This window comes from Pseudomonas sp. 2957, assembly GCF_031456345.1.
Lineage (GTDB): Bacteria > Pseudomonadota > Gammaproteobacteria > Pseudomonadales > Pseudomonadaceae > Aquipseudomonas > Aquipseudomonas siliginis.
Window position 1 is genome coordinate 460,762 of record NZ_JAVDUL010000002.1, and the last position, 458,338, is coordinate 919,099.

The window sequence follows — 458,338 nt, forward strand, 5'->3', positions numbered from 1 at the left end:
GTCGACATTGATCGAAGCCGCGAGGTTATTCACGCTGTTCGCACGGCCACCGCTCATGCCGGCAATTGTCAGATTGCCGATGCTGTAAACATCGCCCGTCTGGTTGGTGAAGTCATTAACCAGCAGGTTCATGTTGCCGCCGCTGAACAACAAGCCGTGATCGTTCACCAGACTTGCCGTCTTGACTGTCAGATCCTGAGCGGCTCCCAGCGTACCGGTGTTGCTGACGCTGCCCGCGTTGATCGTCATGCCGTAATTGGAAGTCAGTCTTCCGCCAGTGTTGTTCAGCAACCCGCCAATGTTGAACGTACCCAGGCCGCCACTGCCGATGCTGGCGAGACTGGTCAGGCCCAGTTGCGCAGCATTGAAGGTCATATCCCCCAGACTGCTCACTCGCCCATTACCGCCGTAAGTCCCACTCAACTGAATATCAAGCCCGCCATCACTGGCTATCAACCCCTCGTTCGTCCAGTTCCCGCCACGCCCCACCAATTGATTCGAGGCGAGCAATTGCCCGCTCGCGGTCTGCACGAAATTGCCGACATTCACCGTCAACCGCCCCGCCTGAATCACGCTGCTGTTGGTCCAGCTGTCCGCGTTCAGGGTCAGGCCGCCACGGGTCACCAGTGAGCCGCCGGCGTTCATTACGTTGGTGGTGGAGATGCCGAATTCACCGAGGCCGACATGGGTCACTGTGCCGCCAGCGTTGAGCAAGCTCGGTGCGGCGAGGGAGAAGTCGGTGTTGGCGGTTTCCACCAGGCCGTTGCGGTTGTCGAACTGGCTGCCGATCTGGAAATCGGTTTTGCCGCTGCCGCCGAGGGCGCGTAGTTTGCCGCTCTGGTTGTTGAGGTTGGCGGCGCGAATCGCCAGGGTGCTGGCGCTTTCGATCAGGCCGCCGTTGTTGGCGAGATTGCTGCCAAGGCCAAGGTCGATGAGGCTGCCGCTGACCTGGCCGGCCGTGTTGTTCATCGAGCCGGCGATGACGTTCACCTGGCCGCGGGCATAGATGCCGCCGCCGCTGTTGTCGAGGGCGTTGCCGCCGGCGTTGAGCAGGATGTCGCCGCTGTTGGCGGCGATGCGCCCGCCGTCGCTGTAGATGCCGCCCAGTACGCGCAGGTCGAGGCGACTGCCTTCGATCTTGCCTGACTGGCCGTTGCGCAGGACACCGGTCAGACGGGTTTGCAGCAGACCTTTGAGGCTCGACAGCACGCCGCCTCGGCTGTCGAGGCTGGCGGCAGTGAGGTTCAGGTCGCCGTTCTGCGCAATGATCTTGCCGCCCTGGTTGTCGATTGCGCCGTTGCCCGTGTTGATGGTCAGCGCGGTCATGCTTTGCACCGCGCCGCCGGCGTTGTTCAGCGCGGCTGCGGTGAGAGTGGCGTCGGCGGCGCTGCTGGAAATCAGGCCATCGCCGTCGTTGCGCAACAGGCCGCCGGCGGTGAGATTCAGTTGGCTGCTGGCGGCGATGGTGCCGCGCTGGCTGTTGTTCAGATCGCCGCTGGTGAGCAGTCTCAGCAGACTCTGGCTGATCATCTGGCCGCCACGGTTGTCGATGCTGGCCGAACGCGTCAGCACCAGCGGCCCGGTGCTGCCGAGCGCGCCGTTGACGTTGGTCAGCGCGCCGAGCAGGTCGAGTGTGACGCGATCATCGCCGACCAGGCTGCCGCCGTTGTTGTTCAACGCACCGCCGGTGAAGGTCAGGGCGTTTTTCGCATTCAGGTTACCCGAGGCATTGTTCAGGCTCGCCGCCCGGATATCGAGGGCGTCGGTGCTTTTGATCAAACCACCGGAGGTGTTGTTGAGTTCGCCGCCGAGCACAGTCAAGGTCTGCTTGCCGTCGCTGGTCAGCGTGCCGGCGCTGTTGTTGAGGCTGGCGGCCTTGATGTAAAGCTCGCCCTTGCTGCCCACGCCACCCTGGCTGTGGTTGATCAGTGCGCCGCTGAGGTCGATGCTGACATTGCCGAGCTGGCTGGAGATCGCGCCCCCGAGGCTGTTATCGATAGTGCCGCCGGCCAGGGTCACGCCGGTCCAGCCTGAGATCAGGCCGCCGTTGTTTTTCAGCTCGGCTGCGGTGAGGGACAGTTGCTGATTGCTGATCAGATTGCCGCCGCGATTGTCCAGGCTGTTGGCGCTGAGGCTGAAGCTGTTGACGCTGGAAATTTCACCTTTCTGGTTGTTCAGGTCACGCAGGGTGGCGATGCTCAGCACGCCTTTGCTGTTGATCACGCCGTCCTGGTTGTTGAGGTCACGCAGGTGCGCAATGCTCAACGCGCCTTTGCTGCTGATCACCCCGCCCTGGTTGTTGAGGTCCTGCGCGGTGGCGCCGAGGTCCATGGCAAGGCCAGCGGCACCCACCAGCGTGCCCTCCTCGTTGTTCAGGCCGGTGCTGTTGAGGGTCAGTTGTTGCGCGGCGCGGATGCTGCCCTTGTTGTGGTTGTCGAGCAGGCCATCGACGGTCACCGAGATATCGCTGTCACTGAGCAATACGCCGCCATCGCTGTTGTCGAGACTGGCCGCGCGAACCTGCAATGCTGCTGCCGCGATCGTGCCTTTGATCGAGGTCAGGACCTTGTCGAGGGTCAGGCTCAGTTTCTGATTGCTCAGCACTTGGCCGCCGCTGTTGTCCAGCGATTTGGCGATCAGTTCAAAGGCCTGCTCGCTGGAAATCTCGCCACCACGGTTGTTCACCTCAGCGAGATTCTTCAGCAGCAACTGCCCTGGCGCATTGATCACCCCACCCTGGTTGTTCAGCGCACCACCGTGCAGGTCGACGCTGACGCTGGCGTGGCTGCTGAACAGTTTACCGCCCTGCTGATCGAGGCCCTGAATATCGGCAGTCAACGCATTGCCAGCGCCGAGGCTGCCAGCCGTATTGGTCACTTTGCCGGCGCTCAACTCAAGCTGATCGGCGGCGTAAATGTTCGCCTGACTGTTATTGAGTTCGCCGGTAGTGATGTGCAGATTGCTTTTGCTGCTGATCACGCCTTTCTGCTGGTTGTCCAGCGCGCTGCTGGTGAGCGTCAACGCTGCATCGGTCAACAACTGGCCGCCCCGGTTGCTGACCGCACCGCGTGTGTCGACGCTGAGCGCTTTGGCGCTGGACAGCGTACCGCCATCGTTATTGAAGCTTTGCGCATCGATCGCCAGCGCACCTTCGCTGAACAGACTGCCCTGCGCGTTGTTCAGCTCGCCAGAGAGGGTAATCGCGAGGTCTTGTTGCGTGGTCAGGCGAGCGCTGTTTTCCAGACTTTTGCCGACCAGCGTCAGGCCGGTAGCGCCGGACAGCACGCCGTTGTTGCGGTTGATCACCTCGTTGACGGTCAACGCCAGATTGCCGCCCGCCAGCATGTAGCCGCTGTCGCTGTTGTCGAGCCAGGCACCGATCAGGCTCACGCCGGCCTTGCTCGACAGTTCACCGCTGCGGTTGTCGACACGGTCGACGACCAGTTGCAGCGCTTGGGTCGAACCGACCAGGCCCTCGCGACGGTTATCCAGACGCGCCGCCGTGAGCGTCAGGCCCTCGTCGGCGATGACCACGCCAGCCTGGTTGTCGAACAGATCAGTGACGGTGAAATCGACCGCGCCACGCCCACGAATCTCACCGCCGCTGTTGTCGAGGCTGGCGCTGCGCGCTTGGAGGCCAGCAGAGGCGATCAGGCCTTTCACGTTGCTCAGCGCACGGTCGATGACCAGGGTGAGTTTTTCATTGCTGAGCAGCTTGCCACCGTCGTTGTTCAGGCTTTGTGCGTTGAGGTTCCAGGCTTTGGCAGCGGAGATTTCCCCAGCGCTGTTGTTCACATCCTTGAGGTTTTTCAGCAGCAGTTGGCCCGCCGTATGAATGTTGCCGCGCTGGTTATCGAGCAGGCCATTGTTGAGGTCCAGGGTCAGGTCGCCGTTGCTGAACAGCTCGCCGCCGTCCTGCTTAAGCGAGGTGACGGAAGCCTGCAGGGTTTTCTGGCTGCCGATGATGCCGCCGGAGTTATCCAGGTGCGCGGTGGTCAGCAGCAGCGTGCCGTCCGTGGCGAGGCTGCCGCCCTGACGGTTCTTGAACTCACCGGTGGTCAAGGTCGAATCGGCCTTGGCACTGAGGATACCGTTGTCGCTGTTATCGAGACTGCCGCTGGTGAAGGTCAGGCCCTTTTGCGAGGCGATGAGCCCGCCCTGATTCTGCACCCCGGCGACGCTGGTCAGTGCCATCGCTTCCAGGCTCGACAGCTTGCCCAGGCGATTGTCGAGGCTGCCGAGATTCAGGGTCATCTGCCCTTCACTGCTGATCAGGCCTTGCTGGTTGTCGAGGGTATTGTCGAACGTCAGGTCCAGTGTGTTCTGGCTGACGATCCGCCCGCCCACATTGCTCAAGCCGATGCCGCTGAGCGTCGCCGCGCCTTTGCTGAAAATCAGGCCATTGGTGGCGTTGATGATCTGCGCGACTTTCAGGCCCAGCGTGGTGTCGGACAGCACCTTGCCGCCCTCGCTGTTGTCCAGGCGTGCGCCATTGATATGCAGGTCGAGTTGACTGGAAAGCGTACTGGCGCGGTTGTCGATCTGGTCGACATTGACGGTCAGGGTCTTGAGCGACCCGACCAGGCTGTCCTGGCGGCTGTTGAGGGTTTTGCCGGTGAGTTTCAGATTGCCTTCGGCAACCAGTTCGCCGGTTTGCTGAGTCAGGTTGTCGATGCTGGCGTCGATATCGCCCTTGCCGGAAATCCGTCCGGCATCGTTGGTGACATCCCGGGCTTTGAGGCTCAACAGTCCGGTCGAGGTCAGCAAGCCGCCGTTGCTGTTGTTCAGCGTGCTGCCTTCGAAGGTCAGCGCTGCCTTGCTCTCGGCGCGGCCCTTGTCGCGGTTATCCAGATTATCGATCAGCAGCGTCGTCGCTTTGTCGGCGCGCAAAACACCCGCACGGTTGTCGGTGGTCGCGCTGCTGACGGTCAGGGTGTCGAGACCGGAAATCTTGCCGGCGCGGTTATCCAGGCGCGTGGCCTGCACGTCCATCGCACCGTTGGCCTGGATCAGGCCCTTGTTCTGGTTGTTCAACTGGTCGCTGATGCGCGTGGTCAGTGTGCCTTCGCTGGTCAGCTGGCCTTGCTGGCTGTTGTCCAGTTGTTGCGCTTTGATCGCTACGGCCTGTTTCGCGCCGATCCGTCCGGTGCGATTGTTGATGGCGCCGAGGGCGGTGATGTCGAGCAAACGGCCAGCGGTGATCAGGCCGGCGACGTTGTCCAGCGAGGTGAGCGTGAGCACTACGTCGCTCTGGCTGCTAAGTTCACCGTTGCTGTTGATCAACTGACCGATGTTGCCGGTGAGTTTGCCATTGCTGGTGAGCGTGCCTTGATTGTTCAGCACCTGATTGGCAGTGAGGGTCAGGCTGTTGTTGCCCAGCACTTTGCCGGCGTTGCGGTTGTCCAGCGTGCCGGCGGTGATGCTCGTGGTCTGGCCACTGAGCAGGCCATTCTGGTTGTTGAGGGTTTGCGCGGCGTTGACGGTCAGGTTGCGGCTGGCGCTGAGGCTCTTGCCACTGTTGTTCAGATTCTGTGCGCGAAGGCTCAAATCACCGTTGCTGTTACGGCTGCCGTCAGCATTGACGCCGGCTTCGATGGCGCCGGCATTAGTCAGTTGCCCACCGGCGCTGAGCACCACGCTGTCGCGGGCGGCCAAGGTCTGGCGGTTGGTCAGGTTGCCTTGGGTCTGTACGTTGAGCGATGTGCCGGCGTAAACCGGAGCTTGCGCGTCGAGGCTGGCGGCTTTGACGTTGACCGCGCCGGTAGCCGAGGTGTCGGCCAGGCTCAGTTGCCCGTTCGCATCAAGCTGAATATCGCCGCCGCTGGCGATCAGTTTGCCGTCGAGTTTCACCCCGACGCCGGCCTCGGTGCCGACCAGTTTGATCGCTCCGGCGTACATGCCGCCGAGGGCCGAGGAGTCGATGGCCAGTTGCGGTTTGGCGCTGCCGTCGTCGGCGCGGGCCGTGGCGTTGAGGGTGTCGGCGTTGACGTCGTTGCGACCGGCGACGATGGTCAGGTTCTGCGCTTGAATCTGCGCATTGATCTTGGCGCTGCGGGTGATGATTTCGAAACGGTCGATATTGGTCGCGTTGATGCCCGCGCCTTCGATAGCCACGCTGCCCTGATCGACCTGAAAGCGATCCAGCCGACCGTTTTCCAGCACTGGTTTACCGGTAGTCAGCGTCACCCGAGGTGCGTTGATGAAACCGCAGCCATTGCAGGTGATGCCATAGGGGTTGGCGACGATGACCCGCGCCGACTGCCCGGCCACTTCGGTGTAACCGCGCAACTGACTCGGGTTGCCGCTGATGACTTCGTTCAGAATCGCCTGCGCCGAACCGCTGTTCTTCAGATTCGGGTTGCCAATGACGTGGCCGCCCAGTTGCGTGTTCGAAGTTTGAGTCGCGCTGTTGTTGAGGATGACGCCTTGTGCGCCGACGTTGTAATCGTGGAACTGGTTGTGCGACAGGCCACTGGCGTTGGGCGTGGCGATGTTGACGATCGGCACGCCGTTGCCGGCACGGTCCAGCGTGGTATTCGGGTTGGCCACGACGATGCCGTCGGCCTGCGCCCACAGCGGTTGCCAGAACATGACGTTGGCCAGCAGGAACGCCAGTCCGCGCTTGGGCATGCCGAGGAACAACTCACGGTTTTTCACGACCGCACTCGGCTGATCTGCGAGGAAGGCAAACTGGCGAACGTCCATGTGAAGATCCTGCAACGGGCAATAATCGGTCTGATCAGGTGCCATGCTCCGCAGGTAAGCGGCGCGGATGAGCGCAAAGAGTCGCTGGCATCCCTGCAATAGCGCACTAGCATCAAAATAGTGGCGCGATATTAGATGGCCACTATTTTGGCGTCAATTAATGGATGCGTTGAAAAATCGATTTCGATGAGCGGTACGGCTCAAATCCGTAGGCAATGAGCTTGTTAACGGATCTATTTATCAGCGTAGGTTTGCGAGCGCGGGTACGCCTTCAGGGTTACTCACGATTCATCCGAAGCAACCTCTGTAAGATTTCAGACGATCCCTTGTAGGTTTCATCCCGAGTGTTCGATTCCTACGCAAAACACAGAAAGATCTGACTGCTGTCGTTTTCCAGATACACGCACATTTCTCTGTCACAAACAGATACAGGGAAATGTGCTCAATGATGCACCCCGCCAACCTCGCGGCAGCCGCCGCGTCCAAAGCCCCGATCATCGGCCCCGCCGCCTGCCCCTTGCGCAACACCCACGTGCAACTGTTGCCCCTCGCGTACGGCCTTGTCGAAAAATCCTTCGACCCCAGCACCGAACTCACGCTGCCGTACACCCTGACCACGCGCCCCATGGGTATCCGCCGCCTGCGCGACGGTTGGCTGTACATCGTCGACAGCCTCAGCGGTGAGCTCTATGAATACCGCGTGCTGGAAGGTGTCATCAGCGCATTGCTGCATCGCGGCAAAAGCGTCAGCGAGGATCAGCGCAGCGCCATCGAAGAACGTCCGGCGTTGATCTTCTCGCGCAAAAGCACCCTTTACGTGACCTTCGCTGATGTGCAGTTGAGCGCGGCGAAGTGCCGACAGGTGCTGGACAGTGCGCAGGAGCGCGAGCACTTCATGCAGGCGGTCGATCTTGGCCCGGTGCATTGTCTGATCGGCGGCGAGCATCTGCTTACCGTGGCCCAGGCCAAACAGTGGCTGGCGGAAGTGGCCTGCACAGCGAAACCGCTGGCCGAGGCGGACGCCACGCGGATGCCGACGGTGCAGGTCAGCGATGCGCCGGAGCATGAACGCGAACCCTATCTGTGGGAAAACCCGCGACGTTTTCGCGAGGCGCATATCGGCGAATTTCTTGGTCGGGTGCGCGGGCCTTATCAGGACGACACGCTGTTTCTGCTGGTCAACGACGACCTCGGCGTGATGCGCGATCTGGCTGATTATCAGGACCTGGTGGTCGGCTGGGTCGAGCAGTGGAGCAACACCGACAACAACGAGCGCGACTATCTGCTGGCCAGTTACATCGAGTCGCTGAGCCAGCTCGGATCTCAGGACTTCGACACTTTGGCCAAGGCCAGCGACGATCCGCGCGCCCAGGCATTGTTTGCTGAACTGGAGCAATTGCCCGAACCGGATCGGGAAAATACCCGGCAGGCGCTGCTCGAGTATTTGAACAAGGGTGGTGAGCTCGAGCCAGTTGCAGGCGAAGCCACGCCTGAGTTGCAACAGCTTCGCGAAAAGGCACTGGACGAGTCGCTGGCGCTGAACCGTTTCGACGGCGTCGCCCCGGATTTCACCGCACATGCTCGCGTCACCGCCGAGGCAGATCGGCGCTTTTACACCCGTGAATATTTTGTTGAAGTGGCCCCGGCCGACTTCGTCGAGCGCCACCTCAGCACACTGGTCGAGCTCGGCAAAGATCAGAGTCGGCGCATGAAAGACGTGCTCGACGGCCCGCTGCTCAGCGGCAAGCGCGGCATCAACGACCTGATCGACCGCCCGGCGATGGACGAGGTGCTGAACAATCATCGCGACAACCTCGGACGCTGGAATCGCCTGCTCGAACGCATCACCGCCGATCGCGCGCAACTGCTGTGCGCCGGGCGTTTCCATCGCTCGGCGTGGTATTTCGACGGGCAACTGCCAGCGCAGATCGATCAGGCTTTCGCCAGCGAATACGCCTGCCTCAAGGACATCGGCCGCAGCGACGCGGCCAACGAGCAAATGCTCGATTACCTCGAACAACACCCGCAACTGACCCGCCCGTTGTTCTACACCTTGCCGCTGCGCTTGCAGACCGAGCAGGCCGGGCAATATTCAACGCTGTTCAACGCCGGCATGGCGATGTTCAACAACCTGCCGGACTGGCTGGCCAAGTTGCAGAGCATCGAGCAGCCGCAGCTGCCCGCGCTGGACGACCTGCCCGCACACAGCCGAGTCCTCGCCGATGCCGTGCAAGACACCTACAGCCCGGCGCTGAACCTCGGCCTGAGCCGGGCGCTGGAAGGCTTCGATCTTGCCGGCGAGAAAATCCCCGACCTCGACGAACTGTTCCAGCGCTTGCCCAAAGCCCTGCGCCTGCGCGTCTTCGACGCCGCGCGAACCAGCGGCGTGACCTTCACCGTATCCACCCCGGCGGAACAAGCGGCGCTGCAAGCCACGATCAAGGAAGTGCTGCGCGAGCGCGACTACCTGAAAACCCTCAACCGCGAACGCAACCAGCTCACCCACAACAAAAACCGCCAGGGCCACAAAACCGCCCGGGCGGTGGAATTGCAGGAAGAAATCGTCCGCGTGCGCACGCAATTGGCGCTGTTCGAAGGCCGCCTCGCGGCGGCGTTGAGCCCGATTGATGAACTGCCGGATCGCTCGGCCCGGCTGTATGGCGCCACACCGGCGAAAGCGGGCGTGACGGTGGTGTTTCCGCCGGCGCAGCAAGGGGAATTGCGCGGGTTGCTGGAGAATATTCGCGCGGGGGTGGCGGGGGTTTCGAAGGCGAGTCTGGTGCGGACGGAGGGGATGGGGTTGTTGGTGGTGTTGGTGCAGGTGGTGAATTTGGTGGGGGTTTATCGGGAGCTGCGCAGGCAAACCGCGAATAAACGGGTTTGGCAGCCATTCGCCAATGCGATTGTCGCTACTGGGGCTGCAGGATTTACTGCCGCGCAAAGTCTCGGGGATACAGCCTTGAAAAACCGCAGTTCATTTCTGGCGACGAATCTTCAGCAGGCGGCGCTGAAAAACGTGCATGTGCAGTTAGGGAAACTGCATGTGGGATTAGGTTTTTTCACCTATTTGGCAGGGTTGGCATCGTCTGCGAACAGTCTTGTCACGCAGCGCAAAAATTGGGAGCAGGCGATTCGTAGTGGAAGCCATTCGGCGGGTAATGCAGCGGCACTGGGCACCTTGGGTTCCAGCGGAATGACAACCGTCAACGCATATGGTTTGGGTCACACCCTGTACGCAGGTTATACCGTGATTGTGGCGCCAAACGGTGCTGCACGAACTGCCGCGTGGGCCGCTGCGGGTACACGCCTTTCTACGGTGTTCTTCCGTTTCAACTTGGCGGGCGCGCTATTTACGGTCCTGGAGCTCAGCGGCAGTTGGTTGTATAGCCGCTTCAACCTCAGTGCCCACGATAAATGGCTGACAATCACACCATGGAGCAGGGATGGCGAGATGCGTGGTGACCACTCTCTTGATGACTATCAAAGTTACTTGGCTTTTTTAATTCACGCGCCTTACGCGCAACTTGGGAGAAATCCGCATGACTACTGGCTGAAAGATCTGCTGGTCAGAGCCAAGACCAGCGATATTCATCTGGTGCTGCCTCGACTGACGCTGAATGACTTGTTGCCTTCCCTTGGCAGTGAACCAAGCTGCCGGCTAGGTATCGGCGCACACCGCATTTCCAATCCGCTGCACAGTAGAGGAGTTCCACGGGAGCGGAGAGATGTCATCAGCAACGAAATTGTGAATAGCCTGCGCATCGTCAAGTCCAATTCGGAGGGACTCGTGCTCTGTCTTCAATACCCCAAAAATTCCGACTCTGAATTCGTCCCGGCGAAAGAAACACTGGAGTTGGCGGTTTGCATTCAGGCTATGAACAAAAAGGGTGAGTGGCAGTCACGAACCCGAGTAATCCATCTGGATCCTCGTGGAGACGGACACTACGCCGTAGTTGCACCTCAGTTTGTCAAAGAAAAGCCACCACTTGTTAAGGTCGAAATCCAGTATCTGGAGCGAGCCGACCATGCGCAATAGCAACGACAAACAAACACCAAGAGTGGCATTTGTACTGCCGAAACAAGCGGGATTTATTGAGCCGTTTCCGAGTGGAAAAATTACCTATCTCGCGCCCTTGCCATTACCAACACAAACGCCACCCTACGGGCCTCATATAGGGGTACTAAACAGTGTTTACATGGACTTCGGGTTGGGAAACCCGCAGGTATTCATGTGGCAGGTGACTTTAGGAGGACCGTTCAGTGGCACATTCATGATCGCGTTTCTATATCCACTGGTGGGAGGCTTAATTGGGCTCATGTTTGGAGATAACTGGGAGTTCATTAAGGAAATTATTGAGGGTGTTTTTCTTGCCCTTTACAAATTGGCGTTATTAACGGGTTTTATGGCCTTGGGTATCGGCCTGGCCGTCTGGCACCACGTCCACAAAAAACGTCTCTCCCTCATCCCAACCCGCTTCAACCGCCAACGCCGCGAAGTCTGCTTCATGCCCGAAGGCGCCACCGAACCAGTCTTCGTTCCATGGGAATCGCTCAGCGCCTGGATCATCGAAGCCAAAGGCGCCACCCAGTTTGGCATTCACCGCCAATACGGCATGGGCATCGGTTTCTACCAAGGTGAAACCCTCATAAGCCAGGAATTCCAATGCGCCGGCCTGGAGCTTGCGATCAGCCACTGGGAAGCGATTCGCGGCTACATGGAGTACGAGGTCAACGACCTTAAATCGATCCAGGACCTGCAAGACCTGCAAGGCCCGGACGACCCACCCCACGAAGGCCTGCATACATTCCACAATGCCCGCGCGCGGATGCATCAGCAGATCCATGAAGGCCGCCGCTCGCGGTTGTCGGGGTTCTTCTGGTACCTGTATCACGTCATGACCCTATGGACGATTCCCAACCGTCTGCTCGAATGGGAAATTCGTCGGCTGGAAAGAATCGGCAAGCAGGCGCTGCCGGAAGTCATGCGCGAATGGTCCGAGCCATTGCCAAAAGAGCAATGGGCCAAGCCGAGCGAAGAGTTGTTGCGGATGAGCGAGCTGGTGCGGCAGATGCACAGACGCCAGCCGCATCGGCCGATTACCGAAATATTCGCCGCTGCCGGTGCAAGCAGACACACGACAAGGCAAGGGGCGTGATTTGCCAGTAAACTCCCCTCCTCTCGCCGCCCGTTCTTCTTCGCGGCCACCCTCTTGATCAAAATGCGGAGTCCACCTTGCGTTTGTTCCACACCTCCGACTGGCACCTTGGGCAAAACCTGCACGGCCAGGAGCGCGATTTCGAGCACGCGTGTTTTCTCGAATGGCTGCTGCGCCAGTTGCACTTGGCGCAGCCGGATGTGCTGCTGATTGCCGGCGATATCTTCGATACGGTCAATCCGCCGGTCAAAGCTCAGGAACGCCTTTACGACTTCATCGTCAGCGCTCACGAACAGCAGCCGTTGCTGACCATCGTGATGATCGCCGGCAACCATGATTCCGGCTCGCGGATCGAGCTGCCGGCGCCGTTGATGCGGCGTTTGCGCACTCACGCGTTGGGTCGGGTCTTGTGGCTGGATGACGGGCAACTCGATGCCGAGCGCCTGCTGCTGCCGCTGCCGAATGCCCAAGGAGAAATCGCCGCGTGGTGTCTGGCGCTGCCGTTTTTGCGCCCGGCGGAAGTCACTGGCGCGCATCTGGGTGACAACTATCTGCGCGGCATCGGTCAGGTGCATGAATGGCTGATCGCGGCGGCGAATGCCAAGCGTCAACCCGGGCAGGCGTTGATCGCTATCAGCCACGCGCACATGGCCGGGGGCTCTGTGTCGGAGGATTCCGAACGCAGCCTGATCATCGGCAATGCCGAAGCGCTGCCCGCCAGCCTGTTCGGCGAAAGCATCAGTTACGTCGCCCTCGGCCATTTGCACAAGCCGCAGAAGGTCAACGGCGAGGAGCGCATTCGCTACAGCGGCTCGCCGATTCCGCTGTCGTTCTCCGAAATCGGTTATCAGCATCAGATTCTCGATGTGGTCCTGGACGGTGAAACCCTGGTCAGCGTCGAGCCGAAACTGATCCCGCGCTCGGTCAATCTGCAGCGCATCGGCCCGGCGCCGCTGGCCGAGATTCTGCTGCAACTGGCCGACCTGCCGAACATCGATCTGCTCGCCGAAACCCAGCGCCAGCCCTGGCTCGAAGTGCGCGTGCGTCTGGATGAGCCGCAGCCGGATCTGCGCCATCAAGTGGAAACCGCACTGCAAGGCAAAGCCGTGCGACTGGTGCGCATCGCCGCTGAATACGCCGGCAATCGTGGCGCCGATGGCAGCGATGACGGCAGCACACTGATCGAACTCGACCAGCTCACCCCGCAGGAACTGTTCAGCCGCGCCTGGCTCGACAATTACGGCAGCGAGGTCGACGACCAGACGCTCAAGGACTTCGCCGAACTTCTGCAGGACGTGCAACTGGAGGGCGAGCAGCCGTGAAGATTCTCGCCATTCGTTTGAAGAACCTCGCCTCGCTGGCCGGTCCGTTCGAGATCGATTTCACCGCCGAACCGCTGGCCAGCGCTGGTCTTTTTGCGATCACCGGCCCGACCGGCGCTGGCAAGAGCACGCTGCTTGATGCGTTGTGTCTGGCGCTGTTCGGCGCCGTGCCGCGCCTGAACAACACCGGTCGCGATGCGAAAGTCCCCGACGCTGACGGTGAAATCGCCACTGGTGACCCGCGCACCTTGCTGCGACGCGGCACCGGTGAAGGCTATGCCGAAGTGGATTTTGTCGGCGTCGATGGCCGCCGCTATCGCGCGCGCTGGGAAGCCAATCGTGCTCGCGAGAAGGCTGGTGGCAAACTCCAGGCCAGTCGGCAGAGCCTGCGCGACATCGATCAGGATCAACTGCTCGCCAGCCAGAAAGGCGAATACAAAACCCAGCTGGAAGCCGCGCTGGGCCTGAACTTTGAACAGTTCACCCGCGCTGTGCTGCTGGCGCAGAGTGAGTTCAGCGCGTTCCTCAAGGCTGACGACAACGACCGCAGTGAACTGCTGGAAAAACTCACAGACACCGCGCTCTACACCCGCCTCGGCCGCCGCGCTTTCGACAAGACCAAAGAAGCCCGCGAAGCGCACAAGCTGTTGCAGGATCAGGCTACCGGGGTAACGCCTTTGGCGCCGGAAGCGCGCGCCGAACTCGACGAGCGTTTCAACACCGCGCAGCAACATATGAAGGCGCAACAGGCGCAGCTCAAACAGCTTGAGCAACAACACGGTTGGCTGAAGGATTTGCGTCAGTTGCAGGACGCGCAAAAAGCCGCCAGCGAACAACTGCAAACCGCGCAACAGCAATGGCAGGCACTGGCCGGCGAGCGGGTGAAGCTGACGCGTCTGGAACAGCTTGGCCCGCAACGCCATCAGTTCGCGCGCAAGGCCGAGCTTGATGCGCTGCTGACGCCACTGACGACGCAGATTGCCGCGCACACCCAACAACACGCCGCGTTGGGCGAACGCCAGACGCAACTGGCGCAAAACCTCGATACAGCAAAAGTCGCCCTCAGCGAAGCACAACAACGCCAGAGCGAAAACGCGCCGTTGCTGCGTCAGGCATTCGAAGAGCAAAGCACCCTCGCCCGTCTGATCAAGGACACTGCCAGCAGCGCCGAAGCCCGACAAACCGCCGAGCAAGCGTTCAAGGATGGCCAGAGCGCGATTCAGGCCTTGCAGGAAAAACAGGCTGAGGTCGCCGAGCGTTTGCAACGCATCGCCACCGAGCTTGAGCAGAGTGCGCATCTGGCGCCGTTGAGCGATGCCTGGAGCGCCTATCGCGACCGTCTGCAACAGCTGATGCTGATCGGCAACCGCATGAACAAGGGCCAGAGCGAACTGGCGTCCCTCGAACAGAACGCCGCGCGCAGTGCTGAGCAACTGGCCTCGCACAAGCAGCAACTGGAAGTGCTGTTCAAAGAGGCCGGCGCCGAGCCCGACGCGGTTGCGGAACAGATCGGCCTGCTCGGCACTTTGCTGCAGGACAACCGCAAACAGCTGCGCGCAGTTGAAGACCTGTCGCGCCTGTGGGCGTCTCAGCAGGATCTCGACAAGCGCAGCGCCGAGTTGCAACAACGTCAGCTCGACGCGCAGCAGCAACGCGAACGCTTGACCCAGGACGGTGTGAAAACCAAGGCCGAACTGACCGTCGCCGAGCAGACCCTCAATGTCACTCGCGAACTGCTCGAGCGTCAGCGGCTGGCGCGCAGTGCCAGTGTCGAAGAGTTGCGCGCGCAGTTGCAGGACGATCAGCCCTGCCCGGTCTGCGGCAGCAACGAGCATCCCTATCACCAGCCCGAAGCGCTGTTGCAGAGCCTTGGCCGTCACGATGAAAGCGAACAGGCCAACGCCCAGCAAGTGGTCGATCAGCTCAAGGAAAAACTGATCGAGCTGCGCGGCGAAGTCGGTGGCGTGATCGCGCAACAGAAAGAATTGCTCCAGCAACAGGAACAACTGGCGGCGCAACAACAAGCCCTGGCCCCGAGCCTCGACGCGCATCCGCTGGCCGCGCAACTGTTCAATCAGAACGCCGACAAACGCGACGCCTGGCTCAGCCGCCAGACCGAGCAGTTGAACCAGAGCATCACTCAAGACGAACAACGGCAAAGCGCCCTGCTCACCTTGCAACAGGACGCGGCGCGCTTGTCGCAACAATTGCGTCAGGCCGAGGTGGCGCATCAGCAAGCGGCGCAACAGCTGAGCCATCAGCAGCATGAACTCAACAGCGACCGTCAGCGTCTTGAAGAAGAACTCGCCGCGTTTGGCCCGCTGCTGCCCGCCGACACGCTTGAGGCCTTGCGCCTTGAGCCGGCGGCAACGTTCATGCAGCTGGATCGGCAGATCGCCGAGCGTCTGGCCCAGCTCGAACAGCAAAAGGAAGAGCTGAGCGAACAGCAGCAACGCCAGCAGACGTTGGAAAAAGAACAGGATCGCCAACAGCTGCGCACTCAGCAACTGCACAGCGCCGAGCAACAATTCACCGCGCTGACCGAGCAGCAGCAAAGCTGTCAGGAAAAACTCGCGCAGTTACTTGGCGAGCACAGCAGCGCCGAGCATTGGCAGCAGCAGCTGGAACACGCGGTGGAACAGGCGCGCGTCGCCGAAACCAGCACCGCTGAGGAGCTGCAAAGCGTGCGCACGCAGCTGGTGCAGACCGCAGCCGAACTCAAGTCTCAGCAGGATCGCCTGCAAGCATTGGAGGCTGAAGAACAGGCACTCGCCGGCAAGATCGCCGATTGGCGCGCCAGCCACCCGGAACTGGATGACAGCGGCCTGGAAAACTTGCTGCGCTTCGACGACGCGCAAGTCGCCGAACTGCGCCAGACCCTTCAGCACAACGAAAAAGCCATCGAACAAGCCCAGGTCTTGTTGCAAGAGCGCGATCAGCGCCTGCTCGATCACCAGGCCCGGCAGGACGGCAATCTCGAGGCCGCACAACTGGACAGCGCCCTCGCTGAGCTGCAAAACCAGTTCGCCGTCAGCGAACAGCAGTGCGCCGAACTGCGCGCCGAACAGGCGGAAGACCAGCGCCGACAGAACGCCAATCAGGCGTTGGCCCGGCAGATCGCTGACGCCTACGCCGAGTATCAACGCTGGGCGCGACTCAGTGCCTTGATTGGCTCGGCCACCGGTGACACCTTCCGCAAGATCGCCCAGGCGTACAACCTCGACCTGCTGGTGCACCACGCCAACGCGCAGCTGCGCCAACTGGTCAAACGCTATCGCCTCAAACGTGGCGGCAGCATGCTCGGCCTGCTGGTGATGGACACGGAAATGGGCGACGAACTGCGCTCGGTGCATTCGTTGTCGGGCGGCGAGACGTTCCTCGTATCACTCGCCCTTGCGCTGGGTCTGGCCTCGATGGCGTCGAGCACGCTGAAAATCGAATCGCTGTTTATCGACGAAGGTTTCGGCAGCCTTGATCCGGAATCCTTGCAACTGGCCATGGACGCGCTCGATGGCTTGCAGGCACAGGGACGCAAGGTGGCGGTGATTTCCCATGTGCAGGAAATGCACGAACGGATTCCTGTGCAGATTCAGGTGCGGCGCCAAGGCAATGGTTTGAGCACGCTGGAGGTGAAATGAACACGCTGTATTCCTTCCGCCGCTGCCCTTACGCCATGCGTGCGCGAATGGCGTTGCGTTATGCGGGCGTGCCGGTGGAGATTGTCGAAGTCAGTCTCAAGGACAAACCGGCGCAGATGCTGGCGCTCTCGCCCAAGGGCACCGTGCCGGTGCTGAATGCCGATGGCGTGGTGATCGATGAGAGTCTGCAGATCATGCGCTGGGCGTTGGCGCAGAATGATCCGGATGATTGGTTGCTGGGCGGTGATTCGTTCGCGGCACTGTGGATGGAGAAACTGATTGAAGGCAATGATCAGATTTTCAAATCGGCTTTGAATCGCTACAAGTACGCCGAGCGTTACCCTGAGCAGCCGATGGAAGCTTATCGGGCTGAAGGTGCGTTATTTCTGCAGAAACTGGATGAGCTGCTTGAAGGACGTGAGTACTTGCTGGCCGATCATCCGAGCCTCGCCGACATCGCCCTGCTGCCCTTCGTCCGGCAGTTCGCTCACGTTGATCGAGAGTGGTTCGCGCAGACGCCTTATGTTCGCTTGCAAGCCTGGTTGCAGCGCTTGCTCGAATCCGAGCTGTTCACCTCGATCATGAAGAAGTAACCCTCTCTCCCTCTTGATCGTTCCCACGCTCCGCGTGGGAATGCAGCCGGGGACGCTCTGCGTCCCAGTGGAACGCGGAGCGTCCCTTGAGGCATTCCCACGCAGAGCGTGGGAACGATCATTAGGCCAGTGCTTGGCACATGCCCAGCGCCATGCAATCCACTTCAAACGGCCCGAGAAAATCCAGCGCAACCTTGACCGGTGGATTGCCGGCCATCAGCCCCAGCGTGTTGGCTCGTTCAATGTTGTGCGCGATGTTGTGGTTGGCCTCTATGGCCCGGGCCAAGCCGCCCACCGAGCCCTGGCCAAATCCCAACAGTGAGGCGCCGTTGGTCATCAGCGCGAGGCTGGCGATGACCCAGAGTCTGTAGCCTTTCATGCGCCGCCGACTCCTGCGAGTTCGGCCCTGTCGACCATTGCGCTTTGCGAGCGCAGTTCGAACTGGATGCCGGGGTGGGCGACGTCGATCGGGGCGTCGAAGCTGTGTTCCATTTGCGCGCCGATGCTGACAAACAGCACCACGGCCAGGTACAGACCGATGGCCAGATAGGCGCCGCGTTTGGCGGAAGTGAGGATTGCGCTGGCCATGGTGTTCTCCGTGGGCAAAGGTTTCGATGGCCACAGAATCAATCAAAAAAGCCGAAGCAACCACTCAGGGTTTGCAATGGTGAATATCAGCTTCGTTGATTATTTAGCGGCTCTATTTGCCGGCGAGAGAAAACCTATGAGTGGAGAACGCGTACGCGCGTAGGAGCTGCCGAAGGCTGCGATCTTTTGACGATTGATCGTTCCCACGCTCCGCGTGGGAATGCCTCAAGGGACGCTCCGCGTTCCAATGGGACGCAGAGCGTCCCGGGCTGCGTTCTAACGCAAAGCGTGGGAACGATCAGGTTACGCGCGCGCGTAGGAGCTGCCGAAGGCTGCGATCTCTTGTTTGATCGTTCCCACGCAGAGCATGGGAACGATCAAGATCGCAGCCTTCGGCAGCTCCTACAGGAGAACGGTGCGCTCAGGCTTGGGTTTTGTGATCCAGCGCGGCGTAGAAGTTGGCGCTTTGTTGCAGGTATTTCTGGGTGTAGCTCTGGGTGTGGGATTTTTTGCTGGCGATTTCGACGTTGGCACCGGCTGGCAATACCACGGTGGCAGAAATGGCGGAAGCGGCGATGACGGAGAAGAGATTGAAATTCATGGCGGTAACCCTCGTGTTCGTTTGCTTGGTTTGCCCGGTCGGGCTGTGAAACAAACGTAACGCTCGAGGGTTGCTCGCTTGAAATCTTTTGTAGCATTAGCCGATATCAGTGCAATTAATACAACGATGCAGGCCCCGCAGAACGGGGCCTGTGGCTTATTGTCGCACTACAAACTTCAGATCGCTTGGCGCGTCCATCGGCAGTTTTTGCACGGTTTTGCCGAGCAGACCGGTCTTGGTATCGCGTTCGACGACGACAATCTGGTTGCTCTTCTGGTTGGCGATCAAGACGAATTTACCGCTCGGATCGAGGGCAAACTCGCGCGGGTGATCACCCTCGACCGAGCGCTTTTGCAGCTCTTTGAGCTGACCGGTCGCAGAATCAATGCCGAACACTACGAGCTGATTGGCCGTGCCGCGATTGCTCACGTAGAGAAACTTGCCGTCAGCCGAGGCATGCAGCGCCGCGCCGGCCTTGTCCGAGGTTGGCTGGCCCGCCGCCAGATCGACCAGTTGCGTCTGGGTCAGTACGCCGTCCTTGTAGTCGAACACCGCGACCTGTGCACTCATCTCCATGGTCAGCCAGGCGTGTTTGCCGTCAGCGCTGAACAGCAGATGACGCGGGCCACTGCCGGCCGGCAAGGCTACCGAGGCGGTTTTTGCCGGGGTCAGCGGCAGGTGTGGATTGGCCTTCGGGTCGTACTGATAGATGAAAACCTTGTCCGCGCCCAAATCATTGGAGAACACATAGCGCCCGTCCGGCGACGACACCGTCGAGTGCACATGATTGGAAGCCTGACGCTCAGGGTTGACCCGACTGGCCGGGTGGCCGCTCATCTGCACCACCGGTTTCAACTGGCCGTCGGCATCGACCGGCAATACCGCCAGGGTGCCGCCCGGATCTTGCATCACTGAGTAGTTGCTGACGAACAGGTGTTTGGCATCGGCGCTGAGGCTGGAATGGGTCGGCTCGTTGCCCAGGCTCTGCACCTGATTGATCAGGCTCAGCGCATGGGTCTTCGGGTCAATGGCGAAGCTGCTGACGCGGCCGACCGGATCGGTCTGGCCCGGGCCGTTTTCGTTGACCACGAACAAACGCTTCTGGTCTTTCGAGAGGGTCAGCCACGAAGGGTTTTCGGTCTTGACCACTTGCAGCGGCTTGGCGTCGATCTGGCCGGTGGCGCTGTCGAACTGCATGCGGTAGATGCCCTGGCTGGAACCGGCGGTGTACGAGCCGACCAGCAACTGCAAGGTGTCGGCGCTGGCGCTGGAAAGCCCCATCGCGCCGACGCTGCCGGCCATCAGCAAAGGCCAGAAATTACGCATCTTCATTATTGTCATCCTCATCGTCGCTGCTGCTGACTACGTCGCCGAGGCACACCAGACGATGCTCGCCCGTGGTCTTGGTGTCGCTGGCGTAACCGACGATCAGCCAGCTCTGCAGCGTCTCATCGAACGTCGCAGCCGCAACCTGAGCCGGGGTGAATTCCCAGTGCTTGGCTGCACGGCCATCAATGCATTCGATGTGCAGGTTATCGTCCTCGTCGAGGGCGAATTCGAAGGCGTGCAGGCCATCGATTTCGACCATACCGCAGTGTTCGAGGGCGTTGAGAAGGGTTTGGGCAGTCATGGCAAACAGTCTTTTTAGGGGGGGAAAGGGCCAATGATAGCCCAATGTGATCCAGAGGCCCCTGCTGGAATCTCTGTCTGATCGTTCCCACGCTCCGCGTGGGAATGCCTCAAGGGACGCTCCGCGTTCCAGTGGGACGCAGAGCGTCCCGGGCTGCATTCCCACGCAGAGCGTGGGAACGATCAACACAAAAAATCGCAGTGCTGGCTAGATCGCCTCTCGCGATGGCTTGCCATCCACCAAGCGCTGGATCCGCAGCGGGTTGGCGTTTTTCAGTGGTTCGGGCAGCAAGCTGTCCGGGTAGTTCTGGAAGCACACCGGGCGCAGGAAGCGATCGATCGCCAGCGTGCCCACTGACGTGCCGCGCGCATCGGACGTCGCCGGGTACGGGCCGCCATGCACCATCGAATCGCACACTTCGACACCAGTCGGATAACCGTTGAGCAGGATGCGCCCGACTTTCTGTTCCAGCAGCGGCGTCAGTTCGGCGAATTGCTCGAAGTCAGACGGCTCACCAATGATCGTCGCGGTCAGTTGACCGTGCAGGCCGTGCAGCGCTGCGCTCAGTTGTGCCTGATCGGCCACTTCGACGATTACTGTGGTCGGACCGAACACTTCTTCCTGTAGCACTTCGTCGCCGTTGATCAACAGGCTGACATCGGCCTTGAACAACTGCGGCTGCGCCTGATTGCCCTGCTGCGGATTACCGGCCAGATGCTCAATGCCGCTGTGCGCCAGGAGTTTTTCCAGGCCTTTGCCATAGCTGCCGAGGGTGCCGGCGTTGAGCATGGTTTGCGCCGGTTGATCACCGATCGCAGCGGCGACTTGCTCTACAAACGCGCTGAACTGCGCAGAGCGAATACCGATGACCAGACCTGGATTGGTGCAGAACTGACCGCAACCCTGCACTACCGAAGCGGTGAGGTCGCGCGCGACGGTTTCCGAACGCGTGGCCAGTGCCTGCGGCAAGACGATCACCGGGTTGATGCTCGACATCTCGGCAAACACCGGGATCGGTTGCGGACGTGCAGCGGCCATGTCGCACAAAGCGCGACCGCCCTTCAGCGAGCCAGTGAAACCTACTGCCTGAATTGCCGGATGCTTGACCAGCCATTCGCCGACGCCGCCACCGTAAATCATGTTGAACACGCCAGCGGGCATACCGGTTTTTTCTGCGGCACGAATGATCGCGTCGGCGACCAGTTCAGCGGTGGCCATGTGGCCGCTGTGGGCCTTGAATACCACCGGGCAACCGGCGGCCAGTGCTGCTGCGGTATCGCCACCGGCAGTGGAGAATGCCAGCGGGAAGTTGCTCGCACCAAACACCGCGACCGGGCCGAGGCCGATGCGGTACTGACGCAGATCCGGACGTGGCAGCGGCTGACGATCCGGCAATGCCAGATCGATCCGTGCGCCGTAGAAATCACCACGACGCAGGACTTTGGCGAACAGACGCATCTGCCCGCTGGTGCGACCACGCTCGCCCTGAATGCGTCCGGCCGGCAGCGCGGTTTCGCGGCAGACCACGGCGACGAAATCGTCGCCAAGCGCATCCAGCTCATCCGCGACTGCGTCGAGGAACTGCGCGCGACGTTCGGCGCTGAGGCTGCGATACGTCGGGTAAGCCGCAGCGGCGGCCTTGGCGGCGGCGTCGACTTCTTCGGCCGTGGCCTGAATGAAATCGTGCGGCAGGGCCTCGCCAGTGCTGGCGTCGACCGAGTGCAGTTTGACGCTGCCGGCGGCGCTGCGCTGACCGCCGATGTAGTTGTGACCGAGAATCTGAGTCATGGGATCTCCTTAAAGGGTGCCGATGCTGTCCGGTTCAAAAGCCGCCTGAACCGGTGCGATACCGTTGACCAGCGGTGCGCCGAAGTCGGCCTGGCTGATCTCGAACGTGTCGCCCGGCTGGGTGCGGATGCCGTCGGCAAACGACAGGGTCGCAGTGCCGAAAAAGTGAATATGCACGTCGCCCGGACGCAGGAACTGACTGTATTTGAAGTGGTGGTACTCGAGGTTCGCCAGGCTGTGGCACATGTTGGCCTCGCCACTGAGGAACTCGTTCTGCCAGAGCACTTCGCCGTCACGCAGGATTCGGCTGGTGCCGGCAAGGTGTTGAGGCAATTCACCGGTACGAAGTTCCGGGCCATAACTGCAACTGCGCAATTTCGAGTGCGCCAGGTACAGGTAATTCTTGCGTTCCATGACGTGATCGGAGAACTCGTTACCGACGGCGAAACCGAGGCGATACGGCTTGCCATCGTTGCCGATGACGTACAGGCCGGCCATCTCTGGCTCTTCACCGGCGTCTTCGGCGAACGGCGGCAGCGGGAACGCCTGCCCCGGACGCACGACAATGCTGCCGTCGCCCTTGTAGAACCACTCCGGTTGCACACCGGCCTGCCCCGCCGCAGGTTTACCGCCCTCCACGCCCCATTTGAAAATGCGCATGGTGTCGGTCATCGCCGCTTCATCGCCGGCCTGCTGGTGCATCTTGTCCCGGGCCGAAGCGCTGCCCAGATGGGTCAGGCCGGTACCGCTGACCAGCATGTGTGCCGGGTCCGGGTGGTCCAGTGGCGGCAGGATGCGCAGGTCTTTGAGCAACTGCGCGTAGTCGTGGCTGGCGCCGAGGCCGAGGCTTTGTACTTGCTGCTCAAGGGAGCTGCCGGCCTCGATTGCCGCCAGGGCCAGATCACGGACACTGCGGGCGTCCTCGACTTCGCGGACCTGACCGCTGTCGACCACGCCGACCCGGCGCTCGCCGTTGGGTAATTCGAATTGAACCAGATGCATGATTTTCTCCTGTTCCATCAAAAACGCCGCTATCCCCTGTGGGAGCGAGCCTGCTCGCGAAAGCGGTGTATCAGTCACCAACAGTGTTGAATGTGATGGCCTCTTCGCGAGCAGGCTCGCTCCCACAGGGGCCAGTGTTGGTCAGTCAAGTTCGGGTCGCGCCACGGGCGCTGGCGGCGAACTGGTCGACGGGCAGTACATGCTTGCGTTCCAGCACGCGGTAAACGACGCCGGTCAGAATCAGCCCGAACACCATCACGCCCGAGAGGAAGTACAACCCCGAAGCCAGATTGCCGGTGTATTCCTTCAACGCGCCGATCACGAACGGCCCGATATACCCGCCCAGATTGCCCACCGAGTTGATCAAGGCAATCCCCGCCGCCGCACTCGCGCCAGCAAAGAAACGCCCCGGCAAGGTCCAGAACACCGCGGTGCATGAGAACAGCGCGAACGCCACCAGACACAGCGCCGCCAGTTGCGCCACCGGTAGCGACAGCCAGGCACTGAGGAACAGGCCCAGCGCACCGAGCACATAGAGCACCGCCAAGTGGCCGTAGCGATCATTCAAGCGGTCGGAACTGCGCGGAATGATCAGCAGGCCGATGATCCCGAAAATGTATGGCACCGAAGAGACGAAACCGGTGACCAGATCGCTGCCGCCGAACTGTTTGATCAACGTCGGCAGCCACAGGCCCAGACCATAAATGCTCAGGGTCACCGGCAGATAGAACAGCGCCAGCAACAACACACGTTTGTCTTTCAGCGCATGCAGCGGATTGCCGTGACGGGTCTGGCCGTACTCCTGCAAATCCTTTTTCAGTTCGCCGGTCAGCCAGTCTTTTTCCGCCTGATCCATCCACTTCACTTGCTGCGGGCCGTCCGGCAGCCAGCGCAGGACCGGCCAGGTCAGCAGGATCGCAGGGGTGCCGATGACGATGAACAGCCACTGCCAGCCGTGCAGGCCGAGGATGCCGTCCATGCCCAGCAAACCGCCGGACACGGGACCGGTGATCATCATCGCGATGGGTTGCGAGAGGATGAACAGGCCGAGGATTTTGCCGCGATGGCGCACCGGGAACCATTGGGTGATGTAGTACAGCACACCGGGGAAGAAGCCCGCCTCGGCCGCGCCGAGCAGAAAGCGCATCACGTAGAAGCTGTGCGGCCCTTGCACGAAGGCCATGCCGATGGTGATCGCGCCCCAGGTGATCATGATCCGCGCGAACCAGCGCCGCGCGCCGAAGCGTTCGAGCATCAGGTTGCTGGGAATCTCGAGAAGAAAATAGCCGATGAAGAACAGCCCGGCACCGAGGCCATAGGCGGCGTCGCCGATACCGATGTCCGCGCCCATGTGCAGCTTGGCGAAGCCGACGGCGGAGCGATCCACATAGGCGATCAGGTACAGCAGGATCAGGAAGGGAATCAGTTTCAGTGTGATGCGCCGGACAAGCCGCAATTCCTGGCTCATGAGATCGGTCTCCGATTGTTGTTTTTATAGAACCTCGGGGGACGCCTCTCGCCAAAACAGCCAGGGCCATCCCTCCGTCGAAAACGACTATATAGTAATACTAATTACCCAACAACACTTCCAAAGCGCGGATTTTGAGCTTAGATTAAGCGTCAGCTCGCAAACAATAGTCTTACAATAAGAGAATCGATCATGTCTGATAAGAAACCCACCCTGCGCTCCGCCCAATGGTTTGGCACGGCCGACAAGAACGGCTTCATGTACCGCAGCTGGATGAAGAATCAGGGCATCGCCGACCATCAGTTCCACGGCAAGCCGATCATCGGCATCTGCAACACCTGGTCGGAACTGACCCCGTGCAACGCGCACTTCCGCCAGATCGCGGAGCACGTCAAACGCGGGGTGATCGAGGCCGGTGGTTTTCCGGTGGAGTTTCCGGTGTTCTCCAACGGCGAATCGAACCTGCGCCCGACCGCCATGCTCACCCGCAACCTGGCGAGCATGGACGTTGAAGAAGCGATTCGCGGCAACCCGATCGACGGCGTCGTGCTGCTCACCGGTTGCGACAAAACCACTCCAGCACTGTTGATGGGCGCGGCCAGTTGCGACGTGCCGGCCATCGTCGTCACCGGCGGGCCGATGCTCAACGGCAAGCACAAAGGCAAGGACATCGGTTCCGGCACCGTGGTCTGGCAGCTCAGCGAACAGGTCAAGGCCGGCACCATCACCATCGATGACTTCCTCGCAGCCGAGGGCGGCATGTCGCGTTCGGCGGGCACCTGCAACACCATGGGCACCGCGTCGACCATGGCCTGCATGGCCGAAGCGCTGGGCACTTCGCTGCCGCACAACGCCGCGATTCCGGCCGTAGATGCGCGCCGTTATGTGCTGGCGCACATGTCCGGCATGCGTGCGGTGGAGATGGTGCGTGAAGACCTGAAGCTGTCGAAGATCCTCACCAAGGAAGCCTTTGAAAACGCCATTCGCGTCAACGCCGCCATCGGTGGTTCGACCAATGCCGTGATCCACTTGAAAGCCATCGCCGGGCGCATCGGCGTCGAGCTCGATCTGGACGACTGGACCCGCATCGGTCGCGGCATGCCGACCATCGTCGACCTGCAACCGTCCGGGCGTTTCCTGATGGAAGAGTTCTACTACGCCGGTGGCTTGCCAGCGGTGCTGCGCCGCCTGGGTGAAGCCAATCTGATCCCCAACCCGAATGCACTGACGGTCAACGGCAAGTCCATCGGCGAAAACACCAAGGACGCGCCGATCTACGGCGAAGACCAAGTGATCCGCACCCTCGACAATCCGATTCGCGCTGACGGTGGCATCTGCGTGTTGCGCGGCAATCTGGCGCCGTTGGGCGCGGTGCTCAAGCCGTCCGCCGCTAGCGCTGAACTGATGCAGCATCGCGGGCGTGCGGTGGTGTTCGAGAACTTCGACATGTACAAGGCGCGGATCAACGATCCGGAGCTGGACGTCGATAAGGATTCGATTCTGGTGATGAAAAACTGCGGGCCGAAGGGTTATCCGGGCATGGCTGAAGTCGGCAACATGGGCCTGCCGGCCAAGCTGCTGGCAGAAGGCGTGACCGACATGGTGCGCATTTCCGATGCACGCATGAGCGGCACCGCTTACGGTACGGTGGTTTTGCACGTTGCCCCGGAAGCGGCAGCGGGCGGGCCTTTGGCGGCGGTGCAGGAAGGCGACTGGATCGAACTCGATTGCGCCAGCGGCCGTCTGCATCTGGACATTCCGGACGCGGAACTGGCCGCGCGCATGGCCGATCTGCAAGCGCCGCAGCAGTTGTTGGTGGGCGGTTATCGTCAGCTGTACATCGATCACGTCCTGCAGGCGGATCAGGGTTGCGACTTTGACTTCCTGGTTGGCTGCCGAGGTGCTGAAGTCCCGCGCCACTCGCACTAACAGCGCAATTCCCCTGTGGGAGCGAGCCTGCTCGCGAAGAGGGAGTGTCAGTCGACATCTATTTGACTGATATGCCGCCTTCGCGAGCAGGCTCGCTCCCACAGTTGCTTTTGCGTATCGCCTCAAATCTGTGCCGTGCCTGCTATGATGCGCGGCATCTCCATCGCTCAGGATCGCGCCACTCCCCATGGATTACCGCAAACCTTCCGACCGTAAAAGCATGCACTCGCGCATCGTCCAGGAACTGGGCATGCAGATCGTCTCCGGACGCTTTTTGCCCGACGACAAACTGCCCGCCGAAGCCCTGCTTTGCGAGGAGTACGCGGTCAGTCGCCCGGTATTGCGCGAAGCCACGCGGGTGCTGGTGGCCAAGGGTCTGGTGTATTCCAAACCGCGCGTCGGCACCGTGGTCAAGGCTCGCCGCGAATGGCACATGCTCGACCCGGACGTGCTGCACTGGCTGATGCAAAGCAGCCCGCAGAATGAATTCTTCAACGTGCTGACCAGCGTGCGCAGCATCATCGAGCCGGCAGCGGCCGCCCTCGCCGCTCAGCATGCAACCGATGCCGACATCGCCGCGATCAACGAAGCCTACCAACGCATGGAAGCCGCGCCGACTCCGGAAGCGCTGTTGCAGCCGGACCTGGACTTCCACAGCCGCATCGCCGATGCGACGCACAACGACCTGCTGGCGAACCTGTGCAACATGTTGGCGGTAGCGATTGCCGAGGCGTTGAAGCATTCCAATCAACGGCCGAATCTGCATGAACTGGCGTTGCCGCGACACAAGGCGATCCTGACGGCGATCGAGAACCGCGATGCCCTGGGTGCCCGGCATGCGACGCTGGTGCAGTTGGATGATGCGCGCAGTGCGTTGAGTGTGGTGCTTGGCGCTGAGCTTTCTTAGGGCTTGAGACCGCTTGCCCTCACCCTAGCTCTCTCCCAGAGGTAGAGGGGACCGATTGGGGAATATTTGAGATTTACGCCGACTTGAACGTTCTGCTGTGAATCCATAACCGACTCGGTATCTCAGGCCGATATATCTAGCCGCACCCCTCGGTCAGTCCCCTCTCCCTCCGGGAGAGGGCTAGGGTGAGGGGCTCTTGATCTTGATTCACAAAAAAAGCCGCAACCCCTCAAGGTTGCGGCTTTGTCGTTTCAGGCCTTCAGATCAGTGGGCAAACAGCGAATTGCCCTTCTGCCCCGCCAGCTTCTCCGGCTTGATCAGGAACTTGGCCAGCGCCGGCAGCAGCCACAGCGCGCCGAACATGTTCCACAGCAGCATGAAGGTCAGCATCAGGCCCATGTCGGCCTGGAACTTGATCGCCGAGAAGATCCATGTGCACACGCCGATCGCCAGGCACAGGCCGGTGAACAGCACCGCTTTACCGGTGGACTTCAGGGTCTGGTAATAGGCTTCCTGCAACGGCAGCCCAGCACGCAGGAAACTTTCCAGGCGGCTGTAGATGTAGATGCCGTAGTCCACGCCGATCCCCACGCCCAACGCCACCACCGGCAGCGTCGCGACTTTCACGCCGATGCCCATGAACGCCATCAGCGCGTTGCCGAGGACCGAGGTGAGCACCAGCGGCAAGACGATGCACAGGGTCGCTGCCCATGAGCGGAAGGTGATCATGCACATCACCGCCACGCAGATGTACACCAGGATCAGAATGGTCAGCTCAGCCTGTTTGATGACTTCGTTGGTGGCCGCTTCGATCCCGGCGTTACCGGCAGCAAGGATGAATTCCAGACCGTCCTTGTTGTTTTCCTTGGCGAACTCCTGCACCGCGTTGACCGCACGATCGAGGGTCTCAGCTTTGTGATCGTTGAGGAACACCAGCACTGGCGCCAGCGAGCAGCTGTTGTTGTACAGGCCATCGGCGCGGGCGATCGAGTTGTTCAGTACGTCCGGGTTGCGCGACAGGGTTTCCCATTTCAGGTTGCCCTCGTTCATGCCCTTGATCATCTGCTTGGACACGGTCACCAGCGAGATCGCCGACTGCACGCCCTCGGTGTTCTGCATCTTCCACATCAGCTGATCGATCGGCGCCATGGCTTCGTAGCGCGAGCAGCCTTCAGCTTTGGTCTTGACCATCACCACCAGCACGTCGGAGCTGGTCGAGTAGTTGCTGATGATGAAGTTGTTGTCCTTGTTGTAGCGCGAGTCCGGACGCAGTTCCGGCGCGCCCTGGTCGAGGTCGCCGATCTTCAGGTTCTGGCTGTACCAGAGGCCGCCACCGAAGGCGATCAGCGCCAGCGCTACCGAAATCGGCGCGACTTTCGGGCTGGCGAAGTTCGACAGCAGACGCCAGAACGGGTGCTCGCGGTTGGCGTCCTTCTTGCTCTTGGCAATCGCGCGCTTGCTGATGCCGACATAGGAAATCGCCACCGGCAGCAGGATCAGGTTGGTGAACACGATCACCGCAACGCCGATGGACGCGCCGATGGCCAGTTCACGGATCACCCCGATGTCGATGATCAGCAGGGTAATGAAGCCCACCGCATCGGCCAGAATCGCGATCATCCCCGGCAGGAACAACTGGCGGAAGGTGCGCCGCGCAGCGGTCAGGGCGTTATCGGCCTCGCTGGATTGCAGGGCGATACCGTTGATTTTCTGCACGCCGTGGGAAATGCCGATGGCGAAAATCAGGAACGGCACCAGCATCGAATACGGGTCGAGCCCGAAGCCGAAGAAGTGCATCAACCCGAGCTGCCAGACCACCGCCACCAGCGTCGTGCTCAACACCGCGATGGTGCTGCGCAGGCAGTTGGTAAACCACAGCAGCAGGATCAGGGTGATGACGAAAGCGACACCGAAGAACAGCACCACCATCACCAGACCGTCGATCAGGTCGCCGACCTTCTTGGCGAAACCGACGATGTGGATCTTGATGTTGGGGTTCTGCGCTTCGAACTTGTTGCGGATCTTGTCTTCGAGCTCATGGGAGAACTGGCGATAGTCCAGCGCCAGCAACTTGCCCTGATCCTGCGGGTCCGGGTAGGCCTCCAGCAGCGGGATGTCGACGATGCTCGACTTGAAATCGTTGGCTACCAGACGCCCGACCTGGCCGGACTTGAGCACGTTGTTGCGCAGCAGATCGAGACTGTCTTGAGAGCCGTTGTAGCTCTGCGGAATCACTTCACCGCCGGCGAAACCCTCTTCGGTCACTTCGGTCCAGCGTACGCTCGGGCTCCACAGCGATTTGAGGCCGGAACGATCGACGCCGGAAATGTAGAACACTTCGTCGTTGATCTGGCGCAGGGTCTCCATGTACTCCTTGGAGAAGATGTCGCCGTCGGTGGCTTCCACCGAAATACGCACGGTGTTGCCGAGGTTCGCCAGATCGTTGCGGTGCTCCATCATCTTTTCGATGAAGGGATGCTGCAGCGGGATCATTTTTTCAAAACTGGTCGACGGCCGGATCAGCGTGGCCTGCCAGAACAGGAAAATGCTCACCACCAGGCAGATCAGGATCACGGCCGGACGGTTGTTGAAGATCAGGCGCTCGAGAACCGTCGCCTTTTCCTGCTGAGGAGTGATCAAGGAAGTCATAGCCCCGCCTTCTTGTTATTGGTCTCGGCACCGTTTGGCTGGGTGATGTGCAAACCACCCTGCCCGGTCAGAATCAGGTTGCCGTTGCCGGCGGCGGTGACTGACGACAGCGAAATGCGATCCGGGCGGTTGAACACGCTGAAGGTTTCGCCGTTGTTACTGCTGCTGATCACCGAACCGCCGTTACCGACGATGACGATCGAGCCGTCTTCCAGCAGCGTGCCGCCAGACAGACCGAACTCCAGCGCACCACGTGCAGCTTTGAGTTCGACCTGCTCCCAGTTGCTGCCGAAATCAGCGGAGCGATAAAGGTTGCCGCGCAAGCCGTAAGCCAGGAGGGTCTGCGGTTGCGCTGTGCCGATCACGCCGAACAGTGAACCTTCGTACGGGCCTTCAAGCTTTTCCCAGGTCTGGCCGTCATCGGCGGAGCGGAACATGCTGCCGGACTCGCCGACGATGAACAGCCCGGCGTCTTTCACGGCGGCGATGGCGTTGAGGTGGAACTGGTCTTCGTTGTCGAGGCGATCGCTGACGTCTTCCCAGTGCTTGCCGCCGTCGGTGGTTTCCAGCAGCGTGCCGTAGGCGCCCACGGCAAAGCCGCTGCTGGCGTCCTTGAACCAGACGTCGAGCAGCGGCGATTCGCGTGCGAGGTCTTCGAATTGTTTGGTCCAGGTCAGACCGCCGTCTGCGCTGGCGAGAATTTGTGCGTCGTGGCCCACGGCCCAGCCGTTTTTGTCATCGACGAAATACACGGCAGTGAGCAGTTGCCGGGTCGGCACCTTGGCCTGGGTCCAGGTTTTGCCCTGGTCATCGGAATAGACGATGTGCCCGCGATCGCCGACCGCGACAAGACGCGCGCCAGCGTGGACGACATCAAGAATCAGGCTTTTTGCGGCCTTGGCCGATTCGGTGGCATAGACCACGTCAGCCGGGGCCTCGGCGGCAATCACAGGTGCCGATAACGTGGCGAAGCCCAGCAGCGAGAGTGCTGTGGCCAGCAACGCGGTGTTGCGTAACGCCGGCGGGCGGCAACGACTCATAGACCTTCCCCTATTTATTATTGTTGGGCCATCGGGCCTTCAAGGGCGCCGCAAGGGTGCTCGGCTACTGGCGTTTCAGAAGCATAGTCCTGAAACCCGCAATCCAGAGCCCCTTCGGAAGCTGGCTCATCCTATCGGGCTTTGCAAATGTCTGACAATCGGCGCCGCGTTATCTTTTGTTAACCGAAAGCGGCTCTCTGTAACCCATCATTTTCCCTGTGGGAGCGAGCCTGCTCGCGAATGCGGTGTATCAGTCACCCTGTTTATTGGCTGACCCACCGCTTTCGCGAGCAGGCTCGCTCCCACAGGGTTTGTAGTGATGGTTGGTTTTGCGACAAAGGGTGAATGCGCAGCCATTCGTAGGATGGATGACGCAATTGTTGCGGAGGGGACTTGCAGGATCGGTATTATGGTATACCATCAGACGCACAGACACTCTCAATCCCCCAACGGAGCAGCTCATGAGTTTCGAAATTCGCAAGATCGTCAGCTATGTCGAAGAAACCTTCATCGAAGGCGGCAAGGCTACTGACAAGCCGGTGACCATGGTCGGCCTCGCCGTGGTGATGAAGAACCCGTGGGTGGGCAATGGTTTTGTCGAAGACCTCAAGCCGCAGATCCGCGCCAACTGCTCCGACCTCGGCGCCATGATGGTCGAGCGTCTGGTCGGCATCATTGGTGGCGCCGAGAAGATCGAGGCTTACGGCAAAGCCGCCGTGGTCGGCGCTGACGGCGAGATCGAACACGCCTCCGCCGTGATCCATACGCTGCGCTTCGGCAACCACTATCGCGAAGCGGTGAAAGCCAAGAGCTACCTGAGCTTTACCAACAAGCGCGGCGGTCCGGGCACGTCGATTCAGATCCCGATGATGCACAAGGACGACGAAGGCCTGCGTTCGCACTACATCACCCTGGAAATGCAGATCGAAGACGCGCCGCGTGCCGACGAAATCGTCGTCGTGCTGGGTTGCGCCGACGGTGGCCGCCTGCACCCGCGTATCGGCAACCGCTACATCGATCTGGAAGAACTGGCCGCCGAAAAAGCCCAGTAATCACAATAAAAAGGCATTGCAGGAGCGCTCCATGATTCGGCTCACCGCTGAACTCACCCCGGCTGGCACCAGTTACCTGGCGACCGGCCAAGGCCAGCCCGTGGTCTTGATCCACGGCGTGGGCCTGAACAAAGAAATGTGGGGCGGGCAGATTGTCGGCCTCGCCAGCCAGTACCAGGTGATCGCCTACGACATGCTCGGCCACGGCGCCAGTCCGCGCCCGGCCAGCGGCACCGACCTGCTCGGTTACGCCGATCAGTTGCTCGAGCTGCTCGATCACCTGAATCTGCCCCAGGCAGCGGTGATCGGTTTCTCCATGGGCGGTCTGGTCGCGCGGGCCTTCGCCCTGCACTACCCGGAGCGCCTGCAAAGCCTGGTGGTGCTGAACAGCGTCTTCAACCGCAGCGAAGAACAGCGTGCCGGTGTCATCGCGCGCACTGCGCAGGCTGCCGAACATGGCCCGGACGCCAACGCCGAAGCCGCTCTGTCACGCTGGTTCAGCCGTGAATATCAGGCGGCCAACCCGGCGCAGATCGCCGCGTTGCGCCAGACCTTGGCCAACAACGATCCGCAGGGTTACCTGACCACCTACGAATTGTTCGCCACCCAGGACATGTACCGCGCCGACGACCTGAGCAGCATTCAGGCGCCGACACTGATCGCCACTGGCGAGCTCGACCCTGGCTCGACGCCGGAAATGGCCGAGCAACTGGCCCGACGCATCCCCGGCGCGAAGGTTGCCGTGCTGCCCGAGCAACGGCATATGATGCCGGTAGAGTCGCCGCGTCTGGTCAATCAGATGCTGCTGGAATTTCTCCAATTCGCACACGCCCGACAAAACCATATAAAGGGGATCGTTGCATGACACTCGCACGCTTCCAGATGTGCATCGGCGGAGACTGGGTCGACGCCCTCTCCGGCAAGACCTTCGAAAGCCTCAACCCGGCCTCCGCGCAAGCCTGGGCGCAATTGCCCGACGCCGATGAAGCGGACGTCGAACGCGCCGTGCAAGCAGCGCAAACTGCTTTTGACAGCCCGGCGTGGCGCGGTCTGACCGCCACTGCGCGCGGCAAACTGCTGCGCCGCCTCGGTGATCTGATCGCAGAAAACAAGGAACACCTGGCGCAGCTGGAAAGCCGCGACAACGGCAAGCTGATCCGCGAAACCCGTGGCCAGGTCAGCTATCTGCCGGAGTTCTTCCACTACACCGCAGGCCTCGCCGACAAGCTTGAAGGCGGCACCCTGCCGCTGGACAAGCCCGATCTGTTTGCCTACACCGTGCACGAAGCCATGGGTGTGGTCGCCGCGATCATTCCATGGAACAGCCCGCTGTACCTGACCGCGATCAAACTGGCCCCGGCCCTGGCCGCCGGCAACACGATTGTGATCAAGCCGTCCGAGCACGCCTCGGCGACCATTCTCGAGCTGGCGCGTCTGGCCCTTGAAGCCGGGATTCCGCCGGGCGTGGTCAACGTAGTTACCGGTTACGGCCCGAGCACTGGCGCCGCCCTCACTCGCCATCCGCTGATCCGCAAGATCGCCTTCACCGGCGGCGCGGCGACGGCACGGCATGTGGTGCGCAGCAGCGCCGAGAATTTCGCCAAGCTGTCGCTGGAGCTGGGCGGCAAGTCGCCGAATATCATCTTCGCCGACGCCGATCTCGACAGCGCGATCAACGGTGCGATTGCCGGCATCTACGCGGCGTCCGGGCAGAGTTGCGTGTCCGGTTCGCGCTTGCTGGTGCAGGACGAAATCTACGACGAGTTCGTCAATCGTCTGGCCGAGCGCGCCCAGCGCATCCGCATCGGCAACCCACAGGAAGACAATAGCGAAATGGGGCCGATGGCCACCGCGCAGCAACTGGCGGTGGTCGAAGGTCTGGTCGCCGATGCGATCGCCGAAGGCGCGCGTTTGCGCACCGGTGGCAAGCGTCCGGCGGATCTCGGCGAAGGCTGGTTCTACGAGCCGACGCTGTTCGAGTGCGACCGCAATTCGATGAAGATCATGCAGGAAGAAGTCTTCGGCCCGGTGGCTTCGGTGATTCGTTTCAAAGACGAAGCCGAAGCACTGGCGATCGCCAACGACTCGCAGTTCGGCCTCGCTGCCGGCATCTGGACTCGCGATCTCGGTCGCGCCCATCGTCTGGCCCGCGATGTGCGCTCGGGGATTATCTGGGTCAACACTTACCGCGCAGTGTCGGCGATGGCGCCGATCGGCGGCTTCAAGAACAGTGGCTATGGACGCGAAAGCGGCATCGACTCGGTGCTGGCCTACACCGAACTGAAAACGGTGTGGATCAACCTCTCCCAGGCGCCAATGCCTGATCCGTTTGTGATGCGCTAGGAGTCCTGCGAAATGATCGAACCCGGCATTTACAAAGACGTCATGAGCTCGTTTCCGTCCGGCGTCACGGTGGTCACCACCCTCGACCCGGACGGCGGCATCGTCGGTATCACCGCCAGCGCGTTCAGCGCGCTGTCGATCGACCCGGCGCTGGTGCTGTTCTGCCCCAACTACGCCTCCGACACTTATCCGGTGCTGCGCGACAGCAAGAAGTTCGCCATCCATTTGCTCTCCGCCGAGCAGACCGCCGAAGCCTACGCGTTCGCCGGCAAGGGCAAGGAAAAGGCCAAGGGCATCGAGTGGCATTTGAGCGAACTCGGTAACCCGATTCTGGCCAAGGCGACGGCGATCATCGAGTGCGAGTTGTGGCGTGAGTACGATGGTGGTGATCACGCGATCATTGTCGGCGCAGTGAAGAACCTGATCCTGCCCGAGCAACCGGTGACGCCGATGATCTACCACAAAGGCAAGCTCGGCCCGTTGCCGACTCTGGCCTGAAGCGACAATGCAAAACCCTGTGGGAGCTGGCTTGCCAGCGATGAGGGCTTAACATTCAACATTGATGTTGGCTGATAGTCCGCTATCGCTGGCAAGCCAGCTCCCACAGGGATTGAGGTGAGGCAAAGAATATGAGTAACGAAAAGTACGAAAAGGGTCTGAAAATCCGCACTCAGGTGCTCGGCGAAGCCTACGTGCAACGCTCGATCGAGAACGCCGACGATTTCACCCGTCCGCTGCAGGAAATGGTCACCGAATACTGCTGGGGCCATGTCTGGGGGCGTGAGGGTCTGTCGCTCAAGGAGCGCAGCATGATCAACCTGGCGATGATCTCGGCGCTCAACCGCCCGCATGAACTCAAGCTGCATGTGCGTGGCGCCTTGCGTAACGGCCTGAGTCGTGAGCAAATACGCGAAATTCTGCTTCAGGTCGGCATTTATTGCGGCGTTCCGGCGGCCGTGGACAGTTTCCGGCTGGCCCGTGAAGCCTTTGCCGAAGCCGACGCCGAGGCCTCCAGTTAACCCTCGGCTGTTTTGATGCCCGTCTGGCATGGACAGCCAAGCTCAAGAGCGGACCCCATGAAACGCCAGCCACTCGACGACAGCTTCAAGGTCAATCGCAACCCCGTTACCCTGCGCGAAATCGTGCTGGACAAACTGCGTAGCGCGATCATGAATTTCCAGCTCATGCCAGGCGATCGCCTGGTCGAACGCGACCTCTGTGATCGCCTCGGCGTCAGCCGCACTTCGGTGCGCGAAGCCTTGCGTCACCTCGAATCAGAAGGTCTCGTCGAATTCGCCGATGCCAAAGGCCCGCGCGTGGCCATCATCACCCTCGCCGATGCCGTCGATATCTACGAATTGCGTTGCGTGCTCGAAGGCTTGATCGTGCAGTTGTTCACCCTGCGTGCCAAAGCCAAGGACATCAAGGCGCTGGAAAAAGCCCTCGACGACAACCGCAAGGCGCTCAAGGATGGCGAGCTGCAACAGGTGATCGACTCGGTGCAGGGCTTCTACGACGTGCTGCTCGAAGGCTCGGGCAACCATGTCGCCGCCACGCAATTGCGCCAGTTGCAGGCGCGCATCAGCTATCTGCGCGCGACCTCGGTGTCCCAGGAAAACCGGCGCGGCGCAAGTAATCACGAGATGGAAAAAATGGTCGAGGCGATCAAGAGCGGCGATCCGCTGGCGGCGCATCAGGCGTGTGTCGATCACGTCCGCGCGGCGGCTGCCGTCGCTCTCGATTACCTCAAGCGCAAACAGGAAGAAACCGGCGTCGCCGTCAAAGGCACCCCGGCGATCACCCTGCCGATCGCGCTGAAAGAACCGCGCATAGGTCAATGACATGTTCAGCCCGAGCTTTTGCCCGAAATGCGGTGGCCCTGACCTCGGTCAGCAGACGCCGCCGGGTGATACGCACGAGCGCCTGATGTGCCGCGGCTGCGGCTATATCCACTACGTCAATCCGAAGATCATTGCCGGCTGCATCATTGAGCAGGAGGGCAAATACCTCCTGTGCCAACGGGCGATCCCCCCGCGCCCGGGCACCTGGACGCTGCCGGCCGGTTTCATGGAAAGCGGCGAAACCACCGAGCAGGCGGCGCTGCGCGAAGTCTGGGAAGAAAGCGGCGTGCGCGCGGAAATCGTCTCGCCGTATTCGATTTTCAGCGTGCCGAAGATCAGCGAGGTGTACATCATCTTCCGCGCCATCGCCCTGGAGATCACCGGGCAGTACGGGCCGGAGACCATGGATTACAAGTTCTTCGCCCCTGAAGAGATTCCGTGGGAGCAGATTTATTACCCGGCGATCCGGCAGATTCTCGAGCGCTATATCGAAGAGCGCCAGGCTGGGATTTACGGGATTTACATGGGTAATGATGACAGCGGCAAGATCCATTTCATGCGCTGATCACCACCTATACCCCTGTGGGAGCGAGCCTGCTCGCGAAGGCGTCGTGTCAGTCGATACAAATGTTGAATGATCGAACGCATTCGCGAGCAGGCTCGCTCCCACATAGTTTGGTGGTGTGGCTCAGTTCGGGGCGATGCCTTCTACGATGATGATCTCCGCCCTCGCCCATTCCTCGCGGTAACTTTTCGCCTCCTGATACGCCGCCGAGCGATAGCACGCCACGGCCTGTTCGTAGCTCTCGAACTCAATGATCACTGTGCGCTGCGGCGTCTGCCGGCCTTCCAGCGCTTCGCTGCGCCCGCCTCTGGCGAGAAACTTGCCGCCGAATGCGGCAATCGCCTGCGGGGTGCGCTGGGTGTATTGGCTGTAGTGCTCGGCATCGGCTATATCCACATGTGCAATCCAGTACGCCTTCATAGTGACCTCTTTGTTGATTTTGTATTATGGTATACCAATATATTTCCAACGAACCCTGAGAGTCCAGCATGGCCTTCAACAGCATCGAAGAAATCATCGAAGATTATCGCCTCGGCAAAATGGTCCTGCTGGTCGATGACGAAGACCGCGAGAACGAAGGCGACCTGCTGCTGGCTGCCGATCGCTGCACACCGGAGGCTATCAGCTTCATGGCCCGCGAAGCACGCGGGCTGATCTGCCTGACCCTGACCGACGAACATTGTCAGCGTCTGGGCCTGGAGCAAATGGTACCCGCCAACGGCAGTGTGTTCAGCACTGCATTTACCGTGTCGATCGAAGCGGCGGTCGGCGTGACGACCGGCATTTCCGCAGCAGATCGCGCGTGCACCGTGGCCGCCGCCGTCGCGCCAAATGCCCGCGCCGAAGACCTGGTGCAGCCCGGTCACATCTTCCCGTTGCGCGCCAAGGAAGGTGGCGTGCTGACCCGCGCCGGGCACACCGAGGCCGGTTGCGATCTGGCGCGCCTGGCCGGTTTCACCCCCGCCTCGGTGATTGTCGAAGTGATGAACGACGACGGCACCATGGCCCGCCGCCCGGATCTGGAGCAGTTCGCACGCAAACACGGGATCAAGATCGGCACCATTGCTGACCTGATCCACTATCGCCTGAGCACCGAGCACACCATCGAACGCATCGGTGAACGTGAGCTGCCGACGGTGCATGGCACCTTCCGTTTGATCACCTTCGAAGATCGCATCGAAGGTGGCGTGCACATGGCGATGGTCATGGGCGACCTGCGCCGCGAAGAGCCGACGCTGGTGCGCGTGCATGTGATCGATCCGCTGCGCGATCTGGTCGGCGCCGAGTACAGCGGACCGACGAACTGGACCCTCTGGGCAGCGTTGCAACGGGTCGCGGCGGAAGGTCATGGAGTTGTGGTCGTGCTGGCCAATCATGAATCGTCGCAGGCGTTGCTCGAACGCGTGCCGCAGCTGACCCAGCCGCCACGGCAGTTCAGCCGTTCGCAATCGCGGATCTATTCCGAAGTCGGGACTGGGGCGCAGATTCTGCAGAACCTTGGGGTTGGCAAGCTGCGCCACCTCGGTCCGCCGCTGAAGTACGCGGGGTTGACCGGGTATGACCTCGAGGTGGTTGAGAGCATCCCTTTCACTGAATAAGCCTGCTATCGATAATCCCCTGTGGCGAGGGGATTTATCCCCGTCGGGCTGCGAAGCGGCCCCGATTCCTGCCAACGCGATCCGCCAGAAATATCGCATGTCCCGCTTTCAGGGCTGCTCCGCAGCCCAACGGGGATAAATCCCCTCGCCACAGTTTCATTCGCTACACATTTGGATGAAGGCCGGAAAAACAGATCCGCCAGATAACCGGTAAGGCAAAGTGCTTGCACAAAGTTTGGAATACCATAATATGATATTCCATAGACCGGACGACCTGAAAAAGCGTCCAGCTACTGCTCCCGACAGGCGGGCAACAACGCAAGGCCCGCTCAAAAACACAACAATGAGGGCGTGAACATGGTGTTGAACAAAGCTGCAACCGCGATCTTTTTCGCGGGACTGCTCAGCGTTACCGGCCAGGCTGCAATGGCTGCCGAAAGCGTGAATTTTGTAAGCTGGGGCGGTAGCACCCAGGATGCGCAGAAACAGGCCTGGGCCGATCCGTTCAGCAAGGCCAGCGGCATCACCGTCGTCCAGGACGGCCCCACCGACTACGGCAAACTCAAGGCCATGGTCGAAAGCGGCAACGTGCAGTGGGACGTGGTCGATGTCGAAGCCGATTTCGCCCTGCGCGCCGCTGCCGAAGGCCTGCTCGAACCCCTCGATTTCAAAGTGATCCAGCGCGACAGGATCGACCCGCGCTTTGTCAGCGATCACGGCGTCGGTTCGTTCTTCTTCTCCTTTGTCCTCGGCTACAACGAAGGCAAGCTCGGCGCCAACAAGCCGCAGGACTGGAGCGCGCTGTTCGACACCAAGACCTACCCGGGCAAGCGCGCCCTGTACAAATGGCCAAGCCCCGGCGTGCTCGAACTGGCGCTGCTGGCCGACGGCGTTGCGGCTGATAAGCTCTACCCGCTGGATCTGGATCGCGCCTTCAAGAAACTCGACACCATCAAGAAAGACATCGTCTGGTGGGGCGGCGGCGCGCAGTCGCAGCAACTGCTGGCGTCCGGCGAAGCGAGCATGGGCCAGTTCTGGAACGGTCGGGTGCACGCCCTGCAGGAAGACGGCGCACCGGTCGGCGTGAGCTGGAAGCAGAACCTGGTCATGGCCGACATTCTGGTCATCCCCAAAGGCTCGAAAAACAAAGATGCGGCGATGAAGTTCCTCGCCAATGCCAGCAGCGCCAAAGGTCAGGCCGACTTCTCCAACCTGACCGCCTACGCGCCGGTCAACCTCGACAGTGTGGAGCGTCTGGATTCGACGCTGGCCCCCAACCTGCCGACGGCTTACGCCAAGGATCAGATCACCCTTGATTTCGCTTACTGGGCCAAGAACGGTCCGGCTATCGCGACACGGTGGAACGAATGGCTGGTCAAATGAAAATCGCGGCCACTGCGCCTCGTCCTTCCACTGCCACCGGGAGCGCCGCCGGCGCTGCCGGTTCGGCTTTCAAGCAACGCTGGCGCGGCGCCGGCAACCTCGTCCCGGCGCTGCTGTTCCTCGGCCTGTTCTTTCTCGCGCCGTTGATTGGCCTGCTGTTGCGCGGTGTGCTCGAACCTGTGCCGGGTCTCGGCAACTACGAACAGTTGTTCGCCAATTCGGCCTATGCGCGGGTGCTGCTCAACACCTTTTCGGTGGCCGGGCTGGTGACGCTGTTCAGCCTGCTCTTGGGCTTTCCGCTGGCCTGGGCGATCACCCTGGTGCCGCGCGGCTGGGGGCGCTGGATCCTCAACATCGTGCTGCTGTCGATGTGGACCAGCCTGCTCGCCCGCACCTATTCTTGGCTGGTTTTGCTGCAAGCCTCGGGCGTAATCAACAAGACCTTGATGGCCATGGGCATCACCGATCAACCGCTGGAGATGGTGCACAACCTCACCGGCGTGGTGATCGGCATGAGCTACATCATGATCCCGTTCATCGTACTGCCGTTGCAGGCGACCATGCAGGCCATCGACCCGATGATCCTGCAGGCCGGCTCGATCTGTGGCGCCAGTCCGTGGACCAACTTCTTCCGGGTGTTCCTGCCGCTGTGCCGGCCGGGTCTGGCGTCCGGCGGTTTGATGGTGTTCGTAATGTCGCTCGGTTACTACGTCACCCCCGCGCTGCTCGGCGGGGCGCAGAACATGATGCTGCCGGAGTTCATCATTCAGCAGGTGCAATCGTTCCTCAACTGGGGCCTGGCCAGTGCCGGCGCCGCGTTGCTGATCGCAATCACCCTGGTGCTGTTCTACTTCTACCTGAAGCTTCAACCGGAATCCCCGGTTGGCGCCAGTAACGCGAGGTAAGCCGACATGCTCCTGACCCCCAATGCCATGAGCCGGCGCATGCGTTTCGGCCTCTACGCTACGACTGGGCTGATCGGCCTGTTCCTGCTGTTGCCGATCGTGTTCATCGTGCTGCTGTCGTTCGGCTCCTCGCAGTGGCTGGTGTTCCCGCCACCGGGCTGGACGCTGAAATGGTACGGCCAGTTCTTCTCCAATCCCGACTGGATGAACGCCGCCGCCGCCAGCCTAAAAGTTGCCGTGCTGACCACCATCTGCGCTGTGGCGCTCGGTTTGCCGACCGCGTTTGCGCTGGTGCGCGGACGCTTCCCGGGCCGCGAGATGCTCTATGGCCTGTTCACCCTGCCGATGATCGTGCCGCTGGTGATCATTGCCGTGGCGGTGTACGCGCTCTTTCTCAAGCTCGGCTACACCGGGACGATGTTCGCCTTCGTCGTCAGCCATGTGATCGTCGCGCTGCCGTTCACCATCATCTCGATCATCAACTCGCTGAAGCTGTTCGATCAGTCGATTGAAGACGCGGCGGTGATCTGCGGTGCCTCGCGCTTGCAAGCGGTGTTCAAGGTGACGTTCCCGGCGATTCGTCCGGGGATGGTCGCCGGCGCCCTCTTCGCCTTCCTCGTTTCGTGGGACGAAGTGGTGCTCAGCGTGATGATGGCAAGCCCGACTCTGCAAACCCTTCCCGTGAAAATGTGGACCACCCTGCGCCAGGACCTGACCCCGGTGATCGCCGTCGCTTCGACGCTGCTGATCGGCCTGTCAGTGTTGGTCATGGTGATCGCCGCCGCCCTTCGCCGGCGCAACGAAATCAGCGCCTGAGCGCCCAGGAGTACGACATGAGTGCCGTGATCAAAGACGCATCCCAGCAGAGCGACAAACCCTTGGTCAGCCTGCGCAACCTGAACAAGCACTACGGCGATTTTGCTGCAGTCGATAACATCTCGCTGGACATCAAGGACGGTGAATTCCTCACGTTCCTGGGCTCCAGCGGCTCGGGCAAAAGCACCACGCTGTCGATGCTCGCCGGTTTTGAAACACCGAGCAGCGGCGAGATCCTCGTCAACGGCCAATCACTGGTCAACGTGCCGCCACACAAGCGCGACATCGGCATGGTCTTTCAGCGTTACTCGCTGTTCCCGCATCTGTCGGTGCGCGACAACATCGCCTTCCCTTTGGCCATTCGCAAACTGGCTGCGGCCGAGCGCGAAAAGCGCGTCGATGCGATGCTGAAACTGGTGCAGCTTGAGCAGTTCGCCCATCGCCGCCCTTCGCAACTGTCTGGCGGCCAGCAACAACGGGTTGCCATCGCTCGCGCCTTGGTTTACGAGCCGCGCATTCTGCTGATGGACGAACCGCTCGGTGCGCTGGACAAGAAGCTGCGCGAAGACTTGCAGGATGAACTGCGCCAGCTGCACCGGCGCCTGGGCATCACCATCGTCTACGTGACCCACGACCAGGAAGAAGCCATGCGTCTGTCGCAACGCATCGCGATTTTCAGCCACGGCAAAATCGTTGGTCTGGGCAGTGGTTATGACCTTTACCAGAATCCGCCCAATGCATTTGTCGCGTCGTTCCTGGGCAATTCGAACTTCCTCAAGCTCAAGGCGCAAGGCAATGCAGCAGCGAGTTTCGAGGGCCAGTCGTTGTCGATTCGGCTGACGTCCGGGTTGCACACTGATCAGGATGTGCTGCTGATGGTGCGTCCGGAAAAGGCCTTGGCGCTGAGCACGCAGCAGGCGCTGGATGAGCCGCTGGCAGCGGGCTGGAATGAGGTGTCGGCGAACGTTGTGGAGGTGCTGTTTCTCGGTGAAAGCCAGACGTGCAGCGTGGTGACTGCGGGCGGGACGTCGATGACGGTGAAAGCGCTATCGGCAGCGGGCATGCCGCTCAAGGCCGGCGATCCGGTACGAGTGCGCTGGGCGACGGCGGATGCTTGTGTTTATACCGAGTGGACCGAGAGCGATTTGAACAAGGCTGCCGGGGCTCACTGATTGCGCTGAGTCAGTTGGATCTACCCCCTCACCCCAGCCCTCTCCCCCACGGGGGGCGAGGGGGAAAGGGAGCCGATCTTCATGCTGTTCAAAATGTAAGTTCGACTCGGTATCGCACGTCGGCGTATCTCGCAACAACACCTCGGTCAGTCCCCTCTCCCATTGGGAGAGGGCTAGGGTGAGGGCAAGCAGGCGACACGGTATTAGCCAATGGCCCGGTACCCTTCAATCTCATCCGGCCAAGCCGTCAGCACTTCGAACCCGCTCTCCGTCACCGCGACCATATGCTCCCACTGCGCTGACAAGGAGCCATCCTTGGTCAGCACCGTCCAGCCATCCGGCATGTTCTTCACATGGCGTTTGCCGGCATTGAGCATCGGTTCCACGGTGAAAATCATCCCGGCCTTAAGCTTCAGCCCTTGATTGGGAAAGCCGTAATGCAGGATTTGCGGTTCGTCGTGATAGACCTTGCCGATGCCATGGCCGCAGTACTCGCGCACCACGCTGAAGCCCTCCGCCTCCGCCAGGCTCTGGATCGCATGACCGATATCGCCCAGCGTTGCGCCCGGCTTCACTGCACGGATGCCTGCGCACATGGCTTCGTAAGTGGTCTTGATCAGGTGCTGCGCTTCAGGAGTCGCCTCGCCCACCACATACATGCGACTGGTATCGCCGAACCAGCCGTCCTTGATCACCGCGATGTCGAGGTTGACGATGTCGCCGTCTTTCAATGGCGTACCCGATGGAATCCCGTGGCACACCACATCGTTGACCGACGCGCAGACGGTTTTCGGAAAGCCGTGATAACCGACATTGGCTGGCACCGCCTTCTGCACATTGACGATGTAATCGTTGCACAGTCGATCCAGCTCATCGGTGGTCACGCCAGCCTTCACATGCGGCACCAGCATTGCCAGCACTTCAGCGGCGAGTTTGCCGGCGGCACGGGATTTTTCGATGTCGGCCGGGGTGTTGATCTTGATCTGGTTTCTCATGCGCTGACGGCTTCCTGAGTCAGTTGTTGCAGATCCAGCCCACCATTCTGTTCGGCGCGGATCAGCAGGCGGCAAATGGCGCTGTGGTCGAGATTGGGATGCAGCTCGGCGAGCATGCCGATGCGCATCCAGTGCTCAGCCTGCGCGTTGATCGACCGGCTGAGGGCGTTGCTGGAGATGCGCAGATTCTCGTGCATGTCCTCTGAAATCTTTACGATGCCCATGTCTATATCCGATACGAAATGTATATGGATCGTATACTAGCCAAGCTTACCCTCGGATTGCAAACGCTCCGCCACGCAAACACGCACCCGTGCAGGAGCTGCCGAAGCAGATTCGGCTCCCCATCAGCGGCCTGATCGACTACCATGCCCGCGCCGGTTTCCACACGGAATTAATAGGGAATCCGAGGTGCTCCACGCATCAATCGGAACTGCCCCCGCAACTGTAGGTGCCGAGCCTGCTCCTCGACTGCCACTGGGTGAACCCCGGGAAGGCCGGAGCGTGGCGATGACGCATCAGTCAGGAGACCTGCCGGCACAGTGACTGACCAACCGGCGGGGTGTCCGGGAAGGACATCGTGCCGTGCGCATTTTCCCCGTGCCGGCCTTGCGTAGTTTCCACGACCGCGCCCGAGGTGTGTTTCCAAACCGTACCCGCCCGCTCCCGTACGGTTCCCCTGGAGACTGCCCCATGCTGCTGCCCCGCGTTGCCACCCTGCTCACCGCTCTGAGCCTTTGCCCCCTGGCGCAAGCGGCGCCGACTGCGTATCCGCTGACCGTCGAAAACTGTGGCAGCAGCCTGACCTTTCAACACGCGCCTGCGCGCACGGTGACCATTGGCCAGGCCGGCACGGAAATGCTCTACGCCTTGGGCCTGGGCGACAAAGTCGTCGGCACTTCGCTGTGGTTCAACGACGTGCTGGGCACATACAAAGCGCAGAACGACACGATCGAGCGCCTCGCCGACAACGAGCCGAGTTTCGAAGCGGTGATCGCTAAACGCCCGGAGCTGGTTGCCGTCGAGCTGGAATGGATGGTCGGCCCGCAAGGCGCGGTCGGCACTCGCGAGCAGTTCCATGAACTGAAGATTCCCACCTACCTGCTGCCCTCCGATTGCGAAGCCAAGGACAACCTCGTCGGTTCGGACGGGACGCGGCTGGCACCGTTTCGCATCGACAGCATCTACAAAAGCGTGAGCCAACTGGCGGCGATTTTCGACGTGCAGGCGCGTGGCGAACAGCTCAATGAGCAGCTCAAAGCCAGCCTCGCGCAGTCGATCGCCACCGCGAAAAAGCAGCAGCGCAAAGACGTCAGCGCCCTGGTGTGGTTCTCCAGCGCCGAGATGGACATCGAGCCTTTCGTGGCCGGGCACAAAGGCGTTCCCGATTTCATGCTCAGCACCCTCGGCGTGCGCAACGTCGTCGAGTCGGATGAAGAATGGCCAACGGTCGGCTGGGAAACCATCGCCAAGGCCAACCCGACGTTTCTGGTGATCGCGCGCATGGATCGTCGACGTTTCCCGGCGGACGACTATCAGAAGAAACTCGCCTTCCTGCGCAGTGATCCGGTGACGCGCAACATGGACGCGGTCAAGCACAACCGCATCATCATCCTTGACGCCATGGCCATGCAGGCCAGCCTGCGCACCTTCGACGGCCTCGCACAACTGGCCAGCGCGATCAACGGCTACGACCTGTCGCCATGAGCAGACGCCTGAGCCGTTTGCTGCTGGTGCTGTTGACGCTGTCGGTCGCGCTGATCGGCGGCGTGGCGATTGGTGAGACTTCAATCGAGCCGAGCGTGGTGTTGCAGGCGCTGGCCAACAAGCTGTGGGGCGCCGGTTATGTGCTCGACCCGATCGACGAAGGTATCGTCTGGAACTATCGCCTGACCCGCGCGCTGGTCGCGGCGGCCTGCGGCGCCGGCCTGGCGACGTGCGGGGTGATCCTGCAATCGCTGCTGCGCAATCCGTTGGCCGATCCGTATCTGCTGGGTATTTCTGCTGGCGCCTCGACTGGCGCGGTGATGGTCGCCCTGCTTGGCGTCGGCGCCGGGGCGATTTCATTGTCGGTCGGTGCCTTTGCCGGCGCGGTGACGGCGTTCGTGCTGGTGATCCTGTTGGCGCGGGTCAGCGGCTCGGCCAGCGGCACCGGGCAGATCATTCTGGCCGGGATCGCCGGTTCGCAATTGTTCAATGCCCTCACCGCGTTTCTGATCACCCGCTCGGCAAGCTCCGAACAAGCGCGCGGGATCATGTTCTGGCTGCTCGGCAATCTCGGCGGCGTGCGCTGGCCGTCGGTGTGGCTGGCGGTGCCGGTGGCGGTGTTGGGGTTGGTTGTTTGTCTGTGGCATCGGCGGGCGCTGGATGCGTTCACCTTTGGTGCGGACTCGGCGGCGTCTCTCGGCATTCCAGTGCGACGTGTGCAGATTCTGTTGATTGGCTGCGCCGCGCTGGTGACGGCGGTGATGGTGTCGATTGTCGGCTCGATCGGCTTTGTCGGTCTGGTGATTCCCCATGCCGCGCGGTTGTTGCTCGGCACCGGCCATGCGCGTCTGTTGCCCGCCAGTGCGCTGGGCGGCGCGGTGTTTCTGATCGCCGCCGATGTGCTGTCGCGCACCCTGATCAAGGGTCAGGTGATCCCGGTCGGCGTGATCACTGCGCTGGTCGGCGCGCCAGTGTTCGCGCTGATTCTGGTGGGCCGGAGATCGGCGCGATGAACACGGTTCTGAGCTGTGCTGGGTTGAGCTTCAAGGTGCGCGGTGCCGAGTTGCTCAACGGTGTCAGCATCGACGTTCAGCGCGGCGAGACCCTGGGCATTGTCGGGCCGAACGGTTCGGGTAAATCCACGCTGCTCAAATTGCTGGCCGGCCTGCGCGAACCGAGCGCGGGCCATGTGCAGCTCGGCGGTCAGGCGCTGGGCAAAATGTCGCGGCGCAGCATCGCGCAGACGCTCGCGGTGGTTGAGCAACAGGCCGATACCGACGATGGCATTCGCGTGTTCGACGCGGTGGCGCTGGGGCGCACGCCGTGGTTGTCGGCGCTGCAACCGTGGTCGCCCGCCGATGACGCCATCGTCGAGCAAGCGCTGATTGACGTCGACGCCGTGCACCTGCGCAACCGCCTCTGGCGCAGCCTCTCCGGCGGGGAACGCCAACGCGTGCACATCGCCCGCGCACTGGCGCAGCGCCCGCAGATCCTGCTGCTCGACGAGCCGGCCAACCACCTCGACATCCAGCATCAGTTGAGCATTCTGCAAGTGGTGCGCGCACTGCCGGTGACCACGCTGATCGCTTTGCACGATCTCAATCAGGCGCTCAAATGTGATCGCCTGGCGGTGCTGGAGCGCGGGCGTCTGGTGGCACTGGGCGAGCCGCTGCAAGTGCTGACGCCGGAGCGGTTACAGACGACTTTCGGGGTCAGGGCGCACTATCTGACAGACCCGTTCGATGGTGCGCCGATATTGCGCTTCCTTGCCTGATGCATGGGTGGCTGACACACCGCTTTCGCGAGCAGGCTCGCTCCCACAAAGGATTTGTGTGTTGCCGTGAATGACGGGGAGAACGCGAATTCTGTGGGAGCGAGCCTGCTCGCGAAGGCGTCAGGTCATCCAACATTGATGTCGATTGACACACCGCTTTCGCGAGCAGGCTCGCTCCCACAGGGTTATGTATTCCCGGGCGGTAAAGGGTCAGGCCCACTCTTTGCGCAGTTGCCGCGCGGCGCTGACCATGTGCACCAGCGCCGCTTCGGTCTCTGGCCAGCCTCGGGTTTTCAACCCGCAATCGGGATTGACCCACAGGCGCTCCACCGGAATACGCTGCGCCGCTTTGCGCAGTAAGCCGACCATTTCCGTCACATCGGGAATCCGTGGCGAGTGAATGTCGTACACGCCGGGGCCGATGTCGTTCGGGTAGGCAAACGCTTCAAACGCTTCGAGCAGTTCCATGTCCGAACGCGAGGTTTCGATGGTGATGACATCGGCGTCCATCGCCGCGATCGACTCGATCACATCGTTGAACTCGCTGTAGCACATGTGCGTGTGGATCTGCGTTTCGTCGCGCACGCCGGAGGCGCACAGGCGGAACGCTTCGCTCGCCCAGTGCAGATACGCCGGCCACTGCGCCCGGCGTAACGGCAAGCCTTCACGGAACGCCGCTTCGTCGATCTGCACGATTTTGATTCCCGCCGCCTCCAGATCATTCACCTCGTCACGAATGGCCAGCGCCAGTTGTTGAGCCTGCACCTCGCGGCTGACGTCTTCGCGCGGGAACGACCACATCAGCATGGTCACCGGGCCGGTCAGCATGCCTTTCAAGACCTTGTCGGTGAGGCCTTGGGCGTAACGGATCCACTCGACCGTCATCGCCTGCGGGCGGCTGAGGTCGCCGAAAATCACCGCTGGCTTGACGCAGCGCGAACCATAGCTCTGCACCCAGCCAAAGCGGGTGAAGGCATAGCCGTCGAGCTGTTCGGCGAAGTATTCGACCATGTCGTTGCGCTCGGCCTCGCCGTGCACCAGCACATCCAGGCCGAGGCGCTCTTGAATTTCCACCGCGTGGCGAATCTCCGTGTGCATCGCATCGGTGTAATCGGCCGCGCTGAGCTTGCCTTGCTTGTAGGCCTGACGCGCCAGACGGATCGCCGCCGTTTGCGGAAACGAACCAATGGTGGTGGTCGGGAATAACGGCAGGTCGAGCTTGCCGCGCTGTTTGGCGATACGCTGGGCAAACGGCGATTGGCGTTGCGCATCCTTGGCAGTGATCGCCGCGACCCGCGCTTGTACCGCCGGTTTGTGAATACGCGGCGAGGCAGCGCGGCTGGTCTGCACCGAACGGCTTTGCGCGAGGGCACGCAGTACCTTCGGCGCTTCCGGTTCGCTGACCGCTTGAGCGAGCACGGCGACCTCTTCGCACTTCTGCACGGCGAACGCCAGCCAGCTTTTCAGTTCGGCATCGAGCTGGTCTTCGCGGCCCAGATCAACCGGGCTGTGCAGCAATGAACAGGACGGTGCTACCCACAAACGATCACCCAGACGCTCATGAGCATGGCGCAGCGTCGCCAGCGCGTTTTGCAGATCGCAGCGCCAGACGTTCCGACCGTTGACCACACCCAGCGACAGCACCTTATAAGCCGGCAGGCGATCCAGAATGGTCGGGTACTGATCCGGCGCGCGCACCAGATCGATGTGCAAGCCATCGACCGGCAGGTTCGCCGCCAGACCGAGATTTTCTTCCAGGCCACCGAAGTACGTGGCGAGCAGTTTTTTCAGCGGATCGCGCTGGATCTGGTTGTAGGCGCGCTCGAAGGCATTCTTCCAGTCCTGCGGCAGATCGAGCACCAGAATCGGCTCGTCGATCTGCACCCACTCCACACCCAACGCCGCCAGCCGCGCGAAGATCTGGCCGTACAGCGGCAGCAGGCGGTCAAGCAAATCGAGCTTGTCGAAGTCGACGCCTTTGGTTTTACCCAGCCACAGATAGGTCAGCGGACCGATGATCACCGGTTTGACGTTGTGCCCCAGCACACGGGCCTCTTCGGTTTCCTCAAACAACTGCTCCCAACCGAGCTGGAATTGCTGATCGGCGCTGAATTCCGGTACCAGGTAGTGATAGTTGGTGTCGAACCACTTGGTCATTTCCTGAGCGTGGCCTTCGCTGCAGCAACTATTGCTGACGCCTCGGGCCATGCTGAACAAGGTTTGCAGCGTAGCTTTGCCGTCATGCGGACGGAAACGTTCGGGGATCACGCCGAACATCAGCGAGTGGGTCAGCACTTGGTCGTACCAGGCGAAATCGCCAACCGGCAGCAAGTCGATGCCGGCGTTTTTCTGCAAGTCCCAATGGACCTTGCGCAGCTCACGCCCGACGTCACGCAGGCCCGCCTCGTTCAGTTCTCCTTTCCAGAACGCCTCTTGCGCTTTCTTCAGTTCGCGGTCGCGACCGATGCGCGGAAATCCCAGGGAATGGGCCAGTGCCATGACAAACAACTCCAGATGCTTATTCGATGGCAGGTATTGTCGGGAACCGGACTTGATGAAACAAACTCAATAAATTCTAGATCATCACAAGTTCTACTCATGCACAGGCACCCCGTAGAAGCTGTCGAAGGCTGGGATCTTCTGGCCGTAGGGACGCAGAGCGTCCAAGGCTGCATTCCCACGCGGAGCGTGGGAACGATCAGAACACGTCAGGGCAACATGCAAGTTTTCGTTCTATCGTTAGATCCAAATGGCTGGATTTTCCAAGGATTAGAGGTTGCGATAGGGGATGTCTGCGCCTAAGTTGCACGCGAGTCTTTTCCCCGCGATTGGAACGCGGTCAACACCATAAAGAGGTGAAGAAATGTCAAAGGAATCACGCCCTGCCGTGCTTGGGCTGATAGGCAATACTCCGCTGGTGCAGGTCACCCGCTTCGATACCGGACCGTGCACGCTGTTTCTCAAACTCGAATCGCAGAACCCTGGCGGCTCAATCAAGGACCGTATCGGTCTGGCGATGATCGACGCTGCGGAACGTGACGGTCGCCTGCAACCGGGCGGCACGATTGTCGAGGCCACTGCCGGCAATACCGGTCTGGGTCTGGCGCTGGTCGGTCGCGCCAAAGGCTATCGCGTAGTGCTGGTGGTACCGGACAAGATGTCCACCGAGAAGGTCCTGCACTTGAAGGCCATGGGCGCCGAAGTGCACATCACTCGTTCTGACGTCGGCAAGGGCCATCCCGAGTATTACCAGGACGTCGCCGCCCGCTTGGCCAAGGACATTCCCGGCGCATTTTTCGCAGACCAATTCAACAATCCCGCCAACCCGCTGGCCCATGAATGCAGCACCGCGCCGGAAATCTGGGCGCAGACCGAACATGATCTGGACGCCATTGTCGTCGGCGTCGGTTCGGCCGGCACGCTGACCGGGCTGAGTCGTTTCTTCAAGCGCGTGCAACCGGATCTGGAAATGGTCCTCGCCGATCCGATCGGCTCGGTGATGGCGCAATACAGCCGCGACGGTACCTTGCCGACGCCCGGTTCGTGGGCGGTCGAAGGTATCGGCGAAGACTTCATTCCGTCGATCACCGACCTCTCCAGCGTGCGTCACGCCTACTCGATCAGCGACGCGGAAAGCTTCGATCACGCGCGCCAGTTGCTCAAGGCCGAGGGCATTCTCGGCGGCTCATCGACCGGCACACTGTTCGCTGCCGCGCTGCGTTATTGCCGCGAACAGACCGAGCCGAAACGCGTGGTCAGCTTCGTCTGCGACACCGGCACGCGGTACCTGTCGAAGGTCTACAACGACCAGTGGATGACCGATCAAGGCCTGTTGCAACGCAAAGGCTACGGCGACTTGCGCGACTTGATCGCACGGCGTTTCGAGGACGGCCGGGTGATCAGCGTCGGCCCTGACGACACCCTGCTCACTGCGTTTCAGCGCATGCGTCTGGCGGATGTTTCGCAACTGCCGGTGCTGGTCGAAGGCAAGCAACTGGTGGGCGTGATCGACGAGTCCGACATCCTCCTCGGCGTCCACGAAGATGCCGCGCGCTTCAGCCAGTCAGTGTCCAGCGTGATGACCGACAAACTGCAAACCCTCGCCCCGGCTGCGACCCTGGCCGAGCTGGAAGCGGTGCTCAGCCGTGGCCTCGTCGCGATCATCGCCGACGCCTCCGGCTTCCATGGCCTGATCACCCGCACCGACATGCTCAACCAATTACGGAGATCCCTTGCATGAGTCAGCACGACGATAAATCCCAAGGCTTCGCCACCCGGGTGATCCACGCCGGGCAAGAGCCTGACCCGACCACCGGCGCGCTGATGCCGCCGATCTATGCCAACTCCACCTACCTGCAAGACAGCCCCGGCGTGCACAAGGGGTTCGACTACGGCCGCTCGCACAACCCGACGCGTTTCGCCCTGGAGCGCTGCATTGCGGACCTTGAAGGCGGCACCCGCGCGTTCGCCTTCGCCTCGGGGCTGGCGGCGATCTCCACGGTGTTGGAACTGCTCGACGCCGGCTCACACATCGTTTCCGGCAATGACTTGTACGGCGGCACCTTCCGCCTGTTCGACAAGGTTCGCCAGCGCAGCGCCGGGCACCGTTTCAGCTTCGTCGACCTGACCGATCTGTCGGCGTTCGAAGCCTCGCTGCAGGACGACACGCGCATGGTCATGGTCGAAACCCCGACCAACCCGCTGCTGAGCCTGTCGGATCTGGCCGCCATTGCACGCATCTGCCGCGCGCGCGGGATCATCTGCGTGGCCGACAACACCTTCGCCAGCCCCTACATCCAGCGCCCACTGGAGCTGGGTTTCGACATCGTCCTGCACTCGACCACCAAATACCTCAACGGCCACTCCGACGTGATCGGCGGCATTGCCGTGGTCGGACAGAACGACGAGCTGGCGGAAAAACTCGGTTTCCTGCAAAACGCCGTCGGGGCGATTTCCGGGCCGTTCGATGCATTCCTCACCCTGCGCGGGGTGAAGACTTTGGCGCTGCGCATGGAACGTCATTGCAGCAACGCCCTGGATCTGGCGCAGTGGCTGGAACAGCAACCGCAGGTCAAACGCGTCTACTATCCGGGCCTGACCTCGCACCCGCAGCACGAACTGGCCAAGCGGCAAATGCGTGGCTTTGGCGGGATGATTTCCGTCGATCTGAACAGCGATCTGGCCGGCGCACGGCGCTTTCTTGAGAACGTGCAGATCTTTGCACTGGCGGAAAGTCTGGGCGGCGTGGAAAGCCTGATCGAACATCCGGCGATCATGACCCACGCGACCATCCCGCCGGAAACTCGCGCGAAGCTGGGGATTGGCGATGGGCTGGTGCGGTTGTCGGTGGGGGTTGAGGATGTTGAGGATCTGCGGGAAGATTTGACGCAGGCTTTGGCTAAAATGTGACTCTTTGAAGGGGGCTGCATCGCAGCCCAACGGGGATAAATACCGTCGCCACACGGGGAACCCCCCTGTGGCCTTTCGATCTTTCGTTTTTATTGTCATACAAGTCTTTTTGAAAATGGCATCAAGTCTGCCGAATGAAGAGCTCCGTGCTGCTGCGCAAACTCGACAACACAAGTGTCGCAACATTCGCCCACCTCATTTCGCAGCTTGGTGTCAAACAGCATATGGAATACGGCGCTCGCTTGTTAATTACACAGGGAAGAAAATGAATCATTATAAAAATCTAATCAAATCGATTTTAAGTTTACTTTTTTTATTTAACTCAGTCACCGCATCGGCAGTGCTTTCACAGGAGCAGCAGGCAGCCAAGGAACGCGGCATTTCATTATATAAACAAGAGAAAAATGCAGAGCGTGAATTGCGCATTGCCGCTGAGGCTGGCGATGCAGAAGCACAATTTTATTTGGCGCAACAACTTCGACAAATGGAACTTAGTGAAGCGCTAGACTCGAAAGAATCTGTAAAGTGGTTCGTGGCTTCTGCCAATCAAGGCAATTTATTCTCCCTATATCAGTTATCTCACAACGTCAAGCTGTGTGTTATTGCTTCATTTTGTCCCAAAGGGGAAAAAAGCCGAGGTGAATGGGATCAAGAGTACAGAAAAACTTTAATGGAAAAATTTGCCTCAAATGATTTGCAACAACTAGGCGAACTAAATGATTGGGTAGCCAAGTCGGATGTTGTAGGAGAGTGGTTTCATCTACAGGATGAGCTTCGTTATGCAAAAAACCACAGGGTGGAAGATACGCGCGAATGGCTAGTACATTCTGCTAATCAAGGAAATTTTAACTCCCTACTTCGTCTGGCTCTTGATGATGGAGATAAATTATGCACGATCGTTGAGAACTGCCCGAAGGGAGATAAAACTCAGCGCGAGTGGAAATCAGAATTTGAGAAGATTGCGCGAGAAAAAATTGCTTCCGGTGACATGGAAGCTGCCTATTTGTTATACGTAGGCAATTCTGACTTTAATATGCTGATTAAATCAGCAGAGGGAGGGTACTCATTCGCACAATATCAGCTTGCCGAGAGTTATTCAGCTGGTGATGGATTTTTTTGGTGGTTTGGGCAGCGCCGCAAGGAAATCAACAAGTGGTATAAGCGAGCGGCTGAAAATGGCTATCCAAAAGCAATGATTGCCTATGCAGCCTCCATTTATGAAGATAACGGAGACCTATCAATTTCCCGGTATTGGCTAGAGGAGTCTGCGAAGGCGGGTGACAGCAATGGCATCGGTTTGCTTGCTCGAGAGTATGCAAGTAATCCAAATTACTATGGCTTTCCATTTGATATGGTGAAGGCTTATGGCCTTACGTTGCTTTTAGCAGGGTTAGATAATGATGAGTCTGATAAAGAGTATGATCGGGAAAGATTAGAAGAATATTCTGAAAAAATGACACCCGAACAAATCGAGCAAGGCAAAGCTTTTGCCGAAAAATGGAAGGTCACTCACCCGATTGAAGGCGTTTAATCTCAGCGGCCAGCGGGACCGGAAACAGGTGTCAAGCTTCGTGCTTCAAGTTGCTGAGGCCATCGTTGCAATGGTCGCATGCGATCAGTGATGGCTTACTGCCGATCGTGCCATCTGACGTTCCCTGCGGGCCGGACTTTCGCGGTGCGCGTTGAGCTAGGCCAAACAGCCGGCCCGTTTCACCCTTTCGGGCTTCAATCCCAAACGTTTCCGGCCTTCGGCCTGCGCTCACCAATTAGCTTGAGCCGAGCCAGTGAGTCGAACGCCTGTGGTTGATTGGCGAATTGCTCAACTACGTCGTGGCTGAAGGCTCTGATCAGTGCGGTTGTCAGTTGGGGTTGAGGACGTTGAAGACCTGCGCGCCGACCTGGCTCAGGCGCTGGCAAAAATGTAAACAGCTCCACACAACGAAGCCCGCACGATGCGGGCTTCGTCTTTTTTTGTCCGTCGATCTCCCCGCCGTGGCAGTTCCCGAGGCCGATCCTATACTCAATCGGCTCGATCAAAATTATCTCGACACCCGCACGCCGTTCGGTGTGCCCGTGCCTTTCGCCAACCAGGTAAAACCCAAGCCAATGAGTAACTGCTCCGGGCATACGCAACGGACGACATCTCATCGCATTCTGGCTGCTGGGTCGTGGAGAAAACCATGAAATACAAGTTGTTGTCAGGCGTGCTTCTTGCGGTAGCGGCCAGCGTTGTGGTGCCGAATGTCTTGGCGGCGCAACCGCAGGCGTTGGCTTCGGATGGGGCTGATCATGTTGGTGCTGGGGCGGTGGCTGCCGATGGTGCTGATCGCGTCGGCGCTGGCGCAGTGGCTGCCGATGGCGCCGATCGTGTCGGTGCCGGCGCGGTGGCTGCCGATGGCGCTGATCGTGTCGGTGCCGGCGCGGTGGCTGCCGATGGTGCTGATCGCGTCGGCGCCGGCGCGGTGGCTGCCGATGGTGCTGATCGCGTCGGTGCCGGCGCGGTGGCCGCCGATGGCGCTGATCGCGTCGGCGCGGGCGCGGTGGCTGCCGATGGCGCTGATCGCGTCGGTGCCGGAGCATTGGCAGCGGATGGGGCCGACCGCACCGGCGTCAACCGAGTGGCCTACTCCCGGGTCGGAGTCGGTTCTGATCGCGTGGCATCGGCGCTGATGACCGGCAGCTATTCCGACCAGTTCAACAGCCCACAATAATCGCCGCGAAATAACGGGCGAGCTCCTGAGCCGCCCGTTTACATCGGCCTTTACAGCATCTGTTCAACCGCTGCGCCTTGTCGATCACGCAGGGCGCGCAACGTCGCGCGTAACTCGGCCGGGCGCACAGGTTTCGACAGAATCGCAATCTGCCGGTCATGCAAGGCAGCCTGAATCTTCTCGACGTCATGCCCGGTGATGATCATCGCCGGCACTGCCCAACCGCGCCGCCTGCGCACTTCGTCAATGCATTCGATGCCAGTGGCGTGAGTGCCCAGGTCATAGTCGGCGACGATGATGTCGCAGTCGGTGACCAGGCCTTCAGCCGACCACTCGGCCTGCACCACGCAGCCCCAGCGTTCGAGCAACGCCGAAGTCGCGAGCAACACGTTGCGGTCATCCTCGACCAGACACACCTTCAGCCCGGTCAACAAACCTGCCTGCCGCGCTTCACTGCGAACCACCGGTGACTGCGGCGCCGCCACGATCGGCAACCCCGCAAGCGTCACAGCGGTGCCGCGTCCCAACCGTGAACGCAGAGCAACGTGCACATCGATCAGTTCACCAAGACGCTTGATGATCGACAGGCCCAGCCCGACGCCCTCGACATCTTTGTCGCGCACTTGCCGTACCCGATAAAACTCCTCGAAAACCTTGTGCAGATGCTCTTCGGCAATGCCGTTGCCACGGTCATGGATGACGATGGCCAGCCCTGCCCCACGTCTACGCACGCCGATCAGCACGGGTCGTTGCGCGCCGTATTTGAAGCAGTTGGAGAGCACGTTCTGCACCATGGTCGCGAGCAGCGCCGGGTCGGTTCTGACCCAGTGGTTGCACGGTCGCAGCCGCAGCTCGACGCCTGCCCAACGGGCCGCTTCCTGGTGTTGGCGTATCAGATCCGCAAGCCATTCACCGAGATTCAGCGTTTGCATTTTCGCTTCGATCCGACCGTTATCGAGGGTGTAGAGGTCGAGAATCGAGCGGAACAATTGCGAGACGTTGAGCAGTGAGCGGTCGATGTTATCGACCAGCCGCCGCTCGTCATCGCCCAGGCGCGACTCTCGCAGACACGCGGTAAACAGTCCGATGGAATGAATTGGCTGACGCAAGTCATGACTGGCCTGCGCCAGAAACCGCGACTTTTCCAGGTTAGCCGCCAGCGCTTCTTCCGACGCCTTGCGCGTGCGCTCAAGCAGCAAGTGCGCATAAAACGGAATCACCGTGCTGGTGATCAGCAGCATCAGCACCATGAACGGCTGCGCCTGCCAATACGGCGTCAGGCGATAGACCACCAGCAGCGCCACCAATGCAAGGCCGGTGGCGATTGCCAGATAGCGCGAGCCGTAGCGCATGCCGTTGCCGAGATTGACCCAGACCATCACCGCATACAACGGCAGCGCCGCTTCGCCGCCGATCACCAGTCCAAAACAGGTGCCGGTGTAATCGTGGACCATGGCAAAAATCCGCCGCGCCGGATAATGCCCGGGCCAACGCGCAATGGCTTGGCGGAACGCGATCGAAGCCAGCAGAAACAAGACAATGTAAGTGATGACCGGCAGGTAGGTATCGAAGCGATGGCCCGGCAGAAAACCCAGCACGACCATGTAAACCACCGCAATGGCAGCGATGATAATGCGCAGGTTGGCCTGGTCGAGTTCGGTATTTTTTTCGAACTTCATGGTAAACGTCCTTGTGCAGCAATCGTCAGTTTCGGAAGCAGCCTACAGGCAACCTTCGCGTCCAGTGCTAAGGTGCAGGCCTTGAATCACGCCTGACCCAGGGAGGGTCGCGTCATGACGTGCCGGATCATCATAGCCGACGATCACCCGCTGTTTCGCGAGGCGATGCTGCGCACCGTGCAGCGCTTGCTGCCCGATGCGGATACCTGCGAGGCTGGCGACTTCGACGCGGTGCTCAAGCTGCTGCCACAGGGCGACGAGCCGGACACGCTGATGCTCGATCTGCGTTTTCCCGGACTGACCTGCATCACTCAACTCGCCGACTTGCGCCAACGATTGCCGCGCACCACGCTGATCGTGGTGTCGATGGTTGACGATCAGACGCTGATCAGTGAAGTCATGGCGGCGGGCATTGACGGTTTTATCGGCAAGAACATTGCGCCGGATGAAATTGGCCAGGCGATTCTGGCGATCCGTGAAGGTGAGGTGCTGGTGAAGTCGGCGCCGTCCGGCTTGTTGCCGCTGGAAACTACGACGGCGCTGACGCCGCGTCAGCAGGACGTGCTGCGGTTGATTGCGCAAGGCAAGACCAACAAGGAAATTGCCCGTGAACTGGATATTTCGCCGTTCACGGTGAGGATCCATGTGTCTTCGTTGTTGCGCACGCTGGACGTGCCGACGCGGGCGGCAGCGGCGGTCAAGTATTCGGGTCTGTGAACCCTTTTATGGATCAACCTGCGCCATCAGATCCGGCACCGACTCCGGCCGTTTCGCATAGCGCTGCGCCAGCACCGCGCAGACCATCAGCTGAATCTGGTGGAACAGCATCAGCGGCAGAATCAGCACGCCGATGGTGCTGCCGGCGAACAACACCTGCGCCATCGGCACGCCGGTGGCCAGGCTCTTTTTCGAGCCGCAGAACAGGATGGTGATGCGGTCTTCCTGATTGAAGCCGAAGGCTTTGCTCAACAGAATTGATGCCACCAGAACCAGCGTCAGCAGGATGCAGCAGACCACCACCAGGCCGAGCAACTCGAACAACGGAATCTGCTGCCAGATGCCTTCGTTGACGGCTTCGCTGAATGCGCCGTACACCACCAGCAGAATCGAACCCTGATCAACGAATTTCAGCCAGTTCTTGTTGCGCCCTACCCACGCGCCGATCCAGCGGCGGGCGATCTGCCCGGCAATGAACGGCAGGAGCAATTGCACGCTGATCTTCACGATCGCATCGAGGGTCGAGCCGCCGTCGCCGTGGACGTTGAGCAGCAAAGTCACCAGCAGCGGCGTAAGAAAAATCCCGAACAGACTGGACGCGGCCGCACTGCAGATCGCCGCCGGAATATTGCCTCGCGCCAGCGAAGTGAACGCGATCGCCGACTGTACGGTGGCGGGCAATGCGCAGAGGTAGAGCATGCCCATGTACAGCTGATCACCGATCAGCGGTGACAACAGCGGTTTCAGCGCCAGACCGAGAATCGGGAAGAGCACGAAGGTCAGGCCGAACACCAGCAGATGCAGACGCCAGTGGCCAGCGCCGGCGATGATCGATTCGCGCGACAGCTTGGCGCCGTGCAGGAAAAACAGCAGGGCGATGGCGATGTTGGTCAGCCAGCCGAAGCCGACCGCGACCTGGCCGCTGGCCGGCAGGAAGCTCGCCAGCAGCACAACGCCGATCAAGGTCAGCGTGAAGTTATCGGGCAGAAAACGTGGGCGCGTCATGAGATTCATCCGGGGGTTGCCAGTGCGTACCGACGACTCTAACGTGACTGGCAATTACCGACTAACGCCGAAGAGCCGCAAGATGCCGCCTAAAGGACATAGCAAAAGCGTCCGCCGCAGTGTTCCCGGGTTGCCCAGCCTGCCGCGCCCGGTGTACGGACGCACCGAATCGCTGCCCAATCGCGCCCTCACCCGCCGCCACAGTCATCCGTGGGTGCAGTTGTCCTATGCGATTCAGGGCGTGCTCGAAGTGCAGACCAGCGCCGGCCGTTTTGTCGCGCCGCCGGAACGTGCGGTGTGGATTCCGGCCGGCGAGCCGCACCGGGTGTTCAGCGCACCGCATACGGAAATGCGCAGCCTGTACATCGATAGCAGCGTCACCGGTTGGGCGGCTGAGCATTGCCATGTGCTCGGCGTCAGCGCGCTGCTCAGGGAATTGATTCGCGCCTTCAGTCAGGTCCCGGTGGAATACGACGAGAGTGGCCCTGACGGACGCTTGGCCGAGGTGATCCTCGATCAACTCGCCGACGCACCGACCATCGACCTGATGCTGCCGCTGCCGCAAGACCCGCGCCTGAAGCAGATCTATCAGAGCCTGGAGCAACACCCGGAGCAGCAGACCACGCTGAGCCACTGGAGCGAAAAATTCGGTGTCACCGAAAAGACTCTGACACGGCTGTTTTTGCGCGACACCGGCCTGACCTTCCGCGCCTGGCGCCAGCGCCTGCGCTTGCTTGGCGCCCTGACCCCGCTGGAAAAAGGCGAGCGTGTGACCGATGTTGCGCTGGCTTGTGGATACGACTCGACCTCGGCGTTTATCGCCGCATTTCGTCAGCAGTTTGGCGAGACGCCGGGGGAGTTTTTCCGCTGACACTTCGTTTTTGCCGAACTGTCAGTCAGAAATAAACGATTTTTCTTTGCTCCAGATCCGTCGCTAGCATGGCCCCGTCTGACTTTGATCGAGAAGAGAAGATGATCCCTGTGGGAGCGAGCCTGCTCGCGAACGCGGTGGGTCAGCAACCTCAACTTCGCTGTTCCATCGCATTCGCGAGCAGGCTCGCTCCCACAGGAGATGTGCTTGCTGCAAATAAAAAGACAGGGAGCGTGCCATGCCTGCCACGAACATCAACATCGGCGAACCCTGGATGTGGGGTGCCTTCATCATCTTCGTTCTGGCCATGCTGGCCCTGGACCTGTTTGTCTTCGGTGGGCGCAAGGCGCACCGGGTGTCGGTGCGGGAAGCGTCGGCCTGGGTGGTTGCCTGGTGCCTGTTGGCGCTGAGCTTCGCCGGGTTGCTCTGGTGGTATCTGCATGGCGAATTCGGCAGTGAAATCGCCCGACAGAAAACCCTGGAATTTCTCACCGGTTATCTGATCGAGCAGTCCCTGTCGATCGACAACATGTTCATCTTCGTGATGATCTTCAGCTACTTCGCCGTGCCACCGGAATTGCAGCGGCGGGTGCTGCTGTACGGCGTGCTCGGCGCGATTGTCATGCGCGCGATCATGATTTTTGCCGGGGTGTGGCTGGTGTCGCAGTTCGAATGGCTGCTGTATGCCTTCGGTGTGTTCCTGATCATCACCGGGATCAAGATGCTGGTGTTCGCTGATCATCAACCGGATCTGGAAAAGAATCCGATATTGCGCTGGGTTCGCGGGCATATGCGCATCACCAGTGGCTTTCACGGCGAGAAGTTTTTCATCCTGCAGAACGGCGTTCGCTGGGCAACACCGATGTTCCTGGTGCTGGTGCTGATCGAGGCCAGCGACCTGATGTTCGCGGTCGACAGCATCCCGGCGATCTTCGCCGTCACCACCGACCCGTTCATTGTCTTCACCTCGAACATCTTCGCGATCATGGGCCTGCGCGCGCTGTACTTCCTGCTGGCGGACATGGCTGATCGCTTTCACCTGCTCAAGTATGGCTTGGCGATCGTACTGGTGTTCATCGGCGGCAAGATGGTGCTGATGCCGTGGTTCCACATGCCGGTGGAATGGTCGCTGGCAATCGTCGGGTCGGTGATTCTAGGGTCGGTGCTGTTGAGTCTGGCGACCAGCCGCGAGGCTGAACGCCGCACCGAATGACACCACACAACCCTACCTGTGGGAGCGAGCCTGCTCGCGAATACGCCGGATCATTCAACATAGGAGTTGAATGACACCCCGCTTTCGCGAGCAGGCTCGCTCCCACATTTGAAGTGCGATGCTCTTATTTATCGGATTTGATACTGGTCCACACCCGCGTGCGCACCCGCTCCATTTTCTGCGGCAACGGCTGCACCACATACAGGGTTTTCAGCGCTTCGCTGGTCGGGGTCAGGTTGGGGTTGTCGGTGATGTCCTTGTTGACCAGCGGCATCGAGTCCTTGTTGGCATTTGGGTAACCGAGAAAATCGCTGATCGGTGCGATCACTTTCGGGTCGAGCAAGTGGTTGAGGAATTCGTGGGCCTCGGCGACGTTCTTCGCGCTCTTCGGAATGGCGAACGTGTCGAACCAGATCGGCGCGCCCTCCTTCGGCAAACGCCAGTCGACCACCACGCCATTGCCCGCCTCTTTGGCGCGATTGCCGAACTGGTAGAAGCTGCCGGAATAACCGATCGCCACGCAGATGTCGCCGTTGGCAATGTCGGTCATGTACTTGGCCGAGTTGAAGTAGGTCACGTAAGGGCGAATCTTCATCATCAAGGCCTTGGCCTTTTCATAGTCCGCCGGGTTTTGGCTGTTCGGGTCGAGGCCGAGGTAATGCAGGGCCAGCGGCAGGATCTCCGACGGCGAATCGAGCATCGCCACGCCACAGGCCTTGAGCTTTTCCATGTTCTCGGGCTTGAACACCAGATCCCAACTGTCTACCGGCGCATTTTCGCCCAGGGCGGCCTTGACCTTGGCCGGGTTGAAGCCGATCAGCACGGTGCCGTACATGTACGGCACGCCGTACTGGTTGCCGGGGTCGTTGGCGTCGAGCAATTTGAGCAGGGCCGGATCCTGGTGCTGCCAGTTCGGCAATTTCGACTTGTCGAGTTTCTGGAACACGCCGGCCTTGATCTGGGTTTCGATGAACTGATTGGACGGCACCACCAGGTCGTAACCGGAGTTGCCGGTGAGCAGTTTGGCTTCCAGGGATTCGTTGGTGTCGAAGGTATCCCAGGTCACTTTGATCTTGCTTTGCTCGGCGAAGTCCTTGGGCACTGACGGCAGAATGTAATCCGCCCAGTTGTACACCCGCAGTTCGCGCTGCTCGGCCTGGACGGCGCTGGCCAGCAGCGTCAGGCCACACACGGTGGCGCCCAGAATGCGTTTGATCGTGACCATGGTTGTTTCCCCGAATGCGACGTGAGATCGATGGTTTTTATGTTCTGTACACGGCAGTGGCAGTAACGCTAGCCAAGGGCAAAAAAGGTCGAGCCTGTTGTTATGGTTTCGATTCTTGCTGACAGCGTAGCGCGATGACAGTAGGCGGCAGGCCAAAAGGGGATCGATATGGCCAATTTGCTTGACCGCCGAGATACGCACACAAAAATGCCCGGCACTGGGCCGGGCATTGCTGTGTTGCCGTTGGGATCAGTCGGTATAGCCGAGCCTGGCCGCCCTGCTCTGCTGCGCCTGACCACGGGTTGCGAGGCAGTAATACAGCGGCACCGTTACCACCAGACCGACCAGCCAGGACAGGTCGGCACCTTCCACCAAGTTGGCGTACGGCCCCACGTACAGCGAGGTGTTGGCAAACGGCAGCTGCACGATGATGCCGATGAAATAGGCAATGATCGCGTGCAGGTTGAAGCGCCCGTAGATCCCGCCGTCAGCGCGGAAGATCGAGGCGATGTCGTAGTTGCCGCGCTTGATCAGGTAGAAGTCGATCAGGTTGATCGACGCCCATGGCACCAGCACCAGCAACAGCGCGAGAATCAGTCCAATGAACTCGGAAATGAAATCCGCCGAAGCGCCGAGGGCGACCACGCAGCATCCGGCAAGGATCACGCTCGACAGCACCACGCGCACCTTGATGCTCGGCGTCCACTGGCTGGCGAAGGTCTGAATCGAGGTGATGATCGACAACACCGCGCCATACAGATTGAGCGCGTTGTGGCTGATGATGTTGAGCAGAAACAGCACCATCAGAATCGGCCCCAGCCAGCCGGTAGACTGCTTGACCGCCGCCATCGCTTCAGTGCCTTCCGGCGTCGCCAGCACTGCCACCGCGCCAAAACTGAACGACAGAATCGTGCCCAGCGTCGCGCCCAGATACGTCGCCCATAAGGGTTTGGCGATACCGATGTCTGCTGGCAGATATCGCGAATAGTCGGAGACGTACGGCGAGAAGCTGATCTGCCAGATGATCCCTAGCGACACCGTCGCCAGCCAACCGGAGAGATTGAAACTGCCGCGCGTCAGGAAGTCTGCCGGCAAGTCATGGGCGAAGATGTAGATGAACCCGGCGAGCAACGCGCCGCCCATCACCCAGGTGCCGATGCGGTTGAGGGTGTGGATGAAGTTGTAGCCGATCACACCGATCGCGGTGGCGGCCAGCGCGCCGATCAGAATGCTCAGCGGCACTGGCACCGAGGGCGCAATGCCGACAATGGATTTACCGGCCAGCACGATGTTGGAAATGAAGAAACCGATGTAGATGAGCGCCGCAAAGAACACGATCAGCAGTGCGCCATAACGACCGAACTGACCGCGACTCTGGACCATTTGCGGAATTCCCATGCGCGGGCCTTGGGCCGAGGCCAGCGCAATCACCACGCCGCCGATCATATGCCCCAGCGCAATCGCCAGCAGCCCCCAGAACAGATTGAGGTGGAACACCTGGACCACCATGGCGCCGGTGACGATGGGCAGTGGCGCAATGTTGGTGCTGAACCAAAGAGTGAACAGATCGCGGGCCTTCCCGTGGCGTTCCGCGAGTGGGACGTAATCGACCGTATGATTCTCGATCAACGGATCTTGCCGGGACATCTGGGACATATGCATGAACTCGAGTTTGTCTGTTTTTATCTTTGTATGAAGCCAAACCGGGAGGACTCTTGGGTCGCCCCTCAGATGCAGACCATATTATGGTATTCCAAACTTTGCACAAGCCTGATCCGCTGATTCTGTCGCTGTCTGATCCGCTATCCTCGCTGATCCCACCCCTGACCGGCTAGCTGAAAGCCCCGTAAACACTGAGTTTCCGACGAAAGTGGCACGTTTATCGGTTCACCAGAAAAGCTCTTGCAAGATATGTATTACGGTATACCATCAGACCTACTAACCATAAAAACCGCGTCACACCACCCGAGGACCACCCAATGATCGATGCTGCCATTTACAAACAAGTCATGGGCTCGTTCCCGTCCGGCGTCACCGTTATCACCACGCTGGACGACGACGGTCAGATCGTCGGCCTGACCGCCAGCGCGTTCAGCTCACTGTCGATGGACCCGGCGCTGGTGCTGTTCTGCCCCAACTACAGCTCCGACTCCTATCCCGTACTGATCAAGAACAAACGCTTTGCGATTCACCTGTTGTCCAGCGTGCAGCAAAGCGAGGCCTATGCCTTCGCGCGCAAAGGCAAGGACAAGGCGCAGGGCATCGAGTGGACGTTGAGCGAACTGGGTAACCCGATCCTCGCCAATGCCACGGCGGTGATCGAGTGCGAGTTGTGGCGTGAATACGAAGGTGGCGACCACGCGATCATGGTCGGCGCAGTGAAGAACCTGATCGTCCCCGAGCAGGTCGCCGGGCCGCTGGTGTATTGCCACGGCAAGATGGGTGCGTTGCCGGTTGTGGCGTGATTTTCACATCCGCCGAAAATCCATGTGGGAGCGAGCCTGCTCGCGAATGCGATGGGTCAGTTGTTACATTTTTGACTGACCCGACGCCTTCGCGAGCAAGCTCGCTCCCACAAGTTTTGGTGTTGCCTGGGCGACCGTGTCAGGTCCTAAACCGGCTCACCAACTGATTCAACGTCTGCGACAACGCCGTCAGGTTCTGCGCATCCTGGCGAGTCGAATCCGCCAGGCTCGCCACTAACTGCGCATCACCATGAATCTGGCTGATGTGCCGATTGATGTCCTCCGCCACTTGATGCTGTTCCTCCGCCGCCGTGGCGATCTGGGTGTTCATGTCGCGGATCACGTCGACCGATTCACGGATCAATTCAAAACTCGCCCGCGCCTCGTTGATCGACACCACGGTTTCCTGCGACACCTCAAGGCTGGCGTGCATCTGCTTGCCCATCTGGTGGGTGCGCCGCGCCAGATTGCCCAGCAGTGCGTCAATCTCACCGGTCGAGTCCGAGGTGCGTTTGGCCAGCGCCCGGACTTCATCGGCGACCACGGCAAAGCCCCTGCCCTGTTCACCGGCGCGCGCGGCCTCGATGGCGGCGTTGAGCGCGAGCAGATTGGTCTGCTCGGCAATCGAGCGAATCGTGCCGAGGATCGACTGGATGTCGTTGCTGTCCTGCTCCAGTTGCTGCATCGACTCGGCGCTGTGGCCGATCTCCTGACTCAAACGCCCGACATTACTCACCGCCGCGTCGATCTGCTGCTGCCCGGTGTGAGCCTGACGCTGACCGTTGTCTGCCGAGTCGGCCGCCTGACTGCACGAGCGCGCAACCTCGTTGGAAGTGGCGACCATTTCGTGAAACGCCGTAGAAACCATGTCCACCGCCTCACGCTGACGCGAAGCCACGTCGGCCATTTCCGCCGAGACCTCGGTGGCGCTGCCGGAGCTGCTGTGAATCTGCCCCGCTGCTTGGCCGATGCGCTGAATCAACGTACGAATCGCTTCGAGAAACTGGTTGAACCAGCCGGCCAGTTGCGCGGTTTCGTCCTGCCCACGGACTTCCAGTCGCGCAGTCAGATCGCCCTCGCCTTGCGCGATGCCTTCGAGACCACTGGCGACACCACGAATCGGCTTGACCATCAGTCCGGCAAACCACGCGCCGGCCATCGCGAACAACAATGCGCAAACCACAGCGATAGCGCCGATCAGCCAGGTCAAACGCGTCGCCCCCGCCATCACTTCGCTCGCCTTGACCAAGCCGACAAACCGCCAGCCCAACGCCTGCGAGGGCCAGACCAGCGCCATGTAATCCTCGCCGGCCAGTTGCACCTCGACCAGGCCTTTGCCCGCCTCGGCCAGTTGCTGATAACCGTCGCCGAGATCGCTGAGTTTCTTGAAGTTGTGCGCCGGATCGCTTGGGTCCACCAGCACGGTGTTGTTGGCTTCCATCAACATCAGATAACCGCTCTCGCCGAGGCGGATCTGCTTGACCAGATCGGTCAACTGCTTGAGCGACACATCGATATTGACCACGCCGGCATTGCTGCCCAACTGGTTGTTAAAACTGCGCACGGTGCTCACCAGCACCACGTCATCCGCCGCCCAGTAATAGGCCTCGGTGCGCAAGGTTTTGCCGGGGTTGGCCATCGCGGTTTTGTACCACGGCCGGGTGCGCGGATCGTAGTTCGCCAACTTCGCATCGCCCGGCCAGAACAGATAACCGCCCTGCTCGGTGCCGACGGACAGATAGGTATAGGCCGGATGCGCCTTGGCCAGACCGTCGAACAGCTTGAACAGCTGTTGATCCTGCGGCCCCATCGGCACTTGCGCGGCGTCGCTGCTCAGGTAGCGTTTGAGGCTGGTGTCGATGCTCTGCAGTTGCGGATGCTCGGCCAAGTAAGCAACGTTCTGGCTGATGCCCTCGAAGAACAGCTGCATCGCGTTTTCCACCTGACGCACCTCGCGCCCGGTGCTGTCGGTAAAGGTGTCGCGCGCGCCCTCGCGGACATTGAGGATGATCAGCGCTGCCACCAGCAACACCGGCAGGCTGGCGATTACCGCAAACGCCAGAGTCAGTTTTTGTTTTATGTTCATTGCTTGCGCCTTCCTTGTTCGAAGTGTCGGTCAGAAATATTTTGCGGATATTCCGTATTATGGTATACCAATATTCAATCAACCGAACAGCCGTCCTCGAAGGCGTGCCTGAATGGTGAGAAGACTCGCGAGCGCAACGCGTTCACGTCAGTTCGACAGGCCCGCACACGACCGGCCAATTACAAAAGACTCGAGGTAGCGTCATGAAATTTTCCCTGTTCGTACACATGGAACGCTGGGACGAAAGCGTCAGCCACCGCCAACTGTTCGAAGACCTGACCGAACTGACCCTGATGGCCGAGGCTGGCGGTTTCAGCACCGTGTGGATCGGCGAACACCACGCCATGGAATACACCATCTCCCCAAGCCCGATGCCGCTGCTGGCCTACCTCGCAGCGAAAACCACGACCATCCACCTCGGCGCCGGCACCATCATCGCGCCGTTCTGGCACCCGCTACGCGTCGCCGGCGAATGCGCCCTGCTCGACGTGATCAGCAACGGCCGCATGGAAGTCGGTCTCGCGCGCGGCGCCTATCAAGTTGAATTCGACCGCATGGCCGGCGGCATGCCCGCCTCCAGCGGCGGCCAGGCCCTGCGCGAAATGGTCCCGGTGGTCCGCGCCCTGTGGCAAGGCGACTACGCCCACGACGGTGACATCTGGAAATTCCCCACCTCCACCAGCGTGCCGAAGCCGATCCAGAAGCCCAACCCACCCATGTGGATCGCCGCCCGCGACCCCGACTCGCATAACTTCGCCGTCGCCAACGGCTGCAACGTCATGGTCACGCCATTGATGAAAGGCGACGAAGAAGTCCTCGACCTGAAGAACAAATTCCAGACCGCGCTGGACAACAACCCAGACGTGCCGCGTCCGCAATTGATGGTACTGCGCCACACCCACGTGCACACCGCCGACGACCCGGACGGCTGGAAAGTCGGCGCGAAAGCGATCTCACGTTTCTATCGCACCTTTGATGCGTGGTTCGGTAACAAGCAGACACCGGTCAATGGCTTCCTCGCGCCGAGCCCGGAAGAGAAGTTTGCCGGACGTCCGGAGTTTGAGCTGGAAAGCCTGCACAAGACCGCGATGATCGGCACGCCGGAAGAGATCATTCTGCGGATCAAGTACTACCAGGAACTGGGGGTGGATGAGTTCAGCTTCTGGTGTGACAACAGCTTGCCGCATGAAGAGAAGAAGAAATCGCTGGAGTTGTTTATCAAGCATGTGGTGCCGGCGTTTCGCTAAAGGTTTCGCAGGTTAAACCAAAAAAAACGCCCCGCTTCAGACGGGGCGTTTCTTTGGAAACAGCATCGACTTGTGCAACCTGGCTTTCGCAGCCTATTCGCCGCTGCCACGGTCCTCGCTGAGCACTTTGAAGGAGTGGAAGTTGAAGGCTATTTTTTCTTCTTCCTCATCAACCAGCTCATACCGGATACGATCCAGTCCGCCTTCAACCCGCGACACGCAAAGGTCCATGAACTGTGTCAAGCCACCACCAAATCCCCGCACGTTCAAACCGCCCACGTTAAAAAATATGACCGCGATAGTCGCTGCTCCAGGATCCGCAGACTTCGCCAGCGTCATCAACAGGTTGTAACCGCTAAGTCCATCTTCGGAATCCAGATGAAGACTTTCCACATAAACGTATTCACGTAGAAAGCCATTCAGTGCTTTGAGATTGCTCAGTGGTTGATCCTCGTATGTTGTCCATTGCCACCCTTGCCCGGCCCGTACTGGTAGGTATGAGTATGAGGATCCGTATGAAATGTATAACGCGAAGAGCGATTTATTTGTTCCACCTCACGAAAGGAAAACTATTCACAATCTATATTTTTTCAAAATAGGCATGAAAAGCTGCAATTATTTTATCCAAGGCTTTATCGTAACCTCTAAGACTCTGAAACTCTGCAGAGCTGATCAAGTTGCAGCTTAAACACTCAGAAAACTCACTAGAAGCATGCCGTGAATCGAAAGCCAGCACACCGTACTCTTCGCAAGCACTTTCAAACAATAGCCAATCAAAACTCACATTACCCATGACAACCGGATAATTTACTGTACCCTTGAAAAAATCTCGAAACCCCACGCTTAACTCCTCAACATCTTCTTGAGTATTCTCCCCATCAAAAAGATAACAAGTGCTAGCCAGCGGCGCATCGAACAGGGCAAACGCACTCGTCGAAAAAACTTTAAAGCTAGAACAGAGCAAACTATCGAGTACATCAACATTGCTCAAAAGAGGCCTCTCAAAAAAATAAAACTCTAATCCTGAATCTCGAAAAACCATTTCGGGCAAATCTTTATTCAGTTCAAGACGATTCGATAACATCGCGGTTATCTGATTTAGCTCTTGATGTTCGAGTTTGGTGAGGCTCATTTAGTTACCCTTGAATCGGATTTTGACAATCGTTTTTTTGATACCTGCAATATCCAGCGATGCAGTTGGTTCTTTAGTCGACGTCGACTCTGGATAGAACCTATAGGTCCTATCTCCCTTGGTCAATATTGAAACTTTTCCGTCTTGTGAGAATGTCCTGCTATAACCATTGACTTCAAGCATTTTTATTGCTTCTGCGGGAGAGGTAAAAGCATCGATCTGACCCGAGCTGTTTCGCGTCCATTTTGGCACAAACTCCACTGCGGTAGAGAGGTAACGGGGACAGACCACGTTTTCAGAGTGCTTTCTAAACGTGGTCTGTCCCCATTTACCCCCCGATGGCATCTTCAATATGTTGCGCCGACTCGGGGAAACGGGGACAGATCACGTTTTGGAATGCGTTTTAAACGTGGTCTGTCCCCGTTTATCTGGGTGCTAGGCCGGTGTCAGATCACATCTAGGCCTCTACAATTTACAAGAGACATTCAAACCACAAGCAGAGATAAAATCACGTATCGGTATATCAAGAACGCTACTTTCTCTAGCGGAGAGTACATCTTGCAATGTGACGATGCCTTTTTCAAAGTCTAAAGAAACGTCAAAGCAATTAAACTCGAACGCCCTGAACAGAATGCTCTCTGAGCAAACCCGCTCATCAAAGGCGTTTTTCAAAATAGAGCGAACGCTGTCGTCCAACTCTTGGGCCACAAATCGTTCTATTATCGTGCCGCCACTGCTCATAACCATTCCTAACCAGTACGAGAACGCAGTCTGGATCCCACCATCCCGAACATTTATTTTGATTGTCGAGATTGGAGCGCATCAGACGTTTGTTCCAATCACCTTACTTGAGAAAACGGCGGACAGACACGTTTTACTCCTTCATGTCGTAGAGGGTGCGGCCCTTGTTTTGCGCGGCCAGCAGGTTCAGATCATTACCGGCGTAGACGTAGGCTTCGTTGCCTGTGCAGATCTTCCCCGCGACCAGTGTGGTGTCGAGGTCCGGGCTGGTATTTGCGTCGCCGCCGGCGATGAATCAGCAGCTTCCTGAAAAGAGTAGTCGTCCTCTTCATGGACGCGTTTCTTGCCGTGCCTGCTGTGGATTTCGACGTTGTGTTCATCACCGGCCGAGACAGGGAGATATCGCGCTTGGCCTCGGCGGTAAGGTTGCCGGTAGCTTCGGCGATGGCGACAACGTTGATGTCGCGACCGGCATTGAGCTTCAGGTCGCCACCGCTTTTACGCTGGACGAGAATTGAAAGGTGGTCTGTCCCCGTTTATCTCCTCCATTTGTTGTGAATAACGCTTTTCTAATCTTTCAGCAGACCTTTGAACTCCATCGCGTTCATCTGGAAAGTAAGCAGAATAAACATCAGCTGCAATTTTCATCAGAGAAACGTAGTCAGCCACAGGTATGCTAGAAGTTAACGCTTCCCCCAAGAAGAAACTTACCTCATTGAATTCTTCTGGATCGTCCCAATCCTGATCAAGCGAGTAAAAAAAACCTTCAGCCACTGAGAACCCATGTCCCTGCGAAGCGTCGTAGATGAACGCAGGAAAATTAGTCCTCCCTCTTACGATAGAAGCCTCAATTAACTCGTAAAGACCCTCATAATCTGCGTCAGTTGAAGAAAATGATTCCTTGAGAACCTCTAACCAAACCAAATCAGCCATTATTTCGTCCTCGGCGGCATAGTAATAAATGAGTTTGTTATATCTCCAGTTTTGCTATCACGCGTCACTTGAAAGTAATAACCATCAACTTTGATACTGGCCTCCCTCGTGGCTGGATTAGTTCTGAACAAAGAGCCAGCTTCGACTGCCGCCCTGCTCGACATATCAGCCACCTTGATATCTGACAGAATCTTCGAATCATAAGTTGTTTTGGTAGATTTGGACTTGTATCCACCGACCAACTCGCCCCGAGTGTTAGTTTTAGGCAACTGATAACTATACTCCACAAGGCCAGGATAACGGACATCCGTAGTTTTGTTGGAGATTTTTGCCCCTGTTTTTTCAACCGACTCCAGGAAGGCATCGCTGTTATGAGCACCAGAAATCGTCCCCGCCTTACTATTACGCACGCCGATCTGGGTGTTATGACTAAGAACTTTCTCGCCAAAATCTTTCAAAAATGTAGAGGTTGCCTGACCTCCAACGGTGGCTGCCCCCTCTGAACCTATCGCTGCCGGCCTAACGACTGCCGCAATCTGCTCAGCCGTTAGCTTAGCCCCAGTTTTCGCTTCGATCTCCATCAAACCGCGGAGATCACTCAGTTCCTTGGCTGCGGCCCCACCTGCTGCGGCCCCTAACCCCACGGGAAGTGCCTCCGACATTCCTGCCTCAGCGGTCCAGATCGCGACTTCGTTCGCGCACAGCACTGGGTTTGCTGCACAAGTAGCTGCACCTCTCGTGGCCAACTGTCCAAGCAAACCAATCGCTTCCGGCGCAAGAGCAATAATTCCCGCTGCAGCCAACAATTTCACCGCATTAGCAGGATCCCCTTTCGGAAGGTGGTCGAGGACCGCTCGCGTCCTAGCGTTGGTCGAGTCGGCGATATTGCTATGAAGGAATTGATCTGTGATCCCCGATTTGTCATTTTCCCAAAGTTTATTTAATGCAAGAGAGCCTTCATCAATCTCAGCCTTGATCTGCGCGCAATCGCCGGTCGCCCAACAGTTATTGAGCCGCGCCGTGTTATCCGCATCACGCTTGGCAAACTCAGCTCGAACAGCATCACAGTTGTCTTTACACTCCTTAAGCGCTTTCTCGAGGTCTTTTACATCCTGATGATTCAGGAAGTTGTACTGTGTCGCGTTGTTGGCAACCCAAGAAGCATTTTCCAATGACTCTTGATCAGTATTGCCCAGCGCAGTTGCGGAGAGCACCCCCACAATCTGCGACCCCATGAGCAACAACTCAGGATTGCCCTTGAACCATTTGTTCATCTCACCAACAAGCGCTTCATTCGCACCAGCCGCCAACGCGCCTGTCGCAAAATCCCCGCCGGTCATCTCCGACAACAGCCCACCCACCGCCGCATGAATGATGATTTTGCCCGCTGAGCCATCATCCAGAACGCCCTGCGTGAGATCGCCCACCATGTTGAAGCTGAACGCCGCGACGGTATTGAACAGAGCCGTCTTCAGAACGTCACCGGCACTTGCATCGCCGCCGACTGCCTTGGTGATCAGCGCGGAAGTGCCACCCTGGATGATTTGGCTTCCAGCGAATCTACCGACGCCCTCCCACGTGGCTAACGACGGGCCGAGCAGCTTTCCGGTATTCGGATCGTATTTCATACCCGTCAGCTGGTTCAGGTATTCGGCCATCAATCCGGCTGTCACTCCGGAAATCACATAGCCCTTCAGTGCATCGGATGAAGTAACGTCCGCGAAAACCGCTCCAAGGTTTCCGCCGTTATTGATAAAACTGGTCGTGGCATTTGTGGCTGCACCTGTTGCCACAGCGGCGAGGCCTGCGGCCCAGGCGGTGCCCATGCTCGCGCTTAGCGAAGCGAACGCAGCAGGCCCGACAAAGGCAGCCATCACGATCGCAATAATCATCTGCGAAGCCGGGCCAAGCCCCGAGTTGCTGTATTTAAACGACTCGTGAATCTCCTTCACGCGCCGCCAATCAACATCTCCCCGAGCCTCCGCATCCTTCAACCACGCCAGTTGCGGATCAGCCTTGACCATCGCATCAATGGTCTGGCTGACGGACTCCTGACTCACATCCTTGATATCAATCTTCAGCCCATCGACCGCTTTCAGGACGATGTTGCCCTTGGCAATCATCTGCGTCTGCCGCAGGGTTTCGTCGGTGTTGCCGCGACCCTTGGCCGAGACCCACGCCGCGTTGTTGTTGGTTTTGGTATGGCTCTCGTCATGCAGATCCTTCACCCCTTCGAAGGTGATGGCGCCGCCGCTGTCGAGGAGGATGTCCTTGCCGCTGTCGAGTTTGGCCACCTGGTAATGCTGGTCGCCCTGGCTGACCAGAGACAGGTTGCCGCCGGTCTTGATTTCGCTGCCGACGTGGGTGACCTGGGTGACTTCGTCGCGCTGGAGTTTCAGGTTGCCGAAACCGCCCTTCTCCTTCATGTCGTAGAGGGTGTGGTCCTTGTTCTGCGCGGCCAGAAGACTGAGGTCGTTACCGGCGTAGACGTAGGCTTCATTGCCTGCGCTGATTTTGCTCGCGACCAGTGTGGTGTCACGGCCGGAACTGGTTTTTACGTCGCCGCCGGCGATGAACTCAGCTGCTTTCTGAACAGTGTGGTCATCCTGTTCATGGACACGTTTCTTGCCGTCCTTGCTATGGGTTTCGACGTTGTGTTCATCACCGGCCGAGGACATGTTGATGTCGCGCTTGGCCTCCGCAGTGAGTTTGCCGGTGGCTTCGGCGGTGCTGGCGACGACGTTGATGTCGCGACCGGCATCGAGCTTCAGGTCACCATCGCTTTATAAGCTCGACGCGAATTGAAAGGTGGTCTGTCCCCGTTTATCTCCAGGACAATGTTGCCTATGGAAATCATCTGGGTCTGTCGCAGGGTTTCGTCGGTGTTGCCCCAGACCTTTGGCCGAGACCCACGCGGCGTTGTTATTGGTTTTGGTGTGACTCTCGTCATGCAGATCCTCCACCCCTTCGAAGGTGATGGCGCCGCCGCTATCGAGGACGAAGCCCTTGTCGCTGATCAGCTAGGGCCACCGGTAATGCTGGTCGCCCTAGCTGATCAGCGACAGGTTGCCACCGGTCTCGATTTCGCTGCCGACCATTCCCGAAAGAAGCCACACACCGCACTTCTAGATACGCTGAGCTTTCGACTGCCGAACCTGCCAACTCTTTAGTCAGAGGTAGATTCCAGCTCTTTCAAGCTCGCAGAAAAAAAACCTCATACCTTCTCGTATATTATCTGTGTCCTTTCTTAGAACCACGTTACTTTGCGAAGAGGCATTTAGAACAAAAGTATAAATATCAGACTTCCTTTCACCGTCGATTTTAAATATAAAGAATCCTTCGCATTTTTTTGCTACCAGCTCCATAATCTGAATGAAATCATCCAGATGCACACTATTCATATCTAAAAACCCAAAACGAGCAGCATATTTATCAGAAGGATCACAAGACATCAATCCAGACCTCTCAATGCGTTAGAAATATCTTTAACATCTGTTAATTTCCCTGTAGCAACCTTATCTACGACATTCCATATCACCTGCTTTGGCGGACCATCGACACCGTTTCTTATAATTAGCCGCTCCACAACCTCAACAGCCGTTCGTTTATTCCCATTATCAAACAGATGCCCCCCTGCGATATCTCTTATAATTGAACCAGCCTTATTAAAGAATCCATCATAATTGCTGGCGTTTGCAATAGCCGTATCCACGCTTCGAAACGATATTGAACCATCAAATTTTGAATTGATGGCGTTTATTTCACCCGCGCTTAGTCCAAATTTGAAACCACCAAGTCCTGCTCCCGATGGAATGCTAGGTGACGAGAGTAGGCCTGGTGTCGAACCTAAGCCGGGAAGAGCTACGTCGTCTACGGCTCCGATATCCGCCGCACCTTTTGCACCAACCAGAACCTCCTCGGTTTTGCCAACCAATTTGCTCCCAGCCCCGATCCCTCCAGTCAGAATCGTCCCAGCGATTTCCGCATGATCACCCAGCATCGTTTTATGGTGAGAGTTCAGCTCGTCCGTGTGGTTCGAGTCTTGGAAGTCCTGAACAATCGCTCGCTCTTCAGCACTTAACCCGCCATTTGCATCGTAGTTTTCAAGCGCCAGCGTTCCCCCTTCAGCGGCGTTCGTCTGACCATTACACTGATCGAAACCCTCGCACTTGAACAGTTCGGATCCACTGGTTTTCGCGCTCAGTTTCGCATAGGTATCCTTCACTTTCTCTCGACAGGCTGCTGGATTTTCGCTAGCTCTACAGCCCTTCAACTCTGTGACGAGATCGTCTACTTGCTGATGATTCAGGAAGTTGTACTGTGTCGCGTTGTTGGCAACCCAAGAAGCGTTTTCCAATGACTCTTGATCAGTATTGCCCAGCGCAGTTGCGGAGAGCACCCCCACAATCTGCGACCCCATGAGCAACAACTCGGGATTGCCCTTGAACCATTTGTTCATCTCACCAACAAGCGCTTCATTCGCACCAGCCGCCAACGCGCCTGTCGCAAAATCCCCGCCGGTCATCTCCGACAACAGCCCACCCACCGCCGCATGAATGATGATTTTGCCCGCTGAGCCATCATCCAGAACGCCCTGCGTGAGATCGCCCACCATGTTGAAGCTGAACGCCGCGACGGTATTGAAAAGAGCCGTCTTCAGAACGTCACCGGCACTTGCATCGCCGCCGACTGCCTTGGTGATCAGCGCGGAAGTGCCACCCTGGATGATTTGGCTTCCAGCGAATCTACCGACGCCCTCCCACGTGGCTAACGACGGGCCGAGCAGCTTTCCGGTATTCGGATCGTATTTCATACCCGTCAGCTGGTTCAGGTATTCGGCCATCAATCCGGCTGTCAATCCGGAAATCACATAGCCCTTCAGTGCATCGGATGAAGTAACGTCCGCGAAAACCGCTCCAAGGTTTCCGCCGTTATTGATAAAACTGGTCGTGGCATTCGTGGCTGCACCTGTTGCCACAGCGGCGAGGCCTGCGGCCCAGGCTGTGCCCATGCTCGCGCTTAGCGAAGCGAACGCAGCAGGCCCGACAAAGGCAGCCATGACGATCGCAATAATCATCTGCGAAGCCGGGCCAAGCCCCGAGTTGCTGTATTTAAACGACTCGTGAATCTCCTTCACGCGCCGCCAATCAACATCTCCCCGAGCCTCCGCATCCTTCAACCACGCCAGTTGCGGATCAGCCTTGACCATCGCATCAATGGTCTGGCTGACGGACTCCTGACTCACATCCTTGATATCAATCTTCAGCCCATCGACCGCTTTCAGGACGATGTTGCCCTTGGCGATCATCTGCGTCTGGCGCAGGGTTTCGTCGGTGTTGCCGCGACCCTTGGCCGAGACCCATGCGGCGTTGTTGTTGGTTTTGGTATGGCTCTCGTCATGCAGATCCTTCACCGCTTCGAAGGTGATGGCGCCGCCGCTGTCGAGGAGGATGTCCTTGCCGCTGTCGAGTTTGGCCACCTGGTAATGCTGGTCGCCCAGGCTGACCAGAGACAGGTTGCCGCCGGTCTTGATTTCGCTGCCGACGTGGGTGACCTGGGTGACTTCGTCGCGCTGGAGTTTCAGGTTGCCGAAACCGCCCTTCTCCTTCATGTCGTAGAGCGTGTGGTCCTTGTTCTGGGCGGCCAGCAGACTGAGGTCGTTACCGGCGTAGACGTAGGCTTCATTGCCTGCGCTGATCTTGCTCGCGACCAGTGTGGTGTCACGCCCGGAACTGGTTTTTACGTCGCCGCCGGCAATGAACTCAGCTGCTTTCTGAACAGTGTGGTCATCCTGTTCATGGACACGTTTCTTGCCGTCCTTGCTATGGGTTTCGACGTTGTATTCATCTCCGGCCGAGGACAAATAGATGTTGCGACGGCATCGAGCTGCAGGTCACCGCCGCTTTTACGCTCGACGCGAATTTGAAGGTGGCCTGTCCCCGTTTGTCTCTCGAAAGTTGGTCTGTCCCCATTTATCCCCTCTAACTCCTTAGTCTTGAACCCGGAGTTTGGCGGGTAATCAACATCCAGTGTTTCGTCATAAATGGCTGCCCATTTTATTAGACGCTCCTGAAGTTCTTTAGAGATCGGAAGCTCCCAAGGAGCCATGCCCCCCGTACTCACTGGAGGACGTATTCCAAATTGGATAACATTGATAATCCGCCATTAATTTTATGCTTTTCATTTAACGCTCCCCCTTGGATTTGCACCTACAACGAAGCCGTTATCACCAACGGTAACAGCTATTCGCTGCGTCGACCTTTTATATTGGGGAAACGGGGACAGACTACGTTTTCGTAATGCTTTCTAAACGTGGTCCGCCCCCATTTATTTTCTCCTGTCAGTCCAGACTGAATTTAACCTGAGTACCGTCTGGTAAATTTTTAATCTTATCGGCTATATCGGCTCTGAGCCGCATGCCTTCTACAGCATCGGCAACATATAAATTATCCAAGGAAAAATCACCGCCCATTACAAAAGGCACTTTGGGCAGCAAACGCATCCCCGCACGAACTGGACCATTGCGCTTTTGCCACTGATGAGCCAACGGATAGCCTGTCAATACTTCATAGTCGTGCAGAACTACTTCAGCCCAGCTTTCAACATCCGCAGCCAAGTACTCTAACGAGCCAGTTTCCGGATCAAAAATGTAGATACTGCCATCCTTAATACAGAACTGTCCACCAAAGATATCTTCAGCAAAAAAGACAACGTTATCGGCTAGGCCATTGTAGCTACTGCGCCACAGGTCAGCGTGATTCCAATCAGATATGCCCATTTCACTTTGACTGGAGCCACTTGGAAAAACATGCAGCGCGCCTTCAAAAGCATAGAAGCCATTGCGCTGACGCAGCACATTAACAAGTTGTTCCGCCGAAGTCCCTGCCAGTTTGCGTATTGGCCCAGACAGTTCTGGCTCACGTTCACTCAAGGACGAACTTGCAATCGATAACAACTTATCCAGATTATTCATAATCTAATCTATCACCTCTATTCTAACCTTCGTCCCGTTAGGCAACTCTCTGCATTGAGCGCCAATACAAGCGCCCGCCCCACGGTTATCACCAGCGGGGATATGCCTTACTGAGGCTCCCTGCCCCCCTTCCTGGAACATGGCGGGCGGATATTCATCACGGTCGAGGCCCGGTTTTGTTTCAATTCCGCGCAAAGAATCACGCCTGCGCGTTGCCGCATTATCTCGATCTATGGTCAACGTGTCAGGCTTTCCTGCCCCGATGGCATCTTCAATATGTTGCGCCGACTCGGGGTAGCGATCTTTGCTGATCGTGACGACTTTTTCAGTACCGCCTGCGCCGCCAGCAACCCCTTTTACATCAACAACCTTTTCATCATCCACATGTTTAGCCGTCGTGCCTTTTCCGATAGCCCGCCCCGGAAAAATTCCGGCGCCCATCTCGAAAACCACAGCGCCCAATTTTGCAAAGAAGCCACCCTCCTGTGCTTTCACAACGGAAGCCATTGATCCAGCAGAATATAAATTCCCTCCTTGAACAGAGCTTACCCAATAGGCCTCTGCTCCGTTGCCTTCACTCCTCAGTTTGTTTATTAGTTCTGAAAATTTTTCGTCATCGTCGGCCAAATCGCGTGAGATCTGACGGCAAGTATCAGCTGCTCCTTTACAAAACTCGTCACGCTCCAACTCTCGTTGCTTGTCGAGCGCTTCGTATTTATCCCTGACTGCCAGCTTTTCCTCATCAGTGGATTTGCTGTCCATTTCGGCCAGCATCTCTTTCACCTCACGGTGATAGAGGTAGTTATAGGTCGTCGCACTCCCTGCGATGGCGGCCCCTAGCTGGGTGTTTTCATCCATGGCGGCAGCCGCTAACACGCCCGTCAGCTGCGACAGCATCACCTGCATCTGATCATTGCCACCAGCGAACTTCACAAGGACATTCATCGCCGCTTCGTTCAGCCCGGCAGCCGCCGCACCAGTAGCAAAATCCCCACCCATCGCCTCGGAAAGCAAGCCTCCCATCAGCGCATGCGCGACAACTTTTACTACGCCACCTTCCGGGAACTTGATCGTTTGATCGCCAACAAAATTGAACCCGGTCGCCATCGCGACACTGCCCGCTTCTCCCAGCAACGCGGAACCAAAGTTGTCACCAAAGCTACCGCCACCAATGGTGGTAGAGATGCCACTGGAAATGACCGCGCGACCCGCAGTTCGGATCGCTACGTCGGTAAAATTACTGCTGGTCAGAATACTTGCGGCTTTGCTGCCCCCCGCTGCAAACCAATTGGCATCGGCATAATCAAGCATGCCTGCGGTGAAGCCAGCGATAGCTGCGTTCTTGAGACTGTCGGCGCTGAATGTTTCCTTGAAAGCAGCGCCGAGGTTCCCTTTGTTGCTGATCGTGCTTGTCACGCCCGTCGTAGCGAGGGTTGTGGCGAATGCGCCGCCGAAGCCACCGCCGACCAAGCCCAGTCCTGCCGGCCCCATCACAAAAGACATCATGATGGCGATGGCAATTTGCGCCGCTGGCCCGACGCCCGAATTCTCGTATTTAAACGACTCGTGAATCTCCTTCACGCGCCGCCAATCAACATCTCCCCGAGCCTCCGCATCCTTCAACCACGCCAGTTGCGGATCAGCCTTGACCATCGCATCAATGGTCTGGCTGACGGACTCCTGACTCACATCCTTGATGTCAATTTTCAGCCCATCGACCGCTTTCAGGACGATGTTGCCCTTGGCGATCATCTGCGTCTGGCGCAGGGTTTCGTCGCTGTTGCCGCGACCCTTGGCCGAGACCCATGCGGCGTTGTTGTTGGTTTTGGTATGGCTCTCGTCATGCAGGTCCTTCACCCCTTCGAAGGTGATGGCGCCGCCGCTGTCGAGGAGGATGTCCTTGCCGCTGTCGAGTTTGGCCACCTGGTAATGCTGGTCGCCCAGGCTGACCAGAGACAGGTTGCCGCCGGTCTTGATTTCGCTGCCGACGTGGGTGACCTGGGTGACTTCGTCGCGCTGGAGTTTCAGGTTGCCGAAACCGCCCTTCTCCTTCATGTCGTAGAGCGTGTGGTCCTTGTTCTGCGCGGCCAGAAGACTGAGGTCGTTACCGGCGTAGACGTAGGCTTCATTGCCTGCGCTGATTTTGCTCGAGATCAGTGTGGTGTCACGGCCGGAACTGGTTTTTACGTCGCCGCCGGCGATGAACTCAGCGGCTTTCTGAACAGTGTGGTCATCCTGTTCATGGACACGTTTCTTGCCGTCCTTGCTATGGGTTTCGACGTTGTGTTCATCACCGGCCGAGGACATGTTGATGTCGCGCTTGGCCTCGGCGGTGAGGTTGCCGGTGGCTTCGGCTATGCTGGCGACGACGTTGATGTCGCGACCGGCATCGAGCTTCAGGTCGCCGCCGGTTTTCACTGTCGACGCGAGGTTTTCCACCGTGGTGGTAATGACTGAGCGGTGGCCGCCATCGAACGATTCGTGGAGTTCGTCTTCGTCGCGTGTCGCCAACAGGTTGATGTCGCGCGCTGCACTCAGGCTGGCGTCACCGCCGCTGCTGATGGCAGACGCGTTGGTCAGATCCTGTCCGGACTTGATGGTCAGGCTGTCGCGAGCGCTGATGAAGCCGCCGTCGTCGACAAGGGTGCGCATGCCGCTGCCATCACGTACAGCGATGGCGGTGCGATCGTTGACGATATCGCCCTTGAGTGTCGTCAGTTCGACCTGATTGCCGCGGATTTCGCCGGCCAGTGCGTTGCGGATGCTGTCGGTGGCCATGAGTTTGATGCGCTCATCGGCTTCGACCAGACCGCCCTGATAGAGACTGCCCTTGACGTCGACGGACACGTCGTTGCTGGCCTTCAATGTGCCGACGTTGACCAGATCGCTACCGGCCAGCATTTCCAGATCTCGGCCCTGAATCAGGCTGCCACCGCGCACGTTGCGCGACTCGGCCTGCGCCAGATACAACACCGGCACCAGCACTTTCTGGCCGTCGACGATGCGCTCTTCCATCCAGACAATGTCGTGGGTCAGCGCAGCGACCTGCGCCGAGGTCAGGCTGACGCCGACTGAGAGGTTCAATTGATTTTTGCTGGCGAGCGCGTTATCCATCAGATAACGAAATTGCTCGTAGTCGTTCTCCAGGCCACCGGCGAGAAAACGCTGGCCGGTCTGGGCCATGACGGCGTCGCTAATCAGCCGCGATTCATAGCGACCGTCACCGAGGCGACGCGCCGCTTCGTCGGCGCTGAAGTCGAGCTTACCGAGCAGGTAGTCGGAGCTCATGAACGCCGTCGTCTGAGTCAGCTCTGGGTTGGTTTCGATCAGATAACGGCTCTGCGGATTGGTGCTTTGCACGAACATGCCGTACGGGCCTTTCGGCAACCGGAAGGTCGAGGAAGCCGTCGGGTCGACTGCGGCGAACGGCACACCTTTGAAGTCCACCGGGGTGAAGCTGATCTGCTTCACGCCATCGGCGTCGACATGCTCGATACGGGTAACGGATCTGGAGGTTTGGGCGACAGCGTCGGTGCTATGTTTGCCCAGGTTGATGTTGATGCCGCCGACCGCGTCTGTCTGGTCGCTGGCCAGGGAACCTGTCAGTTGACCATAAGTGTTGTCGTATAGCGTGCCGTTCTGGATGCTGTTGGTGACGTCGAGCTTGACCTTGCCGCCGGCCTGCATCACCGCAGCGTAAACGGCGTTGCCGTTTGCATTCCAGGTGGTGACGTCACTCATCAAAGAGAATCGCGAATCACTGGAGCGACTGATCAGTTCATCGAACCGCGCCTGATCGAAGTTGCCGGCCGCGGTAGCCGCGTTGAACGCCGGAACATCGACGAACTCCATCTTGTCCCAGAGGCTGTTGTCGATACGCCCAGGGGTGCCCCTTTTCACCACTCGCGTCCCCGAACGCGACTCCGCGCCCTGGTTCAGCAGGCTGTCAGCCGTCACGGTCAGGTCGCCGTTGGCGGCCAGCAGGCTGTAACGGTTTTCAACCTGATTGGCGTGGATGGTGAAGTTCTTGCCTGCCACGAATCGCGCCGCGCGCGAGTCCTTGAGCACCTCGTCGTTGAATTGGGTAGTGATGGTGATGGTGCCGCGCTTCCAGCCATCACCACCATCGCAGTGCTGACCGCATACCCAGCTCAAACTGCCGGACGACTGACCGGAAGTCAGCTCGAACTCGGCTTTGGCGTTTTCGAAGGAAACCGCGTTGATATCGACGTCACCCTCGCCTTCGATGGTGCCCGACAAGTTGCTGAACAACGCCGCGCGCCCGCCATCGACAGCGTCGACGCTCATGTTGCCGCGGCTGTAAATATCGCCGTAATAGTTATTCAGGCTGTTGCCGTGCAGCTTCATCGTGCCGCCGCTGAACAGCAGCGTGTCGGCATCGTTGTAGAGACCGTTGGCGGCGGTGAATTCGAGATTGCCTTGGGCGCCGAGGGTGCCTTTGTTATTGATCCGTGCCGCCGTCACCGTGAGGTTCTGGTTGGCGATCAGGCGACCGAGATTGTCCAGTGTGCCGCGCAAGGTCATCACGGTGTCGCCGCCGCTAACCAGTCGCCCGTCCTGCTGGATCACGTCGTTGGCGCTGATCGTGAGTTTCTGCTGCGCGGAGACTTTGCCGCTGTTGAGCAGATTGCCGCCGAGGGTCAGCGCCAGATCGCCGCCGCTGAGCAATTGTCCGGCATTGTTCAGGTTGGCCACGTTGAGGCTGAGCGCCGAAGTACTGGCGATCCGTTCGCCAGCATTGAGCGTCAGGTTCTGCGCACTGGTGTAGGTCAGCCCGCCGTTCAGTTGCCAGGTACCAACACCGTTGACCGAGCCGACATCCCATACACCATTGCCCAGCCCGGTGAGACTGCCCTGGTTGTTGGCCAGTTGGCTCACATCCAGGTCGAAAAGGCCCTGTGCCGCGTGGCGCACATTGCCGCTGAAGTTATTGATTTCGGCACCCGACAGCAGCAGGTCCTGACTGCCGATTTCGATCACGCCGCTCTGGTTGTTCAGATTGCCGGTCAGCTTGATTTGACTCGCAGCGCCACCGAGGGCGCGGAGCTGGCCGCCGGCGCTGTTATCCAAGCCGCTGGCAGTCAGCTTGAGGCTGTTCGCCGATTCGATCAGGCCGCCCTGATTGAGGACCTGCCCGACGGCTTCGAGCCCCAGCTGATTACCGCTGATCTCGCCGCTGGTGTTGTCCAGGCTGGTACCAGTAAAGATCACCTGATCCTTGCCGAACATTTTGCCGGCGCGGTTGGTCAGGCGCGTTACCGTCAACGTCAGGTCATCGATCAGGCTGGAAATCAGCCCGGCCTTGCCGCTGGCTGCACTGTTGTCGAGGTCGGCACTGGTGATGCTCACCGAGTCGGCTTGCAGCGTGCCGCCCTGGTTTTGCAAATTGCCGTTGTTCAGCGCCAGTTCGGCATGGCTGCCGTTGGCCAGAATCACACCTTGCTGGTTGAGCAGTGTTTTGCCAGTAATCTTCAGGCCGTCGCTGCCAGCGATGATCTGCCCGGCAGCGTTGTTGTTGATCCAGACGCTATTGATGTCCAGGCGCTTGCCCTGCAGGGTGCCGCCCCGGTTATCCAGCGAGGTCAGTTGATCAAGGAGCAAGCGCTGTGCGCCAGCATCGACCAGACCGGTGACGTTGCTGAAGACTCCGGCAATGTTGAGGACGACATCGCCGCCATTACCGACGATGCCGCCCTTGTCGTTGTTGCCAAGTTGTTTGGCATTGATGTCGATAGCGTTGCCGAGCAGGACACCGGCGCTGTTGTCGATCTCGTCACCGTCGATGTGCAACTGACCTTCGCTCTGAATCCGGCCCTGTTGATTCAGCAGTTGCGACTGGCTTGGTGCAGTTTGCTTGAGGATCAACCGCGCGCCATCGGCACCTGCGGCCAACAACCCGTTGGCACGGTTATCAAGGCTGGCCGCGTGCAACTCCAGGTCGTCGGCGATCATCCGCCCGCCACGGTTGTCGACGTATCCGTCCTTGGCCACCACCAGCAATTGCCGGGCGGCGACTACACCGCCACGGTTATCGATAGAGCTGGCACGCAGTTCCACATCGCCTTTGATGGATTGCAGACGGCCCAATGCGTTGTTCAAGTGCTGCTGGACGAGGAGCGTCAGTTGCCCGGTTTCGGCGCTGAGCGTGCCGTCGTTGTTGCCGGTCAGATTGCGCAGGTTTGCGTCGACGATGCCGCCCAAAAGTTGGCCGCTGGCGTTTTGCAGATCTTGCGCGGTCAGGCTCAGGCGATCGGTCCCCTGGATCAGGCCAAGGCTGTTATCCAGGTCTGCACTGGAAACCACGCTGTCATCGGACGAAATCGTGCCTTGCGTATTATCCAGCGTGCCGCGACTGGCCACCTCGAGGGTTTTGCCCGTCAGACTTGCGTTGCGGTTGTTGATGCTCTGCGCAGTGACGGTCAAGCGATCCGAGGCTTGCACCTTGCCGTCGTGGTTGTCGAAATCCTGCATCAGCGTCAGATCAGCAGCACCGTTTTCCGCGCTGATCACACCCTTGGCGCTGTTATCAAGGCGAGTGGCCGTGACGTGAATGTCGTCGGCAGCCAGCGTCCCACCCTGATTGAGCAACTCCCCTCCCGACAGTGCCAGCGTGGTTTTCGCCTGGATCTTGCCCGCGCCGTTATTCAGACGTTCGCGGGCGACAACCTTGGCCTCACCGTCGCTGGCGCCGATCAGGCCGCCGCTGTTGTCCAGTTGACGGGCGTCCACGTCGAGGCGACCGGCGATCACTTTGCCGCCGGTGTTTTTTACCTCCTGAGCATTGAGCTTGAGGCTGCCGCCGGCGATTTCGATACGGCCCTGACGGTTGTCGATACTGTCGACCACCAGTGTTGCCGCTTGCCCATCGGCGAAGCGAATCAGGCCGCTGAGGTTGACGATGGCCGGCGCGCTCACGACCAGACGGGTTTCACCATAAACACGCGCATTCACACCTTGGTTGACCAGGCGCGCCGCGTTCAGAGTGAGGTCTTGAGCCTGCACGGTACCGTTCTGGTTCTCGAACGTGTCGGCTGCGCTGGCGTGCAATGTGCGGCTGGCCAGAACGCTGCCACTGTTGCTCACCGAAGCACTGTTGATCGACAGATCACCCTTGGCGTTGCGGCTGTTGTCTGCGTTCACCCCGGCTTCAATCACACCAGCGTTGGTCAGCCTGCCGCCGCTGCTCAGGCTGACGCTGTCACGAGCAGCGAGGCTTTGGCGATTGATCAGGTCTTCGGCGGTTTGTACGGTGACCTGCGTACCGGCATAAACCGCGCCCTGGGCATCGAGACTTTTGGCCTTTACATCGACGGCATTACCCGCCGTGACTTTGGCCAGGGTCAGTTGGCCATTGGCGTCGATCCGGATGTCACCTGCGCTGGCGGCAAGATCCCCTGCCAGCTTCACGCCAACGCCCTGCTCGGTGCCGACCAGTTTGATGGCGCCGGCATACATGCCGCCGAGCGCCGAGGAGTCGATGGCCAGTTGTGGTCTGGCGCTGCCGTCATCGGCACGGGCGGTGGCGCTGAGCGTGTCGGCGTTGACGTCGTTGCGGCCGGTGGTGATGTTCAGGTTTTTTGCGTGGATCTGTGCATTGATCTGCGCACTGCGGGTAATGATTTCGAAACTGTCGACGTTGCTCGCATCAAGACCGACGCCGTCAATCGAAACGCTTCCCTGATCGACCTGAAAGCGCTCCAGGCGACCGTTGTCGAGCACCGGTTTACCGGTGGTCAGCGTGACACGTGGCGTGTTGATGAAACCGCAACCGTTGCAACTGATGCCGTAAGGATTGGAAACGATCACCCGTGCCGATTGCCCTGCGACTTCGGTGTAGCCGCGCAACTGGCTCGGGCTGCCGCCATTGACTTCGTTGAGGATGGTTTGTGCCGCTGCGCCACGCAGGTTCGGGTTGCCGAGAATGATCCCGCCCAGTTGCGTCTGTTGCATGCGGTCGGTGGCGTTGTTGAGGATGACGCCTTGCGCACCGACGTTGTAGTCGTGGAACTGGTTATGCGACAGGCCACTGCCATTGGGCGCTGCGATGTTGACGATTGGCACGCCATTGCCGGCGCGATCCAGACTGGTGCCGGGTGCACTGACAACGATGCCGTCCGCCTGCGCCCAAACCGGTTGCCAGAACATGACGTTCGCCAGCAAAAAGGCCAGACCACGCTTGGGCATGCCGCAGAATTGCTCGCGCTTTTTTACGGCTGCAGAAGGTTGGCTGGCCAGGAAGGCCAGGTGGCGAATGTCCATATCAGAATCTCGATGCGGGCAAAAATTAAATGAAGAAATCCAGGCGGAAATAAATCGGCGCTTCGCGCTCGGTCAGCGCGTCCGGTCGTTCCAGGGAATGGGCGAAAGTCACGCTGGCGGCCACATGCTGACCACGTGCGAACAACTCCAGCGAGTTGCTCGACATGCGCCCGTGCTGGTCGCCGTTGTAGCGATCGCCGCGAATTACGCCCTGGTCGTATCCGAGGCTGGTGCCGTATTCGGCGAACACCGGTTGCAGCCATTCGGCCGTCACCGGGCGGCTCCAGCGCAGGTCGTTGCGCCAGTAGCCACCACTGTCGCCGGACAGCGATTGATCCTTGTAGCCGCGGATCGACGCCGAGCCGCCGAGGCTGGTGCGCTGTGGGCTGAACAGCACATCTTCGCTGCGCTGGCCGGTCATCAGGCTGCTGAAGCTGAAGGATTCACCGAGCAATTTGAACGGCTGCAAATAGCTCAGGGTTGCGGTGTATTTGCGGTAGCGTGCGTCCGGTTCGCCGGGGCCGGGATCGTGACTGCCCTGCGCATCGAAAGCACCAATGCCCTCCTGCACGCCAGCATCGAAGTTGACGAACGCGCTGCCGACACGACGGCCGTGGTTGAAGCCGAATTGCGCTTCGCTGATGCGATTGCTGCTCAGTTTGAGTTTGCTGTCTTCGATGAAGTTGTTGCTGCGCAGGTACGAAAGTCCCGCACTGAGGGAGGTCTTGCTGACCGCGTCGCGATGGATCACGCGCTCGGCGCGCAGTTGATGGTTTTCGCTGTCGCCGGTCTGCTTGAAGTTGTAGCCGTTGGCGGCGATCTGCGAGCGGTACTCGCTCTGGCTGTAGGTGTAACTGAACGTCCACCAGCCCCACGGCAGACTGTAATTGAGCATGGCGTTGTTGGAGGTGTGCTGGTGATCGGTCATCGCATCGTGACCGCCGCGCAGGCTCAATTGGTCGGCGAGGCCCAGCGGGCTGTCCCAATCGAACGATGTGCCCCACTGCTGCTCGCCGGTGCTGCGCTGGCCGTCGTTGCTGCGCGACAGGCCGGCACGCCACGGCTTCTGCGGCGTGTTGGTGACGCGCACTTCACTGCCGCCCACATTCTGCCCCGGCGCCAGCTCCATTTTGGCCTGGTTGGACGGCAGGCGATTGAGCTGGTCGACCATCTGCTCGATCTCGCGCAGGTTGACCAGTTCACCGCTTTTGCCGGGAAAGGCCATGGCCAGTTCGCGATCCGAGAGCTGGCTGTTTTCTGCGCCTTTCATGCCTTCGAGTTTGCCTTCGACCACGAGCACTTTCAGGTGTCCGGCGGACAGATCCTGTTGCGGCAGATAAGCGCGGCTGGTGACCAGACCTTTTTCGATGTAGTGATCGGTGATGACTTTGAGCAGCTCGTTGAGCTGCGGCACGCCGAGGCATTCGCCGATATAGGGTTTGAGCAGACGCGCCTTGTCGCGCTCCGAGAGGCTGTCGGCGCCCTTGAGCTCGATGTCCTTGATGGTGAAGCAGCGCGTATCGGCGGGTGCTGTCAGTTGCGCCGGTTTGGCGTCTTTGCCGGGCAGATCCTTGAGTTCTTCGAGGCGCCGCTGCTGCTCTTCGAGCAAACGGTTCTGACGTTCGCGGATCAGGTCGGTTTCACCGGGAGTGGGCGCGGCCCAGGCAGATTCAAGCGGAGAGAGGCAGAGCAGCGCCAGGCACAACCGCGCCGTGAAGGCGGGTGAAAACATGTTCGATCCCTCGACACAAAAAGTGACATCAAAATAGTGGCGCGATATTAGAGGGCCATCATTTTGACGTCAAACTTAAGTTTGTTCCGCTCATCGGGATTTGCCGCGCTTTCATACGGGTGAAACCAGCACCTGCGTACAAGTGGCGGGCGCGTTTTGCGCGGATAGTGGCCGTTGCCCATTCGGCATCTATTCTTGCCACACACGATCACAAGGAGTTTGCATGAGCACCTTCAAAACCCAAGACGGCACCGAGATCTATTACAAGGACTGGGGCAGCGGCAAGCCCGTGCTGTTCAGCCACGGCTGGCCGCTGGATGCCGACATGTGGGAATACCAGATGGAGTACCTGAGCAGTCGCGGCTATCGCACCATCGCCTTCGACCGCCGTGGTTTCGGTCGCTCGGAGCAGCCGTGGACCGGTTATGACTACGACACCTTCGCCGATGACATCGCTGGCCTGATCAACCATTTGGACCTGCGCGACGTAACCCTGGTCGGCTTCTCCATGGGTGGCGGCGACGTCAGCCGCTACATCGCCCGCCACGGCAGCGAGCGCGTTGCCGGCCTGGTATTACTCGGTGCGGTCACGCCGCTGTTCGGCAAGAAAGCCGACTTCGCCGATGGCGTCGACAAATCGGTGTTCGACGGCATCAAGGCTGGCCTGCTGAAAGATCGCGCGCAGTTCATCGCCGACTTCAACGCGCCGTTCTACGGCACCAATCAGGGCCAGAAAGTCTCTGACGGCGTGCTCACGCAAACCCTGAACATCGCGCTGCTGGCGTCGCTCAAAGGCACCGTCGACTGCGTGACCGCGTTCTCGGAAACCGACTTCCGCCCGGACATGGCCAAGATCGATGTGCCGACGCTGGTGATCCATGGCGACGGCGACCAGATCGTGCCATTCGAAACCACCGGCAAGCAGGCCGCCGCACAAATCAAGGGCGCTGAGTTGAAGGTCTACGCGGGCGCGCCGCACGGGTTTGCCGTGACCCATGCGCAGGCGTTGAATGAGGATCTGCTGGCGTTCCTCAACCGGTAATCCCGCACGGCACACGCCGTAGTCAGATGCTGATGAACCAAGGCCCGCGCGATGCGGGCCTTGTGTTTTACGCTATGGTATTTTTCTGCGTCCACTACCCGGAGAAGGAAATCCCATGCTGCGACTACTCGGCAAAGCCTCATCGATCAACGTGCGCAAAGTGCTGTGGACCTGTGCCGAACTGGACATCCCGTTCGAGCGCGAAGACTGGGGTTCGGGTTTCAAGTCGCCGAACACGCCGGAGTTTCTCGCGCTCAATCCCTGCGCCATGGTGCCGGTGATTCAGGACGGCGATTTCACCTTGTGGGAATCAAACACGATCATTCGTTATCTGGCGACGCGTTACGGCGGCGCGCATTTGTATCCCGCTGAGCCTGTTGCCCGGGCGCGGGTCGATCAGTGGACCGACTGGCAGGCCTCGGAGCTGAATCGCTCGTGGTCGTATCCGCTGATGGCGCTGGTGCGCAAGTCGCCGGACTATCAGGATCGCAATGCCCTGGCCGCCGGCTGCCGGGACTGGACGCGCAACATGCAAATCCTCGATCGCCAACTGGAGAAGACCGGCGCTTACGTCAGTGGCGAGCAATTTTCCCTGGCGGACATCCCGATCGGGCTGTCAGTGAATCGCTGGTTCGAAACGCCGCTCGATCACGGAGATCTGGCTGCGGTGCGCGCCTATTACGATCGCTTGAATCAGCGCGACGGTTATCGTTTGTACGGGCGCAACGGCACGCCATAAAGACACGCTCGATCAGGCTTGCTCACGCACCACGCCCCGCTCTTCAAGCAAGCGCACGAACATGCTCAGACTGCGCGACACCGTGCCCCGGCGCCACACCAGCCAGGTGGTCAGATAGCGGAAGTCCGCCGTCAGCGGCCAGACGCTGACCGTCGCGCTGCCGGGCATGCTTTGCAGCATTTTGCGCGGCATCAGTGCCAGGCCGGCACCGGCGCTGACGCAGGCGAGCATGCCGTGGTAGGACTCCATTTCGAAGATCTTGCCCGGTACGGCAGCGTCAGTGCTGAACCATTTTTCGAAATGATGCCGGTAAGAACAGTTGGAACGGAAGGCGTAGATGTTTTCGCCATTCACGTCCGCCGCACGCTCGACCGGTGAATGATTGAGCGGCGCGATGATGACCATTTCCTCCTCGAACGCCGGCACCCCTTCCAGCGCCGGATGCAGCACCGGGCCGTCGACGAATGCAGCGGCGAGCCGCCCGGACAGCACGCCGTCGATCATCGTCCCCGATGGCCCGGTGGACAGGTCAAGGTCGACCTTCGGGTGTTGCTGGTTGTACGCCGCCAGCAGTTCGGGAATACGCACCGCTGCGGTACTTTCCAGCGAACCCAAGGGGAACGCGCCCTGGGGTTCCTCCCCCGCCACCGTGGCTCGGGCTTCCTGCACCAAATCGAGAATGCGCCGCGTGTATTCGAGAAAACTCCACCCGGCCGGCGACAGGCGCAATCGGCTTTTCTCACGGATGAACAGATCGACGCCGAGATCCTGCTCAAGCTGCTTGATCCGCGTAGTCAGGTTCGACGGCACGCGGTGGATCTGCGTGGCGGCGGCGCTGATGCTGCCGTGCTCGGCCACGGCCTTGAAGATTTCCAGTTGCACCAGATCCAAAGTCATTCTCCAATCGTGAAAGAAACGCTCTTTATTATTCAGTTTCCAGAAAACTAACGCCATCCTACTCTAGGCCCATCCGACGAACCTACAGGACAACGTCATGAGCCAGATTTCCAGCCAGACCCACGCCATCTCGATCAACCCCGCCACCGGCGAGCAGATCGGTGACTACGCGTTTGAATCCGCCGCTGCCCTTGATGCGGCACTGACTCGCGCTGCATTCGCTTTCGGCAAGTGGAAGCGCAAGCCGCTGCAGGATCGTTCGCGCCTGTTGACCGCCCTCGCCGGCGCGCTGCGTGAAACCTCAGAAGCGATGGCAACCATGATCACCCAGGAAATGGGCAAGCCGATCGCCCAGGCCCGTGGCGAAATCGAGAAATGCGCCAAGCTCTGCGAGTGGTACGCCGAACACGGCCCAGCCATGCTCGACGCCGAGGCGACTCAGGTGGAAGGCGGCAAGGCGCGCATCGAGTACCGCCCGCTGGGGCCGATTCTGGCAGTGATGCCGTGGAATTTCCCGATCTGGCAAGTGCTGCGCGGCGCGGTGCCGACGCTGATTGCCGGCAACACCTACGTACTGAAGCACGCGCCGAACGTGATGGGCAGCGCTTACCTGCTGCGCGATGCGTTTGTTCGCGCCGGTTTCCCCGAGGGCGTGTTTGAAGTGATCAACGTGACCCCGGAAGGCGTTTCCACCGCCATCGCCGATTCGCGCATCGCCGCTGTGACGCTGACCGGCAGCGTCCGCGCCGGTATGGCCATCGGCGCTCAGGCCGGTGCGGCATTGAAGAAATGCGTGCTGGAACTCGGCGGCTCCGATCCGTTCATCGTGCTCAACGATGCTGATCTGGATGAGGCGGTGCACGCGGCGGTGGTCGGTCGTTATCAGAATTCCGGCCAGGTCTGCGCGGCTGCCAAACGTCTGATCATCGAACAAGGTGTGGTCGAGGAATTCACCCGCAAGTTCGTTGAAGCGACACGCCAGTTGAAAATGGGCGATCCGCTGAACGCCGACACTTACATCGGGCCGATGGCGCGGTTCGATCTGCGTGATGAACTGGATCAGCAAGTGCGCGACACGTTGGAGGAAGGCGCGACGCTGTTGCTGGGGGGCGGCAAGGTTGAGGGTTCGGGCAACTACTATGAGCCGACGGTACTGGCCGATGTCACCGACCGCATGACCTCGTTCAAGCAAGAGCTGTTCGGCCCGGTCGCTTCGATCATCACCGCCCGCGATTGCGCACACGCCGTGGCCTTGGCCAACGACAGCGATTTCGGCCTGACCGCGACTATCTACACCGCGAACGTGGCGCTGGCTGAGCAACTGACCAGTGAACTGGAAACCGGCGGCGTGTTCATCAACGGCTACTCCGCCAGCGATCCGCGTGTGACCTTCGGCGGCGTGAAAAAAAGCGGCTTCGGTCGTGAGCTGTCGCACTTTGGCGTACGGGAATTCTGCAACGCGCAGACCGTGTGGCTGGATCGTAAATAAGCCGGATGCTGTAAAACCTGTGGGAGCGAGCCTGCTCGCGAAAGCGGTGTATCAAGCGATGAAGATGCCGAATCCACCGGCGCCATCGCTGGCAAGCCAGCTCCCACAAATACTGCGGTGGAAACTGATACAGCAAACACCATAGAACCCTGTGGGAGCTGGCTTGCCAGCGATGGCGGTGCATCAGCCAGCATTTATACCGGCTAATTCACCGCTTTCGTGAGCAAGCTCACTCCCACAAGTCCACGCAATTTAAAGATATTTCAACCAGCTGATGTCCCGGCGCCGCGCTTTCAATGCAGAGAACCAGCGCACTGCCGGGAACAGCACCACGGCAAGAATCACTGCCGCCAGCCACACCGCCGTCACCGTCGAAAAGCCGAAATAGCTGCCCTGATTCAGGCCGAACAGCGCCACGCCGATCAGGTACAACACCTTCAACACATACAAATGCAGCAGATAGAAAAACATCGGTGCCGAACCGAACACCGTCAGCCAGCCAATCCAGCGGCGACTCTGCACGCGCTCAAAGGCGAGCAACAGCAACAGCCCCACGCTCACAGTCAGCGCGATGAACAGCAGCGACGGCGGATATTTGGTGATGTTGAAAAAACTCATCAGTGTCTGCACCAGCGAATCGTTGATCGCCCACGGTTTTTCGCCGTAGCCGTTAATCAAGCGCAGCACCATAAATCCCAGCAATCCAGCGACCCCGGCAATCAGCAAACGACGCTGACGCACCGCCGCGTCCATGCCCCGAGCAAACCACGGCCCCAGCGCATAGCCCAGGCCGATTACACCAATCCACGGCAGCAGCGGGTACGAGGTGCGCAGGCGCAGGGTGTCGCTGATCTCGATCCAGCCTCGATCATGCAGAATCGCCCAAGGCACATGCAGCGCCGACTCGACCGGGAAATGCAGCGTATCAAGCAAGTTGTGCCCGGCGATGATCGCCAGGCTCAGCGTCAGCAGCAGCGCACGTGGCAACCAGACCAGCAGCGCCAGCGCGATCATGCTCAGGCCGATCGCCCAGATCACTTGCAGGTAGATCACGCTGGGCGGCAACTGGAAGGTCCAGGCGAAGTTGACCAAGGTGAACTCCAGCGCCACGAGGAACAATCCGCGCTTGAACAGAAACACGCTGACATCGGCTTTGCCGGCGTATTTTTCGCCGTAGAGCCATGCCGACAAACCGGTCAGCAAGACGAACACTGGCGCACACAGATGCGCCAGAGTGCGGCTGAAAAACAGCGCCGGCTCGGTGCTGGCGATGTCCATCGGATCGGAGACCTGGCGGTGCAGCAGGAAGGTTTCGCGCACGTGATCGAGCAGCATGAACAGGATCACCAGGCCTCGGAGCGCATCAATGGACAGCAGCCGGCCAGTCGTCAATGGGGCAGAACGGGGAAGCACAGGGGTCATGGATCTTTCGCAATCGAGAGGAATAACACCGGACGGCCGCAACGCCGCCCGCAAATTTCGCGTTACCTTATAACATCAGAATAACAAAACCCAAACATCCAGCATCGAAGTTGCCCATCAGCGCCAGCCTTCTATAGTGAACAGATCCGCCCTGCCCTTGAGCGTTGTCCATGGTCAACACCGAACACCTGATCATCTGCGAGCACTGTGATTGTGTGTACGAGAAAGTCGTGCTCGCCAAACACCAGAAAACCCTGTGCGTGCGCTGCGGTGGCGTGCTGCAGCGCTTCAACGGCCTGACCATCGAGCAGCGTCTGGCACTGACGTTCACGGCGGCGATGCTGTGGCTGTTTGCCAATTTCTACCCGGTGATGAGCATCAGCCTCAAAGGCATGAAAAACAGCGCAACCCTGTGGGATTCGGTGCTCGCGCTGAGCCAGGGGCCGATCACCTTTATTGCGATGGTCGCAGCGATTGCGATCATCATCGCCCCGGCATTTCAGTTGGTGTTGTTGATCTGGGTGTTGAGTTTTGCCCTCGGCCTGCGCCGGGCACCGGGGTTCAATCTGTGCATGCGCTGGCTGGAAACCCTGCGCCCGTGGAGCATGCTCGAAGTGTGTCTGCTGGGGGCGATGGTCGCCGTGTTCAAACTTGCCGGCCTGCTCGATGTGCTGCCCGGGATCGGCCTGTTTGCCCTGGCGGTGCTGAGCCTGATGATGATCCGCATTGCCGGCCGGGACATACGCGAACTGTGGGACATTTTATGAAGCGTCCACCGACCGCCAGCGAACTCAACCTGTGCCTGTGCCACAGCTGTGGCCTGGCCTGTGACATGACCGACGAGCCACACCAGTGCCCGCGCTGTGATGCGCCGCTGCATCGGCGCAAGACCAATTCGCTGGCGCGCACCTGGGCGTACATGCTCGCCGCGCTGGCGTTTTATGTTCCCGCCAATCTGCTGCCGGTGATGAATACGGTGATGCTCGGCAACGGCGCCGACAGCACGATCATGAGCGGCGTGCTGGAGTTCTGGGAGGCAGGAGCGTGGGACATCGCCCTGATCATTTTCATCGCCAGCATCGCGGTGCCGGGGGTCAAATTCGTCGCCCTGACCTTGCTGCTCGTCACCGTGCAGCGCAACAGCGACTGGGCGCGCAAGGAGCGTTCCAAGCTGTATCGCTTCGTCGAGCTGATCGGTTACTGGTCGATGCTCGATGTGCTGGTGGTCGCGCTGGTCGCGGCGCTGGTGAAATTCCAGGCGCTGGGCGATATCGAGCCACGACCGGGCATCCTGTTCTTCGGCCTGGTCGTGGTCTTCACCATGCTCGCGGCGATGAGTTTCGACCCGCGCCTGATCTGGGACAAGGACACCAGCGACACGGTCAGCGACGCAGCGTCTGGAGCAGCACCTGCAACGGATGGCGCAGCGCCTGATCCGACTGGCGCTTGACCTGGCTGCGGCAGGAATAGCCGGTCGCCAACGCCTCGCCCTGCTCCGCCGAAGCCTGCACCTGACGCGCCCACGATTGCTCATAAATGACTGCCGAGGTCTGGCGATTACGTGCTTCGTGGCCGTAGGTACCGGACATGCCGCAGCAACCGGTGGCTTGGTTGGCCAGCTTCAGTCCGGCACGTTCGAAGACCTGTTCCCACTGGCGGGTCGCGGCCGGCGCGTTGGTTTTCTCCGTGCAATGGGCGAGCAGACGGAACGCTTTCGGCTGAGCATCAGGCGTCCGTTCTGGCATGACCTTGAGCAACCATTCCTGCACCAGCGCCACTTCAGGACATTCATTCAGGCCCGGTACTTTCAGGTATTCCTGGCGATAGACCAGAGTCATCGCCGGATCCAGCCCCAGCAAGGGCACCCCGGTCTGCGCCAGCGCCTGCAACTGCTCAGCATTACGCAACGCCGCGCGATTGAACGCCGAGAGAAAGCCCTGCACATGCAGCGGTTTGCCATTGGCGCTGAATGGCGCGAGATAGGCCTGATAACCCAGGCGTGAAATCAGCTCGACCAGATCAGCCAGCAGCGGCGCTTCGAAGTAGCGGGTGAAGGCGTCCTGCACGATAACCACGCTGCGTTCGCGTTGCTCTGGGGTCAGCGCCGACAGCGTTGCAACCGTTGCTGGCTGCACCTGCCAACGGCGCATCGCTGCGTGGAAATCGAAACGGCTGAGCAACGGCACATCGACCATGCCACCGATCCGCGCCAGTGCGCCACGCACCCAGCCAGCGCCCATCAGACCGTTGTACAGCGCCGGAATCCGCGCCATGTACGGAACGGTGTATTCCAGCGAAGCAATCAGGTAATCCCGTGCCGGCCGCAGATAACGACTGTGATACAGCTCGAGAAAACGCGAGCGGAATTCCGGCACGTTGACCTTCACCGGGCACTGCCCCGCGCAGGATTTGCAGGCCAGGCAACCGGCCATGGCGTCATACACTTCATGGGAGAAGTCCGCCGACGGATCGCGGCTGTTGCGCCAGCGCTGCCACAGCGTGGGGAAAAACGCCGGTTTGCGAATCGCATCCGAGAGCACGTCGACGCCCGCCTCGCCCTGCAACCGTAGCCATTCGCGAATCAGCGAAGCGCGGCCCTTGGGCGACTGCGCGCGTTCGCGGGTGGCTTTCCACGACGGGCACATCGCGTCATCGGGATCGAAGTTGTAGCACGCGCCGTTGCCATTGCAGTGCATGGCCGCGCCGTAGCTTTGCCAGACTTTCTCGTCAATCTGCCGATCCAGCTCGCCGCGCAGGGTCACTTCGTCGATCTTCAGCAGTGCCGATCCGCTGTTGGCCGGCGTGGCGATTTTGCCCGGATTGAACTGGTTGAATGGGTCGAACGCGGCTTTCAAGGCTTGCAGTGCCGGGTACAACTCGCCGAAGAATGCCGGCGCGTATTCCGAACGCAGGCCCTTGCCATGCTCGCCCCAGAGCAGGCCGCCGTAGCGCTGGGTCAAAGCGGCGACGCCATCGGACACCGGGCGTACCAGCGCCGCTTGCTGCGGGTCTTTCATGTCGAGGATCGGCCGCACGTGCAGTACGCCGGCGTCGACATGGCCGAACATGCCGTACTGCAAACCGTGGCTGTCGAGCAGGTCGCGCAGCTCGGCGATGTATTCGGCCAAATGCTGCGGCGGCACTGCGGTGTCTTCAACGAACGGCTGCGGGCGGGCTTCGCCGGCGACATTGCCGAGCAGGCCCACCGCCCGTTTGCGCATGCCATAGACCTTGTTCACCGCTGCCTGACCGATCGCCAGCGTATGGCCCAGGCGCTCCACCGTGCGGTCGCGTTGCAGATGTTCGAGGAACGCTTCGACGCGACGCTGCAAATCTTCGGGATCGTCACCGCAGAACTCGACCAGGTTGATGCCCAGAGTCGGCCGCTCAGCATTTTCCGGAAAATATTCGGCAACGCCGTGCCAGACGATGTCCTGCATCGCCAGCAGCAAAACCTTGGAATCGACGGTTTCGATCGACAACGGCTTGAGCGCCATCAACGCCCGTGCATCGCGCAAGGCATCCATGAACCCGGCGTAGCGGATATTCACCAGCATCGTGTGCTTGGGAATCGGCAGCACGTTGAGCCGCGCTTCGACGACGAAGCCCAGCGAGCCCTCAGCGCCGCAGAGCACGCTGTTGAGGTTGAAGCGCTGATCGGCCTCACGCAGGTGCGCCAGGTCATAACCGGTCAGGCAGCGGTTGAGATCGGGGAAGCGTGCCTTGATCAGCTCGCCCTGTTCATCAATGATCTGCCGCGCACAACGATAGACTTCGCCGACCCGGTCGTCACGGGCGCACTGCGCTGCAAGCTCATCCTCGGTCAGCGGCAGACCGCGCAAACGCTCGCCGCCGCGCAGGATCATCTCCAGTTCCAGCACATGGTCGCGGGTCTTGCCGTAGGTGCAACTGCCTTGGCCACTGGCGTCGGTATTGATCATGCCGCCGACCGTGGCGCGATTGGAGGTCGACAGTTCCGGGGCGAAGAACAGCCCGGCGGATTTCAACGCGGCGTTGAGCTGATCCTTGACCACCCCGGCCTGCACCCGCACCCAGCGCTGTTCAACGTTGATTTCCAGAATGCGGTTCATGTGCCGCGACAGGTCTACAACGATGCCGTCCGTCAGCGATTGGCCATTGGTACCGGTGCCACCGCCACGCGGGGTGATCACCACTTTCTCGTACGCCGGTTCGGCAATCAGCCGTGCGACACGTGCCACATCGTCCGCATCCAGCGGAAACACAGCGGCTTGCGGCAGGCGCTGATAGATCGAGTTGTCGGTCGCGAGCACCACACGGCTGGCGTAATCGGCGCTGATTTCCCCGCGAAAACCGCTGATTTTCAGGGCGGCGAGGAATTGTTGGTAATCGCCGGTCAAGGCTTTGGCGGGCGACAGCTGGGCAATCATCGGTCGGGTTATCTCGGTCAAATCGGGCTGTGTGGCGGTGGACAGTTGTGCGCAACGAATGATTGCGTCAGGCTCCGCCATCTGATTGCGCCCATGTTCATTGCTGGCGAACCCAGGAACAAGCGTAATTTCGACCCGCTATCGATGAGTTTTACGAATGAATCCGCGCACCCTCACACCGTCCATGTCGCTGCTGCTGGCTTTCGAGGCCGCCGCTCGACACGAGAGCTACACCCGCGCCGCCCATGAACTGTCACTGACGCAGAGCGCGGTCAGCCGCCAGGTACAGATTCTCGAGAAGATGCTCGGCATGCGCTTGTTCAGCCGCGAAGGCCGGCAGGTGGTGCTGACGGATGTCGGGCGCATGTATCAGCGCGAACTCAGCGAAGCCCTCGGGCAGATTCGCAGCGCAACCTTGCAGGCAATGGCGTTTGGTTCGGGCATCCACAGCCTGCGCCTGGCGACGCTGCCGACCTTCGGCTCGAAATGGCTGCTGCCACGGTTGAAGGATTTCTACACGGCGCACCCGGGCATGACCGTGCACCTGCACTCGCGGATCGAAACCATCGACTTCGATACCAGCGAAATCGACGCGGCGATCTGCGTCGGCGGCGGTGAATGGCCAGGCCTGACCGCCCTGCCCCTGCACACCGAAGAACTGGTGGCCATTGCCAGCGCGCAGTTGTCGGCAACGGAACGCGAGGAGGCCGAACGGCACATTGCCGGGCAGTTGCTGCTCAACGTCAGCAGCAATGCCCAGGCATGGGCGGAATGGTTCAGCCATCACCAACTTGCGCATCGCAGCATGCGGATCGGACCGAGCTTTGAAATGACCTCGCACTTGATCCAGGCGGTACGCGCCAATATCGGTGTTGGCCTGGTGCCGCGAATTCTGGTCGAAGACGAATTGCTCAAGGGCGAATTGCTGCAACTGGGCGAGCCGATTACCAGCCGACGCAGCTATTACCTGGTGTACCCGCCGCGTAATGAGAATCTGCCTTCGTTGAAGGCATTCAGGGATTGGCTGATTGATACCCTCTGAAGGATCGAGTCGCGGCCATTCGCGAGCAGGCTCGCTCCCACAGGGAAACGTATGTCAAGTGTGGGAGCGAGCCTGCTCGCGAAGAAGCCAGTCGCAACGAACTTAAAACCTCGGCTTGACCGCCCGCCAATCCGCCTTGTACCGCTGCATCTGCCGCACATCATCCCTCTGGCGAATCCCGCACGTCAGGTACTGGTCATGCAGCTTGGCCAGTTGCTCATGGTCCAGTTCCAGCCCCAACCCCGGCGCACGGCTGATCTTCACACAGCCATCGACAATCGGCAGCTTGCCGCCCTTGATCACTTCCTCGTCCGGCTCCTGCCACGGGTAATGGGTGTCGCAGGCGTAATCCAGATTCGGCACCGCCGCCGCGACGTGCGCCATGGCCATCAGGCTGATGCCCAGGTGCGAGTTGGAATGCATCGACACGCCGAGGCCAAACACATCGCACATTTTCGCCAGCGTCTGCGTATCCCGCAGGCCACCCCAGTAATGGTGGTCGGCGAGGACGATTTGCACGCTGTTCTGCGCAACGCTGCGGCGGAACTCGTCGAAATCGGTAACGACCATATTGGTCGCCAAGGGCAGACCGGTGCGCTTGTGCAGTTCGGCCATGCCATCAAGGCCCGGGGTCGGGTCTTCGTAATACTGCAGATCATCGCCGAGCAGTTCGGCCATGCGAATCGCTGTCCCCAGCGACCAGTTGCCGTTCGGATCGATGCGCAGCGGAAAACCCGGAAAGGCTTTCTTCAGTGCCTTGATGCATGCCACCTCATGCTCCGGCGGCAAGGTGCCGGCCTTGAGCTTGATGCTCTTGAAACCGTACGCCTCGATCATCCGCGCTGCCTGCGCGACGATCTGTTGCTCGCTCAGGGCTTCGCCCCAGTTATCTGGCTTGTAGGGGGAGTCGATATGTTCGGCGTATTTGAAAAACAGGTAGGCGCTGAACGGCACTTCATCGCGGATCGCGCCGCCGAGCAGGTCCACCAGCGGCACGTTCAGGTAGTGCGCCTGCAAATCGAGAAACGCCACTTCGAATGCCGAGTAGGCATTGCTCACCGCTTTGCTGGCGTGGGAACCGGGGGCCAGTTCGGCACCAGCGACGCCGGCGGGTTTATTCGCCGCCACGGTGGCCTGCACGATCGCGCGCAATTGATTGAGGTTGAACGGATCGAGGCCGATCAACTGGCTCTGCAATTGTTGCTGGATCGCCAGCGCCGGGGCATCGCCGTAGCTTTCGCCGAGGCCGATGTAGCCGTTGTCACTTTCAATCTCGATGATCGAGCGCAGAGCAAAGGGTTCGTGGATGCCGCTGGCGTTGAGCAGTGGCGGATCGCGAAAGGCAATCGGGGTGACGCTGACACGGGTGATTTTCAAGATAACGCTCCTGACAGATCAACAATCGATTCAGTGGCTCGCAGCCGGACGAGCCGGCGCCACAACGGCGGCTTCGTCACTTGGCTTTGCCGGGGTTTTATCTTTGGCGCCAGGCGCCGTGCGGGCGAAGAAGATCACCACGGCAGCGATCAGCGATGTCGCCGCCAGGCCATAGAGGCCGCCCTCGATGGAGCCGGTGGTTTGTTCGAGAATGCCGAACGCGGTCGGCGCGACGAAGCCGCCAAGGTTGCCGATGGAGTTGATCAGCGCGATCACCGCCGCAGCGATGCGCGCGTCCAGATAGCTTTGCGGAATCGGCCAGAACAGCGCCGACGCTGCTTTGAAACCGATAGCGGCGAAGCAGATGGCGACGAAGGCAAACACCGGCCCGCCAGTGGTCGACATGAACATGCCGATGGCGGCGATCACCAGGGTCAGCGCGACCCAGGCCTGCTGGAATTTCCACTTGCCGGCCAGCGCCGCGAAGCCGTACATGGCGACAATCGAAATGATCCACGGAATGGAGTTGAGCAGCCCGACCTGGAAATCACCGAGGTTGCCCATCTTCTTGATCATGCTCGGTAGCCAGAAGGTTGCGCCGTAGATGGTCAGGGCAATGGAAAAGTAGATGAAGCAGAACAGCGCGATCTGCCGGTCGGCCAACAGCTTGAACATCGACGGCTTGGCGACTTGTACCGCTTCGCGAGCGCGCTGCTCCTCGGCAATCGCCGCGACCAGCGCTTCACGCTCCTCCTCGCTCAGCCACTTGGCTTGGCGCGGGTGCGATTGCAGCCAGAACCAGACGAAAGCACACAGCACCACCGACGCTGCGCCTTCGATCAGAAACATCCACTGCCAGCCGTGCATGCCCAATCCGCTGATATGCAACAGCGCACCGGACACCGGGCCGGAAATGACCGAGGCAATCGCCGAGCCGCTGAGAAACACCGCCATGGTTTTGCCGCGCTCGGACGCTGGCAGCCACTGGGTGAAGTAGTAAATGATCCCCGGGAAGAACCCGGCCTCAGCCGCGCCAAGAATAAAGCGCAGTACGTAGAAGCTGGTTTCGCCCTGAACAAACGCCATGGCCATGGCTGCGGCACCCCAGGTGAACATGATCCGCGTCAGCCAGACCCGTGCGCCGTAGCGCTGCAACAGCATGTTCGACGGCACTTCGAACAGTGCGTAACCGATGAAAAACAATCCGGCGCCAAGTCCATAAGCCGCTGCGCCAATACCCAGATCGGTCTCCAGATGACTGCGCACGAAACCGATATTGACCCGGTCGATGTAGTTGACGATGAACATCACCACGAACAGCGGCAGTACGTGGCGTTTGACCTTGGCGGCGGCGCGAGCGAGCACCGTGATGTCCGGCGGACTCTGGAGGGTTTTCAAGGGGCGACTCCCGATCTTGTTTTTTTAGGGATGACTTGAAGCAATGAGCCGATCATGGACGTCGCGCATTGATCCCGTCTAATCTAAACAGGCATTCGATTGATACCCGGATTAGATCAATGTTCGAACTCACCCAACTGCGCTGCTTTACCACGGTCGCCACCGAACTCAACTTCCGCCGCGCCGCCGAGCGTCTGAACATGACGCAGCCGCCGCTGAGCCGGCAGATCCAGTTGCTGGAGCATCACCTTGGCGTCGAGCTGTTCACCCGCAGCACACGCAGCGTTGCGCTGACGGCGGCAGGCCGGGCATTTTTCGTTGAAGCGCAGAATCTGCTGGAGCGCGCCCAGCAAGCAGCGATCACCGCACGCCGGTTTGCCGAGGGCGATATTGGTTCGGTAAACATCGCGTTTGTCGGCAGCGCGGTGTATGAGTTTCTGCCCAAGGTGATCGCCGAAGCGCGACTTAAACAGCCCCAGGTGAAAATCGATCTGGCAGAGATGAACACCTATCAACAGCACGAGGCGTTGCGAGCTCGCCGTATCGACCTGGGCATCGCCCGAGCGCCATTGCAGGAACCGGGTTATGCCACCGAATGCCTGGTGCGCGAACCATTTGTGCTGGCAGTGCCCAGCGGGCACAAGTTGGCAAACGCGACTGAAGTGTCTGTCGCCGATCTGGATAAACAACCGTTCCTGATGTACTCCCATGAAGCCTATCCGCCGTTCAACGAACTGTTGACCGGCACGCTACGCTCAGCGCGGGTGGCGCCGGATTACGTGCAGTGGCTGGGCTCGTCGCTGACGATTCTGGCGCTGGTCAACGCTGGCATGGGTCTGGCGCTGGTACCGCGTTGCGCTACCAGCGTGGTGTTCAGGAATGTGGTGTTTCGCGAGATCGATCTGGGCGAAGGGGTGCAAAGCGAACTGCATCTGATCTGGCGGGAGAACAATGACAACCCGGCGTTCGCGATGTTGCTGGAGGCGATTCGCCGGGCGGTGGTGCAGGGTTGGGGCTGAAGAAGTTTATCGTCTAGACCGTGGTTTCAGAGGCGGCGGCGCACTGGGTCCCTTGATCAAGGGCACGTCGAGCATTTTTCCGTCCGGCCCGACAAAGAGTCGCTCTAAATGCTTTGGCATGGGTTGTGGTGCTCTGGCAGTTGGCATGTTGATCCCTCTGATACTGGGCTGAACTCGACCCATTTGACTTTCGCGGAATCTATCAACAAAAACTCCGCGCCAATAGATGCAGGTTGGCCATCATCCGTGAGCCAACGCGGATATTTCATGACGAACTGACCATTTGATGATTCCCGTGGCCACTCGACCGGCCAGCCAAATACGCGCCTTTCGTCGCTTAAATGCAGGGTTATAAAGCGCTCATGTTGGGCAAAGGCGCAGAACCATTCACTGGGGAAAGAAGATTGTTTCGTGACGTTTCGCTTACGTAACCAGCCGTGCAACTTGTCACTCGTAGCCAGGTAACAGGCAAACAAACCCAGCATCAGCGAAAACACAAATGCCCAGAGCGTTTGCGCCCGATCATCCCAGTTTCCTAATGAAAAACCCTTCGAGCCAATCCACAAACAGAGGTTGCCCACCGCCAACACCGCGCCCTGAATCACAAAAGTAAATATCAGCGCCTGCACGATCTGGCCGAACGTATCCGGTCGCTTGAATGCCGTAAGTGAATAGAAGATCCAGGTCGATACAAAACCTGGGATTAGATACTGCAACAGCGGAATGATGTCCTTGACCAGATCATCCATGATCCGAGGCTCCTTTCAGTCATGCCGAACCCGTCACGGGCCGACATTCAAAGCCTAGTCAAGGATTCGGCAGCGCCTCGCGGGCAACTGTCACAGCTCATTGCGAGCGTTTGGCTGGAGTCTCCATCCGATGAAAAAAGGCAGACATCGAACTTCGGTGTCTGCCTTTTTTGAGATCCGGGCGCCCGGTTACAGGCAATCACGCACCGATTGGCGCAGCGATCCGGACTTGGCCCACGGCGGCCCCTGGTAGAGGGACACCTTGCTGCCGTCCTTGTATTTGACGATATCGAGAATCTCATCCGCCGTGATAATGCTCGGCGCGGTAATCCGGTAGCCGTTGGAAATCGACGTCTGCGAGGTCCTGGCAACATCCTTCTGCCACAACGGTAACAAACACGCAGCATATTCCTTGGGTGGCTTGTCACTGGTCTTGCTGAGGTTTGGCTCGCCCGGCACCAGCGACGCCGGTAACGAGCACCCCGTCAACAGAGCAAGTGCCAGACTGCCGATCCATACGCGCATGTTGTTTACCTGTGCGGAAAAAAGCTGAATGTACCGTTTAACTGCTTGCACATCCATCGTGGCAACCCGCCGTTACCGGCGTTTGGACAATTTTTCACATCGGTTCAGCCGGGCGTCAGATGACTTGGCCGCATCCGGGAAAATGCGACTACTCTTTTCTACCGAGAACGTTCAGGAGGTGATCATGCGGCTCAATGAATACGAACACGAACTTCAACGGGATTTGCAAAGCGTGGCGTCGGACCTGAGATGGTCGGCGGTCGATCTCAAGCGCATCGCTGAACAACTGCGTAAATCCGGCAACGAGGCAGACGCCCAGACCGTGTTGCGGTCGTGCGAAATCCTGCAAAGCGACGAAGAGAGATTGCAGATCTATGCCAAGGAGGTAAAAGCCCGGACCATCAGCCGAATCAAGGTGCACTGACAAGCGTTCCAAAGCCACAAATAAGAGGCCCCGGTCAAGACCGGGGCTCTTTCGTTACACAGCCTCAACCGCCATTGTGGCTTTGACCCTGCCGGGAGCGCTTTTTGTAACCGGGAAGCGCCGCCGCATAGGCCATCGCTTCCTCCCTGCTGGTGAATGACGCCAATCGGTCGCCCTGGGTGCAGACCCGCCACGGGCCGCTGTTCACACTGAGCACATCGTAACCATTCATGTGCAGCTTGTTCAGCATTGGAATGCTCATAAGCACCTCCCTTTTGCCAACAGTGTTTTCGGTGTACGGGCTTACCTTACACCCGCTCCCCGCTGCGGTGTGAACCGGATTCACCCTGGCACCTGTCAATTCACTGGCACTTTTTGCTATGTAAATGGCTCCGAATCAAGAAGGAACCTTTAAAACCGCCTGCGGCTCGAATATTGCAGTTTGATTACCGATTTATGACAAGCATCAACAGGGCAATCATGAAAGTACGCGCCACCGTCATTTGCGAACAGGATCGCCATATCCTCCTGGTCCGCAAACCCCGCCATCACTGGTCATTGCCCGGCGGCAAGGTCGAACCCGGGGAAACCCGTGCGGCGGCAGCCGTGCGCGAGTTGCAGGAGGAAACCGGGCTCAATGCTGATGAAGTCCTGTACTTGATGGATCTGCAGGCAGGCAGTACGCGACATCATGTTTATGAGGCTTCGGTGATCAATATCGACGATGTGCGCCCTCAGAACGAAATCGTCGATTGCATCTGGCATCCACTTGATGCCGTGCACAATCTTGAAACCAATGACGCGACACGGCGCATCGTGCAGGCCTTTCAACGGCGTTTATAACGATCAGCCGGCGAACGCCCGGCGACCGGCGCTGATTTCCGTGCGCAACTCACCGATGAAATTGGAAATATCGCGAATCGTCACCAGATGTTCGGGAGAAACGCCGTCAAGCAACAACTCGACACGCCCACTGCGCGGCTCATACACCTTGATCCGCAACAGACCTTGTCCGGTCGGTGTGCAATCACACTTGAACGTGGGGAAGCCTGACTCGACGATCCGGCAAATATCGGCAATGGCAAGCATGGGCGGGCGCCTCGCAGGCGGAGAATCGATCCATCGATCATAGACCCACGGTCTGTTAATTGCCCGCTCGGGAATGCCAAGCCGATCACAACTCACTCACGTCATTCAATGCGCATCATGATCCCAGATCCAGTTCCACATACCGGGCAGATTCACCGGCTCAGCGCTTTGCTGAACCGTACGCGCCAACGCGGCTTTTTCCATTGCGGCCTGATTGTCGTAGAACGGCTTGTCCGCCAGTCTGACCCCGGTCGCCGCCGCGCTATCGAGCAGAATCTGCAGATATTCGCGAGTGTGGCGCGCGGTGTAGCGATTGAGATCATGGAACGTCACCACGACCGGAATCACGCCATCCACGGTCGGCAATTGACCCACCGCGATGCGCTCGCGCACTTCCGATAACTGCCGCAGCATGTTCGCCCGACGCCGAGGGCTGGCGTTGAAGCCCCAGATCTTGCCGTCGTTGGCACTCAGGTCCGTGAGCAAGACGTGCAAGCCGTGTTTTTGATAGGCCGCAAATGTGCGCTTGTCGTAGTTCCAGAACGGTGGGCGCAACAGCTTGGGCGGCGCTCCGGTGATGGCGGCAATGTCAGCGCTGCCATCGGTCAGCGATTGCTCCAGCTCTTGCGGATCGAGCGAGCGATGGTTGGTGTGCCAGTGGGTTGCGGTGTGAAAGGCGAGAATATGCCCCTCGGCGTGTTCACGACGCATCAGGCTGCGACCGATCTCGCTGTTGCCTGCTCTGGGTGCTCGGGTCTGCACGAAAAACACGGCTTTGATGTTTGCCTGCAGCGGATTGCTTTTGAGGCTGTCGAGCACCGTCGCCGTGGGATTCCACCATCCTGAAGCGCTGGGGCCATCGTCAAACGTCAGCAGAAAACGTACGGGGACCTGAGCCTTCAGGCGCGTTTCGGTTTGCGTGGTCATTTCAATCGGCGCGGCGATGCAACCGGCCAGACCGAGCGCGATGAGCGCAACACAAAGAAGTTTGCATCCGGATGTCATGTCTTGCCCCGAGGCCGCGGCCGTGGTGTTGTCGAATGGCAAACCTCCCTCGCCTTTGTCCATCCCTGCGCGGCTATCCGCGAGCGCAGGTTGGATAAGGTACACAGGGTTTGGTTCCGGTGCTGGTTTCAGTGCGTCATCGGCCAGGCACATCGGCATGTCCGACTAGACTCAAATTTCCTCAAGGAGATTTCAGCCATGTGCGGAAGACTCACGCAGTACCGTGGGATTCACGATTTCGTCGCGGTGCTCAGCATCCCCGATGCGTTGATCAATCACGTTGGCGATGCGCCGCTCAATCGCTACAACGCAGCGCCCACCACTGCGCTGGCGGTTCTGCACCAGCACGAACAGGCCATTCATGCCGACAATCTGCGCTGGGGCTGGCGGCCGCATTGGGCCAAGGATCGTGCCGCGCCCATCAACGCACGGGTGGAAAAAGTCGCCCATGGCGCGTTCTTCCGGGCGATCTGGCGGCAGCGGCTAATTGTGCCGGTCGACAACTGGTTTGAATGGGTTGATACCGGGGAAAAATCCCGACAGCCCTGGTTGATTCGTCGGGCGGATCAGGCTCCGGTTTTCTGTGCTGGTATCGGCCAGTTTCCGGCACCGGGGGTTGTGCCGAGGGAGGACGACGGGTTCGTCATCATCACCGCTGACAGCCTGGGCGGCCTGCTCGATATTCACGACCGCCGCCCAGTGGTCTTCGATTCGACGCGGGCTCGGGAATGGCTTGATCCGGCTACGCCGCTGGAACGCGCCGAGCAGATGCTGCTGTTTGAAGGCGAGCCCAGTGAGGCCTTCGAATGGTACAAAGTCGGCAAAGCGGTCGGTAATACGCGTAATCAAGGTGCGCAATTGATAGAACGAGTCGACTAAATAATTACTTCACTGCTGCGTTAATCAAGCGAGCCCGTCACTGAATCCCGCGCGTTACAAAAAGTGTTTCAACCGCGATACAACCCCCATAAAACAGCCGTTTGAGCGAATCAACCGCCTGTCAGACATTTCGACAGTCATACATACATTTCCCCGCGCTGCGGATAGCATGCGCGCCGCCTTTCCGATTGGTATACCAGTTGACCAAAGAGTCAAAGAAATCAGGAATCCATCAACAACTTTCAAGCCTTGCAGAGAAATAAGTGAGCGACGATTTTGCAATCAAACAGGTCAGCGGCCTGAAGTGTGTCCATCTGTCCAAGACAGAACGCCTGGAACTCGACTGTTTTATCGGCCATTACATCAAGACCCGAAACCTGCACAGCGTGCCCGATATCGAACGCACCCTGCGCAGCACCCTCGAGGGTTATCCCGGCCATCCGCCGGTGATGGTCAATGAGCTCAATGCGTGGATCGACCGAACGTTGGGGTATCGAGCGACCTACCCGGATTTCACGCAGCTGGAAGACTTCTGAAACGCGAAGAGCCCCGCTGATGCGGGGCTCTTCGTATGCGCTGTTCAAGGTTTCAGAGGACGCTCCTGGTCGCGGTCCGACAGCTCGCGGCTGTCATCATGCTTCCAGGTTTTTTCCTGCCTCTTCTGCTGCTCGATTTCTTCTTCCGTTGGCTCATCATCTTCCGCACGCGTTTGCTCAGTTGCCATGTGCACCTCACCTCAGAACAGTTGATGATCGTTAAAGGGTAGAACACTTTTGCGCGCCCAGATTCACCAACGCATTTTGTCCCGCGCGGCGTACCATAGCGCCATCTCCCCTTACGTCAGGAAGACGCCATGCTGTACCGAATCGCCGCCGACGGGCTGGTGCTGTTTCACTTGTGTTTCATCTTGTTCGTACTGTTCGGCGGGCTGCTGGTGCTGCGCTGGCCACGATTGATGTGGCTGCACTTGCCGGCGGCTGCCTGGGGCGTAGCGGTCGAGGTGCTGCACCTGACCTGTCCGTTGACCTACTGGGAAAATCTCATGCGCCACGCGGCCGGGCAGACCGAATACGCCGGCGGTTTCATTGAGCATTACATCTGGCCGATCATCTACCCCGCCGGTCTGACGCCGCAGATTCAACTGGCACTTGGCAGCGTGGTGCTGGCGGTCAACCTATTGGTGTACGCACGACTGCTGCGCTCGTGGAAACTGCGTCGCGCCCGGCGCATTCCGTTTTAACGCGAGGCGGGTTTCAACGTTTCCAGCCACTGCGGATCGAAGCGTGGCTGGTCAGGATCAAGGCCCAGCGCCTGCATCCGCGCCTTGTGCTGTGCGACTTCGTCACGCAGTTGTCCATGATCGCTGGAGTTGCCGTCCAGCTCATGCATTTGCAGCAGTCCCAAGTGGTAGAAACGCAACACCTTCATCGCCGTCGGATCGTTGTTCTGCGCCGCCGCTGTTACCTGATGCATCACATTGGTGATGCTCATCAGATTGCGCTTGAGGCGCCAGCTGTACACCGCCGGGGCCATCCAGGTCTGATGCCAGAAACGTCCGCGCAACAGCGCCGCCGTCAGCAGAAACGCCACGAATACGCCGCCGACATTGAAACGCAGGTTATCCCCGTCGGGTTCACCGAACACTGCCACCGCAACCGAGGAAAACAGCATGGCCAGCAGCAGAAACAGCACGGCGACGATAATCGTGCTGCGGCGGGTCTGCTGACGAAAGGTAGCGGGGTCCATCGGCTGAATCTCGAACATCGAAAATGACTTCCTTGAGTGGCAAAACGCGCAACGGAAAAAACTCGCCAGCGCATTATCGCATCGCACCGGGTTTTAGCTATGCTGGGGCTCCTTTTCATCTTTTCAAAGTCCAACGGGACATGGCGGTATAGCGCAGATCGTGCCATCTTCATTCATGGATACACACTATTCGGATGCCATCCGCTGCGTTGTGGATGACATCGTTTTAAGGATCACTGCATGACCCAACGACACGTAATCAATGCCTCGGTCAGCCCGAAAGGCAGTCTGGAAACCCTTTCTCAACGTGAAGTCCAGCAACTGAGCGAAGCCGGATCCGGCAGTACCTATACCCTCTTCCGCCAGTGCGCCCTGGCCATCCTCAACACCGGCGCGCATGTCGACAATGCCAAGACCATCCTCGAAGCCTACAAGGACTTCGAAATCCGTATTCACCAACAGGATCGCGGCGTACGCCTGGAGCTGCTGAACGCTCCGGCCGACGCGTTCGTCGACGGCGAGATGATCGCCAGCACCCGCGAAATGCTCTTCAGCGCCCTGCGCGACATCGTCTACACCGAGAACGAACTCGACAGCCAGCGCATCGACCTGAGCAATTCCCAAGGCATCAGCGACTACGTGTTCCACCTGCTGCGCAACGCGCGCACCCTGCGCCCGGGCGTCGAGCCGAAGATCGTGGTGTGCTGGGGCGGCCACTCGATCAATACCGAAGAATACAAATACACCAAGAAAGTCGGCCACGAACTGGGCCTGCGCAGCCTCGACATCTGCACTGGTTGCGGCCCTGGCGTGATGAAAGGTCCGATGAAGGGCGCGACCATTGCCCATGCCAAACAACGCATTCACGGCGGTCGCTACCTCGGCCTGACCGAGCCAGGCATCATCGCCGCCGAAGCGCCGAACCCGATCGTCAATGAGCTGGTGATCCTGCCGGACATCGAAAAACGTCTGGAAGCCTTCGTCCGTGTTGGCCACGGCATCATCATTTTCCCGGGCGGCGCCGGTACGGCCGAAGAGTTCCTGTACCTGCTCGGCATCCTGATGCACCCGGACAATGAAGGTCTGCCGTTCCCGGTGATCCTCACCGGGCCGAAGCATGCCGCGCCGTATCTGGAACAGCTGGATGCGTTTGTCATCGCGACCCTCGGCGAAGAAGCCAAACAGCATTACGAGATCATCATCGATGATCCGGCCGAAGTAGCGCGGCAGATGACTCAAGGCTTGAAAGCGGTGAAGCAGTTCCGCCGCGAGCGTAACGATGCGTTTCATTTCAACTGGCTGTTGAAGATCGATGAGGGCTTCCAGCGTCCGTTCGATCCGACCCACGAAAACATGGCCAACCTGAAACTGCACCGCGACCAGCCACCGCATGAACTGGCGGCCAATCTGCGTCGGGCGTTTTCCGGGATCGTCGCCGGTAACGTCAAGGACAAGGGCATTCGTCTGATCGAAGAGCACGGGCCGTATCAGATCCGTGGCGATGCGGCGATCATGCAGCCGCTTGATGCACTGCTCAAAGCCTTCGTCGCCCAGCACCGGATGAAACTTCCGGGTGGCGCGGCGTATGTGCCTTGCTACCGGGTAGTCGCATAATCTCAAGCCGTCACAAAAGCCCAATGTGGGAGCTGGCTTGCCAGCGATAGCGGTCTTTCATTCAACAGAGACGTTGAATCAGATGACGCTTTCGCGAGCAAGCTCGCTCCCACAGGATTTATGGTGTGCCGCAAATTGTAGTCACAACCTGAATCCCATTGTGGTAGCGAGCCTGCTCGCGAAGAGGCCCAAGAAAAACACATCAGTCTCTCAGGCTATCCACCAACCGCCGAGCCAACGCTTTAGCCTGCGCAGCGACGTCCGTCACCGCCGTACTCTCCCACCACATCCCGCGCAACGGCGGTCCCATGGCAAACAGCTGACTACTCACGCGCCCTTCGGCATCCACCACTGCGCCGTCCTTTGCTCTAATCCCCAGCGCCAGCGGCCCCGGCTGCACCAGCCCCCGCGCCAGCAACTGCTGTGGCAACGGCCGAGCAACACGCCGCCAGTCGTATTCAATGCCGCTGGAGTTGATCAGCGCTGCACCGCTGACCACGCCTGTTTCAGTCTCACCCCGAGGACGGATGCGAATGGTCACGGCATCGCCAGCGCCGGGCTCAATGCCCTTGAATGACGCGGCGTGAATGCGCAAGCGTCCTTCCTTGTGCAGCCGTTCGATCAACTCGGCACTCAGTGGCGGCGAACGATGGTGGTGACTCTCCCACCATGGCCGTACATGCCGTACGAATTGTCGACGCTGCACGTCAGTCGCCTGACTCCACAACCGCGCGATATGCGCGCGAACCGTATCCAGCGGCGCCTGCCAGTCGACGCCTTGGGCGATTGCGTCGCGACAATGTCGGCGCAATTCGCGCACCAACTGGCGTGGCGTGCGGATGCTGTGATCTGCTGCCAGAAAATCCACCCAGGCCGGCGGTTGACGGCGCACGTGCGGCAGCAGGCCATGCCGGGAGAACACCTCGATCGGCCCGCGATGGCCGGCCTGCTCCAGCGACACCACGGCATCGACCATGGTCAGACCGGAGCCGATAATCAGCACGGTGGACTGCGGGTCGAGTTCGCGCATGGCCGCCACATCCCAGGGATCAAGCGCGGCGGCATTAAGGCCACTGGAGTGCGTCTGCGGCGTGCGGGCGGCGGGAAACATGCCGGTGGCCAGCACTGCCAGCGATCCACGCAAAATCCGGCCATCGCTCAAGGTGAGCTGCATTGAGCCGGTCCCGCTTTGCAAGTCGACGGCTTCAGCACAGATGTGTTCTACGGTCGAACCTTGCAGCGCGCCCACCGCCCGGGCCTCAGCCAGACGCTGTTGCACATAGACCCCGAACAGGCCGCGCGGCGGAAACAGCTCACTGACCGGCACGTCCTGCTCGGCAGATTCCGGCCAGCCGCCGCCGGCAATATGCGCGGTCAGCCACTGCGTCAGATCATCAGGATTATCCGGATCGACGCTCATCCGCGCCGCGTTGCCGTTCAGCGTATGTCCCAACTCGACTGCACTGTAAGCCTCACCACGTCCCAGTTCAGCGCGAGGCTCGATGATGAGAATCTTTAGTTGCCCCGGCAACCGGAGCAATTGCACTGCCAGCATCGTGCCGCTGAGGCCGCCGCCGATGATCAGGATGTCCGCAGTCTGCTCCATTCAGATCACCACATTACGCACGAACCGCGCAGCCACATCGCCATCGTTGCGGTAGGCATGCGGTTGATTGCTGGCGAACATGAAAAACTCTCCTTTGTTGATGTACTGCGGCTGATCGCCGAGCATCAGCGTCAGGCAACCCTCAAATACGTAGATCTGCTCGCTCCAGCCATCGGCGTCCGGTTGCGACGGATAAACCTCGCCCGGTTGCAGGCACCACTCCCATTGCTCGACTTCGCGGCTCGCGGTGGCTTTGGACAGTAGCACGGCTCTGCTGCCGGGAATCGTGCCCGCCCAGGCAACCTCATTGATCCGGCTCGGGTCGCGCGCATCGTGCGCTTGGATCAGATCACTGAACGCAACGTCGAGCGCTTCGGCGACGCGATCAAGCGTGGTCAGGCTGACATTCTTTTCCCCCGCCTCGATCGCCACCAGCATCCGTCGGCTGACCCCGGACTTTTCCGCCAGTGCGGTCTGGCTCATATCCGCCGCATGGCGCAGGCGTCGAACGTTCTGGCTGACGTGTTGCAGGACGGAGGCTCGCTGGGTCGAATCTTTGTGCACTATATTGCTCACTCGGTGGGGTTGGGCAGTATACTGCGCAACGTTGGCGGCATTGTGCGGCCTCCCTTTTAATGTGCGCAAGGTCATGATGCCGCCAAACAATTCTGCGTCCCGAATCCGCTTTTCCCGCTTCAGCAAAGCCGAGTGCGTGCTGGTGCTGATCACCATGATCTGGGGCGGCACGTTTCTGATTGTGCAACATGCCATGACGGTCAGTGGCCCGATGTTTTTTGTCGGCCTGCGCTTTGCCGCCGCGGCGGCGATCGTGGCGATGTTCTCCTGGCGTCATCTGCGCGAACTGACCTTGTTCGAAGTGAAGGCCGGGTCGTTCATCGGCGTGGCGATCATGCTCGGTTACGGCCTGCAGACGGTCGGATTGCAAAGTATTCCGAGCAGTCAGTCGGCGTTCATTACCGCGCTATATGTACCGTTTGTGCCGCTGCTGCAATGGCTGGTGCTGGGACGGCGTCCGGGGTTGATGCCAAGTATCGGGATCATGCTGGCGTTTGCCGGACTGATGTTGTTGTCCGGCCCCTCGGGGGCGGCGTTGAATTTCAGTCCCGGAGAAATCGCGACATTGATCAGCGCCGTTGCGATTGCTGCCGAGATCATTTTGATCAGCACATTCGCCGGACAGGTTGATGTGCGGCGGGTGACGGTGGTGCAACTGGCGGTGACGGCGGTGCTGTCGTTCTTGCTGGTGGTCCCGACCGGTGAAGTGATTCCGGAATTTTCCTGGTTGTTGCTGGTGACCGCTTTGGGTCTGGGCGCAGCAAGTGCGGCGATTCAGGTGGCGATGAACTGGGCGCAGAAGAGTGTTTCGCCGACTCGGGCGACGTTGATCTATGCCGGTGAACCGGTGTGGGCCGGGATTGTCGGACGGATTGCCGGAGAGCGCTTGCCGGCGATTGCACTGGTTGGGGCCGGGTTGATTGTTGCGGCGGTGATTGTCAGTGAGTTGAAGACCAAGGGAAGGTCCACCGAGGCAGAAGCTGAGCTGGAGCGGGAGACGCAGGCGTGACCCGCAATCTTTTCTGGCTGCTCGCGAAAGCGCCGCACCATTGTTGCCCCTGAAACAACGCCAAACACAAAATTCCAGACTACTTTGTAGGATTCTGAGACATCCTCGCGTTTGGTGATCAGGGAGCTGGCACGTATGATGCTTCACAAACTTCCGCAGATTAGAAGCCTATGTCCCTGATAGTTCTACTGCTTCTGCCGTTCATCGGCAGCTGTCTGGCAGCGGTGCTGCCGCACAATGCGCGCAATGCCGAATCGCTGCTGGCGGGTCTGGTCGCTTTGATCGGCACCGTTCAGGTCGCAATGCTGTACCCGCAAATCGCCCACGGCGGCGTGATCCGCGAAGAATTCATGTGGCTGCCCAGTCTGGGGCTGAACTTCATTTTGCGCATGGACGGCTTCGCCTGGCTGTTCTCGATGCTGGTGCTGGGCATCGGCACACTTGTTTCTTTATATGCCCGTTATTACATGTCGCCGGACGATCCGGTGCCGCGTTTTTTCGCGTTTTTTCTCGCGTTCATGGGCGCCATGCTTGGCCTGGTGATCTCCGGCAACCTGATTCAGATCGTGTTCTTCTGGGAGCTGACCAGCCTCTTCTCGTTCCTGCTGATCGGCTACTGGCACCACCGCGCCGATGCGCGGCGCGGGGCTTATATGGCGCTGATGGTCACCGGTGCCGGCGGGTTATGTCTGCTGGCGGGGGTCATGATTCTCGGCCATGTCGTCGGCAGCTATGACCTGGACAAGGTCCTGGCCGCCGGCGATCTGATTCGCGCACATGCCCTCTACCCTGTTCTTTTGCCACTCATCCTGATCGGCGCGCTGAGCAAAAGCGCGCAATTCCCGTTTCACTTCTGGCTGCCCCACGCGATGGCGGCACCGACGCCCGTCTCGGCCTATCTGCACTCGGCGACCATGGTCAAGGCCGGGGTTTTCCTTTTGGCACGTCTGTGGCCGTCGCTGTCCGGCAGTGAGGAATGGTTCTACATCGTCAGCGGAGCGGGCGCCTGTACACTGTTGCTTGGCGCGTACTGCGCGATGTTCCAGAACGATCTCAAAGGTTTGCTGGCCTATTCGACCATCAGCCATCTCGGTCTGATCACTTTGCTCCTGGGCCTCAATAGTTCACTGGCCGCAGTGGCAGCAGTTTTTCACATTCTCAACCACGCGACGTTCAAAGCTTCGCTGTTCATGGCCGCCGGCATCATCGACCACGAAAGCGGCACCCGTGATATCCGCAAGCTCAGCGGTCTGATCAAACTGATTCCCTATACGGCGACGCTGGCCATGGTCGCCAGTGCCTCAATGGCCGGCGTGCCGCTGCTCAACGGTTTCCTGTCGAAAGAAATGTTCTTCGCCGAAACCGTGTTCATCAACGCCACCGCGTGGGTCGAGACCAGTCTGCCAATCGTCGCGACCATCGCCGGCATGTTCAGCGTCGCCTACTCCCTGCGATTCACCGTCGACGTGTTCTTCGGCCCCACCGCCACTGACCTGCCACACACGCCGCACGAGCCGCCGCGCTGGATGCGCGCCCCGGTCGAGTTGCTGGTCTTCACCTGTCTGCTGGTGGGGATTTTCCCGGCGCAGATCGTCGGGCCATTACTCGCCGCTGCGGCACTGCCGGTGGTCGGTGGTGAGTTGCCGGAATACAGCCTGGCCATTTGGCACGGTTTGAACGCACCGATGATCATGAGCCTGATCGCCATGTCCGGCGGCATCATCCTCTATCTGCTGCTGCGCAAGCAGTTCAAGCTCGGCCATTTCAAGTATCCGCCGCTGGTCGGCCGCTTCAACGGCAAGCGTTTGTTCGAGCGCAGTCTGGTCGTGATGATGCGCATCGCCCGGCGCGTCGAGCGGCGCCTGGGTACCAAGCGCTTGCAGATGCAGCTGTTCCTGATGGTTTCGGCCGCCGTGCTCGCCGGTCTGATCCCGATGCTGCACAGCACGCTGACCTGGGGCGACCGGCCGAAAATACCTGGTTCCATCGTCTTCGTGACCCTGTGGCTGTTGGCGATCGCCTGTGCGCTCGGCGCCGCATGGCAGGCGAAATATCACCGTCTCGCTGCACTGACCATGGTCAGCGTCTGTGGCCTGATGACCTGCGTGACCTTCGTCTGGTTCTCCGCGCCTGATCTGGCGCTGACGCAACTGGCGGTCGAAGTGGTGACCACGGTGTTGATCCTGCTTGGTCTGCGCTGGTTGCCGAGACGCATCGAAGAAGTCTCACCACTGCCAGGCAGCCTGCGCAAGGCGCGTATCCGTCGTCTGCGCGACTTGCTGCTGTCGATTGCGGTCGGTGCGGGGATGGCGCTGTTGTCCTACGCCATGCTCACCCGGCAGACGCCGAACCATATTTCCTCTTTCTACCTCAGTCGCGCCCTGCCCGAGGGCGGCGGCAGCAACGTCGTCAACGTGATGCTGGTGGACTTCCGTGGCTTCGACACCCTCGGTGAAATCACCGTGCTGGTCGCCGTGGCGCTCACCGTGTTCGCCCTGCTGCGCCGCTTCCGCCCGCCGAAGGAAAGCCTGCAGTTGCCGGCGCAGCAACGCCTGCTCGCGCCCGACGTGGTCACCGATCTGGTCAACCCGCGTTCGGCCAGCGACACCGCGCTCGGCTTCATGATGGTGCCGGCGGTGCTAGTGCGCCTGCTGCTGCCTGTCGCGCTGGTGGTGTCGTTTTACCTGTTCATGCGCGGGCACAATCAGCCGGGCGGCGGTTTTGTCGCCGGGCTGGTGATGTCGGTGGCTTTTATCCTGCAATACATGGTTGCCGGCACGCAGTGGGTCGAGGCGCAAATGAGCCTGCGCCCATTGCGCTGGATGGGCACCGGTCTGCTGTTCGCCACCGCCACCGGTCTCGGTGCGATGCTGGTCGGCTATCCGTTCCTCACCACTCACACCTGGCACATCAGCGTGCCGGTGCTGGGCGACATCCATATCGCCAGTGCGCTGTTCTTCGACATCGGCGTGTACGCCGTGGTGGTCGGGTCGACGCTGCTGATTCTCACCGCCCTCGCCCACCAATCGGTGCGCGGCCACAAGACGGCCTCGCTGCCCAAGTCAGTCGCCAGCAAAGGAGCCGTCTGATGGAAGAAGTCATCGCAATCGCCATCGGCATTCTCGCCGCGTCCGGGGTCTGGCTGATCCTGCGCCCGCGTACCTTTCAGGTGGTCATGGGCCTGTGTCTGTTGTCGTATGCGGTCAACCTGTTCATTTTCAGCATGGGCAGCCTGTTCATCGGCAAGGAGCCGGTGATCAAGGACGGCGTGACCCAGGACTTGCTGCATTACACCGACCCGCTGCCCCAGGCGCTGGTGCTGACGGCGATCGTCATCAGCTTCGCCATGACCGCACTGTTCCTCGTCGTATTGCTCGCCTCGCGCGGCTTGACCGGCACCGACCATGTCGACGGCCGGGAGCCTAAAGAATGATGGCGATGACTCACCTGATCGCTGCACCGATCCTGCTGCCGCTGCTGACCGCCGCAATCATGCTGATGCTCGGCGAGAAACACCGGCCGCTGAAGGCGAAAATCAACCTGTTCTCCAGCCTCCTCGGCTTGTTCATTTCAGTGATGCTACTGCAATGGACGCAGACCACCGGGGTGCCCGGCTCCATCGGTGTGTACCTGCCGGGCAACTGGCAGGCACCGTTCGGCATCGTCCTGGTGGTTGATCGCCTGTCGGCACTGATGCTGGTGCTGACCGGCGTTATCGGCGTCAGTGCGTTGCTGTTTGCCATGGCCCGCTGGGACGGCGCCGGCTCAAGCTTTCACGCTCTGTTCCAGATCCAGCTGATGGGCCTGTATGGCGCGTTCCTGACGGCGGATCTGTTCAACCTGTTCGTATTCTTCGAAGTGTTGCTCGCGGCATCCTACGGTTTGTTGCTGCACGGCTCGGGCCGGGCGCGGGTGTCGTCGGGGTTGCATTACATTTCGATCAACCTGTTGGCATCGTCACTGTTTTTGATCGGCGCTGCATTGATCTACGGGGTGACCGGCACGCTGAACATGGCCGATCTGGCGATGAAAATCCCGCTGGTGCCGGAAGCCGATCGTGGTCTGCTGCACGCTGGCGCGGGGATTCTAGCGGTAGCGTTTCTGGCCAAGGCCGGGATGTGGCCGCTGAACTTCTGGCTGGTGCCGGCCTATTCCTCGGCCAGCGCGCCAGTGGCGGCGATGTTTGCGATCATGACCAAGGTCGGCGTCTACACCCTGCTGCGCCTGTGGACGCTGCTGTTTTCCGGTCAGGCCGGCGCCTCGGCATTCTTCGGCGGCGACTGGCTCATCTACGGCGGCATGGCGACCATGGCTTGCGCAGGGCTGGCGATTATCGCCGCGCAACGCCTGGAGCGCATGGCCAGCCTGAGCATTCTGGTGTCGGCGGGGATCCTGCTCTCGGCGATCGGCTTCGCCCAGCCGAACCTGATCGGCGCTGCGCTGTTCTATCTGGTCAGCTCGACCCTGGCGCTGAGCGCGCTGTTCCTCTTGGCCGAACTGATCGAGCGCTCGCGCTCGGCCAACGAGATTCCCCTCGAGGACGAAAGCGAACTGCTGCCGCGCCCGCAGGAATCGCTGCAACCGCCCAAGGGCATCAACCTCGACGACGAACAGAAAGCCGTGGTCGGTCAGGTCATCCCGTGGACCATGGCCTTTCTCGGTTTGAGCTTCATTGCCTGCGCGCTGTTGATTATCGGCATGCCACCGCTCTCCGGATTTATCGGCAAGCTCAGCCTGATCGGGGCATTGCTCAACCCGTCGGGACTTGGCACTGCGGCGCCGCTGCCTCCCGGCGCATGGGGATTGCTGGCCCTGTTGATCCTGACCGGTCTGGCCTCCCTCATGGCCTTCTCTCGCCTGGGTATCCAGCGCTTCTGGACGCCGGAGGAGCGCCCGTCACCACTGCTGCGCAAACTCGAATGCGCGCCGATTTTTCTGCTGCTCGGGCTGAGCATTGTTCTGACGTTCAAGGCTGAACCGCTGTTGCGCTACACCCAGGCTACGGCCGATGCGCTGAACAATCCGCAGCAATATGTGCTCGCAGTTCTCGGTACACGTGCGGTGCCGAGTCCGCAAGCCAGAGCTGACATGCTCGAGGTGCAGCCATGAATCGACTGTTTCCGGCTCCGTGGTTATCGCTGGCGCTGTGGGTCTTGTGGCTGACCCTGAACCTGTCCGTCAGCCCGGGCAATCTGCTGCTCGGTGCCGCGCTGGGTTTCGCCGCGCCGCTGATGATGCGCAAATTGCGGCCGAAACGTGCGCGCATTCGCAATCCGGTGGCCGTGCTGCGCCTGTTTCTCCTGGTCGGTCGTGACGTGATCATGTCCAACCTGATCGTCGCCTGGGGCGTACTCAACGCCGGACGGCGCCCGCCCAACTCATGCTTTATCAAGGTGCCGCTCGATCTGCGTGATGCTCATGGTCTGGCGGCACTGGCGATGATCTGCACCGTGGTGCCCGGCACCGTATGGTCGGAACTGGCGCTGGACCGCAGCGTTCTGTTGCTGCACGTCTGGGACCTGCACGACGAGGCGCAGTTTATCGAGCACTTCAAAAGCACCTACGAGCGACCGTTGATGGAGATTTTCGAATGAGCCCATTGCTGTCGAATGCGATTCTGCTGACGTTGTTTCTGTACTGCGTGGCGATGACGCTGACCCTGGTGCGCCTGTTCAAAGGCCCGTCAGCACAGGATCGGGTACTGGCGCTGGATTACCTGTATATCGTCGCCATGCTGATGATGCTGACCCTGGGCATTCGTTACGCCAGTGATACCTACTTTGAGGCGGCGCTGTTGATTGCGCTGTTCGGCTTCGTCGGCTCGTTTGCCCTGGCGAAATTCCTGCTGCGTGGCGAGGTGATCGAATGAACGCCGAATTGTCTTTGTGGGTCGAGATTCCGGTGGCGGTCCTGCTGGTGCTCAGCGGCGTGTTTACCCTGCTGGGCGCAACCGGATTGCTGCGCATGAAGGACTACTTCCAGCGTATGCACCCGCCAGCGCTGGCCTCGACAATCGGTGCCTGGTGTGTGGCACTGGCGTCGATCATTTGCTTTTCAGCGCTGAAGTCCGGGCCAGTGGTGCATGCCTGGCTGATTCCGGTTCTGTTGGCGATCACCGTGCCAGTGACCACCCTGCTGCTGGCGCGGGCGGCGTTGTTCCGCAAGCGGATGGCCGGGGATGATGTGCCGGCAGAGGTGAGCAGTCGTCAGACTGAAAGTGGTAACTGATGATCATGTGGCGCCTGTGATGGCGCCATCGCTACACCAGGAATCCGCTCTCCCATGTGGGAGCGAGCCTGCTCGCGAAGCGGCCAGTCGGGTCGTCGCCAATTCCGGATCAGCTCAAACCCAAGCTACCGCCAACAACCCCGCCCCCAGCACCGCACACAACGGCGAATACACCCAGGTATCCAGCCGCGCAAATCGCGAATCCTTCACTTCCTTGAAAAATCCGACCAGGTTCGAATCACCGATCGCTCGGGCGAACATCAACAACGCTATTGCGCTGATCACCCATTGCAGTGCCTTGTGCTGCACCGCCGGCACGCCCCAACCGACCCGCATGCAAACCAGCGCGGCAATTATCAGCAGCGCAGCGGCGACTGCCAGCGTCAGCCAGCCTGAGGGCTTGAAGGCCGGGCGTACCGAGGCCACGAAGCCCGACACCGGCACCTGCGGCACCGCCACCGCAGCCGCCCATTGCCCACCCAACGCCCAATACACGTGCATCAGGCCGATTGCCGCGAAGACAGTCACCAGCCATTGAGCCAACACAAAGGTCATGGTTGAAATCCTTCAAAGGGATTTGAACAAACCATCCTAGTCGGATTTTTTGGCCGTGCACGACCGGTCGGCGGTGCGCTGCGTTGACCGCGTTATTTCAGATCAGCCGTCACCTTGTCAGCCACATCCTTGGGTAACCAGGCCTGCCACACGTCCGGATGCGCTTTCATGAACGCGACCGCCGCCTCACGAGGTGCGGTGTGCTTGTCACTCATATCCGCCAGTGCCTTGTTCAGCGGCTCGATGGGAAAATCGACCTTGCTGAAGAACTCGGCAATTTGCGGGTTCTGCTTTTGAAACGGCGTAGACACGCCAATCGACAGCTTCGATGCCAGCGAGCGGGTTGGTTTCGGATTGGGATTATCGGCATCTGTCAGCGTCTTCCACGCCTCGGCATCGAACGGCGGCTCTTCCAGCTGCACCAGTTTGAATTTGCCAAGCAGCGGCGTCGGCGACCAGTAATAGAACAACACCGGTTTGCCGCGACGAATCGAAGAGCTGATCTCGGCATCCAGCGCAGCGCCGGAACCGCTGCGGAAGTTGGTGTAGTCGTCCTGCAAGCCATACGCCGTGAGCTTCTGCTTGTTGACCACTTCCGAAGTCCAGCCGATCGGGCTGTTGAGGAAACGCCCTTTGCCCGGGCTTTCCGGGTCTTTGAACACGTCCTTGTATTTCTTCAGATCAGTGACACTGCGCAGATCCGGCGCCAGCGGCTTGATGCCTTTGGCCGGATCGCCCTTGATCACGTACTCCGGCACCCACCAGCCTTCAGTGGCGCCTTTTACCGTATCGCCCAGGCCGACCACTTTGCCCTCGGCTTCGGCCTTGACCCAGACCGGGCTGCGTCCGGCCCACTCCTCGCCAATCACCTGAATGTCGTTGTTCGCCAGCGCGGTCTCAAGCGTGATGGTGGTACCGGGCAAAGTGTCGGTCGGCAGGCCATAGCCTTTCTCGACGATCACCCGCAGCACCTCGGTAATCAGGCTGCCGCTTTCCCAGTTCAGGTCGGCAAAGTGGATCGGCGCCTGTGCCGCCTGCAGCGATTGCGCTGACGTCAGCAAACCAAAGGTGGCCACGCTGGCGGCCAGTAACCGTCGAAATCCGTTCATGCATCGCACCTCGTGCTGTTCACAGCAATGGCAGTTGGCCTGACAGAAACGCAAGCCTCTGAATGACTCAGTCAACTGACTTTAGCCGAGGTTCCTGCTTTTTCCGGGGTCTACCGTGCGCGAGGTTACGTTTCAGAGTTTTCCTGCAGGCTTTGCAGCTCACGTCTGACCATGCTGGCGTAAGCTGCCGGTTGCAATGCATAGAGCTGCGACGCCACCCAACTCAGCCAGGCACCTTGCAGTTCGGCCTTGCGGGCGAACAAGCGCTGAGCTTCTTCGCGTGCGCTGTCGAGATTTTGCGCATGGAAATCCGCGCGCTTCACTCGCTGGCCTTGAAGGTCACCAGTTCACCCTTACGCCATTTGGCGGCTTTGGCAGTGACGGCTTTGAGGGTTTTGGTCAAACCTTCCTGCAGCTGCTCATTGGCGGCGAACACGGTGACGACGCTATGGCCTTCCTTGAACAGGATCGCGTGACCGTCGGCCGTGCTGACAAAGGCGTAATCGCCCAGGCCGTAGACCGTCAGTTTGATGTCGCGAAAACGAATGTCCAGCTTACCGCCTTCACGGCTGGGCAAAACTGACGCGATGAAATGGTCGCCAACCTTGAGTTTGAGTCCCGGTTTGTCATCGACTACCAATGCACTTTCGGTGTCGATTTCGGCGATGTAAATGCCTTCGGCGTTTTGCTCGGTGATGTAAACAAAACGTGATTGGAATTGCTTGACCAGCTTTGCACGCAAATCACCCAGCACGAACAAAGCATGCATATCGAGGTTACTGACTGCCAAAGAAACATCCCCACATTTGAAAAACCGCGCAGCGAAAAACGCCCACGGCAAAGAAACGGCCAGGCCGATGAAAACTGCAAAAACATTCAAACACCCGAAGCGAGCAAAGCACTCTTGAATCGCGAGGTTCGTAGACTACTGGATTGTCATTAGTGAAACCTGCTCTGAAGTCGCCAAAGCTTGAAGGAAAACGCCTCAAGTGCGACTAGAGCAATTCTGACTACGAACTTCAGGGAAATTTCTCACGAAAAAAAGCACTTTTCCGACATATCGCTGGCGAAAAATTGCTTTAGATAAGCCTGGTCGTCAACAGGTACTGGCGATTCTAGAGCAGCGATGCTCATTACGACTACCCGCAACGGCCGTTAAATCCCGGCCGACTGATGAAAAGGACTTCATATGTGCACTTTGACTCATTTTGCCACGTCGGCTGACGCGCGAATCACCCCATCTCTGACGATGAAGGTTGCCGACCTCGACAACCTTCCGACATCTTCTAACAATCATCGAACCCCGCACTTTCAAGTGGTGCCGGCAGGTATTGCGTTCTTTCACATCAAGGAGATATCCACGGGACGTGTCAGAGGTTTCCGCGGCAATCACAACGAAGCCTGCGCCCTTGCCCGCTCGCTTGAATCAAAAATCGAACTCCGCGCCAGCGCCTGCCTCTGATAAGGGAGTGAACGAACAAGCCGTACCGGCACCAACCCAGGAGTAGATGATGGAACTGCCAACCGAGCTTAACCTGACCACCCTTTTCGAACAGCTGGGCCTACCAGCCGATGAAGCGTCGATCAATAATTTTGTCGAAGCCCACCCTTTGAAATCTGATATCAAATTGATCGATGCCGATTTCTGGACGCCCCAACAGGCGCAACTACTAAAAGAGTGGCTGCGTGAGGACGGCGAAGAAGCGATAACTGTCGATGAGCTGAACGTGCGCTTGCATCGCGGTAAATAAGGGCGATCAGTGCAGGCTGTCGCCGGGCTCGATGTTCAGTTGTTCGAGCCAGGCAGCCTTGCACTCCTCCGCTTCATCGCGACTGGCGAAGGCTGTGCCGCGTCGCTCCTCGTTAAGCAAAACCACCCAGCACACACTGCGCCCCATCGCGCGTAAGCCGGCCGGAACGCCGCTGCCGATCATTACTGCCACATCCACCCTGCACTGCATGTGCCCTCCGAAATAATTAGCTACCTAACTAAGTCGTCAGATTAAAGCTTTCCTTCGGGAGGAAACAGCAACCGCCGTGCACAGATTCATTGCGTCAACGGTAATAATCTCAGTGTGGGTTCTCAGGTTTATAGCCCAGACGCAACCCGCCCCAGTGTCGGCCCTTGATCATGATCGGCACCGAAAGATCATGCATCAGCTCACCCGTATCGCGCGTGTAAGTCTGCAGCAAAACTGGTTGTTGATGGCTGCCGCAACGGATGCCCGTGCGGTCAGCGAATTTGCGTTTGGTGCGGTTATTTACCGTGTCGACCTGCACATCACCCGTCAACGGCTGGCTGAATGCCTGGTTATGCGTCGGCACATAACCCTGCTGCGTGCAGGCGATCGCGAAAACCAAACCTTCATGACGCGCTAACAAAGGCTCTTGAATCGCCGGCAAGACCTGATCTGTGTATCGATCAAAGCGGGTTTGAAATTTGGCTGGTTCGGTGCCCGGAATCGGCTGGTAGCTGCGATCGAACAGGTCATCCAGACTAATCCGCCCCTGCTCGACATCTGCCCCGAAGCGCGCCGCGATCAGGCTCGCACCTTCGCGCGCCAGGTCATAAATGCGCTGGTGATAGTCGTCCAGACCGACTTCGGCCAAGCGTTCGCTGATGGTTTCCGCCTGCCCTTCCATCTGCACCGCTGCCTCGGCGAGGCGGCGGGTCTGCTGATCGCTGATCGCCAGATCGCTACGCATTTGCTCAATCGCGCTGAACAGCGCATCAAGCTGCTCGCGATTGGTTTGCGCGCCACGGGCGATTTCGCTGACCTGGGTTTCCACTCCGGCGGCAAGTCGCGCGATGTTCTCCAGATGCTGACCGGTGTGCTCGACCTGTTCGACGCCAGTATGCAGATCACTCGACAACTCGCGAATCTGCGCCACCACTTGCGCGGTGCGCTGCTGAATGTCTGCAACCATCTCACCGACTTCGCCCGTGGCCGCCGCCGTCCGTGCCGCCAATCCGCGTACTTCATCGGCGACCACGGCGAAACCGCGACCATGTTCGCCCGCCCTGGCCGCTTCAATAGCTGCGTTCAAGGCCAGCAGATTGGTCTGGCTGGCGATCGACTGAATCACCAGCGTCACCCGCTGAATGTCGTCGCTGCGCACACTCAGGGCCTCGATCAATTCGCGGCTGGCGTTGGCGCGCTGACTGAGTTGCTGCATGCGCGAAATCGAGTCGAGCAGTTCGCTGCGCCCCGCCGCGCTGCTGTGATGCGCTTGGCTGGCGGCGTCCAGCGCGTCGCGACTGAGCTGTGAAGTCGCCTGTTCGGTGGCGATCATCACTTCGGCATTGCTGACGATCTGCGCCGCCGCGTCGAGTTGCGATTCGAGTTTGTTCGCCAGCGCCTTGACCGAGAACGCCACGCCGGCGGCTGACAGTGCGTTGTGACTGGTGGTGTAGGAGAGATCGCGAGTCAGTGCGGACAATGCGCTCGCACTATCGACCGGGACAGCAGCTGGAACGTTGCGCGAACGCAGGCGCGGCAGCCAGACAATCAGTATCGCCAGCGGCATGCCGAGGTAGAGCGACCACTCGGCCATAGCCATGCCGGCCAGCAACAGCATCAGGGCGATGCTTTGCAGGGTCGGCGCGATCCAGCGGTTTTTCGGCAAAAGCACTGGTGCAGGCAGCGCCGCAACCAGAGATCCATCTCTCGTCATCTTGATCACCCCACGTTTGTTCTCATTGTTGTGACTGCATTAAACGCCACTACAACGCCATTATCCATGGTCCGTTAGTCGTGGGGTCTGTGGCAGGTCAATGGAACGACGGGGGAAATAGCGCAGACGAGCAAAAACAAAGATCGCAGCCTCGCGCAACTCCGTGTAGAAGCTGCCGAAGGCTGCGATCTTTTCAAGGCGCCCCTATTGAGGGTCACCCCACAGAATCAGGCCTGACGCTGGTGCTTGTCGATCTGCTCGTGACGCTCTTGAGCTTCGATGCAGTACTTGGTGGTCGGGCTGATCAGCAGACGCTTCAGGCCAATGGCCTCGCCGCTGTCGTCGCACCAGCCAAAGCTGTCGTCCTTGATGCGCTCAAGAGCTTGTTCCAACTGCGGCAGCATGCGCTGGTCGCGATCGATCGCGTTGACCAGCCAGGTGCGCTCTTCTTCAACCGAAGCCGCGTCCGCCGGGTCAGCCGGGGTGTCCAGGCTTTCGATGGCGATACGGTTTTGCTCAATGCGCTCGTGGGTTTCGACTTTCATGTTCTGCAACAGCTCAGTGAAGAAAGCGTGTTGCTCTGCATTCATGTAGTCATCTGCCGGCATAGCCAGCAACTTGTCCTTTGTCATTGATATCTCTATAAAAAAACGTGCATTAAGGCGAATAAGGGAGCGTTTCGGCGAACCGTGTCGGCCGTCGAAAAGGCATCGTTTTATTGCAAACGCCACCCGGCACTCAATTTACGAGGGGCGGCAGTCTAAGGCCCGATCAAGGCCTCAGCAACTGTAAATACAGGGAATTTGTCCGACAGGACCAGGAAACTGCTCTGACACAGGCTTCACACGGCCATCGGAGTGCGTTTATAGCAAGAAATTCACTCCAGCGGCTGTATATAGAAGACAAACGGCTAACCATGCCGCCATCGACAGCGGAAATTATTCTCGCAAGGTGCATCGTTTCAGCCCGGCAGAGCCCGCGCAGCCCTTCTATGATCAGGCTTACCGCGTGATCAACCCGCCCGAAGGATGTCCTATGCCCCGCCCCGATCTGCCGGCCGCCGACGAACTTTCGCTCGCCAGCCCCCCGATCACTGCCGAGCGTCTGCTGCAAACGATTAGCGACGAATATGACGCCCTTCCGCGTCAGCTTAAACGTATCGCCAGTTACATTAGCCAGCAGAGCGAGCGAATCATGGTCGACCGCATCAGCGACATCGCTCGTGAATGCGAGGTGCATCCGTCCGCCATCGTGCGTTTTTCGCAGCGCTTCGGGTTCAGCGGCTTCAGCGAAATGCAGGCGCTGTTCCGCCAGGCCTGGACGCACAAGGCCACGCCGGCGCAGAACTATCAAAAACGCATCCGCAGCCTCATCGCCAACAAATCGCAGACCGCCAACAGCGGCGAGCTTGTCCGCGAGTGCATCGACGCAACGCTATCGGGCATCGAACGTTTGGGCCGCGAACTGGATGGGGCTGCGTTCGCCAAAGCTGTCGATCTCATCGTCAATGCCGACGACATCTATGTGGTCGGGGTCCGCCGTTCGTTCGCCGTCGCCGATTATCTGGTTTACAACCTGCAGCACACGCAGAAACGCATTCATCTCGTCTCCGGCATCGGCGGCAGCTATCGCGAGCAAATGCGTAGCGTGCGCGCCAACGACCTGGTCATCGCCATCAGTTTTGTGCCCTACGCCAAGGAAACCCAGCACTGCCTGCGATTCGCACAACAGCAAGACGCCAATACCCTGATCATCACCGACAGCCCTCTGTCGCCACTGGCGAAACTTGCCAATAGCGTGTTGATGGTCAATGAAGGCAGTGCGCTGGCCTTTCGTTCGCTAAGCGCGACACTGTGTTTATGTCAGGCGCTGTTTGTGGCGGTGGCCTATCGGCTGGAACTGAATGTCGATGAGATTCACGAACAACCCGGATTCGACGACTGACAATTGTCTCAGGCTCGGCTAGGTTATGCGTTCCCACCGGTTCGACTTGAAGGAACGCGTCATGAAACTGATCGGCATGCTCGACTCTCCCTACGTGCGCCGCGTAGCAATCTCCGCCAAATGCCTGGGGATTGACCTCGAACACGAGTCGGTCTCGGTGTTCCGCCACTTCGAGCAATTCCAGCAGATCAACCCGGTGGTCAAAGCGCCCACGCTGATTCTCGACGACGGCGTGGTCCTGATGGACTCGACCCTCATCCTCGACTACCTCGAAGCCAGTTCCGGCAAGAGCCTGCTGCCCAGCGATCTCACACAACGCGCCCACGCCCTGCGTCTGATCGGCCTCAGCCTCGCCGCTTGCGAAAAAGCCGTGCAGCTGTATTACGAACGCAACTTGCGCCCGGCCGACATTCAGTATCAACCTTGGGTTGAACGCGTTGAAGGCCAACTCGCCGCCGCGTTTACCGCCCTGGAAAAAGAACTTGAGCAAATTGACTTGCCGGTCGACGGCTCCCTCTCCCAGACCGGCATAAGCCTGGCGGTTGCCTGGAGCTTCACCAACCTCGTCGTGCCCGATCAGGTCGACTCCGCGCGTTATGCGCGCATCGCCGAATACACCGCCTACGCAGAAGGCACCGATGCGTTCATCAGCACACCGATGACCTGACCATGAGCACCACCGACACCGCCGCCCCGGCGTTAAAGGAAATCTTCAACGCCGAGCGCTTGCAGCACATCGCTGACGAAATGAGCGCGGTGTACCCGGCATTCAAGGCCAAGGCGTTTCTCAAACACGCCCAGGACGGACTCGCTGAATTATCAGTGATGCAACGCATGGCCCGCGTCGCCGAAAGCCTGCATGCCGTGCTGCCGCTGGACTACGAGGATTCCCTCCAAGTGCTGTTCGAACTCGCGCCACGGCTGAACAGCGGCTTCGTCAGCATGTGCCTGCCGCATTACGTCGCGAGCTATGGCGGGCACGCCTTCGATACCTCCATGGACGCCCTGAAGTACTTCACCACCTTCGGCTCCTCCGAGTTCGCCATCCGCCATTTTCTGCGCGCCGACCTTGAACGCTCGCTGGAACGGATGCACGAGTGGACCCGCGACGAAAACCACCACGTCCGCCGCCTCGCCAGCGAAGGCAGCCGCCCTCGCCTGCCGTGGTCCTTTCGGTTGGAAGCGGTACAAGCGGATCCGCTGCTGGCCGCCGGGATACTGAATCGGTTGAAGGCGGATGAGAGCTTGTACGTGCGCAAGTCCGTGGCGAATCATTTGAATGATGTGACGAAAGTGCATCCGGAGTGGGTGTTGGACACGATTGAAGGTTGGTCGCTGGATAACAAGCACACCGCCTGGATTGCCAAGCATGCGCTGCGCAGCTTGATCAAACAGGGCAACGTGCGCGCGCTGACGGTGATTGGCGCGGGGGCGAAGGCTGAGGTTGAGTTGTCGGATGCGCGGGTTGAGCCGGCGATGGTGAGTTTGGGGGACGCGATTACGTTGTCGTTTACGGTGAAGTCGACGGTGGCGCATGAACAGCGGCTGGTGATCGACTATGCGATTGAGTATGTGAAGGCGAATGGCGGGGTTTCGAGGAAGGTATTCAAGTTGAAGACGGTGGAATTGCCGGGGTTTGGGGTGGCGCTTGTGCAGCGCAGACAGGTCATCAAGGATTTCACGACACGCAAGCATTTTGCCGGCCGGCATGGAGTGCAGGTGATGATTAACGGAAAGGTGGTGGGTAGTGCAGGGTTTGAGGTTTTGATTTGAGAAATGAGTCATTGATTGGTCTTGAAGACCGGTCGCGAATCAGTGCACTGGCAGCCGTGCATCGATAATGAGCGCGGCAGCACAATGGACGAACTCCCGCCTCAGTAGTTACCAACTTCCGTATGGGACGCCGAATTAAGCCCTGAGGGAGCACCTGTTGTCACAAGCACTTTCAACAGCGTATGGCGACTCCACGGGCCGCAGTACTCAGGCACGTGCGCGATCAATCGGTATCCGCAGCGGGTGTACCAACGGGCGACGTCGTCATCCAGTGTTTCGATCAACGCATCTACGCATGCTCTTTCAACCGCTAATGCCTCAAGCTTGTGCAACACCTGAGTACCCAGCCTGGTTCCACGCCATTGCGCGTTGATCCACAGGTAATTGACAAACAGACGCCTGAATTCGGTTCTACCGGAAGCGCCGCCGATTAGTGCCCCGTTCTCCATCAGCGAACAGGCGATGGCCTCAGCTTGTCGGCCGCGAGCCTCGGACAAGGCTCGGCCATGCTGTAAGACGCCGTCACTGATGGCCTTCATGGTGTCCGGGTTGATGTCGCGAACGGTAAGCCATTCCCTCATTGCTGCTCTCCATTGCTAAAAGTCCTTGGCGCTTTCAAGCAAAAGAGGAGCCAACCTGAGATCTTCCCAGCAACAACCCCTGCTCTGCCTCACACAACCCCACCACATAATCCCAGACCACCCGCAGCCGCACCGATTTGTGCAACTCCCGCCGCGTGCTGATCCAGTAGCTGCGTTCGATGCTTTCATCCGGCAGCAGCGCCACCAGATCCGGGTCGGACGCGGCCATGTAACACGGCAGCACGGCGATGCCCAACCCCGAGCGCGCCGCTTCCTGCTGGGCGATGACGCTGGTGCTGTGAAAGACCACGCGCGGGCTGCGGCAGAAGCTGTTGAGGAACATCAGTTCCTGACTGAACAGCAGGTCGTCAACGTAACCGATCCACGCATGTCGGCCCAGGTCTTCGCGGCTATGCAGCGGTGGCGCTTTGTCGAGGTAGGTCTGGCTGGCGTAAAGCGCGAGCCGATAGTCAGTGAGCTTGCGCGTGACCAGCATGTCGGCGGATGGCCGTTCGAGGTGGATGCTGATCTCCGCTTCGCGGTTGAGGATGCTGACGAAGCGCGGCACGGCGACCAGTTCCACCTCCAATCCCGGATAACGCTCGAACAAGCCAATCATGCGACTGGCGAGAAACTTGATGCCGAGGCCTTCGGTGACGCCGACGCGGATCTTGCCCAGCGGCGCGGTGGACTGGGTGATTTCTTCCTGCGCCAGCAGCGCGACGTTTTCCATCGCTTCGGCGTGCTTGAGCAGCGCCTCCCCCGCCGGGGTCATTTCATAGCCCTGGGCGTGCTGGACGAACAGCGCAGTGCCGAGGCTTTTCTCGATCGATTCAATATGCCGCGCCACTGTCGCGTGGGTGGTGTTGAGCCGGCGCGCGGCAGTGAGCAGGCGGCCGCTGCGTTGCAGCTCGAGAAAAAAGCGCAGGTCGTTCCAGTCGAACATGGCAAGTCCTTGTCGGCTATCGTCGTTGCACGCTGTTTGAAAACGCACAGCGGCTGCGCAAAAACTAACATTCTTTTAACGAAAGCTAACAACTAGAGTGTCCGACAATAAAAACAAAAAGCGAGGTCAGGGCATGCAGACGTCCCTGGATGAATTCGACTACATCGTGGTCGGCGCCGGCCCCGCCGGTTGCTTGCTGGCCAACCGGCTCTCTGCGGATCCACAGCAACGGGTGTTGCTGCTCGAAGCCGGCGGACGCGACAACTACGCCTGGATTCACATTCCTGTGGGTTACCTGTTCTGCATCGGTAATCCGCGCACCGACTGGTGCTTCAAAACCGAACAACAACCGGGCCTCAATGGCCGCGCGCTGAGTTATCCGCGCGGCAAGGTGCTGGGCGGCTGTTCGTCGATCAACGGCATGATCTACATGCGCGGCCAGGCCGGCGACTATGACGGCTGGGCGGCCGCAGGCAATCCGGGCTGGGCCTGGAAGGATGTGCTGCCGCTGTTCAAACAGAGCGAAAACCACTTTGCCGGCGGCGCTGAATTTCATGGCGATCAGGGTGAATGGCGGGTCGAACAGCAGCGCCTGTCGTGGCCGATTCTGGATGCCTTTCGCAGCGCTGCCGAGCAAAGCGGCATCGCCAGCATCAATGACTTCAACCAAGGCGACAACGAGGGCTGCGGTTACTTTCAGGTCAACCAGAAAGCCGGGGTACGCTGGAACGCGGCCAAGGCCTTTTTGAAACCGCTGCGCAGCCGGGCGAACCTGACCGTGCTGACCGGCGTCGAGGTTGATCGTGTGTTGCTGGAGAACGGCCGCGCGGCGAAAGTCAGCGCGCAGCATGAAGGTCAGATCAAACAGTTCAAGGCGCGCAAGGAGATTGTTTTGTGCGCCGGTTCAGTCGGCTCGCCGAGCATTCTGCAGCGCTCCGGCATCGGTCCGCGGCCGCTGCTCGAACGCTTGGGCATCGGCGTGATTCATGAGCTGCCCGGCGTCGGCGGTAACCTGCAGGATCACCTGCAATTGCGCCTGATCTACAAACTGGAAAACGCCCGCACCCTGAACCAGATCGCCGGCAGCGTGTGGGGCAAGATGGGCATGGGCCTGCGTTATTTGTATGACCGTAGCGGGCCGTTGTCGATGGCGCCGAGTCAGTTGGGCGCATTCGCCCGCTCCGGTCCCGAGCAAACCTCGGCGAACCTGCAATATCACGTGCAACCGCTGTCGCTGGAGCGTTTTGGTGAGCCGCTGCACAGCTTCCCGGCGTTCACCGCCTCGGTGTGCGACCTGCGCCCGCAGAGCCGTGGACGCATCGAGATTCGTTCGGCCGATCCGCAAGCGGCGCCGCTGATCCAGCCCGATTACCTCAGCCATCCAGAAGATCTGCGCGTCGCCGCCGATGCCATTCGCCTGACCCGGCGCATCGTCAGCGCCCCTGCCCTGCAAGCGTTCAAACCGGTCGAATACCTGCCCGGCGACAGCTTGCAAAGCGAAGAACAATTGCATGAAGCGGCGGCGAAGATCGGCACGACGATTTTCCATCCGGTCGGCACCTGCCGCATGGGCAATGACGGTGACGCGGTGGTCGATGCGCAATTGCGCGTGCATGGTGTGCCGGGTCTGCGCGTTGCCGATGCGTCGATCATGCCGAGAATTACCTCGGGCAACACCTGTTCGCCTACGCTGATGATTGCCGAGAAGGCGGCACAACTGATTTTGTCCAGATCTGCAGATATCTCCCCTGTGGGAGCGAGCCTGCTCGCGAATGCGGTAGCTCACTCAGCCTAGGAGTTAACTGACAAAAAGCTTTCGCGAGCAGGCTCGCTCCCACAGCAATCATCACCAGACTCAGGCATCGCGCATTACCGGACACGCAACACCAGTGGAACAACAAAAACAATCACTGTGAGGGATACCGATATGTCAGAACACGTTCAGCCGCTGGACGCTGCGGGCAGCGCCGAGACCAGCAACGCCACGCAGAAAGTCATCTTCGCTTCATCACTCGGGACGGTGTTCGAGTGGTATGACTTCTTCCTCTACGGCGCCCTCGCGGCAGTGATCAGCAAGCAGTTTTTTGCCGGGGTCAATGACACCACGGCGTTCATCTTCGCGCTCATGGCGTTCGCCGCCGGCTTCATCGTACGGCCGTTCGGTGCGTTGGTATTCGGCCGTCTGGGTGACATGATCGGGCGCAAATACACCTTTCTGGCGACGATCATTCTGATGGGCGTGGCGACGTTCTGCGTCGGCCTGCTGCCGACCTACGCCAGCATCGGCATCGCCGCGCCGATCATTCTGGTGGTGCTGCGCATGCTTCAGGGCCTGGCGCTCGGTGGCGAATACGGCGGTGCGGCGACATACGTGGCCGAACATGCGCCTATCGGCAAACGTGGCTTCCACACCAGCTGGATTCAATCCACCGCGACCCTCGGCCTGTTGCTCTCGCTGCTGGTAGTGCTCGGTTGCCGCTACTTCACCGGCGACCAGTTTGAAGTCTGGGGCTGGCGCATTCCGTTCCTGCTGTCGATCGTCCTGTTGGGCATTTCCACCTGGATTCGCCTGAGCCTGCACGAGTCGCCGGCCTACCTGAAAATGAAGGAAGAAGGCAAAACCTCGAAGGCGCCGATCCGCGAATCCTTCGGCAAATGGGAAAACCTCAAAGTCGTGCTGATCGCCCTGTTCAGCATCAATGCCGGGCAAGCAGTGACCTTCTACGCCGCGCAGTTCTATGTGCTGTTCTTCCTCACCCAGTTCCTGAAAATGGACCCGGCGGTGGCCAACAGCCTGTTGATCATCAGCGTGGTGATCGGCGCGCCATTCTTCATCTTTTTCGGCTGGCTCTCGGACAAGGTCGGGCGCAAACCGGTGCTGATGCTCGGCCTGCTGCTGGCCACCGCGCTGTACTTTCCGATCTTCAAATCCCTGGCCCACTACGCCAACCCGGCGATCGATCAGGCCAGCCGTCAGGCACCGATCACCGTCCTCGCCGATCCCGCCACTTGCACGTTCCAGTTCGATCCGGTGGGTAAGGCCAAATTCGACAGCCCGTGCGACAAGGTCAAGACCTTCCTGGTCAAGCAAGGCCTGCCCTACTCCAGCGTCGCTGCACCTGCGGGCAGCGCCGTGCAAGTGAGTGTCGGCGACGTGAAGCTGGATGGTTTCGATGAGGCGGCACTGCGCGGCGCGATCACCCTCGCCGGCTACCCGCAACAAGCCGATATGCAGCAGATCAACAAACCGATGATCGTCGCCCTGATCGTCGCGCTGATCATCATCTCGGCCATGTGCTACGGCCCGCTGGCCGCGTTGATGGTCGAACTGTTCCCGACCCGCATTCGCTACACCTCGATGTCGCTGCCCTATCACATCGGCAACGGCTGGTTCGGCGGCTTCCTGCCCACCGTGTCGTTTGCGCTGGTGGTGTACACCGGGGATATCTTCTACGGGCTGTGGTATCCGGTATTGATTACCGGGGTGAGCCTGGTGGTGGGGATGGTCTGTCTGCGTGAGACGAAGAATATCGATCTCGATAAAAACTGAAAAACCCGCTGACAACAATGGCGAGGGAAGCGATTCTCTCGCCATTTTTTGCTTCAGACGTCCGGTTTGATCACTTCGAATTTCACCTGGTCCGGATAAAACGCCACGTAGTTGCGGATCGGTGCGACTGAAACCTTTGGATGTTCGTAAGTCCACACCGCATTGGCGCCCTCATGCCCTGGCACCTGCAGGCTGAAGTAATTGGCGTCACCTTTGTATGGGCAATAGCTGGTGTGGTCGGTGCGGGCGAAGTATTTTTCGTCGATGTCTTCGCGCGGGATGTAGTACACCGGCGGATAGTTGGCTTCGTTGAGGATCATCGCGTGAGAGGACGCGGCGACCTGGATGCCGTGGAACTTCACCAGCAGGCAGCCGGCAAGTTGTTCCAGGCTGATCACGGGACTGGGGCTTTTCATGAGGTTCTCCTGAGCACAGCGAAGAGACCGGTTCAGGTATAGCTGATGGTTGCGCAGCTCGACTGGATTACGGCCGAACGGCTAAACCTCCTGCAACGCTTTTATCTGTATATCCATACAGATAAAAGTTGCTCCCGCCGCGAACTCCCGCCATCCTGTGCCCTCTCCACACACCAACCAGCGATGGTAGCTATGCGGCTGTACCTCTGTGAAAAACCTTCCCAGGCCAAAGACATTGCGGCCGTACTCGGCGCCAAGCGTCGCGGCGACGGCTGCTGGTTGGGGACGGACGTCACAGTGACCTGGTGCATCGGCCATTTGCTCGAAACCGCGCCGCCGGACGCCTACGACGCGCGCTACAAACGCTGGGTGCTGGCCGATCTGCCGATCATTCCGGACAAGTGGAAAATGACCGTCAAGCCGCGCACTGCCAGCCAGTACAAAGCGGTAAAGCGCCTGCTCGGCGATGCCAGCGAACTGATCATCGCCACCGATGCCGACCGTGAGGGCGAGATGATCGCCCGGGAACTGGTCGAGCACTGCCGCTATCGCGGGCCGATCCGCCGTTTGTGGCTGTCGGCACTGGACGAGGCGTCGATTCGCAAGGCACTGGGCGCACTGAAGCCCGGAGCAGAAACGTTCAGCCTGTATCACTCGGCGCTGGGCCGTTCGCGGGCGGACTGGTTGATCGGCATGAACATGAGCCGACTGTTCACCTTGCTGGGCCGTCAGTCGGGTTATCAGGGCGTGTTGCCGGTAGGACGAGTACAAACGCCCACCCTGCGACTGGTGGTCGACCGCGACCGCAGCATCGCCGATTTCGTCCCCGTACCGTTCTGGGCAATCGACGTGGATTTGCTGCACAACGGAACGGCGTTTACCGCGCAATGGCGCGCGCCGTCGGACGTTTGTGATGATCAGGATCGCTGCCTGAATCAGGCGTTGGCGCAACAGGCAGCGGCGGCGATCAGCAGTGCTGACAGCGCACGGGTGATCAAGCTGAAGACCGAGCGCATGCGCGAAGTGGCGCCGCTGCCCTTCGATCTTGGCACCTTGCAGGAAGTCTGCTCGAAAAAGCTTGGCCTTGGCGCGCAGGAAACCCTCGACATCGCCCAGGCCCTTTACGAAACCTACAAAGTCATCACCTATCCGCGCAGTGATTGCGGCTTTCTGCCCTTGAGCCAACACAGTGAGGCGCCATCGATCCTCACAGCGTTGCGCCAGGCCGATCCGAGCCTTGAAGCCTTGCAGGGTTATCTCGAACCGCAAAGGCGCTCGCGGGCGTGGAATGACGCCAAGGTCAGCGCTCACCACGGCATCATTCCCACCATCGCCGCGAAGAATCTTGAACGCCTGAGCGGCAAGCATCGTGCGGTGTACACACTGATTCGCGCGCGCTACCTGGCGCAGTTCCTGCCCAATCACGAATACGATCGCACCCAGGCCGATTTCGATTGCAACGGGCAGGCCCTGCGCGCGGTGGGCAAGCAGATCATCGAAGCGGGCTGGAAGCGCGCATTGCCCGAAGCACTGGCACCGGCCAGGGGCCGCGAAGCACCAGCACCGCAAACCTTGCCGACCCTCAGCCAAGGCGTCGAATGCGCTGTGTCGAAAGTGAATCTCAAGCATCTGTGGACGCAGCCACCAAAACCCTACACCGAAGGCGATCTGATCAAGGCGATGAAAAACGTCGCCAAACTGGTCGAGGATCCGCTGCTCAAACAGAAACTCAAGGACACCACCGGCATCGGCACCGAAGCCACCCGCGCATCGATCATCCAAGGGCTGCTGGATCGCGGTTATCTGGTCAAGAACGGCAAGGCGCTGGCGGCGACACCTGCCGCGTTCAGCCTGATCGACGCAGTGCCTCGCGCGATCGCCGACCCTGGCACCACGGCGATCTGGGAACAGGCCCTGGACATGGTGCAGAGCGGCGAGATGAGTCTGGAAGAATTCGTTACCAAACAGGCCGCGTGGATGAGCAAGCAGGTCACCCGCTGCTCCGCCCTCAGCCTGACCATCAGCGGCCCGCCGCCTGCCGGCAAAGCCGCAGCGCCGTGGAAGAAAAAGCGTAAGTCGACGCCCAGCAAAACCGCCGGTACGCGCAAACGCACGGCGCGTCCGACGACTCGCTGAATGCATCGCGGTTCCCTTCTCGACGTTGTTGAAACGGATCTTTTCTCATTCCAAAACAGCTTTGTCCGACAATATGTAGTGCCTGAAAATAATCACTACAAAACCGTTGACGGCGTCGTTTTGCTTTTGCATGATGAAGACGTTCCCCGATCGGGAACACTGGTAACACGCTTGAGCAAACTCGTCTGACCGCCGAGTTGTTTTTTCCGGATACACGCTGCCCACAAGGCAGATTGAAGAAGCTGACCTGGCCTGAACGTCCAGTACAAGGACGAGAAGCGCTGGCGAAAATTCTCAAGACGCTTGTGGCCGACACTGGATTGTCGTCAAGGAGCCTCCCGGTTTTCGCTGCTTCTCCTCGTTGTGACGCTATTGCGTAGCAGTTATTCAACACGACTACATGCAACAGATGCACGACCCCGTACTTCACACGGGCGAACGCTGACGTCCTGGTTTCGGTGCCAGGGATCAACTAACCGATGGGCTACCTGTATTAGCGAATCAACTTTGAAAGATCACCAGACTGGTCAAGGGGCATAACAATGAATCTGAACAATCAACCCACCATCGAAGAACTGGCTCGTATGTTCGCGGCGCAAAAAGACAGCCACGACAGCCATATTCTCTGGATCAGCAAGTCGGGGCAGGTACACATTGACTGCCTTTCGCCTCACGCTGGCGAAGAAGAATTCGACCGCAACCACCAGAACCTGCTGGCCCGCCTGAAGATGTACCGCCGCGGCCACGGTTATGTCGGCAAGAAGGCTGCGGCCGACAAGGACTTCATTGGCAATGTGCTGCAAACGCTGAAACAGGCGTGGGATTCGATGCAGAACAAAAATGAAGTTCGGGTGATTGATCGGTTTTATTGAGTTGTAGATTATTTGACTAAGGGCCTGCTTCCGATTGGGAGCAGGCCCTTTGTTGTTCTTTTGAGTTATGCGGCGTGAGTGCCCCCGTCGCCCCTCACCCCAGCCCTCTCCCGAGGGAGAGGGAGCCGACCGAGTTGCCTCAGCTCAACCGTAGACCTGAATGACCGTGGCGATTATGAGTCAACGAAGCTCGTTCAGGTCGGCGTAACTTGACCAAACACCTCGGTCAGTCCCCTCTCCCGCTGGGAGAGGGTTAGGGTGAGGGGCTTTTCATGCCGAGCACCAGTTCCACAAACGCCAACGCCGCCGCGCTGTGATAATTATTCCTGCGCCGCAACAACGCCGCCCCCCGCTGCGGCGCCTCACCTTCGACCCGCAAGCGGCGCAACGCGCGGTCTTCGCTGGCAATCGCCTCGGGCAGCATGGTCGCCAGCGGCGCATGCCGCACCACTTCCAGCAGCGTACTCACCGAATTCACCTCGATCCGTACCTGCGGCGTAATCCCCTGCTCACGGAAATACTCATCCACCGACAACCGCGTAATGAAGCCCGGCGCCAGCAACGCGAAATCCAGTGATGCCAATTCCGCCGGCGTCAACACCGAAGGGCTGCCATAGAGCGGATGCCCAGGCCCGACCATAATCCCCAGCGTCTCGGTAAACGCTGGTATGCATTCGATATCGGCATTGCGCACCGGGGTAAACGCGATCGCGACATCCAGCGAATCATCCGCCAGCCCGGCCTCGATGTCGTCCATCGACAACTCGAAGATTTCCAGATGAATCCCGGGAAACCGTGCCCTGTAATCACGCACCAACGGCCCGACCAGATACGCCATGAACGTCGGCGTCATCGCCAGGCGCAGGGTGCCGCGCGACAAATCCTTCACATCGTGCAAGGCGCGCTGTCCGGCCTCCAGCTCCACCAGTACGCGCCGTGCGCATTCAATGTAAGCCGCGCCTGCATCCGTCGGCTTCACCGTGCGTGAGGTGCGATCGAACAGGCTGACGCCGAGGGTTTCTTCCAGCTGCCGGATCTGCTGCGACAACGTCGGCTGCGATACATGCAGCGCTTCGGCGGCGCGGGTGAAGCCGCCGTGATCGGCAACGGCGAGCAGATAACGCAAATGTCGCAACAGCATGAACACACCATCTATAGGCAGGACTTATGCGCAGCATTGTATATCGATCTTGGACGCTATGAATCAACCGGCGCAACATTGCTTCCACACAGCAAGCCAAACCTTGAAAGGAGTGACACCATGCAACAGTCCCACGCCTACAACGACAACAGCCTGGCCCTGACTACCCGCGTTCTCGACGCCAAGGCGAAAAAAGATCTGTCGTGGCAGGATCTTGCTGACGGCACCGGCCTCAGCCTTGCCTACGTCACCGCCGCCCTGCTCGGCCAGCATCCTTTGCCGGAAAACGCTGCTCAAGTGGTCGGCAACAAGCTTGACCTCAGCGCAGATGACGTCGCCGCTCTGCAGATCATTCCTTTGCGCGGCAGCCTCAGCGGCGTGCCGACCGATCCGACCATCTACCGTTTTTACGAAATGATCCAGATCTACGGCACCACGCTGAAAGCGCTGGTTCATGAACAGTTCGGTGACGGCATCATCAGCGCGATCAACTTCAAACTGGACATCAAGAAAGTCGAAGACCCGGAAGGCGGCTCCCGCGCCGTGGTGACCCTCGACGGCAAGTTCCTGCCGCTGCGTCCGTTCTGATGCGCCCGGCCCGCAACCTGCGTGCGGGCCATCTCATTTCTGCCACGAGGACATGCCATGAAAGCCCTGATCGACGGCTTCCTGAAATTCCAGAACGAAGCCTTCCCGCAACGCAGCGAACTGTTCAAACACCTGGCCACGACTCAGCAACCCGGCACGCTGTTCATCACCTGTTCCGACAGCCGTGTGGTGCCTGAGCTGCTGACCCAGCAAGAGCCCGGCGAGCTGTTCGTGATCCGTAACGCCGGCAATATCGTGCCCTCCTACAGCCCGCATCCGGGCGGGGTGTCGGCGACGGTGGAATATGCGGTGGCAGTGCTGGGGGTGACCGATATCGTGATTTGCGGCCACTCCGATTGTGGTGCGATGACCGCAATTGCCCAGTGCAAATGCATGGATCACCTGCCCGCTGTCAGTGGCTGGCTGCAGCATGCCGAATCGGCGAAGGTAGTCAACGAAGCGCGCGTGCATGGCAGCGACGCGGCGAAATTGAGTTCGATGGTGCGCGAGAACGTGATCGCGCAACTGGCGAATATCCAGACCCACCCGAGTGTGCGCCTGGCCCAGGAGCAAGGCCGGTTGAATCTGCATGGCTGGGTTTACGACATCGAGACCGGTTCGATCGACGCACTCTCTTCCGATCGTCGCACCTTTGTGCCGCTGGCCGAGCAGCCTGAGACTTGCGCGATCAGCGCGCAAGCCAGCCACGCTGCCTGACTCCCCACCGTGATCGTTCCCACGCTCTGCGTGGGAATGCCTCTAGGGACGCTCTGCGTCCAGTGACGCGGAGCGTCACGGGCTGCATTCCCACGCGGAGCGTGGGAACGATCAACAGATCAGCGTTTTACCGTGAGATCAACCTGAGTCATCCGGCTGCGCACGGTGAACACGCCGTCACCGGAAAGAATCGCACTGCGCGCAAACAGGCGCCCGCTCTCCCAGTTCGAAAGGCCCAGTTCCGGCTTGTTCAACGCGTACTGGCCATCGACCCAACGGGTGATGCCGTTGCCTACGAACGGCGCATTCACCGCGTTGTAGAAGCGTTCCTGAACCGCCGCATCCTCGCTGATCAACGACACGGTGAATTGCGGGCTGTAACGGTTGAACAGCGCAATCGCCTGATCCAGATCGTCAACAATCATCAGGCTGACTTCCGGGGTTTCTTCCCATTCCCACTCGCGGCCCAGGTCCGACTCGGGCAGGGATTCGGCCAGCGCTTCGGTCTGGTAACCCTCGGCGCGATAAACCTCGACTGTTGCGTTCTGCCATTCGCTTGGCAGGCAACTTTCACTGCCCGCGACAATGTGCAATTTGCAGCCTTGGCCGCGCGCAGTACCGGCGTCTTTCAAAGCTTCGAGGAACAGCGGCACAAGCTCAATGGCGCGTTCACGCTGAATCAGGCAGACGTTGAGGGTATTGCAGACCTTGCGGTCCAGCGAGTTGCGCACCACCGCCGCGAAGCGTGTTGCGTCGGCGTCACGGTCGGCAATCAGCCACGCGCCGCCGGTGCCGTGCAGGCTGACGGCAGTGCCGGCCTGCTGGGCAATGCTGCCCAACTGGCTGACCGCACGGCCCGAGCCGCGCGCCACCGCCAGCGACAGACGCCGATCGGCAAACATCGCCCAACCGGCGGCGTGATTGACACTTTCGACCAACGACACCGCCCCCACCGGCAAACCGGCTTCGGCCAGCGCCGGGTTCAAAGCGTGAGTGACGATGGCTTGCGCAGTGCCCAACGCATCGCTGCCGATGCGCAGCACAGCCGTATTGCCGGTGCGCAACACGCCGGCGGCGTCGGCAAATACGTTGGGCCGGCCTTCGAATACAAACGCGACGATGCCCAGCGGCGAGACGACTTGCTCAACCTTCCAGCCGTCGTGCTCGACACTGCTGATCACTTTGCCCCGCGTGGGCGGCGCATCACGCCAGGCGCGCAGCCCGGCGATCATGTCGCGGCGCATGCGTTCATCGGCGAGCAAGCGTGTGGTCGAGCGACCGCGCGCCTTGGCCCGCTCAATGTCGGCGCGGTTGGCGGCTTCGATCTGCGTCCAGCACTGAGGATTTTCCAGGCGCTGGGCAAACAGGTCGAAGAATTGGCTGATGGCTTCATCGGACACCGCCGACAACGCGGTGAATGCCGCAGCCGCACGCTCGATTGCCACCGAGGCGGCCCGCTGATCGGCCACGGGGATCAGCAACAACTCGCCACTGACCTGCTCGACCAGCAGATGGTCACCGGGCTGAAACCGCGCGGCCAGTTCGGGGCTGACCACGGTGACACGGTTACCAGCGAAAGGGATCGGCGTGCCAGCGACTAGACGTTCGAGCGCAAGAGACATGAAGCGGATTCACCATGCAGAGGGCGGTCGGAAAATGTATAGAACACGATCCTGCAAAGCAACACTGCACCCGGTGGGAGCGAGCCTGCTCGCGAAAGCGTCCGAGCAGACGACATCAATGCTGAATGTGCCGACCTCTTCGCGAGCAGGCTCGCTCCCACACTGGAAATCGTGGTGTGTCTTCAGAACACCGACCAGCCAATCCGCGAGCTCAGCAGTTCCAGCGCTGCCATCCCCGCCAGCGAGTTGCCGGCGGCGTTCAACTCCGGCGACCACACGCACACGCTGAACTGCCCCGGCACCACCGCAACGATGCCGCCGCCGACCCCGCTCTTGCCTGGCAAGCCGACGCGATAGGCGAAATTGCCCGCCTCGTCGTACAAACCGCTGGTGGCCATGATCGAATTGACCTGCTGGGTCTGGCGGCGCGTCAGGATCTGCTCGCCGCTGTGCTTGCAGAACCCGTCATTGGCCAGAAAGCAGAACGCCCGGGCCAGATCGATGCAATTCATCCGCAGTGCGCAGTGGCTGAAATAGCTGCGCAACACCGCCTCGACATCGTTGTGAAAGTTGCCGAACGACTGCATCAGATAGGCCATCGCCGCATTGCGCGCGCGGTGCTGGTATTCGGAGTCGGCGACCTTGCCGTCGATCATGATTTGCGGGTTGCCGGACAGACGCCGGACGAAGTCGCGCATCGACAGTGTCGGCGCGGCGAAGCGCGACTGGTTGATGTCGCAGATCACCAGCGCACCGGCATTGATGAACGGATTGCGCGGGCGGCCGCGCTCGAATTCCAGTTGCACCAGCGAGTTGAACGGCTGGCCGGACGGCTCGTGGCCAAGCCGCTCCCAGATCGCTTCGCCGGAATGATCGATGGCCTGCACCAGGCTGAATACCTTGGAAATACTCTGCACCGAGAACGGCGTTTCAGCGTCGCCGGCGCAATACATTTCGCCATCGTTACTGTACACGGCGATGCCCAACTGGTTGGCCGGTACCGTGCCGAGGGCGGGAATATAGTCAGCAACTTTGCCCTGCCCGATCAGGGGCCGGACGGCGTCAAGGATCTCGTTCAACAGCGCTTGCATGCCGGGTTCCGAAAGTCTCGCCCCATGGGATCGCGGGGACACTGGGGCTAGACGCTGCGCCCGCCGGTCGCATCACACCGGCAAGCATCCAGCAGAATGTTCTAGGCTGAAGCGGACCATTCAGACACAGGAGAGCACCATGCACCTCGAAGGCTCCTGCCATTGCGGCGAAGTCACGTTCAGCCTCGACAGCGCCCATCCTTATCCCTATCAACGCTGCTACTGCTCAATCTGCCGCAAGACCCAGGGCGGCGGCGGTTATGCGATCAACCTTGGCGGCGACGCGACCACTCTCAAGGTTCGCGGGCGCAAAAACATCAGCATTTATCACGCGAAGATGAAAGCTGACGGCGACAAGCGCGCCCATCGCAGCAGCGCCGAGCGCCACTTCTGTTCGCTGTGCGGCAGCGGCCTGTGGCTGTTCAGCCCGGAGTGGCCAGAGCTGATTCACCCATTCGCCTCGGCGATCGACACGCCACTGCCGGTGCCGCCGGAACACACGCACCTGATGCTTGGCTCGAAAGCGCCGTGGGTCGAGGTGGAGGCCAAGCCGAAGGATCAGCAGTTTGATGAATATCCTGAAGAATCGATCGCCCAGTGGCATGAGCGACTGGGTGTGACCCGCTGAAAACCGCGCCCTTCGCGAGCAGGCTCGCTCCCACATTTGGATTGCGATCACCTGTGGGAGCGAGCCTGCTCGCGAAGGGGCCGGGTCAGGCAATATCAATCAGTCCAGATGCGCCCAGGTCATCCTGAACAACGCCCCGCCCCACACCGAGTCGCCAACCTCAATCTGCCCGCCATGGGACTGCGACACCCGCCGCACCAGCGCCAGGCCCAGTCCGAAACCACCGGTGCGCCGGTCGCGGCTGGCATCCAGTCGCGAAAACGGTTCGAAGATTTTTTCCCGTCCCTCCAGCGGCACACCCGGCCCGTCATCGCTGACCCGCACTTCATAGTCATTGCCGTTGCGCAGCAGCGACACCTCAACGCGCTGCTCGGCATAGCGAATGGCGTTGCGCAGAAGGTTGATCACCGCGCGCGCCATGAAGCGCGGTTCGATGCTTACAGTGTCGACCTGGCAATCGGTGATCGACAGCTGCACGCCCACTGCTTCGGCCTCAAGCGCCACACTGCCGACGACGCTGTCGAGCCAGTCGGCCGCATGAATATTCTCCCGTTTGATCACTGTCGCGCCGTGCTCGAGGCTGGCGTAGGTCAGCAATTCCGAGACCATCTCCTCCAGCTCACCAAGGTCGGCATACATGTCGGCGATCAGCTCGCGATTCTGGCTCGCGTCGGGTTGCTGTTTGAGCTGATCAAGTTCGAACGACAGCCGCGCGATCGGTGTGCGCAATTCGTGCGACACCGCATTGGTCAGCTCGCGCTGATTGGCGATCAAGCCCTCGATGCGCGCCGCCATCAGATTGAAGTGCTCGGCCAGATCGCGGATGTTCGAGCGCCGCGACAACTGGATGCGCACCGACAGATCGTTGTCGCCGAAACGCTCGGCCGCCAGCCGCAGCTTTTCCAGATCGCGCCAGTGCGGGCGCACCCAGAAAAACAGGACGATGCCGATCAGCACTGCGAGCATCATGTACGCCGCGGTGATGTAGAACGGCATCAGGCTAGGCTCCGGCGGCAGCTTGATGCTGAGCAATTGCGAGCCACCATCGATGTTGCTGATGAACTGCGTGTAATCGTCGCGGATCACCAACAGGTTCCGCGCGAGCTCGGCATTTTCCTGCGGTGTCAGGGCCAGTTGATCGGCCTCGACCAGACTCAGCGACAGACCGTAGTGCGCACGCAATGAATCGAGTTTCTGTTCACGCTCGGCGCCCTGGCGGCCTTGCAGATGATCGACCAGCGACCACGCCTGACCGCGCACGGCTTCACGGTTGTAATCCTGCGTCTGGCTGTCGAGCAAGGCGTTGAAGGTGTGCTCGACCGTCTGCAACGCCAGCACCAGACCCACCGTCATCACCAGAAACAGCCCGAGGAACAAACGCAGCATCTACAGCTCCCACGCGAACGGATTGAACAGATAGCCCTTGCCCCACACGGTCTTGATGCACACCGGCTCGCGGGGATTGTCCTTGAGTTTGTTGCGCAATTTGCTGATGTACACGTCGACGCTGCGGTTGAGGCCGTCGAAAGCGATGCCGCGCATGCGATTGAGAATGTCATCGCGGGAAAGAATCTTGCCCGCCGCGCTGGCGAGCAACCAGAGCAATTCGAACTCCATGGTGGTCAGCTCGATCAGCTCACCGCCCAAGCGCACTTCCCGGCAACTGCGGTCGATGCTCAATTGCCCGAACTCAAGAAAACTCACCACGCTGGTGTCCGGCGTCTGCCGCCGTTGCAGCGCCCGTAGCCGCGCAAGCAATACCGGCGGTTTGATCGGTTTGATCACGTAATCGTCAGCGCCGGACTCCAGACCGAGGATGTGATCGAGATCGTCTTCCTTGGCGGTGAGGATCACGATCGGCGTGTCCGAGACACTGCGAATTTCCCGACAGACCTGCAAACCGCTCTGCCCCGGCAACATCAGGTCGAGCACCAGCACTTTCGGCTTGAATTCCAGGAATGCAGCCATGGCGAGATCGCCGCGATGTACCGTGCGCACCTCGTAGCCGTGTTGTTCTAGAAAGTGTGCGATCAGTGCGGCGAGACGCTCATCGTCTTCGACCAGCAGAACTTTGCCGAAACCCAGGTTATCCATAACAACCGTTGCCAAGCCAAACGTGGAAGGGCCGATATTATGCTGGCATTCATCGAACAGGCGATGACGGCAGACAGCAAAAACCGGCCACTCGGGCCGGTTTTCGGTGATGTTTCATACTCTTAAGAGTTTTTAACAAATTCAGGCGGGCACACCGCTGTGGAAGCGGAATTCCTCGTCCGGCGATTCGATCAGTTCCTGCTCGGCCGCACGGACGCGGTCGATCACCTGCGCGACATCCTTGGCATCACCATACTGATAGGCCAGCTTCAAATAACCCTGAAAATGCCGCGCCTCGCTTTTCAGCAAACCGAAATAGAACTTGCCCAGTTCTTCATCCAGATGCGGCACCAATGCTTCAAAGCGTTCGCAACTGCGCGCTTCGATGAAAGCGCCAACCACCAGCGTATCCACCAGTTTCACCGGCTCATGGCTGCGCACCACTTTGCGCAGGCCCGAGGCGTAGCGGCCGGCGTGCAGCTGACGCAGTTCGATCTTGCGCCGCTTCATGATGCGCATGACTTGCTCGTGGTGCACCAGTTCTTCCCGGGCCAGGCGCGACATCATGTTGATCAGGTCGACATGGGCGTGGTACTTGGCAATCAGGCTCAGCGCCGTGCTGGCGGCCTTGAACTCACAGTTCTTGTGATCGATCAGCAGGGTTTCCTGATCGGCCAGTGCCGCCTGGACCCAGGCGTCGGGCGTGCGGCAGCCAAGGAATTCGTGGATTTCGGGAAGGATCATGGGGCTCACGGTAAAAGGTGTTCGAGCGAAGGGCGCCGATTATACCGGCCTGCCCGCAGACCACCAGCGGCGGCTGTTGATATGCATCAAGTCGCAGACGTTCGGGTAGCAACTATAGTTGTGCAACGCCGTGCCTTTTCTTTGCTGGAGACTCCGCTCATGCAAGCCATTCGCAGCATTCTGGTGGTCATCGAACCTGAACATGCAGAAAGCCTGGCGCTCAAGCGCGCCAAGCTGATCGCCGGTGTCACCCAGGCCCACCTGCATCTATTGGTGTGCGACAAGAAGCATGACCACGCCGGCCTGCTCAGCGTGCTCAAGGCGGCATTGCTCGCCGAAGGCTATAGCGTGACCACCGAACAGGCGTGGAACGAGAGCCTGCACGAAACCATCATCGATGTGCAGCAGGCTGAGGGATGCGGCCTGGTGATCAAACAGCATTTTCCCGACAGCTCGCTGAAAAAGGCCCTGCTGACCCCGGCCGACTGGAAGCTGCTGCGCCACTGCCCTACCCCGGTGCTGCTGGTAAAAACCGCCGGTTCGTGGAAGGACAAAGTGATTCTGGCTGCGGTCGATGTCGGCAATGCCGACGGTGAGCACCGGCATTTGCACAGCACCATCATCGATCACGGCTATGACATCGCCAGTCTGGCCAAGGCGCATCTGCATGTGATTACCGCGCATCCGTCGCCGATGCTCTCGGCGGCGGACCCGACGTTTCAGCTGAAATCGACCATAGAAGCCAAATACCGCGAGCAGTGCCAGGCGTTTCAGGCGGAGTTCGATGTCGATGACGAGCACCTGCACGTCGAGGAAGGCCCGGCAGATGTGCTGATCCCGTTCATGGCGCACAAGCTGCAGGCGGCGGTGACGGTGATTGGCACGGTGGCGCGCAGTGGTCTGTCAGGCGCGTTGATCGGCAATACCGCTGAAGCGGTGCTGGATACGCTGGAAAGCGATGTGCTGGTGCTCAAGCCGCAGGAGGTTGAGGATCATCTGGTGGAATTGACGGCAAAACACTGAGGATTGCCATGCCTGACTGGCGCTTTCGCGAGCAGGCTCGCTCCCACATCTGGAATGCATTTCCCTGTGGGAGCGAGCCTGCTCGCGAAGCTTTTGCTGTTCAGGCGCCGAAGGCGTCTTTCAGGAAGCCCGGGGCGATGTAGCGCTGATAATGCGCTTCCGACAGCAGGAAGAATTCCCGATCAATGGCATCGCGCAGTTCCGGCAGGTTCCAGTCGCGGAACTCCGGCAGCAACACCATCCCGTACGCCTCAAGATTAATGATCACCCGCGCGCCCCGGGCAATCAGCTGATAGGCCCAGCAATATTCCGACTGATGCGGTACGAAGCGGATCTTGCGCTGTTCGAGCTGCTCGCGCAGGCGCGCCGGATCGAAGATCTCGACTTTGCTCGCCATCACTTGTGACAGCAATTGCTCCAGACGCAGCCAGACCGCACGCTTTTCCTCCTCGTTGTACCCGTTCCAATGGATCACTTCGTGGTGGAAACGCTTGCAGCCACGGCACACCAGGTCACCGTAAACGGTGGAGCAGAGGCCGACGCAGGGGGTCTTGATGGTTTGATTGGGCATAAATGGGCAGAACACTGAAACGCGGAACAGGCCGGCATGTTAGCCCTTTGTCGGGCATTGATCACCCCTCAAACAGCAAGGTCTCGCCGGCGTCGCAGGTTTGCTCCGGCCGCGCTGATTGCCACGAAAGTCCAATAGAGCGCGACTTACCTTTAAATTTTTTTTGCCGTAGAATCAGCCAGCCTTTTAAGGCGCCAATGTCCGTTAGAAGCTGTTTTCAAAGCGTCACGAGCACAGTCGTTCCTTCAGAGCGGTGTTGGCGAAGGGTTTTTCCAGCGGGGAAAAGCCCAACGCCAACCCTCATCAGCTCCCCGTTCTGCAGGCGTAAAACTTTGAAAGCAGCTTCTGTAAGGAATTGCCGGTAATTCTGGCCGAACGACCCACAACGTCGTGAGGCGCATGAGTACGGCAATTTCGGGATGAGCGTCCCGGACACCCATTTGGGACCACTGATGAGGGTAATAACTGTGCTTGAAGCCTACCGCAAACATATCGAAGAGCGTGCAGCCCTGGGTATCGTTCCCCAGCCGCTTAACGCCGAACAAACAGCAGGCCTGATCGAGCTGCTGAAGAACCCTCCGGCTGGCGAAGAAGCTTTCCTCGTTGACCTGATCACCAATCGCGTACCGCCTGGAGTGGACGAAGCCGCTTACGTCAAGGCCGGTTTCCTGTCTGCCCTGGCCAAGGGCGAAGCCACCTCCCCTCTGCTGGACAAGAAACGCGCTGTAGAACTGCTCGGCACCATGCAGGGCGGCTACAACATCGTCACCCTCGTTGAACTGCTGGACGACGCCGAGCTGGCGCCAGTCGCCGCCGAAGAACTCAAGCACACCCTGCTGATGTTCGACGCCTTCCACGACGTCGCCGAAAAAGCCAAGAACGGCAACGTTCACGCCAAGGCCGTGCTGCAATCCTGGGCTGACGGCGAGTGGTTCAAGAAGCGCCCGGTGCTGGCCGACAAGATCAGCCTGCGCGTATTCAAGGTCACCGGCGAAACCAACACCGACGACCTCTCCCCTGCGCCAGACGCCTGGTCGCGTCCTGATATCCCGCTGCACGCCCTGGCCATGCTGAAAATGGCCCGTGACGGCATCGTTCCGGACGAGCAAGGCAAGACCGGCCCGATGAAGCAGATCGAAGAAATGCGCGGCCAGGGCTTCCCGATCGCCTACGTCGGTGACGTGGTCGGTACCGGTTCCTCGCGTAAATCGGCCACCAACTCGGTGCTGTGGTTCTTCGGCGACGACATCCCGTACGTGCCGAACAAGCGCGCTGGCGGTTTCTGCTTCGGCAGCAAGATCGCTCCGATCTTCTACAACACCATGGAAGATGCCGGCGCCCTGCCAATCGAGTTCGACGTGTCGAACATGAACATGGGCGACGTGATCGACCTGTACCCGCACGCTGGCAAAGTCTGCAAGCACGGTACCGACGAAGTCATCACCACTTTCGAAATGAAAACCCCGGTGCTGCTGGACGAAGTCCGTGCCGGCGGTCGTATCCCGCTGATCATCGGCCGTGGCCTGACCGAGAAGGCTCGCGCCGAATTGGGTCTGCCGCCGTTCGACCTGTTCAAGAAGCCGGAAGCTCCGGCTGAAAGCACCAAGGGTTTCACCCTGGCGCAGAAAATGGTCGGCAAGGCTTGCGGTCTGGCAGAAGGCCAGGGCGTGCGTCCTGGCACCTACTGCGAACCGAAGATGACCACCGTGGGTTCTCAGGACACCACCGGTCCAATGACCCGTGACGAACTGAAAGACCTGGCGTGCCTGGGCTTCTCCGCTGATCTGGTGATGCAGTCGTTCTGCCACACCGCGGCTTATCCAAAGCCGATCGACGTGACCACCCACCACACCCTGCCTGACTTCATCATGACCCGCGGCGGCGTTTCCCTGCGTCCGGGCGACGGCATCATCCACTCGTGGCTGAACCGCATGCTGCTGCCGGACACCGTCGGTACCGGTGGTGACTCGCACACCCGTTTCCCGATGGGCATCTCGTTCCCGGCCGGTTCCGGTCTGGTCGCGTTCGCCGCTGCCACTGGCGTCATGCCGCTGGACATGCCGGAATCGATCCTGGTGCGTTTCAAAGGCAAGATGAAACCTGGCATCACCCTGCGTGACCTGGTTCATGCCATTCCGTACTTCGCTATCCAGAACGGTCTGCTGACCGTCGAGAAGAAAGGCAAGAAAAACGCCTTCTCCGGCCGCATCCTGGAAATCGAAGGTCTGGAAGGTCTGACCCTGGAGCAGGCGTTCGAACTGTCCGACGCCTCGGCCGAACGTTCGGCTGCCGGTTGCACCATCAAGCTGTCGAAAGAGTCGATCACCGAGTACCTGCAGTCCAACATCACCCTGCTGCGCTGGATGATCGGCGAAGGCTACGGCGATGCGCGTACCCTGGAACGTCGTGCTCAAGCGATGGAAGCCTGGATCGCCAATCCTGAGCTGATGGAAGCCGATGCCGACGCCGAATACGCCGAAGTCATCGAAATCGATCTGGCCGAGATCAACGAGCCTGTGCTCTGCGCGCCGAACGATCCGGACGACGCCCGTCTGCTGTCCAGCGTTGCTGGCGAGAAAATCGACGAAGTGTTCATCGGTTCGTGCATGACCAACATCGGTCACTTCCGCGCTGCCGGTAAACTGCTGGATCAGGTCAAGGGTCAGCTGCCAACCCGTCTGTGGCTGTCGCCGCCGACCAAGATGGACGCTCACCAACTGACCGAAGAAGGCTACTACGGCATCTACGGCAAGGCTGGCGCTCGCATGGAAATGCCAGGCTGCTCGCTGTGCATGGGTAACCAGGCACGCGTTGAGCCGAACAGCACCGTGGTCTCGACGTCGACCCGTAACTTCCCGAACCGTCTGGGCGACGGCGCGAACGTCTACCTGGCCTCGGCCGAGCTCGCGTCCGTTGCTTCGATCCTGGGTCGCCTGCCGACCGTCGAGGAGTACATGGAATACGCTGGCAAGATCGACAGCATGGCGGCCGATGTCTACCGCTACCTGTCCTTCGACCAGATCGCCGAGTTCCGTGAAGCTGCTGCGAACGCCAAGATCCCGGTCGTTCAAGCCTAACGCTGCAAGGCCATAAAAAACGCCGCCCATCGTGAGATGAGCGGCGTTTTTTTATGCCTGCCGGGCAAGCATTCTGATCGTTCCCACGCTCTGCGTTGGAACGCAGCCCCGGACGCTCTGCGTCCCCAAGCGTGACGCAGAGCGTCACAAGAGGCATTCCCACGCAGAGCGTGGGAACGATCAGTGACAGGTCAGACAGCCAGCTTGTAAACCAGCGCCGAAATCGCCACCAGTCCCACCGCGGTAACAAACACGTTCGACGCCTGACCGCGATAGCGCGCCATCGCTGGCACCTTGCGAATCGCGTACATCGGCATCAGGAACAGAATCGCCGCAATCACCGGCCCACCGACCGTTTCGATCATGCCCAGGATGCTCGGATCAAGCGTTGCGACGATCCAGCAGATCACCAGCATGAACGCCGCCACGATGCGATCCAGCGCCTTGGCGCCCGGACGTTTGCCGCTCTTGACGATCAGGCCCTTGAGGCCTTCGCTGGCCCCGATGTAATGACCGAGGAACGACTTGGAGATCGCCACAAACGCAATCAACGGCGCCGCAAACTCGATGGTCGGGTTGCTGAAGTGGTTGGCCAGGTACGACAGGATCGACAGATTCTGCTCTTTTGCCTCAGCCAGTTGCTCTGGCGACAGGGTCAGCACGCAACTGAATACGAAGAACAGCACCAAAATGACCATCAATGCATGAGCGCGCGCGAGGATCTGCGAGCTGCGCTCGTCAGCATGCACACCGTAACGACGCTTCTGATCCATCGCGAACGCCGAGATAATCGGCGAATGGTTGAACGAGAACACCATCACCGTAATCGCCAGCCACAGCGTGTGCAGCAGCGCTGACGGCGCCGGCACTTGCGCGGCGGTGGCGAGGATGCCGCCGTTCCAGTGCGGAATCAGGTACACGGCGAGGAACAGCAGCGCAACGATGAACGGATAGACCATCAGGCTCATGGCCTTGACGATCGCCTGCTCGCCGCAACGCACGACGGCCAGCAGGCCGAGAATCAGCACGAACGAGAGCAGCGCGCGCGGTGGCGGCGTGATGTGCAGTTGGTGTTCGAGGAAACTGGCGACCGTGTTGGTCAGGCCGACGCTGTAGATCAGCAGGATCGGGAAGATGGCAAAGAAGTACAGCAGCGTGATCAAGGCACCGGCCTTGATACCGAAATGCTGCTCGACCACTTCGGTGATATCGGCGCCTTCGCGACCGGACAGCACAAAACGGGTCAGGCCACGGTGCGCGTAAAACGTCATCGGGAAGGCCAGCAGCGCGAGGATCACCAGCGGCCAGAAGCCACCCAATCCTGCGTTGATCGGCAAAAACAGGGTGCCGGCGCCAATGGCCGTCCCAAACAGTCCCAGCATCCAGGTGGTGTCCTGGCGATTCCAGCTCGAAAGTTCAGCGGGTGCTGCTGCGTCGAAGCGCTTTTCGAGGCTATTGGCCTGATCATTCATCCGGTCGGATCTCCGCATTCCGGTCACTTGCCACTCGGTCAGGACGCGTCGGAAAAAACCGACAGACATGCTCCGGCCGAAACAGGGGCGCGATTCTCCGTGATAAATCAATGCAAGCAAAGACTTAGCTGAGGAATGGTTGTGCGGAGCAGATCCAAGGATGGTCGTTTATAGAAAAAACAAGGTCGTTTATGGATACGTCGGATGCCGCAAACGGATACGTTTTGCACCCACCCATGCGTCATCGAATGCGCCTAGAGCGATATGCCGAGCATGAAACCCAATAAAACGCAGTACAGCCCGAAGCCGAAAAGCAACCAGAGCTTGCCATTTTCGCGCTTGTCTCTATTGCGCAACGCTTCGTCATATTCTGCGAACTCTCGCTCAATTTGCTCCAGTCGTGCCTTACGGTCATATGTGCTCATACTGATTAACCTTTGAATAATGCGCCTGACGGTCGTGAAGCATGAAGACTCACAACTTGAAGAAAAACCCTGCCACTGCGGTGATTGCAGTCAAGACTCCACCAAACACTGCAATTGGATAGAGCTTCGTCTCCCTTGATAACTTTTTCTCTTCAACCTGAAGCTTTTTCCATTCAGCCACGAGTTTCCTTGATTCGTTTTCCAGCCTGTCTAGCTCCAGATTTTCGCGATCGTTATGGAACATTTGCCCTCCTTGGCTGCTGGCGGATCGGTGTCAGCATTTGCATGCACATCGACGGCTATCGTCATGCCCTTATCATCAAACTGTTCCATTCACGCTGACCAGCAGACGCATCTGCCATCCCCGTAGGCAAAATCCGCGATTCACGTAAGCCTCCTCATACGAGTGGTCCGCAATATTCCAGACCAACTACCTGCCAGAACTCCGCCATTGATCTAGCGTGAGAGAAGCCATAACCCAAGGAGCCTCCCATGCCACTGGTCCGCGTCGACATCCAGCAAAACCCAGACCCCACTTTCGCCAGGCGCATCGGCGAACAGATCTACGCCGCCCTGCGCACCTGTATCGATGTGCCCGAGCACGACAACTTCCAGATTCTCAACGAGCACGACGGCCAGCACTTCGTGTACGACCCGCAATACCTCGGCATCGAGCGCAGCGACGGCGTGGTGTTCATCCAGATCACCATCAGCGAAGGGCGCAGCGTGGAAAAGAAACAATTGCTGTTCAAGACCATTGCCGAGAGCCTGCATGCGCAACTGGGTATTCGCCTGGAGGATGTATTCATCAATCTGCTGGAGGTAAAGAAAGAGAACTGGTCGTTTGGCAACGGCATTGCGCAATACGTGAGCTGATTCGCAGCGCCCATGCCTGCGTGCTTGCTTGTTCCACGAACCCGTCCAGAATCAAAGCACCACTGCGCGAATGCAACGATTGCCAAGCCGCTGCGGATTCAGCACTCTGAGTCGACTTTCGCGACCCACCCGCCGCCAATCACAGGAGCCGCGCAATGCCCGCAACCGTTCTGGTACTGGTTGAAACGATCAATGACTATCTGCCGATTCTTGAGCATCAGGGATTCCACCTGATCCTCGCACCAACGCCAGCCGAACGTGCGCAAGCCATCGCCACCCATGGCAGTCGCATTGATGCCGTGCTCACTCGCGGCCCACTGGGCCTGACTGCGCAAGAGATCAGCGCCCTGCCCGCCCTGAAAATCATCACGGTGATCGGCGCCGGTTATGAACAGGTCGATCTGCAAGCGGCCAGTGACCGTGGGATCACCGTCACCAATGGCGCCGGAGTCAACGCCTCGTCAGTGGCCGATCATGCGATGGCGTTGCTGCTGGCATTGGTCCGCGATATCCCGCGCTGCGATGCAGCCGTGCGCCGCGGTGAATGGCCGAAAATCATGCGCCCGTCGCTGGCCGGCAAGCGTCTGGGCATCCTCGGGCTGGGCGCAGTGGGCATGGCGATTGCCAAACGTGCGGAGCTCGGGTTCGACATGCGGGTCAGCTACCACAGCCGCCAGGTGCGCAGCGAAGTCGCTTATGCGTTCTGCTCGACACCCACCGATCTGGCGCGAGCCTCGGACTTCCTGGTCGTTGCCACGCCCGGCGGCATTGGTACGCAACATCTGGTGACGCGAGCAGTGCTCGATGCGCTCGGCCCCAAGGGTTTTATCGTCAACATCGCCCGCGCCAGTGTTATCGCAACGGCAGACCTGATCACTGCACTTGAGCAACGTCGTATCGCCGGCGCTGCACTGGACGTGTTCGATCACGAACCGGAAGTGCCTGATGCCCTGAAACACCTCAGCAACGTTGTGCTGACTCCCCACGTCGCTGGGCTTTCCCCCGAAGCCACCCAAGGCACCGTTGAACTGGTGGGGAAAAACCTGATGGCGTTTTTCTCCGGGCAACCGGTGCTGACTCCCGTCGCCTTGCCGCCCAAGTTGAACAACCAGCGCGTGCATTAACGCGCGTGGCATCGTCGAACCGCGCCGATCTTTGCCCCATTCTCAAAGTTGATTATCCAGCAACACGCGAACCTATAAGACCGACCCGCACTTGTGAGTACCCGAGCGCGCCATTAGATTAGCCAATGATGTCTGGCCTCCAAAATAAGCAGAAGGGATAAGCATGGCGCTTACTGACCAGTCCACCCGGATCCGCGCGGGCGAAGAACTCGATGCCAGCCTGATCGATCCGTACCTCAAGGCGCACATTCCCGGCCTGACCGGCACGCCGCAGATCAGCCAGTTTCCTGGCGGCGCGTCGAACCTGACCTACCTGCTGGAATACCCCGAGCAAGAATTCGTTCTGCGCCGTCCGCCGTTCGGCCACAAAGCCAAATCCGCCCACGACATGGGCCGTGAGTTCCGCATTCTCAACCAATTGCGCGACGGCTTTCCGTATTGCCCGAAGGCCTACGTGCATTGCACCGACGAAGCCGTTATCGGCGCCGAGTTCTATGTGATGGAACGGGTCAAGGGCATCATCCTGCGCGCTGAGTTGCCGCCGGAGTTGGGCCTCGATTCGGCGAAAACCGAAGCGCTGTGCAAAAGCTTCATCGACCGATTCGTCGAACTGCATCGGGTCGATTACAACGCCTGCGGCCTCGGCGATCTGGGCAAGCCTGAAGGCTACGTCGCCCGGCAGATCAAGGGCTGGAGCGAGCGCTACGAAAAAGCCCTGACCCCGGACGCGCCGCACTGGGAAGCGGTCAAAGCCTGGCTCAACGACAAGATGCCGGCCGACCACCCGACGTCGAGCATCGTCCACAACGACTACCGCTTCGACAACGTCATTCTCGACCCGGCCAATCCGATGCAAATTATCGGCGTGCTCGACTGGGAACTGACCACCCTCGGCGACCCGCTGATGGACCTGGGCAACACCCTCGCCTACTGGATCGAAGCCGGCGACCCGGCACCGGTGCAACTGATGCGCCGCCAGCCAAGCCACGCGCCGGGCATGCTGACCCGCCGCGAATTCGTCGACTACTACGCCGAGCGCTCGGGCATCCGCATCGACAATTTCGATTTCTACTACACCTACGGCCTGTTCCGCCTGGCCGGCATCGTGCAGCAGATCTACTACCGCTTCTACCATGGCCAGACACAGGACAAACGCTTCGCGCAGTTCATTCACATGAACAAACTGCTGGAGCAGATGAGCCTGCAGGTCATTCAGAAATCCAGCCTCTGATCCGGGCCAATAACAAGACTTTCAACAAGGGAAACCCATGTCCAAGACTCAGTTGTTCGACCTCGACGGCAAAATCGCTTTCGTCTCCGGCGCCAGCCGTGGCATCGGTGAAGCCATCGCCAAACTGCTGGCCCAGCAAGGCGCCCACGTGATCGTCTCGAGCCGCAAGCTCGAAGGCTGCCAACACGTCGCCGACGCCATCATCGCCGCCGGCGGCAAGGCGACAGCCGTGGCCTGCCACATCGGTGAGATGGAGCAGATCAGCCAGGTCTTCGCCGGGATCAAGGAACAATTCGGCCGCCTCGACATCCTGGTCAACAACGCCGCGACCAACCCGCAATTCTGCAACGTGCTGGACACCGATCTGGGGGCGTTCCAGAAGACCGTCGATGTGAACATTCGCGGCTACTTCTTCATGTCGGTCGAAGCCGGCAAGCTCATGCGCGAAAACGGTGGCGGCAGCATCATCAACGTCGCCTCGATCAACGGCATCTCCCCGGGTATCTTCCAGGGCATTTACTCGGTGACCAAAGCGGCGGTCATCAACATGACCAAAGTCTTCGCCAAGGAATGCGCGCAATTCGGCATCCGCTGCAACGCCCTGCTCCCCGGCCTGACCGACACCAAATTCGCCTCGGCGCTGGTCAAGAACGATGCGATTCTAAAACAGGCACTGACCCAGATCCCACTCAAACGCGTAGCCGACCCAAGCGAAATGGCTGGCGCAGTGTTGTACCTGGCCAGCGATGCGTCGAGCTACACCACCGGCGTGGCGCTGAATGTGGATGGCGGATTCCTGTCCTGATTTCCAGGGCAAATTGCTAACCCGTGTGGGAGCGAGCCTGCTCGCGAAGGCGTTGTGTCAGTCAGCTATGTTTTGACTGATACCACGCCTTCGCGAGCAGGCTCGCTCCCACAGGGGCGGTGCCGAAATCCAGAACTCCTGCATCCGCGGGATTGGCCGGCTTATTGGGTTATGCAACGCGTAGTGGTGATGTGACGCGTCACCTGCCCATCCACATACACATCCCCGGCAACCTCAGTATTTTCCAGCACCTCACACCGACGTTCCGGCGGTGGCGGCGGCGCGACAGGCGCAGGGGGTGGAGGACTGGCACAACCGGCCAACAAAAATGCAAGAAAAACCAACGGCAATACGCGTTTCCCAGGATTATTCATAGGACGACCCGCGGTAAAGAGAGACAAACTCCCGCAACCCAACCGGCCACGGAAGACCTGACCACTCATTCTTTATAGCTGAGCGCCTTGTTAGCGCCAGTGCATTGGGGTGATTGGGTGGGATTGGCTGTCGGTTTTGCGGGGATTGTCCGGCAGAGGGCTGGATTGAGATGATGGTTGTCGGCGAGGGCCTCATCGCGAGCAGGCTCACTCCCACAGGTTTGATCGAGTGAGTTCAGTAACAACCAGGTCGGCTGTCAGGCCGCCTTCGCGAGCAGGCTCGCTCCCACAGAAAATCAAAATTAAAATCAAAAGATCCCAGCCTTCGGCAGCTCCTACACACGATGAGCGTTAGCTCGAGTACCGCTTTTGATCTTGATCTTGGAGCCCGTCGGCAGGCTGAGTGGAGGGATTGATCCGGGCGTGGGAGCGCAGCGACCGTACGACGCAGTCGTACACAGCGAGTGTAGGTGCAGCGAAGCAAACCGGAGCCGCTGCGCCAGGATCGATCCCGGAGCGAAGGAACCCGGAGCCTAAGCGAGCGGGCCGAACGTCAGGGCGAAGACCTTTTGGTTACTTTTGGGGCGTTTGCCAAAAGTGACCCGCCGTAAGGGCGGAACCGTAACCAGCAGCACCCGCAGAAACGGATATACACCCACCCCCCCCCCAGAGCATGGCCGGCCCAAAGGCCGCCAAGACCCAAAGCGCGCTTAAGCCAAATCCGGATCCCGCGAAGAACGCAAGGAATTGCTCTCAAGCTCATACCTCAACTCATCCACCAACGCCTCAACCGCCCCGGGCGTACGCAGCGAAGCCAGATCCAGCCCACTGATCACCAGATCCACCTGCCCCGAATCCCGGTGATACAACTTGACCGTCAGCGAATGATCACCATCCACCGAACACTCACAAGCCAGCGGCGCAAAACTGTGCTCGAGCCGAGCGCGCAACTGCGCAAGATTCATCATTGACGTTGTTCCTATGACTGTTTCAAAAGGGGCACGATCGCAGGCCCGAAATGGCCCACACCGCACCCCACCAGCCTAAGAACACAACGTCTTGGCCAATACATGAATTTGCACCCTTGTAACTAGTGCATTTGCACCCCTCAGCGCTGGCCCTTGGTGCCCCACTCCCCCGAAAACAAACCGCGCTCTCGAGCCCAGACGATCGCCTCGCTGCGGCTATGCACATCGATTTTCGAGTACACGGTGGCCACATGATTGCGCACGGTATTGGGCGCCAGCTTCAACCGCGCAGCGATCTCCTTGTCTGCCAGACCTTCACAGATCAAGCCCAGGACATCGCGCTCACGGGCCGTCAGGTCAGTGAATGAGGCACTGGGCAGCTGCGGCGAGTTGATCTTCTTCACGTTGGCCAGCTTCTCGATCAGCGTTCGGCTGAACCACGACGCATCCTTCATCACCTCTTCAATCGCCGCGACCAGCTCAAGCTCAGTGCGCTTGCGCTCGGTCATATCCATCAACACCAGCAGATAGCAGGACGTGTCGTGAATGTTCACGGTGTCAGCCGAGACCGCACACTCCAGCAACTCCTCGTCCTTCTTGCGCACGGGCACGTCGACCCGATCGACCCGACCGTTCTTCGCCAGCGCCGACAGCAGGCGCGTGCGCGCGCTGTCATCGTGGATGAAGCTCAGCTGCGTCACGGTTTTGCCGAGTACGTCATCGCTGTCATAGGCCAGGGTATCGAGGAACGCCTGATTGACGTCGATGACCTCCTGCTTGTCAGCGGTGCAGATCAAAATCGGTACCGGCGTCAGACGAAAAGCCTTGGCAAAGCGCTCCTCGCTCTGACGCAAGGCCACTTCGACCCGGCGCCGAGGCTCCATGTCGACGAAGGAGAACAGCATGCAATTCTCGTCATTGAGCAGCAGCGGCTGACCGGCAACGATCACCTGTTTACTGCCACCGTCGGGAAGGCGCAACTCCGCCTGCATTTGCGGAATGGTCGCGACATCGCGCAAGCGCTGGACAGCCAGATCGCGCTGATCCGCCTGCTCGAAGATATCGATTTCGTAAGCCGAAGTGCCGATCACCTGATCGCGGGTATAGCCGGTCATTTCCAGAAAGCCCGGGTTGACCTTGATGTAGCGCAAATCGCTGAGTCGGCAGATCACTGCCGGTGCAGGGTTGGCATTGAAGGTTTTTTCGAAACGCAGCTCAGCATTGGCCCAATCGGTGACGTCGCTCATGATCAGCACCAGCGACTCGGGCTGGCCGACGCGGTCGGTCAGGACCATGCTGCGCACACTGTGCACCCAGACCCGCTCCGGGTCGTCCACGGACGAAACTTCGATCAGCACATCATTGAACGCCTCGCAGCGGGCGACGCGGCTGATCGGGTAGTTGTCCGGCGGCAAGACATGATTATTGCGATAGCGCAGCGTGAAGCGTCTGGCGTACTCGTCGGCGTTACTGCCCAGATCACCGATGGTGCTGACACCGTGCATGGTCAGCGCCGCTTCGTTGGCCCAGAGAATGCTTTTGTCGAGTTCCAGCAGAATCACCCCGTCCGACAGCCCGGCAATGATCTGCTGCAACTGGCGACGGTTGGTTTCGGTGGTCAGGACTTCCTGGCTCATTGGATCTCCACACTGTGATGCGGCTAGGTGAAGAGTACGACCGCGGCGGCTCGGGATCGTGCCACAACCCCAAAATCGCCAAAAAACCCCTGTGGGAGCGAGCCTGCTCGCGAAAGCGCTGGGTCAGACAGACCATTCGGTGACTGACCCGGCGCATTCGCGAGCACGCTCGCTCCCACAGGTTTACTGGGTGTGTTTACCTTAGGCGGCACGCTCGCTGGCCGCCACCATCGCCGACGCCGCGAGCATCGCCCGCAACAACACCGCGCACCCCGCTGCCAGATCATCCGGCGCGGCATTCTCGATTTCGTTGTGGCTGATCCCGCCCTCGCATGGCACAAAAATCATTCCCGCCGGGCCGAGCTCGGCGAGGAAAATCGCGTCATGCCCGGCACCACTGACGATGTCCATGTGCGACAGACCCAGCCCTTTCGCAGCACCGCGCACCGCTTCCACGCAGCCTTTTTCGAAGTACAGCGGCGGGAAGTCGGCGGTCGGGGTCAGTTCGTAGGTAAGGCCGTGCTCTTCGCAGGTCGCCTCGATCACTTGTTTCACTTCGGCAATCATCGAATCCAGCCGCGCCGGCTCCAGGTGGCGAAAATCCAGAGTCATGCGCACTTCGCCGGGAATCACGTTGCGCGAGCCGGGATAGGCTTGCAGGCAGCCGACCGTGCCACAGGCGTGGGGCTGATGGCCGAGGGCGGCGCGGTTGACGGCGCCGACGATCACCGAGGCACCGACCAAGGCGTCCTTGCGCAGGTGCATCGGCGTCGGGCCGGCGTGGGCTTCGACGCCGCGCAATTTCAGGTCGAACCACTTCTGCCCGAGCGCGCCGAGTACCACGCCGATGGTTTTCTCTTCGTCCTCGAGAATCGGGCCTTGTTCGATGTGCGCTTCGAAATACGCGCCAACCGCGTGCCCGCTAACCTTGCGCGGACCGGCATAGCCGATCGCATTCAGTGCTTCGCCGACCGTGACGCCGTCGGCATCGACCTTGGCGAGGGTTTCTTCGAGGGTGAATTTCTCGGCGAAGACCCCTGAGCCCATCATGCACGGGGCGAAGCGTGAGCCCTCTTCGTTGGTCCAGACCACCACTTCCAGCGGCGCTTCGGTTTCCACGCCGAGGTCGTTGAGGGTGCGCAGCACTTCGACGCCGGCGAGCACGCCGAAGCAGCCGTCGAACTTGCCGCCGGTGGGCTGGGTGTCGATGTGGCTGCCGGTCATCACTGGCGGCAGGCTCGGGTTGCGCCCGGCGCGCCGGGCGAAAATGTTGCCGACGGCATCGACCGTGACGCTGCAACCGGCGTCCTTGCACCACTGCACGAACAGGTCGCGCGCCTGGCGGTCGAGGTCGGTCAGGGCCAGGCGACAGACGCCGCCCTTGACCGTGGCGCCGAGTTTCGCCAGTTCCATGAGCGAGGCCCAGAGGCGATCGCGGTTGATGTGCTGATGGGTGGATTGCAGAACGTCGACGGCTGCGTTCATGGGGATCTCCTCAATGCTGATGCCGATAGTGCCCATGCTCTGCGTGGGCATTCATCCATGGACGCTCTGCGTCCGCTGTTGGGACGCGGAGCGTCCCGGGCTGCATTCCCACGCAGAGCGTGGGAACGATCAGTTTCGGCGGTGTATGGAGCATCGCCTTCGCGAGCAGGCTCGCTCCCACAGTGAGAATGCATTTCCAATGTGGGAGCGAGCCTGCTCGCGAAAAGGCCCTTGCTCACACCGCTGTTTTCACGGCAGAAGGCTGCGCCCGCATCACGCACAGCCCGTAATAAATCACCCCGCCCAACGCCGAGCCGGTGAACCAGCCATAGCTGTAGAACCAGCTGAACGCGTCGCTGCCCAGCGACAGCAGGGTCAGCGCCACCGGCACGCCAAAGGCGAGAAAACCGGCCCAGTTCCACGCCGGATACACGTCATCGCGGTACAGCCCGGCGAGGTCCAGTCGCTGTTTCTTGATCAGGAAATAATCCACCACCATGATCCCGGCGATCGGCCCGAGCAGGCTCGAGTAGCCCAGCAGCCAGTTTGAGTACACGGTTTCCAGGCTGATGTCGGAAACGATCAGGCCAAGCTTTTTCAGCAGTTCATGACCCATCAGCACCAGCCCGACCAGACCGGTGAGCAACACCGCTTTGGTGCGGTTGATCACCTTCGGCGCGATGTTCTGAAAGTCATTGGTCGGCGAGACGATATTCGCGGCGGTGTTGGTCGACAGTGTGGCAACGATGATCAGCGCCATGGCCACGGCCACCCACACCGGGCTCTGGATATGCCCGATCAGCGTGACCGGATCGGACACGGTGACGCCGACCAGTTTCACCGATGCGGCGGTCATCACCACCCCTAGCGCGGCGAAGAGGAACATGGTCAGCGGCAGACCGAAAATCTGCCCGAGGATCTGATCCTTCTGGCTCTTGGCGTAGCGACTGAAGTCGGGAATGTTCAGCGACAGCGTGGCCCAGAAGCCGACCATTGCCGTCAGCCCTGCCGCGAAATAACTGACCACGCTGGCGCCTTCCGGACGCTTGGGCGGGATCGCCAGCAATTCAGTCATCGACACATTGGGCATCGCCCACACCAGCAGGCCGATGCCCACCGCCACCAACAACGGCGCCGACAAGGTTTCCAGCCATTTGATCGACTCGGCGCCGCGAATCACCACCCACAGATTCAGCGCCCAGAACACCATGAAACCGATGACCTCGCCGGTTCCGCCGAGGGATTTCCAGCCCTCGAACACCGAGCCGAGGAACAGGTGAATCGCCAGTCCGCCGAACATGGTCTGGATGCCGAACCAGCCACACGCCACCAACGCGCGGATCAGGCACGGCACATTGGAACCGAGAATGCCGAACGACGAGCGCAGCAGCACCGGAAACGGAATGCCGTACTTGGTGCCCGGGAAGGCGTTGAGGGTCAGCGGAATCAACACAATGACGTTGGCAAACAGAATCGCCAGCAGCGCTTCGCCGACGCTCAAGCCGAAATACGCGGTGAGTACGCCGCCGAGGGTGTAGGTCGGCACGCAAATCGACATCCCGACCCACAGCGCGGTGATGTGCCATTTGTTCCAGGTGCGTTCGCGCACCTTGGTCGGTGCCATGTCGTGGTTGTAACGGGGGCTGTCGAGGACGTCGTTGCCGGCTTCGAGCTCGAACAAGCCGTCGCGCTCGGTCACTTGTGATCTGATCTGTTGCATGGCCGCTCCACTGTTCTTCTGATTATTTTTCGCTCATCAGGCGGCGGGCGCATACGGCGCCAGCCGGACGATGGCCGGAGGAACTGACAACTTTCACGCATCGGCCATTGTGTCAGCGGCGGCATCAATAAACGTGCCGGGTCTGGCGCTGAACGGTTGGGCGGTGCACTGCACGCTTTGCAACTTTCTGATATTCATCAGTTTTAATTGAATATTCGATGAGTCCGGGAAAACTTGTCTGAACGCTCAGGCTAAACGTCGGGCAAGTTGTCCGAAGTGTCAGGACTCAAACTGGTGCACTGCATTTATTTTTGTCGGTGAACCCGCAACCGCAGCACAACTTCAAGCGGCTGATTTCACATAGGAAATCTTGCTCATATTTCCATCCTGTCAAGTGCGTCAAAATGGTGAGCGCCCTACCCATTTTGGTGATTTCTCGTTTTTATCTTTATTTATCAATAGCTTGAAACAGCTATAAGCTTATAAAAAATATTCTTGATCATTCTTGAAATCGCGACTAGTTTCTATTCCTGACAGCGATGACAGGAATACGAACTGCGCCGCTGTACTTCAATAAAACATCTAGAACCGGCACAAGTCGGTCATGCCTGCGAGGAATCCGGAATGTCTCTGTTGATCCGTGGCGCCACCGTTGTTACCCATGATGAAAGTTACCGCGCCGACGTCTATTGCGCTGACGGCGTGATCAAAGCCATTGGTGAAAACCTCGACATTCCCGCCGGCGCAGAAGTGCTCGACGGCAGTGGCCAGTACCTGATGCCCGGCGGCATCGATCCGCATACGCACATGCAGTTGCCGTTCATGGGCACCGTTGCCAGTGAGGACTTCTACAGCGGCACTGCAGCCGGCCTGGCCGGCGGCACCACCTCGATCATCGATTTCGTGATTCCCAATCCGCAGCAATCGCTGATGGAAGCGTTTCATCAGTGGCGCGGCTGGGCGCAAAAGTCTGCGTCGGACTATGGCTTCCACGTCGCGATCACTTGGTGGAGCGAGCAGGTGCGCGAGGAAATGGCCGAGCTGGTCAGCCACCACGGCATCAACAGCTTCAAGCACTTCATGGCCTACAAGAACGCGATCATGGCCGCCGATGACAGTCTGGTGGCGAGTTTCGAGCGCTGTCTGGAACTCGGTGCGGTGCCGACTGTGCACGCAGAAAATGGCGAGCTGGTCTATCACCTGCAACGCAAGCTGATGGCCCAGGGCATTACCGGGCCGGAGGCGCATCCGCTGTCGCGACCTTCGCAGGTCGAAGGTGAAGCCGCGAGCCGGGCGATCCGTATCGCCGAAACCATCGGCACGCCGTTGTACCTGGTGCACGTTTCCACCAAGGAAGCTCTGGACGAAATCACCTATGCCCGCAGCAAGGGCCAGCCGGTGTACGGCGAGGTGCTGGCCGGGCACTTGCTGCTCGACGACAGCGTCTATCAACACCCGGACTGGCAGACCGCCGCCGGCTACGTGATGAGCCCGCCGTTCCGTCCGCGCGGCCATCAGGAGGCGCTGTGGCACGGGCTGCAGAACGGCAATCTGCACACCACCGCCACCGACCACTGCTGCTTTTGCGCCGAGCAGAAAGCCGCCGGGCGCGACGACTTCAGCAAGATTCCCAACGGCACCGCCGGCATCGAAGACCGCATGGCAGTGTTGTGGGATGAAGGCGTCAACTCCGGACGATTGTCGATGCAGGATTTCGTCGCGCTGACCTCCACCAACACCGCGAAGATTTTCAATCTCTATCCACGCAAAGGTGCGATCCGCGTGGGCGCCGATGCCGATTTGGTGCTGTGGGATCCGCAAGGCACACGGACCATTTCCGCCAAGACCCACCATCAGCAGGTGGACTTCAACATCTTCGAAGGCAAGACCGTGCGCGGCGTGCCGAGCCACACCGTCAGCCAGGGCCGCGTGGTCTGGGCCGACGGCGACCTGCGCGCCGAACGCGGCGCCGGACGCTACATCGAACGGCCGGCCTATCCGGCGGTGTTTGATTTGTTGAGCAAGCGGGCGGAGTTGCACAGGCCGACGGCGGTGAAACGCTGACAGCCAGGCCTTCGGCCTTCGCGAGCAGGCTCGCTCCCACAGGTGAGCGCATAGCAAATGTGGGAGCGAGCCTGCTCGCGAAGAGGCCCTCCCTGACGCCATAAAACCACTGCCCACCAGAGGCAGCACCTCAATTAGCCATGAGGCCATGAACCGTGATCGAGACCCTGAACCACCTCCCCCACCCGCACGAAAGCGCGGCCGCCCTCGCCGGCCATTTCACTGATCTGGCGCCGCCGCTCAATGCCCGGCAAGCGCATCTGGAGGCGTCGCGCTGCCTGTATTGCTACGACGCGCCTTGCGTCAATGCATGCCCCAGCGAAATCGATATCCCGTCGTTCATCCGCAACATCCATCAGGACAACGTAAAGGGCGCGGCGCAGAAGATCCTTTCGGCAAACATCCTCGGCGGCAGTTGCGCGCGGGTCTGTCCAACGGAAATCCTCTGCCAGCAGGCCTGCGTGCGCAACAACGCGCAGGAATGCGCACCGGTGCTGATTGGTCTGCTGCAACGTTATGCCGTGGACAACGCGCATTTCGCTGAACACCCGTTCCAGCGCGCCCCGGCCACGGGCAAACGTATCGCCGTGGTCGGCGCCGGGCCGGCCGGGTTGTCCTGCGCCCATCGCAGCGCGATGCACGGGCATGATGTGGTGATTTTCGAAGCACGGGAAAAGGCCGGCGGGCTCAACGAGTACGGCATCGCCAAGTACAAACTGGTCGACGATTACGCGCAGAAGGAGCTGGACTTTCTCCTGCAGATTGGCGGGATAGAAATCCGCCACGGCCAGAAACTCGGTGCAAACCTGACCCTGAGCGAACTGCATCAGCAGTTTGACGCGGTATTCCTCGGCCTCGGCCTGAATGCCAGCAAGCGACTCGGTCTGGCCCACGAAGACGCGCCGGGCCTGCTCGCCGCCACCGATTACATCCGCGAACTGCGCCAGGCCGATGACCTCACGCAGTTGCCCTTGGCTGAACGCTGCATCGTTCTCGGCGCTGGCAACACCGCGATCGACATGGCCGTGCAAATGGCCCGCCTCGGCGCGCGCGACGTCAATCTGGTGTATCGCCGTGGTGCGGCAGACATGGGCGCCACCCACCATGAGCAGGACATCGCCAAAGCCAATCAGGTGCGATTGCTGACCTGGGCGCAGCCGGAGCAAGTGTTGCTTGATGATCAGGGCCGCGTGCGCGGCATGCGTTTCGCCCGCACCGATCTGGTTGAAGGCCGTCTGCAAACCACCGGAGAAACCTTCGAGCTGGCTGCCGATGCGATCTTCAAAGCGATCGGCCAGAGCTTCGATGACAGCGCTCTCAGCGATCCGTTGGCGCGCGAACTCAAGCGTCAGGGCGAACGCATCGCGGTCGATGAACACCTGCGCACCAGCATCCCCGGCGTGTATGCCGGCGGCGACTGCACCAGCCTCGATCAGGACCTCACCGTGCAAGCAGTGCAGCACGGCAAACGCGCCGCCGAGGCGATCAACGCTCAACTGATGCTCAACGTGGAGGCTGCGTAAATGGCCGATCTCTCGATAGTCTTCGCCGGTATCAAAGCGCCCAACCCGTTCTGGCTGGCTTCCGCGCCGCCCACCGACAAGGCCTACAACGTGGTCCGCGCGTTCGAAGCGGGCTGGGGTGGCGTGGTCTGGAAAACCCTGGGTGAGGATCCGGCGGCGGTCAACGTTTCCTCGCGTTATTCGGCGCATTACGGTGCCAATCGCGAAGTGCTGGGCATCAACAACATCGAACTGATCACCGACCGCTCGCTGGAAATCAACCTGCGCGAAATCACCCAGGTGAAGAAGGACTGGCCGGATCGCGCGCTGATCGTGTCGCTGATGGTGCCGTGTGTCGAGGAGTCGTGGAAACACATTCTGCCGCTGGTCGAAGCCACCGGCGCCGACGGCATCGAACTCAACTTCGGCTGCCCCCACGGCATGCCCGAACGCGGCATGGGCGCGGCGGTCGGCCAAGTGCCGGAGTATGTCGAACAGGTGACGCGCTGGTGCAAGACGTACTGCTCGCTGCCGGTGATCGTCAAACTTACCCCGAACATCACCGACATCCGCGTCGCTGCCCGGGCGGCGCATCGTGGTGGCGCCGATGCGGTGTCGCTGATCAACACGATCAACTCGATCACCAGCGTCGACCTGGACCATATGGTCGCCCTGCCCACCGTCGGCAGCAAAAGCACCCACGGCGGTTATTGCGGTTCGGCGGTCAAGCCGATTGCGCTGAACATGGTCGCGGAAATCGCCCGTGATCCGCAGACCCAGGGCTTGCCGATCTGCGGCATCGGCGGCATCGGCAGCTGGCGCGACGCGGCGGAGTTCATGGCGCTGGGCAGCGGCGCGGTGCAGGTGTGCACGGCGGCGATGCTGCATGGTTTCCGCATTGTCGACGAGATGAAGGACGGCTTGTCGCGGTGGATGGACAGCCAGGGCTACGCCAATATCGCCGAGTTTTCCGGGCGCGCCGTGGGCAACACCACGGATTGGAAGTACCTCGATATCAACTACCAGGTCATCGCAAAGATTGACCAGGAGGCGTGCATTGGTTGCGGGCGTTGCCACATTGCTTGCGAAGACACGTCACACCAGGCGATCGACAGTTTGAAACAGGCCGACGGTACGCATAAATATGAAGTGATCGATGAGGAATGTGTGGGCTGCAATCTGTGCCAGATCACCTGCCCCGTGGCCGACTGCATCGAGATGGTACCGATGGACACGGGCAAGCCGTTTCTGGACTGGAATCATGATCCGCGCAACCCCTATCACGTTGCAGTCTGAAAAAAACCCTCACCCTAGCCCTCTCCCAAAGGGAGAGGGGACTGATTGGGGGATGCTGACAAACTTCGCCGACCTGAAAGAGTTGTTGTGAATCCATAATCGACACGGTCTTTCAGGTCGATGTACCTCTCAATACACCTCGGTCGGCCCCCTCTCCCTCTGGGAGAGGGCTGGGGTGAGGGTAAGCCCGTGATGGTGCTCTTCAAGGCTCCAGCCCGATCCCGCGCAAAATCACACCTGTCACTGTCTGCACCGCCCGCTCGAACTGCATATCCGACAACGGCTGGTGATCATTGAGAATGTTCACCTGATGATCAAAGTCGGCGTAATGCTGGGTCGACGCCCAGATCATGTACAGCAAACCCGACGGCTCCACCGGCAGAATCCGCTTGTCCTCGACCCACTGGCGAATCTTCGCTTCCTTCATCTTCGCCCAGTCATACAGGCTCGCATCCAGCGCTTCGCCCAGGGTCGGCGCGCCGTGGATGATCTCGTTGGCCCAGACTTTCGAGCCATAGGGCCGGCTGCGCGAGTGGTTCATCTTGGCGCGGATGTAACTGCTCAGCACCACGCGCGGGTCGTCGAACATCTCGAAGCACAGCGCGTCCTGCTTCCACACTTCCAGCAGATCGAACAGCACTGCGCTGTACAGCTCGCTCTTGGTGCTGAAGTAGTAATGCAGATTGGAACGCGGCAACTGCACTTCGGCAGCGATGTCCGCCATGGCGGTGCTGCCGAAGCCTTTTTCGGCGAAAACCTTTTCCGCCGCCAGCAGGATTTTCTCGACGTTACTGCGGCGAATCTCGATCTTGTGATTGCCCATGTGGGCTCCCTGACAACAGCGTTGCGCAAGACTAGCATCCGCTCTGATCCGGGCGCGACCGCCGCCAACAAAACTTCACAGGTGCAGGCGCTATGGCACAGCGCTCACACCGATAGGCGTTGGTTCACTCACGCCCAAATTGCCTTCGACCTGCCCGGCCATGTGCAACGTGCCGGCCATCACGCCCGTGGTCGGATTTTGCAGCAGCTTCTGCCAGGCCTTGTCGAAGGTGTTGCCGAGGCTGCTGCGAATCAGCGCTTCACTGTCAGGGCGGTCGTTGGCCTGGATGATTGCGCGTATGCCGGCCACGCCGACCGAAATCATCGCCCCGGCCAGTTTCCCCGCCGCTGCCGCCACCGCACTGGCGGCGCCGCGCGGGGCCATTTCGGCTTCGATGCGCTGGCTGGCGCGCTTGGCCACCGGGGCCATGGCTGCTTCGGTGGAAGAGATGCCCTTGGCGCCGCCGTCGGTGTGGATCTTGTCGATCAGCGCGGCGTACGCCGGGAGGGTGTTCAGCGGCTCGGTGCTGATGACTTTGAACAGCGAAGCATCCCGCGCCGGCGGCGGGCCGAGGGCGATGGCCGGGATCTTCTGCAAGCGTCCGTTGAGCTGCGCAATCGGCACACCGTGACGCTGGGCGATGAGCGGCATCTGCTGCGCCATCAACTGCGCATAGAACGCCGTGGCCTGCGCCAGAATCGCATCCGGATCGATCTCCACTGCTACCGGCGCGAGGACTTTTTCCTGATATTGCTCAAGCAGATACGCCGCCAGCCGTTTCGCCGAAGCGTCCTGCTCACCGCCGGCGCTGATCGTGTACCAACTGACCTTCATCGACAGCCATTCCTGGGTCCAGTAGCTGCTGAACCAGGGAATGAAATTTTCTTCAGTTTGCTGATAGACCCGAGTGCGCCAATGTTCCATCGAGCCACGGGCGAACAGCTTGACCTGCTCGGTGGCCTGTTGCGATGCGCTGAGGATCTCGCGGTCGATCTGCTGCCAGGTTTGCGCCGACACCACCACCGCCTGCGGCGCGCTCACCGGCGCCCGAGCCGAGGAGGCGCAGCCGGCCAGCAGAAACAGTGCGGCAACGACCAGCGCGCGCGGGTTCACGGTGGCGGTGTCCTTTGGCTTGGGGAGGTGCAGGTTTGAGTATAGGCAGGTCAGTCGATTTCGATGCTGAAGGTTCCGGCCTCTTCGCGAGCAGGCTCGCTCCCACATTTGAAATGTGTTGCACCTGTGGGAGCGAGCCTGCTCGCGAAGGCGCCATCAGCAGCACCGCAAACCTCAACCATCACCACCATCGATATCCACCATCGCCACGATTGCCTTCCGCCCTCCCATGATGAAAGGCACGATTGACTCATCCGAAACACAACGAGGCGTTCACATCATGATCCACACCCAAGTCACCCTCTCCGTGAGTTTCCCGGTGTTCGGCAGCAACTACTACCAACAGCACGTCGTGCCGCGCAAGGCGCAGACACTGGTGTTCAACGAAGATTTCGACGATCTGCTGATGCCCGCCGCCAGCAATCATTTCAGCAATGAAGTGGTCGGCCTCAACGATCAGTTCCGTTTTCTGAGCGACATACTCGCCACCCATTTGCTCGATCACGAGGCCCCGGTGCCTGCGCGATCCCGCGTCCAGGCGAACGCTCGTTTTTTCAACTGAAGGCTGATGCACAGAGGGCGTTCCTTTAACGGGAACGCCCTCTGCTTTCAATCAGTCATCATCGCGATCACGGTGATAACGACGGCCATCGCGGCGGTCGTCATCGCGGTCGTCCCAACGCCGGTCATGGTCGTAATAGCGGCCGTGGTCGCGGTCGTAGTGCCGGCCATGGCGGTGGTCATCATCAAAATCCGCAATACAGCCGCTCAGCAATACGGCGGCGGTCACAGTGAGCAGCATCGTTGTCGCTTGCTTCATTCAACACTTCCCTAAGACCCAAGGTCTTGACGACGGAAATCGCCACGCTGCCCGCGTCTTCGGGACGCAGTGCGCGCAGCCGCAGATACGACCGGGCAAAAGCACGTTGATTCAGTGGCCACTATCGACCGTTGGTCGGCCCGTTCGCCATGCCCGAACGGCGGCGGAATGCCACCTATACTGCTTGCAACCAACCCCCATGCAATGGATCTGCGCCCTCAATAACAATAAGCAGAGGTGGACCATGGTCTGGCAGCAAATCTACGACCCGTTCGGCAACCCGGTGCTCTCCACGCTGATGGCCGCAGTGCCGGTGGTGGTGATGCTCGCGGCGCTGGCGTTCTTTCACGTCAAGGCACATCTGGCAGCCTTGCTGGCGCTCGCGTCCGCCCTGCTGATCTCGATCTTCGCCTTCGACATGCCAGCGGGCATGGCCGGCTCGGCCGCGCTGTTCGGCGCGGCGAATGGCTTGCTGCCGATCGGCTGGATCGTGCTCAACATCATTTTTCTGCATCGCCTGACCACCGAAAACGGTTCGTTCAAAGTGCTGCAGGACTCCCTCGCGCGCATCACCGATGACCGACGTTTGCAATTGCTGCTGATCGCCTTCTGTTTCGGTGCGTTCTTCGAAGGCGCGGCAGGCTTTGGCACGCCGGTGGCGGTGACCGGTGCGATTCTGATCGGCCTGGGTTTTTCGCCATTGGCCGCATCCGGCCTAGCGCTGATCGCCAACACTGCACCCGTTGCTTTCGGTGCGCTGGGCACACCGATCATCACCTTGGCCAAAGTCACCGGGCTGGATGAGATGGAGCTGTCGATGATGGTCGGGCGGCAGTTGCCGTTCTTCTCGGTGCTGGTGCCGTTCTGGTTGATCTGGGCGTTTGCCGGGTGGCGCAAGATGCTCGAGGTGTGGCCGGCGATTCTGGTGGCCGGGGTGAGTTTCGCCATCCCGCAATTTCTCGTGTCCAACTACCACGGGCCGATGCTGGTGGACGTCATCGCTGCGCTGATTTCCATGGCCTGTCTGACGCTGTTCCTCAAGGTATGGAAACCGGCGACGATCCATACCTCGGCGGCGCTGTCCGGGCGCGTCGACAACTCCAAGGTCGACGAAGAAACAGTCACCGCCAGCGCCGCGTTCAGCGATCAGGCGCGTCCGGCAGTGATGCGTGCGTGGATGCCGTGGATCATCCTCACGGTGTTCGTGTTTGCCTGGGGCACGCAGGGTTTCAAGAACATGTTTGATACGCGCCCGGTGATCGACCCGGTCACGCAATCGGCCAAGCTCGACCCGCAAGGCAAACCGGTACGCGAGGCCAATCCGATCTTCGCCCCTGCGGTGACCTTCACCGGTCTGCATCTGCAAATAGAAAAAGTACCGCCCGTGGTCGCGGCGCCGAAAGCCGAGGAAGCGATTTACAAGTTCACTTGGCTGACCGCGACCGGCAGCGGGATCTTGCTGGCGGCGATTGTTGGCGGTCTGCTGATGGGTTATTCGATCCCGCAACTGATCAAGCAGTACCTGCGCACGTTGTGGGTGGTGCGATTTTCGTTGATCACGATTGCGGCGATGCTCGCGCTGGGTTTCCTCACCCGCTATTCGGGACTGGATGCGACCATGGGCCTGGCGTTCGCGGCGACGGGGGTTTTCTACCCGATGTTCGGCACGCTGCTCGGCTGGCTGGGGGTGGCGCTGACTGGTTCCGATACCGCGTCAAACGTGCTGTTTGGCGGATTGCAACGGGTAACGTCGGAACAGCTGGGTATCAGCCCGGTGCTGATGGCGGCAGCGAACAGTTCCGGTGGGGTGATGGGCAAAATGGTCGACGCGCAGTCGATCGTCGTCGCCTCCACCGCGACCCGTTGGTATGGGCATGAGGGCGAGATCCTGCGTTACGTGTTTTTTCACTCGATCGTGCTGGCGATCCTGGTCGGCGGACTGGTGACGTTGCAGGCGTATGTCGCACCGTTTACCTCGATGGTGGTGGGTGGGCCATAACTGAAAAACACAACTCCACTGTGGGAGCGAGCCTGCTCGCGAAGAGGTCGGCAGATCCAGCAGCGGCTGGGTCTGACCCGACGCTTTCGCGAGCAGGCTCGCTCCCACAGGCCAATTGATGAGTTCAGCACATAACTCTATAGCGCAAATCCGACAAAACCTTTTCCCCTCTCCGGCGGTCACTCCTTTTACGAGACTGGCATGCATGCCGGCGCGCCCGTTTGGGCCTTTTGCAATCCTGCCGCCCGATGAGAGACAAGGAATCGAACCATGCCGATTTCCCGACGCAACTTCATGATCCTCGGCGCCGTAACCGCGACGGCGTTCGCTATGCCCCCCTTTATCAGCCTCAAGGCCTACGCGGCCAGTCTGGAGCAACCGGCCATGAGTCAAGTTACCCTGCGAGTCAACGGTAAACCGCAAACCCTCGAAGTCGACACCCGCACCACCCTGCTCGACGCCCTGCGCGAACACCTGCACCTGACCGGCACCAAGAAAGGCTGCGACCACGGCCAGTGCGGCGCCTGCACGGTGATCGCCGACGGTCGGCGGATCAACTCCTGTCTGACCCTGGCGGTGATGCACGACGGCAGCGAGGTGACCACCATCGAAGGCCTCGGCATGCCGGACAAGCTGCACCCGATGCAGGCCGCGTTCATCAAGCACGACGGTTATCAGTGCGGCTATTGCACGCCGGGGCAGATCTGCTCGGCGGTCGCTGTGCTCAAGGAAATCCGTGACGGCATCCCCAGCCACGTCAGCCCGAGCCTGACCGAGCCGCCGAAACTGATCGCCGCCGAACTGCAGGAGCGCATGAGCGGCAATATCTGCCGCTGCGGCGCTTACTCGAACATCATCGAAGCCATCACTGAAGTCGCGGAGGTGCCGGCATGAGAGCCTTCAATTACAGCCGCGCCGACTCACCTGCCGCAGCCGCTTCCCAGGCTGCGCAAGTCGAAGGCGCCAAGTTCATCGCCGGCGGCACCAACCTGCTCGACCTGATGAAACTCGACATCGAAACCCCAGTCCACCTGATCGACATCAACCACCTCGGCCTGGACCAGATCGAAGCCACACCCGAAGGCGGACTGCGCATCGGCGCGCTGGTGCGCAACACCGATCTGGCCGCCGACGCGCGCGTGCGCAAGGACTACGCCCTGCTCTCCCGCGCCTTGCTCGCCGGGGCTTCCGGGCAGTTGCGCAACATGGCGACCACCGCCGGCAACCTGCTGCAACGCACCCGCTGCCCGTACTTCTACGACACCCACCAGGCGTGCAACAAACGCAATCCAGGCAGCGGTTGCGCGGCGATCGGCGGGGTCACCCGGCAGTTGGGGATCATCGGCGTCAGCGACGCTTGCATCGCCACCCACCCGAGCGACATGGCCATCGCCATGCGCGCACTCGATGCGCAGATCGAAACGGTCAAGCCTGACGGCAGCACGCGCAGCATTGCCATGGCCGATTTCCATCAATTGCCGGGCAACACGCCGCACATCGAAACCAGCCTCACACCCGGCGAATTCATTACCGCCGTGACCCTGCCGGCGCCGGTTGGCGGCACGCACATTTATCACAAGGTGCGGGATCGCTCGTCTTATGCGTTTGCCCTGGTCTCGGTCGGTTTGATCCTGCAAAAGGACGGTACCGGCCGCGTGGCCGTCGGCGGTATCGCGCCGAAACCGTGGCGGGTCGAAGCCGCTGAAGCGTTGCTGCCCAAGGGTGCCAAAGCAGTCAGCGAACGCCTGCTTGAAGGCGCGACGCCCACCGATGACAACCAATTCAAACTGACACTGGTCGAGCGCACGCTGGCCTCGGTGTTGGCGCAAGCGAGGGAAACCGCATGAAATTCGACACGCCCGCCACCACCAATCCCATCGACCGCCTGAAAGTCGTCGGCCAGCCCACTGAGCGCGTCGAAGGCCCGCTGAAAACCAGCGGCCAGGCCACTTACGCCTACGAACAACATGAAGCGGCCGCCAATCAGGCCTACGGCTTCATGGTCGATTCGGCGATCGCCAAAGGGCGGATCAAAGCCATTCATCTGGGCGAGGCCAAAGCGGCGCCCGGCGTGCTGGCGATCGTTACTGCCGAGAATGCCGGCAAGCTCGACAAGGGTGATTACAACGCTGCGCATCTGCTCGCTGGTCCCGAAGTGCAGCATTACCAGCAAGCCGTTGCATTGGTGGTTGCCGAGACCTTCGAACAGGCCCGCGCCGCCGCGCAATTGGTCAAGGTCGATTACGAAACCACCGAGGGCAAGTTCGATCTGGCCAGCGTCAAAGACCTCGGCGTCGAGCCGAAAGACGAGCTGCCCGACGTCAATCACGGCGACTTCGACAAGGCCTTCACCGCCGCACCGGTGCAGTTCGATCAGACCTACACCACGCCAGACCAGTCCCACGCGATGATGGAACCGCACGCCACACTGGCCGCGTGGAAAGGCGATCAGCTGACCGTGTGGACCTCGAACCAGATGGTCGCCTGGAGTGTCGGCGACATTGCGAAAACCCTCGGCCTGCCGAAGGAAAAAGTCCGCTTGATCTCGCCGTACATCGGCGGTGGTTTCGGCGGCAAGCTGTTTATTCGCGCCGACGTGATCCTCGCCGCTCTCGGCGCGCGCATGGCGGGGCGGCCGGTGAAAGTCGCCCTCGCCCGCCCGCAGATGGCCAACAACACCACCCATCGCCCGGCTACGATTCAGCGCATCCGCATGGGCGCAACGGCGGACGGCAAGCTGACCGCCATCGCCCATGAAGGCTGGTCAGGCAACCTTGCTGACGGCAAGGTCGAACTGGCCGCGCAACCGAGCCAGTTGCTCTATGCCGCAGAAAACCGCCGCGTCAGCATGCGCCTCGCCCCGCTCGACCTGCCTGAAGGCAACGCCATGCGCGCGCCGGGTGAAGCGCCGGGGCTGATGGTGCTGGAAATTGCCATGGACGAAATGGCCGAACAGCTGAAGATGGACCCGGTGCTGTTCCGCATCGCTAACGACACTCAAGTCGACCCGGTGAAAACCGAGCGGCCGTTCTCCCAGCGTCAACTGGTCAAATGCCTGCAGATCGGCGCGGAGAAATTCGGCTGGGATCAGCGCAAGGCGCAACCGGGCAGCCGTCGTGAAGGCCGTTGGCTGATCGGCATGGGCGTGGCGGCGGCGTTTCGCAACAACCTGCTGGTCAAGTCCGGAGCCCGTGTGCGCCTGGAGCGTGGCGGCAAAGTCGTTGTCGAAACCGACATGACCGATATCGGCACCGGCAGTTACACGATCATCGCGCAGACCGCTGCCGAGATGATGGGCGTTGGTCTCGATGATGTAGTCGTGCGTCTGGGTGATTCGGACTTCCCGGTTTCGGCTGGTTCTGGCGGTCAGTTTGGTGGGAACTGCTCGACCTCCGGCGTCTATGCCGCCTGTGTGAAACTGCGTGAAGCGGTGGCGCAGAAGCTGGGACTCGCGGCGGATCAGGCGGAGTTCGCCGATGGTCAGGTGCGCGTTGGCGACAAGAGCCTGCCGCTGCGCAACGCGGCTGAAGGCGGCGCACTGGTCGGCGAGGACAGCATCGAGTTCGGTGATCTGGCCGAGAAGTATCAGCAATCGACCTTCGGCGCGCATTTCGTCGAAGTCGCCGTCGATGCTGCCACTGGCGAAGTTCGCGTACGGCGCATGTTGGCGGTGTGCGCTGCGGGGCGGATCCTCAACCCGACGTCGGCGCGCAGTCAGGTCATCGGCGCGATGACCATGGGCGTCGGCGCCGCATTGATGGAAGAGCTGGCGGTGGACAAGCGCCTGGGCTTTTTCGTCAACCATGACCTCGCCGGGTATGAGGTGCCGGTGCACGCCGACATTCCGCATCAGGAAGTGATTTTCCTCGAAGAAACCGACCCGATTTCATCGCCGATGAAAGCCAAGGGCGTGGGTGAATTGGGGATTTGCGGCGTGAGTGCGGCGGTGGCGAATGCGATCTACAACGCCACTGGCGCGAGGGTGCGGGAGTATCCGATTACGCTGGACAAGATTCTTGATTCGTTGCCGGAGATGATCTGAAGCGAAAAGCCCCTCACCCTAGCCCTCTCCCAAAGGGAGAGGGGACCGATCCGGGTATATTCAGGATGTGCAGCGACGTGAAAGTCTTTCTGTGTATCCATAATCGCAACGGCAAGTTCAGGTCGATGCACATCGCAAGACACCTCGGTCGGCTCCCACTCCCCCGGGAGACGCCTGGGGTGAGTCGCATGCTGTTAGCGCACCTGCATGGGGTGCCAGGGGTCGAGTGGATTCACCACCACGCTTGCAGAATGCCGAACGTCTCGAGCATCCCCCAATCGGCTCCCTCTCCCTCGGGAGAGGGCTGGGGTGAGGGGCGCGGTTTCACTCGGTCTTCGGATATTGCTCATCACCGACCTGCTCCATCCAGTCCACCACCTTGCCATCCAGCACTTCGGCAATCGCGATATGACTCATCGCCGTCGTCGGCGCTGCCCCGTGCCAATGCTTGGCGCCCGGAGCAATCCACACGGTATCGCCCGGCCGGATTTCCCGCACTGGCTGCCCCCACTCCTGCACGAACCCTGCCCCCGAGGTGACGATCAGTGTCTGCCCCAGCGGATGGGTATGCCACGCCGTTCGCGCGCCAGGCTCAAACGTTACGGTCGCGCCACTGACCCGCGCCTCGTCGGTACCTTTGAACGGCGCATCCACCCGCACCGTGCCGGTAAACCAGTCAGCCGGGCCTTTGGCCGACGGTTGCGAGCCATTCGGTGTGACCGTGACACGCGGATTTTCGGTGGCCTGCACCTCGCCAGCCAGCAGCGAGAGCGTCAGTGCAGAAGCAGCAATCGGGTTCATGGCATTTCCTCCAATAGATGATGCAACCACTGTAGCGATCCGCACTCTTTGGATAATCGACTAGAATCCGAAAAAACTTATGCAGGACGATCATCAATGCTCCGGGAAAACGCCACCGACCTGCTCGCCTTTCTCGCCGTCGCCCGTGAACGCAGTTTCACCAAGGCCGCAGCCAAACTCGGCGTGTCGCAATCGGCGCTCAGCCACACCATTCGCAGTCTCGAGGCGCGACTCGGCCTGCGCCTGCTGACCCGCACCACGCGCAGCGTGTCGCCGACCGAGGCCGGCGAACACTTGCTGCAAACCATCGGCCCGCGCTTCGACGAAATCGAAGTGGAACTGGCCGCCCTGAGCAACCTGCGCGAAACCCCGGCGGGAAAGATCCGCATCAGCGCCACCGACCATTCGCTGAACTGGATCCTGCGTCCGGTGTTGCAGGATTTCCTGCCGCAGTACCCGGATGTGTCCGTCGAGGTTTGCTGTGACTATGGCTTCGTCGACATCGCCGGCCAAGGCTTCGATGCCGGTGTGCGCCTGGGCGAAGACGTCGCCCAAGGCATGATCGCCACCCGTATCGGTCCGGACATGCGCATGGCGGTGGTCGGCTCACCCGCCTACTTCGCCCGGCGCCCTGCGCCGCAAACCCCGCGCGACCTGACCGACCACGCCTGTAACAACCTGCGTCTGCCAACCAATGGCGGACTGTATTCGTGGGAGTTCGAAAAGGATGGTGAAAGCCTGAAAGTGCGCGTCTCCGGCCAGGTCACCCTGAATGGCGTGTACCCATTGCTCGACGCCGCGCTGGACGGTTTCGGTTTGAGCTACATCCCGGAAAACGTCGTTGCGCCGTTTCTGGCGGACGGTCGCCTGGTCCAGGTGCTGGGAGACTGGTGCCCGGCATTTTCCGGTTATCACCTGTACTACCCGAGCCGACGCCAGGCAGCGCCGGCGTTTGCGTTGTTGCTGGAGGCGTTGCGCTATCGCGGTTGACCCGGCTCAGCCCAGCAACGCAATCAACTGATGCCGTTGCGCATCGGTCAACATCGGCCCAAAACCGGCTCCGGCGTTGTCAGCCATGTAGCGCGGATTGCTGGTCCCGGGAATCACACAGGTCACCGCCGGGTGCGCCAGGAGAAATTTCAGTGCCAGTTGCGGCCAGCTGTTGACCTGTACATCCGAGACCCAGGCCGGCAGCGGCTTGCCCTTGAGCCGGGCGAGCAGATCGCCGCCGCCAAACGGCCGATTACAAATCACCGCCACCCCACGCTCACGGCACAGCGGCAGGATGCGTTTCTCGACCGCGCGATCATCGAGGGCGTAGTTGATCTGCAGAAAATCCAGCTTTTCGGCTTTCAGCACGGCCTCGACCTCGTCATAGGCCGACGAGGTGTAATGGGTGATGCCGATGTAGCGAATCCGCCCCTGCTCCTGCCATTCGCGCAGGGTCGGCAAGTGGGTTTGCCAGTCGAGCAGATTGTGAATCTGCATCAGGTCGATGCGTTCGGTTTGCAGCAGACTGAAGGACTGCTCCATCTGCGCGATGCCCTCCTTGCGCCCGCGCGTCCACACCTTGGTGGCGAGAAAAGCCGGCGAACGTGGTTCGTGGATCGACAGCAGTTCACCGGTGGTCTGCTCGGCGCGGCCGTACATGGGCGAGCTGTCGATCAGCGTGCCGCCCTTTCTGAACAGCGCTTCGAGGACGGCGGGCAACTGCCGGTAAACCGGATCGCCCGGCGCGACGTCGAAACCGCGATATGTGCCCAATCCGACCATGGGCAGTGCCTCGGAGCTCGAAGGGATGGCGCGGGTCTGCATGGTCTGGTCTCCTGCCGTGTGCGGCGCAATGACGGTCGGCGCTACGCTGCTGGCCAACGCCCGATCAATGGTGAACAGCGCCGCAGCCTGGGCAGCCAGGGTGAGCAAGCGGCGGCGGGAATAACCCTCAGTGTGGCGCATGCGTGTCCTCCTGCTGCGCGGATCTGTTGCATGGTGTGTGCGCAGGCTGTCAGGCGCAGGCGCTGAACTACACTGCCACAGCCAACCTCTCACCCCGTTAAAAGTAGCCGAATGTCCCGAACCCTGATGTCACTCGTCGTTTTCATCGTTGCCGTGTACCTGGTGCTGTGCGCCGCGCTGTTCGTGTTTCAGCGCTCGCTGATCTGGTTTCCCCAGCCTGCCGCCGTGGTTGCAGCGGATTCGCGCTTGAAACTGTCGATGCCGGATGCCGAGGTCTGGGTGACTGACCGAGAGCGCAGCGGAACGCGGGCGCTGATCTATTTCGGGGGCAATGCCGAGGACGTCTCGCGAAATCTGCCGGAATTCGCCGAGGCGTTTCCCGACTACGCGCTGTATTTCCTGCACTATCGGGGCTTTGGTGGCAGCACCGGCTCGCCATCGGAAGCCGCGATTGCCGAAGATGCGCTGGCGCTGTTCGATCAGGTGTATGCCAGTCACCCGCAGATTGCAGTCATCGGACGCAGCCTCGGTTCGGGGGTGGCGGTGCGCCTGGCCAGTCAGCGGCCGGTGCAGAATCTGATTCTGGTGACGCCGTTCAACAGCCTCGAGGAAATCGCCGAACGGCAATACCCGTGGGTGCCGGTGAAGTGGTTGCTCAAGGATCGTTTCGAATCGGGCAAATACGCGGCGCATATTCGCGCACCGACGTTGCTGTTGGCGGCGAGTGATGACGAAGTGATTGGACGCAGCAGCACGCAGCGCTTGTTCGAGAGTTTTCCCGCGGGCGTGGCGACGCTGAAGGTGGTGCCGGATTCGGGGCACAACTCGATATCCGAGCGCGAGCAATATTTGCAGTGGATTGTGGATGTGTTGAATCGCTGAAGGATGTAGCGATCAGACGGACGCCATCGCGAGCAGGCTCACTCCTACAGGGGGAACGCATTTTAAATGTAGGAGTGAGCCTGCTCGCGATGACGCCGGTACAGGCAACACCATTTCCAGCTACTGTCCAAAGCTAAGGCTGACTGCCGCTCCGGGCATTTTCATCGCCAGAGGTGGCCGAGCGCGGCGTGACGTGCTGATGCCCGGTCGGGTCGTTGAGCTGCACGGCGTTGCCCTTCTGCCACGCGTCAGCCCCCGATGCGACAGGTGCCGGTTTGATCCCGGCGCGAGCGTTCTTCTTCTCGGCAGTGTCGATGCCCAGGCGCTGATCGCGCTGGCGGACCATTTGTGCATCGGCCTGACCGTCAGCGGTAAAGCCCATCATCAACTGCGGCACGCCCAGCGGCAGTTGCTTGTCCTGATCGGTGTGCCAGGTGTGCCAAGTCTTGCCGTAAGTATTGGCGAGTTTTTCCATCAGGCGCTTTTCCGCCACTTGCGGGATGCCCGGCGCGACCAACTGGCCGGAAGTCACCTCGTGAGCATGGCTGTGCCACAAGGCTTTTTCTTTTGCCGGCAATTGCGTAAACAGGCGCTGACTGATGATGTATTCCACGCCCATCAACTTCGCTTCAGCCGTGTTGCCGTCGTAGATCACGCACTGGAACACTTCCTCATTGAGCGCCGAGCAGTAATGGTGCGCTTCCATCTGCGCGCCGGGATGACCGTTGTAAAAATGAAAGCCATCAAGGTACATGTTCAACGCGCGGATCGGCGGTTTGTCCTGCAACCACTGCGCGCCGACTTCGAGCATTTCAGTATCGGAGGCCTTGGCCTGACCCGGTGTCTGCACCGGTGACTCGGTGTTGCTCATCGCGCAGCCAGTCAGCGCGGCGACCATCAAACCAATGGGAACCCAACGTCCCTGCGAGGTTGTCGTACGCATGTTTCACTCCTCGAACTTCAGTAACGGGCGCATGCTGGCCCTGTTCTGCAACTGAAAGCAGGAGAACGGCGGAGTTCGAAAAAATGCGCGCGGATCAGACTGGAGAGATCGTCGCCAGCACGCCGATCAGAATGGTCAAGGTCAGAAAACCGCCGAGAAAAATTGCCATCTTGTACATGTCGCGCTCCTTGATGCGGGGTGTGCGGTGCACCGGACGCTTCGGAATGAGGTCGGAGGGTGATTGGCCGCACTGCCGGGGCATTCTGAGCCTGTGGCTGTACTGAATACAGAGGCAGATGAAACAGAAAAATACGGATCAGATGCGCATCTGATCCGCTTCGGGCATGAACAGATATTCAGCCTGAGACTTGGGGATTCACTTTCGGCGCGGTTGATCTACAGTCATTGCCGACCGACAACAATAAAAACCGGAGTGACCATGCCCGACCTTGCCTTGCAGCCCAACGTCGCCGCATCCCTCGCGCGCTGGCACGCGATGATCCGCAGCGGCAATCTCAAAGCCCTGCCCGAACTGCTCGATCCGCAAGCTGTGTTCCGCTCGCCCATGGCCCACACGCCCTACCCCGGCGCGCCGGTGGTGGCGATGATCCTCAACACCGTGTTTGAAGTCTTCGAAGATTTCGCCTATCACCGTGAGTTTGCGACGGCGGATGGCCTGAATGTGATTCTCGAATTCAGCGCCAGGGTCGGCAGCAAGGAACTCAAAGGCATCGACATGATTCGCTTCGATGAACACGGCAAGATTGTCGAGTTTGAAGTGATGGTGCGGCCGCTGAGCGGGTTGCAAGCACTGGGCGAAGAAATGGGTCGGCGCCTGGGGGCCTACCTGGCGAACGCGAAAGCCTGACCCTACCGATGTAGGAGCTGACGAGTGCAACGAGGCTGCGATCTTTTGACTTTGACGTTTGAAGATCAAGATCAAAAGATCGCAGCCTCGTTGCACTCGTCAGCTCCTACAGGTCCGGCGTATAAAAAAACCCACTGACCGTCGCCGGTTCAGTGGGTTTTGTGTGTCAGGGTTCTGGTTACAGAGCCATGTCACGTGCAGCGTTTTCCTTCGGCGCTACGGCTTTGTCAGCCGCAGGTGCCGCCGGAGCAGCTACCTGACCGATCGCTGGAGGCGTCGGCAGTTCGAGGATTTTCGCGGTGTAAGCCCACTCGGCAGCCACTTTGGCCGGATCGCTGTTCAGCTGGGTGCCATAGCTCGGCACGATCTGGTGCAGCTTGGTCTGCCACTCAGGGGTTGCGACTTTGTCTTTGAAGACTTTCTGCAGCACGCTCAGCATGATCGGTGCAGCGGTCGACGCGCCTGGCGATGCGCCCAGCAGGCCGGCGATCGAGCCGTCTTGCGAAGCAACGATCTCGGTGCCCAGTTTCAGCACGCCGCCAGCGGCTTCATCACGCTTGATGATTTGTACGCGCTGGCCGGCTTGCCACAGACGCCAGTCTTCGGCCTTGGCGTTCGGGAAGTATTCCTTCAGCGCGTTCAGGCGGTCTTCATCCGACAGCATCAACTGCCCGGCAAGGTACTCGACCAGCGGGTATTCCTTGATGCCGACCTTGGTCATTGGCCAGATGTTGTGGGTGGTGGTGCTGGTCAGCAGGTCGAAGTACGAACCTTCCTTGAGGAACTTGGTGCTGAAGGTCGCGAACGGGCCAAACAGAATGACGCGCTTGCCATCCAGAACACGGGTGTCCAGGTGCGGAACCGACATCGGTGGCGCGCCAACCGAAGCCTTGCCGTAGGCCTTGGCCAGGTGCTGCTCGGCAATCGTCGGGTTCTCGGTCACCAGGAACGAGCCGCCAACCGGGAAGCCTGCGTATTCCTTGGCTTCAGGAATGCCCGACTTCTGCAGCAGGTGCAGAGCACCGCCGCCAGCGCCAATGAACACGAACTTGGCGTCGGTTTCGGTCTTGGTACCGTCCTTGAGGTTTTTGTAGCTCACACGCCAGGTGCCATCGGCGTTCTTGGTGATGTCTTCGACTTCGCTCGACAGTTTCAGATCGAAGTTTGGTTTGGTTTGCAGGTGAGCGGCGAACTGGCGGGTGATTTCGCCGAAGTTCATGTCCGTACCCAGCGGGCTCCAGGTGGCCGCGATTTTCTGGTTCGGGTCACGCCCTTCCATCATCAGCGGTACCCACTTCTTGATCACCGCCGGATCTTCGGAGTACTGCATACCGGCGAACAGCGGGCTCGCCTGCAGGGCTTCGTAGCGCTTTTTCAGGAACTTGATGTTGTCATCGCCCCACACGAAGCTCATGTGCGGTGTGGTGTTGATGAACGAGCGAGGGTTCTTCAGAACGCCCTGCTGAACCTGCCACGCCCAGAACTGACGGGAAACCTGGAACGCTTCGTTGATCTCGACAGCTTTCGGGATCGTTACGTTGCCCTTGTCGTCTTCCGGGGTGTAGTTCAGCTCGGCAAGAGCCGAGTGACCGGTACCGGCGTTGTTCCAGCCGTTGGAGCTTTCCAGAGCGACGCCATCGAGGCGCTCGACCATTTCCATCGACCAGGTCGGTTCCAGCTCATTGATCCACACACCCAGGGTGGTGCTCATGATGCCGCCGCCGATCAGCAGGACGTCAACTTTCTTGGCTTCGGCAGCATTGGCAGACGACATCCCCATCGCCAAAGCCAGACCGAGCAAGGCTGTGTTCACTTTCTTAAACATCTGTTGCACCTATGATAAAACGCCTTCCGCCCGTCGTTGTTATCAGTCTGCGTTGCGCTTTGTTGACGCTCAGGCTGGCGTCGCGCAATCCGGCACACTTCAATATTGACGGGTGGGCACACAAGGCCGACATGTGGCATCGACCTCAGTTAATGTCCCTTCTGAACTGACTTCTTATCGTTATTGGCTTCAGCTGCTTGAGCGACAGGGATCCCGTCGGCCCGCCCGAAAGGCCAGCCAACCGAATTAAGTCAAAGCAAATTTGGCGCGGAGAATATCACGTCAGGGCGAACCCGCGCGTCTGTTCCCGACTTGAAAGTCTTTTTCCGCTCTGGGGCTTATCGGCCATGGGCCACCAAACATGACCGTGATCAGGCATTGGCCTGCAAAGTTTTTTGCGCGATACGCATCGCAACTTGATAAATCATTGCGAACGGCTCGTTGTTCAAGCAGAAAATAACCTGCTACGTTGTACGATGACTGACAAACTAAGCCAGTCATTCCGACTCAATAACAACAAGGAAACAACATGACCAAATCCCGCCTCCTCATCGGTTTGTTCTGCGCCTTCAGCGCCTGCGCCATGGCCGCCCCTGCCCCGGCGGAAAAGGAAGTGGCCCAAGCGGTGGATCACCTGACCCAGGCGATGCTGCACAAAGACATCGCCGAACTGAACGCTCTGACCGCGCCGAACCTGACCTACGGCCACTCCAGCGGCAAGATTCAGGACAAGCAGGAATTCATCGCCGACATCGAAACCGGCCGCAGCGCATTCAAGACCCTGGAGATGCAGAAGCAGACCATCACGATGTCCGGCGATACCGCATTGGTGCGCCACCACTTCTCCGCGCAGGCGTTGAAGGGGACTGAGGTGATTCCGACCGAGATCGAAAATTTCCAGATCTGGCAGAAACAGGGCGGGAAATGGTTGTTGGTGGGGCGGCAGGCGTTCAGATTCTGATTAAGGGCACATAGGTTTGATTCAGTGTTGCCCGAGCTGGCCTAATCGCGGGCAAGCCCGCTCCCACAGTGGATGATGGTGTGCACACCGTTGCATTCACAACATCAGACCCTGTGGGAGCTGGCTTGCCAGCGATAAGGCCGTGATAGACACCAGAAATGTAATGGGTCCTACCGCTATCACAACCGAAACCGATCCACCGACCGCGCCAACTGCCCCGCCAGATTCGACAACTCATCCGTAGTCGTCGCCGTCTGCCCGATCACCCGGCTATTGCCCTCGCTCATCCCGGCAATCATCTCCACCTGATGGGCGATCTCGTTACTGGCCTGGCTCTGTTCGCCAATCGTGCGGGTGATGTCGTTGACCAGTTGCGTGGTGTTCAGCGTGGCGTCGAGGATTTCCCGAATTGCCCGCTCAACCTCCGCTGTTACCGCCATGCCTTTGTCGACCTGCGCCACACCGGCCTCCATGCTGTTGACCGCCTCGCGCGTGCTGCTCTGGATGCGCGCGACCATTGCGGCAATTTCCTGGGTCGAGGCGCTGGTGCGTGCGGCCAGACTGCGCACTTCATCCGCGACCACGGCAAAGCCACGGCCCTGCTCTCCTGCCCGCGCCGCCTCGATCGCGGCGTTGAGGGCCAGCAGGTTGGTCTGGTCGGCGATGCTCTTGATCACCTGAATGATGTTGAAGATCGCCTCGGATTCCTGATCCAGCGTGCGAATCACCTGCGCCGACTGCTGTGCCGAGCGGGCGATGTCGTCCATGTCGCTGACCACTTGATGAATCACCCCGCCGCCCTCCTTCGCTAGAGTTTCCGCCTGATTGGCCATGCTCAGGGCACGTTCGGCGTGGCGGGTGATTTCCTCGATGCTGGCGGTCATCTGACTGGCGGCGGCCGCCATGGTCCCGGCGGCAACGCTTTGCTGCTGGCTGCTGTCGGCGACCTGATGGCAGCCCTGACTGAGCTGCTCGCTCATGCCGCTGACACCGTGGGCGTTGCGCCGGACCACGTCGATCATGTTGCGCAAGTCACGTTGCATGGTCGCCAATGTGCGGATCAGCACACTGGCTTCGTCCTTGCCGGCGGGTTCAACAATCGGTTCGCTGAGATTGCCATGGGCAATGCTTTCAGCGATGCGGCTGGCGGATTTGAGCGGCCCCATGATACTCAGGATCACCCAGCGCCCCTGAATCAGCAGCAGCAACAGACTGGCGATCAGCACCACACCAAGGGCCAGATTGGCATTGCTAATGGCCGCTTCGGTGCCTTCGCTGGTTTGCCGAGTGTTGCTTTCAATCAATTCGCTGAGCGTCGCCATTTGCTCTTCGAGCTGGCTGAACGCGGCATTGAACGTGCCGAGCTGCTGCTGGGCGGCATCCGGCTTGTCCAGCGCCACGCCGACGATCTGCTCGGCGGATTTGATGTAGGTGTCGAGGCTCGGCTTGATCTGCTCCAGCGCCGTGCGCAGCTGCGGGTTGATCGGCAGTTTCAGGTTGTCATCCAGCACTTCACGAAAATGCCCGGCGTGCTCGGCCAGCGAATCGCGCACTTCTGTGGCGGTGGCGGTGCTCTTGCCCAGGCCGACCAGCATCGCCGAATAGACATCGGCGCGCAGGGCGTCGTGCATCATGTCCGCTTCCATGTGATTGCGCAGCGCGCTCATGCTTACCGTGTTATCGCCGACCGCCGTGGCCATCCGCAGATTGCCGACGTAACTGACCAGGCTCACGATCAGCGCCGTCAGCAGGCTGGTCGCAATCAGCAACACCAAACGCAGTTTGATCGACACCGTGGAATCTCCCGTGGGCACGCTGGATTGCGCTTGTCGGATTTCAGTTAAGCCTATGTGCAGGGAACTGCCGACACAGAGCGTATCGGCTGATGTCAGGGGCGACTTGAATCCGGCAAAACTTTTCAAGCGTGAACCCGGTCACACCTTGCAGCGCCGATGGATAACGCCTTCATCGCTGGTTAACAACGACAGGCTATGAATCCATCGCTTCGAACACTCATGCAGCTGAAGGAAACGCTTATGAAACGCGCACTGTGGTTTGGTCTGCTCGGCACGTTGGCAATCGGCACCGCACAGGCAGCAACGGAGAAAGTCGCAATCAATCTGGTCAGCGCCGACGGCGCGCCGCAGGCGATCGGCTCTGTCACTGTCAGCGAAACGCCGTACGGCCTGCTGTTCACACCCGAGCTGAAATCATTGCCGGCCGGCATCCACGGTTTTCATGTCCATGAAAACGGCAGCTGCGAAGCGGGCACGAAGGATGGCGTGAAAGGCGCGGCACTGGCCGCTGGCGGACACTTCGATCCGGCGAAAACCGGCAAGCATCTCGGCCCTTACGCCGACGGGCATCTGGGTGATCTGCCAGCGGTGTATGTGACGGCTGACGGGGTCGCCAACTATCCGGTGCTGGCACCGCGCCTTAAGAAGATTTCCGAGATCAAGGGCCACGCCCTGATGATTCACGCCGGCGGCGATAACCATTCCGACATGCCCAAGCCACTGGGCGGTGGCGGCGATCGCATGGCCTGTGGGGTGATCTGAACCGACTGAGCGGTGAAAACTCTGACTCACGGCTTTTCACCGCTCACGGAACTCCCGCGCGCCGTTCACCTCTGACGTTATGTAGTCCCTTCCCTTTTTGCTTAGCGCTTGTGGAGGAACACGTCATGCGCAAGTTAGTCCTGATTTCTTCTTTAATGCTTTGCCTGCCGGTCGGTTCGGCGCTGGCCCGCGTTGACGCGGGTGACGTCGCCACCTCGGCAGGTGTCTCCGCGTCGCTGTACTCGACCTTCAAGGACGACAAAATGGTCATTCCGGCCCGTGACGACGTGTCTGCGTTCGTTGCCAGCGGCGGGGCCATTCGTGGGGTTTATCTTGAGTCGGTACTGCAACAGGTGCGCCAGGCCAACCCTGGCTTGAACGCCAGTGATGAAGACCTGGCCAACGCCATTCTGGTGCAATACGAAGGCGTGCAGCAGTAGTCACGAGGGAAGCAGCGGCCGATGGACGGCCGCTGAGTGCACATAGGCAAACATGTCCGACGGCCTCTATGATGGAGGCCATGACGACGACCGTGCCCTTGCGCTCACCCTGCCCTCCCGGCGCCTGCATCTGCGGGCGCGATCCGTTGCTGGAAACGCCCGGCGCCGACCTGCGCATCCTGCGCTTGACTCGCGCTGAAGAAAAAATTCTTCTGGCGCGCCTGGAACAACTCAAAGACCTCAACGACCTCAAACGCCTGCAACAGCGCATGTACGAGCAACTCGGCATCCGTGTCGATGTCGCCCCCGGTTTCAACGAGGTACGCACCATGCGCGGCATCGCCATTCAGATCGACGAGCTGCCAGGCCTGTGTCGCAAGACTCGCGCGGCAATCCCGGCAGCGATTCGCAAGGGCCTGGAAAACCACCCGCAAATCGCCTTCGAACTGCTCAACGCCCACGACTTGCTGCGCGACACCTGATCACTTTTTCATGCCGACGCGTTTGCGCATCTCGGCGGTGATGGTCTGACGGGTTTTCTTCATGTCCGCCCAAGGCTCATCGCCGACTTCGGTCAGACGCTCGTGAACGTTGTAGATGTTCCAGTGATTCCCACCCTTGATTTCAGCGACTTCCTCTCGGTACAGCGGCACCGACACCGGCATGCCTTCCCGCGCACGTGCGGCGTAGGCGCAAATGGTGGTGGCACCGAGGCCGTTGCGCAGGTAATCGATGAAGATCCGCCCGACGCGGTTTTTCGGCCCGGACACCGCTGAAATCCGGTCCGGTAGCAACTTGGCCATGTGGCTGACGATGGCGTGGCTGAAGTCCTTCACTTCGTCCCAGCCATGCTTGCGCGTCAACGGCACCACCAGGTGAATGCCTTTGCCGCCGCTGGTTTTCAGGAAGGCTTTGAGGCCCAGCTCATCGAGCACAGTGAGGGTCAGCGCGGTGGCTTCAACCATGCTTTTCCATGGCAACGCAGGATCCGGGTCGAGGTCGAGGACGAAGCGATCGGGCTTGTCCAGATCCACGGTTGTGGCGTTCCAGGTGTGCAGCTCCACCGTGCTCATCTGCACCGCACCGACCAGCGCTTCGGGATTGTTGATCATCATCACTGGCTGGCCGGTGACGTCCTTGTCCAGGGCGGTGATGCCGGGAATGGCCAGGCGATCGGCGTTCTTCTGGAAGAACAGTTCGCCGGCGATGCCGTCCGGTGCACGCACTAAGGCCACGGGACGATCCTTGAGTTGCGGCAGGATGTGTTCGGCAACGCTGGCGTAATACTGCGCCAGTTGCATCTTGGTTGTGCCGCTGACCGCATCGATCACTCGATCGGGGTGAGTGATGCGTACCTTGCCGCCGGCCAGACCTGCTTGCGAAGGCGCGGTTTCGGCTTTTTTGCTGGCGGCGGTTTTCTTTGCCGGCTGCTTTTCGGCGGTTTTGGTCTTTTCGGTCTTTTCGGTCTTTTCGGTTTTTTCGGTTTTTTCGGTTTTTTCGGGCTTGGCAGCTTTCACAGGCTTCGCTCGCTCTTCGGTAATGTCCTTGGCCGGTTTGTCATCGCGCAAACCATGGAACACGGCGTGGCGCACCGAGCCGTCCTTGGTCATCTCGGCGAATGCCACTTCGGCCAGCAGTTTGGGTTTGAGCCAGTGCACGCCTTTGGCCTCGAAACCGCTGGGCGGATTGACCACTGCGGAGGTTTTGGTCTGCAACGGCTTGAGTTGGGCGAGGATGCTTTTCAATGTGGTTTCGTTGAACCCGGTGCCGACCTTGCCGGCGTAGCGCAACTCGCCACTGTCAGCGTCGTGCAGGCCGAGCAGCAACGCGCCGAAAGCACTGCGCGCACCTTTCGGATCGGTGTAGCCGACGATGACGAATTCCTGGCGATGCTTGCACTTGAGCTTGATCCAGTCACCGCTGCGCCGCGATACATAAGGCGAGCCGAGCCGCTTGCCGATCAGGCCTTCCATCTGCATTTGGCAGGCACTGTTGAGCAGCGCGTCCGGGGTTTCTTCGAAGGCTTCGGAGAAGCGCAGCGTTGACGATTCTTTCTGCGCGCCGAGGATGGTGCTCAACGCGGCGCGGCGTTCTTCGACCGGCACGTCGCGCAGGTCGACGCCATTGAGATACGGCACGTCGAACAGGTAATAAACAATATTGCCGCTGCGCCCGGCATCGAAGGCATTCTGCAGCGCTTGAAAATCCGGCACGCCTTGCTCGTTGGCCACGACCATTTCGCCATCGAGCCAGGCCGATTCCAGACCCAGCGCCGCCAGCGCTTTGGCCTGCTGCGGCAGTTTGTGCGTCCAGTCATGGCCGTTGCGGGTGAACAGCTGCACCTCATCGTGATCGATCCGCGCCATGATCCGGTAGCCGTCAAACTTGATCTCGTAGCTCCACTGCCCTTCGGGCGCGCTGTCGACCAGCGTCGCCAGTTCCGGCTTGATCAGCGCTGGGAGCTTGGCCTTGCGCGCGCCGGTAAGCTGCCCGGACGCCTGCTTGCGCGGCTTGGCCGGGGCCTTTTTCACCGGTTTGGCTTTATCGGCAGCAGCCGCCGATTTGCCGACAATCGTGCGCTCGCTGAGCACGCTGTCGGGCTCGGCGACCAGGACGTCGAAATCATCCTGCGGGCGCGCGGCGTTGTCCTGATGCTTGATCAGGAACCATTGTTCCTTCTTGCCCGGCATGTGCGTGCGCACCAGATTCCACACGCCGCCGAGCTTCTCGCCTTGCAACTCAAACTTGAGCCGGCCCTTGGCATAGGCCTTGTGCGGATCTTCCAGCGGAATCCACACGCCGCGATCCCAGACGATCACATCACCGGCACCGTAATGCCCCTCGGGAATGCTGCCTTCGAACGTCGCGTAATCGAGCGGATGATCCTCGACATGAATTGCCAGGCGCTTGACCGACGGGTCCAGCGACGGCCCCTTCGGCACCGCCCAACTCTTCAGGGCGCCGTCGAGTTCAAGGCGAAAGTCGTAATGCAGGTGCGAAGCGTCGTGCTTCTGGATGCAGAACTGCAAGGCATGATCCTTGGCCGACTTACGGCCCGAGCGCTTGACTGCGGCCGGTTCCGACGTCGCGGAAAAATCACGCATGCGGTTGTAATCGTCGAGGTTCCTGTTCATGAGCACACCGATGGCAGACGGGTTCTGTTATGCAGAAGAGCGACACGGCGGCGGAAAAATTCAATCCAGGTAAAAAAGCCCCGGACGGATGGAACGGCCGGGGCTGGCAGTGTCAGGGATTTTTACAGCGGGTCAGGCTTGCCCTTTCGCCTGCTGTTCCAGATGCACCTGCAAGTCGGGATCGATGTTCAAGGCGGCGGCCAGCTCATCGAGATAGCTGCGTTCGGCGTCCTGTTGATCGTCTACCAGCATGACGCTGGCCAGGTACATTTCGGCGGCTACGGCCGGGTCGCCGTCAGCGGATTGCGCCACTTCCCGGGGATCCAGCGGCTTGGCGACTTCGGCGTCGAGCCATTGCTGCAACTGCGGGTCGGCGGTGTGTTTGCCGATTTCGCTGCTGATGAGATGCTTTTCTGCGTCGTCGATGCGGCCGTCAGCCTTGGCGGCGGCGATAAGGGCTCGCAGTACCGCGTGGCTGTGGGTTTCGATTTGCGGGCCGGCGAGCAGGTCGGCGGTTTGTGGCAGCTCCTGCGGCGCGGTGCTGGCCTGGCTGCGTTGCCAGGCTTGATACGCTTGGTAAGCCATCATGCCCAGCGATGCCAGCGCCGCGTAACTGGTCCCGCCGGTACGGCTTCTGCTACCGCCACCGGGGGCGCTTCCCAAGCCACCGCCGCCGAGCAAGCCACCGAGCAAACCACCCAGGCCGCCGAGGCCACCCGAAGCAGCCGCGCCACCCGCTCCGGACTGACTGCCGCCGCCCAACAGTCCACCAAGTAAACCGCCCAGGCCGTCACCGGCCGAAGCTCCGCGTTGTTGTCCCGCCGAGGCCTGGCCTCGGAGCAGTTGTTCAAGCAAATCGCTGGTGTTCATGACGTTATCCTCCGAGGCCACGGCCCGATTGCGTCAGGCAACGATAGACCGACGCAGCCATAGCGCCAGCACCGTTGGGCTGACGCCCGATCACCGTTGAATCGCCACGCGAGAAAATTTTCGCCAGCCAGCTAAGATTCAGGGGTGGTGAACCTTATCCCGGCTAAACCGGTCGATAGCTGCAACCCGACCCGGTTTGCCGACGCCCTTTCTGATGATGGGCGATAACCGGCTTGCTTCACTTTCTGGAGAACGCCCCCGTGATATCAACCGTACACATCGCCAGGCTGAAAGCATGGGGCGCCCATGGTTTTACCGCGACCGGCGTGGTCACCGCCTTCCTCGCCACACTCGCCCTGCTGGAAAACCAGCCGATCCATTGCCTGATGTGGCTGGGCGTAGCGCTGATCGTCGACGGCCTGGACGGTGCACTGGCGCGCAAGGTCAATGTGCAATCGGTGCTGCCGAGTTTCGACGGTTCGATCCTCGATCTGGTCATCGATTACCTGACTTATGTATTCATCCCGGCACTGTTTATCTACCGCTACATTCCCCTGCCCGATTACACCCTGTTGCTGACGGTGTCGGTGATTCTGGTGTCGTCGCTGTTCTGCTTCTGCAACGTCAACATGAAGAGCAAGGACAACTATTTTGTCGGCTTCCCGGCGGCCTGGAACGTGGTTGCGCTGTGCCTGTACATCATTGGCCCGGGGCCGTGGATTACCTTACTCACCGTGATCGGGCTGGCGCTGCTGACGGTGACGCGGATGAAGTTCCTGCACCCGTTTCGCGTGCGGCGTTTCATGCCAATCAATATTGCGGTGACGGCGATCTGGCTGTTGTGCAGTCTGTCGCTGGTGCTCAATCACCCGGTGATCAACCCGCTGGTGATGGGCTTGTGGTTGCTGATGTCGGCTTATTTCCTGGGGATCTGCATCTGGCGCACGGCGCTGGAGTGGTTTGATCGCGGCCATTTGAAATAAGCACATTCCCTGTGGGAGCGAGCCTGCTCGCGAATGCGGTCGTTCCATCAACATCAAGGTTGGCTGGCACACCGCTTTCGCGAGCAGGCTCGCTCCCACAGAGATCTTCATCGATCAGGAGATCCGATGGGGACTAGCGCTTGGTAATCACCACCTCCAGATATTCGCTCGGCACCACCAGCGATGCCTCCCCGGCGCGATTCGCTCGATTGAGCAACTCGGTCAGATCATCCTCCAACGCCTGTCCGGCCTCCGCCGGCAACACCGCAAAAGCCTTGTGCACCGGCCCATACCAGTGCCGAAAGATATCAATGAAATGCGCCGCCGAGCGGTAGCGGAAGTTGAAGTGGCTGCGGGTCACGCGCACGACAAAATCGCGGTCATCGAAATGCTTGTGCAGCCACGCATCCGAGCCCCAGTTCGATGGAGGCTGTGCAACCGCTGGCGGTGGCAGATGCTGGCCGAGAGTCTTGAACATCTGGCCGACGAAGCCCTCCGGCGTCCAGTTCGCCATACCGATCCGTCCGCCGCGACGACAGACCCGCCCCAGTTCAGCAGCGGCGGTGACCTGGTCAGGCGCGAACATCACGCCGAACGTCGACAACACGGCGTCGTAGCTTTCATCGGGAAAAGGCAAAGCCTCGGCATCGGCCACCTGAAAAATCACCTCCAGATGCTCGGCCCGGGCGCGATCCTGACCACGCTCCAGCAATGCCGCCACATAATCGGTCGAAGTCACTACACACCCGCGCCGCGCCGCTGCCAGGGTTGCATTGCCGTTGCCGGCAGCGACATCCAACACCTGTTCATCACAACGCAGATCGCAAGCCTCGGCGAGGTTTTCCCCAACAATTTGCAAGGTGGTGCCGATCACGGCGTAGTCGCCACTGGCCCAAGCGACTTTCTGACGTTCCTTCAGGGCAGTGAGGTCAAGCGGGGTACTCATGACAGCGAGCTCCGTGGCAGAGAGAATGCACAGTCGGCGGCGCAGACTGTGCTTGGTCACTATCGCGCCGAGGCTGCCCGGCGTCCCTGCCAATCGTCCGCCAGCCCCATAAACCCGGCACTTTGCCGATGAGTGGCGCAAATCTGTCAAGCGCCTGATACACCTTGCGCATTGTCAGCGTCGCGGGATTGGTTTCTGATGCGGGCTCGCCCACGCAAAGGACTCGACCGATGTCACTGCACCTCGACTGGCTCGCCGCGCACATGCAACACAGCGATCGCTACGCGGCGTGGATTCACCAACAATTCCACTACGAATACGCCGACCAGCCCCTGGCTCAATGGCAGCGCGAATTTGCCGAGGGCCAAAGCAATGGTGAATGGTCGTGCCTGATTGCCATGGACGGTGAACGCCTGCTCGGTGGTGCCGCACTGGCCCGCAACGACTTGGCTGATCGCGCCGATCTCGGCCCATGGCTCGCCTGCGTATTCGTTGATCCCGAGGCGCGCGGGCAAGGTTTGGCGGAGCAGCTGATTGAAGGGATTTGCGAGGCAGCAAAGCAGCGTGGGGTGTCGCGCTTGTACTTGCACACGCAAGACAAACACGACTACTACCGTAAACGCGGCTGGCAGCTATTGGAGGGTTTCCAGGCGTGGGAAAAACAACAATGGCTCATGGTCCGCGACCTGTGAGCCATTGGTTTTGTTGATCAGGCTGCCGGTGCCTTGGCCTCCTCCAGTAACTGCTTGATCATCTGCTCCTGCTCGGCATAACGACCTTCACCGAAGTGGCTGTAACGCATCTGGCCCTTGGCGTCGATCAGGTAATGCGCCGGCCAGTATTGATTGTCGAAGTTGCGCCAGATCGCATAGTCGTTGTCGATGGCTACCGGGTAGGTGATGCCGAGTTTTTTCACCTGATCCTTGACGTTGTTGATGATGCGCTCGTAGCCATACTCGGGTGTGTGCACGCCGATCACCACCAGGCCGTCCTTCTCGTATTTCTTCGCCCAGTCTTTGACGTACGGCAGGGTGTGCTGGCAGTTGATGCAGTCGTAGGTCCAGAAGTCCACCAGCACCACTTTGCCGCGCAGGGATTCGGCGCTGAGCTGCGGTGAATTGAGCCATTGCACAGCGCCCGACAGCGACGGCATCGCGCCCCGCGCCTCGTCCATCATCGAATCGGCGCGGACCTTGCTGACGAAGTAGTCGACCACTTTCGGCACGTTTTCCAGGACGTTTTTCTCGACGCTGGCCACGCCTTCGGAAGAGGTGTTGGCAAGCAGAGTTTTATCGGCGCCCGTGGAAATCACCGCGACTGTAGCAAGCACCGCAACCCCGGCACCACGGCGCAACCAGCCGCTGAACGGGATCGACGGTTTCAGCCGATTGACCAGACCGCGTCCGGCGAAGATCAACGTGCCCAGCGACAAGGCACTGCCGACGCCGTAAGCCAGCAGCAACAGGCTGGTCTGGGCATTGGCGCCTTGCAACATCGCGCCGGTCAGAATCACCCCAAGGATCGGCCCGGCACAGGGCGCCCACAACAGGCCGGTGGCGACACCGAGCATGATCGAGCCCATCGGTCCGGCACGTTTACGCGTGTCCTGATCGAGACGATTGCCCAGGGCGACGAAGGGCCTGGTCAGCCAGTCACCGACGCGGGCCGAGATCAGCGACAGGGCGAACAGCGCCATGACCAACAAGGCAACGTGGCGGCCGGTGTTGCTGGCCTGAATCACCCACTCGCTGCTGACCACGGCAAGGCTTGAGATCAGCGCAAAGGTCAGCGCCATGCCGGCGAGAGTCAGGAAGATCGAGGAGCGGGTACGGTTGGCGCCAGCGAACAGAAACGGCACCACCGGCAGGATGCACGGACTGAGAACGGTCAGCAGACCGCCGAGAAATGCGATGAGGTACATAACGGGGTCACCTTGAATGTGGGGGGCTGGGCACGCAACCGGGCAGCGAGGGAAACGTCCCTCGCTAGCCTGCTTTATCTACGCCGTGGCTCATGCGGTCTGGCCGTCCAGCAGCTGCCCTTGAGGCGTGCGACTGGCACCGTTTTCCGCGACCAGTTGGCCTTGCGGTGTGCGGCTGGAACCATCAGCGGCAACCATCTGCCCCTGCGGCGTGCGGCTGGAACCATCTGCGGCAACCATCTGCCCCTGCGGTGTGCGGCTGGAACCATCAGCGGCGACCATCTGCCCCTGCGGTGTGCGGCTGGAGCCGTCAGCGGCGATCAAGGCATCGCTGCCCTCCTTCGCCACGGTGGTCAGCTGGAAGCAGGTGCTGCTGGCGCAACTGCTCTGCTCCACAGCACTGTTGGCGTGGGCGGCGGCACCGGTGAAGGCGAAGGCTGCTGCGGTCAGAAAGCGCGAGACGTTGTTCATGGCAAAACTCCTTGCAGAAAAAGTAGGGATGACTCAGTTCTGGTTGTTGCAGCCGTCAGCGAATTTGCTGTAATCCAGCTCGCGGGTTTTGCCGGCGGAATCGAGGTAGGTCATGCGCGCCTCGGTGATGCCGCAGGTCACGGAAGTGTCTTCAGTCATCGACAGCACTTTCTGGATATCCAGATGGGTGCCGTAGGTGTAGGTTTGCCGGCTGACGTCAGCTTCGGCGTGGGCCGACAGGGTGCAGATGTTCAGAGCGGCGAACAGGCAGGCGGCGAATACGGATTTGTTGTTCATGGTGTAGTCCTCAAGGCTTCAGTGGGTTTGAGCCGAGGCGGTCTGTGTGTGTGCCTCGATGGAGCCTATTTGAGGCCTTCGAGGTATCGCGTCTGTGTCAGGAAAGGACGAGAATCACTCGTTGTGTATCCATGCAGTGTGTAGATACAGAGCGATACAAAACCCCGAAAAAATCGTGATTTTGCGTCGGTGTGTATCCGCCGTCGCGACAGATACACTGCAATACAAAGGCAGGCAGGCGTGCGGTCAGCGGCGCTATAGACTGCACGGCATTCCCCCTTTGACAGAGGCTTGAACCGATGGAACATGTCGATCACATTCTCATCGTCGACGACGACCGCGAGATCCGTGAACTGGTAGGCAACTACCTGAAGAAGAACGGCCTGCGCACGACAGTGGTCGCCGATGGCCGACAGATGCGCAGCTTCCTTGATGCCAACACCGTCGACCTGATCGTGCTCGACATCATGATGCCCGGCGACGATGGCCTGCAGTTGTGCCGTGAATTGCGCGTGGGCAAACACAAGGCCACGCCGGTGCTGATGCTCACCGCGCGCAACGATGAGACCGACCGCATCATCGGTCTGGAAATGGGCGCCGACGATTACCTGAGCAAACCCTTCGCCGCCCGCGAACTGCTGGCGCGGATCAACGCTGTGTTGCGCCGTACCCGCATGTTGCCGCCGAACCTGGTGGTCACCGAAGCCGGTCGCCTGCTGGCCTTCGGTCGCTGGCAGCTGGACACCTCGGCCCGGCACCTGCTCGACAGCGACGGCACCATGGTTGCCCTCAGCGGTGCCGAATACCGCTTGCTGCGGGTGTTCCTCGACCACCCGCAACGGGTGCTCAGCCGCGATCAACTGCTCAATCTGACCCAGGGCCGCGAGGCCGATCTGTTCGACCGCTCCATCGATCTGCTGGTCAGTCGCCTGCGTCAACGCCTGCTGGACGATGCTCGCGAGCCGGCTTATATCAAGACCGTGCGCAGTGAAGGTTATGTGTTCTCGCTGCCGGTCGAACTGCTTGGGGCTTCGGCATGAAACTCAAGCTGCAATGGCCGCGCACTCTCGCCTCGCGCCTGTCGCTGATTTTCCTGATCGGGCTGATCCTGGCGCAGGGTCTGTCGTTCGGCGCGCAGTATTACGAGCGTTACCAGAGCGCGAAAAGCACCATGCTCGGCAACCTCGAAACCGACGTCTCGACTTCGATGGCGATCCTCGATCGCCTGCCCGCCGCCGAGCGCGAGGCCTGGCTGCCGCGACTGGCCCGGCGCAATTACGGCTACCTGCTCAACGAGGGCGAACCGGGCATGCCGGTGACCTCAGCTGAAAAGTCCGTCGCGATCGCCTCGATTACGGCGGCCATCGGCGACACTTATCCAATCGTGTTTACCGAAGTTCCCGGCGGTCCGAGACAACACTTCCAGGGCCACCTGCGCCTGAGCGACGGTAGCCCGGTGACCATCGATATCCGTCCGGCGATGGTGCCGTTGTCGCCGTGGTTGCCGGTGGTGCTGCTCGGCCAACTGGCGTTACTGATCCTCTGCACATGGCTCGCCGTGCGCATCGCCATCCGCCCCCTCACTCGCCTCGCCAACGCCGTGGAAACCCTCGATCCCAACGCGCACCCGATCAAACTCGACGAGCAAGGGCCGACCGAAGTGGTCCACGCCGCGCGGGCGTTTAACGCCATGCAGACGCGCATTGCCGCCTACCTGAAAGAACGCATGCAACTGCTCGCGGCGATTTCCCACGACCTGCAAACGCCGATCACCCGGATGAAACTGCGCGCAGAGTTCATGGACGACTCGGTCGAGAAAGACAAACTGAGCAGCGACCTGGGCGAGATCGAGCATCTGGTGCGCGAAGGCGTGGCCTACGCCCGCAGCGTTCACGGCGCCACCGAAGAAAGCCGGCGTACCGATCTCGACTCGTTCCTCGACAGCCTGGTCTTCGACTATCAGGACATGGGCAAGGACGTGCAGCTCGGCGGCAAGAGCAAAGCGGTAATCGAAACCCGCCCGCAGGCCCTGCGCCGGGTCCTGGTGAACCTGACCGACAACGCCCTGAAATTCGCCGGCGCCGCGCAATTGCAGGTCGAAGCGCAGGGCAACAGCCTGTCGGTGAAAGTCCTCGATCGCGGCCCGGGCATCGCCGAGGCCGAACTGGCGCAAGTAATGGAACCGTTCTATCGCGTGGAAAATTCGCGCAATCGCGATACCGGCGGCACCGGGCTCGGGCTGGCGATCGCCCAGCAATTGGCAATGGCGCTGGGTGGCTCGCTGCTGTTGAGCAATCGTGAAGGTGGCGGGTTGTGCGCTGAACTGAAGTTGCCGCTGCCACGCTGAGAAAAACACCGGCTAGACTCATTCATTACCCAGTCGAGGGGGCCGCAGGACGTCTGCTGTGCCCTGCCCCAATCCGTGACCACCGCCCGGTGGCGCCTGCCTCGACATTCAACGCCGCCGGACGGTGATCCTGTTTCAGGAGCACACGTGATGAATGAGGCGAAGCTCAACGAATTCATGGGCAAACTGGTCAACGACATGGGCGGCGCGGCGATGCTGGCCAATGTCATCGTCGGCGAAGAACTCGGCCTGTACCGGGCAATGGCCGACAGCCAACCGATCAGCCCCGAAGCCCTCGCAGCAAAAACCACCTGCAATCCCCGGCTGGTGCGTGAATGGCTCAGCGCCCATGCCGCGTCCGGCTACATGGAACACTCTGACGGTCAGTTTCGTTTGCCCGAAGAGCAGGCCTTGGCGCTGGCCGTGGAGGAATCCCCCGTGTACGTCGCCGGCGGTCTCGGCGTGGTGGCGTCGTTTTTCCATGACAAGGACAAACTGGTCAAGGCCATGCGCGGCAATGGCGCCTTGTCTTGGGGCGATCACCATCCGTGCATGTTCAGCGGCACTGAACGCTTCTTCCGCCCCGGGTACAAAGGTCACCTGATTGCCGAATGGCTTCCGGCCCTGGACGGTGTGGTGGCCAAACTCGAACGCGGCGCCAAGGTTGCCGACATCGGCTGCGGTCACGGCGCCTCGACGGTGATCATGGCCCAGGCGTTTCCCAAATCGCAGTTTGTCGGCTTCGACTTCCATGCGCCGTCAGTCACCGTCGCGACGCAACGGGCCGAAGAAGGCGGTGTGGGCAATCGCGCCAGATTCTTCGAGGGCACGGCGAAAAACTATCCCGGCGGCGACTACGACCTGATCTGCTTTTTCGACTGCCTGCACGACATGGGCGACCCGGTCGGCGCCGCTCGCCACGCTTATGAGTCGCTGAAAGACGACGGCACGGTGTTGCTGGTCGAACCGTTCGCCAACGACAAACTGGACGACAATCTCAACGCGGTCGGGCGCCTGTTCTACGCCGCCTCGACGTTTATCTGCACGCCCAATTCGCTGTCCCAGGAAGTCGGCCTCGGGCTCGGTGCGCAGGCCGGGGAAATGCGCCTGCGCAAAGTCTTTGTCGAGGCCGGGTTCAAGCAGTTCCGTCGCGCCACGCAGACACCGTTCAACCTGATACTGGAGGCGCGCAAGTAACCCGAGCGGATCGCATGCTAACCTGCGGGCACTGCCCATTCTGGAGTGCTGAGCATGCTCGATAGCCCGATCCGCGAACATCTCGATACGCTGTTGCAGGCCATGGCCGACGATAAATTCCTGATATTGACCGGCGCCGGCATCAGCACGCCGTCGGGCATTCCGGACTATCGCGACAGTGACGGCGTGCGTCGCGGGCGGCAGCCGATGATGTATCAGGAATTTCTTGCCGCCCCGGAATCACGCCGGCGCTACTGGGCGCGGGCCATGCTCGGCTGGCCGCGCGTCCGTCAGGCCCGACCGAACGCGGCGCATGAGGCGCTGGCGACGTTGCAGCAGCGCGGCCGGATCAGCGATTTGATCACGCAGAATGTCGATACCTTGCACGATCAGGCCGGCACCCAGGATGTGATCGAGCTGCATGGCAGTCTGCATCGGGTGCTTTGCCTGGATTGCGGGCAACGCAGCGAGCGCGATGCGATCCAGCAGCAGATGGAGGCACAGAATCCCTACCTGAGTGGTGTTGATGCGGTGCAGGCGCCGGATGGCGATACCTTGCTCGACCCGGCATTTGAAGCGCGCTTTCAGGTACCGCAGTGCCCGCATTGCGCGGGTGAGCGGATGAAACCGGATGTGGTGTTTTTCGGCGAGAACGTGGCGCAACCGACGGCCGCGCGGGCCTTGGCCGCTGCCGAGAATGCGGCGGGGTTGCTGGTGGTGGGATCGTCGTTGATGGCGTATTCGGCGTTTCGCTTGTGTCGGGTGATCGCCGAGCGTGGCAAACCGTTGATGGCGATCAATCTGGGCAAGACCCGGGCGGATGATTTGCTGGATTTGAAGATTGAAGGCTCGTGTGAGGAGCTTTTGCCGTGGTTGGTGGAAGAGCTGAGGCGGTGAGATTTTGAGTAATGGGTTCGGCTTGAAATCGGCCCCTCACCCTAGCCCTCTCCCGAGGGAGAGGGGACTGACCGAGGTGTTTGTACGGGATTCGTCGACCTGAAATCACTCATCGAACTCAGATCTTTGACTGCCGTGCTGGTGCCGGACTCAATGCGCCCGATCCAGCCCCGCCAGCAATGCGCTGTCGTGGCTGTAGATGTCCGGCGCATAACGCACATGGCCGCTGCTGTCGACTTGCGCCGTCCAGTAGGTCATCAGGATCGGCACCGGCGCCGACAGGCGAAATTCATGGGTGGTGCCGGTCGCCAGCAAAGTATCGGTACGGGCTTTTTCTGCCGGGGACAGCAGCAGATCGCGCAGTTGCAGCGGGTGCTCGACCCGCACGCAACCGGAGCTGAACGCCCGTGGGCCTTTTTCAAACAGCGCCTTGCTCGGCGTGTCGTGCAGGTACACCGAGAACGGGTTGGGGAAACGGATGACCATTTGCCCCAGCGGATTGCGCGGGCCGGCGTCCTGACGCAGGAGGATGTTGCCCGGGTTGTCCCAGTCGATATCGGCCGCTGCCAGAGGCTGGCCGTTGGCGTCGAGCACTTGCAGGTTCTGGCGGCTGAGGAAGGTCTGGTCCTTGCGGATTTCCGGCAGCTTGTCTTCCTTCCAGATAGTCGGCGGAACGGTCCAGGTCGGGTTCAGCGTCAGCCGGGTGACGCGGGATTTGAGCAGCGGGGTCTGGCGTTCGGCGCGGCCGACCTGAGTGCGGGTCTGCCATACCGGCTGACCGCCCTGATACAGCGTCAGCTCAGCGGCCGCGACATTGACCACCAGACCACTGGACTCCATGTCCTGGGCCATCCAGCGGAAACGTTCGAGATTGACGCGCAGCTGATCGCGGCGGGTCAGCGGGCTGATGTTCAGCTCGGCAATGGTGCCCGGCCCGACCACGCCGTCAGCCTGCAACGAATGGCTGGCCTGAAAGTGCTTCACTGCCTCCACCAGCACGTCATCGTAGGCGTTATCCGGCGTGACCAGCGCATGTGCCAGATAACCTTCGTTGTACAGACGACGGGCCAGTTCCGGCACGCGCGGGTCTTCCATCGCCGGACGCAGCAACGGGCCGTTGCCCACCGGCTGCCATTGCGGCAAGGCTTGCAAGCGTTGCGCGGCGTACAGCTGACGCAGGCTTTGATATTGCGGCAGATGCGGACGCGCCAGGTCGAACGCCGCAGCAATATCGTTCATGCCCGGCACGGCAATGCTGAGCAGTTGCGCCTGACGATCGGTCGGCGGGCCGTCGACACGCCACAGCGGTTCGAAATGCGATTGCAACAGACGGCCGTAATGCAGATCCTGCAAGGCCTGCAGATAGTTGCGGCTGATGTCGATGTCGGCGCACAACTCGCCGTCCTGCGGCGGCGTAGTGGCCACGGCGTAGCGATTCGGATTCAGCCCGTCGTCGGCCAACAGCTGCAATTGCGCGCGCAATGCCGGCAAGCGTGCCGACTCACTCGCCCACACCGGCATCCAGTCCTGCTGTTCATAAAACGCCTGCAACTGGCTCAACGCCGGGCCATTGAGGCGCGGAGCGATCGCCGGGCACGACTGCGCCAGGCTGATCAGAACGGCCTGCAACGGGCTGCGCGGCTCGACCGGCAATTGCGTTTCAGGCGTCGGCAGGGTTTCGAGCGGGGGCAGCGGCTCATCGGCGCAAGCGACAAACGGCGCAGCGAGCAAACAAATGCTCAAGTAGCATGCGTACTTTTTGAACAACTGCTTTACTCCAATCCATGGCCGTCCAGATGACGGTCAACCTTACATCAGGTGCGCTGAACAGTCAGGCTCGAACCGCGAGCCTGCGGGTATTGACTGGGAGTCAGGAGCCAAAGTGCCGTTTATGTAGCAAGTTGAGGACACTTTATAAAATGTTGACGTTTTTGCGCCGACTTCTGTTGAGCACCGCGACCCTTGTCGCTGTGACCAGCCCAGTATTTGCCGCCGGCAAGCCATCGCCGGTTCTCTACAACAGCCTCGCCCACGCCGCGCCGGAACTCAATCCCCAAGCGCTCAAAGGTGCATTGAGTGCCATGCAATGCGCGGTCAACAACGGCGCGAAACCCTCGCGGCATCTGGCGATCATCGATTACTCGCAACCGTCCACCGAACGCCGCCTGTGGATCTTCGATCTGAGCAAAAAGAAACTGGTGCTGCGTGATCTGGTTGCCCACGGTTCCAACTCCGGGGAAAACTTCGCCACGCAGTTTTCCAATCGCGAAGGCAGCTATCAGTCCAGCCTCGGTCTGTTCCGCACTCAGGAAAGCTACGAAGGTACTCACGGCTATTCGCTGCGCATGGATGGTCTGGAACCCGGTTTCAATGATCTGGCCCGTGATCGCGCGATCGTGATTCATGCCGCAAGTTATGTGAACCCGCTGTGGAGCAAGCGTCAGGGGCGTATCGGCCGCAGTCAGGGTTGCCCCGCCGTACGGCCGCAGATCGCCAAACAGGTGATCGATCGCCTGAAGAACGGCCAGTTCATGTTTTCCTGGTATCCGGATCAGCGCTGGCTGCAAAAGTCACCGTATCTGAACTGCCAGCCGCAACAGGTGGCGAGCATTCTCAATACCCACGCCAGTTAACGCGCGTCGCCGCCGGCGGGTTTGTAGAACAGGAACCTGCCGGTCTGCGCGGTGTTGCGATAGGCCTTGGCCCAGCTCGGGTGCACGCCGCGATCGTGAAAATACAGGGCACCGCGCGTGCGGTCCTTGAGCTGACGGTTCAACGCCTTGCCGGCGATTTCCTTGGCCAGCGCGTATTCGGCGTCTTCCTTGACCTGATCGGGCTTGCCATCGCACCACCAGGAAAACTGGCAGTTGCCGCTTTCCGATCCTTGCTTGACCACCGCGCACACTGTGTCGGGAAAGCCGTCGTGGCCGAGGCGATTCATCACCACACTGGCGACGGCTTCCATTTCCGGGGTGTCCTTGCCCTTGGCTTCCCAATAGATACTGCGCGCCAGACAGGTCAGCGGATCGTCCAGCGGCGCGGCGCCGGCCGGATCCACCGCTTGCGCTTCGGTGGGGGTGATGGCTTCGGATTTCGGCGCCGGAGCAGCGCTGACTTTATCTGCCGCTTTCTCCTCCAGCACCTCGGCTTTCTGTTCGGCCTTGGCCTCGATCGGTGCCTGCGCCCCGGCCCATGCCGCGCCGGTCAAAAAGATCCACAACAAACCGCCCGCCAAGCCTTTCGATCCCATGTCGGTTCTTCCGTCAGCGCCCGCCCGGGGCAAGATGTTACGTCGGTGAGACGCCCGGTTTGTGGGGTCTTCGCAGAGTGTAGCGAGCAAATGCACAGGCACACCAGCGCAGAAAAACATCCGCCGCAAAGAAAAACACATTCACTCACCGGGGGCCTTTCGCGCATCATGGGCGCATTCAGCTCAAGGGAGATTTCCATGCGCTTCATGCCGTCCGTTTTGCGTTGTGCCGCACTGTCGCTGGGCGTGGTGTTCGCCACCTCGGCGCTGGCTGCCGATGAACTGCAATTGATCGAGTCGATCAACAGCTATCGCAGCCAGCCGCAGCGTTGCGGCACGCAGGCATCGAACGAGTTGCCACCGCTGTCGGCCGATCCACGTCTGCGCCTGCCGGCCAGCGGCGCGGTCGATCTGCAGCAGGCCATGACCAGCGCCCAGTACCCGATGGTCAACGTGCAGGCGATCACCCTCAACGGCCCGCGCGATGCAGCGGCGGCGATGCAGGCGATCAAGGAAAGCTTCTGTAAGGTGGTGCTCGATCCGCAGTTCGTCGATATCGGCGTCAACCGTGTCGACCGCGACTGGCGCATCGTCCTCGCGCGGCCGTTGCTGACGGCGAAACTCGGCGATGCACAAAGCGAAGGGCAAAAGCTGCTGGCGCAACTCAATACCGCGCGCGGCCAGGCGCGCCAGTGCGGCGGGCAGTCCTTCGCGGCGGCAGCACCGCTGGCGTGGAACGCCACGCTGGGCACGGTCGCTCAGGATCACAGCCGCGACATGGCCAACAACAATTACCTCGACCACAAGGACCGCGACGGCCGCACGCCAGGCGACCGCGCCGAGCTGTCCGGTTACAGTGGGCAACTGGTCGGCGAGAACATCGCCGCCGGGCAAGACACCGTCGGCAAGGTCGTTGACGGCTGGCTCGCCAGCCCAGGCCATTGCGCCAATCTGATGAATCCGCAATATCAGGAACTGGGCGCCGCTTACGCGACCGATCCGAAAAGCAACGCCGGCATTTACTGGACGGCAATGTTTGGCGCACCGTAAGGCATCATCGACGCCTTCAATCACTCGGTCAGCCAGAGTGATTGGACGGCGTGGCGAGCGCAGCCTACCCTGCGCGATCTGCGCCCGCTGACGGCGTTCCACATCCACGAGGCGAGCCCATGACACAGCGTGAATTGATCGATGGTCACAACCGCCGCGTGGATTATCTGCGCCTGTCGGTGACCGACCGCTGCGATTTTCGCTGCGTCTATTGCATGGCCGAGGACATGCAGTTCCTGCCGCGCCAGCAGATCCTCACCCTCGAAGAGTTGTTCCAGGTGGCGCAAAGCTTCGTCGCCCTCGGCACGCGCAAGATCCGCCTCACGGGTGGCGAGCCGCTGATCCGCCCCGGCGTCGTGCAACTCTGCGAACAGATCGCCGCCCTGCCCGGCCTGCGCGAGCTGTGCCTGACCACCAACGGCTCGCAATTGGGCCGACTGGCCAGGCCGCTGTTCGACGCCGGGGTCAAGCGCCTCAACATCAGCCTCGACAGCCTCGATCCGCAGCGCTTCAAAGAGCTGACCCGTACCGGCGATCTGGCGCAGGTCATCGACGGCATCGATGCCGCCCGTGCCGCCGGTTTCACCCGCACCAAACTCAATTGCGTGGTGATGCAGGGCCGCAACGATCACGAGATCAACGATCTGGTCAGTTTCGCCATCGAGCGTGATCTGGATATTTCCTTCATCGAAGAGATGCCGCTGGGCGCGATCGCCGAACATAGCCGCGCCGAATCCTTCTACTCGAGCGCGCAAGTGCGCGAACGCATCGCCGAACGCTTTACCCTGATCGACTCGACCGAATCGACGCAAGGGCCGTCGCGCTACTGGCGTGTGGCCGAAGCGCCGAACATTCGCCTGGGCTTCATTTCGCCGCACAGCCACAACTTCTGCGGCACCTGCAACCGCGTGCGTCTGACCGTCGAAGGTCGCTTGCTGCTGTGTCTGGGCAACGAGCATTCGATGGACCTCAAAGCGGTGTTGCGCGCCCATCCCGGCCACCCGGAACGCCTGGAAAACGCGATCATCGAGGCGATGAAACTCAAGCCGTATCGACACAATTTCGAAGTCAACGACGACGTGCAAGTGGTGCGTTTCATGAACATGACCGGCGGCTGATTCGCCGCGCAACCGGGACCGCGAGATGATCGTCAGACCGAGACCCAATCAGTTCGCCGTGCTGTTCACCCTCAGAGGCTCGATCGCCAAACGCATCGCCGTGCGCACCTTGATGCTGACACTGCTGGCGGCGGCGATTGTGCTGATCGAACTTCTGGTGCCGAGCTACTTCGCCCAGATCAATTCGACGCCGTTCACCCTGCTCGGCCTGTCGCTGTCGATTTTCCTGAGCTTTCGCAACAACGCTTGTTACGACCGTTGGTACGAGGGGCGCAAGGCCTGGGGCGAGGTGCTGTTGCGGGTGCGCGCGGTGATGCGCGAAACCCAAGGCCTCGATGACACCCGCCTGCGTGGACAACTGTTGCGCAACCTGTGCGGTTTCGCCCACGCGTTGAATGCACGGCTGCGTGGAGACAGCGAGGAGCAGGCCAGCACCGACTGGGTCAGCCCACCGATCGATGGGGCTGCGCCGGATCACTGCGGACAGATCCTTCATCAGCTCGGGCGCCAGTGCTCAGCGCTGGAAACGGCCGGTGTGCTGTCGCCATGGCGTTATCAGTTGCTGGCCAATCACCTGACCTGCCTGAGCCAGGCCCAGGCGGTGTGCGACCGGATCAAGAACACGCCATTGCCCTTCCCTTACACCCTGCTGCTGCACCGCACCATCTACCTGTTCTGCCTGCTGCTGCCGTTCGCCATGGCGCAATCGCTGGGTTGGTTGACGCCGCTGTTCACGGCAATTGTCAGCTACACCTTTTTCGGCTTTGACGCGATTGCCGATGAACTCGAAGACCCGTTCGGGCGCGATGAAAACGATCTGCCGACCGATGCACTGGTGCGCACCCTGGAGCGCGATGTGCTGTACGAACTGGGCGTCTCGCCATTGCCCCCCGCGCCGGAGCCGGACGACTACGTGCTGCGCTGAATGGCTCAGCGGCAAACAACGAGATGGCCCGGCGCGTCCGCTCGGGACCGAGGTGCGGCCATTCGCGAGCAGGCTCGCTCCCACAGTTGAAATGCATTCTCCTGTGGGAGCGAGCCTGCTCGCGAAAAAGGCAACTCGGTCAATTAGCCCAAACGGTGGAAAGCGCCACCGACGAATCTTCCGTTTACACGCGCGCGAATTCCCCCTTACTATCCGGGCACACCGGTCGCCGGGCCTGCCCTGCCGCCGACGCTTTCCGCCAACGGAAACACGCGTTATGAGTACGTCACCACAACAACCTCAAAGGTTGCACGTCTCTGCTGTACGCGCCCACTGCAACAGGGGCCGCGTATGAACCGCATCGTCAATCTGCCCATGGCCCTGCGCCGCTCCAAGCTGCGTCACTCCGCACGCCCGCCGGATATCGCCATTCCTGCCTGATCGCGTGAGCTGAAACCGCGACAGTCAATTTCCCGATTTTCCTGATATCCCTGCCGGGACACTTACGCCTTTTTGTCGCGTCGTGTCCGGCCGAATCTGCGCGCCTGTGCGGCGCCATCGTGAGTGATTTGCCATGAAATTCGCAGCCATCGAAGACGCACGCCTGTTCCTCGAACAGAACCCCGATATCGACATGATCGAATTGTTCATCCTCGACGCCAACGGCGTGCCGCGCGGCAAGCTGTTGCACCGCGAAGAACTGCTCGCCGTATACGAAAGCGGTCGACCGCTGCCGAGCACCATCCTTGGCCTGACCGTACAAGGCGAGGACGTCGAGAACTCCGGACTGGTCTGGGATGTGGGCGACATCGACTGCCGCGCCTATCCGCTGCAAGGCAGTCTGGTGCGCTTGCCGTGGCGACAGATTCCGACCGCCGCCGTGCAGGTCAGCATGCACCCGAGCGAGGGCCTGCCGGCGAGCATCGCTGACCCTCGGCACCTGCTGATCAAAGTCATCGACGGACTCAAGGCCGAGGGCTATCACCCGATCATGGCGTGCGAGCTGGAGTTCTATCTGCTCGATGCCAAACGCGACCACAACGGCCGCCCGCAACCGGCGCTGGACGCCGACGGCGGGCGACCGCGACACACGCAAGTCTACGGTTTGCGCGAGCTGGAACAGATCGAGCCGTTCCTCGCCGACCTCTACAGCGCGTGCAAACTGCACGGTATTCCGGCGCGCACGGCGATCTCCGAATACGCCCCGGGGCAAGTGGAAATCACCCTCGAACACGGCGATGCGCTGGAGGCGATGGATCAGGCGGTGCGCTACAAACGTCTGGTCAAAGGCGTGGCGCACAAGCACGGCATGCAGGCGACGTTCATGGCCAAGCCGTTCGATGATCTGGCCGGCACCGGCATGCACATGCACGTCAGCCTGGCCGATGCCGAGGGGCGTAATTTGTTCGCTTCTGAAGACCCGGCCGGCACACCACTGTTGCGCACGGCGATTGGCGGCATGCTCGCCTCGCTGCTCGATTCGCTGCTGCTGTTCTGCCCCAACGCCAACTCCTACCGGCGTTTCCAGGCCAACAGCTATGCGCCACTGGCGCCGACCTGGGGCGTCGATAACCGCACGGTCAGCCTGCGCGTACCCGGTGGCCCGGCCCCTACGCGACACATCGAACACCGCATCTGCGGCGCCGATGCCAACCCTTATCTGGCAGCGGCAGCGATCCTCGCCGGCATTCATCGCGGCATCCGTGAAGAGCTGGATCCGGGGGCACCGGTCGAGGGCAATGGTTATGCCCAGGCGAAAGAACTGCTGCCGACCGATTGGCTGACGTCGTTGCAGGCGCTGGAAAATTCCGCGTGGGCACGGGAGGCGTTGGGGCAGGAATTCCTTGGGGTGTATCTGGCGGTGAAGCGTGCCGAGTATCGGCAGTTCATGGCTGAAGTGGGTGAGCAGGATTGGCGGTGGTACCTGACCGAGGCTTAACGATCCGACACCGAACCTGTGGGAGCGAGCCTGCTCGCGAAGGCGTCGTCACATTCAACATTTTGGGTGACTGACACACCGCTTTCGCGAGCAGGCTCGCTCCCACAGGGAATGCACTTCGAACTAGAATTTTTGTGGACCCTGACATGACCATTCGCTGCAATTCCTACTACACCGCCACCCTCAACCAGGACACCGACTACCCGACCCTGCAAGGTCGGCACAAGGTCGATGTGGTGATCATCGGCGGCGGTTTCACTGGCGTCGCCACTGCCGTCGAGCTGGCGGAAAAAGGCCTGAAAGTCGCCATCGTCGAAAGCCACAAGATCGGCTGGGGCGCCACCGGGCGCAATGGCGGGCAAGTCACCGGCAGCCTTTCAGGCGACGGTGCGATGCGCAAACAGATGCGCGCGAAACTTGGCGATGACGTGGACGATTTCATCTGGCATCTGCGCTGGCGCGGGCATGAAATCATCCGCGAGCGCGTCGAGAAATATGCGATCCAGTGCGACCTCAAACACGGCCATTTGCACGCGGCGTACAAGCCGAGCCACATGACCGATCTGCGCAAGGATTACGACGAAGCCGTGCGTCGCGGATTAGGCGATGAAGTGAGCCTGCTCGACCGCAGCCAGGTTCGCGACCTGCTGCAAAGCGAGCTCTACCACGGCGCGATCAAGAACACCCGCAACATGCATCTGCACCCGCTCAACCTGTGCCTTGGCGAAGCACGCGCAGCCGAAAGCCTGGGCGCGCTGATCTTCGAAAACAGTGAAGTGCTGGAGATCATCCACGGCGACACACCTGGCGTGCGCACCGCTCACGGCCAGATCGACGCCAGTCAGGTGATGCTCGCCGGTGACGTCTATCACAAGCTCGAACCGGGCCAGCTCAAGGGCAAGATTTTCCCGGCCATGGGCGGCATCGTCACCACCGCGCCGCTCGGTGATCTGGCGCAACAGATCAACCCCGAAGACCTCGCCGTGTACGACTGCCGCTTCGTCCTCGATTACTACCGGCTGACCGCCGACGGCCGTTTGCTGTTCGGCGGCGGCGCCAACTACAGCGGCAAGGATTCGCGCGACATCGCTGCGGAACTGCGCCCGTGTATCGAACGCACATTCCCGGCGCTCAAAGGTGTCCCGATCGATTACCAGTGGAGCTGCGCGATGGGCATCGTCATCAACCGCATCCCGCAACTGGGCAAGCTCTCGGACAACGTCTGGTATTGCCAGGGCTACTCGGGACACGGCATCGCCACCACACACATCATGGGCGAGATCATGAGCCGGGCAATCACCGGGCAAATGGAACAGTTCGATACCTTCGCCGCGTGCCAGCACATCCGCGTGCCAATGGGCGACCTGCTAGGCAATCCGTTGCTGGCGGCGGGGATGTGGTATTACCAGATGCTCGAGCGGTTGCGCTGAATTCACTGGCCCTATCGCGAGCAGGCTCGCTCCCACATTGGATTTGTGCACGACACAACACCCTGTGGGAGCGAGCCTGCTCGCGAAGAGGCCCTCAAACCCCACACAAAATTCAATCCGGCAACTGCTCCACCACAATCCCCAGCCGCCGATAATCCTCGACATTCGCCCCCGGATGCCGCTCGGTAATCATCGTATGCAGGCGCGTACACGGCGCCACCACAAACGGCTCCACCGCGCCCAATTTGTCCGCCGTGGTCACCGCAATCACCCGCGTCGCGCTGTCGAGCATCGCCTGTTTGATCGGCACTTCATCGAAATGCAGCGAGGTGATCCCGACCTCGGGATGAATCGCGCACACCCCGGTAATCGCCAGATCCGCCTTGATCTCCGCCAGCAGTCGCAGCGCTTCCTGACCACTGGCCGACATCGAATGCGGATTCAATTCACCGCCCGCCAGAATCACTTTCACGCCCTTGTATTCGGACAAGGCAATCGCCGTCAGTGGGGAAGCGGTCACGGCGGTGATGCGGATATCGGACGGTAACGCGCGCGCCACCTGCAAGGTGGTCGAGCCGGAATCGAACAACACAATCTGCCCATCCTCGATGTGCTGGGCCGCCAATTGCGCCAGGCGCACCTTGACCTCGTCGGTCTCATCCAGACGGGTGAAGTAATCCTTGCCCGAGTCCTTCGGTCGCGGCAACGCCCCGCCATGCACGCGCTGCACCAGCCCGGCGCTGTCCAGTTCGGCAAGGTCGCGGCGGATGGTGTCTTCGGAGACTGCGAAATGCTGGCTCAGCTCGGAAGCCATGACCTTGCCGTCACGTTCGAGAAGCAAAAGGATTTTCTGCCGACGCAGGGACGGAAGTTCAGCGATGGAATGGTCGTGCATGGTTATGCCTGTTTGTGCTTGTAGTTGCAGGTTTAAGCGACACTAGCGAAAGTCTCAGGCAAATACAAACGCAGCGGCTATCAATGCTTTCGATCATTGGAATCAACAAGGCGAATTTTTTCTTTGCGCTGCGCCTGTTCACAATGGCCCCACTCTCAAAAGCTCAGGATGAACAGCCCATGAATCTCAATTTCGCCTTCGCCTGCGTGATTGTCGTCTCGTTCGCGGTTGCCTTGGGCCACGCCTGAAAAAGCGTTAAACCGAGGCCAGCAATTGCTCACGAAGCCGTTTATGCGCAGCAGCCGCCCTGGGGGAAAGGGCTGGGCTGAGGGGGATGGATCTGAATGACACGCCGCAATCGCCAGGCAGCACTGGCTTGCTTCAAGTTTCCTGGCGCACCCGCCTGACCTGCACCAACAACGCCGGAGCAAAATGCAGCAACACCATCCGGCTCAAGTGATGCGTCAGGATAAACACCACGTTCAGCCCGCCGCCAAACGCGACAATCGCAATCGTCTCGATCGCGCCAGGCATGTACGCCAGCCACAGTGACAGCGGATCACTGCCCAGCCAGCGCGCAGCCACCTCGGCAAACACCGCTGCAACGACGATCATCAAACCCACCGAGACCAACGCCGTGCGCCCATGCCGCGCCAGCTCTGCGATGCCGAGTCCCTGAAAACGTGAGCCGATGCGCACGCCGAGAATCAGTGCGGCCAGGTTCAGGCTCCACTCCGGCATGTGAAAGCCGTGCAGCCATCCCGACTTCACAAATACAGCGGTGATGATGATCGCGGTAAGCATGAACGGCGCCGGGACGCCGACCAGCAACAGCAAGCGTCCGAGCAATACGCTCAGCACGATGACAGAGAACGCGGTCAGCGCCATGCCTGTGGTCAACGGATCGCTGGCGACTTCAGCCACCGCTGCTTGCCCGGGAATGAGCAAACTCACCAGCACGGTGATCAACAGCAGTCGCATCAGATGCACGATGATGACTTTGCTCGAAGCCTTTTCCGACTCAAGCAAATCGAACACTGCGGCCAATGCGCCGGGATACACCGCCAGCAGTGCATCGGTGCGATTCCATCCGGCACCGCGTGTCAGCCACCATCCGGCGAGTGCGATTTGTACGGCCAGGCAGATCAGCAACACGCCAAGGCTGGGCAGCATCGTCGTCGCCGTTTCGCTGTCCCATGCTTCGAACATCAGCCCGGTGGCGATGCCCAGCGTGACCTGGATGTAGCCCAAGCCATAAGGAGTTGCCGGGGCGATGCCGGTTTTACTGGCAAACAACGCAGTAACAACAATCGAGCCCAGCAACAAGCCGTGGGGTACGCCTTCAAACTGCAACAACGCGCCGAAACCGGCCGCAATCAACAAGCACACAATGGATTTCATGGTTCGCCTTCCTGGCTATTTATCTGACACACCACCATTCCACTTGTGGGAGCGAGCCTGCTCGCGAAAGCGTCCTGCCAGTCACAGATAAATAACTGATCTATCGCCTTCGCGAGCAGGCTCGCTCCCACAAGAATCCAATACGTCTTACATACGCAAGCGTGCAATCGCCCGCCGATATTTCTCGATCCGCTCCAGATCCTCCCAACTCGGCGAGGCAATCCGCGAGATATCGCTGTTCTCTTCCAGATCCGCCAGCTTCACCACCCGGCCGATCGGGTTTTGCGCGGCGCGGTCGACAAAATCCTCGTAGGACTCACCGGGCACTTTGGTCACTGCCGCAATCGCAGCCAGCACCTCTTCGCTGAACCCTTCCCCACGCAAATCATCCAGACTCAGCCCGCAATCCTCGACCACATCGTGCAGCACAGCGACGATGCGCTCCTCCAGCGTGTGCATGCGCAACATGACTTTCAGCGGATGCAGAATGTACGGCGCCCCGCCCTTGTCCACCTGCCCGCTGTGGGCCGTGGCGGCAATGGCGATAGCGCGTTCGAGGGTTTGGGCCATGGGAATCGGATCCTGCGCTGAATGTTTCTGATTGTTGCGCAGTGTACGCGAAGATCGCGCAGCGCAAAGCGATTGAACCTTGCCCGCCCTCGCCGCCTCGAAACCAGACAAGCGCCAAATCACCGATCAGACGCGGCGCCATTGGAGAGGAATTGCCGATGAAAACCAGACTGCTGCTCCTGATCGCCACGTTCGCCATCATCCCCACCTGCGTCATGGCCGAAGGCTGCGACGTGCAGACCCGCTCCTCCAGCGCCTCGGTGCCGGCGGTGGAAACCCACAGCTGCTACGAATACGACGGCATGCCCGTGGACTCCATCAACTGGTCCTGCAGCAACGAAAGCAAGGACACCCTCAACGCCACCAAGAAAAAAGTCCAACGCTGCGATGACCACTACCAGGCCACCTGCACCGCCCGCCTCACCCAGGAATCCCTCGCCAACCCGCACTCGACCAGCAAAGACAAAAGCGCCAAACCGCTGAACATGCCCGACAACGCCAAGGTCACCACGTATTACTACAACGGTGAGCACCTGGCGCAGGCGAAGATTGATTGCGAAAACAGTGGCGGGAACTGGAAGGCTAAATAGTCTCGGTTATCGAGGATTGCCTGACAGAGAGCCCGGCTTGATGCCGGGCTTGCTGCATCTGCAAACAGCTTCAACCTTCACCTGCACCGCTGCTCGTGCCGCTGTCGTTCGATTGCTTCGAACCACTGGGCTTGGAACCCGAAGGTGTAGAGCCGTCATTGTTGGTGGTGTTGCCCTGCGTGCCTTTGGGCACGGTGGCACCGTTGGAATGAATGTCTTCCGGCGCACTCGGGTTGGTCTGGCTATTGCCGTCGTTAGCGGTGGGTGCCGGGGTATCGCTGGCGGCTGTTGCATAGAGCGAAGTGGCGGATAACAGCGTGGCCAAGGTGAATGCTGCGAGACTGGATTTATGCATGTCGGCGGTTCCTCTGCGGGGGTGAGTTATGCATTGGAAGCGCGTGCGCGGGGAAAATGCGGAAGGGGTGACGAATGGCAGGAACAAACAACCCGACACCCCCTAAAAGATGCCGGGTCAACAAACAATATGCGTTATCCGATCAGAAATTCGCCGGCGTATTCGCACTGATAATCTCCGCCTCATCCGCGCCGATATTGCGGAATTTATGCGGCAACGTCGTCGGAAAGTAATAACCATCCCCCGCACTCAACACACTCACCTGCCCGTCCACGGTCAGTTCTACCGTGCCGCGCGTGACCAGTCCGCACTCTTCGCCTTCGGCATGCACGATCGGTTCTTCGCCGGAGCTGGCGCCGGGGGCATATTGTTCGCGGAGCAGGCGCATCTGCCGGCTAGGGACGGAGGCGCCGATGAGCAGCAGACGCAGGCCGTGGCGGCCGAGGTCGGGTTGTTCGTTGGCGCGGAACACGTATTGGTGTTCGCGCGGGGGCTGGTCGAAGGTGAAGAAGTCGGCCAGGGACATCGGTATGCCTTCGAGCAGCTTTTTCAGCGAGCTGACGGAGGGGCTGACGCGGTTCTGTTCGATCAGCGAGATGGTCGCGTTGGTCACGCCGCTACGCCGGGCGAGCTCGCGCTGGGAGAGTTTGTAGCTTTCGCGTACTAGTTTGAGTCGAGAACCCGTATCCATGACAGCCTTATGTTGAGGTACTTAAGGGTAATGGGGGTGGGTGGCGGGTGACGCGCAGGTCGCGCGGATCACGTTGCTCCCGTGTCCCGGAACCGTGAAAGGCGGCTATTAAATCACGTTTGCCGGTGTTGCTCAGCAGGTTCGATGGATGGTGCGGCAAAAGTCCTGTTGGCCTTGGCAATACAGTCACTGTGGGAGCGAGCCTGCTCGCGAAAGCGTAGTGTCTGGCGAATCGATGTCGCCTGATATGGCCTCTTCGCGAGCAGGCTCGCTCCCACAGTGGACATCAGTGGTTTTGCATAAGTGAAAAACCGGCGAGGTCTTTCGGACCGCCGCCGGTGAGGTCAATCAGACGCCGAAACGGTCGCGCAGGGAGTAGTAGACGGCGCCAAGCGCGGTAAGCGGTGCGGAGAAGGTGCGGCCGCCGAGCATTGGCATGTGCGGCAGTGAGGCAAAGGCGTTGAAGCGTTCGGCGTCGCCGCGGATCATTTCCGAGATCAGTTTGCCGGCCAGGTGCGAGCAGGTGACGCCGTGGCCGCTGTAGCCCTGCATGTAGTAGGCATTCTTTTCGATGCGGCCGAATTGCGGCATGCGCGACATGGTCAGCAGGAAGTTGCCGGTCCAGCGGTAGTCGATCTTCACGTCCTTGAGCTGCGGGAAGGTCTTGAGGATCTTCGGCCGGATCAATTGTTCGATATCGTCCGGCTCCCGCGCGCCATACACCACACCACCACCGTAAAGCAGGCGGTTGTCAGCGGTGAGGCGGTAGTAATCCAGCAGGTAGTTGCAGTCTTCGACGCAATAGTTGTTGGTGATCAGGCTGCGCGCCTGCTGCTCGGTCAGCGGTTCGGTGACGACGATCTGCGAACCACACGGCATGCTTTTCGCGGTAACACGATTGTCTAGGCCTTGTGGCAGATAAGCGTTGCCGGCGATCAGCAGGTATTTGGCGCGGACCAGACCTTTGGCAGTGCGCACGGTGATCGGCTCGCCGTAGGTGATTTCCACCGCCGCCGACTGTTCGTAGATCTTGCCGCCCAAACGCACGATGGCAGCGGCCTCTCCTAGCGCCAGATTCAACGGATGAACGTGGCCACCCTGCATGTCCAGCAAGCCGCCAACGTAGGCGTCGGAGCCGACTTCGCGACGAATATCCGCTGCATCGAGCATCTTCAGATTGCGGTTGCCGTAGCGTTCCCAGTTGCGCTTCTGCTCTGCCAGGCCATTGAGTTGTTTCTTGTTCATCGCCGCGAAGATGCCGCCCGGGCGATAGTCGCACTTGATGTCGTAATCCTTGATGCGCGAACGAATGATATCGGCGCCTTCAAAGATCATGCTGCCGAGGATTTCGGCAGTCTTGTCGCCGTAACGCTCTTCGATGACATCGACGTCGCGGCTATAGGAATTGACCAGTTGCCCGCCATTGCGACCGCTGGCGCCGTAGCCGACTTTCGCCGCTTCCAGCACCGTGACTTTGTAGCCGGCTTCGCTGAGGAACAGTGCCGAGGACAGGCCTGTGTAGCCGGCGCCGATGATGCAGACGTCGCAGTCCAGCGCTTCTTCGAGAATCGGGAAGTCGATGACTTCGTTGCGGGTGGCGGCGTAGTAGCTGTTGACGTGTTGCTGTTTCATACATTTCTCCGAGGGTCGCCAACCAGGGGCGACCGCCGCTGTAAAAGAATTAGAGCTTGATCCAGGTCGCTTTCAGCTCGGTGTACTTGTCGAACGCATGCAGCGATTTGTCGCGGCCGTTGCCCGATTGCTTGAAGCCACCGAACGGCGCAGTCATGTCGCCGCCGTCGTACTGGTTGACCCAGACGCTGCCGGCGCGCAGGCCGCGGGCGAAGGTGTGCGCCTTGCTCAGGTTGCTGGTCCACACCCCGGCGGCGAGGCCGAAGATGCTGTCGTTGGCGATCTGCAGCGCTTCTTCGGCAGTGTCGAAGGTGATCAGCGACAGCACCGGGCCGAAGATTTCTTCCTGAGCGATGGTCATCGCATTGGTCACGCCGTCGAAAATCGCTGGCTGCACGTAGAGGCCGCCGGTTTCTTCGAGGGTGCGCTGGCCGCCGGCAATCAACTCGGCGCCCTGCTCGCGGCCGATGCTGATGTAGCGCAGCACGTTATCGAGCTGACGCTGGTCGACCACGGCGCCGACGGTGGTCGCCGGATCCAGTGCATGCCCCGGTTTCCAGGCTTGCAGCGCCTCGACCAGCAACGGAATGAATTGCTCGCGAATCGAGCGCTCGACCAGCAGACGCGAGCCGGCAGTGCAGACTTCGCCCTGGTTGAAGGCGATGGCACTGGCCGCCGCTTGAGCAGCTGCGCGCAGATCCGGTGCGTCGGCGAACACCACGTTCGGGCTTTTGCCGCCGGCCTCAAGCCAGACGCGTTTCATGTTGCTTTGGCCCGCGTAGATCATCAGTTGCTTGGCGATCGCCGTGGAGCCGGTGAAGGCCAGCACGTCGACGTCCATGTGCAACGCCAGTGCCTTGCCGACGGTGTGGCCGTAGCCCGGCAGCACGTTGAACACGCCCTTTGGAATGCCCGCCTCCAGCGCCAGTTGCGCGATGCGGATGGCGGTCAGCGGTGATTTTTCCGAAGGCTTGAGGATGAACGAGTTACCCGCCGCCAGCGCCGGGGCGAACTTCCAGCTGGCCATGATCAGCGGGAAATTCCACGGCACGATCGCCGCGACCACACCCGAGGGCTCACGGGTGACGAGGCCAAGTTGGTCGTGCGGGGTGGCGGCGACTTCGTCGTAAATCTTGTCGATGGCCTCGGCGCTCCAGCGGATCGCGTTGGCGGTCGCCGGGATGTCGATGCTCATCGAATCGCTGATCGGCTTGCCCATGTCGAGGGTTTCCAGCAGTGCCAGTTCTTCCTGGTGCTGCAGGATCAGATCGGCGAAGCGGATCAGCACGCGCTTGCGCTCGGCCGGGGCTTTTTTCGCCCAGATGCCGGAGTTGAAGGACTGGCGCGCGGCTTCGACGGCGAGGTTGGCGTCGGCTTCATCGGTGCTGGCGACGGCGGCGAGAAAGCGGCCATCGACCGGGCTCAGGCATTCGAAGGTGTCGCCACTGAGTGCCGGGCGGTATTCGCCGTTGATGAAGGCGCGGGATTCGATGGACAGAGACTGGAAGCGTTGTTCCCAGTCGTTGCGGGTTGTGGTCATTGTTTTGAGCTCGACAAGGGGGAATTTGGGGGTTGGTCTGGTTGCTTTGTCTGGCCGGGAATCGCTGCCCTCACCCTAGCCCTCTCCCAGAGGGAGAGGGGACCGATCGGGGGATGCCTGGTAACTGCGCCGACCTGAAAAATCTTTGCCGAATCCATCATCGACTGGATCGTTCAGGTCGCCGGATATCTCTAGACGACGCGGTCAGTCCCCTCTCCCTCCGGGAGAGGGTTAGGGTGAGGGGCTTTTGATCTTCAGACCGTATGCAGATACCAGTTGTACTCAAGGTCAGAGATCGAGTTCTCGAACTCGGCCAGCTCGCTTTCCTTGCACGCAACGAACACGTCGATGTACATCGGGTCGATGTAGCGCGCCATGACTTCGCTGTCGTCGAGCTCGCGCAAGGCGTCGCGCAGGTTGTTCGGCAGGCTCTGCTCGTTCTGCTCGTAGCTGTTGCCTTCGACCGGCGCGCCGGGCTCGATCTGGTTGGTCAGGCCGTGGTGAATACCGGCCAGCACCGACGCCATCAGCAGGTACGGGTTGGCATCGGCACCGGCGACGCGGTGTTCGATGCGCACGGCATCCGCTGAACCGGTCGGCACGCGTACGGCCACGGTGCGGTTGTCGATGCCCCAGCTCGGCGAGTTCGGCACATAGAACTGTGCGCCGAAACGGCGGTACGAGTTGACGTTCGGGCAGAGAAACGCCATTTGCGCCGGCAGGGTCTCGAGCACACCGCCGATCGCGTGACGCAGTGCGGCGTTCTGCTCGGGATCCTCGCTGGCGAAGATGTTGTTGCCTTCTTTGTCCAGAATCGAAATGTGCACGTGCAAACCATTGCCGGCCTGGCCCGGATAAGGCTTGGCCATGAAGGTCGTGTCCATCTCGTGGTCGTAGGCGATGTTCTTCACCAGACGCTTGAGCAGGACCGCGTAATCGCAGGCCTTGATCGGGTCGGAGACGTGATGCAGGTTGACTTCGAACTGCGCCGGGGCGCTTTCCTTGACGATCGCATCAGCGGGAATGCCCTGCTCTTTCGCGCCTTCGAGGATGTCTTGCAGGCAGTCAACGTATTCGTCGAGATCGTCGATCAGGTAAACCTGGGTCGACACCGGACGCTTACCGGATACCGGTGAACGTGGCGATTGCGGACGGCCATTCACGTTGTCCTGGTCGATCAGGTAGAACTCGAGTTCGAACGCCGCGCAGATGGTCAGGCCGAGGTCGTCGAATTTGCGCACAACGTTGGCCAGCACTTCACGCGGGTCGGCGAAGAACGGCTGACCTTCGATCTCGTGCATGGTCATCAGCAGTTGAGCGGTCGGGCGTTTTTGCCACGGCTCGATGCTCAGGGTGCCGGGGATCGGGTAGCAGATGCGATCGGCATCGCCGATATCCAGGCCCAGACCGGTGCTTTCCACCGTCGAGCCGTTGATGTCCAGCGCGAACAGCGACGCCGGCAGGTTGATGCCTTTTTCGTACACCTTATGAAGACTGGTGCGTTCGATGCGCTTGCCGCGCACCACACCGTTCATATCCGCAATCAGAAGGTCGACGTACAAAACCTCAGGATATTTCTTAAGGAATGCGTTGGCTTCGTTGAGTTGAACGGTACGCAGAGGGACCGACATGATGCACCTATTTAGCTGTTAATTATTATGTTCACCACCGTGTTGCGCAGCCAGTCAATCCGAAAGGCAAAGTGAAGTCAATAGCGAACACCCTGCCCTGCAGCCTTTATTTTTCGGGCTTTTCTTAACACTCTCGTGCCATATCCGCCGGCAAACCCCGGTAAACCTGAGTGATTTGATGAATGGCGTTTAGAATTTTTTACATGGCAGTTGTTAATTAAAATCAACGAGGCTAAGCTCCGGAAAAGCTCGTTCAAGTGACAGACTTCGAGGTGAATAAAAATGGCATTCAAGCCATTGATCGGCGTTACTGCGTGCGTCAAACAGATTGGCCTGCACCCCTATCACATCAGCGGCGACAAGTACGTACGTGCTGTCAGCGTTGGCGCTCAAGGGTTGCCAGTGGTCATTCCTTCCCTCGGCAATCTGACTGAGATCGAAGACCTGCTCGGTCAACTCGACGGTCTGTTGCTTACCGGCTCTCCCTCGAACGTGGAGCCCTTCCACTATCAAGGCGCGGCCAGCGCCCCCGGCACGGATCATGATCCGGCCCGCGACGCCACCACCCTTCCTTTATTGCGTGCAGCCATCGCGGCGGGCGTTCCGGTGCTCGGCATCTGCCGTGGTTTCCAGGAAATGAATGTGGCGTTCGGCGGCAGCCTGCATCAGAAGGTGCATGAGCTGCCCGGCATGCTTGATCACCGTGAAGCCGACAGCCCGGATGTCGCCGTGCAATATGCACCGGCCCATGCGGTCAGCGTGATCGCTGGCGGCGTGTTCGAAGCGTTGGGGCTGCCCGACAAATTTCAGGTCAATTCGATTCACAGCCAAGGCATCGACCGCCTCGCTCCCGGCCTGCGTGCTGAAGCCGTGGCGCCGGACGGTTTGATCGAGGCGATCTCGGTCGAGCACAGCCCGACCTTCGCCCTCGGCGTGCAATGGCACCCGGAATGGCAAGTGCTGGACAACCCGAACTACCTGAAGATTTTCCAGACGTTCGGCGCAGCGTGCCGGCAACGGGCGGCGAAGCGCAGTCAGCGCTGACGCAATCCCAGACTCGATAACAATTTACTGCCCCCACGGCTGACGGATGTGCATCTGCACATCCGTCAGCCGTGAACCGCAACACCCGTGATAACAACAAGTACGACCCAGGCAGCCAGGACGGCGGCGCCGAACAAGCCGGATCGGTACGGACAAAGGCCACTCAGGTCAACGCATATCCCCTGTGGGAGCTGACAGGCATTCCGGACCGTTCCGCAATCCACTTAAGCCCGGCCACATTGGCCAGGCACACGACACCTGTTGGGAGTTTCACATGGCAAACGCCTCCAGCACTTACCGCAAGGCACTCGAAGGTCAGCAGCAACCGAAAAAGGTGCTGGTGAAAGTCGATCGTGTCACCAAGAAGTTCGACGAAACCGTGGCCGTGGACGATGTGTCCCTGGAGATCCATCAGGGCGAAATCTTCGCGCTGCTGGGCGGTTCCGGTTCGGGCAAATCGACTCTGCTGCGCATGCTCGCCGGTTTCGAGCGGCCGACCGAGGGGCGGATTCTGCTCGATGGCGTGGACATCACCGACATGCCGCCGTACGAGCGGCCGATCAACATGATGTTCCAGTCCTACGCGCTGTTCCCGCACATGACCGTGGCGCAGAACATCGCCTTCGGCCTCAAGCAGGACCGTTTGCCTGCCAGCGAAATCGATGCCCGCGTCGAAGAAATGCTGCGTCTGGTGCACATGACCCAATACGCCAAGCGCCGCCCGCACCAGTTGTCCGGCGGCCAGCGTCAGCGCGTCGCCCTCGCCCGCTCGTTGGCCAAACGGCCGAAACTGTTGCTGCTCGACGAGCCGATGGGCGCGCTGGATAAAAAGCTGCGGTCGCAGATGCAGCTTGAGCTGGTGGAAATCATCGAGCGCGTTGGCGTGACCTGCGTCATGGTCACCCACGACCAGGAAGAAGCCATGACCATGGCCCAGCGCATCGCGATCATGCACCTGGGCTGGATCGCGCAGATCGGCAGCCCGGTGGACATTTATGAAGCGCCGGTCAGCCGCATGGTCTGCGAATTCATCGGCAACGTGAACGCCTTTGACGGCACCGTGGTGGAAGATCTCGAAGGCCACGCGATCATTCACAGCCCCGACTTGCAGCAGAAGATCTATGTCGGTCACGGCGTCAGCACGTCGGTGCAGGACAAGTCGATCACCTACGCCATTCGCCCGGAAAAAATGCTCGTCAGCACCACTCAACCGGAGTTCCGCTACAACTGGTCCGAAGGCAAGGTCCACGACATCGCCTACCTCGGCGGCCATTCGGTGTTCTACGTCGAGCTGCCCGGCGGCAAGATCGTCCAGTCGTTCATGGCCAATGCCGAGCGGCGTGGCGCGCGGCCGACCTGGGACGACAAAGTCTACGTCTGGTGGGAAGACGACAGCGGCGTGGTGCTGCGCTCATGAGAACTTTCAATCAGCAATTCTTGCGCCTGGTGCCCAGCGGACGAAAACTGGTGATCGGCATTCCGTTCATCTGGCTGTTCCTGTTCTTCATGCTGCCGTTCTTTCTGGTGATGAAGATCAGCTTCTCGGAAGCCGCGCTGTCGATCCCGCCGTACTCGGAGATCTACACCTTCGCCGAACAGAAATTCCAGCTGCTGCTGAACATCGGCAACTACACCCTGCTCGGCGAAGACGAGCTGTACCTGTCGGCGTACCTCGGCTCGCTGAAAGTCGCGGCACTGAGCACGCTGATGTGCCTGGTGATCGGTTTCCCGATGGCGTACGCGATCACCAAGACCGGCAAGGAAACGCAAAATGTCCTGCTGCTGTTGATCATGATGCCGACCTGGACGGCGATCCTGATCCGCGTGTATGCGTGGATGGGCATCCTCAGCAACAACGGTCTGCTCAACGGGTTCCTGATGTGGACCGGGCTCACCGATCACCCGATCGAGATCCTCAACACCAACACTGCCGTCTATATCGGTGTGGTTTACGCGTATCTGCCGTTCATGGTTCTGCCGCTCTACGCCAACCTCGTCAAGCACGACAACAGCCTGCTGGAAGCCGCGCAGGATCTGGGTTCGAGCAACTTCAACAACTTCTGGAAGATCACCGTGCCGCTGGCCAAGAACGGCATCATTGCCGGCTGCATGCTGGTGTTCATTCCGGTAGTTGGCGAGTTCGTGATCCCGGAACTGCTGGGTGGCCCGGAGACGCTGATGATCGGTCGCGTGCTGTGGCAGGAGTTCTTCAATAACCGCGACTGGCCGGTGGCTTCCGCGCTGGCGGTGGTGATGCTGTTGATCCTGATTGTGCCGATTCTGCTGTTCAACCGCAGCCAGGCCAAAGAGATGGAGGCACGGGGATGAAACGCTTCAACTTTTCCAAATTCATGCTGATCTTCGGCTTGATGTTCATTTATCTGCCGATGCTGATTCTGGTGATCTACTCGTTCAACGCCTCGAAACTGGTGACGGTGTGGGGTGGCTGGTCAGTGAAGTGGTATGTCGGCCTGCTCGACAACACGCAACTGATGGGCTCGGTGCTGCGCTCGCTGGAGATCGCCTGCTACACCGCGATTGCCGCTGTGGCACTGGGGACGCTGGCGGCGTTCGTGCTGACGCGGGTGACGCGCTTCAAGGGCCGCACGCTGTTCGGCGGCCTGGTGACCGCGCCGTTGGTGATGCCGGAAGTGATCACCGGTCTGTCGCTGTTGCTGCTGTTCGTGGCGATGGCGCAACTGATCGGCTGGCCGCAGGAGCGCGGCATCGTCACCATCTGGATCGCCCACACCACGTTTTGTGCAGCCTATGTCGCGGTGGTAGTCTCCGCGCGCCTTCGCGAGCTGGATCTGTCGATCGAAGAAGCGGCGATGGACCTCGGCGCCAAACCATTCAAAGTGTTTTTCCTGATCACCATTCCCATGATCGCGCCGTCACTGGCCGCCGGCGGAATGATGTCGTTTGCCTTGTCGCTGGACGATCTGGTGCTGGCGAGTTTCGTTTCCGGGCCGGGCTCGACGACGCTGCCGATGGAAGTGTTCTCGGCGGTGCGTCTGGGTGTGAAACCCGAGATCAACGCCGTGGCCAGCCTGATTCTACTGGCGGTATCGCTGGTGACTTTCCTCGTCTGGTATTTCGGCCGCAAGGCCGAAGCCAATCGCAAACGGGCGATCCAGGAAGCGATGGATCAGACGGCGAGCGAGTCGTGGCAACAGCCGGCAACGGCGACTGCCTGAGCAACACCGATGAACAACTGTGGCGAGGGGATTTATCCCCGTTGGGCTGCGAAGCGGCCCCTGCAGTTCTACCTGAAGACTCCGTATTCAGGTTTTGCGACTGCTACGCAGCCGAGCGGGGATAAATCCCCTCGCCACAAGGTTCAAGTGCACCGAGCTTTTGTGTTTTTGAATAAGAAGAAGGGAGTTGTACCGATGAAAATGTTTGGCAGGACTCTGCTGACACTGTCCTTAATGGGCGCAATGGTCATGGGCGCCCAGGCCAACGACAAGGTGCTGCGTGTTTACAACTGGTCCGATTACATCGCGCCGGACACCGTGAAGAAATTCGAAGACGAGACCGGCATTCGCGTGACCTACGACGTCTTCGACAGCAACGAAACCCTTGAAGCGCGCCTGCTCGCAGGCAAATCCGGCTATGACATCGTCGTGCCGTCGAACAGTTTTCTGGCCAAGCAGATCAAAGCCGGCGTCTACCAGCCGCTGGACAAGTCGAAGCTGCCGAACTGGAAGAATCTCAACCCGGTATTGCTGAAAAACGCTTCCGCCAGTGATCCGGACAACGCGCATGCGTTCCCGTACATGTGGGGCTCGATCGGCATCGGTTTCAACCCGGCGAAGGTCAAGGAAGTGCTCGGCGCCAACGCCCCGACCAACTCCTGGGACTTGCTGTTCAAACCGGAGAACGCGGAAAAACTCAAAGCCTGCGGCATCAGCTTCCTCGATTCGCCGACCGAGATGCTCCCGGCCGCCCTGCACTACCTGGGCTATCCGGTGAACGACAAGGACAAGGCGCACATCGCCGAAGCCGAAGCGCTGTTCATGAAAATCCGCCCTTACGTGGCGTACTTTCATTCCTCGAAGTACATCTCCGACCTGGCCAACGGCAACATCTGCGTGGCGGTCGGTTACTCCGGCGATGTCCTGCAGGCCAAGGCCCGCGCGGTGGAATCGGGCAACAAGGTGGTGATCGACTACAGCATACCCAAGGAAGGCGCCGGCAGTTTCTACGACATGGTCGCCATCCCCCGTGATGCGGCGAACGTCGACAACGCCTACCTGTTCATGGATTTCCTGATGCGCCCGGACATCATTGCCGAAGTCACCAACAGCATCGGCTACAGCAACGCCAACGCAGCGGCCACGCCACTGGTGGACGAAGCGATCCGCAACGAACCGGGCTCGTATCCGTCGCAAGCGGTGATGGCGACGTTGTATGCAGTGCCGGATCAGCCAATTGCCACGCAGCGGATCATGACGCGCGGCTGGACGCGGGTGAAGCTCGGTAAATAAAAACACCGATGATCAAAATGTGGGAGCGAGCCTGCTCGCGAAGGCGTCGTGTCAGGCGATTGAGATGCCGCATGTGCCGACCCTTTCGCGAGCAGGCTCGCTCCCACAATGAAGCAATGCAGTGCTGAAAATTTTCCGTTCACGCAGCGCCTTACCACCGCTGCACCCTGCTCTGAACGGCCTCACCCGGCTCCCTCGGCTCGGGTGAATTTGCAGGCGCCTTCGGGCGCCTTTTTTTGTCCGTTCAGATCAGCGGCCAGTCCTGCACAACTCGATAGCGGCCCTTGTGCGATTCGTACAAGCCGAAGCGTTCAGGGCGCAGGAAAAACTCCGGCGGCGTGCGCGCTTCCGGCTCCGGCGCGCGGTACTCGCGGGCCAGCGTCAAGTGCGGACGGAACTCGTGGGTGGGTTGTTCAAAACCGAACGGCAGCATCGCCTGCTCCAGCGCGTAGACCAGGCGCAACAGCGCCGGCGGTGCCTGCTCGGGCGCCAGCGACAGCACACCGGCGCGATGCCAGACCTGCAAGCGATCCAGCTCAATACGCAACGTTTCGCCCGGAATACGCACACTGCCCGCTGCTTCGCAGACGCCGTGAATCTGCGCCAACGGCACCGCACCGAGGAACAGCAGAGTCAGATGAAAGTTATCCGCCGGCACCGGTTTGCCGCTGCGCAGGCCCAGTTCTGCGCGCCACTGGGCGATTGCCTTGCGCTGCGCCGGCGGGCAATCCAGGGCAAAGAACAGCCGCTTTGCAGGTTCATCCTTGCGCACCCCATCAATCATTGCCCTGCCCCCTTGTTCGTCATGATCGCGCCGATTCTACACAGCCTGTTCTGACGACTCGCGACAGGAAGCTATAGTTCAGGGATTGCCATCAACCGGAGGCTGCCATGCGCGAGATCCTCAGCAAAGAACCCTGGTGGGCCCGGCCACCACATCCCGGACAGGACGAAAGCGAACTGGAATGGGGCTGGCTGGTGCATTACAGCGAAGGCGAACCGCGTTTCGAATTCGTTCGCGAGAGGCCCAGCGACGAGCAGATTCGCAACCGCAAAAGTTGCCGGGTCACCCCCTCGCCCGAATGAATAGAGCCCGTGAGCACTAATCCTGTGGGAGCGAGCCTGCTCGCGAAAGCGGTGTGTCAGATAAAGAAATGTTACTGATACGACGCTTTCGCGAGCAGGCTCGCTCCCACAGGGTTATGCATTGATCAGTGGGGTTGGGTGTCGCCGGCGGCGGTGTCGATGCTGACAACAACTGACATCCCCGGCCGCAAGCGTTCTGCTTCCTGCTGATCGGGATCGATAGTGATGCGCACCGGCACCCGCTGGGCGATCTTGACGAAGTTGCCGGTGGCGTTGTCGGCCTGCAGCAAGGCAAATTCCGAGCCGGTGCCCGGCGAAATATGCTGCACATGGCCGGTGAATCTGCGGTGGTTCAAGGCGTCGACGGTGAAGCGCACCGGTTGCCCGACACGTACGTTGGCCATCTGGGTTTCCTTCATGTTGGCGATCACCCATTTCTGGTCCGGGACCAGCGCCATCAATTGCGCGCCGGAGTTGACGTAGGCGCCCAAGCGCACGCCGATCTGCCCGAGCTGGCCGTCGCGCGGGGCGACAATTCGCGTGTTCGACAGATCGATGCGCGCCAGTTGCACCGCTGCTTCGGCACTGGCCACGGCGGCCTCCAGCGAGCCGCGATTGACGATCACCGTTTGCAGATCCTGACGGGCGATTTCCAGATTGGCCTTGGCCTGCGCCACAGAAGCCGTGCTCTGCGCGTTGGCAGCAAGGGTCACGTCGAATTCGCGCTTGGACACCGAGCCGTCGCGCACCAGTTCCTGATTACGCCGCAGATCGGCCTCGCTCTTGCGCAACTGCGCCTGGCTGTCGGCGAGCACCGCCTGACGCAATTTGATCGTTGCCTCGGCGCTGTTGCGTTGCTGCACGACGTTGGCCAGCCCGGCCTTCTGCACCGCCAGTTGTGCCAGGGACTGGTCGAGGCGTTGCTGATAAATGCGGTCGTCCAGACGCACCAGCAGATCCCCGGCCTTGACGTACTGGAAGTCCTGCACCGGCACCTCGAACACATAGCCGCTGAGCTGCGGGCCGATGATCGTCACCTGCCCGCGCACCAAGGCGTTTTCGGTGGTTTCGACCGCACTGCTGAACGGCGGCAGTTGCCACGCATACAGCACGATCAGCACGCCGACGATGGCGATTGCGGCAAAGCCCAGCGAAGATATGATCCGCACCCGCAGCGAACGCGGCGCAGTGTTCGGCGACGATGGCGGCGCTTCCCCTTCAGGCGTGGCGGCGATGGCATTGGTGGTTGTGGTGGTCGGTTCGGTCATGAAGAAGTGGCACCGCTGGGTGGTACGGAAGGTGTCGGCTCAATGGCTTTGGTGGTGCTCATCAGCCACAACGCACGAATCGAAAGCCAGATCATGGTCAGGACGGCAATGACCGCGATCAGCATGAAGACATCGTTATAGGCCAGCACGTTCGCTTCGCGTGTTGCCGCATTGGCGAGGCTGCGAATGCCGGCCAGATTGCGCAGGCTCGGGTCGGCGAGCAAACCGCCGTAGGCCGAACCGCCACTCTGCACGCGCGCCGCCACCAACGGATCGGACATCACCAGATGATCGACGATGTGGCTGGAGTGGTACTTCTCCCGCACGATCTGAAAAGTGCCAAGCAACGCCGCGCCGAGCAGCCCACCGAGGTTGTTGCAGATCCCGAACAGCACGGAAAAACTCACCAGGTTGCGCGGATTGGTCAGCACGTTGCGCGTGCCGAAGACCATGGTCGGGCCGAGAAAAAACGTACTGCCGAACGCCAGCAGGAACTGGCTGAAGTAGAGATTTTGCGGGCGTGTCAGGTTGTTGGAAAAACTGTCCATCACCGAACCGGTGGCCATCAGTGCCAGCGAGATGATCAACGGCATCAGCAAGTGTTTGGGGTCGATGGTCAGTGCGCTGGTGGCAAGCCCGGCGATACTGCCGATCAGCATCACCACATACAGACTGTGCAATTGCTCATAGCCCATGTTGAGGTTCTGCATGAAACCGACCGCGCCGGTGGATTGCTCCGAGGTGACCATGCGAATCAGGGTCACCGCGAGCGCCAGGCGAATCATCGTTCCGCTGCCCAGCCAGCGGGTCATCAACATCGGGTTGCTGCGATTGTGCTCAATGGCCAGGCCCATAATGATCAGCGCGATCGAACAGGCCAGCGCCACGCCGATCCAGTCCGCCTCCAGCCACCAGTCGATGCGCCCCAGCGACAGCACCGCGCACAACAACGCCACACCGGTGGCGAGAATGGCGAAGGTCAGGAAGTCGAGTTTTTCGAAGGTCTTGAAGCGGTCACCGGGCGGCAACTTCAGCAGCAACACACAGCCGAGTGACAGCAGGGCCATGCCCAATTCGAACAGATAGAGGCCGCGCCATTCGGCGATCTGCAACAGGTCTTCGGAAAACAGCCGCGCCAGCGGCAACGCCAATTGCGAAGTGCCGAGGCCGAGTACCAACGCTTTGAGCCGCCACTTCGCCGGAAACGCCTGCACCATGTAATACAGACCCAGCGAGCTCAGCGCCGCACCGACCATGCCGTGCGCCGCTCGCACCGCCACTGCCGAGTTGAGATCGTTGACGAACAAATGGCCGAAGGTCACCAGCGCATACAGCACCAGAAACACTTCGGTGAACGCGCGCAAGCCGAATTGCTGGCGAAACTTCACCAGCAGCAGGTTCATCGACACGTTGGTCATCACATACGCCGCCGGCAGCCAGGCCATCTCCGCCGTGGTCGCGCCGAGCGAGCCTTGCAGGTAAGGCAGGTTGGCAACCACCAGCGAGTTTCCCAGCCCACCGGTCACCGCCACCAGCACGCCAACCGCCGCGTACGCCAGGCGCTTGGGCGTGGAGTGCAGCGGTGTCGACGGAGAACCGGGCAGGCTGGGCTTTTCGTGGGGTTGCCAGTTGCGCGGGGCGTATTTATCCATGAATCGGCCTGGTGCTGGGGGTGAGGGAAGTTTGCCGCAATTTCACGGGCAATACACGACTCGACAGACACCAAGGAACCCTGTGGGAGCGAGCCTGCTCGCGAAAGCGCTGTGTCAGTCGACAACTTCATTGATTGAAAGTCCGCATTCGCGAGCAGGCTCGCTCCCACATGGGTTCGGCGTCGCATGGGAGGTCATCGTATAACTTCCAGTTGACAATCCCTGAAAATCTGGGAAATATCCGCATCGATGTTGTACGACGACGTATGACAAATAATAAAAACAACAAACGATCCAGGGAGCGTCACAGTGAGCCCACTCGCCCGCAATTCCGTCCGCCCTTCACGTTTTGCCCATTTCAAGCCGCGTTCGACCCTCAGCCTGATCGGTTGCAGCAGCCTCGCTCTGGCCTTGCCCATGAGCGCCGATGCCGAAGGCTTCCTCGACGACAGCAAAGCCACGCTGAACCTGCGCAACGCCTACTTCAACCGCAACTTCGTCAACCCGGCCTATCCGCAGGGCAAGGCTGAAGAGTGGACGCAGAGCTTCATTCTCGATGCCAAATCCGGCTTCACCCAAGGCACGGTGGGCTTCGGCCTCGATGTGCTCGGGCTGTATTCGCAGAAGCTTGATGGCGGCAAAGGCACTGGCGGCACGCAACTGTTGCCGATCCATGATGACGGGCGCCCGGCTGACAATTTCGGCCGCCTCGGCGTGGCGCTGAAAGCCAAAGTCTCGAAGACCGAATTGAAGGTCGGCGAATGGATGCCGGTATTGCCGATCCTGCGCTCCGACGACGGCCGCTCCCTGCCGCAGACCTTTCGCGGTGGCCAGATCACGTCCACTGAAATCAACGGCCTGACCGTCTACGGCGGCCAGTTCCGTGGCAACAGCCCGCGCAACGACGCGAGCATGGAAGACATGTCGATGAACGGCCGCGGTGCATTCACCTCCGATCGCTTCAACTTCGGCGGCGGCGAATACAGCTTCAACGAAAAACGCACGATGGTCGGCGTGTGGTACGCCGAGCTCACCGACATCTATCAGCAGCAGTATTTCAACCTCAGCCACAGCCAGCCGATGGGCGACTGGACGCTGGGCGCCAACCTCGGTTTCTTCACCGGCAAGGAAGACGGCAGCGCTCAGGCCGGCGACCTCGACAACAAGACCGCGTTCGCCCTGCTCTCGGCCAAGTACGGTGGCAACACCTTCTACGTCGGCCTGCAGAAACTCACCGGCGACGATGCCTGGATGCGCGTCAACGGCACCAGCGGCGGCACCCTGGCCAACGACAGTTACAACGCCAGTTATGACAACGCCAAAGAGCGCTCCTGGCAGGTGCGTCACGACTACAACTTCGTTGCGCTGGGCGTGCCTGGCCTGACCCTGATGAACCGCTATATCAGCGGCGATAACGTGCACACCGCCACCACCAACGACGGCAAGGAATGGGGCCGCGAATCGGAACTGGCCTACACCGTGCAGAGCGGCCCGCTGAAGAACCTCAACGTGAAATGGCGCAACGCGACCATTCGCCGGGACTTCAGCACCAACGAATTTGACGAGAACCGGATTTTCATCAGCTATCCGATTTCGTTGTTGTAAGGGTTGGCGGTTTGCCCTGTGGGAGCGAGCCTGCTCGCGAAAGCGCCGGACCAGTCGACTTGTTCTGACTGGCACAACGCCTTCGCGAGCAGGCTCGCTCCCACAAGGGGATTGCATTGCAAGTCAGGTATAGGGTGTTGAGAAAATGAATCGCCCCTTCCGTCATCTACACCAAAAGTCGCGTTGACAAGATCCGGAAACCCTACCGATACTTCAGCGCAGTCATACGACAACCTACAACAAACCTAATAACAATGTGTTCAGGGATTGCCATGACGTCTACCTCTACCCCCCGCGCTCCTTTCAACCGCCTGCTGCTGACCGGTGCCGCCGGAGGCTTGGGCAAAGTTCTGCGCGAACGCCTGCGCCCTTACGCTAATGTGCTGCGCCTGTCCGACATCGCCGCCCTCGCCCCGGCCGTCGATGACCACGAAGAAGTCGTGCTCTGCGACCTCGCCGACAAGCAAGCCGTGCATCAACTGGTCGAAGGAGTCGATGCGATCCTGCATTTCGGCGGCGTCTCGGTCGAGCGCCCGTTCGAAGAAATCCTCGGCGCCAACATCTGCGGCGTGTTCCACATTTACGAAGCGGCACGCAAGCATGGTGTGAAGCGGGTGATCTTCGCCAGCTCCAACCACGTCATCGGTTTCTACAAACAGGACGAGAAACTCGACGCCATATCTCCACGCCGCCCCGACGGTTACTACGGCTTGTCCAAGTCCTACGGCGAAGACATGGCCAGTTTCTACTTCGATCGCTACGGTATCGAAACCGTCAGCATCCGCATCGGCTCCTCGTTCCCCGAACCGCAGAACCGCCGGATGATGCACACCTGGCTGAGCTTCGACGATCTCACGCAACTGCTCGAACGCTCGCTGTACACACCAAACGTCGGCCACACCGTGGTCTACGGCATGTCCGGCAACAAAGACGTCTGGTGGGACAACCGCTACGCCAGCCACCTCGGTTTCGAAGCCAAGGACACCTCGGAAGTGTTCCGCGACAAGGTCGAAGCGCAACCGATGCCAGCCGACGATGATCCGGCGCGGATCTATCAGGGCGGCGCCTTCGTCGCAGCAGGCCCGTTTGGCGATTGATCGCTCGACTTGATCCCCCTCCAATAAAAACCAAGGGAATGAGTATGCAAGCCGAATTGATCGTCGACGCCCGCAACGCGGTCGGTGAAAGCCCGGTCTGGGTGCCGCAGGAAAACGCCCTGTACTGGGTCGATATTCCCAACGGCGGGCTGCAACGCTGGAGCGCTGACACCGGGCACGTCGCCTCGTGGAAAGCCCCGCAAATGCTCGCCTGCATCAGCCGCCACCGCAGTGGCGGCTGGGTCGCCGGCATGGAAAGCGGTTTCTATCGCCTGCACCCGCACAGCGACGGCAGCCTCGACAGCGAATTGCTCGCCACCGTCGGGCACAGCCGCGCGGACATGCGCCTCAACGACGGTCGCTGCGATCGCCAAGGGCGTTTCTGGGCGGGCAGCATGGTGCTGAACATGGGCCTGAACGCGCCTGAAGGCCGGCTCTATCGCTACGGCGCCGGGCAGACTGGCGTGATCGAAGCGCAACTGGATGGCTTCATCGTACCCAACGGCCTCGCTTTCAGCCCTGACGGCAAGACCATGTACCTGTCGGATTCGCACCCCAATGTGCAACTGATCTGGGCCTTCGATTACGACACCGAGACCGGCACTCCATCGAATCGCCGAATCTTCGTCGACATGAACCATTTCCCCGGCCGCCCCGATGGCGCTGCCGTGGATGCCGAAGGCTGCTACTGGATCTGCGCCAACGACGCCGGCCTGATTCACCGCTTCGCCCCGGATGGCCGACTGGATTTCTCGCTGGAAGTACCAGTGAAGAAACCGACCATGTGCGCTTTTGGAGGCAGCAACCTGGACACCTTGTTTGTCGCCTCGATTCGCCCCGGCGATGACCACGATCCGCAATCCCTGGCCGGCGGCGTGTTCGCCCTGAAGCCAGGCGTCAAGGGCCTCGCCGAACCGCAATTCAACGATTTGCTTTAGACCCTCTGCTGCACCGCTGCGCCTTGAACACAAAAATAACAAGACTGGAGACTCACCCCTCATGAACTTCAAACGCACCTTGCTCGCCGCTGCACTTCCGCTGATTTTCACCTTCGCTGGTTCCGCTCAGGCAGAAATAAAACTCAAATTCGCTGACATCCACCCCGCCGGTTATCCAACCGTGGTGGCCGAAGAAAACATGGGCAAGACCCTGACCAAGGAAACCAACGGCGAACTGACCTTCCAGTACTTCCCGGGCGGAGTGCTCGGTTCCGAGAAGGAAGTCATCGAGCAGATGCAAGTCGGCGCGATACAGATGTCCCGGGTCAGCCTGGGTATCGTCGGCCCCGTGGTGCCGGATGTGAACGTGTTCAACATGCCGTTCATTTTCCGCGACCAGCAACACATGCGTAACGTCATCGATGGCCCGGTGGGCGATGAGATTCTCGACAAGATCACCAACTCCGAATTCAAATTGGTGGCCCTGGCGTGGATGGACGGCGGCACGCGCAACATCTACACCAAGAAACCGGTGCGCAAGCTCGAAGACCTCAAGGGCATGAAAATCCGCGTACAAGGCAACCCGATGTTCATCGACATGATGAACGCCATGGGCGGTAACGGTATCGCCATGGACACCGGGGAAATCTTCAGCGCCCTGCAGACCGGCGTGATCGACGGCGCGGAAAACAACCCGCCGACCCTGCTCGAACACAACCACTTCCAGAACGCCAAGTTCTACAGCCTGACCGGTCACCTGATCCTGCCAGAGCCGATCGTGATGTCGAAAATCACCTGGGAAAGACTCACTCCGGATCAACAGAAGATGGTGAAAACGGCGGCCAAAGCTGCCCAGGCTGAAGAACGCGTGTTGTGGGACAAGAAGTCCGCCGCCAGTGAAGAAAAACTCAAGGCCGCCGGCGTCGAGTTCATCACCGTTGACAAGAAACCCTTCTACGACGCCACCGCTCCGGTACGTGAAAAGTACGGTGCGAAGTACGCAGATCTGATCAAAAAGATCGAAGCCGTTCAGTAACACCTCCCGCTCCGTACTCATGAAAAAGGCCCGGCGCGCCAGCGGTTCAGGCGCGCCCGGTTACGGTGGAACCCGATGAAGAATCTGCTGCTGCGTATCAACGACAAGATCTACATGACGTGCATCTGGGTCGCCGGCCTTTCCGTCCTGGCGATTTCCCTGATGATTCCCTGGGGCGTCTTCGCCCGCTACGTGCTCGGCACCGGTTCGAGCTGGCCAGAGCCGACGGCGATCCTGCTGATGATGGTGTTCACCTTCATCGGCGCCGCCGCCAGTTACCGCGCCGGTGCGCACATGGCCGTGGCCATGCTCACCGACCGCATGCCACCGCAGCTGAAATCCGCAGCAGCGATTTTTTCGCAACTGCTGATGGCGGCAATCTGCATCTTCATGACCATCTGGGGCACCAAGCTGTGCATCTCCACCTGGAACCAGTTCATGGCCGCCCTGCCCGATCTGCGCGTTGGCGTGACCTATCTGCCGATCCCCGTGGGCGGCCTGCTGACGCTGATTTTTGTTCTGGAAAAACTCTTGCTCGGTGACCAGAGCAAACGGCGGGTCGTGCAGTTCGACCTGGTTGAAGAAAGTGAAGGTGCCGCTTAATGGACGCTCTGATTCTGCTGGGCAGTTTTATCGTATTGATCCTGATCGGCATGCCGGTCGCCTACGCGTTGGGCGCCGCTGCGCTGATCGGCGCATGGTGGATCGACATCCCGTTCCAGGCGGTGATGATCCAGGTCGCCTCGGGGGTGAACAAATTCTCGCTGCTGGCCATTCCGTTCTTCGTCCTCGCCGGTGCGATCATGGCCGAGGGCGGCATGTCCCGGCGGTTGGTGGCGTGTGCGGGGGTGCTGGTGGGTTTCGTCCGCGGTGGCCTGTCGCTGGTCAACATTGTTGCCTCGACTTTCTTCGGCGCGATCTCCGGTTCGTCGGTGGCTGACACGGCGTCGGTGGGTTCGGTGCTGATTCCGGAAATGGAACGCAAGGGCTATCCACGGGACTTCTCCACCGCCGTGACCGTCAGCGGTTCTGTGCAAGCCCTGCTGACCCCGCCAAGCCATAACTCGGTGCTCTACTCCCTGGCTGCAGGCGGTACGGTGTCGATCGCTTCGCTGTTCATGGCCGGCATCGTCCCGGGCCTGCTGATGAGCGCCTGCCTGATGGTGCTGTGCCTGATCTTCGCGAAAAAGCGCAACTACCCCAAGGGCGAAGTGATTCCGATGCGCCAGGCGCTGAAGATCGTCGGCGAAGCCCTGTGGGGCATGATGGCGATGGTGATCATCCTCGGCGGCATTCTCTCGGGTATTTTCACCGCCACTGAATCGGCGGCCATCGCGGTGCTGTGGTCATTCTTCGTGACCATGTTCATCTACCGCGACTACAAATGGAGCGAACTGCCCAAGCTGATGCACCGCACGGTGCGCACCATCTCCATTGTGATGATCCTGATCGGTTTCGCCGCCAGCTTCGGCTACATCATGACCCTGATGCAGATCCCGGCGAAGATCACCACGCTGTTCCTGACCCTGTCGGACAACCGCTACGTGATCCTGATGTGCATCAACGTGATGTTGCTGCTGTTGGGCACAGTGATGGACATGGCGCCGCTGATCCTGATCCTCACGCCGATCCTGATGCCCGTGATCATGGGCATCGGTGTCGATCCGGTGCAGTTCGGCATGATCATGCTGGTCAACCTGGGGATCGGATTGATAACACCGCCGGTAGGCGCCGTGCTCTTCGTCGGCTCGGCGGTGGGCAAGGTCAGTATCGAAAGCACCGTAAAAGCGCTGCTGCCGTTCTATGGCGTGCTGTTCCTGGTGCTGCTGCTGGTGACCTACGTTCCAGCGATTTCGCTGTGGCTGCCGCACCTGGTGTTGTAACCCGCTGAAAAGATCGCAGCTCCTGCAGGAATCGCATACCCCTGTAGGAGCTGTCGAGTGCAACGAGGCTGTGATCTGTTGATCTTCACGCCCGCACCAACATGTACCCCGCCACCACCAGACAGACACTGGCAAACCCCACCTGCAACGCCCGCGCCGGCACCTGCGCGCACAGCCTGCGACCGACGATCATGCCAACGATGCTGGCGACAATGAACGCCGCACCCTGACTGTCGATACGCACACCCGCATGAAACGCGCCGATCACCCCGATCGCGGAAATCAGACTGATCACCATCAACGACGTCGCAACGATGCCGCGCATCTGCACATCGGTCAGTTGCTTGAACGCCGGCACAATCAGAAAGCCGCCGCCGACGCCAAGTAAACCCGAAACCACGCCGGTAATCGCGCCCAGTGCAGCAAGGGTGGCGGTGCATTTGGCGGTCCAGTCGAAGCGCCCGGTCTGCTCGTTGAGCATGCAGTTTTTCTGGCCCCAACTGGCGTGGCCGTGATCGCTCGGCCCCGCTTGCTGACGGTCCTTTCTGAACATTCGCCAGGCGACCACGACCATCAGCAGACTGAACAGCATCATCAGAATCTTTTCCGGCAACTGATGCGCGAAGTAGATCCCCAGCGGCGAAAACACCGCACCCAACGCGGCGATCAACAGCGCCGCGCGGTAACGCACCAGGCCATGGCGCAAACCATCGATCGCCCCGACCGCTGCCGCGCTGCCGACCGCAAACAAGGCCACCGGCGCCGCTTGCGTCATCGTCCAGCCGAGCCCGAGCACCAGCGCCGGCACTGCGAGAATCCCGCCGCCCGCGCCGGTCAGGCCAAGCACCAGCCCCATCACCACGCCAAACAGACTTGCCAGCAACATAGGAGTTTTTTCAGTCGACCCTGGACAGACGCGTCAGCCACTCGCGGCCCTTGAGCATGCCGTGCCAGTAGAACCACGGCAGCAACGTCGCCTTCAGCCACCATGCCGAACGGCGGGCCACGGTCGGGTCCAGCGGGAAGGTCGGCAGCAGTTTGCCGCCATAGCCGAACTCGGCGAGGATCACCTTGCCCTTCTCCACCGTCAGCGGGCAGGAACCGTAGCCGTCGTACTTGAGCGGCAGCGGCTGTTGTTTGCGCGCGGCCAGCAGGTTCTGCGCAACGACGACAACCTGCTTGCGCACCGCTGCGGCAGTTTTCGCATTGCTGGTGCCGCAGATATCGCCCAGTGCGAACACGTCGGGATAACGCGGATGCTGCAGGCTGTGTGGATCGACTTCGCACCAACCGCCGGCATCGGCCAGCGGACTCTGTGCGATGAAATCCGGCGCGACTTGTGGCGGCACGACGTGCAGCAGGTCGAAGGTTTTCGCGACCCGGCTGACATTGCCGTCGGCGTCCTTGACTTCAAACCACGCGGTTTTTGCCGGGCCGTCGACCTTGACCAGATTCGAGTTGAAAGCCAGTTGCGCGTCGTACTGTTCGATGTACTTCATCAACGGCGGCACGAAGGTCGGCACGCCAAACAGCGCAGCGCCAGCGAGATTGAATTCGACATTGATGTCTTTCAGCACGGCGGATTTGCGCCAGTGATCGCAAGACAGGTACAGGGCTTTTTGCGGCGCGCCGGCGCATTTGATCGGCATCGCCGGCTGGGTGAACAGCGCCCGGCCATCGCGCAGTTTCTGCACTTGATCCCAGGTGTACTGGGCGTGTTGATAGCTGTAGTTGGAGGTGACGCCGTGCTGGCCGAGGCTTTCCTGCAAGCCTTCGATTTTCTCCCAGGCCAGGCGCAGGCCGGGGCAGACGATCAGGTTCTGATAGCTGACGGTGCGCTGGTCGTCGAGGGTGAGTTGACGGCTTTGCGGGTCGATGGCGCTGACACTGGCCTGAATCCACGTCGCCTGACGCGGCATGACTTTGCTCATCGGCCTGACCGTGTGCTTCACGTCAAACGCGCCACCGCCGACCAGCGTCCACGCCGGTTGATAGTAGTGCTGTGAACTCGGTTCGATCACGGTGACTTTAAGCTGCGGGTCACGCTTGAGCAGGCTGGCGACAAAACCGATGCCGGCCGTGCCACCGCCGATGACCACGATGTCCGCACTGATGGATAGGCCCCAGTGTTGATCGTTCATTGCTTGTTCCTTTTGCTGCACGCAAGGATTTGTTCGGGTCAAACCAAAGAACCTGTGGGAGCTGGCTTGCCAGCGATAGCGGTGTGTCAGTCACATAAATGTTCGCTGATAAGTCCTCATCGCTGGCAAGCCAGCTCCCACAGGGTAAGTAAGTGTTAGGGCTGGCATTTATGGCTGTTCCCAGCTCTTGAGTACCGCTCCGCAATAGAGCCCCGAAAGGGTTTTCATCACCTGGATCACTTCGTGACTGGCCAGGCCATAGAAAATGTATTTGCCTTCGCGGCGGGTCGCGACCAGGCCTTCATCGCGCAAGATGCCCAGTTGCTGGGACAGCGTCGGCTGGCGTACGCCGGTCATTTTTTCCAGTTCGCCGACGTTGCGTTCGCCCTGGGTCAGTTGACAGAGGATCAACAGGCGATCCTCATTGGCCAGGGCTTTGAGCAAGGCGCAGGCTTTGGACGCCGAGGCGCGCAGTTGGGCGACTTCACATTCGGTCAGACTGGATTGCATTTGCACGAGGCCTTGAAGGTCACTTAAGCTGCGAACATTATGTTTTTACATAAAGTGTTGCAACCCGAAATTACCCAGCACAGGTTTTCGCCATGCCCGCCCTGATTGAAGCGTTCCTCGACCCCGCCTCCTCGACCTACAGCTACGTGGTCTACGAAGCCGACGGCGGCCAGTGCGCGATCGTCGACCCGGTGCTCGATTACGACGGCGCCGCCGGGCGCACCGGCACGGCGCAGGCGGACAAGATCATCGCCTTCGTCCGAGCGCATCGCTTGCAGGTGCAATGGCTGCTGGAAACCCACGCCCACGCCGATCACCTATCCGCCGCGCCGTACCTGCGTCGAGAACTGGGCGGCAAGATCGCCATCGGTGAATCGATCAGCAAAGTGCAGAATGTGTTCAAGGCGCTGTTCAATCTGGAGCCGGAATTTTGCGTCGATGGCTCGCAGTTCGATCACCTGTTCGCGCCGAACGAGTCGTTCATGATCGGCAACCTCAGGGCCACCGCCCTGCACGTCCCCGGCCATACGCCAGCGGACATGGCCTACCTGGTCGACGGCGAACAGATCCTCGTCGGCGACACGCTGTTCATGCCCGATGTCGGCACCGCGCGCTGTGATTTCCCCGGTGGCAATGCGCAGCACTTGTTCAAGTCGATCCAGAAGCTGTTGGCGTTTCCGGCCAGCGTGAAGCTTTACGTTTGCCACGATTACCCGCCCGAGGGCCGCGCCTCGCAGTGCCAGACCACTGTCGGCGAACAGCGCAAAAGCAATATTCATGTGCATGACGGGATCGATGAAGCGGCGTTCGTCGAAATGCGCACCCAGCGAGATGCCGGGCTGGGCATGCCGACATTGCTGCTCCCGGCGATTCAGGTGAATGTACGGGCGGGGAATATGCCGGCGCCTGAGGACAATGGCGTGGTGTACCTGAAGATTCCGCTCAACAAACTCTGACCCCTAGTCAGGCGCCCTAAGTCTGATCGTTCCCACGCTCTGCGTGGGAATGCATCCCGTGACGCTCTGCGTCACTTCTTAAGGCGGAACGCGGAGCGTCCCTGGCGGCATTCCCACGCGGAGCGTGGGAACGATCGGCGTCGGCGGGTCGGGTCGGGTCGGGTCGGGTCGGGTGCATCAGGTCAGGTTATGCGCCCAGGGTCAATCCATTAGCCGGCAACGGCAACGCGGTCTTATAACGCACTTGCTTCAGCGCAAAGCTGGAGCGGATGTTCGCCACCCCCGGCACCTTGGTCAGAAAATCCATCATGAAGCGTTCCAGCGACTGAATGCTTGGCACCAGCACACGGATCAGATAATCCGGATCGCCGGCCATCAGATAGCACTCCATCACCTCCGGCCGATCAGAAATCGCCTCCTCGAAGTGCTGCAGCGCTTCCTCCACCTGCTTTTCCAGGCTGACGTGAATGAACACATTCACATGCAGCCCCAGCAGATCGGCATCCAGCAGCGTGACCTGCTCGCGAATCAAGCCCAATTCTTCCATGGCCTTGACCCGGTTGAAGCATGGCGTCGGCGACAGGTTCACCGAACGGGCGAGGTCGGCATTGGTGATCCGCGCGTTCTCTTGAAGGCTGTTGAGAATGCCGATGTCGGTACGGTCCAGTTTGCGCATGAGACAAAACCACCTGTTTTTTATGTTTATGCAGAATTTCTATCTGCAAATGGTCGCCAGCGCAACGAAACACAGAGAAATATTCTTCTTGGCCACGCCTATGATTGTTGTAGGACAAGATTTCCCCTACCCGGGAATGACTGCCAGCTCACTACAAGAAATTCACAAGATCGAGCGTAGAAGCCATGACCCAAGCGTATGAACCGCTGCGCCTGCACGTCCCTGAACCCTCGGGCCGTCCCGGCTGCAAAACCGATTTTTCCTACCTGCATCTGACCGATGCCGGTACGGTGCGCAAACCCCCTGTCGATGTAGAACCTGCCGATACCGCCGACCTCGCCCGTGGCCTGATTCGCGTGCTTGACGATCAGGGCAACGCCCTCGGCCCGTGGGCCGAAAACGTGCCGGTCGAGATCCTGCGCAAAGGCATGCGCGCGATGCTCAAGACGCGCATCTACGACAACCGCATGGTCGTCGCCCAGCGGCAGAAAAAGATGTCGTTCTACATGCAGAGCCTTGGCGAAGAAGCCATCGGCAGCGCCCAGGCATTGGCGCTGAACATCGATGACATGTGCTTCCCGACCTATCGCCAGCAAAGCATCCTCATGGCCCGCGATGTACCGCTGGTCGACCTGATCTGCCAGTTGCTGTCCAACGAGCGCGATCCGCTCAAGGGCCGCCAGTTGCCGATCATGTACTCGGTCAAGGACGCTGGCTTCTTCACCATTTCCGGCAACCTCGCCACCCAATTCATTCAGGGCGTTGGCTGGGGCATGGCCTCGGCGATCAAGGGCGACACCAAAATCGCCTCGGCATGGATCGGGGACGGCGCCACCGCCGAATCGGACTTCCACACCGCCCTCACCTTCGCCCACGTTTATCGGGCGCCGGTGATCCTCAACGTGGTCAACAACCAGTGGGCAATTTCCACCTTCCAGGCCATCGCCGGCGGTGAAGCCACGACTTTCGCCGGACGCGGCGTCGGTTGCGGCATCGCCTCGCTGCGCGTGGACGGTAACGACTTCTACGCGGTCTACGCTGCTTCCGCCTGGGCTGCCGAACGCGCCCGCCGCAACCTCGGCCCGACCATGATCGAATGGGTCACCTACCGCGCCGGCCCGCACTCGACCTCCGACGACCCATCGAAATACCGCCCTGCCGATGACTGGAGCCACTTCCCGCTCGGCGATCCGATCGCGCGTCTGAAACAGCACCTGATCGAGGTCGGTCACTGGTCGGAGGATGAGCACACCGCCGTCAGCGCTGAACTCGAGGCCGAAGTGATTGCTGCGCAGAAACAGGCCGAACAGTACGGCACCCTCGCCGGCGGCCAGATTCCAAGCGCCGCGACCATGTTCGAAGACGTCTACAAAGAGATGCCGGAGCACTTGAAGCGCCAGCGTCAGCAGTTGGGGATCTGACATGAACGATCACAACAACAATATTCAGTTGGAAACCGCCATGACCACGACCACCATGACCATGATCCAGGCCCTGCGCTCGGCCATGGATGTGATGCTTGAGCGTGATGACAACGTCGTCGTCTTCGGCCAGGACGTCGGTTACTTCGGCGGTGTGTTCCGCTGCACCGAAGGCCTGCAGACGAAGTACGGCACCTCGCGGGTGTTCGACGCACCGATTTCGGAAAGCGGCATCGTCGGCGTGGCTGTCGGCATGGGCGCCTACGGACTGCGTCCGGTCGCCGAAATCCAGTTCGCCGACTACGTTTACCCCGCCTCCGACCAGATCATCTCCGAAGCAGCGCGTCTGCGTTATCGCTCGGCCGGCGAATTCACTGCACCGATGACCCTGCGCATGCCTTGCGGCGGCGGCATCTACGGCGGCCAGACCCACAGCCAGAGCATCGAGGCGATGTTCACTCAGGTCTGCGGTCTGCGTACGGTGATGCCGTCCAACCCGTACGACGCCAAAGGCTTGCTGATCGCCTCCATCGAAAACGATGACCCGGTGATCTTCCTCGAGCCGAAACGCCTGTACAACGGCCCGTTCGATGGCCATCACGACCGCCCGGTAACCCCGTGGTCGAAACATCCGCAAGCCCAGGTGCCGGACGGTTACTACACCGTGCCGCTGGACGTTGCCGCGATCACTCGCCCGGGCAAGGACGTGACCGTGCTGACCTACGGCACCACCGTCTACGTATCGCAAGTCGCTGCCGAAGAATCCGGCGTCGATGCCGAAGTCATCGACCTGCGCAGCCTGTGGCCGCTGGACCTGGAAACCATCGTCAAGTCGGTGAAGAAAACCGGCCGCTGCGTGGTGGTACACGAAGCCACCCGCACCTGCGGTTTCGGCGCCGAGCTGGTATCGCTGGTGCAAGAGCACTGCTTCCATCACCTGGAAGCGCCGATCGAACGCGTCACCGGTTGGGACACTCCCTACCCGCACGCGCAGGAGTGGGCGTATTTCCCAGGGCCGTCCCGCGTGGGCGCGGCGTTGAAACGGGTCATGGAGGTCTGAATGGGCACGCACGTTATCAAGATGCCGGACATCGGCGAAGGCATCGCAGAAGTAGAACTGTCGCAGTGGCACGTCAAGGTTGGCGATGTAGTGGTTGAAGACCAGGTGCTGGCGGATGTGATGACCGACAAGGCGATGGTCGATATTCCGTCGCCGGTGCACGGGAAAGTGATTGCGCTCGGTGGTCAGCCGGGTGAAGTCATGGCGGTTGGCAGTGTGCTGATCAGCATCGAGGTTGAAGGTGCCGGCAACCTTAAAGAGTCCGCCGCACCCGCGCATGTCAAAGAAGCACCGGTTGCGCCGAACGTTGAGACTGCTGTCGAAAGCAAGCCCGCCGCAGCCGCCGCACCACGTCCGGCTGCCGTTTGCCAGGGTCCGATGGTCGCTCGCGAAGCGGATGAACGCCCGCTAGCCTCGCCAGCCGTGCGCAAACATGCGCTGGATCTGGGCATTCAATTGCGCTTGGTGCGCGGTTCCGGCCCGGCCGGTCGCGTGTTGCACGAAGACCTTGAAGCCTATCTGGCGCAAGGTCAGTCGAACGCTTCGGCGCCGGCCGCTGCCGCTTATGCCCAGCGCCACGACGAAGAACAGATTCAAGTGATCGGCATGCGCCGCAAGATCGCTCAGCGCATGCAGGATGCTACTCAGCGTGCCGCGCACTTCAGTTATGTCGAGGAAATCGACGTCACCGCAATCGAAGAACTGCGCGCGCATCTGAATGAAAAACATGGCGCCAGCCGTGGCAAGTTGACCTTGTTGCCGTTCCTCGTTCGCGCGCTGGTCGTCGCCCTGCGCGACTTCCCGCAGATGAACGCCCGTTACGATGACGAAGCGCAAGTCATCACCCGCCTCGGTGCGGTGCATGTCGGCGTCGCCACGCAAAGCGATGTAGGCCTGATGGTGCCCGTGGTGCGTCACGCCGAAGCGCGCAGCCTGTGGGACAGCGCCGCCGAAATTTCGCGTTTGGCCAACGCCGCGCGCAATGGCAAGGCCAGCCGCGATGAGCTGTCCGGTTCGACCATTACTCTGACCAGCCTCGGCGCATTGGGCGGCATTGTCAGCACGCCGGTGCTGAACCTGCCGGAAGTGGCCATTGTCGGCGTGAACAAAATTGTCGAGCGGCCAATGGTCGTCAAAGGCCAAGTGGTGATCCGCAAGATGATGAACCTCTCCAGCTCCTTCGATCACCGCGTGGTCGACGGCATGGATGCGGCGCTTTTCATTCAGGCCATCCGTGGCTTGCTCGAACAACCCGCTACCTTGTTTGTGGAGTAATGGAATGCAGACTTTGAACACCACGCTGCTGATTATCGGCGGCGGCCCCGGCGGTTACGTCACCGCGATCCGCGCCGGGCAACTGGGTATCCCGACCATTCTGGTCGAAGGCCAGTCATTGGGCGGCACCTGCCTGAATATCGGCTGCATTCCGTCAAAAGCGCTGATTCATGTGGCTGAGCAGTTTCACCAGACGCAGCATCACAGCCAGCATTCGGCGTTGGGCATCAACGTTGCCGCGCCGACCCTGGATATCAGCAAAAGCGTCGAGTGGAAGGATGGCATCGTTGATCGCCTGACCACTGGCGTTGCCGCGCTGTTGAAGAAGAACAAGGTCCAGGTCATCAATGGCTGGGCGAAAATCATCGACGGCAAAACCGTGGAAGTCGGCGATACCCGCATCCAGTGCGAACATCTGGTGCTGGCCACCGGTTCGACCAGCGTCAATCTGCCGATCCTGCCGATTGGCGGGCCGATCATTTCCTCCACCGAAGCGCTGGCACCGACGTCTGTGCCGAAACGTCTGGTGGTGGTCGGCGGTGGTTACATCGGTCTGGAGCTGGGCATCGCTTATCGCAAGCTCGGCGCCGAGGTCAGCGTGGTCGAAGCACAGGACCGCATCCTGCCGGCCTATGACGCGGAGCTGACACAACCGGTCCACGACGCGCTGAAGCAGCTGGGCGTGAAACTGTACCTCAAGCACAGCGTGCTCGGTTTCGACGGCACGTTGCAGGTGCGCGATCCCGAAGGCGAAACCCTCAATCTGGAAACCGATCAGGTACTGGTTGCCGTCGGCCGCAAACCCAATACGCAGGGATTTAATCTCGAAGCGCTGAATCTGGACATGAACGGTTCGGCGATCAGGATCGACAGCCGTTGCCAGACCAGCATGCGCAACGTCTACGCCATTGGCGATGTGAGCGGCGAACCGATGCTGGCCCACCGCGCCATGGCTCAGGGCGAAATGGTTGCCGAGTTGATCAGTGGCAAGAGCCGTGAGTTCAACCCGACCGCCATCGCCGCCGTGTGCTTTACCGACCCGGAACTGGTGGTGGTCGGCAAAACTCCGGATGAGGCCAAGGCTGCGGGGCTGGACTGCATCGTTTCCAGCTTCCCGTTCGCCGCCAACGGCCGGGCGATGACCCTGGAATCGAAAAGCGGCTTCGTGCGCGTGGTCGCACGTCGCGACAATCATCTGATTGTCGGTTGGCAAGCGGTGGGCGTTGGGGTTTCCGAACTGTCGACGGCTTTTGCGCAGAGCCTGGAAATGGGCGCGCGACTGGAAGACATCGGCGGCACCATCCATGCCCACCCGACCTTGGGTGAGGCGGTGCAGGAAGCGGCGTTGCGGGCGCTGGGGCATGCGCTGCATATGTGATGTGCGGTGGCAGTGATGGCCCCTTCGCGAGCAGGCTCGCTCCCACAATGGGAATGCATTTCAAATGTGGGAGCGAGCCTGCTCGCGAATTCTGGAGGGCAACACGATTTATCTGTGTGTCATCCGATAGTCCGGGCTGCGAAACCGCTCAAGAATGAAGTATTGTTGTGCCCATCCAAAAAAACGTCAGAAGCCTTGAACCGTTTCGGCGGTTGTTCAGTGATAGAGGGTGTCATGGGTAACGAAAGCATCAATTGGGACAAGCTGGGTTTTGACTACATCAAGACCGACAAGCGCTATCTGTCGTACTTTCGCGATGGCGAGTGGGACAAAGGCACCCTAACCGAAGATAACGTCCTGCACATCAGCGAAGGCTCCACCGCCCTTCACTATGGTCAGCAGTGCTTCGAAGGCATGAAGGCCTATCGCTGCAAGGACGGCTCGATCAACCTGTTCCGCCCGGACCAGAACGCCCTGCGCATGCAACGCAGCTGCGCGCGTCTGCTGATGCCGACGGTCGACACCGAGCAGTTCATCGAAGCCTGCAAAGCCGTGGTCCGCGCCAACGAGCGTTTCATCCCGCCTTACGGCACTGGCGGCGCGCTGTACCTGCGCCCGTTCGTGATCGGCGTCGGTGACAACATCGGCGTGCGCACTGCGCCCGAATTCATTTTCTCGATTTTCTGCATCCCGGTCGGCGCCTACTTCAAGGGTGGCCTGACCCCGCACAACTTCCAGATCTCCAGCTACGACCGCGCGGCCCCGCAAGGCACCGGTGCGGCCAAGGTCGGTGGCAACTACGCCGCCAGCCTGATGCCGGGCTCGAAAGCCAAGAAGGCCAACTTCGCCGACGCGATCTACCTCGATCCGATGACCCACACCAAGATCGAGGAAGTCGGTTCGGCCAACTTCTTCGGGATCACCCACGACAACAAGTTCGTCACCCCGAACTCGCCATCGGTCCTGCCAGGCATCACCCGCCTGTCGCTGATCGAACTGGCCAAATCGCGTCTGGGCCTGGAAGTGGTTGAAGGCGACGTGCTGATCGACAAGCTGTCGGACTTCAAGGAAGCCGGTGCCTGCGGTACCGCAGCGGTGATCACGCCGATTGGCGGCATCAGCTACAACGACCACCTGCATGTGTTCCACAGCGAAACCGAGGTAGGCCCGGTAACCCAGCAGCTCTACAAAGAGCTGACTGGCGTGCAGACCGGCGACATCGAAGCGCCAGCGGGCTGGATCGTCAAGGTTTGATCTGACGACTGCTGATGCTCAAAAGCCCTCCACCGAGTGATTGGTGGGGGGCTTTTTTGTAGGGCTGGGCTCTGGTGTCGTATTGAAAAACGTCACCCCCTCACCCCAGCCCTCTCCCCCAAGGGGGCGAGGGGGAAAGGGAGCCGACTTGTGCGCTTTTCAAAAATCGCGTTCACCTCGGCCATTCAGGTCGATGGAGTTCGCAAGAACACCTCGGTCGGCTCCCTCTCCCTCCGGGAGAGGGCTGGGGTGAGGGTCTGCTTTTGATTTTTGGAGGCAATGCGCTTGCCCGTCCGGTCCGAAATCCCGCTCGCCTGCCCATTCTGTTGCTTGCCCATCCGCGCCTGGGTGATCAATCCCGGTATCAACTCCCCCTCCGGCAGATTCTTCCAGAACCGCACCGGCAGATGCCCTTGCATGACCTTCGGGTTCAACCGCGCCGGGTTGAAGATGTGGCTGTAGTAGGTCAACCACAAATCGCCGTGGGGATCGTCGACGTTCTGCGCCAGTTGCTGCCACTCAATCGGGCACTGCCGCTCGTGAATCAATTGCTCACCGTCGTAATAAACGCCGTCACGCGGTGTGGCGATCAACCAGCGATGCTGGCCCATGCGCCCGATAAAGTGCTCGCTGGCGCTGTGCAGAATGTCATGCGCCGGCTCATGCCACGCCACGTATTGTGGACCGGGCAGATCCTTCGACCGCTCGATGAAACGCACGAATGCATGCAGATGATGGGCCTCGCGGCTGACCTGCTTGATGCGCCGCTGCAACTCGCTGCCGAGTTTGTCGCCGGCCATCATCGCCGTGCGGTCGCCGTGACTGACGCGCCAGAGCACTTCATACAACAGGCTCCAGCGTTGCTCGCCGCGATAGCGCGCCGCTTGTTCGAGGGTGTCGAGCAGCGCTCGGGGAATACGCGCCTGAAACGGCCCCTGCCCTTCGGGCACGTGCTCATCACTGGCAAACAGATCGCCCCCCCCTTCCGCCGCCCAGCTCACCAAACTCGGATCGATTTCATGGCTGAGCAACCAGCGCGCCTGCTGACGCCATGTGTCGAACAGGTCATCGCAATCAAGACTGATCATCCCCACAACCCCATCTGCTGCGGCATCGGTCGGTCGCGCAATTGCTGATAGAGCATGTGGCTGGTGACTTCCGCCTGTTGCGGGTGGTAATCGCTGGTGATGATGAAAGGCTTGGCCTTGGCCAGCACACAGCGCATCCGAGCGACGTCTTCGTAACGGATGCGGCGCTGGCGACGCAACTCGACCAGGCGCTCGGTGGTGCGCAAGCCGATGCCGGGGATGCGCGCGATCAACGTCGCGTCGGCACGGTTCAGGTCCAGCGGAAACACTTCGCGATTTTCCAGCGCCCAAGCCAGCTTCGGGTCGATATCGAGCGCCAGATTTCCCGGGCCTTTGAGCAGTTCGTCAGCGCTGTAGCCGTAGCTGCGCAGGAGGAAATCAGCCTGATACAAACGGTGCTCGCGCATCAGCGGAGGCGCGGCGAGCGGTACGCTTTTCGGGCTGTCGGGGATCGGGCTGAACGCCGAGTAATAGACCCGACGCAAACGGAAGTTGCCGTACAGCGACTGGGCGCTGTGGAGGATGGTGCTGTCATCGGTGTCATCGGCACCGACGATCAACTGCGTGCTTTGCCCGGCCGGGGCGAATTTTGCCGAGCGCGGCTCGTTCAACACTGTTTGCACGCCGGTGTAGATGGTGTTCATCGCTTGCTTGATCGAGGTGATGTCCTTCTCCGGCGCCAGCGTCTGCAGACTGGCATCGGTGGGCAGTTCGATGTTGACGCTGAGGCGGTCGGCATAACGCCCGGCCTCCTCGATCAAGGCCGGATCGGCTTCCGGAATGGTCTTCAAATGGATGTAGCCGCGAAATTCGTGCTCTTCACGGAGCAACTTCGCCACCCGCACCAGTTGCTCCATGGTGTAGTCCGCCGAGCGAATGATCCCGGAGCTGAGAAACAGGCCGCTGACGCAGTTGCGGCGGTAGAAATCCATGGTCAGCGTCACGACTTCTTCCGGGGTGAAGCGCGCACGCGGCACATCGCTGGAACGGCGGTTGACGCAATATTGGCAATCGTAAAGGCAGAAATTGGTCAGCAGGATTTTCAGCAACGACACACAGCGCCCGTCCGGCGTATAGCTGTGACAGATACCCATGCCATCCGTCGAACCGAGGCCGCTCTTGCCCTCGGAGCTGCGCTTGGGCGCACCACTGCTGGCGCAGGAGGCGTCGTACTTGGCGGCGTCGGCGAGGATGCTGAGCTTGTCGATGATTTGCATGGCACGGACTCTTTACTGTGTGCATATACAGTATAGGCTCGCCCGCCGCGAAACAAGTTGATGGATGACCCCTCGTCGGCTGGCCAGCTGAATTGTGGCCGCCCGCGAAAACCTGTGGGAGCGAGCCTGCTCGCGAAGAGTCCCTGCCAGTCACCGCAACTCAGTGATCAAACCGCCCACTGCAATATCAACCAGCTGTTCGCCCCGCTGATCAACACAAACAGCCCCCAGGCCAGCACCCGCGTGGGCCAGCGATTCACAAACGGCCCCATCAGCCGTTTGTCGTTGGTCATGCGGATCAGTGGGAACAGGGCAAACGGCAACTGCAGACTCAACACCACCTGGCTCAACACCAGCAACTTGCCGATCGCGTTATCGCCCATGAGCCAGACGCCGATGAACGCCGGAATCAGCGCCAGCCCGCGAGTGATCAAACGCCGCTGCCAGCACGGGATGCGCAGGTTCAGATAGCCCTCCATGATGACCTGCCCGGCGATGGTCCCGGTGAAGGTCGAACTTTGCCCCGACGCGAGCAGCGCCACGCCGAACAGCACACTGGCCAGCGCACCGCCAACCAGCGGGTCGAGCAGGTGATACGCGTCCTGAATGTCGACCACGTCGGTGTGTCCGGACTGGTGAAACGCCGCCGCCGCGAGAATCAGGATCGCCGCGTTGACCAGCAGCGCCAGGGCCAGCGAACCGATGGTGTCGATACGTGCCAGTTTCACCGCGTCCTGCTTGCTCGCCAGATCCTTGCCGATCATCCGCGTCTGCACGATCGAGGTGTGCAAGTAAAGGTTATGCGGCATTACTGTGGCGCCGAGGATGCCAATGGCCAGATACAGCGGCGCGGCATCGCCGATGGCCGCCAGCGAAGGTTTGAAGCCCAGCGCCACGTCTGGCCAGTACGGTTTGATCAACAACAACTCGACGAAGAAACACACGCCGATGGTCGCGACCAGCACCAGCATGATCGCTTCGAGACGGCGGAAGCCCCGGTTTTGCAGGGCCAGCACCAGCAACGTGTCGAACGCCGTCAGGGCGATGCCGAAGGTCAGCGAGCAACCGAGCAGCAAGTGAAACGCGAGAGCGCAGCCAAGCACTTCGGCGAGGTCGGTGGCGATGATCGAGATCTCCGCCAGTATCCATTGCAGGCGCGCTGTCGGGGTGCTGTAGCGCTCGCGGGACAACTGCGCCAGATCGCGCCCGGTGGCGATGCCCAGCCGCGAGCACAGACATTGCACGACCATGCCGGCCAGACTCGCCAGCAACACCACGAACAACAGGCTGTAGCCAAAACGCGAACCGGCCTCGATCGCGGTCGCCCAGTTGCCCGGATCCATGTAGCCGATCGACACCAGCAAACCGGGACCGGCGAAACGCAGCACACGTTTGAAGAACGAGGCAGTCGGATCAACCGCAACACTGCCAGCCACTTCCGGCGGGCAAAACGGCGCGGTGGCGATTTTGGGCAGACTGAATTTCACGCACACATCCAGAAACAAAAACGGGAGCCCGGCAGCTTAGTCGTTTCGCCTGATGCCTTGAAGCGCAAAGATCACTGAACCTATGGGTTCACCCCCAACAACTGCTCGCGCAACTCGGGACTGCGTGTTCGCGGATCCAGCCAGATATCGAAAAACGCCTTGGCAAACTGTGGATCCTCAATCTCATGCTGGAGCTTCTGGCCGACAAAAAACCGCGCGCCCTGCCCCGGCAGATACACGCCGGTAATCCGCGTGCCGGCCTGAACGTCGACAAACGATTGCTGCATCTGCGTCTGCCAGCCGGCCAATTGCGCTGAAGTGACCCGGGGACCGGCAAGGCGTTTGATCTCATCGACGCTGGTGCTGACCAGATCGTCGCGCGAGATGTTGCGCCGGTAGATCAGCTCCAGAGCAAACGGCTGGCCCGGCGCCAGAGGCCGCGCGGCACTCCACAAGCGCGCGCTGTAAACGTCGAAGCCGAACACGCTGAAATCGCCGCTGCCGATAATTTGCGCGCCCGGGACTGCGTCCTGCCAATTGGCCCATGTCGGTGTGAGCAACAGCGCCCATAAACCGATGCCACAACAGCCACGAACGAGCTTGGGTGTTCTGTTCATCGCCGTATCGTCTCCGCTGCATTCTGATGATCAAAGCATAGCCGGATTTGCGCCTGAATTTTTGTATACAAAAATTGCGAACATAGGCAGCAATCTTTAATCGGCAGTGCTAACGTGGCTCATCCTGACCCGACGGAGACACCCGCGTGCTGATCCTGAAATTGCTGCTGATTCCCGGTTTTCTCCTGCTGATTTCCCTGGCGGGCAAGCGCTGGGGGCCGAGCGTGGCCGGGTGGCTGTCGGGATTGCCGGTGGTGGTCGGGCCGATTCTGTTTTTTCTGGCGATCGAACAAGGGCCGCAGTTTGCCGCGCAATCGGCGGTCGCGGCGCTGTCGGCAATGTTCGCGATGATCGCTTTCTGCATCACCTATGCGCAGGTGGCGCAGCGGGCGAACTGGCCGTGGGCGTTGACCATTTCACTGGCGGTTTGGGCCGCGCTGGCGGCGGTCTTGTCGGTGATCCCGGCGTCCTTGCCGTTCTCGGTGATTGCGGCAGCGGTGGCACTGCTCGCTTCGCCTTATCTGTTCCCCGAGGTGCAGCCGGTGTTGAACGGGCCAGCACCGAAGTCGGACAAACTGATCTGGCGGATGATCGCCGGTGCGGCGCTGACGCTGGTGGTGACGATGCTGGCCAGCACCGTCGGCGAACGCTGGAGCGGCCTTCTCGCGGTGTTCCCGGTGCTCGGCAGCGTCATGGCGGTGTTCTCGCAACAAACCCGCGGCCCGGCGTTTACCGCTGCGTTATTGCGCGCAACGGCAACCGGCATGTATTCGTTCTCGGCGTTCTGCCTGGTGTCGGCCTTGACGCTGCCGACCATGGGCCTCAGCGGCTTCGCAGTGGGAGTGGCAGTGTCGGTGGCGATGCTCGGGGTGACCCGGCGTCTGCTGGCGCGGCCAGTGGCCAAGGCGCAAGCGCAATAACCCCCCGGACGAATCGCGCTGGAACGCCCGGCACGCTCCGTGGGATGATCGCCCGCCTCGCGCGACCATTCACCGGAGATTCACATGTCATTGTTGAGCAAAAAAGCCGTCGTCCTGTTGCTGGCGGCCATCGCTGGTTTCGCCGCGATCAACGCGCACGCCGCCAAGGAAAAGGTCAAAACCGAGAAGGTCTCGCTGCTCGACGGCAAGTTTGCCTTTGTCCTACCCAAAGGCTTTGTCGCCAACCCGCTGCCCGCCAGCCCGAGCGGGGCCAAGGGCACGATGTACACCAACCAGACCACCAAGACCGTGGTCATCGCCGCCGAAAACCAGATCCCGGCTGGGCAGAACGTCAAGGACAACGACGGTGAGTTTCTCGACGGCAGCGTGTCGAGTTTCATCGACGATCAGCGCAAGGCCCTGCCGGACTTCAACAAGCTCAGCGAAAAAAGCCTGACCCAGAAAGGCACCGGCCTGGGGCTGCGTCAGGTTGACAGCACCGCCACTCAGGGCGGTGGCCAAACCCTGAACACCACGCTGCTGGCCGGCTCGGGGACGAAGATGGCGCTGGTGCAGGTAATTTCCCGCGCCAGCGACAAGAAAGCTCACGATGCCTTGATCAAAGCCATCGTCAAGGATTGAGCCGCTGCAACCAGCCATTCAGATCGCGCAATTCGGCCGCACTGATGCTGTGGCCGACGCCCGGATAAGCGTGAAACTCGGGCTTGTAATCGAGTTTCTGCAATAGCGCGTTGGCCTCGGTGCCGTGACGGTAAGGCACCGGATCATCAGCGGTGCCGTGGCCGATAAAAATGCTCAGCGGCAGCGGCGCTTGCCCAGGCTTGAGTTCGGCTTTGAGCACCGGCAACAAGCGCCCGCTCAACGCGGCAAACCCGCCCACGACCGCTGGCGCGCGCAGGCCCACTTCGTAGCTCATCATCGCGCCTTGGCTGAAGCCGATCAGGTACACCTTGTCCGGCGCGGCGTGATATTTCTTCGCCGCCTGGGCGATAAAGTCGCGCAGCTTCTGGCCGCTGACCTTCAGATCATCGGTCTCGCCGTTGTAGGCGCCTTCGCCCTTCTTGCGAAACCACTGGAAACGTCCTTCACCCAATGTCATCGGCGCGCGCACGGAAAGGTAGTTGTACTGCGCCGGCAGCTGAAATTTCATGCCGATCAGATCGGCCTCGTTACTGCCGTAACCGTGCAGGAAAATCACCAGCGGACGTGGTTCAGCGTCGGCGTGGACCTGTTCGAGGTATTTGAGCGGCAAGTCGGATTGCAGGGTGGCTTGCGCGTGGACGGCGGTGGATGCGAGCAGGGTCAGCAGGGCGAACAATTTCAGCATTGCAGCGTTCCTTCACAGAGTGTCGGGTTCGCGGGGGAGCCTAACATTCTCGGCTGAGGATCCAAATTTTGTGGAGTGGCTGATGCCGCTATCGCTGGCAAGCCAGCTCCCACAAGAATTACGGCGTCTACAAAATCTGGGATCAACCGCAACCCTGTGGGAGCTGGCTTGCCAGCGATGGGGTCAGCAAATTCAGCGAAGAGCCATCAGTCGTTGGTGAGCTTCCCGGTTCTAAAAGGCACCCGCCCCGCCACTTTCGCCTGCCAGATCCCCGGCTCGGTATAACGCCCGCGATCAATCGCAAACAGCACCCCGCTGGTGCCGGCGCGCACGGTGGTCACGCGATCCTGCAACGGGTCAACAACCTCGAACAGCGCATCGCCCTGCTCTACCCACTCGCCGGCATTGCGCAAGAAACTGACCACGCCATGGTGCGGGGCGAACAGGTATTCGGTGCCTTCAAACGGCAGACCTTCACAACATTCGCTCGGCGCCGCCGGCCATTCGCCGCTGATGAAACCCTGCTCGGCGAGAAAGCCCAGAATCGCTTCGCAATTGGCCTGAGCCTGATCGACGCGGGTGTCGCCCATGCTGCCCAGCTCCAGCGTGGTCGCCAGATTCGCCGCCGGAATCGCCGCGTTCGGGAATGCTTTGGCCAGACGCAACCATGGCGTCGAGCAGGACTCATCGAACGAGCTGCCACCGGAGTCCTCGCAGAGCAATGCCACGCCCGCCTTCAGCCGCGCCGCCAGCGATTGCCACTGCGGCCAGTGTTGCGGCAGCGCATAGAGGTGAATCGCAGCGTCGAAGTCGCAATGCAGATCGAGGGTGATGTCGGCGTCGCACGCGTGGCGCAGCAACAAGCGGTGCAAGGCCTCCAGTTGCGAGGCCGGCGCCGGCAATTCTTCGAAGACTTGAGCCATGGCCTGGCGAATCAGCGCGACGTTGGCCTCGGCATCCGCGCCCAGACGCTCGCCAACCAGCGCCGCCACCGGGGCGCTGAGCTCGACGAACGCGCGGTTGAAGTTCTTGCCGCTGCCCAATTCGAAGCGGCCCATGTGATTGCCTTGCAGATGCTGATCCAGGCCGATCGGATTGGCCACCGGCACCAGTTCGATAACGCCCTGCAAACGGCCCTGCCGTTCCAGTTCGTTCAGGCGCAGCTTGAGTTCCCACGCGGTACGCATGCCCGGCAGTTCATCAGCGTGCAGGCTGGCCTGGATATACACCTTGCGGCTGCCGGCGCCGTAGCGGAACACGCTGAGGGAGCGCTCGCTGCCCAAATGGCTCCAGGGCAGAACGTGGTCGATGCGTTGCATGAAAAACTCCTGAATAGCTGGGTTACGTAAAACCCTGTGGGAGCGAGCCTGCTCGCGAATGCGTCAGGTCAGACGATGACGATATCGAATGTCAGACCGCATTCGCGAGCAGGCTCGCTCCCACAGAGAATTTCCATAAATAAAAAAGCATAAAAAAAGTGGCCACCGCGCAAACGGGGCCACTTTTTTTCACGGCGTATTAATGGCCGTACACGTCAAAGTCGAAGTACTTGTCCTGGACTTTCTTGTACTCGCCATTGGCGCGGATTTCGGTGATGGCTTTGTTGAATTGCTCAGCCAGTGCGGTATCGCCCTTGCGCACGGCAATGCCAGCGCCGCCGCCGAAGTATTTGGCGTCTTCGTAGGTCGGGCCGACGAATTCGAAGCCTTTGCCGGCGTCGGTTTTCAGGAAACCATCGCTGAGGTTGACCGAGTCAGCGAGCATCGCGTCGATACGCCCGGAAACCATGTCGAGGTTGGCTTCCTGCTGCGAGCCGTAGCGCACCAGTTCGATCCCGGCCGGAACCAGCACTTCGGTCGCGTAGCGGTCATGGGTACTGGCACGCAGCACGCCGACTTTCTTGCCCTTGAGTTCGGTCAGCGGGTCTTTCACGCCCGAGCCTTCCTTCATCACGAAGCGCGCCGGGGTGTGGTAGTACTTGATGGTGAAATCGACGTTTTTCTTGCGATCGTCAGTGATGGTCATCGACGACAGGATCGCGTCGATCTTCTTCACTTTCAGCGCCGGGATCAGGCCATCGAACTCTTGCTCGACCCACGTGCATTTAACTTTCATCTGCGTGCACAGTGCGTCACCGATGTCCACGTCAAAACCAGTGAGTTTGCCGTCAGCGGTTTTCATCGAGAATGGCGGGTACCCGGCTTCGATACCGATGCGGATCGGCTTGGCGTCTTCGGCCACAGCGGTCAGGGACAACATCGACAGTGCCAGGGCACCGAACATCACTAGCTTTTTCATTTATTACTCCCGTGCGGAGGCTTTTATTGGCAGCTTTCGAGTCAGCGTTCGGTCATGGCGTTCTAACGGCAAAAACCGAAGTGGCCGGCAGTCTATGGCGGCGCGCACGGAGGCAATTGTTTTTAAGCGACAAATACTTACAGAACATCGGCGATCACTTTGACGAGAGTAAACGCGTGCGCCGTGTTGGTGCGAAGGATGTAGGACAAGACTGTTTTCAGAGCAAGAAACGCCGATCCCCCGTAGAGCTGGCGGAGGCTGCGATCTTTTGATCTTGTTTTTTTTAGATCAAGATCAAAAGATCGCAGCCTCCGGCAGCTCCTACAGAAACGTCAGCATTCGCAGGCGACAGGAGTATTGGCGACTGACGCCGCGCTCAGTTCGAAACCTTCATCGAGCCATCCGGTGACGCCGCCGATCATCTCCTTGACTGGATAGCCCAATGCCGCCAGCTTCACCGCAGCCTTGTTCGCCCCATTGCAATGCGGCCCGGCGCAATAGACTACGAACAAAGTGTGTTTCGGGTAATCGGCCAAGCGCTCCGCCGTGAGCAAGCGTGTCGGGATATTGATCGCGCCGGGCACATGGCCGCGCTCGAACGCCAATGGGCCGCGCACATCCACCAGAACGAAGTCGACCTCCCCGGCCTCTTGGCTACTGAACACGTCGGAACAATCGGTTTCGAAGGTCAGACGATTGCTGAAATGCATCAGGGCAATCGCCGAAGGTGCGGCGGGGATTTCGCGAACCAGGCTGGTCATGTTGTGTTGCTCCTTTGTCTGTGGGGATGAACAGACTTTATCGAGACGGCGCTTGCCGCTACAGTGGCGCGCAAGACACCGACCGGGAGTTTTCCGCCAAATGCTCACTCAGCCCAATCTGGTTGCCATTCTGGCCTACGATGGCCTCTGCACGTTCGAGTTCGGCATTGCCGTGGAGATCTTCGGCCTGGCCCGGCCAGAGTTCGACTTCCCTTGGTACGAACACGCGATTGCTGCAGTCGATCCAGGCCCGATGCGCGCCATGGGTGGCATTCAGGTACTGGCCGATGGCGGCCTGGAACTGCTCGCCGCAGCGCGCACCATCGTCATTCCCGGCTGGCGCGACCGCAACGCCTCGGTACCGCCTGCGCTGATCGACGCGTTGCGTCAGGCCCATGACCGAGGCGCGCGGTTGCTGTCGATCTGCTCGGGCGTGTTCGTCCTCGCCGCCAGCGGCCTGCTCGACGGCCACCGCGCTACCACGCACTGGCGCTACACCGGTGAACTGGCGCAACGCTTCCCGGCCATCGAGGTCGATCCGGACGTGCTCTACGTCGACGCCGGTCAACTGATCACCTCCGCCGGCAGCGCCGCCGGCATCGACGCCTGCCTGCATCTGGTGACACGTGACTTCGGCACGCAGGTCGCCAACGCCGTCGCGCGGCGCCTGGTCATGTCGCCACAACGCACCGGCGGCCAGGCCCAGTTCATCCCCACCCCGGTTAGCCCGACGCCCCGCAGCGACCTGTCGCGCGTCATGCAATGGGCCCGCGAACGCCTGCACGAACCACTGGAAGTCCGCGATCTGGCCAGCGAAGCGGCAATGAGCGAGCGCACGTTTCTGCGGCGCTTCACCGAAGCCAGCGGGCAATCGCCGAAAGCCTGGCTGCAACATGAACGCCTGGCGCGAGCGCGGGAGCTGCTTGAGAGCACCCATCAACACACCGAGCAGATCGCCCAGCGCTGCGGCTATCGCTCGGTGGAAAGTTTTCGTGTGGCGTTCCGCAGCGTGGTGGGCGTACCGCCGTCGGTTTATCGGGAGCGGTTTGGGCGAAGCAACAAGCTTTCGCTCCATCCCGCAGCGTTTTAAGCGCTGACGTTGACGGCGAGGCCGGCAGAAACGCTCACGGTGAAAATTGTGAAACGGAAAATGCGGCTTGCTTTATATTGATTCTGATATAGCCTGAAAATCAAACGGGCACTGGCATTTCTTGCAATAAAACTCACCGTCGCCGCTTACGTTCAGCTATTACGCTTTTCCTTTTGACACAGGACAAGCCGATGCCGAAACACAAGGATGTGGTGGTCGTGGGAAGCGCATTGAAAGATCTCAAAGCGTTCCCGGTTGATGCCCGAAGAGCGGCGGGGTTTCAGCTGGACCTGTTGCAACAGGGTGATGCCCCACTCGATTGGCGCCCTGTGAAAACCGTAGGACGCGGTGTCAACGAAATCAGGATCACCGAGGACTCAGGGGCGTTTCGCGTGTTTTATGTAGTCAATCGACCTGAAGCAATCTATGTGCTTCACGCCATGCACAAAACCACACGTAAAACGGAAATTAGAGACATCGAACTGGCCCGGGCCAGATATCAGGAAATAGGTTAAGCCATGAAGGAACATCAAGACTCATCCCAACGATTTTCCAGTGTATGGGATGCATTGGAGGACACGCCTCAGGAAGCTGCCAACATGCGTCTGCGAGCCAAGCTCATGCGTTCGCTTTGCGAGACCATCCGAGCGTGGGAGTTCCCTCAAAAGGACGCGGCACAGAGATTGGGAATCTCGCAGCCACGCCTCAATGATGTACTCAACGGGAAAATCGACAAATTCTCGCTGGATGCGTTGGTCAACCTGTCAGCTGCTGCAAGGCTGGAGGTGGACATTTGCTTTCCGTCAGGCCCGTTGCAATGGGCCTGACACTGGCTTTGCGTGGCAATGTACACCCTGCATTCCGAGTTTTGAAATCGAGGGAGTTGAATAGCATTCAACTTCGCGGTTAACCATCGACATCATCCAGCTGCACAGGAGTTCCGCTGGATGATTCCTCCCCTTCAATCCTCCCGCGTCAAAACCTCCAGCAACTCAATTTCAAACACCAGATTCGAATTCGGCGGAATCTTGCCCATGGTCCGCTCGCCGTAGCCCAGATGCGCCGGTACCAGCAATTTGCGTTTGCCGCCGACCTGCATGCCCATCAGCCCCTGATCCCAGCCTTTGATCACGCGGCCAGTGCCGATCACGCACTGAAACGGTTTGCCCCGGCTCCAGGACGAATCGAATTCAGTGCCGTCTTCCAGCCAACCGGTGTATTGGGTGGTGATCAGCGCGCCTTTCACCGCGGCTTTGCCGTCGCCCGGTTGCAGGTCGATGATTTGCAGTTCGTCTGTCATGTCGTTGGCTCTCGAGATGTTTGCAGGCGGCGTTTTTCGCAGAATCCGGCGGCGATGGCAATCCATGGAACCGAAAACACGCATAGCCGCTCACATGTGTATCGACATCGAATGACGACAAGGATGCTTAGATGACCGACTCTCGATTGCTGCGCAGTTTCATCCCGCCCTACATCCTCAACCGCATCATCGCCCACGGTTCCGAGCCGCAGCGCAACGCCGCGATGCAGACGCTCAACCATGTACGCAGCCTGCTGCCCAACCCCGGCCGCCCTTCGCAGCCGCCGGCGCGGGCGATTCTGCCGGAAGCGAGCAAGCCTGGCCTGGCGCGGCGCAGTGTGCATGATGCGCAGAACAAAATGCTCTTGCCGGGCATGCCGGTGCGCCTCGAGGGCCAGCCGGCATCGGGAGATCCGGCGGTCGACGAGGCTTACGATGCGCTGGGCGCCAGCTATGATTTCTTTTGGAAGGTGCTTGGTCGCGACTCGATCGACAATCAGGGATTCGCGCTGATCGGCAGCGTGCATTACGGGCAAGGCTACGAGAACGCATTCTGGAACGGCGCGCAGATGGTCTTCGGTGACGGCGATGGCGAAATCTTCCAGCGCTTCACCCGCTCGCTCGACGTCATCGGCCATGAACTGGCCCACGGCGTCACCGAAAGCGAAGCCGGGCTGATTTATGCCAACCAGTCCGGCGCGCTGAACGAGTCGCTCTCGGATGTATTCGGCGTGTTGATCAAGCAATACATCCTCGGCCAAACCGCCGAGCAGGCAGACTGGCTGATCGGCGCCGACCTGCTGATGCCACAGATCCAAGGCAAGGGCCTGCGCTCGATGTCGCATCCCGGCACGGCATACGACGACCCGATGCTGGGCAAGGATCCGCAACCGGATCACATGCGCAAGTTCGTCATCACCAGCGAAGACAATGGCGGCGTACACATCAACTCCGGCATTCCCAACCGCGCGTTTTACCTGGCAGCGCGAGCGTTTGGCGGCTTCGCTTGGGAAAAGGCCGGACACATCTGGTACGACACGCTGTGTGATGACCGCTTGAGCAAGGAGGCAACGTTCGACGCGTTCGCAAAACTGACGATCGACCACGCCGCCCAGCGCTTCGGCGCAGAAGCAGCCGACACAGTGCAGCAAGCCTGGGCACAGGTCGGTATCGAATAATCCGAGGAGACCGTATGAAAACGCTACCCGAGCTGGATAAAGATTCCGTTTTGCGTGTATCTCGCCAGGGTGGCGTTGCAGCGATTCACAGCCTGAGCCGCCCACGGGAAATCGAATTCGCGCAATGCGACATCAGTCAGCGTTCGAGAATATGCTCGGTGCTTGAGGGTTGCCTGCCACTGGACAGCAGCGAATCCGGCCGTGGGGATCAGCGCTTCTACCAGATTGAGGTGCGCTACCCGTCAGGGGAAATGGTGTTGAAGGTGCCAGAGGATCAGGCGCCTGGGGAGCTGGTGCAGCTTTGGGACAAGGGGGAGCTTCTGTAAACGCTCCCCCCGATGTTCAGGCTATTTCTCGACGGGATGCATCTCGACAATCGTGCCGTTGGTGATCATCACCATCACGTACTTGTCATTGATCTGCACCCACTGCGCCTGCTCGATCGGTGCTTTCAGACCTTTGGCTTTCCAGTTCTTCAGCGCCTTGTCTTCGCGCTGGTACATTTCCGGTGCGCGGTCGTTGACCTTCAGTTGGCGATCGCTGGTCGGCGATTGCACGGCGGGTTCGCTGGAGGTTTGCGCCGCTTGAACAACGGGCGTGATCCCGGCAATACCGGCAACAAGGGCCAGGCTGGCGATTAGGGTTTTGCTGTTCATCGGTGAACCTCTTTCAGATGGGTAGTACCTGAACTCCGACTGCGTGGCGCGGGAAACATTCCTTGTTTTTTGCCGGATGCGGCCGTTAGAAGGCTTTGTCCATCAGACCGCCATCGCTGGCAAGCCAGCTCCCACAGGGATTGGTATTACAGCGCAATTATTGTCCAGAGCTCCGGTCCTCTCCTACAAAACCAAGCAAAGCAAAGCAAGATCAAAAGATCGCAGCCTTCGGCAGCTCCTACAGTTGGATCGCGTGAATTCGATGGAAACGGGTTCACCTGCAGGCCGTCGTCGCGATCAGGCTCGCCCCCACCAGAAAAGCAAAGCAGCGCAGCTGCCCGCGGCGAAGCCGCCCCACTCAACAATGAGCGCAAGCTCGAGTGCTTTTGATCCTGCTTTTGATCCACCGGCGACGTCGGAAGGCTGAGTGGAGGGATTGATCCGGGGGTGGGAGCGCAGCGACCGTCTGGCGCAGCCAGACACAGCGGAAGGAGGTGCAGCGAAGCAAACCGTAGCCGCTGCGCCCGGATCGATCCCGCAGCGAAGGAACCCGAGCCTGCGAGGGCCGAACGCAGGAGCAAGCCTTTTCGGTTACCTTTTCGGCGTTTGGAAAAGGTGACTCGCCGTAAGGGCGAAACCTTAAGCAGCCGTTACCGCAGCAACGGATATGTACCCGGTCGACCGAAACAAATCATCACTTGACCAGGCGCCTTCGCGAGCAGGCTTGCTCCCACAAATGCGCCAGGCACTGAAGCCATTGATCCGCCCCACGCATCAATCCATGCCAACAATGCAATTAACAGATTGTTACATCTGCGCCACCATCCACCCCAATAAAAACCGTGCGCCGCTTCTCCGTAGCGCACGTCATAAAAGCGGTGGAGTACTTTTCTATGACAGCCTCAATCCCAACCAACGGCTCGCGGGCCGGTGCCATCTTCCGGGTGACCTCGGGCAACTTCCTCGAACAGTTCGACTTCTTTCTGTTCGGCTTCTACGCCACGCAGATCGCGGCGGTGTTCTTCCCGGCGAGCAGCGAGTTCGCCTCGCTGATGATGACTTTCGCAGTATTCGGCGCCGGTTTCCTGATGCGTCCGCTGGGCGCCATTGTGCTCGGCGCCTACATCGATGACGTCGGCCGGCGCAAAGGTCTGATCGTCACCCTGTCGATCATGGCCAGCGGCACGATATTGATCGTGCTGGTGCCCGGCTACGAAACCATTGGCCTGTTCGCCCCGGCGCTGGTGTTGATCGGGCGACTGCTGCAAGGCTTCTCCGCCGGCGCGGAACTCGGTGGTGTCTCGGTGTATCTGTCCGAAATCGCTACGCCGGGCCGCAAAGGCTTTTTCACCGCTTGGCAGTCGGCCAGCCAGCAAGTGGCGATCATCGTCGCGGCAGCGCTGGGCTACGGTCTGAACCAGTGGATGGAGCCGCAAGCCGTGGCCGCCTGGGGCTGGCGCATTCCGTTTTTCGTCGGCTGCATGATCGTCCCGTTCATCTTCTTCCTGCGCCGCAACCTGGCGGAAACCGAAGAGTTCGCCGCACGCAAACACCGTCCAAGCATGCGCGAAGTGTTCCGCACCCTCGGCCAGAACTGGAGCGTGGTACTCGGCGGAATGTTGATGGTCGCGCTGACCACCACCGCGTTCTACCTGATCACCGTGTACGCACCGACCTTCGGTAAGACCGTGCTGCACCTGAGCACTTCCGACGCGTTGCTGGTAACGCTGTTGGTGGGCGTGTCGAACTTCTTCTGGCTGCCGATTGGCGGCGCGTTGTCCGACCGTATCGGCCGTCGTCCGGTGCTGATCGGCATGGCCGTGCTGGCACTGGCCACGACTTATCCGGCGCTGTCGTTCCTGGTGCAGGCGCCGAGCTTCACCAACATGCTGCTGTCGCTGCTGTGGTTGTCCTTCATTTACGGCTTGTACAACGGCGCGATGATTCCGGCGCTGACCGAAATCATGCCGGTTGAAGTGCGCGTCGCCGGTTTCTCCCTGGCTTACAGCCTGGCCACGGCGATCTTCGGCGGTTTCACCCCGGCGATGTCGACCTTTCTGATCCAGTACACCGGCGACAAAGCCGCGCCAGGCTACTGGATGAGCATCGGTGCCCTGTGCGCGCTGTGCGCCACTCTTTACTTGTACCGCCGTGCCGGTGGTCGTCTGCAACCTGTCGCGGCCTGAGGAATACTCGCCATGAAAAAACTCTTTACTGTCACCGCCCTGCTCGCCGGTCTCGCCCTCAACTTCGCGGCCCAGGCCGAAGAACTCAGCGTGATGACCTCCGGTGGTTTCACTGCCGCCTACAAGATCCTCGGGCCGAAATTCGCCGCCGCAACGGGCAACACGCTGACCACCAGCCTCGGCCCGTCGATGGGCAAGGCGCCGGAAGCGATTCCCAATCGTCTGGCACGCGGTGAGCACGCCGACGTGGTGATCATGGTCGGTTACGCCCTCGATGAGCTGATCAAACAAGGCAAGGTCGACCCGGCCTCCCGCGTTGAACTGGCGGACTCGCGGATCGGCATGGTGGTGCGTGAAGGCGCGGCGAAACCGGACATCAGCAGCGTCGACGGCCTGAAGAAAACCCTGCTCGACGCGCAGTCGGTGGCCTACTCCGACAGCGCCAGCGGCGTGTACATCGAACAGCAGTTGTTCAAGAAACTCGGCATCGAAGACCAGCTGAAACCGAAAGCGAAAATGATTGCCAGGATCCCGGTCGGTTCGGTGGTTGCCACTGGCGACTATCAGCTGGGCTTCCAGCAGGTCAGCGAATTGCTGCCGGTGCCGGGCGTGAGCTTCGTCGCGAAGATTCCGGAATCGGTGCAGTCGGTGACACGTTTTGCCGCTGGCATTCCGGTCAAGGCCGAGCATCCGGAAGAGGCCAAAGCCCTGCTCGCCTACCTCGCTGCACCGGCCGCTCAGGCTGATGTACAGGCCACCGGGCTGGATTCGGTCAAGCGTTGATCGCTGGCGGCTGGACGCGCATCTCCACGACCAGCCGCTCCAGTTCCAGTGCCGCCGGGGTCAACGTGCGATCCCGGCGCTTGATGATGCCGACACTGCGCATCACTTGCGGCTCAATCAGCGGCACCCGCGTCAGGATCGGATGATCCGGCCCGGGCATCGCCATCAACGGCACCGCTGCCACGCCCAGACCCGCCTCTACCAGACCGATCATCGTCGTCACATGCCGCGTCTCGCAGATGCTCTGACGCTGCGGCACCACCCCGCCCAAGGCCTGATCGAGCAGAAAGCGATTGCCCGAGGTCTTGTCCAGCGCGATGTAATCCTGCTTATAGAACTCGTCCCAACTGACGCTGCTGCGCCCGGCCAGCGGATGATCGCGACGACAGGCGACAACGTAGCACTCCTGCACAAGCGGTTCGAACTCGACTTTGGCATCCTGCGTGCCGAGAAAACTCAAACCGAAATCCGCCTCGCCATTGACCACCGCACTCAACACATCGTGAGCGCTGGAATCGAGGACTTTGACCTTGATCCGCGGAAACTGCTGGTGATAGCGCGCGACCACGCGGGGCATGAAGTAGTACGCCGCCGAGGGCACGCAGGCGACGGTGACATGGCCCAGACGGGTCGAGGCGACTTCGCTGATGCCGAGCAAGGCAATGTCGAGATCATCCAGCAAGCGCTCGACGCTGGGCATGAAGCCGCGCCCGGCCTGGGTCAGGCTGACCTTGCGCGTGGTGCGCTCGAACAGTTTCACGCCGAGGGCATCTTCGAGCTTTTCAATGCGCCGGCTCAGCGCCGGTTGTGACAGGCGCACGGTGTCGGCAGCCTTGCGAAAACTGCCCTGCTCGACCACCGCGCGAAAGGCTTGCAGGTCGTTGAGGTCGAAGTTGATGGCCATGGCGTTTCCGGAAATTGATGCGCAGGGGTTATAAATGTAACCAGTTGATGCAAATTATTACAGACCTGATGGAAGCTGCCCTTGTGGGAGCGAGCCTGCTCGCGAACGCGGGGCATCAGTCAATGGATAGGTGGCTGACCCGGCGCATTCGCGAGCAGGCTCGCTCCCACATTGGTTCTCGAATGGTCTGGAGACCGCGTAACCCTTATCCTTGTCACCCCCGCCGTAGCCGTAGTCAGGAGTCGTTCCATGCCCCATGAAGGCAATTTGTTGCAAGCCGCCGTCGTGTTTCTGTTCGCGGCCGTGCTCACCGTGCCTTTGGCCAAACGTCTGCAACTGGGCGCGGTGCTCGGTTATCTGTTCGCCGGGGTGATCATCGGCCCGTCGGTGCTCGGTCTGATCGGCAACCCGCAAAGCGTTGCGCATATTTCCGAGCTGGGCGTGGTGTTGCTGCTGTTCATCATCGGCCTCGAATTGTCGCCGCGGCGCTTGTGGGTGATGCGCAAATCGGTGTTCGGCGTCGGTCTGGCGCAGGTGCTGCTGACCGCGTCGGTGATCGGCGTGCTGGCACTGGCGGTGTTCGGCCAGCCGCTGAACAGCGCGATTGTGCTGGGCCTCGGTCTGGCGCTGTCCTCCACTGCCTTTGGCTTGCAAAGCCTTGCCGAACGCAAGGAACTGACCAGCCCCCATGGGCGGCTGGCGTTTGCGATTCTGCTGTTCCAGGACATCGCGGCGATTCCATTGATCGCCCTGGTGCCGATGCTCGCCGGCGTCGATCATCACACCAGCACCGCCGACGATATTCGTCACAGCTTGCAGGTGCTCGGCGGCATTGCCGTGGTGGTGATCGGCGGACGGTATCTGCTGCGTCCGGTGTTCCGCGTGGTGGCAAAAACCGGTCTGCCGGAAGTGTCCACCGCCACCGCGTTGCTGGTGGTGATCGGCACGGCGTGGCTGATGGATCTGGTCGGTGTGTCGATGGCGCTGGGTGCGTTTCTCGCTGGTCTGCTGCTGGCGGATTCGGAATACCGGCATGAGCTGGAAGCGCAGATCGAACCGTTCAAGGGCCTGCTGCTCGGGCTGTTTTTCATCAGCGTCGGCATGGGCGCCAATCTCAGCCTGTTGTTGAGCGCGCCGATCACCGTATTGGGCCTGACCTTGTTGCTGATCGGTCTGAAATTGCCGCTGCTGTTCGTGGTTGGGCGCTTGGCAGGAGGATTGAACAAGATCAGCGCAATCCGCCTCGGCATCGTCCTTGCCGCCGGCGGTGAGTTTGCGTTCGTGGTGTTCAAGATCGGCCGCGATCAGGGCCTGTTCGAGCCGCGTCTGTACGATTTGCTGGTGCTGACCATCACTCTGTCGATGGCGCTGACGCCGTTGTTGCTGTTGATCTGCGCGCGTCTGGTCAGCCCGAAAGTGCAGCCGGTGGAAGTGCCGGAGAAATTCCGCGAAATCGACACCGAAGCACCGCGCGTGGTGATTGCCGGCATGGGCCGGATGGGCCAGATCGTGGCGCGGATTCTGCGCGCGCAGAACATCAAGTTCGTTGCGCTGGACACCTCGGTGGAAACCATCGAACTGTCACGCAGCTTCGGCGGCGTACCGGTGTTCTACGGCGACCCGATGCGCCCGGAAATCCTTCACGCGGCGAAGGTCGGCGAGGCGGAATATTTCGTCATCGCCACGGACGATCCGGAGACCAACATCAAGACTGCCGAAGTGGTGCACAAGCTATATCCGCACATGAAAATCATCGCCCGCGCGCGTAACCGTCAGCACGTGCATCGCCTGGTGGATGTCGGCGCGGAAGCGATTCGTGAGACCTATTACTCGAGCCTGGAAATGAGCCGGCGCACGCTGGTCGGCCTCGGTCTGACCCAAGCCCAGGCCGATGCGCGGATCAAGCGTTTCAAGCATCACGACGAACAGGTGCTGGAGGCGCAACACGCCGTCTACGACGACGCCGCCAAAGTCCTGCAGACCGCCCAGGAAGCCCGGGCGGAACTGGCCAAATTGTTTGAATCGGATCAGCTCGAAGAGGAAGCCCGAAAATCCTGATCGTGCCTTGCCCAGAACCAACTGTGGGAGCGAGCCTGCTCGCGAAAGCGTCGTATCAGTCACCCAATACTTCACTGACAGATTGCATTCGCGAGCAGGCTCGCTCCCACAGGGGATTGGGTCAGACCAGTTCCAGCGCGGGCGCAGGCTCGACGGCTGTGACTGCAAACCGATCCGCCAGAAACGGCGTGATATCCAGCGGCAAGGGCTCGTCATTCACCAGTTTATCCAGCAGCACACCGGTAATCGCTGAGGTCAGAATGCCGGTGCGGAAGTGCCCGCAAGCATTCAGATAACCCTCGACCCCACGCATCGGCCCGAGGATCGGCAACTCATCCGGCGAGCCCGGGCGCAGCCCCGCCCAGGTGCGCTTCAGATTGACGTCCACAAGCTCCGGCAGACAGCGCACCGCGCCCTGCACCAGCCCGGCGATTTCCGGGTAGGTGGTGGTGACGTCGAAGCCTTTGTCTTCGGTGGTGCTGCCGATAAGGATTTCGCCGTTGTCCTTTTGCGCCACGTAGCAATCGCTGGTGGTCAGGCAGCCGTTGAGGATTTTCGGCATGCGTTCGGTCAGCAGAATCTGTCCTTTCACCGGTTTCACCGGAATGCGAATCCCCGTGGCCCACTCACTCAGATCCGCCGCCCAGGCACCGGCGGCGTTGATCAGCGTCTTGCAGTGGAACACCCCCGCCTCCGCCGTCTGCACGCCGGTCACGCGAGTGCCGTGATGCAGCACGCCGGTGACGTTGGTGTTGACGAAGATATCGACGCCGTTCTGCCGCGCACCTTCCATGTAGGCATCCGCGAGGCGGAACGGGCTGACCTGATGGTCGCAGAGAAACTCCAGCGCCCCGCGTGCTTCATGGCTGACACTCGGTTCCGCCGCGCGCAACGCCGCCTGATCGAGCCAACGCACCTGATCGGCCAGATGCGGAATGCAGCCGACGATGTGCTCGGCGTAGAGCCGGTCTTCATCGTCATAGATCACGAATTTCAATCCGGTCTTCTCGAACTTGCAATCCATGCCGTGATTGTCTTTCAGCTCGCGGTGCAGCGCCGGGTACAGCGCGTTGGACTGCAAGGCAAAATCGAAAAACGACGCCGGCAAGATATGCGGCGTACTGGCGTCCACCGCGACTGCGGCGCCCTGGGTTTCGCGCTTGCGGTTGGCCGACATCATGCGAAAGAAAATCACCCCGCAGCCGAGGCCGACCGACTCGCCGATCGCCCACAAACCGCCAGCCGAAGCGCGGGTCGCGTTGCCGGGGCGCTTGGCGTCGATCAGCGCAACTTTCAGATTTTTGCGCTTGGACAATTGGTAGGCGCAGGAGGCGCCGATCACTCCGCCACCGGCAATGACCACGTCGTAGAACTTACTCATGGCAAGCGCCCTCCTTGCCGACGGACTGGAACGCGGAAAACGGCACCGGATCAATCGGGAAGCGCGGGCGCAACCAGCCGACATCCTGACGTCCGGTGGCCTGGCGCAGGCGATCGCTGCAATAGCCGACGCACATCCGCCCCTGGCAATCGCCCATGCTCACGCGGGTGCGCATTTTCAGGCTGGCGATGTCTTGCACACCCTGCTCCAGCGCCAGATCGATGTCGGCGCGGGTCGCATGTTCGCAGCGGCAGATCACTGTGTCGGCCGCAGGCAAAGCAATCTGCCCGACACCGCGCTCGGTGTAGCGATCCACCGCCGCACGAAAGCGCACGATGGCTCTGAGCTTGCTCGCGTAACGATCGCGGCGCACCCGGGCCAGCTCGGCGTCGAGCACACCGCGTTGCAGCAGGATCGAAGTGGCGGCGATCTTGCCGGCGAGCATCGCCGCTTCGCCGCCGCGGATCCCGCCCATGTCGCCGGCCAGATGCACATGCGCCACGCTGCTTTGCTGCCAGACACTGGCGTGGGCACGCAGGTAGCCATCGGCGCTGAAGCCGTGATCAAGGCCCATCTGCTGGCTCAATTGCGTGCGCGGAATAAAACCGTAACCCACCGCCAGCGTCTGCGCTTCAAAGCGCTCGACCCGCGACAGATCTGCCTCCCACGTCGGCGAATACGGCGCGACGCTAACGCTTTTCAGCTCGCCGTCGCCATGGGCTTCAACCACGCCCCAACCATAGTTCATCGGGATGCCGTGCAGCTTCAGATAAGCGAGCATGCTCAAGCCGTCGAGGAACAGCTGCGGCTTGTTCAGCAGCGCCAGACTCTCGCGGGCGATCTTGCCGAACGCACACGCCTCGTAGACGCCAGCGACACGCACGCCGGAGGCATGCAACTGGGTCGCAACCAGCGGCAGCAACGGCCCGGTGCCGGCGATGATCACCGGCCCCCGCGGCTTGACCACGCCACTCTTGATCTGCAATTGAAGACCACCGAGCAGAATCACTCCCGGCAACGTCCAGCCGGGGAACGGCACACTGCGTTCGTGACATCCAGCGGCCAACAGCAGTTGCGGATAAGCGATCTCGTGCAGTTGCTCATCACCGTCGAGCACCACCACTGCGCGGGTGCCTTCGGCGCCGACCACGCGATGGTTGAGGCGCACGTCGATCAGCCCTGACTGCTGCTGAAATTCACCGTGCAGTTTGTCCAGTGCTTCGGAATAACGCGGGCCGAGATAATCCAGCTGCACACCATCACGCAGCGGCCCGCGATAGACCACGCCGCCGAGGCGCGAAGCCTCTTCGAGCAAGGTGCAGCGCACGCCGTGGCGCGCCAGTTCGATGGCCGCCGCCATTCCCGCCGGCCCGCCGCCGACTATCAACGGTTGCAGGCTCATACAACCTCCTGCCCGACGACGCGGTTGACTTGGGTTTCAATCAGCATGCCGTCGCACACCACGGTCTGGCAGGCGCGGCGCTTGTGCCGACCGTTGATTTTCACCAGACAGCACTGGCACACGCCCATGCCGCAATAGGCGCCGCTGATCTGATCGTGGTCATTGCGTGCGATCTGGCGCACGCCGAGGGACTGGATGACGCTGAGAACGGTTTCGCCGATGGCGGCGCTGACCGCTTGGCCATTGATGTGCACGGTCATGTCCGCCTGCACCAAGGGCTGGATATCGAAGGTTCTTTCTAGGCAGTTCATTACGGTGTTCGTCCGTGAAGATTCAGTTGAGGTTGTGTCAGCTCCTTGCTGCACTACGCCTCGTCGACGCTTTTTATTGCTGTGTTTTCAACGTCGACGCGGATACTTCGTCAGCGCAACAAGGTGCGCGACAAGCACTGTAGCTCATACCTCAGCGAAGGCCTGGATCATTTACGGTAGGCGATATCGCCAGACGAAATATTGATCCAGGCCAGTGAAAATGGCGGGATGGAAACGGTTAGTTGGAGAAAACGAACTGGCCCCGCAGAAAGCAAAAAGCCGCTTTCACCCGAAGATGAAAGCGGCAGAGGCATCCTGCCTCAGAGGGATCAGTGTACGAACAGGGCGATCAGGATGATGATCGGGATCGGTACGCCGAGGAAAAACAGCAGTAATGAGCGCATGGTGACTCTCCTTTTTAACGGACCGGAGTGGTAGTGGTGTAGGTGTCGACTTCAACGTACTCGACTGCATCGCGACGACGACCGCCGAAGGTGGCTGCCAGGCTGGCGAAGAACGCACCGGCCAGCAGCGCGACGAACATCCACAGCGAGGTGTAGGCAGCGACTTTGGCGGCGGTATCGGCCGCTTGCTGAGCTTTCAGTTTGGCGTCAGCGATGGCTTTCTGGGTGTTGGCGTAGATTTCGTCGACACGACGTTCAGCATCGGCCTGGCTCAGGTTGGTACGTTGCGATACCAGTTGTGCGAGGTAGGTGCGATCTTCGGCGCTGAGCTGACCGTTGGCCAGGCTTTGCGTGAAGATGCGGGTCACAGTGCCGCGTGCAGCGTCATCGCTGACGGCAGCAGGACGATCATCGCGGAACAGGCTGTCGACGAAGTAGCCGTACTGATCGCTGTCAGTATTGGCTGCGGCAGAGCCGGCGGCCTGGCTCATCGCACCGGCAGCACCGCCGACGACGTTGGCACCCGCCTGCACACCGCCACTGACGACGCTGCTGACCGAACCGACCACCAGCACAGCGGTCACCAAAGTAGCGACGCACCAGGCGAGGAAACCATGGGCGGTGTCGCGGAAGTAGACTTCGTCACCGTGCATGTTTGCCCACTTAACGCGCAGACGGCCGGCAATGTAGCCGCCCATGCCGGAAGCGATGATCTGCGTCACCGCCAGCCAGACGATCGTTGAAATGCCCAGGCCCTTGGCGCTGACGCCTTCTCCGGCCCACGGTGATACAGCCGAAAAGCCCAGGCCAAACCCGAGCAGCACCAGAATCATCGACAGCGCGGCGGCAGCCGCAGCACCGGCGAAGATCGCGCCCCAGGACACGCCTGACACGCTGCTCGACTCTTCCAAGGCAGGATAATAGCCATCAGGGGATCTATTCATTGTTGTAGTGCTCCAGGCATGAAAAATGGTGTTACAAGTCGTCGTGTGAGCAATTGCAGTGACCGTGCCAGTCGCACACTTTTAATAACTTCTTTTCTTTCAATGAGTTACAAAACTTGAACTTCCTCGGACCGTGCAAGTTGCAATAAAGCGCATCCGATTGCGGGTTTTCTGCATTAACCAAAGCGTGGCAAATCCGATCAGTTCTGATTCAACAGGCGATGAAGATGAAAGTTAATTTAAAGCGTCACGGCAAATTCTTGGCAAAATGCTGCCATTCCGTTTGAACCGATCAGCAGGCCTGCCTATGACTCGTATCTTGACCATCGAAGACGACGCCGTGACCGCGCGGGAAATCGTTGCCGAACTGAGCAGCCACGGGCTGGACGTCGACTGGGTCGACAATGGCCGCGAAGGCCTAGACCGCGCCGTGAGCGGCAACTACGACCTGATCACCCTCGACCGCATGCTGCCCGAGCTGGATGGTCTGGCCATCGTCACCACCCTGCGCACCATGGGCGTGGCGACGCCGATTCTGATGATCAGCGCCCTCTCCGATGTCGATGAGCGCGTACGCGGCTTGCGCGCCGGTGGCGATGACTACCTGACCAAGCCGTTCGCCACCGATGAAATGGCCGCGCGGGTCGAAGTGCTGCTGCGCCGGCAGAACAGCGTCGCCACCCAGGCCACCACGCTGAAAGTCGCCGACCTCGAGCTCGACCTGATCAGCCACGAAGCCCGCCGCGCCGAGCAGGTGCTGACGCTGTTGCCCACCGAATACAAACTGCTCGAGTTTCTGATGCGCAACAGCGGCCAGATTCTCTCGCGGATGATGATTTTCGAAGAGGTCTGGGGTTATCACTTCGACCCGGGCACCAACCTGATCGACGTGCATATCGGCCGGCTGCGCAAAAAGATCGACGCGGCCGGCAACGTTCCGCTGATCCGCACGGTACGGGGCTCGGGCTATGTCATTGCCGAACCCGTCTGACGGCTGGCGCTCCTCCAGCAGCCGCTTGCTGGCGCTGTACAGCTCGCTGTTCGTGGCGTGGAGCGCGATCCTCATGGGGGTCATGTATTACGAGGTGTCCGGCTACCTCGACAAGCTCGCCAAACATTCGTTGATGCAACGTCAGCACCTGTTCTCGCATTTTCGCGGCGAGCAACTCGAAGACGCGCTCGCGGCCAGCATGACCTTCGATATTCGCGGTATCGACGCCTATGGTCTGTTCAGCGCTGACGGTGTTTACCTGGGCGGCGCACTCCAGCAAATTCCCGAAGGACTGCCGCTGGATGGCAAGATCCATATGCTCGCCGAGTGCGCCGATTCCGATGACCCGACCCTGCCGAGCGACAGCTGCGATGCCGTAGCCACGCAAACCCGTGACGGGCGCTGGCTGGTGCTGCTGCGTGACAATGGCTCGCTGTTCGCGGTGACGCGGATCATTTTGCACGCGTTGTTCTGGGGCGTGTCGTTGACGATTATTCCCGGGGTCGCCGGTTGGCATCTGCTGCGGCGTCGACCGTTGCAGCGCATCCGCGCGATCCAGAACAGCGCCCAGGCCATCGTTGCCGGCGACCTGACGCACCGCTTGCCGCTGTCCAATCGCCGCGATGAACTGGACATGCTCGCCGCCATCGTCAACGCCATGCTTGAGCGCATCGAGCGCTTGATGAACGAGGTCAAAGGCGTCTGCGACAACATCGCCCACGATTTGCGCACGCCGCTGACCCGCCTGCGCGCGCAGTTGTATCGCATGCAGCAACAGGCCGGCGAAGGTTCGCAAGAAGCGGCGCAACTGGACTTGGTACTGGCTGAGGCGGACACGCTGATGGCGCGGTTTCGCGGTTTGCTGCGGATTTCCGAACTGGAAGATCGCCAGCGCCGTTCAGGTTTCGTCGAACTTGATCCGGTGCGTTTGCTGGAGGAGTTGCACGAGTTCTATCTGCCGCTGGCCGAGGAAGGCGATCTGCGCTTTCAGTTGAACATGCCGGAGACGCTGCCGCCGCTCAATGGCGACCGCGCGTTGCTGTTCGAAGCGCTGGCGAACCTGTTGAGCAACTCGATCAAATTCACCCCGCCCGGCGGTACGGTGATGTTGCGTGGGGTCAATGCCGGTGGGCAGACGCGGATCGAGGTGCACGATTCAGGGCCTGGGATTCCCGAGGCGGAACGTGAGGCGGTGTTCCAGCGGTTTTACCGCACCGAGGGTGGCCAGCCGCAGAGTGGTTTTGGTCTGGGGTTGTCGATCGTTGCGGCGATAGTCAGCTTGCACGGCTTCAGTCTTGAAGTCGGCAGCAGTGATCTGGGTGGGGCGAAACTGGTGCTGGATTGTCGGCAGAGTTTGATCAGTCAGGCCTGACGTCTCGCGCCGATCGTTCCCACGCTCCGCGTGGGAATGCCTCAAGGGACGCTCCGCGTTCCGGCTTTCGAAATGGGACGCAGAGCGTCCCGGGCTGCATTCCCACGCAGAGCGTGGGAACGATCTGCGTCTCAGGTTGGGTAATTGGCCCGCAAGGCTTCGAGCCCGCCCTGGTAGATGCCGTTGAACAGCGCCACCACTTCTTCATCGCTCACGCCGACCGCATTGAAGCGCCCCGACCACGTCACACGCGAGCCCTGCCCTTGGGCTTCAACCTTGATCGTCGCCAGGTAATCGCTGGCCGGAAACGGTGCCTGTTCGATCGAATAGCTGTACGTTCGGGCAGCGTTGTCGAAAGTCTGCAGACGTTCGACCACTACGCCGCCGTCAGCGGTGTGCAGGGTGCGCACTCGCCCGCCTTCGCTCAGTTCGCTGTTGGTGATCAACGGCAGCCAGTCCGGCAGCGTGTTGAAGCCGCCGATCAATTGCCAGACCTGATCGGCCGAGGCCGGGATGTCGATGGTTGCGGATGCAGTTGGCATAAAACCTCTCTTTTGGAAAATTCAGATAGTCAGGCTGTCGACCACACCGCCATCAACGCGCAACGCTGCGCCAGTGGTGGCCGAGGACAGCGGTGAAGCAATGTAAGTGACCAGATGCGCCACTTCCGAAACATCCGCCACGCGCTGAATGATCGAGGTCGGACGGGCCTTGCGCACAAAGGCGTCGGCTTCGTCGCGCAGATTGCGCCCGGACTCGGCGGCCGCGTCCTTGAGCATGTCCTGCAGGCCATCGGTGAAAGTCGGCCCCGGCAGGATCGCGTTGACCGTAACACCGGTACCAGCCAGACGTTTGGCCAAGCCGTGGGACACCGCCAGGTTGGCGCTTTTGGTCACGCCGTAATTGAGCATGTCCGCCGGCGTCGCCACCCCGGATTCCGATGACAGAAAGATCACCCGGCCCCAACCCTGCTCAACCATCGCCGGCACATAATGCCGCGCTAGGCGCACGCCGGAAATCACGTTGACCTCGTAGAAGCGCGTCCACTCGCTGTCGGGAGTCTCGAAGAAATCGACGTCGTTGAAGATGCCGAGGTTGTTCACCAGAATGTCCGCGCGCGGTTCGGCGGCGAACAGCTTTTCCGCACCCTCGGCCGTGCCCAGATCAGCGGTCAGACCACGCAACTGCGCGCTGGGCACCGCGTTGCGTATGCTCGCCAGCGCCTGCTCGACCTTGGCCGTGTCACGACCGATCACCACCACCGTCGCCCCGGCTTCGGCCAGCGACTGGCTGATACCCAGACCGATGCCGCCGGTACTGCCGCTGACGATGGCCAGTTTTCCACTCAGATCGATCTTCATGCGTTTACCTCATTAGCAAGGAGTTCCACCGCGCTCGACTTTAGCGACGATTTCAGAAGCATGGATCAGCGTAGTTGCGATATTGCCGGCATGGTTGAGCTGCCGACCGGTGACGGGGATGTTGTTTGATCGACGATCCCCTGTGTCTGGCAGACCGTAGCCCCTCACCCTAGCCCTCTCCCGGGGGAGAGGGAACCGATCGAGTTGTGCCGAATTTGACGTCGACCTGAAAGACCATAGCGATTATGGATTCAGAGAAGACTTTTCAAGTCGGCGTATTACCTGAATATCCCCCGGTCAGTCCCCTCTCCTTCCGGGAGAGGGCTAGGGTGAGGGGCATTTCGGAACAGATCAGATTTCCGTCAGACGAAGCAGACCATCGGCGCCGACGCTGACGCTGATCGCAGCGTAACTGGCCAACGTCGCATGCGCCGTTTCGATCGGATGCTGGTGCGTGGTGGTGATGATCATCAGTGCAGCGCCCGCCGCTTCCGCAGCCTGAATACCAACCGTGGCGTCTTCAAAAATGAGGCAATCCGCCGGCTCGACACCGAGCTTTTTCGCCGCCAGCAGATACCCCGCAGGATCAGGTTTGCCAGCCTTTACATCTTCCGCCGTGATCATGACCGCCGGCTCGGGGATACCCGCCGCCGCCATCCGCCGCAACGCCAGATCGCGAGGCGCAGACGTCACCATTGCCCAGCGATCTTTCGGCAGAGCGTTGAGAAATGCCGCCGCCGCAGGAATCTCGACAATGCCTTCAACGTCATTGATTTCCGCTGCGGTGATGAACGCCGCTTGTTCATCGGCATCCACTCCCGGCAGATTCAGCCGGGTGATGGTGTCGATCGCACGTGCGCCATGTATGGTCGGCAAAAACGTCTCGACATCAACACCATGACGCACCGCCCACGCTGACCAGATGCGCTCGGCGGCGGCGATGGAATTGAGGACGGTGCCGTCCATGTCGAACAGGAACGCGCCGAATGCGCGATCAAAAACCGATGCTTGTGCAGACAAAAGAACAAATCCTCTGACAGTTGGCCGGGCAGCCTGGCCCGGCAATGTAGCACTTGTCAGTGCAACTGCGGGGCCTTGGATTTGAACGCACTTTCCACACAGTCGAGCAATTGACCGATCGCCCACGGCTTCTTGATGAACGCCACCGAATGCTTGACCCCGGAGGTCTCGGGCGTCTCGTAGCCGGACATGACCATCACCGGTTTTTCCGGCCAGCGATCGCCGACCAGATTCGCCAGGTCGGCGCCGTTAAGCGTGCCGGGCATGGTGATGTCGGTCAGCAATAGCGCGACGTTCGCCGCGTGTTCTTCCAGATACAGTGAGGCGGCGTCGGCGCTGGTTTGCGGTTCGACCTTGAACCCTTCCTCCTGAAGAATTTCGCAAAGAAACTCCAGAATCAACGGATCGTCCTCGACAACCAGAATCAACCCGCCAGGAAGATGCGCGCTCGACGTAGGTGTAGGGCACATGAACAGCACTCCCCCGAATTACATTTTTGATAAGCGGTTTTGAATCCGCTGCTTATCTGGTATGAGCAGCGCGCCCTGTAGAAATTCATTTTTGATACAGAGGATTTCGCCAAGGTGTTGTTTTTCGAAGCGCAGCGCCCATCGAATCCCCTCATTTGTGGTTAAAATGCCGGCCCTTTGCCTGGCCGATCCTGATCCATGACCCCTGAAGCCCTCGCGACCCTCCACGCTCATTTGCTGCCCGTACTGGCAACGGCGCCCAGCGAAACCCGCCGTTTGTTTCACGGCCGCGGGCGCTGCTGGCCGGGGTTGGAGCAGTTGACCGTGGACTGGTTGCAGGGCGTAGTGCTGGTGTCGCTGTTCAAAGAACCGGCGCCTGAGCAACTGCAGGATCTGCGGGATTCGCTGCTGCAACTCGCCGCCTCGCCCCAATGGCAGCAGTCCGGTGCACATACCCTGCTGATCCAGCACCGTTACCTGCCGCAAAGCACGGCCGAATGGCTGATCGGTGAGGAAATCGAAGAAATGACCATCGTCGAGGGCGGCTTGCAGTACCGGGTCGACCTGGGACGCAAGCAGAACACCGGACTGTTTCTCGACATGCGTTACGGCCGCAAGTGGGTCCGCGAACAGGCAGCGGGCAAGCGGGTGTTGAACCTGTTCGCTTACACCTGCGGCTTTTCCGTAGCGGCAATCGAGGGTGGCGCCAGCCATGTGGTGAATCTCGACATGTCCCGCGCGGCCCTGAGCCGAGGGCGTGACAATCACCGCCTGAACGGCCACGACCTGAGCAAGGTCAGCTTTCTCGGCCACGACCTGTTCAAATCCTGGGGCAAAGTGATCAACAGCGGCCCGTACGATCTGGTGATCATCGACCCGCCGTCGTTTCAGAAAGGCAGCTTTTTGCTGACCAAGGACTATCAACGGGTGCTGCGCCGCTTGCCGGAACTGTTGACTGAGCAAGGCACAGTGCTGGCGTGCATGAACGATCCGTCGTTCGGTTCCGACTTTCTGATTGATGGCGTGACCCAGGAAGCGCCGACCCTGCGCTTCGATCATCGGCTGGACAATCCGCCGGAGTTTCCCGATATCGATCCAGAGAGCGGCCTGAAAGCCCTGGTCTTCCAGCGCAGCCACTAACACAGCGTAAGTTCACCTGTGGGAGCGAGCCTGCTCGCGAAAGCGCAGTGTCAGATAACAATTTTGTTGACTGATACACCGCTTTCGCGAGCAGGCTCGCTCCCACACAAATTCTGCGTTGGTCACAAAGCCGTCGGCCGCAGCACCAGTGCAAACAACTCACCATGCCCGGTGACGTTGAGCTTGTGATAGAGATTGCGTCGATGCACTTTCACTGTCTCCGGCGAAATCCCCATCTGCTGGGCCATCGCCTTGCTGGAAAAGCCCTGCAGGATCAGACGCGCCGTGTCGATCTCGCGCGCGGTCAGCCGGGCATCGAAACGGTCCAGCAGCGTCGCCAGATCACCTACCACCGCGTCAGCCACCGGCCCTTGCGGCGGCAGCAACTGCATGTGGCGATGCATCGCCGCCACTACCCAGTCACGAATGCACAACAGTCGGCCCTGCTCGGCCATGCCAAACGCGGTCGAGCGGCCCAGGGACAAGCCGAGTACCGCGCCTTCGACGTTGATCAGAAACTGCAATTCATCCTCGCCCACCACGGCACGAAAGTAGCTCTGGTAATACTCGCTGTGCAGAAACTGATCCGGCGCAACAGAGGCCAGGCTGTGCAGGCCGTCGCTGATCCCGCTGACGGCGGCTTGATAGAACGGATCGAGCAGGTACATGCCGGCGGTATAACCGGCCAGCTCCTGCTGGTCGTCCACGCCCCCCTTGCTGTCGAAGTCGATCAGCAAACGCGGCGGCTGGCCGGGCTGCATCAGGGCGACGAGGGCATTGTCCAGCGGCACCAGCAGGCGCAGGGTGTCGACCAGCGCGCGCCAGAAACCGTCCTGCCCGAGGTGGGAAAATACCCGCGCCAGACTCTGATGCACCGGCAATTCCTGCAACAACGCGTCCACGCACTACCCCTTTCGAGTAACCCATGATGGGAATGGGGCTGGTGTGACCGGCCCGTTAGCCTGACCACTCCAGTTCCTCACCGGCCTGCGACAGGCCAGGAGTGCCGCATCATGCGTCGTCACCGTGGATCTATCAACCCGGGCCTGCTGGCCTGTTTTTGTCTCTCCTCGGTCGCCATGGCGGCAGACGTACCGAGCGTGCATGTCTACAACTGGTACGACTACATCGGGCCGAACACGCTGCACGATTTCCAGCGCGACAGCGGCATCCGGCCGGTGTACGACACCTTCGACAGCGCCGAAGTGCTCGAAGGCAAACTGATGACCAGCCGCAGCGGCTACGACGTTGTCGTGGCGAGCAACTTCAGCCTGCCGACCCTGATCAAGGCCGGCGCCCTCGCCCCCTTGCCTCGCGATCAACTGCCAGGCTGGCAGAATCTCGACCCCGAGCTGTTGAAAAAACTCGCGGTCAACGATCCGGGTAATCAGTACGCCGTGCCTTACCTGTGGGGTACCAACGGCATCGGCTACAACGTCGACAAAGTCCGCGCCGCGTTGGGTGACAAAGCGCCGGTGGATTCCTGGGAGTTGCTGTTCGACGAAGCCAATCTGGCCAAACTGAGCGAGTGCGGCGTAGCGATGCTCGATTCGCCGTCGGAGATGCTGCCGGTCGCCCTGCATTACCTGGGTTTGCCGCCCAATAGCACCGATCCCGAGGACTACAAAAAAGCCGAAGCACTGCTGCTCAGGCTGCGCCCGCACATCGCCTACTTCAACTCTTCGAAGTTCATCAGCGATCTGTCCAACGGCAATATCTGCGTGGCGGTTGGCTGGTCCGGGGCGATGCTCGAAGCCAAGACCAACGCCGAGCAGGCCAATAACGGCGTAAAGATCGCCTACAGCCTGCCAAAGGAAGGCGCGCCGGTGTGGTTCGACACTCTGGTACTGCTCAAGGACGCGCCCAATCGCGCCCAAGGCCTGGCGTTTATCGATTACCTGCTGCGGCCGGAGGTGATCGCGCCGGTCAGTGATCACCTGTCGTACCCGAATGGCAATCGCGCCGCGACAACGCTGGTGGCAGCAGCAACTCGCGACAACCCGGCGGTCTACCCGTCCCCTGCCGCCATGGCCACTCTCTACACCCTCGAACCCTTGCCCAAAGCCGCCGAACGTGTGCGTACGCGGGTGTGGAGCAAGGTCAAGAACGGCCAGTAACCCGCGCAAGAAATCTGCCTGCCTCATCCGAGCGGTAAGCCGCCCGACCTTTTGAATCAAGAGACTGAATCTATGAATCCGCGTGCCCGTGATCTCGATATCCTGATTGGCCAGATGCAACCCGGCCCGCTCAATGCCATCACCGATGTGCCGGGCGTGCGCGTCGGTCACAGCAATGTACGCGGTCGCAGCAGCAGCGGCCGTGACATCTGCACCGGCGTCACGCTGATCGAGCCGCGCCCCGGCTCGACCTGCCAGAAACCGTGCTTTGCCGGCGTGCATGTACTCAATGGCAACGGTGATGCGACCGGCCTGGAATGGATTCGCGAGGCCGGTCTGCTGACCAGTCCGATTGCCTTTACCAACACCCACAGCCTGGGTGTGGTGCGGGATGCGCTGATTGTGCTGGACCGTGAGCAACAGCCGGATGACGGGCGGCTTTACTGGAATATGCCGGTGGTGCTGGAAACCTTCGATGGACTGCTCAATGACATCAACGGCTTTCACGTCAAGCCCGAGCATGTCGCCGAGGCACTGAACGGCGCCGTGGATGGGCCGGTAGTCGAAGGTGCGGTGGGTGGTGGCAGCGGCATGATCTGCCATGAATTCAAGGGTGGTATCGGCACCGCATCGCGCCGTTTGAGTGCTGCCCAGGGAGGCTGGACCGTTGGCGCGATCGTGCAGGCCAACCACGGCATTCGCAGTGAATTACGCGTCGATGGTTACCCGGTCGGGCGCTATATGGAACAGAAGGATTCACCGTTCCTGCGGGCAGCGTTGCCGCACCCGGGCATGGGCTCGATCGTCGTTTGCCTGGCGACTGATGCGCCGCTGCTGCCCCATCAATGCACGCGCCTGGCACAGCGTGCCAGCCTGGGCCTGGCGCGTACCGGCGGCGGTAACGAAGACCACAGCGGCGACATCTTCATTGCCTTCGCCACCGGCAATGATCACGTCCCGCCTGCCGCTTACGAGGCTAAACGCGCAGCCACCTGTGACGGTTTGCGCATGGTCAACAACGACCACATCAGCGAGCTGTTTCTGGCCGCGACCGAAGCCGTTGAAGAAGCGATCATCAATGCCCTGCTCGCCAGCGACAGCAGCGAGGGCAACGGTCATTCGGTGCCGGGCCTGGATGCGCAGACGCTTCTGGCGGCGCTGAAAAAATCCGGTTGGCCGGGATCGCGTCCGGCATGAACCGGCATTGTGCAGGGACGACTGGCGGTACTTGAGTCGTCCATTGCACGCTCCCAGGATGAAGCTACGCGGTGCCTGGATTGATCCGGCGCTGCGTAGGCGTGGGTGTACTGACTCCCAATCAAGCCCAAGTTCTGCTTCACACGCCTCTTGAGCCTCACGGGCTCTACTTCCTCCCCATCAAAGAGCTTGGAGGCTCTTTTTTTGTCTGCGTATTTCAGTTCTCGGCGAGACCTTCGGCGCGAATCGACCGCCATGCCGCCTGCGCAAGCACTTCGCGATAAGCCATCGGACTGCCCTTAACTCGCCCTGCCAGCCAGGCCCGGCAGTAACTGTCCGCCTGGCCGATGATCAGCGATGGCAGCAACTCCGCAGGCAAATCCTTAAGCTCAGCGGCGCGACCCGATTCGGCCAACCACTGGCCCAAGCGCAGGTTGCGCGTCTTGTTGCGCTCGGCCAGCTCTTCCTTGAACGGGCCTTTGGTCACTGCAAATCGTGCGTGGTACTGAAAGCGCGCCCACTGCGGCTGCTGCTCGACCCAGTCGACATAGCTGAAGACCAGCGCCTGCACTCCTTCCTCCGTGGTATTGGCCGCGTCCAGATACGCATCACGCAGACGCGCCTGATCCTCCAGCGCGGTGAAAAACAGCGCCGCGACCAGTCCTTCCTTGTTGCCGAAATGGTGGTAGATCGCGCCGACGCTGGTGTCGCATTCGGCGCGAATCATCTCGATGGTGGTCGCCTCGATTCCCTGTTCGTTGAACAGGTTCAAGGCCTGGCGAAAGATATCGCGTTTGAGTTCGGCGCGGCGGCCGGGGTAGCTGCGTTCCAGTAGATCGGCGGTGTCCATTCTGCTCGGGTCCAAAAACGAAGGTTGAAAAAGGCATCAAGTGCCCGTGAGCAAATCGCGCCTAGGTTGACAGATTTGCCGCGAACAGAATACCGTTCCGTTACAGAACATTATTCTGTAACGGAACATCATTCTGCAAACCACCCAGTGAGGCTTCCATGAGTCAATCTCTCAGCATGTTCAACAGCGTCGGCGCGGATGCATTCAGCAAAATGGCCTGTCAGTTCGCCCCGTACTTCAGCACCATCAATCCGCTGATCAGCGAATTGCGCCCGAACGCCGCCACCGTACAAGTGCCGTTTCGCAAGGAAATTACCAATCACCTTGGCACGGTGCATGCGATCGCCCTGTGCAACGCGGCGGAACTGGCCGGCGGAATGATGACCGACGTCTCGATCCCGTCCGGCGCGCGCTGGATTCCAAAGGGCATGACCGTGGAATACCTGGCCAAGGCGAAAACCGACGTCACCGCCGTGGCCAGCGCCGAAGGTGTGGATTGGCAAAGCGATGGCGACAAGGTGGTCAACGTCAACATTCACGATGCCGAGGGCAAAAAAGTCTTCACCGCGCGCATCACCATGAACGTCAAGATCGGTTGAAATTGCAGGCACAAAAAAGCCCTTGCTGCGCAATGCGCAGCAAGGGCTTTTTACTGGCCGGGTCAGTGCAGAGTCAGGCGCTGACGGACAAACTCTTCTACGTGGCGGCTGGTCTGGTCCAGATGGCGGTCGCGTTGTTTTTCCGCATCGAGCATCGCGCGCTTGCCGTTTTTCTGCAGCAAGTAAGTATGAATCTGCTGCACTTCCAGCGAGCGGTAGATCGGCGTGGTGTCGATGAACCCGCGCAAGCCGTTGCTGCGGTAATGCCGCGTGCTCATCAGCACCTGCGTTTCGCGCTGGCCGATCACTTCAAAACCCAGCGCCTCGAAATACGGCACCTTGCCAATGCTGCAGGCCAGTTCCGCATGCGGATAGCGCCCGACCATGTCCGCGAGCATCGCCCGCGCCACACCCTGACGCCGATGGCCTTCACGCACCGCCATGTACGCGACGCTGCACGCCTCCCAATCGCCCTGCACCGGCAGACAGATGAGAAATCCGATGACTTGCTCTGGATCCTCATCGTCAGTGGCCACCAGCAATTCCACCTCGGTGCCCTTCTGGCCGTTCAACGCCTCGAGGTACAGATGCACCTCATAACCCACCGCGTACTGATAAACGTTGTACAGCAGATTGCTCGGGCCGAGGCCGACAGCACTGATGTCGGTCAGGTAATCGACGACCATTTGCAGGATCTGGCTGTTGACGCTTTCCGGGCATGGGGAGGTGTAGTGGGTGATGCGTGGCATGGGCAAACTCCGGCGATAAAAAACGTTGCCGATGATCAGAGCCGTCGACGAACCGCGACATCATACCGCGCCGAATCTATCGAACCGTCACTGTTGTGGCGCCACCACCCTGAATTTGATGTAGATGTCCTTCGACACCACGCTGTCCGCCCACTCCCCTGCGCCGAGGCCGAACTCCTCACGGTTGAGCACCAGCTCGCCGTCGAAAATGCCAATGGCGTTGTCCGGTTTCAGCTCCACCGGCACCTCGACATCGCGAGTGACGCCCTTGAGCGTGAGCTGACCGGCGACCTGGTAACGATGCTCGGCCACCTGGGTGAAGCGGCGGGACTCGAATACCGCGAGCGGGAATTTTTCAGTATCGAACCAGGCGGGTTTCACCAGCTCGGTATTGGCGTCTTCGCTGCCGGCGTCAATGCTGCTCAGGTCGATATGCAAGGTGGTGCGGGCGTTGGCAAGGTTTTCGGTATCTAAATCCAGAGCCGCCTCGAACTTGCCAAAGGTGCCGTACATTCGCGAGCCCATCTGGTTGTAGGTGAAACTGATCTGGCTGGCGCTGGTGTTGACCCGGTTATATTCAGCGGCCTGCGCACAGGCCATGACAAAGGATGTAAACGCGGCAACCAGCAGCAATCGCGACGTCATGGAATTCTCCGGGCGGCGTGTGTCGTCGGGGCCTTGGTTGACTTAAGCAAACAGCCGAGCGTTATGCCAGTTCACGCTCACTCACAGGGAATACAATTTTCTCGGCGCTCCCCGGTTGAACCGGCCTTTCCTTCGCCCTGCCGCGCAGGTGGTGACGCAACTTCAGCGCCGGTCGCTCGACGCAGTAATACGTCAGGCCACTGCAGAAAAATGACAACGCCAGCACCGCTCCGACAACGTAGGCGTCATACGCGACGGGCCAAAAACCCCGCAGTAGATACATCACCACAAAGTGGTTAAGAAACACGCCATAACTGATATTGCCCAGGAACTCGTCCATCCGGTGGAACTTGAGTTTGGTCAACAGGTAGACCAAGGGAATGCCCACCGCGATACCGAGAGTGACTTCGGCATTGAACGGATGACGCTCAATCCATCCGACCATGATCGCTACAAACATCAGTCCCGCCGCAACGGCTGTGCCGGTGACAACGACCATTGCTCTGATATTGCGTTGGTACAGATAGCAGCCGCACAGGAAGATGAACAACACGCCCGGCAGCAGACGATATCCATAGACGTCGGTATTGATAAAGCCAAGGCAAGCCAGCAAAAAAATCCCGACCGAGACAGCAAAGGCGACACCCTGCGTCTTGAAAATCAGCAGAAATGGGATCAACAGATAAAAACTCATTTCCAGCCCCAGCGACCAGCCCGGTGGCAGGATCTCGGTCCCGCCGACGCCGAACATGTAATAGCCAAGCGGTAGCATGAGCAAACTGGTGGACAGGGTCTTCCATGTCAGCTCAGCCGCTTGGGGCGTACCGGGCAACAGAAAATGAATAACCAGACACGAGGCGACGAAGTAGACCAGAAATTGCGGATACAACCTCAGAGCCCTGTCGATATAGAACAGACCGATCTTCCTCGGCTCACGGTAGTTTCGCTCGATGAGCGAAGCCATGACGAATCCACTGATGATCAGGAACGAGATGACGGCGATCACACCAGGATTCAGTCCGGCGAACTTTTTGCCCATATGAGATACAGCGACCAACACCGCCAACAGCAGTCGAAAAGCTCCCACTTGAACCCTCGTCATTCCCTTATTGTTGTGGGCGCATACGCTACGATGCTTTCGTCTCGGGGGACAGAGAAATGTTTGTCCGCCGTGCCTAAATCAACCGCTCGATCTTCTGGTGCTTCCAGACCAGTTTGTAATAGAGCGTCTGCAGTATCAGCATCCCCAGATAGGCAACCGGAAAAGCCATCCACACACCCTGCAAACCGAACTGCCCATCGAGCCAGTACGCCGCCGGCAACTGCACGCCGACCACGCAGACAATCGAAATGACCACCGGCACCAGGACGGTGCCGCTGGCGCGCATGATCCCGCCGATGATGGCCTGGAAGCCGAACACCAACAGGCTCCAGAGCATGATGTGCAGCAGATGCTCGGCCATCGCCCGGGTCGAGTCCTCGGTCAGGAACAGGCCCAGCAACCAGTGCGATAGCAGATAACCCAACACAATCAGGCCACCGGTCAGGCACACGTTGATCAACAGCCCGGTGCGCAGGATCGGCCCCATGCGTTGCAAATGCCCGGCGCCGATCGCCTGGGCACCGAGAATCGATGCGGTGATCGCAATCGACAGCGCCGGAAACTGCACATAGTTGACGATCTGCGTTACTGCGCCATACGCCGCCGTCGCTTGCGAGCCGTGCTGGTTGACCAGTGCCAGGATCACCAGCTCCGACAACGACAGCACGATCATCTGTACGCCGGTGGGCAGGCCGATGCGCAGGACCTTGCCGAGAATGGCCCGATCCAGTCGCAGTGCGGCAAAGAACTCTCGATCCGGCGCCAGCGGATGGCCCTTGCGGATCAGCCGCCAGGCCAGCCACGCCATTGCTGAGAGATTCCCCGCCAGCCCGGCATACGCCGCGCTCTGAATGCCCAACGGTGGCAAGCCCAGCCAGCCGCGAATCAACGCTGGCGTCAGCGCCAGCCCCACGGCGGTGGAGACGATCAGCGCGAGTAGTGGCGACAGCGTATCGCTGACACCACGCAGCAATTGGGTGAACAGCACGAATACCAGTAGCGATGGCAGAATCCACAACATGACGTGGGCATAGTCCACCGCGTCGTCGAGCACATCCGCCGGCGTGCCCAACCCCGTCAGTGCCTGTCGCGCAAACACCGTGCCCAGCACCGCCGCGACCAAACCGATCAACACACCCAGTAGCAACGTCGCTCCGGCAATCGCCTTGACCATGTGCGTTTCGCGCGCGCCCCACGCCTGACCGATCAACACGCCCGCGCCAGCTCCAAGGCCGATGACCAGGGCGATGAAAAAGAACACGACGGGAAACATGCCGGATACCGCCGCCAGCGCCTGTGTGCCGAGCATCTGGCCGATATAGATGCTGTTGACCGTCCCGGACATCGATTGCAGGAAGTTCGACAGCACCATCGGCGCGAGAAACAGCAGATAGGTTTGCCAGAGCGGCTTGGCGAAGGTGGCGCTTTGCATTGAATGGAGGTCCATCTCGACGGCGGCAGGCCTGATTGACGATAGCTTCGGTGAGTTGCGTGCAGCGTGCAATCAACATTTCCCATCGGCGTTGATTGCCTGTTTTGCATTTGTGTAAATGCCAGGCATCGCTTTGTGTCAGTGTGCGGCTGTGGTAAATCAGCGATTCTCTCGACACTGACTATTGAGGCTCGGTTCATGCGTAACGTTGCAAATTTTCTGCTTGGCTCCCTCCTCGCTCTGTCGGCCGCCTACGCTCAAGCGGCCGCACCCGCAGCGGCGCCTGCTTCATTGAAACCGCTACTGGCCACTTTGAATGAACGCCTGAGCATCGGCGATCTGGTTGCGTTGACCAAGTGGGACAGCGGCAAGCCGATCCAGGACAGCCCGAGAGAGGCGCAGGTCATCGCCAATGCCCGAACTCTGGCCGCCGAACATCAACTCGACGCAGACGATGTCGCGCAACTGATCGCCGCACAGATGGAAGCGAACAAACTGGTGCAATACGGTCTGCTCGCGCAATGGCAAGCGGCAGGTGCTGCACCGGACACACCGCGTCCGGATCTGGGCAAACAGATCCGCCCGCGCCTGGATGAACTGCAAAAGCGCTTGTTGCAGCAGTACGCCGCCTTCGCGCCCTATCGCCAGGATCCGAATTGCCCGGCATGGCTGGCCAATGTCCGCAACGGTCTGGCCGCCGATTCGCTGCATGACATGGCGCTGATTCGTGCCAGCGGCGAGTTGTGCATTCGGGCAAAAGCCCTTTGAATCGCCGCTTATGGCAAACATCATCGGCGTCGATGTTCACCATCACGTCAATGAAGTTCTCATAAAAACTGCGCGGCGTAACATCGGCTCCAGACAAACAAACAACTTCCTGGAGCACACGATCATGAAACGCCAAACCCTTCTCGGCATCGCTTTCTCGGTTTTCGCAGTTAACGCTTTTGCAGTAACGCCTGCTCACACCCTGGTCGCTGAAGGCGGCTCGGACAAGCTGATCGAAAGCCGTCTGGCTGAAGGTGGTTCAGATCGTCTGCTCGAACGCCGTGTTGCTGAAGGTGGTTCGGATCGTCTGATTGAACGCCGTGTTGCCGAGGGTGGCTCCGATCGCTTGATCGATCGCCGCGTTGCTGAAGGTGGCTCTGATCGTCTGCTCGAACGCCGCGTTGCTGAAGGTGGCTCTGATCGTCTGATCGAGCGCCGCGTTGCTGAAGGTGGCTCTGATCGTCTGCTCGAACGCCGCGTTGCCGAGGGTGGCTCTGATCGTCTGATCGAGCGCCGCGTTGCCGAAGGTGGTTCGGATCGTCTGCTCGAACGCCGTGTCGCCGAAGGTGGTTCTGATCGTCTGATCGAACGCCGTGTCGCCTGAATCATCTGCATGACCGCAACACCCATGAAAAAGCCCGGCCTGATCAGCCGGGCTTTTTTGCATTCAACCGTCGCTTACTGCGCGGTTTTCAGCTTGACCACATCACCGGAGATGGTGGTGGTGTAACCGGTCAGGACCCAGGCCCAGAACCAGTTTTCCTGAACCTGCGTGTTGATCATTGCATCGCCGCCCTTGGCTTGGATGGCCGCGTTTTGCGCGCGCACAAATCGGCTGTTCTGGCGGATAGGGATGATGCCAAACAGCAGCAGGCCGGTGGCCGATGCTTCGCTGTGGCCAACCACGGTGTATTGGTTGCTGTCGTAATGGGCGGTTTTCATCGGGGCGCCGGTGCAACCTGCCAGAACCACACCGAACAGTGCGGCGGCGACTACTTTGCTGAGGTATTTCACGGTAAAACTCCATGGGAAAACGCCCGGGATCCGTCTCTCGGGCGGCGCGCATTCTAACCAAAATGATGGCTCATTAACATCAATCTTCTTTATATTTACATGAACCCGTTCGCTGGCCGCCCATCGGCGATGTCGCATACCATGGCGCCACTTCAATAAAGACAGACACCCGCCTCCATGTTCAAAGCCAGTCTGCGTAGCCATCTCACCCTGTGGTTCGGCGGTTTGTCCCTGCTGACGTTATTGAGCGTCGGCTTTTATGTCGGTCATATCGCCACCGAACAAATGAAGCAGGCCAGCGGCAACGCCTTGCTGAACACCGCGCGTGCAGCGGCGACGCTGTTGGGCGAACAACTGCGCGAACGGCAACTGGAGGTCTACCTGCTCAGTCGCGCACCGCATCTGGAGCGCGGAGATCTGGACAACCCAGCCATCCTCAAGTCGATGCAGTTGCGCACCCAGGCGCGCGCCGAATATGCGTGGATGGGCGTCACCGACGCCGAGGGTAATGTGCGCCAGGCGGTCAATGATCTGCTGGTCGGTCAATCGGTGCAGAAACGCCCGTGGTTCCAGATCGGCTTGCGCCGGCAATACACCGGCGATCCCCACGAAGCAGTGTTGCTGGCCAAGTTGTTGCCGGGCCTGCCCAATGGCGAGCCGCTGCGCTTCATCGATTTCGCCGCGCCAATCCACAATGCCGAAGGACAGGTGATTGGCGTGCTGGGCGCACATGCACACTGGAGTTGGGTAACGCGCATCGTCGAGTCGGCAGCGTTTTCCCACAAGAACTCGGCGCCGGATATCCAGGCGCTGATTGTCGATCACGACGGCAAGGTGCTCTACCCCGAAGCGCTGATGGGCCAACAGCTGGCGACCAACGATCCGGTATTGTCGGGCTGGACGGCGGCCAACGGTTACCTGACCAGCATGGTCACCGTGCCGACGCCATCGGGCACGGCGCTATCATGGTCGATCGCCATTCGCCAGCCATTGGAGACTGCGCTGCAACCGGCGCGGATGCTGCAATACGAATTGCTGATCCTCGGCGTTTTCGCCGCCATCGTTTTCGGTCTGGTGGCTTATTACCTGGCGCTGTACCTGAGCCGCCCTATCGAACAACTGGCACGCTCGGCCAAACAAGTGCAAAACAACCAGGCCGGGGCACAGTTCCAGCTGCAGCATCCGGTGCTGGAAATCGCCCAGCTCGGCCAGTCCATCGACGCAATGACGCAGTCACTGCTCGGCAAGGAACGCGAGCTGCAAGAAGCCAACGCCTCGCTGGAAGCCACCGTGGCACAACGCACCGCCGCACTCACCGAGGCCAACGCCGAACTGCTGAGCCTGGCCACACATGACGGCTTGACCGGCGTTTACAACCGTCGCCGTTTTGACGAAAAAATCACTGAATACTCGCTGCTGTCCCGACGCACCGGACGCCCGTTTGCCCTGCTGCTGATCGATGCCGACCACTTCAAACGCATCAATGACAGCCACGGCCACGCGGTCGGTGACGAGGTCCTGCAACAACTGGCGACCTTGATCCAGAACAGCGTGCGCAGCACCGATTTCGTCGCCCGCTACGGCGGCGAAGAGTTCGCCGTACTGCTGCCGGAAGTCGCGCAACCCGACACCCCGGAAGTCGTTGCCGAAAAAATTCGCATGGCAGTCGCCGAAGCGCAGTTTCCCGGCGTCGGCAACGTCACGGTGAGTATTGGCCTTGGCCTGGCAGATCCGGCAGACAACAACCACACGGCCCTGATCAAACGCGCCGATCAGCAGCTGTATCAGGCGAAAGCTGCGGGGCGCAATCAGGTGGCGTTCCATGCTCACTGACACCGGCGTATATCAACCAGAGACAGGCTGCCATCGCTGGCAAGCCAGCTCCCACAGGGATGAGGTAAAGCCGGAGATATTGGTCGTTTGGAGAACCGCTTTCGCGAGCAGGCTCGCTCCCACAAAAAAGCAAAGCAGCGCAGCTGCCCGCGGCGAAGCCGCCCCACTCCACAATGAGCGCAAGCTCGAGTACCGCTTTTGATCTTGATCCACCGGCGACGTCGGAAGGCTGAGCGGAGGGATTGATCCGGGCGTGGGAGCGCAGCGACCGTCTGGCGCAGCCAGACACAGCGGAAGGAGGTGCAGCGAAGCAAACCGTAGCCGCTGCGCCCGGATCGATCCCGCAGCGAAGGGACCCGAGCCTGCGAGGGCCGAACGCAGGAGCAAGCCTTTTGGGTTACCTTTTTGGCGTTTGAAAAAGGTGACCCGCCGTAAGGGCGGAACCCTAAGCAGCCGTTACCGCAGCAATGGATATGTACTCAATCAGCCAGGAAACCATCGCCCGACTAGGGCTCAGCACTGAACCTCTGCAGATAAGCCAACAAATTATTCAACTTCTCCTCATCACTCAGCCCCCAGAAAATCATTCGCGTCCCCGGCACCACCCCTTTCGGATCCTTCAGATACGCTTTCAACGTCGCCCGATCCCAAGTAATCCCCGAGTTTTTCATCGCAGCGGAATAAACATAATTGGCCGAAGCCCCCGCAGCCCGGCCAACGATGCCGTTCAACTGCGGACCAAACCCCGAACGCGCCGACTCGCCAACCTGATGGCAACCGCCGCACAGACGCGGAAAGATTTTCGCCCCGGCTTCAGGATCGCCCTCAGCCTGAGCGCTGGTGCTGAAGATCAAGGCGAGAAGCAGTGCTGTGGTGAATTTCATTAAACAGTCCAAACCTGGCTTTTCATGGCGTGAACGCAGTTTACAGATAAGCGCCGACAATCGTTCTGACAGTGATCAACGCCTGACGCAACACGTGCATGTCCACCGACCCGAGAGCCAGACGAATCGCATGGGGCGTATTGGCCGACAGCGAAAACGGCTCGGCGGTGGTGACCGAAATCTGCTGCTGCATCAACTCGACCACGATCTGATCGGCACGCACATCTTCGGGCAACGGCAACCACAGAAAATACGAGGCCGGATGAGCAATGTAGCGCAGCCCCTTCAGCACCTCGGCGGCCAAGGCCTGTCGTGCCATCGCATCACTACGCTTCTGCTTCTCAAGCACGGTGACGGTGCCGTCGTCGAGCCAACCGCACGCAATGGCGGTCATCACCCCGGGCGTGTTCCACGTTGTCGCGCGAATGATTCGTTCCAGTGCGGGCACTTGAGGCAGCGGCGCCGCGATGAAGCCGACGCGCAAACCGGTGGCGATGTTTTTCGACAGGCCCGATACGTAAAACGTCCGTTCCGGTGCCAGATCGATCAAGGTTCGCGGCGGATTTTCCACCAGAAACGCGTAGGCCGCATCTTCGATAAGTGTCAGATCATAGCGCCGGGCAATCGCCACCAATTGCTCGCGCTGTTCCAGTGGCATGACCCAGCCCAGCGGATTGTGCAGCGTCGGCATGCTGTACACGGCGCGCACCGCACGCTGGCGGCAGAGCCTGTCCAGTGCCGGCAAATCCGGGCCGTGCTCTGTCATCGGGATCGCCAGCACTTCCAGATGCAACGCGTCGGCCAGCACCTTGAACCCGGAATACGTCAGCGCATCGGCGGCGATCACATCACCGGGTTTGAGCAGGGCCATCAGCGTCACCGCCAAACCTTGCTGAGCGCCATTGACGATCAGCACTTGGTCGGCTCCAACGGTCACGCCGCGTGTCGACAAATGTCGCGCCACCGAGGCGCGTTCGTGGGCACGTCCGGCGTGGGGTTGATAACGCAGCAACGCTTCGAGATCGCCGGACAACGCCAGTTGCCGCAACGCCGTGCGCAACAGCTCAGCCTGACCGGGCAACGACGGATAGTTGAAATTCAGGTCGATCATGCCGACCGCTACGTCTTTCTGATCGATGCCCTGCCCCGGCGCCAGCGACGTTTCCCGCACAAAAGTGCCGCGCCCGGCTTCGCCACTGACCAGGCCCATCGCCTCAAGCTCGGCATAAACCCGTGAAGCGGTAACCAGCGCCAGTCCTTCCTGCGCCGCCAGTTGCCGATGCGTAGGCAATCGCGTGCCCGGCGGCAGTCGTCCGCCACGAATATCCGCCGCATAACGGTCAACCAAGGTCTTGTAACGGGATCGGGGCATGCCGGCTGTATCCATGACAATTTTTTGATTGTGCTGATTCTCAGCCCTAGGATCGCCGCAATACAACCCACTATTTGAGCGCAACCGACATGCACACAACATCGACTGCGGCCCACCCGGCGCTGGAAAAAACCAGTGGCTGGATCAACGGTTTTATCGGCGTGCTGATTTTCAGCGGTTCGCTGCCGGCCACACGTTTGGCGGTGCTGGAATTCGATCCGGTGTTTCTGACCGTGGTGCGAGCAGCGATTGCCGGCGCACTGGCGGTCGGACTTCTGCTGTTGTTCAAGCAACCGCGACCGTCGCGCCATCAGTGGCTGTCGCTGGTGATTGTGGCGCTGGGCGTGGTGTTGGGTTTTCCGCTGTTGACCGCGCTGGCATTGCAGCACTTAACGTCAGCGCATTCGATCGTGTTTGTAGGATTGCTGCCGCTGGCCACGGCAATGTTTGGTGTCTTGCGTGGCGGTGAGCGGCCACGGCCGGTGTTCTGGATCTTTTCGGTGCTGGGCAGCGCATTGGTGGTGGGCTTCGCTCTGTCCCAAGGCCTGAGCGCGTCGCCGACCGGGGACTTGCTGATGCTCGCGGCGATTCTCGCCTGCGGCCTCGGTTACGCCGAAGGCGCGAAACTGTCACGCAGCCTCGGCGGCTGGCAGGTGATCTGCTGGGCGCTGGTAATGTCGTTACCGCTGATGGCAGTGCTGAGCCTGTGGCTGGCGCCCGCCTCGTTCGGCAACATCAGCTTGCCTGCGTGGATGTGCCTGGGCTACGTGTCGCTGTTCAGCATGCTGATCGGCTTTGTGTTCTGGTATCGCGGCCTGGCCCAGGGCGGGATTGCGGCGATCGGGCAGTTGCAGTTGCTGCAGCCGTTTTTTGGTCTGGCACTGGCGGCGACGTTGCTGCATGAGCAGGTCAGCGTCGGCATGCTCGGCGTAACGCTTGGGGTGATTCTTTGCGTGGCCGGAGCGAAGAAATTCGCCAGGTAATGTTCAGTGTCCGGCTTTCCATTGCCGAGGACTCAGCCCGGTCTTGCGCCGAAACGCCCGGGCCAGCGCCGACGGACTTTCGTAACCGACCTCTTCGGCAATCAGCGCAATCGGCCGGCCTTCGCGCAGGCGTTTCTGCGCAAGACTGACGCGCCAGCTCAGCAGATAATCGGCCGGCGTCTGCCCGACCACGCGGCGAAACTGCTCGGCGAAACCGGCGCGGGACTGGTTCGCCGCCGCCGCGAGATCGGCCACACTCCAAGGCTTGTGCGGCTGCTCATGGATCAGGTTCAAAGCGCGAGACAAGCGCGGGTCAGCCAGCCCGGCCATCATGCCCGGTTGCTGATCTCGACTGCCGATGAGATGGCGCAGCAACAGAATCACCAGCAATTCGAACAGGCGATCCATCACCGCCACGCGCCCGCAATGCCCTTCAAAGGCTTCATTGAACAGCCAGTCAAGGGTGCTGCGCAGTTCCGGGATGTCGGTGAGTTTCAATACCAGATAGTCGGGTAGCGCGGCGGCCAGGGCATTGCCCGAGCCGCCGTCGAAGGTCAGCGATGCACAGACAATCTGACTGGCCATGGCTTCGTCGGCAAACATTCGATGGGTAAACGGCCGGGGAAAGAAAATCAGTGACGGTTCGTCCAGACGGATCTCCCGCTCGTTGCCCGGTTTGAGCAGCAACGCCCCGGCTTGCAGAACATGCACGTGCCCGACCGGCTCGCCTTCGTGAACGCTCACGCCGCAAAACGCGCCGCTATGGAAGGTGCCGGCGTTCACGCCGAAATGACTGAGTAATGTGGAAAGGCGATCCATGGCTGACTCCCGAAGGCATATCTGGACGATCTGCCGCATATCCTCGACGATTTGCCGCCAAAGCGCCATTGGCAGCCCCTAAGATCTCTCCATCGCCGCTGCACTTCGCTGCGGAATTTCGGAGAATCACCATGAGCCGCATCCCCGCTATCAGCCTCGACACCGCCACCGATGCCACCCGTCCTGCACTGGAAGGCGTGAAGAAAAAAATCGGCTTCCTGCCCAACGTCTTCACTACCCTCGCCCAAGCGCCAGTTGCATTCGACACTTACCTGCAAGCTTCGGCGATCCTCGGCAAGACCTCGCTCAGCGCCCAGGAAAAAGAAGCCGTCTACCTCGCCACTTCGCAAGTAAACGGCTGCGACTACTGCCTGTCCGCACACACAATGTTCGCCGGCAAGGCCGGGCTCTCGCCACAGGACATCGTCGCGGCCCGTCAAGGCGAACTGAATGCCTACGCCGCCCTCGCCCGCCAACTGACCGAAACCCGTGGCCACTTGAGCGATGAACAGTTGGCCGCTGCTCGCGCTGCCGGTATCGATGACCGCAAGATCATCGAAGTGATTGCCCTGGTGGCCGTGCAGACATTGACCAACTACCTGAACAACACGGCGTTGACCGACATTGATTTCCCGACCGTCGAGGCCTGAGCAGTCGCTCACGAACTGAAGAAAAATCCGCTGGCGAAAAGATGCTCTTTTCGCCAGCGCTGTTTTTTGCTGCCATGATGTAGGTCAGAATAATTCGCAGCGCAAACAGTGTCTGGTGCGCTGAAACCAAACACCCTGCGCGCAGGTCTTTGTTCTCAGACAAATGCCCGGAAAGATACGAACCCCATGACAGACTGGTTGCAAGACAACGGCGAGATGGCCGGGCAGATCCGCCGTCACGACTGGGCGAATTCGCCCCTCGGCCCGTTGGAAAACTGGCCCGATGTACTCAAGACCACTGTCTCGCTCAGTCTCGCGTCGCATTTCCCTCAGGCGATCGTCTGGGGCCCGCAATTGATCACTCTCTATAACGACGCCTTCGTGCCGATTCTCGGCGACAAGCCGCATGCGCTGGGACGTCCTTTCAGCGACATCTGGAAAGAAGCCTGGCATGAGATCAGCCCGATAGCCGAGGCGGCCTATGCCGGCCAAGCCACCTACATCGAAAACTTTGCCCTGAAGATCGAACGCGGCAACGGTCCGGAGCAGGCGTTCTTCACTTTCTGTTACAGCCCGATTCGTGACTCCCACGGCAATGTCGTCGGCATGCTCGACACGGTCACCGAGACCACCCAGACCGTTTATCTCAACCAACGCCTGGCCGTCCTCGATGCCATCGGCGAAGCGGTGACCAATGCCACCGATGCGCAAGCAATCCTGGCGGCGAGCACCCGGCTGATGGTCGAGCAGTTGCAATTGTCCAACTGCGCGTACGCCGACATGGATGCCGACGAGGACGGCTTCACCATTCGCGGCGACTATGCGGCACCGGGTTCGCCAAGCATCGTCGGCCACTACCGCCTGCGCGATTTCGGTGAGAAGGCAGTGCGTCTGCTGCGCGCCGGGGAACCGCTGGTCATCCATGACAACCGCGGCGAGCTACCACCGGAAGAGTCGGCGACCTTTCAGGCCATCGGTATTACCGCGACCATTTGTGTACCACTGATCAAGCAGGGCCGTCTGACCGCATTGATGGCCGTCCACGACAAAGTGCCGCGGGTCTGGTCGCAATTTGAGCAGGCATTGATGAGCGAAGTGACCGAACGGTGCTGGGCGCACATCGAGCGGGTGCGCGCCGATGCCAATGTGCGCGAAGGCCTGCTGGCGCTGGCGGAGCTCAACGCCACGCTGGAGCAACGGGTCGAAGAGCGCAGCTTGCGCCTGGCCCAGGCCGAGTCGGCGTTGCGCCAGTCGCAGAAGCTCGAAGCCATCGGCCAATTGACCGGCGGCGTCGCCCACGACTTCAACAATCTGCTGACGATCATTCGTTCGTCGGTGGACTTTCTGCGCCAGCCCAACCTGCCGGAAGAACGCCGTCAGCGCTACATGCGCGCGGTGTCCGACACCGTCGAGCGCGCCTCCAAGCTGACCAGCCAGTTGCTCGCGTTCGCCCGCCGCCAGCCGCTCAATCCGCAAGTGGTCGATGCCGGCGAACGTCTGGCCAATATTGGCGAAATGCTCGAATCGGTCACCGGCGCGCAGATTCACGTGTGCGTCGAACGTCCGGATCACCCCTGCTACATCCGTGTCGATCTGAGTCAGTTTGAAACCGCGTTGATCAACATTGCGCTTAACGCCCGCGACGCCATGAATGGTCAAGGTGAGCTGAAATTGCGCCTGGAGTGCCACAAAGCGCTGCCGCCGATTCGCGGTCACGCCGGGTCCAGCAGCCATTTCGTGTCGATTGCCCTGGCCGACACCGGTGCCGGCATCGACGCACACACCCTTGAACACATCTTCGAACCGTTCTTTACCACCAAGGCTGTCGGCAAAGGCACGGGGCTGGGGCTGTCGCAGGTGTTCGGCTTCGCCAAGCAATCCGGCGGCAACGTCGATGTTTCCAGCGTGCTTGGCCAAGGCACCGAGTTCACCTTGTATTTGCCGCAAGTGCCGGCGATCGAGGCAGAAATGGACCAGGCAGAGGACGATGGCGAGGTGCAGCCGGCCTGCGAAAAACGCCGGGTGCTGGTGGTAGAAGACAATCTCGACGTCGGCCGTTTCGCCAACCAGATCCTCCAGGATCTGGGCTATGAAACCGCATGGGCAACCAACGCTGAAGAAGCCCTGCAGTTGGCGGGCAGCGATGCCAGCGCGTTCGATGCGGTGTTTTCCGACGTGGTCATGCCGGGCATCACCGGCGTCGCGCTGGCCAGGGAGCTGCGCCAGCGCCGCCCCGATCTACCGGTGATTCTGACCTCCGGCTACAGCGAAGAACTGGCCCGCAGCGGGTACGAAGGTTTCGAGTTTCTCGCCAAGCCCTATTCCGCCGAACAGGTCTCGCGGATTCTCGGCAAGACCTGGCTCAAGGACGCAAAACCAGCGGCGTCAGTCGTGATCGACGCCGGCGCGCTTGAGTAATTTCTTGCAGCGTTCCGACAGGTGAAACACCTGTAAATGCTTGCCAGCCTTGGCGTAGCGTTCACGCAAGGTTTTCAACGCGGCAATCGCCGAGTAATCGACAAAGCTCAGGTGTCGGCAGTCGAGAGTGACTTTCGCCGGATCGTTGGCCGGATCGAACTGATTGAGAAACGGCGTGGTCGAGGCAAAGAACAGCGTGCCGTGCAGGCGATAGAGCTTGCTGCCGTCGGCCTCCAGGTGTTCATCGGCGTACAGTTCGCGCGCCTGCTGCCAGGCGAAGTTGAGCGCGGCGATGATGATCCCGCACAGCACGGCCGTGGCCAGATCGGTGAACACGGTGATGGTGGTCACGGCGATGATCACCAGCACATCGTGCAGCGGCACCTTGTTGATCACCCGCAACGACGCCCAGGCGAACGTCTGCTGCGATACCACAAACATCACCCCAACCAGTGCGGCCAGCGGAATACGCTCGATCAGCGGTGACAGAAACAGAATGAACAACAGAATCAGCACACCGGCAACCACGCCGGACAAGCGCCCGCGCCCGCCGGAGCTGAGGTTGATCACGGTCTGGCCGATCATCGCGCAACCGCCCATGCCGCCGAACGCACCGGACACCATGTTGGCCGCGCCGAGCGCCACGCACTCACGATCCGGATAGCCACGGGTCTCGGTGATTTCGTCGGTCAGGTTCAGTGTCAGCAAGGTTTCCAGCAGTCCGACCATCGCCATCAGGATTGCGTACGGGGCGATGATGCGCAGCGTTTCCAGGCTCCATGGAATGTCTGGCATGGCGAAAGTCGGCAGACCGCCGGCAATGTGCGCCATGTCGCCGAGGGTGCGGGTCGGCAGGCCGAAGAGGTAAACCAGCAGGCCGACACCAAGGATCGCCACCAGCGCCGGCGGTACCGCTTTGGTCAGGCGCGGCAGAATGTAAACGATGGCCATGGTCAGCAGCACCAGCCCGGTCATCAGATACAGCGGCGTACCGCTGAGCCAGTGCTCGCCGCTTTTGAAGTGCTCCAGTTGCGCCAGGGCAATGATGATCGCCAGGCCGTTGACGAAACCGAGCATCACCGGATGCGGCACCATGCGCACCAGTTTGCCCAAGCGCAACAGCCCGAACGCCATCATGATCAGACCGCCGAGCAGCACCGTTGCCAGCAGATATTGCACGCCGTGTTGCACCACCAGCGCGACGATCACCACCGCCATCGAGCCCGCCGCGCCGGAAACCATGCCCGGCCGGCCGCCAAACAGCGCCGTCAGCGTACAAATGATGAACGCGCCATACAGGCCCATCAGCGGATTGAGATGCGCGACCAGGGCGAAAGCAATGCATTCGGGCAACAGGGCGAACGAGGTGGTGAGTCCGGCGAGGACATCGGCGCGCAGACGAATCGGTTTCATGGCTTACCTGACTGAGCGGCCGCTGGGCACGGCTGCTGTTTTCGCGAAAAAAGAGGGAGGCGAATGTTACGGAATTGTTCGGCCTCGGGCCAGTGAAACGCTGACATGGAGTAGCGCGGACCTTATCCTTGCAGGCTTGTCCATCGAATCGAGTCGCAGCATGTCAGCGTTTTTGTCCGCCCGGGATGTGTGTCAGCGTCTGCGCGAAGCTGCGCTGGGCGTGCTTGCGTTCGAAGTCTGCGAGGTAATGTCCCAGTCCGGGCTGATTGCCGTTTACATCGAGGGCTGGCATCTGCTGTTGGACTTCGCCGACGGACATTTGCATCACTGTGAATACGCGCGCAACTGCGCCGGGGATGAAGCGACGCTGGACACTTGGCAGCGTTATGGCACGGACCCGGTGAGTCTGCTCAGCACATGGGAACTGGCGCAGATCGAGCGGTTGCTGTGTGAGGCGAATCGTGTCCAAACCTAGTGCATCGTTTCCGACTGCGGTGCTCTCTGATGTTGAGACCGACCAAACGCCTGTGGGAGCGAGCCTGCTCGCGAAGGCGGTATATCAGTCGGTTTGATCTTGGCTGTCATAGCGCTTTCGCGAGCAGGCTCGCTCCCACAGGGGGTTTGTGTGAGTTCAGAAGGTGATTTGGGCTACCGGTTTGACGTCGATCCGTGCCACGGAACTGGTCAGGGCGGCGAAGTCCTTGTTGTGTTGGGCAATGATGTCTTCGGCGCTCATGTTGCCGTTATCGACCGTCGAATGCGCATCCCGCGCAACGACGATGTCGTAGCCCAGTGAATGCGCGCTGCGCACCGTGGCGTTGACGCAGTAATCGGTTTGCAGGCCGCAGATGATCAGGCGTTCGAAGTCCTCGCTGGGCAGCAGCTTGCCGAGATCGGTCTGGTAGAAAGAATCCCCGGTAGTCTTGCCTACACGCAGGTCTTTCGTCGAAGTCAGCAAACCTTCGGCCAGTTGCCAACCGTCCGCGCCATGCACGAACGGACCGTCCTTTTCTTCGTGCTGAATCAACACCACCGGAACGCCAGCCGTGCGCGCGCGTTGGCTGAGATCATTGATCGTGGTGATCACGCGGTCGATTTCAAAACACTGATATTCACCAGCGCACAGTGCTTGCTGGACGTCGATGATCAGTAATGCGGTGGTCATGTCGAGCCTTCCTTGATCAGTCCTTGAGATGGGGCGGACCTGAGCCCGCCCCTTTTTACTCCGCTCAGTAACCCAGTGACAAGCCGGTATTACGCCGTGGATCATTGGCGCCGTAGAAGCGATTCTTGCCAACCGGTTTGCCGTCCAGTGACGGCGCGCCGACCAGAATCGCGGCGATGTGGTTGGGATCCTGCGGGCCGGCAAACTTGTGGCCCCAGCTCTCGAGGAGCTTTTTCGTATCCGGGCTGGCGGCGAAGTCTTCGAGGTTGGTTTCCTCCGGCATCCACTGCTGATGGAAACGCGGCGCGTCGACCGCTTCCTGCAGCCCCATGCCGTAATCGATCACATTGAGCATGGTCAGCAAGGTCGCGGTGATGATCCGGCTACCGCCCGGCGTGCCGACCACCATCACCACTTTGCCATCCTTGGTGACGATGGTCGGACTCATTGACGACAGCGGCGCCTTGCCCGGCGCGATGGCATTGGCTTCCCCCTGAACCAGACCGTACATGTTCGGCACGCCGACCTTGGAGGTGAAGTCGTCCATTTCGTCGTTGAGGATCACCCCGGTCTTGCTCGCCATCACGCCAGCGCCGAACCAGTCATTAAGGGTGTAGGTGACCGAAACGGCATTGCCCCACTTGTCGACGATCGAATAGTGCGTGGTGTTGCTGCCTTCATGCGGCGCTACACCGGGTTTGAGCTCAGCCGACACGCCGGCCTTTTGCGGCTGGATGGCGTTGCGCAGTTTGGTCGCATAGTTCTTGTCCAGCAGGTGCTCGATCGGATTCTTCACGAAATCCGGATCGCCGAGGTAGCTGTTGCGATCAACGTACGCGTGGCGCATCGCTTCGATCTGGTAGTGCATGCCCTGAGCGGAATGGAAGCCCAGGTCCTTCATCGGATAGCCTTCGAGGATATTCATGATCTGGCAGATCACCACCCCGCCGGAGCTGGGCGGTGGCGCCGAGACTACGTGATAGCCGCGATAATCGCATTCCACCGGGGCCAGTTCGCGAGTCTTGTATTTGTCCAGGTCGGCCTGGCTGATGATGCCTTTGTTGGCTTGGCTGGACGTGACAATGGCATCGGCGACCCAACCTTTGTAGAAGCCGTCGGCGCCCTTCTCGGAAATCGTCCGCAGGGTTTTCGCCAGATCCTTCTGCACCAGTTTCTGCCCGACCTGCATCGGCTCGCCGTTGCTGAGGAAGATCGAGCCGGAATCGCGCATGTCCTTCTTGAACACATCCGTCGCGTATTCGAGCAGCTCGACATCGCCCTGCTGCAGCTCGAAACCGTCTTCGGCCAGTTTGATCGCCGGGGCAATCATGTCCTTGCGCTGTTTGGTGCCATATTTGCTCAGCGCCAGCTCCATGCCGGACACAGTGCCCGGCACCCCGACGGCCAGATGGCCGCGCGTGCTCAGTTCCGGAATGACGTTACCGTCCTTGTCCAGATACATGTTGGCGGTCGCTGCCAGCGGGGCTTTCTCGCGGAAGTCGAGAAAGGTCTTGCGTCCGTCCGCCAGTTGAATGGTCATGAACCCGCCACCGCCAAGATTGCCCGCAGCCGGATAGACCACCGCCAGCGCATAGCCCACGGCCACTGCCGCATCCACGGCATTGCCGCCGTTTTTCAACACATCGACGCCGACATGGGTCGCCAGATGTTGCGCGGTGACCACCATGCCGTTTTCCGCCGCCACCGGCGCCACTGATGCCGCGTGAGCCATGAGACAGCTGAGCGCCAGGGAGGTCGCAATGAGCGATCTGGCCAAAGGTTCGTACTTCATGAGTCGATCTCTTTTTGTTTTTGGGGACTGCGCAAAACGCAGGGCAGCGCTTCAGGAGCAACAAGCAGTATGGCCGGCTTTGCGTATTGCGCCTCCCCGTTCAGCCAGTATGCTGAGCCATCGCAGCATTTGGCAGCTCCTGAAAAATGCGTCGAAGGCTGCGATCTTTCATCAAGCGAAGAGGTTGTTCATCGCTGCGTATTGCAACAGCATGATGGTCTTGGCGTCACAGATCTCGCCGCGTTGAAATGCTGCCAGTGCCTCATCGAAGCCCCACTCGAGCACTTCCAGTTCTTCGGTTTCCTCTTCCAGCCCACCACCGTCGCTGACTTTGGACGCGGCGTCGTATTCGGCGATAAAAAAGTGCAGCTTCTCCGTCACCGAGCCGGGGCTCATATACGCCTCGAATACTTTCTTCACGTCATGCACGCGATAACCGGTTTCCTCCTCGGCTTCGTCACGAATGCGTTGCTCCGGCGCGGCACCTTCCAGCAACCCCGCCGCCACCTCGATCAACAATCCATCGTGGCCGTTGACGAACACCGGCAAACGAAACTGGCGGGTCAGCACCACCGTGCGCTTTTCGCGGTTGAACAGCAGAATCGCCGCGCCGTTGCCCCGGTCGTAGACCTCGCGGGTCTGGCGCTGCCATTCGCCGTTGTTGCGGTGGTAATCAAAAGTGATTTTCTTCAACAGATACCAGTCGTGGGACAACACCTGTGTGTCGACGATGTTGACCCGTTCGGCTGTGTTGGACATCGCGTCTGATCCTGTTTTCATGGGGGACTGCCATGGTCGGACAATTGCGCCGACAAAAAAAGCCCGGCAGCGCTACCGGGCTCGTTCAGCTTGGGTTGTTACTGGAAGTCGACGTCGAAGGCCTGGTAGAAGGCGTTGCCGGTGTTGGCGACGATCCACATCAGCACAATGACGTGATGACCCTTCTTGTTCGTCGGCAGTTGCACTTGGTGATCAACCTTGGCCTTCAATTCGCCGGCATGGCTGTAATACGGCACTTGCGGGTAGAAGTCTTCGAAGAACGGCTGGGTTTCGAGCTGCGCACGGCTGATGCGTTGCTGTGGATCCCAGCCGTCTTTGGTGATCAGCCAGCGATAACCACGGGTGGTGTGCGGCGCGGTGTACGCCCAGCTGACCTCGAGAATCTGCCCCGGATCGACATTCAGCAGCGGCCAGTTGAATGAACGGCCGAGCTTCTTGCTCATCTCGTCGTCGGTGTAATTGACGCAATCGCGGGCATCGGTCTTGCCGCCGCTGAGAATGTAGCCATCGGCCGGCGGCGCGACGCTGTCCGAGTCGGTCTCGAAGGGTTGCGGGAACGGCCCGGCATTCACGGCCGGAAAGTTTTTGCCGCCCTCCATTTCATTGACTTGCCAAGCGCCGAGCAAGCCGAGGTCAATGGCCACTGCGCCGCGACTTGCTGGCGAGATGACACGACCGTGTTTGAGTTGGGTTTGTGGGATTGCCTGATTCATCGTCTTCACTCCGTTGATTTGAGAACTCTCCTTCCCGAGGAGAGGCCTTCAAGCTAACGGAGGTGAATTTTTTGTCCATTGGCGCTTTTGTCGCAATGCGATTTTGCAGGACGTAAAAAACCCTAAAACACTGGATGGATAACCAGTTCAAGTCGACACGTCGCACTCAACGTGTAGCTGAACACCTACACGCCGAGTCGCCTTTGGTCATTCAGACAGTTGCGCCTGATACTCCTTTTCGTACTGCCCGGCGAGTTGCGTTTTCTGTTTATCGTCGAGCAGTTTGCCGGCCATTTGGAAGAACTTGTGCTCTTCTTCCTCAAGGTGGTGATGAACCTTGTCGGAAAGCTTCTTGGCCGTGGCCAGCCACGCCGGACTGGACATTTCGGTCTCGTCGAGTTCTTCCATCATTTCGTCCATTTCGTGGTGCTCGGCGATGGCGTGGCGGCTCAGGTCAACGCCTTCGTCGATTTCCATCAACGGGATGTAGAAGTGCCGCTCTTCAGCGGTTTCATGCGCTTGCAGTTCTGCTTTGAGCTGCTTGTAGGCCTCGACCCGCTCAGGGCTGTCGCCGCTGGTCGCGATCAGAGCCTTGGCGTAAGTGCGCTGGCGCTCGTGGCTTTCGCGCAGGGCTTCAAAAATATTCACGGGATTTCCTCATCAATCGCGCTCAGGGAAAGACGCGATAAAAGCCTAGACCGCAACGCTGGTTTGACGGTTCCGCTTGTTCGATCGAAGGGCTTGGAGGCGTTTGCCCGGACGGGTTAGGCTGGGCGTTCAATCACACAAGGAAGTCATGCATGAATTTGCGTATCGAGTTGACGGACAATCCTACCGAGGAACAGCGTCAGGCCATTCTCCAACCGTTAATTGAATACAACGATGCGAAGACCGGCATATCGAAAACCGAGCCGTTCGCCTTGATGGTAAAAGATGAGTATGGCGCGATACTGGGCGGGTTGTACGGGCGAGTGACTTTGCGCTGGATGTTCATCGATTTGCTGTCAGTACCGGAACAAAGTCGCGGAGAGGGGATTGGTTCCCGGTTAATGGCACAGGCAGAAGCATTGGCCGAAGACAGGAACTGCTACGGAATCTGGCTCGACACCTTCGATTTTCAGGCGCCGGAGTTCTACAAGAAGCTGGGCTTCAGCCAGTTCGGTGAGATCGTAGACTATCCACCAGGGCACAAGCGGCATTTTTTCCAGAAGCGGCTGATCAACTGACTGTGTCGCTCTTTGCGCAAGCAGGCTCGCTCCCACACTGGAAAGCATTCAATCGGTGGGAGCGAGCCTGCTCGCGAAAGCGCCAGCCGCCTCGACACACAATCAGAGGCAGGTCGCCATCGCCGCCATGCGCCGCATCGCGACAAAATCACTCTGCTGTGCGTAGTAATTCAAAGTCGTACCCGAGGCTTCGGTAATCACATCGACAAACGACTCCGCTGAACGCGTGTAGACCGTCGTGCCGCCAGACTCGCGCGGCTCCAGATAGGCCGCCGCGTCGACGCCGAAAACCGCTTCATCCTGCCAGGCGAATTGCACGCACCGGGCGACGTCTTTCTCCGGCTTGTCCGAGGTCAGGACCTTGTCCGGGCTCTTGCTGCGAGCATCGTTCATCACCGAACCGGCGCACCCGGCCAACAGGGCCGCCGCCAGCACTACCATCAGCATTCGCATTGCATTTGCTCATCGAGAAAAAAGCGGACTGTAGCACTGCAACGCGGCAAATCGTTCTGCTTTACTGTTTTTATGCGCGACACGCGTGAGCAGCTGCGGCACTCTGAGATCTTCAGCCACACAAGGACATTACATGGCGCCTGGCGACCAACGACATGAACACGCCCTGAAACTGTTTCTCGATGCGCGACCCGAACTGCGTGAGACTCTCGACCACCTCAATCCGCTGTTGGCTCAGGCCAAGGGTGAAACCCAGGCGCAGTACCGCGAAGAACGCTTGCATGAAGCATTCGAGGCTGAGGCGGAAAGCCAGGGGTTGTTTGCCTGGGAGCTGACGTTGCAGCTGACCGCTGATTCACCGGAGGACTATCAGGCGCAACGCCTGGAAGTGCATCGGGAAGTGGCGGAAATGGCGGGGATGGACTGGATCGAGTATTGCGATCTTTACGGCATCACCCCGTAATCGATGTAGGAGCTGCCGAAGGCTGCGATCTTTTGATTTTGCTCTTCAAGATCAAAAGATCGCAGCCTTCGGCAGCTCCTACAAAGGTATCTGCGTAAAACTCGGGTTTCGCGGCACGAGCGATAAAGCTTTATCATGGCCGCAGTTTCGCTGATCGAGTCCATCATGAAGTTCGCCATCGCGCTGTTTTCCGCCGCCCATGCGCCCTCCTCGCGCCGTGCCCTGCTGTTTGCCCAGGCTGCGCTGGCCGGCGGCCATGAGATTGTCCGGCTGTTCTTCTATCAGGACGGCGTGTTCAACGCCTCCGATGCAGTGGTGACGCCGCAGGATGAACAGGATTTGCCCAAGCAATGGCGCGCCTTCATCAACGAAAAGCAACTGGATGGGGTGGTCTGCATCGCCGCCGCTCTGCGCCGTGGCGTGTTGAACGAAGAAGAATCCAAGCGTTACCAGCGTGAAGCGATTTCGCTGAGCGCGCCGTGGGAATTGTCCGGTCTGGGTCAATTGCACGATGCCGTGCAGGACGCTGACCGTCTCATCTGTTTCGGAGGCGCTTGAACATGGCCAAATCGCTGTTGATCATCAGCCGCCAATCGCCATGGTCCGGCCCCGGTGCGCGGGAAGCGCTGGATATCGTGCTGGCCGGTGGCGCCTTTGATCTGCCGATCGGTTTGCTGTTTCTCGATGACGGCGTGCTGCAACTGGCCGCCGGGCAGAACGCCAAGGCCTTGCAGCAGAAAGACCTCAGCGCCAATCTGCAGGCGCTGCCGATGTTTGGTGTCGAAGAGCTGTTCTATTGCGCCGAAAGCGCCAATGCTCGCGGTCTTGGCAACCTGTCGCTGGACGAGGCGCAGCCGCTTGCTGCTGACCACATCACCGCCCTTATTGACCGTTACGATCAGGTGATCACCCTCTGATGTCGACTTTGCATGTGTTGTCTCATTCCCCGTTCGCCGACGATCGTCTGAGCAGTTGCCTGCGCCTGCTCGGCAGCGCCGATGCGGTATTGTTGTCCGGCGATGCGGTGTATGCGCTGCAACCGGACACTGTGCCGTTCTCAACCCTTCAAGAGCGAGCAATCAGACTGTTTGTATTGATTGAGGACGCACAGGCGCGTGCGATCGAGATTCCAGACTGGGCCGAGGCCATCGATTACCCGGCGTTTGTCGAACTGTCGATCCATCACGCCAAGGTCAACAGCTGGCTATGAATTCAATGACCGTCGGCGCCCGCGCCATCGAACTGGACAAGGACGGCTTTCTCGTTGACCTCAGCGACTGGTCGGCTGAAGTCGCCAGCGCCCTCGCCGCCGCTGAAGACATCGAGTTGACGCCCGAACACTGGGAAGTCCTCGAACTGCTGCGCAGCTTCTACGCCGAATTCCAGCTATCGCCGGCCACGCGGCCGCTGATCAAGTACACCGCGTTGAAACTCGGCGCGGACAAAGGCAACAGCCTGCACCTGAACCGACTGTTCAAAGGCACCCCTGCCAAACTCGCCGCGAAACTGGCGGGCCTGCCCAAACCGACGAATTGCCTATGAACGACTTTCCAGCATTGACCCTCGAAACGCCTGCCGAGCACCCGTTCGCGCAATTCGTGCGCATTCTCGGCAAGGGCAAGCGCGGCGCCCGCGACCTGACGCGCGAGGAAGCCCGCGAGGCCATGGGCATGGTGCTCGATGACAAGGTCGAAGATACGCAACTGGGTGCCTTCCTGATGTTGCTGCGCCACAAGGAAGAAAGTGCCGAGGAAATGGCCGGTTTCACCGAAGCCCTGCGCGCACGCTTGCAGGCGCCGTCGCTGAATGTCGACCTGGACTGGCCGACCTACGCCGGCAAAAAACGCCACCTGCCGTGGTATCTGCTGGCGGCCAAGTGCCTGGCGCAAAACGGCGTACGCATTTTCATGCATGGCGGCGGCGCGCACACGGCCGGGCGTCTGTACAGCGAACAACTGCTGGGCGAATTGAACATTCCCCTGTGCCGTGATTGGCAGCAGGTCGGCACGGCACTGGACAACGGCGGCCTCGCGTTTATGCCGCTGGTGGACTGGGCGCCGCAGTTGCAAAAGATGATCGACCTGCGCAACACCCTGGGCCTGCGGTCGCCGATCCACTCGCTGGCGCGGATTCTCAATCCGTTGGGCGCACGCTGCGGCCTGCAAAGCATTTTCCATCCGGGCTACCAGGCGGTACATCGCGATGCCAGCGGCTTGCTCGGCGACACGGCAATTGTGGTCAAGGGCGATGGCGGTGAAATCGAGATCAACCCCGACGCCACCAGCCACCTGTATGGCACCAGCGGCGGTCAGAGCTGGGATGAAGAATGGCCGCAGCTGTCAGCGCAGCGCCACGTCAAACCCGCTTCGCTGGAAATCGAGCACTTGAAAGCCGTGTGGCGTGGCGATGTGGTCGACAGTTACCCGCAAATGGCTTTGATTGCGACCATGGCCCTCGCCCTGCGCGGTCTCGGTCAGAATCGCGAAGAGGCGTTCGCAACCGCCGAGCAGTATTGGGCGGCGCGCAACACATCGATCTAACCGATCATTAGCGCCCGATCTTTGCGCTTTTTGTTCGAACTCATCGGAATAGACTCGACTCCAACGAATATTGTTTTAGGGAGTCTTGATCATGGGTTTACTCGTCGACGGCCACTGGCAGGACAAGTGGTACGAAAGCAGCAAGGACGGCGCGTTCCAGCGCGAACAAGCGCAACGCCGCAACTGGGTGACCGCCGACGGTCAGCCAGGCCCCAGCGGTGAAGGCGGTTTCACTGCCGAAGCCGGACGCTATCACCTGTACGTTTCCCTCGCCTGCCCTTGGGCGCATCGCACGCTGATCGTGCGCAAACTCAAAGGGCTGGAAAGTCTCATCGACGTGTCGGTGGTCAGCTGGCTCATGCTGGAGAACGGCTGGACCTTCGACAAGGCGCTCGGTTCGACAGGCGACAAACTCGATGGCTTCGACTTCATGCACCAGCGGTATACGGCTGATACGCCTGACTACACCGGCCGCGTGACGGTGCCTGTGTTGTGGGACAAGAAACTCAAGCGCATCGTCAGCAATGAGTCGGCGGAAATCATCCGCATGTTCAACAGCGCCTTCGACGGGATCACTGGTAACGATCTGGACTTTTATCCGGCGCCGCTACGCAACGAAATCGATGCGCTGAACGAGCGGATCTACCCGGCGGTGAACAACGGAGTCTATCGCGCCGGGTTCGCCACCTCGCAACAGGCGTACGAACAGGCGTTCGATGAAGTATTCGCCGAACTGGATCATCTGGAGCAACTGCTGGGTGCCAATCGCTACCTGAGCGGGGAATACCTGACTGAGGCCGACGTGCGCCTGTTTACCACGATGATTCGCTTTGACGCGGTGTATCACGGGCACTTCAAGTGCAACCTGCGGCGGATTGCCGATTATCCGAATCTTTCGAACTGGTTGCGTGAGATGTATCAGTGGCCGGGGATTGCCGAAACGGTGGATTTCCAGCACATCAAGCATCATTACTACGGCAGCCACAAGACGATTAACCCGACAGGGGTTGTGCCGAAGGGGCCGGAGCAGGATTTCAGCGTTGCGCATGACCGGTCGCGGTTGATCGGGAAAGGGGTTTGGCGCCGGGGTTGATTAGCTCGGTGTTTTCGAGACCCCATTCGCGAGCAGGCTCGCTCCCACACGGGATTTGTGCATGACACAGATCCAATGTGGGAGCGAGCCTGCTCGCGAAGGGAACGACGCGGCGTTTAGACCTGCGACTGAGCACCTTCAAACCACGCCAGTTTCTCGCGCAGTTGCACCACTTCGCCGACGATCACCAGAGTCGGGGCATGCACTTCATGCTCCGCCACCATTCGCGGCAGATCCGCCAGCGTTCCGGTGAAAACCCGCTGATTGACTGTAGTGCCCTGCTGAATCAACGCCGCCGGGGTATCCGCCGCGCGACCATGCTTGATCAACTGCTCGCAGATGATCGGCAGGCCCACCAGGCCCATGTAGAACACCAGCGTCTGCGCCGGAGCCACCAGGTCAGCCCATGGCAGATCGGTGGAACCATCCTTCAAGTGGCCAGTGACAAACCGCACGGATTGCGCATGGTCACGGTGGGTCAGGGGAATCCCCGCATAAGCGGCGCAACCGCTGGCCGCCGTGATGCCTGGCACCACCTGGAATGGAATACCGTGGGCCGCGAGTTCTTCGATCTCTTCGCCACCGCGGCCGAAGATAAACGGATCGCCGCCCTTCAACCGCACCACACGCTTGCCAGCCTTGGCCAGATCGACCAGTCGCTGGTTGATCTGATCCTGCGGCACGGCGTGTTCGGAGCGCCGCTTGCCGACATACACCCGCTCGGCATCGCGACGGCACAACTCGAGAATCGCCGGCGCCACCAGGCGGTCATAGAGCACCACATCGGCTTGCTGCATCAGACGCAGTGCGCGGAAGGTCAACAGATCCGGATCACCCGGACCGGCACCGACCAGATAAACCTCGCCAGTGGTGACCATTGGCTCGCCATCGACCTTGGCCTGCAACAGGCGCTCGGCTTCAGCGCCCTGCCCGGCCAGTTGACGATCGGCGATCGGGCCCTGGAAAACGTCTTCCCAGAAGCCGCGACGCTGCTGAACATCCGGAAACAGGTTTTTCACCTGATGACGGAAACGCGCAGCCAGCCCTGCCAATTGACCGTAGGTCGAAGGAATCCAGGTTTCGATTTTCGCGCGGATCAGACGCGCCAGTACCGGCGCATCGCCGCCGCTGGACACGGCGATGATCAACGGCGAGCGATCGACGATCGCCGGGAAGATCACGCTGCACAAGGCCGGCGCATCGACCACGTTGACCGGCACGCAACGGCGGTGGGCGTCGGTGGAGACTTGCGCGTTGAGCGTTTCGTCGTCGGTAGCGGCAATGATCAGCCCGCAACCGTCCAGATCCGTTTCGGCGTAACCGCGCAACAGGCACTCACCGCCACTGGCAGCGACCAGTTCGGCCAGTTGCGTTTCGATTTCAGGTGCGACCACCCGCAGCAGCGCACCGGCATCGGCCAGCAGGCGGGATTTGCGCAAGGCAATTTCCCCCCCACCGACAACCAACACACGACTGCCGCGCAGGTTGTGAAACAGCGGCAGATATTTCATTTAGCCGATGACCTCAAGGCCACCCATGTACGGCTTCAGCACGTCCGGCACACGGATCGAACCGTCGGGCTGCTGGTAGTTTTCCAGTACCGCAACCAGAGTACGACCGACCGCCAGACCAGAGCCGTTCAAGGTGTGCACCAGCTCAGGCTTGCCGGTTTCCGGGTTACGGAAACGCGCCTGCATGCGACGCGCCTGGAAGTCACCGCAGTTGGAGCACGAGGAGATTTCGCGGTATTTGTCCTGGCTCGGAATCCACACTTCGAGGTCGTAGGTCTTGACCGCGCTGAAGCCCATGTCGCCGGTGCACAGCGCCAGGGTGCGGTAAGGCAGGCCGAGCAGTTGCAGAACCTTTTCGGCGTTGGCAGTCAGGCTTTCCAGCGCTTCCATCGATTGCGACGGCTCGACGACCTGGACCATTTCGACTTTGTCGAACTGGTGCTGGCGGATCATGCCACGCGTGTCGCGACCCGACGCGCCGGCTTCGCTGCGGAAGCATGGGGTGTGGGCGACAAACTTGATCGGCAACAATTTCGAATCGACGATTTCGCCGGCAACGATGTTGGTCAGCGACACTTCGGCGGTTGGAATCAGGTACAGATCGGCTTCGCCTTCGCGGGCAATCTTGAACAGATCTTCTTCGAACTTCGGCAGCTGGCCGGTACCTTGCAGCGCCGGAGCCTGAACCAGATAAGGCGTGTAAGCCTCTTCGTAGCCATGTTCGGTGACATGCAGGTTGATCATGAACTGCGCCAGTGCGCGATGCAGACGCGCGATCGGGCCGCGCAGCAAGGCGAAACGAGCACCGGACAGCTTGGCGGCGGTTTCGAAGTCCAGCCAGCCGAACTTCTCGCCGAGGGCGACGTGGTCTTTCACTTCGAAATCGAACTGAGTCGGGGTGCCCCAACGGCGTACTTCGACGTTGTCGTCTTCGTCCTTGCCGACCGGAACCGATTCGTGCGGCAGGTTGGGGATACCGAGCAGGATCGAATCGAGTTCAGTCTGGATCGCGTCCAGCTCAACCTTGCCAGCGCTCAACTCGCCTGCCATGCGCTCGACGTCCGCCATCAGCGGCGCGATGTCTTCGCCGCGCTGCTTGGCCTGCCCGATGGATTTGGAACGCGCGTTACGCTCAGCCTGCAGTGCTTCGGTGCGGGTCTGGACGGTCTTGCGCTGTTCTTCCAGCGCTTCGATGCGCGCGGTGTCCAGGGCAAAGCCACGGGAAGCCAGGCGGTCCGCTACGTCCTGAAGGTTGCTACGTAACAGTTTGGAATCGAGCATGTCGGTTTCTCGTTATCAAAGTTTGGTCAGGGACAGGCCGGCCCACGTCGCGAGCAGCCCGCCGAATACGCTGAGTGCCGCGTAGCCCAGGGCCAGCAACACTTGCCCGCTTTCCAGCAGGCGCACCGTATCCAGTGAAAAGGATGAAAAAGTCGTCAGCCCCCCGAGGAAGCCGACCATCAACCCGGCGCGCACCTCGATCGGCACCTCCGGGCGTATCAGAAACAGGCCGTACAACACGCCAATCAGCAGGCAGCCCACGATATTAACGGCCAGCGTCGCGGTATAGAAGTGCCGCGGCCAATTGGCGCTGACCCAATTACCGGTGGCGAAGCGCAACAAGGTGCCGGCAACACCGCCGACCGACACTGCGAGTATCAATGGAACCACTATTTTCTCCGCTGCCGAGGGCTCAGACGATCGAGTTGAGCGAGGTGATTGAGTTTTTCGCCGATCTTCAACTCCAGGCCGCGGGGTACGGGCTGATAGAACGGAATCGGCTCGAGTTCTTCCGGAAAATAGTCTTCACCGGCAGCATAAGCATCCGGTTCATCATGAGCGTAGCGGTATTCGTCGCCGTAACCCAATTGCTTCATCAGCTTGGTCGGTGCGTTGCGCAGATGCAGCGGCACTTCCAGCGAGCCGTTTTCGGCAGCCGCGCGTAACGCGGTTTTGAAGCCCATGTACACCGCGTTGCTTTTCGGTGCACAGGCCAGATAAGTGATGGCCTGGGCGACTGCCAATTCGCCCTCGGGGCTGCCAAGACGCTCCTGCACCTCCCATGCCGCCAGGCACAGGCTCAATGCACGCGGGTCGGCGTTGCCGATGTCTTCGCTGGCCATGCGCACCACGCGTCGCGCCAGATACAGCGGATCGCAGCCGCCGTCGATCATCCGCGCAAACCAGTACAGCGCGCCGTCGGGATTGGAGCCGCGCACGGATTTGTGCAGCGCCGAGATCTGGTCGTAAAACGCTTCACCGCCCTTGTCGAAACGTCGGCGCGTATCGCCGAGCAGGCTTTGCAGCAACTCGGTGCCGATTTCGCTGTTGTCTTCGGCCAGATCAGAGGCGTTTTCCAGCAGATTGAGCAGGCGCCGGCCATCGCCATCAGCGGCGGACAGCAACATCTGGAAGCCTTCATCGCTCAGGGTCAGGTTGCGCTTGCCCAGGCCGCGCTCTTCGGTGAGTGCGCGGTGGACCAGTTTGCGCAAGGCCGCTTCGTCGAGGCTTTTCAGCACGTAGACGCGGGCCCGAGACAATAAGGCGTTGTTCAGTTCGAACGAAGGGTTTTCGGTGGTGGCGCCGATGAAGATCAGCGTGCCGTCTTCAACGTAAGGCAGAAACGCGTCCTGCTGCGACTTGTTGAAACGGTGTACTTCGTCGACAAACAGGATCGTGCGCTTGCCGTACTGGCCGGCCTGCTGCTTGGCAATTTCAACGGCCTGACGGATTTCCTTGACCCCGGCGAGCACCGCCGAGACCGTTTCGAAGTGCGCATCCGAGACTTCTGCGAGCAAGCGCGCCAGGGTGGTCTTGCCCACGCCCGGCGGCCCCCAGAAGATCATCGAATGCAGCGCGCCCTGCTCCAGCGCCTCACGCAAAGGCTTGCCGCGAGCGAGCACGTGTTCCTGACCGACGTACTCATCCAGATTGGCCGCACGCAGACGGGCGGCCAAGGGTTGGGCAATCGGTGCACTGCGAAACAGATCCATCACGTAGCGTTGAAACCTCTGATTTTCTGAAATCTGCTGAAGAACCTGTGGTGAGGGGATTTATCCCCGTTGGGCTGCGAAGCGGCCCCAAAAGCGACGACTGCTGCGCAGCCGGACGGGGATAAATCCCCTCGCCACAATAGCCCCTCAATAGCGGGCCCTCACCACAAAGGCCCTGACACAAAGTGCCGGTGTTTATTCCTGGATAACGTCGGCACCCTTGGGAATGTCGAATTTGAATTTGGACGCAGGCACCGCTTCGTTGGCCTTGACCCCGGTAAACAGGATATTGGTGCGCTGGCCGACGCTGTCAATCAGTTGCATGTCATTGAGCAGGCCGTTGCGGAACGACAGGCGCAGATTGTCGAACAGGGTGTCCTTGGTTTTCGGCTTCAGGGTGAAGTCGATCACGCCGCCCGCCTCTTTTGCGCTGATATCGAAGCTCTGGCTGATCTTCGAGACATCGCCGGACAACAGCAAGGCCGGCGTCTGGGTCAGACGCTCATCGAGCTTCTTGATGGTTGCCTGCTCCAGATCCGGGTCCCACAGGGTGACTTTCTTGCCATCGGAGACCATGGTCTGCTCGGCCGGCGCATTGGTGTGCCAGTAGAACAGGCCCGGACGCTGCAGGGTCATGTTGCCGGTGGTTTCCTGCAACTGGGTGCCGGTGCCATCGAGGGTCAACTGCGAAAAGTTCGCCGACAGGGTTTTCGATGTTTCGAGCAATTGGGTCAGACGCGCCACGTCCTTTTCATCGGCGTGGGCCGTGAGTGTGGTCAGCGCCAGTACTGGCAACAGCATGCGGATAAGGCGCATGAGAGTCCTCTTGAATACTCGTGGGAGAGCGAGTGGCGCGTCATTGCGCCACTCGAATCGTTGCGTTTCAGTCGCGTACCGGGCCCGGGGCCAGGACTTCACGCGAACCGTTGGTGTTCATTGAGGTAACGACGCCGGCCATTTCCATCGCCTCGATCATCCGCGCGGCGCGGTTGTAGCCGATCTTCAGCTTGCGCTGCACAGCGGAAATCGACGCGCGACGGCTTTCGAGGACGAACTGCACCGCTTCGTCATACAGCGCGTCGGCTTCCGGATCATCACCGTCGCCACCACCGCTGCTGCCTTCAAAGCCGCTGCCCGCCTCTTCGACACCGTTGAGAATGTCGTCGTTGTACTCAGGCGCACCGCGCAATTTCCACGCCTCGACCACGCGGTGAACCTCATCGTCGGAGACGAACGCGCCGTGAACCCGGATCGGCAAACTGGTGCCCGGCGGCATGTAGAGCATGTCACCGTGACCGAGCAGTTGCTCGGCGCCACCCTGGTCGATGATGGTTCGCGAGTCGATCTTGCTCGATACCTGGAACGCCATACGTGTCGGGATGTTGGCTTTGATCAGACCAGTGATCACGTCCACCGACGGGCGCTGGGTGGCAAGAATCAAGTGAATCCCCGCCGCTCGCGCCTTTTGCGCAATACGCGCGATCAGTTCTTCAACCTTCTTGCCGACGATCATCATCATGTCGGCGAATTCATCCACCACTACGACGATGGTCGGCAGTTTCTGCAGCAGCGGCGCTTCGTCGTGAATGCTTTCGCGCTTGTACAGCGGATCGCTCAACGGCTCGCCGGCATCCTGGGCTTCCTTGACCTTGGCGTTGAAGCCGGACAGGTTACGCACGCCCATTTTCGCCATCAGTTTGTAGCGACGCTCCATCTCGGCAACGCTCCAGCGCAAGGCGTTGGCAGCGTCCTTCATGTCGGTCACAACCGGGCAGAGCAGGTGCGGAATGCCTTCGTAGATCGACAGCTCAAGCATTTTCGGGTCGATCATGATCAGCTTGGCGTCGTCAGGCCCGGACTTGAACAGGATCGACAGGATCATCGCGTTCACGCCCACGGACTTACCGGAACCGGTGGTACCGGCCACCAGCAAGTGCGGCATCTTCGCCAGGTCGGTAATGACCGGCTTGCCGCCGATATCATGACCGAGCGCCAGGGTGACCGGCGATTTGAAGTTGTCGTACTCGGGGGTCGACAGCACCTCGGAGAAACGCACGATCTGGCGGTCTTCGTTGGGAATCTCGATACCCACAGTGGTCTTGCCCGGAATCACCTCGACCACCCGCACACTGGTCACCGCCAGCGAACGCGCCAGGTCTTTGGCCAGGTTGGCGATGCGGCTGACTTTTACCCCGGCGGCAGGCTGGATTTCGTATCGGGTAATCACTGGACCCGGATGGATCGAATCAACGGTGACTTCGACGCCGAATTCCTTGAGCTTGATTTCCAGCAAGTGGCCGACCGCTGCCAAGGACTCAGGCGAATAGTTGAGCTGTTTCTTTTCCGCAGGATCAAGAATGGAGATCGGCGGCAAGGTGCCTTCGACCGCGCTGTCGACGAACAACGGCGCCTGCTTCTCTTTCTGCACGCGTTTGCTCGGCTCCGGCGCCTTGGCTGGTGCCGGCGCGATCACCGGTGGCACCTGCTTCTCGCGGTCGGACATGTGCTTGCTCAACGCTTGCTCACGCTCGATCAGGCGTTCCTTGACCTTGGCCTGTTCGCGTTTGTCGGTGACAGTCGGTGCGACCACATCGTGGACGCGGTCATCAACCTCACGCAGTTGCGCAACCAGTTGCTTGCGTTCAGTGCGCGCCGACCACCAGCGGTTGAGGGCGCCCTGGAACAGTTCGAACAGATCGAGGGTGATCTTGCCGGTGACGTCCATCACCTTGAACCACGACAGGTCGGTGAATACGGTCAGGCCGAACAGGAACAGAGCGATGAACAACAGCGTGCTGCCCTGGATGTTCAGCGCATTCTTCGCCAGATCGCCAAGGCTTTCGCCCAGGGCACCGCCAGCGCCGGCCGGCAGACCGGTCGCGGCATGGAAATGAATGTGCGCCAGCGCAGCACCGGAGAGCACGAGGAATACCAGGCCGATCAGACGCCAGGAAAACAGCCAGCCGCTCCACTGCCATGGTTCGTGGCGTTGACGGAAGATCTGGTACGCCTTGACCGCCAGCAGCAACGGAAAGATATAGGCGAAGTAACCGAGCACCATGAACAGGATATCGGCGCTGTATGAGCCGGCCGGGCCACCGAAGTTCTGCACATCGTCGATCTTGCTGTTATGGCTCCACCCCGGATCGTCCTTGCCGTAGGTCAGCAAAGCCATCATCAGGAACAGGCACAAAGCGCCAATGGCGATCAATGCACCTTCCTTGAGCCGGTAGTGCAGTTGCTGGCGCCAGAGCGGAACGACTGTTTTGGGTGCTTCGGTGGTCTTCTTCAAAACGCTTCTTTTCCTGCGCCCGAGGCGCGTCCATCTATTGAATGACGATAAAAAACTGCCCAATCCAGGCAGGTAAAAAAGGTGAAAAGCTCAACTGGGACTACTTTTAACACTGTGCCACTGGTTTTATAAACACAGCCATAAACGCTGTGCGCAGCGTATAGCCTGTCACAACCCGGCATTGTACGGGTTTGTGCGTCCGATGCCATGTTTGAGACCCCAGCCTTGAGCATAGCCAAACGTACATGCACTGCGTTGCAATTGGAGCATGCATTGTCTTTTGTGACAAAGGCTTATGAGCTGTATTTGATGAACGTAGCGAACCTGGCCGGATCAGGCTCACAGGAATGCTCGACAGCATCGGTACGGTGACGCTTACGACCACGGGCGACACATCAAGTTGCAGCTCAATGCTCACTGCAGCAGACATCTGTGCAGGACAGCGGCGCCGTTTCGCGGCAAACTCTTTCGCGGGGCCTGCACGCCCCTGACTGCCCTCCCCTTCTGCAAGCCTGGATGCCATGCTGACTTGGTTACAACGTAACTCCCTGACCTTTCCGCCACTGGAAAAAGCCATGCGCGAGCCGAACGGATTGCTCGCCGCCGGCGGCGATCTTTCCGCCGATCGACTGATCCAGGCCTATCGCCATGGCTGCTTCCCCTGGTTTTCCGAGGGCCAGCCGATTCTCTGGTGGTCGCCAGACCCTCGCACCGTGCTGTTTCCCGACGAACTGCACGTCTCGCGCAGTCTCGGCAAGCTGCTGCGCAAGCAACGCTATCAAGTGACCTTCGATAAGGATTTCGACGCCGTCATCCGCGCCTGCGCTGCACCGCGTGATTACGCCGACGGCACCTGGATCACCGAGGCCATGCAGGATGCTTACGTAGAATTGCATCGGCGCGGTTTCGCGCATTCGGTTGAGGTCTGGGACGAGGGACAGCTGGTCGGCGGCCTGTACGGCCTGGCGATGGGCCAACTGTTTTTTGGCGAGTCGATGTTCAGCCGCGCTGACAACGCGTCCAAATATGGCTTTGCCACGCTGGTCCAGCATTTGAAAGCCGCCGGATTTGTGCTGATCGACTGCCAGATGCCGACCGATCACCTGCACAGCCTCGGTGCGCGGTCGATTCCGCGCGGCGAATTCGCCGACTATCTGCGGCGCCATCTAGATCAACCGAATTCAGCGACCTGGGTTTGCTGAGCGACTTTTGCGCAAGTGGCTTACACTTAATCCACCAGCTTATCCCGAGGGTTGATTCATGACCGAGTTGGCCCGTTTGAAGTTTTATGCCACTCAGCCCCACTCTTGCAGTTATCTGCCCGAGGAGCAGGCCACGACGCTGTTTCTCGACCCGAGTCAGCCCATGGATGTGCATGTCTACGCAGACCTGTCGGAAATGGGCTTTCGTCGCAGCGGCGATCATTTGTACCGGCCGCATTGCCAGAATTGCAATGCGTGCGTGCCTGCGCGCATTCCCTCCGCACAATTCATCACTAATCGCCAGCAAAAGCGCATCTACAAACGCAACGCGGATTTGCAGGTGCAGCCGGTCAAACCGCACTTCAGCGAAGAATATTTCGACCTGTACCAGCGCTACATAGAACAGCGCCATGCCGACGGCGACATGTACCCGCCAAGCCGCGATCAGTTCTCGACGTTCCTGGTGCGTGACCTGCCCTTCTCGCGCTTCTACGAGTTTCGACTCGACGGACGGTTGCTCGCGGTGGCGGTGACCGATCTGCTGCCCAACGGTTTGTCAGCGGTGTACACCTTCTACGAACCGAACGAAGAACGCCGCAGCCTCGGCCGTTACGCAATCCTCTGGCAAATCGCCGAGAGCCAGCGTCTGGGCCTTGAGGCCGTGTACTTGGGTTACTGGATCAAGAACTGCAAAAAGATGAACTACAAGACGCAATATCGGCCCATCGAATTGCTGATCAATCAGCGCTGGGTCATCCTGAACTGAACCCGCGGCCTAAACCCCTTGGCGTAAACACCATTTTTCGGGCACAATGCACGCCGCTTTTGCCTGGCGCAGTTGCACCGGGCCATTCATTGGATACCGAGGGCTTTACTGCATGTCGAAAGAAGACAGCTTCGAAATGGAAGGCACTGTCGTCGACACCCTGCCCAACACCATGTTTCGTGTGGAGTTGGAAAATGGGCACGTCGTAACCGCGCATATTTCCGGCAAGATGCGCAAGAACTACATTCGTATTCTTACCGGTGACAAAGTGCGCGTCGAGCTGACGCCCTATGACTTGAGCAAAGGGCGGATCACTTACCGCGCTCGTTAATCAAGTCAATACAGAACGCCCGGGTTATGCCGGGCGTTTTTGTTTGTCTGGGGTTTGGATTTTTGTGGGTTTTGCGGGCATATCCGTTGCTGCGGGTGCTGCCGCTGGCGGTTTCGCTCTTACAGCGACTCACTTTTTCAAACGCCGGAGTGCCGGCCCAGCAAAAAGTAAGCAAAAGGCTTTGCCCCGGCGTTCGGCCCACTCGCTGGGGCTCGGGGTTCCTTCGTTACGGGATCGATCCCGTAACGAAGCCTGCCGAAGGGGCAAAAGATCAAGAGCCAGAGCTAAAGCAGAAGCCAGATCAAAAGATCGCAGCCTTCGGCAGCTCCTACAGTTGGATCGCGCCACTGCTCAAGAACAGATCGGCTGTCAGGCCGCCTTCGCGAGCAGGCTCGCTCCCACAAAAAGGCAAAGCAGCGCAGCTGCCCGCGGCGAAGCCGCACCACTCAACAATGAGCGTTAGCTCGAGTGCCCTTGATCTTGATCCACCGGCGACGTCGGAAGGCTGAGTGGAGGGATTGATCCGGGGGTGGGAGCGCAGCGACCGTCTGGCGCAGCCAGACACAGCGGAAGGAGGTGCAGCGAAGCAAACCGGAGCCGCTGCGCCCGGATCAGTCCCGGAGCGAAGGAACCCGAGCCTGCGAGGGCCGAACGTAGGAGCTAGCGTTTTTTGCTTACTTTTTCTGGCGCTTGTAAAAAAGTAAGTCGCCGTCAGGCGAAACCGTCAGTGGCCACTACCGATGCAACGGATATTCACCCAAACCCACCAAACAACGAGCAACAAAAAGGCGCCCGAAGGCGCCCTCTTGATATACGACCGTCAGGCCATCTCAGCCGTGGTTTCGAAGTCGAACGTCAACTCCCCATCCTTGATGTCGATGTGCACCACACCGCCATGCTCGGCCAGCTCGCCAAACAGAATCTCCTCCGCCAGCGGACGCTTGATCTTGTCCTGGATCAGACGCGCCATCGGACGTGCGCCCATCGCCGAGTCATAACCACCCGCCGCCAGCCAGCTGCGTGCCGCATCAGTAACCTCAAGCAACACACGCTTGTCTTCCAGCTGCGCCTGAAGCTCGGTGAGGAACTTGTCCACCACACTTTTGATGACCTCATGACTGAGGCGACCAAACTGGATAATGGTGTCCAGACGGTTACGGAATTCCGGCGTGAAGCTCTTCTTGATCACTTCCATCGCATCGGACGAGTGGTCCTGATGGGTGAAACCGATCGAAGCCCGCGCGGCCGTCTCGGCACCGGCGTTGGTGGTCATGATCACGATCACATTGCGGAAGTCCGCCTTGCGCCCGTTGTTGTCGGTCAGCGTGCCGTGATCCATGACCTGCAACAGCAGGTTGAAGACTTCCGGATGCGCCTTCTCGATTTCATCGAGCAGCAATACGCAATGTGGCTGCTTGGTGATCGCTTCGGTCAGCAGACCGCCCTGATCGAAACCGACATAGCCAGGAGGCGCACCGATCAGACGCGATACGGTGTGACGCTCCATGTACTCGGACATGTCGAAGCGCACCAGCTCGATGCCCAGCGCCTTGGCCAACTGTCGCGCGGCCTCGGTTTTACCGACACCGGTAGGCCCGGCGAACAGGAACGAACCGACCGGCTTGTCCGGCGATTTGAGCCCGGCACGGGACAATTTGATCGCAGTGGACAGCGAATCGATCGCCGCGTCCTGACCAAACACCGTAAGCTTCAGGTCACGCTCCAGGTTACGCAGCAGCTCTTTGTCGGAACTGGTGACATGCTTCGGCGGAATCCGCGCGATTTTCGCGACGATGTCCTCGACCTGCGGCACTTCGATACGCTTGACGCGCATTTCCACCGGTTGCAGACGCTGGTAGGCGCCCGCCTCGTCGATCACGTCGATGGCCTTGTCCGGCATGTGCCGGTCATTGATGTAGCGCGACGCCAGTTCGGCAGCGGCACGCAACGACTCATCGCTGTACTCGATATTGTGATGCTGCTCGAAACGCCCTTTCAGGCCACGCAGGATACCGATGGTGTCTTCCACCGACGGCTCGACGACATCGACCTTCTGGAAGCGACGCGCCAAGGCACGGTCCTTCTCGAAGATGCCGCGAAATTCCTGGAACGTGGTCGAACCGATGCAGCGAATGTCGCCAGACGACAGCAGCGGCTTGAGCAGATTGGATGCATCCATCACGCCACCGGACGCTGCGCCCGCACCGATGATGGTGTGGATCTCGTCGATGAACAGGATCGCCTGCGGACGTTTCTTCAGCTCATTGAGCAGCGCCTTGAAGCGCTTCTCGAAATCACCGCGATACTTGGTACCCGCGAGCAGAGCGCCGAGGTCGAGCGAATAAACAACCGCATTGGCCAGCAGATCCGGCACCTGATTGTCGACGATGCGCTTGGCCAGGCCTTCGGCAATCGCGGTTTTACCCACGCCTGCCTCACCCACCAGCAGCGGATTGTTCTTGCGCCGGCGCGCAAGAATCTGCGCGACACGCTCGACTTCCGACTCACGACCAACCAACGGATCAATGCGACCCTGGCGCGCGAGTTCGTTGAGGTTACTGGCATAAGCATCCAGAGGATTGCCTGAAGAAGAAGACTCACCGCCCTCGTCGTCCTGCATATCTTGTTCACCTTCAGAGTGATCGCCGTGCCCCGGTACTTTCGAAATGCCGTGGGCGATGTAGTTGACGACATCGATGCGCGCCACGCTCTGCTGTTTCAGCAGGAACACGGCCTGACTCTCTTGCTCACTGAAGATGGCGACCAGCACGTTGGCGCCGGTCACTTCGCGCTTGCCCGAGCTCTGTACGTGAAAAACAGCACGCTGCAGGACACGCTGGAAGCCCAGGGTTGGCTGGGTTTCGCGATCCTCGTCATGCACGGGGATCAATGGCGTGGTGGAGTCGATGAACTCCTGCAGATCATGCTTGAGTTTGTCGAGGTTTGCGCCGCAGGCACGCAAAACGGTGGCGGCAGCCTCATTATCCAATAGGGCCAGCAGGAGATGTTCGACGGTCATGAACTCATGACGCTTCGAACGAGCCTCCTTGAAGGCAAGATTGAGGGTGACTTCGAGCTCGCGGTTTAACATAGCTTCACCTCATACCCAAGTGGTCGGCGATTAACCGTCCTTCTCGATTTCACAGAGTAGCGGATGCTGGCTTTCCCTGGCGTACTGGTTGACCTGCATGGCCTTTGTCTCGGCGATGTCGCGGGTAAACACTCCACATACTGCCCGTCCTTCTGTATGGACGGCCAGCATGACCTTGGTCGCCAGCTCGCGATTCAGGTTAAAAAACACCTCGAGCACTTCGACGACGAAATCCATCGGTGTGTAGTCATCGTTGAACAAAACCACCTTGTACATCGGCGGCGCCTGTAACGCGGGCTTTGCTTCCTGAACAGCAACGCCTGCCGAATCGTCGTCGTGCTCCTGTGGAAGATCCTTTTGGAGAAGCGGGCGATCCTGATTGAATGTTAGTCGAATCTGGCTGATTGCATGCATGGAAAAAAAGGTTCGTCAGTTGTGCGAATACAGTGGTGGGGGCGGTTGCACACGTTTTCAACTACGACTGCCCGGTCACCTTGACTATCGGGAAAACGGTGTTACAACCAATAGAGCCCACAGTGGGTAAAAAAGATCCGCGGAGTCAATTCTTTTATCGAATTCGATTGCGGATGTCGTGGATGATACTCCAGCGATGGAGTCTGTTGCAGAGGGATTTGAGCATGGCTGTCGGCAAGGTGAAATGGTTCAACAATGCCAAGGGATTCGGCTTTATCAATACCGACGCCCGGGAAGGTCGCGATGAGGATGGCAAGGACATTGATTTCTTTGCCCACTACTCGGCCATTGAAATGGATGGGTACAAGACCCTGAAAGCAGGTCAGGCGGTGAACTTCGAGATCGTTCAAGGCCCTAAAGGCTTGCATGCCGTGAAGATAACTTCGGTCGAAGTCGCTTCGGCGCCGAGCTCGATTGCCACGGAAAAACAAACGGCAACCAGTTGAAGCCTCAAAACATTCGGTCATAAAAAAACCGCCTGACTCAACCCATCGAGCCAGGCGGTTTTTGCGTGCCTGCAACTTTTACATATGCGAAATCAGCGCATCTCCGAACCCGGAGGACGAAACCAGCTTCGCGCCATCCATCAAACGCTCGAAATCATAAGTAACAGTCTTCGCGCCGATCGCACCGTTGGTGCCCTTGATGATCAGGTCCGCCGCTTCAGTCCAGCCCATGTGACGCAACATCATCTCGGCCGAGAGAATCAGCGAGCCCGGGTTGACCTGATCCTTGCCGGCGTATTTCGGTGCGGTACCGTGGGTCGCCTCGAACATCGCTACGGTGTCGGACAGGTTGGCACCCGGCGCGATGCCGATACCGCCCACTTCCGCCGCCAGGGCGTCAGACAGGTAGTCACCGTTGAGGTTAAGCGTAGCGATGACATCGTATTCGGCCGGGCGCAGCAGGATCTGCTGGAGCATGGCATCGGCGATGGCGTCCTTGACCACAACGTTCTTGCCGGTTTTCGGGTTCTTGAACTGCATCCACGGACCGCCATCGAGCAGCGTCGCACCGAATTCTTCGGCCGCCACTTCGTAGGCCCATTCCTTGAAGGCACCTTCGGTGAACTTCATGATGTTGCCTTTGTGCACGATGGTCAGCGAGTCGCGGTCATTGTCGACCACGTATTGCAGAGCCTTGCGCGCTAGGCGCTTGGTGCCTTCGCGGGAGACCGGCTTGACGCCGATGCCGCAGTTTTCGTCGAAACGGATCTTGGTGACGCCCATTTCTTCTTTAAGGAATTTGATGACCTTGGTGGCTTCCGGCGAACCGGCCTTCCATTCGATACCGGCGTAAATGTCTTCGGAGTTCTCGCGGAAGATGGTCATGTCGACATCGCCGGGCTTTTTCACCGGGCTTGGCACGCCTTCGAACCAGCGCACCGGGCGCAGGCAGACGTACAGGTCGAGTTGCTGACGCAGGGCCACGTTCAGCGAGCGGATACCGCCACCGACCGGAGTGGTCAGCGGGCCTTTGATGGAGACCACGTAATCCTTGACCGCGTCGAGGGTTTCCTGCGGCAGCCAGGTGTCCTGGTCATAAACCTGAGTGGCCTTTTCGCCGGCGTAGACTTCCATCCAGGAAATCTTGCGCTTGCCGCCGTAGGCCTTTTCAACAGCAGCATCGACAACCTTGATCATCACCGGACTGATGTCGACACCAATACCGTCACCTTCGATGAAGGGGATGATCGGGTTATCAGGAACATTGAGAGAATGGTCTGCATTGACGGTGATTTTGTCGCCGACGGCTGGAACCTGAATCTTCTTGTAACCCATGCTGAACTCCATTGTTTGGATTGAACACCTGGCTTGCTTCGAGCGTAACCCAGTTGAATCAACACGCAAACCCTATGTTCCTGCGCCGCGCACATCTCGTTTCCTACAAGCCTGAAAGCAAAGGGAAAAGCGCCAAACTCCAGCATTCGTAACGAGTCTTTGCCCGGTCGCGCCCTGCGACCTTTAGACCAATGGACGAGAATCGTTGCATATGAACCATCGGCAGATTGCCAGCTACCTATGTATAATGCCGCCCGCTGACCACAGGGTCACGACGGCTGGCCTCTCTAGCACGAGACTTTCCGCCTGATTGGTCGGGTTGTTACCGCAGCCTGACTGCTTGACGCTCTACTGATGCACCCAACATCACCGCGAAGAATCTCGACATTCGGTTCATGGATGACTTTGAACGAACGCGCTTACCCGGCGCCCTCGAGTTTCTGCGCACGCTTTAGCAAAGAAGAGAGAGTTAATCCGAATATGCCCACCCGCTCGAAGATCATCTATACCTTCACCGACGAAGCTCCTGCCCTCGCCACCTATTCCCTGCTGCCGATCATCGAGGCTTACACCGCCTCGGCCGATATCGCCGTGGAAACCCGCGATATCTCTCTTGCAGCGCGCATCCTGGCAAGCTTCCCCGAGCAACTGGGCGACAAAGCCGTAGCCGACCACCTCGCCGAACTGGGCGACCTGGCCGTTACGCCTGAAGCCAACATAATCAAGCTGCCGAACATCAGTGCTTCGGTGCCACAGTTGCAAGCCGCGATCAAAGAGCTGCAGGCGCAGGGCTACAACCTGCCGGACTACCCGGAAACCGTGACCAGCGACGCCGACAAAGACGCCAAGGCGCGTTACGACAAGGTCAAGGGCAGCGCCGTGAACCCGGTTCTGCGTGAAGGCAACTCCGACCGCCGCGCTCCACTGTCGGTGAAGAACTATGCGCGCAAGCACCCGCACAAAATGGGCGCCTGGGCCAAGGACTCCAAGTCTCACGTCGCGCACATGAGCACCGGCGATTTCTACGGCAGCGAAAAAGCTGTCCTGATCGACGCCGCTGACGCTGTGAAGATCGAACTGATCGCCAAGGACGGTGCTGCCACCGTTCTGAAAGAAAAAACCACCGTTCAGGCTGGCGAGATCCTCGACTGCGCCGTGATGAGCAAAAACGCCTTGCGTGCGTTCATCGCTGCCGAGATCGAAAGCGCCAAGGCCCAGGGCGTGCTGCTCTCGGTTCACCTGAAAGCGACCATGATGAAGGTCTCCGACCCGATCATGTTCGGCCAGATCGTTGCCGAGTTCTATAAAGACGCACTGACCAAGCACGCTGACGTGCTGAACCAGATCGGCTTCAATCTGAACAACGGCATCGGCGATCTGTACGCGCGCATCAAGGCCCTGCCGGCCGAGCAGCAAGCGCAGATCGAAGCCGATATCGCAGCGGTCTACGCCGTTCGTCCGTCGCTGGCGATGGTCAACTCCGACAAAGGCATCACCAACCTGCACGTGCCTAGCGACGTCATCGTCGACGCCTCGATGCCAGCGATGATCCGTGACTCCGGCAAGATGTGGGGCACCGACGGTCAGCTGCACGACACCAAGGCTGTGATCCCGGATCGTTGCTACGCGACCATCTACCAGGCTGTGATCGAAGATTGCAAAGCCAACGGCGCTTTCGACCCGACCACCATGGGCAGCGTGCCGAACGTCGGTTTGATGGCGAAGAAAGCCGAAGAGTACGGCTCGCACGACAAGACCTTCCAGATCAAGGCTGACGGCGTTGTTCGCGTCACCGACAGCAAAGGCAAGCTGCTGATGGAACAGGCTGTCGAAGCCGGCGACATCTTCCGCATGTGCCAGACCAAAGACGCGCCGATCCAGGACTGGGTCAAACTGGCCGTCAACCGTGCTCGCGCGAGCAGCACGCCGGCGATCTTCTGGCTCGACCCGATGCGCGCTCACGATGGCGTGGTGATCGAGAAGGTTCAGGCCTACCTGAAGGACCACGACACCAGCGGTCTGGACATCCAGATCATGGCGCCGGTCGACGCGATGAAGTACACCCTGCAGCGCACCCGCGAAGGCAAGGACACCATTTCGGTGACCGGCAACGTACTGCGCGACTACCTGACCGACCTGTTCCCGATCATGGAACTGGGCACCAGCGCCAAGATGCTGTCGATCGTGCCGCTGATGAACGGCGGTGGTCTGTTCGAAACCGGCGCCGGCGGTTCGGCTCCGAAGCACGTGCAGCAACTGGTTGAAGAAAACTTCCTGCGCTGGGATTCGCTGGGTGAGTTCCTTGCCCTCGCCGCTTCCCTTGAGCACCTGGGCGTGAACTACAACAACCCGAAAGCACTGGTGCTGTCGAAAACCCTGGACCAGGCCACCGGCCAGTTCCTCGACAACAACAAGTCGCCATCGCGCAAGGTCGGCAACATCGACAACCGCGGCAGCCACTTCTACCTGGCGATGTACTGGGCTCAGGCCCTGGCTGCCCAGACCGAAGACGCTGCACTGCAAGCGCAGTTCGCGACTCTGGCCAAAACCCTGACCGAGAACGAGGCAACCATCGTTGCCGAGCTCAACGCCGTTCAGGGCAAGCCAGTCGACATCGGCGGTTACTACCACGCCGACGCCGAGCTGATCAGCAAGGCCATGCGTCCAAGCGCAACCTTCAACGCGGCGATTGCTGCGCTGGTTTAAGGTTGTAATGCGGTGAACAGACCCCGGCCTTGTGCCGGGGTTTGTGTTTCCGGGTTTTGTGATCACCACAAAACTTTGTGGGAGCTGGCTTGCCAGCGATGGCGGTTTATCATCCAGCATGGATGGTGACTGAACCACCGCTATCGCTGGCAAGCCAGCTCCCACAGGGATTGGGGTTTAACCAATAGATTGAGGAAGGCTTTATGGAATGGCTCCCCCACATCACCGTCGCCACCATCGTCGAGGACAACGGCCGCTTCCTGATGGTCGAAGAGCACAAAGGCGGGCGCAATGTGCTCAACCAGCCCGCCGGCCATCTCGATCCGGATGAAACCCTGATCGACGCGGCGATTCGCGAAACCCTCGAAGAAACCGGTTGGGACGTCGAACCTACCGGCGTGATCGGCATTTATCTGTATACAGCGCCGAGCAACGGCGTGACTTACCAGCGCATATGCTTCAGCGCCAAAGCCGTGCAGCATCACCCGGATTTCCAGCTTGACGACGGAATTGTCGGCGCCAAGTGGCTGACCCGCGACGAATTAATCGCCCAGCGCGACAACTGGCGCAGTGAACTGATCATCCGTTGCATCGACGATTATCTGGCCGGTCATCACTTCAGCCTCGAACTGATCCGCCCTTCTCTTTAGCCTTGCGGCCGCGAGCCTGATAGAATCGCGCCCTTTTCCAAGACACTCATTGAATCCCTATGCGTGATCCAGCCCCTTCTGACACATCCAAGAAGCGCGTCATTGTCGGCATGTCCGGCGGCGTGGACTCTTCCGTTTCCGCCCTTCTGCTGATCGAGCAGGGTTATGAAGTGGAAGGCCTGTTCATGAAGAACTGGGAAGAAGACGACGGAACGGAATACTGCACCGCCATGGACGACCTGGCGGATGCTCAGGCTGTATGCGACAAGATCGGCATCAAGCTGCACACCGCCAACTTCGCAGCCGAATACTGGGACAACGTGTTCGAGCACTTCCTCGCCGAATACAAGGCCGGGCGTACGCCGAACCCGGACATCCTGTGCAACCGCGAGATCAAGTTCAAAGCGTTTCTCGACTACGCGATGATGCTCGGTGCCGACCTGATCGCCACCGGTCACTACGTGCGCCGCCGCGACATCGATGGCCGCACCGAACTGCTCAAGGGCCTCGATCCGAACAAGGATCAGAGCTACTTCCTGCACGCCGTTGGTGGCGAACAGATCGCCAAGACCCTGTTCCCGGTCGGCGAACTGGAAAAGCCTGAAGTGCGCGCGATTGCCGAGAAATACGAACTGGCCACCGCCAAGAAGAAGGATTCCACCGGGATTTGTTTCATCGGCGAGCGCCGTTTCAGCGATTTCCTCAAGCAGTACCTGCCGGCACAACCGGGCGAAATCAAGACCACCGAAGGCGAAGTCATCGGCCGTCACCACGGCTTGATGTACCACACCATCGGCCAGCGCCAGGGCCTCGGTATCGGCGGCTTGAAAGATGCCGGTGACGAGCCGTGGTACGTGCTGCGCAAGGATCTGCAGAACAACGAGCTGATCGTCGGCCAGGGCAACAACCATCCGTGGCTGTTCTCCAGCGCCCTGCTCGCCTCGGAAATCTACTGGGTCAACCCGATCGACCTGAGCCAGCCGCTGCGCCTGACGGCGAAAGTGCGCTATCGCCAGAGCGATCAGGCCTGCACCCTGGAAAAAACCGCCAGCGGTTATCGCGCCGTGTTCGACGAAGCGCAACGCGCGGTGACGCCGGGCCAATCGGTGGTGTTCTATGACGGTGAAATCTGCTTGGGTGGCGGCGTGATCGAAGTGGCCGAGCCGTGGAGCGGCCAGGCATGAGCCCGACTCAGGAGCAACTGACGGCGCTGGGCGGCGTGTTTCTCGCCGCCGTGCTGGTCGATCGCATCGCCAAGACCGGCCAGACCAACGAGGCCGGCCTGAGTTGCATGCTCGGCAGCCTGCTGGTCCGCGACCCGAAAGATACGCTGGACGTGTACGGCGGCGACGACATCAATCTGCGCGAGGGTTATCGCGCGCTGATTGGCGCCCTTGAGCGCGATCCGAGCACCTTGCAGCGCGAGCCGTTGCGCTACGCCCTGTCGATGCTCGGTCTGGAGCGGCAATTGGCCAAGCGTGACGACATGCTTGAGACGATTGCCAAACGCCTGCCGCAGATCCAGTCGCAGGTGGAGCATTTTGGCCCGGCCCACGAAAACGTCGTGGCCGCTTGCGGCGCGTTGTACCAGGACACTTTGAGCACCCTGCGCCAGCGCATTCAGGTGCACGGCGACATGCGCAACCTGCAACAGCCGAGCAATGCCTCGAAGATCCGCGCCCTGCTCCTCGCCGGTATCCGCTCGGCGCGCCTGTGGCGTCAGCTCGGTGGTCATCGCTGGCAGTTGGTGATCAGCCGCCGCAAGTTGCTTAAAGAGCTTTATCCGTTGATGCGCAGCGAGTAAACGCCGCGTCACGAAGGCTTTGTAGTCTGTAACGCGTAATACGCCGGTCAGTTGGCGACGGACCGGCGGATTTTTTCATGTATGATACGCGCCCCATTTCGTTGCCCGACTGTCCGAGAACACCCCATGCAGCTCTCTTCGCTCACTGCGGTTTCCCCTGTTGACGGCCGCTACGCCGGCAAAACCCAGGCCCTGCGCCCGATTTTCAGCGAGTACGGCCTGATCCGTGCCCGCGTTCTGGTTGAAGTGCGTTGGCTTCAGCGCCTGGCCGCCCACGCTGGCATCCCTGAAGTGCCAGCCTTCTCCGCCGAGGCCAACGCCGTTCTCAATGAACTGGCTGAAAACTTCTCGCTGGAGCACGCCGAGCGCGTCAAAGAGATCGAGCGCACCACCAACCACGACGTCAAAGCGATCGAATACCTGCTCAAAGAGCAGGCGGCCAAGCTGCCGGAGCTGGCCAAGGTCAGCGAATTCATCCACTTTGCCTGCACCAGCGAAGACATCAACAACCTGTCCCACGCCCTGATGCTGCGCGAAGGTCGTGACGACGTGATGCTGCCGCTGATGCGCCAGACCGCCAACGCCATCCGCGAACTGGCCATCCGTTTCGCCGACGTGCCGATGCTGTCGCGCACCCACGGCCAGCCGGCTTCGCCGACTACTCTGGGTAAAGAACTGGCCAACGTGGTTTACCGTCTCGAGCGTCAGATCGCTCAAGTCGCTGCCGTGCCGCTGCTGGGCAAGATCAACGGCGCTGTCGGCAACTACAACGCGCACCTGTCGGCCTATCCGCAGATCGACTGGGAAGCCAACGCCCGCGCCTTCATCGAAGACGAACTGGGCCTGGGCTTCAACCCGTACACCACGCAGATCGAACCGCACGACTACATCGCCGAGCTGTTCGACGCTATCGCACGCTTCAACACCATCCTGATCGACTTCGACCGCGACATCTGGGGCTATATCTCCTTGGGTTATTTCAAGCAGCGCACCATCGCTGGTGAAATCGGTTCGTCGACCATGCCGCACAAGGTCAACCCGATCGACTTCGAAAACTCCGAAGGCAACCTGGGTATCGCCAACGCATTGTTCCAGCACCTGGCGAGCAAGCTGCCGATCTCCCGCTGGCAGCGCGACCTGACCGACTCCACCGTCCTGCGCAACCTCGGTGTCGGCTTCGCCCACAGCGTGATCGCTTACGAAGCCAGCCTCAAAGGCATCAGCAAACTCGAGCTCAACGAGCAGAAGATTGCCGCTGACCTCGATGCTTGCTGGGAAGTATTGGCTGAGCCGATCCAGACCGTGATGCGTCGCTACAACATCGAAAACCCGTACGAAAAGCTGAAAGAACTGACCCGCGGCAAGGGCATCAGCCCTGAAGCGTTGCAGACTTTCATCGATGGCCTGGACATGCCAGCCGAAGCCAAAGCCGAGCTCAAGCAACTGACGCCGGCCAACTACATCGGCAACGCAGTGGCACAAGCCAAACGCATCTGATCGACCGTTTGCTCCGTTTGAGACGCCCGGCCGCGCCGGGCGTTTTTATTCCCGTCTGAAAAGTGCTTTTTTTCAATAGGTTACATATGAATTCCGATATTCCTCTTCAACTTCTGGGCGGCCTCACAGCACGCGAATTCCTGCGTGACTACTGGCAGAAAAAACCGCTGCTGATTCGTCAGGCGATTCCTGACTTCGAAAGCCCGATCGACGCCGACGAACTGGCCGGCCTGGCCCTGGAAGAAGAAGTCGAATCGCGCCTGGTGATCGAACATGGCGAGCGTCCATGGGAACTGCGTCGCGGCCCGTTCGCCGAAGACGAGTTCAGCAAATTGCCAGAAAAAGAGTGGACACTGCTGGTGCAAGCGGTTGATCAGTTCGTGCCGGAAGTCAGCGAACTGCTGGAAAACTTCCGCTTCCTGCCGAGCTGGCGCGTCGATGACGTGATGATCAGCTTTGCCGCACCGGGTGGCAGCGTCGGCCCGCATTTCGACAACTACGATGTGTTCCTGCTGCAGGGCCATGGCAAGCGCAACTGGAAAATCGGCCAGATGTGCGATTCCGAGAGCCCGCTCCTGCAGCACGCTGACCTGCGCATCCTCGCTGAATTCCACGAGACCGAAGAATGGGTGCTGGAGCCAGGCGACATGCTCTACCTGCCGCCGCGTCTGGCCCATTGCGGCGTCGCAGTCGACAACTGCATGACCTACTCGGTCGGCTTCCGTGCGCCGAGCGCTGCTGAAGTGCTGACCCACTTCACCGACTTCCTCAGCCAGTTCCTGACCGACGAAGAGCGCTACACCGATGCCGACGCCAAGCCGGCAGTCGATCCGCACCAGATTCAACACGATGCACTGGATCGTCTGAAAAGCCTGCTCGCCGAACACATGAGCGACGAGCGTCTGCTGCTGACCTGGTTCGGCCAGTACATGACCGAGCCGCGCTACCCCGAATTGGTGGTCGGCCCGGAAGACGTCGAAGAAGAAGACTTCCTCGCCGCCCTGCAGGACGGCGCCGTGCTGATCCGCAACCCGAGCGCGCGCCTGGCCTGGTCGGAAGTCGATGACGATCTGCTGCTGTTCGCTAGTGGCCAGAGCCGCTACCTGCCGGGCAAGCTGCGCGAACTGTTGAAGCTGATCTGCGCCGCTGACGCTCTGCACGCCGATAACCTCGGCGAGTGGCTGAGCGACGAAGACGGCCGCAGCCTGCTCTGCGAACTGGTCAAGCAAGGAAGCCTGGGGTTCGCCGATGAATAAAATTCGCGTTCGTGTCGCAGACTGGCAGAAGGATATCGCCGAGATCCGGCGCATTCGTGAAACGGTGTTCATCGCCGAACAATCGGTGCCACCCGAGCTTGAGTGGGACGCCGATGACGCGACCGCCGTGCATTTTCTGGCGTTCGAAGGCGACTTCCCGATCGGCACGGCGCGACTGCTGCCCGATGGGCATATCGGTCGGGTTTCGGTACTCAAAGACTGGCGCGGAATGAAGGTCGGTGACGCGCTGATGCAAGCGGTCATCGCCGAAGCCGAAGCGCGCGGCTTGAAGCAACAAAAGCTCAGCGCTCAGGTGCAGGCAACGGCGTTCTATGAACGCCTGGGCTTCAGCCTGGTCAGCGAGGAGTTTCTCGAGGCCGGCATTCCGCATGTCGACATGGTTCGGCATTCGGCCTGATTCCGAGACCTCTAGATCCCTGTGGCGAGGGGATTTATCCCCGCTGGGCTGCGAAGCAGCCCCAAATCCAGAAAACTCGGTGAGTCAGTTAAATCGAGCGCGATGGGTCGGCGACTGCTGCGCAGCCGAGCGGGGATAAATCCCCTCGCCACAATGGCCGCCAGCACACCACAAAACGCCCCGCCATTTTCGGATGCCGGGGCGTTTTGCTGTCTACGATTCAACTTGCCCCACCCCAAGCCGACAAACTGGCAATATCAAGCCTTTCGAACGCGGAGATAACGGACATGTCCCTACGCACCCTGCTCACCACCCTGCTGCTCGGCTGCAGTTTTTCGGTGCTGGCAGCCACAGAAATCGTCCCCCTCAAATACCACACCAGCGCTGACATATTGCCGGTCGCGCAGGATTTCATCGGCCAGGACGGTCAGGTCAGCGCTTACGGCAATCAACTGATCGTCAAAGCCGAGCCGGGCAAGATACAGGAACTGAAAGATCTGCTGGCGCAACTCGATACCGCACCGAAGCGCTTGCTGATCACCGTCGACACCAACGAAAACAATGGCCGTGGCGACGAAGGTTATTCGGTCAACGGCGCCCAGCCGAACCAGACCCGGATCATCAGCCGCAGCACCACCAGCCGCAATGGCGGCGTTCAGCAAGTGCAGACCAGTGAAGGCACTCCGGCGCTGATTCAGGTTGGCCAGAGCGTGCCGATCACCAACACCCAGAGCGACTCCTACGGCGGTTACAGCAGCGAGACCCAATACCGCAACGTCACCCAGGGTTTCTACGTCACCGCCAGCGTTACCGGCGAGACCGTTCATCTGGCGATCAGTACCAACCGTGACCGCATGAGCCAGGAACGTCCCGATGTAGTGAACGTGCAAAGCACCGACACAACCGTCACCGGACGCCTCGGTGAATGGATCACCCTGGCGGGCGTCAACAGCCAGACTCAGGCCGACAAACACGGGCTGACCCGCAGCTACTCGACTCAAGGCCGGGATGACATGACCTTGCGGGTGAAAGTCGACACACTGGACTAAAGCACCGAAAACTGACTGATTAGTCGTATTAGACGAAAGATGTAGTGCCTTAAAAAAAGCACTACAAAACGTTTGACGAGGCCAAAAAGCGAAGGCATGATGGCCTCGCTCCCGCTAATCAGAGGCCCTGGCAAGGGCCTTCGAAGCGCCGTTCGCACCTATCCCGCGAACCGTTTCGTGTCTGTACCGCCCACAAGGTGTGTTTGACGAGGTTGCCGACTGGAACGAAGTTGTCCCGAGGGACGGAAGCGTATTTAGGTAACCCGGCTTCACGCTGCAGACCGTATAAAGGCCCACGACGCCGGAATGCGCCCGCACCGCGCCACTACCTGCTCACCTCCCCTCGAGCCCATCGTTCATCCCGTCGCCTACCCCGCCGAATCCGACTTGACCACCTAAGCTTCTGGTCAGCGAGCGCAGGAATTTTCCACCGCAGAACAACTTTTCATAAAAGACGCGACGAGGTTTATCTCCATGGCACTGACACGCGAACAGCAAATTGCAGCCCTCGAAAAAGACTGGGCCGAGAACCCGCGCTGGAAAGGCGTGACTCGCACTTACTCCGCTGCCGACGTGGTCCGCCTGCGTGGCTCGGTTCAGCCTGAGCACACCTTCGCGAAGATGGGCGCCGAGAAGCTGTGGAACCTGGTTACCCAGGGTGCCAAGCCGTCCTTCCGTCCAGAGAAAGATTTCGTCAACTGCATGGGCGCCCTGACCGGCGGCCAGGCTGTTCAGCAGGTCAAGGCCGGTATCCAGGCGATCTACCTGTCCGGCTGGCAGGTGGCTGCGGACAACAACTCCGCCGAATCGATGTACCCGGATCAGTCGCTGTACCCGGTTGACTCGGTACCGACCGTGGTCAAGCGCATCAACAACTCGTTCCGTCGCGCTGACCAGATCCAGTGGAAGGCCGGCAAGAATCCGGGCGATGAAGGCTACATCGACTACTTCGCGCCAATCGTGGCCGACGCTGAAGCCGGCTTCGGCGGCGTACTCAACGCCTACGAGCTGATGAAGAGCATGATCGAAGCAGGCGCCGCCGGCGTTCACTTCGAAGACCAACTGGCTTCGGTGAAGAAGTGCGGCCACATGGGCGGCAAGGTTCTGGTGCCAACCCAGGAAGCCGTACAGAAGCTGACCGCTGCCCGTCTGGCAGCTGACGTTGCCGGCACGCCGACCATCATTCTGGCCCGCACCGACGCCAACGCGGCTGACCTGCTGACTTCCGACTGCGACCCGTACGATCAGCCATTCGTGACCGGCGAGCGTACTCAGGAAGGTTTCTACAAGGTACGTGCCGGCCTGGATCAAGCGATCGCCCGTGGCCTGGCTTACGCACCGTACGCCGACCTGATCTGGTGCGAAACCGCCAAGCCGGATCTGGAAGAAGCCCGTCGCTTCGCTGAAGCGATCAAAAAGGAATACCCGGACCAGCTGCTGTCGTACAACTGCTCGCCTTCCTTCAACTGGAAGAAGAACCTGGACGACGCGACCATCGCCAAGTTCCAGCGCGAACTGTCCGCCATGGGCTACAAGCACCAGTTCATCACCCTGGCCGGCATTCACAACATGTGGCACAGCATGTTCAACCTGGCGCACGACTACGCCCGCAACGACATGACCGCCTACGTGAAGCTGCAAGAGCAGGAATTCGCTGACGCCGCCAAGGGTTACACCTTCGTTGCGCACCAGCAGGAAGTGGGCACTGGCTACTTCGACGACATGACCACCGTGATCCAGGGCGGCTCGTCCTCGGTGACCGCGCTGACCGGTTCGACCGAAGAAGAACAGTTCCACTGATTCGGCTTCACCTGAGCAAACGGCCTTTGCGGATCGAATAAAAAGCTAACCGCAGAGCCGCAAGACTGACGCCCCGACTGGATCGGGGCGTTTTTTTGCCTGTTGGAATCTCAAAGCCCCCATAAATTTCCTGTGGGAGCGAGCCTGCTCGCGAAGGCGATAAGTCAGCTTGCACATCTGGAGGCTGATCCACCGCTTTCGCGAGCAGGCTCGCTCCCACAGGGCTACCGTCAGCCGAGAGATGGAACATTGATCTGAAGCGCTACAAGCGTCAGAAATTTCCGCTAAAACGGTAGGCTTCGCTACTTGCAGTAATGCGCAAGTAAGACAACTTCCCAGCCACTCACTGGTTAAACAGTTACAAAACCACTCCAAACGATATCAATTATCATTTAGCGGCAACTATGTTCGTTACAAAGCCTACAAAACATAATTGACGGAAACCCGGCTAATGCCCGCAACGCATGGGCCGCAGCGCCTTCAGGAGACGCTATGTCCTTAATCCGGTAAATAATTTCGCCTTTGGAATTTTACTTGCCGGGTGTTTAGCCATAAAATCAGCCCGATTGATTGCTGCGACATATCGTCACTGCCTTATTTCTTTATCAAGCTCAGAGACCTTTGCTCTCTGTTAAGGATTACCAGCATGCCCGAAGCGACAGGACTCATGGCCCACAACTGGGGCTTTGCCATTTTCCTTCTGGGTGTCGTCGGCCTGTGTGCCTTCATGCTTGGCGTCTCCAGCCTCCTCGGGTCAAAAGCCTGGGGTCGCAGCAAAAACGAACCGTTCGAGTCGGGCATGCTACCTACCGGTGGCGCCCGCTTGCGGCTCTCAGCCAAATTCTATCTGGTCGCGATGCTCTTCGTGATCTTCGATATCGAAGCCCTCTTTCTCTTTGCATGGTCTGTGTCCGTCCGCGAAAGCGGCTGGACCGGATTCGTCGAAGCTCTCGTTTTCATAGCAATTCTGTTGGCAGGTCTTGTCTACCTGTTCCGAGTGGGCGCCCTTGACTGGGCTCCGGAAGCTCGTCGCAAGCGGCAGGCGAAGCTGAAACAATGAGGCTTTGGCAATGCAATACAATCTCACCAGGATCGACCCCGATGCTCCTAACGAGCAGTATCCGATTGGCCAGCGGGAAACCGTTGCCGATCCGTTAGAAGATCAAGTCCACAAAAACATTTTCATGGGCAAGCTGGAAGACGTGCTGAGTGGCGCGGTCAACTGGGGACGTAAGAACTCCCTGTGGCCGTACAACTTCGGCCTGTCGTGCTGCTACGTGGAAATGACCACCGCCTTCACGGCGCCCCACGACATCGCGCGCTTTGGCGCCGAAGTCATCCGGGCCTCGCCGCGTCAGGCCGACTTCATGGTTATCGCCGGTACCTGCTTCATCAAGATGGCGCCGATCATTCAGCGTCTCTACGAGCAAATGCTCGAACCGAAATGGGTTATCTCCATGGGTTCGTGCGCCAACTCCGGCGGCATGTACGACATCTACTCCGTGGTTCAAGGGGTGGACAAGTTCCTGCCCGTGGACGTCTACGTACCTGGCTGCCCGCCCCGTCCGGAAGCATTTCTGCAAGGCTTGATGCTGTTGCAGGAATCGATTGGACAGGAGCGTCGTCCGCTTTCCTGGGTCGTTGGTGATCAAGGCGTATATCGCGCCGACATGCCATCGCAGAAGGAACAGCGCCGCGAACAGCGAATCGCAGTCACCAATCTGCGCAGCCCTGACGAAGTCTGATCCAGTTCTGTTCCAAGTAACGAGAAGCTGGCTTCATTCTTTACGTTGACCGAAAGCGAAAAAATAACCATGACTACAGGCAGTGCTCTGTACATCCCGCCTTACAAGGCAGACGACCAGGATGTGGTCGTCGAACTGAACAACCGTTTTGGCGCCGAAGCGTTCACCGCGCAGGCAACCCGCACCGGCATGCCGGTGCTCTGGGTGGCCCGTGCCAAACTGGTTGAAGTCCTGACTTTCCTGCGCAACCTGCCCAAGCCGTACGTCATGCTCTATGACCTGCACGGCGTGGACGAGCGTCTGCGCACCAAGCGTCAAGGGCTGCCGACCGGCGCCGATTTCACCGTGTTCTATCACCTCATGTCGCTGGAGCGTAATAGTGACGTGATGATCAAGGTGGCCTTGTCCGAAGGCGACCTCAGCATGCCTTCCGTCACCAGCATCTGGCCCAACGCCAACTGGTACGAGCGCGAAGTCTGGGACATGTTCGGCATCGACTTCAAAGGCCACCCGCACCTGTCGCGCATCATGATGCCGCCGACCTGGGAAGGTCACCCGCTGCGCAAGGACTTCCCGGCGCGCGCCACCGAATTCGATCCGTTCAGCCTCAACCTCGCCAAGCAGCAGCTTGAGGAAGAAGCCGCGCGTTTCCGTCCGGAAGACTGGGGCATGAAGCGTTCCGGAGCCAACGAGGACTACATGTTCCTCAACCTCGGCCCGAACCACCCTTCGGCGCACGGTGCGTTCCGCATCATCCTGCAGCTGGACGGTGAAGAGATCGTCGACTGCGTCCCGGACATCGGATACCACCACCGTGGCGCCGAGAAGATGGGCGAGCGTCAGTCCTGGCACAGCTACATTCCGTACACCGACCGTATCGACTACCTCGGCGGCGTGATGAACAACCTGCCGTACGTGCTCTCGGTCGAGAAGCTCGCCGGCATCAAAGTGCCGCAGAAGGTCGATGTCATCCGCATCATGATGGCCGAATTCTTCCGGATCACCAGCCACCTGCTGTTCCTCGGTACCTACATCCAGGACGTCGGCGCCATGACCCCGGTGTTCTTCACTTTCACCGACCGCCAGAAGGCGTACACGGTGATCGAGGCGATCACCGGTTTCCGTCTGCACCCGGCCTGGTACCGCATCGGTGGCGTCGCCCACGACCTGCCGCGCGGCTGGGAAAAACTGGTCAAGGATTTCGTCGAGTGGATGCCCAAGCGTCTGGACGAATACACCAAGGCCGCCCTGCAGAACAGCATCCTCAAGGGGCGTACTGTCGGCGTCGCTGCCTACAACACCAAAGAGGCCCTGGAATGGGGCGTCACCGGTGCCGGCCTGCGTTCGACCGGTTGCGATTTCGACCTGCGCAAAGCGCGTCCGTACTCGGGCTACGAGAACTTCGAATTCGAAGTGCCACTGGCCGTCAACGGCGATGCCTATGACCGCTGCATGGTCCGCGTCGAAGAGATGCGCCAGAGCATCAAGATCATCGATCAATGCATGCGCAACATGCCGGAAGGCCCGTACAAGGCGGATCACCCGCTGACCACGCCGCCGCCGAAAGAGCGCACGCTGCAGCACATCGAAACCCTGATCACGCACTTCCTGCAGGTTTCGTGGGGCCCGGTCATGCCGGCCAACGAATCCTTCCAGATGATCGAAGCGACCAAGGGCATCAACAGTTATTACCTGACGAGCGACGGCGGCACCATGAGCTACCGTACCCGGATCCGTACTCCGAGCTTCCCGCACCTGCAACAGATCCCTTCGGTGATCAAAGGCAGCATGGTCGCGGACTTGATTGCGTACCTGGGTAGTATCGACTTCGTTATGGCCGACGTGGACCGCTAAGCATGAACAGCACGCTTATCCAGACAGACCGTTTCACCTTGAGTGAAACCGAGCGCTCGGCCATCGAGCACGAGCTGCATCACTACGAAGACCCGCGCGCGGCGTCGATCGAGGCCCTGAAGATCGTGCAGAAGGAACGCGGCTGGGTGCCGGATGGCGCCCTGTACGCGATCGGCGAGATCCTCGGCATCCCGGCCAGCGACGTTGAAGGCGTGGCGACGTTCTACAGCCAGATCTTCCGTCAGCCGGTCGGCCGCCACATCATTCGCGTCTGCGACAGCATGGTCTGCTACATCGGCGGCCACGAGTCGGTGGTCAGCGAAATCCAGAACAATCTGGGCATCGGCCTGGGTCAGACCACCGCCGACGGTCGTTTCACCCTGCTGCCTGTCTGCTGCCTCGGCAACTGCGACAAGGCACCGGCGCTGATGATCGACGACGACACCTTTGGCGACGTGCAGCCTGCTGGCGTGGCCAAACTGCTCGAGGGCTACGTATGACCCTGACATCTTTTGGTCCAGCCAACCGCATCCAGCGCTCGGCCGAGACGCACCCGCTGACCTGGCGTCTGCGCGATGACGGCGAAGCCGTGTGGCTCGACGAGTACCAGGCCAAGAACGGTTACGCCGCTGCGCGCAAAGCCTTCGCCGAGATGGATCAGGACGCGATCGTCCAGACCGTCAAAGACGCTGGCCTCAAGGGTCGCGGCGGTGCCGGCTTCCCCACTGGTGTGAAGTGGGGCCTGATGCCCAAGGACGAATCCATCAACATCCGCTACCTGCTGTGCAACGCGGATGAAATGGAGCCGAACACCTGGAAAGACCGCATGCTGATGGAGCAACTGCCCCATCTGCTGATCGAAGGCATGCTGATCAGTGCCCGCGCGCTGAAAACCTACCGTGGCTACATCTTCCTGCGCGGCGAATACACCACCGCCGCCAAGCACCTCAACCGTGCCGTGGAAGAAGCCAAGGCGGCCGGCCTGCTGGGCAAGAACATTCTCGGTTCGGGTTTCGATTTCGAGCTGTTCGTCCACACCGGCGCCGGGCGTTACATCTGCGGTGAAGAAACCGCACTGATCAACTCCCTTGAAGGCCGCCGCGCCAACCCGCGCTCCAAACCGCCCTTCCCTGCCGCCGTCGGCGTGTGGGGCAAGCCGACCTGCGTGAACAACGTCGAAACCCTGTGCAACGTGCCGGCGATCATTGCCGACGGCGTTGACTGGTACAAATCGTTGGCCCGCGAAGGTTCCGAAGACATGGGCACCAAACTCATGGGCTTCTCCGGCAAGGTCAAGAACCCGGGCCTGTGGGAACTGCCATTCGGCGTCACCGGTCGTGAACTGTTCGAAGATTACGCCGGCGGCATGCGCGACGGCTTCAAGCTCAAGGCCTGGCAACCAGGGGGTGCCGGTACCGGTTTCCTCCTGCCGGAGCACCTCGACGCGCAAATGTACGCCGGCGGTATCGCCAAGGTCGGCACCCGGATGGGTACCGGTCTGGCGATGGCGGTGGACGACAGCGTCAACATGGTCTCGCTGCTGCGCAACATGGAGCAGTTCTTCGCTCGCGAATCCTGCGGTTTCTGCACCCCGTGCCGCGATGGTCTGCCATGGAGCGTCAAGCTCCTGATGGCCATCGAACAGGGCAAGGGCCAGCCGGGCGACATCGAGACCCTGCTGGGTCTGGTCGGTTTCCTCGGCCCGGGCAAGACCTTCTGTGCTCACGCACCGGGAGCCGTGGAGCCGCTGGGCAGCGCGATCAAATACTTCCGTCCAGAGTTCGAAGCCGGTATCGCGCCTGTCAGCGCCGCCGTCCCGCCTCTGGCAAGGCCGATCGTAGTCGGCGCTTAAACGCTTAAAAAGGCGAAGGGTCCGTGCCCTTCGCCTTTCGTCCGATGACGCCCTCCGGGGCTGTTTGGATTCGGACGCATAACAAGATTCCATTAGCCACGCCCGCTGACACCGGGCCAACGAAGACCTTTGAACCATGGCCACTATCCACGTAGACGGCAAAGCGCTCGAAGTCGACGGGGCAGACAACCTGTTACAGGCATGTCTGTCGCTGGGCCTCGACATTCCATATTTCTGCTGGCATCCCGCGCTTGGTAGCGTCGGGGCCTGCCGCCAGTGCGCGGTCAAGCAGTACACCGACGAGAACGACACCCGTGGTCGCATCGTCATGTCCTGCATGACCCCTGCCACCGACAACACCTGGATCTCCATCGACGATGAAGAATCCAAGGCGTTCCGCGCCAGCGTTGTCGAATGGCTGATGACCAACCACCCGCACGACTGCCCGGTGTGCGAGGAAGGCGGTCACTGCCACCTGCAAGACATGACAGTGATGACCGGCCACAACGAGCGCCGTTATCGCTTCAGCAAACGCACCCACCAGAACCAGCAACTCGGCCCGTTCATTTCTCACGAAATGAACCGCTGCATCGCCTGCTACCGCTGTGTGCGTTTCTACAAGGACTACGCCGGCGGTACCGACCTCGGTGTATTCGGCGCCCACGACAACGTGTACTTCGGTCGCGTTGAAGACGGCACCCTCGAAAGCGAGTTCTCCGGCAACCTCACCGAGGTCTGCCCGACCGGCGTGTTCACCGACAAGACTCACTCCGAGCGCTACAACCGCAAGTGGGACATGCAGTTCGCCCCGAGCATCTGCCATGGCTGCTCGAGCGGTTGCAACATTTCCCCGGGCGAGCGTTACGGTGAACTGCGTCGCATCGAAAACCGTTTCAACGGTTCGGTGAACCAGTATTTCCTCTGCGACCGTGGCCGTTTCGGTTATGGCTACGTGAACCGCACTGACCGTCCACGTCAGCCGCTGCTGGCCGATGGCACCAAGCTCAGCCTCGACGCTGCGCTGGACAAAGCCGCCGACCTGCTGCGCGGACGCAACATCGTTGGTATCGGTTCGCCGCGTGCCAGCCTTGAGAGCAACTACGCGTTGCGCGAACTGGTCGGTGCCGAGCACTTCTATTCGGGTATCGAAGCCTCCGAGCTGGAGCGCATTCGTCTGGTCCTGCAGGTGCTGAACGACAGCCCGCTGCCAGTGCCGAACATGCGCGACATCGAAGATCACGACGCGATTTTCGTCCTCGGTGAAGACCTGACCCAGACCGCTGCACGTATGGCGCTGGCTCTGCGTCAGTCGGTCAAGGGCAAGGCTGAAGACATGGCTGAAGCCATGCGCGTCCAGCCTTGGCTCGACGCGGCGGTGAAGAACATCGGCCAGCACGCGCTGAACCCGCTGTTCATCGCCAGCCTCGCCGAAACCAAACTCGACGACGTTGCCGAAGAATGCGTACACGCCGCTCCCGACGATCTGGCGCGCATCGGTTTCGCCGTGGCTCACGCGCTGGATGCCAGCGCGCCGGCCGTTGAAGGTCTGGACACCGAAGCCCTGGAACTGGCGCAGCGCATCGCCGATGCCCTGCTCGCCGCCAAGCGCCCGCTGATCATCGCCGGTACTTCGCTGGGCTCCAAAGCCTTGATCGAAGCTGCCGCGAACATCGCCAAAGCCCTGAAGCTGCGCGAGAAGAACGGTTCGATCAGCCTGATCGTGCCGGAGGCCAACAGCCTCGGTCTGGCCATGCTCGGTGGCGAGTCGGTCGACGCCGCGCTGCAAGCGGTCATCGATGGCAAGGCCGACGCGATCGTCGTGCTGGAAAACGATCTGTACACCCGCACCGCCAAAGCCAAGGTCGATGCCGCACTGAACGCTGCAAAAGTGGTGATCGTTGCCGACCATCAGAAAACCGCCACCACCGATCGCGCGCACCTGGTTCTGCCAGCGGCGAGCTTCGCCGAGGGCGACGGTACGCTGGTCAGCCAGGAAGGCCGCGCCCAGCGCTTCTTCCAGGTTTTCGATCCGCAATACATGGACGCGAGCATCCTGGTTCACGAAGGCTGGCGCTGGCTGCACGCCCTGCGCGCGACCCTGCTGAACCAGCCGATCGACTGGACGCAACTCGACCACGTCACCGCTGCCGTTGCCTCGAGCACCGCGCAACTGGCACGTATCGTCGATGCTGCACCTTCCGCTGCGTTCCGCATCAAGGGTCTGAAACTGGCCCGTGAGCCGCTGCGTTACTCCGGTCGCACCGCGATGCGCGCCGACATCAGCGTTCACGAACCACGCACCCCGCAAGACCAGGACACCGCGTTCGCCTTCTCCATGGAAGGTTACTCGGGCTCCGCCGAACCGCGTCAACAAGTGCCATTCGCATGGTCGCCGGGCTGGAACTCGCCACAAGCCTGGAACAAGTTCCAGGACGAAGTCGGTGGTCATCTGCGCGCTGGCGATCCGGGCACGCGCCTGATCGAAAGCACTGGCGACTCGCTGAACTGGTTCGCTGCTGCTCCGCGCGCATTCAATCCGGCGCCGGGCACTTGGCAGGCCGTGCCGTTCTACCACCTGTTCGGCAGCGAAGAAAATTCTTCGAAAGCCGCGCCGGTGCAAGAGCGCATTCCGGCTCCGTACGTGGCTCTGGCGAAATCCGAAGCGGATCGCCTCGGCGTCAACGACGGTGCTCTGCTGAGCCTGAACGTTGCCGGCCAGACCCTGCGTCTGCCGCTGCGCATCAATGAAGAACTGGGCGCCGGTCTGGTGGCATTGCCTGCGGGCATCGCCGGCATTCCACCGGCATTCGCCGGCGTATCCGTCGACGGTCTGCAGGAGGCAGCGCAATGACCTGGTTCACCCCTGAAGTGATCGATGTGATCCTGACGGTCATCAAAGCCATCGTGATCCTGCTGGCCGTGGTGGTCGCGGGCGCCTTGCTCAGCTTTGTCGAACGTCGCCTGCTGGGCTGGTGGCAGGACCGTTACGGTCCGAACCGCGTTGGCCCGTTCGGCATGTTCCAGATCGCCGCCGACATGCTGAAGATGTTCTTCAAGGAAGACTGGACCCCGCCGTTTGCCGACAAGGTGATCTTCACTTTGGCGCCGGTGGTGGCCATGTCCGCCCTGCTGATCGCCTTCGCGATCATCCCGATCACCCCGACCTGGGGCGTGGCGGATCTGAACATCGGCCTGCTGTTCTTCTTCGCCATGGCCGGTCTGTCGGTGTACGCGGTGCTGTTCGCCGGCTGGTCGAGCAACAACAAGTTCGCCCTGCTCGGCAGCTTGCGTGCCTCGGCGCAGACCGTGTCCTACGAAGTGTTCATGGGCCTGGCCCTGATGGGCATCGTGGTGCAGGTCGGCTCGTTCAACATGCGCGACATCGTCGAGTACCAGGCGCAGAACCTGTGGTTCATCATTCCGCAGTTCTTCGGCTTCTGTACCTTCTTCATCGCTGGCGTCGCCGTGACTCACCGTCACCCGTTCGACCAGCCGGAAGCGGAACAGGAACTGGCCGACGGTTACCACATTGAATACGCCGGTATGAAATGGGGCATGTTCTTCGTCGGTGAATACATCGGCATCATCCTGATCTCGGCGCTGCTGGTCACCCTGTTCTTCGGTGGCTGGCACGGTCCGTTCGGCATCCTGCCGCAACTGTCCTTCGTCTGGTTCGCACTGAAGACCGCGTTCTTCATCATGCTGTTCATCCTGCTGCGCGCTTCCATCCCGCGTCCGCGTTATGACCAGGTGATGGATTTCAGCTGGAAATTCTGCCTGCCACTGACCCTGATCAATTTGCTGGTGACCGCTGCGGTTGTGTTGTTGAACACGCCTGCGGTTGCGGTTCAGTGAGGATTTGACCCATGTTCAAATATATTGGCGACATCGTTAAGGGTACCGGTACCCAGTTGCGCAGCCTGGTCATGGTCTTCGGCCATGGCTTTCGCAAACGCGACACCCTGCAATACCCCGAAGAGCAGGTCTATCTGCCGCCGCGCTACCGTGGCCGCATCGTCCTGACCCGCGACCCCGATGGCGAAGAACGCTGCGTGGCCTGCAACCTGTGCGCCGTGGCTTGCCCGGTGGGTTGCATCTCGCTGCAGAAAGCTGAAACCGAAGACGGTCGCTGGTACCCGGACTTCTTCCGGATCAACTTCTCGCGCTGCATTTTCTGCGGTCTCTGCGAGGAAGCCTGCCCGACCACCGCGATCCAGCTGACCCCGGATTTCGAGATGGCCGAGTTCAAACGTCAGGACCTGGTGTACGAGAAAGAAGATCTGCTGATCTCCGGCCCCGGCAAAAACCCTGATTACAACTTCTATCGTGTTGCAGGTATGGCAATCGCTGGCAAGCCGAAAGGCGCTGCGCAGAACGAAGCCGAACCGATCAACGTGAAGAGCTTGCTGCCTTAAGGAAGAACGATGGAATTCGCTTTCTATTTCGCATCGGGTATTGCTGTGGTGTCCACGCTGCGTGTGGTCACCAACACCAACCCCGTGCACGCCCTGCTCTACCTGATCATCTCGTTGATCGCCGTGGCCATGACCTTCTTCGCCCTCGGCGCACCGTTCGCCGGCGTGCTCGAAGTGATCGCCTACGCCGGTGCCATCATGGTGCTGTTCGTGTTCGTGGTGATGATGCTCAACCTGGGTCCCGCCTCGGTGCAGCAGGAACGCACCTGGCTCAAGCCCGGCATCTGGGCAGGACCGGTGATTCTTGCCGCGCTGCTGCTGGCCGAACTGCTGTATGTGCTGTTCGCTCACCAGAGCGGCCAGGCCATCGGCCACACCACCGTAGACGCGAAAGCCGTGGGCATCAGCCTGTTCGGCCCGTACCTGCTGGTGGTCGAACTCGCCTCGATGCTGCTGCTCGCCGCAGCCGTCACGGCGTTCCATTTGGGCCGTAACGAGGCGAAGGAGTAAGACATGCCTGCTATCCCTCTCGAACATGGTTTAGCCGTTGCCGGCATCCTGTTCTGCCTTGGTCTGGTCGGCCTGATGGTCCGCCGCAACATTTTGTTCGTGTTGATGAGTCTGGAAGTGATGATGAACGCCTCTGCCCTGGCCTTCATCGTTGCGGGCGCCCGCTGGGCGCAGCCGGATGGACAGATCATGTTCATCCTGGTGATCAGCCTTGCCGCAGCCGAGGCCAGTATTGGCCTGGCGATCCTGCTGCAACTGTATCGCCGCTTCCACACGCTCGATATCGACGCTGCCAGTGAGATGCGCGGATGAACCTACTCTTTCTGACTTTCGTATTCCCTCTGATCGGGTTCCTGTTGCTGTCGTTCTCGCGCGGCCGCTTCTCGGAAAACCTCTCGGCGCTGATCGGTGTCGGTTCGATCGGCCTGTCGGCCATCGTCACCGCTTACGTGATCTGGCAATTCAACGTCGCGCCGCCGGAAGGTGGCGTGTACACCCAGGTGCTGTGGCGCTGGATGTCGGTGGAAGGTTTCCAGCCGAACTTCGCGCTGTACCTGGATGGCCTGTCGGTGACCATGCTCGGCGTGGTCGTCGGCGTCGGCTTCCTGATCCACCTGTTCGCGTCCTGGTACATGCGTGGTGAAGACGGTTACTCGCGCTTCTTCTCGTACACCAACCTGTTCATCGCCAGCATGCTGTTCCTGATCCTCGGCGATAACCTGCTGTTCATCTACTTCGGCTGGGAAGGCGTGGGCCTGTGCTCGTACCTGTTGATCGGTTTCTACTACAGCAACCGCAACAACGGTAACGCGGCACTCAAGGCATTCATCGTCACCCGCATCGGCGACGTGTTCATGGCCATCGGCCTGTTCATCCTGTTCCAGCAACTGGGCACGTTGAACGTCCAGGAACTGCTGGTGCGTGCGCCTGAGCACTTCAAGGTCGGCGATTTCTGGATCGTTCTGGCAACCCTGATGCTGCTCGGCGGTGCTGTCGGCAAATCGGCGCAACTGCCGCTGCAAACCTGGCTCGCGGATGCGATGGCCGGCCCAACCCCGGTTTCGGCACTGATCCACGCCGCGACCATGGTCACCGCCGGTGTCTACCTGATTGCCCGTACCCACGGTCTGTTTGCGCTGGCGCCGGACATCCTGCACCTCGTCGGCATCGTCGGTGGCGTGACCCTGGTACTGGCCGGTTTCGCCGCGCTGGTGCAGACCGACATCAAACGTATCCTTGCCTACTCGACCATGAGCCAGATCGGCTACATGTTCCTCGCGCTGGGCGTTGGTGCCTGGGAAGGCGCGATCTTCCACCTGATGACTCACGCCTTCTTCAAGGCCCTGCTGTTCCTTGCTTCCGGTGCGGTGATCGTTGCCTGCCACCACGAGCAGAACATCTTCAAGATGGGCGGTCTGTGGAAGAAACTGCCACTGGCCTACGCCAGCTTCATCGTCGGTGGTGCCGCGCTGGCCGCTCTGCCACTGGTTACCGCAGGCTTCTACTCCAAGGACGAAATCCTCTGGGAAGCGTTCGCCAGCGGTAACCAGGGTCTGCTTTACGCAGGTCTGGTCGGTGCGTTCATGACGTCGCTGTATACCTTCCGCCTGATCTTCATCGCGTTCCACGGTGAAGCCAAGACCGAAGCCCACGCCGGCCACGGCATTGCCCACTGGCTGCCATTGTCGGTGCTGATCGTGCTGTCGACTTTCGTCGGCGCGATGATCGTGCCACCGCTGCACGGCGTACTGCCGCAAAGCGTTGGCCATGCCGGTGGCGAAGCCAAGCACAGTCTGGAAATCGCCTCGGGCGCCATCGCCCTGGCCGGTATCCTGCTGGCAGCGCTGCTGTTCCTCGGCAAGCGTCGCTTCGTCACGGCGATCGCCAACAGCGGCATCGGCCGTTTCCTTTCGGCCTGGTGGTTCGCTGCCTGGGGCTTCGACTGGATCTACGACAAACTGTTCGTCAAGCCGTACCTTGCGATCAGCCATGTACTGCGCAAAGACCCGCTCGACCAGACCATCGGTCTGATCCCGCGTATGGCCAAGGGTGGTCACACTGCCCTGAGCCGCACCGAGACCGGTCAACTGCGTTGGTACGCCGCCTCGATGGCTGCTGGTGCCGTGCTGGTGATCGGTGCCATCGTGCTGGTAGCGGTCTGATATGAACCTTGCGAATTTGCGAAAGGAAACGAGCCCGTCATGATTCTGCCTTGGCTAATCCTGATCCCCTTCATCGGCGGCCTGCTGTGCTGGATGGGTGAGCGCTTCGGCGCTACCCTCCCGCGCTGGATTGCGCTGTTGACCATGACCCTGGAACTCGCGCTCGGCCTCTGGCTGTGGGCCCACGGTGACTATTCATTCGCACCGGCGCCGGGCGCCGATCCGACCTGGGCGCTTGAGTTCAAGCATGTCTGGATCCAGCGTTTCGGCATCAACGTGCACCTGGCCCTCGACGGCCTGTCGCTGTTGATGATTCTGCTGACCGGTCTGCTGGGTATCCTCTCGGTACTCTGCTCGTGGAAAGAGATTCAACGTCACGTTGGCTTCTTCCACCTGAACCTGATGTGGATCCTGGGCGGCGTCGTCGGCGTGTTCCTCGCCCTCGACCTGTTCATGTTCTTCTTCTTCTGGGAAATGATGCTGGTGCCGATGTACTTCCTCATCGCGCTCTGGGGTCACAGTTCTTCGGACGGCAAGAAAACCCGGATCTACGCAGCGACCAAGTTCTTCATCTTCACTCAGGCGTCCGGCCTGATCATGCTGGTGGCGATCCTCGGTCTGGTGCTGGTCAACTTCAACAACACCGGCGTGATCACCTTCAACTACGCCGACCTGTTGAAAACCAAGATGTCGATGACCACCGAGTACATTCTGATGCTCGGTTTCTTCATCGCTTTCGCGGTCAAGCTGCCCGTCGTACCGTTCCACTCCTGGCTGCCTGATGCTCACGCCCAGGCACCGACTGCCGGTTCCGTCGACCTCGCCGGTATCCTGCTGAAAACCGCTGCGTACGGTCTGCTGCGTTTCGCCCTGCCGCTGTTCCCGAACGCTTCGGCGGAGTTCGCGCCGATCGCCATGACCCTCGGTCTGATCGGGATCTTCTACGGCGCGTTCCTCGCGTTCGCACAAACCGACATCAAGCGTCTGATTGCCTTCTCTTCCGTTTCCCACATGGGCTTCGTGTTGATCGGTATCTACTCCGGCAGCCAACTGGCGCTGCAAGGCGCAGTGATCCAGATGCTGGCGCACGGTCTGTCGGCAGCGGCGCTGTTTATCCTCAGCGGCCAGTTGTACGAGCGTCTGCATACGCGTGACATGCGTGAGATGGGCGGTCTGTGGTCGCGTATCGCGTACCTGCCGGCGATCAGCCTGTTCTTCGCGGCGGCGTCGCTGGGCTTGCCGGGCACCGGTAACTTTGTCGGCGAGTTCCTGATCCTGATCGGCTCCTTCGCCAGCGCTCCATGGGTCACGGCGATTGCCACTTCCGGTCTGGTGTTCGGGTCGGTCTACTCGCTGATCATGATCCACCGTGCCTACTTCGGCCCGTCGAAATCCGACGCGGTGCTGCACGGCATGGACGCGCGCGAACTGATCATGGTGCTCGGTCTGGCGGTGTTGCTGATTTACCTCGGCGTCTACCCGCAACCGTTCCTCGACACCTCTGCCGCCACCATGCATGGCGTGCAGCAGTGGCTCGGCACCGCCTTCTCTCAACTCGCTTCGGCCCGGTAAGAGCGCTATGGAATTCACGATTCAACACTTTATTGCGCTTGCGCCACTGTTGATCACCAGCCTCACCATTATCGTGGTGATGCTGGCAATCGCCTGGCGCCGCAACCACTCGCAGACCTTCCTGATTTCGGTGGCGGGTCTGAACCTGGCCCTGCTGTCGATCCTGCCTGCGTTGAAAGTCGCGCCTCTGGCCGTGACCCCGTTGCTGCAGATCGACGCGTTTGCCTGTCTGTACATGGCGATGATCCTGGTCGCCACGCTCGCCTGCGTCACCCTCGCCCACGCTTATCTGGGTGATGGCGGTTCGGGCTACCCGGGCAACCGCGAAGAACTGTACCTGCTGATCCTGATGGCCGCCGCCGGTGGTCTGGTTTTGGTCAGCGCGCAGCACCTGGCCGGGTTGTTCATCGGTCTGGAACTGCTCTCGGTACCGGTCTACGGTCTGGTGGCTTACGCCTTTTTCAACAAGCGTTCGCTGGAAGCCGGCATCAAGTACATGGTGCTGTCGGCTGCCGGTTCCGCGTTCCTGCTGTTCGGTATGGCGCTGCTCTACGCCGACGCCGGTTCGCTGAGCTTCGTCGGCATCGGTCAGGCCCTGGCTGCGACCGGCCTGCCAAGCCCGCTGGCGCAACTGGGCCTGGGCATGATGCTGATCGGTCTGGCGTTCAAGCTGTCGCTGGTACCGTTCCACCTGTGGACGCCGGACGTCTACGAAGGTGCTCCGGCACCGGTGGCGGCGTTCCTCGCCACCGCTTCGAAGGTCGCGGTGTTTGCGGTGATGGTGCGTCTGTTCCAGCTCTCCCCTGCTGCCAGCAGTGGTGTGCTGAGCGATGTGCTCAGCGTTATCGCGGTCGCCTCGATCCTGTTCGGTAACCTGCTGGCCCTGACCCAGAGCAACCTCAAGCGTCTGCTCGGTTACTCGTCGATTGCGCACTTCGGCTATCTGCTGATCGCGCTGGTGGCGAGCAAGGGTCTGGCGGTGGAAGCCATCGGCGTCTATCTGGTGACTTATGTCATCACCAGCCTCGGCGCGTTCGGCGTGATCACCCTGATGTCCTCGCCGTACAACGGCCGCGACGCCGACGCCCTGTACGAGTACCGCGGCCTGTTCTGGCGCCGTCCGTATCTGACCGCCGTGCTCACCGTGATGATGCTGTCCCTGGCCGGCATTCCGCTGACCGCTGGCTTCATCGGCAAGTTCTACATCATCGCCAGCGGCGTCGAAACGCGTCAGTGGTGGCTGGTCGGCGCACTGGTACTGGGCAGCGCCATCGGCGTGTTCTACTACCTGCGCGTGATGGTCACCCTGTACCTGATCGAGCCAAACCTGCGTCGCCACGACGCCCAGCTGCACTGGGAACAGAAAGCAGGCGGCGTGATGCTGCTGGCCATCGCCCTGGTCGCTTTCTTCCTGGGCGTGTACCCGCAGCCATTGCTGGTGCTGGTACAGCAGGCTGGTCTGGCGGGCTGATTGCTCGGCTGATCTGGCTACACATGAAAACGGCACCTTCGCAGGTGCCGTTTTTTTTGTCCGGGATTTGTTGCACAGCAAACTACCCTCGACGAGTACCGCGCCTCACTCCCCTTGTCGACGCTTGCTCAGCCACTACTTTCCATAGCGGTTACGAATGGTCAGGCTTGCAGACTCTCCGTCGTAGTAGCTGATAAATATCCAACCATCGCGAGCAGTAATATTTTCCATGGTTGGCTTGCCAGTCACCGCGACGGTCACCGGCACTCCCCCCGCCGGCAGTCCCGTGAAAGTGGAAACCGCGCGAATGCCATATCTCCAGAACGAGGCCGAACCTCCCATTTGCTGAGGGCCGAATCTTTCAGATACCTCAGCACTGTTATGCGCCAGCGACATGGGCAACTCCAGCGAACTGAATTCCAGCGCCGGCACCTTCAACCAGACTGCGAAATCGCCGGCACTGGTACTGTCGACGCAGTTCAGCAACCAGCTCACCCCGTCCTCGCCGAGCGTTTGCGGGATGCTCGGACTCAAGGTCACGCCTAGATCGGCCGCTTGCGCACTCAACTCCAGAACCACGTCCTGGCCGAGCAAAAAACTGCTGTCCTGGGGTCGCAAAGTCAATGTATGCGTGGCCCCAAGGCAGGGGTACGCCGGGGCACCACCGAACACCTGGGGGAACCCATCCAGATCAAACCTCACGGCGTCAGCCAAATCCCCCGCTTCCACTCGCCCGGGCAGCTCCCAGTCGGGCAGTATCGAACTGGCCAGACTCAAACCATAAAAACCACTGTTCGCCTCTTCGGTAGAAATATACCAATGGATTGACGATCCTTTGTTTATTGTCAGCGGCGTGCCCAGATCAGGGTTGAAAGTCAGGCCTCGTTCCTTCGCGCCCCAGAAGTTCTGCAAAGTGACGGTAGAGCCAATCAAAACACTGTCGTCGGCAATCTTCAGCTCCAGCTTATAGGGCAGGTTTTTTCTCAACAGCACGAGTTCGCTTGCAGGGTCGACGCGCTCGCCGTCCAGATAAAGCTCTGCTGCCTGCGCCCAAACATCGTCCAGTACGGCATTCACTTCATAGAGTTCGGTCAAAATCACACCGGCGTTATCCTGAGTGACGTCCGCCAGAATTTCATGCTTGCCGACTGTCTCAGGTGTATAGCGATAACTGGTCCAGCCGTTGACGTCGGTCTGCGTTGTCGCCAGCAATTCCTCCTCGCCATTGACGCGCCACTTCACCTCCACGCCAGCCGCTACCTCCCCGCTGACACCGGAGATGACCTGGATTCGCAACAGCACGCTCTGCTCGGTGCCCACCACCGGTGTACCGATGGCGGGTGTAGCGTCGCCAATGGCATACCGCGATTCGCTGACCTTGAAGGAGCGAGCCTCAGTCCAGTCGGACCAGTCGCCGTCGAATGTCTGCCGGGCCTGCACGGCGTAGTCTCTGAGGGGCCACGCTTTTTCTGCGGTCCAATTCCACCGGGTTGAACCGTCGACGATGGCAAACTCTTCCTTGGGATCAAGCGCATGACGCAGGACAATCTCACCTCCCGTTGCTCCTGTGCCTCGAATCCTCGGATAGCGTGATGTTTCGGAGTTCGCCCGTGGCGCTTCGATCGATGGAGTTGACGGGGCAGCCTTGACCGTAAACCGATGCGGCGCACTCCAATCCGAATCAGTCCCACCGCTGGCCTGTTTAGCCTCAAGGACAATGGTGCCTGGATCCAACGGTTCCACCACTGTGAATGTCAGGATCCCGTCTGCACCCGCTGTCTCTTCGTGCAACGTCGCGCCGTTCTCAAAACGAACGGTTTGCAGCGCGCCTGGCAGGCCGGCGATCTTGAGGGTGGGATACCTTGAGGTTATGCCTCCCGCCTGTGGCTGCCGGAATTGAGGGGCGTCGGGCCGGTCCTCCACCTCCACGGTGAAAGTGCACAAGTCACTGGGGTCAGAGTCCACGCCGTTTACTGTCTGGATGACGTAGACGGTGTTTTCGCCCGACGACCAATCCGCCGCCGGTGTGAAGAGGCGGTTGGCCCCACTGCCGGTGAATTTGCCAGCCACCGGTGCACCTCCCTCGGTGGACATTTGCACCGTGACGATACCTGCCACGACGTCGGTAATAGTCAGTGTCTGTCTTGCTGAGGCTGGGCGGGGCGGCGGTGTGATGGCTGGTCTGGATGGCTTCGCTGAGAAGACGATGAGATCGCTCGGATCCGAACTCACCAAACTCAGGACTTGAACGACCTTTACCTGATTAGTGCCTGGAGCCCAGTCCGAAGCTGGCATAAAAGTACGTGTGCTTCCGCTGCCAGTGAAATCGCCAGCCACCGGCGCGTCTTTCTCTGTGGTCAGCCGTAGCGTGACGTTACCTGCTACGACGCCAGTAATGGTCAACGCCTGATTCGGCAGAGTCGGCTCAGGCGGTAGAGTGATGGCCGGTCTGGATGGCTTCACTATGATTGAAACAACATCGCTCCAATATGAAGGAACGCCCCCAACGATTTGAAGGACCTTGACATAGGTCGCGCCTGTAGCCCATTCCAGGGTTGGCGTAAAAATAAAGGTGCCGCCGCCAGTGAGATGACCAGCCACCGGTTCACCTTCCTGGGTGGACATTTGCAGCGTGACGTTACCTATCACGACGCCGGTAATAGTCAGTCTCTGTTTTGGTGAAGTCGGGATGGGCGGCCTTTCAATAGCAGGTCTGTATGGCCTCACTCCAATGGAAACAATTTCGCTCGGATCCGAGGCCACGCCGCCTACAGTTTGGACGACCTTGACTCTGGAGCCAGCCGCCCAGTCCGAAGCTGGCATAAAAGTACGCGTGCTTCCACTGCCAGTGAAAGCGCCCGCCACCGGTGCGCCTGCCTCGGTGGACATTTGAAGCGTAACGTTACCTGTCACGACGCCGGTGATGGTCAGCGCCTGTCTGATCTCGGATGGGCTGGGTGGCGGTGTAATGGATGGTCTGGGTGGCTTCACTACGATGGAAACGAGATCGCTCGGATCCGAAGCCACGCCGCCTACGGATTGAGTAGCCTTGACCCGGCCTGCAATCCAGTCGGCTGTTGGAGTGAAATTGCGTGTGTTGCCGCTGCCGCTGAAAGTGCCAGCCACCGGTGCGCCTGCCTCGGTGGATATTTGCAGCGTGACGTTTCCTGCGACGACGCCAGTAATGATGAGTATCTGTCTTGCCGGCCCCGGATTGAGCGGCGGTGTAATGGATGGTCTGGATGGCTTGACTGCGATGGATACAAGATGGCTCGGATCAGAAGCCACACCCTCTACGGTTTGAACTACCTTGACCCGGGTGGTGCCTGCATCCCATCTCCAGGTCGGCGTAAAGGTGCGTAAGGTGCCACCGCCCATGAAACTTCCTTCCACCGGTGCGCCTTCCTCGGTAGACATTTGCATCGGAACGTTGCCTGCCACGACGCCGGTTATCTCCAGGGTCTGCATGGGCGAGGCCGGGCTGGGCGGCGGTGTGATGGCTGGTCTGGATGGCTTAACTGGAATAGAAACAAGATCGCTCGGATCCGAAGCCACTCCATCCAAGAATTGAACGACCTTGACCCGAATGCCTGCAACCCAGTCCGAGGTTGGCGTAAAAGCGCGCGTTGCACCACTGCCAGTGAAACCGCCAGCAACCGGTGCGCCCGCTTCAGTGTACATTTGCAGCGTGACGTCACCTGTCACGACGCCGGTAATGGTCAGTATCTGTCTTGCTGAGGCAGGCTTGGGTGGCGCAGGTATGGCGGGACTGGATGGCTTCACTGCAAGGGAAACAGGATCGCTCGGGTCTGAAGCCAAGCCATCTACGGTTTGAACGACCTTGATCCACGTGAGGCCTGCTGCCCAGTTCGCGCTTGGCGTAAAAATGCGCGTACTGCCACTGCCAGTGAAACTGCCAGCCACCGGTGCGCCTGCATCGGTGGACATTTGCAGCGTGACGTTGCCTGCGACGACGCCGGTAATAGTCAGCGCCTGTTTGACCGCCGCCGGGTAAGGCGGCGTGTTGATGGTCGGTCTGGGCGGTTTGGGTTGCGGCACATACAAATTGTGACATTCAGCCCATTCACTCCAGACCCAGACCTGCTTGTACCTGACTTTGAAATTGAAGTACGCACCAAAGCGATCAAAAGACGTATCAGGTACCCAATGCTCCAGCTTTGCCCACTCATCTTCTGAACCATGATGGTCAGTTGCTTCTCCCCAGCATTCGATTTTCCAACTATCAGTGACTCCTCCAGGAGATAGAGCGACGATATTGAACCCGCCTGGCGAGACTGTAGAGTTGCTTAAAGGTGACAAAATCAAAGGCGCCGGCCACAGGCCATTCGGTTGCAGCTTGTTCTCGTCGTCCATATCCATCGCTCCCGTTATCCCGGCGCAATTGCCGATCTTCAGACGCGATTCTTGATGTCGGGCATCCCTTGCGCCTACCTGTCAACTCTGACAGTTCTGACGAACGGTCACGCTTGAGCATGGAAAAATCGGCATTTCCAAACTGCATAACAGCAATCAGATTGATTTCCATAAGGCCTAAAAAACTGTTGAAAACCTGTCAGGTTTGACAGGTTACCCAAGTTCATTTTGTCGTTACTTTGTTCCTGCCCAGGCATTTTTCCAATGCCTCCCCTTCTGGCAGGAGATCCAAAGTCATGGCCGACACCCCCTCCCTGATGAATGCCCTCATCAGTTCCGACGCCAGATTGAAGAAAGACCGCAGCGACTTCCCCACCGCCATGCAGCAAATGGGCTTCACGTCAGTTTTCGACATCGTCCGTTTATCCAAAGCAGCGTTCGCTCGCCAGCTCGCCCTTCACAGCGACGCCAACGCCGATGTGGCTTATGACAATGCGATGAAGTATGCGGCGCTCATTTCGCGCCTGTATCGGGAATACCAGACCTCTTCCGGCGCGTTGCAGCAACTGGCTCAACGCAGTGGTGTGAGCTCGCTGGTTTCGCTGGGCGCTACCTATCAACGCATGTTCAATGAAAACTGGGACGAGTTCACCAAGGTCGGAGCCATTGCCGCCAACGATAGTCCGGTGGCCTACCTGACTGAACTGCGGAGATTCTCCCTTCAACTGGAAGCCACCAGTGAGGATCCCAAGCGGCTGTTGATGGATCAACGCCGTCCTGACCTCAAGGACCTGTTGATCAGCCAGGAGAGCACCTTCACACCGAGGCCAATGCTGGAAATTGTCACGCAGGTATTGGAAAGTCATCTGCGCACCTATCTGGATGGCAATCTTCCCGACAAAAGCAAATCCACCTATCAGGTACTGGCCGAACGGAGCTACCCCTTCGAACTGCCCTACAACTTCTATCATCACCAATGCCAACTTGGGCTCGCGGATAATAAGCCGCGTCTGGGCGAGTTGAATTACCGGGCCAGTCTGTTGCTACCGATCAAACAGGTGGCAATCAATGACTATGGGCAATTGCAGCAACCGGCGCTACAGGCACAACGGTTGCTGTGCGGGTTGAGCCCACAACAACAGCAATTGCTGCTCGCCCCCCCGGTGTTCAGCCATTTTTATCTGACCCGCAGCAATCTCATCAACGGCTGGCAAAACCCTCTCACTGCCTACCTGCGGCCACATACCACACCAAGCAGATGTTACTTGCTCCTGTCCGGGCAGCCCGACGACGTGGTCGCGACTCCGTTGGCGGACGCACCAACGAATCAAGGCGGCTCCAAAACCGTTGTCTCACTGACCTTTCGTAAAGACGACAAGACCGTGCCTGCCAGTATCGATCTGAGCTCTAACGTGCCGGACCTCACAGGGACTGGCTGGCTGATAAATCGTCTGCACGCTGCGATAGATAAACCCATCGTTGTGCATTTCCAGGCTGCCACCCTTCCCACGCCGACCGAGCAGGAATACACAGCCAGATTCGATCTGATCACCGCCACCGGGACGGTGGAGCAACCGGTCCGTCTGGCCAGACAGCGCTTCGCCTTTACGCTGGATGAGCAGTACCGCCTGACGACGACAGAAAAGAACTTTTTCAAAGGCGCCTACGGTGTCGAAGTCACCAGCGATGCGCCTGTGCAGCAATTGACCCTGTTGACCGACTTCATGCAGCACACTGGCCTCACCGCTGAACAGGTCGAGCAACTTGTGGCCCGCCGCAGCTTTGCAGTGCGATTGTCGCCCAATTGTCCATACCTGCAGCCGACCCCGAACAGGATTGACCTGCTGACCGGGTCTTTTCCAAATCACTACGGTGCCTGCTACGTCAATGGCATCGGTCCCGGTGCTGAACTGTCCGACAACGCGCCGGAACCGGCCCCGGAAACAGACCTGAGCGATGAGCCAGACCACGCCATAGGACTGGAGCGGATAGCGTCGGGTGACAACACACAATGGTGTCTGACCAAAACCTCACTTGATCGTCTCGATCGTCTTCAGCGGATGATCCGCCTGCAACGCTGGAGCGGCATTCCTTTCGCCGGGCTCGACACGTTGATCTGCAGTGCCATCCGCGCCGAGGGCGAATCAAACCTGGGCATGGAGCTCAACGAAAACACCCTGCGTGCGCTGGGCGTCTATCGCTACCTGAACCAGCGCTACAGCATCGAACCTGAAGAGTTCGCGGCGCTGCTGCACGACCTCAGCCCCTATGCCAGCGGCAAGGACGCGGTGCCGTTGTTCGATCAAGTGTTCAACCATGTGCAACTGTTCGACACACCGCTGATTCTTGATCAAACACCCATCGATTTGACCACCCTCGATGCCGCGACGCAGAAAACCCTGCTGCAACTCTGTGCCGGGCTCGGTGTGCAACCCACCGAAGACTCTTTGCTGTTGATTGCCCGTCAGACCGAAAAGCACGTGGGCGCGCTCAAGCGTGACTTGCCTACCGTTTCCTCGTTGTACCGCCAGGCGCGGATAGCCCGGTTGTTCGGTCACTCGGTCGAAGAACTGCTGGCGTTGGCGGGACTTCTCGGAGGCTCGTCTTACAAAACCGCACTGGCCAGCGGCCGCTTGAGTGCAACGACTGCGGAGGCGAATCCGGACATCCTCGATGTGCTGATGCAACTGGATTGGGCCTTCGCCTGGCTCAAAGACAGTCAGCAGACCGTGACGCAGGTATTGCAACGCCTGGGCATCGATGCCCCGCCAAATCCCGAAGAGCAGGAAAATGATCAGCAGATCAGATTGGCTGAGCAAGCTCCCCTGCCCGATGAGTTGCGGGCGCGTCTGACCACGCTGCAGAGTGATACGCGCCGCAGCCTGGCGACCGAGGCGCAAGTCAATGCGCTGGGTCTGCCACTGCAAGAGGATGGCAAACGCAAGCGAGGAGAAATCAACTGGTTTCAATTGCTGATCGAACACCATCTGATCACTGCTGACGGCCTGCTGTCTGGCCTTGATCGCACACTGACCCTGACAGATGAACCCGTTGCCTGGTTACAGGCCGATGTCGCGCAAGCGCTCAAAGGTCTAGGGCTGGCCCAACCTGTCAAAGATGCTTGCGCAGACAGACTCGTCAAGTTCCTGCTCGATGTGCATGACCGTCAGGCCCAGTTGCTCGAAGGGCTTTTCCAGGAAACCGCGAAACTCGCGCCGGATTGCTGCCGGGCGGTCATTCACTGGGCGTGGGCCACGCCCTATAGCATTTTGCAGCAAGCACTCAAGACCCCGCTGCCCCAAGCGTTGATCGAGGATTATCAACGGGTGGCTCGCCACGCCGAGATCGTCAGAGAGCTGCGTTTGAGCAATAGCGCTCTGCGCCTGTTTGCAATCAATCCGACGTGGCTGGGTGGCGCGGCATACGAGGAAGGCAGTAACAGCATGCCTTCGCTTGCCGATCTCTATCTGCTTGAACGCTTCAGTCATTGGTTCCACAGCCAGAGCCAGTCCGAAGACCATGTCCTGAGTTATTTCAGCTGCGCCAATCCAGCCAAGGCCCAATTGAAAAACAAGGCCCTGCGCCAGCTCGCCAGCGAAACGGCCGATGCTGCCCTTGCTCGTTTGCTGAACTGGCCGCAGGCGCAAGTTGCCGAGCTGACCAGCTCGCTCCCCGATAAACGCGCCACCTCGATGGCTCAAGTCGACTGGGTCCGTCGTTGCCAGGCCGCTTGTCAGGCCAGCGGCTTGGCCGCCAGAACCCTATTGCAAGCCACCGCGCTGGGCGAACAAAGCGATCTGCTGGCCTGGAAAGCCGTCGGTGAGGGAGTCATGGCCGCCCACTCTAACGCCGCCCCATCACGTGACAATGGTTGAGGAACGATCATGACGACTGCCTTCGATGCGCCCCTTAACGAAGCACTGCGTGACGCGATGCTCGCCCTTTATCTGCACGAAGCCATACCCAGCGATCCCTACCTGATCGAGCAAGGGCTGGCTCAAACGATCAAGACCGCCAACGACCTTTATGAATTCTGGTTGCTGGATGTACTGGTCAGCCAGGATGTCCCGACCAGTCCGGTGGCCTGCGCCATTGCCAGCTACCAACAGCAAATCAACAGCATGATGCTGAACCTGGAGCCCGGTTACAGCGATGACAGCTTTACGCCTTTGCAAACCAGCACCTGGCGCGACGGCCTCAATCGCTACTCGATCTGGCCCGCCCTCCAGCAGTTGCGCACGTTCCCGGACATCTATCTGGACCCGACTTTGCGCCTGACCAAGAGCGCCAGTTTCGAGCAACTGGAGAATGACCTCAACCAGGCGCAGATTCAGCCCGAAACAGTACAAACCGCAGTGCTGGCTTACCTTGCCAGGTTCGAAGAAATTGCCAACCTGAAAATCTGCAATGGCTACATTGACGGGGAAGATTTTGCCAACAGTACTTATTATTTCATCGGCAAATCCCCTGCCGAAAATGCTTATTACTGGCGCTCACTGGACATGTCGCAGCGCGCGGTCAAAGCGCCCGCGAGTGCAGCAGGCGAAACCCCGGTCAAATATGACAAGCCGCTGCCCAATGCCTGGTCGGATTGGCAAAAAGCCAACGTGCCCATTTCGGAAAAGGCGCTGGAACACACCATTCGCCCGTGCTGGTTCAACAATCGTCTGTTCGTGATCTGGGCCGAGCTGGAGCTTCAGGATGCGGACGCCGTGCAGACCCCCGTTGACGGCAAGGCCGACCAGAGCGTCAAGGTCAATCCCAGGTTCCGCCTATATGCCAGCTACAAGAAATATGACGAGACCTGGAGTACGCCGCGGGTTTACATCGAGAGTTACTGCCAGACCAAAGCGCTGATCGAAAAACCGCAGGAAGAAATTGCGGAGCAAACCCAGACCATTGCGGTGTATGACCACTCGACGTCACCTGAGTCGATGGTGCTCATGCTGTATTCGAACTATCAGGGCGTCCCTTCCGAGATTCCGGGCGATGCAGATACCTATGATTTTCTGCGAACGGTACAGATAGACAAGAACTTCAATGTTACACCGCTGCCACCGTCATTCGGCATGGCGCCGGAGGTCAGACCGGCCTCACCTCCCTCCGTCGAGGTCCTCAAGAACGGCGAAGCCCACGTGAGGCTGATCGGCAATATTTTCGCCAATGGCAACGCTGGTCGTTTCCAATACTGGCTTCCCTCTGGCACGCCAATGTTTGGTGCAGTGGAGTACCAGACACCGGATAGCGAAAAGACCACCTGGGATTATCAGGGGTGGCAGTCGCGAATCGAGACCAGCGTGAAAGACGTCGACTTTGTCTATAACCGGGCGGCGTCCAATATCGAGTTGACCGCAAGACTGGCGGCAGGATTCAACAACCTCCTGATTTTCAAACTTTCCGTCTTCGACAAACACGACGAAAACAAGGAGCTCATCAAAGTTACGCTGGTGTTCGATCCTTCGGAAAATCACCTTGAAGTTCCGCTACTTCCAGGCTCCATCATTGAACCTGTTGGTACCGACTTCATGGATGTCGCAGATACGGCATTCTGTTTCAAGGGGTACCCTGATCGGCTGCGTAGCTTGATCGCCGACCCTGTCGGGAATCCGACTGAATTTACGGTACCCGCCACCAAGCAAGGAGAAACGGCGTGCCTTGCAGGTAAACATGCAAATCGAAGGGTGCTCTATGAACTGATCGGCTCCAGCATGGTTTTGTTTACGTCCTTTTGGCGTTCTACCACCGATCACAATGAAATCGATCTTCATCCTTCAGCAGGGCGCTATAACAGCAGCGTGGGCTACCAGTTTTTCATCGCACACCCGCTAAATGTTCTGTCAACAAAGCCGCCTGAAACATTCAGCGCAATGCGCAAGCTGGCGTCTACAGCCATCGTCAATAGCCTGTCGAAGGACTCCTCGCTGACTTATTCGTTTTCGGTCGATCAATCCACCCTCCAGCCCGACGGCTGGCCAGTGGAGTGGCCTGAGGATCCAAAGGAACTGAAAATCCCGCTGATCTATGGTGTTCTGGTTTATCACGCAGGCTCCTTGGCAACCACGCTGATTGGCGGAGCACTCAAGGCGCTGACCGTTGAATGGGCAGAAGTGCCTCCCTCAAACTTGCAAATAGCGCCCAGCATCAACAGCATGATCGACCCGTCTCTGGGGGACAGCCCTTCTTTGGGCAAGGCGCAATTCATTGACTTCAGCGGCTCCGGCATCGAGTTGAGCGACGGGCAGGAACCCGAAGGATCACGTCGGGCCGCTGTGCGCATGAACACCACCTTCGCCCGGCAACTGATCAACCTTGCCGAAGGCGGCATGGAACCTCTGCTGAGCTGGGAAACCCAGACCCAGCACACAGAACCACCTATCCCGGACGGTCAGGGATCGCAAGCCATGGATTTCTCGGGCGCTTACTACCTGTATTTCCTGGAACTGTTCCTGTACCTGCCCTGGCTGGTGGCCTACCGCTTGAACGAAGAGCAGCAGTACGACGAAGCGAAACAGTGGCTTGCGTATCTGTTTGACCCGACACGACAAAGCGCGGACCCGGGACACCCCGGTTACTGGCAGGCCGTACCGTTGGAAGAGCCGGTATGGCCCGGTCCGGTCGACCCCAGCCTGGCCATTCTGTACCCGGACGATCCGCATCAGATTGCCTTGAGTTTTCCGGTGCACTTTCGCAAGGCGCTGTGGAAACTGTTTATCGAGATCGAAAGCCGCCAGGCTGATCTGGCGTATGCAGAGTTGACGCCGGACGGCCTGGCTGAAGCCAAGATGCGCTACGTCCACATCATGGATCTGCTGGGACCGCGCCCGGATGTACGCCAGATCGACGAATGGTTGCCGCTCACGCTCGACGAATTGAGTTCGTCGAAGAATGTGCAACTGCGTCAATTCGAACAGCGCCTGATCAGCGCCCACCAGCGGCTGCAACAACAGCCACCTTTGCGTATCGGCAGGGCCCCGGCTTCGCAGCCCGCACCACTATTGTGTCTGCGGCCTGACGGCCATGACCCGCTACTGGCGAGCGCGGACACTGAGTATTTCCGTCGGCCCTTCAACCCCGAACTGATCATGCACTGGGATCGAGCCGAAAGCCGCTTGTTTAACCTGCGACATAACCTCGATATGGCCGGCGCTCCGCTGAACCTGCCATTATTCGCCACGCCGCTGGATCCGCGCGCACTGCTCGCCGCGTGGGGCCAAGGCTTGTCCGGGGCAGCACTCAGCCGCTTGTTGAACCCGCAGATTCCCCATTGTCGCTTCAGTTTCATGTTCGCACTCGCGCAGAACGCGGTGGACAGCGTGATCGCGTTCGGCGCCACGCTACTGTCGCTGATCGAACGCAAGGAGCAGGCGCAGTACCTGGAACTGCAACAGCAGCAGGCGTGGAACCTCGCGGAGATGGCGGTGCAAATACAGGTTCAGGCCGAGAAGATTGATGAAAAAAACAAGGAGGCGTTGCTGGCGAGTCAGGACACCATTCTGGACCGAGTGAGTTATTACGAGAAATTGCTGAAAGACGGTGTCAGCACCTTGGAAATCGGCGCGGGAGCTTCTTACCTGCTGGGAAGTCTCGGCCAGACCGGAGCGACGATTGCCCACGGAATCGGCCAGGCAATGACTGTAGCACCGAACATATTTGGCATGGCGGCCGGTGGCGCACGCCTGGAAGGTGCTGCCAACGGCTTCGCGGCCCATATGCAAGCGTTTTCACACGTTGCGTATGGCGCAAGCCAAACCATGGATCGCATCGAACAATACCGGCGCCGCGCCCAGGAATGGACCCAGGCCCGCGACCAGGCAAAACTCGAAGCCGAGCAAATCAAGGCCCAGCTTGCCGTCTCCGACGAACAACATAAAGCCACGCAACTGCAACTGCGCCAGGCGCGAGCAGCACTCAACCAGGCCAAGGCCACCCACGATTTCCTGCTGAGCAGCAATCGTTTCAGCCGATCGCAGACCTACGACTGGCTCAACAGCAAATTCGCCGGTTTCTACCATACCGCCTTCACCAACGCACAATCGCTATGCCAGGCCGCTGAGGCCTGCTGGCAATACGAAATGGGCGATTTCACCCGAACCTTTGTCCATCCCGGCGCGTGGAATGCCACGTACCGCGGCCTCGGTGCCGGGGAAGAGTTGAAGATGAGCCTGCAACAGATGTACAGCCAGTACGTGCAGCACAACCGCCGCGATCTGGAAATCAGGAAAACCGTGTCACTGAAGGATTTGACCGGCAAGGACCCGAGTTCAACCATCAATAAACCGTGGGCACAGATCAAGCAATCGCTGATCGACAACGGCACGTGTGAATTGGAACTGACTCAGCAAATGTTCGACGATGATTACGCCGGGCAAAATCATTACCTGCGCCGGATCAAGACTATAAGCGTGACGCTACCGGCCGTGCTTGGGCCTTATCAAGATATTCGAGCGGTGCTGAAACAGACCTACAGCAAAGTTGAAATGGCCCCCACGGTCGGCAGCAGCGTCAAAGAAAACCTGCGATCCAGTCAACAGATCGCCCTGTCGAGTTCGCTGGAAGACAACGGCATGTTTCAGCTCAACTTCCAGGACGAACGCTATCTGCCATTCGAATACACCGGCGCGATTTCACGCTGGATCCTGACGTTTCCCAAGGGTCAGGAGCACATACTCCAGCGCTTGCCCGACATCATCCTGCATGTGTGCTACACCGCGAGATGCGAAGGCGGTTCGCTATGAACGAACAGCCGCCGCCGCAACAGTCGACAATGCAGATCAACACACCGAGCCTGCCCAAGGGCGGCGGCGCCATCCAGAGTATTGGCAAGGGATCGGCCGGCGTGGGTACCAAAGGCACTGCGTCGCTGGAACTGTCGTTGCCGATTTCCACCGGACGCGGTTTTGTCCCGCCATTGGGTCTGGGCTATAGCAGTGGCACGGGCAACAGTTCCTGCGGGATTGGCTGGCAGTTGACGGTTGACGCGGTGACCCTGCGCACGGTCAATGGCGTGCCGACTTATGACGGCACTGACCAGGTCGTGGGGCCTGACGGTGATGTATGGCTGCCCGAGCGCAATGAAAGCACCGGTGAATTGATCTTCCGCACTACTGAGCAATACAACGGCTTGCCCCTGACGACAGCGTATGACGTCGTTCGCCACTGGCCACGGGTCGAGGGTGCATTCGCCTTGATCGAACATTGGTCGAACGAGACCGACAAAGCCGGTTTCTGGCTGATTCACGGTGCCGACGGCAGCCTGCATATCTATGGCACCACCGCCAATTCACGCCGGGCCGACCCTGCCGACCCGCAGCGCGTCGGCGTCTGGATGATCGACGAAAGCCTCAATACCCGCGGCGAACACATCATCTACGAATACAAGGCGGAAACCGAACTGCCAGTCGCTCCGCAGTATCGCGACTATCGCGCTCAGCGCTATCTCAAACGCGTGTGTTATGGCAACGAAAAAGCCTCAGCGCACCTGTATGCCTGGGACAGCGGTAGCCGGGAAAAACAGTTGTGGCACTTTCAACTGGTGTTCGACTATGGCGAACGCAGCAGCGATCTGGAACAAGTGCCAACGTTTGAAGAACAACAGCCATGGGCCGAGCGCAGCGACCCTTACTGGATCTACGCCTACGGTTTCGAACTGGGCAACCGACGCCTGTGTCGACAAGTGCTGATGTTTCATCACTTCCCCGAAGAGTTGGGTGACCATCCGGTTCTGGTGCAGCGCCTGCTCCTGCAATATCGCCTCAGCCCACTGGGTTACAGCCATCTGAGCGCGGCGCATCAGCAGGCCTATGACGGCCTCGGCCAGATCGAAAGCCGACCGCCCATGGAGTTCAGCTACAACACGTTCGACCTCGCCCCGCAGCCGCAGGGCTGGAAAGAATTCACGGCCATGCCCGGCCTCGACGATGGTCATCAATATCAGTTGGTTGACCTGTACGGTGAGGGCCTGGCGGGTGTGCTCTGCCGTTATGACCACGGCTGGTATTACCGCGAGCCGTTGCGCGCAGAGACCGGCAGCGACCAGGTCGAGTACAGCGAGTGGAAACTTCTTGAAGGCGTGCCGATGTCCGACGCCGGCAAACCCGTGCATCAGTCGCTTACCGATCTGACCGGCGACGGCAAGCTCGACTGGGTGCTCGCCGCGCCGGGCATGTGCGGATTTTTCACCCTCGACCCAGATCGCAACTGGTCAGGGTTCGTGCCCTTCGATGCATTTCCCGGCGAATTTTCCCACCCGATGGCGCAGATCGCCGACTTGCTGGGTGACGGCCTGAGCGACCTGACGCTGGTCGGCCCGCGCAGCGTGCGTTTGTATGCCAATCGTCGCGCGGCTGGCTTCGCCGAGGCCGTCGACGTGCCGCATGCGGAAAAAACCGCCGCAGGCGATGATGATGAGCTGCCTGTGCTGAGCAATACACCGAGCGAAATCGTTGCATTCGCCGATCTCATCGGCAGCGGTCAGCAACATCTGGTGCGGATCCGTCATAACGAAGTCAAGTGCTGGCCGAATTTGGGACATGGTCGTTTCGGCAAAGGCTTTGTGCTGTGCACCCTGCCCTTCGCCTACGATGAATTCAACGCCTCACGGGTCTTGCTGGCGGATCTCGACGGCTCGGGTGCGGCTGACCTGATCTACATGGAAGCCGAGCGCCTGCGTATTTTCATGAACCATGCCGGCAGCGGTTTCGCCCAGACATCCATTGATCTTCCCTGGCCTGAGGGCCTCGCCCATGACGCGCTCTGGCAGGTCACCAGCGCAGATCTGCAAGGCCTGGGCTGCTCGAGCCTGGTGGTGACATTGCCGCACATGTCGCCCAGACACTGGCGTTACGATTTCGTCGACGCCAAACCCTATCTGCTCAACAGAAGCTGCAACAACATGGGTTGCAGCGCCAGCGTGAATTACCGCAGTTCGGCGCAGGAATGGCTGGATGAAAAACGTGAGCAACAGGCAGCCGGTGTTGAAAATCCAGTGTCCGGTCTACCCATGGCCATGCACCTGGTACACGAGCAAATCCAACATGATGAGATCACCGGCAACACACTGACACAGCTCTTCAGCTATCGCGGCGGTTATTACGACCGTTTCGAGCGCGAATCCCGTGGTTTTCGCCTGCTGCTGCAAAGCGACACCGAAGCGTCAGCAACCGAGTTCACCGCGCCGATTCTCAGTAAGACCTGGTTTCACACAGGCGAAACCATCGACCCGTCAAGAACCGGTTATTACAGCCGTGACGATGATGCGGTCGATCTCAAACCCACACTGCTGCAGCTCTATCACTTCAATGATCGCATCGCGCAACCTTTCACCGAAGCCGATGAGGAGACTGCGCGAGAGATCGCCCGCACCCTGAGCGGCCGAGTGATGCGCTCGGAAGTGTTCGCCGCCGGTGACGACGCGGCGACCGCAGTCCCCTATGTGGTCCAGGAACATCGCTATGGTGCACGGGTGCTGCGCCCCAAAGGCAAGTACCAGCCTTATGCAGTGATCTTGCCCCTGGACGCGGAATCCATCAGTTATCAGTACGAACCGGCAATTGCCGACGATCCGATGTGCCAGCACCAGTTGAATCTGGAATGGGACCCCTACGGCCGTGTGGTGCATGCTTTCACGGTGAACTACGCGCGACGCAAAACCAGCAGCGATGCGCCGCCGTTCACTGAAGAGCATCAGCAGAACTGGTGGAAGGATGCTCATGACGATGCGCAACAAAAATGGTACCTGACGCAGCTCCGGTCAGAATCGATTCATTTGCCCAATGACGAGGCCTGGCGCCTTGGATTGCCCTGCCGCTTGCGCAGCAATTCGCTGGTGCTGGAAAAAGCGGCGCTGAGTGCCGCAACGATCCACCATGAACATATTTTGCTAATGGCCCGCGAGGATGGCGAATGGGCGCAGCAAGCAGTGTTGTCTGCATTGACGCTGCAGCGCTACATCGACCCTCGCAGCGGTGCAACGCTGGATCCGGGCGACGCGACTTTCGAGGGTTTGCCCGCCTACATGGAGACGGCCGAACTGGACGCCGTCGCCCTCAGCGCATATGACAAACTCGAGGTGGATGGCCAATTACCCTTCAACCTGAAAGAAAAACTCGAATCGCAGGAGGTCGGTTACCACATCATGCCGCTGTTCCTGCCCGAGCAAGATCACGGTCCGATCGATGATCCTGACGATGCGAAGAACTATCTGTGGTCAGTGCACAGAGGTTTCTCCACCTACCACGCACTCGACGGCTTTCATAACGTGCAGAAATACCGTGAAACCCGCAGTCACGGCGAAACCCTGATTACCTATGACGCGTATTGGTGTGTGACAACCGCTGTGACCTTACCGGACGGCTGCACTACCCGCAGCCTCGACGTGGACTACCGCACCTTCCTCCCTGCGGCCATTGAAGATGCCAACCGCAACCTGCAGGAAGCGCGCTACAACGCTTTCGGCGAGCCGCTGGTGAGCAGTTCCCACGGCACCGAACTTGGAGAACCGGTGGGTTTTGACCCGCTGCAAACCTACGTCCCGCCGGCAGACCGCGACCCGGCCATTGCCATCGCCGATCCGAAACAAGCCATTGGCAACTTCGCCCATGCCGCTTTCTGGGATACGTTCAGTTGGATGGGTTGCATCTCCCGCACGTCCTCACGCTCCCAAGAGTGGTGGGACTGGGCGAAAAGCCAAGGCTACATTCTGCCCGAAGGACACATTTGCGATCGCGCCCGACAGTACCTTGCCGCTGTGGAAAATCCCGATCGGAATGAAACCGAACTCCAGCAGCAAATCGATAATGCACAGCGTGAGCCCGTGTATGCCGTCTCTCTGGTGGCCGACCGCTATCCGCTTGATCCCGATCTGCAAGTGCGAGTCAGCATTGCTTGCCTGGACGGTTTCGGCCGCACTCTGCAAACCAAACATGAGGTCCCCCCGGGCGTGGCCTGGCAGGTCGATGACAACGGTGAGTTGGTCCTCGACGACAATGGCAAACCAATAGACGCCCAGGCCCAGCGACGCTGGCGTGTCAGCGAGCCAGTGGAATACAACAACAAAGGCCAGACTGTGCGGATTTACCGGCCCTACTTCGCCGATCAACCGCGCTACATCAATGATCGCTCGATGCGCAAGCATGCTTTTCACGACCAGCAGTTCTACGACGCGGTGGGCCGACCGACCGCAACCGTGCTGGCGAAGCAAATGCTGCAAGGCAATCCACCGACGCTCAAACCCCTGCGCCGGGAAGTCTGGTACTGGATCTGGTGTAACGTCGCCTTCGACGAAAATGACCTGTTCGACCCGCCACCGGAACAACGGCGACGCAACTGGTGGACAGGAAGGTGAGCAAGCATGCGCAGACACCGCATCTTAGCGTCACTGATGCCCGAGGCTTACCGGTGCGGCAGGTTGCCTACTGGCGCGAAGATGGCAGCGAATCTGAAGCGCGCATCACCGCGGTTCAGCATGACGTTGACGGGCGACGGGTGGCGCAGCGCGATCCACGATTGTTCGCCGACGCATCAGCCCCCGCCAATCTCAGGACGGTTTACTCACTGACCGGTCAGGTGCTGATCACGCTCAGCGTCGATGCCGGATGGCACGTCAGTCTGTGGGGCGAGGCGCGTCAACCGCTGCACGGTTGGGATGGCCGGGGTAGCGTGCGCAGCATCGAGTATGACGAACAGCTGCGACCACTGGCTGTGTTCGAACACGCCGATGACGGAAAACCTTTGTGCACGGAGCGATATGGTTATGCCGGCAGCAATCCGACATTTGCCACGCGGAATCAGTGCGGACAGATCATCCGCCTCGATGATCCGGCCGGCACGCAGTTGTTCGAACAGTTCGGATTGACCGGTGGAATCATCGCTCAGTCTCGACGCTTTCTGCGCTCACTCGACCCTCCTGACTGGCCGGTATCGCTCAGCGAGCGTGACAAATTGCTCGAAGACGCGCCTGCCGCCACGAGCTACTCGCGTTTCAACCCGCTCTCGGAAACCATCGAACAAATCGACGCCAGAGGACACCGACAGCTTTTCAGCCAGACCCTGGACGGCCAGTTGCGAGACGTTCGACTGCAATTGAAGGGCATCGCGCCGAAAACCCTGGTCGGCGCCATCCAGTACGATGCCCAAGGACATACCCTTCGGGAAACCGCTGACAACGGAGTGATCACCACATTGGACTACGCCGCCGAGGATGGCAGGCTGATCAGCCTGCAAAGCCAGCGCGGCAATGACATCCTGCAAGACCTGCGTTATGTCTACGACCCGGTAGGCAACGTGCTGAGTATTGAAGACGCCGCCCTCCCGATTCGATACTTTGCCAACCAGCGCATCGAACCGGTCAACCGCTACCGTTATGACAGTCTCGATCAGTTGATCGAGGCCACGGGTTGGGAGGCCGGTCAGACATCGAAGTTTTCACTGGCGGATCCTGCAGCGATCGCCAATTACACCCAGACCTATCACTATGACTGCGGTGGCAATTTGCTCAAATTGATCCACGACGGCCCACAAGGCCACGGTCACCGCCTGGTCGCCGCCAAGCACAGTAACCGCTGCTTGCCGGTGCGCGATGGCATGGACCCGGGCGAGGAAGATTTGCGCAACGGCTTCGATGCCAATGGCAATCTGCTTGGCCTGCAACCAGGACAGACTTTCAACTGGGACTTGCGTAACCGATTGCGTGAAGTCCGGCTGGTTTTGCGTGAAGACCGTTCGGCTGATAACGAGCAATACCGATACGCCGCAGACGGCATGCGCGTGCGCAAAGTGCGGCTGATGCAGACCAACGCTAAAACGCTGATGAACGAAGTGCGTTATCTGCCGAATCTGCAAATCCGTACCCACAGTGGTACGGGAGAAATACTGCAGGTGATCAGTGTCCAGGCCGGGCGCAGCAGCGTGCAGGTGTTGCACTGGGAATCCGAACCGCCCCAAGGCATCGACAACGATCAAGCGCGTTACAGCCTCAACGACCATTTGGGTTCCTGCACCCTGGAACTCGACGCCACGGGCAAGCTCATCAGTCAGGAGCGATACCACCCTTTCGGCACCACCGCGTGGTTTGCCGGGCGTAGCGAAATCGAGACAAGCTATAAAACGCTGCGCTATTCGGGCAAAGAGCGGGATGCGACCGGGCTTTATTATTACGGGTTCAGGTATTACGTGGCGGGTTGGCAGCGATGGTTGAATCCGGATCCGTCCGGGGCGATTGATGGTCTGAATCTGTTCAGCATGGTGAAAGGCAATCCGTTGGCCTACTTCGATACTGATGGGCGAATTCGTGAAGGCGTCAATGAGGAGTACCCGACTCAAGCGACCATCGGATCTTCGCCTTCGCCGCAATCATCAACGCCATTTTCAGCAAACTCTGTAAATAACGAAAGCACGAGATTCGGATTTCCTGATACACCACCATTGTCTCCAGAAGTAGCGAGCGCAAGCCACTCCATCGAAGTGTTGATGGAGAAAGTGCAATTGACCGATTCTTCGCTGAAGAACAAGCCAACGTCGATTGCAGATGATATTGGTGGTCGCCCTGCTATAGGCGGCGGGGGCGAAGGAGAAATATACGAAAGCGCCGACGGGAAACATGTCTATAAAAAGTTCAGAGGAGCCGACAAGCGAAACAGTATTCCGGGGTATGTAAAAACCGAAGCCGAGGGTTTCAATGCTTACTATGGAGCAGGCTCGGCGACGGCACTTATTGAAGACAATCAGAGTTACCTCAAGATGATAAAACTCGATGGCATCCCCCTCGGCGACATCAAGAAAGGTTCCATTCCGGCAAGCGGCGCCAATGCACTTTTGGAGATGTTTAATGAAATGGAAGCAAAGGACCTATATCACCAGGATGTACAGGACCATAATTTCCTCTGGTCGGAGAGAGATACTAAAGTTTACCCCGTCGACATGCAGCCGTTCCCCTTCGAGCTTGCCCAGTACACGATAGACTCATACGAGCGAAGTAAAAAACAGTTGCTGACTCAATTTGCTCGCAACGTGAAACGCTGACTTCCATCCCCCCTCAAGCCCTTGAAGGGACATCGAGGTGTATGCGAAATGCGTGCATTACAGTACATATGGGAGCCAGGCCGCTGTCGATTCAAGTAAAGGGGGGAGAAAAGCAAACGGCACCTTCCGGTGCCGTTCGCTTCTTACACTTCCAACATCATTTACGCGCATCCGCCCAGGATTTCAGCAGTTCGCTATAGCTCACCGTTTCACCCTTCGGCTTCTCGTTAGCCAGTTTCGGCTTCGGTGCGCCCGGTTGATCGAACCAGTATTGCGCATCGCGTTCCGGGTTCATCTTCGGCGCGCAAGTGGCCTGGGCCTTGGAGCGTTCGAGGCGTTCCATGATGCGGTCCTGATCCTTGGCCAGGCCATCAAGCGCCTGTTGTGGGGTCTTCTCGCCGCTGGCGGCTTCGGCGATATGGCTCCACCACAGTTGCGCCAGACGCGGGTAGTCGGGCACGTTGGTACCGGTCGGCGACCATTGCACGCGGGCCGGGCTGCGATAGAACTCGACCAGACCACCGAGTTTCGGCGCCAGATCGGTCATCGCCTGCGAGTTGATGTCCGACTCGCGAATAGGTGTCAGACCGACAATGGTTTTCTTCAGCGAAACAGTTTTCGAGGTCACGAACTGCGCGTACAGCCACGCCGCGAGTTTCTGTTTCTCAGGCGTGGATTTCATGAACGTCCACGACCCCACATCCTGGTAGCCGAGCTTCATACCCTCTTCCCAATACGGGCCTTTAGGCGACGGCGCCATGCGCCATTTCGGCGTGCCGTCGGCGTTGACCACCGGCAGGCCGGGTTTGGTCATGTCGGCGGTGAACGCGGTGTACCAGAAAATCTGCTGGGCGATGTTGCCCTGCGAGGGCACCGGGCCGGACTCGGAGAAAGTCATGCCGGCCGCTTCCGGTGGCGCATATTTCTTCAGCCAGTCGACGTATTTGGTGGTGGCAAACACGGCCGCCGGGCCGTTGGTGTCGCCGCCACGGGTCACGCTTGAACCGACGGGATGACAGTCCTCGACGCGGATCCCCCACTCGTCCACCGGCAAGCCGTTGGGCAGTCCCTTGTCGCCGCCACCGGCCATGGAGAACCAGGCATCGGTGAAGCGCCAGCCCAGCGACGGGTCTTTCTTGCCGTAATCCATGTGGCCGTAGACGCGTTTGCCGTCGATTTCCTTGACGTCTTCGCTGAAGAATTTGGCGATGTCTTCATAGGCCGACCAGTTCACCGGCACGCCCAGCTCGTAACCGTACTTCTCCTTGAACTTGGCTTTCAGATCGGCGCGCTCGAACCAGTCGGCGCGGAACCAGTACAGGTTGGCGAATTGCTGGTCGGGCAGTTGATAGATCTTGCCGTCCGGTGCGGTGGTGAAGGAGATGCCGATGAAGTCCTTGATGTCGAGGGTCGGCGAAGTGAAGTTCTTGCCTTCGTTGGCCATCAGGTCGGTGATCGATTCGGTCTTGCCGTAGCGAAAGTGCGTGCCGATCAGGTCGGAGTCGTTGACCCAGCCGTCGTAGATGTTCTTGTCCGACTGCATCACCGTCTGCATTTTCTCGACCACGTCGCCTTCCTGCAGCAGGTCGTGGGTGAGTTTGATCCCGGTGATTTCGCTGAAGGCCTTGGCCAGCACCTTGGACTCGTATTCGTGGGTGGTCAGGGTTTCGGAAACGACCTTGATGTCCATGCCGCGAAACGGCTCGGCGGCCTTGATGAACCACTTCAGTTCTTCAAGCTGCTGTTCGGCCGTCAGGGTCGAGGGCTTGAACTCGCTGCCGATCCATTTTTTCGCAGCATCTTCGTAGGCGTCGGCCCAGGCAGATGCGCTCAGACCGCTGAGTGCCAGCATGGCTGCCAATGAAATGCTATGTCGCAGCTTATTGTTTTTATCGAACATAGAGACCTCCTGTTTAAGTTGTGGAGCCGCGTTGCCGAACGATTCGACTAGCCCCAACGCATCACAGCCAACAGCCACACCAGGGACAACGCGGACGCCACCCAGATGCTCCAGTCGGTGACGCCGATTACCAGCAAATGCAGGTAGGCGCTGCCGAGAAGACCGATAAACAAGCGATCGCCACGGGTGGTGGCAATCGGCAGAAACCCGCGCCGCAGAATGCTCGGCGAGCGCAATTCCCAGGTGGTCATGCCCACCAGAATCAGACCGATGCCGATGAAGAACGCGGCGGTCGGTGTCGTCCAGCTCATCCATTCCATCATCAGCTCCTCAGACTCGACCGAGGGCAAAGCCCTTGGCCACGTGGTTGCGCACAAACCAGATCACCAGCATGCCCGGCAGGATGGTCAATACCCCCGCCGCTGCCAGCACGCCCCAATCGATCCCCGATGCCGACACCGTGCGCGTCATCACTGCCGCAATCGGCTTGGCGTTAACCGAGGTCAGCGTGCGCGCCAGCAACAGTTCGACCCAGGAAAACATGAAGCAGAAAAACGCCGTGACGCCGATACCGGAGCCGATTAACGGGATGAAAATCTTCACGAAGAACTTAGGGAAACTGTAGCCGTCGATGTAGGCCGTTTCGTCGATCTCCTTGGGCACGCCAGACATGAAACCTTCCAGAATCCACACCGCCAGGGGCACGTTGAACAAGCAGTGCGCCAAGGCTACGGCGATGTGCGTGTCGAACAGGCCGATCGACGAATACAACTGAAAGAACGGCAGCAAAAACACCGCCGGCGGCGCCATGCGATTGGTCAGCAGCCAGAAGAACAGGTGTTTGTCGCCGAGGAAACGATAGCGTGAAAACGCATAGGCCGCCGGTAACGCGACGCTCAGGGAAATCACCGTGTTGAGGCTGACGTAATACAGCGAGTTCAGATAGCCGGTGTACCAGCTCGGATCGGTGAAGATCACCTTGTAGTTCGCCAGCGTGAATTCCTGTGGGAAAAGCGTCAGGCCGCCGAGGATTTCGGTGTTGCTCTTGAACGACATGTTCAGCAGCCAGTAGATCGGCACCAGCAGGAACAGGATGTAGACCAGCAATGGAATAAGCTTTCTCTTGCTCATGGCCGGGCCTCAGCGGTTGGCGTCGGAGTGCGTCATGGCGGTATAGAACAGCCAGGACACCAACAGGATGATCAGGAAGTACACCAGCGAAAACGCCGCTGCCGGACCGAGGTCGAATTGCCCTACAGCCATCTGCGTCAACGTTTGACTGAGGAAGGTCGTGGCATTGCCCGGCCCGCCGCCGGTGAGCACGAACGGCTCGGTGTAGATCATGAAACTGTCCATGAAGCGCAGCATCACCGCGATCAGCAGCACGCTCTTCAGCTTGGGCAACTGAATGTGGCGGAACACCGCCCAGGCCGAGGCGCGGTCGATCCGCGCCGCCTGGTAATAGACGTCGGGAATCGCCCGCAAACCGGAGAAACATAGCAGCGCGACCAGCGAAGTCCAATGCCAGACGTCCATCACCAGCACCGTCACCCAGGCGTCCATGGTGTTGGCCGCGTAGTTGTAGCTGATGCCCATCGCGTTGAGGCTGGAACCGAGCAGGCCGATGTCGGCGCGGCCGAAGATCTGCCAGATGGTGCCGACCACGTTCCACGGAATCAGCAGCGGTATCGCCAGAATGATCAGCACCACCGAGGACCAGCGGCCCTTGGTCGGCATGGTCAGCGCGACGGCGATGCCCAGCGGGATTTCGATCAGCAGCACGCAGGCTGAATAGATGAACTGACGCAGCAGCGAGTCATGCAGGCGCGGATCAAGCAACACTTGCTTGTACCAGTCAGCGCCAACGAAGTAGCGGCTGGACTGGTCGAAGATGTCCTGCACCGAATAGTTGACCACGGTCATCATCGGGATCACCGCACTGAATGCCACCAGCAGGAACACCGGCAACACCAGCCACCAGGCCTTGTTGTTCTGCACTTTGTTCATGGCTGCGCCTCCTCGTCGCTGACTTCCAGGAGAAATTCATCGGCATAGACCATCAGCCATTGCGCCGGGAAACTGATGTAAGCCGTGCCCTGCGGCACCGGTTTGTCTTCGGCCAGACGCACCTTCAACGGCGCGCCGTCGAGGTTGAGAGTCATGATCTTGTAGGTGCCGAGGTCTTCGACGTGTACGACTTTGGCCTGCATCGCGTCGTCAAACGGCTCGTGCCACACGTGAATGAACTCGGGGCGGATGCCGACCTTGAGATTTTTCCACTGGCCGTGCTCGATATGGCGCTGCAAGGCGTCGGACAACGGCAGGTGCGTCGAGGCGAAACCGACGCCCCCGGGCTGCGGCTGCACCTCGATCAGATTCATCCCCGGGCTGCCGATGAAATAGCCGACAAAAGTGTGGCTCGGCCGCTCGAACAATTCCCGTGGCGTACCGAACTGGACGATCTGGCCGCCGTACATCACTGCGATCTTGTCGGCGAACGTCGAGGCTTCAAGTTGGTCGTGGGTGACGTAGACCATGGTGATGTTGAACTGCTCGTGGATCTGCTTGAGCTTGCGCCGCAGCTTCCACTTCAGGTGCGGGTCGATCACCGTCAGCGGCTCATCGAAGAGGATTGCCGAGACGTCATCGCGCACCAGTCCACGACCCATGGAGACTTTCTGCTTTTCGTCGGCGGTGAGATTGCGCGCCTTCTTGCTCAGCAGATTCTGCAGGTCGAGCACTTCGGCAATTTCCTGCACCTTGCTGTGCACTTTCGCCTCGGCCATGCCCTGATTGCGCAGCGGGAAAGCGAGGTTGTCGAACACGGTCATGGTGTCGTAGACCACCGGAAACTGGAAAACCTGGGCGATGTTGCGCTTCTCCGGCGTGAGGTCGTTGACCGCTTTGCCGTCAAACAACACGTGGCCCTGGGACGGGCTGAGCAGGCCGGAAATGATGTTGAGCAAGGTCGACTTGCCGCAACCGGACGGGCCGAGCAAAGCATAGGCGCCGCCCTGCTCCCAGACGTGATCCATCTCGCGGATCGCATAATCCTCCGCGCCGCTCGGGGTTTTGCTGTAGCTGTGGGCGAGGTGCTGCAAACGGATTTCGGCCATCAGGCAACCCTCGCGACACGCCGGCCCGGTGCTTGCACCAGACGGCCCTGCGCATCGAAAACGAACAGTTTGTGGGTCGGGATATAGATGCGGATCGGCGCATCGACGTCGTATTCATGAACACCCGGCAAGTGCAGCACCAGCAGGAAATGCTCGTTGCGCACATGCAGGAAGGTTTCCGAGCCGCTGATTTCGGCGACCTCGACGGTCACGGCCAATTCGAGATCGTCATCGTTGCTCGGCACCAGCGAGATATGACTCGGGCGTACGCCGAAGCGGAACTCACCCTCGCCCACCGGGCGCAGATCGACGTTCAACGGAAAGTGGACGAAGTTGGCGAAGCTGACTTCGTTGCCGGCAATGCGTCCCGGCATCAGGTTGATCGGCGGTTCGGAGAACAATTCAGCGGCGAGCACCGACTGCGGCTGGTGATAGACCTCGGTCGACGGCCCGCTCTGGATCACCCGGCCTTCGTGCAGGATGGTCGTGGTGCCGCCGAGGGCCAGCGCTTCGTTGGGTTCGGTGGTGGCGTAAATGGCGATGGTGTGACGGGCCTTGAACAGCTCGCGCATTTCCTGACGCAGCTCTTCGCGCAGCTTGTAGTCGAGGTTGACCAACGGCTCGTCGAAGAGGATCAGTTCAGCATCCTTGACCAGGGCGCGGGCCATGGCCGTGCGCTGTTGCTGCCCACCGGAGAGCTCCAGCGGATAGCGCTGCAAGAACTTCTCGATGCGCAGCATGCGTGCGGTTTCCTGCACCTTGCTGTGGATGATCTCTTTCGAGATGCCGGCCTGACGCAGTGGCGAGGCGATGTTCTCGAACACCGTCATGGTCGGGTAATTGATGAACTGCTGATAGACCATCGACACGTTGCGCAGCCGCACCGGGCGCTGGGTGACGTCGACACCGTTCATCAGCACGCGGCCGCTGTCGGGCTTGTCGAGGCCGGCCATCAGGCGCATGAGGCTGGTCTTGCCGGACAGGGTGCGCCCGAGCAGTACGTTGAAGGATCCGGGTTCGAATTTCAGGCACGCATCGTCGATCCAGATCTGGCCCTCGACGGTACGGCTGACGTGCTCCAGGGTGAGTGACATGGCTCGGCCTTTTTTATTTTTGGAGTCAAGCGACCGGAGCAACAGAGCGACATTCGTGCCAGAAATGGCAAGTGGTTGATTTGTCTTGAGAAGCAGTGTTTACGGGGGCAAGCGGCGTTCACAGCTGAACACTTTTGAACAGTCGGGGTGATTGACAATGAACAATAGTGAACAACACTCTATGCACGCTTTTGCCCAATCCTGAATGCAAAATGGATCCCCTGTGGGAGCGAGCCTGCTCGCGAAAGCGGTGTGTCATTCAATGAATCCATTGACTGAACCGACGCTTTCGCGAGCAGGCTCGCTCCCACATGGGGATTTGTGTAGTTTTGAAGATCGGGCTCATAACAATAATAAAATCGCTGCACTCAGAGGCTCGCCCCATGGCCGCACCTGCTTCGCCGCTGTCCCACGACGCGATCGTCCAGACCTCCTGGCAACGTTGCCGCGCGTTCGGCCTCGACCACCAGAGCGCGCCGGCCTTCGATCAATTACCCGCCGCCGGCATTGCACGATTGCTCGACAGCCATCATTCGCTGGTGCAGACCACGCATCAGGAAGTCCTGCCCTACTACGAAAACATCCTCAGCAATTCCAACTGCCTGATCATGCTCGCCGACAATCAGGGCCAAGTGCTGACCTCGTGGGGCACGCAGCGCTTTATCGAACCGAATCTGGCCCGGGGCTTTCAGGCCGGGGCGAGCTGGATGGAGCGCAGCAGCGGCACCAATGCAATCGGCACCGCACTGGCCTGTGAGCAGGCTGTGCACATCGAACACGATGAACACTTCCTCAAGGCCAACCGCTTCATGACCGGCTCCGCCGCGCCGATTTTCGACGCCGAGCGCAAGGTCATCGCCGTGCTCGATGTCTCCAGCGACAGCTATCTGCCACCCTCGCACACCCTCGGCATGGTCAAGATGATGAGCCAGACCGTGGAAAACCGGCTGATCCTCAACCTGTTCCATGGCCAGCACTTTCAACTGACATTCAACACCGGGTTGAACAACCTCGACAGCCAGTGGGCCGGGTTGCTGATCTTCGATGAAAGCGGTCAAGTGCTGTCGGCCAATCGCCGCGCCGACAATTTGCTCGGTGTGCGTTTGTCGCGCGTCAGCGTTGAAAGCCTGTTCAAGGTGTCGCTGCTGGAGTTGATCAATCAGCCCGAGGGTCTGCCGTTTGCCCTGCAGACCTCTGGACGCAACCGTTTCCAGTGTTTGCTGAAACGGCCGAAACAGGCACCGGTGCAGGCGCGGGTGTTTGTCGCCGAGGACAAGCCTGCGCCAGCCAGCGTGATCAGCCTCAACACGCTGCATTTCGGCGACAGCCGTGTGGAAAAAGCCGTGCGCCAGGCCGAGCGTTTGCTGGAGAAAGACATTCCGCTACTGATTCACGGTGAAACCGGCGTCGGCAAGGAAGTGTTCGTCAAAGCCTTGCACCAAGCCAGCTCCCGGCAAAAACAGGCATTCATCGCGGTGAACTGTGCAGCGATCCCCGCTGAACTGGTCGAGTCCGAGTTGTTCGGTTACGAGAAAGGCGCGTTCACCGGGGCCAACCAGAAAGGCAGCATCGGCCTGATCCGCAAGGCCGACAAAGGCACGCTGTTTCTCGATGAGATCGGTGACATGCCGCTGCCGACCCAGGCGCGTTTGTTGCGTGTGTTGCAAGAGCGCTGCGTGCAGCCGGTGGGCAGCAGCGAGTTGTTCCCGGTTGATTTGCGGATCATTTCCGCGACCAACCGTTCGTTGCGCGAGCAGGTGCAACTGGGCCGTTTCCGCGAAGATTTGTATTACCGCATTGGTGGGCTGACGCTGGAGCTGCCGCCGTTACGCGAGCGCAGTGACAAGCAGGCGCTGTTCAAACGGCTGTGGGAGCAGCATCGCGAGCCGACGCAATGGGCGGGGCTGAGCCCTGAAGTTCTGGAGTTGTTTGAAAAGCATCCGTGGCCGGGGAATTTGCGTCAGGTCAGCAGCGTGATGCAGGTGGCGCTGGCCATGGCCGAGGAACAACCAGTGCGACCGGAGCATTTGCCGGATGATTTTTTTGTCGATCTGGAGATGGAGCCGGTGGAAACAGCGGCGCCGCTGGGGCTGGATTTGAATGATGTTGAGGCGTTGAATCGCGAGTTGAAGGCGGCCGGGGGAAATATTTCGCATCTGGCGCGGCGGCTGGGGGTTAGCCGCAATACGCTTTACAAGCGGTTGCGGCAGGCTGAATGACAAGTTGTCTGGACGGGCCTCTTCGCGAGCAGGCTCGCTCCCACAGGGGATCGATCGTTCCCACGCTCCGCGTGGGAGTGCAGCCCGGGAAGCTCCGCGTCCCTACAGAGCCGAACGCGGAGCGTCCGTTGAGGCATTCCCACGCAGAGCGTGGGAACGATCATGGTAGGGGCTTTGGGCCTCAGTCAGCCAGACGCCAGGTAGTCCCACCCTTGCCGTCTTCCAGCACGACACCCATCGCCGTAAGCTGATCACGGATACGATCGGACTCAGCCCAATCCTTACTCGCCCGAGCCGCCAGACGCGCCGCAATCAGCGCATCAACCTCAGCCGCATCGACACGCCCTTCAGCGCCCGCCTGCAGGAAGTCATCGGCCTCAAGTTGCAACACACCCAGCACACTCGCCAGTTCTTTCAGACGTGCCGCCAGCCCCGCCGCTGCATCAAGATCGCTCTCGCGCAGACGGTTGATCTCGCGCACCATCTCGAACAGCACAGCGCACGCTTCAGGGGTGCCGAAGTCGTCGTTCATCACCGTGGTGAAACGCTCGACGAACGCCTCGCCACCGGCCGGCGCCACGCTCGGCAGGCCTTTCAGCGCATGGTAGAAACGCTCCAGTGCGCCCTTGGCGTCCTTGAGGTTGTCTTCCGAATAGTTGATCGCGCTGCGGTAGTGGCTCGAGACCAACAGGTAACGCACCACTTCCGGGTGGTACTTGTCGAGCACGTCGCGGATGGTGAAGAAGTTGTTCAAGGACTTGGACATCTTCTCGCCATTGATGCGAATCATGCCGCAATGCATCCACGCGTTGGCGTAGGTCTTGCCGGTGGCCGCTTCGCTCTGGGCGATTTCGTTTTCGTGGTGCGGGAACTCCAGGTCGCTGCCGCCGCCATGAATATCGAAAGTCTCACCGAGGCAGCAGGTCGACATCACCGAGCACTCGATGTGCCAGCCCGGACGCCCGGCGCCCCATGGCGATTCCCAGCTCGGCTCGCCCGGCTTGGCGGCTTTCCACAGGACGAAGTCGAGCGGGTCTTCTTTCGACTCATCGACTTCGATGCGCGCGCCAATGCGCAAATCTTCGATCTTCTTGCGCGACAGCTTGCCGTAGCCCATGAACTTGGCGACGCGGTAGTACACGTCGCCATTGCCCGGTGCGTAGGCGTAGCCCTTGTCGATCAGGGTCTGGATCATCGCGTGCATGCCAGCGATGTGATCGGTGGCGCGCGGTTCCATGTCCGGCTTCTGGATGTTCAGGCGCGCTTCGTCTTCGTGCATCGCGGCGATCATGCGCTCGGTCAGCGCTTCGAACGATTCACCGTTCTCGCGCGCACGATTGATGATCTTGTCGTCGATGTCGGTGATGTTGCGCACGTAGGTCAGGTCATAACCGCTGAAGCGCAACCAGCGCGTCACCAGGTCGAACGCGACCATGCTGCGGCCGTGGCCGAGGTGGCAGTAGTCGTACACGGTCATCCCGCAGACGTACATGCGCACCTTGTTGCCATCAAGCGGCTTGAAGACTTCTTTGCTCTTGGTGAGCGTGTTGTAGATCGTTAGCACGTTAGTTCCTTGACTCACTCACTGGCCCCACGAATCACGCAGGGTCACGGTACGGTTGAATACCGGCTGACCGGGTTTCGAGTCCTTCAGATCCGCGACGAAGTAGCCTTCGCGCTCGAACTGGAAACGGTCTTCCGGCTGTGCGTTGCCGAGCGATGGCTCAGCGCGACAACCGGTCAGCACTTGCAGCGAGTCAGGGTTGATGTTGTCGAGGAAGCTGGCGCTGTCTTCGGCCTTCTCCGGGTTCGGCGAACGGAACAAGCGATCGTACAGACGTACTTCGCACTCGACGCTGGCGGCGGCCGGCACCCAGTGGATCACGCCTTTGACCTTGCGCCCTTCCGGGTTCTTGCCCAGGGTTTCCGGGTCGTACGAGCAACGCAGTTCGACGATGTTGCCGTCGGCGTCCTTGATCGCTTCGTCGGCACGGATCACGTAGCTGCCGCGCAGACGCACTTCACCGGCCGGTTCCAGGCGCTTGTAGCCCTTCGGCGGCTCTTCCATGAAGTCTTCACGGTCGATGTAGATTTCCCGAGCGAATGGCAACGCGCGCACGCCCATGTCTTCTTTCGGGTGACGTGGCAGTTCGAGGTTTTCGACCTGGCCTTCCGGGTAGTTGGTGATGACCACTTTCAGCGGACGCAGCACGCACATGGCGCGCGGTGCGCTGTGGTCGAGGTCGTCGCGGATGCTGAATTCAAGCATGCCGAAATCGACCACGCCGTCGGAACGGTTGGTGCCGATCATTTCGCAGAAGTTGCGGATCGATTTCGGCGTGTAGCCACGGCGGCGGAAGCCCGACAGCGTGGACATGCGCGGATCGTCCCAGCCGTTGACGTGCTTCTCGTCAACCAGTTGCTTGAGCTTGCGCTTGCTGGTGATCGTGTAGTTCAGGTTCAGGCGGCTGAACTCGTACTGGCGCGGGTTCGCCGGCACCGGCAGGTTCTCCAGGAACCATTCGTACAGCGGGCGATGGCTTTCGAACTCGAGGGTGCAGATCGAATGCGTGATGCCTTCGATGGCGTCCGACTGACCGTGGGTGAAGTCGTAGTTCGGGTAGATGCACCACTTGTCACCGGTCTGGTGGTGATGCGCGTGGCGGATGCGATACATGATCGGGTCGCGCAAGTTCATGTTCGGCGAGGCCATGTCGATCTTCGCCCGCAGCACGCGCGCGCCGTCAGGGAAGTCACCGGCCTTCATGCGCGCGAACAGGTCGAGGTTTTCCTCAACCGAACGGTCACGGAACGGGCTGTTCTTGCCCGGCTCGGTCAGGCTGCCACGGTATTCCTTGGCCTGTTCCGGGGTCAGGTCGTCGACGTAGGCCTTGCCGGCCTTGATCAGCTCGACGGCCCAGTCGTGCAACTGGTCGAAATACTGCGAGGCGTAGCGCACTTCACCGGACCATTCGAAGCCCAGCCATTTGACGTCGCTTTCGATGGCGTCGATGTATTCCTGATCTTCCTTGGCCGGGTTGGTGTCGTCGAAACGCAGGTGCGTGACGCCACCGAACTCCTGGGCCAGGCCGAAGTTGACGCAGATCGACTTGGCGTGGCCGATGTGCAGATAGCCGTTAGGCTCCGGCGGGAAGCGAGTCACGATCTGGGTGTGCTTGCCCGAGTCCAGGTCTGCCTGGATGATCGGCCGCAGGAAGTTGACCGGCACGGCAGGGCCGGACTTGGCATTCGAGGTAGGGTCGACAGTGGGCTTGCTCATAGGATCCTTGACGTACAGGTGCGCGGCCGCAAAGAGGGGCCAGACAAAACAAAGCCGCTATCATAGCCGATGCTGTCAAGGGCCTGACAGAGCAGCCCCGATAAAGGCATGCATTTAATCGCCGGGAAATGAAAAACCGCCTCGAAATTCGCGCCTGTCACGCTAAACTGCGCACCTTGGCCGAAGCAGGCTGAACCGGTTGTGGGGCTCAATGTCCCAGAACCACGAATTCCTCAGAAGAGTAGCGATCATGACTCAAGTCAAACTGACCACCAACCATGGCGACATCGTCATCGAACTGAACGCTGAAAAGGCGCCGATCACCGTTGCCAACTTCATCGAGTACGTCAACGCCGGTCACTACACCAACACCGTATTCCACCGCGTCATCGGTAACTTCATGATCCAGGGCGGCGGTTTCGAGCCTGGCATGAAAGAAAAGAAAGACAAGCGCCCAAGCATCCAGAACGAAGCGGACAACGGTCTCTCCAACGACAAATACACCGTCGCCATGGCCCGCACCATGGAGCCGCATTCGGCTTCGGCGCAGTTCTTCATCAACGTCGCCGACAACACCTTTCTCAACCACAGCGGCAAGACCACTCAGGGCTGGGGCTACGCGGTATTCGGTAAAGTGACCGCCGGCACCGACGTTGTCGACAAGATCAAAGGCGTGTCGACCACCTCCAAGTCCGGCCACCAGGACGTACCCGCAGACGACGTGATCATCGAGAAAGCCGAGATCATCGCAGCGTGATATTGCTGATTTCAGACTTGCATCTGGAAGAGGAGCGCCCGGACATTACCCGGGCGTTTCTGGATTTGCTCGCCGGACGCGCCCGCTCGGCGAGTGCGTTGTACATCCTCGGCGACTTCTTCGAGGCGTGGATTGGCGACGACACCATGACGCCCTTTCAGCGTTCCATCTGCCAGGCCCTGCGCGATTTGAGCGACAGCGGCACGGCCATATTCCTGATGCACGGCAATCGCGACTTCATGCTCGGCAAGGCCTTCTGCAAACAGGCCGGCTGCACATTGCTGAAGGACCCGAGTGTCGTGCAGTTCTACGGCGAGCCGGTGCTGCTGATGCACGGCGACAGCCTGTGCACCCGCGACGTTGGCTATATGAAGCTGCGGCGTTATCTGCGTAACCCGATCACCCTGTTCATCCTCCGTCACCTGCCACTGCGCAGCCGCCACAAACTGGCGCGCAAGCTACGCAGCGAAAGCCGCGCACAGACGCGGATGAAGGCCAATGACATCGTTGATGTCACCCCGGAAGAGATTCCGCGAGTGATGCAGGAGTTCGGCGTGAAAACCCTGATCCACGGCCACACCCACCGCCCGGCAATTCACAAGTTGCAGCTGGGTGAACAAGCGGCTAAGCGGATTGTGCTGGGAGATTGGGATCGTCAGGGTTGGGCGTTGCAGGTGGATGAGAGCGGGTATGCCTTGGCGCCGTTCGATTTCGCCCCGCCGCTGGCATTGCCGCACGGCTGAAGAGCTTTACCCCCTCACCCCAGCCCTCTCCCCCAGGGGGGCGAGGGGGAAAGGGAGCTGATCGCATGCAGTTCAAAACCTGAGTTCGACTCGGTATCGCAAGTCGATGTACCTCGAACATGCACCGCGGTCAGTCCCCTCTCCCTCCGGGAGAGGGTTAGGGTGAGGGGCTCTTGATTCTAGTGCCCCGAAGCTGCCGGCCCGGCCTTGGCGGCAAACGGCGGTTTCGCCAGCCATACAATCAAAATCAGCCCCATGAATCCCCACCCTAGCAACGTGAAGTAATCCACGGTCGAAAGCATGTACGCCTGGCTGGTGAGGATCTGATCCATCTGCGCATACGCCGACTGGCTCGCTCCACCCAACTGATTCAAGGTCTCGCGGGTGGCAGGCTCAAACGTGCTGATGCTTTCGCTCATATACGCATGATGCTGATCGGCCCGGCGAATCCAGATCCAGGTGGTCAACGACGCCGCAAAGCTGCCGCCCAGTGTCCGCAGGAAAGTCGCCAGGCCTGCGCCATCAGCGATCTGGCTCGGCGGCAAGTCCGACATCAGAATACTCAGGGTCGGCATGAAGAACAGCGCCACACCGATACCCATGAATAACTGCACCAGAGCGATGTGCTGGAAGTCGACCTCGTTGGTGAACTCGGCACGCATGAAGCAGCTCAGGCCAATCGCCAGAAACGCAATGCCGGCGAGCAGTCGCAGGTCGAACTTGTGCGCGTATTTGCCGACAAATGGCGACAGCACCACCGGCAGAATCCCGATCGGCGCCACGGCAAGTCCCGCCCAGGTCGCGGTGTAGCCCATTTGCGTTTGCAGCCACTGCGGCAGGATCAGGTTGATGCCGAAGAACCCGGCGTAACCCAAGACCAGCACCAGCGTGCCGATGCGGAAGTTGCGATGGGCGAACAGGCGCAGGTTGACCACCGGATGGCGGTCGGTCATTTCCCAGATCACGAACACCGCCAGCGCGACCACGGAAATCGCCGCGCCGACGATGATGAAGTTCGATTCGAACCAGTCCAGGTCATTGCCCTTGTCGAGGATCACCTGCAACGCGCCAACGCCAATGATCAGGGTGATCAGACCGACGTAATCCATTGGCTGGCGACTGGTCACCACCGGCCGTTTCGCCAGTTGCGAACGCACCACCATCACCGCAAAGATGCCGATCGGCACGTTGATAAAGAAGATCCACGGCCAGCTGTAACTGTCGGTAATCCAGCCGCCGAGAATGGGCCCGGCAATCGGCGCGACCACCGTGACCATCGCCAGCAGCGCCAGGGCCATCCCGCGTTTCGCCGGCGGATACACCGCGATCAACAGCGTCTGCGTCATCGGATACAGCGGCCCGGCCACCAGGCCTTGCAGCACACGAAAGCCGATCAGCTCGGGCATTGAGGTCGAGATACCGCAGAGAAACGACGCCAGTACAAACAGCATCGTCGCCCACAGAAACAGCTTCACCTCGCCGAAGCGGCGGCTGAGCCAACCGGTCAGCGGCAGCGCAATCGCGTTGCTCACGGCGAACGAGGTGATCACCCAGGTGCCCTGCTCCGAACTCACCCCGAGGTTGCCGGAAATCGTCGGCAGCGCCACGTTGGCGATGGTCGTGTCGAGCACTTGCATGAACGTCGCCAGCGACAGGCCGATGGTGCTGAGCAACAGGCTGGGCGGCGTGAAAGAAGCGTTATTGCTCATTGTGAATCCTATGAAACCTGATGGTCGCTGCGGTCTGATGAACACAGCAGGCCCTGTGGTAACAGGCCCTTGTGGCGAGGGGATTTATCCCCGCTGGGTCGCGAAGCGGCCCCTCTTTTGGCTCAGGAAAAACGGGCCTGCTGCGCAGTCCGGCGGGGATAAATCCCCTCGCCATAGATAAATCCCCTCGCCACAGATAACCGCTCACCACAGAGCCCCTTCTGATCCGGTGTGCTCTCAGCGCTGTGCGGTCTTGCCTGCTGCTGCGCTGTTGTCGTGAATCAACTGGGCAATCATCGCGTCCGCCTCAGCCAGTTGGCGCTCGTAGACATTGGTGCTGAACGAGGCCTTTTGCGGCGGTTGCTGGGCCAGCACCGGGCCGCTCTGGTCGTGCAGATTGACCTCGACATTGGTCGACAGACCGACACGCAGCGGGTGCTTGGCCAGCTCTTCGGCGTTGATGTGGATACGCACCGGCACACGCTGAACAATCTTGATCCAGTTACCGGTGGCGTTCTGTGCCGGCAGCAGAGCAAACGCGCTACCCGTACCGGCACCGAGGCTGTCGACGGTGCCGCTGTATTTCACGTCGCTGCCATAAATATCGGCCTCGATATCGACAGGCTGACCGATGCGCATGTCACGCAGTTGGGTTTCCTTGAAGTTGGCATCGATCCACAGCTGATCCAGCGGAATCACCGCCATCAACGCGGTGCCCGGCTGTACGCGCTGACCCAGTTGCACGGTGCGCTTGGCGACGTAACCGGTGACCGGCGCAATCAAGGTGCTGCGCGCATTGGTCAGGTAGGCCTGACGCAGATCGGCGGCCGCCGACATCACGTCTGGATGCGACGAGACCACGGTGTCGTCGACCAGTGCGCTAGTGGTTTTCAGTTGCTGTTTGGCGTTGGCCAGTGCGTTCTGCGCCGAGGTCAGGTCGTCGCGGGCGTGGGACAGTTCTTCCTGGGAAATCGCCCCGCCTTGGGCGAGATTTTTCCGTCGGTTGTAGTTGTCCTGGGCTTTCTGCACTTCGGCCTGCTGCGCGTTGACCTGCGCTTTCATGCCGTCGACGTTGCTGTACAACCCGCGCACCTGACGCACGGTGCGCGCCAGTTTGGCCTTGGCACTTTGCAGGCCGACTTCGGCATCGTTGGGGTCGAAGTTGACCAGCACCTGGCCTTCATGGACCAGATCACCGTCGTCGGCGCCGATGCTGACCACGGTGCCGGTGACCAGCGGCGTGATCTCCACGACGTTGCCGTTGACGTAGGCATCGTCGGTGCTTTCGTTAAAGCGCCCGATGAATTCGTGATAGGCCCAGACGCCGGCAATGGCGAGCAGGACGACCACGGCGAGGGCCAGCAGCATCACCTTGCGTTTGCGCGGGTTGCCGGTGTCCGGGGTGTTGTCTTGAGCTTGGGTGTTTTCGGCAGTGGCCATGACAAATACCTTGAATTAATGGTGCGACGAGGCGGGGCTGGCGTTGGCTGCGTTCAGGTTTTCACCCTGAAAGCCGCCGCCCAGCGCTTGCATCAGTTGAATCGACAGGTCGATCTGCTCGGCATTGAGGGTCGCCAGCTGACGCTGGGCCTGGAGCAATTGCTGCTCGATGCTGAGCACGTCCAGGTAGTTGCCGATACCGGAACCGTAACGCTGGACGACGGTGTTGTAAGAGTCTTGAGCAATGTCGGTGGCGTGTTGCTGCGCGCCGATCTGCCGGCCGATATCGCGCAGCTGATTGATCGTATCGCCGACATCGCCGAGGGCTTTCACCAGACTTTTGTTGTACTGCGCCACCGCCAGATCGTAATCGGCGTCGCGCGCATCGAGGTTGGCGCGCAGGCGTCCGCCATCGAAGATCGGCAGCGATACGGTCGGAGCGATGTTGAAGAAGCGGCTGGCCGAACCGAACATCGCATCACCCAGCAACGACTCGGCGCCGGCCGAGGCCGACAGGTTGAGGTTGGGATAGAAGCGGGTTTTCGCCGCATCGATGTCTTTGCTCGCCGCCTCGACACGCCAGCGCGCCGCGACCAGATCCGGGCGGCGGCCGAGCAGTTCCGCCGGCAACACCGACGGCACCGCCACGGCGCTGGCTTGCAGAACTTTCGGTCGAGCGATTTCGTTGCCACGATCCGGGCCTTTGCCGAGCAATACCGCCAAGGCGATTTTCGCGCTGTTCAGGCGTTTTTCCGCGTCGATCAGGCTCGCTTGAGAACTGGTTTCCAGACTCTGGGTTTGCTGGAACTGGTACTGGCTATCGATCCCCGAACTCAAGCGGCGCTGACTGAGGTCGAGCATTTGCCGGGTGCGCTTGAGGTCTTCGCTGGCAAGGTCGTGAACGATGTGCGCCTGACCGAGATCGCTGTAAGCACGAGCGACGTCAGCGGCGAGGGTCAGCTGCGCGGCCTGACGGTCGACTTCAGCAGCGCGCGCCTCGCCGAGTGCGGCTTCCCAGGCATCGCGCTGGCCGCCCCACAAATCGAAGTTGTAATTGAAACCGGCGCTGACATTGCGCACCGTCGCATAGGCACCGCCCTGCCCCAGCGGATCCTGATCACGAGCCAGCCGCGAACGGCTGATGCCGGCGCTGGCGTCGAGGGTCGGATAACGCTCGGCATCGGCGGCATAGGCGGCGGCACTGGCCTGATGGGCGCGGGCTGCGGCGATCTGCATGTCCGGGCTGTCGTGCAGGGCTTCGCGGATCAGGCCGTCGAGCTGCGGATCGCCGAGGCTGCTCCACCAATCGCTTTTCGGCCACGCCGCCGGCGACAGGCTGACGCCTTCCAGAGACTGCGCTGTCTTCAGGCTCTTCGCGTCGAGGCGCTGGCCTTCGGTGTCGAGGCCGCTGTAATTGGCGCAACCGGCGAGGATCATCGCCGACAGCAACAGCGTCAGGCTGCTGCGCATGACTTTAGCGTTCATTGTGTTCACCCAAACGCTGGACGGTGATCGGGTCACCGGCGGCCAGGAGGATTTTCTTCAGGATGTATTCCAGGGTTTTCAACTCTTCGCGGGAGATCGCGCCGGCCAGCTCATTCATCGCATCGGCACCGATGTGCGGCAGACGATCAGCCAGTTGCTGGCCCTGCTCGGTCAGCTTCAACTGCACCTGACGCCGGTCGCCTTCGCTGCGCTGACGAAGCAGAAAAGCCTTCTGCTCGAGGCGATCGAGCATGCGCGTCATCGACCCGCTGTCCAGCGACAGATGGCGGCACAGCTCGGCCGGGGTGTCGACGCCGAACTGGGCCATGATGATCAACACCTTGAACTGCGCGGCGGTGATGCCGTGGGGTTCCATGTGGGTATCGATGATCCGGTCCTTGAGCAACGCGGCACGACCGAGCAACAGGCCGAGGTGGCAATGTTTGAATTCTTCCGGGGTGAAATGCTTCATGGGTCGACCTGATAACTGCCTAGGCAGTGAATGTATGTCGGGATGTTACTGCTTAGGCAGCGAATGTCAACGCAATAGTTAGGGGGCTTTGTAATTAATCACTGACCGGCCACGCGGGATCGTTCCCACGCTCCGCGTGGGAATGCAGCCGGGGACGCTCTGCGTCCGTTTTTTTTGAGAGCCGGGACGCAGAGCGTCCCTTGAGGCATTCCCACGCAGAGCGTGGGAACGATCATTGGAGAGAACGCGCTCTAGAAATCCCGCTTGTAGAAAATATCCAGCGAACTCGCCACGCCGCTCGCCGCTTCGACGTAGACCTTCTTGCTCAGCTTGTAGCGCAAGGCGATGGTGCTGGCCGGTTCGAAGACGCCGACGCCGTAGCGCAGGCTGAGTTTCTCGGAGATGTTGCCGCTGGCGACGACGCTGGTGTCGTTGCCGCTGCCTTGGGTGTCGAGCTGGAAATCCTCGATGCCCAGATCCTTGGCCAGACCACTGGTGACCCCGGCGCTGCCCATCAGGCCCAGGCCCAGCGCGGCTTGCGCGAGCATGTTGTTATCTTCGCCGCTGGTGCTCAGCGGACGGCCCAGCACCAGGTACGACAGCGCCTGTTCCTGACTCATCGCCGGTTCGGAGAAGATCTGCGTGGTCGGTTGTTCGGCGCTGCCGCTCAGGCGAATGCCGGCGATGACGTCGTCGGTCTGGCGGATCGCTTCGATGTCCAGATACGGCTGGTCGATGGGGCCGGCGAACAACAGGCGCGCACGCCGCACCGTCAGGCGCTGGCCATAGGCGCGATAGCGGCCGTCGTTGAGCCAGAGTTCGCCACGGGTGTCCATGTTGTCGCCGATGTGCACCTGACCTTGCAGATTGGCGGTCAGGCCGAAACCGGCAAAGCTCAGCTTGTCCTGGCCGACGATCACGTCGATGTCCATTTTCATCGCGATCGGTGGTTTGCCCTCTTCGGTCTGTGCGCCGACGATGATCGTGTCGTCGGAGACTTTTACCGTCGATGGCGGCAGCTCGCGCACGGTGATTTCGCCTTTCGGCACCAGCACCTTGCCAGCAACTTTCAGCTCATCGCCGGCCATGGAAATCTTCAGATCCGGGGCCATTTCCAGTTTGGCGTAGGGCTCGACGCTGACCGGCAATTGCGTGCCCTTGAGCGCCAGATCGACCACCAGCGCCTGCCCCCAGGCGACGTTGCCGTTGAGGCTGCCCTTGCCAGTCTTGCCGCTGTTCCAGCCTCCGTCCAGGCGTACCGATTCACCGGCAATCGCCGCAGTCAGTTGCAGGTTCTGCAGCTCCATCGGCAGTTCGGCGCCGGACACTTCGCCATCGCTGAGCTGCACAGTGCCGTTGACAAGCGGCGCGAGCAAACCACCGGAGATCGTGCCACTGCCGTTGAGGCGGCCGGTGAGTTTCTCGACCATCGGTACAAACGGCCGCGCCACCGACAGGTCGAGGCCAGAGAGGCGGAACGAGCCGCTCAGCGGTTTGTTCTTCGGCAGCGGATTGAGCTGCGCCTGGACCATCAATTCGCCGAGCTTGCCGCCGACAAAATTGAGCTCGGTGTCGACGCGCTTGGGCGTGAGCTTGCTGCTGAGTTTGAGGGTCTGGTAGGGGAAATCCAGCCAGCGATCCTTGTCGCGCACGCGCAGGGTGCCGCCGCTGGCATCGACATTGACCACGCCGTTCGGGCCGCTGGCCGGCAAGTCCAGTTGCAGATCGGCGTTGAGCCGGCCCTGCCAGGCGAAGTCCTTGGGCAACCATTGCGCAAGGCTTTCGATCGGGAATTGCTTGAGGTGATAACGCAGCTTCGGCTCGGGCATCAGGCGCTGGTCTTCGCCACACAGGCTGGCGTTGCCGGACAGCCAGCAATGCGCGCCGAAATTGATCTGGCCGTCCGCCAGGCGCTCCAGTCTGGCCGGGCTTTGCAGCTTCCAGTCCTGGCCACCGGCCTGAATGTCACCACTGGCCAAGCGTCCGCGCCAGTTGCCCTTGTCCAGATTGCCGTCCAGCCCCAGCGCCAATTTCAGCTTCGGTCCGATCAGGTCGAGATTGAGTTTCTGGCTTTTGATATCGCCCTGAGCACTGGCGGTCAGCGTGCCGAGCGAGGTATCGCCGGTCTGAATGCCGCTGCCTTTGAGATTGATCTTCGCCCGCTGCGCACTGTCGAGCGTGGCGTCGAGGTTGAGGCTTTGCAGGCGACTGTCCTGGAAGGCCAGTTGCGAACCTTGCAGATCGAGCTTGCCCTGCGGGGCCTTCAGCGTGCCGGCGACGTTGATCTGACCGTTGACCTGACCGCGCAATTGCGGCCACAACTGCGCGAGACGCGGCAGCTTGATGTCGATCTGTCCGCCGAGTTTGTCCTGCAGGCTGCCCTTGCCGTTGATGCTGTTGTCGCCGAGGCGGATCTGCAGAGCGTTGAGGTTCCAGCGCTCGCCCGCGCCGTCAGCCTTGGCCTGCAGGACCGCCGGCTGACCGCGCAATTTGCCTTTGAGATCGAGGTTGGCGCTGAGGCTGAGCTGATCATTCTTCATCTCGCCTTTGCTCTGCAAAGGCCCGGCCAGGGTGCCCGGCAGTTCGGCGACCCAGTACGCCGGGTTGAGCGCCGACAGGTCCAGCGCGGTATCCCAGGCGATGCCGTCGGCGAAGCGCACATTCACGTGCCCTTCGGCCTTGCCCTGCCCGGCCTGCATGACCAGTTGCGGCAAAGCGATCTGTTCCAGACTGCCGCTGAACGGACTGCTCAAGGTGAACGCGCCGGCCGGGCCATCCAGCGCGGCGTCGAAATTACCGAGGTACTGACCGTCGGTGTAGGACACTTCGCCGGTAAAGGTGCGCAACGTCACTTGCGGCTCGTCGATTTCCGGATAGAGCCAGTGCCACGGGAAGTCTTGCCAGTTGATATTGGCCTGGGCGCTGAGACCCTTGCTCCAGTCGACATTGCCGCTGAGCTTGAGGCTTTGCGTGTCGTTGGCATTAAGGTCGAGCCCGGCGATCTGCGCGCCGTTGGCGTCAACCTTGCCCTTGAGCAGCAGCGCCACCGGTGATTTCTCGGCGGGCAACGATGCGTTGCCGAGCAGTTGGTAACCGTTTTTCAGGTCGCCTTCGCCCGTGAGCACAAGCTGATTGAATTGCAGGGTGTCCGGCAGATCGGCGCTCGGCTTGAACGCATCGCTGGTGATGCGCACCCTGGCCGGCAGGTTTTCCGCCAGCGCTTGCAGCTCGCCGTTCAACTGGCCGTCGAGGTAGCCGCGGCTGTCGGCGTGCAGGTTGAGGGTTTTCAGCAGATCACCTTCAACTTTCAGCGCCAGCGTCCACGGCTCGCTGCCGGGAGACGGCAAAGTCAAATCGCCCTGAATCGTCAGCGGCCAGTTGCCGCTCGGTTGCAGCAGGCCGGACAGGTTCAGGCTGAGCTCGTCGCGCTGCAATCTCACGCTGTCGATCTGCAGGCCTTGTGCGGTCCAGTGCGCCGCCAGTTGCAAACCCTTGAGCTGTTCGCTGCCGTTGAACAACAAGCTGCCCACCTCGACGTCGCCCAATTCGATGGCCAACGGCAATTGCAGGTCCGGCAGTTTGATCGGGCCGCTCTCGGTGGTTTTTTCGCTCGGCGGGAATTGCAGGATCACCTGAGCGGCCTTGAGCTGATCGATGCACAAGGTCATGCGCGTCAGGCACAGCGGCGACCAGGCGAAGATTGCCTTGTTCAGCTCGACGCGGCTGGTGTCCTGCTGCCACACCAGGTGATCGGCACTCCACTGCCCAGCGAGGCGACCGTGGAAATTCTCCACGCTCAAGCCGGGTACAAGGCCCAGCGCCCAACGGCTGCCGGCCTGCGTGCCAAGCAGTGCAGCCAGGCTCAGGACGACCAACATGACCAGCGCCAACAGCGTCAGCGCCGTTATTTTCACACCACGCTTCACAGCTCAGGCCCCATGGAAAAGTGCAGCCGGATGCCGCCGTCGTCGTCCAGCGCATGGGCCAGGTCAAGGCGGATCGGCCCGACTGGAGAGACCCAGCGCACACCTACACCGACCCCGGTCTTGAGGTCGGGCAGTTCGAGTTTGTTGAAAGAGTTGCCTTGGTCGACGAAGGTCGCGACCCGCCATTTCTCGGCGATCGAATACTGATACTCGACGCTGCCGGCAATCATGTAGCGGCCACCGATGCGGTCGCCGTCAGAGTTTTTCGGCGACAGGCTCTGATAGTCGTAACCGCGCACGCTCTGATCGCCACCGGCAAAGAAGCGCAGCGACGGCGGAATCGAGTTGTAGCCGTTGGTGGCGCTGCCGCCGACCTGCACGCGACCGAGCAAGCGGTGCTTGTCGAACACCGTAGTCAGGCCCTTGACCAGCGCGGTGCCATATAGAAGGTTGTTGTCCGAACCGAGGCCTTCCTTGGCCACTTTGCTTTCGAAGCTCAGGCGATAGCCGTTACGCGGATCGATGCGGTTGTCGCTTTTCAGATAGGAATAACTGATGCCGGGCATGAGCAACGTGCTCAGGCCGGAGTCGTCGCCGAGTTCGTATTCTTCACGTTGCCATTTCAGCGAGATCACCCGCTGCCAGCCGCTGGGCAACTTGCTGTGCCATTCCGGGCCGAAAGTCAGCAGCTTGCTGAGGGTGTCGGAGCCTTCGATGTCTTCGAACTGATAGCCGCCGGCCCAGCGCAGTTTGTCGGTCAATGGCGGGTCGAGCGGGATGTCGTAAAACAGCCCGACGTTCTGCCGGGGCGCCGAGAGCTCGGCCTCCCAGCCATAGCTGTCGCCCTGCGGGTTGACCCAGTGACGCGTCCAGTTGGCCTTGATCCGTGGCCCGACGTCGGTCGAATAACCGAGGCCCAGGCCCATGGTGCGCGGCTTGCGCGTGTCGAGTTTGACGGCGACCGGAATCACATCGTTCTGCGCTGCCGTCGGTGCCGCGTCGACGCGCACGCCTTCGAAATAGCCGCTCGATTGCAGATCGCGATTGAGTTCGGCGATCAGTTCCGAATCGTAAGGCTCGCCTGCCTTGAACGGCACCATGCGTTGCAGCAGGTCTTCGTCGAACGGCGTATCGCCCTCGAAACTGACTTTGCCCAGCGCATAACGCGGGCCGCTGTCGTAGATCAATTCGATGTCGGCCACGCCCGCGCGCGGATCGACCATGAGCTTCTGGCTGGTGAAATGACCGCTGAAGTAACCGAAGCGCGAGGCCTGATTTTGAATCACGCGCTTGGCGTCTTCGTAACGGCCATGGTTGAGCACGGCGCCGGACTTGAGCAGGTCGCTTTTCGGCACGCGAAAGGATTTCAGCGAGGCTGCCGGGCCGTCGACGCGCACGGTGACGTTGCGCAGGCGAATCGGCTCGCCGGGATCGATGTTCAACACCAGACGCGGTTTTTCTCCGCCCTTGACGTCACTGTCGATCTGCGGCTGGTAATAGCCCAACGCCTGCGCCGCTTTGCGCGCCTGCTCTTCGGCGCCGCGACTGAAACGCAGCAAGGCTTCTTCGTCGCGATCGCCGAGGCTGCCGATATAGCCTTCTATATTGGCCTTGAGTTCATCGTTGGACGGCTTGATCCGTACATCCAATTCACTTTGCGCCAGCGCCGCGCAGCTGGATAACAGCATCAGCACGCCGCTGGTAAATCTTCGTGGAAACTTCATAGGCGCGGATGCTATCACGGGCTCGGGAGCCTGATAGAACAGGTAATTTGTGAAGAAGTTCGATCATTATCCCGTTGCTGTTTGTAACACCTGCGGATTGGCGTGGAAAAATACGTGTTCGCGCACCGGCCCGACGGCAACCTCGCCGATCTCCTGATAACCCTGCCTTTTATAGAATTCCAGGTAGCGCGGGTTGCCGGTGTCGAGCACCACGCCTTGCGATGTTTCATCGACGGCGCACCAGTTGTGCACGGCAGTGAGCAATTGTTCGCCGTAATGCTTGCCCTGAAACTGCGGGTGAACGCCGAGCAACGGCAGCATGTGCACCGAATCACCCGGCACGCATGCAGCAACGGCATCGTGGTATTCCAGATAACGCCGGGTGCAGCGAAAACCGGTGCTGAGCACCATGCGCAGGCGCCATGCCCAGCTTTCGGTAACGCCCAGGCGCCGTTGCGGCGGTGCGATCAGGGCGATGCCGATCAAGCGATCGTTGACCAACAGGCCGATCGCCGGCAGGTCCTGGAGAAAATGCTGTTTGACCAACTCGCGCACCGTCGCGCGCACCCGTTGTTCATAGCCGGGACGTTCGGCTTCGAACAGGTAGCCGAAGGTCGGCTCGTGGCGATAGGCCTGATACAGCAACGAGCGGGCTTCGCGCGAATAGCCGCGGTCGAGCATGTGGATGTCGGCAACGGCGGTCTGGGTTTCAGGCATTGCAGTGATTCTCCCCGGGGGCGCGCTCGGAGGCTGGCGCGCTTGTTGGTACGAACCTTGGGCGGGTGATGTGGTTCCCCTCACAGGTATAGACCAAGTCGGGATCTTCATCGATCTTGCCGGCCTCTTCGCGAGCAGGCTCGCTCCCACAGAGGCGCTGCATAGGGCATCACAAATCCCACAGGTGAAATTGATTTGTCCCACACTGGCCCATCTCCCCCATGTCAGCTAGCATCGCCCTTTTGCCAGGACTGCCGACCATGAAGATTGTTTCCTTCAACATCAACGGACTGCGTGCCCGTCCGCATCAGCTGGCAGCGCTGATCGAAAAACATCAGCCCGACGTGATCGGCCTGCAGGAAACCAAGGTCCACGACGACCAGTTCCCCCTGGATGACATACGCGCCCTCGGCTATCACGTGCACTTCCATGGCCAGAAGGGCCATTACGGTGTCGCCCTGCTCTCGCGCAACGAACCGATCGCCATCCATAAAGGCTTTGCCACCGATGAAGAAGACGCGCAGCGGCGCTTTATCTGGGGCACTTTCGCTGATGCCAATGGCGTGCCGGTGACGATCATGAACGGCTATTTCCCACAAGGTGAAAGCCGCGACCACCCAACCAAATTCCCTGCCAAAGAGCGTTTCTACAGCGATCTGCAAGCGCTGCTGGAAAGCCAGTTCCACAATGAACAGCCACTGGTGGTGATGGGCGATGTGAACATTTCCCCGGAAGACTGCGACATCGGCATCGGCCCGGACAACATGAAGCGCTGGCTGAAAACCGGCAAATGCAGCTTCCTGCCGGAGGAGCGCGAGTGGATGGCGCGCCTGAAAAACTGGGGCCTGACCGACAGCTACCGTCACCTCAATCCCGACGTGAGCGACATGTTCAGCTGGTTCGACTACCGCAGCCGTGGCTTTGAAGATGAGCCCAAACGCGGCCTGCGCATCGATGTAATTCTGGCTTCCCATGGCCTGCTGCCACGGGTCAAGGATGCCGGCGTGGACTACGAACTGCGCGGCATGGAAAAGCCATCGGACCATGCGCCGATCTGGCTTGAGCTGGCCTGAGGGAATTTTCATTGTGGGAGCGAGCCTGCTCGCGAATGCGGTGGATCAGCGACGAATTTTTCGACTGACACGGCGCCTTCGCGAGCAGGCTCGCTCCCACAGGTAATCCCCTGTCATATTTCGGTCACGCGCCTGACTTAATCTCCCCGGCAATCCCCTTGGCTTGATTCGGTGCCGGCATGACCCTGCGTGTTCTCTGCGTTTTCCTGTTGAGTGGCTGGCTGTCGATCTACGCCGCCGCCCTGCCGATCCCCGAAAACGGCCCGGCATTGCGCATTCAGGGTTCCAACACCATCGGCGCCGATCTCGGTCCGGCGCTGGTCGAAGGCCTGTTGCAGCAACAAGGCCTGCTGAAAATCCACCGCGAAACCCCGGATACCGCCAACGAACAACGCATCGTCGGCCAGACCGCACAAGGGCAACGCGTCATCATCGAAGTTGCCGCTCACGGTTCCAGCACCGGTTTCGCTGCGTTGAAAAACGCCAGCGCCGATCTGGCCGCCTCTTCCCGTGAGATCAAGGACAGCGAACTGCTTGCCCTGCAAACCCTCGGCGATCTGAAAAGCCCGGCGGCCGAGCAAGTCATTGCCATCGATGGCCTGGCGATCATCCTCAACCCGGCCAACCCGCTTGAGCAGTTGAACACCGAGCAACTGGCGCGGATTTTTGCCGGCGAAGTGAAAAACTGGGAAGAACTCGGTGGCCGTGGCGGCGCCATTCATTTATACGCGCGGGATGATCAATCGGGGACGTACGACACGTTCAAGGAACTGGTCCTGAGCCGGCGTGGGAAAAGTCTCAGCAGCGCGGCGAAACGTTTCGAATCCAGCGAGCAATTGTCCGACGCGGTCAGCGCCGATCCGCAAGGTATCGGCTTCATCGGCTTGCCCTATGTGCGTCAAGCCAAAGCCGTAGCGATTGCCGACGGCGCGTCGCAAGCGATGCTGCCGCTGAACAGCCTGATCGCCACCGAAGACTATCCGCTGTCGCGGCGCTTGTTCTTTTATCTGCCGCCGGACAGCCGCAATCCGTGGGCGCAGGCGTTGGCCAGCTTTGCCCAGAGCCCAGAGGGTCAGGCGATCGTCGCGGCCAGCGGTTTTGTCAGCCAGACCGTACAAGCCATGAGCGTGGCGCCGAATGCGCTGATGCCCGAGGGTTACCAATCCCTCAGCCGGCATGCCCAGCGTCTGACAGTGAATTTCCGTTTTGCCGAGGGCAGCGCCAGTCTGGACAACAAGGCGCGGCAGGATCTGGCGCGGGTGCTCGACTATATAAAGCGCAATGGCAAGACCGAACGGGCGGTGACGCTGGTGGGGTTTGGTGATTTGAAGGATGACCCGGCGCGGGCCGATCTGCTGTCGAAGCTGCGAGCGATGGCGGTGCGGCGCGAGCTGGTCAGGAACGGTGTGGTCATGCGCGAAGTACGCGGCTTTGGTGCGCTGATGCCGGTGGCGACCAACAGCGCGGATGAAGGGCGGATCAAGAATCGGCGGGTTGAGGTTTGGGTGTATTGATCCTGATGTCGATGTGCTGAGTGTACAGGCCCTTTCGCGAGCAGGCTCGCTCCCACATTGGATCTGTGGCGTGCACAAATCTTGTGGGAGCGAGCCTGCTCGCGAATGAGGCGACGCGGTATTACTGGCCGCTACGCATCATCTCCTTCGGCACATACTTGCCGATCTCGAACTTGCCAATCGCCGCGCGGTGCACTTCGTCCGGGCCGTCGGCCAGACGCAGGGTGCGCTGCATCGCATACATGTAGGCCAGCGGGAAATCGTTCGACACCCCTGCCCCGCCATGCATCTGGATCGCCCGGTCGATCACCCGCAGGGCGACATTCGGTGCGACGACTTTGATCTGCGCAATCTCGCTTTTCGCCACTTTGTTGCCGACGGTATCCATCATGTACGCCGCTTTCAACGTCAGCAGGCGCGCCATGTCGATCTCCATCCGCGAGTCGGCGATCTTGTCGATGTTGCCACCCAGACGCGCCAGCGGTTTGCCGAATGCGGTGCGGCTCACCGAGCGTTTGCACATCAGTTCCAGCGCACGCTCGGCCATGCCGATCGAACGCATGCAGTGGTGAATGCGGCCTGGGCCAAGGCGACCCTGAGCGATTTCGAAGCCGCGTCCTTCACCGAGCAGGACGTTTTCGTACGGCACGCGAACGTTGTCGAACAGCACTTCGGCGTGACCGTGCGGTGCGTCGTCGTAGCCGAACACCGGCAGCGGACGGACGATTTTCACCCCGGGGGTGTCGACCGGCACGAGAATCATCGAGTGCTGGGCGTGACGCGGCGCGTCGGGGTTGCTCAGGCCCATGAAAATCAGGATCTTGCAGCGCGGATCGCAGGCGCCGGAAGTCCACCATTTCTTGCCGTTGATCACCCACTGATCGCCATCACGCACGGCCCGAGCGGCCATGTTGGTCGCGTCGGAAGACGCCACGTCAGGCTCGGTCATGGCGAACGCCGAACGGATCTCGCCGCGCAGCAGCGGCTCGAGCCAGCGCTGTTTCTGCTCTTCGTTGGCGTAGCGCACCAATACTTCCATGTTGCCGGTGTCCGGCGCCGAGCAGTTGAACGGCTCCGGCCCCAGCAGGGAACGGCCCATGATTTCCGCCAATGGCGCATATTCGAGGTTGCTCAGGCCGGCGCCCAGCTCGGACTCAGGCAGAAACAAATTCCACAGACCCTCAGCCTTGGCCTTGGCCTTGAGCTCTTCCATGATTGCGGTCGGCTGCCAGCGATCGCCCTCGGCGACCTGGCGTTCGAACACCGCTTCGGCCGGGTAAACGTAAGTGTCCATGAACGCGGTCACGCGCTCACGCAGTTCTTGCACCTTGGGCGAATAAGCGAAATCCATGGGTAGTTACCTTCTCGGGCAGAGGTTGTTCAAGTCATGCAATCGATGCTAGAACAGCGCTGATCATTTACCTAGCCTATTCTCGGCGTGTATAAACATTCATCACCAATATATGATCCGCTGATCGTCAGCCCCAAAACACTTGCACTTAATAACAAGAGAAGCCGCGTTATGAATCTGAGCAAGGTCGACCTGAACCTTTTCATCGTCTTCGACGCGATCTACACCGAAGCCAACCTGACCCGCGCCGGGCAGATTGTCGGTATCACCCAGCCGGCGGTGTCCAACGCCCTGGCGCGGTTGCGCGAAACCTTCAACGACCCGCTCTTCGTGCGTACTGCCCAAGGCATGGTGCCCACGCCGATGGCGCAAAACATCATCGGCCCGGTGCGCAACGCCCTGTCGCTGCTGCGCGTGTCGGTGCAGGAAAGCCGCATCTTCAACCCGGCGCAGGCGGCCAAGACTTACCGCATCAGCATGACCGACCTGACGGAGGCAATCATTCTGCCGCCCCTGTTCCAGCGCCTGCGCCGCCTGGCGCCGACGGTGATCATCGAAAGCTTTCTGTCCAAACGCCGGGAAACCACCAAGGAACTGGCCGCCGGGCGTCTGGATTTCGCTGTGGATGCGCCGCTCAACACCGACCCGCAGGTGCGCCACGTCAAGCTGATGGACGACCGTTACGTCTGCGCCATGCGCAAGGGCCATCCGATGGCGGGCAAGGAAAAACTCAGTCTCGATGACTATTTGTCGCTGACTCACATCCATATTTCCAGCCGCCGCAGTGGTCTGGGTTATGTCGATCTGGCGCTGGGCAAAATGGGCATCCAGCGCAAGATCGCCCTGCGCTCGCAGCACTATCTGATGGCCTCGCAAGTGATGCAGCAGACCGACATGGTCATGACCGTGCCGGAACGCTTCGCCCGCCGCCATGATCTGCAATCGTTCAATTTGCCGGTGAATGATGTGCCCTCGGTGGAAACGCATTTGTACTGGCACGAAAGCACCGACCAAGACCCGGCCAACCGCTGGATGCGCGAGCAGATGATCGAGTTGTGCCAACAGGTGACGGCGCAGGAGAAGAAGCTGGAGAAGGTGTAGGGCTTTTTTACCGCGTTATCGTTCTTCGCGAGCAGGCTCGCTCCCACAATGAATTGCATTTCATCTGAAGGAACGCGGTCGAATGTGGGAGCGAGCCTGCTCGCGAAGAGGCCTGTACGGACACCCCAAATCCATCCCGCTTGACGTAAACGTAAACCACCGATTAGCTTAGCGCCATGCCCCTTTTCCGAGCGCTTTCATGAGCAGTCAGACCTATAGCATTTCCGACCTCGCCCGCGAGCTGGACATTACCACCCGGGCGATCCGCTTTTATGAAGAGCAAGGCCTGCTCAGCCCCGAGCGTCGTGGCCAGGAACGTATCTATTCGCCGCGCGACAAGGTCACCCTGAAGCTGATCCTGCGTGGCAAGCGCATCGGTTTTTCCCTGGCCGAATGCCGCGAGCTGATCGAGCTCTATGATCCGTCCGGCGGTAACACCAAACAGCTCAACAGCATGCTGGCAAAAATCAGCGAACGCCGCGAACAGCTCGAACAGCAGTTGCTGGATATCGAACAGATGAAGCTTGAGCTGGATACAGCAGAAGAGCGCTGCGTGCAGGCGTTGGAGCAGACGCTCAAGAGCCAGCAGGCGGTCTAGCCAACACTGGCGCCCCTGTGGGAGCGAGCCTGCTCGCGAATGCATTCTGTCATCCAACATTAACGGTGACTGATCCACCGCTTTCGCGAGCAGGCTCGCTCCCACAGGGTTCTTCGTGAACTAAAAAAACAGGCAGGTCCCACCCATGTCCCTCCCCTCCCAAGTACGCCTGATCGAAGTCGGCCCGCGCGATGGCCTGCAGAACGAAGCCCAACCGATCAGCGTGGCTGACAAGGTGCAACTGGTCGATGCCCTGAGCGCCGCCGGGCTCGGCTACATCGAAGTCGGCAGTTTCGTCTCGCCGAAATGGGTGCCGCAAATGGCCGGATCCGCCGAGGTGTTTGCGCAGATCCAGCGCAAGCCCGGCGTGACCTACGGCGCGCTGGCGCCGAACCTGCGCGGCTTTGAAGACGCGCTAGCCGCCGGGGTCAAGGAAGTCGCGGTGTTCGCCGCCGCCTCCGAGGCGTTCTCGCAGCGCAACATCAATTGCTCGATCAGCGAGAGCCTGGCGCGGTTTGCGCCGATCATGGAAGCCGCGAAACAACACGGCGTTACCGTGCGCGGTTATGTTTCCTGTGTGCTGGGCTGCCCGTATGAAGGCACGGTTGCGCCGGAGCAAGTGGCGATGGTCGCGCGCGAGCTGTACGCGATGGGCTGCTACGAAGTGTCGCTGGGCGACACCATCGGCACCGGCACGGCGGGCGCGACCCGGCGCCTGTTCGAGGTGGTCTCGGCGCAGGTACCACGGGACAAGCTTGCCGGGCATTTCCACGACACCTATGGCCAAGCCATGGCCAATATCTATGCCAGCCTGCTCGAAGGCATTGCGGTGTTCGACAGCTCTATCGCCGGCCTCGGCGGCTGCCCGTACGCCAAAGGCGCGAGCGGTAACGTTGCGACCGAAGACGTGGTGTACCTGCTCAATGGCTTGGGCATCGAGACCGGTATCGACCTGGACGCCTTGATTGCCGCGGGCCAGCAGATCAGTGCAGTGCTCGGCCGTCCAAGCGGTTCGCGAGTGGCCAAGGCACGCAGCGCGCAGTGAGGTGTTACCGCTGGGTCAGTGCTGTGGGCAAAAGCGAGTAACACGGAAACAAATTGTCTGGCTTTGCCCTGGGGTGAAAAAACCCGAAAAACTTAAATCACTGATTTATAAGACTTTTTAAAAGTTGGCACGACACCTGCTATCTCTATGGCATAACAAGAATAAAAAGCCGCAAACCAATAAAAACAAGACGAAACGACTCTGACATAACAAGAACAACACGGCAGAGACGCAGCTAACAGATTTTTTTGGAGAAGGTGTGCTTTTCAGGGTGCTCTCAGGAGTGACCCGCAACCGGGCAGAGAACAATAAAACTACCTTCAGGTAGCTCCCGAATCGGTTGGATCGTTAAACGAGAAAGCAGATCAGCGCTCAAAAAAATACGTTTGCTCTTGACCCCGGATGGGGGTCGCCAAAAAGCTGTACAGGGCCACGGTTGCCAAAAACAACAACAGACCGACCCTCAATAATAAAAAGAGCACGCAACGACAAATTAAAGGGGAGCTTCGGCTCCCCTTTGTGCTTTCTGCAATTCGTCTCTCTATCACTGCATCCCTGTGGGAGCGAGCCTGCTCGCGAAAACGGTGTGCCAGACACATTTGCGCTGAATGACACACCGCATTCGCGAGCAGGCTCGCTCCCACAGAAATTTTGTGATTATCCCTCGATTGTTTTCAGCTCCTCGATACTGATCTCACGCATCCTGAATTTCTGGATCTTGCCCGTCACCGTCATCGGAAACGCGTCGACGAATTTGAAGTAGCGCGGTGTCTTGAAATGGGCGATGCGCTCCTTGCACCAGGCTTGCAGCTCCAGCTCCGAGGCGCTGTGGCCGGGGTGGAATTTGATCCAGGCGACGATTTCCTCACCGTAGCGCGAGCACGGAATACCGATCACCTGCACGTCCGCCACCGCCGGATGGGTGAAGAAGAATTCCTCCAGCTCACGCGGATAAACGTTCTCGCCGCCACGAATGATCATGTCCTTGTTACGCCCGGCGATGTTGACGTAACCCTCCTCGTTCATGCTCGCCAGGTCGCCGGTGTGCATCCACCCCGCCTCATCGATGGCTTCGGCAGTAGCCTGCGGGTTGTTCCAGTAGCCGAGCATCACGCTGTAACCGCGCGTGCACAATTCGCCAATGGTGCCGCGCGGCACAAGGTTGCCGGCGGTGTCGATGATCTTGCTTTCCAGTTGCGGCTGGGTGCGCCCGACCGTGGTGACGCGCAACTCCAGCTCATCCGCTGGCCCGGTCTGCAGCGACACCGGACTGGTTTCGGTCATGCCGTAGGCGATCTGCACTTCGCTCATGTGCATTTCGTTGATGACCCGGCGCATGACCTCAATCGGACAGGTCGCGCCGGCCATGATCCCGGTGCGCAGGCTCGACAGGTCGAAGGTCTGCCGCTGCGGCTGATCGAGCATGGCGATAAACATGGTCGGCACACCGTACAGCGCCGTGGCTTTTTCTTCGGCGACCGCTTGCAGGGTCAGCGCCGGATCGAAAGCGTCGTTGGGGTAGATCATCGTGCTGCCATGGGTGACGCAACCGAGGTTGCCCATGACCATGCCGAAGCAGTGATACAGCGGCACCGGAATCACCAGACGATCGGCAGTCGTCAGGCCGAGGCTTTCGCCGACCATGTAGCCGTTGTTGAGAATGTTGTAGTGACTGAGGGTCGCGCCCTTGGGGAAACCGGTGGTGCCGGAGGTGTACTGGATGTTCACCGGTTGATCGAAATGCAGACTGGCGCTGCGTTCGCGCAATTGATCGGGCGAGACGCTGACGGCCAGATCGCTGAGCTGCGACCACGGCAGAAAACCGGGCGGCGGATTGGCATCGAGGCTGATCACGCCGCGCAACTCCGGCAGGCGTTCGCTACGCAGCTGACCGATGGCGTGCTCAGCCAATTCCGGCGCCAGGCTCTGGAGCATTTCGTGGTAATTCGAGGTTTTGAACGCTCCGGCACAGACCAGCCACTGGCAGCCGGATTGCTTGAGCACGTACTCGAGTTCGGAGCTGCGGTAGGCGGGATTGATGTTGACCAGGATCACGCCGATCTTCGCCGTGGCGAACTGAGTGATGCACCACTGCGCGCAATTCGGCGCCCAGATGCCGAGGCGATCTCCGGTCTGCAAGCCCAGCGCGAGCAAGGCCCTGGCCTGCTCATCCACCGCGTCGGCCAGTTGCCGCCAGGAGTAACGCAACTGTTGATGGCGCACCACCAAAGCCTCGCCGTCCGGGTATTGCGCGACAGTCTGATCGAAGCGCTGACCGATGGTCATCGCCAGCAGGGCTTTGTCCTGAGAGCCACGGGTGTAGCTGCGCTGCGGGTTTGCACTGGGTAGATCCATGACGACCCCTATTGTCTTTATTAGTGGGTTTTCCCGGTTTTGAATCCCTGTGGGAGCGAGCCTGCTCGCGAATACGCCGCGTCATTCAGCCTTGAGGGCGACTGATACAGCGCTTTCGCGAGCAGGCTCGCTCCCACCAGAAACAAACCGATATCTGATCCTGAACTGTCCTTACTCTCGCCCAAGTTGACGCTTACGTAAAGCCGATTGACAGTCGAACTGTGGAAGCTTTACGTTAACGTAAAGCTGAACGCCGATTCGTCGTGCGCTCCACCCGATAAAAAAGCCAAAAGGTGCCTCATGAGCTATCCATCCCTGAATTTCGCCCTCGGTGAAACCATTGACATGCTGCGCGATCAGGTGCAGTCCTTCGTCGCCGATCAGATCGCCCCGCGTGCCGCGCAGATCGACCACGACAACCTGTTCCCCGCCGACATGTGGCGCAAATTCGGTGACATGGGCCTGCTCGGCATCACCGTGCCGGAGGAGTACGGCGGCGCAGGTCTGGGTTATCTGGCGCATGTGGTGGCGATGGAAGAAATCAGCCGTGGCTCGGCGTCGGTGGCGTTGTCCTATGGCGCGCACTCCAACCTTTGCGTCAACCAGATCAACCGCAACGGCAACCACGAACAGAAAACCAAATACCTGCCGAAGCTGATCAGCGGCGAGCACGTCGGCGCCCTGGCGATGAGCGAGCCCAACGCCGGTTCCGATGTGGTCTCGATGAAGCTGCGCGCCGACAAACGCGGCGATCGCTTCGTACTCAACGGCAGCAAAACCTGGATCACCAACGGCCCTGACGCAAACACCTACGTGATCTACGCCAAGACCGATCTGGAAAAAGGCCCGCACGGCATTACTGCATTCATCGTCGAGCGTGACTGGAAAGGCTTCAGCCGCAGCAACAAGTTCGACAAGCTTGGCATGCGTGGCTCCAACACCTGCGAGTTGTTTTTCGATGACGTCGAAGTGCCGGAAGAGAACATCCTCGGCGTGCTCAACGGTGGCGTGAAAGTGCTGATGAGCGGCCTCGATTACGAACGCGTAGTGCTCTCCGGCGGCCCGACCGGGATCATGCAGTCGTGCATGGACCTGATCGTGCCGTACATCCACGACCGCAAGCAGTTCGGCCAGAGCATCGGCGAATTTCAGCTGATCCAGGGCAAAGTCGCCGACATGTACACCCAGCTCAATGCCAGTCGCGCCTACCTCTACGCGGTGGCCCAGGCGTGCGAGCGCGGCGAAACCACCCGTAAGGACGCTGCCGGGGTGATCCTCTATACCGCCGAACGCGCCACACAAATGGCCCTCGACGCGATCCAGATTCTCGGCGGCAATGGCTATATCAACGAATTCCCCGCCGGCCGCCTGCTGCGCGACGCCAAGCTCTACGAAATCGGCGCCGGCACCAGCGAGATCCGCCGCATGCTGATCGGCCGCGAACTGTTCAACGAGACGAAATGAATTTCGTCAGCTGCAAGCCGCAAGCTGCAAGAGAACCACGCTCTTGCCCCAACTTGCAGCTTGCCGCTTGTAGCTAGAAGCTGCTTACGGAGTAAGCCCAATGATTCTGCACACTCAGCTCAACCCGCGCTCGGCGGAGTTCGCCGCCAACAGTGCGGCGATGCTCAAACAGGTCGACGCGCTGCACACCTTGCTCGCTCAAGTCGCGCAGGGTGGCGGTGTCAAAGCGCAGGAACGCCACACCTCGCGGGGTAAATTGCTGCCGCGCGAGCGCATCAATCGCTTGCTCGACCCCGGCTCGCCGTTTCTCGAAATCAGCCAACTGGCCGCCCATGCGGTTTACGGCGAAGACGTGCCGGCTGCCGGTGTGATCGCCGGGATCGGCCGCGTCGAAGGCGTGGAGTGCATGATCGTCGCCAACGATGCGACGGTGAAAGGTGGCTCGTATTACCCGCTCACCGTGAAAAAACACCTGCGCGCGCAGACCATCGCCCAGCAGAATCGCCTGCCGTGCATTTATCTGGTGGATTCCGGTGGTGCCAACCTGCCGCGTCAGGACGAAGTGTTTCCGGATCGCGAGCATTTCGGGCGGATATTCTTCAATCAGGCCAACATGAGCGCCATGGGCATCCCGCAGATCGCTGTGGTCATGGGCTCGTGCACCGCAGGCGGCGCGTATGTGCCGGCGATGGCAGACGAAGCGATCATGGTGCGCAACCAGGCGACGATTTTCCTCGCCGGCCCGCCGCTGGTAAAAGCCGCGACCGGCGAAGTGGTCAGCGCCGAAGACCTCGGCGGCGCCGATGTGCACTGCAAGACCTCCGGCGTGGCCGACCATTACGCCGAGAACGACGAACACGCCCTCGCCCTCGCCCGCCGCAGCGTCGCCAACCTCAACTGGCGCAAGCTCGGCGAGGTGCAGCAACGCACACCGATCGCGCCGCTGTACGCCAGCGACGAGTTGTACGGCGTGGTTCCGGCTGACGCCAAGCAGCCATTCGATGTGCGCGAAGTGATCGCGCGGCTGGTCGACGGTTCGGTGTTCGATGAATTCAAAGCGCTGTTCGGCACCACGCTGGTCTGCGGTTTCGCGCACTTGCACGGCTACCCGATCGCGATTCTGGCAAACAACGGCATCCTCTTCGCCGAAGCTGCGCAGAAAGGTGCGCACTTCATCGAACTGGCCTGCCAGCGCGGCATTCCGCTGCTGTTTCTGCAGAACATCACCGGTTTCATGGTCGGCCAGAAATACGAAGCCGGCGGCATCGCCAAGCACGGCGCGAAACTGGTGACCGCGGTGGCCTGTGCCAAGGTGCCGAAATTCACCGTGATCATCGGCGGCAGCTTCGGTGCCGGCAACTACGGTATGTGCGGGCGCGCTTACGATCCGCGTTTCTTGTGGATGTGGCCGAACGCGCGGATTGGCGTGATGGGCGCCGAACAGGCCGCCGGTGTGCTGGTGCAGGTCAAGCGCGAACAGGCCGAACGCAGCGGTCAGGCGTTCAGCGCCGAGCAGGAGACCGAGATCAAGCAGCCGATTCTCGATCAGTACGAAGAACAGGGTCACCCTTATTACTCCAGCGCTCGGCTGTGGGACGACGGCGTCATCGACCCGGCGCAGACCCGCGATGTACTGGCCCTGGCCTTGTCCGCGTCGCTGAACGCGCCAATCGAACCGAGCCGCTTCGGCGTGTTCCGGATGTGATGTTTTTTTGTGGGAGCGAGCCTGCTCGCGAATGCGCTCTGTCAGGCAGCGGATAGATCGACTGATACCCCGCTTTCGCGAGTAGGCTCGCTCCCACAAGAACCGTGGAGACGGATGAATATGAGCGACTTCAATACCCTCGAACTGCAAAACGACCCACGCGGTTTCGCGACGCTGTGGCTAAATCGCGCGGAGAAAAACAACGCGTTCAACGCCGAGATGATCCGCGAACTGATCCTCGCCCTCGACAAGGTCGCCAGCGATTCGAACCTGCGTTTCCTGCTGCTGCGCGGGCGTGGCAAGCATTTCAGTGCCGGTGCCGACCTGGCCTGGATGCAGCAATCGGCGGAACTCGATTACCACACCAATCTTGACGATGCCCGCGAACTGGCCGAGCTGATGTACAACCTCGCCAAGCTGAAAATCCCCACTCTGGCTGTGGTTCAGGGCGCGGCGTTTGGTGGCGCGCTGGGCTTGATCAGTTGCTGTGACATGGCGATCGGCGCCGATGACGCGCAGTTCTGCCTGTCGGAAGTACGCATCGGCCTGGCACCGGCCGTGATCAGCCCGTTCGTGGTGCAAGCGATTGGTGAGCGTGCGGCGCGGCGCTATGCGCTGACTGCCGAGCGCTTCAGCGGGCAGCGGGCGCGGGAGATCGGCTTGCTCGCCGAAAGCTATCCTGCGGCTGAACTGGAGCAACAGGTCGAACAGTGGATCGACAACCTGCTGCTCAACAGCCCCGCGGCCATGCGCGCCAGCAAGGACTTGCTGCGCGAAGTCGGCAACGGCGCGCTGACCCCGGCCCTGCGCCGCTACACCGAAAATGCCATCGCGCGGATTCGCGTCAGCCCTGAAGGCCAGGAAGGCTTGCGCGCCTTCCTGCAAAAGCGCCCGCCGAGCTGGCAAGCCGCATCCACCAAGGAGTCGCGTTGATGAGCGCACCTGTGATTACCACCCTATTGGTGGCCAACCGCGGCGAAATCGCCTGCCGAGTGATGCGCACCGCCAAGGCCCTGGGCCTGACTACCGTCGCTGTGCACAGCACCACCGACCGCGATGCGCGGCACAGCCGTGAAGCCGATATCCGCGTGGATCTGGGCGGCAGCAAGGCTGCCGAGAGTTATCTGCAAATCGATAAATTGATCGCCGCCGCCAAGGCCAGCGGTGCCCAGGCGATTCATCCCGGCTATGGCTTTCTCTCGGAAAACGCTGGATTCGCCCGCGCCATCGAAGCCGCCGGGCTGATCTTCCTCGGCCCGCCCGCCTCGGCCATCGACGCGATGGGCAGCAAATCCGCCGCCAAGGCGCTGATGGAAAAGGCCGGTGTGCCTTTGGTGCCGGGCTATCACGGCGAAGCGCAGGACCTCGACACCTTCCGCGAAGCTTGCGAACGCATTGGTTATCCGGTGCTGCTCAAGGCCACCGCCGGTGGTGGCGGCAAGGGTATGAAGGTGGTTGAGGATGTCAGCCAACTGGCTGAAGCCCTCGCCTCGGCGCAGCGCGAAGCGCAATCGTCGTTTGGCGACTCGCGGATGCTGGTGGAAAAGTATTTGCTCAAGCCACGTCACGTGGAGATTCAGGTGTTCGCCGATCAGCACGGCAACTGCCTGTATCTCAACGAGCGCGACTGCTCGATCCAGCGCCGTCACCAGAAAGTCGTCGAAGAAGCCCCGGCGCCGGGCCTGTCGCCCGAGTTGCGCCGAGCAATGGGCGAAGCGGCCGTGCGTTCGGCGCAGGCGATCGGTTATGTCGGCGCCGGCACCGTGGAGTTTTTGCTGGATGCGCGCGGCGAGTTTTTCTTCATGGAGATGAACACGCGGCTGCAGGTCGAGCACCCGGTGACCGAAGCAATCACCGGGCTTGATCTGGTCGCCTGGCAGATTCGCGTCGCCCGTGGGGAAACGCTGCCGATCACTCAGGCGCAGGTGCCGCTCAATGGTCATGCGATCGAAGTGCGTTTGTATGCCGAGGATCCGGCGAATGATTTCCTGCCGGCCACCGGGCGGCTGGACTTGTATCGCGAATCGGCACAGGGCGCGGGGCGGCGGGTGGACAGCGGCGTTGAGGAAGGTGACGAGATATCGCCCTTCTACGACCCGATGCTCGGCAAGCTGATTGCCTGGGGTGAAGATCGCGAACAGGCACGCTTGCGTCTGTTGAGCATGCTCGACGAGTTTGCGATTGGCGGGCTGAAGACCAACATCAATTTCCTGCGCAGGATCATCGCGCATCCGGCGTTTGCGGCGGCAGAGCTGGATACCGGGTTCATTCCGCGCTATCAGGAGCAATTGCTGCCAGCACCAGGCACGTTGAGCGATGAGTTCTGGCAGGCGGCGGCGCAGGCGTTTGCGCAGAGTCTGCCGCAGCGTGCTCGGGCGGATGATCCCGCTTCGCCGTGGGCTTCAGGTGGCGGATTGCGAGCAGGTTTGCCGGCGCAAATCACCTTGCATTTGAGTTGCGAGGGACAGGATCGCGCGTTGACCTTGAGAACTGCGGCCCATGCAAAACTGCTGGGCGAAGCACTAATCGTCGAGCATGACGGCGTGCGCCGCACATTGCGGGCGATTCGTCAGGCTGGCGCGTTGTATCTGGAATGGGACGGCGAGTTGCGGCGCATCGAAGCGTTCGATCCGATCAGCGCCGTCGAGGCCAGCCACAGCCATCAGGGCGGTCTGACCGCGCCAATGAACGGCAGCATCGTACGCGTGCTGGTCGAAACGGGACAGTCGGTTGAGGCCGGGGCGCAACTGGTGGTGCTGGAAGCCATGAAGATGGAACACAGCATCCGCGCGCCGCAGGCCGGTGTGATCAAAGCGCTGTCTTGCCAGGAAGGCGATATGGTCAGTGAAGGCAGCGCTTTGGTTGAACTGGAAGAGGGATGAAATAAAAGGATCGATCCTGGCCTTGAGCGAGGATCGATCCGTTCAGTAACGCGCCGTTGCCTGAACCACCACGCCGATGATCCGGCATTCATCGGTGAGCAGGGTTTTCGGCCAGGTCGGATTGAGCGGCACCAGGTAACGCTGGCCGGCCTGTTCGTCGAGTTTGCGGAAAATCGCCTCTTCGCTGTCCGGCCACTGGGCGATCACCAGTTTGCCAGGCACTGCCTCCAACTCCGGATCGACCAGAATCAGCATGCCCTCGGCAACGCTCTGGCCGCTCGGCGCGGTCATCGAATCCCCCGTCACCGTCAGCCAGAACGCCGCACCGCCGCGAGCGTGGTAATCCGTCAGTTCGAAGCGCTGCTTCGCTGATGCTCCGGGATAGCTCGCCGCAGTGTCACGCACTTCGCACGGTGCACGCCAATCGCAAACCGGATAACGGAAGTACGGGTTGTACTTCTGCGCCAGCGGCATCTCGTCTTCCGGCGTCGGCTGCGGTTCGCGAATCACCAGAACGACTTCAAGGAAGTCCATTCCCAGCGCCTTGAGCACGCGGTTCATTTCGGTAACACCGGGTTCGCGACGCTTGTTCAGCCAATGACCGATCCCGCCCTGGGACATGCCGACGCGCTCTCCGAGCTCTGTTTGAGTGACTTTGAGTTCACTCATCTTGGCCTTGACCAACTCAATCCATTTATCCATGTGCCGCACCTTACGCGGACGTCTTCGACCGGCAAAACACATATTGTAGTATTTAAATCCTAGTCACAAATACAGGCGGTACTATCCTAGAGGAACGGACTTTCAATCGAACATGGAGTGACGTTTCATGATGAACATCAGCAGCAAAGACCTGCCCGATCTGCAAATCGACACCAGCTTCACCTCCCCTCAAGGCAATGCCGCCGCACAGCGCGCGCTGGACTACTACTTGAAACCGACTGTTTCGAAATCCGAGACGGACGAACGTTTTTTCAATGTCAAAAACCATCTCAGCGGCGAGGAAGCACTGGTGCACGCCTCGGACTTGTTGCGATGTGCAGCCGCCACCGCGTTCAAGGCCGCAGAAAACCTGCAAGGCACCAGTCGCGATCTGGCCTTTTCGGTGGTGCACATGGTGGATATGGCGCGGGCGATGGTCGACCATTCGATCGACAACGACGAAGTCACGGCGGACAAGGTACGGGCGGACAGGAAAGAATTTTCCCATCGCGCAGATAAAAACATTTGACTTGCAAATGATAATGATTATTATTGCAAGCAGCTGGTCGCGAGATCAGTCGATGGACCAGAGACCTTAGGTCGGTCTTCTGGACTATCTCCTCATCAGGCTAATCACGGTTTTTGACCCGGCTTTTTGCCGGGTCTTTTTTTGCCCGTTTTTCGGGCTTGTGTCTTCAGGCTAATGAAGTCTTTGGGTGCTGCAAATTCGATGGCGCGGATAATATCAAAAGAATATTGATTGGCAAGCCGAGCCCAGCCACATTGGGCGAAACTAATGGCAATCAGCACTTGAGAATCAATCGCATAGCCTCTAAGCTGCTGGCGCGTCACGGAAGACGCCCCCCGCTACACCCGCGATTCCCCTCGGTTTCAGCCCTGCCTGCGTGTAAAGTACCGGTCATAAAAATCCTGATCAGGAACCGACCATGACCGTGGCCAAATCTTCGTTCGACATCAGCGCCAATTTCGACAGCGGCAATATCCAAGTCATCGATATCAGCAACCCGCTCAGTCCCGTCCTGGCCATCCGCCCGGACACCCGCAGCGCTCATTTTCAGTGGTTCCACTTCAAGGCCAGCGGCCTGCATGTGCACCAGGAACACTGGTTTCGCCTGGTCAACGCCAGCCAATCGACCTACAGCAAAGGCTGGCCGGGCTATCAAGCGGTGGCGTCGTATGATCACGTCAACTGGTTCCGCATCCCCACCAGCTTCGAAGGCGACAGCCTGCGCTTCTGCCTCGAAGCGGAACAGACCCACGCCTGGTTCGCCTACTTCGAACCCTACAGCCGCGGCCGCCACGACTGGTTGATCGAGCAAGCGCTAAGCAAGGCTGGCACCGAATTGCTGGCGACCGGCAAAAGTGTCGAGGGCCGCGACATTCAGCTGCTGCGCAAAGGCACCGGTGCCGAAGGCCAGCGCAAAATCTGGATCATCGCCCAGCAGCATCCGGGCGAGCACATGGCTGAATGGTTCATGGAAGGTGTGATCGAGCGTCTGGAACGACAGGACGATCCGGTATTGAACAAACTGCTGGCCAGCGCCGATCTGTATCTGGTGCCGAACATGAACCCGGACGGCGCGTTCCACGGCCACCTGCGCACCAATGCCATGGGGCAGGACTTGAACCGGGCCTGGCAGAACGCCAGCCAGGACATCAGCCCGGAAGTGCTATTCGTTCAGCAGCAGATGCAAAAGTATGGCGTCGATGCGTTTATCGACGTACACGGCGACGAAACCATACCTCACGTTTTCACCGCCGGCTGTGAAGGCAATCCTGGTTTTACGCCGCGCATCGAAAAGCTTGAAGAGCATTTCCGCAGCCACTTGAAGCACACCACCAAAGACTTCCAGACCACCTATGGCTACACCCGCGACGAACCGGGACAGGCCAACATGACCCTGGCCTGCAACAGCGTCGGACAGAAATACGACTGCCTGTCGCTGACCCTGGAGATGCCGTTCAAGGACCACGACGACCACCCGGACAAGATCACCGGCTGGTCGGGCAAACGTTCCAAGCAACTGGGTAAAGACGTGTTGACCACCCTCGCCGACATGGTCGACACCCTGCGCTGATCCCCTTCCCTGCAACAACAAAAGATCGCAGCCGGCCTGCGATCTTTTGCGTTATAGGGTCAGCCGCGATCGCGCCCGCGCAACATGCTGTCGAGCACTTCGTCACGACGCACCCAGCCATGGAACAGCGCCGCCGCCAGGTGCAGCAGCACTGTCAGAAACAGCAGATACGCCAAATAGCCATGGGACTTGCGCAGCAACGCAAACAGTTGCGCGTCGGCCGGCACAATTGGCGGCAGATGCAGCGACGCCGAGAGCATCACCGGCTCGCCCGAGGCACTGATCATCGCCCAGCCGAGCAACGGCAACACCAGCATCAACGCATACAACAAGACGTGGGAAGCCTTGGCTGCGAGCACCTGCCAGCCCGGCAGATCATCCGGCAGCGGCGGTTGGCGCGTGGTGAAGCGCACCAGCAGGCGCACGATCACCAGCGCCAGAATCGCGATGCCCAGCGGCTTGTGCAAATGAATCAGCCATTCATGGCGAGACGACACCGAAGTGACCATGCCCGCGCCGATAAACAGCATGGCGATGATCATCAGCGCCATCAGCCAGTGCAGCAGGCGCGCCAGCAAAACGAAATGCGTCGGTTGCTTGTTCATGGACGAGCCTCCTGTTTGGCGGCGGGCAACTGGCTGACTTCGCTGGTGCGACGCAGGTAGGAATCGGCATAGCCGGCAGAACGCGCGGCCAGCAGTGGATCTTCCGAGCCTTGAATCCCGGCCGGCAGCACCAGCGGGTCGTAGTTGATGTCACGGCACTCGCCACTGAGTTGCGGCTGGGTCTTCTCCAGCACCAGGGTTCCGGCGTTCAGCACTTTGCGATCTGCGGGCCAGGTCTTGCTGGCATCGTTCACCGGGTCACCGGCGTTGGCCAGGGTGATGTTCAACTGAAAGCGCAAGGGTGCGGCGGCCAGGCGTTGCACCAGATCCTTCTCGAGAAAGTCCGCGCCTTCAGGAGCCGTGGCACCCGCCGCGTCCTGCGCCAGCGGCGTCATGCTCCAGCGTACGGCCTGTTTTTTACCGTTGCCATCGACCAGATAGAACGCATTGATGCTGTTATAGGTTTCGGTGGCGTAGCTGGCCGAAGGCTTGGCGGTCTTCACCCACGTCAGAAACGGCACGGCTTCCGGATGTGCGGCAAAAAACGCCGGCACCTTCGTCGGGTCTGGCTTGCCGGTGGCTGGATCCGGCGACTGCGCCTGCTGCAATTGGTAGAACGCTTCGGGCGTGCCCACCGGAAACACCGGCATGCTGTTCATGCCGGTGCGCCATTGCTGACCGTTCGCCTGGGTGAAGCGCAGCGCCAGGCTGCGGATCGGTACGGCGCTGTCCGGCGCGTAGGGATTGCCGGCCGGCAAGGCGAAACGCCCCACCACCGGTGTCTGCGGCAGGTTGAATACTTGTGCTGTAGAGAATGCCCGCGCCTCGCCACTGCTTTCGAAATGGCCGATCACGCACACGCCCTTGGCGTGATTGCGACGAAAGCCGGGATGCACGCCGTTGTTCTTTTCCAGCACATCGACCAACGCTTTTGGCGTCAATCGTTGTGGGTCAAGGTTGCCATGCACGTAGGCAAACGCCCCGGCCACGGCGGCGACAATCACGGCAATGCCGCCCAGACGTAAAACCAGGCTCGCGGCGCTCAGTGGCTGGCGCGGCGGCCTGCCGGGCGGTGCAGCGTTGGGGGACGAGCGATCAACCATGAATATCTCCAGGCCATCGGCCACAAGTGGAAAGAGTCAGCAAGACGCACCCCGTCCGGGTTTATTCCACGGCGCGGTATTTATTTTTGCGCACGGGGAATAACCTGCGCTGACGGGCGTCTTCCTAGTCCACAGCGTAGCGACCAGCAGAAATTCATGAGCGAATTCGACGAACAGTTGAGAGAAATCATTCCCAGATTGCGCCGTTTTGCCGTGTCGTTGACGCGCAACAGCAGCAGCGCTGACGATCTGGTCCAGGCCAGCCTCGAGCGGGCGCTGTCGGCCTGGGGCGAGAAACGCGCTGAGGGCGACTTGCGCGCCTGGCTGTTCGCAATTCTCTATCGGCAATTTCTCGACGCGCACCGTCGTTCGCGGCGCTATGCGCGCATGCTGGAATTTTTCACCGGTCGCGACGACGCCGAGCCGTCGGTGGAACGCACGGTGATTGCCCAGTCGACCCTGCAAGCCTTCGAACGCCTGCCCACCGAACAGCGCGCCTTGCTGCTGATGGTCTCGGTGGAAGGCCTGTCCTATAAAGAGGTCGCCGAGATCCTCGGCGCCCCGATCGGCACCGTGATGTCGCGCCTGTCCCGCGCCCGCCAGGCCTTGCGCCAACTCAGCGACGGCGAAATCAGCAGCCCTTCCTTGCGGATACTCAAATGATCAGCCTGCCTCCCAGCGAACGTGATTTGCACGCCTACGTCGACCACCAGCTCAGCGACGCCGATCGGCGCGTGCTCGAGACCTGGCTGGCCAGCCACCCCGAAGAAGCGGCGCAGGTGCGCGCCTGGCAACGCGATGCTCAACAGTTGCGCGCAGCGCTGAGTGGCGCGTTGCAGCAACCGGCCAATCCGGCGCTTGACCCGATGATGATTCGCCAGCGCCGTCGCCAGCAGTCCCGTCGGCACCTGGCCAGCGCGGCGGTGTTGCTGATTGCCGTGAGCATTGGCGGTTTCAGTGGCTGGCAGGCACGGGAAATGACCCTGGCGCGCCCTGCGCAATTGCCGATGACTGACGCGTTGCAAGCCTATCGCCTGATCGCCCAGCAAGGCGTACTGCCCGCCGATTACAAGGTCGACAGCGACGGCGACATGCAGCGCTGGCTCGACCGCTACTTCAGTGGTGCCGGGCGCTTGCCGGACTTGAAAGCTGCCGGATTCGAGCCGGTCAGCGGGCGTTTGCTCAGCACCGATGAAGGCGCGGCGGCGATGGTGATGTATGAGGATGGCAGCGGTCACAAGGTCAGTTTCTACCTGCGTCCACCGGGGCCGAAAAACACCCTGCTGCCGCGCGGTTCGCGCAGCGATGGCGATCTGCAGGCCGATTACTGGTCAGGGCCGGGTTACAACTATGCGGTGGTCAGCCCGACCGACTCGCCGGCAGCAGAGTTGCTCAAGCAATCGCCACCGTTCTGAAATCCGCCCCTTGTAGGAGCTGACGAGTGCAACGAGGCTGCGATCTGTTCGCGGCAACCCAGGATCAAAAGATCGCAGCCTCGTTGCACTCGTCAGCTCCTACAGGGGAATCATGCATATTTCATGGAGCCTATGTCCGAGGTCTGGTTAAACTTTAGCGCCGAGCTCCGGTGGAGTCGGCCCAATCAACCAGGAGCCTGCCCCGCGTGCCCGCCCGAACGCTAAAACGATCACGACTGAGCCAACGCTGGCCGTTGTTGCGCCGCCTGTTCGGCAAAAGCCTGCCCGTCAGCGCCGGGCACGATGCTCATGCCGCGACCATCCGCGATTATTTCCGCGACAAAGCCAAAAGCCAGGGCTACACCCTTAGCCGCAGTCAGCAGCACGTCATCGACTGCATGGCGCAGCAGGCCAGCGTACTGCTGGGCGACAGCGGCCACACACCGCCGAGTCTGTACCTGTACGGAGCCGTCGGGCGCGGCAAGAGCTGGTTGCTCGAGGGGTTCTTCCAGGCGCTGCCGATCACGCGCAAACGTCGCCTGCATTTCCATCAGTTTTTTGCCCGGCTGCACGACGGCATGTTCCGTCACCGCCTGCAGGAAGACGCGCTGGAAATCACCCTGGATGAGTTGCTGGAAGATTGCCAGGTGCTGTGTTTCGACGAATTTCATGTGCACGACATCGGCGACGCGATGCTGATCACGCGTTTGTTCAAGGCACTGTTCAAACGGCGGATCATGCTGCTGGTAACCTCCAACTACGCGCCGGAAGGCCTGCTGCCCAATCCGCTGTATCACGCACGCTTCAAACCGGTGATCGAGCTGATCAACACGCGCATGCAGGTGATGGAAGTCGGCGGCGACCACGACTACCGCACGCTGAACCGCCAGCATTCGCATCAAGTGTTTACCCAAGGGCATTACGTCTGGCCGGCTACAACAGCGCAGCGCCAGGCCCAGGACCTGCCACCAGCCGATGCGCCTGCCCTTGCCCTCGAAGTTGGCAAGCGCCAGCTTCAGGCCCGTTTCTGCCAAGGCCGGCGAGTCGCGTTCACCTTCAACGACCTGTGTGAACAGCCAACGGCAGTGATGGATTATCTGCAACTGTGCCAGCGTTTCGACCAGTGGATCATCGATGACCTGCCGCCGCTCGGCGAGTGTCCGATCGCCGTGCAACAGCGCTTCATCAATCTGATCGACGTGCTCTACGATCAGGACAAGCACCTGACCCTGCTCGGCCAACTGCCGCTAGGCCAGAGCCTGGAAGGTCACGCCATTGACCTGGCGCGCACGCGCAGCCGGTTGGGGCAATTGCAGGAAATCCACGCTCCCAACTGACACCCTACCCTGTGGGAGCGAGCCTGCTCGCGAAAGCGGTATGTCAGTCAGAGTTCATTTAACTGATACACCGCTTTCGCGAGCAGGCTCGCTCCCACAAGGTCCCGGGACAACTCAAAATCCGTTCAGCATCCGCTTTACCGCTATCATGTCGCCCATTCCCGCGCCCCCGCGTCGCTCCACCGATCAATAGCGAAACCAGACATGCACACCCTTGCTCAACTGCGCGCCGGCGAGCTGTCAGGCATTACCCGCCTCGACCTGTCCTGCGGGCTGACCGAATTCCCCCGCGAAATATTCCAACTGGCCGACACGCTGGAAGTGCTCAACCTCAGCGGCAACGCGTTATCCAGCCTGCCCGATGACCTGCATCGCCTGACCCGCCTGCGCGTGCTGTTCTGCTCCGACAACCAGTTCAGCGAACTGCCGGCGTGCCTCGGCCAATGCACCGCGCTGACCATGGTCGGCTTCAAGGCCAACCGCATCGTCAATGTCCCTGGTGACGCTCTGCCGCCGCAGCTGCGCTGGCTGATCCTCACCGATAACCGCATCGAGAACCTGCCGAAAGAACTGGGTGAACGCCGCGCTTTGCAGAAGCTCATGCTCGCCGGCAATCGCCTGCAATCGCTGCCAGACTCCCTGCGTCACTGCCATCGGCTGGAATTACTCCGCATCGCCGCCAACCAGCTCAACGAGCTGCCGCAATGGCTGCTGACCTTGCCGAGCCTGACCTGGCTGGCCTACGCCGGCAATCCGCTGGAAACCGAAGCCGATGCCGCTGCCCTTGAGGCTACGCCGCTGATCGACTGGTCAGCGCTGCGCCTGGAGCAGCAACTGGGCGAAGGCGCTTCCGGGGTGATTTACCGCGCAGTCTGGCAGCGCGACGACGGCTCGGCGCAGGCGGTTGCGGTGAAGCTGTACAAAGGCGAGATGACCAGCGACGGCTCGCCATTGCACGAGATGAACGCCTGCATCACTGCCGGTTTGCACCCCAACCTGATCCGCGTCGAGGGCCGCATCAGCGGCCACCCCGATCAGCAGCAGGGATTGGTGATGCAGTTGATAGATCCGAGCTTCGGCAATCTCGCCGGCTTGCCGAGCCTGGTCTCGTGCTCGCGGGATGTTTATGCCGAGGACTGCCGGTTCACGGCGGAGGTTGCCCTGCGCGTCGCCCAAGGCATCGCCTCAGCGGCCGAGCACCTGCACCACCAAGGCATTACCCACGGCGATCTGTATGGCCACAACATTCTGTTGAACGATCAGGGCGATTGTCTGCTCGGGGATTTCGGCGCGGCGTCGTTTCATGCAACCCGCGATGATGTGCAGACGCGCGCATTGCAGCGCCTGGAAGTCCGTGCGTTCGGTGTGTTGTTGGGGGAATTGCTGGAGCGTGTCGACTCAGGATTGAGTACGGAGCGGCGCGCGCACCTGGAGGCGCTGGAACGACGTTGCTGTCAGGCGGATGTGCTGGGGCGGCCGGGGTTCAGTGAAGTCATCGAGATGCTGGAGAATCTGTGACCGCTGCGCGGTCATTCGCGAGCAGGCTCGCTCCCACATTGGAATGCATTGCAAATGTGGGAGCCAGCCTGCTCGAGAAGAGGTCATTACTGGCGCGACGGATCAGCCAGCCAGACCAACAAACATGTCCTGCACGTCATCATGGTTGTCGAGGCCTTCGAGGAACGCTTCGACTTCAGCCATCTGCTCGTCGCTCAAGCCGCTGACCGGGTTCTTCGGCTGGTAGCCGAGCTTGGCCGAGAGCACGGTGAAGCCTTGTTCCGGCAGGGCTTTCTGCACAGCGTCGAGGTCGGTCGGGTCGGTGAGGAACAGCGTCGCGCCCTCTTCGCCCGGCTCGAAATCCTGGGCACCGGCTTCGATCGCAGCCATTTCCGGATCGGCTTCCGGGCTGTCCGGCGAGGCTTCGATCATGCCGACGTGGTTGAACATCCACGCCACCGAACCCGAAGCGCCCAACTGGCCCTTGCGGAACGCCACACGAATTTCCGCGACGGTGCGGTTGATGTTGTCGGTGACGCATTCGACGATCAGCGGCACCTGATGCGGCGCGAAGCCTTCGTAGGTCACGCGATGGTATTGCACGGTTTCACCCAGCAGACCGGCGCCTTTCTTGATCGCGCGATCGAGGGTTTCTTTTGGCATCGAGGCTTTTTTCGCCTGTTCGACCACCAGACGCAGGTGTGCGTTGGTGGCGGTATCGGCACCGTTGCGCGCAGCAATGGTGATTTCCTTCACCAGTTTGCCGAAGATCTTCCCTTTGGCGTTGGCTGCCGCTTCTTTGTGTTTAACCTTCCACTGTGCGCCCATTACTCACTCTCTTGATCTGTGGCGCCGAGACATCTATTGGCCGACGCGTGGCGGCAAGTTTATACGGCCTAAAGTCGGCAATCGACCAAAAAAACAGCCGACGGAATCGACATCTTCACCAAAGCATGTAGGGGGATTCTGAAAAGCGCCTTTGACATGACCATTCAGCCCGACGGTTTCGTACCCTTGAAACCCCGTATCGCCTGACAGGGCCTGCTCGAATGCTCAATGACAAGGAAAGTCCCTTCACCCTTACGCTGACCGACAGCGGATTGCGCCTGCCGGTGGTGCGTTTTCGCGGCGAGGAAGCGCTGAACCAGCCTTACCGTTTCGACATCGAACTGCTCGGACTGGCCCCGGCCATCGTCCCGGGATCCTTCCTGCACAGGCCAGCCTTTTTGCGGCTCAGTGAGCAGCACGGATTCCACGGCGTCATTTCCAGCGCCAGCTGCGAACATCGCGGGACGCATCGGGTCGGCTATCGACTGATTCTGGTGCCGCATCTGCAACAACTGGCGCAAACGCATAAGCGCCGCGTGTTTACTCACCTGAGTGTGCCGCAGATCATTCAACAACTGCTCGAAGAACATGCCCTGCCAGCGCACAGCTACCGCATTGAAATGAGCGTCGGTCACTACCCGGCAAGGGCGTTTTGCATTCAGTACGAAGAAAGCGATCTGGCACTGGTGCAGCGGCTATGCGAAGAAGAAGGCATCCACTATCACTTCGAACACGGGCCGGACGGACATGTCGTGGTGTTCGCTGACGACAGCCTGAGCCTGCCGCAGGAACCGGTTGAAATCCCTTTCAATGCTGATGAGCAACCACCGTCGCCCTGCGTCAGCGCGCTCTATCAACAGCATCGCGCGGCGCCTGTACCGATGCTGCATGCGGTGCGCAATCGCGGTCAGCCAACCGGCAATGCCGAAGCCGCCAACGAGGTCTCGACCGAGTTGCCGATGCCCGCGCGATCGCCGGAACGTCTGCACGCCGAACAACGCAGTCGACGTCATCTGCAACGCCAACGCTGCCAGTTGCGCTCCATTCACGGGCGCAGTGATTGCAGCGATTTGCTCAGTGGCCGACTGCTGCTTGTGGCCGACCACCCGATTCATCATTTCAACGAACAATGGCTGATCAGCGCGGTGCGCCACCACGGGCAGCACCCTTCGATCCTTGATCCGGCGCCAAGCGTTCAGCGTTATCAGAACGACTTCACTGCGCAGCCCTGGTCGACCGACTTCCGTCCGCCACTCAAACAAGCTCGCCCGAATATTGCCGGTTATCACTTGGCGAAAGTGGCGGGTGCGCCTGGGCAACCTGCGCAAGTGGACGAAAACGGCTGCCTCGCTGTAAGCCTGTGGCCGTCTGCGGATAAATCCGCCAGCGACGCCCTGTGGCTGCCGATCGCCATGAGCCGGCTCAGCGGCCCTGTCGCGGTCGATCAATTACCGCGCGCCGGCAGTGAAGTGTGGGTGAGTTTCCTCGACAGCGATCCGGACCGACCGATCCTGTGCCTCAGCCACGCACGCCAGCCGCCGGAGCGCGAATCAGAGCCCGTGCGCGACAGCCTGTTGCTCGACTGGCTGAGCCACCGCGCCGAGCATTGATCGGCGCCTCAGCCTTTGTCCGCCTTGCCCGCCGCCGCCGCGAACTTGGCCAGGCGCACGTCCAGATGCCGAGGCCGACGCCCGTGATCTTCGGCGCGCTCCTTGCGGCGGATGGCGTTGCGCACCATCAACGAGCCGAGGTAGCGGATGGGTTCCGGCGGGAAATAACCCAGCGGCCCGTTGACCAGCGGCGAGCGGGTCCACGGGTTATCCAGGCCTTGCACCAGCGCGGCGAGAATCTGCCCGCCCATGTGACACGGGCCGACGCCGCTGCCGGAATAACCGAAGCCGTAAAACACGTTGCCCGCCGAGCTCATCTGGCCGAAGAACGGCAAACCGGTCACCGAACGATCCGACGGGCCGTTCCACGTCGCGTCGATTTTGACCTCGGCGAACGCCGGGAAAAAATCCGCGAGACTGCGCTTGAGCAATCCGGCATAAGGCGACGGCTGATCGAACACCGGCAGCATCCGCCCGCCATAGGCGAAGGTGTTGCCGCCCTTGCCGAGCATGATCCGGCCGTCCGGGGTGTTGTGGTAGTAATGCACGAAAATCCGCGAATCGAGGACGCTGACGCCGCTGGTCAAACCGATTTGCTGCAACAGGTCCGGGCGCGGTTCGGTGATCAGCATGTCACTGGAAACGATCGCCACACTGCGCTCGAACTGAGGAAACGCGCGGGCCATCCACGCATTCATCGCCAGCACCACCCGGTCGGCGATGACCTTGCCGCCGGGCGTGTGGATGCGTGCCGGGCGGCCCTCTTCCAGCCCGGTCATCGCCGTGCCTTCATGGATCTTCACGCCCGATTGCAGCGCCACCCGGCGCAGGCCGCGCACCAGTTTGCCCGGTTGCACGCTGGCAGCCGCCGGGGAAAACCAGCCCTCCAGGTGTTTTGCTGAGCCAGCCATGCGCTGCACATCGGCGAGGGGTCGCTGGCTGAACGAGTTGATGCCGTTACGCTCCAGCGCCGCGATCACCGCGTCAGTTGCGCCGACCTGGGCGCGATTGGTCGCGGTGTACAGCGTGCCGTCGAGGCGGTAGTCGGCATCGACGCCGTACTGCTCGCAGAACTCGCCGATCGCATGGATGCTGCGCTCGGATTCCTTGACCAGACGCACCGCCTCGTCGACGCCGAACAAGCGTTCCAGGGTGAAATATTTCGCCGACCACGACAGCGCACAGCCGCCATTGCGGCCACTGGCGCCAGCGCCGCAGATGTCCGCCTCGATCAGCAGCACCTCCAGCTCGGGGTTTTGCTGCTTGAGCATGATCGCCGTCCACAATCCGGTGTAGCCGCCGCCAACGATGCACACATCGGTGCGCACCTCGCCTTGCAGCGGTGGACACTGCTCGGATGGGTCGGCCTGCAAGGCTTGCTCGAGCCAGAACGGTCGCATGGGAAATCTCCAGTCAGAAAGCCACGACGCAGCCTGCCGCGCACCGCGCAGCAGGCCACGGGGCGAAGGGTTTCAGGAACGCAGCGGTTTGACGCTCAGCGGGCAGTTGGGGATCGCCGCGCGCGGCTCCATCACGCCGACCGGCCGACTGTTCCAGTGCGGAATCAGCACCAGCGCCGAGAACAGCGCGCATCCGGCGAAGACGATGAACACCGTCACCGAGTCGAAGTAGCCCGGTAGCAAACCGCCGAGCACCGCGCCTACGGAGCCGCAGCCGTTGACGAAACCGGCGGCGGTGGCACCGGCCTTGGCCTTGCCGAAATCGATGGCGGCCGCACCGCTGATCATCGAGTCCGGGCCGTACAACGTCAGGCCCATGACGAACAGCAACGCGACGACCAACAACACGCTGCCGGTGTTCAGCGCGGCCATGAACAATGCCAGCGTTACGGTCAGCGCCAGCAGACTCAGCACACAGGCCGGCATGCGTCGGGCGCCGAAAAGTTTGTCCGAGGCCAGGCCGATCATGATCGGCCCGAGCAACCCAGCCAGTTCAAACGCGGTGGGAATGATCGCCGCGCCAACCTTGCCGACACTGGGCATCTGCTCGAAAACAATCACTGGCCCCCACAACAGAATCGCGTAGCGCGCCGGTTTCAGCAGGAAATACGCCAGGCCCAGCACCAGCACCGTGCGGTTGCGCAGGATTTCCTTTAACGGCTCCCACACGCTGAGTTTGCTGTTGGCTGCGGTTTCCTCGGCGGTCAGTTCCGGCTCGGGCTCCACCGCCGGCAAGCCGACGTCTTCCGGTTTGTTGCGCTGGAAGATAAAGAACAGCACGGCCACCACCGCGACCACCGCCGCGCTGGAAATGAATGCCGCGTGCCAGGTGCCGACCAGCGTGTAGGCCCACCAGCCGGCGAACGGCGAGGCGACCAGACCACCAAACGCGTAACAGGAACTCCACAAGCCGAGCACCCGCCCGCGCTGCTCTGACGGGAAGAAGCTGCCAAGGTTTTTACACAGCCCCGACCAGCCAGTGGACTGCGCCAGACCTTGAATCAACATGCACGTGGCGAAGATCGGCAATGTAGCGAAACTGCCCATCACCAGCGCCGCAGCGGCGGATATCAGCAAACCGCCAAGCACCACCACTCGCGGGCCAAAGCGATCGGCGAGCATGCCCCAGGTGAACTGTCCGAGGGCATACGCCGCCAGATAGATCGCGTCGAGGTTGGCCATGGCCATTTTGTCGAGGGTGAAATCAGGGTCTTCGGCGATGCCCAGTTTGGCCACCGAAAAGGCTTTGCGGGTGAAGTAGAACGCGGCGTACGCGAGCCAGGTAATAGCGAAGATCTGCACGCGCCAACGCGCCAGGGTGCCGATGTGCTTGTTCATGGTGGTTCTGACCTCAGGGTGTGAGTGTGCCGGCAGAGTCGATTAAGAAAAACGCCTGTGTTTTTTATTGTTGAGCACTGCGATACCGCCCCTTCCCTTCGGCGATAACGGTCAGATGAGTCTGCTGTTGCACGCACAGGCTCATGGGCCGGCGCCGCTGCTCGACCGAGCAGTCAGCGATGGCGTGAGCCGATCAAAGCAATTACTGTTTAATAAATAAAATCGATTTATCGTATTTCACACATAAGCTGAGCTTGTTACTGGAGCCACCATGTCTGTCTCTCACGCCCAACTCAAAGCGTTCCACGCGGTGGCCGTCCATGGCAGCTTCACCCGCGCCGCCGAGCGGCTTTATCTGACGCAACCAGCGATTTCCGACCAAGTACGCAAACTCGAAGAACGCTTCGGCGTGCTGCTGTTTCACCGCAATAAACGTTCCGTACGCCTGACCGATCTCGGCGAGCGCCTGCTGGCGATCACTCAGCGCCTGTTCGTGATCGAAGCCGAAGCGCAGGAATTGCTGCAAGAATCCCAGGCCCTGCAGACCGGCAGCCTGATTCTCGCGGTGGACGCGCCGATCCACGTGTTGCCGCAGATCGCACGGTTCTGCGAGCGCTACCCGGGCATCAGCGTGAAAATCGAGACCGGCAATACCGATGAATCGCTGTTTCGCCTGTTCAACTATCAGGCCGATCTGGCGCTGCTCGGCCGCGACGTAACCGATGAACGCTTGCTGTGTGTGCCGTTGCGCAACGATCCGATGGTGGCGTTCGTTTCGCGCAATCATCCGTGGGCCGAACGCGAATCGATCTGTCTGGCCGATCTGGATGACACGCCACTGGTGCTGCGTGAGACCGGTTCGGTGACACGGCAGACCCTGGAGGAGGAAATGGCCCGCGCAGGTTTGCGCATCCGCCCGGCGATTCAGGTTGAAGGTCGGGAAGCGGCGCGCGAAGCCGTGGTGGTGGGGATCGGGGTTGGTGTGGTTTCAGCGGCGGAGTTCGGCGCCGACTCACGGGTCTGCGCGTTGCCGATCACCGATTGCACGAGGCGCCTGACCGAAACCCTGGTGTGCTTGCGCGAGCAGAGTTCGCGGCGGGTGGTGGCGACGTTTCTCGATATGGTTCGCGAGAGCCTTGTGTAAGCAGCACTGGCCCCTTCGCGAGCAGGCTCGCTCCCACATGGGAGCGCGCTCTGTAGTGCGGGAGCGAGTCTGCTCGCGAAGGAGTCGCCTCGGTATTCAGTCTGGCGCCAGATCAAAAAACGCCTGAATCAAGCGCAACTCGCGCCGGCGCTCCATGCAGCCAATCATGTGCCGGTTCATCAGCCCTTCCCCGGCAATCGGGACCGCCACCACGCGCGGGTCATGACTGACCTCCACCGATGACACCACACCGACACCCAACTCGGCCGCGACCGCTTCGGTCACCGCCTCGCGACTGTCCAGCTCCAGCAACACCCGCGGCTGAATCGAGGCCTGCGCACACGCTTGATCAAAAGTGCGCCGGGTAATCGAACTCGGCTCGCGCAGGACCATGATCACTTGGTCCAGCTCCTTGAGTTTCACGTCAGCGGAGCGATTCGCCCAGCGATGCCCCGCCGGCACCAACGCGCAGATCCGCGATTCGCTCAGCGCTTGCAGATGCAGGCCCTTGCGCGGCTCGACCTCGGTCAGCACCGCGACATCGGCGTGTTCCGACAACAGCGCCGCCAGGGTTTCCTGCGCGTTGCCCAGACGCAGGTTGACGGTGATCCCCGGATAGCGCGCGCGCAGGCTTGCCAGCATCGGCATGACCATGTGCGGCCCATCCGCCGCCACCTCCAGACGCCCGGTCAACAATTGCCGATTGGCCTCGAGCAGCGTCTGCGCTTCTTCAGCCAGGCCGAACATGGCGCGGGTGATCGCCGCCAGTTTGGTGCCCTCCTCGGTCAGTTCCACCCGTCGCGCCGTGCGCCGCAGCAAGGTGATCTGGTAGTGCTCTTCCAGTGCCTTGATGTGTCCGGTGACCGCCGGCTGGCTGATGAACAACCGCGCAGCCGCGCGGGTGAAGCTGCCTTCGCGGGCCACGGCATCGAAGGCGCGCAGCTGAAACAGATTCATGGATAAACCTCACTGATGGCTGGCATAACAACAAACAATTTGATTGATGAAGCGGCGAATTGCAACGTAGGCCCCGTAGCTTCATCCCACAGCGTTTTCGCGAGGACACACGAATGAGTACCGCCGCACCGATTCTGCTCACTCCCGGCCCGTTGACCACTTCGGCCCGCACCCGTCAGGCCATGATGGTCGACTGGGGTTCGTGGGATGACCGCTTCAACCAGCTGACCGCCAGCCTGTGCGAGCAATTGCTGGCCATCCTCAACGGCGCCGCCAGCCACCATTGCGTACCGTTACAGGGCAGCGGCACGTTCGCTGTCGAAGCGGCGATCGGCACGTTGGTACCGCGTGATGGCAAAATCCTCGTGCTGATCAACGGCGCTTACGGCAAGCGCCTGGCGAAGATCTGCGAAGTGCTCGGCCGCTCGTTCAGCACCTTCGAAACCGCCGAAGACGAGCCGACCACCGCCGCCGACGTCGACCGCTTGCTGCGCGCCGACGCTGACATCACCCACGTGGCGCTGATCCACTGCGAAACCAGCACCGGCATTCTCAATCCGCTGGCAGAAATCGCCGAGGTCGTCGCGCAACACGGCAAACGTCTGATCATCGACGCCATGAGCTCATTCGGCGCGTTGCCGGTGGATGCGCAAAAAGTACCGTTCGACGCGCTGATCGCCGCCTCCGGCAAATGCCTGGAAGGCGTACCGGGTATGGGTTTTGTCTTCGCCCGCAAGGAATCGCTGGCCGCCGCGGCTGGCAACTCGCACTCGCTGGCGATGGACCTGTACGACCAGCACGCCTACATGATGAAAACCGGGCAATGGCGCTTCACCCCGCCCACCCATGTGGTCGCGGCGCTGCACGAAGCGTTGCTGCAATACCGCGAAGAAGGCGGTCTGCCGGCGCGGCATGCGCGTTATGCCGCCAACTGTCAGGCGCTGATGGAAGAGATGAACAAGCTCGGCTTGCGCAGCTTCCTGCCGGCGGCGATTCAGGCGCCGATCATCGCCACTTTCCATGCCCCGCAGGATCCGCGCTACCAGTTCAAGGACTTCTATGAGCGGGTCAAGGCCAAGGGTTACATCCTCTACCCCGGCAAGCTGACCCAGGTCGAAACTTTCCGCGTCGGCTGCATCGGCCACGTCACCCCGGACGAAATGCGCCAGGCCGTAGCAGCAGTAGGTGAAGTGCTGCGCGAGATGGAAGTGCTCGATATCTGAGCCTCACCAAAAATCCCCTGTGGGAGCGAGCCTGCTCGCGAAAGCGTCGTCCCAGGCGACACATACGCTGATGTCAGACCGCTTTCGCGAGCAGGCTCGCTCCCACATTTTGATCTCATTTTCAAATCAGGAATTGATTGCCATGAACTACACCAATCCAAGCAAGCTGCAAGCCGCGATCCTCGACTGGGCCGGTACCGTGGTCGATTTCGGCTCGTTCGCGCCGACGCAGATCTTCGTCGAAGCCTTCGCCGAGTTCGATGTGCAGGTGTCGATTGAAGAGGCCCGTGGGCCGATGGGCATGGGCAAGTGGGATCACATCCGCACCCTCTGTGATCAGCCGCAAGTGGCCGAGCGTTATCGCAAGGTATTCGGTCGCACGCCGACCGACGATGACGTCACCGCTATCTACAACCGCTTCATGCCGTTGCAGATCGAGAAAATCGCCGAGCACTCGGCACTGATTCCCGGCGCGCTGGACGCCATCGCCCAACTGCGCGCACAAGGCATCAAGATCGGTTCCTGCTCCGGTTACCCGAAAGCGGTCATGGACAAAGTCGTCGAACTCGCCGCCAGCAACGGCTACGTCGCCGACCACGTGGTCGCCACCGACGAAGTGCCAAACGGTCGTCCATGGCCGGCGCAAGCGTTGGCCAACGTGATCGCTCTGGGCATCGACGATGTTGCAGCGTGCGTGAAGATCGACGACACCGTGCCGGGCATTCTCGAAGGTCGCCGGGCCGGCATGTGGACGGTTGCGCTGATTTGCTCGGGCAACGCGCTGGGTCTGGATTATGAGGGTTTCCGCGCGCTGGGCAGCGATGAACTGGCCAGCGAGCGCAAGCGCATCCACGCGCTGTTCGCAAGTTCGCGGCCGCATTACATGATCGACACCATCAGCGATCTGCCGGAAGTGATCGCCGACATCAACAAGCGTCTGGCCAACGGTGAGATGCCGCAAAACGCCTGAGGCCGATAACCGGAACACCGCTGATCCATGACAATCAGCGGTGTTTTTTTGCACTGTCTTGAATAAATATATTGCCCGGTTATTACTTACTCTGAAACAAGGTTGCCCTCTGCGTCGTACGCACTACCATCGGGATGTTTAACGCTTCCGTCAGGCAATTGTTCAGTACCATCTTCCCAGACAATACGGCCATCCGGATATTCAACGGTATTATCAGACCATACGATTCGCCCGTCCGGATACTCTACCCGGCCGTCGTCATATTGAATGATGCCGTCGGGACGCTTGATCGAAGTCTTATCAACGTCAACCACGCTACCGTCAGGCAGTGTGGTCGAACCATCGACATTGACGGTCGCACCGAGTGTTTGAATCAGCGTAATCAAGGCCACCGGATCGATGTTGATGTTAAGGGTCGGCCATGGCATTGGCGGACGCTTGGTATCGACCGGCGCTACTGGTGCGGTCGGCGCAACTGGTTTGGTTGGGGCTACCGGTTTGGTTGGCGCCACTGGTTTGGTCGGTGCTACTGGCTTGGTTGGCGCCACTGGCTTGGTCGGCGCTACCGGTTTGGTTGGTGCCACTGGCTTGGTCGGCGCTACCGGTTTGGTTGGTGCTACTGGCTTGGTTGGCGCTACCGGCTTGGTCGGCGCTACCGGCTTGGTCGGCGCTACCGGTTTGGTTGGTGCTACTGGCTTGGTTGGTGCCACTGGTTTGGTCGGTGCTACGGGTTTGGTCGGTGCTACGGGTTTGGTTGGCGCCACTGGCTTTGGTGTAGTGGTAGTGGGGCGAGGCTTGGAGATCGGACTTTTCATATTCACACTCAAATTTACAAATATAATTATGATCTTTAATAACAAACTAAAGAGCCGAACCAACAATAATCACGCACAACAAACTATTCAAACCAAAAGAACCTACAAGATATAAGCAACATAGAGTTACGCCCACAGTTCAACGCACACCAACAACTTTAAATAAGCAGAAATAATAAACCGTACAAATAAGACTTTTGTGTATTGCAAATATCATTACGCCGAAACGCTGGCATGTACTGATCGCGTCCATCGGCTATGTCATTGCAAATCCGCGTCGCCCCTGCAAGCCCCCCGTGTGGATAAAGATCAGACGCGTGCCGATGGCAAATTCGCCTGCTTCGACATGCTGCTTGAGCGCCAGCAAGGCCTTGCCGGTGTACAGCGGTTCCAAAGGGATGCCGCTGGTTTGCTCGGTCTGATCGATGAAGGTCAGCAACGCCTCGTCAACTTTGGCGAAACCACCACGGCTGGCGTCGATCAGTTGATAGCCCGCCGCATGCTCGGTGGCGGGCGCGAGGATCGACTCGATGTTCGGCGCTACGCCGTGATCATCCGGCACTGCCAGAGCGCCGTACACCGCGCGCTTGCCTTTCTCGGCGAGCGCCAGCCCGGCCAGTGTCGTGCCGGTGCCACAGGCCAGCCACCAGGCGTCGAAATCATCCCAGCCGAGCTTGGCCAATTGCTCTTCGGCTTGCTGCCTGATCGCTGCGCAACCCAGTGCGCCGGCCACGCCACCACCGCCCTCGGGCACTGCATGCAGCGTCGGATATTGCGCGTGCCACGGTACCCAGAATCCCGCTTCGTGCCGCGCGCGATAGCCGGCGTAACCCAGCCAATGCAACTGCATGCCGAACGCTTGCAGATCTCGCACTGTCGGCGTGTCCTGCGGGTGCCCGCGCAGCAGTCCCACGGTTTTGAAACCCAGCCGCTTGCCCGCCGCCGCCAGCGCATGCAGGTGATTGGAATGCGCACCGCCGAGGCTGGTGATGCCCTCGGCGCCGGCACGCTCGGCGGCTTTGAGGTGTTCGACGAGTTTGAACCACTTGTTGCCGCTGATCAGCGGGTCGATGCGGTCCAGGCGCAGGATCGCAACCTCGATGCCGGCAGCTGCAAGCCAGTCCAGATGGAGCGGTTCGAGAGGGGCCGGGGGTAGCCAGTTGGGGGGAGGCAAAAGCATGGGCACTGCACAATCTGGAAAAGACCACATACTAGTAGGAGCTGCCGCAGGCTGCGATCTTTTGATCTTGCTTTTGAAATCAGGATCAACAGATCGCAGCCTTCGGCAGCTCCTACAGAATGTGTTTACAACTCAGCCGCCAGCCGCGAACCTTGATTGATCGCCCGCTTGGCGTCCAGCTCCGCCGCCACATCCGCGCCGCCGATCAAGTGCACGTTCTGCCCGGCTTCAACCAGACCGTCGTGCAATTCACGCAACGGATCCTGCCCCGCGCAGATCACGATGTTGTCCACTGCCAGCAGTTGCGGCTCGCCGGATTCGCCGATGCGAATGTGCAAGCCTTGGTCATCGATGCTCAGGTATTCGACGCTGTTGAGCATCTGCACCTGCTTGTTCTTCAGACCGGTGCGATGAATCCAGCCGGTGGTTTTGCCCAGACCGTCGCCGACCTTGGTTTTCTTGCGCTGCAACAGGAACACCTCACGGGCCGGCGCATGCGGTGCCGCTTTGATTCCCGCCACACCACCACGGGCCTCCAGTTGCGTGTCGATGCCCCACTCTTTCCAGAACGCCGCGCGATCCAGACTGGTGGCTACGCCTTGATGAACGAGAAATTCCGAGACATCGAAACCGATCCCGCCAGCACCGATTACCGCGACACGCTTGCCGACCGGTTTGCGCTCGAGGATCACATCCAGATAACTCAGCACCTTGGCATTTTCGATGCCCGGAATCGCCGGCACGCGCGGGGCGATACCGGTGGCGAGAATGATTTCGTCGTAGCCGCCCTCAACCAACTTGGCCACGTCGACGCGGGTGTTCAGGCACACCTCGACATTGGTGGTTTGCAGCTTGCGGTTGAAGTAGCGCAGGGTTTCGAAAAACTCTTCCTTGCCCGGCACGCGCTTGGCAATGTTGAACTGGCCACCAATCTCACTGGCCGAATCGAACAACGTCACCTGATGACCGCGCTCGGCGGCTACGGTGGCGGCAGACAAGCCGGCAGGGCCGGCACCGACCACGGCGATTTTCTTGATCTGCTGCACCGGCAGGTAATTGAGTTCGGTTTCGTGGCAGGCGCGCGGGTTGACCAGGCAACTGGTGAGCTTGCCGCCAAAGGTGTGGTCGAGGCACGCTTGGTTGCAGCCGATGCAGGTGTTGATTTCGTCGGCGCGGCCTTCGGCGGCTTTGTTGACGAAGTCCGGATCGGCGAGGAATGGTCGGGCCATGGAGACCATGTCGGCATCGCCCTCGGCAAGAATCTGCTCGGCAATTTCCGGGGTATTGATGCGGTTGGTGGTGATCAGCGGGATGCTCACCGAGCCGCGCAACTTGGCCGTGACCTTGCTGAACGCTGCACGCGGAACCTTGGTGGCGATGGTCGGAATCCGCGCTTCGTGCCAGCCGATACCAGTGTTGATGATGGTCGCACCGGCCTGCTCGATGGCTTTGGCCAGCATGACGATTTCATCCCAGGTGCTGCCACCTTCGACCAGATCGAGCATCGACAGGCGGAAGATGATGATGAAATTCGGCCCGACCGCTTCGCGCACACGACGGACAATTTCTACCGGCAGGCGCATGCGGTTTTCGTAGCTGCCACCCCAGCGGTCGGTGCGGTGATTCGTGTGCGCGGCGAGGAACTGGTTAATGAAGTAACCTTCCGAGCCCATGATCTCGACGCCGTCGTATTCGGCGGTTTGCGCCAATACCGAGCAGGTGACGAAATCACTGATCTGCTTTTCGATGCCCTCTTCGTCCAGCTCTTTGGGCTTGAACGGGTTGATCGGCGCCTGAATCGCGCTCGGTGCTACCTGTTTCGGGCTGTAGGCGTAACGCCCGGCGTGAAGAATCTGCATGCAGATCTTGCCGCCTGCCTCGTGCACCGCGCGAGTGACGATGCGGTGCTTGAGCGCCTCTTCCTCGGTAGTGAGCTTGGCCGCGCCGGAATACACGCCGCCCTCGTCATTCGGGCCGATGCCGCCGGTGACCATCAGGCCGACACCGCCACGGGCACGTTCGGCGAAGTACGCCGCCATGCGTTCGAAGCCACCCGGCTTTTCTTCAAGGCCAGTGTGCATCGAGCCCATCAGGGTGCGGTTGCGCAGCGTGGTGAATCCCAGGTCCAGCGGGGCCAGCAGATGCGGGTAATGAGCGGCGGTCATCGGTAACTCCACAACGAGCGATCACGGAAAAATTGCGGGAGCTCTGCGTCCCCCGTCAGTCATGTTCGACAGACTAAGAGTCGCACCGCTGTCACTCAATGACCGTAACTGACAAGTTATTGATCCAAATGCACAGCGCCCCTTGGCAACCCGGGCCATGGGCCCTACCCTAGTCGGCACATCCTGTACCCGGCTGTTGTTGGTTTTCATGCGCAAACTTCTGTATCTGTTTTTCTCCATGGCCCTCGTTGCCGCCCTGACCACCTACGCCATGTGGGCGGCAGACCGGCCGGCGGGGCATTACCTGTCGGACCTGCGCATCAAGCTCGCCGTCAATCAGGGCACGCCCGGCGACCGCGGCAATCTGCTCGGCATCCAGCCCGAACTGTTCCCCACCGATTACCAAAGCTCCGCACGCCTGCACCGCAAACTCGCGGCGTATCTGCAGCAGGCGCGCGATCAGGGCTTGCTCAACGAAAAAACCGTGGTGGTGTTGCCCGAGCACGTCGGCACCTGGCTGATGGTCAGCGGCGAGAAAGACGAGCTTTATCAGGCGCCGACCCTGGCGGAGGCGATGAACTGGCTGGCGGCGAGCAATCCACTGCTGTTTGCCCGAGCGTGGCTGCGGGCCAAGGGCGAGCAACGGCTGGACGATGCTTATCTGCGGATGAAAGCGAAGGCCATGGCCAAGGATTACCAGGCGCTGTTCGGCGGTCTGGCCAAAGAGTTCCAGGTCACCCTGGTGGCCGGCTCCATCGTGCTGCCGGAGCCAAGCATCCGCGACGGCCGGCTCAAGCCCGGCAGCGGCGCCCTGTTCAACAGCAGCGTGGTGTTTGGTCGCGACGGCGTACCGTTGGGCCAGCCGCAGCGGCAGATGCATCCGATCTTTGATCAGCAAGGTGTGATTCAGGCCGAAGATAAACACGCCATACAGGTCGTCGACACACCGGCCGGACGCCTGGGCATCCTGATCGGCAGTGACAGCTGGTACCCCGGCAACTACCGCACCCTCGATGAGCAAGGCGCGCAACTGGTGGCCGTGCCGGCGCAGGTTATCGGCCAAGGCGCCTGGGACAAGCCATGGCGTGGCTACAAGGGCTCGAGCACGCCGGGCTCGGTCAGCCTCAAGCCCGGCGACCTCAGCGAAGGTCAGGCCTGGCACCGATTGACCCTCACCGCACAACCACCGAGCAGCCGCGCGATTGCCGGCGTCAGTGTGTTCATGCGCGGGCAGTTCTGGGACAAGTCGAGTACCGGCACAAGCTTCCTCAGCAGCAACGGCCAGCAGTTCGCCGATGGCGAGGCCCGTGGTGCGCGCTTGCTGAACGTCTGGCTGTAAACCATGAAGCCGCAGCCGATGCGCCTCGGGGATCTGTCGGTGGGTTTCGTCCATAGTCTGGCCGACGCCGTGCGCAGCCACGACGTCGATCCGCTGCCTCTGCTTGAACAATATGGCCTTGATGCAGCGCGACTGGCCGAGGCCGGGGCGCGATTGTCGATCCCGCGTTACATGCGCCTGGGCCATGCGGCGATTCAACTCACCGGCGACCCGGCCCTGGGCCTGCGCATGGGCCGAATGATCCGCTTGAATCAAGCCGGTCTGGCCGGCATCACTGCGGCGCAAGCACCCACCGTGCGTGAAGCGGCCCGCTGCCTGACGCGCTTCGAGCCGCTTTACGGCTCGAACTATCGCGGGCAGTCCAGTTTTCATGAAGATGCCAACGGTGCCTGGTTGCGCTTCTACTCGATCAGCCCATACAACGCCTATAACCGCTTCGTGGTCGACTCGATCCTCGCCGGCTGGCTGCATCAGCTGTCGAGCCTTTGCGGCGAAACGTTGCGCGCCGAGCGAATCGAAATCGAATTCGAAGCCCCGGATTACCGCGAAGCCTACACAATGCTCGGTGACTGCCCGATCCAGTTCAGCGCCGAGCGCAACCAACTGCGCCTGAGCCTGAGCAGCCTCGCCCTGCGCAACCCTGAACATTGCCCGAGCACCTGGCGACATCTGCTGCAATTGTGCGAGCGGGAGCTGGAACAACTGACCCGCACCCGCAGCCTGCGCGAGCGCATCACTCAGTTGCTCGGCCCGCTGCTCAATGGCGGCCGCGAGCCGGACCTTGAAGAAGTCGCGGCACGCCTGAAACTGCCGACCTGGACCTTGCGCCGCAAGCTCACTGAGGAAGGCACGCAATTTCGCGCGATCCTCAATGACACACGCCGCGACCTGGCGATGACCTACATCCGCGACACCGAACTGGCATTCGGCGAAATCGCCTACCTGCTGGGCTTCGCCTCAGCTGAAGCCTTCCAGCGCGCATTCAAGCGCTGGAGCGGGCAGACGCCCGGCGAATCCCGACGAAATTACCGCTCGGGGGCCTGAAGCTCAGAGTTCCGTCGCGTCGTCAGCCGGCTCTGGTTGATCCAGTTCAAAGGCCTGGTATTCGAGCAGTTCTTCCTGATACTCATCCATCGTATGAATCCCCCAACTGCTCGCTATGAAAATGGCCTGATCAATCGACCTGTGCCCCGAGCATAAAGTGCCCGTGTGAAGGAAAAGTGAAACGCTGCCTTCATGAATAAAACGTAGCAGGTGGTTGGGGATTTATCGCGGCGATGATGCCGCAGGTGTGTTACCAGATTTTAAGCCAACCCGAAAACCACTGTGGGAGCGAGCCTGCTCGCGAAGCGGTGTGTCAGTCTAATCATCTGTCGACTGATACACCGCTTCGCGAGCAGGCTCGCTCCCACAGGGTTTCGCTTGGTTTCTTATTGGCCCGAAGCCGGCATCGCCGGAATCGGCTCGGATGGTGGCGGAATATCCGGGTTGGTCGGCGGAGTGATGGTTTCGCTGGCCGGCGCTGGCTCTTCCACGGGCGCTGGCGCAGGCGTAATCGGCGTCGACTCCGCTGGGGGCACCATCGGTTCGGAACTCACTGGCGCGGTTTCAACCGGGGCCGGTGCAGTTTCCGCAGCCGGCACGGGGACCGGTTCCGCTGCAGGTGTCGGCGCCAGAGGCGCAGGTGCAGGTGCCGCTTTTGGTTCTGGCACACCAAGATCGGTTTTCGGCTTTTCTTCGATGTGTGCAGCTTTCTTCGCATCGGCGGGCAGGAACTGCTCCACCAGCGTGAAGAAACGCTCGTAGAACTTCTGCGCAATGACCGTCTCACTGGCGACCTTGACCATCGAGTCGTCCGAGGAGCCGATCGGCATCGACACCGAGCCCAACACACCGACACCGAGGCTGGCGGAATTGTTGGTCTTCTTCAACGCATAACGGTCCTGCAAGGCGTTGGCGAACACCGTCGCATGATGCCCGGCGCTGCCATCTTCGGCGCAGACCACGTTGAAACTGATCTCGAGGTGCGTCTCGCCGGTCTGCTGGAAGCTCTTGTGCCCGCTGACCAGTTTGGGATCACTGCTGGTAATGATGTAGCCCTGACTGAGCAACGCGCGCCGGGCCGCTTCGCAACTGGCGGTGTCGGTTACCGGGTAATTGCGCGAAAAGGTGCCGGAGTCATCGAAGTTCTCATGCTCATAGATCGGCTTGTCCTTCGAACAACCGGCCACCGCAGTCAACAAAAGCGCCAGCCCGACAACACGCATGGGAGTGGAAATCAACATTGAACATCCTGAGGGAAAACAGTCCGGGGCGTATTGTGCAACAGATCGTCGCCCCATGGCGCATGGAATAGTGTCAAGAATCGGTTACAACTTTACCGGTCATGGCCGTCAGGAAAAAGCCGCGTGGACAAATGATCGATCAACGCGCGAAATTTCGCCATGGCTTGTCGGCTCGACGGCCATAACACCCCAGAACCGACCGGCGTGTTCTAAAGCAAAAGAAAGGTAAAAACTCAAGATCAGGTCGGCTGCCAAGCCGCCTTCGCGAGCAGGCTCGCTCCCACAAAAGCAAAAGCAAAGCAGCGCAGCTGCCCGCGGCAAAGCCGCCCCACTCAACAATGAGCGCAAGCTCGAGTGCTTCTGATCTTGCTTTTGATCCACCGGCGACGTCGGAAGGCTGAGTGGAGGGATTGATCCGGGCGTGGGAGCGCAGCGACCGTCTGGCGCAGCCAGACACAGCGGAAGGAGGTGCAGCGAAGCAAACCGGAGCCGCTGCGACCGGATCGATCCCGCAGCGAAGGAACCCGAGCCTGCGAGGGCCGAACGTAGGAGCAAGCCTTTTTGGGTACTTTTTCGGCGTCTGGAAAAAGTGCCTCGCCGTAAGGGCGAAACCACCAGCCGCCGCACCCGAAGAAACGGATATTCACCCAAACCACCCAGAGCATGGCCGGCCCAAAGGCCGCCAAGCCACCAAAACAAAAAAGCCCCGACCATCAGGCCGGGGCTCCTTCAAACGTCAGTCAAAAGATCAGAACCGCTCGATCTTCGCCTCAGCTTCCAGTTGCTTGCGATACGCCGCAAAGTCCTGCTGCCCTTCACGGGAAGCCAGGAAGCGACGATATTGCGCCTTCTCTTCATCAGTAGGCGCAGCAGCTTCGTTAACACCGTTGAGGCGCACCACCATCAGGCTGCCATCCGGCAAGGTAACGCTGGAGAACGTCGGCTTGTCCTTGGCAGCCGGCTTCGGCATACGGAACAGTGCCTGCAGCACAGCCGGATCAACCCCTTCCTGACCACGGGTGGCCGCTTCGGTGATCTTCCAGTTCTGACCGTCAATGGCCTTGTCCAGCGGCGCCTTGCCGTCGCGCAGATCAGCGATCAGCTTCTCGGCACGGGTCTTGGCCTCGGCACTGGCGTGCTCCTTGGTCAACTGAGTGCGGATCGCCGCGTTGACGCTTTCCAGTGGCAATTGCGCAGGCTTGAGATGCTCCTTGGCGCGCAGCACGATCACGGTTTCCGGGTCCAGCTCGATGGCGGTGCTGTTGGCACCTTCATCAATCACTTCCGGGCTGAACGCGGCAGTGACCACGGCACGGTTGGCTGCAACACCTTCGCCACCTTCACGGCCGAACGGCTTGGAAGTGTGCACGGTCAGTTTCAGATCCGCTGCTGGCTGCGCCAGGTCAGAAGCTTCGAACGCCGAGTCTTCCAGTTGTTTGGTCGCCTCAACAAAACGCTGCTCGACCTGAGCGGCTTTCAGCTCGCGGGTCAGCTTGTCTTTCAGGCTGGCCAGGGTCGGCACTTCAGGCGCTTCCACGCCCAACAGCTTGATCAGGTGATAACCGAAGTCGGTACGAATCGGCTCGGACACCTGGTCTTTCGACAAGGAGTACAGCGCTTTTTCGAAAGCCGGGTCGTAAACGCCAGGACCGGCATAACCAAGGTCACCACCATTGTTGGCGGAACCCGGATCCTGCGAGAACTCCTTGGCCAGCGCTTCGAACTTCTCGCCCTTGGCCAGACGCGCCTGGACTTCGTCGATCTTCGCTTTCGCCTGCGCTTCGGTAGTCTTGTCGTTCACTTCGATGAGGATGTGCGCGGCACGACGCTGTTCCGACAGGTTGGCGATCTCTTTCTGGTAAGCCGCCTCAAGATCTTCATCCTTGACCGCAACCTGATCGAAGAACGACGATTTCTTCAGCTCGACGTAATCGATGATCACCTGATCCGGCGTCATGAATTCCTTGGCGTGCTCGTCGTAGTAAGCCTTGACCTCGTCATCGGTCAGCTTGACCGCAGCCGGGTCGGCCTTGACGTTAAGAGTGGCGAAATCACGGGTCTGTTTTTCCAGACGGGCAAAAGCCAGCACTTCGGCGTCGGTGACGAAACCGCTGCCGGCAACACCAGCGCGCAACTGGCCGATAAGCATTTCCTGAGCCAGCATCTGACGGAACTGCATGCGGCTGTAGCCCAGTTGACGGATCACCTGGTCGAAGCGCTCGGAGCTGAACTTGCCGTCGACCTGGAATTCAGGCGTCTGCAGGATCACTTGATCCAGCGCGGCTTCGGAGAACGAGAACTTCGCCTGTTCAGCGCCTTGCAGCAGCAACTTGCGGTCGATCAGGCCTTTGAGCGCCGATTCGCGGAGCATTTTTTCGTCGAGCAAGGACGCATCGAAGTCCTTGCCCAGTTGTTGCATCAGCTGACGGCGTTGCATATCAACGGCCTGGCTCAGCTCGTTCTGGCTGATTTCGTCACCGTTGACCTTGGCCGCCTCGTTCTTGTGAGTCGTGGCCTGGAAAATGGCATCGAAACCGGTCAGGGCCATCAGTGCAACGATGACCCCGATAATGGTCTTGGCAATCCAGCCTTGTGAATTGTCCCTGATATTTTGCAGCATGCGTCCCCCAGAAACGGTTGAACTTCAATTTAGGCAACCGTGGAGCGTGGGTAGAATCCGGATAGAAGAAAGGCGCATCCGAGGATGCGCCTTCTCGTAACTGGCGGAGCGGACAGGGCTCGAACCCTCGATCCCGGCGTTACAGGTAGCTCTTTCAGCCACCTGTTCTACCGCTCCGCTGCCAAGTCAGGCTTGACCCCGACCCGGATGGGTAAAAACCTGGAAACTCAGTTAACAGCTTCTTTCAGCGCTTTACCGGCTTTGAAACCTGGCTTCTTGGCAGCCGGGATTTCCAGAGACTTGCCAGTTTGCGGGTTGCGACCGGTACGAGCCGGACGGTCAGTCACGGAGAAAGTACCGAAACCAACCAGAACAACGGAGTCGCCAGCCTTCAGAGCGCCAGTGACGGATTCGATTACAGCGTCCAGCGCACGGCCAGCAGCAGCTTTCGGGATATCAGCGGATGCAGCGATAGCATCAATCAGTTCCGACTTGTTCACTCTAAGTCCCCTTATATCTATTTTGAGATGTTTCTAAGTTTTTTGGTGAAAGCAAAAACGAGTGCTGAATGGCCTACAGACACTTAAGAGCCGCTTTATAACAAGGGCTCTAAAATGCTGTCAAGGAAAGCCCCCCAGGCTAAAACGTATTAATGCGTGCTAATTCTTTCCTTGGCATCAGACTCGCGTTTTTCGTCCTTGGCAACTATCTCCGGAGCCACATCCGGCAAGGGCTCCGGCGCGTATTGCAGCGCAATTTGCAGGACCTCGTCAATCCATTTAACCGGCTTGATCTGCAGATCCTGCTTGATATTGTCAGGAATCTCCTTCAGATCGCGGACGTTTTCTTCCGGAATAATCACAATCTTGATTCCGCCGCGGTGAGCCGCCAGCAGTTTTTCTTTCAAACCGCCAATTGCCAGCACTTGCCCACGCAGAGTGATCTCACCGGTCATGGCGACATCGGCGCGCACCGGAATACCGGTCAATGCCGAAACCAACGCCGTGCACATACCGACGCCAGCACTTGGGCCGTCTTTCGGCGTAGCACCTTCCGGCATGTGAATGTGCGTGTCGCGCTTCTCGTGGAAGTCCAGCGGGATGCCCAGACTCTTGGCGCGGCTGCGCACAACGGTCTGTGCGGCAGTGATCGATTCGACCATCACATCACCCAGCGAACCGGTCTTGATCAGTTGACCTTTACCCGGAATCACTGCGGCTTCGATAGTCAGCAATTCACCGCCAACCTGAGTCCACGCCAGGCCAGTCACCTGCCCCACCTGATCCTGCTGCTCGGCCAGGCCGTAGCGGAACTTGCGCACGCCGAGGAAATGCTCGAGCAGGTCAGCTGTCACTTTTACCGAGAAGCGTTTTTCCAGCGCATGCTCTTTGACTGCCTTGCGGCAGACCTTGGCGATCTGTCGCTCGAGCCCCCGCACGCCCGCTTCACGGGTGTAATAACGGATGATGTCGCGGATCGCTTCCTCATCGAATTCCAGCTCGCCCTTCTTCAGACCATTGGCGGCGATCTGTTTCGGCGAGAGGTATTTCACGGCGATGTTGATCTTCTCGTCTTCGGTGTAACCCGGCAGACGGATGACTTCCATCCGGTCCAGCAGCGCTGGCGGGATATTCATCGAGTTCGAGGTGCACAGGAACATCACATCAGAGAGGTCGTAATCGACTTCCAGATAGTGATCGTTGAAGTTGTGATTTTGCTCGGGATCAAGCACTTCCAGCAACGCCGAAGCCGGATCGCCACGCATATCGCTGCCCATTTTGTCGATTTCATCGAGCAGGAACAGCGGGTTGCGTACGCCCACTTTTGTCATCTTTTGAATCAATCTACCCGGCATCGAACCGATGTAAGTCCGGCGGTGACCACGAATTTCCGCTTCGTCACGCACGCCGCCCAAGGCCATACGTACGAATTTGCGATTGGTGGCATGGGCAATCGATTCCGCCAGCGAGGTTTTACCCACACCTGGAGGACCAACCAGGCACAACACCGGGCCACGGATTTTCTTCACGCGCTTCTGCACGGCGAGGTATTCAAGGATGCGCTCCTTGACCTCTTCGAGGCCGTAGTGATCGGCGTCGAGAATGTCTTCTGCACGGGCCAGGTCGAGGCGTACTTTGCTCTGCGCCTTCCACGGCACCTGCACCAGCCAGTCGATGTAGGAGCGCACCACGGTGGCTTCAGCCGACATCGGCGACATCTGCTTGAGCTTGTTCAGCTCAGCGGTGGCCTTGGCCAGCGCATCTTTCGGCAGGCCGGCAGCATCGATGCGCTTTTTCAGCTCTTCTATTTCATTGTGGCCTTCGTCGCCGTCACCGAGTTCTTTCTGAATGGCCTTCATCTGCTCATTCAGGTAGTACTCGCGCTGGCTGCGCTCCATTTGCTTTTTGACGCGGCCGCGAATGCGCTTTTCAACCTGCAGCAGGTCGATTTCGGCATCCAGCAGTGCCAGCACGTGCTCGACACGGGCCGACAGATCGATGATCTCGAGGATTTCCTGCTTCTGCTCGATTTTCAGCGCCATGTGCGCGGCCATGGTGTCGACCAGACGACCGGGCTCATCGATGCTGTTGAGCGACGACAGGACTTCAGCCGGAACCTTCTTGCCCAGCTGGACGTATTGTTCAAACTGCGACAGCAGCGTGCGCACGAAGACTTCCGACTCGCGCTCGGCGGCGTCGACTTCTTCGATCAGAGAAACTTCGGCGCGGCAGTGGCCATCGACTTCGCTGAAGCGTTCGACGGTGCCACGCTGCTCGCCTTCGACCAGAACCTTGACAGTGCCATCAGGCAGCTTCAGCAGTTGCAGTACCGTGGCAATCGTACCTACGCGATAGAGAGCGTCTTCACCGGGATCATCGTCAGCCGGGTTTCGCTGGGCCAGCAGCAGAATCTGCTTGTCACCCGTCATCGCGGCCTCGAGGGCTTCGATGGATTTCTCGCGCCCCACGAACAGCGGGATAACCATGTGCGGATAAACCACGACATCACGCAATGGCAGGAGAGGCAATTCGATGGTTGTCTTCATGATTTCGCCTCTACGGCGGCCGTATGGCCGTAATCAGATGGAATTAAGCTTGAAACCAAGATGGGGGCTGCCTCGAAAAAAAACAAGCGCAAAGCGGAGGTAAAAAACGACTTAAAAAAAAAGAGGCCCGAAGGCCCCTTCTTTGCTGCGGCGCTGTGAACGCTTACGCGTCCGGCGCTGCCTTGGCCGTCGGCTCACTGTTTTCGTAGATATACAGTGGCTTGGACTTGCCTTCGATCACGCTTTCATCGATCACGACTTTGCTCACCTCGGACTGCGAGGGGATTTCATACATCGTGTCGAGCAATACACCTTCGAGAATCGAACGCAGGCCACGGGCACCGGTTTTACGTTCCAGAGCACGCTTGGCGACCGATTTCAGCGCGTCGGAACGGAATTCCAGATCCACGCCTTCCATCTCGAACAGCTTGGCATACTGTTTGGTCAGAGCATTTTTCGGCTCGGTGAGGATTTGCATCAGCGCAGCCTCGTCGAGCTCATCCAGTGTCGCCAGGACCGGCAGACGACCGACGAATTCCGGGATCAGACCGAACTTGACCAGATCGTCAGGCTCGACTTCACGCAGGGATTCACCAACCTTCTTACCCTCTTCCTTGCTGCGCACTTCGGCGTTGAAGCCGATGCCGCCTTTGGTGGAACGGTTCTGAATGACCTTTTCCAGGCCGGAGAACGCACCACCGCAGATGAACAGGATGTTACGGGTGTCGACCTGCAGGAATTCCTGCTGCGGATGCTTGCGGCCACCTTGCGGCGGTACCGAAGCGACCGTGCCTTCGATCAACTTGAGCAAGGCCTGCTGCACGCCTTCACCGGAAACATCACGGGTGATCGACGGGTTGTCGGACTTGCGGGAAATCTTGTCGATTTCGTCGATGTAGACAATGCCCATCTGGGCTTTCTCTACGTCGTAATCGCACTTCTGCAGCAGCTTCTGAATGATGTTCTCGACATCTTCACCCACGTAACCGGCCTCAGTGAGGGTGGTTGCGTCGGCAATGGTGAACGGAACGTTCAGCAAGCGGGCCAGTGTTTCGGCCAGCAGGGTTTTACCGGAGCCTGTCGGGCCGATCAGCAGAATGTTGCTCTTGCCGAGTTCGACGTCGTCAGCCTTTTTGTCACGCTGGTTCAGGCGCTTGTAGTGGTTGTACACCGCTACGGCCAAAACCTTTTTCGCACGCTCCTGACCAATGACGTACTGGTCAAGGATGCCGCTGATTTCTTTAGGCGAAGGCAATTTATGCGCGCTGCTTTCGGCCTGTGCTTCCTGCACCTCCTCGCGGATGATGTCATTGCACAGGTCGACGCACTCGTCGCAGATAAAGACCGAGGGGCCGGCAATCAATTTGCGCACTTCATGCTGGCTTTTGCCACAGAAGGAGCAATAGAGCAGCTTGCCGTTGTCCTCGCCGTTGCGGGTGTCAGTCATTCGTTCGATCCAAATCCGATAGGCTTGCAACACAAGATGAAGGCTATTGCGGGCTTTTTCAAGCCCGCCGCTGATCGGACATGCCGATCAGGCCTGTTTTGCGCTGCTTATATTAAGCTGGACGCTGGTTGATCACTTCGTCGATCAGGCCGTATTCCTTCGCAGCTTCAGCACTCATGAAGTTGTCGCGATTGGTATCGCGCTCGATTTCTTCCAGAGTACGGCCGCTGTGCTTGGCCATCAGCATGTTCAGACGCTCGCGGATGAAGAGGATTTCCTTGGCGTGGATTTCGATGTCCGACGCCTGGCCCTGGAAACCGCCCAGTGGCTGGTGAATCATCACGCGCGAGTTCGGCAGGCAGAAACGCTTGCCCGGTGCACCTGCGGTAAGCAGGAATGCGCCCATGCTGCAGGCCTGACCGATGCAGGTGGTCGATACGTTCGGCTTGATGAACTGCATGGTGTCGTAGATCGACATGCCGGCAGTCACCGAACCGCCCGGCGAGTTGATGTACAGATGGATGTCCTTGTCCGGGTTTTCCGCTTCAAGGAACAGCAGTTGCGCACAGATCAGGTTGGCCATGTAGTCCTCTACCGGGCCCACCAGAAATATCACTCGCTCCTTGAGCAGGCGCGAGTAGATGTCGTAGGCGCGTTCGCCACGAGCGGACTGCTCGACAACCATCGGGACCAGGCCGCCGGCGGCCTGGATATCAGAGTTCTGCTGAATATAAGAATTACGGAACATGCTCTGCAGTCGCTCCCAAATAGTTATGTCTTGAATACGCATAAGCCAGCTCGAGAGCTGGCTTATGGTGTGCACTTCTAACGCAAAATCAATCAGTCGGCTGCTGGAGCTTCTACCGGCTTGACTGCTTCTTCGTAGGAGACCGATTTGTCGGTCACACTAGCTTTCTGCAGAACAGTATCCACAACTTGTTCTTCCAGCACAACCGAACGCACTTCGTTCAGTTGCTGCTCGTTTTTGTAGTACCACGACACGACCTGCTCTGGCTCCTGGTAAGCGGAAGCCATTTCCTGAATCATTTCGCGAACGCGAGCTTCATCAGGCTTCAGATCGAACTGCTTGACTACTTCAGCAACGATCAGGCCCAGCACGACGCGGCGCTTGGCTTGCTCTTCGAACAGCTCGGCCGGCAGTTGGTCTGGCTTGATGTTGCCGCCGAACTGCTGAACAGCCTGCACGCGCAGACGGTCAACTTCGTTGGACAGCAGAGCCTTTGGCACTTCGATCGGGTTGGTGGCCAGCAGACCGTCCATTACCTGATTCTTGACCTTCGATTTGATCGCCTGACGCAGTTCACGCTCCATGTTCTTGCGAACTTCGGTGCGGAAACCGTCGATGCCGCTTTCCTTGATGCCGAATTGAGCGAAGAACTCTTCGTTCAGCTCAGGCAGCTTAGGCTCGGACACAGTGTTGACGGTCACGGTGAACTCGGCGGTTTTGCCAGCCAGGTCCAGGTTCTGATAGTCCTCAGGGAAGGTCAGGTTCAGAACGCGTTCTTCGCCGGCTTTAGCGCCAACCAGGCCTTCTTCGAAGCCCGGGATCATGCGGCCGGAACCCAGCACCAGCTGAGTACCCTTGGCGGAGCCGCCAGCGAACACTTCGCCGTCAACCTTGCCAACGAAATCGATGTTCAGCTGATCTTCGTTCTGCGCAGCGCGGTCGGCCACTTCGAAACGGGTGTTCTGCTTGCGCAGGATGTCGAGCATCTTGTCCAGATCAGCGTCAGCCACTTCAGCGCTCAGACGCTCAACGGTGATGCCTTCGAAGCCAGCAACGGTGAACTCAGGGAAGACTTCGAATACAGCAACGTATTCCAGATCCTTGCCCGCTTCGAGCGACTTTGGCTCGATCGAAGGCGAACCGGCAGGGTTGAGCTTCTGCTCGACCACAGCTTCGTAGAAGGAAGACTGGATGACGTCGCCTACCGCTTCCTGACGCGCATCAGCACCGAAACGGCGCTTGATTTCGCTCATTGGCACTTTGCCTGGACGGAAGCCAGCAATTTTGGCCTTTTGGGCAGTCTGCTGCAGACGCTTGTTGACCTGAGTCTCGATGCGCTCTGCCGGCACGGTGACGCTCATGCGGCGCTCGAGAGCAGTAGTATTTTCAACAGAAACTTGCATGGATATTCCTCGTTGCACAGACGTTAGCCGGCCGTTTCCGACCCCAGAATCAAGGGCATGCATTCTAGTGGGTCAAACTCAAGAAGTCACCCTACTGGAAACGGGTAAAAAAACAGCAGGCAATTTATAGGGAGCGCCGCACGAATGCCGTGCACTCCACTGGCGAATACAAGCGATCACGTCAGGGCTCTGCAGCAACGCTTCTATATATAGAAGCAACTATCAGATACGCCTCGACAGGTGTTCCAGCAAAACCGGAACGACGAGCAGCTCAGCGTCATCGGATCCTTTAAAAGCGATGAAGTGCCCTGCCCTGCGCTTCGAAATCGGCCATGGCCGGATTTCGAAACCGCTAAAACAAAAAAGGCGCCAGACTGTTAAATCTGGCGCCTTTCGAAATATGGGGTGGACGATGGGGATCGAACCCACGACAACGGGAGTCACAATCCCGTGCTCTACCAACTGAGCTACGCCCACCATATTGCGTAACAAAAAAGCCAAACAACTTCTTTGTCGAAACTTCATCAGGCCCTAGGCACAGATGAAGCTTTATTTGGTGCGGATGAAGAGACTCGAACTCTTACGCCTCGCGGCGCTGGAACCTAAATCCAGTGTGTCTACCAATTCCACCACATCCGCGGATGAAGCTTTTAAAGCAAAGGCGCCAGACCGTTAAATCTGGCGCCTTTCGAAATATGGGGTGGACGATGGGGATCGAACCCACGACAACGGGAGTCACAATCCCGTGCTCTACCAACTGAGCTACGCCCACCATATCGCGTTACTTGTGCCAAAGCTGCCTAATGGCGCACCCGGCAGGACTCGAACCTGCGACCATCCGCTTAGAAGGCGGATGCTCTATCCAGCTGAGCTACGGGCGCCTTGTTAATCTGTACTCTTAAAGGACTACAAACTAAGTGCTTTCCAGTGTCGCAGAACCTTGATTCCGCTTCACCTTCTTAACCAGTGCTAGGCTGTGCCCGACAAGTGCGACGAATAGTATAGAGGGCTCCAAAGGTCGTCAAATCCTTTTTGAAAAAAATTCATTTAATTAAAGGAGTTAGAGGAATTTGCTGACCAAGCGCCTTTGCCCTCACCGCTCGACATGCGAGAATGCGTTCTCATTTTTTCCCCTCTCGATGGTTAATCACGCGCAATGACTGCACAACTAATCGACGGCAAATCGATCGCCGCCAGCCTGCGCCAGCAGATCGCCCAACGAGTTGCCGAGCGTCGCCAGCAAGGCCTGCGCACCCCCGGCCTCGCGGTGATCCTGGTCGGCAGCGATCCTGCCTCTCAGGTTTATGTCTCGCACAAGCGTAAAGACTGTGAAGAGGTTGGCTTCCTCTCTCAAGCCTACGACCTGCCCTCCGACACCACTCAGGACGCCCTGACCGATCTGATCGATCGCCTCAACGACGATCCGGCTATCGACGGCGTTCTCCTGCAGTTGCCTCTGCCCGAACACCTCGACGCGTCCAAGCTGCTGGAACGCATCCGCCCGGACAAAGACGTCGACGGTTTCCATCCCTACAACGTCGGCCGCCTGGCCCAGCGTATTCCGCTGCTGCGCCCCTGCACCCCGAAAGGCATCATGACCTTGCTGGAAAGCACTGGCGCTGATCTTTACGGGATGGACGCGGTAGTCGTGGGCGCCTCCAATATCGTCGGTCGCCCGATGGCCATGGAATTGCTGCTGGCCGGCTGCACCGTCACTGTGACTCACCGCTTCACCAAGGATCTGGCGGGCCACGTCGGCCGCGCTGATCTGGTGGTCGTTGCCGCCGGCAAGCCGGGCCTGGTCAAGGGCGAGTGGATCAAGGAAGGCGCGATCGTGATCGACGTCGGCATCAACCGTCAGGACGACGGCAAACTGGTCGGTGATGTCGTTTACGAAACCGCCCTGCCCCGCGCCGGCTGGATCACCCCGGTACCGGGCGGCGTTGGCCCGATGACCCGCGCCTGCCTGCTGGAAAACACGCTCTACGCCGCAGAAACCCTGCACGTCTGACCGGGTTTTTACGCCGCATCAGAACCCCGCCTCGTGCGGGGTTTTTCTTGCCTGAGAAAAAACTTCAACCGTTCGCCGGAAACCGCTCTTTTTACAGGCCTTTTCACGAGATTTTCAGGTCTTACAAACAACCATCGACAGTTCTTCAGCCATACTCCTAAAATGCGCCGGTTTTGAGAAATAACCCGTTACAAACTAACGGTATATCCAACCTTTTAGAGTTCGCCCGCGTGAAAATTCGTCTCTCGATTCTGAGCCTGTTGTTTGCTGTTACAGGCACATTCATCACGCCAACGATCAACGCTGCGGAAACCACCGCTGCTCCACGTGACGCTTCGACATTGAAGATCGCGTCTGGCAGCGCCCTGCTCATGGATATGCAGACCAACAAAGTCATTTATTCCAGCAACCCTGACGTGATCGTACCGATCGCTTCCGTCAGCAAGCTGATGACTGGCCTTGTCGTGGTGGAAGCTCGACAGAACATGGACGAATGGATCGATGTCGATATCAGGAACACCCCGGAAATGAAGGGTGTGTTCTCCCGCGTCAAACTCAAGAGTGAGCTGCCTCGCCGCGAGATGCTGCTGATCGCCTTGATGTCTTCGGAAAACCGCGCCGCCGCCAGCCTCGCGCACCACTATCCAGGTGGCTACGCTGCTTTTATTGCGGCAATGAACGCCAAGGCCAAGGCGCTGGGCATGACCAGCACGCACTTTGTCGAGCCGACCGGGCTGTCAGAGCGCAACGTTTCCACCGCCCGCGACCTGAGCAAATTGCTGGTGGCCGCGCACAAGCAACCGCTTCTGGTGCAACTGACCACCACCAAGGAAAAGACCGTGGCGTTCCGCAAGCCCAACTACACCTTGGGCTTCCGCAATACCGACCACTTGGTTACCAAGGCCGATTGGGACATCAAGATTACCAAGACCGGTTTTACCAACCCGGCCGGCCATTGCCTGGTGCTGGTGACGAAGATGGGCAACCGTCCGGTCGCCCTGGTGATTCTCGATGCGTTTGGCAAATATACGCATTTTGCCGACGCCAGCCGTATCCGCAGCTGGGTGGAAACCGGGCGCAGCGCGAGTGTTCCAGCGGTGGCACAGCAGTACAAAGCCGACAAGAACCTCAAGAGCCGTCAGAGCGGCGTGGTCGAAGCGGCAAAGTAGATCCGGCAATCATGAAAAAGCCCCGAATGTTCGGGGCTTTTTTTCGTCTGCGCGTCAGTCGTTGGGCAGTGGCATCTTGTCGTCATCAGGAATGCCATCGCCCGAGCTCGGCTCTGGCGAAACGTCCGGCGTCAGCACATTTGGCCGCGCCATCGGGTCGCGCATCGGGCTGTCCGGGTCCAGCACCGGATCAACCTCCGGCTCCGGCGTGGTCGGTACGCTGTCAGGTTTGTGGTCATCGAAGCTTGAATCGGTACTCATACGCACCTCACATCAAGGTTTCAGATCGGCTAACGGATCATAGGGCTTGGCCGGTTTCTTCGGATCTTCACCGGGCTCGACATCCTGCGGGGCCTTAGCCGGACCGACCGGATCAACTTGCGGATCCTCGAGGTCCGGCGAATCCGGATCGAAGCCCAGATCATCGCCCGAGGAATGTTCGGACGAGTGTGGGCCTTTCGGGGTTTGGGAATCTGCCATGTTGCCTCCTTGATTCACCCGCGAAGCACGGGCATTAATCTTCAGAGGCCGGCCCGGCGCAGTCGTGCCCGGCAGATGACGAACGGAGGTTTATTGCGCCGCCAGAGCCTTTCGCGCCTGCGCCGCAGCGTTTTCTTCACCGGCCTGCGCCAGTTCATCGGCGGCTTTCAGCCAAAGGGAGCGGTCGACGGCTGCCGGGATCTGCGACGGTTTCTGAATCAGGATCGCCCAGCCACCGGCCTTTTCGAGCGCTGCTTGAAAGCTGCCGAAATCCATCAACTGCCGACGATTCATGCCGGCGCGCAGCAGGACCTTCTGTTTGTTGCGGTCGTAGCCGGACAGGATCGCGTAACGCGGCTCGGCCCAGAATGCCGAACCTTCGCTGAAACGTACCATGACCGGATAGCCCGCCGCGACCTGGGTCAGCAAGGCTGGCAGCTCGCTGTCGAGCGGATAAACCACCAGGCCATATTCGCGGGCGAGGTTCTGCATGTTCTGCTGCAACTTGTCCTCAGCCCCCGGCAAGTGCAGCGGTTTTTCCAGAAGGCCCGGGGTGATGACGATGCCTTGTTGCGACAGCAGACTGGCGAGCACCTGCGGCCCGCTCTGATTGGCTTCGCCACGATAAAAGGTGCCACTGAGCTCAACCCGCTCCGGCAAGCGCTTGACTTCCGGGGCCACGTTGCCCGCGCATCCGCTCAGCAACACCGCGCAAGCGCCGGCAAGCAACGCTCCGCGCACTCGAGAAAATACCTGAACCATCGTCACTCTCTTCCAGACGCCGGTCATCGTGTTCCGGCAACGCCAGCGATCATAGAGCCGCACCCGCCTGCGGTATAGCCTTAAACCGCAGAGCGGGCGATTGCATCGAGCAAACTGATTGGTCACTAACGACCTTTGGTCAATAGCTTGAAACACCCCATTGACTAGACTGTCACTGAAATAGAGCGAATTGCGAAAAGCGAGCGCCCGACGCAGGGCGAAGAGGAGGCACCAATGAGCCTGACCATGACCATTGTGATGTTGATAGCCGGCTGGCTGGCCGTGGCGACTGCCATGTTGTGGGGTGTGCTGCGGATTTCGCGGCGGCATCATCCGGTGCAGACGATGCCGGTTGAGAAAACAGAGAAGCATCCAGTGCGGCACGCTGCTGCGCATTGAAGATCAAGAGCCCCTCACCCTAGCCCTCTCTCGGAGGGAGAGGGAACTGACCGGGTTGTTCTTCCGAATTAGGTCGACGTGAAATATGCAGCCGAACTCAGGATCTGAAAAGCCACTCAATCGGCCCCCTCTCCCTCGGGAGAGGGCTGGGCGGGCGGCGTTCCGATGAGGGGCAAGCTCTAAACCACACCCCCCAACACCAAAGCGAAAAAAAACCGCCTGAGCTCAACCAGCCCAGGCGGTTTTTTGTGTTCTCAGCAATTACGCCTGCTGAGCAACCTTCTTCTGCTTCGCCCGGCGCGACAGCATGTTCAACACTTCGATACCGGCCGAGAACGCCATGGCCGCGTACACATAACCTTTCGGTACGTGGGCGCCGAAGCCCTCAGCGATCAGCGTCATGCCGATCATGATCAGGAAGCCCAGCGCCAGCATGACCACGGTCGGGTTGTCGTTGATGAACTTGGCCAGCGGATCAGCCGCGAGCAGCATCACCAGCACCGACACCACCACCGCGATGATCATGATCGGCAAGTGTTCAGTCATGCCGACAGCGGTAATGATGCTGTCGATCGAGAACACCATGTCGAGCATCAGGATCTGACCGATGGCCGCGGCAAAACCAAGCGTTACGGTGGAAGTCGCGGTCTTCGGGTCTTCCGGCGACGGGTCCATGCTGTGATGGATCTCGGTCGTGGCCTTCCACACCAGGAACAGGCCACCGGCGATCAGGATCATGTCCTTCCAGGAGAACGCCTGGCCAAGGATTTCGATCACAGGCTCGGTCAACTGCACGATGAACGCGATGGTGCTCAACAGGGCCAGACGCAGAATCAGGGCCATGCCGATACCGATACGACGCGCCTTCTGCCGATGCTGTTCGGGCAATTTGTTGGTCAGGATCGAAATAAAGATCAGGTTATCGATGCCGAGCACGATTTCCATTACCACCAGTGTGGCCAAAGCAACCCAAGCGGTGGGGCTGGCGGCGAGTTCTAACAGATATTCCATGGGTCAGTCCTGACTCTGTGTAAGACGGTTTAGATGGTCTTGGAGGAAGATTCGGATTCTTCCGCTTGTTTTTCCGGTGTTTCTTTTTTCTCGATCAAACCACCAGTGGCATCGCTGAGCGCTTGCTCAGCGGCTTTATGGGTGTCGTCGATTGCTTGTTTGGCGGTTTCAGCCGCCGCGCCCATCAGTTGCTGGGCGCTTTTTTCCGCCTGATCACAACCGGCCAGAACCAGTAAAGACGCAAACATCACTGCGGGAAATGTGTATTTCATAAGGTTTCCTTCGAATAAACAGACAGGCGCACACACCGGCCGTCGATGGCTGGGCATTCTAGGGAGATGAACACTTCAGGAAAATTCGTATTTTTAGCGGCTATACTTCGGTTTTCACGAAGTGGCCATCACTATGCTCAATTACCGACAACTGCATTACTTCTGGGTTGTAGCCAAAACCGGCAGCATCGTCCGGGCGTGCGAGCAGCTGAACCTGACGCCACAGACGATCAGCGGACAGATTTCACTGCTCGAACAAACCTATGGCGTGGAATTGTTTCGCCGGGTTGGCCGCCAGTTGGAGCTCACGGAAGCCGGGCGCCAGGCCCTGCCCTACGCCGAGCAAATGTTTCAACTGGGCGGCGAGCTGGAGCTGATGCTGCGTGCGCAGCCCAACGAGCAGCAGATCCTCTTTCGCGTCGGCGTGGCCGATGTGGTGCCCAAATCGATTGTTTATCGCCTGATCGCGCCGACCATGGAATTGAGCGAGCCGCTGCGCATCACCTGCCGCGAGGACAAACTCGAGCGCCTGCTCGCCGATCTGGCCATTCAGCGTCTGGATCTGGTGATTTCCGACAGCCCGATGCCTTCGCATCTGGACATCAAAGGCTACAGCCAGAAGCTCGGTGAATGCGGGATCAGTTTCTTCGCCACCGCCGAACTTGCCGCGCAGTATGGCCAGGATTTCCCGCGCAGCCTGCACGGCGCACCGCTGCTGATTCCCGGCGCGGAAACCGTGGTGCGCAGCCGTTTGCAGCGCTGGTTCGCCGAACAGCAGATCCAGCCGCAGATTGTCGGCGAATTCGATGACAGCGCTTTGATGCAGGCCTTCGGCCAATCCGGCAGCGGGATCTTTATTGGCCCGAGCGTGATTGCCGAGGAAGTGAAGCGCCAGTACGGCGTCGAGCTGATCGGCCAGACCGACGCGGTGAGCGAGTCGTTCTATGCCATTTCGGTGGAACGCAAGGTCAAGCACCCTGGCATCGTAGCGATTACCGAAGGTGCCCGACGCGAGTTGTTTACCGGGTTATGAAGCGCAGACTTCCCGTGGTTTGAGCGTCATCAGCACCATGGCGAGGAACACCGACAGCAAAATGAAGCCGGCAGCGGCAAAGCCCAGGAAGCCCAGCCCGGCACTGTCGATCACCCGGCCGCCGACCATCGCCCCCAAGCCGATACCGAGATTGGCTCCGGCGATGTTCAGCGACGCGGCAAAGGCCGGCGCTTCCGGCGCGGCTTTCATCAAGCGCACATGGCTGACCAGGAACAACGCCGCCTGAGTCACGCCCCAGATGCCCATCGCCACCGCCAGCCCCACTGGCGAATGAATGTTCGGCACCAGCGAAACCATACCGGCGATCATGAACGCGCAGAACAACACCGACGCCCCCAGCGGATGCCGATCCACCGCACGCCCGCCAAGCGAGTTGCCGATCAGCCCGACTGCGCCAAACGCCATCAGGCACCAGCCGACCACGGTGCCGTTGAAACCGGCGAGTCGTTCGAGGATGTCGGCAAGGTAGGTGTAAGCGGTAAACATGCCGCTGAACACCAGAATCGACAACAAGATATGGCCGAGCATCAGCGGGCTGCGCAGGATCTTGAATTGTGAACGGAAGCTGACCTGATGCTGGTGCAGACTGGTTTTCGGCAGATAGACAAACAGCAGCAAGGCTTTGGCAAATGCGATCAACGCCAGAATGCCGAATGCGCTGCGCCAGCCGAACGCGTCGGAAATCAGCGTGCCGACCGGAATGCCAAACACCGTGGCGCAGACGATACCGAAGCCGATCTTGGCGATGGCGCGGCCGGCGAAATCCGGGCCGACGATGTCCACCGCTGTCTCACTGGCCAAGGCCCAGAACACCGGCAAACCCAACGCCGGAATCAGACGCGCGATGGCCATCACCCAGATATTCGGCGCCAACGCTGCAACGGTATTGGCCAGACCGAACATGATCAGAATGCTGATGAACAGTTTGCGCCGTTCGAAACGGGCGAAATACGCGGTCAGGAATGGGCCGAACAGCGCCACGGTAAAGGCAAACAAGGTCACCAGCAGCCCGGCTTGCGGGATGCTGACTTCGAGGTCTCGGGCGATCGCCGGCAACAGGCCGACAATGACGAATTCCGTGGTCAGCACCGTGAACCCGGCGGCGGACAACAGAAGAATAGGCAACAGCATGCGCAACTCCAGCAAAACGACGACACCAGCGATGACCCGGAGGCCCGCTGGCAGAACTTGAAAATGAGGATGGCGAAGCTTAACAGACTGCGTCCGCACTGAGTTGCCCAAAACTGCCGATCTGCCGGGCCGATCCGGTGGCAGATCGTCACAGGCCTGAAGGTTCACGCTTACGCTGTGATAAAGTCCGCGCCCTGAAAATCGTACAGCTGTTCAACGTGCCGTTTGGCGGCGTTGATGTCACTTCGACAGGCGTTTCGTGACTGCCCACGACGCTTCGCACCCTATAAAAAACAGAGATGCCGCTATGACCGCTTCATCCCCTTCGTTACTGCAACGCCTGAAACGCCTGAGTCTGGTCAGCCAGATCGTCATTGGTCTGATCGCCGGTATTGCCCTGGCCCTGATTGCACCGGAGCTGGCGAAGTCCACCGCGTTCATCGGCAAGGTGTTTGTCTCGGCGTTGAAAGCCGTGGCGCCGATTCTGGTGTTCGTGCTGGTGATGGCCTCGATCGCCAACCACAAGCACGGCCAGGAAACCCACATCCGGCCAATCCTGTTCCTTTACCTGCTGGGCACATTCAGCGCTGCGGTGGTGGCCGTGGTCGCCAGCATGGCGTTCCCGTCAAATCTGGTGTTGTCCACCGAGAACGTTGCCGTGACTGCGCCCGGCGGCATCGGCGAAGTGCTGCAAAGCCTGTTGCTGAGCGTCGTCGACAACCCGGTCAGCGCGCTGATGAATGCCAACTTCATCGGCATTCTGGCCTGGGCGATCGGTATGGGCATTGCCATCCGGCATGCCGGCGACACCACCCGCGAGGTGCTGGGTGACTTGTCCAACGGCGTCACCGTGATCGTCCGTGTGGTCATTCGCTTCGCGCCGCTGGGCATCTTCGGCCTGGTCGCGTCGACACTGGCCACCTCCGGTTTCGGCGCGCTGCTCGGCTACGCGCACCTGCTGGCGGTGCTGCTGGGCTGCATGCTGTTCGTCGCGCTGGTGATGAACCCGCTGATCGTGTTCTGGAAGCTGCGCCGCAATCCGTACCCGCTGACCCTGATGTGCCTGCGTGAAAGCGGCATTACCGCGTTCTTCACCCGCAGCTCGGCGGCGAACATTCCGGTCAATCTGGAATTGAGCAAGCGCCTGGGCCTGCACGAAGACACCTACTCGGTATCGATCCCGCTCGGCGCGACCATCAACATGGCCGGTGCGGCGATCACCATTACCGTGCTGACCCTGGCGGCGGTGCACACTTTGGGCATCGCAGTGGACATTCCGACCGCAATCCTGCTCAGCGTCGTCGCAGCCATTTGCGCCTGTGGCGCGTCCGGTGTGGCCGGTGGTTCGCTGCTGCTGATTCCGCTGGCGTGCAGCCTGTTCGGCATCCCGAGCGAGATCGCCATGCAGGTCGTGGCGGTGGGCTTCATTATTGGCGTGCTGCAGGATTCGGCGGAGACCGCGCTGAACTCGTCGACTGACGTGCTGTTTACCGCGGCGGCTTGCCTGGGCGAGGAAGAGAAGGCTCAGCGTACGGCGTAACCGCCTTACCTTGTGGGAGCGAGCCTGCTCGCGAAAGGGGCGAGACATTCAGTATTAATATCGCCTGATACGCCGCATTCGCGAGCAGGCTCGCTCCCACAGAAAAACAAAAGCCCGCCAAGGCGCGAACCTTGGCGGGCTTTTTCGTATCCGGGTGTTTAGAACGCGCCCATGTAATCGCGCTTGCCCACTTCAACGCCGTTATGACGCAGCAGCGCGTAGGTGGTGGTAACGTGGAAGAAGAACTGCGGCAGGCCGTAAGTCAGCAGATACGCCTGACCACTGAAGCGCTTCTCTTTCGGCGTGCCCGGACGGGTCACGATTTCGATGCCTTCCTTGCCGTCGATCTGCTCTGGCTTGATCTCGCCAATGAAGGCCAGAACCTTGGTGATCAGCGCTTGCAGTTCGGCAAAGGTAGTTTCAGTGTCGTCGTACTTCGGCAGTTCGACTTCGGCCAGACGTGCCGACACGCCTTTGGCGAAATCCACGGCGATCTGCACCTGACGCACCAGCGGGAACATGTCCGGGTACAGACGCGCTTGCAGGAAGACGCTCTGGTCGATGTTTTTCGCGCTGGCGTGGGCTTCGGCCTTTTTCAGCACATCGCTCAGGGCGTTGAGCATTTGTTGAAAAACCGGGACGGATGCGGCGTACAGTGAAATGGTCATGGCAGTCTCATGTGATGGCTGGGTAATACGTGGTGGCGATTATAGCCATGCTTGATGAGCACACGGCTTGCCTTTTGTTTGGCAAGGATTAGGCTAGGCGGCTTCGACTGCAGAGGGAACGCGCGATGAGCAACGAACAAGAATCCACCTCCGAACAGCCACGGTTAAATGCCACGGAAATCCGCATTCTCGGTGCGCTGATCGAAAAACAGGCCACCAGCCCCGAAACCTATCCGCTGACCCTCAACGCACTGGTGCTGGCCTGCAATCAGAAAACCAGTCGCGAGCCGGTAATGAACCTCAATCAGGGTCAGGTCGGGCAGAGCCTGCGGGCGCTGGAAGGTCGAGGTTTCACCCGGCTGGTGATGGGCAGCCGCGCCGACCGCTGGGAGCACAAGGTCGACAAGGCGCTGGAACTGGTGCCGGCACAGGTGATTCTGACGGGTTTGATGTTTCTGCGCGGTCCGCAGACCGTCAACGAACTGCTGACCCGCAGCGGACGCATGCACGAGTTCGAGGACGCCGAGCAGGTGGTTCATCAGCTTGAACGGCTGATCGCACGCGGTTTGGCGGTATTGATTCCGCGTCAGGCCGGGCAGCGTGAGGATCGTTATACCCATGCCCTGGGCGACCCGGCGGATGTCGAGGCAATATTGGCGGCGCGGCAAAATCCTGGGGAGCGCTCGAGCGCTGGCGTTTCCCTGGAGCGTATCGAAGAACTGGAAGCGCGGATCGCCGCACTGGAAGAACGCCTGGCCCGCCTCGAATAATCGCAACAGAACCTCTGTGGGAGCGAGCCTGCTCGCGAAAGCGTAGTGTCAGTCACCACGACCTCGAATGACCTGCCGCCTTCGCGAGCAGGCTCGCTCCCACAGGGTCTGCGCGATATTCAGCAGCCCGCGTCACTCCCCATCCCAGTAATCCACCCCATCCACCTGCCGCGCGACAGCGACAAAGCCCGAGGCCTTGCCCTCGGCATCCACCGTGAAATTATCCATCACCGCATACTTGTTCGAATCCGGGTACTCGCAGATCTCCGGCTGCTGCTGAGTGCTGATCGCCAGATAACGCAGCTCATCCGCGCTGGTATTGATGATCTGGTGAGCCTTTTCCGGTCCGCCGGGTGGGCAGGCGATCACATCACCGGCGCGGATCGGAAAACGCTCGCCTCCCAACCGCACCTCGCCCTCCCCGGCCACCACGTAGAACATCTCCTCATTGACCCGATGGCTGTGGAATGGACTGCCGCGCATGCCTGCTGGCAGCGCGTACAGACGGTAACCGAGTTTCTGCGCACCGAGTTGCTGGCCGATCCGCGCGAAACGCTGCAGATAACGACCGGCGGTGTCGCCTTCAGGGGCCAGGGCTTCGGGAAGGGCTTCGAGTTCGACCTCGTTGAGGTTGAGGATGGGCGGATGCATGGGCGGCCTCAGTTAAGGTTTTAGTGGTGGGCACGTCTGTGCGTGCTGGCGAGGATTATAGATAGTGATCCAGAACCGCAGCGCCGCCTTCGCGAGCAGGCTCGCTCCCACATTCAATCGCATTCCAGCTCAACCTGTGGGAGCGAGCCTGCTCGCGAAGAGGCCAGCCCAGCCACTAAAAGATCAATCAGCTACGCGCAAAATCCACCGCCGCCGCAAACTGAGCCTCATTCGGCCGCACCCCGGTGTAGAGGACAAACTGCTCCAGCGCCTGAATCGCAATCACCTCAAGCCCGGTAATCACTCGCTTGCCCTCGGCCCGCGCCCGCACAATCAGCGGCGTCTCCGATGGGATTGCCACCACGTCGAATACGGTCTCAGCCGCTTTGATCACTTCAGGCTCGAACGCCAGTTGCCCCGCCTCCGGCCCGCCGTCCATGCCTACCGGGGTGACATTGATCAGCATCTGCGGGCGCTCGTC

394 protein-coding genes, 4 tRNA genes, 5 pseudogenes and 1 riboswitch (2 of these 404 running past the window's edge) are annotated in these 458,338 nt (G+C 60.1%); of the genes and pseudogenes, 208 read left to right on the top strand and 195 right to left on the bottom strand.

Annotated elements, in window-relative coordinates:
• Positions 1-6,705, bottom strand: the 5' portion of a protein-coding gene (locus tag J2Y39_RS07605) for a hemagglutinin repeat-containing protein (protein ID WP_310216407.1). Its footprint begins 6,219 nt before the window's first position; only the first 6,705 of its 12,924 coding nucleotides appear in the window; the start codon lies at positions 6,703-6,705; its stop codon lies off the left edge, out of view.
• Positions 6,706-7,150: 445 nt separating this feature from the next.
• On the opposite strand from J2Y39_RS07605, the gene J2Y39_RS07610 reads away from it, so the two are divergent.
• The 5 genes from J2Y39_RS07610 to J2Y39_RS07630 all read left to right on the top strand — a co-directional run bounded on the left by J2Y39_RS07610 (position 7,151) and on the right by J2Y39_RS07630 (position 17,414).
• Positions 7,151-10,741, top strand: coding sequence for a toxin VasX (locus tag J2Y39_RS07610; protein WP_310216410.1), 3,591 nt, complete (start codon positions 7,151-7,153; stop codon positions 10,739-10,741).
• Positions 10,731-11,861, top strand: a complete 1,131-nt coding sequence (locus tag J2Y39_RS07615; protein ID WP_256584163.1) for a hypothetical protein — start codon at positions 10,731-10,733, stop codon at positions 11,859-11,861. The genes J2Y39_RS07610 and J2Y39_RS07615 overlap by 11 nt, the downstream gene beginning before the upstream one ends.
• 77 nt (positions 11,862-11,938) lie before the next feature.
• Positions 11,939-13,183 (top strand): exonuclease SbcCD subunit D C-terminal domain-containing protein, encoded by a 1,245-nt coding sequence (locus J2Y39_RS07620; RefSeq protein ID WP_095180193.1) that lies wholly within the window; start codon positions 11,939-11,941, stop codon positions 13,181-13,183.
• Entirely contained in the window at positions 13,180-16,821 is a 3,642-nt protein-coding gene (locus J2Y39_RS07625; RefSeq protein WP_310216413.1) for an AAA family ATPase, read from the top strand. Before J2Y39_RS07620 ends, J2Y39_RS07625 begins: the two co-directional genes overlap by 4 nt.
• On the top strand, positions 16,818-17,414 hold the full coding sequence (locus J2Y39_RS07630; RefSeq protein WP_236169621.1) for a glutathione S-transferase: 597 nt from the start codon (positions 16,818-16,820) through the stop codon (positions 17,412-17,414). Before J2Y39_RS07625 ends, J2Y39_RS07630 begins: the two co-directional genes overlap by 4 nt.
• Before the next feature lie 121 nt (positions 17,415-17,535).
• Here J2Y39_RS07630 and J2Y39_RS07635 read toward each other — a convergent pair whose 3' ends face one another.
• The 8 genes from J2Y39_RS07635 to J2Y39_RS07670 form a co-directional block, all read right to left on the bottom strand.
• Positions 17,536-17,793: a hypothetical protein gene (locus J2Y39_RS07635; RefSeq protein ID WP_056789426.1), complete on the bottom strand. Its 258-nt coding sequence runs from the start codon at positions 17,791-17,793 to the stop codon at positions 17,536-17,538.
• Positions 17,790-18,002, bottom strand: a complete 213-nt coding sequence (locus tag J2Y39_RS07640; RefSeq protein ID WP_039763920.1) for a hypothetical protein — start codon at positions 18,000-18,002, stop codon at positions 17,790-17,792. The genes J2Y39_RS07635 and J2Y39_RS07640 overlap by 4 nt, the downstream gene beginning before the upstream one ends.
• Positions 18,003-18,423: 421 nt before the next feature.
• Entirely contained in the window at positions 18,424-18,603 is a 180-nt protein-coding gene (locus J2Y39_RS07645) for a hypothetical protein (RefSeq protein WP_016775003.1), read from the bottom strand.
• Positions 18,604-18,759: 156 nt separating this feature from the next.
• Positions 18,760-19,935: a lactonase family protein gene (locus J2Y39_RS07650; protein WP_310216416.1), complete on the bottom strand. Its 1,176-nt coding sequence runs from the start codon at positions 19,933-19,935 to the stop codon at positions 18,760-18,762.
• Positions 19,922-20,233, bottom strand: a complete 312-nt coding sequence (locus J2Y39_RS07655) for a DUF5629 family protein (protein ID WP_130928828.1) — start codon at positions 20,231-20,233, stop codon at positions 19,922-19,924. The genes J2Y39_RS07650 and J2Y39_RS07655 overlap by 14 nt, the downstream gene beginning before the upstream one ends.
• Positions 20,234-20,440: 207 nt before the next feature.
• Positions 20,441-22,021 carry an aldehyde dehydrogenase (NADP(+)) gene (locus tag J2Y39_RS07660; RefSeq protein WP_236169618.1) on the bottom strand — a complete coding sequence of 527 codons (1,581 nt, stop codon included), beginning with the start codon at positions 22,019-22,021 and terminating at the stop codon, positions 20,441-20,443.
• A 9-nt stretch (positions 22,022-22,030) separates the two neighbouring features.
• Complete coding sequence (gene araD1, locus J2Y39_RS07665) at positions 22,031-23,023, bottom strand: AraD1 family protein (protein ID WP_310216420.1); 993 nt, start codon at positions 23,021-23,023, stop codon at positions 22,031-22,033.
• 145 nt (positions 23,024-23,168) lie between these two features.
• Complete coding sequence (locus J2Y39_RS07670) at positions 23,169-24,491, bottom strand: MFS transporter (RefSeq protein WP_071172697.1); 1,323 nt, start codon at positions 24,489-24,491, stop codon at positions 23,169-23,171.
• Between the two features lie 192 nt (positions 24,492-24,683).
• On the opposite strand from J2Y39_RS07670, the gene J2Y39_RS07675 reads away from it, so the two are divergent.
• On the top strand, positions 24,684-26,420 hold the full coding sequence (locus J2Y39_RS07675; RefSeq protein ID WP_110645647.1) for an IlvD/Edd family dehydratase: 1,737 nt from the start codon (positions 24,684-24,686) through the stop codon (positions 26,418-26,420).
• A 187-nt stretch (positions 26,421-26,607) separates the two neighbouring features.
• The gene (locus tag J2Y39_RS07680; protein ID WP_024013185.1) at positions 26,608-27,327 is read left to right on the top strand and encodes a FadR/GntR family transcriptional regulator; all 720 of its coding nucleotides are present in this window, start codon (positions 26,608-26,610) and stop codon (positions 27,325-27,327) included.
• A 264-nt stretch (positions 27,328-27,591) separates the two neighbouring features.
• Here J2Y39_RS07680 and J2Y39_RS07685 read toward each other — a convergent pair whose 3' ends face one another.
• Both J2Y39_RS07685 and J2Y39_RS07690 read right to left on the bottom strand, forming a co-directional pair.
• Positions 27,592-29,976: an RND family transporter gene (locus J2Y39_RS07685; RefSeq protein ID WP_024013186.1), complete on the bottom strand. Its 2,385-nt coding sequence runs from the start codon at positions 29,974-29,976 to the stop codon at positions 27,592-27,594.
• On the bottom strand, positions 29,973-31,016 hold the full coding sequence (locus J2Y39_RS07690) for a YCF48-related protein (protein WP_310216427.1): 1,044 nt from the start codon (positions 31,014-31,016) through the stop codon (positions 29,973-29,975). Before J2Y39_RS07690 ends, J2Y39_RS07685 begins: the two co-directional genes overlap by 4 nt.
• 461 nt (positions 31,017-31,477) lie before the next feature.
• On the opposite strand from J2Y39_RS07690, the gene J2Y39_RS07695 reads away from it, so the two are divergent.
• The 7 genes from J2Y39_RS07695 (at position 31,478) to J2Y39_RS07725 (ending at position 36,817) form a co-directional block, all read left to right on the top strand.
• Positions 31,478-32,068 (top strand): amino acid synthesis family protein, encoded by a 591-nt coding sequence (locus tag J2Y39_RS07695; protein ID WP_007968626.1) that lies wholly within the window; start codon positions 31,478-31,480, stop codon positions 32,066-32,068.
• A 31-nt stretch (positions 32,069-32,099) separates the two neighbouring features.
• Entirely contained in the window at positions 32,100-32,933 is an 834-nt protein-coding gene (locus J2Y39_RS07700) for an alpha/beta fold hydrolase (RefSeq protein WP_071172700.1), read from the top strand.
• A complete protein-coding gene (locus J2Y39_RS07705; protein WP_310216430.1) occupies positions 32,930-34,411 on the top strand; it encodes an aldehyde dehydrogenase in 1,482 nt (493 codons plus the stop codon). Before J2Y39_RS07700 ends, J2Y39_RS07705 begins: the two co-directional genes overlap by 4 nt.
• Before the next feature lie 12 nt (positions 34,412-34,423).
• Positions 34,424-34,909 carry a flavin reductase family protein gene (locus J2Y39_RS07710; RefSeq protein ID WP_056789390.1) on the top strand — a complete coding sequence of 162 codons (486 nt, stop codon included), beginning with the start codon at positions 34,424-34,426 and terminating at the stop codon, positions 34,907-34,909.
• 131 nt (positions 34,910-35,040) lie between these two features.
• The gene (locus J2Y39_RS07715; RefSeq protein WP_007968634.1) at positions 35,041-35,430 is read left to right on the top strand and encodes a carboxymuconolactone decarboxylase family protein; all 390 of its coding nucleotides are present in this window, start codon (positions 35,041-35,043) and stop codon (positions 35,428-35,430) included.
• 57 nt (positions 35,431-35,487) lie between these two features.
• A complete protein-coding gene (locus tag J2Y39_RS07720; RefSeq protein WP_042606770.1) occupies positions 35,488-36,252 on the top strand; it encodes a GntR family transcriptional regulator in 765 nt (254 codons plus the stop codon).
• Between the two features lies 1 nt (position 36,253).
• Complete coding sequence (locus tag J2Y39_RS07725) at positions 36,254-36,817, top strand: NUDIX hydrolase (protein ID WP_310216435.1); 564 nt, start codon at positions 36,254-36,256, stop codon at positions 36,815-36,817.
• 123 nt (positions 36,818-36,940) lie between these two features.
• On the opposite strand, the gene J2Y39_RS07730 is transcribed toward J2Y39_RS07725, so the two are convergent.
• Positions 36,941-37,237, bottom strand: a complete 297-nt coding sequence (locus tag J2Y39_RS07730; RefSeq protein WP_305380929.1) for a DUF1330 domain-containing protein — start codon at positions 37,235-37,237, stop codon at positions 36,941-36,943.
• Positions 37,238-37,305: 68 nt separating this feature from the next.
• Here J2Y39_RS07730 and ribBA point away from each other — a divergent pair, with 68 nt between their 5' ends.
• From ribBA to J2Y39_RS07755, 5 genes are all read left to right on the top strand, one after another.
• A complete protein-coding gene (gene ribBA / locus J2Y39_RS07735; protein WP_016775017.1) occupies positions 37,306-38,415 on the top strand; it encodes a bifunctional 3,4-dihydroxy-2-butanone-4-phosphate synthase/GTP cyclohydrolase II in 1,110 nt (369 codons plus the stop codon).
• Positions 38,416-38,772: 357 nt separating this feature from the next.
• A complete protein-coding gene (locus J2Y39_RS07740) occupies positions 38,773-39,798 on the top strand; it encodes an ABC transporter substrate-binding protein (RefSeq protein WP_016775018.1) in 1,026 nt (341 codons plus the stop codon).
• Positions 39,795-40,703: an ABC transporter permease gene (locus J2Y39_RS07745; protein WP_310217333.1), complete on the top strand. Its 909-nt coding sequence runs from the start codon at positions 39,795-39,797 to the stop codon at positions 40,701-40,703. Before J2Y39_RS07740 ends, J2Y39_RS07745 begins: the two co-directional genes overlap by 4 nt.
• Before the next feature lie 6 nt (positions 40,704-40,709).
• Positions 40,710-41,519: an ABC transporter permease gene (locus J2Y39_RS07750; RefSeq protein ID WP_007918021.1), complete on the top strand. Its 810-nt coding sequence runs from the start codon at positions 40,710-40,712 to the stop codon at positions 41,517-41,519.
• 17 nt (positions 41,520-41,536) lie between these two features.
• Positions 41,537-42,691 (top strand): ABC transporter ATP-binding protein, encoded by a 1,155-nt coding sequence (locus J2Y39_RS07755; protein ID WP_016775021.1) that lies wholly within the window; start codon positions 41,537-41,539, stop codon positions 42,689-42,691.
• Positions 42,692-42,894: 203 nt separating this feature from the next.
• On the opposite strand, the gene map is transcribed toward J2Y39_RS07755, so the two are convergent.
• Together map and J2Y39_RS07765 are read right to left on the bottom strand one after the other, a co-directional pair.
• Complete coding sequence (map, locus tag J2Y39_RS07760; protein WP_122704021.1) at positions 42,895-43,686, bottom strand: type I methionyl aminopeptidase; 792 nt, start codon at positions 43,684-43,686, stop codon at positions 42,895-42,897.
• Positions 43,683-43,910: a ParD-like family protein gene (locus J2Y39_RS07765; protein WP_007918027.1), complete on the bottom strand. Its 228-nt coding sequence runs from the start codon at positions 43,908-43,910 to the stop codon at positions 43,683-43,685. Before J2Y39_RS07765 ends, map begins: the two co-directional genes overlap by 4 nt.
• 137 nt (positions 43,911-44,047) lie before the next feature.
• Positions 44,048-44,240: riboswitch (cobalamin riboswitch) on the top strand.
• Between the two features lie 139 nt (positions 44,241-44,379).
• On the opposite strand from J2Y39_RS07765, the gene J2Y39_RS07770 reads away from it, so the two are divergent.
• From J2Y39_RS07770 to J2Y39_RS07780, 3 genes are read left to right on the top strand one after another with little or no spacing between them, the layout of a single operon-like run.
• On the top strand, positions 44,380-45,393 hold the full coding sequence (locus J2Y39_RS07770; RefSeq protein WP_252867751.1) for an ABC transporter substrate-binding protein: 1,014 nt from the start codon (positions 44,380-44,382) through the stop codon (positions 45,391-45,393).
• Positions 45,390-46,406: an iron ABC transporter permease gene (locus J2Y39_RS07775; protein ID WP_310216446.1), complete on the top strand. Its 1,017-nt coding sequence runs from the start codon at positions 45,390-45,392 to the stop codon at positions 46,404-46,406. Before J2Y39_RS07770 ends, J2Y39_RS07775 begins: the two co-directional genes overlap by 4 nt.
• The gene (locus tag J2Y39_RS07780) at positions 46,403-47,167 is read left to right on the top strand and encodes an ABC transporter ATP-binding protein (protein ID WP_252867753.1); all 765 of its coding nucleotides are present in this window, start codon (positions 46,403-46,405) and stop codon (positions 47,165-47,167) included. The genes J2Y39_RS07775 and J2Y39_RS07780 overlap by 4 nt, the downstream gene beginning before the upstream one ends.
• Before the next feature lie 210 nt (positions 47,168-47,377).
• Here J2Y39_RS07780 and metE read toward each other — a convergent pair whose 3' ends face one another.
• A complete protein-coding gene (metE, locus tag J2Y39_RS07785; RefSeq protein ID WP_252867754.1) occupies positions 47,378-49,666 on the bottom strand; it encodes a 5-methyltetrahydropteroyltriglutamate--homocysteine S-methyltransferase in 2,289 nt (762 codons plus the stop codon).
• Between the two features lie 364 nt (positions 49,667-50,030).
• Between metE and J2Y39_RS07790 the strand changes: the two genes are divergently transcribed.
• The 4 genes from J2Y39_RS07790 to J2Y39_RS07805 all read left to right on the top strand — a co-directional run bounded on the left by J2Y39_RS07790 (position 50,031) and on the right by J2Y39_RS07805 (position 55,287).
• Complete coding sequence (locus J2Y39_RS07790; RefSeq protein WP_095180209.1) at positions 50,031-51,407, top strand: pyridoxal-phosphate dependent enzyme; 1,377 nt, start codon at positions 50,031-50,033, stop codon at positions 51,405-51,407.
• Entirely contained in the window at positions 51,404-52,576 is a 1,173-nt protein-coding gene (locus J2Y39_RS07795; protein WP_310216451.1) for a cystathionine gamma-synthase, read from the top strand. The genes J2Y39_RS07790 and J2Y39_RS07795 overlap by 4 nt, the downstream gene beginning before the upstream one ends.
• A gap of 265 nt (positions 52,577-52,841) precedes the next feature.
• Positions 52,842-54,107 (top strand): sel1 repeat family protein, encoded by a 1,266-nt coding sequence (locus tag J2Y39_RS07800; RefSeq protein WP_052392202.1) that lies wholly within the window; start codon positions 52,842-52,844, stop codon positions 54,105-54,107.
• A 649-nt stretch (positions 54,108-54,756) separates the two neighbouring features.
• On the top strand, positions 54,757-55,287 hold the full coding sequence (locus J2Y39_RS07805) for a hypothetical protein (RefSeq protein WP_310216456.1): 531 nt from the start codon (positions 54,757-54,759) through the stop codon (positions 55,285-55,287).
• Between the two features lie 50 nt (positions 55,288-55,337).
• Here J2Y39_RS07805 and J2Y39_RS07810 read toward each other — a convergent pair whose 3' ends face one another.
• Entirely contained in the window at positions 55,338-56,966 is a 1,629-nt protein-coding gene (locus J2Y39_RS07810; protein WP_310216459.1) for an ATP-binding protein, read from the bottom strand.
• A 114-nt stretch (positions 56,967-57,080) separates the two neighbouring features.
• On the opposite strand from J2Y39_RS07810, the gene J2Y39_RS07815 reads away from it, so the two are divergent.
• A complete protein-coding gene (locus J2Y39_RS07815) occupies positions 57,081-57,683 on the top strand; it encodes a response regulator transcription factor (RefSeq protein ID WP_056789353.1) in 603 nt (200 codons plus the stop codon).
• A 6-nt stretch (positions 57,684-57,689) separates the two neighbouring features.
• Here J2Y39_RS07815 and J2Y39_RS07820 read toward each other — a convergent pair whose 3' ends face one another.
• The gene (locus tag J2Y39_RS07820) at positions 57,690-58,688 is read right to left on the bottom strand and encodes a bile acid:sodium symporter family protein (RefSeq protein ID WP_041480047.1); all 999 of its coding nucleotides are present in this window, start codon (positions 58,686-58,688) and stop codon (positions 57,690-57,692) included.
• Between the two features lie 82 nt (positions 58,689-58,770).
• Between J2Y39_RS07820 and J2Y39_RS07825 the strand changes: the two genes are divergently transcribed.
• The gene (locus J2Y39_RS07825; RefSeq protein WP_310217335.1) at positions 58,771-59,559 is read left to right on the top strand and encodes a helix-turn-helix transcriptional regulator; all 789 of its coding nucleotides are present in this window, start codon (positions 58,771-58,773) and stop codon (positions 59,557-59,559) included.
• A 238-nt stretch (positions 59,560-59,797) separates the two neighbouring features.
• On the top strand, positions 59,798-60,772 hold the full coding sequence (locus J2Y39_RS07830; protein WP_150635069.1) for a TerC family protein: 975 nt from the start codon (positions 59,798-59,800) through the stop codon (positions 60,770-60,772).
• Between the two features lie 124 nt (positions 60,773-60,896).
• Here J2Y39_RS07830 and J2Y39_RS07835 read toward each other — a convergent pair whose 3' ends face one another.
• Positions 60,897-61,997: a polyamine ABC transporter substrate-binding protein gene (locus J2Y39_RS07835; protein ID WP_041480044.1), complete on the bottom strand. Its 1,101-nt coding sequence runs from the start codon at positions 61,995-61,997 to the stop codon at positions 60,897-60,899.
• A gap of 249 nt (positions 61,998-62,246) precedes the next feature.
• The gene (locus tag J2Y39_RS07840) at positions 62,247-63,653 is read right to left on the bottom strand and encodes a cytosine permease (RefSeq protein ID WP_310216464.1); all 1,407 of its coding nucleotides are present in this window, start codon (positions 63,651-63,653) and stop codon (positions 62,247-62,249) included.
• A gap of 323 nt (positions 63,654-63,976) precedes the next feature.
• On the opposite strand from J2Y39_RS07840, the gene J2Y39_RS07845 reads away from it, so the two are divergent.
• Positions 63,977-64,462 carry a flavin reductase family protein gene (locus J2Y39_RS07845; protein WP_016775037.1) on the top strand — a complete coding sequence of 162 codons (486 nt, stop codon included), beginning with the start codon at positions 63,977-63,979 and terminating at the stop codon, positions 64,460-64,462.
• Positions 64,463-64,601: 139 nt separating this feature from the next.
• Here the strand turns inward: J2Y39_RS07845 and J2Y39_RS26445 are convergent, their stop codons facing one another.
• A complete protein-coding gene (locus J2Y39_RS26445; protein ID WP_370593578.1) occupies positions 64,602-65,369 on the bottom strand; it encodes a methyl-accepting chemotaxis protein in 768 nt (255 codons plus the stop codon).
• 138 nt (positions 65,370-65,507) lie between these two features.
• Positions 65,508-66,548: pseudogene (locus J2Y39_RS26450) on the bottom strand (cache domain-containing protein); the annotation flags it as partial.
• A gap of 203 nt (positions 66,549-66,751) precedes the next feature.
• Here J2Y39_RS26450 and J2Y39_RS07855 point away from each other — a divergent pair.
• A complete protein-coding gene (locus tag J2Y39_RS07855) occupies positions 66,752-67,795 on the top strand; it encodes an LLM class flavin-dependent oxidoreductase (protein ID WP_310216469.1) in 1,044 nt (347 codons plus the stop codon).
• 93 nt (positions 67,796-67,888) lie between these two features.
• Here J2Y39_RS07855 and J2Y39_RS07860 read toward each other — a convergent pair whose 3' ends face one another.
• A complete protein-coding gene (locus tag J2Y39_RS07860) occupies positions 67,889-68,188 on the bottom strand; it encodes a hypothetical protein (protein WP_310216472.1) in 300 nt (99 codons plus the stop codon).
• Between the two features lie 187 nt (positions 68,189-68,375).
• The gene (locus J2Y39_RS07865; RefSeq protein ID WP_056789325.1) at positions 68,376-68,927 is read right to left on the bottom strand and encodes a hypothetical protein; all 552 of its coding nucleotides are present in this window, start codon (positions 68,925-68,927) and stop codon (positions 68,376-68,378) included.
• 571 nt (positions 68,928-69,498) lie between these two features.
• Here J2Y39_RS07865 and J2Y39_RS07870 point away from each other — a divergent pair.
• Complete coding sequence (locus J2Y39_RS07870) at positions 69,499-69,978, top strand: hypothetical protein (RefSeq protein ID WP_310216476.1); 480 nt, start codon at positions 69,499-69,501, stop codon at positions 69,976-69,978.
• A gap of 188 nt (positions 69,979-70,166) precedes the next feature.
• On the opposite strand, the gene J2Y39_RS07875 is transcribed toward J2Y39_RS07870, so the two are convergent.
• From J2Y39_RS07875 to J2Y39_RS07910, 8 genes and pseudogenes are all read right to left on the bottom strand, one after another.
• Positions 70,167-70,601, bottom strand: coding sequence for a hypothetical protein (locus J2Y39_RS07875; RefSeq protein ID WP_016775049.1), 435 nt, complete (start codon positions 70,599-70,601; stop codon positions 70,167-70,169).
• A gap of 1,100 nt (positions 70,602-71,701) precedes the next feature.
• Positions 71,702-73,378: pseudogene (locus tag J2Y39_RS07880) on the bottom strand (DUF637 domain-containing protein); the annotation flags it as partial.
• A gap of 50 nt (positions 73,379-73,428) precedes the next feature.
• A pseudogene (locus tag J2Y39_RS26455) lies at positions 73,429-73,696 on the bottom strand (hypothetical protein); the annotation flags it as partial.
• Positions 73,697-73,771: 75 nt separating this feature from the next.
• Positions 73,772-74,053 carry a hypothetical protein gene (locus tag J2Y39_RS07890; protein ID WP_095180220.1) on the bottom strand — a complete coding sequence of 94 codons (282 nt, stop codon included), beginning with the start codon at positions 74,051-74,053 and terminating at the stop codon, positions 73,772-73,774.
• Positions 74,053-76,479: pseudogene (locus tag J2Y39_RS07895) on the bottom strand (DUF637 domain-containing protein); the annotation flags it as partial. The pseudogene J2Y39_RS07895 and the gene J2Y39_RS07890, both read right to left, overlap by 1 nt.
• A 462-nt stretch (positions 76,480-76,941) precedes the next feature.
• The gene (locus J2Y39_RS07900) at positions 76,942-77,574 is read right to left on the bottom strand and encodes an SMI1/KNR4 family protein (protein WP_310216482.1); all 633 of its coding nucleotides are present in this window, start codon (positions 77,572-77,574) and stop codon (positions 76,942-76,944) included.
• 3 nt (positions 77,575-77,577) lie between these two features.
• Complete coding sequence (locus J2Y39_RS07905; protein ID WP_310216484.1) at positions 77,578-85,854, bottom strand: DUF637 domain-containing protein; 8,277 nt, start codon at positions 85,852-85,854, stop codon at positions 77,578-77,580.
• A 25-nt stretch (positions 85,855-85,879) separates the two neighbouring features.
• Positions 85,880-87,586: a ShlB/FhaC/HecB family hemolysin secretion/activation protein gene (locus tag J2Y39_RS07910; RefSeq protein ID WP_310216487.1), complete on the bottom strand. Its 1,707-nt coding sequence runs from the start codon at positions 87,584-87,586 to the stop codon at positions 85,880-85,882.
• Between the two features lie 223 nt (positions 87,587-87,809).
• Here J2Y39_RS07910 and J2Y39_RS07915 point away from each other — a divergent pair, with 223 nt between their 5' ends.
• Together J2Y39_RS07915 and J2Y39_RS07920 are read left to right on the top strand one after the other, a co-directional pair.
• A complete protein-coding gene (locus J2Y39_RS07915) occupies positions 87,810-88,628 on the top strand; it encodes an alpha/beta fold hydrolase (protein ID WP_150741022.1) in 819 nt (272 codons plus the stop codon).
• A 115-nt stretch (positions 88,629-88,743) separates the two neighbouring features.
• Positions 88,744-89,367 carry a glutathione S-transferase family protein gene (locus tag J2Y39_RS07920; RefSeq protein ID WP_150635062.1) on the top strand — a complete coding sequence of 208 codons (624 nt, stop codon included), beginning with the start codon at positions 88,744-88,746 and terminating at the stop codon, positions 89,365-89,367.
• Positions 89,368-89,379: 12 nt separating this feature from the next.
• Here the strand turns inward: J2Y39_RS07920 and ptrR are convergent, their stop codons facing one another.
• A complete protein-coding gene (gene ptrR, locus J2Y39_RS07925) occupies positions 89,380-90,258 on the bottom strand; it encodes a putrescine utilization regulator PtrR (RefSeq protein WP_038862196.1) in 879 nt (292 codons plus the stop codon).
• 103 nt (positions 90,259-90,361) lie between these two features.
• Here ptrR and J2Y39_RS07930 point away from each other — a divergent pair, with 103 nt between their 5' ends.
• Positions 90,362-91,753, top strand: coding sequence for an aldehyde dehydrogenase family protein (locus J2Y39_RS07930; protein WP_310216493.1), 1,392 nt, complete (start codon positions 90,362-90,364; stop codon positions 91,751-91,753).
• Between the two features lie 252 nt (positions 91,754-92,005).
• On the opposite strand, the gene J2Y39_RS07935 is transcribed toward J2Y39_RS07930, so the two are convergent.
• A complete protein-coding gene (locus tag J2Y39_RS07935; protein ID WP_310216497.1) occupies positions 92,006-93,175 on the bottom strand; it encodes a DUF1624 domain-containing protein in 1,170 nt (389 codons plus the stop codon).
• Between the two features lie 170 nt (positions 93,176-93,345).
• Between J2Y39_RS07935 and J2Y39_RS07940 the strand changes: the two genes are divergently transcribed.
• Both J2Y39_RS07940 and J2Y39_RS07945 read left to right on the top strand, forming a co-directional pair.
• Complete coding sequence (locus J2Y39_RS07940; protein WP_024013226.1) at positions 93,346-93,942, top strand: paraquat-inducible protein A; 597 nt, start codon at positions 93,346-93,348, stop codon at positions 93,940-93,942.
• Entirely contained in the window at positions 93,939-94,625 is a 687-nt protein-coding gene (locus tag J2Y39_RS07945; RefSeq protein ID WP_305380954.1) for a paraquat-inducible protein A, read from the top strand. The genes J2Y39_RS07940 and J2Y39_RS07945 overlap by 4 nt, the downstream gene beginning before the upstream one ends.
• On the opposite strand, the gene J2Y39_RS07950 is transcribed toward J2Y39_RS07945, so the two are convergent.
• Positions 94,558-97,584: an FAD-binding and (Fe-S)-binding domain-containing protein gene (locus J2Y39_RS07950; RefSeq protein WP_310217338.1), complete on the bottom strand. Its 3,027-nt coding sequence runs from the start codon at positions 97,582-97,584 to the stop codon at positions 94,558-94,560. The two genes, J2Y39_RS07945 and J2Y39_RS07950, sit on opposite strands and share 68 nt — an antisense overlap.
• Before the next feature lie 157 nt (positions 97,585-97,741).
• Between J2Y39_RS07950 and J2Y39_RS07955 the strand changes: the two genes are divergently transcribed.
• Positions 97,742-98,626, top strand: a complete 885-nt coding sequence (locus tag J2Y39_RS07955) for a LysR substrate-binding domain-containing protein (protein ID WP_236168672.1) — start codon at positions 97,742-97,744, stop codon at positions 98,624-98,626.
• Between the two features lie 102 nt (positions 98,627-98,728).
• Here J2Y39_RS07955 and J2Y39_RS07960 read toward each other — a convergent pair whose 3' ends face one another.
• Positions 98,729-100,003, bottom strand: a complete 1,275-nt coding sequence (locus J2Y39_RS07960) for a glucarate dehydratase family protein (protein ID WP_252886361.1) — start codon at positions 100,001-100,003, stop codon at positions 98,729-98,731.
• A gap of 30 nt (positions 100,004-100,033) precedes the next feature.
• Positions 100,034-101,401: an MFS transporter gene (locus J2Y39_RS07965; protein WP_041480776.1), complete on the bottom strand. Its 1,368-nt coding sequence runs from the start codon at positions 101,399-101,401 to the stop codon at positions 100,034-100,036.
• Between the two features lie 119 nt (positions 101,402-101,520).
• Here J2Y39_RS07965 and J2Y39_RS07970 point away from each other — a divergent pair, with 119 nt between their 5' ends.
• Positions 101,521-102,420 (top strand): LysR family transcriptional regulator, encoded by a 900-nt coding sequence (locus tag J2Y39_RS07970; RefSeq protein ID WP_056789291.1) that lies wholly within the window; start codon positions 101,521-101,523, stop codon positions 102,418-102,420.
• Between the two features lie 104 nt (positions 102,421-102,524).
• On the opposite strand, the gene J2Y39_RS07975 is transcribed toward J2Y39_RS07970, so the two are convergent.
• Together J2Y39_RS07975 and J2Y39_RS07980 are read right to left on the bottom strand one after the other, a co-directional pair.
• On the bottom strand, positions 102,525-103,169 hold the full coding sequence (locus J2Y39_RS07975) for a DUF6338 family protein (protein ID WP_310216505.1): 645 nt from the start codon (positions 103,167-103,169) through the stop codon (positions 102,525-102,527).
• Positions 103,170-103,358: 189 nt separating this feature from the next.
• A complete protein-coding gene (locus tag J2Y39_RS07980) occupies positions 103,359-103,694 on the bottom strand; it encodes a hypothetical protein (protein ID WP_150635055.1) in 336 nt (111 codons plus the stop codon).
• Positions 103,695-103,878: 184 nt separating this feature from the next.
• Here J2Y39_RS07980 and J2Y39_RS07985 point away from each other — a divergent pair, with 184 nt between their 5' ends.
• On the top strand, positions 103,879-104,118 hold the full coding sequence (locus tag J2Y39_RS07985) for a hypothetical protein (RefSeq protein WP_041480783.1): 240 nt from the start codon (positions 103,879-103,881) through the stop codon (positions 104,116-104,118).
• A 64-nt stretch (positions 104,119-104,182) separates the two neighbouring features.
• Here the strand turns inward: J2Y39_RS07985 and J2Y39_RS07990 are convergent, their stop codons facing one another.
• The gene (locus J2Y39_RS07990) at positions 104,183-104,380 is read right to left on the bottom strand and encodes a DUF2188 domain-containing protein (RefSeq protein ID WP_310216509.1); all 198 of its coding nucleotides are present in this window, start codon (positions 104,378-104,380) and stop codon (positions 104,183-104,185) included.
• Positions 104,381-104,598: 218 nt separating this feature from the next.
• Between J2Y39_RS07990 and J2Y39_RS07995 the strand changes: the two genes are divergently transcribed.
• Entirely contained in the window at positions 104,599-104,961 is a 363-nt protein-coding gene (locus J2Y39_RS07995; protein ID WP_256810114.1) for an NUDIX hydrolase, read from the top strand.
• Between the two features lie 3 nt (positions 104,962-104,964).
• Here the strand turns inward: J2Y39_RS07995 and J2Y39_RS08000 are convergent, their stop codons facing one another.
• Both J2Y39_RS08000 and J2Y39_RS08005 read right to left on the bottom strand, forming a co-directional pair.
• Positions 104,965-105,207: a DUF1652 domain-containing protein gene (locus J2Y39_RS08000; protein WP_310216512.1), complete on the bottom strand. Its 243-nt coding sequence runs from the start codon at positions 105,205-105,207 to the stop codon at positions 104,965-104,967.
• Positions 105,208-105,312: 105 nt separating this feature from the next.
• Positions 105,313-106,212 (bottom strand): polysaccharide deacetylase family protein, encoded by a 900-nt coding sequence (locus tag J2Y39_RS08005; RefSeq protein ID WP_310216515.1) that lies wholly within the window; start codon positions 106,210-106,212, stop codon positions 105,313-105,315.
• Positions 106,213-106,410: 198 nt separating this feature from the next.
• Here J2Y39_RS08005 and J2Y39_RS08010 point away from each other — a divergent pair, with 198 nt between their 5' ends.
• A complete protein-coding gene (locus tag J2Y39_RS08010; protein ID WP_256810067.1) occupies positions 106,411-107,091 on the top strand; it encodes an SOS response-associated peptidase in 681 nt (226 codons plus the stop codon).
• Positions 107,092-107,354: 263 nt separating this feature from the next.
• Complete coding sequence (locus J2Y39_RS08015) at positions 107,355-107,627, top strand: hypothetical protein (RefSeq protein WP_041480791.1); 273 nt, start codon at positions 107,355-107,357, stop codon at positions 107,625-107,627.
• A 44-nt stretch (positions 107,628-107,671) separates the two neighbouring features.
• Here the strand turns inward: J2Y39_RS08015 and J2Y39_RS08020 are convergent, their stop codons facing one another.
• The gene (locus J2Y39_RS08020; protein WP_164488351.1) at positions 107,672-107,815 is read right to left on the bottom strand and encodes a hypothetical protein; all 144 of its coding nucleotides are present in this window, start codon (positions 107,813-107,815) and stop codon (positions 107,672-107,674) included.
• A gap of 129 nt (positions 107,816-107,944) precedes the next feature.
• On the opposite strand from J2Y39_RS08020, the gene J2Y39_RS08025 reads away from it, so the two are divergent.
• Positions 107,945-108,331 (top strand): DUF2784 domain-containing protein, encoded by a 387-nt coding sequence (locus J2Y39_RS08025; protein ID WP_041480792.1) that lies wholly within the window; start codon positions 107,945-107,947, stop codon positions 108,329-108,331.
• Here J2Y39_RS08025 and J2Y39_RS08030 read toward each other — a convergent pair.
• Positions 108,328-108,855, bottom strand: a complete 528-nt coding sequence (locus tag J2Y39_RS08030; RefSeq protein WP_310216520.1) for a DUF3087 domain-containing protein — start codon at positions 108,853-108,855, stop codon at positions 108,328-108,330. The genes J2Y39_RS08025 and J2Y39_RS08030 overlap by 4 nt on opposite strands.
• Positions 108,856-109,077: 222 nt before the next feature.
• Here J2Y39_RS08030 and ppnN point away from each other — a divergent pair, with 222 nt between their 5' ends.
• Complete coding sequence (gene ppnN, locus J2Y39_RS08035) at positions 109,078-110,451, top strand: nucleotide 5'-monophosphate nucleosidase PpnN (protein WP_056789275.1); 1,374 nt, start codon at positions 109,078-109,080, stop codon at positions 110,449-110,451.
• Positions 110,452-110,653: 202 nt separating this feature from the next.
• On the opposite strand, the gene J2Y39_RS08040 is transcribed toward ppnN, so the two are convergent.
• Together J2Y39_RS08040 and J2Y39_RS08045 are read right to left on the bottom strand one after the other, a co-directional pair.
• Complete coding sequence (locus tag J2Y39_RS08040; protein ID WP_310216524.1) at positions 110,654-112,057, bottom strand: FAD/NAD(P)-binding protein; 1,404 nt, start codon at positions 112,055-112,057, stop codon at positions 110,654-110,656.
• Complete coding sequence (locus J2Y39_RS08045) at positions 112,058-112,621, bottom strand: helix-turn-helix domain-containing protein (RefSeq protein WP_056789270.1); 564 nt, start codon at positions 112,619-112,621, stop codon at positions 112,058-112,060. It lies immediately after the preceding gene.
• A gap of 85 nt (positions 112,622-112,706) precedes the next feature.
• Here J2Y39_RS08045 and J2Y39_RS08050 point away from each other — a divergent pair, with 85 nt between their 5' ends.
• The 7 genes from J2Y39_RS08050 (at position 112,707) to J2Y39_RS08080 (ending at position 119,870) form a co-directional block, all read left to right on the top strand.
• The gene (locus tag J2Y39_RS08050) at positions 112,707-113,642 is read left to right on the top strand and encodes a DMT family transporter (protein WP_310216527.1); all 936 of its coding nucleotides are present in this window, start codon (positions 112,707-112,709) and stop codon (positions 113,640-113,642) included.
• Between the two features lie 170 nt (positions 113,643-113,812).
• On the top strand, positions 113,813-116,731 hold the full coding sequence (locus J2Y39_RS08055) for a monovalent cation/H+ antiporter subunit A (protein WP_150635048.1): 2,919 nt from the start codon (positions 113,813-113,815) through the stop codon (positions 116,729-116,731).
• The gene (locus J2Y39_RS08060) at positions 116,731-117,075 is read left to right on the top strand and encodes a Na+/H+ antiporter subunit C (RefSeq protein WP_016775082.1); all 345 of its coding nucleotides are present in this window, start codon (positions 116,731-116,733) and stop codon (positions 117,073-117,075) included. Before J2Y39_RS08055 ends, J2Y39_RS08060 begins: the two co-directional genes overlap by 1 nt.
• The gene (locus tag J2Y39_RS08065; protein WP_095180236.1) at positions 117,072-118,751 is read left to right on the top strand and encodes a monovalent cation/H+ antiporter subunit D; all 1,680 of its coding nucleotides are present in this window, start codon (positions 117,072-117,074) and stop codon (positions 118,749-118,751) included. Before J2Y39_RS08060 ends, J2Y39_RS08065 begins: the two co-directional genes overlap by 4 nt.
• Positions 118,748-119,236, top strand: a complete 489-nt coding sequence (locus J2Y39_RS08070; RefSeq protein WP_122087831.1) for a Na+/H+ antiporter subunit E — start codon at positions 118,748-118,750, stop codon at positions 119,234-119,236. The genes J2Y39_RS08065 and J2Y39_RS08070 overlap by 4 nt, the downstream gene beginning before the upstream one ends.
• Positions 119,233-119,511 (top strand): K+/H+ antiporter subunit F, encoded by a 279-nt coding sequence (locus J2Y39_RS08075; protein ID WP_041480807.1) that lies wholly within the window; start codon positions 119,233-119,235, stop codon positions 119,509-119,511. The genes J2Y39_RS08070 and J2Y39_RS08075 overlap by 4 nt, the downstream gene beginning before the upstream one ends.
• A complete protein-coding gene (locus J2Y39_RS08080; protein ID WP_041480808.1) occupies positions 119,508-119,870 on the top strand; it encodes a Na+/H+ antiporter subunit G in 363 nt (120 codons plus the stop codon). The genes J2Y39_RS08075 and J2Y39_RS08080 overlap by 4 nt, the downstream gene beginning before the upstream one ends.
• Before the next feature lie 114 nt (positions 119,871-119,984).
• Here J2Y39_RS08080 and J2Y39_RS08085 read toward each other — a convergent pair whose 3' ends face one another.
• The 4 genes from J2Y39_RS08085 to J2Y39_RS08100 all read right to left on the bottom strand — a co-directional run bounded on the left by J2Y39_RS08085 (position 119,985) and on the right by J2Y39_RS08100 (position 122,324).
• Complete coding sequence (locus J2Y39_RS08085; protein ID WP_310216534.1) at positions 119,985-120,425, bottom strand: DUF3995 domain-containing protein; 441 nt, start codon at positions 120,423-120,425, stop codon at positions 119,985-119,987.
• Between the two features lie 92 nt (positions 120,426-120,517).
• Complete coding sequence (locus tag J2Y39_RS08090) at positions 120,518-121,534, bottom strand: ABC transporter substrate-binding protein (RefSeq protein ID WP_076562406.1); 1,017 nt, start codon at positions 121,532-121,534, stop codon at positions 120,518-120,520.
• 125 nt (positions 121,535-121,659) lie between these two features.
• On the bottom strand, positions 121,660-121,857 hold the full coding sequence (locus tag J2Y39_RS08095; RefSeq protein ID WP_310216537.1) for a hypothetical protein: 198 nt from the start codon (positions 121,855-121,857) through the stop codon (positions 121,660-121,662).
• Positions 121,854-122,324, bottom strand: a complete 471-nt coding sequence (locus tag J2Y39_RS08100) for a hypothetical protein (RefSeq protein WP_150635043.1) — start codon at positions 122,322-122,324, stop codon at positions 121,854-121,856. Before J2Y39_RS08100 ends, J2Y39_RS08095 begins: the two co-directional genes overlap by 4 nt.
• A 459-nt stretch (positions 122,325-122,783) precedes the next feature.
• Here J2Y39_RS08100 and J2Y39_RS08105 point away from each other — a divergent pair, with 459 nt between their 5' ends.
• Both J2Y39_RS08105 and J2Y39_RS08110 read left to right on the top strand, forming a co-directional pair.
• Positions 122,784-122,996 (top strand): hypothetical protein, encoded by a 213-nt coding sequence (locus J2Y39_RS08105; RefSeq protein ID WP_236168680.1) that lies wholly within the window; start codon positions 122,784-122,786, stop codon positions 122,994-122,996.
• Positions 122,997-123,045: 49 nt separating this feature from the next.
• Entirely contained in the window at positions 123,046-123,285 is a 240-nt protein-coding gene (locus J2Y39_RS08110) for a DUF2789 family protein (protein WP_056789253.1), read from the top strand.
• 6 nt (positions 123,286-123,291) lie between these two features.
• Here J2Y39_RS08110 and J2Y39_RS08115 read toward each other — a convergent pair whose 3' ends face one another.
• The 3 genes from J2Y39_RS08115 to J2Y39_RS08125 all read right to left on the bottom strand — a co-directional run bounded on the left by J2Y39_RS08115 (position 123,292) and on the right by J2Y39_RS08125 (position 125,841).
• Positions 123,292-123,495: a hypothetical protein gene (locus tag J2Y39_RS08115; protein ID WP_310216544.1), complete on the bottom strand. Its 204-nt coding sequence runs from the start codon at positions 123,493-123,495 to the stop codon at positions 123,292-123,294.
• Positions 123,496-123,604: 109 nt separating this feature from the next.
• On the bottom strand, positions 123,605-125,209 hold the full coding sequence (locus J2Y39_RS08120) for a methyl-accepting chemotaxis protein (RefSeq protein WP_310216546.1): 1,605 nt from the start codon (positions 125,207-125,209) through the stop codon (positions 123,605-123,607).
• Between the two features lie 227 nt (positions 125,210-125,436).
• Positions 125,437-125,841, bottom strand: coding sequence for a TraR/DksA family transcriptional regulator (locus tag J2Y39_RS08125; RefSeq protein WP_016775095.1), 405 nt, complete (start codon positions 125,839-125,841; stop codon positions 125,437-125,439).
• A 403-nt stretch (positions 125,842-126,244) separates the two neighbouring features.
• Here J2Y39_RS08125 and J2Y39_RS08130 point away from each other — a divergent pair, with 403 nt between their 5' ends.
• The 3 genes from J2Y39_RS08130 (at position 126,245) to J2Y39_RS08140 (ending at position 128,926) form a co-directional block, all read left to right on the top strand.
• A complete protein-coding gene (locus tag J2Y39_RS08130; RefSeq protein WP_310216549.1) occupies positions 126,245-127,153 on the top strand; it encodes a MurR/RpiR family transcriptional regulator in 909 nt (302 codons plus the stop codon).
• 61 nt (positions 127,154-127,214) lie between these two features.
• Positions 127,215-127,820, top strand: coding sequence for a glutathione S-transferase (locus J2Y39_RS08135; protein WP_252867782.1), 606 nt, complete (start codon positions 127,215-127,217; stop codon positions 127,818-127,820).
• Between the two features lie 2 nt (positions 127,821-127,822).
• Positions 127,823-128,926: a DNA alkylation repair protein gene (locus J2Y39_RS08140; RefSeq protein WP_310216552.1), complete on the top strand. Its 1,104-nt coding sequence runs from the start codon at positions 127,823-127,825 to the stop codon at positions 128,924-128,926.
• Positions 128,927-129,027: 101 nt separating this feature from the next.
• Here J2Y39_RS08140 and J2Y39_RS08145 read toward each other — a convergent pair whose 3' ends face one another.
• Positions 129,028-129,507, bottom strand: coding sequence for a GNAT family N-acetyltransferase (locus tag J2Y39_RS08145; RefSeq protein WP_150635037.1), 480 nt, complete (start codon positions 129,505-129,507; stop codon positions 129,028-129,030).
• 34 nt (positions 129,508-129,541) lie between these two features.
• Positions 129,542-130,453: a LysR family transcriptional regulator gene (locus tag J2Y39_RS08150; protein WP_252867784.1), complete on the bottom strand. Its 912-nt coding sequence runs from the start codon at positions 130,451-130,453 to the stop codon at positions 129,542-129,544.
• A gap of 133 nt (positions 130,454-130,586) precedes the next feature.
• On the opposite strand from J2Y39_RS08150, the gene J2Y39_RS08155 reads away from it, so the two are divergent.
• Together J2Y39_RS08155 and J2Y39_RS08160 are read left to right on the top strand one after the other, a co-directional pair.
• Complete coding sequence (locus J2Y39_RS08155; RefSeq protein ID WP_150635035.1) at positions 130,587-132,248, top strand: GMC family oxidoreductase; 1,662 nt, start codon at positions 130,587-130,589, stop codon at positions 132,246-132,248.
• A 132-nt stretch (positions 132,249-132,380) separates the two neighbouring features.
• Positions 132,381-134,003, top strand: a complete 1,623-nt coding sequence (locus tag J2Y39_RS08160) for an MFS transporter (RefSeq protein ID WP_252884387.1) — start codon at positions 132,381-132,383, stop codon at positions 134,001-134,003.
• Between the two features lie 53 nt (positions 134,004-134,056).
• On the opposite strand, the gene J2Y39_RS08165 is transcribed toward J2Y39_RS08160, so the two are convergent.
• Complete coding sequence (locus J2Y39_RS08165; protein WP_310216559.1) at positions 134,057-134,419, bottom strand: DUF427 domain-containing protein; 363 nt, start codon at positions 134,417-134,419, stop codon at positions 134,057-134,059.
• A 192-nt stretch (positions 134,420-134,611) separates the two neighbouring features.
• Between J2Y39_RS08165 and J2Y39_RS08170 the strand changes: the two genes are divergently transcribed.
• Positions 134,612-136,555: a DNA topoisomerase III gene (locus tag J2Y39_RS08170; RefSeq protein WP_310216563.1), complete on the top strand. Its 1,944-nt coding sequence runs from the start codon at positions 134,612-134,614 to the stop codon at positions 136,553-136,555.
• Between the two features lie 542 nt (positions 136,556-137,097).
• Complete coding sequence (locus J2Y39_RS08175; protein ID WP_056789230.1) at positions 137,098-137,427, top strand: hypothetical protein; 330 nt, start codon at positions 137,098-137,100, stop codon at positions 137,425-137,427.
• Positions 137,428-137,680: 253 nt separating this feature from the next.
• Here the strand turns inward: J2Y39_RS08175 and cynR are convergent, their stop codons facing one another.
• On the bottom strand, positions 137,681-138,568 hold the full coding sequence (cynR, locus tag J2Y39_RS08180; RefSeq protein ID WP_095180244.1) for a transcriptional regulator CynR: 888 nt from the start codon (positions 138,566-138,568) through the stop codon (positions 137,681-137,683).
• A 120-nt stretch (positions 138,569-138,688) separates the two neighbouring features.
• Between cynR and cynS the strand changes: the two genes are divergently transcribed.
• Together cynS and J2Y39_RS08190 are read left to right on the top strand one after the other, a co-directional pair.
• Complete coding sequence (gene cynS, locus J2Y39_RS08185) at positions 138,689-139,156, top strand: cyanase (protein ID WP_310216566.1); 468 nt, start codon at positions 138,689-138,691, stop codon at positions 139,154-139,156.
• A 57-nt stretch (positions 139,157-139,213) separates the two neighbouring features.
• A complete protein-coding gene (locus tag J2Y39_RS08190; protein ID WP_252878442.1) occupies positions 139,214-139,873 on the top strand; it encodes a carbonic anhydrase in 660 nt (219 codons plus the stop codon).
• A 119-nt stretch (positions 139,874-139,992) separates the two neighbouring features.
• On the opposite strand, the gene J2Y39_RS08195 is transcribed toward J2Y39_RS08190, so the two are convergent.
• Both J2Y39_RS08195 and glsB read right to left on the bottom strand, forming a co-directional pair.
• Positions 139,993-141,495 carry an aldehyde dehydrogenase family protein gene (locus J2Y39_RS08195; RefSeq protein ID WP_310216571.1) on the bottom strand — a complete coding sequence of 501 codons (1,503 nt, stop codon included), beginning with the start codon at positions 141,493-141,495 and terminating at the stop codon, positions 139,993-139,995.
• A gap of 182 nt (positions 141,496-141,677) precedes the next feature.
• Positions 141,678-142,586, bottom strand: a complete 909-nt coding sequence (gene glsB / locus J2Y39_RS08200) for a glutaminase B (protein ID WP_024013269.1) — start codon at positions 142,584-142,586, stop codon at positions 141,678-141,680.
• A gap of 139 nt (positions 142,587-142,725) precedes the next feature.
• Between glsB and J2Y39_RS08205 the strand changes: the two genes are divergently transcribed.
• Positions 142,726-143,214: a GFA family protein gene (locus J2Y39_RS08205; protein WP_137214906.1), complete on the top strand. Its 489-nt coding sequence runs from the start codon at positions 142,726-142,728 to the stop codon at positions 143,212-143,214.
• Positions 143,215-143,313: 99 nt separating this feature from the next.
• Here J2Y39_RS08205 and J2Y39_RS08210 read toward each other — a convergent pair whose 3' ends face one another.
• The 3 genes from J2Y39_RS08210 to J2Y39_RS08220 form a co-directional block, all read right to left on the bottom strand.
• The gene (locus tag J2Y39_RS08210; RefSeq protein WP_310216575.1) at positions 143,314-144,600 is read right to left on the bottom strand and encodes an ATP-binding protein; all 1,287 of its coding nucleotides are present in this window, start codon (positions 144,598-144,600) and stop codon (positions 143,314-143,316) included.
• Positions 144,601-145,308 carry a winged helix-turn-helix domain-containing protein gene (locus J2Y39_RS08215; RefSeq protein ID WP_310216578.1) on the bottom strand — a complete coding sequence of 236 codons (708 nt, stop codon included), beginning with the start codon at positions 145,306-145,308 and terminating at the stop codon, positions 144,601-144,603.
• Between the two features lie 141 nt (positions 145,309-145,449).
• A complete protein-coding gene (locus J2Y39_RS08220) occupies positions 145,450-146,052 on the bottom strand; it encodes a tRNA-(ms[2]io[6]A)-hydroxylase (RefSeq protein WP_073471188.1) in 603 nt (200 codons plus the stop codon).
• A 159-nt stretch (positions 146,053-146,211) separates the two neighbouring features.
• On the opposite strand from J2Y39_RS08220, the gene J2Y39_RS08225 reads away from it, so the two are divergent.
• Positions 146,212-147,075: a universal stress protein gene (locus J2Y39_RS08225; RefSeq protein ID WP_310216582.1), complete on the top strand. Its 864-nt coding sequence runs from the start codon at positions 146,212-146,214 to the stop codon at positions 147,073-147,075.
• Positions 147,076-147,175: 100 nt separating this feature from the next.
• On the opposite strand, the gene J2Y39_RS08230 is transcribed toward J2Y39_RS08225, so the two are convergent.
• The gene (locus J2Y39_RS08230; protein WP_024013275.1) at positions 147,176-147,646 is read right to left on the bottom strand and encodes a DUF1289 domain-containing protein; all 471 of its coding nucleotides are present in this window, start codon (positions 147,644-147,646) and stop codon (positions 147,176-147,178) included.
• Positions 147,647-148,113: 467 nt separating this feature from the next.
• Between J2Y39_RS08230 and acnB the strand changes: the two genes are divergently transcribed.
• The gene (acnB, locus tag J2Y39_RS08235) at positions 148,114-150,723 is read left to right on the top strand and encodes a bifunctional aconitate hydratase 2/2-methylisocitrate dehydratase (RefSeq protein ID WP_039763151.1); all 2,610 of its coding nucleotides are present in this window, start codon (positions 148,114-148,116) and stop codon (positions 150,721-150,723) included.
• Between the two features lie 191 nt (positions 150,724-150,914).
• Here the strand turns inward: acnB and J2Y39_RS08240 are convergent, their stop codons facing one another.
• The 3 genes from J2Y39_RS08240 to J2Y39_RS08250 all read right to left on the bottom strand — a co-directional run bounded on the left by J2Y39_RS08240 (position 150,915) and on the right by J2Y39_RS08250 (position 152,864).
• Complete coding sequence (locus J2Y39_RS08240) at positions 150,915-152,195, bottom strand: HAAAP family serine/threonine permease (protein WP_095180251.1); 1,281 nt, start codon at positions 152,193-152,195, stop codon at positions 150,915-150,917.
• A 254-nt stretch (positions 152,196-152,449) separates the two neighbouring features.
• Complete coding sequence (locus J2Y39_RS08245) at positions 152,450-152,620, bottom strand: hypothetical protein (protein WP_177434191.1); 171 nt, start codon at positions 152,618-152,620, stop codon at positions 152,450-152,452.
• Between the two features lie 49 nt (positions 152,621-152,669).
• Positions 152,670-152,864 (bottom strand): hypothetical protein, encoded by a 195-nt coding sequence (locus J2Y39_RS08250; protein WP_310216587.1) that lies wholly within the window; start codon positions 152,862-152,864, stop codon positions 152,670-152,672.
• A 248-nt stretch (positions 152,865-153,112) separates the two neighbouring features.
• On the opposite strand from J2Y39_RS08250, the gene J2Y39_RS08255 reads away from it, so the two are divergent.
• The 4 genes from J2Y39_RS08255 to J2Y39_RS08270 all read left to right on the top strand — a co-directional run bounded on the left by J2Y39_RS08255 (position 153,113) and on the right by J2Y39_RS08270 (position 156,656).
• On the top strand, positions 153,113-153,496 hold the full coding sequence (locus J2Y39_RS08255) for a tautomerase family protein (RefSeq protein WP_252876491.1): 384 nt from the start codon (positions 153,113-153,115) through the stop codon (positions 153,494-153,496).
• 155 nt (positions 153,497-153,651) lie between these two features.
• The gene (locus tag J2Y39_RS08260) at positions 153,652-154,620 is read left to right on the top strand and encodes a 2-hydroxyacid dehydrogenase (RefSeq protein ID WP_310216589.1); all 969 of its coding nucleotides are present in this window, start codon (positions 153,652-153,654) and stop codon (positions 154,618-154,620) included.
• Positions 154,621-154,783: 163 nt separating this feature from the next.
• The gene (locus tag J2Y39_RS08265) at positions 154,784-155,851 is read left to right on the top strand and encodes a phosphotransferase family protein (RefSeq protein WP_095180255.1); all 1,068 of its coding nucleotides are present in this window, start codon (positions 154,784-154,786) and stop codon (positions 155,849-155,851) included.
• Positions 155,852-155,888: 37 nt separating this feature from the next.
• Positions 155,889-156,656, top strand: coding sequence for an SDR family oxidoreductase (locus tag J2Y39_RS08270; protein ID WP_041480848.1), 768 nt, complete (start codon positions 155,889-155,891; stop codon positions 156,654-156,656).
• A 1,084-nt stretch (positions 156,657-157,740) separates the two neighbouring features.
• On the opposite strand, the gene J2Y39_RS08275 is transcribed toward J2Y39_RS08270, so the two are convergent.
• The 4 genes from J2Y39_RS08275 to J2Y39_RS08290 all read right to left on the bottom strand — a co-directional run bounded on the left by J2Y39_RS08275 (position 157,741) and on the right by J2Y39_RS08290 (position 162,840).
• Positions 157,741-157,998, bottom strand: a complete 258-nt coding sequence (locus J2Y39_RS08275; protein WP_024013284.1) for a DUF1652 domain-containing protein — start codon at positions 157,996-157,998, stop codon at positions 157,741-157,743.
• Positions 157,999-158,138: 140 nt separating this feature from the next.
• Positions 158,139-159,635, bottom strand: coding sequence for a helix-turn-helix transcriptional regulator (locus tag J2Y39_RS08280; protein WP_095180256.1), 1,497 nt, complete (start codon positions 159,633-159,635; stop codon positions 158,139-158,141).
• Positions 159,636-159,836: 201 nt separating this feature from the next.
• Positions 159,837-161,120 (bottom strand): Zn-dependent hydrolase, encoded by a 1,284-nt coding sequence (locus J2Y39_RS08285; protein WP_095180318.1) that lies wholly within the window; start codon positions 161,118-161,120, stop codon positions 159,837-159,839.
• Positions 161,121-161,355: 235 nt separating this feature from the next.
• Positions 161,356-162,840: an NCS1 family nucleobase:cation symporter-1 gene (locus J2Y39_RS08290; RefSeq protein WP_252878445.1), complete on the bottom strand. Its 1,485-nt coding sequence runs from the start codon at positions 162,838-162,840 to the stop codon at positions 161,356-161,358.
• A gap of 624 nt (positions 162,841-163,464) precedes the next feature.
• On the opposite strand from J2Y39_RS08290, the gene hydA reads away from it, so the two are divergent.
• The 3 genes from hydA (at position 163,465) to preA (ending at position 167,702) form a co-directional block, all read left to right on the top strand.
• On the top strand, positions 163,465-164,904 hold the full coding sequence (gene hydA / locus J2Y39_RS08295; RefSeq protein WP_310216599.1) for a dihydropyrimidinase: 1,440 nt from the start codon (positions 163,465-163,467) through the stop codon (positions 164,902-164,904).
• 155 nt (positions 164,905-165,059) lie between these two features.
• Positions 165,060-166,427, top strand: a complete 1,368-nt coding sequence (locus tag J2Y39_RS08300) for an NAD(P)-dependent oxidoreductase (protein ID WP_310216602.1) — start codon at positions 165,060-165,062, stop codon at positions 166,425-166,427.
• Positions 166,428-167,702, top strand: a complete 1,275-nt coding sequence (gene preA / locus J2Y39_RS08305; RefSeq protein WP_056789183.1) for an NAD-dependent dihydropyrimidine dehydrogenase subunit PreA — start codon at positions 166,428-166,430, stop codon at positions 167,700-167,702. It abuts the gene before it with no gap.
• 202 nt (positions 167,703-167,904) lie between these two features.
• Here preA and J2Y39_RS08310 read toward each other — a convergent pair whose 3' ends face one another.
• Both J2Y39_RS08310 and J2Y39_RS08315 read right to left on the bottom strand, forming a co-directional pair.
• Positions 167,905-168,525 carry a TetR/AcrR family transcriptional regulator gene (locus tag J2Y39_RS08310; RefSeq protein WP_024013291.1) on the bottom strand — a complete coding sequence of 207 codons (621 nt, stop codon included), beginning with the start codon at positions 168,523-168,525 and terminating at the stop codon, positions 167,905-167,907.
• A gap of 90 nt (positions 168,526-168,615) precedes the next feature.
• Entirely contained in the window at positions 168,616-169,638 is a 1,023-nt protein-coding gene (locus J2Y39_RS08315; protein ID WP_236168641.1) for a hypothetical protein, read from the bottom strand.
• Positions 169,639-169,918: 280 nt separating this feature from the next.
• On the opposite strand from J2Y39_RS08315, the gene J2Y39_RS08320 reads away from it, so the two are divergent.
• Positions 169,919-170,200 carry a hypothetical protein gene (locus tag J2Y39_RS08320; RefSeq protein WP_236168640.1) on the top strand — a complete coding sequence of 94 codons (282 nt, stop codon included), beginning with the start codon at positions 169,919-169,921 and terminating at the stop codon, positions 170,198-170,200.
• Between the two features lie 51 nt (positions 170,201-170,251).
• On the opposite strand, the gene J2Y39_RS08325 is transcribed toward J2Y39_RS08320, so the two are convergent.
• Positions 170,252-170,458, bottom strand: a complete 207-nt coding sequence (locus tag J2Y39_RS08325) for a hypothetical protein (protein ID WP_016775135.1) — start codon at positions 170,456-170,458, stop codon at positions 170,252-170,254.
• 244 nt (positions 170,459-170,702) lie between these two features.
• On the opposite strand from J2Y39_RS08325, the gene J2Y39_RS08330 reads away from it, so the two are divergent.
• The 4 genes from J2Y39_RS08330 (at position 170,703) to paoC (ending at position 176,499) form a co-directional block, all read left to right on the top strand.
• Positions 170,703-172,457, top strand: a complete 1,755-nt coding sequence (locus tag J2Y39_RS08330) for an L-lactate permease (RefSeq protein WP_310216607.1) — start codon at positions 170,703-170,705, stop codon at positions 172,455-172,457.
• A 270-nt stretch (positions 172,458-172,727) separates the two neighbouring features.
• Positions 172,728-173,351, top strand: a complete 624-nt coding sequence (paoA, locus tag J2Y39_RS08335) for an aldehyde dehydrogenase iron-sulfur subunit PaoA (RefSeq protein WP_150741064.1) — start codon at positions 172,728-172,730, stop codon at positions 173,349-173,351.
• A complete protein-coding gene (locus tag J2Y39_RS08340; RefSeq protein WP_310216613.1) occupies positions 173,348-174,304 on the top strand; it encodes a xanthine dehydrogenase family protein subunit M in 957 nt (318 codons plus the stop codon). Before paoA ends, J2Y39_RS08340 begins: the two co-directional genes overlap by 4 nt.
• Entirely contained in the window at positions 174,301-176,499 is a 2,199-nt protein-coding gene (paoC, locus tag J2Y39_RS08345) for an aldehyde oxidoreductase molybdenum-binding subunit PaoC (RefSeq protein WP_310216615.1), read from the top strand. Before J2Y39_RS08340 ends, paoC begins: the two co-directional genes overlap by 4 nt.
• 324 nt (positions 176,500-176,823) lie before the next feature.
• On the opposite strand, the gene J2Y39_RS08350 is transcribed toward paoC, so the two are convergent.
• Positions 176,824-177,300 (bottom strand): cupin domain-containing protein, encoded by a 477-nt coding sequence (locus J2Y39_RS08350; protein WP_150635016.1) that lies wholly within the window; start codon positions 177,298-177,300, stop codon positions 176,824-176,826.
• Positions 177,301-177,396: 96 nt separating this feature from the next.
• On the opposite strand from J2Y39_RS08350, the gene J2Y39_RS08355 reads away from it, so the two are divergent.
• Entirely contained in the window at positions 177,397-178,290 is an 894-nt protein-coding gene (locus J2Y39_RS08355; RefSeq protein ID WP_056789167.1) for a LysR family transcriptional regulator, read from the top strand.
• Between the two features lie 6 nt (positions 178,291-178,296).
• Here the strand turns inward: J2Y39_RS08355 and J2Y39_RS08360 are convergent, their stop codons facing one another.
• On the bottom strand, positions 178,297-179,256 hold the full coding sequence (locus J2Y39_RS08360) for an aldo/keto reductase (RefSeq protein ID WP_310216617.1): 960 nt from the start codon (positions 179,254-179,256) through the stop codon (positions 178,297-178,299).
• Between the two features lie 111 nt (positions 179,257-179,367).
• Between J2Y39_RS08360 and J2Y39_RS08365 the strand changes: the two genes are divergently transcribed.
• Positions 179,368-180,138, top strand: coding sequence for an alpha/beta hydrolase (locus J2Y39_RS08365; RefSeq protein ID WP_305380993.1), 771 nt, complete (start codon positions 179,368-179,370; stop codon positions 180,136-180,138).
• Positions 180,139-180,271: 133 nt separating this feature from the next.
• On the opposite strand, the gene J2Y39_RS08370 is transcribed toward J2Y39_RS08365, so the two are convergent.
• The gene (locus J2Y39_RS08370; protein ID WP_409037404.1) at positions 180,272-181,081 is read right to left on the bottom strand and encodes an OBAP family protein; all 810 of its coding nucleotides are present in this window, start codon (positions 181,079-181,081) and stop codon (positions 180,272-180,274) included.
• A 439-nt stretch (positions 181,082-181,520) separates the two neighbouring features.
• On the opposite strand from J2Y39_RS08370, the gene J2Y39_RS08375 reads away from it, so the two are divergent.
• Positions 181,521-181,949, top strand: a complete 429-nt coding sequence (locus J2Y39_RS08375; RefSeq protein ID WP_310216622.1) for a nuclear transport factor 2 family protein — start codon at positions 181,521-181,523, stop codon at positions 181,947-181,949.
• Between the two features lie 178 nt (positions 181,950-182,127).
• On the opposite strand, the gene mqo is transcribed toward J2Y39_RS08375, so the two are convergent.
• A complete protein-coding gene (mqo, locus tag J2Y39_RS08380; RefSeq protein ID WP_041480875.1) occupies positions 182,128-183,774 on the bottom strand; it encodes a malate dehydrogenase (quinone) in 1,647 nt (548 codons plus the stop codon).
• A gap of 529 nt (positions 183,775-184,303) precedes the next feature.
• On the opposite strand from mqo, the gene J2Y39_RS08385 reads away from it, so the two are divergent.
• On the top strand, positions 184,304-184,735 hold the full coding sequence (locus J2Y39_RS08385; protein ID WP_252884405.1) for a nuclear transport factor 2 family protein: 432 nt from the start codon (positions 184,304-184,306) through the stop codon (positions 184,733-184,735).
• A 179-nt stretch (positions 184,736-184,914) separates the two neighbouring features.
• Here J2Y39_RS08385 and J2Y39_RS26460 read toward each other — a convergent pair whose 3' ends face one another.
• Together J2Y39_RS26460 and J2Y39_RS26465 are read right to left on the bottom strand one after the other, a co-directional pair.
• Positions 184,915-185,778, bottom strand: coding sequence for a methyl-accepting chemotaxis protein (locus tag J2Y39_RS26460; RefSeq protein WP_374046354.1), 864 nt, complete (start codon positions 185,776-185,778; stop codon positions 184,915-184,917).
• Positions 185,773-186,549: pseudogene (locus J2Y39_RS26465) on the bottom strand (MCP four helix bundle domain-containing protein); the annotation flags it as partial. The pseudogene J2Y39_RS26465 and the gene J2Y39_RS26460, both read right to left, overlap by 6 nt.
• A 222-nt stretch (positions 186,550-186,771) precedes the next feature.
• Between J2Y39_RS26465 and sodC the strand changes: the two are divergent.
• The 3 genes from sodC to J2Y39_RS08405 all read left to right on the top strand — a co-directional run bounded on the left by sodC (position 186,772) and on the right by J2Y39_RS08405 (position 188,215).
• Positions 186,772-187,293 carry a superoxide dismutase family protein gene (gene sodC / locus J2Y39_RS08395; protein WP_042609346.1) on the top strand — a complete coding sequence of 174 codons (522 nt, stop codon included), beginning with the start codon at positions 186,772-186,774 and terminating at the stop codon, positions 187,291-187,293.
• Between the two features lie 125 nt (positions 187,294-187,418).
• A complete protein-coding gene (locus tag J2Y39_RS08400) occupies positions 187,419-187,733 on the top strand; it encodes a DUF2388 domain-containing protein (protein WP_016775151.1) in 315 nt (104 codons plus the stop codon).
• An 80-nt stretch (positions 187,734-187,813) separates the two neighbouring features.
• Entirely contained in the window at positions 187,814-188,215 is a 402-nt protein-coding gene (locus J2Y39_RS08405; RefSeq protein ID WP_310216630.1) for a hypothetical protein, read from the top strand.
• Here J2Y39_RS08405 and ligD read toward each other — a convergent pair whose 3' ends face one another.
• Both ligD and J2Y39_RS08415 read right to left on the bottom strand, forming a co-directional pair.
• Entirely contained in the window at positions 188,216-190,867 is a 2,652-nt protein-coding gene (ligD, locus tag J2Y39_RS08410; RefSeq protein ID WP_310216634.1) for a DNA ligase D, read from the bottom strand.
• A 132-nt stretch (positions 190,868-190,999) separates the two neighbouring features.
• A complete protein-coding gene (locus tag J2Y39_RS08415) occupies positions 191,000-191,737 on the bottom strand; it encodes a tellurite resistance TerB family protein (protein WP_310216638.1) in 738 nt (245 codons plus the stop codon).
• A 260-nt stretch (positions 191,738-191,997) separates the two neighbouring features.
• Between J2Y39_RS08415 and pcsA the strand changes: the two genes are divergently transcribed.
• A complete protein-coding gene (gene pcsA / locus J2Y39_RS08420) occupies positions 191,998-192,720 on the top strand; it encodes a phosphatidylcholine synthase (RefSeq protein WP_310216641.1) in 723 nt (240 codons plus the stop codon).
• Positions 192,721-192,853: 133 nt separating this feature from the next.
• On the opposite strand, the gene J2Y39_RS08425 is transcribed toward pcsA, so the two are convergent.
• Positions 192,854-193,666, bottom strand: a complete 813-nt coding sequence (locus J2Y39_RS08425; RefSeq protein ID WP_095181981.1) for a class I SAM-dependent methyltransferase — start codon at positions 193,664-193,666, stop codon at positions 192,854-192,856.
• A gap of 230 nt (positions 193,667-193,896) precedes the next feature.
• Here J2Y39_RS08425 and J2Y39_RS08430 point away from each other — a divergent pair, with 230 nt between their 5' ends.
• Positions 193,897-194,358: a GNAT family N-acetyltransferase gene (locus J2Y39_RS08430; RefSeq protein ID WP_110600979.1), complete on the top strand. Its 462-nt coding sequence runs from the start codon at positions 193,897-193,899 to the stop codon at positions 194,356-194,358.
• A gap of 17 nt (positions 194,359-194,375) precedes the next feature.
• On the opposite strand, the gene J2Y39_RS08435 is transcribed toward J2Y39_RS08430, so the two are convergent.
• From J2Y39_RS08435 to J2Y39_RS08445, 3 genes are all read right to left on the bottom strand, one after another.
• Positions 194,376-195,587, bottom strand: a complete 1,212-nt coding sequence (locus tag J2Y39_RS08435; protein WP_071172818.1) for a cytochrome c biogenesis protein DipZ — start codon at positions 195,585-195,587, stop codon at positions 194,376-194,378.
• 90 nt (positions 195,588-195,677) lie between these two features.
• Positions 195,678-196,058: a hypothetical protein gene (locus tag J2Y39_RS08440; RefSeq protein WP_110600975.1), complete on the bottom strand. Its 381-nt coding sequence runs from the start codon at positions 196,056-196,058 to the stop codon at positions 195,678-195,680.
• 33 nt (positions 196,059-196,091) lie between these two features.
• Positions 196,092-196,355: a DUF2790 domain-containing protein gene (locus tag J2Y39_RS08445; protein WP_016775158.1), complete on the bottom strand. Its 264-nt coding sequence runs from the start codon at positions 196,353-196,355 to the stop codon at positions 196,092-196,094.
• 299 nt (positions 196,356-196,654) lie between these two features.
• Here J2Y39_RS08445 and J2Y39_RS08450 point away from each other — a divergent pair, with 299 nt between their 5' ends.
• The 4 genes from J2Y39_RS08450 (at position 196,655) to J2Y39_RS08465 (ending at position 200,796) form a co-directional block, all read left to right on the top strand.
• Positions 196,655-197,395, top strand: coding sequence for a response regulator (locus tag J2Y39_RS08450; protein ID WP_024013314.1), 741 nt, complete (start codon positions 196,655-196,657; stop codon positions 197,393-197,395).
• Complete coding sequence (locus tag J2Y39_RS08455; protein WP_056789126.1) at positions 197,392-198,702, top strand: ATP-binding protein; 1,311 nt, start codon at positions 197,392-197,394, stop codon at positions 198,700-198,702. Before J2Y39_RS08450 ends, J2Y39_RS08455 begins: the two co-directional genes overlap by 4 nt.
• Before the next feature lie 150 nt (positions 198,703-198,852).
• Positions 198,853-199,899, top strand: coding sequence for a class I SAM-dependent methyltransferase (locus J2Y39_RS08460; RefSeq protein ID WP_056789123.1), 1,047 nt, complete (start codon positions 198,853-198,855; stop codon positions 199,897-199,899).
• Between the two features lie 54 nt (positions 199,900-199,953).
• On the top strand, positions 199,954-200,796 hold the full coding sequence (locus J2Y39_RS08465; RefSeq protein WP_310216657.1) for an NAD-dependent protein deacetylase: 843 nt from the start codon (positions 199,954-199,956) through the stop codon (positions 200,794-200,796).
• Positions 200,797-200,946: 150 nt separating this feature from the next.
• Here the strand turns inward: J2Y39_RS08465 and J2Y39_RS08470 are convergent, their stop codons facing one another.
• On the bottom strand, positions 200,947-202,563 hold the full coding sequence (locus J2Y39_RS08470) for a L,D-transpeptidase family protein (RefSeq protein ID WP_310216661.1): 1,617 nt from the start codon (positions 202,561-202,563) through the stop codon (positions 200,947-200,949).
• 152 nt (positions 202,564-202,715) lie between these two features.
• Here J2Y39_RS08470 and J2Y39_RS08475 point away from each other — a divergent pair, with 152 nt between their 5' ends.
• Positions 202,716-203,429 (top strand): murein L,D-transpeptidase catalytic domain family protein, encoded by a 714-nt coding sequence (locus tag J2Y39_RS08475; RefSeq protein WP_258706864.1) that lies wholly within the window; start codon positions 202,716-202,718, stop codon positions 203,427-203,429.
• On the opposite strand, the gene J2Y39_RS08480 is transcribed toward J2Y39_RS08475, so the two are convergent.
• Positions 203,426-204,046: a cell wall hydrolase gene (locus J2Y39_RS08480; RefSeq protein WP_016775167.1), complete on the bottom strand. Its 621-nt coding sequence runs from the start codon at positions 204,044-204,046 to the stop codon at positions 203,426-203,428. The two genes, J2Y39_RS08475 and J2Y39_RS08480, sit on opposite strands and share 4 nt — an antisense overlap.
• A 198-nt stretch (positions 204,047-204,244) precedes the next feature.
• Here J2Y39_RS08480 and J2Y39_RS08485 point away from each other — a divergent pair, with 198 nt between their 5' ends.
• From J2Y39_RS08485 to J2Y39_RS08510, 5 genes are all read left to right on the top strand, one after another.
• On the top strand, positions 204,245-205,096 hold the full coding sequence (locus J2Y39_RS08485) for a CAP domain-containing protein (protein ID WP_122700629.1): 852 nt from the start codon (positions 204,245-204,247) through the stop codon (positions 205,094-205,096).
• Between the two features lie 119 nt (positions 205,097-205,215).
• Complete coding sequence (gene moaA / locus J2Y39_RS08490; RefSeq protein WP_041480911.1) at positions 205,216-206,214, top strand: GTP 3',8-cyclase MoaA; 999 nt, start codon at positions 205,216-205,218, stop codon at positions 206,212-206,214.
• A 25-nt stretch (positions 206,215-206,239) separates the two neighbouring features.
• Positions 206,240-207,139 carry a bestrophin family protein gene (locus tag J2Y39_RS08495; RefSeq protein WP_056789108.1) on the top strand — a complete coding sequence of 300 codons (900 nt, stop codon included), beginning with the start codon at positions 206,240-206,242 and terminating at the stop codon, positions 207,137-207,139.
• Positions 207,140-207,713: 574 nt separating this feature from the next.
• Positions 207,714-209,078 (top strand): glutamine synthetase family protein, encoded by a 1,365-nt coding sequence (locus J2Y39_RS08500; protein ID WP_310216667.1) that lies wholly within the window; start codon positions 207,714-207,716, stop codon positions 209,076-209,078.
• Between the two features lie 146 nt (positions 209,079-209,224).
• Complete coding sequence (locus J2Y39_RS08510) at positions 209,225-210,508, top strand: FAD-binding oxidoreductase (protein ID WP_310216670.1); 1,284 nt, start codon at positions 209,225-209,227, stop codon at positions 210,506-210,508.
• A gap of 112 nt (positions 210,509-210,620) precedes the next feature.
• On the opposite strand, the gene J2Y39_RS08515 is transcribed toward J2Y39_RS08510, so the two are convergent.
• The gene (locus J2Y39_RS08515) at positions 210,621-211,403 is read right to left on the bottom strand and encodes a DeoR/GlpR family DNA-binding transcription regulator (protein ID WP_310216673.1); all 783 of its coding nucleotides are present in this window, start codon (positions 211,401-211,403) and stop codon (positions 210,621-210,623) included.
• An 83-nt stretch (positions 211,404-211,486) separates the two neighbouring features.
• Here J2Y39_RS08515 and J2Y39_RS08520 point away from each other — a divergent pair, with 83 nt between their 5' ends.
• Positions 211,487-211,651: a hypothetical protein gene (locus J2Y39_RS08520; protein WP_310216676.1), complete on the top strand. Its 165-nt coding sequence runs from the start codon at positions 211,487-211,489 to the stop codon at positions 211,649-211,651.
• A 133-nt stretch (positions 211,652-211,784) separates the two neighbouring features.
• On the opposite strand, the gene J2Y39_RS08525 is transcribed toward J2Y39_RS08520, so the two are convergent.
• Together J2Y39_RS08525 and J2Y39_RS08530 are read right to left on the bottom strand one after the other, a co-directional pair.
• Positions 211,785-212,804, bottom strand: a complete 1,020-nt coding sequence (locus J2Y39_RS08525) for an AbrB family transcriptional regulator (RefSeq protein ID WP_310216679.1) — start codon at positions 212,802-212,804, stop codon at positions 211,785-211,787.
• A gap of 147 nt (positions 212,805-212,951) precedes the next feature.
• The gene (locus tag J2Y39_RS08530; RefSeq protein ID WP_310216682.1) at positions 212,952-213,374 is read right to left on the bottom strand and encodes an HD domain-containing protein; all 423 of its coding nucleotides are present in this window, start codon (positions 213,372-213,374) and stop codon (positions 212,952-212,954) included.
• A 158-nt stretch (positions 213,375-213,532) separates the two neighbouring features.
• On the opposite strand from J2Y39_RS08530, the gene J2Y39_RS08535 reads away from it, so the two are divergent.
• Positions 213,533-213,964, top strand: coding sequence for a hypothetical protein (locus J2Y39_RS08535; RefSeq protein ID WP_310216685.1), 432 nt, complete (start codon positions 213,533-213,535; stop codon positions 213,962-213,964).
• Positions 213,965-214,034: 70 nt separating this feature from the next.
• Here the strand turns inward: J2Y39_RS08535 and J2Y39_RS08540 are convergent, their stop codons facing one another.
• The 5 genes from J2Y39_RS08540 to J2Y39_RS08560 form a co-directional block, all read right to left on the bottom strand.
• Positions 214,035-214,319 carry a hypothetical protein gene (locus J2Y39_RS08540; protein WP_217849279.1) on the bottom strand — a complete coding sequence of 95 codons (285 nt, stop codon included), beginning with the start codon at positions 214,317-214,319 and terminating at the stop codon, positions 214,035-214,037.
• Positions 214,320-214,461: 142 nt separating this feature from the next.
• A complete protein-coding gene (locus J2Y39_RS08545) occupies positions 214,462-215,010 on the bottom strand; it encodes a cupin domain-containing protein (protein WP_011333561.1) in 549 nt (182 codons plus the stop codon).
• A 348-nt stretch (positions 215,011-215,358) separates the two neighbouring features.
• Entirely contained in the window at positions 215,359-216,642 is a 1,284-nt protein-coding gene (locus J2Y39_RS08550; RefSeq protein ID WP_024013330.1) for an FAD-binding oxidoreductase, read from the bottom strand.
• Positions 216,643-216,691: 49 nt separating this feature from the next.
• Positions 216,692-218,182 (bottom strand): aldehyde dehydrogenase, encoded by a 1,491-nt coding sequence (locus J2Y39_RS08555; RefSeq protein WP_110645555.1) that lies wholly within the window; start codon positions 218,180-218,182, stop codon positions 216,692-216,694.
• 254 nt (positions 218,183-218,436) lie between these two features.
• Entirely contained in the window at positions 218,437-219,813 is a 1,377-nt protein-coding gene (locus J2Y39_RS08560) for a glutamine synthetase family protein (RefSeq protein ID WP_007918694.1), read from the bottom strand.
• Positions 219,814-220,095: 282 nt separating this feature from the next.
• Here J2Y39_RS08560 and J2Y39_RS08565 point away from each other — a divergent pair, with 282 nt between their 5' ends.
• From J2Y39_RS08565 to J2Y39_RS08585, 5 genes are all read left to right on the top strand, one after another.
• Positions 220,096-220,857, top strand: a complete 762-nt coding sequence (locus J2Y39_RS08565; protein WP_310216691.1) for a gamma-glutamyl-gamma-aminobutyrate hydrolase family protein — start codon at positions 220,096-220,098, stop codon at positions 220,855-220,857.
• A 274-nt stretch (positions 220,858-221,131) separates the two neighbouring features.
• The gene (gene potA / locus J2Y39_RS08570) at positions 221,132-222,274 is read left to right on the top strand and encodes a polyamine ABC transporter ATP-binding protein (protein WP_024013333.1); all 1,143 of its coding nucleotides are present in this window, start codon (positions 221,132-221,134) and stop codon (positions 222,272-222,274) included.
• The gene (locus tag J2Y39_RS08575; protein ID WP_024013334.1) at positions 222,271-223,185 is read left to right on the top strand and encodes an ABC transporter permease subunit; all 915 of its coding nucleotides are present in this window, start codon (positions 222,271-222,273) and stop codon (positions 223,183-223,185) included. The genes potA and J2Y39_RS08575 overlap by 4 nt, the downstream gene beginning before the upstream one ends.
• The gene (locus J2Y39_RS08580; RefSeq protein ID WP_150634995.1) at positions 223,182-224,054 is read left to right on the top strand and encodes an ABC transporter permease subunit; all 873 of its coding nucleotides are present in this window, start codon (positions 223,182-223,184) and stop codon (positions 224,052-224,054) included. The genes J2Y39_RS08575 and J2Y39_RS08580 overlap by 4 nt, the downstream gene beginning before the upstream one ends.
• A gap of 195 nt (positions 224,055-224,249) precedes the next feature.
• Entirely contained in the window at positions 224,250-225,347 is a 1,098-nt protein-coding gene (locus J2Y39_RS08585) for a polyamine ABC transporter substrate-binding protein (RefSeq protein WP_073471234.1), read from the top strand.
• A 244-nt stretch (positions 225,348-225,591) separates the two neighbouring features.
• Here J2Y39_RS08585 and thpR read toward each other — a convergent pair whose 3' ends face one another.
• The gene (gene thpR, locus J2Y39_RS08590; protein WP_310216703.1) at positions 225,592-226,131 is read right to left on the bottom strand and encodes an RNA 2',3'-cyclic phosphodiesterase; all 540 of its coding nucleotides are present in this window, start codon (positions 226,129-226,131) and stop codon (positions 225,592-225,594) included.
• 107 nt (positions 226,132-226,238) lie between these two features.
• On the opposite strand from thpR, the gene J2Y39_RS08595 reads away from it, so the two are divergent.
• On the top strand, positions 226,239-226,433 hold the full coding sequence (locus tag J2Y39_RS08595; RefSeq protein WP_024013337.1) for a hypothetical protein: 195 nt from the start codon (positions 226,239-226,241) through the stop codon (positions 226,431-226,433).
• Positions 226,434-226,558: 125 nt separating this feature from the next.
• Here the strand turns inward: J2Y39_RS08595 and J2Y39_RS08600 are convergent, their stop codons facing one another.
• Positions 226,559-227,701: an HlyD family secretion protein gene (locus tag J2Y39_RS08600; protein WP_041480937.1), complete on the bottom strand. Its 1,143-nt coding sequence runs from the start codon at positions 227,699-227,701 to the stop codon at positions 226,559-226,561.
• Positions 227,698-229,353: an MFS transporter gene (locus J2Y39_RS08605; RefSeq protein WP_236168615.1), complete on the bottom strand. Its 1,656-nt coding sequence runs from the start codon at positions 229,351-229,353 to the stop codon at positions 227,698-227,700. The genes J2Y39_RS08600 and J2Y39_RS08605 overlap by 4 nt, the downstream gene beginning before the upstream one ends.
• 309 nt (positions 229,354-229,662) lie before the next feature.
• On the opposite strand from J2Y39_RS08605, the gene J2Y39_RS08610 reads away from it, so the two are divergent.
• From J2Y39_RS08610 to J2Y39_RS08635, 6 genes are all read left to right on the top strand, one after another.
• Positions 229,663-230,958: an OprD family porin gene (locus J2Y39_RS08610; protein WP_016775185.1), complete on the top strand. Its 1,296-nt coding sequence runs from the start codon at positions 229,663-229,665 to the stop codon at positions 230,956-230,958.
• Positions 230,959-231,230: 272 nt separating this feature from the next.
• Positions 231,231-232,055 carry an NAD(P)-dependent oxidoreductase gene (locus J2Y39_RS08615; protein ID WP_310216711.1) on the top strand — a complete coding sequence of 275 codons (825 nt, stop codon included), beginning with the start codon at positions 231,231-231,233 and terminating at the stop codon, positions 232,053-232,055.
• A 44-nt stretch (positions 232,056-232,099) separates the two neighbouring features.
• A complete protein-coding gene (locus J2Y39_RS08620) occupies positions 232,100-232,993 on the top strand; it encodes an SMP-30/gluconolactonase/LRE family protein (protein ID WP_310216713.1) in 894 nt (297 codons plus the stop codon).
• Positions 232,994-233,054: 61 nt separating this feature from the next.
• Positions 233,055-234,029, top strand: a complete 975-nt coding sequence (locus tag J2Y39_RS08625; RefSeq protein WP_095182005.1) for a TRAP transporter substrate-binding protein — start codon at positions 233,055-233,057, stop codon at positions 234,027-234,029.
• Positions 234,030-234,104: 75 nt separating this feature from the next.
• On the top strand, positions 234,105-234,632 hold the full coding sequence (locus tag J2Y39_RS08630) for a TRAP transporter small permease (protein ID WP_056789065.1): 528 nt from the start codon (positions 234,105-234,107) through the stop codon (positions 234,630-234,632).
• Entirely contained in the window at positions 234,632-235,912 is a 1,281-nt protein-coding gene (locus tag J2Y39_RS08635; RefSeq protein ID WP_016775191.1) for a TRAP transporter large permease, read from the top strand. The genes J2Y39_RS08630 and J2Y39_RS08635 overlap by 1 nt, the downstream gene beginning before the upstream one ends.
• An 85-nt stretch (positions 235,913-235,997) precedes the next feature.
• Here the strand turns inward: J2Y39_RS08635 and J2Y39_RS08640 are convergent, their stop codons facing one another.
• The 3 genes from J2Y39_RS08640 to J2Y39_RS08650 form a co-directional block, all read right to left on the bottom strand.
• Positions 235,998-236,798, bottom strand: coding sequence for a sulfite exporter TauE/SafE family protein (locus J2Y39_RS08640; RefSeq protein WP_310216718.1), 801 nt, complete (start codon positions 236,796-236,798; stop codon positions 235,998-236,000).
• A gap of 10 nt (positions 236,799-236,808) precedes the next feature.
• Positions 236,809-238,053 (bottom strand): FAD/NAD(P)-binding oxidoreductase, encoded by a 1,245-nt coding sequence (locus J2Y39_RS08645; RefSeq protein ID WP_310216721.1) that lies wholly within the window; start codon positions 238,051-238,053, stop codon positions 236,809-236,811.
• A 168-nt stretch (positions 238,054-238,221) separates the two neighbouring features.
• Complete coding sequence (locus tag J2Y39_RS08650) at positions 238,222-238,563, bottom strand: helix-turn-helix transcriptional regulator (RefSeq protein WP_016775194.1); 342 nt, start codon at positions 238,561-238,563, stop codon at positions 238,222-238,224.
• Between the two features lie 92 nt (positions 238,564-238,655).
• Here J2Y39_RS08650 and J2Y39_RS08655 point away from each other — a divergent pair, with 92 nt between their 5' ends.
• Positions 238,656-239,519, top strand: coding sequence for an MBL fold metallo-hydrolase (locus J2Y39_RS08655; RefSeq protein WP_310216723.1), 864 nt, complete (start codon positions 238,656-238,658; stop codon positions 239,517-239,519).
• 187 nt (positions 239,520-239,706) lie between these two features.
• Here J2Y39_RS08655 and bkdR read toward each other — a convergent pair whose 3' ends face one another.
• A complete protein-coding gene (gene bkdR, locus J2Y39_RS08660) occupies positions 239,707-240,195 on the bottom strand; it encodes a Bkd operon transcriptional regulator BkdR (protein WP_041476986.1) in 489 nt (162 codons plus the stop codon).
• A gap of 185 nt (positions 240,196-240,380) precedes the next feature.
• Between bkdR and J2Y39_RS08665 the strand changes: the two genes are divergently transcribed.
• The 5 genes from J2Y39_RS08665 to J2Y39_RS08685 all read left to right on the top strand — a co-directional run bounded on the left by J2Y39_RS08665 (position 240,381) and on the right by J2Y39_RS08685 (position 246,583).
• Complete coding sequence (locus tag J2Y39_RS08665) at positions 240,381-241,616, top strand: 3-methyl-2-oxobutanoate dehydrogenase (2-methylpropanoyl-transferring) subunit alpha (protein ID WP_310216727.1); 1,236 nt, start codon at positions 240,381-240,383, stop codon at positions 241,614-241,616.
• Position 241,617: 1 nt separating this feature from the next.
• Entirely contained in the window at positions 241,618-242,676 is a 1,059-nt protein-coding gene (locus J2Y39_RS08670; RefSeq protein ID WP_003224000.1) for an alpha-ketoacid dehydrogenase subunit beta, read from the top strand.
• Positions 242,677-243,951, top strand: a complete 1,275-nt coding sequence (locus J2Y39_RS08675; RefSeq protein WP_310216730.1) for a dihydrolipoamide acetyltransferase family protein — start codon at positions 242,677-242,679, stop codon at positions 243,949-243,951.
• A gap of 4 nt (positions 243,952-243,955) precedes the next feature.
• Positions 243,956-245,329, top strand: a complete 1,374-nt coding sequence (lpdA, locus tag J2Y39_RS08680) for a dihydrolipoyl dehydrogenase (RefSeq protein ID WP_310216733.1) — start codon at positions 243,956-243,958, stop codon at positions 245,327-245,329.
• Positions 245,330-245,563: 234 nt separating this feature from the next.
• Positions 245,564-246,583, top strand: coding sequence for a branched-chain amino acid aminotransferase (locus tag J2Y39_RS08685; RefSeq protein ID WP_016775201.1), 1,020 nt, complete (start codon positions 245,564-245,566; stop codon positions 246,581-246,583).
• A gap of 185 nt (positions 246,584-246,768) precedes the next feature.
• On the opposite strand, the gene J2Y39_RS08690 is transcribed toward J2Y39_RS08685, so the two are convergent.
• The 4 genes from J2Y39_RS08690 to J2Y39_RS08705 all read right to left on the bottom strand — a co-directional run bounded on the left by J2Y39_RS08690 (position 246,769) and on the right by J2Y39_RS08705 (position 250,992).
• Complete coding sequence (locus J2Y39_RS08690) at positions 246,769-247,671, bottom strand: TIGR03915 family putative DNA repair protein (protein ID WP_310216739.1); 903 nt, start codon at positions 247,669-247,671, stop codon at positions 246,769-246,771.
• Positions 247,668-248,888 carry a putative DNA modification/repair radical SAM protein gene (locus J2Y39_RS08695; RefSeq protein ID WP_024013352.1) on the bottom strand — a complete coding sequence of 407 codons (1,221 nt, stop codon included), beginning with the start codon at positions 248,886-248,888 and terminating at the stop codon, positions 247,668-247,670. Before J2Y39_RS08695 ends, J2Y39_RS08690 begins: the two co-directional genes overlap by 4 nt.
• A gap of 167 nt (positions 248,889-249,055) precedes the next feature.
• A complete protein-coding gene (locus tag J2Y39_RS08700) occupies positions 249,056-250,375 on the bottom strand; it encodes an Nramp family divalent metal transporter (RefSeq protein WP_305381036.1) in 1,320 nt (439 codons plus the stop codon).
• 80 nt (positions 250,376-250,455) lie between these two features.
• Positions 250,456-250,992: a chalcone isomerase family protein gene (locus tag J2Y39_RS08705; RefSeq protein WP_310216743.1), complete on the bottom strand. Its 537-nt coding sequence runs from the start codon at positions 250,990-250,992 to the stop codon at positions 250,456-250,458.
• 146 nt (positions 250,993-251,138) lie between these two features.
• Between J2Y39_RS08705 and J2Y39_RS08710 the strand changes: the two genes are divergently transcribed.
• Both J2Y39_RS08710 and J2Y39_RS08715 read left to right on the top strand, forming a co-directional pair.
• Positions 251,139-251,912 carry a hypothetical protein gene (locus tag J2Y39_RS08710; protein WP_056789034.1) on the top strand — a complete coding sequence of 258 codons (774 nt, stop codon included), beginning with the start codon at positions 251,139-251,141 and terminating at the stop codon, positions 251,910-251,912.
• Between the two features lie 84 nt (positions 251,913-251,996).
• On the top strand, positions 251,997-252,554 hold the full coding sequence (locus J2Y39_RS08715) for a hypothetical protein (protein WP_310216747.1): 558 nt from the start codon (positions 251,997-251,999) through the stop codon (positions 252,552-252,554).
• On the opposite strand, the gene J2Y39_RS08720 is transcribed toward J2Y39_RS08715, so the two are convergent.
• The 4 genes from J2Y39_RS08720 to J2Y39_RS08735 all read right to left on the bottom strand — a co-directional run bounded on the left by J2Y39_RS08720 (position 252,544) and on the right by J2Y39_RS08735 (position 256,319).
• Positions 252,544-253,260: a prolyl oligopeptidase family serine peptidase gene (locus J2Y39_RS08720; protein WP_310216750.1), complete on the bottom strand. Its 717-nt coding sequence runs from the start codon at positions 253,258-253,260 to the stop codon at positions 252,544-252,546. The genes J2Y39_RS08715 and J2Y39_RS08720 overlap by 11 nt on opposite strands.
• Before the next feature lie 206 nt (positions 253,261-253,466).
• Positions 253,467-254,579, bottom strand: a complete 1,113-nt coding sequence (locus tag J2Y39_RS08725) for a succinylglutamate desuccinylase/aspartoacylase family protein (RefSeq protein WP_073471250.1) — start codon at positions 254,577-254,579, stop codon at positions 253,467-253,469.
• Positions 254,580-254,778: 199 nt separating this feature from the next.
• Positions 254,779-255,558, bottom strand: coding sequence for an ABC transporter substrate-binding protein (locus J2Y39_RS08730; protein WP_095182017.1), 780 nt, complete (start codon positions 255,556-255,558; stop codon positions 254,779-254,781).
• 332 nt (positions 255,559-255,890) lie between these two features.
• Positions 255,891-256,319 (bottom strand): rhodanese-like domain-containing protein, encoded by a 429-nt coding sequence (locus tag J2Y39_RS08735; protein ID WP_041477005.1) that lies wholly within the window; start codon positions 256,317-256,319, stop codon positions 255,891-255,893.
• A gap of 100 nt (positions 256,320-256,419) precedes the next feature.
• Between J2Y39_RS08735 and ftrA the strand changes: the two genes are divergently transcribed.
• From ftrA to J2Y39_RS08750, 3 genes are all read left to right on the top strand, one after another.
• On the top strand, positions 256,420-257,409 hold the full coding sequence (ftrA, locus tag J2Y39_RS08740; RefSeq protein WP_310216755.1) for a transcriptional regulator FtrA: 990 nt from the start codon (positions 256,420-256,422) through the stop codon (positions 257,407-257,409).
• A gap of 191 nt (positions 257,410-257,600) precedes the next feature.
• Complete coding sequence (locus J2Y39_RS08745; RefSeq protein ID WP_310216758.1) at positions 257,601-257,924, top strand: type II toxin-antitoxin system RelE/ParE family toxin; 324 nt, start codon at positions 257,601-257,603, stop codon at positions 257,922-257,924.
• Positions 257,925-257,927: 3 nt separating this feature from the next.
• Positions 257,928-258,236: an XRE family transcriptional regulator gene (locus J2Y39_RS08750; protein WP_310216761.1), complete on the top strand. Its 309-nt coding sequence runs from the start codon at positions 257,928-257,930 to the stop codon at positions 258,234-258,236.
• A gap of 134 nt (positions 258,237-258,370) precedes the next feature.
• On the opposite strand, the gene J2Y39_RS08755 is transcribed toward J2Y39_RS08750, so the two are convergent.
• Positions 258,371-258,709 carry an FKBP-type peptidyl-prolyl cis-trans isomerase gene (locus tag J2Y39_RS08755; RefSeq protein WP_041477007.1) on the bottom strand — a complete coding sequence of 113 codons (339 nt, stop codon included), beginning with the start codon at positions 258,707-258,709 and terminating at the stop codon, positions 258,371-258,373.
• Positions 258,710-258,840: 131 nt separating this feature from the next.
• On the opposite strand from J2Y39_RS08755, the gene J2Y39_RS08760 reads away from it, so the two are divergent.
• Positions 258,841-259,887 (top strand): M4 family metallopeptidase, encoded by a 1,047-nt coding sequence (locus J2Y39_RS08760; RefSeq protein ID WP_310216765.1) that lies wholly within the window; start codon positions 258,841-258,843, stop codon positions 259,885-259,887.
• Positions 259,888-259,901: 14 nt separating this feature from the next.
• Positions 259,902-260,213 carry a protealysin inhibitor emfourin gene (locus J2Y39_RS08765; RefSeq protein WP_305381043.1) on the top strand — a complete coding sequence of 104 codons (312 nt, stop codon included), beginning with the start codon at positions 259,902-259,904 and terminating at the stop codon, positions 260,211-260,213.
• A gap of 21 nt (positions 260,214-260,234) precedes the next feature.
• Here J2Y39_RS08765 and J2Y39_RS08770 read toward each other — a convergent pair whose 3' ends face one another.
• Positions 260,235-260,543: an RcnB family protein gene (locus tag J2Y39_RS08770; RefSeq protein WP_056789015.1), complete on the bottom strand. Its 309-nt coding sequence runs from the start codon at positions 260,541-260,543 to the stop codon at positions 260,235-260,237.
• Positions 260,544-261,436: 893 nt separating this feature from the next.
• Here J2Y39_RS08770 and J2Y39_RS08775 point away from each other — a divergent pair.
• Positions 261,437-262,729 (top strand): MFS transporter, encoded by a 1,293-nt coding sequence (locus tag J2Y39_RS08775; RefSeq protein ID WP_310216769.1) that lies wholly within the window; start codon positions 261,437-261,439, stop codon positions 262,727-262,729.
• 12 nt (positions 262,730-262,741) lie between these two features.
• On the top strand, positions 262,742-263,512 hold the full coding sequence (locus J2Y39_RS08780) for a substrate-binding domain-containing protein (protein ID WP_282386705.1): 771 nt from the start codon (positions 262,742-262,744) through the stop codon (positions 263,510-263,512).
• On the opposite strand, the gene J2Y39_RS08785 is transcribed toward J2Y39_RS08780, so the two are convergent.
• Positions 263,502-264,416: a LysR family transcriptional regulator gene (locus tag J2Y39_RS08785; protein WP_150634976.1), complete on the bottom strand. Its 915-nt coding sequence runs from the start codon at positions 264,414-264,416 to the stop codon at positions 263,502-263,504. The two genes, J2Y39_RS08780 and J2Y39_RS08785, sit on opposite strands and share 11 nt — an antisense overlap.
• Before the next feature lie 249 nt (positions 264,417-264,665).
• Here J2Y39_RS08785 and J2Y39_RS08790 point away from each other — a divergent pair, with 249 nt between their 5' ends.
• A complete protein-coding gene (locus J2Y39_RS08790; protein ID WP_095182026.1) occupies positions 264,666-266,474 on the top strand; it encodes a monovalent cation:proton antiporter-2 (CPA2) family protein in 1,809 nt (602 codons plus the stop codon).
• A 121-nt stretch (positions 266,475-266,595) separates the two neighbouring features.
• On the opposite strand, the gene hcnC is transcribed toward J2Y39_RS08790, so the two are convergent.
• The 4 genes from hcnC to J2Y39_RS08810 form a co-directional block, all read right to left on the bottom strand.
• Positions 266,596-267,855: a cyanide-forming glycine dehydrogenase subunit HcnC gene (gene hcnC, locus J2Y39_RS08795; protein ID WP_310216776.1), complete on the bottom strand. Its 1,260-nt coding sequence runs from the start codon at positions 267,853-267,855 to the stop codon at positions 266,596-266,598.
• On the bottom strand, positions 267,848-269,257 hold the full coding sequence (hcnB, locus tag J2Y39_RS08800) for a cyanide-forming glycine dehydrogenase subunit HcnB (protein WP_310216779.1): 1,410 nt from the start codon (positions 269,255-269,257) through the stop codon (positions 267,848-267,850). The genes hcnC and hcnB overlap by 8 nt, the downstream gene beginning before the upstream one ends.
• Positions 269,254-269,568: a (2Fe-2S)-binding protein gene (locus J2Y39_RS08805; RefSeq protein ID WP_310216782.1), complete on the bottom strand. Its 315-nt coding sequence runs from the start codon at positions 269,566-269,568 to the stop codon at positions 269,254-269,256. Before J2Y39_RS08805 ends, hcnB begins: the two co-directional genes overlap by 4 nt.
• Positions 269,569-269,986: 418 nt before the next feature.
• Positions 269,987-270,916: a hypothetical protein gene (locus J2Y39_RS08810; protein WP_056788998.1), complete on the bottom strand. Its 930-nt coding sequence runs from the start codon at positions 270,914-270,916 to the stop codon at positions 269,987-269,989.
• A gap of 307 nt (positions 270,917-271,223) precedes the next feature.
• Here J2Y39_RS08810 and J2Y39_RS08815 point away from each other — a divergent pair, with 307 nt between their 5' ends.
• A complete protein-coding gene (locus tag J2Y39_RS08815; RefSeq protein WP_056788996.1) occupies positions 271,224-271,907 on the top strand; it encodes a response regulator transcription factor in 684 nt (227 codons plus the stop codon).
• A complete protein-coding gene (locus tag J2Y39_RS08820) occupies positions 271,885-273,279 on the top strand; it encodes a HAMP domain-containing sensor histidine kinase (protein ID WP_041477024.1) in 1,395 nt (464 codons plus the stop codon). The genes J2Y39_RS08815 and J2Y39_RS08820 overlap by 23 nt, the downstream gene beginning before the upstream one ends.
• A gap of 131 nt (positions 273,280-273,410) precedes the next feature.
• On the opposite strand, the gene J2Y39_RS08825 is transcribed toward J2Y39_RS08820, so the two are convergent.
• From J2Y39_RS08825 to J2Y39_RS08840, 4 genes are all read right to left on the bottom strand, one after another.
• Positions 273,411-273,821, bottom strand: a complete 411-nt coding sequence (locus tag J2Y39_RS08825) for an SRPBCC family protein (protein WP_310216787.1) — start codon at positions 273,819-273,821, stop codon at positions 273,411-273,413.
• Positions 273,822-273,842: 21 nt separating this feature from the next.
• Positions 273,843-274,640 carry an SDR family oxidoreductase gene (locus J2Y39_RS08830; RefSeq protein WP_310216790.1) on the bottom strand — a complete coding sequence of 266 codons (798 nt, stop codon included), beginning with the start codon at positions 274,638-274,640 and terminating at the stop codon, positions 273,843-273,845.
• A gap of 351 nt (positions 274,641-274,991) precedes the next feature.
• Complete coding sequence (locus tag J2Y39_RS08835) at positions 274,992-275,660, bottom strand: HAD-IA family hydrolase (RefSeq protein ID WP_310216793.1); 669 nt, start codon at positions 275,658-275,660, stop codon at positions 274,992-274,994.
• A 56-nt stretch (positions 275,661-275,716) separates the two neighbouring features.
• The gene (locus J2Y39_RS08840; protein WP_056788985.1) at positions 275,717-276,130 is read right to left on the bottom strand and encodes a response regulator; all 414 of its coding nucleotides are present in this window, start codon (positions 276,128-276,130) and stop codon (positions 275,717-275,719) included.
• Between the two features lie 198 nt (positions 276,131-276,328).
• Here J2Y39_RS08840 and J2Y39_RS08845 point away from each other — a divergent pair, with 198 nt between their 5' ends.
• A complete protein-coding gene (locus J2Y39_RS08845; RefSeq protein WP_310216796.1) occupies positions 276,329-277,270 on the top strand; it encodes a class I SAM-dependent methyltransferase in 942 nt (313 codons plus the stop codon).
• 122 nt (positions 277,271-277,392) lie between these two features.
• Here J2Y39_RS08845 and J2Y39_RS08850 read toward each other — a convergent pair whose 3' ends face one another.
• Positions 277,393-278,172, bottom strand: coding sequence for a helix-turn-helix transcriptional regulator (locus J2Y39_RS08850; RefSeq protein WP_310216799.1), 780 nt, complete (start codon positions 278,170-278,172; stop codon positions 277,393-277,395).
• Between the two features lie 111 nt (positions 278,173-278,283).
• Here J2Y39_RS08850 and J2Y39_RS08855 point away from each other — a divergent pair, with 111 nt between their 5' ends.
• Entirely contained in the window at positions 278,284-279,387 is a 1,104-nt protein-coding gene (locus tag J2Y39_RS08855) for a polyamine ABC transporter substrate-binding protein (RefSeq protein WP_150741119.1), read from the top strand.
• A gap of 72 nt (positions 279,388-279,459) precedes the next feature.
• A complete protein-coding gene (locus J2Y39_RS08860) occupies positions 279,460-280,584 on the top strand; it encodes a P1 family peptidase (RefSeq protein ID WP_310216802.1) in 1,125 nt (374 codons plus the stop codon).
• A gap of 217 nt (positions 280,585-280,801) precedes the next feature.
• Here J2Y39_RS08860 and J2Y39_RS08865 read toward each other — a convergent pair whose 3' ends face one another.
• Complete coding sequence (locus tag J2Y39_RS08865; protein WP_310216804.1) at positions 280,802-281,434, bottom strand: TetR/AcrR family transcriptional regulator; 633 nt, start codon at positions 281,432-281,434, stop codon at positions 280,802-280,804.
• 158 nt (positions 281,435-281,592) lie between these two features.
• Between J2Y39_RS08865 and J2Y39_RS08870 the strand changes: the two genes are divergently transcribed.
• Entirely contained in the window at positions 281,593-282,033 is a 441-nt protein-coding gene (locus J2Y39_RS08870) for a hotdog fold domain-containing protein (RefSeq protein ID WP_310216807.1), read from the top strand.
• Between the two features lie 62 nt (positions 282,034-282,095).
• Here the strand turns inward: J2Y39_RS08870 and J2Y39_RS08875 are convergent, their stop codons facing one another.
• The 4 genes from J2Y39_RS08875 to J2Y39_RS08890 all read right to left on the bottom strand — a co-directional run bounded on the left by J2Y39_RS08875 (position 282,096) and on the right by J2Y39_RS08890 (position 285,961).
• A complete protein-coding gene (locus J2Y39_RS08875; RefSeq protein ID WP_110600861.1) occupies positions 282,096-282,782 on the bottom strand; it encodes a GNAT family N-acetyltransferase in 687 nt (228 codons plus the stop codon).
• An 87-nt stretch (positions 282,783-282,869) separates the two neighbouring features.
• Positions 282,870-283,427, bottom strand: a complete 558-nt coding sequence (locus tag J2Y39_RS08880) for a YceI family protein (RefSeq protein ID WP_252876548.1) — start codon at positions 283,425-283,427, stop codon at positions 282,870-282,872.
• A gap of 61 nt (positions 283,428-283,488) precedes the next feature.
• Positions 283,489-284,514 carry an acyltransferase gene (locus J2Y39_RS08885; protein ID WP_252867849.1) on the bottom strand — a complete coding sequence of 342 codons (1,026 nt, stop codon included), beginning with the start codon at positions 284,512-284,514 and terminating at the stop codon, positions 283,489-283,491.
• Positions 284,515-284,602: 88 nt separating this feature from the next.
• On the bottom strand, positions 284,603-285,961 hold the full coding sequence (locus J2Y39_RS08890; protein ID WP_252886415.1) for an MATE family efflux transporter: 1,359 nt from the start codon (positions 285,959-285,961) through the stop codon (positions 284,603-284,605).
• A 198-nt stretch (positions 285,962-286,159) separates the two neighbouring features.
• Between J2Y39_RS08890 and J2Y39_RS08895 the strand changes: the two genes are divergently transcribed.
• Both J2Y39_RS08895 and J2Y39_RS08900 read left to right on the top strand, forming a co-directional pair.
• Positions 286,160-286,729 (top strand): chorismate mutase, encoded by a 570-nt coding sequence (locus J2Y39_RS08895; RefSeq protein WP_236168587.1) that lies wholly within the window; start codon positions 286,160-286,162, stop codon positions 286,727-286,729.
• Positions 286,730-286,853: 124 nt separating this feature from the next.
• A complete protein-coding gene (locus J2Y39_RS08900; protein ID WP_310216819.1) occupies positions 286,854-287,333 on the top strand; it encodes a phage infection protein in 480 nt (159 codons plus the stop codon).
• Between the two features lie 74 nt (positions 287,334-287,407).
• On the opposite strand, the gene J2Y39_RS08905 is transcribed toward J2Y39_RS08900, so the two are convergent.
• Positions 287,408-287,743 carry a hypothetical protein gene (locus J2Y39_RS08905; protein WP_024013386.1) on the bottom strand — a complete coding sequence of 112 codons (336 nt, stop codon included), beginning with the start codon at positions 287,741-287,743 and terminating at the stop codon, positions 287,408-287,410.
• Between the two features lie 177 nt (positions 287,744-287,920).
• On the opposite strand from J2Y39_RS08905, the gene J2Y39_RS08910 reads away from it, so the two are divergent.
• Positions 287,921-289,576, top strand: a complete 1,656-nt coding sequence (locus tag J2Y39_RS08910) for a diguanylate cyclase (protein ID WP_310216822.1) — start codon at positions 287,921-287,923, stop codon at positions 289,574-289,576.
• Between the two features lie 506 nt (positions 289,577-290,082).
• Here J2Y39_RS08910 and J2Y39_RS08915 read toward each other — a convergent pair.
• Positions 290,083-290,460 carry a cytochrome c family protein gene (locus J2Y39_RS08915; protein WP_310216825.1) on the bottom strand — a complete coding sequence of 126 codons (378 nt, stop codon included), beginning with the start codon at positions 290,458-290,460 and terminating at the stop codon, positions 290,083-290,085.
• Positions 290,461-290,500: 40 nt separating this feature from the next.
• The gene (locus J2Y39_RS08920) at positions 290,501-291,832 is read right to left on the bottom strand and encodes a PLP-dependent aminotransferase family protein (RefSeq protein ID WP_310216828.1); all 1,332 of its coding nucleotides are present in this window, start codon (positions 291,830-291,832) and stop codon (positions 290,501-290,503) included.
• Between the two features lie 89 nt (positions 291,833-291,921).
• Here J2Y39_RS08920 and J2Y39_RS08925 point away from each other — a divergent pair, with 89 nt between their 5' ends.
• Positions 291,922-292,815, top strand: coding sequence for a DMT family transporter (locus J2Y39_RS08925; RefSeq protein WP_310216830.1), 894 nt, complete (start codon positions 291,922-291,924; stop codon positions 292,813-292,815).
• 3 nt (positions 292,816-292,818) lie between these two features.
• Here the strand turns inward: J2Y39_RS08925 and J2Y39_RS08930 are convergent, their stop codons facing one another.
• Positions 292,819-293,634: an AraC family transcriptional regulator gene (locus J2Y39_RS08930; RefSeq protein ID WP_150741130.1), complete on the bottom strand. Its 816-nt coding sequence runs from the start codon at positions 293,632-293,634 to the stop codon at positions 292,819-292,821.
• Between the two features lie 131 nt (positions 293,635-293,765).
• On the opposite strand from J2Y39_RS08930, the gene J2Y39_RS08935 reads away from it, so the two are divergent.
• Together J2Y39_RS08935 and J2Y39_RS08940 are read left to right on the top strand one after the other, a co-directional pair.
• Positions 293,766-294,284, top strand: a complete 519-nt coding sequence (locus tag J2Y39_RS08935) for a carboxymuconolactone decarboxylase family protein (protein WP_252876554.1) — start codon at positions 293,766-293,768, stop codon at positions 294,282-294,284.
• Between the two features lie 186 nt (positions 294,285-294,470).
• Positions 294,471-296,702, top strand: a complete 2,232-nt coding sequence (locus J2Y39_RS08940) for a response regulator (protein WP_310216837.1) — start codon at positions 294,471-294,473, stop codon at positions 296,700-296,702.
• Here J2Y39_RS08940 and J2Y39_RS08945 read toward each other — a convergent pair.
• On the bottom strand, positions 296,670-298,115 hold the full coding sequence (locus tag J2Y39_RS08945; RefSeq protein ID WP_041477048.1) for a SulP family inorganic anion transporter: 1,446 nt from the start codon (positions 298,113-298,115) through the stop codon (positions 296,670-296,672). The two genes, J2Y39_RS08940 and J2Y39_RS08945, sit on opposite strands and share 33 nt — an antisense overlap.
• A gap of 160 nt (positions 298,116-298,275) precedes the next feature.
• On the opposite strand from J2Y39_RS08945, the gene J2Y39_RS08950 reads away from it, so the two are divergent.
• Positions 298,276-298,590, top strand: a complete 315-nt coding sequence (locus J2Y39_RS08950; RefSeq protein WP_056788933.1) for a hypothetical protein — start codon at positions 298,276-298,278, stop codon at positions 298,588-298,590.
• 156 nt (positions 298,591-298,746) lie between these two features.
• Here J2Y39_RS08950 and J2Y39_RS08955 read toward each other — a convergent pair whose 3' ends face one another.
• From J2Y39_RS08955 to J2Y39_RS08975, 5 genes are all read right to left on the bottom strand, one after another.
• A complete protein-coding gene (locus J2Y39_RS08955; RefSeq protein ID WP_310216841.1) occupies positions 298,747-299,280 on the bottom strand; it encodes a cysteine hydrolase family protein in 534 nt (177 codons plus the stop codon).
• A 64-nt stretch (positions 299,281-299,344) separates the two neighbouring features.
• Positions 299,345-301,072: a gamma-glutamyltransferase gene (ggt, locus tag J2Y39_RS08960; RefSeq protein WP_095182053.1), complete on the bottom strand. Its 1,728-nt coding sequence runs from the start codon at positions 301,070-301,072 to the stop codon at positions 299,345-299,347.
• Between the two features lie 171 nt (positions 301,073-301,243).
• Complete coding sequence (locus J2Y39_RS08965; RefSeq protein WP_024013397.1) at positions 301,244-301,831, bottom strand: NUDIX domain-containing protein; 588 nt, start codon at positions 301,829-301,831, stop codon at positions 301,244-301,246.
• Between the two features lie 98 nt (positions 301,832-301,929).
• The gene (locus tag J2Y39_RS08970) at positions 301,930-302,565 is read right to left on the bottom strand and encodes a lytic polysaccharide monooxygenase auxiliary activity family 9 protein (RefSeq protein ID WP_095182054.1); all 636 of its coding nucleotides are present in this window, start codon (positions 302,563-302,565) and stop codon (positions 301,930-301,932) included.
• 207 nt (positions 302,566-302,772) lie between these two features.
• A complete protein-coding gene (locus J2Y39_RS08975) occupies positions 302,773-303,213 on the bottom strand; it encodes a hemerythrin domain-containing protein (RefSeq protein WP_016775257.1) in 441 nt (146 codons plus the stop codon).
• A 152-nt stretch (positions 303,214-303,365) separates the two neighbouring features.
• Between J2Y39_RS08975 and J2Y39_RS08980 the strand changes: the two genes are divergently transcribed.
• Entirely contained in the window at positions 303,366-303,791 is a 426-nt protein-coding gene (locus J2Y39_RS08980) for an N-acetyltransferase (RefSeq protein WP_095182055.1), read from the top strand.
• 102 nt (positions 303,792-303,893) lie between these two features.
• On the opposite strand, the gene J2Y39_RS08985 is transcribed toward J2Y39_RS08980, so the two are convergent.
• Entirely contained in the window at positions 303,894-304,244 is a 351-nt protein-coding gene (locus J2Y39_RS08985; RefSeq protein WP_041477055.1) for a hypothetical protein, read from the bottom strand.
• A 133-nt stretch (positions 304,245-304,377) separates the two neighbouring features.
• Between J2Y39_RS08985 and J2Y39_RS08990 the strand changes: the two genes are divergently transcribed.
• From J2Y39_RS08990 to J2Y39_RS09020, 7 genes are all read left to right on the top strand, one after another.
• Positions 304,378-304,707: a DUF6388 family protein gene (locus J2Y39_RS08990; protein WP_310216854.1), complete on the top strand. Its 330-nt coding sequence runs from the start codon at positions 304,378-304,380 to the stop codon at positions 304,705-304,707.
• A gap of 165 nt (positions 304,708-304,872) precedes the next feature.
• Positions 304,873-305,265: a sulfurtransferase complex subunit TusD gene (tusD, locus tag J2Y39_RS08995; protein WP_150741136.1), complete on the top strand. Its 393-nt coding sequence runs from the start codon at positions 304,873-304,875 to the stop codon at positions 305,263-305,265.
• 2 nt (positions 305,266-305,267) lie between these two features.
• Entirely contained in the window at positions 305,268-305,624 is a 357-nt protein-coding gene (gene tusC / locus J2Y39_RS09000; protein WP_095182056.1) for a sulfurtransferase complex subunit TusC, read from the top strand.
• Positions 305,624-305,917 (top strand): sulfurtransferase complex subunit TusB, encoded by a 294-nt coding sequence (gene tusB, locus J2Y39_RS09005; RefSeq protein WP_041477059.1) that lies wholly within the window; start codon positions 305,624-305,626, stop codon positions 305,915-305,917. The genes tusC and tusB overlap by 1 nt, the downstream gene beginning before the upstream one ends.
• Entirely contained in the window at positions 305,914-306,249 is a 336-nt protein-coding gene (locus tag J2Y39_RS09010) for a TusE/DsrC/DsvC family sulfur relay protein (protein WP_016770652.1), read from the top strand. Before tusB ends, J2Y39_RS09010 begins: the two co-directional genes overlap by 4 nt.
• Positions 306,246-307,247: a glycosyl transferase family protein gene (locus J2Y39_RS09015; RefSeq protein ID WP_310216860.1), complete on the top strand. Its 1,002-nt coding sequence runs from the start codon at positions 306,246-306,248 to the stop codon at positions 307,245-307,247. The genes J2Y39_RS09010 and J2Y39_RS09015 overlap by 4 nt, the downstream gene beginning before the upstream one ends.
• Before the next feature lie 91 nt (positions 307,248-307,338).
• Positions 307,339-308,340 (top strand): glutathione S-transferase family protein, encoded by a 1,002-nt coding sequence (locus J2Y39_RS09020; protein ID WP_310216863.1) that lies wholly within the window; start codon positions 307,339-307,341, stop codon positions 308,338-308,340.
• A gap of 116 nt (positions 308,341-308,456) precedes the next feature.
• Here J2Y39_RS09020 and cysG read toward each other — a convergent pair whose 3' ends face one another.
• From cysG to ftsK, 6 genes are all read right to left on the bottom strand, one after another.
• On the bottom strand, positions 308,457-309,851 hold the full coding sequence (gene cysG / locus J2Y39_RS09025) for a siroheme synthase CysG (protein ID WP_310216866.1): 1,395 nt from the start codon (positions 309,849-309,851) through the stop codon (positions 308,457-308,459).
• Positions 309,852-311,132, bottom strand: coding sequence for a serine--tRNA ligase (serS, locus tag J2Y39_RS09030; protein WP_310216869.1), 1,281 nt, complete (start codon positions 311,130-311,132; stop codon positions 309,852-309,854).
• A 15-nt stretch (positions 311,133-311,147) separates the two neighbouring features.
• Positions 311,148-311,522 carry a fluoride efflux transporter CrcB gene (gene crcB, locus J2Y39_RS09035; RefSeq protein WP_016775261.1) on the bottom strand — a complete coding sequence of 125 codons (375 nt, stop codon included), beginning with the start codon at positions 311,520-311,522 and terminating at the stop codon, positions 311,148-311,150.
• A complete protein-coding gene (locus J2Y39_RS09040) occupies positions 311,522-312,844 on the bottom strand; it encodes a replication-associated recombination protein A (protein ID WP_042609225.1) in 1,323 nt (440 codons plus the stop codon). Before J2Y39_RS09040 ends, crcB begins: the two co-directional genes overlap by 1 nt.
• A gap of 195 nt (positions 312,845-313,039) precedes the next feature.
• Entirely contained in the window at positions 313,040-313,660 is a 621-nt protein-coding gene (gene lolA / locus J2Y39_RS09045; protein ID WP_016775262.1) for an outer membrane lipoprotein chaperone LolA, read from the bottom strand.
• A 67-nt stretch (positions 313,661-313,727) separates the two neighbouring features.
• On the bottom strand, positions 313,728-316,136 hold the full coding sequence (gene ftsK / locus J2Y39_RS09050) for a DNA translocase FtsK (RefSeq protein ID WP_041477069.1): 2,409 nt from the start codon (positions 316,134-316,136) through the stop codon (positions 313,728-313,730).
• Positions 316,137-316,657: 521 nt separating this feature from the next.
• Here ftsK and aat point away from each other — a divergent pair.
• The 3 genes from aat to infA all read left to right on the top strand — a co-directional run bounded on the left by aat (position 316,658) and on the right by infA (position 318,435).
• The gene (gene aat / locus J2Y39_RS09055; RefSeq protein ID WP_310216873.1) at positions 316,658-317,338 is read left to right on the top strand and encodes a leucyl/phenylalanyl-tRNA--protein transferase; all 681 of its coding nucleotides are present in this window, start codon (positions 316,658-316,660) and stop codon (positions 317,336-317,338) included.
• 58 nt (positions 317,339-317,396) lie between these two features.
• On the top strand, positions 317,397-318,104 hold the full coding sequence (locus J2Y39_RS09060; protein WP_041477071.1) for an arginyltransferase: 708 nt from the start codon (positions 317,397-317,399) through the stop codon (positions 318,102-318,104).
• A 112-nt stretch (positions 318,105-318,216) separates the two neighbouring features.
• Complete coding sequence (gene infA, locus J2Y39_RS09065) at positions 318,217-318,435, top strand: translation initiation factor IF-1 (protein ID WP_002553999.1); 219 nt, start codon at positions 318,217-318,219, stop codon at positions 318,433-318,435.
• Positions 318,436-319,255: 820 nt separating this feature from the next.
• On the opposite strand, the gene clpA is transcribed toward infA, so the two are convergent.
• Together clpA and clpS are read right to left on the bottom strand one after the other, a co-directional pair.
• Positions 319,256-321,526, bottom strand: coding sequence for an ATP-dependent Clp protease ATP-binding subunit ClpA (clpA, locus tag J2Y39_RS09070; protein WP_016775266.1), 2,271 nt, complete (start codon positions 321,524-321,526; stop codon positions 319,256-319,258).
• A 30-nt stretch (positions 321,527-321,556) separates the two neighbouring features.
• A complete protein-coding gene (gene clpS / locus J2Y39_RS09075) occupies positions 321,557-321,940 on the bottom strand; it encodes an ATP-dependent Clp protease adapter ClpS (RefSeq protein ID WP_011334948.1) in 384 nt (127 codons plus the stop codon).
• Between the two features lie 224 nt (positions 321,941-322,164).
• Here clpS and J2Y39_RS09080 point away from each other — a divergent pair, with 224 nt between their 5' ends.
• Positions 322,165-322,446 carry a cold shock domain-containing protein gene (locus tag J2Y39_RS09080; RefSeq protein WP_095182061.1) on the top strand — a complete coding sequence of 94 codons (282 nt, stop codon included), beginning with the start codon at positions 322,165-322,167 and terminating at the stop codon, positions 322,444-322,446.
• A gap of 78 nt (positions 322,447-322,524) precedes the next feature.
• Here J2Y39_RS09080 and icd read toward each other — a convergent pair whose 3' ends face one another.
• Positions 322,525-323,781, bottom strand: a complete 1,257-nt coding sequence (gene icd / locus J2Y39_RS09085) for an NADP-dependent isocitrate dehydrogenase (protein WP_024013414.1) — start codon at positions 323,779-323,781, stop codon at positions 322,525-322,527.
• A 480-nt stretch (positions 323,782-324,261) separates the two neighbouring features.
• On the opposite strand from icd, the gene J2Y39_RS09090 reads away from it, so the two are divergent.
• The 22 genes from J2Y39_RS09090 to nuoN all read left to right on the top strand — a co-directional run bounded on the left by J2Y39_RS09090 (position 324,262) and on the right by nuoN (position 350,542).
• The gene (locus J2Y39_RS09090) at positions 324,262-326,487 is read left to right on the top strand and encodes an NADP-dependent isocitrate dehydrogenase (RefSeq protein WP_071172899.1); all 2,226 of its coding nucleotides are present in this window, start codon (positions 324,262-324,264) and stop codon (positions 326,485-326,487) included.
• Between the two features lie 203 nt (positions 326,488-326,690).
• The gene (locus tag J2Y39_RS09095; protein WP_252867866.1) at positions 326,691-327,137 is read left to right on the top strand and encodes an NUDIX hydrolase; all 447 of its coding nucleotides are present in this window, start codon (positions 326,691-326,693) and stop codon (positions 327,135-327,137) included.
• A gap of 59 nt (positions 327,138-327,196) precedes the next feature.
• Positions 327,197-328,321 (top strand): tRNA 2-thiouridine(34) synthase MnmA, encoded by a 1,125-nt coding sequence (mnmA, locus tag J2Y39_RS09100; RefSeq protein WP_310216882.1) that lies wholly within the window; start codon positions 327,197-327,199, stop codon positions 328,319-328,321.
• On the top strand, positions 328,318-328,941 hold the full coding sequence (gene hflD / locus J2Y39_RS09105; protein WP_039763308.1) for a high frequency lysogenization protein HflD: 624 nt from the start codon (positions 328,318-328,320) through the stop codon (positions 328,939-328,941). The genes mnmA and hflD overlap by 4 nt, the downstream gene beginning before the upstream one ends.
• Before the next feature lie 126 nt (positions 328,942-329,067).
• Positions 329,068-330,438 carry an adenylosuccinate lyase gene (gene purB / locus J2Y39_RS09110; protein WP_003223822.1) on the top strand — a complete coding sequence of 457 codons (1,371 nt, stop codon included), beginning with the start codon at positions 329,068-329,070 and terminating at the stop codon, positions 330,436-330,438.
• 86 nt (positions 330,439-330,524) lie between these two features.
• Positions 330,525-331,694 (top strand): cupin domain-containing protein, encoded by a 1,170-nt coding sequence (locus tag J2Y39_RS09115; protein WP_016775274.1) that lies wholly within the window; start codon positions 330,525-330,527, stop codon positions 331,692-331,694.
• Positions 331,687-332,112, top strand: coding sequence for a GNAT family N-acetyltransferase (locus J2Y39_RS09120; protein ID WP_016775275.1), 426 nt, complete (start codon positions 331,687-331,689; stop codon positions 332,110-332,112). Before J2Y39_RS09115 ends, J2Y39_RS09120 begins: the two co-directional genes overlap by 8 nt.
• A gap of 287 nt (positions 332,113-332,399) precedes the next feature.
• Entirely contained in the window at positions 332,400-333,161 is a 762-nt protein-coding gene (locus J2Y39_RS09125) for a secretin N-terminal domain-containing protein (protein WP_310216885.1), read from the top strand.
• 474 nt (positions 333,162-333,635) lie between these two features.
• The gene (gene aceA / locus J2Y39_RS09130) at positions 333,636-334,961 is read left to right on the top strand and encodes an isocitrate lyase (protein ID WP_003223815.1); all 1,326 of its coding nucleotides are present in this window, start codon (positions 333,636-333,638) and stop codon (positions 334,959-334,961) included.
• A 646-nt stretch (positions 334,962-335,607) separates the two neighbouring features.
• Positions 335,608-336,021, top strand: coding sequence for an NADH-quinone oxidoreductase subunit A (locus J2Y39_RS09135; protein ID WP_003223812.1), 414 nt, complete (start codon positions 335,608-335,610; stop codon positions 336,019-336,021).
• 10 nt (positions 336,022-336,031) lie between these two features.
• Entirely contained in the window at positions 336,032-336,706 is a 675-nt protein-coding gene (locus J2Y39_RS09140; RefSeq protein ID WP_016775278.1) for an NADH-quinone oxidoreductase subunit B family protein, read from the top strand.
• Positions 336,707-336,775: 69 nt separating this feature from the next.
• A complete protein-coding gene (gene nuoC, locus J2Y39_RS09145) occupies positions 336,776-338,560 on the top strand; it encodes an NADH-quinone oxidoreductase subunit C/D (protein ID WP_076563524.1) in 1,785 nt (594 codons plus the stop codon).
• A 2-nt stretch (positions 338,561-338,562) separates the two neighbouring features.
• Positions 338,563-339,060, top strand: coding sequence for an NADH-quinone oxidoreductase subunit NuoE (gene nuoE / locus J2Y39_RS09150; RefSeq protein WP_003223804.1), 498 nt, complete (start codon positions 338,563-338,565; stop codon positions 339,058-339,060).
• The gene (gene nuoF / locus J2Y39_RS09155) at positions 339,057-340,412 is read left to right on the top strand and encodes an NADH-quinone oxidoreductase subunit NuoF (RefSeq protein WP_024013417.1); all 1,356 of its coding nucleotides are present in this window, start codon (positions 339,057-339,059) and stop codon (positions 340,410-340,412) included. Before nuoE ends, nuoF begins: the two co-directional genes overlap by 4 nt.
• Positions 340,413-340,548: 136 nt before the next feature.
• Positions 340,549-343,263: an NADH-quinone oxidoreductase subunit NuoG gene (gene nuoG / locus J2Y39_RS09160; protein ID WP_310216891.1), complete on the top strand. Its 2,715-nt coding sequence runs from the start codon at positions 340,549-340,551 to the stop codon at positions 343,261-343,263.
• The gene (nuoH, locus tag J2Y39_RS09165; protein ID WP_039763316.1) at positions 343,260-344,267 is read left to right on the top strand and encodes an NADH-quinone oxidoreductase subunit NuoH; all 1,008 of its coding nucleotides are present in this window, start codon (positions 343,260-343,262) and stop codon (positions 344,265-344,267) included. The genes nuoG and nuoH overlap by 4 nt, the downstream gene beginning before the upstream one ends.
• A gap of 11 nt (positions 344,268-344,278) precedes the next feature.
• Positions 344,279-344,827, top strand: coding sequence for an NADH-quinone oxidoreductase subunit NuoI (gene nuoI / locus J2Y39_RS09170; protein ID WP_016775283.1), 549 nt, complete (start codon positions 344,279-344,281; stop codon positions 344,825-344,827).
• A gap of 9 nt (positions 344,828-344,836) precedes the next feature.
• Positions 344,837-345,337 carry an NADH-quinone oxidoreductase subunit J gene (gene nuoJ / locus J2Y39_RS09175; protein WP_007951462.1) on the top strand — a complete coding sequence of 167 codons (501 nt, stop codon included), beginning with the start codon at positions 344,837-344,839 and terminating at the stop codon, positions 345,335-345,337.
• A 3-nt stretch (positions 345,338-345,340) separates the two neighbouring features.
• Entirely contained in the window at positions 345,341-345,649 is a 309-nt protein-coding gene (gene nuoK / locus J2Y39_RS09180) for an NADH-quinone oxidoreductase subunit NuoK (RefSeq protein ID WP_003180046.1), read from the top strand.
• The gene (gene nuoL, locus J2Y39_RS09185; RefSeq protein ID WP_024013419.1) at positions 345,646-347,499 is read left to right on the top strand and encodes an NADH-quinone oxidoreductase subunit L; all 1,854 of its coding nucleotides are present in this window, start codon (positions 345,646-345,648) and stop codon (positions 347,497-347,499) included. Before nuoK ends, nuoL begins: the two co-directional genes overlap by 4 nt.
• Positions 347,500-347,538: 39 nt before the next feature.
• Entirely contained in the window at positions 347,539-349,071 is a 1,533-nt protein-coding gene (gene nuoM / locus J2Y39_RS09190) for an NADH-quinone oxidoreductase subunit M (RefSeq protein WP_016775285.1), read from the top strand.
• A 7-nt stretch (positions 349,072-349,078) separates the two neighbouring features.
• Entirely contained in the window at positions 349,079-350,542 is a 1,464-nt protein-coding gene (nuoN, locus tag J2Y39_RS09195; RefSeq protein ID WP_024013420.1) for an NADH-quinone oxidoreductase subunit NuoN, read from the top strand.
• 135 nt (positions 350,543-350,677) lie between these two features.
• Here nuoN and J2Y39_RS09200 read toward each other — a convergent pair whose 3' ends face one another.
• The gene (locus J2Y39_RS09200) at positions 350,678-354,916 is read right to left on the bottom strand and encodes a hypothetical protein (RefSeq protein WP_310216897.1); all 4,239 of its coding nucleotides are present in this window, start codon (positions 354,914-354,916) and stop codon (positions 350,678-350,680) included.
• A gap of 296 nt (positions 354,917-355,212) precedes the next feature.
• On the opposite strand from J2Y39_RS09200, the gene J2Y39_RS09205 reads away from it, so the two are divergent.
• The 4 genes from J2Y39_RS09205 to J2Y39_RS09220 are packed head-to-tail and all read left to right on the top strand — an operon-like array spanning position 355,213 to position 370,933.
• The gene (locus tag J2Y39_RS09205; RefSeq protein WP_310216900.1) at positions 355,213-358,791 is read left to right on the top strand and encodes a Tc toxin subunit A; all 3,579 of its coding nucleotides are present in this window, start codon (positions 355,213-355,215) and stop codon (positions 358,789-358,791) included.
• Between the two features lie 9 nt (positions 358,792-358,800).
• Positions 358,801-363,651, top strand: coding sequence for a neuraminidase-like domain-containing protein (locus J2Y39_RS09210; RefSeq protein ID WP_310216903.1), 4,851 nt, complete (start codon positions 358,801-358,803; stop codon positions 363,649-363,651).
• Positions 363,648-368,258, top strand: coding sequence for a SpvB/TcaC N-terminal domain-containing protein (locus tag J2Y39_RS09215; protein ID WP_310216906.1), 4,611 nt, complete (start codon positions 363,648-363,650; stop codon positions 368,256-368,258). Before J2Y39_RS09210 ends, J2Y39_RS09215 begins: the two co-directional genes overlap by 4 nt.
• Complete coding sequence (locus J2Y39_RS09220) at positions 368,255-370,933, top strand: RHS repeat-associated core domain-containing protein (RefSeq protein ID WP_310216908.1); 2,679 nt, start codon at positions 368,255-368,257, stop codon at positions 370,931-370,933. Before J2Y39_RS09215 ends, J2Y39_RS09220 begins: the two co-directional genes overlap by 4 nt.
• A gap of 157 nt (positions 370,934-371,090) precedes the next feature.
• On the opposite strand, the gene J2Y39_RS09225 is transcribed toward J2Y39_RS09220, so the two are convergent.
• From J2Y39_RS09225 to J2Y39_RS09250, 6 genes are read right to left on the bottom strand one after another with little or no spacing between them, the layout of a single operon-like run.
• Positions 371,091-372,833 carry an ABC transporter substrate-binding protein gene (locus J2Y39_RS09225; RefSeq protein WP_016775286.1) on the bottom strand — a complete coding sequence of 581 codons (1,743 nt, stop codon included), beginning with the start codon at positions 372,831-372,833 and terminating at the stop codon, positions 371,091-371,093.
• A 47-nt stretch (positions 372,834-372,880) separates the two neighbouring features.
• Positions 372,881-373,153, bottom strand: a complete 273-nt coding sequence (locus tag J2Y39_RS09230) for a DUF2160 domain-containing protein (protein ID WP_038861868.1) — start codon at positions 373,151-373,153, stop codon at positions 372,881-372,883.
• Between the two features lie 10 nt (positions 373,154-373,163).
• Complete coding sequence (locus tag J2Y39_RS09235; RefSeq protein ID WP_041477086.1) at positions 373,164-373,964, bottom strand: carbohydrate ABC transporter permease; 801 nt, start codon at positions 373,962-373,964, stop codon at positions 373,164-373,166.
• 9 nt (positions 373,965-373,973) lie between these two features.
• Positions 373,974-374,840, bottom strand: a complete 867-nt coding sequence (locus J2Y39_RS09240; protein WP_007912484.1) for a carbohydrate ABC transporter permease — start codon at positions 374,838-374,840, stop codon at positions 373,974-373,976.
• Positions 374,837-375,949, bottom strand: coding sequence for an ABC transporter ATP-binding protein (locus tag J2Y39_RS09245; protein ID WP_310216917.1), 1,113 nt, complete (start codon positions 375,947-375,949; stop codon positions 374,837-374,839). The genes J2Y39_RS09240 and J2Y39_RS09245 overlap by 4 nt, the downstream gene beginning before the upstream one ends.
• Positions 375,949-377,043: an ABC transporter ATP-binding protein gene (locus J2Y39_RS09250; protein WP_016775291.1), complete on the bottom strand. Its 1,095-nt coding sequence runs from the start codon at positions 377,041-377,043 to the stop codon at positions 375,949-375,951. The genes J2Y39_RS09245 and J2Y39_RS09250 overlap by 1 nt, the downstream gene beginning before the upstream one ends.
• Positions 377,044-377,426: 383 nt before the next feature.
• Between J2Y39_RS09250 and J2Y39_RS09255 the strand changes: the two genes are divergently transcribed.
• On the top strand, positions 377,427-379,262 hold the full coding sequence (locus tag J2Y39_RS09255; protein WP_252876569.1) for a sigma-54-dependent Fis family transcriptional regulator: 1,836 nt from the start codon (positions 377,427-377,429) through the stop codon (positions 379,260-379,262).
• A 181-nt stretch (positions 379,263-379,443) separates the two neighbouring features.
• On the opposite strand, the gene cysS is transcribed toward J2Y39_RS09255, so the two are convergent.
• Both cysS and J2Y39_RS09265 read right to left on the bottom strand, forming a co-directional pair.
• Positions 379,444-380,826: a cysteine--tRNA ligase gene (gene cysS / locus J2Y39_RS09260; RefSeq protein WP_310216923.1), complete on the bottom strand. Its 1,383-nt coding sequence runs from the start codon at positions 380,824-380,826 to the stop codon at positions 379,444-379,446.
• 18 nt (positions 380,827-380,844) lie between these two features.
• Positions 380,845-382,542, bottom strand: coding sequence for a glutamine--tRNA ligase/YqeY domain fusion protein (locus J2Y39_RS09265; protein ID WP_310216926.1), 1,698 nt, complete (start codon positions 382,540-382,542; stop codon positions 380,845-380,847).
• Between the two features lie 250 nt (positions 382,543-382,792).
• On the opposite strand from J2Y39_RS09265, the gene J2Y39_RS09270 reads away from it, so the two are divergent.
• Both J2Y39_RS09270 and lpxH read left to right on the top strand, forming a co-directional pair.
• Positions 382,793-383,299 (top strand): peptidylprolyl isomerase, encoded by a 507-nt coding sequence (locus tag J2Y39_RS09270; protein ID WP_150634928.1) that lies wholly within the window; start codon positions 382,793-382,795, stop codon positions 383,297-383,299.
• Positions 383,296-384,042 carry a UDP-2,3-diacylglucosamine diphosphatase gene (gene lpxH / locus J2Y39_RS09275; protein ID WP_310216931.1) on the top strand — a complete coding sequence of 249 codons (747 nt, stop codon included), beginning with the start codon at positions 383,296-383,298 and terminating at the stop codon, positions 384,040-384,042. Before J2Y39_RS09270 ends, lpxH begins: the two co-directional genes overlap by 4 nt.
• A gap of 179 nt (positions 384,043-384,221) precedes the next feature.
• Here the strand turns inward: lpxH and J2Y39_RS09280 are convergent, their stop codons facing one another.
• The 7 genes from J2Y39_RS09280 to J2Y39_RS09310 form a co-directional block, all read right to left on the bottom strand.
• Positions 384,222-385,751, bottom strand: a complete 1,530-nt coding sequence (locus J2Y39_RS09280; RefSeq protein WP_310216934.1) for a DHA2 family efflux MFS transporter permease subunit — start codon at positions 385,749-385,751, stop codon at positions 384,222-384,224.
• A gap of 237 nt (positions 385,752-385,988) precedes the next feature.
• Positions 385,989-387,191: an efflux RND transporter periplasmic adaptor subunit gene (locus J2Y39_RS09285; RefSeq protein WP_310216936.1), complete on the bottom strand. Its 1,203-nt coding sequence runs from the start codon at positions 387,189-387,191 to the stop codon at positions 385,989-385,991.
• A gap of 15 nt (positions 387,192-387,206) precedes the next feature.
• The gene (locus tag J2Y39_RS09290) at positions 387,207-388,676 is read right to left on the bottom strand and encodes an efflux transporter outer membrane subunit (RefSeq protein WP_310216940.1); all 1,470 of its coding nucleotides are present in this window, start codon (positions 388,674-388,676) and stop codon (positions 387,207-387,209) included.
• The gene (locus J2Y39_RS09295) at positions 388,666-389,148 is read right to left on the bottom strand and encodes a MarR family winged helix-turn-helix transcriptional regulator (RefSeq protein ID WP_056788847.1); all 483 of its coding nucleotides are present in this window, start codon (positions 389,146-389,148) and stop codon (positions 388,666-388,668) included. The genes J2Y39_RS09290 and J2Y39_RS09295 overlap by 11 nt, the downstream gene beginning before the upstream one ends.
• Positions 389,149-389,399: 251 nt before the next feature.
• Positions 389,400-393,074: a translocation/assembly module TamB domain-containing protein gene (locus tag J2Y39_RS09300; protein ID WP_310216943.1), complete on the bottom strand. Its 3,675-nt coding sequence runs from the start codon at positions 393,072-393,074 to the stop codon at positions 389,400-389,402.
• Positions 393,071-394,798 (bottom strand): autotransporter assembly complex family protein, encoded by a 1,728-nt coding sequence (locus J2Y39_RS09305; RefSeq protein ID WP_056788842.1) that lies wholly within the window; start codon positions 394,796-394,798, stop codon positions 393,071-393,073. The genes J2Y39_RS09300 and J2Y39_RS09305 overlap by 4 nt, the downstream gene beginning before the upstream one ends.
• A 66-nt stretch (positions 394,799-394,864) precedes the next feature.
• Positions 394,865-395,515: an N-acetyltransferase gene (locus tag J2Y39_RS09310; protein ID WP_041477100.1), complete on the bottom strand. Its 651-nt coding sequence runs from the start codon at positions 395,513-395,515 to the stop codon at positions 394,865-394,867.
• 260 nt (positions 395,516-395,775) lie between these two features.
• Between J2Y39_RS09310 and xthA the strand changes: the two genes are divergently transcribed.
• Together xthA and J2Y39_RS09320 are read left to right on the top strand one after the other, a co-directional pair.
• Positions 395,776-396,588: an exodeoxyribonuclease III gene (xthA, locus tag J2Y39_RS09315; protein WP_236168565.1), complete on the top strand. Its 813-nt coding sequence runs from the start codon at positions 395,776-395,778 to the stop codon at positions 396,586-396,588.
• Positions 396,589-396,767: 179 nt separating this feature from the next.
• Entirely contained in the window at positions 396,768-398,102 is a 1,335-nt protein-coding gene (locus J2Y39_RS09320) for a phosphate ABC transporter substrate-binding/OmpA family protein (RefSeq protein ID WP_310216949.1), read from the top strand.
• A gap of 121 nt (positions 398,103-398,223) precedes the next feature.
• Here the strand turns inward: J2Y39_RS09320 and J2Y39_RS09325 are convergent, their stop codons facing one another.
• Complete coding sequence (locus J2Y39_RS09325; protein WP_024013435.1) at positions 398,224-399,453, bottom strand: acyl-CoA dehydrogenase; 1,230 nt, start codon at positions 399,451-399,453, stop codon at positions 398,224-398,226.
• Between the two features lie 171 nt (positions 399,454-399,624).
• On the opposite strand from J2Y39_RS09325, the gene J2Y39_RS09330 reads away from it, so the two are divergent.
• From J2Y39_RS09330 to J2Y39_RS09340, 3 genes are all read left to right on the top strand, one after another.
• On the top strand, positions 399,625-400,554 hold the full coding sequence (locus J2Y39_RS09330; protein ID WP_056788837.1) for a LysR family transcriptional regulator: 930 nt from the start codon (positions 399,625-399,627) through the stop codon (positions 400,552-400,554).
• Between the two features lie 199 nt (positions 400,555-400,753).
• Entirely contained in the window at positions 400,754-401,152 is a 399-nt protein-coding gene (locus J2Y39_RS09335) for a MerR family DNA-binding transcriptional regulator (protein ID WP_039763349.1), read from the top strand.
• 145 nt (positions 401,153-401,297) lie between these two features.
• The gene (locus tag J2Y39_RS09340) at positions 401,298-402,197 is read left to right on the top strand and encodes a hydroxymethylglutaryl-CoA lyase (protein ID WP_137214772.1); all 900 of its coding nucleotides are present in this window, start codon (positions 401,298-401,300) and stop codon (positions 402,195-402,197) included.
• A 657-nt stretch (positions 402,198-402,854) separates the two neighbouring features.
• Here J2Y39_RS09340 and J2Y39_RS09345 read toward each other — a convergent pair.
• Positions 402,855-404,552, bottom strand: coding sequence for an AMP-binding protein (locus tag J2Y39_RS09345; protein ID WP_310216961.1), 1,698 nt, complete (start codon positions 404,550-404,552; stop codon positions 402,855-402,857).
• 300 nt (positions 404,553-404,852) lie between these two features.
• Here J2Y39_RS09345 and J2Y39_RS09350 point away from each other — a divergent pair, with 300 nt between their 5' ends.
• The 4 genes from J2Y39_RS09350 to J2Y39_RS09365 all read left to right on the top strand — a co-directional run bounded on the left by J2Y39_RS09350 (position 404,853) and on the right by J2Y39_RS09365 (position 410,603).
• A complete protein-coding gene (locus J2Y39_RS09350) occupies positions 404,853-406,016 on the top strand; it encodes an isovaleryl-CoA dehydrogenase (protein ID WP_024013438.1) in 1,164 nt (387 codons plus the stop codon).
• A 100-nt stretch (positions 406,017-406,116) separates the two neighbouring features.
• Positions 406,117-407,721 carry a carboxyl transferase domain-containing protein gene (locus J2Y39_RS09355; protein WP_056788823.1) on the top strand — a complete coding sequence of 535 codons (1,605 nt, stop codon included), beginning with the start codon at positions 406,117-406,119 and terminating at the stop codon, positions 407,719-407,721.
• A 120-nt stretch (positions 407,722-407,841) separates the two neighbouring features.
• On the top strand, positions 407,842-408,654 hold the full coding sequence (locus tag J2Y39_RS09360) for a gamma-carboxygeranoyl-CoA hydratase (RefSeq protein WP_310216966.1): 813 nt from the start codon (positions 407,842-407,844) through the stop codon (positions 408,652-408,654).
• Positions 408,654-410,603, top strand: coding sequence for an acetyl/propionyl/methylcrotonyl-CoA carboxylase subunit alpha (locus J2Y39_RS09365; RefSeq protein WP_310216969.1), 1,950 nt, complete (start codon positions 408,654-408,656; stop codon positions 410,601-410,603). The genes J2Y39_RS09360 and J2Y39_RS09365 overlap by 1 nt, the downstream gene beginning before the upstream one ends.
• Before the next feature lie 42 nt (positions 410,604-410,645).
• Here J2Y39_RS09365 and J2Y39_RS09370 read toward each other — a convergent pair whose 3' ends face one another.
• On the bottom strand, positions 410,646-411,305 hold the full coding sequence (locus tag J2Y39_RS09370) for a LexA family transcriptional regulator (protein ID WP_071172928.1): 660 nt from the start codon (positions 411,303-411,305) through the stop codon (positions 410,646-410,648).
• A gap of 130 nt (positions 411,306-411,435) precedes the next feature.
• On the opposite strand from J2Y39_RS09370, the gene J2Y39_RS09375 reads away from it, so the two are divergent.
• Positions 411,436-411,834, top strand: a complete 399-nt coding sequence (locus tag J2Y39_RS09375) for a DUF6124 family protein (RefSeq protein ID WP_041477380.1) — start codon at positions 411,436-411,438, stop codon at positions 411,832-411,834.
• A 104-nt stretch (positions 411,835-411,938) separates the two neighbouring features.
• Here the strand turns inward: J2Y39_RS09375 and J2Y39_RS09380 are convergent, their stop codons facing one another.
• Entirely contained in the window at positions 411,939-412,157 is a 219-nt protein-coding gene (locus tag J2Y39_RS09380; RefSeq protein WP_143979101.1) for a hypothetical protein, read from the bottom strand.
• Between the two features lie 95 nt (positions 412,158-412,252).
• Here J2Y39_RS09380 and J2Y39_RS09385 point away from each other — a divergent pair, with 95 nt between their 5' ends.
• The gene (locus tag J2Y39_RS09385) at positions 412,253-413,404 is read left to right on the top strand and encodes a M14-type cytosolic carboxypeptidase (RefSeq protein WP_056788813.1); all 1,152 of its coding nucleotides are present in this window, start codon (positions 412,253-412,255) and stop codon (positions 413,402-413,404) included.
• A 59-nt stretch (positions 413,405-413,463) separates the two neighbouring features.
• Here the strand turns inward: J2Y39_RS09385 and J2Y39_RS09390 are convergent, their stop codons facing one another.
• Complete coding sequence (locus J2Y39_RS09390) at positions 413,464-414,009, bottom strand: cytochrome b (protein ID WP_129999585.1); 546 nt, start codon at positions 414,007-414,009, stop codon at positions 413,464-413,466.
• The gene (locus J2Y39_RS09395) at positions 414,006-415,112 is read right to left on the bottom strand and encodes a catalase family peroxidase (RefSeq protein WP_310216977.1); all 1,107 of its coding nucleotides are present in this window, start codon (positions 415,110-415,112) and stop codon (positions 414,006-414,008) included. Before J2Y39_RS09395 ends, J2Y39_RS09390 begins: the two co-directional genes overlap by 4 nt.
• A gap of 156 nt (positions 415,113-415,268) precedes the next feature.
• On the opposite strand from J2Y39_RS09395, the gene J2Y39_RS09400 reads away from it, so the two are divergent.
• The 4 genes from J2Y39_RS09400 to J2Y39_RS09415 all read left to right on the top strand — a co-directional run bounded on the left by J2Y39_RS09400 (position 415,269) and on the right by J2Y39_RS09415 (position 419,382).
• Complete coding sequence (locus J2Y39_RS09400; RefSeq protein ID WP_016775320.1) at positions 415,269-415,775, top strand: RNA polymerase sigma factor; 507 nt, start codon at positions 415,269-415,271, stop codon at positions 415,773-415,775.
• The gene (locus tag J2Y39_RS09405) at positions 415,772-416,527 is read left to right on the top strand and encodes an anti-sigma factor (protein WP_110600761.1); all 756 of its coding nucleotides are present in this window, start codon (positions 415,772-415,774) and stop codon (positions 416,525-416,527) included. Before J2Y39_RS09400 ends, J2Y39_RS09405 begins: the two co-directional genes overlap by 4 nt.
• A 206-nt stretch (positions 416,528-416,733) precedes the next feature.
• Positions 416,734-417,864 carry a cell division protein ZapE gene (zapE, locus tag J2Y39_RS09410; protein WP_310216982.1) on the top strand — a complete coding sequence of 377 codons (1,131 nt, stop codon included), beginning with the start codon at positions 416,734-416,736 and terminating at the stop codon, positions 417,862-417,864.
• Between the two features lie 204 nt (positions 417,865-418,068).
• Positions 418,069-419,382 carry a protein kinase gene (locus tag J2Y39_RS09415; RefSeq protein ID WP_310216985.1) on the top strand — a complete coding sequence of 438 codons (1,314 nt, stop codon included), beginning with the start codon at positions 418,069-418,071 and terminating at the stop codon, positions 419,380-419,382.
• 102 nt (positions 419,383-419,484) lie between these two features.
• Here J2Y39_RS09415 and J2Y39_RS09420 read toward each other — a convergent pair whose 3' ends face one another.
• Entirely contained in the window at positions 419,485-420,189 is a 705-nt protein-coding gene (locus tag J2Y39_RS09420; protein ID WP_041477129.1) for a YebC/PmpR family DNA-binding transcriptional regulator, read from the bottom strand.
• Between the two features lie 221 nt (positions 420,190-420,410).
• On the opposite strand from J2Y39_RS09420, the gene J2Y39_RS09425 reads away from it, so the two are divergent.
• Entirely contained in the window at positions 420,411-421,799 is a 1,389-nt protein-coding gene (locus J2Y39_RS09425; protein ID WP_310216990.1) for a type VI secretion system tip protein TssI/VgrG, read from the top strand.
• An 8-nt stretch (positions 421,800-421,807) separates the two neighbouring features.
• Here J2Y39_RS09425 and J2Y39_RS09430 read toward each other — a convergent pair whose 3' ends face one another.
• Together J2Y39_RS09430 and J2Y39_RS09435 are read right to left on the bottom strand one after the other, a co-directional pair.
• A complete protein-coding gene (locus J2Y39_RS09430; protein WP_310216993.1) occupies positions 421,808-423,199 on the bottom strand; it encodes an FAD-dependent oxidoreductase in 1,392 nt (463 codons plus the stop codon).
• A 72-nt stretch (positions 423,200-423,271) separates the two neighbouring features.
• Positions 423,272-424,597, bottom strand: a complete 1,326-nt coding sequence (locus tag J2Y39_RS09435) for an MFS transporter (RefSeq protein ID WP_016775327.1) — start codon at positions 424,595-424,597, stop codon at positions 423,272-423,274.
• A 271-nt stretch (positions 424,598-424,868) separates the two neighbouring features.
• Between J2Y39_RS09435 and J2Y39_RS09440 the strand changes: the two genes are divergently transcribed.
• On the top strand, positions 424,869-425,741 hold the full coding sequence (locus J2Y39_RS09440; RefSeq protein WP_095182100.1) for a LysR family transcriptional regulator: 873 nt from the start codon (positions 424,869-424,871) through the stop codon (positions 425,739-425,741).
• 96 nt (positions 425,742-425,837) lie between these two features.
• Here J2Y39_RS09440 and J2Y39_RS09445 read toward each other — a convergent pair whose 3' ends face one another.
• The gene (locus J2Y39_RS09445; RefSeq protein WP_310216996.1) at positions 425,838-426,698 is read right to left on the bottom strand and encodes a LysR substrate-binding domain-containing protein; all 861 of its coding nucleotides are present in this window, start codon (positions 426,696-426,698) and stop codon (positions 425,838-425,840) included.
• A 113-nt stretch (positions 426,699-426,811) separates the two neighbouring features.
• Between J2Y39_RS09445 and J2Y39_RS09450 the strand changes: the two genes are divergently transcribed.
• Together J2Y39_RS09450 and phnX are read left to right on the top strand one after the other, a co-directional pair.
• Positions 426,812-427,921: a 2-aminoethylphosphonate--pyruvate transaminase gene (locus J2Y39_RS09450; protein WP_041477138.1), complete on the top strand. Its 1,110-nt coding sequence runs from the start codon at positions 426,812-426,814 to the stop codon at positions 427,919-427,921.
• Positions 427,922-428,063: 142 nt separating this feature from the next.
• Positions 428,064-428,891 carry a phosphonoacetaldehyde hydrolase gene (gene phnX / locus J2Y39_RS09455; protein ID WP_122703718.1) on the top strand — a complete coding sequence of 276 codons (828 nt, stop codon included), beginning with the start codon at positions 428,064-428,066 and terminating at the stop codon, positions 428,889-428,891.
• 86 nt (positions 428,892-428,977) lie between these two features.
• On the opposite strand, the gene J2Y39_RS09460 is transcribed toward phnX, so the two are convergent.
• The 3 genes from J2Y39_RS09460 to J2Y39_RS09470 form a co-directional block, all read right to left on the bottom strand.
• Positions 428,978-429,655 carry a hypothetical protein gene (locus tag J2Y39_RS09460; RefSeq protein WP_310217000.1) on the bottom strand — a complete coding sequence of 226 codons (678 nt, stop codon included), beginning with the start codon at positions 429,653-429,655 and terminating at the stop codon, positions 428,978-428,980.
• A gap of 307 nt (positions 429,656-429,962) precedes the next feature.
• Entirely contained in the window at positions 429,963-430,886 is a 924-nt protein-coding gene (locus J2Y39_RS09465; RefSeq protein ID WP_252876589.1) for a 1-aminocyclopropane-1-carboxylate deaminase/D-cysteine desulfhydrase, read from the bottom strand.
• 125 nt (positions 430,887-431,011) lie between these two features.
• Positions 431,012-433,051 (bottom strand): NADPH-dependent 2,4-dienoyl-CoA reductase, encoded by a 2,040-nt coding sequence (locus J2Y39_RS09470; protein ID WP_056788766.1) that lies wholly within the window; start codon positions 433,049-433,051, stop codon positions 431,012-431,014.
• 208 nt (positions 433,052-433,259) lie between these two features.
• On the opposite strand from J2Y39_RS09470, the gene J2Y39_RS09475 reads away from it, so the two are divergent.
• Positions 433,260-434,390, top strand: a complete 1,131-nt coding sequence (locus tag J2Y39_RS09475) for a nitrilase-related carbon-nitrogen hydrolase (RefSeq protein WP_310217004.1) — start codon at positions 433,260-433,262, stop codon at positions 434,388-434,390.
• Positions 434,391-434,393: 3 nt separating this feature from the next.
• Positions 434,394-435,434: an AraC family transcriptional regulator gene (locus tag J2Y39_RS09480; protein WP_252876591.1), complete on the top strand. Its 1,041-nt coding sequence runs from the start codon at positions 434,394-434,396 to the stop codon at positions 435,432-435,434.
• Between the two features lie 386 nt (positions 435,435-435,820).
• On the opposite strand, the gene J2Y39_RS09485 is transcribed toward J2Y39_RS09480, so the two are convergent.
• From J2Y39_RS09485 to J2Y39_RS09540, 11 genes are all read right to left on the bottom strand, one after another.
• Positions 435,821-436,675 (bottom strand): DUF2242 domain-containing protein, encoded by an 855-nt coding sequence (locus tag J2Y39_RS09485; RefSeq protein WP_252886453.1) that lies wholly within the window; start codon positions 436,673-436,675, stop codon positions 435,821-435,823.
• 748 nt (positions 436,676-437,423) lie between these two features.
• Positions 437,424-439,295 carry a SurA N-terminal domain-containing protein gene (locus J2Y39_RS09495; RefSeq protein WP_310217010.1) on the bottom strand — a complete coding sequence of 624 codons (1,872 nt, stop codon included), beginning with the start codon at positions 439,293-439,295 and terminating at the stop codon, positions 437,424-437,426.
• A gap of 227 nt (positions 439,296-439,522) precedes the next feature.
• Positions 439,523-439,795, bottom strand: a complete 273-nt coding sequence (locus J2Y39_RS09500; RefSeq protein WP_016775333.1) for an HU family DNA-binding protein — start codon at positions 439,793-439,795, stop codon at positions 439,523-439,525.
• Between the two features lie 149 nt (positions 439,796-439,944).
• A complete protein-coding gene (gene lon, locus J2Y39_RS09505; RefSeq protein ID WP_016775334.1) occupies positions 439,945-442,341 on the bottom strand; it encodes an endopeptidase La in 2,397 nt (798 codons plus the stop codon).
• Between the two features lie 163 nt (positions 442,342-442,504).
• Entirely contained in the window at positions 442,505-443,788 is a 1,284-nt protein-coding gene (gene clpX, locus J2Y39_RS09510) for an ATP-dependent Clp protease ATP-binding subunit ClpX (RefSeq protein WP_016775335.1), read from the bottom strand.
• A 112-nt stretch (positions 443,789-443,900) separates the two neighbouring features.
• On the bottom strand, positions 443,901-444,536 hold the full coding sequence (gene clpP, locus J2Y39_RS09515) for an ATP-dependent Clp endopeptidase proteolytic subunit ClpP (RefSeq protein WP_016775336.1): 636 nt from the start codon (positions 444,534-444,536) through the stop codon (positions 443,901-443,903).
• Between the two features lie 92 nt (positions 444,537-444,628).
• Positions 444,629-445,939: a trigger factor gene (gene tig, locus J2Y39_RS09520; RefSeq protein WP_016775337.1), complete on the bottom strand. Its 1,311-nt coding sequence runs from the start codon at positions 445,937-445,939 to the stop codon at positions 444,629-444,631.
• Positions 445,940-446,340: 401 nt separating this feature from the next.
• Positions 446,341-446,416: transfer RNA gene (locus tag J2Y39_RS09525), tRNA-His, on the bottom strand.
• Positions 446,417-446,493: 77 nt separating this feature from the next.
• Positions 446,494-446,578, bottom strand: a tRNA-Leu gene (locus tag J2Y39_RS09530).
• Positions 446,579-446,635: 57 nt separating this feature from the next.
• Positions 446,636-446,711, bottom strand: a tRNA-His gene (locus tag J2Y39_RS09535).
• A gap of 32 nt (positions 446,712-446,743) precedes the next feature.
• Positions 446,744-446,820: transfer RNA gene (locus J2Y39_RS09540), tRNA-Arg, on the bottom strand.
• Between the two features lie 275 nt (positions 446,821-447,095).
• Here J2Y39_RS09540 and folD point away from each other — a divergent pair.
• Complete coding sequence (folD, locus tag J2Y39_RS09545) at positions 447,096-447,950, top strand: bifunctional methylenetetrahydrofolate dehydrogenase/methenyltetrahydrofolate cyclohydrolase FolD (protein ID WP_016775338.1); 855 nt, start codon at positions 447,096-447,098, stop codon at positions 447,948-447,950.
• A 230-nt stretch (positions 447,951-448,180) separates the two neighbouring features.
• The gene (pbpG, locus tag J2Y39_RS09550; RefSeq protein WP_310217015.1) at positions 448,181-449,119 is read left to right on the top strand and encodes a D-alanyl-D-alanine endopeptidase; all 939 of its coding nucleotides are present in this window, start codon (positions 448,181-448,183) and stop codon (positions 449,117-449,119) included.
• Positions 449,120-449,173: 54 nt separating this feature from the next.
• On the opposite strand, the gene J2Y39_RS09555 is transcribed toward pbpG, so the two are convergent.
• The 3 genes from J2Y39_RS09555 to J2Y39_RS09565 form a co-directional block, all read right to left on the bottom strand.
• The gene (locus J2Y39_RS09555) at positions 449,174-449,380 is read right to left on the bottom strand and encodes a hypothetical protein (RefSeq protein WP_041477156.1); all 207 of its coding nucleotides are present in this window, start codon (positions 449,378-449,380) and stop codon (positions 449,174-449,176) included.
• A 12-nt stretch (positions 449,381-449,392) separates the two neighbouring features.
• Entirely contained in the window at positions 449,393-449,599 is a 207-nt protein-coding gene (locus J2Y39_RS09560) for a DUF6021 family protein (RefSeq protein ID WP_056788754.1), read from the bottom strand.
• A 90-nt stretch (positions 449,600-449,689) separates the two neighbouring features.
• Positions 449,690-450,361, bottom strand: a complete 672-nt coding sequence (locus J2Y39_RS09565) for a peptidase C39 family protein (RefSeq protein ID WP_310217018.1) — start codon at positions 450,359-450,361, stop codon at positions 449,690-449,692.
• 234 nt (positions 450,362-450,595) lie between these two features.
• Here J2Y39_RS09565 and J2Y39_RS09570 point away from each other — a divergent pair, with 234 nt between their 5' ends.
• The gene (locus J2Y39_RS09570; RefSeq protein WP_164488349.1) at positions 450,596-450,760 is read left to right on the top strand and encodes a hypothetical protein; all 165 of its coding nucleotides are present in this window, start codon (positions 450,596-450,598) and stop codon (positions 450,758-450,760) included.
• A gap of 261 nt (positions 450,761-451,021) precedes the next feature.
• Here J2Y39_RS09570 and J2Y39_RS09575 read toward each other — a convergent pair whose 3' ends face one another.
• Positions 451,022-451,771 (bottom strand): TerC family protein, encoded by a 750-nt coding sequence (locus J2Y39_RS09575; RefSeq protein WP_016775343.1) that lies wholly within the window; start codon positions 451,769-451,771, stop codon positions 451,022-451,024.
• 29 nt (positions 451,772-451,800) lie between these two features.
• The gene (locus tag J2Y39_RS09580; protein WP_024013465.1) at positions 451,801-452,043 is read right to left on the bottom strand and encodes a hypothetical protein; all 243 of its coding nucleotides are present in this window, start codon (positions 452,041-452,043) and stop codon (positions 451,801-451,803) included.
• A 133-nt stretch (positions 452,044-452,176) separates the two neighbouring features.
• Here J2Y39_RS09580 and nhaR point away from each other — a divergent pair, with 133 nt between their 5' ends.
• A complete protein-coding gene (gene nhaR, locus J2Y39_RS09585) occupies positions 452,177-453,076 on the top strand; it encodes a transcriptional activator NhaR (protein WP_016775345.1) in 900 nt (299 codons plus the stop codon).
• On the opposite strand, the gene J2Y39_RS09590 is transcribed toward nhaR, so the two are convergent.
• Positions 453,071-454,228: an MFS transporter gene (locus tag J2Y39_RS09590; protein ID WP_024013467.1), complete on the bottom strand. Its 1,158-nt coding sequence runs from the start codon at positions 454,226-454,228 to the stop codon at positions 453,071-453,073. The two genes, nhaR and J2Y39_RS09590, sit on opposite strands and share 6 nt — an antisense overlap.
• 307 nt (positions 454,229-454,535) lie before the next feature.
• Between J2Y39_RS09590 and sstT the strand changes: the two genes are divergently transcribed.
• Complete coding sequence (gene sstT / locus J2Y39_RS09595; protein WP_024013468.1) at positions 454,536-455,768, top strand: serine/threonine transporter SstT; 1,233 nt, start codon at positions 454,536-454,538, stop codon at positions 455,766-455,768.
• A gap of 158 nt (positions 455,769-455,926) precedes the next feature.
• Here sstT and J2Y39_RS09600 read toward each other — a convergent pair whose 3' ends face one another.
• The gene (locus J2Y39_RS09600; protein WP_041477165.1) at positions 455,927-456,436 is read right to left on the bottom strand and encodes a DUF1993 family protein; all 510 of its coding nucleotides are present in this window, start codon (positions 456,434-456,436) and stop codon (positions 455,927-455,929) included.
• Between the two features lie 125 nt (positions 456,437-456,561).
• Here J2Y39_RS09600 and J2Y39_RS09605 point away from each other — a divergent pair, with 125 nt between their 5' ends.
• On the top strand, positions 456,562-457,206 hold the full coding sequence (locus J2Y39_RS09605; RefSeq protein ID WP_150741184.1) for a YceH family protein: 645 nt from the start codon (positions 456,562-456,564) through the stop codon (positions 457,204-457,206).
• A 132-nt stretch (positions 457,207-457,338) separates the two neighbouring features.
• Here the strand turns inward: J2Y39_RS09605 and J2Y39_RS09610 are convergent, their stop codons facing one another.
• Both J2Y39_RS09610 and J2Y39_RS09615 read right to left on the bottom strand, forming a co-directional pair.
• Positions 457,339-457,857 (bottom strand): cupin domain-containing protein, encoded by a 519-nt coding sequence (locus J2Y39_RS09610; protein ID WP_252876595.1) that lies wholly within the window; start codon positions 457,855-457,857, stop codon positions 457,339-457,341.
• 187 nt (positions 457,858-458,044) lie between these two features.
• On the bottom strand, positions 458,045-458,338 hold the 3' portion of the coding sequence (locus tag J2Y39_RS09615) for a shikimate 5-dehydrogenase (RefSeq protein ID WP_122508131.1). It continues 525 nt past the right edge of the window; the window shows 294 of its 819 coding nt (coding positions 526-819); the start codon falls outside the window, past its right edge — the gene reads right to left on this strand; the stop codon is at positions 458,045-458,047.

What these genes read in the sequence shown, in the direction of transcription:
- J2Y39_RS07610 (WP_310216410.1), top strand. Translation starts at nt 7,151, where the DNA reads ATGATGCACCCCGCCAACCTCGCGGCAGCCGCCGCGTCCAAAGCCCCG.
- J2Y39_RS07615 (WP_256584163.1), top strand. Translation starts at nt 10,731, where the DNA reads ATGCGCAATAGCAACGACAAACAAACACCAAGAGTGGCATTTGTACTG.
- J2Y39_RS07630 (WP_236169621.1), top strand. Translation starts at nt 16,818, where the DNA reads ATGAACACGCTGTATTCCTTCCGCCGCTGCCCTTACGCCATGCGTGCG.
- J2Y39_RS07635 (WP_056789426.1), bottom strand. Translation starts at nt 17,793, where the DNA reads ATGAAAGGCTACAGACTCTGGGTCATCGCCAGCCTCGCGCTGATGACC.
- J2Y39_RS07640 (WP_039763920.1), bottom strand. Translation starts at nt 18,002, where the DNA reads ATGGCCAGCGCAATCCTCACTTCCGCCAAACGCGGCGCCTATCTGGCC.
- J2Y39_RS07645 (WP_016775003.1), bottom strand. Translation starts at nt 18,603, where the DNA reads ATGAATTTCAATCTCTTCTCCGTCATCGCCGCTTCCGCCATTTCTGCC.
- J2Y39_RS07650 (WP_310216416.1), bottom strand. Translation starts at nt 19,935, where the DNA reads ATGAAGATGCGTAATTTCTGGCCTTTGCTGATGGCCGGCAGCGTCGGC.
- J2Y39_RS07655 (WP_130928828.1), bottom strand. Translation starts at nt 20,233, where the DNA reads ATGACTGCCCAAACCCTTCTCAACGCCCTCGAACACTGCGGTATGGTC.
- J2Y39_RS07660 (WP_236169618.1), bottom strand. Translation starts at nt 22,021, where the DNA reads ATGACTCAGATTCTCGGTCACAACTACATCGGCGGTCAGCGCAGCGCC.
- araD1 (WP_310216420.1), bottom strand. Translation starts at nt 23,023, where the DNA reads ATGCATCTGGTTCAATTCGAATTACCCAACGGCGAGCGCCGGGTCGGC.
- J2Y39_RS07670 (WP_071172697.1), bottom strand. Translation starts at nt 24,491, where the DNA reads ATGAGCCAGGAATTGCGGCTTGTCCGGCGCATCACACTGAAACTGATT.
- J2Y39_RS07675 (WP_110645647.1), top strand. Translation starts at nt 24,684, where the DNA reads ATGTCTGATAAGAAACCCACCCTGCGCTCCGCCCAATGGTTTGGCACG.
- J2Y39_RS07680 (WP_024013185.1), top strand. Translation starts at nt 26,608, where the DNA reads ATGGATTACCGCAAACCTTCCGACCGTAAAAGCATGCACTCGCGCATC.
- J2Y39_RS07685 (WP_024013186.1), bottom strand. Translation starts at nt 29,976, where the DNA reads ATGACTTCCTTGATCACTCCTCAGCAGGAAAAGGCGACGGTTCTCGAG.
- J2Y39_RS07690 (WP_310216427.1), bottom strand. Translation starts at nt 31,016, where the DNA reads ATGAGTCGTTGCCGCCCGCCGGCGTTACGCAACACCGCGTTGCTGGCC.
- J2Y39_RS07695 (WP_007968626.1), top strand. Translation starts at nt 31,478, where the DNA reads ATGAGTTTCGAAATTCGCAAGATCGTCAGCTATGTCGAAGAAACCTTC.
- J2Y39_RS07700 (WP_071172700.1), top strand. Translation starts at nt 32,100, where the DNA reads ATGATTCGGCTCACCGCTGAACTCACCCCGGCTGGCACCAGTTACCTG.
- J2Y39_RS07705 (WP_310216430.1), top strand. Translation starts at nt 32,930, where the DNA reads ATGACACTCGCACGCTTCCAGATGTGCATCGGCGGAGACTGGGTCGAC.
- J2Y39_RS07710 (WP_056789390.1), top strand. Translation starts at nt 34,424, where the DNA reads ATGATCGAACCCGGCATTTACAAAGACGTCATGAGCTCGTTTCCGTCC.
- J2Y39_RS07715 (WP_007968634.1), top strand. Translation starts at nt 35,041, where the DNA reads ATGAGTAACGAAAAGTACGAAAAGGGTCTGAAAATCCGCACTCAGGTG.
- J2Y39_RS07720 (WP_042606770.1), top strand. Translation starts at nt 35,488, where the DNA reads ATGAAACGCCAGCCACTCGACGACAGCTTCAAGGTCAATCGCAACCCC.
- J2Y39_RS07725 (WP_310216435.1), top strand. Translation starts at nt 36,254, where the DNA reads ATGTTCAGCCCGAGCTTTTGCCCGAAATGCGGTGGCCCTGACCTCGGT.
- J2Y39_RS07730 (WP_305380929.1), bottom strand. Translation starts at nt 37,237, where the DNA reads ATGAAGGCGTACTGGATTGCACATGTGGATATAGCCGATGCCGAGCAC.
- ribBA (WP_016775017.1), top strand. Translation starts at nt 37,306, where the DNA reads ATGGCCTTCAACAGCATCGAAGAAATCATCGAAGATTATCGCCTCGGC.
- J2Y39_RS07740 (WP_016775018.1), top strand. Translation starts at nt 38,773, where the DNA reads ATGGTGTTGAACAAAGCTGCAACCGCGATCTTTTTCGCGGGACTGCTC.
- J2Y39_RS07745 (WP_310217333.1), top strand. Translation starts at nt 39,795, where the DNA reads ATGAAAATCGCGGCCACTGCGCCTCGTCCTTCCACTGCCACCGGGAGC.
- J2Y39_RS07750 (WP_007918021.1), top strand. Translation starts at nt 40,710, where the DNA reads ATGCTCCTGACCCCCAATGCCATGAGCCGGCGCATGCGTTTCGGCCTC.
- J2Y39_RS07755 (WP_016775021.1), top strand. Translation starts at nt 41,537, where the DNA reads ATGAGTGCCGTGATCAAAGACGCATCCCAGCAGAGCGACAAACCCTTG.
- map (WP_122704021.1), bottom strand. Translation starts at nt 43,686, where the DNA reads ATGAGAAACCAGATCAAGATCAACACCCCGGCCGACATCGAAAAATCC.
- J2Y39_RS07765 (WP_007918027.1), bottom strand. Translation starts at nt 43,910, where the DNA reads ATGGGCATCGTAAAGATTTCAGAGGACATGCACGAGAATCTGCGCATC.
- J2Y39_RS07770 (WP_252867751.1), top strand. Translation starts at nt 44,380, where the DNA reads ATGCTGCTGCCCCGCGTTGCCACCCTGCTCACCGCTCTGAGCCTTTGC.
- J2Y39_RS07775 (WP_310216446.1), top strand. Translation starts at nt 45,390, where the DNA reads ATGAGCAGACGCCTGAGCCGTTTGCTGCTGGTGCTGTTGACGCTGTCG.
- J2Y39_RS07780 (WP_252867753.1), top strand. Translation starts at nt 46,403, where the DNA reads ATGAACACGGTTCTGAGCTGTGCTGGGTTGAGCTTCAAGGTGCGCGGT.
- metE (WP_252867754.1), bottom strand. Translation starts at nt 49,666, where the DNA reads ATGGCACTGGCCCATTCCCTGGGATTTCCGCGCATCGGTCGCGACCGC.
- J2Y39_RS07790 (WP_095180209.1), top strand. Translation starts at nt 50,031, where the DNA reads ATGTCAAAGGAATCACGCCCTGCCGTGCTTGGGCTGATAGGCAATACT.
- J2Y39_RS07795 (WP_310216451.1), top strand. Translation starts at nt 51,404, where the DNA reads ATGAGTCAGCACGACGATAAATCCCAAGGCTTCGCCACCCGGGTGATC.
- J2Y39_RS07800 (WP_052392202.1), top strand. Translation starts at nt 52,842, where the DNA reads ATGAATCATTATAAAAATCTAATCAAATCGATTTTAAGTTTACTTTTT.
- J2Y39_RS07805 (WP_310216456.1), top strand. Translation starts at nt 54,757, where the DNA reads ATGAAATACAAGTTGTTGTCAGGCGTGCTTCTTGCGGTAGCGGCCAGC.
- J2Y39_RS07810 (WP_310216459.1), bottom strand. Translation starts at nt 56,966, where the DNA reads ATGAAGTTCGAAAAAAATACCGAACTCGACCAGGCCAACCTGCGCATT.
- J2Y39_RS07815 (WP_056789353.1), top strand. Translation starts at nt 57,081, where the DNA reads ATGACGTGCCGGATCATCATAGCCGACGATCACCCGCTGTTTCGCGAG.
- J2Y39_RS07820 (WP_041480047.1), bottom strand. Translation starts at nt 58,688, where the DNA reads ATGACGCGCCCACGTTTTCTGCCCGATAACTTCACGCTGACCTTGATC.
- J2Y39_RS07825 (WP_310217335.1), top strand. Translation starts at nt 58,771, where the DNA reads ATGCCGCCTAAAGGACATAGCAAAAGCGTCCGCCGCAGTGTTCCCGGG.
- J2Y39_RS07830 (WP_150635069.1), top strand. Translation starts at nt 59,798, where the DNA reads ATGCCTGCCACGAACATCAACATCGGCGAACCCTGGATGTGGGGTGCC.
- J2Y39_RS07835 (WP_041480044.1), bottom strand. Translation starts at nt 61,997, where the DNA reads ATGGTCACGATCAAACGCATTCTGGGCGCCACCGTGTGTGGCCTGACG.
- J2Y39_RS07840 (WP_310216464.1), bottom strand. Translation starts at nt 63,653, where the DNA reads ATGTCCCAGATGTCCCGGCAAGATCCGTTGATCGAGAATCATACGGTC.
- J2Y39_RS07845 (WP_016775037.1), top strand. Translation starts at nt 63,977, where the DNA reads ATGATCGATGCTGCCATTTACAAACAAGTCATGGGCTCGTTCCCGTCC.
- J2Y39_RS26445 (WP_370593578.1), bottom strand. Translation starts at nt 65,369, where the DNA reads ATGGCCGACGTGGCTTCGCGTCAGCGTGAGGCGGTGGACATGGTTTCT.
- J2Y39_RS07855 (WP_310216469.1), top strand. Translation starts at nt 66,752, where the DNA reads ATGAAATTTTCCCTGTTCGTACACATGGAACGCTGGGACGAAAGCGTC.
- J2Y39_RS07865 (WP_056789325.1), bottom strand. Translation starts at nt 68,927, where the DNA reads ATGAGCCTCACCAAACTCGAACATCAAGAGCTAAATCAGATAACCGCG.
- J2Y39_RS07870 (WP_310216476.1), top strand. Translation starts at nt 69,499, where the DNA reads ATGCCTTTTTCAAAGTCTAAAGAAACGTCAAAGCAATTAAACTCGAAC.
- J2Y39_RS07875 (WP_016775049.1), bottom strand. Translation starts at nt 70,601, where the DNA reads ATGGCTGATTTGGTTTGGTTAGAGGTTCTCAAGGAATCATTTTCTTCA.
- J2Y39_RS07890 (WP_095180220.1), bottom strand. Translation starts at nt 74,053, where the DNA reads ATGTCTTGTGATCCTTCTGATAAATATGCTGCTCGTTTTGGGTTTTTA.
- J2Y39_RS07900 (WP_310216482.1), bottom strand. Translation starts at nt 77,574, where the DNA reads ATGAATAATCTGGATAAGTTGTTATCGATTGCAAGTTCGTCCTTGAGT.
- J2Y39_RS07905 (WP_310216484.1), bottom strand. Translation starts at nt 85,854, where the DNA reads ATGGACATTCGCCACCTGGCCTTCCTGGCCAGCCAACCTTCTGCAGCC.
- J2Y39_RS07910 (WP_310216487.1), bottom strand. Translation starts at nt 87,586, where the DNA reads ATGTTTTCACCCGCCTTCACGGCGCGGTTGTGCCTGGCGCTGCTCTGC.
- J2Y39_RS07915 (WP_150741022.1), top strand. Translation starts at nt 87,810, where the DNA reads ATGAGCACCTTCAAAACCCAAGACGGCACCGAGATCTATTACAAGGAC.
- J2Y39_RS07920 (WP_150635062.1), top strand. Translation starts at nt 88,744, where the DNA reads ATGCTGCGACTACTCGGCAAAGCCTCATCGATCAACGTGCGCAAAGTG.
- J2Y39_RS07930 (WP_310216493.1), top strand. Translation starts at nt 90,362, where the DNA reads ATGAGCCAGATTTCCAGCCAGACCCACGCCATCTCGATCAACCCCGCC.
- J2Y39_RS07935 (WP_310216497.1), bottom strand. Translation starts at nt 93,175, where the DNA reads ATGACCCCTGTGCTTCCCCGTTCTGCCCCATTGACGACTGGCCGGCTG.
- J2Y39_RS07940 (WP_024013226.1), top strand. Translation starts at nt 93,346, where the DNA reads ATGGTCAACACCGAACACCTGATCATCTGCGAGCACTGTGATTGTGTG.
- J2Y39_RS07945 (WP_305380954.1), top strand. Translation starts at nt 93,939, where the DNA reads ATGAAGCGTCCACCGACCGCCAGCGAACTCAACCTGTGCCTGTGCCAC.
- J2Y39_RS07950 (WP_310217338.1), bottom strand. Translation starts at nt 97,584, where the DNA reads ATGATTGCCCAGCTGTCGCCCGCCAAAGCCTTGACCGGCGATTACCAA.
- J2Y39_RS07955 (WP_236168672.1), top strand. Translation starts at nt 97,742, where the DNA reads ATGAATCCGCGCACCCTCACACCGTCCATGTCGCTGCTGCTGGCTTTC.
- J2Y39_RS07970 (WP_056789291.1), top strand. Translation starts at nt 101,521, where the DNA reads ATGTTCGAACTCACCCAACTGCGCTGCTTTACCACGGTCGCCACCGAA.
- J2Y39_RS07975 (WP_310216505.1), bottom strand. Translation starts at nt 103,169, where the DNA reads ATGGATGATCTGGTCAAGGACATCATTCCGCTGTTGCAGTATCTAATC.
- J2Y39_RS07980 (WP_150635055.1), bottom strand. Translation starts at nt 103,694, where the DNA reads ATGCGCGTATGGATCGGCAGTCTGGCACTTGCTCTGTTGACGGGGTGC.
- J2Y39_RS07985 (WP_041480783.1), top strand. Translation starts at nt 103,879, where the DNA reads ATGCGGCTCAATGAATACGAACACGAACTTCAACGGGATTTGCAAAGC.
- J2Y39_RS07990 (WP_310216509.1), bottom strand. Translation starts at nt 104,380, where the DNA reads ATGAGCATTCCAATGCTGAACAAGCTGCACATGAATGGTTACGATGTG.
- J2Y39_RS07995 (WP_256810114.1), top strand. Translation starts at nt 104,599, where the DNA reads ATGAAAGTACGCGCCACCGTCATTTGCGAACAGGATCGCCATATCCTC.
- J2Y39_RS08000 (WP_310216512.1), bottom strand. Translation starts at nt 105,207, where the DNA reads ATGCTTGCCATTGCCGATATTTGCCGGATCGTCGAGTCAGGCTTCCCC.
- J2Y39_RS08005 (WP_310216515.1), bottom strand. Translation starts at nt 106,212, where the DNA reads ATGACATCCGGATGCAAACTTCTTTGTGTTGCGCTCATCGCGCTCGGT.
- J2Y39_RS08010 (WP_256810067.1), top strand. Translation starts at nt 106,411, where the DNA reads ATGTGCGGAAGACTCACGCAGTACCGTGGGATTCACGATTTCGTCGCG.
- J2Y39_RS08020 (WP_164488351.1), bottom strand. Translation starts at nt 107,815, where the DNA reads ATGGCAACTGAGCAAACGCGTGCGGAAGATGATGAGCCAACGGAAGAA.
- J2Y39_RS08025 (WP_041480792.1), top strand. Translation starts at nt 107,945, where the DNA reads ATGCTGTACCGAATCGCCGCCGACGGGCTGGTGCTGTTTCACTTGTGT.
- J2Y39_RS08030 (WP_310216520.1), bottom strand. Translation starts at nt 108,855, where the DNA reads ATGTTCGAGATTCAGCCGATGGACCCCGCTACCTTTCGTCAGCAGACC.
- ppnN (WP_056789275.1), top strand. Translation starts at nt 109,078, where the DNA reads ATGACCCAACGACACGTAATCAATGCCTCGGTCAGCCCGAAAGGCAGT.
- J2Y39_RS08040 (WP_310216524.1), bottom strand. Translation starts at nt 112,057, where the DNA reads ATGGAGCAGACTGCGGACATCCTGATCATCGGCGGCGGCCTCAGCGGC.
- J2Y39_RS08050 (WP_310216527.1), top strand. Translation starts at nt 112,707, where the DNA reads ATGATGCCGCCAAACAATTCTGCGTCCCGAATCCGCTTTTCCCGCTTC.
- J2Y39_RS08055 (WP_150635048.1), top strand. Translation starts at nt 113,813, where the DNA reads ATGTCCCTGATAGTTCTACTGCTTCTGCCGTTCATCGGCAGCTGTCTG.
- J2Y39_RS08060 (WP_016775082.1), top strand. Translation starts at nt 116,731, where the DNA reads ATGGAAGAAGTCATCGCAATCGCCATCGGCATTCTCGCCGCGTCCGGG.
- J2Y39_RS08065 (WP_095180236.1), top strand. Translation starts at nt 117,072, where the DNA reads ATGATGGCGATGACTCACCTGATCGCTGCACCGATCCTGCTGCCGCTG.
- J2Y39_RS08070 (WP_122087831.1), top strand. Translation starts at nt 118,748, where the DNA reads ATGAATCGACTGTTTCCGGCTCCGTGGTTATCGCTGGCGCTGTGGGTC.
- J2Y39_RS08075 (WP_041480807.1), top strand. Translation starts at nt 119,233, where the DNA reads ATGAGCCCATTGCTGTCGAATGCGATTCTGCTGACGTTGTTTCTGTAC.
- J2Y39_RS08080 (WP_041480808.1), top strand. Translation starts at nt 119,508, where the DNA reads ATGAACGCCGAATTGTCTTTGTGGGTCGAGATTCCGGTGGCGGTCCTG.
- J2Y39_RS08085 (WP_310216534.1), bottom strand. Translation starts at nt 120,425, where the DNA reads ATGACCTTTGTGTTGGCTCAATGGCTGGTGACTGTCTTCGCGGCAATC.
- J2Y39_RS08090 (WP_076562406.1), bottom strand. Translation starts at nt 121,534, where the DNA reads ATGAACGGATTTCGACGGTTACTGGCCGCCAGCGTGGCCACCTTTGGT.
- J2Y39_RS08105 (WP_236168680.1), top strand. Translation starts at nt 122,784, where the DNA reads ATGAAGGTTGCCGACCTCGACAACCTTCCGACATCTTCTAACAATCAT.
- J2Y39_RS08110 (WP_056789253.1), top strand. Translation starts at nt 123,046, where the DNA reads ATGGAACTGCCAACCGAGCTTAACCTGACCACCCTTTTCGAACAGCTG.
- J2Y39_RS08115 (WP_310216544.1), bottom strand. Translation starts at nt 123,495, where the DNA reads ATGCAGTGCAGGGTGGATGTGGCAGTAATGATCGGCAGCGGCGTTCCG.
- J2Y39_RS08120 (WP_310216546.1), bottom strand. Translation starts at nt 125,209, where the DNA reads ATGACGAGAGATGGATCTCTGGTTGCGGCGCTGCCTGCACCAGTGCTT.
- J2Y39_RS08125 (WP_016775095.1), bottom strand. Translation starts at nt 125,841, where the DNA reads ATGACAAAGGACAAGTTGCTGGCTATGCCGGCAGATGACTACATGAAT.
- J2Y39_RS08130 (WP_310216549.1), top strand. Translation starts at nt 126,245, where the DNA reads ATGCCCCGCCCCGATCTGCCGGCCGCCGACGAACTTTCGCTCGCCAGC.
- J2Y39_RS08135 (WP_252867782.1), top strand. Translation starts at nt 127,215, where the DNA reads ATGAAACTGATCGGCATGCTCGACTCTCCCTACGTGCGCCGCGTAGCA.
- J2Y39_RS08140 (WP_310216552.1), top strand. Translation starts at nt 127,823, where the DNA reads ATGAGCACCACCGACACCGCCGCCCCGGCGTTAAAGGAAATCTTCAAC.
- J2Y39_RS08145 (WP_150635037.1), bottom strand. Translation starts at nt 129,507, where the DNA reads ATGAGGGAATGGCTTACCGTTCGCGACATCAACCCGGACACCATGAAG.
- J2Y39_RS08150 (WP_252867784.1), bottom strand. Translation starts at nt 130,453, where the DNA reads ATGTTCGACTGGAACGACCTGCGCTTTTTTCTCGAGCTGCAACGCAGC.
- J2Y39_RS08155 (WP_150635035.1), top strand. Translation starts at nt 130,587, where the DNA reads ATGCAGACGTCCCTGGATGAATTCGACTACATCGTGGTCGGCGCCGGC.
- J2Y39_RS08160 (WP_252884387.1), top strand. Translation starts at nt 132,381, where the DNA reads ATGTCAGAACACGTTCAGCCGCTGGACGCTGCGGGCAGCGCCGAGACC.
- J2Y39_RS08165 (WP_310216559.1), bottom strand. Translation starts at nt 134,419, where the DNA reads ATGAAAAGCCCCAGTCCCGTGATCAGCCTGGAACAACTTGCCGGCTGC.
- J2Y39_RS08170 (WP_310216563.1), top strand. Translation starts at nt 134,612, where the DNA reads ATGCGGCTGTACCTCTGTGAAAAACCTTCCCAGGCCAAAGACATTGCG.
- J2Y39_RS08175 (WP_056789230.1), top strand. Translation starts at nt 137,098, where the DNA reads ATGAATCTGAACAATCAACCCACCATCGAAGAACTGGCTCGTATGTTC.
- cynR (WP_095180244.1), bottom strand. Translation starts at nt 138,568, where the DNA reads ATGCTGTTGCGACATTTGCGTTATCTGCTCGCCGTTGCCGATCACGGC.
- cynS (WP_310216566.1), top strand. Translation starts at nt 138,689, where the DNA reads ATGCAACAGTCCCACGCCTACAACGACAACAGCCTGGCCCTGACTACC.
- J2Y39_RS08190 (WP_252878442.1), top strand. Translation starts at nt 139,214, where the DNA reads ATGAAAGCCCTGATCGACGGCTTCCTGAAATTCCAGAACGAAGCCTTC.
- J2Y39_RS08195 (WP_310216571.1), bottom strand. Translation starts at nt 141,495, where the DNA reads ATGTCTCTTGCGCTCGAACGTCTAGTCGCTGGCACGCCGATCCCTTTC.
- glsB (WP_024013269.1), bottom strand. Translation starts at nt 142,586, where the DNA reads ATGCAAGCGCTGTTGAACGAGATCCTTGACGCCGTCCGGCCCCTGATC.
- J2Y39_RS08205 (WP_137214906.1), top strand. Translation starts at nt 142,726, where the DNA reads ATGCACCTCGAAGGCTCCTGCCATTGCGGCGAAGTCACGTTCAGCCTC.
- J2Y39_RS08210 (WP_310216575.1), bottom strand. Translation starts at nt 144,600, where the DNA reads ATGCTGCGTTTGTTCCTCGGGCTGTTTCTGGTGATGACGGTGGGTCTG.
- J2Y39_RS08215 (WP_310216578.1), bottom strand. Translation starts at nt 145,308, where the DNA reads ATGGATAACCTGGGTTTCGGCAAAGTTCTGCTGGTCGAAGACGATGAG.
- J2Y39_RS08220 (WP_073471188.1), bottom strand. Translation starts at nt 146,052, where the DNA reads ATGATCCTTCCCGAAATCCACGAATTCCTTGGCTGCCGCACGCCCGAC.
- J2Y39_RS08225 (WP_310216582.1), top strand. Translation starts at nt 146,212, where the DNA reads ATGCAAGCCATTCGCAGCATTCTGGTGGTCATCGAACCTGAACATGCA.
- J2Y39_RS08230 (WP_024013275.1), bottom strand. Translation starts at nt 147,646, where the DNA reads ATGCCCAATCAAACCATCAAGACCCCCTGCGTCGGCCTCTGCTCCACC.
- J2Y39_RS08240 (WP_095180251.1), bottom strand. Translation starts at nt 152,195, where the DNA reads ATGAATGATCAGGCCAATAGCCTCGAAAAGCGCTTCGACGCAGCAGCA.
- J2Y39_RS08245 (WP_177434191.1), bottom strand. Translation starts at nt 152,620, where the DNA reads ATGAGCACATATGACCGTAAGGCACGACTGGAGCAAATTGAGCGAGAG.
- J2Y39_RS08250 (WP_310216587.1), bottom strand. Translation starts at nt 152,864, where the DNA reads ATGTTCCATAACGATCGCGAAAATCTGGAGCTAGACAGGCTGGAAAAC.
- J2Y39_RS08255 (WP_252876491.1), top strand. Translation starts at nt 153,113, where the DNA reads ATGCCACTGGTCCGCGTCGACATCCAGCAAAACCCAGACCCCACTTTC.
- J2Y39_RS08260 (WP_310216589.1), top strand. Translation starts at nt 153,652, where the DNA reads ATGCCCGCAACCGTTCTGGTACTGGTTGAAACGATCAATGACTATCTG.
- J2Y39_RS08265 (WP_095180255.1), top strand. Translation starts at nt 154,784, where the DNA reads ATGGCGCTTACTGACCAGTCCACCCGGATCCGCGCGGGCGAAGAACTC.
- J2Y39_RS08270 (WP_041480848.1), top strand. Translation starts at nt 155,889, where the DNA reads ATGTCCAAGACTCAGTTGTTCGACCTCGACGGCAAAATCGCTTTCGTC.
- J2Y39_RS08275 (WP_024013284.1), bottom strand. Translation starts at nt 157,998, where the DNA reads ATGATGAATCTTGCGCAGTTGCGCGCTCGGCTCGAGCACAGTTTTGCG.
- J2Y39_RS08280 (WP_095180256.1), bottom strand. Translation starts at nt 159,635, where the DNA reads ATGAGCCAGGAAGTCCTGACCACCGAAACCAACCGTCGCCAGTTGCAG.
- J2Y39_RS08285 (WP_095180318.1), bottom strand. Translation starts at nt 161,120, where the DNA reads ATGAACGCAGCCGTCGACGTTCTGCAATCCACCCATCAGCACATCAAC.
- J2Y39_RS08290 (WP_252878445.1), bottom strand. Translation starts at nt 162,840, where the DNA reads ATGCAACAGATCAGATCACAAGTGACCGAGCGCGACGGCTTGTTCGAG.
- hydA (WP_310216599.1), top strand. Translation starts at nt 163,465, where the DNA reads ATGTCTCTGTTGATCCGTGGCGCCACCGTTGTTACCCATGATGAAAGT.
- preA (WP_056789183.1), top strand. Translation starts at nt 166,428, where the DNA reads ATGGCCGATCTCTCGATAGTCTTCGCCGGTATCAAAGCGCCCAACCCG.
- J2Y39_RS08310 (WP_024013291.1), bottom strand. Translation starts at nt 168,525, where the DNA reads ATGGGCAATCACAAGATCGAGATTCGCCGCAGTAACGTCGAGAAAATC.
- J2Y39_RS08320 (WP_236168640.1), top strand. Translation starts at nt 169,919, where the DNA reads ATGATCCACACCCAAGTCACCCTCTCCGTGAGTTTCCCGGTGTTCGGC.
- J2Y39_RS08325 (WP_016775135.1), bottom strand. Translation starts at nt 170,458, where the DNA reads ATGAAGCAAGCGACAACGATGCTGCTCACTGTGACCGCCGCCGTATTG.
- J2Y39_RS08330 (WP_310216607.1), top strand. Translation starts at nt 170,703, where the DNA reads ATGGTCTGGCAGCAAATCTACGACCCGTTCGGCAACCCGGTGCTCTCC.
- paoA (WP_150741064.1), top strand. Translation starts at nt 172,728, where the DNA reads ATGCCGATTTCCCGACGCAACTTCATGATCCTCGGCGCCGTAACCGCG.
- J2Y39_RS08340 (WP_310216613.1), top strand. Translation starts at nt 173,348, where the DNA reads ATGAGAGCCTTCAATTACAGCCGCGCCGACTCACCTGCCGCAGCCGCT.
- paoC (WP_310216615.1), top strand. Translation starts at nt 174,301, where the DNA reads ATGAAATTCGACACGCCCGCCACCACCAATCCCATCGACCGCCTGAAA.
- J2Y39_RS08350 (WP_150635016.1), bottom strand. Translation starts at nt 177,300, where the DNA reads ATGAACCCGATTGCTGCTTCTGCACTGACGCTCTCGCTGCTGGCTGGC.
- J2Y39_RS08355 (WP_056789167.1), top strand. Translation starts at nt 177,397, where the DNA reads ATGCTCCGGGAAAACGCCACCGACCTGCTCGCCTTTCTCGCCGTCGCC.
- J2Y39_RS08360 (WP_310216617.1), bottom strand. Translation starts at nt 179,256, where the DNA reads ATGCGCCACACTGAGGGTTATTCCCGCCGCCGCTTGCTCACCCTGGCT.
- J2Y39_RS08365 (WP_305380993.1), top strand. Translation starts at nt 179,368, where the DNA reads ATGTCCCGAACCCTGATGTCACTCGTCGTTTTCATCGTTGCCGTGTAC.
- J2Y39_RS08370 (WP_409037404.1), bottom strand. Translation starts at nt 181,081, where the DNA reads ATGCGTACGACAACCTCGCAGGGACGTTGGGTTCCCATTGGTTTGATG.
- J2Y39_RS08375 (WP_310216622.1), top strand. Translation starts at nt 181,521, where the DNA reads ATGCCCGACCTTGCCTTGCAGCCCAACGTCGCCGCATCCCTCGCGCGC.
- mqo (WP_041480875.1), bottom strand. Translation starts at nt 183,774, where the DNA reads ATGTTTAAGAAAGTGAACACAGCCTTGCTCGGTCTGGCTTTGGCGATG.
- J2Y39_RS08385 (WP_252884405.1), top strand. Translation starts at nt 184,304, where the DNA reads ATGACCAAATCCCGCCTCCTCATCGGTTTGTTCTGCGCCTTCAGCGCC.
- J2Y39_RS26460 (WP_374046354.1), bottom strand. Translation starts at nt 185,778, where the DNA reads ATGCAACGTGACTTGCGCAACATGATCGACGTGGTCCGGCGCAACGCC.
- sodC (WP_042609346.1), top strand. Translation starts at nt 186,772, where the DNA reads ATGAAACGCGCACTGTGGTTTGGTCTGCTCGGCACGTTGGCAATCGGC.
- J2Y39_RS08400 (WP_016775151.1), top strand. Translation starts at nt 187,419, where the DNA reads ATGCGCAAGTTAGTCCTGATTTCTTCTTTAATGCTTTGCCTGCCGGTC.
- J2Y39_RS08405 (WP_310216630.1), top strand. Translation starts at nt 187,814, where the DNA reads ATGACGACGACCGTGCCCTTGCGCTCACCCTGCCCTCCCGGCGCCTGC.
- ligD (WP_310216634.1), bottom strand. Translation starts at nt 190,867, where the DNA reads ATGAACAGGAACCTCGACGATTACAACCGCATGCGTGATTTTTCCGCG.
- J2Y39_RS08415 (WP_310216638.1), bottom strand. Translation starts at nt 191,737, where the DNA reads ATGAACACCAGCGATTTGCTTGAACAACTGCTCCGAGGCCAGGCCTCG.
- J2Y39_RS08425 (WP_095181981.1), bottom strand. Translation starts at nt 193,666, where the DNA reads ATGAGTACCCCGCTTGACCTCACTGCCCTGAAGGAACGTCAGAAAGTC.
- J2Y39_RS08430 (WP_110600979.1), top strand. Translation starts at nt 193,897, where the DNA reads ATGTCACTGCACCTCGACTGGCTCGCCGCGCACATGCAACACAGCGAT.
- J2Y39_RS08435 (WP_071172818.1), bottom strand. Translation starts at nt 195,587, where the DNA reads ATGTACCTCATCGCATTTCTCGGCGGTCTGCTGACCGTTCTCAGTCCG.
- J2Y39_RS08440 (WP_110600975.1), bottom strand. Translation starts at nt 196,058, where the DNA reads ATGAACAACGTCTCGCGCTTTCTGACCGCAGCAGCCTTCGCCTTCACC.
- J2Y39_RS08445 (WP_016775158.1), bottom strand. Translation starts at nt 196,355, where the DNA reads ATGAACAACAAATCCGTATTCGCCGCCTGCCTGTTCGCCGCTCTGAAC.
- J2Y39_RS08450 (WP_024013314.1), top strand. Translation starts at nt 196,655, where the DNA reads ATGGAACATGTCGATCACATTCTCATCGTCGACGACGACCGCGAGATC.
- J2Y39_RS08455 (WP_056789126.1), top strand. Translation starts at nt 197,392, where the DNA reads ATGAAACTCAAGCTGCAATGGCCGCGCACTCTCGCCTCGCGCCTGTCG.
- J2Y39_RS08460 (WP_056789123.1), top strand. Translation starts at nt 198,853, where the DNA reads ATGAATGAGGCGAAGCTCAACGAATTCATGGGCAAACTGGTCAACGAC.
- J2Y39_RS08465 (WP_310216657.1), top strand. Translation starts at nt 199,954, where the DNA reads ATGCTCGATAGCCCGATCCGCGAACATCTCGATACGCTGTTGCAGGCC.
- J2Y39_RS08475 (WP_258706864.1), top strand. Translation starts at nt 202,716, where the DNA reads ATGTTGACGTTTTTGCGCCGACTTCTGTTGAGCACCGCGACCCTTGTC.
- J2Y39_RS08480 (WP_016775167.1), bottom strand. Translation starts at nt 204,046, where the DNA reads ATGGGATCGAAAGGCTTGGCGGGCGGTTTGTTGTGGATCTTTTTGACC.
- J2Y39_RS08485 (WP_122700629.1), top strand. Translation starts at nt 204,245, where the DNA reads ATGCGCTTCATGCCGTCCGTTTTGCGTTGTGCCGCACTGTCGCTGGGC.
- moaA (WP_041480911.1), top strand. Translation starts at nt 205,216, where the DNA reads ATGACACAGCGTGAATTGATCGATGGTCACAACCGCCGCGTGGATTAT.
- J2Y39_RS08495 (WP_056789108.1), top strand. Translation starts at nt 206,240, where the DNA reads ATGATCGTCAGACCGAGACCCAATCAGTTCGCCGTGCTGTTCACCCTC.
- J2Y39_RS08500 (WP_310216667.1), top strand. Translation starts at nt 207,714, where the DNA reads ATGAAATTCGCAGCCATCGAAGACGCACGCCTGTTCCTCGAACAGAAC.
- J2Y39_RS08510 (WP_310216670.1), top strand. Translation starts at nt 209,225, where the DNA reads ATGACCATTCGCTGCAATTCCTACTACACCGCCACCCTCAACCAGGAC.
- J2Y39_RS08515 (WP_310216673.1), bottom strand. Translation starts at nt 211,403, where the DNA reads ATGCACGACCATTCCATCGCTGAACTTCCGTCCCTGCGTCGGCAGAAA.
- J2Y39_RS08520 (WP_310216676.1), top strand. Translation starts at nt 211,487, where the DNA reads ATGCTTTCGATCATTGGAATCAACAAGGCGAATTTTTTCTTTGCGCTG.
- J2Y39_RS08525 (WP_310216679.1), bottom strand. Translation starts at nt 212,804, where the DNA reads ATGAAATCCATTGTGTGCTTGTTGATTGCGGCCGGTTTCGGCGCGTTG.
- J2Y39_RS08530 (WP_310216682.1), bottom strand. Translation starts at nt 213,374, where the DNA reads ATGGCCCAAACCCTCGAACGCGCTATCGCCATTGCCGCCACGGCCCAC.
- J2Y39_RS08535 (WP_310216685.1), top strand. Translation starts at nt 213,533, where the DNA reads ATGAAAACCAGACTGCTGCTCCTGATCGCCACGTTCGCCATCATCCCC.
- J2Y39_RS08540 (WP_217849279.1), bottom strand. Translation starts at nt 214,319, where the DNA reads ATGCATAAATCCAGTCTCGCAGCATTCACCTTGGCCACGCTGTTATCC.
- J2Y39_RS08545 (WP_011333561.1), bottom strand. Translation starts at nt 215,010, where the DNA reads ATGGATACGGGTTCTCGACTCAAACTAGTACGCGAAAGCTACAAACTC.
- J2Y39_RS08550 (WP_024013330.1), bottom strand. Translation starts at nt 216,642, where the DNA reads ATGAAACAGCAACACGTCAACAGCTACTACGCCGCCACCCGCAACGAA.
- J2Y39_RS08555 (WP_110645555.1), bottom strand. Translation starts at nt 218,182, where the DNA reads ATGACCACAACCCGCAACGACTGGGAACAACGCTTCCAGTCTCTGTCC.
- J2Y39_RS08560 (WP_007918694.1), bottom strand. Translation starts at nt 219,813, where the DNA reads ATGTCGGTCCCTCTGCGTACCGTTCAACTCAACGAAGCCAACGCATTC.
- J2Y39_RS08565 (WP_310216691.1), top strand. Translation starts at nt 220,096, where the DNA reads ATGGCATTCAAGCCATTGATCGGCGTTACTGCGTGCGTCAAACAGATT.
- potA (WP_024013333.1), top strand. Translation starts at nt 221,132, where the DNA reads ATGGCAAACGCCTCCAGCACTTACCGCAAGGCACTCGAAGGTCAGCAG.
- J2Y39_RS08575 (WP_024013334.1), top strand. Translation starts at nt 222,271, where the DNA reads ATGAGAACTTTCAATCAGCAATTCTTGCGCCTGGTGCCCAGCGGACGA.
- J2Y39_RS08580 (WP_150634995.1), top strand. Translation starts at nt 223,182, where the DNA reads ATGAAACGCTTCAACTTTTCCAAATTCATGCTGATCTTCGGCTTGATG.
- J2Y39_RS08585 (WP_073471234.1), top strand. Translation starts at nt 224,250, where the DNA reads ATGAAAATGTTTGGCAGGACTCTGCTGACACTGTCCTTAATGGGCGCA.
- thpR (WP_310216703.1), bottom strand. Translation starts at nt 226,131, where the DNA reads ATGATTGATGGGGTGCGCAAGGATGAACCTGCAAAGCGGCTGTTCTTT.
- J2Y39_RS08595 (WP_024013337.1), top strand. Translation starts at nt 226,239, where the DNA reads ATGCGCGAGATCCTCAGCAAAGAACCCTGGTGGGCCCGGCCACCACAT.
- J2Y39_RS08600 (WP_041480937.1), bottom strand. Translation starts at nt 227,701, where the DNA reads ATGACCGAACCGACCACCACAACCACCAATGCCATCGCCGCCACGCCT.
- J2Y39_RS08605 (WP_236168615.1), bottom strand. Translation starts at nt 229,353, where the DNA reads ATGGATAAATACGCCCCGCGCAACTGGCAACCCCACGAAAAGCCCAGC.
- J2Y39_RS08615 (WP_310216711.1), top strand. Translation starts at nt 231,231, where the DNA reads ATGACGTCTACCTCTACCCCCCGCGCTCCTTTCAACCGCCTGCTGCTG.
- J2Y39_RS08620 (WP_310216713.1), top strand. Translation starts at nt 232,100, where the DNA reads ATGCAAGCCGAATTGATCGTCGACGCCCGCAACGCGGTCGGTGAAAGC.
- J2Y39_RS08625 (WP_095182005.1), top strand. Translation starts at nt 233,055, where the DNA reads ATGAACTTCAAACGCACCTTGCTCGCCGCTGCACTTCCGCTGATTTTC.
- J2Y39_RS08630 (WP_056789065.1), top strand. Translation starts at nt 234,105, where the DNA reads ATGAAGAATCTGCTGCTGCGTATCAACGACAAGATCTACATGACGTGC.
- J2Y39_RS08635 (WP_016775191.1), top strand. Translation starts at nt 234,632, where the DNA reads ATGGACGCTCTGATTCTGCTGGGCAGTTTTATCGTATTGATCCTGATC.
- J2Y39_RS08640 (WP_310216718.1), bottom strand. Translation starts at nt 236,798, where the DNA reads ATGTTGCTGGCAAGTCTGTTTGGCGTGGTGATGGGGCTGGTGCTTGGC.
- J2Y39_RS08645 (WP_310216721.1), bottom strand. Translation starts at nt 238,053, where the DNA reads ATGAACGATCAACACTGGGGCCTATCCATCAGTGCGGACATCGTGGTC.
- J2Y39_RS08650 (WP_016775194.1), bottom strand. Translation starts at nt 238,563, where the DNA reads ATGCAATCCAGTCTGACCGAATGTGAAGTCGCCCAACTGCGCGCCTCG.
- J2Y39_RS08655 (WP_310216723.1), top strand. Translation starts at nt 238,656, where the DNA reads ATGCCCGCCCTGATTGAAGCGTTCCTCGACCCCGCCTCCTCGACCTAC.
- bkdR (WP_041476986.1), bottom strand. Translation starts at nt 240,195, where the DNA reads ATGCGCAAACTGGACCGTACCGACATCGGCATTCTCAACAGCCTTCAA.
- J2Y39_RS08665 (WP_310216727.1), top strand. Translation starts at nt 240,381, where the DNA reads ATGACCCAAGCGTATGAACCGCTGCGCCTGCACGTCCCTGAACCCTCG.
- J2Y39_RS08670 (WP_003224000.1), top strand. Translation starts at nt 241,618, where the DNA reads ATGAACGATCACAACAACAATATTCAGTTGGAAACCGCCATGACCACG.
- J2Y39_RS08675 (WP_310216730.1), top strand. Translation starts at nt 242,677, where the DNA reads ATGGGCACGCACGTTATCAAGATGCCGGACATCGGCGAAGGCATCGCA.
- lpdA (WP_310216733.1), top strand. Translation starts at nt 243,956, where the DNA reads ATGCAGACTTTGAACACCACGCTGCTGATTATCGGCGGCGGCCCCGGC.
- J2Y39_RS08685 (WP_016775201.1), top strand. Translation starts at nt 245,564, where the DNA reads ATGGGTAACGAAAGCATCAATTGGGACAAGCTGGGTTTTGACTACATC.
- J2Y39_RS08690 (WP_310216739.1), bottom strand. Translation starts at nt 247,671, where the DNA reads ATGATCAGTCTTGATTGCGATGACCTGTTCGACACATGGCGTCAGCAG.
- J2Y39_RS08695 (WP_024013352.1), bottom strand. Translation starts at nt 248,888, where the DNA reads ATGCAAATCATCGACAAGCTCAGCATCCTCGCCGACGCCGCCAAGTAC.
- J2Y39_RS08705 (WP_310216743.1), bottom strand. Translation starts at nt 250,992, where the DNA reads ATGAACAGAACACCCAAGCTCGTTCGTGGCTGTTGTGGCATCGGTTTA.
- J2Y39_RS08715 (WP_310216747.1), top strand. Translation starts at nt 251,997, where the DNA reads ATGTCATTGTTGAGCAAAAAAGCCGTCGTCCTGTTGCTGGCGGCCATC.
- J2Y39_RS08720 (WP_310216750.1), bottom strand. Translation starts at nt 253,260, where the DNA reads ATGCTGAAATTGTTCGCCCTGCTGACCCTGCTCGCATCCACCGCCGTC.
- J2Y39_RS08725 (WP_073471250.1), bottom strand. Translation starts at nt 254,579, where the DNA reads ATGCAACGCATCGACCACGTTCTGCCCTGGAGCCATTTGGGCAGCGAG.
- J2Y39_RS08730 (WP_095182017.1), bottom strand. Translation starts at nt 255,558, where the DNA reads ATGAAAAAGCTAGTGATGTTCGGTGCCCTGGCACTGTCGATGTTGTCC.
- J2Y39_RS08735 (WP_041477005.1), bottom strand. Translation starts at nt 256,319, where the DNA reads ATGACCAGCCTGGTTCGCGAAATCCCCGCCGCACCTTCGGCGATTGCC.
- ftrA (WP_310216755.1), top strand. Translation starts at nt 256,420, where the DNA reads ATGCTCACTCAGCCCAATCTGGTTGCCATTCTGGCCTACGATGGCCTC.
- J2Y39_RS08745 (WP_310216758.1), top strand. Translation starts at nt 257,601, where the DNA reads ATGCCGAAACACAAGGATGTGGTGGTCGTGGGAAGCGCATTGAAAGAT.
- J2Y39_RS08750 (WP_310216761.1), top strand. Translation starts at nt 257,928, where the DNA reads ATGAAGGAACATCAAGACTCATCCCAACGATTTTCCAGTGTATGGGAT.
- J2Y39_RS08755 (WP_041477007.1), bottom strand. Translation starts at nt 258,709, where the DNA reads ATGACAGACGAACTGCAAATCATCGACCTGCAACCGGGCGACGGCAAA.
- J2Y39_RS08760 (WP_310216765.1), top strand. Translation starts at nt 258,841, where the DNA reads ATGACCGACTCTCGATTGCTGCGCAGTTTCATCCCGCCCTACATCCTC.
- J2Y39_RS08765 (WP_305381043.1), top strand. Translation starts at nt 259,902, where the DNA reads ATGAAAACGCTACCCGAGCTGGATAAAGATTCCGTTTTGCGTGTATCT.
- J2Y39_RS08770 (WP_056789015.1), bottom strand. Translation starts at nt 260,543, where the DNA reads ATGAACAGCAAAACCCTAATCGCCAGCCTGGCCCTTGTTGCCGGTATT.
- J2Y39_RS08775 (WP_310216769.1), top strand. Translation starts at nt 261,437, where the DNA reads ATGACAGCCTCAATCCCAACCAACGGCTCGCGGGCCGGTGCCATCTTC.
- J2Y39_RS08780 (WP_282386705.1), top strand. Translation starts at nt 262,742, where the DNA reads ATGAAAAAACTCTTTACTGTCACCGCCCTGCTCGCCGGTCTCGCCCTC.
- J2Y39_RS08785 (WP_150634976.1), bottom strand. Translation starts at nt 264,416, where the DNA reads ATGGCCATCAACTTCGACCTCAACGACCTGCAAGCCTTTCGCGCGGTG.
- J2Y39_RS08790 (WP_095182026.1), top strand. Translation starts at nt 264,666, where the DNA reads ATGCCCCATGAAGGCAATTTGTTGCAAGCCGCCGTCGTGTTTCTGTTC.
- hcnC (WP_310216776.1), bottom strand. Translation starts at nt 267,855, where the DNA reads ATGAGTAAGTTCTACGACGTGGTCATTGCCGGTGGCGGAGTGATCGGC.
- hcnB (WP_310216779.1), bottom strand. Translation starts at nt 269,257, where the DNA reads ATGAGCCTGCAACCGTTGATAGTCGGCGGCGGGCCGGCGGGAATGGCG.
- J2Y39_RS08805 (WP_310216782.1), bottom strand. Translation starts at nt 269,568, where the DNA reads ATGAACTGCCTAGAAAGAACCTTCGATATCCAGCCCTTGGTGCAGGCG.
- J2Y39_RS08810 (WP_056788998.1), bottom strand. Translation starts at nt 270,916, where the DNA reads ATGAATAGATCCCCTGATGGCTATTATCCTGCCTTGGAAGAGTCGAGC.
- J2Y39_RS08815 (WP_056788996.1), top strand. Translation starts at nt 271,224, where the DNA reads ATGACTCGTATCTTGACCATCGAAGACGACGCCGTGACCGCGCGGGAA.
- J2Y39_RS08820 (WP_041477024.1), top strand. Translation starts at nt 271,885, where the DNA reads ATGTCATTGCCGAACCCGTCTGACGGCTGGCGCTCCTCCAGCAGCCGC.
- J2Y39_RS08825 (WP_310216787.1), bottom strand. Translation starts at nt 273,821, where the DNA reads ATGCCAACTGCATCCGCAACCATCGACATCCCGGCCTCGGCCGATCAG.
- J2Y39_RS08830 (WP_310216790.1), bottom strand. Translation starts at nt 274,640, where the DNA reads ATGAAGATCGATCTGAGTGGAAAACTGGCCATCGTCAGCGGCAGTACC.
- J2Y39_RS08840 (WP_056788985.1), bottom strand. Translation starts at nt 276,130, where the DNA reads ATGTGCCCTACACCTACGTCGAGCGCGCATCTTCCTGGCGGGTTGATT.
- J2Y39_RS08845 (WP_310216796.1), top strand. Translation starts at nt 276,329, where the DNA reads ATGACCCCTGAAGCCCTCGCGACCCTCCACGCTCATTTGCTGCCCGTA.
- J2Y39_RS08855 (WP_150741119.1), top strand. Translation starts at nt 278,284, where the DNA reads ATGCGTCGTCACCGTGGATCTATCAACCCGGGCCTGCTGGCCTGTTTT.
- J2Y39_RS08860 (WP_310216802.1), top strand. Translation starts at nt 279,460, where the DNA reads ATGAATCCGCGTGCCCGTGATCTCGATATCCTGATTGGCCAGATGCAA.
- J2Y39_RS08865 (WP_310216804.1), bottom strand. Translation starts at nt 281,434, where the DNA reads ATGGACACCGCCGATCTACTGGAACGCAGCTACCCCGGCCGCCGCGCC.
- J2Y39_RS08870 (WP_310216807.1), top strand. Translation starts at nt 281,593, where the DNA reads ATGAGTCAATCTCTCAGCATGTTCAACAGCGTCGGCGCGGATGCATTC.
- J2Y39_RS08875 (WP_110600861.1), bottom strand. Translation starts at nt 282,782, where the DNA reads ATGCCACGCATCACCCACTACACCTCCCCATGCCCGGAAAGCGTCAAC.
- J2Y39_RS08880 (WP_252876548.1), bottom strand. Translation starts at nt 283,427, where the DNA reads ATGACGTCGCGATTGCTGCTGGTTGCCGCGTTTACATCCTTTGTCATG.
- J2Y39_RS08890 (WP_252886415.1), bottom strand. Translation starts at nt 285,961, where the DNA reads ATGCAAAGCGCCACCTTCGCCAAGCCGCTCTGGCAAACCTATCTGCTG.
- J2Y39_RS08895 (WP_236168587.1), top strand. Translation starts at nt 286,160, where the DNA reads ATGCGTAACGTTGCAAATTTTCTGCTTGGCTCCCTCCTCGCTCTGTCG.
- J2Y39_RS08900 (WP_310216819.1), top strand. Translation starts at nt 286,854, where the DNA reads ATGAAACGCCAAACCCTTCTCGGCATCGCTTTCTCGGTTTTCGCAGTT.
- J2Y39_RS08910 (WP_310216822.1), top strand. Translation starts at nt 287,921, where the DNA reads ATGTTCAAAGCCAGTCTGCGTAGCCATCTCACCCTGTGGTTCGGCGGT.
- J2Y39_RS08915 (WP_310216825.1), bottom strand. Translation starts at nt 290,460, where the DNA reads ATGAAATTCACCACAGCACTGCTTCTCGCCTTGATCTTCAGCACCAGC.
- J2Y39_RS08920 (WP_310216828.1), bottom strand. Translation starts at nt 291,832, where the DNA reads ATGCCCCGATCCCGTTACAAGACCTTGGTTGACCGTTATGCGGCGGAT.
- J2Y39_RS08925 (WP_310216830.1), top strand. Translation starts at nt 291,922, where the DNA reads ATGCACACAACATCGACTGCGGCCCACCCGGCGCTGGAAAAAACCAGT.
- J2Y39_RS08930 (WP_150741130.1), bottom strand. Translation starts at nt 293,634, where the DNA reads ATGGATCGCCTTTCCACATTACTCAGTCATTTCGGCGTGAACGCCGGC.
- J2Y39_RS08935 (WP_252876554.1), top strand. Translation starts at nt 293,766, where the DNA reads ATGAGCCGCATCCCCGCTATCAGCCTCGACACCGCCACCGATGCCACC.
- J2Y39_RS08940 (WP_310216837.1), top strand. Translation starts at nt 294,471, where the DNA reads ATGACAGACTGGTTGCAAGACAACGGCGAGATGGCCGGGCAGATCCGC.
- J2Y39_RS08945 (WP_041477048.1), bottom strand. Translation starts at nt 298,115, where the DNA reads ATGAAACCGATTCGTCTGCGCGCCGATGTCCTCGCCGGACTCACCACC.
- J2Y39_RS08950 (WP_056788933.1), top strand. Translation starts at nt 298,276, where the DNA reads ATGTCAGCGTTTTTGTCCGCCCGGGATGTGTGTCAGCGTCTGCGCGAA.
- J2Y39_RS08955 (WP_310216841.1), bottom strand. Translation starts at nt 299,280, where the DNA reads ATGACCACCGCATTACTGATCATCGACGTCCAGCAAGCACTGTGCGCT.
- ggt (WP_095182053.1), bottom strand. Translation starts at nt 301,072, where the DNA reads ATGAAGTACGAACCTTTGGCCAGATCGCTCATTGCGACCTCCCTGGCG.
- J2Y39_RS08965 (WP_024013397.1), bottom strand. Translation starts at nt 301,831, where the DNA reads ATGTCCAACACAGCCGAACGGGTCAACATCGTCGACACACAGGTGTTG.
- J2Y39_RS08970 (WP_095182054.1), bottom strand. Translation starts at nt 302,565, where the DNA reads ATGAATCAGGCAATCCCACAAACCCAACTCAAACACGGTCGTGTCATC.
- J2Y39_RS08980 (WP_095182055.1), top strand. Translation starts at nt 303,366, where the DNA reads ATGAATTTGCGTATCGAGTTGACGGACAATCCTACCGAGGAACAGCGT.
- J2Y39_RS08985 (WP_041477055.1), bottom strand. Translation starts at nt 304,244, where the DNA reads ATGCGAATGCTGATGGTAGTGCTGGCGGCGGCCCTGTTGGCCGGGTGC.
- J2Y39_RS08990 (WP_310216854.1), top strand. Translation starts at nt 304,378, where the DNA reads ATGGCGCCTGGCGACCAACGACATGAACACGCCCTGAAACTGTTTCTC.
- tusD (WP_150741136.1), top strand. Translation starts at nt 304,873, where the DNA reads ATGAAGTTCGCCATCGCGCTGTTTTCCGCCGCCCATGCGCCCTCCTCG.
- tusC (WP_095182056.1), top strand. Translation starts at nt 305,268, where the DNA reads ATGGCCAAATCGCTGTTGATCATCAGCCGCCAATCGCCATGGTCCGGC.
- tusB (WP_041477059.1), top strand. Translation starts at nt 305,624, where the DNA reads ATGTCGACTTTGCATGTGTTGTCTCATTCCCCGTTCGCCGACGATCGT.
- J2Y39_RS09010 (WP_016770652.1), top strand. Translation starts at nt 305,914, where the DNA reads ATGAATTCAATGACCGTCGGCGCCCGCGCCATCGAACTGGACAAGGAC.
- J2Y39_RS09015 (WP_310216860.1), top strand. Translation starts at nt 306,246, where the DNA reads ATGAACGACTTTCCAGCATTGACCCTCGAAACGCCTGCCGAGCACCCG.
- J2Y39_RS09020 (WP_310216863.1), top strand. Translation starts at nt 307,339, where the DNA reads ATGGGTTTACTCGTCGACGGCCACTGGCAGGACAAGTGGTACGAAAGC.
- cysG (WP_310216866.1), bottom strand. Translation starts at nt 309,851, where the DNA reads ATGAAATATCTGCCGCTGTTTCACAACCTGCGCGGCAGTCGTGTGTTG.
- serS (WP_310216869.1), bottom strand. Translation starts at nt 311,132, where the DNA reads ATGCTCGATTCCAAACTGTTACGTAGCAACCTTCAGGACGTAGCGGAC.
- J2Y39_RS09040 (WP_042609225.1), bottom strand. Translation starts at nt 312,844, where the DNA reads ATGGATCTGTTTCGCAGTGCACCGATTGCCCAACCCTTGGCCGCCCGT.
- lolA (WP_016775262.1), bottom strand. Translation starts at nt 313,660, where the DNA reads ATGCGCCTTATCCGCATGCTGTTGCCAGTACTGGCGCTGACCACACTC.
- aat (WP_310216873.1), top strand. Translation starts at nt 316,658, where the DNA reads ATGCTGACTTGGTTACAACGTAACTCCCTGACCTTTCCGCCACTGGAA.
- J2Y39_RS09060 (WP_041477071.1), top strand. Translation starts at nt 317,397, where the DNA reads ATGACCGAGTTGGCCCGTTTGAAGTTTTATGCCACTCAGCCCCACTCT.
- infA (WP_002553999.1), top strand. Translation starts at nt 318,217, where the DNA reads ATGTCGAAAGAAGACAGCTTCGAAATGGAAGGCACTGTCGTCGACACC.
- clpA (WP_016775266.1), bottom strand. Translation starts at nt 321,526, where the DNA reads ATGTTAAACCGCGAGCTCGAAGTCACCCTCAATCTTGCCTTCAAGGAG.
- clpS (WP_011334948.1), bottom strand. Translation starts at nt 321,940, where the DNA reads ATGCATGCAATCAGCCAGATTCGACTAACATTCAATCAGGATCGCCCG.
- J2Y39_RS09080 (WP_095182061.1), top strand. Translation starts at nt 322,165, where the DNA reads ATGGCTGTCGGCAAGGTGAAATGGTTCAACAATGCCAAGGGATTCGGC.
- icd (WP_024013414.1), bottom strand. Translation starts at nt 323,781, where the DNA reads ATGGGTTACAAGAAGATTCAGGTTCCAGCCGTCGGCGACAAAATCACC.
- J2Y39_RS09090 (WP_071172899.1), top strand. Translation starts at nt 324,262, where the DNA reads ATGCCCACCCGCTCGAAGATCATCTATACCTTCACCGACGAAGCTCCT.
- J2Y39_RS09095 (WP_252867866.1), top strand. Translation starts at nt 326,691, where the DNA reads ATGGAATGGCTCCCCCACATCACCGTCGCCACCATCGTCGAGGACAAC.
- mnmA (WP_310216882.1), top strand. Translation starts at nt 327,197, where the DNA reads ATGCGTGATCCAGCCCCTTCTGACACATCCAAGAAGCGCGTCATTGTC.
- hflD (WP_039763308.1), top strand. Translation starts at nt 328,318, where the DNA reads ATGAGCCCGACTCAGGAGCAACTGACGGCGCTGGGCGGCGTGTTTCTC.
- purB (WP_003223822.1), top strand. Translation starts at nt 329,068, where the DNA reads ATGCAGCTCTCTTCGCTCACTGCGGTTTCCCCTGTTGACGGCCGCTAC.
- J2Y39_RS09115 (WP_016775274.1), top strand. Translation starts at nt 330,525, where the DNA reads ATGAATTCCGATATTCCTCTTCAACTTCTGGGCGGCCTCACAGCACGC.
- J2Y39_RS09120 (WP_016775275.1), top strand. Translation starts at nt 331,687, where the DNA reads ATGAATAAAATTCGCGTTCGTGTCGCAGACTGGCAGAAGGATATCGCC.
- J2Y39_RS09125 (WP_310216885.1), top strand. Translation starts at nt 332,400, where the DNA reads ATGTCCCTACGCACCCTGCTCACCACCCTGCTGCTCGGCTGCAGTTTT.
- aceA (WP_003223815.1), top strand. Translation starts at nt 333,636, where the DNA reads ATGGCACTGACACGCGAACAGCAAATTGCAGCCCTCGAAAAAGACTGG.
- J2Y39_RS09135 (WP_003223812.1), top strand. Translation starts at nt 335,608, where the DNA reads ATGCCCGAAGCGACAGGACTCATGGCCCACAACTGGGGCTTTGCCATT.
- J2Y39_RS09140 (WP_016775278.1), top strand. Translation starts at nt 336,032, where the DNA reads ATGCAATACAATCTCACCAGGATCGACCCCGATGCTCCTAACGAGCAG.
- nuoC (WP_076563524.1), top strand. Translation starts at nt 336,776, where the DNA reads ATGACTACAGGCAGTGCTCTGTACATCCCGCCTTACAAGGCAGACGAC.
- nuoE (WP_003223804.1), top strand. Translation starts at nt 338,563, where the DNA reads ATGAACAGCACGCTTATCCAGACAGACCGTTTCACCTTGAGTGAAACC.
- nuoF (WP_024013417.1), top strand. Translation starts at nt 339,057, where the DNA reads ATGACCCTGACATCTTTTGGTCCAGCCAACCGCATCCAGCGCTCGGCC.
- nuoG (WP_310216891.1), top strand. Translation starts at nt 340,549, where the DNA reads ATGGCCACTATCCACGTAGACGGCAAAGCGCTCGAAGTCGACGGGGCA.
- nuoH (WP_039763316.1), top strand. Translation starts at nt 343,260, where the DNA reads ATGACCTGGTTCACCCCTGAAGTGATCGATGTGATCCTGACGGTCATC.
- nuoI (WP_016775283.1), top strand. Translation starts at nt 344,279, where the DNA reads ATGTTCAAATATATTGGCGACATCGTTAAGGGTACCGGTACCCAGTTG.
- nuoJ (WP_007951462.1), top strand. Translation starts at nt 344,837, where the DNA reads ATGGAATTCGCTTTCTATTTCGCATCGGGTATTGCTGTGGTGTCCACG.
- nuoK (WP_003180046.1), top strand. Translation starts at nt 345,341, where the DNA reads ATGCCTGCTATCCCTCTCGAACATGGTTTAGCCGTTGCCGGCATCCTG.
- nuoL (WP_024013419.1), top strand. Translation starts at nt 345,646, where the DNA reads ATGAACCTACTCTTTCTGACTTTCGTATTCCCTCTGATCGGGTTCCTG.
- nuoM (WP_016775285.1), top strand. Translation starts at nt 347,539, where the DNA reads ATGATTCTGCCTTGGCTAATCCTGATCCCCTTCATCGGCGGCCTGCTG.
- nuoN (WP_024013420.1), top strand. Translation starts at nt 349,079, where the DNA reads ATGGAATTCACGATTCAACACTTTATTGCGCTTGCGCCACTGTTGATC.
- J2Y39_RS09200 (WP_310216897.1), bottom strand. Translation starts at nt 354,916, where the DNA reads ATGGACGACGAGAACAAGCTGCAACCGAATGGCCTGTGGCCGGCGCCT.
- J2Y39_RS09205 (WP_310216900.1), top strand. Translation starts at nt 355,213, where the DNA reads ATGGCCGACACCCCCTCCCTGATGAATGCCCTCATCAGTTCCGACGCC.
- J2Y39_RS09210 (WP_310216903.1), top strand. Translation starts at nt 358,801, where the DNA reads ATGACGACTGCCTTCGATGCGCCCCTTAACGAAGCACTGCGTGACGCG.
- J2Y39_RS09215 (WP_310216906.1), top strand. Translation starts at nt 363,648, where the DNA reads ATGAACGAACAGCCGCCGCCGCAACAGTCGACAATGCAGATCAACACA.
- J2Y39_RS09225 (WP_016775286.1), bottom strand. Translation starts at nt 372,833, where the DNA reads ATGTTCGATAAAAACAATAAGCTGCGACATAGCATTTCATTGGCAGCC.
- J2Y39_RS09230 (WP_038861868.1), bottom strand. Translation starts at nt 373,153, where the DNA reads ATGGAATGGATGAGCTGGACGACACCGACCGCCGCGTTCTTCATCGGC.
- J2Y39_RS09235 (WP_041477086.1), bottom strand. Translation starts at nt 373,964, where the DNA reads ATGAGCAAGAGAAAGCTTATTCCATTGCTGGTCTACATCCTGTTCCTG.
- J2Y39_RS09240 (WP_007912484.1), bottom strand. Translation starts at nt 374,840, where the DNA reads ATGAACAAAGTGCAGAACAACAAGGCCTGGTGGCTGGTGTTGCCGGTG.
- J2Y39_RS09245 (WP_310216917.1), bottom strand. Translation starts at nt 375,949, where the DNA reads ATGGCCGAAATCCGTTTGCAGCACCTCGCCCACAGCTACAGCAAAACC.
- J2Y39_RS09250 (WP_016775291.1), bottom strand. Translation starts at nt 377,043, where the DNA reads ATGTCACTCACCCTGGAGCACGTCAGCCGTACCGTCGAGGGCCAGATC.
- J2Y39_RS09255 (WP_252876569.1), top strand. Translation starts at nt 377,427, where the DNA reads ATGGCCGCACCTGCTTCGCCGCTGTCCCACGACGCGATCGTCCAGACC.
- J2Y39_RS09265 (WP_310216926.1), bottom strand. Translation starts at nt 382,542, where the DNA reads ATGAGCAAGCCCACTGTCGACCCTACCTCGAATGCCAAGTCCGGCCCT.
- J2Y39_RS09270 (WP_150634928.1), top strand. Translation starts at nt 382,793, where the DNA reads ATGACTCAAGTCAAACTGACCACCAACCATGGCGACATCGTCATCGAA.
- J2Y39_RS09280 (WP_310216934.1), bottom strand. Translation starts at nt 385,751, where the DNA reads ATGAGCAATAACGCTTCTTTCACGCCGCCCAGCCTGTTGCTCAGCACC.
- J2Y39_RS09285 (WP_310216936.1), bottom strand. Translation starts at nt 387,191, where the DNA reads ATGGCCACTGCCGAAAACACCCAAGCTCAAGACAACACCCCGGACACC.
- J2Y39_RS09290 (WP_310216940.1), bottom strand. Translation starts at nt 388,676, where the DNA reads ATGAACGCTAAAGTCATGCGCAGCAGCCTGACGCTGTTGCTGTCGGCG.
- J2Y39_RS09295 (WP_056788847.1), bottom strand. Translation starts at nt 389,148, where the DNA reads ATGAAGCATTTCACCCCGGAAGAATTCAAACATTGCCACCTCGGCCTG.
- J2Y39_RS09305 (WP_056788842.1), bottom strand. Translation starts at nt 394,798, where the DNA reads ATGAAGTTTCCACGAAGATTTACCAGCGGCGTGCTGATGCTGTTATCC.
- J2Y39_RS09310 (WP_041477100.1), bottom strand. Translation starts at nt 395,515, where the DNA reads ATGCCTGAAACCCAGACCGCCGTTGCCGACATCCACATGCTCGACCGC.
- xthA (WP_236168565.1), top strand. Translation starts at nt 395,776, where the DNA reads ATGAAGATTGTTTCCTTCAACATCAACGGACTGCGTGCCCGTCCGCAT.
- J2Y39_RS09320 (WP_310216949.1), top strand. Translation starts at nt 396,768, where the DNA reads ATGACCCTGCGTGTTCTCTGCGTTTTCCTGTTGAGTGGCTGGCTGTCG.
- J2Y39_RS09325 (WP_024013435.1), bottom strand. Translation starts at nt 399,453, where the DNA reads ATGGATTTCGCTTATTCGCCCAAGGTGCAAGAACTGCGTGAGCGCGTG.
- J2Y39_RS09330 (WP_056788837.1), top strand. Translation starts at nt 399,625, where the DNA reads ATGAATCTGAGCAAGGTCGACCTGAACCTTTTCATCGTCTTCGACGCG.
- J2Y39_RS09335 (WP_039763349.1), top strand. Translation starts at nt 400,754, where the DNA reads ATGAGCAGTCAGACCTATAGCATTTCCGACCTCGCCCGCGAGCTGGAC.
- J2Y39_RS09340 (WP_137214772.1), top strand. Translation starts at nt 401,298, where the DNA reads ATGTCCCTCCCCTCCCAAGTACGCCTGATCGAAGTCGGCCCGCGCGAT.
- J2Y39_RS09345 (WP_310216961.1), bottom strand. Translation starts at nt 404,552, where the DNA reads ATGGATCTACCCAGTGCAAACCCGCAGCGCAGCTACACCCGTGGCTCT.
- J2Y39_RS09350 (WP_024013438.1), top strand. Translation starts at nt 404,853, where the DNA reads ATGAGCTATCCATCCCTGAATTTCGCCCTCGGTGAAACCATTGACATG.
- J2Y39_RS09355 (WP_056788823.1), top strand. Translation starts at nt 406,117, where the DNA reads ATGATTCTGCACACTCAGCTCAACCCGCGCTCGGCGGAGTTCGCCGCC.
- J2Y39_RS09360 (WP_310216966.1), top strand. Translation starts at nt 407,842, where the DNA reads ATGAGCGACTTCAATACCCTCGAACTGCAAAACGACCCACGCGGTTTC.
- J2Y39_RS09365 (WP_310216969.1), top strand. Translation starts at nt 408,654, where the DNA reads ATGAGCGCACCTGTGATTACCACCCTATTGGTGGCCAACCGCGGCGAA.
- J2Y39_RS09370 (WP_071172928.1), bottom strand. Translation starts at nt 411,305, where the DNA reads ATGGATAAATGGATTGAGTTGGTCAAGGCCAAGATGAGTGAACTCAAA.
- J2Y39_RS09375 (WP_041477380.1), top strand. Translation starts at nt 411,436, where the DNA reads ATGAACATCAGCAGCAAAGACCTGCCCGATCTGCAAATCGACACCAGC.
- J2Y39_RS09385 (WP_056788813.1), top strand. Translation starts at nt 412,253, where the DNA reads ATGACCGTGGCCAAATCTTCGTTCGACATCAGCGCCAATTTCGACAGC.
- J2Y39_RS09390 (WP_129999585.1), bottom strand. Translation starts at nt 414,009, where the DNA reads ATGAACAAGCAACCGACGCATTTCGTTTTGCTGGCGCGCCTGCTGCAC.
- J2Y39_RS09395 (WP_310216977.1), bottom strand. Translation starts at nt 415,112, where the DNA reads ATGGTTGATCGCTCGTCCCCCAACGCTGCACCGCCCGGCAGGCCGCCG.
- J2Y39_RS09400 (WP_016775320.1), top strand. Translation starts at nt 415,269, where the DNA reads ATGAGCGAATTCGACGAACAGTTGAGAGAAATCATTCCCAGATTGCGC.
- J2Y39_RS09405 (WP_110600761.1), top strand. Translation starts at nt 415,772, where the DNA reads ATGATCAGCCTGCCTCCCAGCGAACGTGATTTGCACGCCTACGTCGAC.
- J2Y39_RS09415 (WP_310216985.1), top strand. Translation starts at nt 418,069, where the DNA reads ATGCACACCCTTGCTCAACTGCGCGCCGGCGAGCTGTCAGGCATTACC.
- J2Y39_RS09420 (WP_041477129.1), bottom strand. Translation starts at nt 420,189, where the DNA reads ATGGGCGCACAGTGGAAGGTTAAACACAAAGAAGCGGCAGCCAACGCC.
- J2Y39_RS09425 (WP_310216990.1), top strand. Translation starts at nt 420,411, where the DNA reads ATGCTCAATGACAAGGAAAGTCCCTTCACCCTTACGCTGACCGACAGC.
- J2Y39_RS09430 (WP_310216993.1), bottom strand. Translation starts at nt 423,199, where the DNA reads ATGCGACCGTTCTGGCTCGAGCAAGCCTTGCAGGCCGACCCATCCGAG.
- J2Y39_RS09435 (WP_016775327.1), bottom strand. Translation starts at nt 424,597, where the DNA reads ATGAACAAGCACATCGGCACCCTGGCGCGTTGGCGCGTGCAGATCTTC.
- J2Y39_RS09440 (WP_095182100.1), top strand. Translation starts at nt 424,869, where the DNA reads ATGTCTGTCTCTCACGCCCAACTCAAAGCGTTCCACGCGGTGGCCGTC.
- J2Y39_RS09445 (WP_310216996.1), bottom strand. Translation starts at nt 426,698, where the DNA reads ATGAATCTGTTTCAGCTGCGCGCCTTCGATGCCGTGGCCCGCGAAGGC.
- J2Y39_RS09450 (WP_041477138.1), top strand. Translation starts at nt 426,812, where the DNA reads ATGAGTACCGCCGCACCGATTCTGCTCACTCCCGGCCCGTTGACCACT.
- phnX (WP_122703718.1), top strand. Translation starts at nt 428,064, where the DNA reads ATGAACTACACCAATCCAAGCAAGCTGCAAGCCGCGATCCTCGACTGG.
- J2Y39_RS09465 (WP_252876589.1), bottom strand. Translation starts at nt 430,886, where the DNA reads ATGCTTTTGCCTCCCCCCAACTGGCTACCCCCGGCCCCTCTCGAACCG.
- J2Y39_RS09470 (WP_056788766.1), bottom strand. Translation starts at nt 433,051, where the DNA reads ATGACCGCCGCTCATTACCCGCATCTGCTGGCCCCGCTGGACCTGGGA.
- J2Y39_RS09475 (WP_310217004.1), top strand. Translation starts at nt 433,260, where the DNA reads ATGCGCAAACTTCTGTATCTGTTTTTCTCCATGGCCCTCGTTGCCGCC.
- J2Y39_RS09480 (WP_252876591.1), top strand. Translation starts at nt 434,394, where the DNA reads ATGAAGCCGCAGCCGATGCGCCTCGGGGATCTGTCGGTGGGTTTCGTC.
- J2Y39_RS09485 (WP_252886453.1), bottom strand. Translation starts at nt 436,675, where the DNA reads ATGTTGATTTCCACTCCCATGCGTGTTGTCGGGCTGGCGCTTTTGTTG.
- J2Y39_RS09495 (WP_310217010.1), bottom strand. Translation starts at nt 439,295, where the DNA reads ATGCTGCAAAATATCAGGGACAATTCACAAGGCTGGATTGCCAAGACC.
- lon (WP_016775334.1), bottom strand. Translation starts at nt 442,341, where the DNA reads ATGAAGACAACCATCGAATTGCCTCTCCTGCCATTGCGTGATGTCGTG.
- clpX (WP_016775335.1), bottom strand. Translation starts at nt 443,788, where the DNA reads ATGACTGACACCCGCAACGGCGAGGACAACGGCAAGCTGCTCTATTGC.
- clpP (WP_016775336.1), bottom strand. Translation starts at nt 444,536, where the DNA reads ATGTTCCGTAATTCTTATATTCAGCAGAACTCTGATATCCAGGCCGCC.
- tig (WP_016775337.1), bottom strand. Translation starts at nt 445,939, where the DNA reads ATGCAAGTTTCTGTTGAAAATACTACTGCTCTCGAGCGCCGCATGAGC.
- folD (WP_016775338.1), top strand. Translation starts at nt 447,096, where the DNA reads ATGACTGCACAACTAATCGACGGCAAATCGATCGCCGCCAGCCTGCGC.
- J2Y39_RS09555 (WP_041477156.1), bottom strand. Translation starts at nt 449,380, where the DNA reads ATGAGTACCGATTCAAGCTTCGATGACCACAAACCTGACAGCGTACCG.
- J2Y39_RS09560 (WP_056788754.1), bottom strand. Translation starts at nt 449,599, where the DNA reads ATGGCAGATTCCCAAACCCCGAAAGGCCCACACTCGTCCGAACATTCC.
- J2Y39_RS09565 (WP_310217018.1), bottom strand. Translation starts at nt 450,361, where the DNA reads ATGGTTCAGGTATTTTCTCGAGTGCGCGGAGCGTTGCTTGCCGGCGCT.
- J2Y39_RS09570 (WP_164488349.1), top strand. Translation starts at nt 450,596, where the DNA reads ATGAGCCTGACCATGACCATTGTGATGTTGATAGCCGGCTGGCTGGCC.
- J2Y39_RS09575 (WP_016775343.1), bottom strand. Translation starts at nt 451,771, where the DNA reads ATGGAATATCTGTTAGAACTCGCCGCCAGCCCCACCGCTTGGGTTGCT.
- J2Y39_RS09580 (WP_024013465.1), bottom strand. Translation starts at nt 452,043, where the DNA reads ATGAAATACACATTTCCCGCAGTGATGTTTGCGTCTTTACTGGTTCTG.
- nhaR (WP_016775345.1), top strand. Translation starts at nt 452,177, where the DNA reads ATGCTCAATTACCGACAACTGCATTACTTCTGGGTTGTAGCCAAAACC.
- J2Y39_RS09590 (WP_024013467.1), bottom strand. Translation starts at nt 454,228, where the DNA reads ATGCTGTTGCCTATTCTTCTGTTGTCCGCCGCCGGGTTCACGGTGCTG.
- sstT (WP_024013468.1), top strand. Translation starts at nt 454,536, where the DNA reads ATGACCGCTTCATCCCCTTCGTTACTGCAACGCCTGAAACGCCTGAGT.
- J2Y39_RS09600 (WP_041477165.1), bottom strand. Translation starts at nt 456,436, where the DNA reads ATGACCATTTCACTGTACGCCGCATCCGTCCCGGTTTTTCAACAAATG.
- J2Y39_RS09605 (WP_150741184.1), top strand. Translation starts at nt 456,562, where the DNA reads ATGAGCAACGAACAAGAATCCACCTCCGAACAGCCACGGTTAAATGCC.
- J2Y39_RS09610 (WP_252876595.1), bottom strand. Translation starts at nt 457,857, where the DNA reads ATGCATCCGCCCATCCTCAACCTCAACGAGGTCGAACTCGAAGCCCTT.